This window comes from Bacillus sp. Nf3 (genome assembly GCF_003028545.1).
GTDB lineage: Bacteria > Bacillota > Bacilli > Bacillales > Bacillaceae > Bacillus > Bacillus safensis.
In genome coordinates this window covers 173,015-634,387 of sequence record NZ_PYUA01000001.1, presented here as the reverse complement: position 1 = coordinate 634,387, position 461,373 = coordinate 173,015, and the positions used below count along the sequence as shown (strand labels likewise).

At 41.4% G+C, this 461,373-nt stretch carries 457 protein-coding genes, 1 tRNA gene, 1 pseudogene, 1 riboswitch and 1 other annotated feature (1 of these 461 running past the window's edge); of the genes and pseudogenes, 123 read left to right on the top strand and 336 right to left on the bottom strand.

Annotated features, from left to right (window positions below):
- Nucleotides 1-50: 50 nt before the first annotated feature.
- From C9414_RS03110 to C9414_RS03065, 9 genes are all read right to left on the bottom strand, one after another.
- Nucleotides 51-320: a hypothetical protein gene (locus C9414_RS03110; RefSeq protein ID WP_041107838.1), complete on the bottom strand. Its 270-nt coding sequence runs from the start codon at nucleotides 318-320 to the stop codon at nucleotides 51-53.
- Nucleotides 321-575: 255 nt separating this feature from the next.
- Nucleotides 576-1,868 (bottom strand): phosphopyruvate hydratase, encoded by a 1,293-nt coding sequence (gene eno / locus C9414_RS03105; protein WP_003212752.1) that lies wholly within the window; start codon nucleotides 1,866-1,868, stop codon nucleotides 576-578.
- Between the two features lie 30 nt (nucleotides 1,869-1,898).
- Nucleotides 1,899-3,434 (bottom strand): 2,3-bisphosphoglycerate-independent phosphoglycerate mutase, encoded by a 1,536-nt coding sequence (gene gpmI, locus C9414_RS03100; RefSeq protein WP_107163049.1) that lies wholly within the window; start codon nucleotides 3,432-3,434, stop codon nucleotides 1,899-1,901.
- Complete coding sequence (tpiA, locus tag C9414_RS03095) at nucleotides 3,427-4,188, bottom strand: triose-phosphate isomerase (RefSeq protein ID WP_017359213.1); 762 nt, start codon at nucleotides 4,186-4,188, stop codon at nucleotides 3,427-3,429. Before tpiA ends, gpmI begins: the two co-directional genes overlap by 8 nt.
- A gap of 30 nt (nucleotides 4,189-4,218) precedes the next feature.
- Nucleotides 4,219-5,403, bottom strand: coding sequence for a phosphoglycerate kinase (locus C9414_RS03090; protein ID WP_024426073.1), 1,185 nt, complete (start codon nucleotides 5,401-5,403; stop codon nucleotides 4,219-4,221).
- 213 nt (nucleotides 5,404-5,616) lie between these two features.
- Entirely contained in the window at nucleotides 5,617-6,624 is a 1,008-nt protein-coding gene (gene gap / locus C9414_RS03085) for a type I glyceraldehyde-3-phosphate dehydrogenase (RefSeq protein WP_007500174.1), read from the bottom strand.
- 31 nt (nucleotides 6,625-6,655) lie between these two features.
- Entirely contained in the window at nucleotides 6,656-7,693 is a 1,038-nt protein-coding gene (locus C9414_RS03080; RefSeq protein ID WP_039181517.1) for a sugar-binding transcriptional regulator, read from the bottom strand.
- Nucleotides 7,694-8,002: 309 nt separating this feature from the next.
- Nucleotides 8,003-9,376 carry an amino acid permease gene (locus C9414_RS03070; protein ID WP_047203010.1) on the bottom strand — a complete coding sequence of 458 codons (1,374 nt, stop codon included), beginning with the start codon at nucleotides 9,374-9,376 and terminating at the stop codon, nucleotides 8,003-8,005.
- Between the two features lie 139 nt (nucleotides 9,377-9,515).
- Complete coding sequence (locus C9414_RS03065) at nucleotides 9,516-10,709, bottom strand: ornithine--oxo-acid transaminase (protein ID WP_107163048.1); 1,194 nt, start codon at nucleotides 10,707-10,709, stop codon at nucleotides 9,516-9,518.
- 209 nt (nucleotides 10,710-10,918) lie between these two features.
- Here C9414_RS03065 and C9414_RS03060 point away from each other — a divergent pair, with 209 nt between their 5' ends.
- The gene (locus C9414_RS03060) at nucleotides 10,919-12,364 is read left to right on the top strand and encodes a sigma-54 interaction domain-containing protein (protein ID WP_107163047.1); all 1,446 of its coding nucleotides are present in this window, start codon (nucleotides 10,919-10,921) and stop codon (nucleotides 12,362-12,364) included.
- 27 nt (nucleotides 12,365-12,391) lie between these two features.
- Here C9414_RS03060 and C9414_RS03055 read toward each other — a convergent pair whose 3' ends face one another.
- Nucleotides 12,392-13,129: a FadR/GntR family transcriptional regulator gene (locus C9414_RS03055; RefSeq protein WP_047202990.1), complete on the bottom strand. Its 738-nt coding sequence runs from the start codon at nucleotides 13,127-13,129 to the stop codon at nucleotides 12,392-12,394.
- Nucleotides 13,130-13,302: 173 nt separating this feature from the next.
- Nucleotides 13,303-14,601: an RNA polymerase factor sigma-54 gene (gene rpoN / locus C9414_RS03050; protein WP_107163046.1), complete on the bottom strand. Its 1,299-nt coding sequence runs from the start codon at nucleotides 14,599-14,601 to the stop codon at nucleotides 13,303-13,305.
- A gap of 70 nt (nucleotides 14,602-14,671) precedes the next feature.
- Between rpoN and yvfG the strand changes: the two genes are divergently transcribed.
- Entirely contained in the window at nucleotides 14,672-14,887 is a 216-nt protein-coding gene (gene yvfG, locus C9414_RS03045) for a protein YvfG (RefSeq protein ID WP_024423509.1), read from the top strand.
- A 20-nt stretch (nucleotides 14,888-14,907) separates the two neighbouring features.
- Here yvfG and C9414_RS03040 read toward each other — a convergent pair whose 3' ends face one another.
- The 19 genes from C9414_RS03040 to C9414_RS02950 form a co-directional block, all read right to left on the bottom strand.
- A complete protein-coding gene (locus tag C9414_RS03040; RefSeq protein ID WP_107163045.1) occupies nucleotides 14,908-16,233 on the bottom strand; it encodes an MATE family efflux transporter in 1,326 nt (441 codons plus the stop codon).
- A gap of 60 nt (nucleotides 16,234-16,293) precedes the next feature.
- Complete coding sequence (gene nikE, locus C9414_RS03035) at nucleotides 16,294-17,109, bottom strand: nickel import ATP-binding protein NikE (RefSeq protein WP_047202993.1); 816 nt, start codon at nucleotides 17,107-17,109, stop codon at nucleotides 16,294-16,296.
- A 13-nt stretch (nucleotides 17,110-17,122) separates the two neighbouring features.
- Entirely contained in the window at nucleotides 17,123-17,938 is an 816-nt protein-coding gene (gene nikD / locus C9414_RS03030) for a nickel import ATP-binding protein NikD (protein ID WP_181286097.1), read from the bottom strand.
- Between the two features lie 4 nt (nucleotides 17,939-17,942).
- Nucleotides 17,943-18,776: a nickel ABC transporter permease subunit NikC gene (gene nikC, locus C9414_RS03025; RefSeq protein ID WP_039181542.1), complete on the bottom strand. Its 834-nt coding sequence runs from the start codon at nucleotides 18,774-18,776 to the stop codon at nucleotides 17,943-17,945.
- Nucleotides 18,773-19,717, bottom strand: a complete 945-nt coding sequence (gene nikB, locus C9414_RS03020) for a nickel ABC transporter permease subunit NikB (protein WP_107163044.1) — start codon at nucleotides 19,715-19,717, stop codon at nucleotides 18,773-18,775. The genes nikC and nikB overlap by 4 nt, the downstream gene beginning before the upstream one ends.
- 18 nt (nucleotides 19,718-19,735) lie before the next feature.
- Complete coding sequence (gene nikA / locus C9414_RS03015) at nucleotides 19,736-21,358, bottom strand: nickel ABC transporter substrate-binding protein (protein WP_047202996.1); 1,623 nt, start codon at nucleotides 21,356-21,358, stop codon at nucleotides 19,736-19,738.
- Between the two features lie 149 nt (nucleotides 21,359-21,507).
- Entirely contained in the window at nucleotides 21,508-22,686 is a 1,179-nt protein-coding gene (locus tag C9414_RS03010) for a DegT/DnrJ/EryC1/StrS family aminotransferase (RefSeq protein WP_047202997.1), read from the bottom strand.
- Complete coding sequence (locus C9414_RS03005) at nucleotides 22,683-23,372, bottom strand: acetyltransferase (protein WP_107163043.1); 690 nt, start codon at nucleotides 23,370-23,372, stop codon at nucleotides 22,683-22,685. The genes C9414_RS03010 and C9414_RS03005 overlap by 4 nt, the downstream gene beginning before the upstream one ends.
- A complete protein-coding gene (locus C9414_RS03000; RefSeq protein WP_306460554.1) occupies nucleotides 23,335-23,928 on the bottom strand; it encodes a sugar transferase in 594 nt (197 codons plus the stop codon). Before C9414_RS03000 ends, C9414_RS03005 begins: the two co-directional genes overlap by 38 nt.
- Before the next feature lie 20 nt (nucleotides 23,929-23,948).
- Entirely contained in the window at nucleotides 23,949-25,463 is a 1,515-nt protein-coding gene (locus C9414_RS02995) for an MATE family efflux transporter (RefSeq protein WP_107163042.1), read from the bottom strand.
- A 28-nt stretch (nucleotides 25,464-25,491) separates the two neighbouring features.
- A complete protein-coding gene (locus C9414_RS02990) occupies nucleotides 25,492-26,520 on the bottom strand; it encodes a polysaccharide pyruvyl transferase family protein (RefSeq protein WP_052196536.1) in 1,029 nt (342 codons plus the stop codon).
- Nucleotides 26,521-26,525: 5 nt separating this feature from the next.
- Complete coding sequence (locus C9414_RS02985) at nucleotides 26,526-27,548, bottom strand: glycosyltransferase family 2 protein (protein ID WP_107163041.1); 1,023 nt, start codon at nucleotides 27,546-27,548, stop codon at nucleotides 26,526-26,528.
- 27 nt (nucleotides 27,549-27,575) lie between these two features.
- Nucleotides 27,576-28,679: an EpsG family protein gene (locus C9414_RS02980; RefSeq protein ID WP_107163040.1), complete on the bottom strand. Its 1,104-nt coding sequence runs from the start codon at nucleotides 28,677-28,679 to the stop codon at nucleotides 27,576-27,578.
- Nucleotides 28,680-28,693: 14 nt separating this feature from the next.
- A complete protein-coding gene (locus C9414_RS02975; protein WP_107163039.1) occupies nucleotides 28,694-29,824 on the bottom strand; it encodes a glycosyltransferase family 1 protein in 1,131 nt (376 codons plus the stop codon).
- Entirely contained in the window at nucleotides 29,817-30,656 is an 840-nt protein-coding gene (gene epsE, locus C9414_RS02970; RefSeq protein ID WP_107163038.1) for a glycosyltransferase EpsE, read from the bottom strand. Before epsE ends, C9414_RS02975 begins: the two co-directional genes overlap by 8 nt.
- A complete protein-coding gene (locus C9414_RS02965; RefSeq protein WP_107163037.1) occupies nucleotides 30,649-31,797 on the bottom strand; it encodes a glycosyltransferase family 4 protein in 1,149 nt (382 codons plus the stop codon). The genes epsE and C9414_RS02965 overlap by 8 nt, the downstream gene beginning before the upstream one ends.
- Complete coding sequence (locus tag C9414_RS02960) at nucleotides 31,763-33,637, bottom strand: polysaccharide biosynthesis protein (protein ID WP_047203005.1); 1,875 nt, start codon at nucleotides 33,635-33,637, stop codon at nucleotides 31,763-31,765. The genes C9414_RS02965 and C9414_RS02960 overlap by 35 nt, the downstream gene beginning before the upstream one ends.
- A gap of 165 nt (nucleotides 33,638-33,802) precedes the next feature.
- Nucleotides 33,803-34,486 carry a CpsD/CapB family tyrosine-protein kinase gene (locus C9414_RS02955; RefSeq protein WP_024423527.1) on the bottom strand — a complete coding sequence of 228 codons (684 nt, stop codon included), beginning with the start codon at nucleotides 34,484-34,486 and terminating at the stop codon, nucleotides 33,803-33,805.
- A complete protein-coding gene (locus tag C9414_RS02950; RefSeq protein ID WP_024423528.1) occupies nucleotides 34,476-35,207 on the bottom strand; it encodes a YveK family protein in 732 nt (243 codons plus the stop codon). The genes C9414_RS02955 and C9414_RS02950 overlap by 11 nt, the downstream gene beginning before the upstream one ends.
- A gap of 257 nt (nucleotides 35,208-35,464) precedes the next feature.
- Between C9414_RS02950 and slrR the strand changes: the two genes are divergently transcribed.
- Nucleotides 35,465-35,935 carry an HTH-type transcriptional regulator SlrR gene (gene slrR, locus C9414_RS02945; protein ID WP_047203006.1) on the top strand — a complete coding sequence of 157 codons (471 nt, stop codon included), beginning with the start codon at nucleotides 35,465-35,467 and terminating at the stop codon, nucleotides 35,933-35,935.
- An 86-nt stretch (nucleotides 35,936-36,021) separates the two neighbouring features.
- Here slrR and C9414_RS02940 read toward each other — a convergent pair whose 3' ends face one another.
- From C9414_RS02940 to C9414_RS02925, 4 genes are all read right to left on the bottom strand, one after another.
- Nucleotides 36,022-36,246, bottom strand: a complete 225-nt coding sequence (locus tag C9414_RS02940) for a phage holin (RefSeq protein WP_008347764.1) — start codon at nucleotides 36,244-36,246, stop codon at nucleotides 36,022-36,024.
- Between the two features lie 144 nt (nucleotides 36,247-36,390).
- Nucleotides 36,391-37,290 carry an iron-hydroxamate ABC transporter substrate-binding protein gene (locus tag C9414_RS02935; protein WP_047203013.1) on the bottom strand — a complete coding sequence of 300 codons (900 nt, stop codon included), beginning with the start codon at nucleotides 37,288-37,290 and terminating at the stop codon, nucleotides 36,391-36,393.
- Between the two features lie 17 nt (nucleotides 37,291-37,307).
- Complete coding sequence (locus C9414_RS02930; RefSeq protein ID WP_065214796.1) at nucleotides 37,308-38,309, bottom strand: FecCD family ABC transporter permease; 1,002 nt, start codon at nucleotides 38,307-38,309, stop codon at nucleotides 37,308-37,310.
- Entirely contained in the window at nucleotides 38,306-39,334 is a 1,029-nt protein-coding gene (locus C9414_RS02925; protein WP_181286096.1) for a FecCD family ABC transporter permease, read from the bottom strand. The genes C9414_RS02930 and C9414_RS02925 overlap by 4 nt, the downstream gene beginning before the upstream one ends.
- 322 nt (nucleotides 39,335-39,656) lie before the next feature.
- On the opposite strand from C9414_RS02925, the gene C9414_RS02920 reads away from it, so the two are divergent.
- Complete coding sequence (locus C9414_RS02920) at nucleotides 39,657-41,066, top strand: polysaccharide deacetylase family protein (protein ID WP_107163035.1); 1,410 nt, start codon at nucleotides 39,657-39,659, stop codon at nucleotides 41,064-41,066.
- A gap of 15 nt (nucleotides 41,067-41,081) precedes the next feature.
- Here the strand turns inward: C9414_RS02920 and abc-f are convergent, their stop codons facing one another.
- From abc-f to C9414_RS02875, 9 genes are all read right to left on the bottom strand, one after another.
- On the bottom strand, nucleotides 41,082-42,641 hold the full coding sequence (abc-f, locus tag C9414_RS02915) for a ribosomal protection-like ABC-F family protein (RefSeq protein ID WP_219909112.1): 1,560 nt from the start codon (nucleotides 42,639-42,641) through the stop codon (nucleotides 41,082-41,084).
- 332 nt (nucleotides 42,642-42,973) lie between these two features.
- A complete protein-coding gene (locus C9414_RS02910) occupies nucleotides 42,974-43,744 on the bottom strand; it encodes an ABC transporter ATP-binding protein (RefSeq protein ID WP_107163033.1) in 771 nt (256 codons plus the stop codon).
- The gene (locus C9414_RS02905; protein ID WP_047203871.1) at nucleotides 43,738-44,556 is read right to left on the bottom strand and encodes an ABC transporter ATP-binding protein; all 819 of its coding nucleotides are present in this window, start codon (nucleotides 44,554-44,556) and stop codon (nucleotides 43,738-43,740) included. Before C9414_RS02905 ends, C9414_RS02910 begins: the two co-directional genes overlap by 7 nt.
- Nucleotides 44,519-45,406 (bottom strand): nickel/cobalt ABC transporter permease, encoded by an 888-nt coding sequence (opp1C, locus tag C9414_RS02900; protein WP_107163169.1) that lies wholly within the window; start codon nucleotides 45,404-45,406, stop codon nucleotides 44,519-44,521. Before opp1C ends, C9414_RS02905 begins: the two co-directional genes overlap by 38 nt.
- Before the next feature lie 5 nt (nucleotides 45,407-45,411).
- Nucleotides 45,412-46,341, bottom strand: coding sequence for a nickel/cobalt ABC transporter permease (opp1B, locus tag C9414_RS02895; RefSeq protein ID WP_107163032.1), 930 nt, complete (start codon nucleotides 46,339-46,341; stop codon nucleotides 45,412-45,414).
- Between the two features lie 15 nt (nucleotides 46,342-46,356).
- Nucleotides 46,357-48,000, bottom strand: a complete 1,644-nt coding sequence (gene nikA, locus C9414_RS02890) for a nickel ABC transporter substrate-binding protein (RefSeq protein ID WP_107163031.1) — start codon at nucleotides 47,998-48,000, stop codon at nucleotides 46,357-46,359.
- A 119-nt stretch (nucleotides 48,001-48,119) separates the two neighbouring features.
- Entirely contained in the window at nucleotides 48,120-49,289 is a 1,170-nt protein-coding gene (locus C9414_RS02885) for a macrolide family glycosyltransferase (protein WP_107163030.1), read from the bottom strand.
- 168 nt (nucleotides 49,290-49,457) lie between these two features.
- A complete protein-coding gene (locus tag C9414_RS02880; RefSeq protein WP_047203877.1) occupies nucleotides 49,458-50,348 on the bottom strand; it encodes an ABC transporter substrate-binding protein in 891 nt (296 codons plus the stop codon).
- Nucleotides 50,349-50,522: 174 nt separating this feature from the next.
- A tRNA-Arg gene (locus C9414_RS02875) sits at nucleotides 50,523-50,598 on the bottom strand.
- Between the two features lie 253 nt (nucleotides 50,599-50,851).
- Here C9414_RS02875 and clpP point away from each other — a divergent pair.
- The gene (gene clpP / locus C9414_RS02870) at nucleotides 50,852-51,448 is read left to right on the top strand and encodes an ATP-dependent Clp endopeptidase proteolytic subunit ClpP (protein WP_007500118.1); all 597 of its coding nucleotides are present in this window, start codon (nucleotides 50,852-50,854) and stop codon (nucleotides 51,446-51,448) included.
- 58 nt (nucleotides 51,449-51,506) lie between these two features.
- Here the strand turns inward: clpP and C9414_RS02865 are convergent, their stop codons facing one another.
- Nucleotides 51,507-52,085 (bottom strand): LOG family protein, encoded by a 579-nt coding sequence (locus C9414_RS02865; protein ID WP_047203876.1) that lies wholly within the window; start codon nucleotides 52,083-52,085, stop codon nucleotides 51,507-51,509.
- A gap of 133 nt (nucleotides 52,086-52,218) precedes the next feature.
- Between C9414_RS02865 and C9414_RS02860 the strand changes: the two genes are divergently transcribed.
- Entirely contained in the window at nucleotides 52,219-52,560 is a 342-nt protein-coding gene (locus C9414_RS02860; RefSeq protein WP_107163029.1) for a MazG nucleotide pyrophosphohydrolase domain-containing protein, read from the top strand.
- Nucleotides 52,561-52,587: 27 nt separating this feature from the next.
- On the opposite strand, the gene C9414_RS02855 is transcribed toward C9414_RS02860, so the two are convergent.
- Both C9414_RS02855 and C9414_RS02850 read right to left on the bottom strand, forming a co-directional pair.
- Nucleotides 52,588-54,210 carry a SulP family inorganic anion transporter gene (locus C9414_RS02855; RefSeq protein ID WP_047203861.1) on the bottom strand — a complete coding sequence of 541 codons (1,623 nt, stop codon included), beginning with the start codon at nucleotides 54,208-54,210 and terminating at the stop codon, nucleotides 52,588-52,590.
- 37 nt (nucleotides 54,211-54,247) lie between these two features.
- Nucleotides 54,248-54,829, bottom strand: a complete 582-nt coding sequence (locus C9414_RS02850) for a beta-class carbonic anhydrase (RefSeq protein WP_047203875.1) — start codon at nucleotides 54,827-54,829, stop codon at nucleotides 54,248-54,250.
- A 552-nt stretch (nucleotides 54,830-55,381) separates the two neighbouring features.
- On the opposite strand from C9414_RS02850, the gene C9414_RS02845 reads away from it, so the two are divergent.
- Both C9414_RS02845 and C9414_RS02840 read left to right on the top strand, forming a co-directional pair.
- Nucleotides 55,382-56,359, top strand: coding sequence for a 2-hydroxyacid dehydrogenase (locus tag C9414_RS02845; RefSeq protein WP_047203860.1), 978 nt, complete (start codon nucleotides 55,382-55,384; stop codon nucleotides 56,357-56,359).
- 345 nt (nucleotides 56,360-56,704) lie between these two features.
- Nucleotides 56,705-57,031: pseudogene (locus tag C9414_RS02840) on the top strand (ribonuclease); the annotation flags it as partial.
- Nucleotides 57,032-57,081: 50 nt separating this feature from the next.
- Here C9414_RS02840 and C9414_RS02835 read toward each other — a convergent pair.
- The 17 genes from C9414_RS02835 to C9414_RS02755 form a co-directional block, all read right to left on the bottom strand.
- Entirely contained in the window at nucleotides 57,082-57,825 is a 744-nt protein-coding gene (locus tag C9414_RS02835) for an arylamine N-acetyltransferase family protein (RefSeq protein ID WP_107163027.1), read from the bottom strand.
- Nucleotides 57,826-57,863: 38 nt separating this feature from the next.
- The gene (locus tag C9414_RS02830; RefSeq protein ID WP_024423549.1) at nucleotides 57,864-58,121 is read right to left on the bottom strand and encodes an HPr family phosphocarrier protein; all 258 of its coding nucleotides are present in this window, start codon (nucleotides 58,119-58,121) and stop codon (nucleotides 57,864-57,866) included.
- 26 nt (nucleotides 58,122-58,147) lie between these two features.
- Nucleotides 58,148-59,098, bottom strand: a complete 951-nt coding sequence (whiA, locus tag C9414_RS02825; RefSeq protein ID WP_003213321.1) for a DNA-binding protein WhiA — start codon at nucleotides 59,096-59,098, stop codon at nucleotides 58,148-58,150.
- Nucleotides 59,099-59,115: 17 nt separating this feature from the next.
- Nucleotides 59,116-60,075, bottom strand: coding sequence for a gluconeogenesis factor YvcK family protein (locus C9414_RS02820; protein WP_047203858.1), 960 nt, complete (start codon nucleotides 60,073-60,075; stop codon nucleotides 59,116-59,118).
- Nucleotides 60,076-60,963: an RNase adapter RapZ gene (gene rapZ / locus C9414_RS02815; RefSeq protein WP_047203874.1), complete on the bottom strand. Its 888-nt coding sequence runs from the start codon at nucleotides 60,961-60,963 to the stop codon at nucleotides 60,076-60,078.
- A gap of 39 nt (nucleotides 60,964-61,002) precedes the next feature.
- Complete coding sequence (locus C9414_RS02810; protein WP_024423553.1) at nucleotides 61,003-61,467, bottom strand: 8-oxo-dGTP diphosphatase; 465 nt, start codon at nucleotides 61,465-61,467, stop codon at nucleotides 61,003-61,005.
- Between the two features lie 357 nt (nucleotides 61,468-61,824).
- Nucleotides 61,825-62,775, bottom strand: a complete 951-nt coding sequence (gene trxB, locus C9414_RS02805) for a thioredoxin-disulfide reductase (protein ID WP_048238006.1) — start codon at nucleotides 62,773-62,775, stop codon at nucleotides 61,825-61,827.
- A gap of 234 nt (nucleotides 62,776-63,009) precedes the next feature.
- Nucleotides 63,010-64,401, bottom strand: coding sequence for a C40 family peptidase (locus tag C9414_RS02800; protein ID WP_107163025.1), 1,392 nt, complete (start codon nucleotides 64,399-64,401; stop codon nucleotides 63,010-63,012).
- Nucleotides 64,402-64,765: 364 nt separating this feature from the next.
- On the bottom strand, nucleotides 64,766-66,226 hold the full coding sequence (locus C9414_RS02795; protein ID WP_058837574.1) for a tetratricopeptide repeat protein: 1,461 nt from the start codon (nucleotides 66,224-66,226) through the stop codon (nucleotides 64,766-64,768).
- Between the two features lie 131 nt (nucleotides 66,227-66,357).
- On the bottom strand, nucleotides 66,358-66,987 hold the full coding sequence (hisIE, locus tag C9414_RS02790) for a bifunctional phosphoribosyl-AMP cyclohydrolase/phosphoribosyl-ATP diphosphatase HisIE (protein ID WP_107163024.1): 630 nt from the start codon (nucleotides 66,985-66,987) through the stop codon (nucleotides 66,358-66,360).
- Nucleotides 66,984-67,742, bottom strand: coding sequence for an imidazole glycerol phosphate synthase subunit HisF (gene hisF, locus C9414_RS02785; RefSeq protein ID WP_047201833.1), 759 nt, complete (start codon nucleotides 67,740-67,742; stop codon nucleotides 66,984-66,986). The genes hisIE and hisF overlap by 4 nt, the downstream gene beginning before the upstream one ends.
- Nucleotides 67,739-68,476 (bottom strand): 1-(5-phosphoribosyl)-5-[(5-phosphoribosylamino)methylideneamino]imidazole-4-carboxamide isomerase, encoded by a 738-nt coding sequence (hisA, locus tag C9414_RS02780; protein WP_047201834.1) that lies wholly within the window; start codon nucleotides 68,474-68,476, stop codon nucleotides 67,739-67,741. Before hisA ends, hisF begins: the two co-directional genes overlap by 4 nt.
- Nucleotides 68,473-69,111 carry an imidazole glycerol phosphate synthase subunit HisH gene (hisH, locus tag C9414_RS02775; protein WP_107163023.1) on the bottom strand — a complete coding sequence of 213 codons (639 nt, stop codon included), beginning with the start codon at nucleotides 69,109-69,111 and terminating at the stop codon, nucleotides 68,473-68,475. The genes hisA and hisH overlap by 4 nt, the downstream gene beginning before the upstream one ends.
- Nucleotides 69,111-69,695: an imidazoleglycerol-phosphate dehydratase HisB gene (gene hisB, locus C9414_RS02770; protein WP_107163022.1), complete on the bottom strand. Its 585-nt coding sequence runs from the start codon at nucleotides 69,693-69,695 to the stop codon at nucleotides 69,111-69,113. The genes hisH and hisB overlap by 1 nt, the downstream gene beginning before the upstream one ends.
- Nucleotides 69,695-70,981 carry a histidinol dehydrogenase gene (gene hisD / locus C9414_RS02765; protein WP_047201837.1) on the bottom strand — a complete coding sequence of 429 codons (1,287 nt, stop codon included), beginning with the start codon at nucleotides 70,979-70,981 and terminating at the stop codon, nucleotides 69,695-69,697. The genes hisB and hisD overlap by 1 nt, the downstream gene beginning before the upstream one ends.
- Nucleotides 70,978-71,625 (bottom strand): ATP phosphoribosyltransferase, encoded by a 648-nt coding sequence (gene hisG / locus C9414_RS02760; protein ID WP_107163021.1) that lies wholly within the window; start codon nucleotides 71,623-71,625, stop codon nucleotides 70,978-70,980. Before hisG ends, hisD begins: the two co-directional genes overlap by 4 nt.
- Nucleotide 71,626: 1 nt before the next feature.
- On the bottom strand, nucleotides 71,627-72,793 hold the full coding sequence (locus C9414_RS02755; protein WP_107163020.1) for an ATP phosphoribosyltransferase regulatory subunit: 1,167 nt from the start codon (nucleotides 72,791-72,793) through the stop codon (nucleotides 71,627-71,629).
- A gap of 233 nt (nucleotides 72,794-73,026) precedes the next feature.
- Here C9414_RS02755 and C9414_RS02750 point away from each other — a divergent pair, with 233 nt between their 5' ends.
- Nucleotides 73,027-73,818: a C39 family peptidase gene (locus C9414_RS02750; protein WP_107163019.1), complete on the top strand. Its 792-nt coding sequence runs from the start codon at nucleotides 73,027-73,029 to the stop codon at nucleotides 73,816-73,818.
- 41 nt (nucleotides 73,819-73,859) lie between these two features.
- Here C9414_RS02750 and C9414_RS02745 read toward each other — a convergent pair whose 3' ends face one another.
- From C9414_RS02745 to hprK, 8 genes are all read right to left on the bottom strand, one after another.
- Nucleotides 73,860-74,492 carry a DsbA family protein gene (locus tag C9414_RS02745; RefSeq protein ID WP_107163018.1) on the bottom strand — a complete coding sequence of 211 codons (633 nt, stop codon included), beginning with the start codon at nucleotides 74,490-74,492 and terminating at the stop codon, nucleotides 73,860-73,862.
- 45 nt (nucleotides 74,493-74,537) lie between these two features.
- Entirely contained in the window at nucleotides 74,538-75,179 is a 642-nt protein-coding gene (locus C9414_RS02740) for an NAD(P)-dependent oxidoreductase (RefSeq protein WP_047201841.1), read from the bottom strand.
- A gap of 87 nt (nucleotides 75,180-75,266) precedes the next feature.
- Nucleotides 75,267-75,695 carry an Rrf2 family transcriptional regulator gene (locus C9414_RS02735; protein WP_024423567.1) on the bottom strand — a complete coding sequence of 143 codons (429 nt, stop codon included), beginning with the start codon at nucleotides 75,693-75,695 and terminating at the stop codon, nucleotides 75,267-75,269.
- Nucleotides 75,696-75,764: 69 nt separating this feature from the next.
- On the bottom strand, nucleotides 75,765-76,283 hold the full coding sequence (locus C9414_RS02730; protein WP_039181684.1) for an acyltransferase: 519 nt from the start codon (nucleotides 76,281-76,283) through the stop codon (nucleotides 75,765-75,767).
- Between the two features lies 1 nt (nucleotide 76,284).
- Entirely contained in the window at nucleotides 76,285-76,935 is a 651-nt protein-coding gene (gene ppaX / locus C9414_RS02725; protein ID WP_107163017.1) for a pyrophosphatase PpaX, read from the bottom strand.
- Nucleotides 76,932-77,876, bottom strand: a complete 945-nt coding sequence (locus C9414_RS02720; RefSeq protein ID WP_107163016.1) for a nucleoside recognition domain-containing protein — start codon at nucleotides 77,874-77,876, stop codon at nucleotides 76,932-76,934. Before C9414_RS02720 ends, ppaX begins: the two co-directional genes overlap by 4 nt.
- A 20-nt stretch (nucleotides 77,877-77,896) precedes the next feature.
- A complete protein-coding gene (gene lgt, locus C9414_RS02715; RefSeq protein WP_107163015.1) occupies nucleotides 77,897-78,721 on the bottom strand; it encodes a prolipoprotein diacylglyceryl transferase in 825 nt (274 codons plus the stop codon).
- Between the two features lie 11 nt (nucleotides 78,722-78,732).
- On the bottom strand, nucleotides 78,733-79,665 hold the full coding sequence (gene hprK / locus C9414_RS02710; RefSeq protein WP_024423572.1) for an HPr(Ser) kinase/phosphatase: 933 nt from the start codon (nucleotides 79,663-79,665) through the stop codon (nucleotides 78,733-78,735).
- A 177-nt stretch (nucleotides 79,666-79,842) separates the two neighbouring features.
- Between hprK and nagA the strand changes: the two genes are divergently transcribed.
- From nagA to C9414_RS02695, 3 genes are read left to right on the top strand one after another with little or no spacing between them, the layout of a single operon-like run.
- Nucleotides 79,843-81,033, top strand: coding sequence for an N-acetylglucosamine-6-phosphate deacetylase (gene nagA / locus C9414_RS02705; RefSeq protein WP_107163014.1), 1,191 nt, complete (start codon nucleotides 79,843-79,845; stop codon nucleotides 81,031-81,033).
- Entirely contained in the window at nucleotides 81,033-81,758 is a 726-nt protein-coding gene (gene nagB / locus C9414_RS02700) for a glucosamine-6-phosphate deaminase (RefSeq protein ID WP_047201844.1), read from the top strand. Before nagA ends, nagB begins: the two co-directional genes overlap by 1 nt.
- A gap of 18 nt (nucleotides 81,759-81,776) precedes the next feature.
- On the top strand, nucleotides 81,777-82,502 hold the full coding sequence (locus C9414_RS02695; RefSeq protein WP_039181699.1) for a GntR family transcriptional regulator: 726 nt from the start codon (nucleotides 81,777-81,779) through the stop codon (nucleotides 82,500-82,502).
- A 30-nt stretch (nucleotides 82,503-82,532) separates the two neighbouring features.
- Here C9414_RS02695 and C9414_RS02690 read toward each other — a convergent pair whose 3' ends face one another.
- The 5 genes from C9414_RS02690 to C9414_RS02670 all read right to left on the bottom strand — a co-directional run bounded on the left by C9414_RS02690 (nucleotide 82,533) and on the right by C9414_RS02670 (nucleotide 88,508).
- Complete coding sequence (locus tag C9414_RS02690; protein WP_107163013.1) at nucleotides 82,533-86,387, bottom strand: lamin tail domain-containing metallophosphoesterase family protein; 3,855 nt, start codon at nucleotides 86,385-86,387, stop codon at nucleotides 82,533-82,535.
- 94 nt (nucleotides 86,388-86,481) lie between these two features.
- The gene (locus tag C9414_RS02685) at nucleotides 86,482-86,868 is read right to left on the bottom strand and encodes a phage holin family protein (protein ID WP_024423577.1); all 387 of its coding nucleotides are present in this window, start codon (nucleotides 86,866-86,868) and stop codon (nucleotides 86,482-86,484) included.
- On the bottom strand, nucleotides 86,869-87,063 hold the full coding sequence (locus tag C9414_RS02680; RefSeq protein WP_024423578.1) for a PspC domain-containing protein: 195 nt from the start codon (nucleotides 87,061-87,063) through the stop codon (nucleotides 86,869-86,871).
- A 6-nt stretch (nucleotides 87,064-87,069) separates the two neighbouring features.
- Nucleotides 87,070-88,161 carry a DUF4097 family beta strand repeat-containing protein gene (locus C9414_RS02675; protein ID WP_107163012.1) on the bottom strand — a complete coding sequence of 364 codons (1,092 nt, stop codon included), beginning with the start codon at nucleotides 88,159-88,161 and terminating at the stop codon, nucleotides 87,070-87,072.
- Nucleotides 88,162-88,172: 11 nt separating this feature from the next.
- The gene (locus C9414_RS02670; protein ID WP_047201847.1) at nucleotides 88,173-88,508 is read right to left on the bottom strand and encodes a membrane protein; all 336 of its coding nucleotides are present in this window, start codon (nucleotides 88,506-88,508) and stop codon (nucleotides 88,173-88,175) included.
- Nucleotides 88,509-88,705: 197 nt separating this feature from the next.
- Here C9414_RS02670 and C9414_RS02665 point away from each other — a divergent pair, with 197 nt between their 5' ends.
- Complete coding sequence (locus tag C9414_RS02665; protein ID WP_047201848.1) at nucleotides 88,706-88,936, top strand: hypothetical protein; 231 nt, start codon at nucleotides 88,706-88,708, stop codon at nucleotides 88,934-88,936.
- Nucleotides 88,937-88,967: 31 nt separating this feature from the next.
- On the opposite strand, the gene uvrA is transcribed toward C9414_RS02665, so the two are convergent.
- From uvrA to C9414_RS02650, 3 genes are all read right to left on the bottom strand, one after another.
- The gene (uvrA, locus tag C9414_RS02660; RefSeq protein ID WP_047201849.1) at nucleotides 88,968-91,844 is read right to left on the bottom strand and encodes an excinuclease ABC subunit UvrA; all 2,877 of its coding nucleotides are present in this window, start codon (nucleotides 91,842-91,844) and stop codon (nucleotides 88,968-88,970) included.
- Between the two features lie 7 nt (nucleotides 91,845-91,851).
- Complete coding sequence (uvrB, locus tag C9414_RS02655; protein WP_039181713.1) at nucleotides 91,852-93,837, bottom strand: excinuclease ABC subunit UvrB; 1,986 nt, start codon at nucleotides 93,835-93,837, stop codon at nucleotides 91,852-91,854.
- A gap of 293 nt (nucleotides 93,838-94,130) precedes the next feature.
- Complete coding sequence (locus tag C9414_RS02650; protein ID WP_024426229.1) at nucleotides 94,131-94,376, bottom strand: CsbA family protein; 246 nt, start codon at nucleotides 94,374-94,376, stop codon at nucleotides 94,131-94,133.
- A gap of 281 nt (nucleotides 94,377-94,657) precedes the next feature.
- Between C9414_RS02650 and C9414_RS02640 the strand changes: the two genes are divergently transcribed.
- The 8 genes from C9414_RS02640 (at nucleotide 94,658) to C9414_RS02605 (ending at nucleotide 105,918) form a co-directional block, all read left to right on the top strand.
- Nucleotides 94,658-97,189: a PEP/pyruvate-binding domain-containing protein gene (locus C9414_RS02640; protein ID WP_107163011.1), complete on the top strand. Its 2,532-nt coding sequence runs from the start codon at nucleotides 94,658-94,660 to the stop codon at nucleotides 97,187-97,189.
- A gap of 80 nt (nucleotides 97,190-97,269) precedes the next feature.
- Nucleotides 97,270-97,842 carry a TetR/AcrR family transcriptional regulator gene (locus tag C9414_RS02635; protein ID WP_107163010.1) on the top strand — a complete coding sequence of 191 codons (573 nt, stop codon included), beginning with the start codon at nucleotides 97,270-97,272 and terminating at the stop codon, nucleotides 97,840-97,842.
- Nucleotides 97,843-97,882: 40 nt separating this feature from the next.
- The gene (locus C9414_RS02630; RefSeq protein WP_107163009.1) at nucleotides 97,883-99,217 is read left to right on the top strand and encodes an MFS transporter; all 1,335 of its coding nucleotides are present in this window, start codon (nucleotides 97,883-97,885) and stop codon (nucleotides 99,215-99,217) included.
- Between the two features lie 277 nt (nucleotides 99,218-99,494).
- The gene (locus C9414_RS02625) at nucleotides 99,495-100,478 is read left to right on the top strand and encodes a YncE family protein (RefSeq protein ID WP_107163008.1); all 984 of its coding nucleotides are present in this window, start codon (nucleotides 99,495-99,497) and stop codon (nucleotides 100,476-100,478) included.
- Nucleotides 100,475-101,161 carry a response regulator transcription factor gene (locus tag C9414_RS02620; RefSeq protein WP_107163007.1) on the top strand — a complete coding sequence of 229 codons (687 nt, stop codon included), beginning with the start codon at nucleotides 100,475-100,477 and terminating at the stop codon, nucleotides 101,159-101,161. Before C9414_RS02625 ends, C9414_RS02620 begins: the two co-directional genes overlap by 4 nt.
- Nucleotides 101,158-102,573: a HAMP domain-containing sensor histidine kinase gene (locus C9414_RS02615; protein WP_047201856.1), complete on the top strand. Its 1,416-nt coding sequence runs from the start codon at nucleotides 101,158-101,160 to the stop codon at nucleotides 102,571-102,573. Before C9414_RS02620 ends, C9414_RS02615 begins: the two co-directional genes overlap by 4 nt.
- 206 nt (nucleotides 102,574-102,779) lie before the next feature.
- A complete protein-coding gene (locus C9414_RS02610; protein ID WP_107163006.1) occupies nucleotides 102,780-104,894 on the top strand; it encodes an ArnT family glycosyltransferase in 2,115 nt (704 codons plus the stop codon).
- A 31-nt stretch (nucleotides 104,895-104,925) separates the two neighbouring features.
- On the top strand, nucleotides 104,926-105,918 hold the full coding sequence (locus tag C9414_RS02605) for a glycosyltransferase family 2 protein (protein WP_107163005.1): 993 nt from the start codon (nucleotides 104,926-104,928) through the stop codon (nucleotides 105,916-105,918).
- 44 nt (nucleotides 105,919-105,962) lie between these two features.
- Here C9414_RS02605 and C9414_RS02600 read toward each other — a convergent pair whose 3' ends face one another.
- Together C9414_RS02600 and C9414_RS02595 are read right to left on the bottom strand one after the other, a co-directional pair.
- On the bottom strand, nucleotides 105,963-107,312 hold the full coding sequence (locus C9414_RS02600) for an amino acid permease (protein ID WP_047201859.1): 1,350 nt from the start codon (nucleotides 107,310-107,312) through the stop codon (nucleotides 105,963-105,965).
- A gap of 75 nt (nucleotides 107,313-107,387) precedes the next feature.
- Nucleotides 107,388-107,612: a binding site (T-box leader), on the bottom strand.
- An 89-nt stretch (nucleotides 107,613-107,701) separates the two neighbouring features.
- Nucleotides 107,702-108,376 carry an NAD(P)H-dependent oxidoreductase gene (locus C9414_RS02595; protein WP_039181741.1) on the bottom strand — a complete coding sequence of 225 codons (675 nt, stop codon included), beginning with the start codon at nucleotides 108,374-108,376 and terminating at the stop codon, nucleotides 107,702-107,704.
- Between the two features lie 228 nt (nucleotides 108,377-108,604).
- Here C9414_RS02595 and C9414_RS02590 point away from each other — a divergent pair, with 228 nt between their 5' ends.
- Complete coding sequence (locus tag C9414_RS02590; RefSeq protein WP_024423595.1) at nucleotides 108,605-108,970, top strand: winged helix-turn-helix transcriptional regulator; 366 nt, start codon at nucleotides 108,605-108,607, stop codon at nucleotides 108,968-108,970.
- Nucleotides 108,971-108,979: 9 nt separating this feature from the next.
- On the opposite strand, the gene C9414_RS02585 is transcribed toward C9414_RS02590, so the two are convergent.
- The 3 genes from C9414_RS02585 to ctpB form a co-directional block, all read right to left on the bottom strand.
- Complete coding sequence (locus C9414_RS02585) at nucleotides 108,980-110,167, bottom strand: PDZ domain-containing protein (RefSeq protein WP_024426241.1); 1,188 nt, start codon at nucleotides 110,165-110,167, stop codon at nucleotides 108,980-108,982.
- A gap of 68 nt (nucleotides 110,168-110,235) precedes the next feature.
- Nucleotides 110,236-110,589 (bottom strand): swarming motility protein SwrAA, encoded by a 354-nt coding sequence (locus C9414_RS02580; protein WP_003212923.1) that lies wholly within the window; start codon nucleotides 110,587-110,589, stop codon nucleotides 110,236-110,238.
- A 344-nt stretch (nucleotides 110,590-110,933) separates the two neighbouring features.
- Nucleotides 110,934-112,382 carry a carboxy-terminal processing protease CtpB gene (ctpB, locus tag C9414_RS02575; protein WP_039181746.1) on the bottom strand — a complete coding sequence of 483 codons (1,449 nt, stop codon included), beginning with the start codon at nucleotides 112,380-112,382 and terminating at the stop codon, nucleotides 110,934-110,936.
- Between the two features lie 154 nt (nucleotides 112,383-112,536).
- On the opposite strand from ctpB, the gene C9414_RS02570 reads away from it, so the two are divergent.
- The gene (locus C9414_RS02570; RefSeq protein ID WP_024423598.1) at nucleotides 112,537-113,277 is read left to right on the top strand and encodes a sulfite exporter TauE/SafE family protein; all 741 of its coding nucleotides are present in this window, start codon (nucleotides 112,537-112,539) and stop codon (nucleotides 113,275-113,277) included.
- Nucleotides 113,278-113,326: 49 nt separating this feature from the next.
- Here the strand turns inward: C9414_RS02570 and C9414_RS02565 are convergent, their stop codons facing one another.
- The 5 genes from C9414_RS02565 to C9414_RS02545 all read right to left on the bottom strand — a co-directional run bounded on the left by C9414_RS02565 (nucleotide 113,327) and on the right by C9414_RS02545 (nucleotide 117,878).
- On the bottom strand, nucleotides 113,327-114,589 hold the full coding sequence (locus tag C9414_RS02565) for a murein hydrolase activator EnvC family protein (RefSeq protein WP_073978925.1): 1,263 nt from the start codon (nucleotides 114,587-114,589) through the stop codon (nucleotides 113,327-113,329).
- 110 nt (nucleotides 114,590-114,699) lie between these two features.
- Nucleotides 114,700-115,590 (bottom strand): permease-like cell division protein FtsX, encoded by an 891-nt coding sequence (gene ftsX / locus C9414_RS02560; RefSeq protein ID WP_047201863.1) that lies wholly within the window; start codon nucleotides 115,588-115,590, stop codon nucleotides 114,700-114,702.
- On the bottom strand, nucleotides 115,583-116,269 hold the full coding sequence (gene ftsE / locus C9414_RS02555) for a cell division ATP-binding protein FtsE (protein WP_047201864.1): 687 nt from the start codon (nucleotides 116,267-116,269) through the stop codon (nucleotides 115,583-115,585). The genes ftsX and ftsE overlap by 8 nt, the downstream gene beginning before the upstream one ends.
- Before the next feature lie 382 nt (nucleotides 116,270-116,651).
- A complete protein-coding gene (gene cccB, locus C9414_RS02550) occupies nucleotides 116,652-116,981 on the bottom strand; it encodes a cytochrome c551 (RefSeq protein ID WP_058837547.1) in 330 nt (109 codons plus the stop codon).
- A 48-nt stretch (nucleotides 116,982-117,029) separates the two neighbouring features.
- Nucleotides 117,030-117,878, bottom strand: a complete 849-nt coding sequence (locus C9414_RS02545) for a YitT family protein (protein ID WP_047201865.1) — start codon at nucleotides 117,876-117,878, stop codon at nucleotides 117,030-117,032.
- A gap of 189 nt (nucleotides 117,879-118,067) precedes the next feature.
- Between C9414_RS02545 and C9414_RS02540 the strand changes: the two genes are divergently transcribed.
- Entirely contained in the window at nucleotides 118,068-118,802 is a 735-nt protein-coding gene (locus tag C9414_RS02540) for an alpha/beta family hydrolase (RefSeq protein WP_107163004.1), read from the top strand.
- A gap of 16 nt (nucleotides 118,803-118,818) precedes the next feature.
- Here the strand turns inward: C9414_RS02540 and C9414_RS02535 are convergent, their stop codons facing one another.
- The 24 genes from C9414_RS02535 to degS form a co-directional block, all read right to left on the bottom strand.
- Complete coding sequence (locus C9414_RS02535; RefSeq protein ID WP_107163003.1) at nucleotides 118,819-120,612, bottom strand: M3 family oligoendopeptidase; 1,794 nt, start codon at nucleotides 120,610-120,612, stop codon at nucleotides 118,819-118,821.
- Nucleotides 120,613-120,736: 124 nt separating this feature from the next.
- A protein-coding gene (prfB, locus tag C9414_RS02530; protein ID WP_098677688.1) for a peptide chain release factor 2 occupies nucleotides 120,737-121,838 on the bottom strand; the annotation gives its coding sequence in 2 pieces (ribosomal slippage) (nucleotides 120,737-121,765 and nucleotides 121,767-121,838; 1,101 coding nt in all).
- Nucleotides 121,839-121,905: 67 nt separating this feature from the next.
- Nucleotides 121,906-124,431 carry a preprotein translocase subunit SecA gene (gene secA / locus C9414_RS02525; RefSeq protein WP_107163002.1) on the bottom strand — a complete coding sequence of 842 codons (2,526 nt, stop codon included), beginning with the start codon at nucleotides 124,429-124,431 and terminating at the stop codon, nucleotides 121,906-121,908.
- 198 nt (nucleotides 124,432-124,629) lie between these two features.
- Nucleotides 124,630-125,193 (bottom strand): ribosome hibernation-promoting factor, HPF/YfiA family, encoded by a 564-nt coding sequence (hpf, locus tag C9414_RS02520; RefSeq protein ID WP_024423608.1) that lies wholly within the window; start codon nucleotides 125,191-125,193, stop codon nucleotides 124,630-124,632.
- A gap of 188 nt (nucleotides 125,194-125,381) precedes the next feature.
- Complete coding sequence (locus C9414_RS02515) at nucleotides 125,382-127,067, bottom strand: methyl-accepting chemotaxis protein (RefSeq protein WP_047201869.1); 1,686 nt, start codon at nucleotides 127,065-127,067, stop codon at nucleotides 125,382-125,384.
- A 33-nt stretch (nucleotides 127,068-127,100) separates the two neighbouring features.
- On the bottom strand, nucleotides 127,101-127,481 hold the full coding sequence (locus tag C9414_RS02510; RefSeq protein WP_039181775.1) for a DUF8042 domain-containing protein: 381 nt from the start codon (nucleotides 127,479-127,481) through the stop codon (nucleotides 127,101-127,103).
- A 13-nt stretch (nucleotides 127,482-127,494) separates the two neighbouring features.
- On the bottom strand, nucleotides 127,495-127,836 hold the full coding sequence (gene fliT, locus C9414_RS02505; RefSeq protein WP_107163001.1) for a flagella biosynthesis regulatory protein FliT: 342 nt from the start codon (nucleotides 127,834-127,836) through the stop codon (nucleotides 127,495-127,497).
- Entirely contained in the window at nucleotides 127,833-128,237 is a 405-nt protein-coding gene (fliS, locus tag C9414_RS02500; protein WP_024423612.1) for a flagellar export chaperone FliS, read from the bottom strand. Before fliS ends, fliT begins: the two co-directional genes overlap by 4 nt.
- 17 nt (nucleotides 128,238-128,254) lie before the next feature.
- Nucleotides 128,255-129,784, bottom strand: coding sequence for a flagellar hook-associated protein 2 (locus C9414_RS02495; protein WP_107163000.1), 1,530 nt, complete (start codon nucleotides 129,782-129,784; stop codon nucleotides 128,255-128,257).
- Nucleotides 129,785-129,804: 20 nt separating this feature from the next.
- Nucleotides 129,805-130,146, bottom strand: coding sequence for a flagellar protein FlaG (gene flaG, locus C9414_RS02490; RefSeq protein WP_039181788.1), 342 nt, complete (start codon nucleotides 130,144-130,146; stop codon nucleotides 129,805-129,807).
- A 161-nt stretch (nucleotides 130,147-130,307) separates the two neighbouring features.
- A complete protein-coding gene (csrA, locus tag C9414_RS02485; RefSeq protein WP_008360181.1) occupies nucleotides 130,308-130,532 on the bottom strand; it encodes a carbon storage regulator CsrA in 225 nt (74 codons plus the stop codon).
- Nucleotides 130,526-130,960 (bottom strand): flagellar assembly protein FliW, encoded by a 435-nt coding sequence (gene fliW, locus C9414_RS02480; RefSeq protein WP_107162999.1) that lies wholly within the window; start codon nucleotides 130,958-130,960, stop codon nucleotides 130,526-130,528. The genes csrA and fliW overlap by 7 nt, the downstream gene beginning before the upstream one ends.
- Nucleotides 130,961-130,988: 28 nt before the next feature.
- Nucleotides 130,989-131,567 carry a DUF6470 family protein gene (locus tag C9414_RS02475; protein ID WP_047201872.1) on the bottom strand — a complete coding sequence of 193 codons (579 nt, stop codon included), beginning with the start codon at nucleotides 131,565-131,567 and terminating at the stop codon, nucleotides 130,989-130,991.
- 46 nt (nucleotides 131,568-131,613) lie between these two features.
- Entirely contained in the window at nucleotides 131,614-132,522 is a 909-nt protein-coding gene (gene flgL, locus C9414_RS02470; RefSeq protein ID WP_107162998.1) for a flagellar hook-associated protein FlgL, read from the bottom strand.
- 9 nt (nucleotides 132,523-132,531) lie between these two features.
- Nucleotides 132,532-134,052 (bottom strand): flagellar hook-associated protein FlgK, encoded by a 1,521-nt coding sequence (gene flgK, locus C9414_RS02465; protein ID WP_041088045.1) that lies wholly within the window; start codon nucleotides 134,050-134,052, stop codon nucleotides 132,532-132,534.
- Nucleotides 134,053-134,067: 15 nt separating this feature from the next.
- The gene (locus tag C9414_RS02460) at nucleotides 134,068-134,550 is read right to left on the bottom strand and encodes a flagellar protein FlgN (RefSeq protein WP_047201874.1); all 483 of its coding nucleotides are present in this window, start codon (nucleotides 134,548-134,550) and stop codon (nucleotides 134,068-134,070) included.
- An 18-nt stretch (nucleotides 134,551-134,568) separates the two neighbouring features.
- Nucleotides 134,569-134,832: a flagellar biosynthesis anti-sigma factor FlgM gene (gene flgM / locus C9414_RS02455; RefSeq protein WP_024423620.1), complete on the bottom strand. Its 264-nt coding sequence runs from the start codon at nucleotides 134,830-134,832 to the stop codon at nucleotides 134,569-134,571.
- Nucleotides 134,833-134,911: 79 nt separating this feature from the next.
- Entirely contained in the window at nucleotides 134,912-135,331 is a 420-nt protein-coding gene (locus tag C9414_RS02450; protein ID WP_039181808.1) for a TIGR03826 family flagellar region protein, read from the bottom strand.
- A gap of 56 nt (nucleotides 135,332-135,387) precedes the next feature.
- Nucleotides 135,388-136,044, bottom strand: a complete 657-nt coding sequence (locus tag C9414_RS02445; RefSeq protein ID WP_224929614.1) for a ComF family protein — start codon at nucleotides 136,042-136,044, stop codon at nucleotides 135,388-135,390.
- Nucleotides 136,045-136,070: 26 nt separating this feature from the next.
- A complete protein-coding gene (comFB, locus tag C9414_RS02440; RefSeq protein WP_047201875.1) occupies nucleotides 136,071-136,364 on the bottom strand; it encodes a late competence protein ComFB in 294 nt (97 codons plus the stop codon).
- 49 nt (nucleotides 136,365-136,413) lie between these two features.
- On the bottom strand, nucleotides 136,414-137,811 hold the full coding sequence (locus tag C9414_RS02435; RefSeq protein WP_142398053.1) for an ATP-dependent helicase ComFA: 1,398 nt from the start codon (nucleotides 137,809-137,811) through the stop codon (nucleotides 136,414-136,416).
- A gap of 120 nt (nucleotides 137,812-137,931) precedes the next feature.
- Nucleotides 137,932-138,774, bottom strand: a complete 843-nt coding sequence (locus C9414_RS02430) for a DegV family protein (RefSeq protein ID WP_047201877.1) — start codon at nucleotides 138,772-138,774, stop codon at nucleotides 137,932-137,934.
- A gap of 216 nt (nucleotides 138,775-138,990) precedes the next feature.
- Nucleotides 138,991-139,680 (bottom strand): two-component system response regulator DegU, encoded by a 690-nt coding sequence (gene degU, locus C9414_RS02425; protein ID WP_008348273.1) that lies wholly within the window; start codon nucleotides 139,678-139,680, stop codon nucleotides 138,991-138,993.
- A gap of 64 nt (nucleotides 139,681-139,744) precedes the next feature.
- Nucleotides 139,745-140,920 carry a two-component sensor histidine kinase DegS gene (gene degS, locus C9414_RS02420; RefSeq protein WP_003213166.1) on the bottom strand — a complete coding sequence of 392 codons (1,176 nt, stop codon included), beginning with the start codon at nucleotides 140,918-140,920 and terminating at the stop codon, nucleotides 139,745-139,747.
- Nucleotides 140,921-141,141: 221 nt separating this feature from the next.
- Between degS and C9414_RS02415 the strand changes: the two genes are divergently transcribed.
- Nucleotides 141,142-141,810 (top strand): YigZ family protein, encoded by a 669-nt coding sequence (locus C9414_RS02415; RefSeq protein WP_012011434.1) that lies wholly within the window; start codon nucleotides 141,142-141,144, stop codon nucleotides 141,808-141,810.
- Complete coding sequence (locus C9414_RS02410; RefSeq protein ID WP_047201878.1) at nucleotides 141,795-142,886, top strand: LCP family protein; 1,092 nt, start codon at nucleotides 141,795-141,797, stop codon at nucleotides 142,884-142,886. Before C9414_RS02415 ends, C9414_RS02410 begins: the two co-directional genes overlap by 16 nt.
- A gap of 36 nt (nucleotides 142,887-142,922) precedes the next feature.
- On the opposite strand, the gene C9414_RS02405 is transcribed toward C9414_RS02410, so the two are convergent.
- The 14 genes from C9414_RS02405 to C9414_RS02340 all read right to left on the bottom strand — a co-directional run bounded on the left by C9414_RS02405 (nucleotide 142,923) and on the right by C9414_RS02340 (nucleotide 159,015).
- Nucleotides 142,923-143,990 carry a glycosyltransferase family 4 protein gene (locus C9414_RS02405; protein ID WP_034660156.1) on the bottom strand — a complete coding sequence of 356 codons (1,068 nt, stop codon included), beginning with the start codon at nucleotides 143,988-143,990 and terminating at the stop codon, nucleotides 142,923-142,925.
- 134 nt (nucleotides 143,991-144,124) lie between these two features.
- A complete protein-coding gene (gene tuaH, locus C9414_RS02400; protein ID WP_107162997.1) occupies nucleotides 144,125-145,324 on the bottom strand; it encodes a teichuronic acid biosynthesis protein TuaH in 1,200 nt (399 codons plus the stop codon).
- A 16-nt stretch (nucleotides 145,325-145,340) separates the two neighbouring features.
- Nucleotides 145,341-146,096, bottom strand: a complete 756-nt coding sequence (gene tuaG / locus C9414_RS02395) for a teichuronic acid biosynthesis protein TuaG (RefSeq protein WP_047201879.1) — start codon at nucleotides 146,094-146,096, stop codon at nucleotides 145,341-145,343.
- 24 nt (nucleotides 146,097-146,120) lie between these two features.
- Complete coding sequence (gene tuaF, locus C9414_RS02390; RefSeq protein ID WP_107162996.1) at nucleotides 146,121-146,798, bottom strand: teichuronic acid biosynthesis protein TuaF; 678 nt, start codon at nucleotides 146,796-146,798, stop codon at nucleotides 146,121-146,123.
- A gap of 72 nt (nucleotides 146,799-146,870) precedes the next feature.
- A complete protein-coding gene (tuaE, locus tag C9414_RS02385) occupies nucleotides 146,871-148,328 on the bottom strand; it encodes a teichuronic acid biosynthesis protein TuaE (protein WP_107162995.1) in 1,458 nt (485 codons plus the stop codon).
- 39 nt (nucleotides 148,329-148,367) lie between these two features.
- Complete coding sequence (locus tag C9414_RS02380) at nucleotides 148,368-149,297, bottom strand: NAD-dependent epimerase/dehydratase family protein (protein WP_107162994.1); 930 nt, start codon at nucleotides 149,295-149,297, stop codon at nucleotides 148,368-148,370.
- A 14-nt stretch (nucleotides 149,298-149,311) separates the two neighbouring features.
- Entirely contained in the window at nucleotides 149,312-150,649 is a 1,338-nt protein-coding gene (gene tuaD / locus C9414_RS02375; RefSeq protein ID WP_107162993.1) for a UDP-glucose 6-dehydrogenase TuaD, read from the bottom strand.
- 79 nt (nucleotides 150,650-150,728) lie between these two features.
- Nucleotides 150,729-151,913, bottom strand: a complete 1,185-nt coding sequence (gene tuaC / locus C9414_RS02370) for a teichuronic acid biosynthesis protein TuaC (protein ID WP_107162992.1) — start codon at nucleotides 151,911-151,913, stop codon at nucleotides 150,729-150,731.
- On the bottom strand, nucleotides 151,910-153,361 hold the full coding sequence (gene tuaB / locus C9414_RS02365) for a teichuronic acid biosynthesis protein TuaB (RefSeq protein ID WP_107162991.1): 1,452 nt from the start codon (nucleotides 153,359-153,361) through the stop codon (nucleotides 151,910-151,912). The genes tuaC and tuaB overlap by 4 nt, the downstream gene beginning before the upstream one ends.
- A gap of 18 nt (nucleotides 153,362-153,379) precedes the next feature.
- Nucleotides 153,380-154,039: a sugar transferase gene (locus C9414_RS02360; protein WP_024423636.1), complete on the bottom strand. Its 660-nt coding sequence runs from the start codon at nucleotides 154,037-154,039 to the stop codon at nucleotides 153,380-153,382.
- A gap of 199 nt (nucleotides 154,040-154,238) precedes the next feature.
- Nucleotides 154,239-154,838: a hypothetical protein gene (locus tag C9414_RS02355; protein ID WP_258182558.1), complete on the bottom strand. Its 600-nt coding sequence runs from the start codon at nucleotides 154,836-154,838 to the stop codon at nucleotides 154,239-154,241.
- A gap of 206 nt (nucleotides 154,839-155,044) precedes the next feature.
- Nucleotides 155,045-156,535, bottom strand: coding sequence for an N-acetylmuramoyl-L-alanine amidase (locus C9414_RS02350; protein ID WP_107162989.1), 1,491 nt, complete (start codon nucleotides 156,533-156,535; stop codon nucleotides 155,045-155,047).
- Between the two features lie 23 nt (nucleotides 156,536-156,558).
- Nucleotides 156,559-158,667, bottom strand: a complete 2,109-nt coding sequence (locus tag C9414_RS02345) for a SpoIID/LytB domain-containing protein (RefSeq protein ID WP_107162988.1) — start codon at nucleotides 158,665-158,667, stop codon at nucleotides 156,559-156,561.
- 24 nt (nucleotides 158,668-158,691) lie between these two features.
- Nucleotides 158,692-159,015 carry a hypothetical protein gene (locus tag C9414_RS02340; RefSeq protein WP_047201888.1) on the bottom strand — a complete coding sequence of 108 codons (324 nt, stop codon included), beginning with the start codon at nucleotides 159,013-159,015 and terminating at the stop codon, nucleotides 158,692-158,694.
- 182 nt (nucleotides 159,016-159,197) lie between these two features.
- On the opposite strand from C9414_RS02340, the gene tagU reads away from it, so the two are divergent.
- A complete protein-coding gene (gene tagU / locus C9414_RS02335; RefSeq protein WP_039181856.1) occupies nucleotides 159,198-160,118 on the top strand; it encodes a polyisoprenyl-teichoic acid--peptidoglycan teichoic acid transferase TagU in 921 nt (306 codons plus the stop codon).
- Nucleotides 160,119-160,151: 33 nt separating this feature from the next.
- Here tagU and wecB read toward each other — a convergent pair whose 3' ends face one another.
- Nucleotides 160,152-161,291, bottom strand: coding sequence for a non-hydrolyzing UDP-N-acetylglucosamine 2-epimerase (gene wecB, locus C9414_RS02330; protein ID WP_107162987.1), 1,140 nt, complete (start codon nucleotides 161,289-161,291; stop codon nucleotides 160,152-160,154).
- A 241-nt stretch (nucleotides 161,292-161,532) separates the two neighbouring features.
- Here wecB and galU point away from each other — a divergent pair, with 241 nt between their 5' ends.
- Nucleotides 161,533-162,414, top strand: a complete 882-nt coding sequence (gene galU / locus C9414_RS02325; protein ID WP_095409693.1) for a UTP--glucose-1-phosphate uridylyltransferase GalU — start codon at nucleotides 161,533-161,535, stop codon at nucleotides 162,412-162,414.
- Between the two features lie 27 nt (nucleotides 162,415-162,441).
- Here the strand turns inward: galU and tagH are convergent, their stop codons facing one another.
- From tagH to tagD, 11 genes are all read right to left on the bottom strand, one after another.
- Nucleotides 162,442-164,043 carry a teichoic acids export ABC transporter ATP-binding subunit TagH gene (tagH, locus tag C9414_RS02320; RefSeq protein WP_107162986.1) on the bottom strand — a complete coding sequence of 534 codons (1,602 nt, stop codon included), beginning with the start codon at nucleotides 164,041-164,043 and terminating at the stop codon, nucleotides 162,442-162,444.
- 19 nt (nucleotides 164,044-164,062) lie between these two features.
- Entirely contained in the window at nucleotides 164,063-164,890 is an 828-nt protein-coding gene (locus C9414_RS02315) for an ABC transporter permease (RefSeq protein ID WP_107162985.1), read from the bottom strand.
- A 152-nt stretch (nucleotides 164,891-165,042) separates the two neighbouring features.
- On the bottom strand, nucleotides 165,043-166,875 hold the full coding sequence (locus C9414_RS02310) for a glycosyltransferase family 2 protein (protein WP_107162984.1): 1,833 nt from the start codon (nucleotides 166,873-166,875) through the stop codon (nucleotides 165,043-165,045).
- Nucleotides 166,862-168,040 carry a DegT/DnrJ/EryC1/StrS family aminotransferase gene (locus tag C9414_RS02305; protein WP_107162983.1) on the bottom strand — a complete coding sequence of 393 codons (1,179 nt, stop codon included), beginning with the start codon at nucleotides 168,038-168,040 and terminating at the stop codon, nucleotides 166,862-166,864. Before C9414_RS02305 ends, C9414_RS02310 begins: the two co-directional genes overlap by 14 nt.
- Nucleotides 168,041-169,321 carry an ATP-grasp domain-containing protein gene (locus C9414_RS02300; RefSeq protein WP_107162982.1) on the bottom strand — a complete coding sequence of 427 codons (1,281 nt, stop codon included), beginning with the start codon at nucleotides 169,319-169,321 and terminating at the stop codon, nucleotides 168,041-168,043.
- Nucleotides 169,322-169,333: 12 nt separating this feature from the next.
- Nucleotides 169,334-171,337 carry a CDP-glycerol glycerophosphotransferase family protein gene (locus C9414_RS02295; RefSeq protein ID WP_107162981.1) on the bottom strand — a complete coding sequence of 668 codons (2,004 nt, stop codon included), beginning with the start codon at nucleotides 171,335-171,337 and terminating at the stop codon, nucleotides 169,334-169,336.
- A 99-nt stretch (nucleotides 171,338-171,436) separates the two neighbouring features.
- The gene (gene rfbB / locus C9414_RS02290) at nucleotides 171,437-172,498 is read right to left on the bottom strand and encodes a dTDP-glucose 4,6-dehydratase (protein WP_107162980.1); all 1,062 of its coding nucleotides are present in this window, start codon (nucleotides 172,496-172,498) and stop codon (nucleotides 171,437-171,439) included.
- Between the two features lie 19 nt (nucleotides 172,499-172,517).
- Nucleotides 172,518-173,402 (bottom strand): glucose-1-phosphate thymidylyltransferase RfbA, encoded by an 885-nt coding sequence (gene rfbA / locus C9414_RS02285; RefSeq protein ID WP_107162979.1) that lies wholly within the window; start codon nucleotides 173,400-173,402, stop codon nucleotides 172,518-172,520.
- 210 nt (nucleotides 173,403-173,612) lie between these two features.
- Nucleotides 173,613-175,883: a CDP-glycerol glycerophosphotransferase family protein gene (locus C9414_RS02280; protein WP_107162978.1), complete on the bottom strand. Its 2,271-nt coding sequence runs from the start codon at nucleotides 175,881-175,883 to the stop codon at nucleotides 173,613-173,615.
- Nucleotides 175,884-175,931: 48 nt separating this feature from the next.
- Complete coding sequence (locus tag C9414_RS02275) at nucleotides 175,932-177,398, bottom strand: alpha-glucosyltransferase N-terminal domain-containing protein (protein ID WP_107162977.1); 1,467 nt, start codon at nucleotides 177,396-177,398, stop codon at nucleotides 175,932-175,934.
- A gap of 95 nt (nucleotides 177,399-177,493) precedes the next feature.
- Nucleotides 177,494-177,883: a glycerol-3-phosphate cytidylyltransferase gene (gene tagD, locus C9414_RS02270; protein WP_034281137.1), complete on the bottom strand. Its 390-nt coding sequence runs from the start codon at nucleotides 177,881-177,883 to the stop codon at nucleotides 177,494-177,496.
- Between the two features lie 366 nt (nucleotides 177,884-178,249).
- Here tagD and C9414_RS02265 point away from each other — a divergent pair, with 366 nt between their 5' ends.
- Both C9414_RS02265 and C9414_RS02260 read left to right on the top strand, forming a co-directional pair.
- Nucleotides 178,250-179,020 (top strand): WecB/TagA/CpsF family glycosyltransferase, encoded by a 771-nt coding sequence (locus C9414_RS02265; protein ID WP_039181899.1) that lies wholly within the window; start codon nucleotides 178,250-178,252, stop codon nucleotides 179,018-179,020.
- Nucleotides 179,021-179,031: 11 nt separating this feature from the next.
- Nucleotides 179,032-180,222 carry a CDP-glycerol glycerophosphotransferase family protein gene (locus C9414_RS02260; protein WP_107162976.1) on the top strand — a complete coding sequence of 397 codons (1,191 nt, stop codon included), beginning with the start codon at nucleotides 179,032-179,034 and terminating at the stop codon, nucleotides 180,220-180,222.
- Between the two features lie 17 nt (nucleotides 180,223-180,239).
- On the opposite strand, the gene C9414_RS02255 is transcribed toward C9414_RS02260, so the two are convergent.
- On the bottom strand, nucleotides 180,240-182,870 hold the full coding sequence (locus C9414_RS02255; protein ID WP_107162975.1) for a glucosaminidase domain-containing protein: 2,631 nt from the start codon (nucleotides 182,868-182,870) through the stop codon (nucleotides 180,240-180,242).
- Nucleotides 182,871-183,193: 323 nt separating this feature from the next.
- Between C9414_RS02255 and C9414_RS02250 the strand changes: the two genes are divergently transcribed.
- Complete coding sequence (locus tag C9414_RS02250) at nucleotides 183,194-186,808, top strand: CDP-glycerol glycerophosphotransferase family protein (protein WP_107162974.1); 3,615 nt, start codon at nucleotides 183,194-183,196, stop codon at nucleotides 186,806-186,808.
- Between the two features lie 65 nt (nucleotides 186,809-186,873).
- Here C9414_RS02250 and manA read toward each other — a convergent pair whose 3' ends face one another.
- The 11 genes from manA to C9414_RS02195 form a co-directional block, all read right to left on the bottom strand.
- Nucleotides 186,874-187,824, bottom strand: coding sequence for a mannose-6-phosphate isomerase, class I (gene manA, locus C9414_RS02245; protein ID WP_039181907.1), 951 nt, complete (start codon nucleotides 187,822-187,824; stop codon nucleotides 186,874-186,876).
- A gap of 147 nt (nucleotides 187,825-187,971) precedes the next feature.
- Complete coding sequence (locus C9414_RS02240; RefSeq protein WP_039181910.1) at nucleotides 187,972-188,793, bottom strand: carbohydrate ABC transporter permease; 822 nt, start codon at nucleotides 188,791-188,793, stop codon at nucleotides 187,972-187,974.
- The gene (locus C9414_RS02235) at nucleotides 188,790-189,761 is read right to left on the bottom strand and encodes a carbohydrate ABC transporter permease (protein ID WP_181286093.1); all 972 of its coding nucleotides are present in this window, start codon (nucleotides 189,759-189,761) and stop codon (nucleotides 188,790-188,792) included. The genes C9414_RS02240 and C9414_RS02235 overlap by 4 nt, the downstream gene beginning before the upstream one ends.
- 55 nt (nucleotides 189,762-189,816) lie before the next feature.
- The gene (locus tag C9414_RS02230; RefSeq protein WP_107162973.1) at nucleotides 189,817-191,082 is read right to left on the bottom strand and encodes an ABC transporter substrate-binding protein; all 1,266 of its coding nucleotides are present in this window, start codon (nucleotides 191,080-191,082) and stop codon (nucleotides 189,817-189,819) included.
- 102 nt (nucleotides 191,083-191,184) lie between these two features.
- Nucleotides 191,185-192,603 carry a response regulator gene (locus tag C9414_RS02225; protein WP_107162972.1) on the bottom strand — a complete coding sequence of 473 codons (1,419 nt, stop codon included), beginning with the start codon at nucleotides 192,601-192,603 and terminating at the stop codon, nucleotides 191,185-191,187.
- The gene (locus C9414_RS02220) at nucleotides 192,597-194,039 is read right to left on the bottom strand and encodes a sensor histidine kinase (RefSeq protein WP_107162971.1); all 1,443 of its coding nucleotides are present in this window, start codon (nucleotides 194,037-194,039) and stop codon (nucleotides 192,597-192,599) included. Before C9414_RS02220 ends, C9414_RS02225 begins: the two co-directional genes overlap by 7 nt.
- A complete protein-coding gene (locus C9414_RS02215; protein WP_107162970.1) occupies nucleotides 194,036-195,037 on the bottom strand; it encodes a sugar-binding protein in 1,002 nt (333 codons plus the stop codon). Before C9414_RS02215 ends, C9414_RS02220 begins: the two co-directional genes overlap by 4 nt.
- A 69-nt stretch (nucleotides 195,038-195,106) precedes the next feature.
- Nucleotides 195,107-195,562 carry a GNAT family N-acetyltransferase gene (locus C9414_RS02210; RefSeq protein ID WP_047201903.1) on the bottom strand — a complete coding sequence of 152 codons (456 nt, stop codon included), beginning with the start codon at nucleotides 195,560-195,562 and terminating at the stop codon, nucleotides 195,107-195,109.
- Between the two features lie 120 nt (nucleotides 195,563-195,682).
- Nucleotides 195,683-196,282 carry a bifunctional 4-hydroxy-2-oxoglutarate aldolase/2-dehydro-3-deoxy-phosphogluconate aldolase gene (locus C9414_RS02205; RefSeq protein ID WP_107162969.1) on the bottom strand — a complete coding sequence of 200 codons (600 nt, stop codon included), beginning with the start codon at nucleotides 196,280-196,282 and terminating at the stop codon, nucleotides 195,683-195,685.
- Complete coding sequence (locus C9414_RS02200; RefSeq protein WP_107162968.1) at nucleotides 196,254-197,270, bottom strand: sugar kinase; 1,017 nt, start codon at nucleotides 197,268-197,270, stop codon at nucleotides 196,254-196,256. Before C9414_RS02200 ends, C9414_RS02205 begins: the two co-directional genes overlap by 29 nt.
- 86 nt (nucleotides 197,271-197,356) lie before the next feature.
- A complete protein-coding gene (locus tag C9414_RS02195) occupies nucleotides 197,357-198,367 on the bottom strand; it encodes a LacI family DNA-binding transcriptional regulator (RefSeq protein ID WP_039181927.1) in 1,011 nt (336 codons plus the stop codon).
- Between the two features lie 258 nt (nucleotides 198,368-198,625).
- On the opposite strand from C9414_RS02195, the gene kduI reads away from it, so the two are divergent.
- The 5 genes from kduI (at nucleotide 198,626) to C9414_RS02170 (ending at nucleotide 204,048) form a co-directional block, all read left to right on the top strand.
- Nucleotides 198,626-199,453 carry a 5-dehydro-4-deoxy-D-glucuronate isomerase gene (gene kduI, locus C9414_RS02190; protein WP_107162967.1) on the top strand — a complete coding sequence of 276 codons (828 nt, stop codon included), beginning with the start codon at nucleotides 198,626-198,628 and terminating at the stop codon, nucleotides 199,451-199,453.
- Between the two features lie 8 nt (nucleotides 199,454-199,461).
- Entirely contained in the window at nucleotides 199,462-200,232 is a 771-nt protein-coding gene (kduD, locus tag C9414_RS02185) for a 2-dehydro-3-deoxy-D-gluconate 5-dehydrogenase KduD (RefSeq protein WP_039181933.1), read from the top strand.
- A 103-nt stretch (nucleotides 200,233-200,335) separates the two neighbouring features.
- On the top strand, nucleotides 200,336-201,802 hold the full coding sequence (locus tag C9414_RS02180) for a spore germination protein (protein ID WP_107162966.1): 1,467 nt from the start codon (nucleotides 200,336-200,338) through the stop codon (nucleotides 201,800-201,802).
- A 3-nt stretch (nucleotides 201,803-201,805) separates the two neighbouring features.
- A complete protein-coding gene (locus C9414_RS02175) occupies nucleotides 201,806-202,906 on the top strand; it encodes a GerAB/ArcD/ProY family transporter (RefSeq protein WP_039181939.1) in 1,101 nt (366 codons plus the stop codon).
- Nucleotides 202,903-204,048 carry a Ger(x)C family spore germination protein gene (locus C9414_RS02170; protein WP_107162965.1) on the top strand — a complete coding sequence of 382 codons (1,146 nt, stop codon included), beginning with the start codon at nucleotides 202,903-202,905 and terminating at the stop codon, nucleotides 204,046-204,048. Before C9414_RS02175 ends, C9414_RS02170 begins: the two co-directional genes overlap by 4 nt.
- Before the next feature lie 186 nt (nucleotides 204,049-204,234).
- On the opposite strand, the gene C9414_RS02165 is transcribed toward C9414_RS02170, so the two are convergent.
- A complete protein-coding gene (locus C9414_RS02165; protein ID WP_107162964.1) occupies nucleotides 204,235-205,632 on the bottom strand; it encodes a bifunctional glycosyltransferase family 2 protein/class I SAM-dependent methyltransferase in 1,398 nt (465 codons plus the stop codon).
- A 136-nt stretch (nucleotides 205,633-205,768) separates the two neighbouring features.
- The gene (locus tag C9414_RS02160; protein ID WP_107162963.1) at nucleotides 205,769-207,133 is read right to left on the bottom strand and encodes a sugar porter family MFS transporter; all 1,365 of its coding nucleotides are present in this window, start codon (nucleotides 207,131-207,133) and stop codon (nucleotides 205,769-205,771) included.
- A 257-nt stretch (nucleotides 207,134-207,390) separates the two neighbouring features.
- Between C9414_RS02160 and C9414_RS02155 the strand changes: the two genes are divergently transcribed.
- Together C9414_RS02155 and C9414_RS02145 are read left to right on the top strand one after the other, a co-directional pair.
- A complete protein-coding gene (locus tag C9414_RS02155) occupies nucleotides 207,391-208,356 on the top strand; it encodes an LCP family protein (protein ID WP_047202510.1) in 966 nt (321 codons plus the stop codon).
- Between the two features lie 363 nt (nucleotides 208,357-208,719).
- The gene (locus C9414_RS02145; RefSeq protein WP_180272449.1) at nucleotides 208,720-209,601 is read left to right on the top strand and encodes a Cof-type HAD-IIB family hydrolase; all 882 of its coding nucleotides are present in this window, start codon (nucleotides 208,720-208,722) and stop codon (nucleotides 209,599-209,601) included.
- A gap of 56 nt (nucleotides 209,602-209,657) precedes the next feature.
- Here the strand turns inward: C9414_RS02145 and C9414_RS02140 are convergent, their stop codons facing one another.
- From C9414_RS02140 to pgsB, 5 genes are all read right to left on the bottom strand, one after another.
- Entirely contained in the window at nucleotides 209,658-210,881 is a 1,224-nt protein-coding gene (locus tag C9414_RS02140; protein WP_107162962.1) for a C40 family peptidase, read from the bottom strand.
- A 108-nt stretch (nucleotides 210,882-210,989) separates the two neighbouring features.
- Nucleotides 210,990-211,160 (bottom strand): extrachromosomal elements maintenance protein EdmS, encoded by a 171-nt coding sequence (gene edmS / locus C9414_RS20105; RefSeq protein WP_087976066.1) that lies wholly within the window; start codon nucleotides 211,158-211,160, stop codon nucleotides 210,990-210,992.
- A complete protein-coding gene (locus C9414_RS02135; RefSeq protein ID WP_039181959.1) occupies nucleotides 211,157-212,323 on the bottom strand; it encodes a CapA family protein in 1,167 nt (388 codons plus the stop codon). Before C9414_RS02135 ends, edmS begins: the two co-directional genes overlap by 4 nt.
- A gap of 18 nt (nucleotides 212,324-212,341) precedes the next feature.
- On the bottom strand, nucleotides 212,342-212,791 hold the full coding sequence (gene pgsC, locus C9414_RS02130; protein ID WP_007497520.1) for a poly-gamma-glutamate biosynthesis protein PgsC: 450 nt from the start codon (nucleotides 212,789-212,791) through the stop codon (nucleotides 212,342-212,344).
- A gap of 15 nt (nucleotides 212,792-212,806) precedes the next feature.
- Nucleotides 212,807-213,988, bottom strand: coding sequence for a poly-gamma-glutamate synthase PgsB (gene pgsB, locus C9414_RS02125; RefSeq protein ID WP_039181962.1), 1,182 nt, complete (start codon nucleotides 213,986-213,988; stop codon nucleotides 212,807-212,809).
- Nucleotides 213,989-214,735: 747 nt separating this feature from the next.
- Between pgsB and C9414_RS02120 the strand changes: the two genes are divergently transcribed.
- From C9414_RS02120 to rbsB, 9 genes are all read left to right on the top strand, one after another.
- Complete coding sequence (locus tag C9414_RS02120) at nucleotides 214,736-216,217, top strand: spore germination protein (protein WP_107162961.1); 1,482 nt, start codon at nucleotides 214,736-214,738, stop codon at nucleotides 216,215-216,217.
- Entirely contained in the window at nucleotides 216,207-217,304 is a 1,098-nt protein-coding gene (locus tag C9414_RS02115; protein WP_047202513.1) for a GerAB/ArcD/ProY family transporter, read from the top strand. The genes C9414_RS02120 and C9414_RS02115 overlap by 11 nt, the downstream gene beginning before the upstream one ends.
- Nucleotides 217,294-218,436, top strand: coding sequence for a Ger(x)C family spore germination protein (locus C9414_RS02110; RefSeq protein WP_107162960.1), 1,143 nt, complete (start codon nucleotides 217,294-217,296; stop codon nucleotides 218,434-218,436). Before C9414_RS02115 ends, C9414_RS02110 begins: the two co-directional genes overlap by 11 nt.
- Before the next feature lie 117 nt (nucleotides 218,437-218,553).
- On the top strand, nucleotides 218,554-219,540 hold the full coding sequence (locus tag C9414_RS02105) for a LacI family DNA-binding transcriptional regulator (RefSeq protein WP_047202515.1): 987 nt from the start codon (nucleotides 218,554-218,556) through the stop codon (nucleotides 219,538-219,540).
- Nucleotides 219,537-220,415 (top strand): ribokinase, encoded by an 879-nt coding sequence (rbsK, locus tag C9414_RS02100; RefSeq protein WP_047202516.1) that lies wholly within the window; start codon nucleotides 219,537-219,539, stop codon nucleotides 220,413-220,415. The genes C9414_RS02105 and rbsK overlap by 4 nt, the downstream gene beginning before the upstream one ends.
- On the top strand, nucleotides 220,412-220,804 hold the full coding sequence (gene rbsD / locus C9414_RS02095; RefSeq protein ID WP_039181978.1) for a D-ribose pyranase: 393 nt from the start codon (nucleotides 220,412-220,414) through the stop codon (nucleotides 220,802-220,804). The genes rbsK and rbsD overlap by 4 nt, the downstream gene beginning before the upstream one ends.
- Nucleotides 220,805-220,819: 15 nt before the next feature.
- Nucleotides 220,820-222,301 (top strand): sugar ABC transporter ATP-binding protein, encoded by a 1,482-nt coding sequence (locus C9414_RS02090; protein ID WP_047202517.1) that lies wholly within the window; start codon nucleotides 220,820-220,822, stop codon nucleotides 222,299-222,301.
- 1 nt (nucleotide 222,302) lies between these two features.
- Nucleotides 222,303-223,256, top strand: coding sequence for a ribose ABC transporter permease RbsC (gene rbsC / locus C9414_RS02085; RefSeq protein WP_024423678.1), 954 nt, complete (start codon nucleotides 222,303-222,305; stop codon nucleotides 223,254-223,256).
- Between the two features lie 13 nt (nucleotides 223,257-223,269).
- Nucleotides 223,270-224,187: a ribose ABC transporter substrate-binding protein RbsB gene (gene rbsB, locus C9414_RS02080; protein WP_039181987.1), complete on the top strand. Its 918-nt coding sequence runs from the start codon at nucleotides 223,270-223,272 to the stop codon at nucleotides 224,185-224,187.
- A gap of 35 nt (nucleotides 224,188-224,222) precedes the next feature.
- On the opposite strand, the gene C9414_RS02075 is transcribed toward rbsB, so the two are convergent.
- Complete coding sequence (locus tag C9414_RS02075) at nucleotides 224,223-224,825, bottom strand: flavin reductase family protein (protein ID WP_390273496.1); 603 nt, start codon at nucleotides 224,823-224,825, stop codon at nucleotides 224,223-224,225.
- A gap of 74 nt (nucleotides 224,826-224,899) precedes the next feature.
- A complete protein-coding gene (gene alsR, locus C9414_RS02070; RefSeq protein WP_039181993.1) occupies nucleotides 224,900-225,787 on the bottom strand; it encodes an acetoin biosynthesis transcriptional regulator AlsR in 888 nt (295 codons plus the stop codon).
- Nucleotides 225,788-225,937: 150 nt separating this feature from the next.
- Between alsR and alsS the strand changes: the two genes are divergently transcribed.
- The 5 genes from alsS (at nucleotide 225,938) to chrA (ending at nucleotide 230,206) form a co-directional block, all read left to right on the top strand.
- A complete protein-coding gene (gene alsS, locus C9414_RS02065; RefSeq protein WP_106025536.1) occupies nucleotides 225,938-227,638 on the top strand; it encodes an acetolactate synthase AlsS in 1,701 nt (566 codons plus the stop codon).
- Between the two features lie 35 nt (nucleotides 227,639-227,673).
- Nucleotides 227,674-228,444, top strand: coding sequence for an acetolactate decarboxylase (gene budA, locus C9414_RS02060; RefSeq protein ID WP_039181998.1), 771 nt, complete (start codon nucleotides 227,674-227,676; stop codon nucleotides 228,442-228,444).
- 151 nt (nucleotides 228,445-228,595) lie between these two features.
- Entirely contained in the window at nucleotides 228,596-229,072 is a 477-nt protein-coding gene (gene chrS / locus C9414_RS02055; protein ID WP_047202607.1) for a chromate efflux transcriptional regulator ChrS, read from the top strand.
- A gap of 16 nt (nucleotides 229,073-229,088) precedes the next feature.
- Complete coding sequence (gene chrB, locus C9414_RS02050; protein WP_107162958.1) at nucleotides 229,089-229,670, top strand: chromate efflux transporter ChrB; 582 nt, start codon at nucleotides 229,089-229,091, stop codon at nucleotides 229,668-229,670.
- Nucleotides 229,667-230,206, top strand: a complete 540-nt coding sequence (chrA, locus tag C9414_RS02045; protein ID WP_483295685.1) for a chromate efflux transporter ChrA — start codon at nucleotides 229,667-229,669, stop codon at nucleotides 230,204-230,206. Before chrB ends, chrA begins: the two co-directional genes overlap by 4 nt.
- 33 nt (nucleotides 230,207-230,239) lie before the next feature.
- On the opposite strand, the gene C9414_RS02040 is transcribed toward chrA, so the two are convergent.
- Together C9414_RS02040 and C9414_RS20100 are read right to left on the bottom strand one after the other, a co-directional pair.
- Complete coding sequence (locus tag C9414_RS02040) at nucleotides 230,240-231,559, bottom strand: UDP-glucose dehydrogenase family protein (protein WP_107162957.1); 1,320 nt, start codon at nucleotides 231,557-231,559, stop codon at nucleotides 230,240-230,242.
- A 116-nt stretch (nucleotides 231,560-231,675) separates the two neighbouring features.
- On the bottom strand, nucleotides 231,676-231,819 hold the full coding sequence (locus C9414_RS20100) for a YwzD family small protein (protein ID WP_003214884.1): 144 nt from the start codon (nucleotides 231,817-231,819) through the stop codon (nucleotides 231,676-231,678).
- 186 nt (nucleotides 231,820-232,005) lie between these two features.
- On the opposite strand from C9414_RS20100, the gene C9414_RS02035 reads away from it, so the two are divergent.
- Nucleotides 232,006-233,613, top strand: a complete 1,608-nt coding sequence (locus C9414_RS02035; RefSeq protein ID WP_107162956.1) for an SWIM zinc finger family protein — start codon at nucleotides 232,006-232,008, stop codon at nucleotides 233,611-233,613.
- Entirely contained in the window at nucleotides 233,600-236,377 is a 2,778-nt protein-coding gene (locus C9414_RS02030) for a DEAD/DEAH box helicase (protein WP_107162955.1), read from the top strand. The genes C9414_RS02035 and C9414_RS02030 overlap by 14 nt, the downstream gene beginning before the upstream one ends.
- A 69-nt stretch (nucleotides 236,378-236,446) precedes the next feature.
- Here the strand turns inward: C9414_RS02030 and ytvA are convergent, their stop codons facing one another.
- From ytvA to C9414_RS02015, 3 genes are all read right to left on the bottom strand, one after another.
- Nucleotides 236,447-237,235, bottom strand: a complete 789-nt coding sequence (gene ytvA / locus C9414_RS02025; RefSeq protein ID WP_107162954.1) for a YtvA family blue-light photoreceptor — start codon at nucleotides 237,233-237,235, stop codon at nucleotides 236,447-236,449.
- Between the two features lie 153 nt (nucleotides 237,236-237,388).
- A complete protein-coding gene (locus C9414_RS02020) occupies nucleotides 237,389-238,249 on the bottom strand; it encodes a Cof-type HAD-IIB family hydrolase (RefSeq protein WP_219909111.1) in 861 nt (286 codons plus the stop codon).
- A 402-nt stretch (nucleotides 238,250-238,651) separates the two neighbouring features.
- Complete coding sequence (locus tag C9414_RS02015) at nucleotides 238,652-239,008, bottom strand: hypothetical protein (RefSeq protein WP_041087904.1); 357 nt, start codon at nucleotides 239,006-239,008, stop codon at nucleotides 238,652-238,654.
- Nucleotides 239,009-239,125: 117 nt separating this feature from the next.
- Between C9414_RS02015 and C9414_RS02010 the strand changes: the two genes are divergently transcribed.
- On the top strand, nucleotides 239,126-239,536 hold the full coding sequence (locus C9414_RS02010; protein WP_047202524.1) for a YwpF-like family protein: 411 nt from the start codon (nucleotides 239,126-239,128) through the stop codon (nucleotides 239,534-239,536).
- A gap of 221 nt (nucleotides 239,537-239,757) precedes the next feature.
- Here the strand turns inward: C9414_RS02010 and mscL are convergent, their stop codons facing one another.
- Nucleotides 239,758-240,153 carry a large conductance mechanosensitive channel protein MscL gene (mscL, locus tag C9414_RS02005; protein WP_024423693.1) on the bottom strand — a complete coding sequence of 132 codons (396 nt, stop codon included), beginning with the start codon at nucleotides 240,151-240,153 and terminating at the stop codon, nucleotides 239,758-239,760.
- Nucleotides 240,154-240,280: 127 nt separating this feature from the next.
- The gene (gene fabZ, locus C9414_RS02000) at nucleotides 240,281-240,715 is read right to left on the bottom strand and encodes a 3-hydroxyacyl-ACP dehydratase FabZ (RefSeq protein ID WP_047202525.1); all 435 of its coding nucleotides are present in this window, start codon (nucleotides 240,713-240,715) and stop codon (nucleotides 240,281-240,283) included.
- 219 nt (nucleotides 240,716-240,934) lie between these two features.
- Between fabZ and C9414_RS01995 the strand changes: the two genes are divergently transcribed.
- Entirely contained in the window at nucleotides 240,935-241,990 is a 1,056-nt protein-coding gene (locus C9414_RS01995) for a tetratricopeptide repeat protein (RefSeq protein ID WP_047202526.1), read from the top strand.
- A 14-nt stretch (nucleotides 241,991-242,004) separates the two neighbouring features.
- Here C9414_RS01995 and C9414_RS01990 read toward each other — a convergent pair whose 3' ends face one another.
- From C9414_RS01990 to spoIIID, 4 genes are all read right to left on the bottom strand, one after another.
- Nucleotides 242,005-242,823 (bottom strand): flagellar hook-basal body protein, encoded by an 819-nt coding sequence (locus C9414_RS01990; RefSeq protein WP_047202527.1) that lies wholly within the window; start codon nucleotides 242,821-242,823, stop codon nucleotides 242,005-242,007.
- Between the two features lie 29 nt (nucleotides 242,824-242,852).
- Nucleotides 242,853-243,692: a flagellar hook-basal body protein gene (locus C9414_RS01985; RefSeq protein ID WP_039182029.1), complete on the bottom strand. Its 840-nt coding sequence runs from the start codon at nucleotides 243,690-243,692 to the stop codon at nucleotides 242,853-242,855.
- A 124-nt stretch (nucleotides 243,693-243,816) separates the two neighbouring features.
- Nucleotides 243,817-244,818: a cell shape-determining protein Mbl gene (gene mbl, locus C9414_RS01980; protein WP_007497573.1), complete on the bottom strand. Its 1,002-nt coding sequence runs from the start codon at nucleotides 244,816-244,818 to the stop codon at nucleotides 243,817-243,819.
- Nucleotides 244,819-245,002: 184 nt separating this feature from the next.
- Entirely contained in the window at nucleotides 245,003-245,281 is a 279-nt protein-coding gene (spoIIID, locus tag C9414_RS01975; RefSeq protein ID WP_008343327.1) for a sporulation transcriptional regulator SpoIIID, read from the bottom strand.
- Nucleotides 245,282-245,628: 347 nt separating this feature from the next.
- Between spoIIID and C9414_RS01970 the strand changes: the two genes are divergently transcribed.
- The 3 genes from C9414_RS01970 to C9414_RS01960 all read left to right on the top strand — a co-directional run bounded on the left by C9414_RS01970 (nucleotide 245,629) and on the right by C9414_RS01960 (nucleotide 247,959).
- A complete protein-coding gene (locus tag C9414_RS01970; RefSeq protein ID WP_024423697.1) occupies nucleotides 245,629-246,042 on the top strand; it encodes a MarR family winged helix-turn-helix transcriptional regulator in 414 nt (137 codons plus the stop codon).
- 15 nt (nucleotides 246,043-246,057) lie between these two features.
- The gene (locus tag C9414_RS01965) at nucleotides 246,058-247,245 is read left to right on the top strand and encodes an MFS transporter (protein WP_039182032.1); all 1,188 of its coding nucleotides are present in this window, start codon (nucleotides 246,058-246,060) and stop codon (nucleotides 247,243-247,245) included.
- A 114-nt stretch (nucleotides 247,246-247,359) separates the two neighbouring features.
- Entirely contained in the window at nucleotides 247,360-247,959 is a 600-nt protein-coding gene (locus C9414_RS01960; protein WP_024423699.1) for an undecaprenyl-diphosphatase, read from the top strand.
- A 38-nt stretch (nucleotides 247,960-247,997) separates the two neighbouring features.
- Here the strand turns inward: C9414_RS01960 and C9414_RS01955 are convergent, their stop codons facing one another.
- Entirely contained in the window at nucleotides 247,998-249,386 is a 1,389-nt protein-coding gene (locus C9414_RS01955) for an MFS transporter (protein WP_107162952.1), read from the bottom strand.
- Nucleotides 249,387-249,556: 170 nt separating this feature from the next.
- On the opposite strand from C9414_RS01955, the gene C9414_RS01950 reads away from it, so the two are divergent.
- From C9414_RS01950 to C9414_RS01930, 5 genes are all read left to right on the top strand, one after another.
- Nucleotides 249,557-250,444, top strand: a complete 888-nt coding sequence (locus C9414_RS01950; RefSeq protein WP_047202530.1) for a transporter substrate-binding domain-containing protein — start codon at nucleotides 249,557-249,559, stop codon at nucleotides 250,442-250,444.
- Nucleotides 250,445-250,485: 41 nt separating this feature from the next.
- Nucleotides 250,486-251,163 carry an amino acid ABC transporter permease gene (locus C9414_RS01945; protein ID WP_107162951.1) on the top strand — a complete coding sequence of 226 codons (678 nt, stop codon included), beginning with the start codon at nucleotides 250,486-250,488 and terminating at the stop codon, nucleotides 251,161-251,163.
- Between the two features lie 10 nt (nucleotides 251,164-251,173).
- Nucleotides 251,174-251,914, top strand: coding sequence for an amino acid ABC transporter ATP-binding protein (locus C9414_RS01940; RefSeq protein WP_107162950.1), 741 nt, complete (start codon nucleotides 251,174-251,176; stop codon nucleotides 251,912-251,914).
- Nucleotides 251,915-252,106: 192 nt separating this feature from the next.
- The gene (locus tag C9414_RS01935; RefSeq protein WP_039182048.1) at nucleotides 252,107-253,315 is read left to right on the top strand and encodes an ammonium transporter; all 1,209 of its coding nucleotides are present in this window, start codon (nucleotides 252,107-252,109) and stop codon (nucleotides 253,313-253,315) included.
- Between the two features lie 18 nt (nucleotides 253,316-253,333).
- Nucleotides 253,334-253,681, top strand: coding sequence for a P-II family nitrogen regulator (locus C9414_RS01930; protein WP_039182051.1), 348 nt, complete (start codon nucleotides 253,334-253,336; stop codon nucleotides 253,679-253,681).
- Between the two features lie 87 nt (nucleotides 253,682-253,768).
- On the opposite strand, the gene spoIIQ is transcribed toward C9414_RS01930, so the two are convergent.
- Nucleotides 253,769-254,665 carry a stage II sporulation protein SpoIIQ gene (gene spoIIQ / locus C9414_RS01925; protein ID WP_047202533.1) on the bottom strand — a complete coding sequence of 299 codons (897 nt, stop codon included), beginning with the start codon at nucleotides 254,663-254,665 and terminating at the stop codon, nucleotides 253,769-253,771.
- 116 nt (nucleotides 254,666-254,781) lie between these two features.
- Between spoIIQ and C9414_RS01920 the strand changes: the two genes are divergently transcribed.
- Nucleotides 254,782-255,291: a GNAT family N-acetyltransferase gene (locus tag C9414_RS01920; protein WP_047202534.1), complete on the top strand. Its 510-nt coding sequence runs from the start codon at nucleotides 254,782-254,784 to the stop codon at nucleotides 255,289-255,291.
- Between the two features lie 32 nt (nucleotides 255,292-255,323).
- Here C9414_RS01920 and C9414_RS01915 read toward each other — a convergent pair whose 3' ends face one another.
- Genes C9414_RS01915 through C9414_RS01905 form a run of 3 tightly spaced genes read right to left on the bottom strand, consistent with a single transcriptional unit; the run spans nucleotide 255,324 to nucleotide 258,209 of the window.
- Nucleotides 255,324-255,854, bottom strand: coding sequence for a TlpA family protein disulfide reductase (locus tag C9414_RS01915; protein ID WP_107162949.1), 531 nt, complete (start codon nucleotides 255,852-255,854; stop codon nucleotides 255,324-255,326).
- Complete coding sequence (locus tag C9414_RS01910; protein WP_047202536.1) at nucleotides 255,851-256,408, bottom strand: MauE/DoxX family redox-associated membrane protein; 558 nt, start codon at nucleotides 256,406-256,408, stop codon at nucleotides 255,851-255,853. Before C9414_RS01910 ends, C9414_RS01915 begins: the two co-directional genes overlap by 4 nt.
- Before the next feature lies 1 nt (nucleotide 256,409).
- Nucleotides 256,410-258,209: an ABC transporter ATP-binding protein gene (locus tag C9414_RS01905; RefSeq protein ID WP_107162948.1), complete on the bottom strand. Its 1,800-nt coding sequence runs from the start codon at nucleotides 258,207-258,209 to the stop codon at nucleotides 256,410-256,412.
- Nucleotides 258,210-258,307: 98 nt separating this feature from the next.
- Here C9414_RS01905 and C9414_RS01900 point away from each other — a divergent pair, with 98 nt between their 5' ends.
- Entirely contained in the window at nucleotides 258,308-258,817 is a 510-nt protein-coding gene (locus tag C9414_RS01900) for a thioredoxin domain-containing protein (RefSeq protein WP_107162947.1), read from the top strand.
- Between the two features lie 46 nt (nucleotides 258,818-258,863).
- On the opposite strand, the gene C9414_RS01895 is transcribed toward C9414_RS01900, so the two are convergent.
- Both C9414_RS01895 and C9414_RS01890 read right to left on the bottom strand, forming a co-directional pair.
- The gene (locus tag C9414_RS01895; RefSeq protein ID WP_107162946.1) at nucleotides 258,864-259,259 is read right to left on the bottom strand and encodes a hypothetical protein; all 396 of its coding nucleotides are present in this window, start codon (nucleotides 259,257-259,259) and stop codon (nucleotides 258,864-258,866) included.
- Between the two features lie 33 nt (nucleotides 259,260-259,292).
- Complete coding sequence (locus C9414_RS01890; RefSeq protein WP_073978875.1) at nucleotides 259,293-259,487, bottom strand: hypothetical protein; 195 nt, start codon at nucleotides 259,485-259,487, stop codon at nucleotides 259,293-259,295.
- 297 nt (nucleotides 259,488-259,784) lie between these two features.
- On the opposite strand from C9414_RS01890, the gene C9414_RS01885 reads away from it, so the two are divergent.
- The 4 genes from C9414_RS01885 to rpsN all read left to right on the top strand — a co-directional run bounded on the left by C9414_RS01885 (nucleotide 259,785) and on the right by rpsN (nucleotide 262,066).
- Nucleotides 259,785-260,207, top strand: a complete 423-nt coding sequence (locus C9414_RS01885; protein WP_047202540.1) for a DUF5362 family protein — start codon at nucleotides 259,785-259,787, stop codon at nucleotides 260,205-260,207.
- 144 nt (nucleotides 260,208-260,351) lie between these two features.
- Nucleotides 260,352-260,501 carry a 50S ribosomal protein L33 gene (gene rpmG / locus C9414_RS01880; protein ID WP_003214771.1) on the top strand — a complete coding sequence of 50 codons (150 nt, stop codon included), beginning with the start codon at nucleotides 260,352-260,354 and terminating at the stop codon, nucleotides 260,499-260,501.
- An 82-nt stretch (nucleotides 260,502-260,583) separates the two neighbouring features.
- Entirely contained in the window at nucleotides 260,584-261,780 is a 1,197-nt protein-coding gene (locus C9414_RS01875; RefSeq protein ID WP_047202541.1) for a GTP-binding protein, read from the top strand.
- Between the two features lie 16 nt (nucleotides 261,781-261,796).
- Nucleotides 261,797-262,066, top strand: coding sequence for a 30S ribosomal protein S14 (rpsN, locus tag C9414_RS01870; RefSeq protein WP_107162945.1), 270 nt, complete (start codon nucleotides 261,797-261,799; stop codon nucleotides 262,064-262,066).
- A 254-nt stretch (nucleotides 262,067-262,320) separates the two neighbouring features.
- Here rpsN and moaA read toward each other — a convergent pair whose 3' ends face one another.
- Together moaA and fdhD are read right to left on the bottom strand one after the other, a co-directional pair.
- Nucleotides 262,321-263,328, bottom strand: coding sequence for a GTP 3',8-cyclase MoaA (gene moaA, locus C9414_RS01865; RefSeq protein WP_047202542.1), 1,008 nt, complete (start codon nucleotides 263,326-263,328; stop codon nucleotides 262,321-262,323).
- Nucleotides 263,329-263,338: 10 nt separating this feature from the next.
- Nucleotides 263,339-264,127, bottom strand: coding sequence for a formate dehydrogenase accessory sulfurtransferase FdhD (gene fdhD, locus C9414_RS01860; RefSeq protein ID WP_047202543.1), 789 nt, complete (start codon nucleotides 264,125-264,127; stop codon nucleotides 263,339-263,341).
- A 134-nt stretch (nucleotides 264,128-264,261) separates the two neighbouring features.
- Here fdhD and C9414_RS01855 point away from each other — a divergent pair, with 134 nt between their 5' ends.
- Both C9414_RS01855 and C9414_RS01850 read left to right on the top strand, forming a co-directional pair.
- Entirely contained in the window at nucleotides 264,262-265,527 is a 1,266-nt protein-coding gene (locus C9414_RS01855) for an L-lactate MFS transporter (RefSeq protein ID WP_047202544.1), read from the top strand.
- Nucleotides 265,528-265,609: 82 nt separating this feature from the next.
- Nucleotides 265,610-267,958, top strand: a complete 2,349-nt coding sequence (locus C9414_RS01850; protein WP_107162944.1) for an FdhF/YdeP family oxidoreductase — start codon at nucleotides 265,610-265,612, stop codon at nucleotides 267,956-267,958.
- Nucleotides 267,959-268,008: 50 nt separating this feature from the next.
- Here C9414_RS01850 and C9414_RS01845 read toward each other — a convergent pair whose 3' ends face one another.
- The 6 genes from C9414_RS01845 to C9414_RS01820 form a co-directional block, all read right to left on the bottom strand.
- Nucleotides 268,009-268,686 (bottom strand): VWA domain-containing protein, encoded by a 678-nt coding sequence (locus C9414_RS01845; protein WP_107162943.1) that lies wholly within the window; start codon nucleotides 268,684-268,686, stop codon nucleotides 268,009-268,011.
- A gap of 83 nt (nucleotides 268,687-268,769) precedes the next feature.
- Nucleotides 268,770-269,468 (bottom strand): VWA domain-containing protein, encoded by a 699-nt coding sequence (locus C9414_RS01840; RefSeq protein WP_039182096.1) that lies wholly within the window; start codon nucleotides 269,466-269,468, stop codon nucleotides 268,770-268,772.
- 323 nt (nucleotides 269,469-269,791) lie between these two features.
- Nucleotides 269,792-270,817, bottom strand: coding sequence for a stage II sporulation protein D (gene spoIID, locus C9414_RS01835; protein ID WP_106025522.1), 1,026 nt, complete (start codon nucleotides 270,815-270,817; stop codon nucleotides 269,792-269,794).
- Between the two features lie 255 nt (nucleotides 270,818-271,072).
- The gene (gene murA / locus C9414_RS01830) at nucleotides 271,073-272,380 is read right to left on the bottom strand and encodes a UDP-N-acetylglucosamine 1-carboxyvinyltransferase (protein WP_024423722.1); all 1,308 of its coding nucleotides are present in this window, start codon (nucleotides 272,378-272,380) and stop codon (nucleotides 271,073-271,075) included.
- A 32-nt stretch (nucleotides 272,381-272,412) separates the two neighbouring features.
- Nucleotides 272,413-273,147, bottom strand: coding sequence for a YwmB family TATA-box binding protein (locus tag C9414_RS01825; RefSeq protein WP_047202548.1), 735 nt, complete (start codon nucleotides 273,145-273,147; stop codon nucleotides 272,413-272,415).
- 129 nt (nucleotides 273,148-273,276) lie between these two features.
- The gene (locus C9414_RS01820) at nucleotides 273,277-273,507 is read right to left on the bottom strand and encodes a DUF1146 family protein (protein ID WP_024423724.1); all 231 of its coding nucleotides are present in this window, start codon (nucleotides 273,505-273,507) and stop codon (nucleotides 273,277-273,279) included.
- Nucleotides 273,508-273,677: 170 nt separating this feature from the next.
- Here C9414_RS01820 and C9414_RS01815 point away from each other — a divergent pair, with 170 nt between their 5' ends.
- Entirely contained in the window at nucleotides 273,678-274,154 is a 477-nt protein-coding gene (locus C9414_RS01815; RefSeq protein WP_107163163.1) for a hypothetical protein, read from the top strand.
- Nucleotides 274,155-274,197: 43 nt separating this feature from the next.
- Here C9414_RS01815 and C9414_RS01810 read toward each other — a convergent pair whose 3' ends face one another.
- The 21 genes from C9414_RS01810 to prfA form a co-directional block, all read right to left on the bottom strand.
- Nucleotides 274,198-274,593 (bottom strand): F0F1 ATP synthase subunit epsilon, encoded by a 396-nt coding sequence (locus C9414_RS01810; protein ID WP_003214592.1) that lies wholly within the window; start codon nucleotides 274,591-274,593, stop codon nucleotides 274,198-274,200.
- Nucleotides 274,594-274,617: 24 nt separating this feature from the next.
- A complete protein-coding gene (atpD, locus tag C9414_RS01805) occupies nucleotides 274,618-276,039 on the bottom strand; it encodes a F0F1 ATP synthase subunit beta (RefSeq protein WP_008354929.1) in 1,422 nt (473 codons plus the stop codon).
- A gap of 24 nt (nucleotides 276,040-276,063) precedes the next feature.
- A complete protein-coding gene (locus C9414_RS01800) occupies nucleotides 276,064-276,930 on the bottom strand; it encodes a F0F1 ATP synthase subunit gamma (protein WP_024423727.1) in 867 nt (288 codons plus the stop codon).
- Nucleotides 276,931-277,018: 88 nt separating this feature from the next.
- Nucleotides 277,019-278,527 carry a F0F1 ATP synthase subunit alpha gene (gene atpA, locus C9414_RS01795; RefSeq protein WP_039182105.1) on the bottom strand — a complete coding sequence of 503 codons (1,509 nt, stop codon included), beginning with the start codon at nucleotides 278,525-278,527 and terminating at the stop codon, nucleotides 277,019-277,021.
- Nucleotides 278,528-278,543: 16 nt separating this feature from the next.
- A complete protein-coding gene (locus C9414_RS01790) occupies nucleotides 278,544-279,089 on the bottom strand; it encodes a F0F1 ATP synthase subunit delta (RefSeq protein WP_024426340.1) in 546 nt (181 codons plus the stop codon).
- The gene (gene atpF, locus C9414_RS01785) at nucleotides 279,086-279,607 is read right to left on the bottom strand and encodes a F0F1 ATP synthase subunit B (protein WP_034281220.1); all 522 of its coding nucleotides are present in this window, start codon (nucleotides 279,605-279,607) and stop codon (nucleotides 279,086-279,088) included. The genes C9414_RS01790 and atpF overlap by 4 nt, the downstream gene beginning before the upstream one ends.
- 120 nt (nucleotides 279,608-279,727) lie before the next feature.
- Nucleotides 279,728-279,940, bottom strand: a complete 213-nt coding sequence (atpE, locus tag C9414_RS01780) for a F0F1 ATP synthase subunit C (protein WP_003214968.1) — start codon at nucleotides 279,938-279,940, stop codon at nucleotides 279,728-279,730.
- Between the two features lie 49 nt (nucleotides 279,941-279,989).
- Nucleotides 279,990-280,724, bottom strand: coding sequence for a F0F1 ATP synthase subunit A (gene atpB / locus C9414_RS01775; protein WP_039182108.1), 735 nt, complete (start codon nucleotides 280,722-280,724; stop codon nucleotides 279,990-279,992).
- Between the two features lie 7 nt (nucleotides 280,725-280,731).
- Nucleotides 280,732-281,115, bottom strand: coding sequence for an ATP synthase subunit I (locus tag C9414_RS01770; RefSeq protein ID WP_024423731.1), 384 nt, complete (start codon nucleotides 281,113-281,115; stop codon nucleotides 280,732-280,734).
- Nucleotides 281,116-281,613: 498 nt separating this feature from the next.
- Complete coding sequence (gene upp / locus C9414_RS01765) at nucleotides 281,614-282,243, bottom strand: uracil phosphoribosyltransferase (protein WP_003214553.1); 630 nt, start codon at nucleotides 282,241-282,243, stop codon at nucleotides 281,614-281,616.
- Between the two features lie 147 nt (nucleotides 282,244-282,390).
- Nucleotides 282,391-283,638 carry a serine hydroxymethyltransferase gene (gene glyA, locus C9414_RS01760; RefSeq protein ID WP_034281450.1) on the bottom strand — a complete coding sequence of 416 codons (1,248 nt, stop codon included), beginning with the start codon at nucleotides 283,636-283,638 and terminating at the stop codon, nucleotides 282,391-282,393.
- Between the two features lie 177 nt (nucleotides 283,639-283,815).
- The gene (locus C9414_RS01755) at nucleotides 283,816-284,355 is read right to left on the bottom strand and encodes a TIGR01440 family protein (RefSeq protein ID WP_107162942.1); all 540 of its coding nucleotides are present in this window, start codon (nucleotides 284,353-284,355) and stop codon (nucleotides 283,816-283,818) included.
- 12 nt (nucleotides 284,356-284,367) lie between these two features.
- A complete protein-coding gene (rpiB, locus tag C9414_RS01750) occupies nucleotides 284,368-284,817 on the bottom strand; it encodes a ribose 5-phosphate isomerase B (protein WP_003214714.1) in 450 nt (149 codons plus the stop codon).
- 133 nt (nucleotides 284,818-284,950) lie between these two features.
- The gene (locus tag C9414_RS01745; RefSeq protein WP_047202551.1) at nucleotides 284,951-285,409 is read right to left on the bottom strand and encodes a low molecular weight protein arginine phosphatase; all 459 of its coding nucleotides are present in this window, start codon (nucleotides 285,407-285,409) and stop codon (nucleotides 284,951-284,953) included.
- 63 nt (nucleotides 285,410-285,472) lie between these two features.
- A complete protein-coding gene (locus C9414_RS01740) occupies nucleotides 285,473-286,027 on the bottom strand; it encodes a manganese efflux pump MntP (protein WP_039182117.1) in 555 nt (184 codons plus the stop codon).
- Between the two features lie 60 nt (nucleotides 286,028-286,087).
- Entirely contained in the window at nucleotides 286,088-287,140 is a 1,053-nt protein-coding gene (locus C9414_RS01735; protein WP_080967155.1) for an L-threonylcarbamoyladenylate synthase, read from the bottom strand.
- A gap of 161 nt (nucleotides 287,141-287,301) precedes the next feature.
- Nucleotides 287,302-287,745: a GNAT family N-acetyltransferase gene (locus tag C9414_RS01730; protein WP_107162941.1), complete on the bottom strand. Its 444-nt coding sequence runs from the start codon at nucleotides 287,743-287,745 to the stop codon at nucleotides 287,302-287,304.
- A gap of 63 nt (nucleotides 287,746-287,808) precedes the next feature.
- Entirely contained in the window at nucleotides 287,809-288,453 is a 645-nt protein-coding gene (gene spoIIR / locus C9414_RS01725; protein ID WP_258182567.1) for a stage II sporulation protein R, read from the bottom strand.
- Nucleotides 288,454-288,575: 122 nt separating this feature from the next.
- Nucleotides 288,576-289,055: a hypothetical protein gene (locus C9414_RS01720; RefSeq protein ID WP_024423739.1), complete on the bottom strand. Its 480-nt coding sequence runs from the start codon at nucleotides 289,053-289,055 to the stop codon at nucleotides 288,576-288,578.
- Between the two features lie 141 nt (nucleotides 289,056-289,196).
- The gene (gene prmC / locus C9414_RS01715) at nucleotides 289,197-290,081 is read right to left on the bottom strand and encodes a peptide chain release factor N(5)-glutamine methyltransferase (protein WP_064498792.1); all 885 of its coding nucleotides are present in this window, start codon (nucleotides 290,079-290,081) and stop codon (nucleotides 289,197-289,199) included.
- Nucleotides 290,071-291,138: a peptide chain release factor 1 gene (gene prfA, locus C9414_RS01710; protein ID WP_047202555.1), complete on the bottom strand. Its 1,068-nt coding sequence runs from the start codon at nucleotides 291,136-291,138 to the stop codon at nucleotides 290,071-290,073. Before prfA ends, prmC begins: the two co-directional genes overlap by 11 nt.
- Nucleotides 291,139-291,348: 210 nt before the next feature.
- On the opposite strand from prfA, the gene racA reads away from it, so the two are divergent.
- Complete coding sequence (gene racA / locus C9414_RS01705) at nucleotides 291,349-291,897, top strand: chromosome-anchoring protein RacA (RefSeq protein ID WP_047202556.1); 549 nt, start codon at nucleotides 291,349-291,351, stop codon at nucleotides 291,895-291,897.
- 35 nt (nucleotides 291,898-291,932) lie between these two features.
- Here the strand turns inward: racA and C9414_RS01700 are convergent, their stop codons facing one another.
- The 10 genes from C9414_RS01700 to C9414_RS01655 all read right to left on the bottom strand — a co-directional run bounded on the left by C9414_RS01700 (nucleotide 291,933) and on the right by C9414_RS01655 (nucleotide 302,326).
- Entirely contained in the window at nucleotides 291,933-292,889 is a 957-nt protein-coding gene (locus C9414_RS01700) for an AEC family transporter (RefSeq protein ID WP_039182138.1), read from the bottom strand.
- Between the two features lie 90 nt (nucleotides 292,890-292,979).
- Nucleotides 292,980-294,680, bottom strand: coding sequence for an oxaloacetate-decarboxylating malate dehydrogenase (gene malS / locus C9414_RS01695; RefSeq protein WP_039182140.1), 1,701 nt, complete (start codon nucleotides 294,678-294,680; stop codon nucleotides 292,980-292,982).
- Between the two features lie 279 nt (nucleotides 294,681-294,959).
- Nucleotides 294,960-295,562: a thymidine kinase gene (locus C9414_RS01690; RefSeq protein WP_024423745.1), complete on the bottom strand. Its 603-nt coding sequence runs from the start codon at nucleotides 295,560-295,562 to the stop codon at nucleotides 294,960-294,962.
- An 87-nt stretch (nucleotides 295,563-295,649) separates the two neighbouring features.
- Complete coding sequence (gene rpmE, locus C9414_RS01685) at nucleotides 295,650-295,850, bottom strand: 50S ribosomal protein L31 (RefSeq protein ID WP_003215407.1); 201 nt, start codon at nucleotides 295,848-295,850, stop codon at nucleotides 295,650-295,652.
- 130 nt (nucleotides 295,851-295,980) lie between these two features.
- Nucleotides 295,981-297,264: a transcription termination factor Rho gene (rho, locus tag C9414_RS01680; protein ID WP_008354975.1), complete on the bottom strand. Its 1,284-nt coding sequence runs from the start codon at nucleotides 297,262-297,264 to the stop codon at nucleotides 295,981-295,983.
- Nucleotides 297,265-297,630: 366 nt separating this feature from the next.
- On the bottom strand, nucleotides 297,631-298,596 hold the full coding sequence (gene glpX, locus C9414_RS01675) for a class II fructose-bisphosphatase (protein ID WP_039182142.1): 966 nt from the start codon (nucleotides 298,594-298,596) through the stop codon (nucleotides 297,631-297,633).
- 32 nt (nucleotides 298,597-298,628) lie between these two features.
- The gene (locus tag C9414_RS01670; RefSeq protein WP_024423746.1) at nucleotides 298,629-299,918 is read right to left on the bottom strand and encodes a UDP-N-acetylglucosamine 1-carboxyvinyltransferase; all 1,290 of its coding nucleotides are present in this window, start codon (nucleotides 299,916-299,918) and stop codon (nucleotides 298,629-298,631) included.
- 247 nt (nucleotides 299,919-300,165) lie between these two features.
- On the bottom strand, nucleotides 300,166-300,804 hold the full coding sequence (gene fsa, locus C9414_RS01665; RefSeq protein WP_047202557.1) for a fructose-6-phosphate aldolase: 639 nt from the start codon (nucleotides 300,802-300,804) through the stop codon (nucleotides 300,166-300,168).
- 111 nt (nucleotides 300,805-300,915) lie between these two features.
- Nucleotides 300,916-301,773: a class II fructose-bisphosphate aldolase gene (locus tag C9414_RS01660; protein WP_024423748.1), complete on the bottom strand. Its 858-nt coding sequence runs from the start codon at nucleotides 301,771-301,773 to the stop codon at nucleotides 300,916-300,918.
- Nucleotides 301,774-301,951: 178 nt separating this feature from the next.
- Nucleotides 301,952-302,326, bottom strand: coding sequence for a response regulator (locus C9414_RS01655; RefSeq protein WP_003214681.1), 375 nt, complete (start codon nucleotides 302,324-302,326; stop codon nucleotides 301,952-301,954).
- A 180-nt stretch (nucleotides 302,327-302,506) separates the two neighbouring features.
- On the opposite strand from C9414_RS01655, the gene C9414_RS01650 reads away from it, so the two are divergent.
- Nucleotides 302,507-303,037 carry a DUF2529 domain-containing protein gene (locus tag C9414_RS01650; protein WP_047202558.1) on the top strand — a complete coding sequence of 177 codons (531 nt, stop codon included), beginning with the start codon at nucleotides 302,507-302,509 and terminating at the stop codon, nucleotides 303,035-303,037.
- Between the two features lie 40 nt (nucleotides 303,038-303,077).
- Here the strand turns inward: C9414_RS01650 and pyrG are convergent, their stop codons facing one another.
- Both pyrG and rpoE read right to left on the bottom strand, forming a co-directional pair.
- Nucleotides 303,078-304,685 carry a glutamine hydrolyzing CTP synthase gene (gene pyrG, locus C9414_RS01645; RefSeq protein WP_039182151.1) on the bottom strand — a complete coding sequence of 536 codons (1,608 nt, stop codon included), beginning with the start codon at nucleotides 304,683-304,685 and terminating at the stop codon, nucleotides 303,078-303,080.
- Nucleotides 304,686-304,924: 239 nt separating this feature from the next.
- Nucleotides 304,925-305,464: a DNA-directed RNA polymerase subunit delta gene (gene rpoE, locus C9414_RS01640; RefSeq protein ID WP_107162939.1), complete on the bottom strand. Its 540-nt coding sequence runs from the start codon at nucleotides 305,462-305,464 to the stop codon at nucleotides 304,925-304,927.
- A gap of 118 nt (nucleotides 305,465-305,582) precedes the next feature.
- On the opposite strand from rpoE, the gene C9414_RS20095 reads away from it, so the two are divergent.
- A complete protein-coding gene (locus tag C9414_RS20095; RefSeq protein ID WP_181286092.1) occupies nucleotides 305,583-305,753 on the top strand; it encodes a hypothetical protein in 171 nt (56 codons plus the stop codon).
- 133 nt (nucleotides 305,754-305,886) lie between these two features.
- Here C9414_RS20095 and C9414_RS01635 read toward each other — a convergent pair whose 3' ends face one another.
- From C9414_RS01635 to C9414_RS01585, 12 genes are all read right to left on the bottom strand, one after another.
- Nucleotides 305,887-306,390, bottom strand: a complete 504-nt coding sequence (locus tag C9414_RS01635; RefSeq protein WP_075612065.1) for a hypothetical protein — start codon at nucleotides 306,388-306,390, stop codon at nucleotides 305,887-305,889.
- Nucleotides 306,369-306,983: an ATP-binding cassette domain-containing protein gene (locus tag C9414_RS01630; protein ID WP_107163162.1), complete on the bottom strand. Its 615-nt coding sequence runs from the start codon at nucleotides 306,981-306,983 to the stop codon at nucleotides 306,369-306,371. Before C9414_RS01630 ends, C9414_RS01635 begins: the two co-directional genes overlap by 22 nt.
- Nucleotides 306,984-307,013: 30 nt before the next feature.
- Nucleotides 307,014-307,544 (bottom strand): stage II sporulation protein M, encoded by a 531-nt coding sequence (locus C9414_RS01625; RefSeq protein WP_064498798.1) that lies wholly within the window; start codon nucleotides 307,542-307,544, stop codon nucleotides 307,014-307,016.
- Nucleotides 307,545-307,557: 13 nt separating this feature from the next.
- Nucleotides 307,558-307,881 carry a hypothetical protein gene (locus C9414_RS20440; RefSeq protein ID WP_258182557.1) on the bottom strand — a complete coding sequence of 108 codons (324 nt, stop codon included), beginning with the start codon at nucleotides 307,879-307,881 and terminating at the stop codon, nucleotides 307,558-307,560.
- An 818-nt stretch (nucleotides 307,882-308,699) separates the two neighbouring features.
- Nucleotides 308,700-308,876 carry a hypothetical protein gene (locus tag C9414_RS20090; protein WP_181286091.1) on the bottom strand — a complete coding sequence of 59 codons (177 nt, stop codon included), beginning with the start codon at nucleotides 308,874-308,876 and terminating at the stop codon, nucleotides 308,700-308,702.
- A 159-nt stretch (nucleotides 308,877-309,035) separates the two neighbouring features.
- Nucleotides 309,036-309,326 (bottom strand): uberolysin/carnocyclin family circular bacteriocin, encoded by a 291-nt coding sequence (locus C9414_RS01615; protein ID WP_075612067.1) that lies wholly within the window; start codon nucleotides 309,324-309,326, stop codon nucleotides 309,036-309,038.
- Nucleotides 309,327-310,241: 915 nt separating this feature from the next.
- A complete protein-coding gene (locus C9414_RS01610; protein WP_075612068.1) occupies nucleotides 310,242-310,430 on the bottom strand; it encodes a hypothetical protein in 189 nt (62 codons plus the stop codon).
- Nucleotides 310,431-310,779: 349 nt separating this feature from the next.
- The gene (locus C9414_RS01605) at nucleotides 310,780-311,922 is read right to left on the bottom strand and encodes an acyl-CoA dehydrogenase (RefSeq protein ID WP_047202560.1); all 1,143 of its coding nucleotides are present in this window, start codon (nucleotides 311,920-311,922) and stop codon (nucleotides 310,780-310,782) included.
- 16 nt (nucleotides 311,923-311,938) lie between these two features.
- Entirely contained in the window at nucleotides 311,939-313,051 is a 1,113-nt protein-coding gene (locus tag C9414_RS01600) for an acyl-CoA dehydrogenase family protein (protein ID WP_107162937.1), read from the bottom strand.
- A gap of 11 nt (nucleotides 313,052-313,062) precedes the next feature.
- A complete protein-coding gene (locus C9414_RS01595; RefSeq protein WP_107162936.1) occupies nucleotides 313,063-313,926 on the bottom strand; it encodes a 3-hydroxybutyryl-CoA dehydrogenase in 864 nt (287 codons plus the stop codon).
- Nucleotides 313,926-315,119 (bottom strand): acetyl-CoA C-acetyltransferase, encoded by a 1,194-nt coding sequence (locus tag C9414_RS01590; RefSeq protein WP_107162935.1) that lies wholly within the window; start codon nucleotides 315,117-315,119, stop codon nucleotides 313,926-313,928. Before C9414_RS01590 ends, C9414_RS01595 begins: the two co-directional genes overlap by 1 nt.
- Before the next feature lie 103 nt (nucleotides 315,120-315,222).
- Complete coding sequence (locus tag C9414_RS01585; RefSeq protein ID WP_107162934.1) at nucleotides 315,223-317,334, bottom strand: heterodisulfide reductase-related iron-sulfur binding cluster; 2,112 nt, start codon at nucleotides 317,332-317,334, stop codon at nucleotides 315,223-315,225.
- Between the two features lie 143 nt (nucleotides 317,335-317,477).
- On the opposite strand from C9414_RS01585, the gene cls (C9414_RS01580) reads away from it, so the two are divergent.
- The 3 genes from cls (C9414_RS01580) (at nucleotide 317,478) to C9414_RS01570 (ending at nucleotide 319,977) form a co-directional block, all read left to right on the top strand.
- The gene (gene cls / locus C9414_RS01580; protein WP_107162933.1) at nucleotides 317,478-318,674 is read left to right on the top strand and encodes a cardiolipin synthase; all 1,197 of its coding nucleotides are present in this window, start codon (nucleotides 317,478-317,480) and stop codon (nucleotides 318,672-318,674) included.
- Nucleotides 318,675-318,686: 12 nt separating this feature from the next.
- Nucleotides 318,687-319,649: a UV DNA damage repair endonuclease UvsE gene (gene uvsE / locus C9414_RS01575; RefSeq protein ID WP_107162932.1), complete on the top strand. Its 963-nt coding sequence runs from the start codon at nucleotides 318,687-318,689 to the stop codon at nucleotides 319,647-319,649.
- Nucleotides 319,650-319,722: 73 nt separating this feature from the next.
- On the top strand, nucleotides 319,723-319,977 hold the full coding sequence (locus C9414_RS01570; RefSeq protein WP_039182170.1) for a hypothetical protein: 255 nt from the start codon (nucleotides 319,723-319,725) through the stop codon (nucleotides 319,975-319,977).
- Between the two features lie 27 nt (nucleotides 319,978-320,004).
- Here C9414_RS01570 and C9414_RS01565 read toward each other — a convergent pair whose 3' ends face one another.
- The 4 genes from C9414_RS01565 to cls (C9414_RS01550) form a co-directional block, all read right to left on the bottom strand.
- A complete protein-coding gene (locus C9414_RS01565; protein WP_107162931.1) occupies nucleotides 320,005-321,003 on the bottom strand; it encodes a S66 family peptidase in 999 nt (332 codons plus the stop codon).
- An 87-nt stretch (nucleotides 321,004-321,090) separates the two neighbouring features.
- Entirely contained in the window at nucleotides 321,091-321,333 is a 243-nt protein-coding gene (locus tag C9414_RS01560; protein ID WP_039182177.1) for a hypothetical protein, read from the bottom strand.
- Between the two features lie 151 nt (nucleotides 321,334-321,484).
- A complete protein-coding gene (locus tag C9414_RS01555) occupies nucleotides 321,485-323,200 on the bottom strand; it encodes an ABC transporter ATP-binding protein (protein ID WP_107163161.1) in 1,716 nt (571 codons plus the stop codon).
- A gap of 105 nt (nucleotides 323,201-323,305) precedes the next feature.
- A complete protein-coding gene (gene cls, locus C9414_RS01550; protein ID WP_249117613.1) occupies nucleotides 323,306-324,823 on the bottom strand; it encodes a cardiolipin synthase in 1,518 nt (505 codons plus the stop codon).
- Between the two features lie 136 nt (nucleotides 324,824-324,959).
- Between cls (C9414_RS01550) and C9414_RS01545 the strand changes: the two genes are divergently transcribed.
- Nucleotides 324,960-325,931, top strand: coding sequence for a S66 family peptidase (locus tag C9414_RS01545; RefSeq protein WP_107162930.1), 972 nt, complete (start codon nucleotides 324,960-324,962; stop codon nucleotides 325,929-325,931).
- Between the two features lie 508 nt (nucleotides 325,932-326,439).
- A complete protein-coding gene (locus C9414_RS01540) occupies nucleotides 326,440-326,757 on the top strand; it encodes a YolC/YozM family protein (RefSeq protein WP_041087791.1) in 318 nt (105 codons plus the stop codon).
- Nucleotides 326,758-326,797: 40 nt separating this feature from the next.
- Here C9414_RS01540 and argS read toward each other — a convergent pair whose 3' ends face one another.
- The 5 genes from argS to speE form a co-directional block, all read right to left on the bottom strand.
- Nucleotides 326,798-328,471, bottom strand: a complete 1,674-nt coding sequence (argS, locus tag C9414_RS01535) for an arginine--tRNA ligase (protein WP_107162929.1) — start codon at nucleotides 328,469-328,471, stop codon at nucleotides 326,798-326,800.
- Nucleotides 328,468-328,890, bottom strand: a complete 423-nt coding sequence (locus tag C9414_RS01530; RefSeq protein ID WP_003215400.1) for a YwiB family protein — start codon at nucleotides 328,888-328,890, stop codon at nucleotides 328,468-328,470. Before C9414_RS01530 ends, argS begins: the two co-directional genes overlap by 4 nt.
- Nucleotides 328,891-329,014: 124 nt before the next feature.
- Nucleotides 329,015-329,362: a hypothetical protein gene (locus C9414_RS01525; RefSeq protein WP_107162928.1), complete on the bottom strand. Its 348-nt coding sequence runs from the start codon at nucleotides 329,360-329,362 to the stop codon at nucleotides 329,015-329,017.
- Nucleotides 329,363-329,439: 77 nt separating this feature from the next.
- The gene (gene speB / locus C9414_RS01520; protein WP_107162927.1) at nucleotides 329,440-330,312 is read right to left on the bottom strand and encodes an agmatinase; all 873 of its coding nucleotides are present in this window, start codon (nucleotides 330,310-330,312) and stop codon (nucleotides 329,440-329,442) included.
- Nucleotides 330,313-330,381: 69 nt separating this feature from the next.
- The gene (speE, locus tag C9414_RS01515) at nucleotides 330,382-331,212 is read right to left on the bottom strand and encodes a spermidine synthase (protein WP_047202571.1); all 831 of its coding nucleotides are present in this window, start codon (nucleotides 331,210-331,212) and stop codon (nucleotides 330,382-330,384) included.
- Between the two features lie 224 nt (nucleotides 331,213-331,436).
- On the opposite strand from speE, the gene C9414_RS01510 reads away from it, so the two are divergent.
- A complete protein-coding gene (locus tag C9414_RS01510) occupies nucleotides 331,437-333,506 on the top strand; it encodes a transglycosylase domain-containing protein (RefSeq protein WP_107162926.1) in 2,070 nt (689 codons plus the stop codon).
- Between the two features lie 125 nt (nucleotides 333,507-333,631).
- On the opposite strand, the gene C9414_RS01505 is transcribed toward C9414_RS01510, so the two are convergent.
- Together C9414_RS01505 and C9414_RS01500 are read right to left on the bottom strand one after the other, a co-directional pair.
- Nucleotides 333,632-334,150 (bottom strand): YwhD family protein, encoded by a 519-nt coding sequence (locus C9414_RS01505; protein ID WP_039182196.1) that lies wholly within the window; start codon nucleotides 334,148-334,150, stop codon nucleotides 333,632-333,634.
- Between the two features lie 12 nt (nucleotides 334,151-334,162).
- On the bottom strand, nucleotides 334,163-334,819 hold the full coding sequence (locus C9414_RS01500) for a site-2 protease family protein (protein ID WP_224929975.1): 657 nt from the start codon (nucleotides 334,817-334,819) through the stop codon (nucleotides 334,163-334,165).
- Nucleotides 334,820-334,932: 113 nt separating this feature from the next.
- Between C9414_RS01500 and C9414_RS01495 the strand changes: the two genes are divergently transcribed.
- The gene (locus C9414_RS01495) at nucleotides 334,933-335,118 is read left to right on the top strand and encodes a 2-hydroxymuconate tautomerase (RefSeq protein WP_008343530.1); all 186 of its coding nucleotides are present in this window, start codon (nucleotides 334,933-334,935) and stop codon (nucleotides 335,116-335,118) included.
- 314 nt (nucleotides 335,119-335,432) lie between these two features.
- Here C9414_RS01495 and C9414_RS01490 read toward each other — a convergent pair whose 3' ends face one another.
- The 5 genes from C9414_RS01490 to C9414_RS01465 form a co-directional block, all read right to left on the bottom strand.
- Entirely contained in the window at nucleotides 335,433-336,092 is a 660-nt protein-coding gene (locus C9414_RS01490) for an ATP-binding cassette domain-containing protein (RefSeq protein WP_107162925.1), read from the bottom strand.
- Nucleotides 336,093-336,675: 583 nt separating this feature from the next.
- On the bottom strand, nucleotides 336,676-337,197 hold the full coding sequence (locus tag C9414_RS01480; RefSeq protein WP_107162923.1) for a stage II sporulation protein M: 522 nt from the start codon (nucleotides 337,195-337,197) through the stop codon (nucleotides 336,676-336,678).
- Nucleotides 337,194-338,933: a hypothetical protein gene (locus C9414_RS01475; protein WP_107162922.1), complete on the bottom strand. Its 1,740-nt coding sequence runs from the start codon at nucleotides 338,931-338,933 to the stop codon at nucleotides 337,194-337,196. Before C9414_RS01475 ends, C9414_RS01480 begins: the two co-directional genes overlap by 4 nt.
- Nucleotides 338,934-339,018: 85 nt before the next feature.
- On the bottom strand, nucleotides 339,019-339,336 hold the full coding sequence (locus C9414_RS01470) for an uberolysin/carnocyclin family circular bacteriocin (RefSeq protein ID WP_107162921.1): 318 nt from the start codon (nucleotides 339,334-339,336) through the stop codon (nucleotides 339,019-339,021).
- Between the two features lie 327 nt (nucleotides 339,337-339,663).
- A complete protein-coding gene (locus C9414_RS01465; protein WP_041087780.1) occupies nucleotides 339,664-340,476 on the bottom strand; it encodes a zinc-dependent metalloprotease in 813 nt (270 codons plus the stop codon).
- Nucleotides 340,477-340,849: 373 nt separating this feature from the next.
- Between C9414_RS01465 and C9414_RS01460 the strand changes: the two genes are divergently transcribed.
- Entirely contained in the window at nucleotides 340,850-342,178 is a 1,329-nt protein-coding gene (locus C9414_RS01460) for an LLM class flavin-dependent oxidoreductase (protein WP_107162920.1), read from the top strand.
- A 39-nt stretch (nucleotides 342,179-342,217) separates the two neighbouring features.
- Here C9414_RS01460 and C9414_RS01455 read toward each other — a convergent pair whose 3' ends face one another.
- Nucleotides 342,218-343,108 carry a LysR family transcriptional regulator gene (locus tag C9414_RS01455; protein WP_047202578.1) on the bottom strand — a complete coding sequence of 297 codons (891 nt, stop codon included), beginning with the start codon at nucleotides 343,106-343,108 and terminating at the stop codon, nucleotides 342,218-342,220.
- A 150-nt stretch (nucleotides 343,109-343,258) separates the two neighbouring features.
- Between C9414_RS01455 and ssuE the strand changes: the two genes are divergently transcribed.
- The 8 genes from ssuE to C9414_RS01415 are packed head-to-tail and all read left to right on the top strand — an operon-like array spanning nucleotide 343,259 to nucleotide 348,765.
- Nucleotides 343,259-343,810, top strand: coding sequence for an NADPH-dependent FMN reductase (ssuE, locus tag C9414_RS01450; RefSeq protein WP_107162919.1), 552 nt, complete (start codon nucleotides 343,259-343,261; stop codon nucleotides 343,808-343,810).
- On the top strand, nucleotides 343,794-344,819 hold the full coding sequence (locus C9414_RS01445) for an LLM class flavin-dependent oxidoreductase (protein WP_107162918.1): 1,026 nt from the start codon (nucleotides 343,794-343,796) through the stop codon (nucleotides 344,817-344,819). The genes ssuE and C9414_RS01445 overlap by 17 nt, the downstream gene beginning before the upstream one ends.
- Complete coding sequence (locus C9414_RS01440) at nucleotides 344,819-345,073, top strand: glutaredoxin family protein (RefSeq protein ID WP_106025504.1); 255 nt, start codon at nucleotides 344,819-344,821, stop codon at nucleotides 345,071-345,073. The genes C9414_RS01445 and C9414_RS01440 overlap by 1 nt, the downstream gene beginning before the upstream one ends.
- A gap of 26 nt (nucleotides 345,074-345,099) precedes the next feature.
- Nucleotides 345,100-345,663, top strand: coding sequence for a GNAT family N-acetyltransferase (locus C9414_RS01435; protein ID WP_058838526.1), 564 nt, complete (start codon nucleotides 345,100-345,102; stop codon nucleotides 345,661-345,663).
- A 13-nt stretch (nucleotides 345,664-345,676) separates the two neighbouring features.
- Nucleotides 345,677-346,438 carry an amino acid ABC transporter permease gene (locus tag C9414_RS01430; RefSeq protein ID WP_058838525.1) on the top strand — a complete coding sequence of 254 codons (762 nt, stop codon included), beginning with the start codon at nucleotides 345,677-345,679 and terminating at the stop codon, nucleotides 346,436-346,438.
- 17 nt (nucleotides 346,439-346,455) lie between these two features.
- Complete coding sequence (locus C9414_RS01425; protein WP_047202584.1) at nucleotides 346,456-347,298, top strand: transporter substrate-binding domain-containing protein; 843 nt, start codon at nucleotides 346,456-346,458, stop codon at nucleotides 347,296-347,298.
- 16 nt (nucleotides 347,299-347,314) lie between these two features.
- Entirely contained in the window at nucleotides 347,315-348,025 is a 711-nt protein-coding gene (locus C9414_RS01420) for an ABC transporter permease subunit (RefSeq protein ID WP_107162917.1), read from the top strand.
- Nucleotides 348,022-348,765, top strand: coding sequence for an amino acid ABC transporter ATP-binding protein (locus C9414_RS01415; protein WP_107162916.1), 744 nt, complete (start codon nucleotides 348,022-348,024; stop codon nucleotides 348,763-348,765). The genes C9414_RS01420 and C9414_RS01415 overlap by 4 nt, the downstream gene beginning before the upstream one ends.
- Before the next feature lie 92 nt (nucleotides 348,766-348,857).
- Here the strand turns inward: C9414_RS01415 and C9414_RS01410 are convergent, their stop codons facing one another.
- The 3 genes from C9414_RS01410 to C9414_RS01400 form a co-directional block, all read right to left on the bottom strand.
- Nucleotides 348,858-349,358, bottom strand: a complete 501-nt coding sequence (locus C9414_RS01410; RefSeq protein WP_047202587.1) for a YwgA family protein — start codon at nucleotides 349,356-349,358, stop codon at nucleotides 348,858-348,860.
- Between the two features lie 30 nt (nucleotides 349,359-349,388).
- Complete coding sequence (locus C9414_RS01405) at nucleotides 349,389-350,690, bottom strand: HD domain-containing protein (RefSeq protein WP_007497716.1); 1,302 nt, start codon at nucleotides 350,688-350,690, stop codon at nucleotides 349,389-349,391.
- Between the two features lie 170 nt (nucleotides 350,691-350,860).
- Nucleotides 350,861-351,082, bottom strand: a complete 222-nt coding sequence (locus C9414_RS01400) for a YuzB family protein (protein ID WP_003215259.1) — start codon at nucleotides 351,080-351,082, stop codon at nucleotides 350,861-350,863.
- Between the two features lie 242 nt (nucleotides 351,083-351,324).
- Here C9414_RS01400 and C9414_RS01395 point away from each other — a divergent pair, with 242 nt between their 5' ends.
- Nucleotides 351,325-352,134: an RsfA family transcriptional regulator gene (locus C9414_RS01395; RefSeq protein WP_034281253.1), complete on the top strand. Its 810-nt coding sequence runs from the start codon at nucleotides 351,325-351,327 to the stop codon at nucleotides 352,132-352,134.
- A 33-nt stretch (nucleotides 352,135-352,167) separates the two neighbouring features.
- On the opposite strand, the gene C9414_RS01390 is transcribed toward C9414_RS01395, so the two are convergent.
- The 16 genes from C9414_RS01390 to pta form a co-directional block, all read right to left on the bottom strand.
- Nucleotides 352,168-352,401, bottom strand: coding sequence for a DUF5970 family protein (locus C9414_RS01390; RefSeq protein WP_024426379.1), 234 nt, complete (start codon nucleotides 352,399-352,401; stop codon nucleotides 352,168-352,170).
- Nucleotides 352,398-354,674, bottom strand: a complete 2,277-nt coding sequence (locus C9414_RS01385; RefSeq protein ID WP_107162915.1) for a glycosyltransferase — start codon at nucleotides 354,672-354,674, stop codon at nucleotides 352,398-352,400. The genes C9414_RS01390 and C9414_RS01385 overlap by 4 nt, the downstream gene beginning before the upstream one ends.
- A gap of 105 nt (nucleotides 354,675-354,779) precedes the next feature.
- Entirely contained in the window at nucleotides 354,780-355,265 is a 486-nt protein-coding gene (locus C9414_RS01380) for a tetratricopeptide repeat protein (protein WP_107162914.1), read from the bottom strand.
- Between the two features lie 36 nt (nucleotides 355,266-355,301).
- Nucleotides 355,302-356,147, bottom strand: coding sequence for an octanoyl-[GcvH]:protein N-octanoyltransferase (lipL, locus tag C9414_RS01375; protein ID WP_107162913.1), 846 nt, complete (start codon nucleotides 356,145-356,147; stop codon nucleotides 355,302-355,304).
- A 240-nt stretch (nucleotides 356,148-356,387) separates the two neighbouring features.
- Complete coding sequence (locus C9414_RS01370; protein ID WP_258182566.1) at nucleotides 356,388-356,801, bottom strand: SMI1/KNR4 family protein; 414 nt, start codon at nucleotides 356,799-356,801, stop codon at nucleotides 356,388-356,390.
- Nucleotides 356,802-356,888: 87 nt separating this feature from the next.
- On the bottom strand, nucleotides 356,889-357,158 hold the full coding sequence (locus C9414_RS01365; protein ID WP_039182236.1) for a hypothetical protein: 270 nt from the start codon (nucleotides 357,156-357,158) through the stop codon (nucleotides 356,889-356,891).
- Nucleotides 357,159-357,332: 174 nt separating this feature from the next.
- Nucleotides 357,333-357,695, bottom strand: a complete 363-nt coding sequence (locus C9414_RS01360; protein WP_107163159.1) for a hypothetical protein — start codon at nucleotides 357,693-357,695, stop codon at nucleotides 357,333-357,335.
- Nucleotides 357,696-357,710: 15 nt separating this feature from the next.
- On the bottom strand, nucleotides 357,711-359,378 hold the full coding sequence (locus C9414_RS01355) for a T7SS effector LXG polymorphic toxin (RefSeq protein ID WP_107162911.1): 1,668 nt from the start codon (nucleotides 359,376-359,378) through the stop codon (nucleotides 357,711-357,713).
- A gap of 11 nt (nucleotides 359,379-359,389) precedes the next feature.
- A complete protein-coding gene (locus C9414_RS01350) occupies nucleotides 359,390-359,668 on the bottom strand; it encodes a YwqI/YxiC family protein (protein ID WP_107162910.1) in 279 nt (92 codons plus the stop codon).
- Nucleotides 359,669-359,672: 4 nt separating this feature from the next.
- Nucleotides 359,673-360,062 (bottom strand): YwqH-like family protein, encoded by a 390-nt coding sequence (locus C9414_RS01345; protein WP_107163158.1) that lies wholly within the window; start codon nucleotides 360,060-360,062, stop codon nucleotides 359,673-359,675.
- 175 nt (nucleotides 360,063-360,237) lie between these two features.
- The gene (locus C9414_RS01340) at nucleotides 360,238-360,504 is read right to left on the bottom strand and encodes a hypothetical protein (protein ID WP_041087759.1); all 267 of its coding nucleotides are present in this window, start codon (nucleotides 360,502-360,504) and stop codon (nucleotides 360,238-360,240) included.
- A 13-nt stretch (nucleotides 360,505-360,517) separates the two neighbouring features.
- Nucleotides 360,518-361,852 (bottom strand): TRAP transporter large permease subunit, encoded by a 1,335-nt coding sequence (locus C9414_RS01335; RefSeq protein ID WP_047202597.1) that lies wholly within the window; start codon nucleotides 361,850-361,852, stop codon nucleotides 360,518-360,520.
- Nucleotides 361,853-361,898: 46 nt separating this feature from the next.
- On the bottom strand, nucleotides 361,899-362,774 hold the full coding sequence (locus tag C9414_RS01330; protein WP_041087755.1) for an NAD(P)-dependent oxidoreductase: 876 nt from the start codon (nucleotides 362,772-362,774) through the stop codon (nucleotides 361,899-361,901).
- Between the two features lie 13 nt (nucleotides 362,775-362,787).
- Complete coding sequence (locus C9414_RS01325) at nucleotides 362,788-363,459, bottom strand: RraA family protein (RefSeq protein ID WP_080967156.1); 672 nt, start codon at nucleotides 363,457-363,459, stop codon at nucleotides 362,788-362,790.
- A gap of 150 nt (nucleotides 363,460-363,609) precedes the next feature.
- The gene (locus C9414_RS01320; protein ID WP_107162909.1) at nucleotides 363,610-364,461 is read right to left on the bottom strand and encodes a MurR/RpiR family transcriptional regulator; all 852 of its coding nucleotides are present in this window, start codon (nucleotides 364,459-364,461) and stop codon (nucleotides 363,610-363,612) included.
- A 130-nt stretch (nucleotides 364,462-364,591) separates the two neighbouring features.
- Nucleotides 364,592-365,563, bottom strand: a complete 972-nt coding sequence (gene pta / locus C9414_RS01315) for a phosphate acetyltransferase (protein WP_107162908.1) — start codon at nucleotides 365,561-365,563, stop codon at nucleotides 364,592-364,594.
- A gap of 240 nt (nucleotides 365,564-365,803) precedes the next feature.
- Here pta and hemQ point away from each other — a divergent pair, with 240 nt between their 5' ends.
- Complete coding sequence (hemQ, locus tag C9414_RS01310) at nucleotides 365,804-366,574, top strand: hydrogen peroxide-dependent heme synthase (protein ID WP_024423793.1); 771 nt, start codon at nucleotides 365,804-365,806, stop codon at nucleotides 366,572-366,574.
- Nucleotides 366,575-366,695: 121 nt separating this feature from the next.
- On the opposite strand, the gene C9414_RS01305 is transcribed toward hemQ, so the two are convergent.
- Together C9414_RS01305 and C9414_RS01300 are read right to left on the bottom strand one after the other, a co-directional pair.
- Nucleotides 366,696-367,664 carry an alpha/beta hydrolase family protein gene (locus C9414_RS01305; protein ID WP_107162907.1) on the bottom strand — a complete coding sequence of 323 codons (969 nt, stop codon included), beginning with the start codon at nucleotides 367,662-367,664 and terminating at the stop codon, nucleotides 366,696-366,698.
- Between the two features lie 125 nt (nucleotides 367,665-367,789).
- On the bottom strand, nucleotides 367,790-368,269 hold the full coding sequence (locus C9414_RS01300) for an Lrp/AsnC family transcriptional regulator (protein WP_041087746.1): 480 nt from the start codon (nucleotides 368,267-368,269) through the stop codon (nucleotides 367,790-367,792).
- 145 nt (nucleotides 368,270-368,414) lie between these two features.
- Here C9414_RS01300 and C9414_RS01295 point away from each other — a divergent pair, with 145 nt between their 5' ends.
- The 6 genes from C9414_RS01295 (at nucleotide 368,415) to C9414_RS01270 (ending at nucleotide 374,514) form a co-directional block, all read left to right on the top strand.
- Nucleotides 368,415-369,647, top strand: a complete 1,233-nt coding sequence (locus C9414_RS01295; protein WP_107162906.1) for an MFS transporter — start codon at nucleotides 368,415-368,417, stop codon at nucleotides 369,645-369,647.
- A gap of 149 nt (nucleotides 369,648-369,796) precedes the next feature.
- Nucleotides 369,797-370,399 (top strand): type 2 periplasmic-binding domain-containing protein, encoded by a 603-nt coding sequence (locus C9414_RS01290; RefSeq protein WP_107162905.1) that lies wholly within the window; start codon nucleotides 369,797-369,799, stop codon nucleotides 370,397-370,399.
- A gap of 1 nt (nucleotide 370,400) precedes the next feature.
- Nucleotides 370,401-371,108, top strand: a complete 708-nt coding sequence (bacB, locus tag C9414_RS01285; RefSeq protein ID WP_107162904.1) for a 3-((4R)-4-hydroxycyclohexa-1,5-dien-1-yl)-2-oxopropanoate isomerase — start codon at nucleotides 370,401-370,403, stop codon at nucleotides 371,106-371,108.
- The gene (locus C9414_RS01280; RefSeq protein WP_107162903.1) at nucleotides 371,105-371,866 is read left to right on the top strand and encodes a glucose 1-dehydrogenase; all 762 of its coding nucleotides are present in this window, start codon (nucleotides 371,105-371,107) and stop codon (nucleotides 371,864-371,866) included. Before bacB ends, C9414_RS01280 begins: the two co-directional genes overlap by 4 nt.
- 15 nt (nucleotides 371,867-371,881) lie before the next feature.
- The gene (gene bacD, locus C9414_RS01275) at nucleotides 371,882-373,303 is read left to right on the top strand and encodes an alanine--anticapsin ligase (RefSeq protein ID WP_107162902.1); all 1,422 of its coding nucleotides are present in this window, start codon (nucleotides 371,882-371,884) and stop codon (nucleotides 373,301-373,303) included.
- Nucleotides 373,304-373,320: 17 nt separating this feature from the next.
- The gene (locus tag C9414_RS01270) at nucleotides 373,321-374,514 is read left to right on the top strand and encodes a pyridoxal phosphate-dependent aminotransferase (RefSeq protein WP_181286090.1); all 1,194 of its coding nucleotides are present in this window, start codon (nucleotides 373,321-373,323) and stop codon (nucleotides 374,512-374,514) included.
- Between the two features lie 14 nt (nucleotides 374,515-374,528).
- Here the strand turns inward: C9414_RS01270 and C9414_RS01265 are convergent, their stop codons facing one another.
- From C9414_RS01265 to C9414_RS01210, 12 genes are all read right to left on the bottom strand, one after another.
- A complete protein-coding gene (locus tag C9414_RS01265) occupies nucleotides 374,529-375,320 on the bottom strand; it encodes an SDR family oxidoreductase (RefSeq protein WP_306460553.1) in 792 nt (263 codons plus the stop codon).
- Nucleotides 375,321-375,424: 104 nt separating this feature from the next.
- Entirely contained in the window at nucleotides 375,425-375,880 is a 456-nt protein-coding gene (locus C9414_RS01260; protein ID WP_107162899.1) for a dTDP-4-dehydrorhamnose 3,5-epimerase family protein, read from the bottom strand.
- On the bottom strand, nucleotides 375,873-376,727 hold the full coding sequence (gene rfbD / locus C9414_RS01255; RefSeq protein WP_107162898.1) for a dTDP-4-dehydrorhamnose reductase: 855 nt from the start codon (nucleotides 376,725-376,727) through the stop codon (nucleotides 375,873-375,875). The genes C9414_RS01260 and rfbD overlap by 8 nt, the downstream gene beginning before the upstream one ends.
- Nucleotides 376,728-376,730: 3 nt before the next feature.
- The gene (gene rfbB, locus C9414_RS01250) at nucleotides 376,731-377,696 is read right to left on the bottom strand and encodes a dTDP-glucose 4,6-dehydratase (RefSeq protein ID WP_107162897.1); all 966 of its coding nucleotides are present in this window, start codon (nucleotides 377,694-377,696) and stop codon (nucleotides 376,731-376,733) included.
- A complete protein-coding gene (locus tag C9414_RS01245; RefSeq protein ID WP_107162896.1) occupies nucleotides 377,693-378,433 on the bottom strand; it encodes a sugar phosphate nucleotidyltransferase in 741 nt (246 codons plus the stop codon). The genes rfbB (C9414_RS01250) and C9414_RS01245 overlap by 4 nt, the downstream gene beginning before the upstream one ends.
- Before the next feature lie 2 nt (nucleotides 378,434-378,435).
- Entirely contained in the window at nucleotides 378,436-379,464 is a 1,029-nt protein-coding gene (locus C9414_RS01240; protein WP_107162895.1) for a PseG/SpsG family protein, read from the bottom strand.
- Nucleotides 379,461-380,201, bottom strand: coding sequence for a cytidylyltransferase domain-containing protein (locus C9414_RS01235; protein WP_107162894.1), 741 nt, complete (start codon nucleotides 380,199-380,201; stop codon nucleotides 379,461-379,463). The genes C9414_RS01240 and C9414_RS01235 overlap by 4 nt, the downstream gene beginning before the upstream one ends.
- Nucleotides 380,194-381,315, bottom strand: a complete 1,122-nt coding sequence (locus C9414_RS01230; protein WP_107162893.1) for an N-acetylneuraminate synthase family protein — start codon at nucleotides 381,313-381,315, stop codon at nucleotides 380,194-380,196. Before C9414_RS01230 ends, C9414_RS01235 begins: the two co-directional genes overlap by 8 nt.
- A 1-nt stretch (nucleotide 381,316) precedes the next feature.
- A complete protein-coding gene (locus tag C9414_RS01225) occupies nucleotides 381,317-382,192 on the bottom strand; it encodes a GNAT family N-acetyltransferase (RefSeq protein ID WP_107162892.1) in 876 nt (291 codons plus the stop codon).
- Complete coding sequence (locus C9414_RS01220) at nucleotides 382,189-383,367, bottom strand: DegT/DnrJ/EryC1/StrS family aminotransferase (protein WP_107162891.1); 1,179 nt, start codon at nucleotides 383,365-383,367, stop codon at nucleotides 382,189-382,191. The genes C9414_RS01225 and C9414_RS01220 overlap by 4 nt, the downstream gene beginning before the upstream one ends.
- A 21-nt stretch (nucleotides 383,368-383,388) precedes the next feature.
- The gene (locus C9414_RS01215; protein ID WP_107162890.1) at nucleotides 383,389-384,801 is read right to left on the bottom strand and encodes a capsular polysaccharide export protein, LipB/KpsS family; all 1,413 of its coding nucleotides are present in this window, start codon (nucleotides 384,799-384,801) and stop codon (nucleotides 383,389-383,391) included.
- Nucleotides 384,802-384,807: 6 nt separating this feature from the next.
- Nucleotides 384,808-385,578 (bottom strand): glycosyltransferase family 2 protein, encoded by a 771-nt coding sequence (locus C9414_RS01210; RefSeq protein ID WP_181286089.1) that lies wholly within the window; start codon nucleotides 385,576-385,578, stop codon nucleotides 384,808-384,810.
- A 184-nt stretch (nucleotides 385,579-385,762) separates the two neighbouring features.
- On the opposite strand from C9414_RS01210, the gene C9414_RS01205 reads away from it, so the two are divergent.
- The 3 genes from C9414_RS01205 (at nucleotide 385,763) to C9414_RS01195 (ending at nucleotide 387,911) form a co-directional block, all read left to right on the top strand.
- The gene (locus tag C9414_RS01205; protein WP_224929978.1) at nucleotides 385,763-386,428 is read left to right on the top strand and encodes a YIP1 family protein; all 666 of its coding nucleotides are present in this window, start codon (nucleotides 385,763-385,765) and stop codon (nucleotides 386,426-386,428) included.
- A gap of 193 nt (nucleotides 386,429-386,621) precedes the next feature.
- Entirely contained in the window at nucleotides 386,622-387,164 is a 543-nt protein-coding gene (gene gerQ / locus C9414_RS01200; protein WP_034660388.1) for a spore coat protein GerQ, read from the top strand.
- 129 nt (nucleotides 387,165-387,293) lie between these two features.
- Nucleotides 387,294-387,911 carry a cupin domain-containing protein gene (locus C9414_RS01195; RefSeq protein WP_039182316.1) on the top strand — a complete coding sequence of 206 codons (618 nt, stop codon included), beginning with the start codon at nucleotides 387,294-387,296 and terminating at the stop codon, nucleotides 387,909-387,911.
- 41 nt (nucleotides 387,912-387,952) lie between these two features.
- Here the strand turns inward: C9414_RS01195 and C9414_RS01190 are convergent, their stop codons facing one another.
- The 3 genes from C9414_RS01190 to C9414_RS01180 all read right to left on the bottom strand — a co-directional run bounded on the left by C9414_RS01190 (nucleotide 387,953) and on the right by C9414_RS01180 (nucleotide 390,068).
- Complete coding sequence (locus C9414_RS01190; protein WP_025093833.1) at nucleotides 387,953-388,324, bottom strand: DUF423 domain-containing protein; 372 nt, start codon at nucleotides 388,322-388,324, stop codon at nucleotides 387,953-387,955.
- A gap of 70 nt (nucleotides 388,325-388,394) precedes the next feature.
- Nucleotides 388,395-389,702, bottom strand: a complete 1,308-nt coding sequence (locus C9414_RS01185; RefSeq protein ID WP_107162888.1) for a purine/pyrimidine permease — start codon at nucleotides 389,700-389,702, stop codon at nucleotides 388,395-388,397.
- Nucleotides 389,703-389,735: 33 nt separating this feature from the next.
- The gene (locus C9414_RS01180) at nucleotides 389,736-390,068 is read right to left on the bottom strand and encodes a YwdI family protein (protein WP_047203643.1); all 333 of its coding nucleotides are present in this window, start codon (nucleotides 390,066-390,068) and stop codon (nucleotides 389,736-389,738) included.
- A gap of 169 nt (nucleotides 390,069-390,237) precedes the next feature.
- Here C9414_RS01180 and C9414_RS01175 point away from each other — a divergent pair, with 169 nt between their 5' ends.
- Nucleotides 390,238-391,596 (top strand): aldehyde dehydrogenase, encoded by a 1,359-nt coding sequence (locus tag C9414_RS01175; RefSeq protein ID WP_107162887.1) that lies wholly within the window; start codon nucleotides 390,238-390,240, stop codon nucleotides 391,594-391,596.
- Between the two features lie 33 nt (nucleotides 391,597-391,629).
- Here C9414_RS01175 and C9414_RS01170 read toward each other — a convergent pair whose 3' ends face one another.
- Both C9414_RS01170 and C9414_RS01165 read right to left on the bottom strand, forming a co-directional pair.
- Nucleotides 391,630-392,310, bottom strand: a complete 681-nt coding sequence (locus tag C9414_RS01170) for a uracil-DNA glycosylase (protein WP_039182328.1) — start codon at nucleotides 392,308-392,310, stop codon at nucleotides 391,630-391,632.
- Nucleotides 392,307-393,134, bottom strand: coding sequence for a glycosyltransferase family 2 protein (locus C9414_RS01165; protein ID WP_047203645.1), 828 nt, complete (start codon nucleotides 393,132-393,134; stop codon nucleotides 392,307-392,309). Before C9414_RS01165 ends, C9414_RS01170 begins: the two co-directional genes overlap by 4 nt.
- 127 nt (nucleotides 393,135-393,261) lie before the next feature.
- Here C9414_RS01165 and C9414_RS01160 point away from each other — a divergent pair, with 127 nt between their 5' ends.
- Complete coding sequence (locus C9414_RS01160; RefSeq protein WP_107163156.1) at nucleotides 393,262-393,576, top strand: YflT domain-containing protein; 315 nt, start codon at nucleotides 393,262-393,264, stop codon at nucleotides 393,574-393,576.
- A gap of 125 nt (nucleotides 393,577-393,701) precedes the next feature.
- Nucleotides 393,702-394,511 (top strand): bifunctional hydroxymethylpyrimidine kinase/phosphomethylpyrimidine kinase, encoded by an 810-nt coding sequence (locus tag C9414_RS01155; RefSeq protein WP_024423821.1) that lies wholly within the window; start codon nucleotides 393,702-393,704, stop codon nucleotides 394,509-394,511.
- Between the two features lie 45 nt (nucleotides 394,512-394,556).
- Here C9414_RS01155 and C9414_RS01150 read toward each other — a convergent pair whose 3' ends face one another.
- The 8 genes from C9414_RS01150 to C9414_RS01115 all read right to left on the bottom strand — a co-directional run bounded on the left by C9414_RS01150 (nucleotide 394,557) and on the right by C9414_RS01115 (nucleotide 403,866).
- Nucleotides 394,557-395,630: a chitobiase/beta-hexosaminidase C-terminal domain-containing protein gene (locus C9414_RS01150; RefSeq protein ID WP_107162886.1), complete on the bottom strand. Its 1,074-nt coding sequence runs from the start codon at nucleotides 395,628-395,630 to the stop codon at nucleotides 394,557-394,559.
- A 154-nt stretch (nucleotides 395,631-395,784) separates the two neighbouring features.
- Nucleotides 395,785-396,039 carry a hypothetical protein gene (locus C9414_RS01145; protein ID WP_041087697.1) on the bottom strand — a complete coding sequence of 85 codons (255 nt, stop codon included), beginning with the start codon at nucleotides 396,037-396,039 and terminating at the stop codon, nucleotides 395,785-395,787.
- Nucleotides 396,040-396,256: 217 nt separating this feature from the next.
- A complete protein-coding gene (locus C9414_RS01140) occupies nucleotides 396,257-397,597 on the bottom strand; it encodes an MFS transporter (RefSeq protein WP_107162885.1) in 1,341 nt (446 codons plus the stop codon).
- 163 nt (nucleotides 397,598-397,760) lie between these two features.
- On the bottom strand, nucleotides 397,761-398,849 hold the full coding sequence (locus C9414_RS01135; RefSeq protein WP_047203649.1) for an amidohydrolase family protein: 1,089 nt from the start codon (nucleotides 398,847-398,849) through the stop codon (nucleotides 397,761-397,763).
- Nucleotides 398,850-399,579: 730 nt separating this feature from the next.
- Nucleotides 399,580-401,037 (bottom strand): glycoside hydrolase family 32 protein, encoded by a 1,458-nt coding sequence (locus tag C9414_RS01130; RefSeq protein ID WP_107162884.1) that lies wholly within the window; start codon nucleotides 401,035-401,037, stop codon nucleotides 399,580-399,582.
- A 19-nt stretch (nucleotides 401,038-401,056) separates the two neighbouring features.
- A complete protein-coding gene (locus C9414_RS01125; protein WP_107162883.1) occupies nucleotides 401,057-402,445 on the bottom strand; it encodes a sucrose-specific PTS transporter subunit IIBC in 1,389 nt (462 codons plus the stop codon).
- A gap of 256 nt (nucleotides 402,446-402,701) precedes the next feature.
- Nucleotides 402,702-403,535, bottom strand: coding sequence for a PRD domain-containing protein (locus C9414_RS01120; protein WP_039182354.1), 834 nt, complete (start codon nucleotides 403,533-403,535; stop codon nucleotides 402,702-402,704).
- A 52-nt stretch (nucleotides 403,536-403,587) separates the two neighbouring features.
- Entirely contained in the window at nucleotides 403,588-403,866 is a 279-nt protein-coding gene (locus C9414_RS01115) for a hypothetical protein (protein WP_107162882.1), read from the bottom strand.
- A gap of 500 nt (nucleotides 403,867-404,366) precedes the next feature.
- On the opposite strand from C9414_RS01115, the gene C9414_RS01110 reads away from it, so the two are divergent.
- A complete protein-coding gene (locus C9414_RS01110) occupies nucleotides 404,367-406,793 on the top strand; it encodes a S8 family peptidase (RefSeq protein WP_107162881.1) in 2,427 nt (808 codons plus the stop codon).
- Nucleotides 406,794-407,113: 320 nt separating this feature from the next.
- Here the strand turns inward: C9414_RS01110 and C9414_RS01100 are convergent, their stop codons facing one another.
- The 3 genes from C9414_RS01100 to C9414_RS01090 all read right to left on the bottom strand — a co-directional run bounded on the left by C9414_RS01100 (nucleotide 407,114) and on the right by C9414_RS01090 (nucleotide 410,243).
- Nucleotides 407,114-408,118: an LLM class flavin-dependent oxidoreductase gene (locus tag C9414_RS01100; RefSeq protein ID WP_224929803.1), complete on the bottom strand. Its 1,005-nt coding sequence runs from the start codon at nucleotides 408,116-408,118 to the stop codon at nucleotides 407,114-407,116.
- 53 nt (nucleotides 408,119-408,171) lie between these two features.
- Nucleotides 408,172-408,921, bottom strand: a complete 750-nt coding sequence (gene nfsA / locus C9414_RS01095; RefSeq protein ID WP_107162879.1) for an oxygen-insensitive NADPH nitroreductase — start codon at nucleotides 408,919-408,921, stop codon at nucleotides 408,172-408,174.
- A gap of 110 nt (nucleotides 408,922-409,031) precedes the next feature.
- Nucleotides 409,032-410,243, bottom strand: a complete 1,212-nt coding sequence (locus C9414_RS01090) for an FtsW/RodA/SpoVE family cell cycle protein (RefSeq protein WP_047203655.1) — start codon at nucleotides 410,241-410,243, stop codon at nucleotides 409,032-409,034.
- A 476-nt stretch (nucleotides 410,244-410,719) separates the two neighbouring features.
- On the opposite strand from C9414_RS01090, the gene C9414_RS01085 reads away from it, so the two are divergent.
- Nucleotides 410,720-410,983, top strand: a complete 264-nt coding sequence (locus C9414_RS01085) for a spore morphogenesis/germination protein YwcE (protein WP_008345491.1) — start codon at nucleotides 410,720-410,722, stop codon at nucleotides 410,981-410,983.
- 77 nt (nucleotides 410,984-411,060) lie between these two features.
- Here the strand turns inward: C9414_RS01085 and qoxD are convergent, their stop codons facing one another.
- The 8 genes from qoxD to C9414_RS01045 all read right to left on the bottom strand — a co-directional run bounded on the left by qoxD (nucleotide 411,061) and on the right by C9414_RS01045 (nucleotide 420,335).
- Nucleotides 411,061-411,441 (bottom strand): cytochrome aa3 quinol oxidase subunit IV, encoded by a 381-nt coding sequence (gene qoxD, locus C9414_RS01080; protein ID WP_007497818.1) that lies wholly within the window; start codon nucleotides 411,439-411,441, stop codon nucleotides 411,061-411,063.
- 1 nt (nucleotide 411,442) lies between these two features.
- On the bottom strand, nucleotides 411,443-412,060 hold the full coding sequence (qoxC, locus tag C9414_RS01075; protein WP_039182371.1) for a cytochrome aa3 quinol oxidase subunit III: 618 nt from the start codon (nucleotides 412,058-412,060) through the stop codon (nucleotides 411,443-411,445).
- On the bottom strand, nucleotides 412,060-414,018 hold the full coding sequence (gene qoxB / locus C9414_RS01070; RefSeq protein WP_007497822.1) for a cytochrome aa3 quinol oxidase subunit I: 1,959 nt from the start codon (nucleotides 414,016-414,018) through the stop codon (nucleotides 412,060-412,062). The genes qoxC and qoxB overlap by 1 nt, the downstream gene beginning before the upstream one ends.
- A 27-nt stretch (nucleotides 414,019-414,045) precedes the next feature.
- Nucleotides 414,046-415,002, bottom strand: coding sequence for a cytochrome aa3 quinol oxidase subunit II (gene qoxA / locus C9414_RS01065; protein WP_106025645.1), 957 nt, complete (start codon nucleotides 415,000-415,002; stop codon nucleotides 414,046-414,048).
- 517 nt (nucleotides 415,003-415,519) lie between these two features.
- The gene (locus C9414_RS01060) at nucleotides 415,520-416,602 is read right to left on the bottom strand and encodes a M24 family metallopeptidase (protein ID WP_107162878.1); all 1,083 of its coding nucleotides are present in this window, start codon (nucleotides 416,600-416,602) and stop codon (nucleotides 415,520-415,522) included.
- Between the two features lie 12 nt (nucleotides 416,603-416,614).
- Nucleotides 416,615-418,126 (bottom strand): UDP-glucose--hexose-1-phosphate uridylyltransferase, encoded by a 1,512-nt coding sequence (gene galT, locus C9414_RS01055; protein WP_107162877.1) that lies wholly within the window; start codon nucleotides 418,124-418,126, stop codon nucleotides 416,615-416,617.
- A 35-nt stretch (nucleotides 418,127-418,161) separates the two neighbouring features.
- Nucleotides 418,162-419,154, bottom strand: coding sequence for a UDP-glucose 4-epimerase GalE (galE, locus tag C9414_RS01050; RefSeq protein WP_107162876.1), 993 nt, complete (start codon nucleotides 419,152-419,154; stop codon nucleotides 418,162-418,164).
- A complete protein-coding gene (locus C9414_RS01045; RefSeq protein WP_390272570.1) occupies nucleotides 419,151-420,335 on the bottom strand; it encodes a galactokinase in 1,185 nt (394 codons plus the stop codon). Before C9414_RS01045 ends, galE begins: the two co-directional genes overlap by 4 nt.
- A 181-nt stretch (nucleotides 420,336-420,516) precedes the next feature.
- Between C9414_RS01045 and C9414_RS01040 the strand changes: the two genes are divergently transcribed.
- Nucleotides 420,517-421,362: an AraC family transcriptional regulator gene (locus C9414_RS01040; RefSeq protein ID WP_007497828.1), complete on the top strand. Its 846-nt coding sequence runs from the start codon at nucleotides 420,517-420,519 to the stop codon at nucleotides 421,360-421,362.
- A gap of 34 nt (nucleotides 421,363-421,396) precedes the next feature.
- Here C9414_RS01040 and C9414_RS01035 read toward each other — a convergent pair whose 3' ends face one another.
- Together C9414_RS01035 and C9414_RS01030 are read right to left on the bottom strand one after the other, a co-directional pair.
- Nucleotides 421,397-421,654: a hypothetical protein gene (locus tag C9414_RS01035; RefSeq protein WP_047203661.1), complete on the bottom strand. Its 258-nt coding sequence runs from the start codon at nucleotides 421,652-421,654 to the stop codon at nucleotides 421,397-421,399.
- A gap of 26 nt (nucleotides 421,655-421,680) precedes the next feature.
- Nucleotides 421,681-422,112, bottom strand: coding sequence for a GtrA family protein (locus C9414_RS01030; RefSeq protein WP_039182392.1), 432 nt, complete (start codon nucleotides 422,110-422,112; stop codon nucleotides 421,681-421,683).
- Between the two features lie 408 nt (nucleotides 422,113-422,520).
- Between C9414_RS01030 and C9414_RS01025 the strand changes: the two genes are divergently transcribed.
- From C9414_RS01025 to C9414_RS01000, 6 genes are all read left to right on the top strand, one after another.
- Nucleotides 422,521-422,661, top strand: a complete 141-nt coding sequence (locus C9414_RS01025) for an anti-repressor SinI family protein (protein WP_008345506.1) — start codon at nucleotides 422,521-422,523, stop codon at nucleotides 422,659-422,661.
- A gap of 300 nt (nucleotides 422,662-422,961) precedes the next feature.
- Nucleotides 422,962-423,651 (top strand): class I SAM-dependent methyltransferase, encoded by a 690-nt coding sequence (locus C9414_RS01020; protein ID WP_107162874.1) that lies wholly within the window; start codon nucleotides 422,962-422,964, stop codon nucleotides 423,649-423,651.
- Nucleotides 423,644-424,312 (top strand): glycosyltransferase family protein, encoded by a 669-nt coding sequence (locus tag C9414_RS01015; protein WP_107162873.1) that lies wholly within the window; start codon nucleotides 423,644-423,646, stop codon nucleotides 424,310-424,312. The genes C9414_RS01020 and C9414_RS01015 overlap by 8 nt, the downstream gene beginning before the upstream one ends.
- Nucleotides 424,313-424,419: 107 nt before the next feature.
- On the top strand, nucleotides 424,420-424,734 hold the full coding sequence (locus C9414_RS01010) for a DUF485 domain-containing protein (RefSeq protein ID WP_024423845.1): 315 nt from the start codon (nucleotides 424,420-424,422) through the stop codon (nucleotides 424,732-424,734).
- Nucleotides 424,731-426,272 (top strand): solute symporter family protein, encoded by a 1,542-nt coding sequence (locus C9414_RS01005; protein ID WP_107162872.1) that lies wholly within the window; start codon nucleotides 424,731-424,733, stop codon nucleotides 426,270-426,272. Before C9414_RS01010 ends, C9414_RS01005 begins: the two co-directional genes overlap by 4 nt.
- Before the next feature lie 319 nt (nucleotides 426,273-426,591).
- Nucleotides 426,592-426,930, top strand: coding sequence for a DUF4288 domain-containing protein (locus C9414_RS01000; protein WP_047203664.1), 339 nt, complete (start codon nucleotides 426,592-426,594; stop codon nucleotides 426,928-426,930).
- Between the two features lie 25 nt (nucleotides 426,931-426,955).
- Here the strand turns inward: C9414_RS01000 and C9414_RS00995 are convergent, their stop codons facing one another.
- The 4 genes from C9414_RS00995 to cidR all read right to left on the bottom strand — a co-directional run bounded on the left by C9414_RS00995 (nucleotide 426,956) and on the right by cidR (nucleotide 429,848).
- Nucleotides 426,956-427,330 (bottom strand): nuclear transport factor 2 family protein, encoded by a 375-nt coding sequence (locus tag C9414_RS00995; RefSeq protein ID WP_107162871.1) that lies wholly within the window; start codon nucleotides 427,328-427,330, stop codon nucleotides 426,956-426,958.
- A gap of 133 nt (nucleotides 427,331-427,463) precedes the next feature.
- The gene (gene thiE, locus C9414_RS00990; protein WP_107162870.1) at nucleotides 427,464-428,132 is read right to left on the bottom strand and encodes a thiamine phosphate synthase; all 669 of its coding nucleotides are present in this window, start codon (nucleotides 428,130-428,132) and stop codon (nucleotides 427,464-427,466) included.
- Entirely contained in the window at nucleotides 428,119-428,943 is an 825-nt protein-coding gene (gene thiM / locus C9414_RS00985) for a hydroxyethylthiazole kinase (RefSeq protein ID WP_107162869.1), read from the bottom strand. The genes thiE and thiM overlap by 14 nt, the downstream gene beginning before the upstream one ends.
- A 17-nt stretch (nucleotides 428,944-428,960) precedes the next feature.
- Complete coding sequence (cidR, locus tag C9414_RS00980) at nucleotides 428,961-429,848, bottom strand: cidABC operon transcriptional activator CidR (protein WP_039182411.1); 888 nt, start codon at nucleotides 429,846-429,848, stop codon at nucleotides 428,961-428,963.
- Between the two features lie 165 nt (nucleotides 429,849-430,013).
- Here cidR and C9414_RS00975 point away from each other — a divergent pair, with 165 nt between their 5' ends.
- Together C9414_RS00975 and C9414_RS00970 are read left to right on the top strand one after the other, a co-directional pair.
- Nucleotides 430,014-430,397 carry a CidA/LrgA family holin-like protein gene (locus C9414_RS00975; protein WP_080967207.1) on the top strand — a complete coding sequence of 128 codons (384 nt, stop codon included), beginning with the start codon at nucleotides 430,014-430,016 and terminating at the stop codon, nucleotides 430,395-430,397.
- A complete protein-coding gene (locus tag C9414_RS00970; RefSeq protein ID WP_047203669.1) occupies nucleotides 430,391-431,071 on the top strand; it encodes a CidB/LrgB family autolysis modulator in 681 nt (226 codons plus the stop codon). The genes C9414_RS00975 and C9414_RS00970 overlap by 7 nt, the downstream gene beginning before the upstream one ends.
- Nucleotides 431,072-431,105: 34 nt before the next feature.
- Here the strand turns inward: C9414_RS00970 and C9414_RS00965 are convergent, their stop codons facing one another.
- Entirely contained in the window at nucleotides 431,106-432,287 is a 1,182-nt protein-coding gene (locus C9414_RS00965; protein WP_107162868.1) for a class I SAM-dependent rRNA methyltransferase, read from the bottom strand.
- Nucleotides 432,288-432,405: 118 nt separating this feature from the next.
- Here C9414_RS00965 and C9414_RS00960 point away from each other — a divergent pair, with 118 nt between their 5' ends.
- Entirely contained in the window at nucleotides 432,406-432,789 is a 384-nt protein-coding gene (locus tag C9414_RS00960) for a glyoxalase GlxA (protein ID WP_039182421.1), read from the top strand.
- Between the two features lie 87 nt (nucleotides 432,790-432,876).
- On the opposite strand, the gene C9414_RS00955 is transcribed toward C9414_RS00960, so the two are convergent.
- From C9414_RS00955 to C9414_RS00945, 3 genes are all read right to left on the bottom strand, one after another.
- Nucleotides 432,877-433,605 carry an amino acid ABC transporter ATP-binding protein gene (locus C9414_RS00955; protein ID WP_039182423.1) on the bottom strand — a complete coding sequence of 243 codons (729 nt, stop codon included), beginning with the start codon at nucleotides 433,603-433,605 and terminating at the stop codon, nucleotides 432,877-432,879.
- Nucleotides 433,602-434,246, bottom strand: coding sequence for an amino acid ABC transporter permease (locus tag C9414_RS00950; RefSeq protein ID WP_107162867.1), 645 nt, complete (start codon nucleotides 434,244-434,246; stop codon nucleotides 433,602-433,604). The genes C9414_RS00955 and C9414_RS00950 overlap by 4 nt, the downstream gene beginning before the upstream one ends.
- Before the next feature lie 70 nt (nucleotides 434,247-434,316).
- Nucleotides 434,317-435,081, bottom strand: a complete 765-nt coding sequence (locus C9414_RS00945; protein WP_107162866.1) for a transporter substrate-binding domain-containing protein — start codon at nucleotides 435,079-435,081, stop codon at nucleotides 434,317-434,319.
- A gap of 519 nt (nucleotides 435,082-435,600) precedes the next feature.
- On the opposite strand from C9414_RS00945, the gene C9414_RS00940 reads away from it, so the two are divergent.
- Entirely contained in the window at nucleotides 435,601-436,686 is a 1,086-nt protein-coding gene (locus tag C9414_RS00940; RefSeq protein WP_047202968.1) for a Rap family tetratricopeptide repeat protein, read from the top strand.
- A gap of 19 nt (nucleotides 436,687-436,705) precedes the next feature.
- Entirely contained in the window at nucleotides 436,706-436,846 is a 141-nt protein-coding gene (locus C9414_RS20085) for a hypothetical protein (protein ID WP_181286088.1), read from the top strand.
- Nucleotides 436,847-436,890: 44 nt separating this feature from the next.
- Here C9414_RS20085 and ywaC read toward each other — a convergent pair whose 3' ends face one another.
- The 5 genes from ywaC to C9414_RS00915 form a co-directional block, all read right to left on the bottom strand.
- The gene (gene ywaC, locus C9414_RS00935) at nucleotides 436,891-437,523 is read right to left on the bottom strand and encodes a GTP pyrophosphokinase YwaC (RefSeq protein ID WP_039182427.1); all 633 of its coding nucleotides are present in this window, start codon (nucleotides 437,521-437,523) and stop codon (nucleotides 436,891-436,893) included.
- 93 nt (nucleotides 437,524-437,616) lie between these two features.
- Nucleotides 437,617-438,630 carry an ABC transporter permease gene (locus tag C9414_RS00930; protein WP_039182429.1) on the bottom strand — a complete coding sequence of 338 codons (1,014 nt, stop codon included), beginning with the start codon at nucleotides 438,628-438,630 and terminating at the stop codon, nucleotides 437,617-437,619.
- Nucleotides 438,627-440,123: a sugar ABC transporter ATP-binding protein gene (locus C9414_RS00925; RefSeq protein ID WP_107162865.1), complete on the bottom strand. Its 1,497-nt coding sequence runs from the start codon at nucleotides 440,121-440,123 to the stop codon at nucleotides 438,627-438,629. The genes C9414_RS00930 and C9414_RS00925 overlap by 4 nt, the downstream gene beginning before the upstream one ends.
- 69 nt (nucleotides 440,124-440,192) lie before the next feature.
- Entirely contained in the window at nucleotides 440,193-441,311 is a 1,119-nt protein-coding gene (locus C9414_RS00920; protein WP_041087658.1) for a sugar ABC transporter substrate-binding protein, read from the bottom strand.
- A 171-nt stretch (nucleotides 441,312-441,482) separates the two neighbouring features.
- Nucleotides 441,483-441,592, bottom strand: a riboswitch (SAM riboswitch).
- A gap of 97 nt (nucleotides 441,593-441,689) precedes the next feature.
- Nucleotides 441,690-443,117 carry a DUF1565 domain-containing protein gene (locus tag C9414_RS00915; RefSeq protein ID WP_107162864.1) on the bottom strand — a complete coding sequence of 476 codons (1,428 nt, stop codon included), beginning with the start codon at nucleotides 443,115-443,117 and terminating at the stop codon, nucleotides 441,690-441,692.
- Between the two features lie 368 nt (nucleotides 443,118-443,485).
- On the opposite strand from C9414_RS00915, the gene C9414_RS00910 reads away from it, so the two are divergent.
- Both C9414_RS00910 and C9414_RS00905 read left to right on the top strand, forming a co-directional pair.
- Nucleotides 443,486-444,577 carry a branched-chain amino acid aminotransferase gene (locus C9414_RS00910; RefSeq protein WP_039182437.1) on the top strand — a complete coding sequence of 364 codons (1,092 nt, stop codon included), beginning with the start codon at nucleotides 443,486-443,488 and terminating at the stop codon, nucleotides 444,575-444,577.
- A gap of 95 nt (nucleotides 444,578-444,672) precedes the next feature.
- A complete protein-coding gene (locus C9414_RS00905) occupies nucleotides 444,673-444,867 on the top strand; it encodes a hypothetical protein (protein WP_107162863.1) in 195 nt (64 codons plus the stop codon).
- A gap of 19 nt (nucleotides 444,868-444,886) precedes the next feature.
- Here the strand turns inward: C9414_RS00905 and C9414_RS00900 are convergent, their stop codons facing one another.
- The 13 genes from C9414_RS00900 to sigY form a co-directional block, all read right to left on the bottom strand.
- The gene (locus C9414_RS00900; RefSeq protein ID WP_047202963.1) at nucleotides 444,887-445,285 is read right to left on the bottom strand and encodes a hypothetical protein; all 399 of its coding nucleotides are present in this window, start codon (nucleotides 445,283-445,285) and stop codon (nucleotides 444,887-444,889) included.
- 122 nt (nucleotides 445,286-445,407) lie between these two features.
- Nucleotides 445,408-446,736 carry a 6-phospho-beta-glucosidase gene (locus C9414_RS00895; RefSeq protein ID WP_047202962.1) on the bottom strand — a complete coding sequence of 443 codons (1,329 nt, stop codon included), beginning with the start codon at nucleotides 446,734-446,736 and terminating at the stop codon, nucleotides 445,408-445,410.
- Nucleotides 446,733-447,059 carry a PTS lactose/cellobiose transporter subunit IIA gene (locus C9414_RS00890; RefSeq protein ID WP_039182451.1) on the bottom strand — a complete coding sequence of 109 codons (327 nt, stop codon included), beginning with the start codon at nucleotides 447,057-447,059 and terminating at the stop codon, nucleotides 446,733-446,735. Before C9414_RS00890 ends, C9414_RS00895 begins: the two co-directional genes overlap by 4 nt.
- A gap of 26 nt (nucleotides 447,060-447,085) precedes the next feature.
- Nucleotides 447,086-448,435: a PTS cellobiose transporter subunit IIC gene (gene celB / locus C9414_RS00885; protein ID WP_024423868.1), complete on the bottom strand. Its 1,350-nt coding sequence runs from the start codon at nucleotides 448,433-448,435 to the stop codon at nucleotides 447,086-447,088.
- Between the two features lie 14 nt (nucleotides 448,436-448,449).
- Nucleotides 448,450-448,755, bottom strand: coding sequence for a PTS sugar transporter subunit IIB (locus C9414_RS00880; RefSeq protein WP_003214824.1), 306 nt, complete (start codon nucleotides 448,753-448,755; stop codon nucleotides 448,450-448,452).
- A 122-nt stretch (nucleotides 448,756-448,877) separates the two neighbouring features.
- A complete protein-coding gene (locus tag C9414_RS00875) occupies nucleotides 448,878-450,821 on the bottom strand; it encodes a BglG family transcription antiterminator (RefSeq protein ID WP_107162862.1) in 1,944 nt (647 codons plus the stop codon).
- Nucleotides 450,822-451,055: 234 nt separating this feature from the next.
- Nucleotides 451,056-451,670: a class F sortase gene (locus tag C9414_RS00870; RefSeq protein ID WP_107162861.1), complete on the bottom strand. Its 615-nt coding sequence runs from the start codon at nucleotides 451,668-451,670 to the stop codon at nucleotides 451,056-451,058.
- Nucleotides 451,671-451,729: 59 nt separating this feature from the next.
- Nucleotides 451,730-453,121, bottom strand: a complete 1,392-nt coding sequence (locus tag C9414_RS00865) for a copper amine oxidase (protein WP_107162860.1) — start codon at nucleotides 453,119-453,121, stop codon at nucleotides 451,730-451,732.
- 123 nt (nucleotides 453,122-453,244) lie between these two features.
- Nucleotides 453,245-453,358, bottom strand: coding sequence for a hypothetical protein (locus C9414_RS20435; protein ID WP_223250414.1), 114 nt, complete (start codon nucleotides 453,356-453,358; stop codon nucleotides 453,245-453,247).
- An 82-nt stretch (nucleotides 453,359-453,440) separates the two neighbouring features.
- Nucleotides 453,441-454,811: an NADP-specific glutamate dehydrogenase gene (gene gdhA / locus C9414_RS00860; RefSeq protein ID WP_041087641.1), complete on the bottom strand. Its 1,371-nt coding sequence runs from the start codon at nucleotides 454,809-454,811 to the stop codon at nucleotides 453,441-453,443.
- 311 nt (nucleotides 454,812-455,122) lie between these two features.
- Entirely contained in the window at nucleotides 455,123-455,335 is a 213-nt protein-coding gene (locus C9414_RS00855; protein ID WP_107162859.1) for a transcriptional regulator, read from the bottom strand.
- Nucleotides 455,332-455,643 carry a YxlC family protein gene (locus C9414_RS00850; protein WP_047202956.1) on the bottom strand — a complete coding sequence of 104 codons (312 nt, stop codon included), beginning with the start codon at nucleotides 455,641-455,643 and terminating at the stop codon, nucleotides 455,332-455,334. The genes C9414_RS00855 and C9414_RS00850 overlap by 4 nt, the downstream gene beginning before the upstream one ends.
- Nucleotides 455,640-456,173 carry an RNA polymerase sigma factor SigY gene (gene sigY / locus C9414_RS00845; protein WP_107162858.1) on the bottom strand — a complete coding sequence of 178 codons (534 nt, stop codon included), beginning with the start codon at nucleotides 456,171-456,173 and terminating at the stop codon, nucleotides 455,640-455,642. Before sigY ends, C9414_RS00850 begins: the two co-directional genes overlap by 4 nt.
- Nucleotides 456,174-456,652: 479 nt before the next feature.
- Between sigY and C9414_RS00840 the strand changes: the two genes are divergently transcribed.
- The gene (locus C9414_RS00840; RefSeq protein WP_414428762.1) at nucleotides 456,653-457,663 is read left to right on the top strand and encodes a pectate lyase family protein; all 1,011 of its coding nucleotides are present in this window, start codon (nucleotides 456,653-456,655) and stop codon (nucleotides 457,661-457,663) included.
- A gap of 53 nt (nucleotides 457,664-457,716) precedes the next feature.
- Here the strand turns inward: C9414_RS00840 and cydC are convergent, their stop codons facing one another.
- The 3 genes in view from cydC to cydB are tightly spaced (each overlapping or abutting the next) and all read right to left on the bottom strand, a layout consistent with a single transcriptional unit that may run on beyond the window.
- Nucleotides 457,717-459,450: a thiol reductant ABC exporter subunit CydC gene (gene cydC, locus C9414_RS00835; RefSeq protein WP_107162857.1), complete on the bottom strand. Its 1,734-nt coding sequence runs from the start codon at nucleotides 459,448-459,450 to the stop codon at nucleotides 457,717-457,719.
- Complete coding sequence (gene cydD / locus C9414_RS00830) at nucleotides 459,440-461,176, bottom strand: thiol reductant ABC exporter subunit CydD (RefSeq protein WP_107162856.1); 1,737 nt, start codon at nucleotides 461,174-461,176, stop codon at nucleotides 459,440-459,442. The genes cydC and cydD overlap by 11 nt, the downstream gene beginning before the upstream one ends.
- A protein-coding gene (cydB, locus tag C9414_RS00825) for a cytochrome d ubiquinol oxidase subunit II (RefSeq protein WP_047202951.1) crosses the window boundary here: on the bottom strand, nucleotides 461,176-461,373 show its 3' portion. The gene runs 819 nt beyond the window's last position; 198 of the gene's 1,017 nt are visible here — the last part of the coding sequence; the start codon falls outside the window, past its right edge; it ends in the stop codon at nucleotides 461,176-461,178. The genes cydD and cydB overlap by 1 nt, the downstream gene beginning before the upstream one ends.

The following is a 461,373-nucleotide window of genomic DNA, read 5'->3' as shown; positions in this document are numbered from 1 at the left end:
TCCGTTTGATTCAGATAGAACAGATGACCTTGCATCTGTTCTCATCCCTGTTAATAACCACACTGGATTTTAACGTACATGCCTAATAATTTGAACTCTCCTAAAAATTTCGAGCCCCGTCCAAAGGTCTTGCATGCCCAAATCAATGCTCCAAGTGAAATAATGCCCAATATAGCGGCAAGGACATAAATCCAAAATGCGTTTTTCTGTACATTCTTAGAAGTTAGAATTCGTTGCTTCCTTTCATCATATGCCGCCAACAGGTGAAGGACATACATATACACACCTACTGGAAAACGAAGGCTAAAAGGATTCAGCATCTCATCACCCCCTAATATATGTAAAATGATACCACTCCCTTACAGAAAGCATAAGTTCATTTCAGATCATATTTTTAGACGAATTTTCATGATTTAGTGCTTATAAATGGAGGGGATTTTGACTTTGTCTCTAACTGAAGGAGGAGGTTTTACAGAAATAGGATAAGTCAAATGAATTAGCCAGCGGATTTCGCTCAACAAAAAAACGCTGCGTCCCGCTCTCATGAAAGAGTGGAACGCAGCGCATAGCTGACATTATTTATTCAAGTTATAGAATGTTGCAATGCCGTGATATTGTGCTGTTTCAGCCAATTGATCTTCGATGCGAAGTAATTGGTTGTATTTCGCCACACGGTCCGTACGAGACGGAGCACCTGTTTTGATTTGTCCAGCGTTTGTTGCAACAGCGATGTCTGCAATTGTGCTGTCTTCAGTTTCACCAGAACGGTGAGAAATAACAGCTGTGTATCCTGCGCGTTTTGCCATTTCGATTGCATCAAATGTTTCAGTTAATGTACCGATTTGGTTTACTTTGATCAGGATTGAGTTACCGACACCATTTTTAATACCTTCAGAAAGCTTCTTCGTGTTCGTTACGAATAAGTCATCTCCTACTAGCTGAACCTTGCTGCCAAGGCGCTCAGTTAATAGTTTGTGACCTTCCCAGTCGTTTTCATCAAGGCCGTCTTCGATAGAGATGATTGGGTATTTCGATACCATATCTTCATACCAGTCAACCATTTCAGCAGATGTTTTCACAACACCTTCGCCTGATAAATGATATTTACCGTCTTCTTTGTTGTAGAACTCAGAAGATGCAGCATCCATTGCAAGTTTCACTTCTTCACCTGGTTTGAAGCCAGCTTTTTCGATCGCTTCAACGATAGTTTGAAGTGCTTCTTCGTTAGAACCAAGGTTTGGAGCGAATCCACCTTCGTCACCTACAGCTGTGTTTAAGCCTTTTGCGCTTAATACAGATTTCAGGCTATGGAAGATTTGAGCGCCCATGCGAAGTGCTTCACGGAAGTTTGGAGCACCTACAGGCATAATCATGAATTCTTGAATGTCTACGTTGTTATCCGCATGCTCTCCACCGTTGACGATGTTCATCATCGGTACTGGAAGCGTTTTGGAGTTGAATCCACCAAGGTATTGATAAAGTGGAATTTGTAAGAAATCAGCAGCCGCACGTGCTACAGCGATAGATACGCCAAGGATTGCGTTTGCGCCTAATTTCCCTTTGTTTTCTGTTCCGTCAAGTTCGATTAACATTTTGTCGATCGCTACTTGTTCTGTTACATCAAAGCCTAAAAGCTCTGGTGCAATGATTTCGTTTACGTTGTTTACAGCTGTCAGAACACCTTTTCCAAGGTAACGGTCTTTGTCTCCGTCACGTAGTTCTACTGCTTCATATTCACCAGTAGAAGCACCACTTGGAACAAGCGCACGGCCAAAGCCGCCAGATTCTGTGTAAACTTCTACTTCAACTGTTGGGTTACCGCGAGAGTCTAATACTTCGCGTGCATATACGTCAACAATGTATGGCATTTTTAATTTCTCTCCTTTTGAATCAATTTGTTATTTTTGAATCAATGATGTTCCTGTCATCTCTTTTGGTTTTTCAAGACCAAGTAAGTCTAAAAGCGTTGGGGATAGATCGGCTAAAATGCCGCCTTCTCTAAGCGTCGCACCTTTTTTCGTCACGATGACTGGCACAGGATTCGTTGTATGTGCAGTATGCGGCTTTCCTTCTTCGGTAATTAGCACGTCTGCGTTACCGTGGTCTGCCGTGATGATGGCATGTCCGCCTTTTGCCAGGATTGCGTCGACTACAGCTCCTAAGCACTCATCTACTGCTTCAATAGCTTTGATTGTTGGCTCAAGCATACCTGAATGACCAACCATATCCGGGTTAGCAAAGTTCAGAATGATCGCATCATGCTTGTCAGCATTGATGTCTGCAACAAGTGCATCCTTTACCTCATAAGCGCTCATTTCCGGCTTGAGGTCATAGGTTGCCACATCTGGTGAATTGATTAAGATGCGGTCTTCACCAGGAAATTCTTCTTCACGTCCACCGCTCATAAAGAACGTCACGTGAGGATATTTCTCTGTTTCAGCAATCCGCAGCTGTTTCAATCCGTTTTGAGCAAGCACTTCTCCTACTGTGTTATCCAAATTCACTGGTTTGAAGGCAACATAGCCGTCAACCGTTTCACTGAAGTGTGTGAAGCAAACGAAGTGTAAATTCTTCGGATGAGCTTCTCCGCGGTCAAACGAGCGGAAATCTGCATTTGTGAAAGTGTTCGAGATTTGGATGGCACGGTCTGGACGGAAGTTATAGAAAATCACAGAGTCGCCGTCGTTTACTTTGGCAACCGGCTCACCATTTTCTCTCGTAATGACAGATGGAATAACGAATTCATCGTAGATTCCATTTTCATAGGAGTCATCAACGACATCATAGATGTTTTGATAACTTGGGCCTTCACCATACGCCATCGCGCGGTACGCTTTCTCCACACGATCCCAGCGTTTGTCACGGTCCATTGAGTAATAGCGTCCAGAAAGTGTTGCCACTTCACCGACACCGATTTCTTTGATTTGTTCTTCCAGCTGTTTTAAGTACACTTTGGCTGTCTTCTGACCAACGTCACGTCCGTCCAAGAAGCCATGAATGTATACCTTTGTTAAGCCTTCTTTTTTCGCCAGCTTCAGCAGGGCAAAAAGATGCTGGATATGACTGTGCACACCGCCGTCTGACAAGAGACCAAATAAATGAAGCGCCTTGTCATTCTCTTTTGCATAAGTCATTGCCTCTAGGAACGTTTCGTTTTTCTCAAATTCCCCATCACGAATGGCAACATTCACTCTTGTTAAGCTTTGATATACAATGCGCCCTGCACCGATGTTCAAATGCCCCACTTCAGAGTTCCCCATTTGACCTTCTGGGAGACCTACTGCCTCACCTGAAGCCGTTAAGGTTTGATGCGGAAATTCGTTCCAGTAGCGGTCAAAGTTCGGTTTTTTTGCTTGTGCGACAGCGTTACCGACTGTTTCGCCTCTTAAACCGAACCCGTCTAAGATGATTAATGCTGCTGGTTTCTTACTCATATTGACCTTCCTCCAATAATTGAACGAAAGACTGAGGTTCTAAGCTTGCGCCGCCTACCAAAGCACCGTCAATATCGGATTCTGCCATATATTCTTTAATATTTGCCGGCTTCACGCTTCCGCCATATTGAATGCGAAGGCTGTCTGCCGCTTCTTGACCAAATTCGCTTGCAACGGTTTGGCGGATGTGTGCGCAAACGTCGTTTGCATCTTTCGCTGTAGAAGATTTTCCTGTACCAATAGCCCAGATTGGCTCATAGGCAATCACAGATTCAGCAACTTGCTGCTTCGTTAAACCAGCTAGTGCTTTCTTCACTTGATCAGCTACAAGTTCATTTGTTTTGCCAGCTTCACGCTCTTCAAGCGTTTCACCAACACAAATAATTGGAACGATGCCATGCTTGAATGCAGCATGTGCTTTTTTGTTCACTGTTTCATCTGTTTCAGCAAAGAATTCACGGCGCTCTGAATGCCCAATCACTGAATAGCCGATGCCTAGATCTTTTAGAGCAGCAGGGCTGATTTCACCAGTGAATGCACCATTTTCTTCAAAGTGCATGTTTTGTGCACCAATTTTAAGGTCTGTTCCGTTTGATAGGCTGTTTAGCTTTTCAAGGAAAAGAGCTGGCGCACAGACAATGGATTCCACTTTGTCAGGAGATGGAATAGATGACTTAACTTCTTCAACAAAGCTGACTGCTTCGCCAAGTGTTTTGTTCATTTTCCAGTTCCCAGCTATAATTGGTTTTCTCATGATTGACACTTCCTTATAGCAGTTTTGGTCTTATTTATCGTTTAATGCAGTAACACCAGGAAGTTCTTTGCCTTCCATAAATTCAAGTGAAGCGCCGCCGCCTGTAGAAATATGGCTCATCTGATCGGCAAGACCAAATTTCTCAACAGCTGCTGCTGAATCTCCACCGCCAATGACAGAATATGTATCTTTTGCTTCTGCCAGTGCTTCTGCGATTGCTTTTGTTCCTTTAGCGAATGCATCGATTTCAAATACACCCATTGGTCCGTTCCAGACAACAAGTTTGCTGTTTTTAATAACGTCAGCATACTTTTCTCTTGTCTCTGTTCCAATATCAAGTGCTTCTAGATCACTTGGAATTTCAGAGATTGGCACAATGCTTGTATTCGCATCATTTGAAAAATCGTCGGCTACCAGAACATCTGTTGGAATCAGGAAGTTCACGCCTTTTTCTTTTGCACGGTCCATAAAGGATTTCGCTAAATCGACTTTGTCTTCTTCTAATAGAGATTTCCCTACCTCGTGGCCAAGTGCTTTCACAAATGTGTAAGCAAGACCGCCGCCGATGATGAGGTTGTCTACTTTATCAAGAAGACTTTCAATCACACCGATTTTATCCTTTACTTTTGCGCCGCCGATAATCGCTGTAAATGGGCGATCAGGATTTGAAATGGCTTTTCCTAACACCTCAAGCTCTTTTTGCATGAGGAAGCCTGAAACAGCCGGAAGATAAGCTGCAATTCCTGCTGTCGATGCATGTGCACGGTGTGCAGCACCGAACGCATCATTGACATACACATCGGCTAAATCAGCAAATGCTTTTGATAATTCAGGATCGTTCTTTTCTTCACCAGGATAGAAACGAACGTTTTCAAGCACTAGCACATCTCCTTCTTTTAAGTCAGAGATTTGCTTTTTCACGTTGTCGCCGTAAGCTTCATCTGCTTTTTTCACTTCTTTTCCAAGAAGCTCTTGCAGACGTTTTGCCACAGGTGTCAGACGCAGTTCTTCAGTAACTTGACCCTTCGGACGACCCAAATGACTAGCTAGCAGTACCTTTGCGCCTTGTCCTGTTAAATACTCAATCGTTGGTAATGCTGCGCGGATACGAGTATCATCCGTCACTTCTCCGTCCTTCATTGGAACGTTAAAATCTACGCGGCAGAACACAACTTTACCTTTTACGTCAATGTCTTTTACTGATTTCTTATTCATGCTCGTCAGGAGATCCTCCTTTATTCTGGTTTCCTTACGCATTGGACAAGACTCTCTTTATCCTTTTCCCATTTTGCCCTCATCAAAACGAGAAATCGTGCAGAACGGATAAAAACAGAGAAAAAGGGAAAGGGATGCTTCCCCTTCCCTTGTCCGTCTTCATTATATCGTGTCTCTAGGAAAGAACCAAGTGAGTTCCTTCAGTGTGAGAAATTAAAGACCTTGTTTTGCAATGTAAGCTGCAAGGTCAACAACGCGGTGAGAATATCCACTCTCGTTATCGTACCAAGAGATCACTTTCACCATGCTGCCTTCCATCACCATTGTAGAAAGAGCATCGATTGTTGAAGAGTTTGCATTACCATTGTAGTCACCAGATACTAATGGCTCTTCGCTGTAGCCAAGGATTCCTTTAAGTTCTCCTTCAGCTGCTTCTTTAAGTGCTGCATTTACGTCTTCAGCTGTTACATCTTGGTTTAATTCAGCAACAAGGTCAACTAAAGAAACGTTAGGTGTTGGAACACGCATAGCGCCACCGTTTAATTTACCTTTAAGTTCAGGCAATACAAGTGAAACAGCTTTCGCAGCACCTGTAGAAGTTGGGATGATGTTTTCCGCAGCTGCACGAGCACGACGGTAGTCTTTGTGCGGAAGGTCAAGAATTTGTTGGTCATTTGTGTATGAGTGAACAGTTGTCATCATACCGCGTTTGATACCAAATTTATCGTTAAGTACTTTTGCAAATGGTGCTAAGCAGTTTGTAGTACAAGATGCATTAGAGATGACATCGTGGCTAGCTGCATCGTATTTGTCTTCGTTTACACCCATAACGATTGTGATATCTTCTTCGTTAGCAGGAGCAGAGATGATGACTTTTTTAGCGCCAGCTTCTAAGTGTTTCGCAGCGTCTGCACGTTTTGTGAAGAATCCAGTAGATTCAACAACGATTTCTACGCCTTGTTTACCCCAGCTTAATTTCGCAGGGTCACGCTCAGCTGATACTTCGATTGTTTTACCGTTCACTACTAAGTTTGTACCGTCTACAGAAACCTCTGCATCTAGTTTTCCGTGAACAGAGTCATATTGTAAAAGGTGTGCAAGCATGTTAGCATCTGTTAGATCGTTAACCGCTACTACCTCAACTTCAGGATTATTTAATGCTGCACGAAATACGTTACGTCCAATACGTCCAAATCCGTTAATACCGACTTTTACTGCCATGATGTTTCCTCCTTTTATAGGTCACAATGTTTTATATTGAGGGATCAATTGACTCCCTTAATAACTCTTTTGCGGCTCCTTCGTCTGTGACGAGAACCGTTCGGCGTGGTTTTTTGAAATAAGCTTCAATCGCCCCCGCCTTTGATGATCCACCTGCAACAGCAATGATGTGTGGAATGCTTTCTAGATCATCTAGCTGCATGCCGACGGAGTGCACTTTGTGTACGACCTCACCATCACGATTAAAGTAATAGCCAAAGGCCTCTGTCACTGCGTCATGCTCATCAATCTTTTTTAAATCTTCAGCTGGTGTATTTCGTCTCATCGCCATTGTTTTTGCTTCACCAATACCATGAATGAGCATCGTGGACGATTTAATCGTTTGAAGCACTTCTTTGACGGACGGCTCTTCAATAATGGAAGAGTATGCACCTTCTGACAGCTGCCCTGGAACAAACAGCAGTTTGTAAGTACCGGAAGCTTTTTCAGCCATGTGGGCACAAATGGTGTTTGCCTGATTTTTTACATTCTCCCCAAGACCGCCTCTCGCAGGGACAAACATCATATCGCGGTTTTTGGCATCAGGGGTCATCATTTCGGCAACGGCTTCCATCGTCGTTCCGCCAGTGACGGCGACGATATTATTTCCAGTAAACCTTTTTTTCATACATTGGACAGCAGCTCTTCCCATTTCTTGCTTCACCCACGGGGATTCGTCACTGTCACCAGAAACGATAATGACTTCTTCCAGGCCTAACTTTCTCTTTAATGTATTTTCCAAAAAGGTTAAACCTAAAACGTCCTTCATCATTCCTTCAAGCATTTCAAGCAAAGCGTGACCCTCACTCGTCAGCATCATGCCGCTCGTTTTGACATCCAGCAGATTTTGTTCTTTTAAAAACTGAACTTCAGCACGTAAGATACGCTCACTGAGACCAAGACTCGTCGCAAGACTTCTGCGGCCAATTGGTTCAGCTAATCTGATGTACTGCAAAATGTCGTAGCGTTTTTGCATAACAATGAGAAGATCTGGCAATAATTTTTTTTGAGCTTCCAATAAACGATTCATGGCTAACGACCCTTTCTTTTCACGTTGGACTAAAAACGTCCCACTGTGACAAAAAACGTCCCGCCACAGCCAAAAAAAATCAATCCCTGCTTTCTTTAATTATTTTAACAGGATAATCTTGCATTTTCAACTCTTAGAAACACATTTAGACAAAAAATAGACACATTTTCACCGATAGCCTGCTTGTCATCAAGGTTCTTGCGATGATATTTCTTTTCAAAATATTTATTTCCCTTTATATAGAATGAATATACGATTGAAAATGTGCATGCTGGTGATATCAGCATGCACATTTTTTTCAGGACCTGCTTATGTTTTTGTGATGGTTCCAAACTGTTTTGCCTCTTCCTTCGGTTTGATTTTAAGATAATAAATGATGTAGCAGGCGGCCATGAACGGGATTCCGCAATAAAGGCCGATCCGCTGATCCTCGATAAAAAATAAGCTGATGAGGACGATGCCAAATGCGATAAAGCCTGCTAATGGAACAAATGGATAGAGCGGTGTTCGGAAGACGAGATCCTTTACATCTCCGCCCTCCTTTATGAATTGTTTTCTAAAGAAATACTGAGACAAGCAAATGGACATCCACACCACAACAAGGACCATACCAGAAATAGAAATGAGCCATACATACACCGTTTTTGGTGCTACAACACTTGTAAGCAGAGATAGTGCAGATACACCCATTGTCACCAATAATGCATTGATCGGAATTTTACGCTTGGACAGCTTTTTCGTAAAGTCGGGACCTTTCCCGTCTTTCGAAAGCGCCCAGAGCATACGTGATGATGCATATAACCCAGAGTTTGCTACAGATAAGACGGCTGTGATGATGATAAAATTCATGATATCTGCAGCATATGGTATCCCGACCTTGTCCAGCACGACGACAAACGGACTGTCGACGGTGCCTGCTGTCTGCCACGGAAGAAGTGCGGCCAGAACCGCAATGGATAAAACGAAGAAGACCATCGTTCTCCAAATAATATTTCGTATAGATCGCGGTAATGTTTTTTCAGGGCTTTCACTCTCTCCTGCAGCAATCCCTACAAGTTCTGTTCCTTGAAAGGAGAAATTGACCGTGACCATGGTTAATAAAATAGCAAAAACGCCGTTAGGAAATAGTCCACCATGATCCGTCAAATGACGAAATAGAGGGGCTGGTTCTCCATCTTTCAGATGAATCATTCCGAAAATTGCGCCAATTCCAATGATAATAAATAATAGGATGGCAGCGACCTTAATGGCTGAAAACCAGAACTCGGTTTCAGCGAAGCTGCGAGCTGAGATGGCATTCACGGCAAATAAAATCACACTAAATGCAAGACACCACAACCAAACAGGGATATCTGGGAACCATCTTTGGAGCAAAATGCCTGCTGACGTAAACTCCAGTCCAATTGTACATGCCCAGCTAAACCAGTAAAGCCAGCCGATCATAAAGCCTGTGGACGGGCCTATATATTTGGTTGCATACTCCTGAAAGGAACCCGCTGTCGGCATCGCCACCGCTAATTCTCCAAGACAGAGCATCACCAAATACATTAACAATCCGCCAATGATAAAGGATAGAATAGCTCCCCCGGGTCCAGCCTGATGGATAATGAGTCCTGACCCAAGGAAAAGACCAGTACCAATGACGCCGCCTAAGGCAATCATAAAGAGATGCCTGCTTTTCATGGAACGTTCTAGTTCATTATGCTGTTCTTGCTTCAAATCCGTTTCCCCACTTTCACTCTTCTATTCATCATCCTTTGACAAAATTCGCTGTTCGTGGAAAGAGAAAGGGAGAAAGTGAAGGTTTCTCCCCCTTTGACATTTATGCTTGAAATAATGCTTCAATATGACCAATCGCCCAGTCTAAATCTTCTTTAGATATCGTGAGCGGTGGTGCAAAGCGGATGACGGTCTCATGAGTTTCCTTACATAACAGTCCTGCTTGTTTCAGCTTCTCACAATAAGGTCTCGCTGCTTCTGTCAGCTCCATGCCGATAAATAATCCGCGGCCGCGCACTTCCTTGATAACAGGACTTTGAATGCGCGTGAGTTTATCTTTTAAGTATTCGCCAAGCTCCATAGAGCGCGCTGCAAGGTTTTCGTCGATTAAGACATCTAGTGCAGCCAGCGACACCGCACACGCAAGAGGATTGCCGCCGAAGGTAGAGCCGTGAGACCCAGGGTTAAACACGCCTAATATATCGCGGTTTGCTACCACACATGAGATTGGGAATACACCGCCGCCTAAAGCTTTCCCAAGAATCAGCATATCTGGCTCAATGTCTTCCCAGTCACATGCAAACATCTTGCCTGTTCGCGCTAATCCGACCTGAATTTCATCTGCAATGAACAGCACATGTTCCTGTTCACAAAGCGCCTTCGCTTCCTTCAAGAAGCCCTCTGGCGGCATGACAATTCCCGCTTCCCCTTGAATAGGCTCAATCAGAAAAGCCGCTGTTTGTGGTGTGATGGCTTCACGTAACGCTTCAATATCTCCGTAAGGAATCAGTTTGATGCCTGGAAGCATTGGACCAAAACCTCTTTGATATTCTGCTTCAGAAGAAAGGGAAACAGCCGTCATCGTTCTGCCATGGAAATTTCCGACGCACGCAATGATTTCTGCTCGATTGTCTTCGATTCCCTTGACGTCATAGCCCCATCGTCTTGCTGCTTTTACAGCTGTTTCTACCGCCTCAGCTCCAGTATTCATCGGAAGTGCCATCTCTTTATTCGTCAGTTGACAAATTTTTTCATACCAAGGGCCAAGCTGATCATTGTGAAAAGCTCTTGAAGTCAGTGTCACACGGTCTGCCTGTTTTTTGAGCGCCTCAATAATGCGGGGATGGCGATGGCCTTGGTTCACTGCGGAATACGCACTCAGCATATCCATATATCGATTGCCTTCAGGGTCTGTCACCCAAACTCCTTCAGCCTCTGAAATCACAATTGGCAGCGGATGATAGTTTGCCGCACCGTATTGTTCCGTTTGTTGAATCACTTCATTTGTCTGTGTCATCGTCTATTCCTCCTTCTATAAGCTAGCCTTTTTTAAATTAAGTTCATCTACACACATATGATATGCAAGGATCGTGCCAACTTTCTGCCTGCATCATGGCGATGATTGTACAGGTTATTTATGCAAAATATATTTGCACATGCCGAATTTTTTAGAGGAAACCGCAAAATTTTTCGTGTAAAATAGAGGTAACGTCTGGAGGTGTAGCAATGAAAGAAGATTCATATACTGCAAAGCTGATAAATGAGATTGATCTGTATAAGCAAATGCTCGATTTAATAGATGTCGGGGTTCATGCAATTGACGAGAATGGCAATACTGTTGTTTATAATAAAAAAATGATGGAGATTGAGTCTTTGAAACGCTCTGATGTTCTCCATAAAAATGTATTAGACCTCTTCGTCTTCCAAGACGAAATGCACAGTACGCTCGTCCAAGCGCTGCGAACTGGGAAACAAACCGTTCATGCAAAGCAGACGTATCATAATTACAATGGAAAAGAAATCACAACGATTAATCATACATACCCGCTCGTTCGAGATGGCCTCATCCAAGGAGCGGTTGAAATTTCGAATGATGTGACCAAGCTGGAACGGCTGATTCACCACAATATGAAGAAAAAAGGAAGCACACGCTTTACCTTTGATTCCATTATTGGACAAAGCCCTGCGTTTTTAGAGGTGATTGAGCATGCAAAACGAGCAACACGCACCTCTTCCTACGTCCTCATTGTGGGAGAAACAGGGACAGGAAAAGAACTATTTGCTCAAAGCATTCATAACGGCAGCAGCCGGTCATCTGGACCATTTATTACCCAGAATTGCGCGGCACTGCCTGATAATCTCATTGAAAGTCTGCTCTTTGGTACACAAAAAGGGGCTTTTACCGGCGCAACTGATCAGCCCGGTTTATTTGAACAGGCGCAGGGTGGTACACTTCTGCTTGATGAGATCAACTCATTAAATCCTGGTCTTCAAGCAAAACTGCTGCGCGTATTACAGGAGAAGCGGGTGAGAAGGTTAGGCAGCACAAAAGAAATCGCTGTTGATGTAAGAGTCATTGCCAATATGAATGAGGACCCTGTGGATGCTATCGCAGGCGGACGCATGCGCAAGGATTTATTTTATCGGCTAGGTATTGTCACCTTATTTATTCCGCCGCTTTCTGAGCGAAAAGAAGATATTCCTACGTTTGTCAGTCATTTTATTCAAAAATATAATGAGCTGTTTCAAATGGAGGTGAAGGCAGCAGACGAAGAGGTACTAGCCCTTTTTCAAGCGTATGATTGGCCGGGGAATGTACGGGAACTCGAGCATGTGATTGAAGCGGGGATGAATATGATGATGGATGAGGATTACTTAAGCATGCATCATCTTCCATATCATTTTAGATTTAAACAACATAGGGAAGGCCGTCCTGCAGCGCAATTACAGACGAATCCTTTGCAGCATACCGCAGCAGCTGACACGTTTATTTATACAAGCCCAGAACATACGACTGATTTCCAAACCCAGATGGAACGATTCGAAAAACAATACATCGTCCATTACTTAGAAAAAATGGACGATAATATTTCACAGACTGCAAAGATATTGGGCATGAGCAGGCAAAGTCTGCAGTATCGCATGAAGAAACTGCATATTTCTCGTTCATAATAGAGCTGTGCCCTCATTCGGCACAGCTTACTGTGGTTCTGACTGTCCTGCCGGTTCTTGACTCACATCACTCAGCAGTTTTTCTACATTTTTTAGATGCGTGAGCATCGCTCTTTCTGCTTCTTCTGGCTGTCTTGCCATAACAGCTTTGTAAATGTGTTCATGTTCTTTGTAAAGCTGCCGAATGGAGGCTTTCCTTGAAAACAAGACGACTTTTCTCGTTTCCCGCATTGTTTCTACCAGCAAGGTGGAGACCTGATTCATTAACGCCTTTAATAAATCATTCTTTGAGGCTTTGGCTAAAGCAAGATGGAAGGAGAGGTCTGCCTCTTCACCAATTTCTTTATGCGCTTCTGCAAGTTTCATTTGTTCGAGTGCCTCATGCAGCTGATGAAGGTCATCGTCCGTTCGCAAAAGCGCTGCCTTTTTGACAGCACCCGTCTCAATAATGGTTCTTAATTCAAGGAGCTGCGTGATATCATGCTGCTTCATCAAAAATGCAGAAGACAGACTAAATGTGAGCTGCTCAGGATCGAACTGCTTCACATACGTGCCTTCCCCTTGCTTCATCTCTATTAATCCGATCGCTTTAAGAGCAGACAGTGCCTCTCTTACAGCGGAACGGCTGACTTGAAAGCTTTCTGAAAGCGCTTGAACCGAATCTAATTTTTCCCCTGGAAGAAGCTCACCTGTACGAATGGATTCAATTAATGCATCCGCAATTTCTTCATATATTTTTTTCGTTTTGATTTGTTTATATTTCAATTGGTCTCACCTCATCACTGTTGTCTATCCCTATCGGCTCATGCCCTATCTTATACTTTACCCCAAAATTTCAGATCACACGTCTCCCCTCTTTAATTTTCAAGAAATCTATGGGCTGCCTTGCTTTCAACAAAAAAAAGAAGCACGCGCCATGTTCTGGCAAGTACTTCTTTTTAATCGTAGCGCTTCCTCAGCGTAGAGGACGGAAGATTCATTTGTTCGCGATATTTTGCAATGGTTCTGCGCGACACGCGGATGCTAAAGGTTTGCTGAAGCAGCGTCATGATTTGCTGATCTGAATACGGTTTTTTCTTATTTTCCGTTTGAATGAGCTCTGCAATGTGCGTTTTGACTGTGTAGCTGGACGTCTCCTCTAGCGAATGCCCTTCTAATTTTGCTTGGAAAAATTGTTTCATTTCCATGAGACCATAAGGGGTTTGCACCATTTTCCCTTTTACAGTACGGCTGACTGTTGACTCATGGACTTGCAGTATTTCTGCGATCCGCTTCATAGTAAGCGGTTTCATTTTATGTTTCCCTGTAAGGAAAAAATCCGTCTGATGTGAGATAATCTCACGAACGACATGAGTCATCGTTTGCTTTCTTTGCCTCAGCGCTTGGACAAGCCAATTGTACTGTTGCTCTTTTTCCTTTAAATACGTGTATGCTTCGTGCCGCTTTTGGTCTTGAATCATGGCGAAATAGCCTTCATTCATTTCAACGTCTGGAAAAGCGCGCTGATTCAGCTCAAATGTGATGTGATCCTGCACCACAGTAATCGTCACATCAGGCTCGATATACACATGCTCTTCATCATATGAGAAATGAAGGCCTGGTCTTGGTTCAAGCTGAGACACTTCATCTTGTACCGCTTGGAGTGTTTTCATTGAAACACCAGTTTTCGCCGCAATTTCCTTCCAAGCCTTTCTGGCAAAAAGAAAGAAATGCTCTTCGATGATCAGCTCGGCTTCATACCAGCGCTCCTTTTTTCTTCTCAGCTGCAGGAGGATGCATTCCTGCAATGATCTTGCGCCAATCCCGGCAGGCTCTAGTGATTGCAGCTGATGAAGGACGGCTTCTACTTCTTCAGCTGGCACCTTTAAGACAGCTGCCATTGCGTCGATCGGTTCATTTAGATAGCCATTGGAATCAATGGACTCAATCATAAAATGAAAGATTCTTTGATTCTTTTCACTTAAATTCAAATCAATCGCCTGTCTTTTTAAAAACATTTGCAGGCTTTCTTTTTGATGCGTTCGATACGGCTCTATCATTCGTTCTTGTGATTTTTTATGATAAACTGGTTGATAGCTGTCCGTGTCTTTCCGCTCAATCAGAGGGTTCTCAAGCGCTAACTGGTCAAGATACTCGCCGAGCTCTGCGCAATTCAGCTGCAGCAGCGTAATGGCCTGCCTGAGTTCTTGTGTGAGCACCTGCTTTAATACCTGTTCTTGTTGCAGTTTAAGGCTCATTGTCTCCCCTCCCTCTCATCATTTTACATGAAGATTGACGGACCGTATATACGAAATAGGAGTGATTTCTATGTCTGAACTTTTTTCCGTTCCATACTTTGTCGACAACTTGAAACAGCACATCGCCATGAACCAAAATGAAGACAAAGTTCATGCGATGAATGCCTATTACCGCTCAGTGGTATCAACACTTGTTCAAGACCAATTGACCAAAAATGCGGTTGTATTGAAGCGAATTCAGCATCTTGATGAAGCCTATCAAAAGGTGAAAAAAGAAAGCGAATAAACGAAAAAGAACACCCTTTGTCAAGATGGCAAAGGGTGTTTATCATATGCGAAAAGCTTCTGATCCAGCCGCGATTTATACATCATCAAAAAACCAGACCGCCCTACAGTATAGATGATAAAGGCAAACCATAGACCATGATTGTGCCAAATGGGCGTGACCGCGGTTTGAACTACGATAAACAAAATCATTGCAAACAGCATCGAATTTCTAACAGGGGCAATTTCTGTCGCACCTGTAAATACGCCGTAAATGACCAAACCGAAGCAAGCTGCAAACGGATAAAGAACAAGCCAGTCTGCATAGCGTAATGTCATGTCAAGCAGCTGAGGGAGATTTGTAAACAAGCTCAATATCGGCTCTTTAAATAGAAAATAAACCGCCGCAATGACACATGCCATAACAAGTGCCCACTGCCTTGAAAGGGTTAAAGTTTTTTCATAAAGAGAACGGTCATTTGCACCAACCGACCGCCCAACAAGGATGCTGGACGCATTGGCAAAACCATCGAACAAATAAGCCATGATGTAGTGAATTTGAAATAAGATAGCATTAGCTGCCAGCAGCTCCGTACCAAAAGAAGCACCTTTTGCCGTAAACATGTTGATGACCACTAGCAGACAGATCGTACGGATAAACAAATCTTTATTCACATGAAACATTTTCTGCACTGCCTGTGTATCCATGATCTTCTTAATGGAAGGCATCTGGAATCCGTTTGACGAATGCTTCATGATGATCCATGCCCCCAACACAAAAGCGGTTAATTCAGACATCAATGTCGCAGCCGCAACTCCTTTGACCGCAAACGAAAACACATGAACAAGCAAAAATGCAAGCGCCATATTCATGACATTGATCAAGATCTGTAAAGAAAGGGCTTCTTTCATTTTTGCCATCCCCATCAGCCAGCCCAATATGACATAATTCATTAAAGTAAATGGCGCTCCCCAAATGCGAATATGAAAATAGTCTGCGGCAAATTGACGGACATCAGCATCAGGAGAGATCACTAGAAAAGCAGATTGAATAATTGGCCATTGCAGGGCAATAAAACAAAGTCCGACGATGATGGCGACGAAAAAAGGTCTTAGAAAAGCAAGAACACCCTGCTCCTCATTCTGCGCCCCGTTTGCCTGAGCAGCAAAAGCAGATGTACTTACCCGCAAAAAACCAAACAGCCAATATAATGTACTGAAAATGAGACTGCCGACCGCAACGCCTCCAATATAAGCAGGATTTGCGAGCTGACCGACAACCGCTGTATCAACAGCTCCAAGTAAAGGAGTGGTCATCGTTGAAATCGTTAAAGGAATGGCCAAAGCTAAATACGCTCTATGGTTCACGACGCCACCTGCCTTTCATGAAAAATAGCCTCTTCTACAAGAGGCGTTGATAATAAAGCTTTACCGAACCGGTCTGCCAATCGTTCTTGACAAAGGATGGTCTGCAAGCATTGCATCTCTCATTTTCCGCACCGCTTCCTCTTCTGATGAAAAGAATTCATCCTTTGATTGAAATTGGGCCACAAGCTCGCCTTGATCAAGAATCGCCAATTGATCACTTAAGTGATAGGCTGCTGTCATATCATGTGTAATAAATAAGTAAGACACACCCAGCTCCTTTTTTAATTCTACTAATAAATCTAAAATGACAGCCTGTGTGACCATGTCTAAGCTGCTGACAGATTCATCAAGTACAATGAGCTTTGGCTGGAGCAATAAAGCTCTAGCAATGTTGATCCTTTGCAGCTGGCCGCCGCTGAATTGGTGCGGATATTTAGACAAATCCTTTTCACCGAGCCCGACTCTTTCAAGCCAGTGAATCAGCACGTTTTTACGTTCCTTTCGGCTCATGGTTTCATAGTTTTCAAGCGGTTCAGATAAAATTTGTTCAACTGTCCATCTTGGATTAACCGCCGAATAGGAATCCTGAAATACCGCTTGCACATGCCTGCGAAAATGCTTACGTGTTTGCTGATCTGCACGATAGACATCCTGACCTTCAAAAAGAACCTGTCCAGCTCTTGGTTTCTCTAAACCAAGTATGATGCGGCCAAGTGTACTTTTCCCTGCGCCGCTTTGTCCCAGCAGCCCAAGGCATGTGCCTTCTTCAATGTTCAAATCGACGCTTTTCAGGACAGGGGCTGCGCCTTTATTTCTTATTAGAAACGACCGGCTGTTGTATGCATGACTGACTGCTTTTACTTCTAATAAATGCAAGGGCCTTCTCACCTCAAATCGGGCAAACAGCTGGGATGGATGGACGAGCTGCTAGTAGTTTTTTTGTATAATCATGCTTTGGTTGTTCAAAAAGTTCAAGAACTCCTGCCTTTTCCACAATTTCTCCTTGTTTCATGACGACAACTTGATCTGCCATTTCAGCAATGACACCAAGATCGTGGGTAATGAGTAAAATGGCCGTTCCATAGTCATGACGAATTTGGTTCAGATGCTGAAGCACCCGTTTCTGATTGTGTACATCTAAAGCAGTTGTCGGCTCATCTGCAATGATGAGGGGCGGGTGCATACAGGCAGCCATGGCGATCATGACACGCTGCAGCATCCCTCCGCTTAATTCAAAGGGGTATTTGTTGAACAGTTCGTCTGGCTGCGGCAGATTCATTTGTGCTAATGCATCTATTGCCTGTGCTCGTGCCTGCTTTTTACTAACAGCAGTATGCCGGCGGATGGTTTCAACCAGCTGATGGCCGATTGTCCATACCGGCGTAAAGCTGTTCATTGGATTTTGCATAATATATGAGATGTCTTTGCCTCGAATGGACCGCATATTCTTTTCACTTATACCGATCAATTCTCGTCCCTGTAATGTGATACTGCCAGTGACTTCAGTTGTTTTTCGATCAAGCATACGTAAGATCGACATACTTGTCACTGTTTTCCCGCAGCCGCTCTCACCAATTAATCCAAGGATTTGACCGCGCTCTACTTCAAACGATACTTCTTGAATAAGAGGAGTTGTCCCTTGAGGTGTTTTCGTATGCACATGCAGGTTCTCTATTTTTAAAATGGGCTCTTGCACATTAATCATTCCTTTACACACGGCGTTTGATACCATATTTCTCTGAAAGGGCTTCTCCTAGTAAATTAAACAGAATCACCACAGTCATGATCACAAGACCCGGGTACAGCATCAATTGAGGATTCGTTTGAATATACGATTTCCCTTCATGAATCATTGCTCCCCATTCAGGCATAGGAGGCTGAACCCCTAATCCGAGGAAAGACATCGCAGAAATGTCCATAATCGCCCAGCCCATTTCGAGTGTTCCAATGACTGCTAATGGCGGCAGGACATTGGGAATCATATGCTTTCTCATGATGTTCCAGTGCGAGGTCCCACTGATTTTTGCAGCTGCAATAAAGTTCTGTTCTTTTAAACTGAGCACCATCCCTCGGAAGACGCGGGCATAATACACCCATTGCACAAGCATCAAGGCTAGTACGACTTGAGAAAGTCCCGGACCGAAAATGCCGACTAATCCAAGGATCAGCACCAGGTTTGGAAATGCCATGACACCGTCACAGATTCTCATCAAAACATGATCAATCCAGCCGCCTTTGTATCCTGAAAACAGGCCGACAATTAAACCAATGAATAACGAAGAAAGAAAGATTAATAACGCACAGCCAAGCGAAACACGCGCACCATATAAAATACGAGATAAATTGCACCGCCCTAATTGATCTGTTCCAAGAGGATACTCCCACGAAGATCCCTTTAGCTTCATCGCTAGATTAACAGCTGCCGGATCATGCGGAGCGATCCATGGCGCACATATTGTCACAATCAGCAGGAGACCGAGCAGCAGGGCGCAGATCGAGATCATCTTTTGATGAGAGAAGAGATGTTTTACTTTTGTCATCATTGCTGGCGGCCTTCCTTTCTAGAAATACGAGGGTCAATGATCAATTGAATCAAGTCAACCATCAAGCTGCTCAAGATAAAAATACAGGCTGACATGAGGACATAAAATTGAATGACTGGCAGATCCCTGTTAAAGATCGCTTCAATAAAAAATCGGCCAAACCCTGGCCATGAGAAAACAGCCTCTACAATAATGGTTCCGGTTAACAGCTTGCCGAGGTTCACCCCAAGTCCGGTCAACATCGGCGATATCGCAATTCTGAACACATGCTTGAACATGATCGATTGTTCCTTCAATCCTCTCATTCTCGCATATTGAACGAAAGGTTCTTGAAGCGCCTCACTCACACTTGACCGTAACAGCCTTGTATACGTAGCAATTAAAGGGACTGCCAGTGTGATCGACGGCAGAATGAGATGCTCCCATGTGCCGATCCCTTCAACGGGTAAGAGGTCAAGCTTCACTGAAAAAAAGAAGATGAGCAAATACCCCAAGACAAACGTCGGGATAGATGCTCCTAAGAAAGAAATGAGCCGGCTCAGATGATCAATGACACCGTTTTTTCTCATGCCGCTGAAAAAGCCGAGCGGAATGCTGACACAAATAGCGATCAGCAGACTGGTAAGTGCCAATTGAATCGTCGCCGGTATTCGATACATCACCTCATCAACGACAGGCTGATTGGACATATACGACCGGCCGAAATCAAGATGAATGACTTTTTCAATGGTATGAAGATATTGCATATAAAATGGCTCATCTAAGCCAAATTCACTTCGTTTTTGCGCTAATATTTCATCCGTAGGCTGGATATGAGCCGCTGCTAAATATGCCTCAGCCGGGTCAACTGGCGAAAGGTGAATCATACCAGTTGTGAGCAGCGTGGCTAATAAAAATACAGGAATAATTGATAGCACTCGTTTAACGATATAGCGGCCCATTTCCTTACCTTCCTTCTGTTACTTCAGCTTAATGCCTGTGAAAGGATGTTCATCACGATTCGCAGGGAATTCAAAGTCCTTCACAGCTTTTTGATAAACGGCTGTCTTTTTAAAATAAGAGATTGGCACAATTGCCCCTTGATCCTGTAAAGAGGATAAGACTGACGAATACAGTGCTTTGCGTTTCTTTTCATTCGTTGTTGATGGAATTTCCGTCATTTCTTTGATCAGCTTTTCCTTATTTGGGTAGGCTGAAATGGCTTCTTTGAATCCAAATCCATCTGATGAGAGAACGTTCATAAACGTATGCGGATCATACGGCGCTCCGTAGTTGCTAAAGAAGTTCATATCAAACTTATTGGCTTTAAAGCGCTGAACCTGTGTGGCTAAATCCACACCCTCAAGCTTGACGCCGACACCAACGGCTGCCCATTCTGCTTGCAGCGTTTCTGCCATCGCTTTTTGAATCGATTCTGCTGAATCATACATCATGCTGAACTCAAGCTTTTTTCCATCTTTTTCACGAACGGATTTTCCTTTTGGAAGTGTCCAGCCCGCTTCATCCAGCAATGCTTTGGCTTTATCCACATCATATTTGAAAGACTTCACCTGAATGTTTGACGTATACGGCATGTTTGTCGGTAAGATGTGATCTGCTTCATCCTCTAAACCAGAGGTGACCCCTTCTACCATTGATTTTTTATTGAAGGCATATTGAAGGGCATGACGCACTTTCTCATCTGACAGCTGATCCACTTTTGTGTTCATGACAAGCTGTCTCGTTGCAACAGGCTCTGACATTTTCGTTTCATACTTGCCGCTTGCCTCTAGCTGTTTGTAGGAATCAAGGCTAATGGTTCCTTCTCCGTAAAGTAGATCCACATCACCTTTTTCAAATGCCATGACTCTCGTTTCCGCATCTGGGATAACCTTTACCTTGATTTCTTTTACCTTTGGTTTTTCTCCCCAATAATGATCGTTTCGTTCGAAAATAGCATAATCATCTTTCTTATATGTTTTTAAAACCCAAGGGCCTGTCCCCACTGGCTTTTCAATTCCTTTTGACGTATCTCCGTTTTTAGGGAAGCCTGCTTCACCTAAGAAACGAACTGGACGAACAACGGCTAATTCTTGCACAGTTGGATAATATGGTGCTGTTAATGTGAGTTTAAATGTCTTTTTATCAACGGCTTCTGTCTTTTTGATTTTCTTAATGACACCTAACCAGCTATGTAAATCTTTATTTTTTAAAATCGTATCAAAGTTCTTTTTAACAATATCCGCATTAAATTCAGAGCCATCTGAGAATGTTACTCCGTCTCTTAAATGGAACGTATACACCTTGCCATCCTTTGAAACATCCCATGATTTCGCTAATTCTGGTTTCAGCTTTCCATTCTTTTGATAGCTCACCAACGGCTCATAAATCATTGATTGTGCAAACAATTGTGATGGGTTGTATACGTGTGGATTCATTTCACCAATATCTCTTGGCCACGCCATTGTGATCATGTCAGGGTGATCCTTGTTTCCATCCGCTCCATTGTTTGTTTGAGAGCATCCTACTAATAAAAAGAGAATAAGCAGGAAGGGTAACACAGTATTTATTTTAATTTTCGGAAAATTATTCCAAATAGTCATAAGTTGCTCCTCCTAATTGATGCTGATAATCATTTTCATTTTAAGGAGGAAGGGAGCCCTTGTCAATATCATATTTAAAACGAAATGACAATACTTATTCCTAATTATTCCACAAATTGAGGAATTTGATAGAAAGAGAGGAAGGCTGCTTACGAATGAGCAGCCTGTGAAGAGGTAAATGTTTTTTCTCGCAGCATGTCATGAAGTATATGGATGATACGCTCCTGATCTGCATCTGTCATGCTCGTTCCAGACGGGAGACAAAGCCCCCTCTCAAATAACAGCTCGGATACAGGCGTCCCTTTTTCCGCAGTATAAAAAGGGCAATGACGAAAGAGCGGCTGCTGGTGTAGCGGCTTCCATACATGCCTTGCTTCGATTTGTTCTTTTTCTAAAGCAAGAATGATATTTGCTGGAGACAATTTTGTATCACGATCAATGGTCAATGCCGTCAGCCAGCGGTTGGATTTCGTTTCTTGATATTCTGGCATCAAATGAAGACCCTCCGCTTCTGATAAAGCGTCCTGATAACGCTGGAAAATACGGCGCTTTTGATCAACACGCTCGTCCAGCACTTCCATTTGAGCAATCCCGACCCCTGCTAAGAGGTTGCTCATGCGATAGTTGTAGCCCATCTCTTGATGCTCATAGTGCATGGCTTGTTCTCTGGCCTGTGACGCAAGAAAGCGGCATCGTTCAATCGCAGCTTCATCATCACTCACAAGCATTCCGCCCCCTGATGTTGTAATGATTTTATTTCCATTAAAAGAATAGATACCGAACCTGCCCATTGAGCCGCTTTTCCTTCCTTTATACAGCGCACCTAACGATTCAGCCGCATCCTCAATGACGGGTACATCATATGCTTCACACAGAGCCATGATCTCGTCCATTTTTGCACTTTGCCCATATAGATGGACAACGATGACCGCGCGAGGTTTTTTCCCAAGACGTTTTGATTCAACAAAGGCTTTCTCTAAAGCGAGCGGGCACATATTCCACGTCTCCCTTTCAGAATCAATAAAAACGGGCGACGCTTGTTCATATAAAATCGGATTTGCCGTTGCAACAAACGTGAGGGTGGAACAAAAGACAATGTCTTCTTTTTGTACACCTATTAGCTTTAAAGCAAGATGAATTGCCGCTGTTCCTGAGGATAAAGCCGCGCCTGTCTTCACTCCTGCATAGTCCGCTACTGTCTGCTCAAATTCATTCACAAGCGGTCCAAGCGGCGCAATCCAGTTGCTCTTGAAGGCTTCCTCTATTTTGAGATACTCTTTTCCGCTCATATGCGGAGGAGATAAGTAAATTCGCTTCCTTTCTTTCATGACTTCCCACCTTCTTTCCGATCTTTGATTTCCATTGCAGGAATTCCTACCGCGACCTTGTGATCACGTATATCTCTTGTCACTGCCGCTCCAGCGCCAATGACCGTCCAGCTTCCAATCGTTGTACCCGGTGTCACCACGGCACCTGCCCCAATATGGGCACCCTCCCGCACGGAAACACCGCCAGTCAGAACCGCGCCTGGTGACAGGTGCACAACCGATTCGAGTATGCAGTCATGCTCCACGATAGATCCTGTATTTATAATCGCATGCTCACCGATGACTGCATCTGCTTGAACCACTGTCCTTGCCATCACGACAGTCCCCCTTCCAATGACAGCTGACGAACTTATGACCGCCTCTGGATGAATGAGTGTGGCGTACGCTGTGTTTTCAAATGAGAGGCGTTCCTTCATGAGCTGTCTGATCTCATTTTGTCCGATCGCAATCAGCCATTTCATATGTGGTATTGTCTTTCTCAGCTGCTCACTCATGGAGATCGGTCCATACAAAATCCCGCTTTGAGTGACCACCTCTTCAAATTGATCATCTAATACCGCACATAATGAGTAATCGGAATGTGCAAAAATGAGATCTTGGATGACTTTGCTATGTCCTCCAGCCCCAATTAAACCAATGGTTTGCTTCTTACATATCAGTTCCTTTGAATTTTTCAGCTGTGGCATGATCCGGCTGCTGCACCCCCTCTGTTTTCATGACTTTCAGCAAGGTCATCCATAGAATTTTCATATCGAGCCAAAACGATTGATGCTCGACATACCAAAGGTCGTAGGTGAATTTCTCCTCCCAGGAAAGCGTGTTTCGGCCGTTCACCTGTGCCCATCCTGTTATGCCGGGCTTCACAAGATGACGCCTTTCTTGTTCCTCTGTATACATAGGCAAATACTCCATCAAAAGCGGTCTTGGCCCGACGAGACTGAGCTCTCCTTTGAGTACATTGACAAGCTGCGGCAATTCATCAAGACTAAGCTTTCGAATCAAGGCGCCGGTTTTTGTTAATCGCAGATGATCCGGCAGCAGCTCCCCATGTTCGTCGCGTTCATCGGTCATTGTCCGAAATTTATATAGCATAAAAGGCCGGCCATACAGACCAGGCCTCTTCTGCCGAAACACCACAGGCGTTCCAATTTTCCATCTAATCAGTCCATAGATGAGAAGAAAAAGAAGACTGCCTGCGATGAGCAGCGTCAATGCCACCATCACATCGATCATTCTTTTCATCATTGCATCTCCTTTTCATATTAGCGGGAGACCGCATGTTTTACCTTACGCATCAGCTGCATCCGCTCTCGTTTCGTTCCTGCAAACACATACAAGTAGCCCATATAGAGAATGAAACAAAGCCCGCCAATACAAAACAGCTCCCACCATGAAGTCACGTTATATACCGCTTGAATTCCTGCGCAGGCGCCCCAAATAAATAGCGCTCCTGTAAGCGGAACCAGCGTATGCTTGTAAAAGATGGTGCGTTTCTGATTCGTGATGCTAGCCGTATAAAATGGCAGAAACACGATATTTTTGATCAATAAAACAATTGCCCCCGCTGATGCAATGCCATATAAACCGAGCTGCAGCATATGAGTCAATCCATAGGCAAAAAGCACATTAGACACACCTAATATAAGAGTGACAACCGCAGGAACTTTAAAACGATTAAACACGGTTGGCACATATGTGAGCGGTAAAAACATCAAGGTCAAACATAAATAAGCCGCATGAATCATGAGAAGCCATTTCAGCTCCTCAAAAGCAGGGCCAAGCCATAGAAGCATGAGCGGACCAGCGAGACCTCCTAAAAGCGCGGCTGGGAACGCAACAAATAAGCCGCTCCACTTAATAGCATTTGCAGCATATTGAATGAGCCCCTCTTTGTCGTGATTCGAATAAAATTTCGTGATTGTTGGTGCAAACACAACGGCCAGTGTCCCTGCCAGTGTGCGTAATAATAATGGAAATTGTAAAATCGCCGCATATTTGCCTGTCGCTTCAGCTCCAATGAGCAAGTTGGTCATCAATAAATCAATTTGTAAAAACAACAAAATCCCCATTTGCTCAAATGAATGCCAGACCCCTGATCGAACAAGGGTGAGACTAGACGATAACGAGACATGCCGCCACTTAAACGAAAACCAAGGGATGAGTTTTTTAAAATAATAGATACCGATCCCCATAGCCGCTAAGCTTCCAATGACGGCCGCAAGTGGAATATGCCAAATGGCTGGTGTCGTCCATGTAAACAGGATGACAATCATCAGTGCTCTCAGAAACATTTGAATTGCCTGTCCAACACTTGATACATAGAGCTTATTCGCATAAAACGGTGCAGCCCCAATGCCAGACATGACGAAATTGAGCATAAATAAAAGACCCCCTAAAATAAAGGCGGTCTGTGTGTCTTTTGCGAGATGATCGGGCACATGAAGCCACTCAACCAGCTGATGAGATATGAAAAGACAAAGCAAAAAGAGACTAATAGATAGTAAAAACGAACTGACGAAATAGGAAGCGAGATAGCGCTGCGCCTTCTCCATCTCTCCTTTATGAGCCGCCACAGAAAAAAAACGCACAACAACCGCACTTAACGAAGCGGTAATGACCGATAAATAGTTGATCATGTTTTGCGTCAGATGGATTAAGCCGAATGCTTCCACTCCAAGCGTATGAACAATATAAGGTGTTAAACAAACAGACATGAGCATCATCAGGACAAATGTGATTAAGTTCGCACTGGCATTATAAAGAAACGCTCGATTCATTGTGCTTTCACGCAGCGTTTAAGAGCCCTCATCCAGCTTCCTCTCCCTTTTGACCACTTGTTTTCATCAGCTGATGAACGGCCTCTTTCACAGCGGTCTCATTTGGTTCTTTTAAAAGGGTCATAAACGGAAGGTGAGCCACCCACTCAAATCCCTCCATCACCTTATGATCAAACGACCTAAGGACAACACATGGTGTATGAGTGATCGCACAAAAGATCATGCCATGCAGACGATCTGTCACGACGACCTGCGTTTGTTTTAACTCCGTCCACAAAGACGTTAACTCCTCCAAGCGAGTTGTTCGATCGACCCGTCTGCCAATTGTCGTTGTGATCAAACCGACTTGATCATATGTCTCTTGGATATACTGCTGCAGCTGCTGGCGCTCCTCCTTTGTGAGATATGCTTCTTGATCCTCACGCAGACAAAGCAGAACCCCTTCACGTGTTTCATCCTTTGATGATTCGTCTAATGACAGCACCATATCAGGCTGTTTCCACACATCTTGATCAGGAAAATGCTGCTTCATCCATTCATAGGTTGTTTGATCTCTTGCCATGAGGAGCAGTCTTGGATGCTGCTTATACGTGTGTATGGCGCGGCGCTCCTCCCTTTTCCCTTTCTTTGTTTCTGTAAAATGCACAGTAGCAGGCAGCTGGATCATGGGATAGGACTTGAAGGTCTTGATGATAAATTGTCTCGTCCATTCTTCGTACCGGTATAAATCCCCCATATTGCCCCCACCGATCATACAGACGATGTCTTCTGGATGCCGGCTGCGCTTTAGCGGACGGGCAAGGCGATAGATCTCTTTCATGTCCACTTCTATGATGTCATAGGCTGGAAAGTGTTTCTTTAAAAAACAATAACTCGCATAGGCAATCGCATGATCCCCTAAATTATCATGGCCCGGCAGCAGCGTGAGAATGATTTTCTTCTGATGACTCAGCTCTGGCAGCCTTTGGCGGCTCAGTCTATACTCAAGCGGATATTTGACCTTTAAGAGCAGCCACTCTGCGGTTTTTGCCTTCATTTGCTGCACTGTCAATCCCATCACCCCTATTTCCTTGTCTGATATTCGATCCATTTTTGATAGCTAGATGCCGCGGCAGAAAGCGGATAAACCAATCGGCACTTAGCAAGAAATAAAATCATTCGCTTTCGTACTGTGAGCTTCGAAGGTTCCACTTGTTTGACGGCATGCTGAAAGGCATCATGTGTGACCATTTCACGCATGTGATCAAGCTTTTCCTGAATAGAGAGATCATTTTGGCTCTTCCATTCGTTGAGCATACAATGAAGCGTATGATTGACGATAAAAAAGTCTAATGCTTTCTCATACAGAGAGAGGTCATCATGCTCTTTTAAAAAAGAGCGCTGTGCATGATAAAAGGTCAGTCCATGATGAAAATACTGCTTCTGATACCGCTGTACAATAGATGACAGATGAACCCTGTAATAATAAAGAGGCTCATGAACAAAAGCGATGCTGCGTGCTAAAGAAAAACAGCGCAGCGTCACATATTGATCTTCAATGTTCTCAAGCTCCCCCCGCAGCGGAAATCGAATGTGATGTTCTTCCATGAAGGCACGCCGATACAGCTTATTCCATGAGAATCCAGTCAAGTCTCCGTGTAATAACGCTTTGATTAAATCCGTTTTTTCGGCTGACCGCTTCTCTAACAGCGTTGTTGGTATCGTTCGCTTTGACTGTTCAAATTGAATCCAATACTCACTCACAACAAGATCTGCCCCAGTCATTTCGGCTTTTTCGTACATGGCTTCACAGTAATGAGGAGCGAGAATATCATCTGAATCCACAAAGGCGAGGTACGTCCCTTTCGCTTCCTCGATGCCCCTGTTTCTCACAGCGCCTAACCCTTGATTGGATTGATGAATCACCCGGAAACGCTCATCACGCTTAGCAAACGCTTCAAGCCATTCACCGCTGCGGTCGGTCGATCCATCATTGATAAGAATGACTTCTATATCGGAAAAGCTTTGATCTGCAATTGATTGAAGACATTGCTCCACATATTGACTCGTATTGTAAACTGCGACCAATAGACTGATAGCTGGCATTACAGCATGCCCCACCTTTCTTCAAATCTACTTTGTAAATATCGTTCTATACGGCAAAACCGAAGAATCGAACGGCATCAGCATGATGCTGTACAGAATATAGCAAACAGCAATCCCTACATACATAAACACATTAGACCGCTGATCAAAAATACGTGTGAAATATGGCAGTAAAATGAGCTGATACAAGCCAAAATAAATATGAAATCTTGCATAAATGACATCCTTCGTTGCAAGGATGCCAAACAAGAAACCAAGCAAACAAAAATTCACAATGTAATCACTCTCAGGTGTCAGCTCACGAAGTCGTTTTCGATAAAAGAAAGCGAGCAGAAGCGGCAAAATCAAGACACCGATTTTTGTCACATTCATTCCATTCGTATTCGTTGTGAGCCATTCCTCGTAATGACCATATGAACTTCCTTGCAGCATCACGACAAACACTGAGACAAAACGGTCATAAAGCGCGGTTAAGCCTAAGAAAATCAGGCATAAGAACAGCATCATCCAAGACCAAGCCTTTGTCCTCACAATAAAATACACAGGAATCATGATGAGAGCCGATGAATGAAACAATGAACATACAAGGACGAGCGGAAAATACAATTTCCACTGACCATTGATCACCAACCGGATGGCATAAAAAAGAATCGCTGCCACCATATACTGACGCATGCCATTAAATGACGCATAATAATGAAAGGTCCCAAGAAAAAGCAGCATACTGAGCTCAAATGGACGGCCATATTGAATAAGCGTCTTGATAATAAAAAAATAAGTAATGGCTCCGACTGAGATATACATGATTTGCGGATCATGAGACAGTTGATTAAGCATCCATAAAATAAACGTAAACCCTGGATCCGTTGCGGCTTTATCTACACCGACTCCAAATATATGCCAAGGCTTTTCATAGTTGATGGAGAACTCATACATCTGTCCATATGTGACAAAATCGGTTCCTACTTTATACCGAATACCAGACACGATACAAAGAAACAAAAACGGAAAAAACACAAGAAGCTTGTTAGGCCGCCATCCGCTTTGAATGGTATCATCACGTCTGCCGTAAAATGCGGCAAAGCTCGACCATAAATAGACCATGATCATGTTCACCAAATAAACCGTCATCTGCCCTTCCTTCCTTACAGTCCATATAGATTCATCACACGTGTAATATTCTGTTTCACATCAAATCCTCTTTGTTCAAGCTGTGAGGTAATGGTCTCTTGAAGAGGAGATTCTGCATGATATGCTTCAAGCACCGCCTTCATCCATTCATGCGCGGAATCTCGCAGCGACATCCTTTTCACAAGCCCGCAGCCTAAATCTACTTCCTCTGTAATATGATCTGAAATCACACAAGGCAGACCAGATGCCTGTGCTTCCACTAATACAAGCGGAAGACCTTCAAACAAGGAAGGCATCACAAAAACATCAAATGCTTTCATATACTGTGGAACGTCTGATACGACGCCTGTAAAGACAATGTCCTCCATCAAGCCTGCCTTCTCCGCATACGATTCGACTACTTGCTTCAGTGGTCCATCCCCTACGAGAACAAGCTGAAATGAAACCCCTTGCTTCTTTAAAGTCTGTGCCAGCTCCATAAAAAAAACATGATTTTTTTGTTCATGGAACCGCCCAATATGACCGATGACCATGTTTTTTTCGCGAAGACGGAGCTGCTTTTTGATCTCTGTCTTTTCGTCTGGATCAGGCTGAAAAAAAAGGGATAAATCAATCCCATTTGGCAGCACCTCAACTTGCCCGTTCTGCATTTTTTTCTGTCCAAATAAAAAGACTCCGGCATCCTCGCCGCATGCAACAAGCTGTGTAGAGAATGCAAAAATCAGCTGGCGAAACCCTTTGAGCATCATATGATCCAGCCATTTTGGCGACTGCTTCCACGCTGTATTATGCGAATGGCAAATGCGCACCTTCACACCCGCTAGTTTTGCAGCAAATGCGGAGAAGCCTGTCTGAAAATCCGTATGTGCATGCACGGCCTGATAGGGTCCTGTTTGCCTAATTGTCTTTGTCAATGTTTTCACAAAAACAACCGGAGAGGACGCCCCAATACTAGGGACATAAAAGACGCGTCCCCCAAGCTCGCGAATTTCCTCATCATAATCACAGACGTCCTGCCGGTGGGTAATGAAATCAAATTGAAGGACATTCCTGTCGAGTGCACGATAGATGTTCATAATCATCGTTTCAGCTCCGCCGCGGTTCATCCCGCCCACAATATGAAGCACGCGCTTTGGCTCACTCATCCCGAACAGCCCTCCTCTTCAGCATAGACGACGCCAGCTTCCGGCGATGATAAAGCTTCATGATCTTCGGTGACAAGCAGGCACGGACCACCGGCTTTAGAGCAAATAAATAGTCAAGCGGTGATAGCTTTAATAGCCAGCATGCTTTCAAAACGAGCCAGGCATTATCCATCGAATATCGAAACTTTCGCCGCTGAAAGGCTGCTTCATCCTCTCTCACAAGATATAACGGCTCTTGTAAATTAAAGCCTTTCCTCCCAGCAGCAAAAAAGCGGATCCAAAGATCGATATCTTCCATCCGCCTTGTTGTTTTCACAGAGCGATAGCCATTTAAAGCTTTGTAAGCAGAATCCCTCATCATAATGGTCCCATGACAAAAAGGAGCCCCTCTTGCCATCACCTTCCGATCAGGCTCTGAAACAAGTGCCCGCACACCCTTTGTTCCCGTTTCATCAAAAACCGTCATCGCCGTACCGACCACATCGTATTCAGGATATGTATCGAGGAAATGAACCTGTTTTTCTAAACGAGCAGGCACCGATAGATCATCGCCATCCTGCCTTGCAATCAACTCTCCCCTCGCTTCAGCCAGACAGCGATTGAGACTGGCAGCGAGCCTTTGATTTTCTTGATTACGGATCAGGCGAATTCTTTCAGGATGTCGTTTTGTATAAGACAGCACCTTCTCATAAGTGCCATCTGTTGATGCGTCATCACATATAATGAGCTCCCAGTTTTCATATGTTTGATGAAGAATGGATTCAATACTTTCTTCTACTGTCTCTTGGCAATTGTAGACACCCATGATAATAGACACCTTTGGTTTACGCATGCTGTATCACCTTCTCTGCTTGATCCATATAAATTGTATAAATTTCTTCCATTGCACTGACCGTCTGCTCCTGTGCAAATGCATGAGCGATAGATCGTCCCGCTTTTCCCATGAGAAGCAGCTGATCCTTTTTGTCATAGAGCTGCTGCAAGTAATCAGCTAAACCATTCACATCTTGCGGTTTAACTAAAAAACCATTGACGCCATGTTTGACAAGCTCACAATGCCCTCTATTCTCCGTTGCAATCACGGGTTTTTCTGCCGACATCGCTTCAAGCAGGTTCATGCCGAGCCCTTCTCTCAAGCTGGCGGAAACACACACATTGCTCATATGTATCCATTCCTCCATTTGTTTGCAAAACCCAGCAAATTTGACATGCTTTTCAAGCTGGAGCTGGCGGGTAAGCTTTTCATAGTTTGGCCTCATTGTCCCTTCCCCGGCAAACACGATCTTTATATTTGGTATTTTCCTAGACAGCTGTGCACATGCTTTGATGAGCATTCCTTGATTTTTATTCATGTTTAATTCGCCAGCACACAGCACGATAAAATCTTCCGCAGAAAGGCCGTAGGCTGCGCGAAGACGCTGCTTCTCTTTTTCATCGACTGGTGCGAACCGTTTCATATCCACACCCATACCGGGCACATAATAAACAGATGTCCGCTCTTTTGATAGACGGTCTGCTCTTTTAAAATCCTCTCCATTAATGGTGATCAGTGCGTCTGTATAACGGGCAAGAAATCTCTCAATCGGATAATAGAGCAGCCAGTTTTGAAGCGGCGCCCCCTGCCAAAAATGAAAGCCATGTGCCGTGTAAAGAACCTTCGTTCCTTTTTTGCGCGCGCCTTTGGCCGCAAGCCTGCCAATGACACTTCCCATTGGTGTGTGGCAATGGATGAAATCATAGTGCTCTTTCGCTAACAGCTTCTTCAGTTCTACATACGCAAGCCGGTTGCGGACATGAAAAGGAGATCGCTGAATCGGAATCGAGTGAGCTTGATTCACATAGGGCAGCTCCAGCTGGCCATTTGCCACTGTATGCACTTCCCATCCTTTTTCCTGAAACCACCGGAAATATGGAAGATGAAAGGCCTTAAAGTGATAATCAACCGTTGCGCAAAACAAGACTTTTTTCTTCATTGGCAAGCGGATCCTCCTCTCGTTTCATCTGTTCGGACAACATATCATGCGACTCAATGGCAGCAAATAATGCTTGTCTCATTTGCTCTTCACTCATCATGTCAAATTCATGGATAAAGCGGTTCAACACATATGGGTCACCATCCAGCGCATGGCCGATATGAATTTTCGGGAAGATTTGCTCCTGTGCTTTTTCATGCTGGTTGAGTAGTTCTTCGTACATTTTCTCCCCAGGACGAATGCCTGTGAAAGTGATCGGAATCTGGTCTGTGGTGTAGCCTGAGAGGTGAATGAGGTTTTCTGCGAGGTCTACGATTTTCACTGGCTCCCCCATATCTAAAACAAAAATCTGTCTTCCTTCTGCCAGTGCACCTGCCTGAATCACAAGCCTTGATGCTTCTGGAATGGTCATAAAATATCTTGTCATGGCTGGGTGCGTAACCGTCACCGGCCCGCCTTGCTCGATTTGTTTCTTAAAAATAGGGATGACGCTCCCCCTGCTTCCAAGTACATTTCCAAATCGAACGGCGACAAATTTTGTTTCGCTGCTTGCCCCCATTTGCATAATCAGCATTTCAGCAAACCGCTTAGTGGCTCCCATCACATTGGCAGGGTTGACTGCTTTGTCAGATGAGATGAGGACGAATGTTTCAATGCCGTGCTCATGCGCGGCTTCTGCGACATTTTTTGTCCCGATAATATTGTTTTTCACGGCTTCTTTCGGACTGATCTCCATGAGCGGAACATGCTTATGTGCCGCGGCATGATAAATCATATCTGGTTGAAACTGACCAACGATTTCACTCATTTTCTGTTTATCTTGAATATCCGCAATTTGTGGATAGAGTCTGATGCTGTCTCCATATAATTCTTTCAGCTCTAGTAAAATAGAATGAATGCTAAATTCTCCATGTCCCACAAGTACAATCGCTTGAGGAGCAAACACACAAATTTGACGGCAGATTTCTGACCCAATTGACCCGCCTGCCCCTGTGACCATGATCGTTTTTCCTTTTAAATGTACAGATAGACGGCTCGTATCTAATTGAATCGGTTCTCTCCCTAGTAAATCCTCTGGCTGTACATCCCGTAATTGATTCAGCGCATGGGTTCCCTTTAGAATCTGATCCATTTCCGGCATGATCTGTGTTTTGACTCCGGTCGCTACACACTCCTTATACAGCCCTTTTAAGGTGTGGCTGCTTTTGGACGGAATGGCGATGATGATCTTCTGAATATCCATCATCACAACAGCTGTTTGAATTTGTTCTTTTCCTCCTATGACAGGCAGACCCATAATTTCAAGCCTATGTTTCGTCTTGTCATCATCGATGAAGGCGACTGGCTCAATATGTACATCACTCGATTGCTGTAGCTGACGAACGAGCATGGTCCCCGCTGATCCGGCACCAATGATTAATGCCCGCTCCTTTTCTGCCTGAAGCCGCTTTGCCCCATCATGAAATAGTCTAGAAGCCATACGAGATGCACCGATGAATAAGACATGAAAAAGCCACACGATGAATAAAAACCGAAATGGCCATGTCTGCACGAAAAGGTACAGCATCGTCATCGAAAATAAAAAAGAACACACAAAGGTCTTCATTAAAGAAAATAACTCTCTTACTCCCGTATAAGCCCATACTTGCTTGTACACATGAAATATGCAGGCAAATAGATGGTGCCCAATGAGCAGACTGAGTGAAGAAATGGCGAGCATTTCAAATGTATAAACGGTTAAAGCCGCCTCTTGGACAAATTGAAAACCAAAAAAGACGGCAACTAAGATGAGATATGAATCTAGTGCTACGATGATTGATAATCTTTGGGCGTAAGTCAACGCTCCTCCCCCTTTTTAAAGCATCACTATTCTTACGTAACATGGGCATCAAACCCGTCCTCACATCCCACTACTGATGACGAGCATCTAAGGCACCGGTTGTGCCCACAGCAGGATCGAGTGCCTCCATTGTTAAAGATTAGGAGACATCACCTATCAATCTTTTTAATACATGTACAGCCTGCCCTTTTTCTCTTTCTTGCCATTTAGCATAGCTCCAAGCAGTTTACTTGTTGTTCCCTCTAATACTTCTTTTGATTTCTTCACAGCAGCAATCTTTGTTTTGCCGCTTAAGACAACGAGAATGCTCCCATCCGTCCGATTCGCCAAGATCTTTGCATCTGCAACTGGCAGAAGCGGCGTGGAATCAACAATCACCATGTCATATTGCTGTTCAATCTCATAAAATAGCTGCTTCATCACAGAAGAGGAGAGCAGCTCAGCTGGATTCGGCGGAATGGTTCCGCTCGGAAGCAGCTCTAAATGTTCAATCGGTGTAGGTAAAATAGCTTCTTCCAAGCTGCAATTATTTAATAGCACATTTGTCAAACCGGTGTGATGACTCAGGTCAAAATATTCATGAACGGCCGGCTTTCGCAAATCAGCGTCCATGAGCAGCACCCGCTTGTTCTGCTGTGCAAAAACAGCTGCTAAGTTTGCAGCCGTAAATGATTTCCCTTCCTTCGGCAAGGAGGAGGTCACTAATATCGATTTCAGCCTTGTTTGGATCGATGTGAATTCGATGTTTGTTCGGATCGTACGGAATTGTTCCGCAATGACAGAGTGAGGATTTAATACAGAAATACAGGATAAATCTCTCTTTTCTCTCTTCTTCCTCTTAAAGATCAATGTTCTGTCCTCCCGTTATGACGGACTGCTTGTCTTTTTTGGCCCTCCTGTCTGCCTGCATCTGATAGACACTGCCTAGGGACGGCAATCCGATCTCTTCTCTTATTTGATGTGTTCGTTTTACAGTATCATCGAGTAAATTCATTAAGAAAATGAGTGTCATTCCTCCTAATAAAGAGGCGCCTAGTGCCAGAACGATATGAACGAATTTCCTCGAATTCATCAGAATCGTGTTGGACAGCTTGGCTTCAGACAAAACATTAATGCGATCCATATTCATCGTTTTTTTGATTTCTTCTTGCAGCACCTCTGTTGCCGTATTCGCAATGGCGACTGCCTTCGCGCGATCCTCATCTTGTACAGAAATATTAATGACCTCAGACTCATTTTCTGTACTTGTGGCAATTTTGTGTTTTAGTCCTTCTGCTGATTCTGTGAGATGGAGTGTTTCTTTTACTTTTTCAATGACGATTGGGCTTTTTAATAAAACTTGAAAGGTACGTGTATATTGAAGGTTCATCTGAATATCGTTTAAATCTGCTTGTGCGTCATTGCTGCGTTTATGAACAAGAATTTGAGTGGTTGCCTGATATACAGGAGTCGAGACATAGAACTGATAATAGGCTGAAATGCCCGTTACGATCAGGACAATCAGGATCAGAAGGGCCATTTTCTCTTTAATGACAGAAAACAGCTGCTTAAAACCTATATTCTCATTCATAGATACCTCCCGATTTCATCATAAAAAGGTTATATATGGTTTCTTTTTGTTAATGATTGGATTATAAAAGATAATACCCGCAAAGAAAAATGTCATAATAGGTCTTATAGTTCTTTTTAAAGAACGAAATCGTTCGTTTTCTTTTGTTTACTTCCTGATTCTTACGTTTTTGAATTTTATAAAGAACAATTTATTTCTTATAATGAACGAAAAGGTCGCAGAACTATTCGCCGGGGAGAAGGGAGATCATTGATCGAATGATAGGCAAGGTGATACGCATTTACCGAAAGAGAAAAGGATACTCGATTCAGCAGCTGGCTGAGGATGCTCATGTCTCTAAGTCATATTTGAGCAAAATTGAGCGTGGTGTCCACAGGAATCCATCTGTCCAGTTCTTAAAAAAGGTATCCTCTTCATTAGAGATTGATTTACAAGAGCTGTTTGATGCAGAGACGATGATGTTTCATTACACTGAGAGTGATGAACACGAATGGCGGGAGCATATCGTCAATGCCGTCCAAGCCGGGATGCCTAAAGAAGAGCTCTATCAGCTGCTCCAAACGTACCGAAAGGAGCAGGAAGAAAAGTCGATACATGTCACCCATAGAAAGCTGACTGACTCAAATATCGCAGAATGGAAACGTCTAATGAGTGAAGCGAAGGCAATTGGCTTAAGCATTGAGGAAGTAAAAGCTTTCCTCAACAACATGGGAGAACGCCGGGCGTAAGCCTTTCAGGAAGAATGATTGCGGGGAGAGGCGTTTGACGCTTCGATGAAAAAGAGCCTTTGATTCATGAAAGGCTCTTTTTTCTCTTATTCTTCTTTTTTTGTTCGTGCTTTTTTCGTTATATCATTGTTTTTCCAATAGGCCCATAGTGATGTAATCCCCAGAAAGGCCAGCGTGATGAATTGCTGAACGCCTTCTTCATCAATAGGAATTGGGCTTTTTCCCGCAGCGGTTAGCGCACTGTTAACAAGCGCCAGTAAAAGCAGCACAAGCCTTGCAATGGTACCTGCACTAATTTTTTGAACCTTCAACTGTAACCCCTCCCTTTCCTCTTCTCACGGGCGGTATTGCTCGTTCTCTCTCATATGTATGCAGCGGCCGAATGAATAGAAGAACGAATCAAAAAAAGAGACATCATTCCTATACGCGGAATGATGCCTGATTTCATTTGCTATTTATTTAGAAAACATCTCTTTTGCTTCATCCAATGCCATTTTATTGCCTAGAGCTGAGTAATCGAGCCATGGCTGATCGGCAATCGGATAGACTTGGTTTTTCTTCACTGCTTTTAGACCCTTCCAAATCGGAGTCTTTTCTAATTGCTTGAATGCCTGCTGCGCTTTATCATCACGGTTGACGACAACAAAGATCGCATCAGCATCATAGTCAGGAAGAACCTCTTGAGAAATCACTTCAAATGGGCGCTTGCTGTCCAGCTTTTTCACACCATCGACAGGTGTCAGGCCTAAATCATCGTATAAAATAGGACCCATTGGGCGCTTCATGCTAAATACGCGTAGCTCCTTTGCTGTCACGCGGATCGCCATGACTTTTCCGTTTCCAATCTTTTTCTTGATGAGCGATTTGACTTCTTTTGCTTCTTGATTGTAATTCTTAATATATTGGTCCGCTTCTTTTTCTTTATTGACGTGTTTGGCGATTTTTTTCAAATGATCCCGCCATGTGCCATCATTTAAATTAAACACTTCTGTTTTGGCGATCTTCTTATATTTCGATAAATCTTGTCCGGCTAATTCTTCATCAACATAAATGACATCTGGTTGTAACGCAAGCAGTGATTCCATATCTGGATCAGATGCAATACCGAGCTTCTTTGTGTGACTCAGCTGCTTTTTCGCATGTGGAAGGAAATCTTTTAAGTCTCCCCCTACAACAGAGCCCGCTGGTTTAATACCGAGGGCTAACAAGTCATTTGTTAAATGAATGGACAAGGAAGCAATCTTTGGTGTTCCATTGGTCTTTTCATTTGTTGTATTCTTTGTTTCCTGTTGTCCGCAAGCGGCAAGCAGCAAGAAACAGAGCGTTAATCCAAACACTAGTAGTTTTTTCATGATGAGTTCCTCTTTCATGTTTATTTCGTTTTAGTTAATAAATAGAGAAAATACGGGGCACCGATAAAGGCCACGACCACACCCGCTGGTATGGCATTTGGAGCAAAGATGGATCGCCCGATTGTATCGGCACTGACCAAAATCAACAAGCCAAGCAGCGCACTAACTGGTAAAAAATACTGATGCAGTGACCCGACAAGTCGTCTAGCCAAATGCGGGGCGACGAGGCCAATAAAGCCAATACCGCCTGTCATCGAAACACTTGCACTCGCGAGGCCAACCGCTAATGTCAGCAAAAGGAGACGTTTACGCTGGACTCGTACACCTACACTTGAGGCGACAGCATCTCCTAATGTCAATGCATTGAGCGTGTTTGACTGCATCAGTGTAAGCGGCACAAGGCAGACAATCCAAGGCAGAAGTGCCAGCACATGAATCCAGTCTCTCCCCCATACATTGCCCACAAGCCACCTTGAAGCAAACGTGTATGTATCTTCATCCAGCTTCAATGACAAATATAAGGTGAGTGCACTAAATCCCGCAGCAACCGCAATTCCAACTAAGATCAGCCGGATAGGAACAAGCCCTTCATGCCGGTCATATGCAAGAAGCACGATGACCGCTGCCGCAAGCAGTCCGCCTCCAAATGTAAAGAGCGGAATAAGAAGAGACGGATTGCCTTCAAGTGCGTGAAAATATGTCACAAACACAATTAAGCCAAAGGCTGCCCCTGCATTCAATCCAATAATCCCAGGATCGGCCAGTGGGTTACGGGATAAGCTCTGCAAAATGCCGCCAGCAATGCCAAGACCAATACCAGCTAACATCGTCACCACGATTCGAGGCAGACGATAGTCAAACAGCACCGTTTCACTTTGGAAATCTCCAAAGCCAAATAACGTCTTGACGACCATGACAGGGCTTAGTTTCAGCGTACCCGTATTTAAACTATACAGCACAACAGCCGCACTCAGGCAAAGCAAAACGACTGTCACGACAAGAGCACGCTGCTTCTCTCTCATGACAGGTTCCTCCCTTCTTTTCTGGCAATGTATAAGAAGAAAGGAACACCAACAAGTGCCACCATCACACCAATGGCAAGCTCTCTTGGCGGATTGACTGTACGGCTGGCAAGGTCTGCAAAGACAAGCAGCATTGCGCCTAATATCGCTGACATCGGAATAACGAAACGATAGTCTACACCAACAAGCTTTCGTGCAATATGCGGGATGACGAGACCGACAAACCCAATCGACCCGACTGCTGATACAGAAACCCCTGCTAATAACACAGCAGCGGTCATGCCTAGTATTCGCACTTGTCGGGTTTTCACCCCTAAATTCGCCGCTGTATCTTCACCGAGCGATAGTAAGGAAAGTGACCGACCTAATAGCATTGCCCATACGATCACAATCAGAATGACCGGAGCAAGAATCGTCAGCTGCGTCCATTTCACACCAGCTACCCCGCCTGCATACCAAAAAGCCAGATCCTGACTCAGGTCAAAATAAATCGCGATCCCAGAGCTGAGCGCATGAAGCAATGCGGCTACAACCGCTCCTGCTACAGTGAGGCGCAGCGGTGTCAATACGCCGCCAGCCGCCCCAATCGCAAAGATCAGCAGCGTACTGAGCACAGCACCAATAAAGGAAAAAAACATCAGTGCTGAATAAGGCATTCCTGGGAAAAAAGCAAAACAGAGAGCGACCACAAACATCGCACCGCCATTAATGCCCAAAATCCCCGCATCTGCCAGTGGATTTCTTGTGATGCCCTGCATAAGAGCACCCGCTACGGCAAACGCCGCTCCCACTAGAGCTGCCCCTAAAACACGAGGAAGTCTTAATTCATGGATGATCTGCTGCTCTGTAATATTTGACTGGTAGTCAAATACAGCTGTCCAAACCGTTTGCAGAGACAATGTTTTTGCACCGTATGACACAGCAAAAAACATGGCAGCCGCTAAACCAATGACGGCGAGGAAAAATATCAAAAAGAACAGAATATGTGATGATCGTTTTTGTTGAGGTGTTCGCTTATCCTGCAAAATCGGTGTCATCCTTTTCTTCATTAAAAGTCAGTTTGAAAATGAGAATCATAATCAACAAAATTATAGCCGCCAGCCTCTAAAAAATCAATGTACACCCTATTTTTTAATTAATGAAGGTATGTGCGGAGCAGAGAAAGGAGATTTCTTTTTGCCGCTCAGAACGGCCTATCATTTTTTCTCATAGTTTAATAGGAAAATAGTTGACATTTCGCATGAATATCCCCTAAAATTACAAAAGTAAGTCAAATGTTATAAAAATATTACAAACAGATGTCAAACTAATAAAGAATGACCCGTCATGAGAGGAGATTTGAAAGTTGTGTCAGTAAAGGGAAAATGGAGTATCGTCCTATTTGCGCTTGCAGTCGTCATTGGAGCAGTTGCTTTCTTTCAAAATCAACAAGCAAGCGGTACAGAGAAGAAAAATGTAAAGCAGGATACGAACTATAAAAACGTAGAAATTGTCACTCTCGTAAATGACGGGAAATTTATGAGATATGCAGTCAACTATCCTCTTTTTCATCAAAAAGAGCTAGATGACAAGATTCAAAGCTATGCCAATTCAGCATTAGAGCATTTCAAAAAAACATTCAGTGAAGCAAAGGATATCGATGAACATAAACGCTATGAACTGAATATTGATTATGAAATGGTGCATTATGCAAAGCAGTCTGCTGCCATTCGTTTTACGACCTATACGTATACTGGTCAGCAAAATGGAACCACCAATCATCTCACGATTAACTTTGATTTTCAGAAAAAAACCTTTCTTGACACAAAAGATTTATTTCTGCCTAAAACCAATTATTTAAAGAAATTATCCTATATTACATATACGGAGCTTCGAAAGGATAAAACCTTATCTAAGGATCAGCCTCTCCTTCAGAAAGGAACAGCCCCTGATGCTCAAAACTTCAGTCAGTTTGCCTTGAAAGACAAATATGTAGAATTTTATTTCCCTGCATCTCAAGTAGCCGCAGAGGATCTTGGTCCGCAAACACTCGCAATCAAAAAGACATTACTGAAAGACATATTAAAGCCAGAATATATGGATAAAATCAAAAATAAAAATGAAATGAAAGAACCGAACCCAAAAAGAAAAGCCGTCAAGCTTCCGCAAAAATCAAAGCTTGACCCGAATAAAAAAGCCATCGCACTCACATTTGATGATGGACCGAATCCAGCGACAACTTCAAAAATTTTAGATGCACTGAAGAAAAATAAAGGACATGCCACCTTTTTCGTCTTAGGCAGCAGGGTGCAATATTATCCTGGAATGCTTGCCGACATTCTAAAAGGCGGGAATGAGATCGGAAACCATTCCTACAATCACCCTTTATTAACAAGACTGCCTTTAGAAGAAGCCGTGAAACAAGTGAAGGACACCCAGCAGCTGATTGAGAAAGCAAGCGGATATACACCTACGCACTTTAGACCGCCATATGGCGGTACAAATCAAGACATCAATGAGGCGATTGGAATGAAGGTCACTTTGTGGGATGTTGATCCTGAGGATTGGAAAATCCGCAACAGCCTGCAGATCACAAACCGCGTTCTCTCACATGCAGCAGATGGCAGAACAGTGTTAATGCACGATATTTATGAAAGCTCAGCTCAAGCAGCAGTAAAGATCATCCGTGAACTCACCAAACAAGGCTACCAGCTCGTCACAGTGAGTGAACTTGAACAATTAAAAAAAGAACGACATGAACAAACCCCTGTAGAGTAAACAGGGGTTTTTGTTTTATGACTCCAAAGACTTTTTTTGCTTCAATAATGCTTGAAATCTCTCTTCAAGCTCTTGCGACGGCTCAATACTTAAACGACTGAGTACTTCAGACAACTCCATATCAATTAACAGAAGCTCCTCTGCTCTATTTGTCACAGCAGGTTTTTCTTCCTTTTGTTTATATGCTTCATATGTGCCGTCAAATCCTTCAATACGTTCCTCATGAATATGGAAAATACGAGTGGCAACCTCCTCAATCAGCCTGCGATCGTGGGAAACAAACACAACGGTACCTGGATAATCCTTCAAGAGACCTTCAAGTGCTTCAACTGCGGCCAGATCTAAAAAGTTCGTCGGTTCATCCAGCATGAGAACATTGGCATCACTGACGAGTAAGGACGCAAGCATCGTTTTCACCCGTTCTCCCCCGCTTAATACGCCAACAGGCTTATGCACATCATCCCCTCTAAATCCTAGTCTCGCCAAAACCGTTCGAACCACTGTCTCTTCTTGAACCGCCTCTTTCAGCGCATTTTGTAAAATCGATTCATCTACCTTCAGTCCTGAAAGATCCTGACGGAAGTACGCTAGCTTGACGGCCTCTGAACGAGTAACTCCGGGATATCCATTCACTAACATACGGAGAAATGTCGTTTTGCCGCTCCCGTTCTTTCCGATAATGGCAACCTTGTCTCCGCCCCTCACTTCCACATTCGCCTGCTTCCAAAGCACTTTATCGCCCGCCTTGCCATCTACATTTTCCACTCGCAAAATGGTACGGCTTGCTACTTCCTTCATCGTATGCTGAGTCATTCGGATCGGCTGAATGTCCTTTACTTTCTCAACCTTTTCTAATTTTCCCATCCTGGTTTCAATGGATTTGGCTGTTTTTTGCAGCTTTTTTTGCTTATTTGCATAGTAGGGTTTTGCAATTTTAGGTCCTGAGGATTTCACCTTTTGGGATGGCTTTGTCGCTTTGTCCGCCTTTTTCTTTTTCTTTTCCAGTGCATGCTCTAATTGTTTTTTCTTTTGTGTATAGGCTTCGTACGCTTCCACCTGCTGACGATGTGCCAGCTCTTTTTGCTGTGCAAAATGTGTGTAGTTGCCTTTGTAATGATGAAGCTTCCCATGATCCAGCTCCCAAACCTCCGTACATATCGCATCTAAAAAAGCACGATCATGTGAAACAACAATGAGAGCTCCTTGATAATGACGCAGCTTATCTTCCAGCCACTCAATATGCTCTGTATCCAAATGAGTTGTCGGTTCATCTGCTAATAAAAGGGCTGACGGCCGGCTTAATGCTCTTTCAATATAAGTCTGGGTCATTTCACCGCCACTCTGTCTGCCATCTCCTTGTTTCAATTGTGGAAGCAGTGTACAAGTCGCTGTGGCGGCCACCGTGCCGCTGTCTGGTGTTTCCTGCCCCGCCAGCACATGCAGTAAAGTTGTTTTGCCGCTGCCATTTGTCCCTACAAGACCAATGCGATCATCTTGATGAATGGCTAGTTCCTCAATATCAAATAACAAGCGATCTTTTCGTAATACTTTTAACTGATTGGCTTTTAATAACATCCAATCCTCTCCTTTCATATCAGGAGACATGAAAAAGCCTCCCATTCTCAGAATAGGAGGCAAAATGGTGTACAAAAATAAGCGGATTGATCCAGTATGATGTGTTGTTCCAATTTGAACACACACATCCCACGTATCAATCACCTCATTCTTTGATTCCCAAGCTGTACCATCCTATTCCGAAGCTAAAAAATGAAAACGCAGCAAACATGGCAAACCGATCGTTTGCTCACTGCCTTCGTTTATTCATTTTGCTTACAGGTCATAGGATTAGTACTTCATTGCATTGGGTCACCCTTCCGTCGTTTGTTACGTATACGATAAAAGATTGGTTATTTTTTGTCAAGCTGAAAAGGCATAAGTGAGTCGATTAACTGGAGTGTAAATGGATGGGACACTTCAAACAGTTCGCCCTTTTTGCATTCTTCCACTAGGCTTCCTTCATGTAAAAATAGGAGACGGTCACATAGATACACCGCTGCTTCTACATCATGAGTAATGAGAAGGATGGTCATGTCTAGCTCTTGTTTTAATGTCTCAAGCAGCTCCAATATTTGTACTTGAACAGAGACATCCAGTGAGCTCAAGACTTCATCTAGTATGAGAATGGATGGGTGCGTTGATATGGCTCGTGCGATGCACACTCGCTGGAGCTGACCGCCGCTTAGCTGATGAGCATATTGATTCAGTACAGACGAGGGCATTCTGACTTGCTGAAGTAATGACAAAACTTTCTGATCCAGATTTTGATTCTGCTTTAACAAACGCATCGGTTCTGCTACGATCTCTTTCACCGTAAAGGAGGGATGAACAGAAGATAGATAATCCTGAAAGACAATACTCATTTTCCCCCGATTTACTCTCCGCCACTTGTCAGCTGGCATGCCATCAATCTGTACCTCGCCTCCATCTATTTTTTCTAAACCGAGCAGGATACGTGCCAATGTACTTTTGCCACTGCCGCTCTCACCGACTAATCCGGCACATTGTCCTTTTTCAATTTGAAACGAAACGTTTGATATGCGTTCTTTTGATTTCTTTTGATGTGAAAAAAGACCTTTCTTCTCGCCCTGTTTGACTAGATTTAAAGCTGTGATCAACATGGAAACGCCTCCACTCTCTTCTGCTGCCGCAGTGCTTTAATAGGAGCAGATAATCGAAGCCTCGTCTCCAGTAAATGCTTTGTTTGGGGATGCTCGGGTGATGTGAACACTTCCTTGGCTGACCCATGCTCAAGCATTACTCCTTGGTGCATGACCATCAACTCATCGGCGATTGCCTGAACGACGCCTAAATCATGCGTTATGACGATCAAGGTAACACCGGTTTCTTCCTTTAGCCTGTGTAATTGTCTGATGACTTCACGCCGATTAAAGGCATCAAGCGATGCAGTTGGCTCATCTGCAATGATCACGTTAGGAGAAAGCATCATCGTGATGCCAATCATCACACGCTGAAGCATTCCTCCAGACAGTTCATACGGATATTTTTTCATCAAATCATATGGATTTTTTAAATGAACACGTGCAAGCCCAGCCATAGCATGTGCTTTTGCTTCTTTCCCGCGTAAGCCCAAATGCTGCTGAAATGTTTCCATTATTTGATGACCAATCGTTTCGATGGGATTGAATGCATTCATAGCATCTTGTGAGATGAAACCTATTCGTTTCCCCCGCCATTGATGCGCTTCTTGATTTGTCAATGTTTTGCCGTCAAAAATAATCGTTCCTTCCACTTCTAGCGAAGGGGCGACAAGGTCAATTAACGCTTTTGCGACAGTTGATTTTCCACTGCCACTTTCTCCAATGACGGCTAAACAGCGTTGTTGGTGTAAAGAAAATGTGATATTCGTCACTATATTCTTTTGCTTCTGTGGATCATGTACGGACAGATTTTTTACGTCGATTAAAGGCAAATGACCTCCCCCCTTTCTTTCTGGTATGATGCATGGCAGGATTCGCGGCATGCTGAAGGCTGTCTCCTAAAAAGTTCAACGCCATGACCACAAACAAGATGGCAAGTCCAGGCGCAAGCATATGGGCAGGATGTGTCACCATGACATTCTTCGCCTCGTTGAGCATCATACCCCATTCTGGTGTAGGTGCACTCACACCTAACCCAAGAAAAGACAGTGCTGATATATTTAAGATTACCCAGCCCGCATCAAGTGTCGCAAAAACAGCAATTTCTCCTGAGATGCGAGGAAATAGATGTCTCTTCAATATGTAAAAGGGTGTGCCGCCAGACACCTTTGCAAATTGAACAGAAGGTTCATTCGCATATTGAAGGACAGACGAACGAATCATCCTTGTATACCAGGCCCATTTCGCTAGGACATTCGCCAAAATAATATTGAATAGTCCAGGTCCGAGTATTCCCACAACCGCAAGAATCATCACCTCTGCTGGAAAGGAAAGCATAACATCACACAGCCTCATCAAAACCCCATCCACCTTTCCTCGAAAGAATCCCGCCATGAGTCCAAGTACACTGCCAATGAGCATCGTGATACACATCGTCAGCATGGCCGCAAGCATTGTTGTCCGAATGCCATATAAAAGCCGAGACAATACACATCTCCCTAGATGATCCGTTCCAAGTGGATAAGTAAGACTGATACCGGCATATTTTTGAAGAATGTTCGTATTTGTTGGGTCATGTGGTGCTAACACTGGTGCAAGCAGTCCCGCTAATGCGACAAGTGCTAAAAGCCAGATTGAAAGAATCGCCATACGGTCTTTTCTTAATTGATGCCACCCTATCATCGTTGTCAGACCTCCTTTCGCAACTGCGGATTCATGGTCATTTGGATCACATCAGCGATGAGATTGCACATAACAAACAGGAACCCCATCACAAACAAATAGGCTTGAATAATAGGGAAATCAGCATGGAAAATAGCTGATACACACAACCGGCCAATCCCTGGCCAAGCAAAAAGGTTCTCAATAATAACAGTTCCCGCAATGAGCTTTGGAATAGACATGCCAAGTGCTGTCACCGCTAATTGCAGGGCATGCCTCATGACTTTCAGTTGAACGGTTCGTTCCTTTAAACCACGTGCTCTTGCGTAAAAAACAAAGGGCTCGTGCTGAAATTTTAGAATTTGATTGCGTATCAGTCTCACATAGGTCGATAAGTAGCCAAATGACAATGTGACAGCTGGAAGAAGAATCGATTTGAACCCTTCCATTCCACTCGTATTGACCCAATTGAATTTGACAGAAAAAAGCCAAATCAACAAAATCCCCAGCCAAAAACTAGGCATTGAAGCGGCGATAAACACAAAGGCTCTCAATATCCGGTCCACCCAGGAATGAGCAGCATATGCACAAATCACCCCGAACAACAAACTGAGCAATATGATCAAAAAGAGCGCTGATCCTGCAAGCTGCAATGTAGCAGGCAGCGCCTCCATGATAAGATTAAAAACCGGCTCCTGTGTGACATAGCTCTTACCAAAATCACCTGTTAATCCATCTTTAAGCCATGTGGCATAGCGGATGAAAAACGGCTGGTCTAAGCCTAACTCCTGACGCATCGATTCAATCATTTCTTCTGTTGGTGTGACTTGATTCACCCGCAAAGCGACCTCAGCTGGATCACTTGCCCGCATCGTCAGCAGTACAAAAGCAAAGAAGGTGATGAAGATCATAAGCGGGAAAAGCATCAATATTCGTTTTAAGAGATAGCGAGTCATGTCTCTACCTCCGTTTTATGACGCAAAATACATACGGTCAAATGGGATTTCATACTGAGAAACATGAAAACCTACGCCTTTCAGGCGCTTATTATAAACGGCCTTTGTCACAGAATAAGAGATTGGGATGTAGACATTTTCATCATGGATATACGTCAATATTTCTTGATACATTTGTTTCCGCTTTTGCTCATCTGGTTCTATTAATACTTTCGTAATCGTCTCGTCCAGCCACTTTTTCTTTTTCAGTCCTAATTGGGCTTGATAATCAGCATGGGATGCTACACGGAATGAAGAGACATAAGTTTGTGGATCATAAGGAAGTCCCCAAGACAGCGAGTACATCAGATCGAACTTTCCTGTTTTTTGCCGATCTAAAAATGCCTGTTTTTCTTCTCCTCTAATATCCAGCTTGATCCCCACCTGCTTGAAATCTTGTTGAATTGATTCACTGATCGTTCTTTCACCCGCATTATCGGAATTATAATAAATAGCCACACTCAGCAGTTTGCCATTTTGATAGCGATAGCCGTCTTCTTTCATCTTCCAGCCTGCCTCATCCAATATTGCCTCTGCTTTCTTCTTTTGATCAGTTTTCTTTTTCAATGGAATATTTGCGTAAGGGACAGAAGGGGCAAGCAATGTGTGTGCCACCTTTTCCGTTCCATTTAAAATGCCTTCTGTGATCATGTCCTTTTGAATGGCGTATTGAAACGCTTCTCTTACTTTCGGATCTTTTGTGATTGGCTGGTTTGAATTAATGACTATCGATCTTGAACCAACAGGAGGACTCACGGTTACACCATATTGACCTGCTTCTTTTAAAGCCTGGAATGAGTCTCCATCGATCATGTCACCATCTGCTCCAAATAAAAGATCTATCTCTCCTTTTTGGAGCGCAAGTAAGATGGTCTGGTGATCCGGCATGACTTTCCATTTCACGGTTGAAATTTTCGGTTTTTTCCCCCAATAGTGGTCATTCATTTCAAAAACGGCATATTGATTTTTCTTATGTTCCTTTAGAACATAAGGACCTGTACCTGCATAGCTTTTGACTCCTTTTGCAGTCGTTCCATCAATGAAGCTTTTTGGAGAAATAAAACGGAAGGGGCGTGTTAAGCCCAGCTCTTCTAACGTAGGATAATAAGGCTCTTTCAACGTGAGAACAAATGTATCGTCATCTAACGCCTTTGTGGATTTGATTTCGGATACGAGATTAAGCCAAGCGTTCTTTTCAATATTTTTGACGACAGCATCAATGTTCCATTTCACTGCCTTTGCATTAAAAGGCTCACCATCTGAAAAAGTCACACCTTTTCGAAGATGAAAGGTGTAGGTTTTTCCATCTTTTGAAATGTCCCAGCTTTTCGCTAAGGCAGGCTGAACACCCTTCTCTGTATTGACGACAAGCGATTCAAATACCATATTTTGAGCAGCCATCTCTCCACCGTATAGATGGGGATTGATGTCCCTGATATCTTTTGTACTTGCATACACGAGCTCATCTTCTTCTCTATCATTCATGCTGGAAGATGCTTTGTTTCCAGAGCATGAGGCCAATAAAAAACAAGCCATCACTGAAAACAGCATCAAGGTGTATGTCACATAGGGATGCTTTTTCTCATATTTCTTCTTTATGTAAACAGGTTGATCACTCATATGTATTTCCTCCAATTCAACATTATCGTAATCATTACGATTATTAATCGAAATGATTACGAATTGAATATTAGCATACAGAAATGGGAAATACAACGTCTTTTCATAAAAAAACAGACTCATGATTGAGTCTGTTTCGCTTGTATAATTTGATCGATCACCCTTAATGCTTTTTCTGTTCCACCTGCTGCTTGGAAGCTTTCTTCAATTTTCTCAATCCCCGCCCGGTACGTATCACTGCCTAAAACCGTCTCAACGATTTCTCTTAGCTGCTCTGCTGTCAGCTGATCTTTATCAAGTGCGCAGGCAGCAGATAATTCGGTCAGTCTTTGTGCCACCATCGGCTGATCTTTGTCGACTGGAATGACGACCATCGGAACGTGGTAATGAATACCTTCATTGACACTGTTCATTCCGCCGTGCGTTACAAACACATCTGTCAGTTCGAGCACCTCAAGCTGCGGCACATAAGGCTCGATCAGAAAATGTGCAGGCGCCTCTTTTAAGAGAGAACGATCTACTTTTTCACCTGTTGCGATGATTACTTTTCCGTCAAAGTCTGCGAAGGCATCTATGCACATATTAAAAAATGTTTCTGTATCCCCAAGAACGGTGCCCATGGAAATAAAAACGACTTTTTCTTGTTCAAGTTCTTCCAGCGGGAAATCATGCTGGTCGGCTCTTTTTAGAAAGCTCGGTCCAATGAAGACAAACGAATCGTTTAATGAATCAACAGACGGCTGGAAATATTCACTTGTATAGACGATATTCAATTCTCCACGGTTTTTCATAAATTGCATCAAACGCGTTGGCTGAACGCCAAAACGCTCTTGTATTTTTTCTAACAGATGCTCGGCTTTCTCATCCTTCCTGTATAACGGTGTATCAAAATGCGCCTCTTGCAGCACAAAAGATGGGTTGGACCCAATGCTCGGAATGCGCAAGTAATCTCGAACAAGCTCCCCTGCCCCAAACATATCGAAGTAGACCAAATCAAATGAATGCTTATCGGAAAGTGTTTCCACTACCTCTAAAATATCATATGATGTCTGCAGCATGGCATGAAAGAACGGCTGCATGGAATCTAAATCTCCTTCTTCCACATGTAATGTCCGAATATAGTCTGGATGTATATGTACGTGAGCGCCTAAGCGTTTGATTCGTTCCTCATAATGTACAGTTGTGACCGCATGCACTTCATCGCCTCGATCCGCCCATGATTTGATCATTCCTAACATAGGGTTCACGTGTCCTTCAGCTGGAAACGTAATCAATAAAATCTTCGCCACAAGAAATTCCTCCTCATTGTCAATTCCCTTCCATGTTAATCATATACAGCAAGCCGGCTCAACAAATACGCCTGAAAAGGAAAGAAATGAGTCTTATGTCCAGTATTTCATGATAAAGTGGCAGAAAAAAAGACAAAGTCTCCTAATAAGCACTTTGTCTTTTTCACATTATGATTTGAGCAGCATTTTTTTAAATGCATCAGACTGTTTTTCAATGGAGATCGGATCTGCATAGATAAATTCCTTGATTGAATAGTACAGGACATGCCCTTGCTTCACCGCTTGATTTTTCTTCCATACACCGCTGTTCGTAATATCAAGATTTGGCTCTTTTCCATCCTTTGTTGGTACAAGTAAATAGTCTCCTGTATACTCATTCATCTCTTCTAATGAAATTCCAAGATAGCCTTCCTTTGGAAGTGCCTTTTCTGCCTTTTCAGGTAAGCTGAATCCATAGCCTTGATAGATGACTTCCCCGCCGCGGCCAAAGTCCGTACCAAATAAGTACACTTGCTTTGGCTGGACATCCATAATGGAGAATGTCTTGTCATCACCAATTTTCGCTTTCACTTCTTCTCCGTCTTTCTTCAGCTTCTCGTCCATTTCTTGTATTTGTTTTTTCGCTAACGCTTCTTTTCCAAGAATCTTTCCAATTTCAATATGCATCTCTTTGAAGCTATGTTCACTTGTTGTAAACGTGATCGTTTTGGCAATCTTTTTATACTTTTCAATCTGTTCGTTTTGTGAATAAGCAATGATTAAATCAGGCTTCAGCTTTGCAATCGCCTCCACATTTTCCATCGGCACCCGCTTCACACCTGTTTCATCTAAAAAGGATGATTTAGGATAAACATCTGTCATGCCAACAGGTGTCACACCTAACTTTTTAAAGTTCCCAAGCTGCGCTGTTAACACAACAATCCGCTTCGGCTTGGCAGGAATCGTGATCTTTTCACCCGTTTCCGTTGTATATGTACGCGTACTTGCTGCTTGCTCTTTATTCTCTTTCTGCCCGCATGCTACTAACAGCAGTGCCAGCAGACTGACTAGCCAAATCATTTTTTTCACTTACAAAACCACCTTTAATTGAGAATGATTATTAATTATAGCATAAATAAACATTCATAGATGAAACGTTTTAAAAGTGAATCATACATGAGGCGGAACAAAAAAACCCTCTCCAAAGGAGAGGGCTTCGTTGAGACCATTGTCTATCGTAAACAAGGTCAAGTACGCGCTCGGAGGGATTCGAACCCCCGGCAGACGTGGTACCGGAAACCACCGCTCTATCCAACTGAGCTACGAGCGCACGATATGTTTTTTGAACGTCAGCATATCAAATTATAAGGGAAATGCTGCGAGAAAGCAATGATTAATCATTCGTCATGATGATGTATTTTCTTACTTTGGATACATAAACTAATATGATGGTTTGAAGTGGAATGATTTTGGGGAAAATGGATAGGGGTATTTGAATTTAGGTCAGCGTTTTGTTTGACCTTTATTGACCAAAAATGTATCATTGAATTACATACTTACCTAAAAGGTGAAGGAGGAACATTATGAATTTAATACCTACAGTCATTGAGCAAACAAATCGTGGGGAAAGAGCTTACGACATTTATTCTCGTCTTTTAAAAGACCGTATTATCATGCTTGGTTCTGCGATCGATGACAATGTTGCCAACTCCATCGTGTCACAGCTGCTTTTCTTAGAAGCTGAAGATCCAGAAAAAGATATTTCTATCTACATTAACAGCCCTGGCGGTTCAATCACAGCTGGTATGGCCATTTACGATACGATGCAATTTATTAAACCAAAGGTATCAACTATTTGTATTGGTATGGCTGCATCTATGGGTGCGTTCCTGCTTGCTGCTGGTGAAAAAGGTAAGCGTTATGCTCTTCCAAACAGTGAAGTCATGATTCACCAACCACTAGGCGGTGCCCAAGGTCAAGCAACAGAAATTGAAATTGCGGCAAAACGAATTCTTTCTTTACGCGATAAACTGAACCAAGTACTTGCTGAACGTACTGGTCAGCCAATTGAAGTCATTGAGCGCGATACAGATCGTGACAACTTCAAAACAGCGGAAGAAGCACTTCAATACGGACTCATTGACAAAGTCTTGACCCGTAATACAGAAGAACAAAAATAATGATCACAACACAAACCGTCTGCTCCTTGAACAGACGGTTTTTTGTTTTAATCCTACTTTAAGACAGCTCCGTCCATTTCTGCTGAAGAGACGGTGTTTGATAAGAAGCCATCTGCGTGATTAATTCCTCCGGTTCACTCGAAGCATGTAACAATTGAAGGTGTGATTCATTCGAAAAACCTTCTTGTATACTAAATTTCACCATGTCCATGAGCGGGTTGAAATAGTCATTCACTTGATACAATCCAATTGGCTTTTGATGAATGCCGATTTGTGCCCAGCACAGCACCTCAAATAATTCTTCATATGTACCAAAGCCACCTGGCATCGCAATAAACCCATCGGCCAGCTCGCTCATTTTCGCTTTTCGTTCATGCATGCCTGTTACCTCAATTAATTCTGTCAGCTCTTGATGCACGACTTCTCCTCTAAAAAGCCCCTTAGGCATGACACCGATCACTTGCCCGCCATGTCTCATGACCTCATCGGCAATCGCGCCCATTAACCCAATACGCGATCCTCCGTAAACAAGACGAATGCCCTGCTTCGCCATATAAGCACCCAGCTCCACAGCCTTTTGTTTGTAGACATCATTTACACCTGGATTTGAACCAGCAAACACACAAATCGTTTTCATCAAAACAGCTCCATCTCTCTCTATGATTTCTTCACTCATTCTACTATAATGATTTGTAAAAAAACAGCCATTTCTTCTATATATAGTGTAAAATCAAAAGAGTGAACACCATATAAGGAGCTGTATAAAGAGAATGCAAACAACTGAAATGGAGAAGTGGATCAAGGATTTTTATCAAATGAGAAACTGGACAGAATATGGACCGTTTATCCGGTTAGGCTTCTTAATGGAAGAAACGGGAGAACTCGCTCGTGCTGTTAGAGCAATAGAAATTGGACGAGACCGGCCTGATGAGCATAGACAGGAATCATCTGAGCTGAAGAAAGAACTCATTGAAGAAATGGGAGATGTCTTAGCAAACCTCCTCATTTTAGCGGATCTCTATGACGTCACAGTAGAAGAGGTCTTCAGCACTCATCAACAGAAACTCACAAAGCGTTTTTCTGGAGAAAAAGAGTCAGTAAAAAACACGTGACCAAGCTGTCACGTGTTTTTCTAAGCCTTAAAGATGCTGTGGTGAGATGTCATCTGTTCGTTCAAAGAAATGCTGCTTTCCGATATGATGGAAAAGACCTGTTCGATGCAAAAGCTCCTTAGGCTGTGATTGAAGCCCAACGATCATCAGCTTTCCATTATGATGCTTTAACCGATTGGAGATATTCATGAGAACCGCTTCTGCCGACGTGTCCATATAATTGACTTTATTCATAAGCAGAATGAGTGTTTTCGGTTTTGTTTGAACATGGTCCAAAATCGAATTTTCCAATGAATCTGTTGTTCCGAAGAAGAGCGGCCCTTCGATGGAATACATACTGATCCCTTTCTCGTCTACCTGTTTTTCTAAAGCAGCTGCTGTTTCCATCTGAGGAACAGCGACATTTGTATGGATATTGGTCGTCTGGCTCATTTTTTTGATAAAAGCGATAAACGCTAAAATGAGACCAGCGGTGACGCCAATAATCAAATCACCGATCACTGTGAGCAGGAAGGTCACGACAAGTACAAGCGAATCGGCATTTTTCACTTTCACAATATTGATAAATTCTTTTCTCTCACTCATATTCCAAGCAACAAACATTAAAATTGGTGCCATTGCAGCAAGTGGAATCATTGACGCATATGGCGCAAATACCATTAAAATTAACAAAACGACAACGCCATGCACAACACCAGAAATCGGACTTGCTCCGCCATTTTTTATGTTCGTTGCCGTGCGGGCAATAGCGCCCGTCGCTGGAATTCCTCCAAAAAGCGGTGCCGCCATATTGGCAATTCCTTGCCCAACAAGCTCTTTATTGCTGTCATGCTTAGAGCCTTTCATATTATCAGCAACCATTGCGGATAAAATCGATTCCACGCCGCCCAAAAGTGCAATGATAATTGCTGGAGGCAGGAGGTATATCATTTTTTCAATCGTCAATTCAGGAAAAGCGAAGGTTGGCAACTGACGAGGGATTTCACCATATGCAGAGCCAATCGTTTCAACTTGTCCTTGAAAGAAGAGAACGGCGAGAAACGTAGAAGCCAATAGACCTAATAGAGCACCAGGTATTTTGGGAATGTATTTTTGTGCCGCCAAAATCACGATGAGCCCGGTGACGGCTGTGATGATGGCGAGACTGTTTGTGGTACCGAGATGGACCACGATTTCTCTCATATTGAGGAAAAAGCTTTCATGTTTTTCAACACCCTTTAATCCGAGGAAGTTGGCAATCTGTCCTGAAAAAATAATGACAGCAATGCCAGCAGTAAAACCGATGATAACCGGACGAGGAATAAATTTCATGAGCTTCCCTAGTTTGAATATTCCGAATAATACAAGCATACAGCCTGCCATAAAACCGGCAATAAGCAAGTTTTCAATACCGTACTGGCTGACGATCCCGAATAAAATTGGAACAAACGCCCCAGTCGGCCCGCCGATCTGATACTTTGAACCACCAAACAATGAAATCAAAATGCCGGCAACGATGACTGTGTATAATCCATATTCTGGTCCGACACCAGATGCAATGGCAAATGCCATGCCTAAAGGAATTGCCACAACCCCCACGACAAGCCCAGCGATTAAATCGCGCCTAAACTTTGATGAATTGTACCCTTCAAATCTTCCATAAAAACGCATGGTATGTGTTGGCCTCCTTTAAGTATGTGTAGATGATTTAGGTATACTGCGGGTCAATCAGTTTATCTTTCACAACGACATCCAGCTTTCCTGTTGCTGGATGAATCACCAGTCCATGAACAGCCACATCACTTGGCATCAGTGGATGCTCTTTCACTAATTTCACACTTTGGGCCACGCTCTCTTCAACTGAATCAAAGCCTGTCAGCCAGCCCTTTAAATCGACTCCTGAGTTTTTTACAATGCTTAAGCATTTCTCTTCGATTCCGCGTGCTTTCGCCTTTTCAAGTAAAGGATCCGCCGCAAGACCTGCCATTCCGCATTCATGATGACCTACAATGCATACTTCCTCTGCCTTTAGCTCATAGATAGCTAGCAGGATACTCCGCATCACACTGCCGAACGGATGTGTCACGATGGCGCCCGCATTCTTAATGATCTTTGCATCCCCATTGCGCAGCCCCATAGATTGCGGCAATAATTCCAAAAGACGGGTATCCATGCACGTTAAAATGACCAATTTCTTCTCAGGGAATTTCCCCGCTTTGTAAGGCTCATAGTGTCTCTCATTCACAAACTCTGAATTGTGCTGAAGAATCTGTTCTAATTTTGATCCCATTTTGCCATCTCCCATCTTTTTTAAGTAACGTAAGCTCGTGCCTGTCCCCCTTTTCCTTCTCGTGTTCTCAAGAATAGAGAAGAAAAATGATAGAAAAAAAAGAAAAAAATGAGAAAACGATGAGAAGAAATATCATTATTTTCTCTATTTTACGCTGCATCCCAACGGATTCGCGGGTTTGTTTTCAATCTATTGTTCTCATCACACTAAAAGACAATAAAATGGTTTAGTAGAAAATGACCATCCCGTTTAATACATTTCAAATATAATAAATTTTCTATCAAAAAGTCTCGATCTATTTTCCAGTTTGTCAGATAATCTCTCGTAAAATCTTGCAAATTCACATGTCTCCTCTACCATCTACTTATTTTTATATAGATAAAAAATGCATCAGATGGCATATGAATCTACTTTTTCACTAAGAAAATGTCTTTCTTTACCGTTATTTTAGTATATTAAATATTGAGCTGCTAACATTCAAACGTGTTCTGCCGAAATGGTTGCTTTATAATAAAAGGAGTAAGATGACCATGTGAAAGGAGCGAATTGACTGTGATACCACACATTTTTGTCGCCAAACCCTTACCTGCTTCTTTTGAGGAAATGCTAAAGGAACATTGTACATACGAGGTTTGGCAATCTAAAGACCCTATTCCAAGAGACATTTTGTTTGAGAAGCTGCAGCACGCTGATGGTCTTTTAACGTCTGGGACGAAAATCGATCAAGAGCTGTTAGATCACGCACCAAAACTCAAGGTAGTGAGTAATAACTCTGTCGGCTATGACAATTTCGATATAGAAGTGATGAGACAAAGAGGCGTGATTGGTACGCACACCCCTTATACGCTCGATCATACCGTGGCTGACCTTGCCTTTTCACTCATACTCTCCTCTGCGAGAAGAATCGCCGAGCTTGATCGTTTTATCCGTGAAGGAAAATGGACGAAATTCGTACAGGAAGAAGAGGTCTTTGGCATCGATGTACATCACCAAACGCTCGGTATTATTGGCATGGGTCGTATTGGAGAACAAGTTGCCAAACGGGCAGCACATGGTTTTGATATGAATGTTCTTTATCATAACCGAAGCCGGAATGAAAAGGCTGAATCGGCGTATGGCGCTGTCTATTGTGTACTTGATGATCTTTTAAAACAAGCTGATATCATCGTGTTGATTACACCGCTGACCGAGGAAACGTATCATATGATTGGGGAACGAGAATTGAAGTTAATGAAGCAAACGGCTTTATTTGTAAACATTTCCCGCGGGAAAACAGTGGATGAAAAAAGCCTCATTCAAGCACTTCAGGAGGGATGGATCAAAGGCGCTGGTCTTGATGTGTATGAGCAGGAGCCGCTTCAAGAGGATCATCCTTTCAAAGAGATGAACAATGTCACCCTAGCCCCTCACATCGGTTCCGCTACTGAAACAACAAGGGATCTCATGCTGAAACGAGCCATTCATAATGTGATTCATGGAATAGATGGGAAGGCGCCTGTTGATGTTGTGAAGGAGCTTGCTTCATCTTGATCAAATAAGACGCAGGGAACTGAACTGCGTCTTTTTATTTATTTCTTTAAGAGGCTTCAGGAGAAAAGTCTCATTTTAGCAAAGATCCTGATTCTTTACATTTCCTTCATGTTCGGGTGCTATAATATGAGGTAGACAAGCATCAAGAGGACGGCATCGGATTTCCTTAATAGGAGGATGAAGATGAAAAGATTGAGTTCAGTTTTGACTATGTTCGCTCTGATCGCTGCTATTCTGTTTTCTGGATTTATCCCGCAGCAAGTTCATGCAGAAACACCTCTTACACCAACAGCCACAACTGAAAATGCTTCTATTCAGCTTACGTCAGATGTACGTACCCTTGCCGTCATTAATACGTTTGATGGTGTAGCAGATTATTTAATTCGCTACAAACGACTGCCTGATAACTACATTACGAAATCACAAGCAAGTGCTCTCGGATGGGTGGCATCTAAGGGAAATCTAGCAGAAGTGGCGCCAGGTAAAAGCATCGGTGGAGATATTTTCTCAAACCGGGAAGGACGTCTTCCTTCAGCAAGCGGCCGCACATGGCGTGAGGCAGACATCAACTACGTTTCAGGCTTCCGCAATGCTGACCGTCTTGTGTATTCAAGCGACTGGCTCATTTACAAAACAACAGACCATTATGCGACTTTCACACGTATTCGATAATCAATAAAAAAGACAGCCCTGTTTCATCTGGGGCTGTCTTTTAGTATGGTTTACGGTATAAGCTTTTTCACGTAATCCTCAAAAGGACTCGGAAGCGGCTTTTTCGACACTTCTTCATGTTCATGTGTGGTGACATGATCCTCAGTAACGATCACACGTCCTGTTGGCGTGAGCTTTGACGCAAGTGGTCTTTTGTTAAAAGGAGAGGATTCATTTTCATAAATCTCGTGTCTCAATTGGACCAATGCAGCCTCGTCCACCTTGTTCAATGTGAAAGCATAGCCTGTTTCAGCACCATCTCCCTTATCTAACTGAAGCAGATGTGTCCCTTTTTCGGTTTCCTTTGCTTTGACGCGAAACCGAATAGACGCTCCTTCCACCCAATCTTCTGTAAAAGGCACAGGCTGAAGAGGTAAATTCACACCAAATCCCGCATCAATGAGAAAGCGTTCGTTATGATGCTTCAACATGATGGCTACATGCGTGCCATCAATGGCCCACGTGTCCGCTTCTTTGATATACACTGTCCCTTGAAGAAGCTGTACAGAGAGCCCTGCCTCTTTTAACACATAGTATAAGAGAGGATTGAGATCGTAACAAAGACCTCCTCTGTTTTCTTCAAGAAGATGCTGCTTCAACCCTTCTTGATTCAAAGCGTAGGATTGTTTGTTCAGAACAGATCTATTTTCGAACGGAAAGGTATAGGCCATTTTTTTTAATAATACAGGTAAGTCATTAAAGGTTATGGACTGACCTTCATATCCGATCTTCTGTAAAAAAGCTGATTGAATCATGACATTCCCTCCTAAAAAAACTGAGCCTTTGAAGAGACTCAGTTTTCTTGATTGATAAAATCTGTTAACGCCTCAATGGCTTCTTGTTCGTCCGCACCATCTGCAATCAGTGTGACAGTAACCCCAGAGCTGATCGCAAGACTCATGAGACCCATAATGCTTTTCGCATTGACTTTTTTCCCGTCTTTCTCTAGAAAAATATCAGCTCCAAAGCGATTGGCTTCTTGTACAAACAAAGCAGCTGGACGTGCCTGCAAGCCTGTTTTCAGCTGGATGGTGACCGTTTTTTCCACCATATGATCTGCCTCCCTTTTTCATTCTCCTATTTGAGTGTAACAGCTTGTCCATTTCGTAATTGTTCTGCAATTTGATCTAGCTTTCTTAAACGGTGGTTAATCCCTGACTTGCTAATCTTGCCGCTTTCCACCATTTCTCCAAGTTCCTTCAGCGTGACTTCTTGATAGTCGACTCGCAGTTTGGCAATTTCACGAAGCTTATCCGGCAGGGCATCAAGTCCAATTTTTTCATCAATAAATTGAATGTTCTCGACCTGACGCAGTGATGCACCAATCGTTTTATTCAAGTTTGCTGTTTCACAATTGACGAGCCGGTTGACGGAGTTCCTCATGTCTCGGACGATTCGCACATCTTCAAAGCGAAGCAGTGAATTATGAGCGCCCACAACACTTAAAAATTCCGTGATTTTTTCTGCTTCCTTCATGTACGTAATGTACCCTTTTTTGCGCTCAAGTGTTTTACTATTGAGATGAAATTGATTCATCAGCTCACAAAGGGCATCATTATGTTCTTTATATAGTGAAAAAATCTCAAGGTGATAGGAGGACGTTTCTGGATTATTCACAGAACCGCCTGCTAAAAAAGCACCTCTCATATAGGAGCGCTTGCAGCATCTTTTCTTCACGAGCTCCTCTGAAATATTGCGTTCAAATACAAATTGCTCACCTAATATTTTTAAATCCTCTAAAATGGTTTTCGCTCGTTCTACCAATCTGACAATATACACGTTATTCTTTTTCAATCTCATTTTTTTACGGACGAGCAGCTCGACTGTCACATCGTATTTCTTTTTGAGCAGCGTATAAATACGTCTTGCAATGGCTGCGTTCTCTGTCTGTATATCTAAAATCAATTTTCGATTAGAGAAAGATAATGAACCGTTCATACGGATGAGGGCAGAAAGCTCTGCTTTTGTGCAGCAGTCCTTCACGTCCAGATTAGTCAGCTCTTTTTTTGTTTCGGATGCAAATGACATCCTTGCCACCCCCATTCCTATTTTTTCTGATGCAGTAGATCGACAAGCAGCGAGGCTACTTTCAGCGTGTCATGACGAATGACATGCTGGTCATATGTAATGATTTCTCCAGGAATCACTTCTAGTCCCATTGCTTTCAGTGCATCTGTGTCGAATTGGACAGGCTGTGCCTGTTCTTCTGCATATTTTGCTTTGATTTCTTCTGGAATTTCTTTATTGTTCACAAAAATCGTATCGATAAATGGACGAGCCATATGATCATTTAATGCCTGAACATGATCAGCAGCACTGTAGGAAAGCGTTTCCCCTGGCTGCGTCATGACATTGCAAATATACACTTTTTTCGCCTTTGAGCGAATCACTTCTTCTCCAATATGCGGGACAAGCAAGTTTGGCAAAATACTCGTATACAGGCTGCCAGGCCCAATGACGATCAAATCCGCCTCACGAATGACTTGAATAGATTCTGGCAGCGGTTCAATCGTATCGGGTGTGAGGAACACTCGTTTAATTCGCTCACCATAGGTGGGAATTTTCGATTCTCCTGTCACCATTTGCCCATTTTCTAATTCCGCATGAAGAACAACACTTGAATTTGCTGCTGGCAATACTTTTCCTCTCACATTTAAAACCTTACTCATTTCAGTAACGGCATGAAAAAAATCACCGGTTATATTTGTCATGGCCGCAAGAATGAGGTTGCCGAGTGAGTGGCCTGTTAAGTCATTCCCTTTGTTAAAACGGTGCTGAAATAAATCTTCTACAAGCGGTTCAACATCAGAGAGAGCCGCAAGGACATTTCGAATATCACCTGGAGGGGGAATATTCAAATCATGCCGCAGTCTGCCTGAGCTGCCTCCGTCGTCAGCAACCGTTACTATAGCGGTAATGTCCACTGGCTTCGTTTTTAGCCCTCTGAGCAAAACAGATAAGCCAGTGCCACCGCCAAGAATGACCACCTTTGGTAGTGTCGTCATCTATTTTCTGCTTCTCTTTTCAATGTCCCGGTGAGTGACATGTGTATAGTAATCGTTTTTAAAATACTCCGATAAATAGTTGGCAAGCGTCACAGATCGATGCTGCCCGCCTGTACAGCCGATGGCAATCACAAGCTGACTTTTTCCTTCCCTCTTATACGACGGAAGCATAAAGCTGAGAAGATCGATTAATTTCTCTGTGAATTTTTGCGTTTCACTCCATTTCATCACATAGGAGCGCACTTCTTCATCGTTTCCAGTCTGTGGACGCATACTCTCAATATAGTAAGGATTCGGCAGGAATCTCACGTCAAAGACAAGATCAGCATCAATCGGCAGACCGTATTTAAAGCCAAAGGACATCACGTTTACTGTAAACACCTGTCCTTGGTTTGTGGCAAAGTGCGTGACGATTTTTTCTCGCAGCTGTTTTGGTTTTAAATCCGATGTATCAAAAATCATTTGAGACCGGCCTTTTAACTCCTCTAACAGCTCGCGCTCCATTGCAATTCCTTCAAGCGGCAAACCTGTTGTCGCAAGGGGATGCGAACGTCTCGTTTCTTTGTATCTTGAGACAAGTACCTTATCATTTGCATCTAAAAATAGAATTCTTGGCGTGATCCAATCAAGATCATTCATTTCATCTAATGCCGCAATTAAGCTGTCAAAAAATTCGCGTCCGCGCAAATCCATCACAAGAGCGACCTTGCTCATCTTGGAATTCGATTCCTTCATGAGCTCTAGGAATTTCGGTAAAAGTGATGGCGGCAGGTTATCAACACAAAAGTAGCCTAAATCTTCAAAGCTTTGAATGGCGACGGTTTTCCCCGCACCTGACATTCCTGTAATAATCACAAGCTGAATATCTTCTTGTTTGTGTGTATTCATGCCTGCTTCCTCTCCTTCTTTATGAAAACGGTTCATGTATTATTCTCCCTGAGGATCTAACCGATAAGCAATCAGCTCAAAATCGGGTGTATACGTAAAAGTACCGTGCAGAAGTCCTTTTCCTTTGAGCATGAAATCAAGAATATGGGAATCTCCTGGAGCCATCGGCAAATGAGGCACATCCTTTACGTCATGCCATTTTAAAATGCCTTCCTCTGACTCTGTTACGTTTTTTCCGGTAAATGAATCTGCCATAAAGGTGAACATCATCCACTCTTGAACGATTTGATCGCCTTCTTTTATGATAAAGGTAAAAACACCTTTCAGCTGCGGATTTAAAATATAAATACCTGTTTCTTCTCTATATTCTCGAACGACTGAATCCTTGACCGATTCACCGCTTTCCATTTTGCCGCCCGGTGCTACCCACCAGCCCCGTCTTGGCTTTTGCAGCAAGAGAACTTGATCTTCGTGATGCAGCACACAATTGGTTACTCGTTGCATCAGCTGTCACCTACTCTTTTATGTCTTTAACTTATTATACAGGTTCAACCTGACTCCCACAATGAACATGCCCGTTCTTCCCCGAAAACAGACCGGTTTTCGTTTGAATGATGTAACGAGCCATTTCTCTACTCTTTATTTTACAGCATCTAACGGTTCTCCATGCGTCATTTGTGAACATCTCGTGAATTTCTGATTTTAGGCAAAAAAAAGGACACGGATTCACATCCGTGCCAAACATGTATTCCTTATAAAAGGGGGTCAATTACTAGTTTTATCATAACGGAAAATTATTTCACCCGTGTTACATTCCAGTTAAAAGCCCATGACGCTATATTAAGGATTTACGACAGCCATTTATTTCGTTGCTTTGAGTTTTTCAGCAAGCTCTTCTACATAATGCTGTGCGCTTTGTGCTGCAATACTTCCGTCTCCTGTTGCTGTGACAATTTGACGAAGTGTTTTTTCACGAATGTCACCCGCTGCGAAAATACCTTCCACTCTCGTTTCCATTCTTTCGTTTGTCTCGATGTAGCCTTCTTTATTTGTAATGCCGAGATTTTCAAATGGTTTAGACAGTGGCAGCATTCCGATATAGATAAAGGCGCCGTCTGTTTTAAACTCTTCTTCTTCACCAGTCACCGTATCAATCAACGTCACACTGCCGACTTTCCCGTTTTCTTCATTGATCTGTTTGACGGTTTTGTTCCACATGAAGTCAATTTTTTCATTATCAAAGGCACGCGCTTGTAAAATGCTTTGTGCACGAAGCTTATCGCGTCTATGGATAATCGTTACTTTAGAAGCGAAGCGTGTAAGATACACACCCTCTTCTACAGCAGAATCTCCGCCGCCAATGACGACAAGCTCTTTGTTTTTAAAGAATGCTCCGTCACATACTGCACAATATGATACGCCGCGGCCGCCAAGTTCTTTTTCACCTGGTGCACCGATTTTTTTGTATTCAGCCCCTGCCGCGATAATGACAGAGCGTCCTTTGTATTCTTTTGAGCCGGCTTTGACGATTTTGTATTCTTCACCGTTCACGATTTCTTTGATATCGCCATACGCATACTCTGCACCGAATTTCTTCGCATGCTCAAACATTTTATTTGAAAGTTCCGGCCCCAAAATGCTTTCAAAGCCAGGATAGTTCTCGACATCTTCCGTATTCGCCATTTGTCCGCCTGGAATTCCTCTTTCAATCATTAATGTTGAAAGATTTCCCCGTGATGTATAAACAGCGGCTGTCATTCCGGCAGGACCCGCTCCAATGATGATCGTATCGTAGATTTTTTCTTCTGACACAACTGTCACTCCCTCTTCAATTGCTGCTCGCATTTCTTATTAGAATGCCCTTGGGTGATGCTTCCATTCATGACAGAGAGCATCATTTCCACTCTTAGCTTTTATTCCTTACCCATATCCTATTAAATCTGCGGGGAATAAGCGAATCATTTGCTCATATCTTCAAAAAAAGAAAAAGCTTCCTTAAACTGCTGTTTAAGGAAGCCTGTTTACGGTTATATAAAAAGTAATGATTTATTCAACGACTCTTCTTACAACGCCTTTGAATGCTTTTTTCCAGTATACGTTGCTCATTGAGTCAACTGAAACACCGCGAGAGCTGTTATCGTTCAAGAATGTACCGTTTCCTAAGTAAATACCAACGTGTCCATTTACTTTATACGTATCAAAGAACACAAGGTCTCCGCGTTTCATGTCAGATGCACTTACAGCTCTTCCTTTACCTACAAGCGAATCTGTTGTTGTACCGCCAACTGGTCCAAGGTTGATACCTGCTGATGCAAATGCCCAGCGAACGAATGAAGAACAGTCAAAACGACGTGCGTCAATATCGGCTTGTGATCTGCCGCCGCCCCATTTATATGGAGATTGTCCAACAATAGTAGAACCTGTGCTGATTGCACCTTCAATTCCGCCTACGTTACTGCTGACAGGTGATCCACCGCCAGTAGATGGCTTCTTGCTTGGTGAGCTGCTGTTGCTGTTATTGTTATTGTTGTTATTAGATGACCCGCTGTTACTCGAAGACGGGCTGCTATCGTTATTTGAGCTGTTGTCTTCCGCTTGAACACTAGCTTGACGCTGCTGCTGTTGTCTTTGCGCTTTTTCTTCTTTTGCTTTTTGAGCTGCTTCTCTAGCTTCTTTTTCAGCTTGTTTTTGTGCAGCTACTGTTGCGTCTTTTTCAGATGCAATGCTGTTAGCCTCACTGTTTAACTCGCTGATTTCAGAAAAAGCACTTCCTTTTTGCTTTTTCACTTGCTTGAATAGCTTGTCTTTTTCATCAAGCTGTTTATTCAAGTCTGATTGAAGTGTTTCAAGCTTTGCAAGTGTGCTTTGCACATTTTCAAGCTTTGTGTTTAATTCGTTTTCAGACTTTTGAAGCTCTGCTTTGTCTTTTTCCTGCTCTTTAATGATTTCACTGTCTGCGTTGATCAGTGTAGAAACTGCACCTGCACGACTGATGAAATCACTAAAGCTTTTTGCTCCTAGTAATACATCTATGTATTTCGTAGAACCGCCGCTCTCTTGAAGGGCACGTACACGCTTTTTCAAGAACTCGTTTCTTTCTTCAATACGTTTTTCTGTATCAGCAATTTCTTTTTTCAGTGCTTTGATATCTTTTTTAGTTTTTTCATTTTCTTTTTGTTTTTCTTCAATTTGATCACTTGTTTTTAAAGCTTTCTCATCAATATCTTTAAGCTTTTGTGCAAGTGCCTCTTGTTTTGCTTCAAGCTTTGAAAGCTCTTCTTTTTTCTTTTGAAGATTCTTGTTTACCTCAGATTGTTTGCTGTCTAGTTCTTGTTTCTTTTGTTCAAAGTTCTGTGCGTTTGCTTCATGTGTAAATGGAATAAATAAACCGCTCGCTCCGATCACCGAAGCTAAACCGAAAGTAATAAACTTTTTCACGAATAGTTCCTCCTTTGACAATTTCCCAAGCGACATTAGAAAGCAGCAAATTCTCTGCGACCAATCTGTGCTCTCTATGTCTTTCTTCCTGATTGTTCAGTCAGATGTTGACCAGATTGTTTCTATCACTAGGTGTTTCATTATGTATAGTAAAATATTTAAATATCTATCTTTGTTTTAATCCACGATTTTCATTATACATGAGACATCGACAAAATGAGCTAATATTTTTATTACATTTATGTTTCAAAAACATGTCGTGATTGTCATACTTCGCCAATTCCTTGCAAATCCCACCTTTTTATCCAAGAAAAAAGCATGACCTTTTCGGCCATGCTGGGATGTTCTGAATCTATTTACCTATTTAATCAATTAACGTACAGATCTCTCGTTCGTATTTTGACAGTGTTTGAACACTGATCTGAAAAGCAGACGCAATGTCTTTTTTGCTGACAGCTGATTCTTCTTGTTCATTCATCCATAGATAATAAGATGCTGCTGCCCAGGCAGGCGCATTTTTCTTATCAATACCAGAAGCACGTGCCTGCTGAATAATATGGAATAACCAAAAATAAGGCATATGGCTGTCAGGCTGAACGGCTTCCTCCAAACTGGATGCCGCCTGTTTTGCAAAAACTGCATCTTCTGAAAAAGACTTTTCTTTCATTTCATCTTCATACAAAAGCAGTTCTATGAATTGCTGTTCAAAAGCCGTTTTCGCGGCGCGTGCATCAAGGACAGACTGCAGAACGTCACGTTCTCCTTTTTGTTTACTGACATAATACGCAGTCAGCCGTTCCTCAATCGAGACCATTGGCTCAGTCACCTCAGGTTTATCCTGCCAAGGCTTGATTTCATCTGCGTCGATGTCTTCTTCGACCATCTTATCCCAAACCGTTTGGGCGAGCGTCTTGTGACCTGTATGATAGGCTGCGCTTGCAAGCCAGTATAAAAATGTACTATCTCCCTGAAAACCTGTTTTGTACAAAGAATAAAGCCATTTAAAGGCCCATTCAAATTCTCCTACAAGGGCAAATGTTGCACCAAGCTTATAACGCTGTTCACTTAGTATTGGATACACGTGCGTTAATTGCTTCGCTAACTTGTTGACCTTCTCTTCTTCTTTTTCATAATGGTAGAAGACTAGCTGATTGCAAAGGGCATGCAGATTACCGGGATTTTCATGAAGGACCCGGTTCAACATTTCTTTCGCCTGATGGATTCGACCAGAATAAAAATAGGCCAAAGCGAGATTATTATACGCTGACCAAAATTCTGGATACTCAACAATCATCTGTTCTAGCATCTCAATGGCTTCATCGAGTCTGCCGCTTTCTAGCAAATGGTTTGCTTGATCCTGCTTCACAATCAGGTCATCCTGATCATAAGGAAAATCTTCGTCCTCTTCGTCGCTCATATCGAGCAAGTCAAGAAGGTCGTCATTTTCATCCGCAAATTCCCCGTTCTCTTCCAGCGCGGCATAAGCAGTAGCTGATTTATATGCCTCTTGAAATAGTCCGAGATTGGCATAATTATTGGCTTTAAAGTAGTGACACTCAGACATGTTTTCATCGATGTGTTCAAGGATGAAATCAAGCAGTTCATTTGATTGTTGGTAATGACCCATTTCAGTATAAATAATGGCAAGCTGTGACAGCATTTCTACATTTTCAGGCTCAAGTACGATGGCCCGCTGTATTAGCTTACTTGCCCTAGACAAATTTCTTTCTCTATATGCTTTAAGACCTTTATGAAAAAAGTAATGCCCATCTTGAAAAAGCTGGACGACTTGTGTGTGATTATTTTGAGAAGTGTATTTACTCACCGATACCCTCCATTTCGAACAGTGTACCGTGTGTAGTATAACATACTTCACCAGTCGTCACATAGAACAAAAGGAAAGGAAGGATTTGTTTTTCATTTAAAAATAAAAAGCCTGGGATATCCCCCGGCTTTTCATTCACCTTGATGACGCTTTTTTAATACCTTTAATACATCATCAAGCGGCAATTGCTGTTCACGTAATAGCACAAGAAGATGATAGAGGAGGTCCGCTGTTTCCCATTTCAATTCTTCTTGATCTCGGTTTTTCGCTGCAATGATCACCTCAGACGCTTCTTCCCCTACCTTTTTCAGGATTTTATCGACCCCTTTTTCAAATAGATAGGTAGTATAAGCACCTTCAGGCATTTCCACCTGACGCTTTGCAATGACCTGTTCAAGTTCATTTAATATCGCAAAACGATCCTGCTCTTCGCTTTGGCGCTTTACGCCTTCTTCCGAAAAACAGCTATAGCTGCCAGTATGACAGGCTGGGCCGCTTGGCGCGACAAGGACAAGCAGAGCGTCCTTGTCGCAGTCATATCGAATAGAACTCACTTGCTGGGTATGTCCAGAGGTGGCGCCTTTGTGCCAAAGCTCGTTTCTCGACCGGCTATAAAACCATGTTTCACCTGTCTCCAGCGTTTTTTCATAGGACTCTTGATTCATATATGCCAGCGTCAATACTTCCTTACTTTGAGCATCCTGTACAATCGCAGGAATCAGGCCTGCTTCATTAAAAGTTAATTCATTTGCCTGTTTCATCTGACCTTCACCCCGTGTTCTCTCAAATATGTCTTTACCTCGTGAATGGAGGTTTCTTTGTAATGGAAAATGGAGGCTGCTAATGCTGCATCAGCTTCTCCTTTTGTAAATGCCTCCAGCATATGCTGGGCATTGCCAGCGCCGCCAGAAGCGATAACTGGCACAGTGACTGCCTCTGATACAAGCTTTGTCAATCGATGATCAAAGCCAGTCTTTTCACCATCGGCATCCATACTTGTCAGTAAAATCTCTCCTGCACCTCTTTGCACAGCTTCCTTCGCCCAGTCGCTAACCTCTAAATCTGTTTGACGGCGTCCTCCGTGTGTATAGACCATATATGCTTTTTTCTCTTCATCGTATTTTGCATCAATTGCGACAACGATACACTGGGAGCCAAAAAAGTCAGCACCTTCTGAAATCAGTTCTGGCCTTAACACAGCTGCTGTATTGACAGATACTTTGTCTGCACCCGCTCTTAATATACGCTTCATGTCATCAAGGTGGTTAATTCCGCCTCCTACCGTAAATGGTATGGCAAGAGTGGACGCGACTTGTTTGACCACATCCACCATCGTTTTCCGGCCTTCATGCGACGCAGAAATATCAAGAAAGACGAGTTCATCCGCCCCTGCCTCATCATAGATCTGCGCTAATTCTACCGGATCACCAGCATCCTTTAAGCCTAGGAATTGCACTCCTTTGACAACACGCCCTTCCTTCACATCAAGACATGGGATGATTCGTTTTGTCATCATATGCCGTCAAGCCCTTCAAATGCTTCCGCTAAAGTAAACTGCTTCGTGTAAAGTGCTTTTCCAATGATCGCACCAGACACACCAGTCTCTTTTTGCGCTGACAGCTTTTGAAGATCAGCTACCGCGCTGACACCGCCTGAAGCAATCACTTGTTTGCCGGTTGCTTCTGCTAAGCGAACCGTGCTTTCCACATTGGGACCAGACAGCATGCCATCCATTTGAATATCGGTGAAAATAAAGACCTCTGCGCCTTCCTTTGCCAATTCCCTGCCGAGCTCCTCTGCCTTCACTTTAGACGTTTCAAGCCACCCTTCAGTCGATACAAAGCCATTTCGCGCATCAATCCCAATTGCGATTTTCTCTCCATATTGCGACAGCATTTTTTTCACAAAGGCTGGGTTAGATACAGCTGAGCTGCCAAGAATCACTCTATCGACGCCGTTACTTAAATAAAAGGCAACGTCTTCTTCTGTCCGAATACCGCCGCCAATTTGTACCTTCACATCTAAGGAGGAAGCAATCGCCAGCACATGCTCATGATTGACACGTTTCCCTGCTTTTGCACCATCCAGATCCACAAGATGAATCCACGTTGCTCCATCCTTCGCAAATTTCGCGGCCATGTCAAGCGGTGAATCTCCATAAATGGTTTCTTGATCATAATCTCCTTGTACAAGACGTACACATTTGCCATTTCTCATATCAATCGCTGGATATAATGTAAACTCACTCATTTGCTCACCCTCTGTTCGTTTGCTAATAGAATAAATTGTTTGAGCAGCGCCATTCCCGTTGTACTGCTTTTTTCAGGGTGAAACTGTGCACCAAGCACATTTCCCTTGCCAACGATTGCTGGTACTTGAACACCATAGTCCGCGCTTGCTAATTGCTCATCTGGGTTCATATCACTCACATAATAAGAGTGAACAAAGTATGCAAATCCTTCTGGCACACCGTCAAACAATGGGGAGGGCTGATGAAATGTGAGCTCATTCCACCCCATATGAGGTACCTTCAGCCTTTGCCCGTCCTGATCACGATCTTTTAAAAGAACGACACGCCCTTTTAACAGCCCCAATCCTTTTGTGCGGCCTGCCTCTTCGCTTTCTTCAAATAACAGCTGCATGCCAAGGCAAATGCCGAATAACAGCTTTCCTTCCTGCACAACTTGATGAATAAACGCCTCAAGTCCAGTCTCTTTTAACAGCTGCATTGCATCACGAAACGAACCAACTCCGGGCAAAATATAAGCATCTGCTTTTTTCAGCTCCTCCACATCAGAGGAAACGATATAACGGGCACCTGCTCGTTCCAGTGCTTTTGATACGCTGAACAAATTTCCCATTCCGTAATCAATGACTCCGATCATTAGAGCATCCCCTTTGTCGAAGGAATTCCTTTCACACGTGGATCAATGGTTGTTGCTTCATCTAAGGCACGTGCCATCGCTTTAAAAATGGCTTCAATCATATGGTGTGTATTCGTTCCGTAGTGAACAATGACATGAAGGTTGATCCGGGCTTCAAGTGCAAATTTCCACAGAAACTCATGTACTAACTCTGTATCAAAGGTACCTACCTTTTGACTTGGAAAGGACGCTCTCATTTCCAAATGAGGACGATTGCTTAAATCGACCACGACCTGGGCAAGTGTTTCGTCCATCGGAACAAAGCTTGAACCATACCGCTTAATTCCCTTTTTATCGCCTAACGCTTCCTTAAACATTTGCCCAAGCACAATGCCGATATCTTCTGTTGTGTGGTGATCGTCAACATCCGTATCTCCTTTCGCATCGACGGTCAAATTAAAGTGTCCATGCTTCGTAAATAAATCAAGCATGTGCGTCATAAAAGGGACGTCTGTTTGAATATCCGCTTTTCCTTCTCCATCAATTTCTAGCGCTAATGAAATGTTCGTTTCATTTGTTTTTCTCGCTGTTTTCGCCTGTCTCATTACGATTCCTCCCGCTTTCTCGCTTCAATCGACCTTGCATGCGCTTCAAGCCCTTCTAATCTGGCAAAAGCGGCAATGCTTTCACGGTGTGTTTCAAAGGCCTCTTGACTATATGAAATAATGCTCGTTTTCTTTTGAAAATCAGTCACACCAAGCGGGCTGGAGAATCGAGCTGTTCCGTTTGTTGGCAGCACATGATTCGGTCCTGCAAAATAATCGCCCACCGGCTCTGGACTATAGCGTCCTAAGAAAATCGCGCCCGCATGCTTGATTTGACCAAGAAGTGATTCTGGATATGCTGTCAGCACCTCTAAGTGCTCTGGTGCTAATTGATTGACGACGTCTACTGCACGATCGATTGATTCTGTCACGTAAATATGGCCATGATCTTGAATGGATTGTGCTGCGATTGATTTTCTCGGCAAAGTATCAAGCTGCTTTCTGACTTCAGCCTGCACGCTTTCAGCAAGTGTCTTAGACGGTGTTACCAAAATACTAGATGCCAGCGCATCATGCTCTGCCTGCGAAAGTAAATCCGCCGCTACCTCATGCGCGACTGCTGTTTCGTCTGCTAGAACTGCAATTTCACTTGGACCTGCAATCATATCAATATCTACCTGACCAAATACTTCCCGCTTTGCCAGCGCTACATAAATGTTCCCTGGACCTGTGATTTTATCAACAGGCTTGATGCTTTCCGTTCCATAGGCAAGTGCCGCAATCGCCTGTGCACCGCCCATTTTATACATCTCAGAAATACCAAGCTCCTTCGCCGCAGCTAAGACAGCGTCAGAGAGACGTCCATCTTTCCCAGGGGGTGTCACAAGAACGATTCGTTCAACGCCAGCAACTAGCGCAGGGATCACATTCATTAAGACAGATGATGGATAGGCCGCTGTTCCGCCTGGGACATACACACCTACCGCATCAAGCGGTGTCACCTTTTGACCAAGCATTGAGCCGTCCTTTTGGTGATAAAACCAAGAGGATGTCAACTGGCGCTCATGGTATGTGCGAATATGCTTGATAGCCGTTTGGATAATCTGAATCATCTCTTTGTCCAAGCGGTCACAGGCTTTTGCCATTTCATCCTCTGTAACAAGCGGATCTTCAATCAACACACCGTCAAATTGCTTTGTAAAAGACCGTACAGCTTCATCACCATTTGTTCTCACTTCTTGTATAATGCGTTGAACAGCCTGACGCTGCTCTTCTGTTCCTGTATCTAAAGACCGTTTGAGTGAGAGAGTATCTGTCTCACCTTCTTGTATGCAGGTGATGTTCATGATGATTCCTCCCCTTCTCCTTCAATAATTCTTGCAAGACGCAGTGCCATTTCATCGATCACCGTATCCTTCATCCTGTAGCTCACAGGATTGACAATAAAACGTGACGTGATATCACAAATATGCTCCGTTTCCACAAGTCCATTTTCCTTTAGTGTTTGACCTGTAGAGACAATGTCAACAATGCGATCAGCAAGCCCAATGAGCGGTGCTAATTCAATGGAACCATTCAGCTTAATGATCTCCACCTGCTCCCCTTGCTCTCTAAAATAGGACGATGCGACATTTGGGTACTTTGTTGCCACACGCGGTGCGACACCACCCCAGCTCGCTCCTGGCAAACCAGCAACAGCTAAATGACATTTACTGATGTTTAAATCGAGCACTTCGTACACATCACGAGCTTCTTCGAGCATGACATCCTTTCCTGCAATGCCAACATCCGCCACACCGTGCTCTACATAGGTGGTCACATCCATTGGCTTGGCTAAAATAAAGCGGAGGTTTTCTTCTGGTACATCTATGATTAATTTTCTTGAATCCTCGAATTCCTCTGGCAGCTGGTACCCCGCCTGTCTTAACAGCCCGGCTGCTTCTTCAAATATCCGGCCCTTTGGCATTGCCATCGTCAACACTTTACTCATTTCACTCTTCCTTTCTAGCGCCGATAAAATAAGTCACCTGTTCAAATGCCTTGGTCATCGCGTCAATATTTTCAATCCCCGCTAAGTCTTGCAGGACGATCTTTTTCCCTTTTGAGCGCTCCTTTTCTGCAAAAGCAAAAGCTTCAAGTCTTTGTTCTTTGCTAAAAATCACAGCCTCCTGCGGCTCATTGATCTCTTTTGCATCGAGCGCTTCAAGAAGACGGTCTAGTCGAAGCCCGAACCCTGTAGCTGGTGCGGGTGCATTAAAATGAGCAAGTAATTGATCATATCTACCGCCACTTCCGATGACCGATCCAACATGATCAGCAAATACTTCAAACAAAATACCCGTATAATAGCTCATATGACTCACCATGCTTAAATCTAAACGGATATATTCTGTACAGCCGTAATCTTCAAGTGTCTCCCATAGCGACTTTAACTGTGCGAGCACCTCTTTTCCTTCTTGTGAAACGACGATTTCCTCTGCCCGCTCTATCACTTCTTGGCCGCCTCTTAACTCTAAAAGCTGTAACAGCCTCATTTTATCGATGGAGGAAAGCGGTAATTGTTTCACATGCTGACGGTATCCTACATAATTCTTTTCATATAAGAAGCGGCGAAGGACGTTTGCACGCTCTGTATTTCCGAGTACATCGACAAATAACGTCTCTGCTAAAGCGACATGCCCAATCGCGATTTTGAAGGATCTTAGCCCGGCATTTTTTAAGGCAAATACGGCAAGTGCGATGACTTCAGCATCTGCACTAATCGAACCATCACCAATCAATTCAATTCCGACCTGCTCAAATTCTGATGGCCTTCCGCCTTCTCTTTCCTGCGCACGAAACACATTGGCTGCATACCCGACACGAAGTGGATACGCCTGTTCATGAAGCTTAGAAGCCGCCACCCTTGCAATCGGACCTGTCATATCAGGTCTCAGTACAAGGGTTTGCCCGTTTTGATCAAGGAGCTTAAAAAGCTGTGTATCAGTAATCGCCGATTGCACACCGACTGTATCGTAAAATTCAAGCGTTGGTGTCTCCATTAAACGGAAACCCCAACCATTCATGATCTCTGTTAAAGAATGTCTCACTTTTTTCTTCGTCTCATACAATCCAGGTAATGAATCCCGCATACCATATGGTTTCTCAAACATAAACATGTTCTTCCGCACCTCCAACACATTAAAACAAAAAATTCCGAATCCTTTAGTTCGCTAATATGATAATATGCTAACAAAATAAAGTGATTAAATCAATCATTTTTATTTCTCCCTATTTTCATCAACATATTCTGGAATTATTACATTCAAGTGACACCTGTGCCTTTTCTGCATGTTCGGTGAAGGAACGTGCTATAATACTTAAAAATATTGAATAACACAGGAGATTAACAGTGAAGTTCATCCAGACATTAATCTTAACTTTGTTGTGCGCATGTCTTGTTTATTTCGGCTTTATATACGTTTCACAACTCGACCAAGTCAAGAAAACAGCATCGCCGCAAGAAGCAGCAAAAAAAGAAAACGAAACGGCACTCTCGGCTGAAGAAACTCGTTCAACAAAAAAAGCAGAAACCACACATCATTCACTAAAAGGAAGCAAAAAAGCCATGGACGTCATTCTCTACAATCAAATGGATGCACCAAGGCTTTATAACGGATGCGAAGTCACGAGCTTAGCGATGTTGCTTCATTACAGCGGCTATGAGCACGTAACGAAGAACGCACTGGCAAATGAAATCAAACGTGTTCCGCTCAATTATGAAAATGGCTTAAAAGGTGACCCTCATGACGGGTTTGTAGGCGATATGGAGAATGGACCGGGTCTTGGGGTTTACCACGAACCGATTTATCAGCTTGCGAAAAAATACGCGGGCGATCAAGTTGTCGACTTAACCGGAAAGCCTGTTAAAAAGGCCATCTATCAGTCACTTGAAAAGGGCTATCCTGTCTGGGTGATTACGACATCCACCTTCGACAAAACCGATAACATCGAAACTTGGAATACACCAAATGGCAAAATAGATGTAAGCTTTAATGTGCATAGCGTAGTCATCACAGGCTATGACAAGGAGCATGTCTACTTGAATAATCCATATGGAGAAAAGAATCAAAAGGTCGACCGTGATCAATTTGAAGATTCTTGGGAACAGATGGGCAGTCAGGCGATTATCATTAAAGCGTAAAAAAACAACCTCTATCCGCATAGAGGTTGTTTTTAAATGATTTATTTTTCTAGAAATTCCTTTAGGCGGTCTTCAAGCTTTTCAGCCGTCATTGCACCTCCGCCCAGGCTGAAGTATTCATCCCCTCTTTTTAATAAAAGTGTAGGATAGCCATTCACATGAAGTTGATGAACCTTCGCAAAGTCAGCATATGCATCATTGATCGCTTCTTTTGTTTTCATACGTTCAATGACTGCGTCAGGATCAAGATGATGCGCCAAAGCGATCTCCCGATACGTTTCCTCATCACTCAGACTTTTTCCGTCTTGATAAAAAGCCTTTTGCATCGATGAAGCCAAGTACAATGAACGCTCAGGTGCGATGGATCTTAATGCAGAAAAACCAATGGCCGCAGCCTCAGAGTCTAAAAGAAACGTTCCGTTTGCTAGCAGCTTCTGATAACGTTCACCAAACTCGACACCAGTCAGCTGACTAATACGCTGATTTGCTTCTGGAATGTGCGGATAATCCTTTATCGGAAGACTCCTTTCCCCTACAAATAAACCACCCGAAACAAGTGTTAGTGATATCTCCGGATGATTTTCATGCAAAGTGCGGATACTGTTTGAAAATCCATAACACCAGCCACAATACGCATCCCATACATAGATGAAAGACAATTCTTGCTCATTCATACGTTAGACTCCCCATTTATCATTTTTAGGCGGCCATGAAACTGCTTATTCAGCTTCAGATACAACGGTAAAACGTTCTCCAACATGGGCTGCCTGCTCCACTTCATCAACCAGCGCAATGGCATAGTCAGCATAGCTCACATAGCTGTCACCTTTAGAATTGACAATTAGATTGTCTTTCCCTTTCACATAAGAACCCGTACGTTTGCCAGTTGGATTAAAGAATGCAGCGGGGCTGAGGAAGGTCCATTTTAACCCCTCTGACTGTTGAAGATCTTTTAGATTTTCTCCTTGCTGTGAAGCAGTAGGCACATACTCCTTCGGAAATTCTGGTGTGTCAACAAGTCTTATTGTTTTCGCCTCATCTACAAATAGACTTCCAGCTCCGCCCACAACGATTAAACGAGTCTCAGGTGTTTCTTTTAAAATATCAATCAGCTTTTTCCCAGCTTCTACGTGAAGATGCTCCTGTCCAGCAGGTGCGCCAAATGCATTCACAATCACATCAAAGCCTTTGATGTCTTCTGCTTGCAAGTGAAACACATCCTTCTCAAGAACAGCTAGTGATGAATCAGTCACTTTTTGTGCATCACGGACGATTGCCGTTACTTCATGTCCTCTTGATTGAGCCTCTTTCACAATTTCTTGTCCTGCTTTTCCTGTTGCGCCAATAATTCCAATTTTCATGTTAACTCCTCCTGCAATATGGTTTTATGTTGATAAAGAAAGGTGTAACTAATTCGGTTACAACAGAGGTAAAAAAAATTGAATAGATCATCCAATTTTTTTGATTAACACATGCGTTAGTTCACTTAATTTGATCTCAGCAAGTACTTGCTCCATCGCACTTTGAGCGCGGCATAAAATTAATTCAAGCACCGCTTGAATATTTGCACCGATCGGACAGTCAGGATTTGGGCTTTCATGAATTTGAAACAATTCACCCTCATCTACGACTTCAACCGCTTTATACACATCGAGCAATGTGATGTCGTCTTCACTGCGGTTCAGCTGAGAACCACCTTTGCCAAGACTCGTTGAGATTAGGCCTGCTTTTTTTAATTTACTCATAATGCGGCGGATGACCACTGGGTTTGTATTCACACTTCCTGCGATATCCTCCGATGTCTGTAAAGATCCTTTTTCAAGTGATAGCAAGGCCAGAATATGGACAGCGACAGTAAATCTGCTGCTGATTTTCATGTTTTCTCACCTCTGTTGTAATCATTATAGTTACACCATGTCACATTGTCAACAAAAAAGTCTGCCGAGCTACTCAGCAGACTTAGATTGACGTGCTTCCATTTCTTCCTTCGTATAAATCATGCGCATTGGATTTCCTCCAACAAATGAGCCTGCTGGCACATCCTTATGAACAAGTGTACCAGCCGATACGATCGCTCCATCCCCAATAGTCACACCAGGTAAAATAGTGGAATTAGCTCCAATTAAGACTTCATCACCAATATAGACTTCCCCAAGTCTGTACTCTTTAATCAAATACTCATGGGATAAGATGGTCGTGTTATAACCGATTACACTATTTCGACCGACGGTGATTTTCTCAGGAAACATCAGATCAACCATCACCATTAAGGCAAACGCCGTATCCTCGCCGACCTTCATACGAAGAAAAGTTCGGTATATCCAATTTTTCATTCCCATAAACGGCGTGTACCTTGCCATTTGAATAAAAATGAAATTTTTCACCACTTTGAAAAAGGGAACTGTCCGATAGACTTGCCGCAGCGAATTGACCCCTTTTACAGGATATCGATCTGTTTTTCTCAACTTAATCAGCTCCAACAATCGCCAGGAGATCACTCATTTTCTTCAGCATGAAGTCAGGGCGATGCTTTAAAAGGGCCTCTTCTCCCTTAATAGACCAAGCCACACCTGCCGTTTTTGTCCCTGCCGCTTGACCAGACAAAATGTCATGATAATTATCACCGACCATCACCGCTTCATGCGGATCACTGCCAAGCTTTGATAATGCCAGCTGAACAGGCTCCGGATGCGGCTTCTCATTTTGTACATCATCGAGCGTCACAATGACCTCAAAGAACGGCTCTAAACCGGTCAGCTTCAATCCCATTAAAACCGTATCCCGTATCTTCGTTGTGACAATACCGAGCTTAAATCCTCGATCCTGCAGAACTTTCAATGTGTCTAAAACGGTCTCATATTCAGTCACAAGCAGATCATGCTGCTCATGATTAAACGTGCGGTACATCTCAATCATGTCATCCGTCAACTCAGGGTCCATCGCAGAGAATGTATCAAACAAGGACGGACCAATGAAATGAAGAATATCCTCACGGCTGTACTGACCAGGGTAATAATGATCCAGCGTATGCTGAAATGAAGCAATAATTAATTCATTTGTATTGATTAATGTGCCATCTAAATCAAATAGCACTGTGTTGATCGTCGATTCGTTCATATGGCTTCCTTTCTAACAGCTGCATGTTCCCGCTTCCGCCAAATATAGCTAATGGCAGCTGTCAATAAAATTGCAGAAATCAGGCGGATCACAAGAAGCGGCCATACTGGAATACCAAGTGGAATAAAAACCAGCGTATCTTCGACCACCGCATGGCAGGCAACGAGGAAAATAAAAGCAAGGGTTAAGTCCTTTTTACTCACACCGTCCTCTTCCACTGCCTTCATCATCACGCCGGCTCCATACGCCAGACCAATCGTTAATCCAGCCACCATTGTCATAGACGTATTTTCTTTCATTCCAAGCATTCTAGTAAAAGGTGAAAGCCACTTAGACAGTGTATGAAGCCAACCTAAATCTCTCATGAATTGAATGATGATCATGAGCGGGATAACGATACAGGCAAGCTGCAGCACACCGAGTACTGCTTTTTGTATAGCAAGCAGAACAATCATGTACCAGCTGGAAGGCACATCAACCGCCTGAGCTGCACTCAAAAGTCCATATTGCGCCGGCTCCTCGCCTCCCTGCCAAACGAGATGAATGACAATAGCAGAAATAACAGCAAGACTGATTCTAACCAGCAAAATCACAGATACTCTCAGTCCAACCTTTGCTGCCACTGTCGATTCGATGATCAGGTTATGGCAAAAGGACAACATCACTGCCAAAATAAACACTTCCTTCACAGGAAGCTCTAATGTCAAAATGGCTGCAATTCCCGCATACAAATTCAGCATGTTTCCTAATACAAGCGGAATCGCTGCTTCCCCCGAAAGACCAAACAGCCCCATAAATGGCTGAATGAATCGGATGATCCAATCCATGACAGGCGTATGCTGCAAGATACTGACGAGAATGGTCACTGGAAAGATGACTTTGCCAAGAGTCCAAGTTGTCGATAGCCCTGCTTTCAAGCCGTTTTTCCACGTCTCTCTCATCTCTTCTCATCCCCTCCTGCTTAATTCGATGAATTGTTCTCTTTATACGGAATTGATGAGTATCCTTTCATTCTTCTAAAGAAAATCAGCAGAACAGCCACTGCGAATATCGCAATCGAAATCATCTGTGCGATTCGAAGATGCTCTGTCAGCATTAAGCTGTCTGTTCTCATCCCTTCAATGAAGAAACGGCCGATTGAATACCAAATTAAATAAGACAAGAAGATTTCGCCTCTGCGTAGCGAAGTTCTCCGTAATAAAATCAATATGACAACACCGGCAAGATTCCATAATGATTCGTATAAGAACGTCGGGTGATAATAGATACCATCAATATACATTTGATTAATGATAAACTCAGGCAGATGCAAATTTTCTAAAAAGGCTCTTGAAACCGCCTCACCATGCGCTTCTTGGTTAATAAAGTTCCCCCAACGTCCAATTGCCTGCCCTAGTAAAATACTAGGTGCTGCGACATCAGCTATTTTCCAAAACGATACCTTTCTCACTTTTGTAAAAACGATGGCTGTCAGCACAGCACCAATCAGCCCGCCGTGAATCGCAATTCCACCATTCCAGATTTTAATGATTTCGTTTGGGTGCTGCTGATAGTAATCCCATTCGAAGGATACATAATAAATTCGGGCACAAATAATCGCGATTGGAATGGCAAATAAGATTAAGTCAATAAACAGATCTTTATTGATTCCTCTTTTTTCACATTCTCTCAGTGCGAGCCAGAGTCCAAGCAAGGCTCCGACCCCAATAATCACACCATACCAATGAACCGAAATAGGTCCGAGCTGAAAAGCGATCGGATCAATTGGCTGAATTGCTTCTTTCATATAGTCAACTCCTATTCATCCTGGCCATTGTCTTCAATGACATCGGCAAGTTTACTTGTAAATTGTTCTGCTGCATTATGCCCCATACGTTTCAGCCTGAAGTTCATCGCAGCCACTTCAATGATAACCGCTAAATTTCGACCTGGCCGCACAGGGATCGTCAGCTTCGGCACATCTGTATCGATGATTCTCATTTTCTCTTCTTCAAGTCCTAAACGATCATACTGTTTGCCTTGTTCCCAAAGCTCCAGATTCATCACAATCGTAATTCTCTTATAACTTCTGACAGCGCCTGCTCCAAATAAGGTCATCACATTAATAATGCCTAACCCGCGGATTTCTAAAAGATGTTCAATCAGCTCTGGTGCACTTCCGACTAACGTATCCTGATCCTCTTGACGGATTTCTACGCAATCGTCTGCAACAAGGCGATGTCCCCTCTTCACTAATTCTAAGGCTGTTTCACTTTTTCCTACTCCGCTTTTCCCAATTAATAATACACCTACACCATATACATCGACGAGCACACCATGAATGGCAGTGGTTGGTGCCAGCTTACTTTCTAAAAAGTTGGTCAATCGACTTGAAAGTCTTGTCGTTTTTAGGCTAGATCGTAAAACGGGCACGCCATTTTCATTTGATGCTTCGATTAATTCCTTCGGCACATCACGATCTCGAGACAAAATAATGGCAGGGGTAATATCTGTACAAAGAGACATCATTCTCTGCTTTCGTTCGCGTTCTGGGAGCTGTTCAAAAAAAGAAAGCTCTGTTTTCCCTAAAAGTTGAACTCTTTCTTTTGGGTAATATGTAAAATAACCAGCCATTTCAATACCTGGTCTGGAAAGATCACTGATTGTAATGGGACGATTAATCCCTTCTTCCCCACTTACCAGTTCAAGATGAAATTGTTCCATTATGTCCTTCGTACGAACTTTCGGCACGCTTCTTCCTCCTTTTATCACAGGCGATTCAGAAATACAGCTCTATTTTATCACTTTCAATGATGAACCCAAAACAGTATTTTATCCTGTTCCTGTTTCACCGCCCTCACTGGTATAGACAACTATACTTAAAAAGAGTAAACTTAAATGAAAGATAACGAATAAGGGGGCTCAAACATGAGCGGTTCTTTATTGCTCTCCAATATTCATATTGTGACAAAGACAAAGATCATTGAAAACGGTTTTGTCGGTTTACGCGATGGCAAGATTGACTATATTTCAACATCACTACCGACAGGAAATTATGAAAAAGTATATATTTCCCGGGAAAACTTTTATTTACTCCCTGGAATGATTGATATTCACATCCATGGTGGATATGGTGCAGACATGATGGATGCGACAGCAGAAGCGATGAATACACTCGCTGACAACCTTCCATCAGAAGGAACGACAAGTTTTTTAGCGACAACCATTACACAAAACCATCATGAGATTGAGCAGGCACTTAAAAATGTCGCTCAGTGGAAACAAAGTAATGAAGAACAAGCAGGAAGTCAGGCGCAATGTCTAGGAATCCACCTAGAAGGTCCATTTATTTCTAAAGATAAGGCAGGGGCACAGCCTGTTCAATGGATTAAACAGCCCGATATTCCGCTTTTTAAAAAATGGCTGGATGCATCTGAACAGCTAATTCGAATTGTCACGTTTGCGCCTGAGGAAGACACAGATTTTGCTTTTCTGTCCCTGTTACAGGAAAAGAACATGATCCCTTCTATTGGACATACGAATGCCCGTCATGACATGATTAATTTAGCAGCTAAGCATGGTGCACGCCATGTAACGCATCTTTATAACGCAATAAGTTCGTTTCAGCATCGTGAACCGAACGCTGTAGGTGCTGCTCTTACGAATGAGAACCTTTATACCGAGCTGATCACAGACGGGATTCACTCCCATCCTCTTTCCATCAAGCTAGCGTATTTGGCAAAAGGAAGTGATCGTTTAATCATGATCACAGACTCGATGCGTGCAAAAGGGCTCGGTAATGGAACGTACGAATTTGGCGGTCAGACGGTCACAGTAAGCGGCAAAAAAGCATTGCTGGAAGATGGTACACTTGCAGGATCGATTTTGCGAATGAAAGATGGCGTCAAACGGATGAAACAGCTTACAAATTGTGAGTGGACAGAGATTGCGAAGATGACCTCAACCAATGCAGCCGCTCAGCTGGGACTTGATCAACAGCTCGGTTCCATCGAAGTTGGAAAACTAGCAGATTTGGTGATTTGGGATGAATCTGGTGAACTGATGATGACGATCTGCCGTGGACAAATCGTCTTTGAAAAAAAGGAGGCCAACCACTAATGAACATCATCGAATTTGAAAGCAAGGAGCAATTAGGAAAAGAAGCAGCCGCCATTATTGCACTTGCAATAGCTGCTAAACCTGATGCCGTACTCGGCCTAGCAACGGGCGGTACACCTATTGATACTTACAAAGAGTTAATTCAACTTCATCAAGCACATCAATTGTCTTTCAAGAAAACAAAAACAATCAATTTAGATGAATATGCAGGACTTGATCCAGAACACGAAAATAGTTATATGACCTACATGAAACGTCATTTATTTGACCATATTGATCTCCCTCAGGGTCAGTATTTTCTTCCAAATGGCAATGCAGCTCACTTAGAAAAGGAATGCTTAAGATATGACCAGCTTATTGAGGATGTAGGCGGCATCGATCTTCAGCTCCTTGGAATCGGTCAAAATGGACATATCGGTTTTAACGAACCTGGTACCCTTTTCAACTCAAAGACTCATGTCGTGCAATTAGATGAGAACACGAGACAGGCTAACGCAAGATACTTTTCTTCTATTGATGAGGTACCTACTCATGCGATCACAATGGGAATTGCGAGCATTCTTTCAAGTAAAAAGATTCTCCTTCTTGCTTCGGGAAAATCAAAAGCGAAAGTGATACAATATTTAGAACAGGCAGAGATTCATCCAGACTTCCCAGCATCTGCACTGAAACTCCATGAAGATGTAACAGTTTTGATTGATCGAGAAGCTGGATCACTACGCTAAAAACGAGAGGATTTTCACATGTTTATTGATAAGCAGTCACCTATTCCGATGTACCATCAGATTATGGAGAACTTGAAAAAGCAGATTGAGGATGGAACATTAGCACCTGATACACTCATTCCTTCTGAAAGAGAATATGCCGAACGCTTTGGTATTAGTCGAATGACTGTCAGACAAGCCTTATCGAATCTTGTGAACGAAGGATATTTGTATCGACAAAAAGGTAAAGGTACCTTTGTTAGCCGAAAAAAATTTGAACAGCCGCTTCAAGGCTTAACAAGCTTTTCAGAGGATATGCGGCAGCGAGGGCTCAAAGCATCAAGCCAGCTGATTGACTTCAAAAAAACCGTATGTCCAGAGCACTTGCTGCCAGCCCTACAACTGTCAAATAGTGATGATGTTTTTGAACTAAAACGGATACGCCTTGCAAATGATGAACCGATGGCGATTGAAACGAGCTATATACCTGAAAGATTTGCAGGAGATTTAACAAAGGAACATTTAACTGGCTCTTTATATGAATATATAGAAACTCACACTGGTCATGTCATTGCTCATGCCAAACAGGAGCTTGAAGCCAATGTTGCCTCAAAGGAAGAAGCATACTTGCTGTCTATTTCAACAGGCGATCCTGTGCTGTCCATAACAAGAACGACTTTTTTTCAACAAGACGTTCCATTTGAGTATGTTGTTTCCGTTTATAGAGGGGATCGTTACAAGCTCATTCATACAATGGAAAGATAAACAGTGCCCCTGACACGGAGCACTGTTTTTTTATTTCCTAAGAAATTTTGTTTCATCATCATTTTTTGTATGAATTTTCCAAATTGGTGAAATGGCTTTTCCTTGGAAACGATCTTTTGCTACAGTGTACCAATAATAATCTTCATTGGGCTTTAAGCCCTTCCACTCAAAGCTCGCTTTTTTGCCGCTTTTTACGCCGCGCGCTTCTCCTAGAAGAACATTCGTATACACATTGAGTTCAAAATAATTGGTTTTGACAGATTTCATTTTCGGTGTCAAATCCACATCGATTGAAAATTCATCTTGATCTCCATACGTTTTTGGATCGTAAAAATGCTCTTTATTCAAGTAAGGTGAATATGTTGTAAAATGAAGCTGATTTTTTTCTTGATCGGCTGTTATGACCCTCATAAACCCTTGACCACCTTCAGGTCCTGACTGATAATCGGCAAGTATTTGATATACTTTCCTGTCTGCTTTTCCATCATGGTCATCATCAAGCTCATCTACTTTCCTGCTGGCTCCATGGTAGTGGCCGCTAAATACCGCAACAATATTAGGATGGCGTTTCACCACTTGGTGGAAGATGAGATCGCCAATCGGGCTTCGGTTGCCGCTCACTAACAAATACTCATGGAAATTTAAAATGACAATACGATCTGGATGTTCAGAAATCACGCGGTTTAACCAATCAATTTCATCTTGCTTAATCCCCCAGCCCATGTACACCATCATATAATCATTGCCGCCGGCAGAGATGAGATCATAATGACCTTTATTGTTTCGATAGGATTCACCATAGTAAGGCTTATCAGCAAAGCGTTTTTCCCCGAAATATTTCCCGTATTCCGTATATAAACCGTCCTTGTGTCTAACATCATGATTTCCTGCTAAAACACCATAGGGAATGTGATTCTCATCTAATACACGCATAAATGTATCAGCACGGTGCCATTGCTTATCCTTTGAATCATCCACAATATCGCCTGTATGGAACACATATTGAATGTTTAATTTCTCCCTCTGATCTCTGATCCATTCGACCATTTGTTTAAAGATATGAGGATAGCTCTTTGCATAATATTGAGTGTCAGACATCCACACCATCTTATATGGCTTTTGCGATTTGCTGATTTCATCCTGTACTAGCAAATCAAACGTTTGATTCTTCATGTACTGTCTCACTGACAGCAGCCCTTTTAGGTAAAATTCCTTTTGATCCTTCGCAAAGTGATGAGTGATTTTATCCCACTTTTCCTGGTGGTGATTCCATGCGTACATTGTCACCTTTCTCCCCGACAATGAACTCCCTTTCCATACAGCTTCGACGACATCCTTTTCGCGCACATCATGATGAACCTTAATTTGAAAACGATGATAAGGAAAACGCTGTAAATCCTTCGTTTCAACTGCCTTCCCATCAACAAATGCAATGCGGTTCCTTTCTTGATCAGAAAAAATCATTTCTCCTTTTTGGAGAAAACTCTTTGGCGGCTCTGTCTCTGCTGCATACTTAAAAATCTTCATTGAAGGATGCAGCGATGTATATTGATAGGCACGATAAAAAGAGTAATCTAACTTATCATTGGTTGGATCCTTGGTTAGCACAGTTTGCTTTGATGATTTCATTTTCGTCTTATCTGCCACCCGTTCTGGTGTTTCTGGATGCTCATGTACCGTCTTGAACTCTTTTTTCAACGTCGACATGTTCCCAGCTGCATCTTTTGCTTTGACCATAAACGTGTGCTTGCCAGGCTTTAATTCACTAGAGGACGTCTGATATGGCAAAGAAACTGGTTTGCCATCTACATACGCCTTCAACTCTTCTATATCACTCCAACGATCCGTTACTTTTGCTTTTAATGTAAAGGCGCCTTTATATTGATCCTTTGCTTGTACGTTGGTCTTAATTCTCGGCCCAGTGTTATCAACTTTCACACGTACTGAAGCATGCTCGTCTAAGGTTTTGGCCTCAATTAAGTGCGGCCCTTCTTTCAGCCTTTTTGTATCCCACTTTATATAGGTTGAGACATAAGCCTCTTTTGGAATCTCAAATTGAAACGTTCTAACCTTTTTTGCGTTCCCGCTGTCTCCCATTCTCCATTCTTTTTGAGGCTTCGCATTGATTGGATGAATTTGTGTTCCATTCGATAAGATCATCCTGACGTTTTTCAATTCAAAATCATCATGATTCTCTCCAGGAAGCCGGTCTATCGGAGAAGACTTTGTGCCAGCGTGGAATGAGATCGTTTGGAGACCTGCCTTTTTTATCTCTTCTTCTGGTATTGGCATTGTATAGGTACGATACACTTTTGTCGAATCATCAAAAACAGAAAGTAAACGCTTACCTATAGATACACCATTTTTAAAATATAAATTTGTTCCTTTGACATCAAATGCGATATATGGATCTGCTTCAAGGGCAGCGGATACTTGCTGATTCCGTTTTCCATCTATCCGTAATTCGATGCTTTTTTTCTGATCAGACGTTGCCTTTAATGAAAATAACCCTGAAATTGTATCTCCCTCTTCTACATTGAATCGGAGACCGTGGGCTTTGCTAACCTGCTCCACATCAACCGTTTTTTTCAACGTCTTGGCTTCATTTTCGCCATCTGACGCTTCAAGCTGATATTCCAATTGTTCCTTCCCAATCAACTCAGGTGAATAAATAATATGATGAAATAACCGGTCATTTTGGTCTTTTTGAAGCAGTATTTCCTTGAACGCTTCTTTTCGATTCGTTCGATAACGCAGCTTGACGGTTTTCACGGCCTGATCATCCTGGACATCTGCTTTAATCTCTACACTTTCAGTTGGTTTCACCGGTTTCCTTATCGTCATATCTTCAATCACAGGTTTATGGATATCTTGAGAAATTTCCTTTTTCTCAGATGGAATTTGTGCTTTTAGCACTTTACCTGGAGTGGGCTCTTCCTCAATTTTCGAAATCAGCTTCGTCTGCGTCGTACCATCCATTGGATACTTAAACAGCAAGGATTTATGCTCGCTAAACCATGATGGCTTCAAACGAAATGCGGCAGAAGAAATCTCTTCACCTATATTTGTTGTGATCGAAACAAGACGAGATTTAGAGTTGGACAGCCCTTTGCTCTCGATAATGGTTAGATGCTCGCCCTCTTTTAATTGGCTTTTGTACATGGCATTAAAGTCCGCTACAGTTAAATGCTCCTGCCCTTTTTTTCTCAGCCAAAAAACATAAGGTTTTCCAGGTGAAATGGTGATTGGATTTTTATGAAAGGAATATACATCATCCAATTCGATGCCCTGCGTGGGATTGCGGTAGCGGAGCTGATAATGTTTAAGTGAGATAGGCGCATGTGTCGTGTTATACACTTCGATAAACTCAAAAGCATCTTTGCCTTTTCGGTTTTTTGAATTAACGACAATTTCTGTGATGAATAAGTCCGGAATATGCGAAAGATCCTCTTCAAATCCATTTAAATGAACCGATTTCTCTGCTGTTTTGATCACTGATTTTTGCGTAAGGAACTCTGTATAGTAATGAACGGTTGGATTCCATAATTGATCTGGCGGAATTTTCGCTGTAAATTCTGGCTTCATTCCGGGCAGCCGTTCCATTGGAATCAAGCGATACCCCAGTTCATCACTTTGTTTATAATACAAGTTCGCAGACAAAATCTGTTCTTGGTCACTAATGGACGCACGAAACTGAAGGTCATGGCTTTTTCCTTGAACCGGGCGGATATCCACATGAAATTGATCAAAGATAAAAGGCGAAAAAGGCTTGTCCGGTACATTCACTTCTGTTTGAAGAAAAGGCCCTGCTGAAGCAGGCTGACTGAAACAAAAAAGAATGATAAAAAAACATAAAAGCATGATTTGTCTGTTCACGTTCACCATCTTGCACCGCCTCCCTTCGGATATTGTGTCTCCTGAAGGTGGTTTTTATGTCAGATGGAACGGAGAAACGATACAAATTTGCACAAAAAAACCGTTAGCTTTTTTTCGCTAACGGCTCTACGATTCCTTTTTGTATCAACAGATGGAAAATGGACAAAATGACAGCCATCCAAATGGCCGTTCCGAATCCATCAATGTTAAAACTATCTCCCATAAAGCTCGATGTCATCATGAGTGTAATGGCATTGATGACAAATAAGAACAATCCTAGTGAAAGGACGGTGACTGGAAGCGTTAAAATGATCAAAAACGGCTTCACTAAAATATTGAGCAAGGACAAAATGATACTTGCCACAATGGCTGCGCCAAATCCTTCAATATACACGCTCCCGAGCCCAGGCAAAATGCCTGAATCAAAATATCCAGCAATGACGATTAAAAGTAATGCATTTACTAAAATACTGACGATCCATCTAAGCATTTATTTAGTGCCTTCTTCCGGAACAACAAAATACCATATGAAGTAGATCAGGAAGATCGGCATAAATGCTGTCAAAAATCCGATGATGACGGTTAAAATGCGAAGCAGCGATGCATCAACACTTAAATATTCCGCAAGTCCACCAACAACACCCGCTATTTTTTTATCTGTTGCTGAACGATAAAGTTTCTTCATGTAGAATCACTCCTTGTCTGATTGGTGCTTTACTTGTATTGAGCCTGTTTTTGTTTCTGCAAAAATGGATATACTTTGCACCGCTTGTTGATTGGCTTTGATCATTTTCTCTTTTTGTAATGTTTCATTTTTTTCTTTAATCATCTCTGCATCAAGTAAATCGTGAGAGATAGACCCGAGATTGCTTTTCAGCTCAGCGGTCACTGCACATGCGCGCGGGATCTGAACGTCCACACTGCCTGTTGTCGTTTTCGCATAGATGGAACGGCACTTTTCATCTGACAGCTGAACCGCAATATTTCCGTTAAAGCTCTGGGCATCAATTGATTCACTTTTCCCGCGCAGGTCTATGAGCCCATTGATGGTTTCTACTTCAATCATACCACACTCGTGATCTGCCAGTTTGATTTGTCCGTTTGCTGTTTCAATTCCGACTTTTTCTGCCTGTAACGAGGCAAAAGAGACAACACCATTTGTGGTTTTCGCGGCAAGTTCTTTTGTCTTTAGCTTTTCCCCGCGAATCGGCCCATTAAACAGCTTGACCTTGATCTTATCGTATTGGATACGCGGTACGTATAAAGTAACATTGACTTTCATCGTCTTCTTTTCGGTTCGAATAAAAAATTTATCTCCTTCAAGCCCGCAGTCCAATTGATTGAGAAATTGCTGTCTTGCCTGCTCTCCATCCTCTGCACGGTAGATTTTCGCATGACACTCTGCTCGAATATCTTGATCGTCCCAAGGCATCACATTGAGGCTGCCGTTCGCTAATTGAATATCTAAATGAGAGAGCGAGGCGTCTTTGAACTGAAAAATATGCTCAACATCAACGGACTGTCCAAAGTTCAAATCAAGATCCACGTCTTTTACCTTTTTCACCGCAGTATCTAGCCAGCCAAACAGCTTTGCCCCAAGATTTTCGGTGCCGTTTCCTTTACTCTCTGCTCCAGCTTTTTCTTCATGAAAGGTGTGATCAGTCGTAGACTTTTCTAATGAGACGGACTGACCTTCTTCTAATTTTTCTAGCAGCGTAATTGCTTCTTTTGCTGGTAATACCCCGTCTTCTACTAATTTTAAAATTCGTTCTTTTTCATTCATACAAAGCCCTCCTAAGATTTGATGGATTGAAGTACTTTAATACCTTGAATGATATTCCAAATGACAGAGATCAAAAAGCCAATGACTACTAAAAAAGACAAGATGAACACCGTCATGACTGGAATGAGCGAGTCGCCTGCCTGTGTCGCCAATAAAAACGGGATAGACCCAAAAACCAATACAATGCATGCTGCGACCGGTAAAAGATGTGACCATAATGCCCGCATCGCATGCCGTTTCGTTTCCTTTTGGTCTACTACAAAAACCGCCACGATCGGTACGATAAACGGCATAAAAAATACACTAAAGTAACAAATAGAAGCAATAATCGACTGATCTCTATTCATATATATTCGCTCCTTCATAACGAAAATTCCTTTCTAACTCATACGTTTATTGCGTATAAAAAGTTTCAAAATCATTCGATTTACATATGACCTTAGACACAAATTATTTCTTTTTGCACCTAAGAGTAGATTCTTCACAGATTACCCTTTAAAATATGTTGAAAAGATGGTGATTATCATTATAGGGGGTAATTATTTTGACAGATCATCATAATTCAAACCATACGGCTCAAACGCTTTTAGACCTTATACAGAAACAGAAAAGCATGAACAGCGATATGATCAGGGAGCTTGAGACCATTCATCCGTCTCATCCAAAGTATGGTGATATCCGTTATTTAAAGGTACTGCTCGACAGCAGCAGCACGCATATTTTAAAGGATTTAACGCACCTCAGTAATTTAATGCCGAAAGAAGATGTCCAATAAAAGAAAAACCCCTCTTATCGAGGGGTTTTCTTTATGAAGAAGTCACACTTTCTGTTTCTTTGACCAGCTGTTTCATACGCTTACGGTCACGCTCTAAAATAGGCTTCAAGTATTGACCTGTGTAAGATGTTTCTTCTTTTGCAATATCTTCAGGAGTGCCGGAGGCAATGATCGTTCCGCCGCCTGCACCGCCTTCTGGTCCGAGATCAACGAGGTAATCAGCAGCCTTGATAATGTCAAGGTTGTGCTCAATGACCAGCACTGTATCCCCGTTCTCAACCAAACGCTGAAGCACTTTTAATAAACGGGCAATATCATCCACATGCAGACCTGTTGTCGGCTCGTCCAAAATGTAAAGAGACCTTCCGTTTGAACGGCGGTGAAGCTCAGATGCCAATTTTACGCGCTGCGCCTCTCCTCCGGACAATGTCGTTGCAGGCTGTCCAAGTGTAATGTATCCAAGCCCCACATCATAAATCGTTTGAAGCTTCCGCTTAATTTTCGGGATATTCTCGAAAAATTGGAGTGCGTCCTCCACCGTCATTTCCAGCACATCAGCAATGTTCTTCCCTTTATATGTGACCTCAAGAGTTTCACGGTTATAACGTTTCCCGTGACACACTTCACAAGGTACATACACATCTGGCAAAAAGTGCATTTCAATTTTAATGATGCCATCCCCACGGCACGCCTCACAGCGCCCGCCTTTGACGTTAAAACTGAATCTGCCTTTTTTATAGCCTCTTACCTTTGCTTCGTTGGTTTGTGCAAACACATCCCGCACATCATCAAAGACACCTGTATACGTGGCAGGGTTCGATCTTGGTGTACGGCCAATTGGAGATTGATCAATATCAATGACCTTATCCAAATGATCCATTCCTTTGATTTCTTTGTGCTGACCTGGCTTCGCCTTCGCTCTGTGCAACTTTTGTGAAAGTGATTTTAATAGAATTTCATTCACAAGCGTACTTTTCCCTGAGCCGGATACTCCAGTCACAGCTGTAAAGACGCCAAGAGGAAACTTCGCATTCACGTTTTTCAGGTTGTTTTCTTTTGCACCTTTTATCTCAATATAGCGGCCGTCAGGCTTTCTTCTCTCAATTGGCAGCGGAATAAATTTCTCACCTGATAAATATTGTCCTGTTAATGATTTCGGGTCCTTCATGACTTCTTCTGGCGTTCCAGCTGAAATCACTTCTCCTCCATGAACTCCTGCTCCAGGTCCAATATCTATTAAATAATCAGCAGCTAGCATGGTATCTTCATCATGCTCGACGACAATTAGTGTGTTCCCGATGTCGCGCATGTTTTTCAACGTCCCGATCAACCGATCATTATCGCGCTGATGCAGTCCAATGGATGGTTCATCTAATATATAAAGAACACCTGTCAGCCTTGACCCGATTTGAGTCGCCAGGCGAATCCGCTGCGCTTCTCCACCTGATAGTGTGCCAGCTGACCGGCTCAAATTCAGATAATCTAATCCCACATTATTTAAGAAAGACAAGCGCTCTTTGATTTCACGCAAAATGAGCTGGGCAATCTGCAAATCTTTCTCAGACAACTCGATTTTTTCATAGAAATCAAGGGCATCAGAGACAGACAAATCGGTGATTTCTCCGATATGCTTGCCATTGATGAGAACCGCCAGCGTTTCTTTTTTCAGACGATATCCTTTACATGTCGGACATGGCTGATTCGCCATATATTTTTCCATTTGCTCACGAATATAATCAGAGCTGGTTTCTTTATAGCGTCGTTCAATATTACGAAGAACACCTTCAAACTCAATTTCATTTTCACGTACCTGTCCAAAATCATTTTCGTATTTAAAATAAATCCGTTCAGATCCGCTTCCATATAAAATTTTATCGAATAAATGCGATGGGATATCTTTCACAGGAATGTCCATGTCGATGCCATAATGTGTACATACGGCCTCAAGAAGCTGAGGATAGTATTGCGAGCTTTGCGGCTCCCATGGTGCAATGGCATGCTGACGTAAAGTCAGATCCTTATTAGGAATGACAAGCTCAGGGTCGACTTCTAGTTTGGAACCGAGCCCATCACAGCTCGGGCAGGCACCAAAAGGACTATTAAATGAAAACATTCTCGGCTCAAGTTCACCAATAGAGAACCCGCAATGCGGACAAGCATGATGTTCGCTGAATAACAGCTCTTCTTGTCCAATCACATCAATCATCACTCGGCCTTCGCCCAGCCGCAGCGCGGTTTCAAGTGAGTCAGACAGACGAGCAGCCACGCCTTCCTTCACCACAATTCGATCAATGACTACTTCAATGGAATGCTTCTTGTTCTTTTCAAGCTCGATATCTTCTGAAAGGTCTTCCATCTCTCCATCGACTCTCACTCGCACATAGCCCTGCTTCCGAATTTGATCAAGTACTTTCACATGTGTTCCTTTGCGGCCGGAAACAACTGGGGCAAGCACTTGTAATTTCGTTCTTTCAGGATACTCTAAAATACGATCTGTCATCTGCTCAATCGTTTGTGACGTAATTTCAATCCCATGTATAGGACAAATCGGTTTTCCGACTCGAGCATACAAGAGACGCAAATAATCATAAATCTCAGTGACAGTACCAACTGTTGATCTAGGGTTTCGGCTCGTCGTTTTCTGGTCAATACTAATCGCCGGAGAAAGACCTTCAATGGCATCTACATCCGGTTTATCCATTTGCCCAAGAAATTGGCGTGCATACGCTGAAAGAGATTCAACGTACCTGCGCTGACCTTCTGCATAAATGGTATCAAAAGCAAGCGACGATTTTCCTGAACCAGATAACCCCGTAATGACCACTAGTTGGTCACGCGGGATATTCACATCAATATTTTTAAGGTTGTGGGCTCTAGCACCTTTCACCTCTATTCGTTCCATAGCCATCAGGCAATCATCCTTCCGCTTTTAGCTCTAGCAATAGATCTCTTAATTCTGCTGCTTTTTCAAAATCAAGCGCTTTTGCTGCATCTTTCATTTCCATCTCGACTTTTTCGATCACTTTTTCTCTTTCTTTTTTGCTCATTTTCGAAAGCTTTGGTGCTGCTTTTGTTTCGTATTCTTCCGAATCCTCATGTATCTTTGTTGCCTTAATAACATCTCGAATTTTCTTATGGATCGTTTGTGGGGTAATCCCAAATTTCTCGTTATATGCTTCTTGCTGTTCTCGTCTTCGCTTCGTTTCTTGAATCGCAATGTCCATCGATTTCGTCATATTGTCTGCATACATAATGACCCGACCTTCTGCATTTCTCGCTGCACGGCCAATCGTCTGGATGAGGGATCTTTCAGAGCGCAAAAAGCCTTCTTTATCCGCATCTAAAATGGCCACGAGCGACACCTCTGGAATATCCAGTCCTTCACGAAGAAGGTTGATTCCAACAAGCACATCATATTTACCGAGACGCAAATCACGGATAATCTCAATCCGCTCAAGGGTCTTAATTTCTGAATGCAGGTAATTTACCTTGATTCCGATTTCTTTTAAATAATCAGTAAGATCCTCAGACATTTTCTTCGTCAATGTGGTCACGAGCACACGCTCATTTTTCTCAATTCGTGCATGAATTTCTCCAATTAAGTCATCAATTTGTCCTTCAATTGGGCGGACTTCAATAATTGGATCAAGTAATCCTGTTGGACGGATAATTTGTTCCACAACCTCAGGCGTTTTCTCAAGCTCGTATGGACCAGGCGTTGCTGATACATGCACGATATGATTGATATGCTTTTCAAACTCATCAAAGGTGAGCGGTCTGTTATCAAGTGCTGATGGCAGGCGGAATCCGTGATCAACCAACACTTGCTTTCTCGCTTGGTCCCCGTTGTACATGGCACGGATTTGCGGAATCGTCACATGCGATTCATCGACAACAATCATAAAATCATCTGGGAAATAATCAAGCAGTGTGTAAGGTGTTGAACCAGGAGGACGCAAGGTCAGATGTCTTGAATAATTCTCGATTCCTGAACAAAAGCCCATCTCTCTCATCATCTCAAGGTCATATCTTGTCCGCTGCTCAAGGCGCTGCGCTTCAAGCAATTTTCCATTTTCGCGAAGCTTTTCGAGCTGTTCTTCTAGCTCTTGTTCAATATTGATAATTGCTTTTTCCATTTTTTCTTCTCTTGTGACGAAGTGAGATGCTGGGAAAATGGCCACATGATCACGATCACCAAGTATTTCTCCAGTCAACGCATCCACTTCACGAATACGTTCAATTTCATCACCGAAAAACTCCACTCTGATACAATGCTCATCTCGTGAAGCAGGAAAAATCTCAACGACATCTCCTCTGACTCGGAAGGTTCCGCGCTGAAAATCTATATCATTACGAGAATACTGAATATCCACCAGCTTACGAAGGAGCTGATTGCGTTCAATCTCCATTTCAGTGCGCAATGACAGCACAAGCTCTCTGTATTCCTCTGGCGAACCTAAGCCATAAATACAGGACACACTGGCAATGATGATGACATCCCTTCTCTCAAATAACGAGGACGTAGCCGAGTGTCTCAGCTTATCAATCTCATCATTGATACTGGCATCCTTCTCAATAAATGTATCGGTCTGAGGTACATATGCCTCTGGCTGATAATAATCATAGTAACTCACAAAATATTCAACAGCATTATTCGGGAAAAATTCCTTGAATTCGCTGTATAACTGACCGGCAAGTGTCTTATTATGCGCAATGACAAGCGTCGGTTTGTTCACTTCTTTGATCAGGTTGGAGACAGTAAAGGTCTTTCCCGTACCTGTAGCACCTAACAGCGTTTGATGCTGTTTCCCCTGATGGATCCCCTCAACAAGCTTTTCAATCGCCTTTGGCTGATCTCCTTGGGGCTGATAGTTAGAAACTAATTCAAAGCGGTCACTCACATCAAAGCCTCCGTTTCGTTACGAAAATCTATCTAATGAATATATTATCATAAAAGAACACAAAAATACGAACTAAAGTTCGGCTCTCACTTGATTTTTATTTCCAATACAGTCATACCCTCTCTCCCTTGGCAAATAACCCTCTTAAGAAAACCTTCCTTTCAGTATGGAACATTTTGGAGTGAGATATTCGATGAGCAGAAAAAGAAAGCTGTGCTTACTAGAAATCGTAAGCACAGCTCTTGTTTAAAACATGTCAGTTTTCAGCCATCATGCTCTTGATGGCGATGACATCATTGATTTTCTTCAGCTTTTTCTCTTTTTTCGATTTCTTTCTTAGCCATAAACAAAGCCCCAGCTACTAAAGAAATAATATCTAATCCCACAATAAAGTAGGTTTCTGTATAGCCCTTCATATACGAAGCAAATAAAAGCGCTGCTGTTAACGCAATGCCCACGTAATGATTGTAAGTAACCTTTGAAAATAAAATAACGAGCAAGAAAGGAAAAACTAGTGCAAATATGGCTTTTGTAATCACAAAAACCCTCCCTCTTCATGGTCTACTTCCTTGATTATAGTAAAGATTGGCATATTGAACAATTCACAGTTTTCAATTTCGCCGTTTTTCTTCATGTTCGGAGACTTTTGTTTTAGAAATAGAAGGAAATTAGTGAGATTGTCCCCTTTGTAAAGATAGGTCTTTCTGTCTTTGACAATAACATCCAATCAATCCTATGATTAAAATGATAGTGCGCACTATCATTTTAAATAATAGAGACACATACAAACCATTGGCTATTTGGATAAGGGGGCATTCCCATGTATTCAGTTTTATTTCATGCGGCTGAAGAATCCGCATCACTCGCAGGGGCAAAAGGCCTGAATTTAATCAAATTAAACAATCACGGCCTGCCAGTCCCAGATGGATTTATTATTAAAACCAACAGCTTTGAAAGCTTTCTTTCATATCACAATCTGCAGCCAGCAGAACAAAATCTTTCTCAAAAAATCAAAGAAGCATCGTTTCCTTCACAAATGGAAGCAGAGCTGCTTTCGTCCTTTCAATCATTGCGGAAGACTTATCCCTCAGTTGCAGTCCGCTCCTCTGCTGTTGCTGAAGATCTCGAAGGCGCCTCATTTGCAGGACAGTACGAGACCTATTTAAATATCAAATCAAATGAAGAATTTTTACTAGCTGTCAAAGAATGCTGGTCTTCTTATTTTGCAGCGAGAGTCACAGACTATAAGGAAGAGATGAATGAAAACGAGGAAGAGATGCCGCTTATGGCCGTTGTCGTTCAAGGATTGATCCATTCTGACGTTTCCGGTGTCATCTTTAGTGAGAATCCCATATCGGGAAAAACAAATGAAATGATGCTGACCGCAAGCTACGGATTGGGAGAAGCAATTGTCTCCGGTCTTGTGACACCAGACACGTTTATTGTAGATAAAGAGAACTTTTCGATTGAAAAAACACTTGGGGCGAAAGAGCTACAAATTGTTCCTTTCCAAAAGGGTGTCATCGAGGAACCAGTAGCGGAGGAAATGGCTGGCCAGTTTTGCCTAAACGATGATCAATTAATAGAAATCGCACAAATCACAAAACAAGTAGAAGAACTTTACGGACATGGAGTCGATATCGAATTTGGTATAGCAAATGGGTCGTTTTATTTACTTCAAGCAAGGCCGATTACCACAGCTCTCTCAAAATCAGCAAATGAAACAGCAGGTGCTTCTTTTCTCATGCAGCCAGAAGAGCTGCAAGATTTCTGGATTTCAATGGACGATCATATGCCTGGTCCAACAAGCCCTCTTTTCTCAAGCCTGATCATACCAGCCTTAAAAAGCGGGATGAAGAAAAATGGAGAAAAGTATCAAGTACCTGATATGAACATCAAAGATATTAAGCTTTACAGGGGACACCTATACTCTGCACCGGAAATGTCTCAAGCGGGAGAGACAGCTGCACCCGTTTTTAATGAAAGTATGTTTGAGTTATTTCCACATCTAAGTGAACGGATGTATAAGATTCTTGAAGAAAACTTCTTTCCATTTTACGAAAAACTCGATCGCCAAATAAATGAGCCTATGACCATTGAAAAAGCAATCGAAGGCTTTGAAGAATTAAAGGCTTTTTATATACGAGCATATGATGATCATTTTGATATCATCATGCCACAAGTCATTCTATCGTCCATAATCGAAGACATGCTTGTGACGTATACTGGTGATCAAACACAAGTCGTCTTGCTGCACGAAATGATGATAGGCGTGATGAACAAATCTCTTGAAATAGATAAGATGCTATCGGATATAGCAAAGGAAGTCCTTCAAGATCCAGAGCTTCATCAAGCATTTATTCAACATGAAAAGAACCCAGAGCTGTTGTATGCACTCAATCACTCGAAAAAAGGAAAACACTTCATTTCGAAATTAGAAGAATTTCTCCAGGTTTACGGCTGGCGACCTGTTAAAAGTCATGACTTTACGGAAGAAACATGGATAGAGAACCCTGAGTATATATTAGATATCATTAGAAATAACATTCAGACCCAATGTGATTTTGATGAAGAATTTGCAAAAGCAGTGATCAAAAGACAAGAAACGTATAAACATTTTATGAGTCAAGTGAAGGATGAGTCGTTTAAAACAAAATTTGAGACGCTGTATCAATTTGCCCTTCAAGCAGCGAATATCCGAGATGACCACCATTTCTACATTGATGCCATGTTAGATGCTAAAGCCCGGGTATATCTATTAAAAATTGGTGAACTTCTTACACAAAAAGGAGCAATTCCTCATCAAAATGATATATGGAATCTCTATGATGAAGAGGTATACAAAGCACTCACAACGTCTACCTCATTCGAATCGGTTGTCCAGCAAAGAAAAATAGAAATGAAAGAAAATGAAGACATTCAACTCCCAGCTTACACCGGCACACCAACTGAAGCTGAATTGCAGCAAGTGGAAAGAATGCTTGGTTCGTTAAGAGAAAACGAAAACAACACAAACGATGTGATCCATGGAATTGGCGCATCCAGTGGTATTGTTTCTGGAAGAGTAAAAGTCATTACATGCGCTGAAGAATTCTCGCAATTTCAAAAGGATGATATTTTAGTTTGCAAATCGACTACACCCTTATGGACGAGCTTATTTAGAGATGCAAAAGCAGTCATCACAGATGCTGGAGGCATTTTATCTCATTCAGCTATTATTGCTAGAGAGTATATGATGCCAGCTGTCTTAGGGACTAGAATAGCAACTGAAACACTCCAATCCGGTGACCTTGTGACAGTAGATGGCAGCAATGGACGCGTTCAGATATTAAATCAGCATTCACGTTCATGAACTAATCGTATTGGCGGTCATAGATTTTATCGGTATACTTACTTTGTTGCAAACACATTCATAACCTGAGGTGAGTATGCTTGTTAAAATCTACAAATCAACGAATCATTCGCGCAACAATGGATTTATTAACTGAAAAGGGCTATCAAAAAACAACAACCAAAGAAATAGCGGCAAAAGCGAATGTGAGTGAAGCAACTATTTTCCGCAACTTTAAAAACAAACGCGGCGTCATTGCTGCCATTATGAAGATGAAATCATTACCGACAAAAACCCTAGAAGCAGAATTTAAAGGCGATTTATACACCGATTTAAAGTTTCTCGGTACCTATTTCCTTGAAAATTTGACTTCCAAAAAAGAATTTATTTATATCAGCATGCGAGAACCGGATATGTTTAAGGATTTAACGAATCATGAAAAGTTATATCCTCAAGAACTGAGAGAAATGCTGATACAATATTTCAAAAAGATGGGTGCCAAGCATCGTGTATTAAAAGGAAAAGAAGACATTTATGCAGACATCTTCATTAGTACGTATTATGGATTTTTCATTCAGCAACTAGAGCAAGATTTCCAACTCGTGCTCACACAAAAAGAAGATTTTATTGAGACATGCACACACATTTTCATGAGAGGAATTTCTCCCGCTTAAAGGGTGAAATTCTTCTTTTTTACAAAAGGTGGTATACACATTGAAGTTAAACAAAGAGAGCCTCATCATCTATTCTTTGTTGCTTGGGGCTATACTAGTTCCAGTCAACTCAACGATGATCGCAGTTGCTCTATCATCCATATCAACGTATTATGATCAATCCCTTTCAAACATCACTTGGGTTGTCACAATTTATCTTATTGTCATGGCAGTCACTCAGCCTATCGCTGGTAAGTTAGGAGATATATACGGACACCGGCGAATGTATTTAATTGGGGTCATGCTCTTTTTAATTGGCTCGATTGGATGTGCTTTAGCACCAAATCTAGCTTTTCTCATCATTTTTCGTTCCATTCAAGCAGCTGGTGGTGCTATTTTAACACCGAATAGCATTGCATTGATTCGTGCAACAGTATCCCCCGAAAAACTGTCTAAAACAATGGGATACTTTGGTTTTGGAGCCGGTATTGGTGCCGCACTTGGACCTTTTATTGGTTCGATTCTTATTCAGAGTTTTGATTGGCACTCTATATTCCTTGTAAATATCCCATTCTTGTTCCTTACACTTGTTACCGGCGTATTACTCATTCCAAAAATAAACCATACACGCTTACAAGTAAATGTGGACATCATTGGTTCATTGTACTTAACCATCGGGATTGCCACACTCATTCTATGCACAAAAAGCCATTTGCTAAATGAATACTTGATCTATGGAATTCTAGCGTTGATCGTCATTCCATTATTCTTTATACATGTACGGAAAGTAAAGAATCCGATCATCGATTTATCGCTTTTTAAAAACAGTTCATTTACAAATGCTAACCTGTCGATCATGCTAAGTAATTTTGTCATGTATGCCATCCTTCTAATTATGCCGCTGTTTATGGAACAACAACTTTCACTGTCTCATACACAAAGCGGTATCATTCTATCAGTATTTTCTCTTTGCATGTCTATTAGCGGCTTGCTAGGGGCAAGACTCCATCCGAAAAAAGGCGCGAAAAAAATGATTGGTTTTTCATTTATCTGCCTCACTTTATCAGGGATCATGTTAATCACACTCAGTCAGTACCCTACCTTACCACTGCTAATCGTGACACTTATCGCAGGTGGAATTTCATCAGGGATTGGAATGACTAGTATGCAGATGGCTTCTTTAACGTCTGTTGATCAAAGTTTATCTGGTTCAGCATCTGGTATTTTCTCTACCTTTCGATATTTTGGCAGTATCATTTCGTCTACATTGATTGGGGTCATGAGTGGTTTTCAATCTTTATTTATTGTATTGATGGGTGCAGGCATTCTTGGTTTCTTTTTATCTCAACGTGTAAAAACAAAATCAACCTCCCCATCATCTGAACATTCCGCCTAATGGCTCCCTTGCTCTATGTCTATTTAGAGCGGGGGAGTTTTTCATCATTTGTATCACTGTAAGCTATCGCAAGTGCATCCATCAAATCCTGAAAATCATCTTTTAAAGAAGGAAAAATGGCATACGACCAGACAAAAAAGGAACTTCAGGTACAAATTGACTCCCCTCACTTCACCTAAAAACTCTTTTTCATTCTTTTCAGCATAAATAACTTCAATTTTTTTTCACAATTTTTGTGGTATGATTTTGAAAATAGAGAACGCAAAGGAGCGGAAGAATGGAACGTATGAAATATGTTTTAATCTGTTTATCAGCTCTACTTTTATTCTTGACAGGCTGTGGAAAAGAACAGCAATTTACACCGCCAGGCAGCTCTCAATCGATCGCTGTCATCTCTCAATTAAAAAAAGCCTCCTTTTCAATAGTTGATATACAAAAAAATAAAATGCTCTCTTCTGTGGATTTAAAACACCCACTTACTGATCTTATTCAAATCAATAAAGACATCATCATCGCTACAAGTAAAGAGGGAGAATCCCTTATCGAAATCAATCTAAAAAATGGGACAGCAACAGATTATATGAAGGTGGATAAAGGGCTTACTTCCCTTACATATGATGCAGCTTCTCATACATTAATTGCTGCAAATTCGCAGAAAAATGTCGTTTATTTTATTGATACGAAAAGGAAAAAAATAAAATCAACTGTGAAAACCGGAAAATTACCTTCTTCTATGACACTTTCTTCATCAGGTGTTTTATTTGTTTTAAATGCAGAAAGTCATACTGTCTCAGTCATAGATATTGAAAAGGAAAAAAATATACGTACGTTTTCTGTACTTGAACGGCCTTCTGGGATTCATTTTGATGGACAGTCCATTTGGATCGGCGGCCATGGTAAACAAGGTACCTTAAATAAAAGTATTCTTGCTTATGACCCTAAAACAGGCAAAAAACAGCGAGAAATAAAGCTAGGCGTTATGCCTGTTGCATTTTTTCCAGAGAAAAATTCTTCTACTTTATATGTACTATGTCATGGAGATCATACGCTATACAAAGTAGATACCAAAACAAATAAGCAGCTTGCTTCTGTTGAAACTGGTCAAAATCCGAATTATATCACCGCTGATACGACATCAATTTATGTGAGTAACTTGGATGACAACTCAGTATCCATCATCGATAAACACTCACTTATTATGAAAAATCAACTAAATGTCCCATCAGGACCTTATGCTATCGTGTTGGAGGAAAAGAAATGAAGGAACAAATGCGTATTTTAATCGTAGATGATGAGCTTGATATGCTTGAGTTAATCGGGTCTTTTTTAAAGAGACATGGCTTTCACATTACTACTGCGAATAATGGAAAAGATGCCTTGCATCAGCTTGAAAAGGAATCTATTGACCTTGTTGTATTAGATATCATGATGCCTGACATGGATGGATTTGAAGTCTGTCAGCGTATTCGACAAACATCTCAAATTCCAATTTTATTTTTAACAGCAAGGAGTTATGAGGAGGACCGAATTAGAGGACTTGAAATTGGAGCAGATGACTACATCATGAAACCTTTCAGTCTGCGTGAGCTTGCAGCAAGAATTGAAACAACCCTGAGACGAATTAGAGGTCTTTCGCTAAAGCGCAGCCGAATACAGATTGGTGACATGGAGATTGATCAAGATGGCAGACAAGTTTACCTCCATCAACAGCCCGTTAATTTAACAAGAAGAGAATTTGATTTGCTCATGTTTCTTTTGCTCAACCAAGGACATGTGTTTTCAAGAGAACACCTTTATCAAAAATTGTGGGAATCACATTCAACGAGCGGCTCTTTAAGAACAGTCGATACACATATCAAAACGCTGCGACTGAAATTAAAGGAAGCAGAACGATATATTAAAACCGTTTGGGGTGTCGGCTATAAGTTTGAGGAGGAAGAATGAAGCCATTATCGATTAAAAAGAAAGTACTCTTCTTAATCCTTGCAGTGATCGGAATCGTTGCAGCCTCAGCGCTTGCCCTTACTTTTTACTTATACCAGCATTTATATATTGATAAACAGATCGATTCCTTAAGTTTGCAAGGTAAGAAGCTGGCAGAAATCTATCACACACACGGGAAAGACAAGTATTTTACCGACAGAATGAAATGGGCAAATGACTCAAGTCAGGCGAACGTTATTTTTACAGATGATCCAATGGAACTTTCAAGTGGACTTCCTTTTGATACGGACACAAATGACAATCTCATTACGTTCAAGGAACGCCAAAAGCTCCTTCAAGGTGAAACCGTCGTGTTAATTAGAGAACACCCGAAGTTTCACCAAGATATTCTTGGCATCGCCATTCCTGTTTTCTCAAGCAATGATGATCTATCGGGAACTATTTTCCTCTCCATGCCCTTATCAGATGTATATGAACCCTTTGTCCAAATTAGATTAACGCTTGGTATATCCATCTTATTGATTCTGCTTCTGATATTCTTGATCGGATATAAGAGCTCCAATCAAATTGTGCAGACCATTAATAAAATGAAAGAAATTGCAATAGAAATGGAATCTGGTGATTTCTCAAAACGAATGGCCGTAACCAAAAAAGGAGATGAGTTAAACCAGCTTAGCCGCTCCTTTAATAAACTGTCTTCAACCCTCGAAAAAGTTGAACAGCACCGCAGAGAATTTCTTGCGAATGTCTCTCACGAACTTAGAACGCCTTTAAGTTATATGAAAGGCTATGCAGAAGGAATTGAAGAAGGGATCATTGATCAAAAGAAAGGGATGCAAATCATCCAAGATGAGGCCACACGTTTAAGCCGTCTTGTGCACGATCTTTTAGATCTTGCACAGTTAGAAGGAGACTCTTATCCACTAACGATGGAGCCAATTGTCTTTGCACAGCTGATCCACGATGTTCTTGATCAAATGGCATTCGTCGCTGACAAAAAAAGCATTACTTTCAAACGAACGCTTGAAGAGGATTGTATTGTTTATGGTGATAGCGACCGTCTCCAACAAGTGATACGTAATTTACTGGACAATGCCATTCATTACACGCCATCTGGGAAATCAATATCAATTGAATTACAAGCTCACCAAAGTGTTGCTCAATTGAGAGTGACCGACGAAGGCAATGGTATTCCAAAAGAAGATCTTCCACATGTTTCTGAGCGATTTTATCGTGTAAATAAAGCACGAACAAGAAAAGATGGCGGCTCTGGCCTTGGACTAGCCATTGTCTATCAAATCATCAAAAAACATCATGGGACATTCGACATTCAATCTGAGCCTGGCTTTGGTACAACAGCCATCATTCAACTTCCCAATGCTCCATTCAATGAGAGCTCACCTACTCTATAGCTACTCACATATTTTACTCTCATTGGAATCACTACTTTATCTGATAAATTCAGTATCCATAGGACTTTCTACAACTTGAACAGCTCTTTTCATCAAGAGCTGTTTTTATTTCTAAAAAAATAAAAAAATGGCCTTTTTTTATTAACATTTTATTCATATTTGCTTGTTACACTTTTTTCAAGTGAAGAAAAAGGAGTGACATGCTTTTGATCAGACGTTTTCAGAAATTTGATATTTATTTATTTTTCATATTGATCTTATCTGCCATCTTAAACATTTATAACATTTGGGAAGATGATACGGTGAATGCGTATTATACTGCGGCTGTCACAAGTATGATGCAAAGCTGGCATAATTTCTTCTTTGTGTCATTTGATCCAGCAGGATATGTCACGGTGGATAAACCCCCGCTCACCTTCTGGCTGCAAACGATCAGTGCCAAAATTTTTGGTCTCCATGGATGGAGCGTCATCTTGCCTCAAGCTTTAGCAGGCATTGGATCTGTTTATCTGATCTATCGTCTTGTCAAACCAACTTTTGGTCAAACAGCGGCAAGATTAGCGGCACTTATCATGGCGTGTACACCTATTGCGGTTGCTGTATCTCGCACAAATAATATTGACAGCTTACTTGTCTTTATACTTTTACTAGCAACAGGAATGATGTTCAAGGCTGTAAAACAGCAAAAGGTTCTTTGGGCGATTGTTTCGTTTGCGATGATTGGCGTCGGCTTTAATACAAAAATGCTACAAGCCTATATGATCGTACCAGCACTCATTCTTTTTTACATCATTGCCTACAGAACGACATGGAAGAAAAAGTTGTTATCACTGATGATTTCAATGATTGTTCTTTTAGGTGTGTCTGCTTCTTGGTCTATAGCGGTTGATCTCACTTATAAAGACAATCGCCCTTATATGGGATCAAGTCAATCGAACTCAGCACTAGAATTAGCCTTTGGTTACAACGGTCTTCAGCGGTTGACTGGTCAACAGTCTGGCGGGGGAGGCGGCTCAAATCAGGATGAGGGACAGCCCCCTTCACAGCAGGGTGATCAGCAAAATGACAATGATTCATCCACCATGCCTCAGCCGCCATCTAATGGAAATCAAAACAACTCAGACAATTCAAACCAATCATCCAGTCAGGAACAGCCTTCAATGCAAGGACCCCCAAGCAGTGCAAACGGCACAACACCACCTGATATGCCATTTGGCGGTAATGGTGATGGACCGCCAAATGGCGTGGGCGGAAAAATGGGAAATGGGTCCGGCATGTTTGGTACAGGAACCAAGGGACCGCTACGTTTATTCCAATCTGAACTATCCGATCAAATCAGCTGGCTGCTTCCATTTGCAATCTTCGGTGCGATTGGTATCTTCTTCTCGACTGCCTTTGAAAGAAGACGTCTCAATACAAAACAAAAAGAAACTCTATTTTGGTTAGCTTGGCTTATACCTGTTGCTGCATTTTTCAGTGTAGCAAGATTTTTCCATCATTATTATTTGATCATGCTGGCACCGCCAATTGCTGTTTTAGCAGGAGCCGGATGGGTTTCTATGACACAATTATTTCAAACAGGAACTGGGTTTAAAAAATGGCTGCTTCCAATTGCGATATTCGTTACAACAGCATTTGAAATCTTTATCCTATCCACTTTTACAAGCGCGATCGCTCTTGGACTAAGCATTGCAGTCGGTATCATTGGTGTTGGAACAATCCTTTCTCTACTTTTGATAAAAGGAAAAGAAAAACGAAAACAATTCGTGTCTCTCATCGCCATCCTTTGCATGCTGATTGCACCACTATACTGGGCAAGCACACCTCTTCTTTATGGAGGAAACAGTATGCTTCCAGAGGCTGGTCCTCAGCTTGCCACTTCAAGTGGCAGCATGAGTTCACAAGTCAATGAAAAGTTGATCAGCTATCTTGAGAAAAACAATACGGGAGAAGAATTCCTATTCGGAACAACAGATGCAACCACTGCTTCACCTTACATTATTAAAACAGGAAAAGCTGTTATGGCATTAGGTGGATTTAGTGGATCTGATAACATTCTCACGCTTAGTGAATTCAAACAGCTCGTCAAAGACGGCAAAATCAAATATTTCTCTCTTACTGGTATGAGAGGCGGGAGTTCTGACATTCTAACTTGGATTCAAAAAAATGGAAAAGAAGTATCTGCTTCTAAATGGCAGAACAGCTCTACATCCAAAACGAACCAGCAAACAGACAGCCAACAATCAGAACAAAATGATCAGTCAAATGGACGAATGGGCGGAATGGAGAGCGGCACTCTTTATGAACTATCCGTTGATTAATTCATCTATTAAAAGGGAGGAACGATGACTGATGGAAAAGAATATACAATATTCTATTGTAGTCCCAGTCTATAATGAAGAACTTGTGATCCATGAATCCTATCAGCGACTGAAAACAGTCATGGATTCGACGGGAGAAGCATACGAGCTTCTCTTCGTCAATGACGGTAGTATGGATCGAACAGCTGAACTAATTAAAGGGTATTCCCAAAACGATCCGAATGTAAGACTCATTGATTTCTCACGTAACTTCGGACACCAAATTGCAATTACAGCTGGGATGGATTATGCAAAGGGAGACGCTGTCATCGTGATAGATGCAGACCTACAAGATCCGCCTGAATTGATATTAGAGATGATCGCAAAATGGAAAGAAGGCTATGAAGTCGTATACGCCGTGCGCACCAAACGAAAAGGCGAAACTTTTTTCAAAAAGCAAACCGCTTCCCTTTTCTATCGCGTTTTACGTCAGATCACCGAAGTAGATATCCCAATTGACACCGGTGACTTCAGGTTAATAGATCGTAGAGTGTGCCATGAAATGAGAAAAATACGAGAAAAAAATCCATTTGTTCGCGGCCTAGTCAGCTGGGTAGGTTTCAAACAAATTGCAGTAGAGTACGTTCGAGATGAACGTCTAGCAGGAGAAACAAAATATCCGCTCAAAAAGATGCTTAAGCTCTCGATGGATGGAATCACTTCCTTTTCCTATAAACCTTTGAAGCTAGCGAGTTTAGCAGGAATTGCCCTTTCCGCTATCGGATTCATTTCAATGTTTCTTGTACTTTACTTAAAGCTTTTTACAAACAGCACCATTACAGGATGGAGTTCATTAATTGTCATACAGCTGTTCTTTAGCGGCATTATCCTCTTTATGCTGGGAATGATTGGGGAATACATCGGCCGAATCTACGACGAGGCAAAAGATCGACCACTTTACATCATAAGAGAGAGTTACGGGCTTCAATCAAAGCCACATCCTGTTCAACCCCCTGTTCATTTCAAGCAATACAAACAGCATTAAAAAAGCGTGTGAGACCTCTTTCAAGGTCCCGCACGCTTTTTGTATTAAGCAGCTGTTTCAAACCGCTTTCTGTTAATGAAGAAAGAAAGAGTAATAATCAGATAAATGCCCATTGTGACCATTGTTTGGACAATTGGAGTTGTTGACACAACGCCGATGAAAATGGCAATGATCGCAATCACAGAAAACCATGTTGTAAAAGGATACAGCTTCACACGATATCCTCCTGGTTCTGCTACACTTCGAGATTTCAAATGCCCGACAGCAATAATAAACCAGATGAATAAGACCGTATAGCTTAAAGATCCCATTAAATAATTAAAAGTTTGACTGCCTACAAAAAGAGAAATCAATACAGCGGCATACAATGTAGATGTACACACTAGGATTGCTCTAACAGGCACCTGCTGTTTTGATAGCTTTGAAAAGCCCTTCCATACTCGTCCATCCATCGCTTGCGTATAAAGTACCCTTGAGGATGCGTACAGTCCAGAGTTCATAGAAGACAAGATCGCTAGTAAAATGATACCGTTCATGATATCACTTGCGTATGGCACGCCAATTGTTGCAAACACGGTGACGAATGGACTCACTTGCTCATTGTTTACTTGATTCCAAGGAATCAAACTGACGATGATGAAGAACGGCAGTACATAGAAACCAATGATTCGTACAAATGTACTTTGAATGGCCTTTGGGATGACTTTTTCAGGGTTTTTTGTTTCTGCTAATGTGACCCCAATCATTTCAGTCCCGCCATATGAATACACCACAACAAGCATGGCCGCAATTAAGCCGCCCGTTCCATTCGGGAAAAATCCTCCGTGACCGGTTAAGTTGGATAATCCCGGTGCTGCATGCTGTCCGAATGAGACAAACAACATGGTTAACCCAATAATAATAAATAAAATAATAACAGCAATTTTAATAGAGGCTAACCAGTACTCTGTCTCAGCAAACATTTTAACAGAACATACATTGATCAATGTCACAACTAGTGAAATGATTAACACAAGTGTCCAAATCGGCACCTGTGGGAACCAGTACTGAATAAAGATCGCAGACACGATCGCTTCTGCTGCAATGTTCAGCACCCACATTTTCCAGTATATCCAGTCTAAGAAATAAGCCGGATATTTACCTAACACAGGTTCAATTAAATCACGAAACGTTCTTGCGCCAGGTCGTGCAACCGTCATTTCGGCAAGTCCTTGCATAATAAATAATAAAATAAGTCCACCAATCATATATGCCAAAATGACAGCAGGACCTGCGATATCAATAGCAGAGCTGCTTCCTTTAAACAGACCAGCACCAATTGCACCGCCAAGTGCGAGCATCATAATATGCCTTGACGTCATTGTTCGTTTTAACTGCACATGTTCCTTTTCCATTTTCTTTAGCTCCTTTAAATTTGAATCTTCAGACAAATATAAGATAAAAGCATATAAAAAGGCCAGTCATCTCCTTGAAGAGACGACTGACCTTGCAACCGCGTTACCACTCTAATTGATTCAACCATAGCTGAATCCATCTTAAAACCCGTTAACGGAGGTCACACGTAAAGACTTACTATTCATTCAGTCTTACCGCTCTTTGAGCGAGTTCAATGATTCGTTTTACTGCGTTGCACCAACCCGCAGCTCTCTTAAAAAACGGATGTTCATCTACTATTCTCAAGTCAAAGCGTTTATAGTCCATTTGTATATTCATCAAAGATTTTATTTTTTAAATATACTGACTAACCACGCAATTGTCAACATCCTTTTTCAGACATTCTCTTTTAACGAATCCAAACAGCTACTTCATCCATCGGACGGCGCGTTTTGCCGCGCTTCGGCTCGGTCACACGATAACCAAAGGCTGCCATGACAGAAATATCATACTGACCATCCTCAAGCAGCCCTTCTTCATCTAGAATGCGATGAATCTCATCGTAGCTGAATCCCTCGACTGGGCATGAATCAATGCCAATCTGTGCAGCGGCTGTCATCATGTTTCCAAGGGCAATATACGTTTGTTTTGAAGCCCAATCAAAGAGCGTACGTTCATTTTCTAACAAATGAAGATCATTCTCTTGGAATTCTTGGTAGCGTCCCTTCACCATCTCGAACGTTTCGTCTGTCATTCCTTTGATTTGCTTGTTGATGTATTCTGCATATGCTGAATCATAACGGGCGTCTGTTCTTGCCAAGATGATCACAAAATGGCTCGCAGTCGGAAGCTGCTTTTGCGCTCCCCATGTATACTCTTTTAATTTTTCTCTAAATGCTTCATTTTGAACAACGAGGAACTTCCAAGGTTCAAACCCTACAGAGCTTGGGGAAAGTCTTCCTGTTTCTAAAATAAACGCAAAATCATCTTCTGATATTTTTTTCGCTGGATCAAACTCTTTTGTCGCATGGCGGAACTCATACGCCTCAATGATTTCTTTTTTTAATTGCTCTTTGTCTCGCATTGTATTCATCCTTTCTATTAACCAATTAGGGGTTGTGTTTCATCAATCCAATTTCTTTCCATTCACATATAGAAATTGTTATGATAAGAAAACAAACAGCCCGAATGTGTGATGTGATATCTCTATGGTATAAGAAAAGCTTCGAGTGATTCAAGTACGCACATTTTTGTTCGTTAGTTACCATCTTGTTCGTATATCACCAAATTTGCCTTAGAAAGGAGTCTTAAGATGAGTGCACCATCCAATCCAGTCAGTATTGTCAATCATGGCTGTCCCGTTTCAGTGACGACAAGTGTCATCGGAGGGAAATGGAAAGGAGTGATCCTTTATCATTTGACTTGCGGACCAAAACGCTACAATGAATTGCGCCGGCTTCTGCCAAGAATTTCTCAGCGTGTCCTCACACTGCAATTGCGTGAGCTTGAACAAGACGGCGTCGTTCATAGAGAAGTCTATGAGGAGGTCCCCCCTCGTGTCGAATATTCACTCACTTCTCTCGGAAATACCTTAAAGCCTATCATCTTCGCCATGCGTGAATGGGGCGAATCCTATGGGAAAGAAGCGCGCCCAAAAGAAAAAAGCTGCCATCTCTAGCAGCTTTTTTTAAGATGAAATTGCCGTTGGTTCTTGCTGTGGATCATCCTTTACAAACAGGATGCCAAGCTGATGATGCTCCCCTTCGTAAGAAGCACGTTTCTCAAATCTTGTCTGACCATTTAAGCCAATGATCTCGAGCTTTGTCAGAGCACGATTGGTTTGAAGGGCTTCATAAAATTCCGAAACGGTTTTTACCTCAATTCCATTCACTTTTGTAATGACTTCTCCGATCTCAAGCTTTAAATCAGCCGCTGGTGTATTTGGAATAATTCCCAGCACCATCAGCCCTTGATTACGCTTAGAGAAGTAGAACGGGGCAGCATTGTCATTGACCCTCTGCTTCCATGAGAGAAAGGCTCTTCCTATCACCGCAATCAATACAGCTCCCCAAGCAATCGGTTCAAACCAAATACTTGCAGCACCTAATAAGGCGACAGCGAGTCCGAGCATGAGAATACGCCGCGCTGTAATTTGAATACTAACAATTGGCAGTGAGCCTTGAATTCTCTGACCGAATCCAATGATATAAGGAATCAAAATAAATGAAAAGCTTTGATCATGCACTTGAAGCACCGGCCACCATGGCAGAGAAGAAGTGAATTCACCTGCCGGCATCAGCAAAACAAGCGGTAAAAGCCACAGACGGTTTGCCCGCTGCTGACCAATTAAAAGTCCTCTCGCACTCATCACCATAGCAGGCGATGTACGTAAATGCGCCGTTCGATAGGCTAGGATCCCCTCGGTCATTAATAAAAGTCCTAGCAGAATGACAACGGCTGATGCATTCATCATTGAGAGCTGCGGCAGCCAAGAATGACTCACTTGGAAATGCATCAGTCCAAGTGCCGCAATAAAACTGAAACCGAGTGTGTATGCAGACGAAAGCGCACTCGCCTTAAAGAATAAAGAGAAAACGATGGTCATCGCTGCAATCAGCACGATGAATCCAGGGGGGAGGGCAATCCCTAAGCCTACTGAAATGACGGATAGGCATATCCCTAGAATCCATCCCTTTGAATATGTAAATTTAAGTTCATCGTATACATCTTCTATTCTTGTTTGAAACGCTTTTCTCTCCCGCTTTACGCGGATGTAGCCATGCAATAGGCTGATTAATATCATGAAATAAAAAAGAGGATGGATTAAAAACAGACCGACCGCTTTTAATCCGGCTCCCATCCACTCCGAGCTCATTATCGTTCACCGCCCAAGTCAAGCATTTTCTCTTATTCTATCAAATAAATCGATGCTTGACATCAGGTTTATTTCTCCTGATTCATCCAAAGTGTGACATTCGACAGTGAAAAATCTTTTAAGTAGTGATTGACATCTACATCTAGTATGCCGCCGAGCAGCTGCATCGACCTCTTGATGTCGGTTAAGTTTATACCAAGTCTCTTATGATTATCCATTAAATAATTGAAGTATATCTCAGCACAGTCTTCATCGATTTCGTCGACTGATTCTACCGTTGTGTAATTGACCAAGTACCTGCTTAACAGCATGAGCAGACTTAATGCCTTTGTAGCGGAAAACGTCACATCTTTCGAACGACTCTTAAGTTCCTCTACCAACTCGTAATATTTTTTCTCTCTCACAATACTTGCCCTTTTCAATTGTGTACCCCCATTTACTAGTTCTTTTAAGAAAAGCGCAAACCTCGGTACAGCTTAATGCTCAAGCTGAATATCCGCAAAAAATAAAATATTTAAAATGAGTGCTACTTTTTATTGTAAGAATTATTTATGTAACATACAACTTTCAAAAGTTTCATTTTCATGACATGTTTAAATCAACAGAAAGTCTCTTATATACATATGTTATCGGGTAAAATCGAAGGAATGTTATGTTTTTTGTAAAATAAATGAATATATTTCTCGATATAATTTATTTTTAATCATAAATTATTACATGTTCATGACACTTATGAACCAAAAAAAAGAGGCTATTATTCGCCTCTTTATTTTTTAAGATATAGTGCTTTTAGTGCAGTCTGTAATTGAAGGTCATTTTTTTCGTATGATTTCACTTCATCCACCATTTTGTTCATCATTTCCGCTGTTTTCAAATCAATGACACCTGATTTATCGAGATTGTATGTGCTTTGGAAGGCAAGTACGGCCTTTTTCGTTTCTTCATCAAAGTATCCATCTACTCTGCCAGGGTCAAATGACAATCCCTTTAACAGCGTCTGGGCTTGTCTCACTTCCTCATTGTTCATATCAAGCTGAAGCGGTTCTTTTAGCTGAAGCGGACCTGCGGTAAAGTAATCCGGCTGATGAATCGCAATTGTCGGTACGACGCCTTTTTTGTGAATCCAATTGCCTTTTGGCGTGAGCCATTTATACAGCGTTAATTTAATATTACTTCCATCTCCCATCGGAACCGCCTGCTGCACAGTTCCTTTTCCAAAGGAGACATCACCGACAACTTCATACTTTCCGGCTTCTTTCATGGCTCCAGCAAGTATTTCCGAAGCGGAAGCACTGCCTTTATCAATTAAGACATTGACTGGGTAAGGCTTTTGTTCTTTCAGTTTTGAAAAATATCGTTTCCGGTCGCCATTCCGTTCTGCGATTTGAATATAGGGCTGATCCTTCGTAATAAAATGCTTCAAAATATCTTCCACACTTTGCAGATAGCCGCCAGGGTTTCCTCTCACATCCAGTACAAGGCCTTCTATGCCCTTTTTCTCGAGCTGTTTCAGGCTTGACGTGAAATCCTTCGCCGTATCTTCAGAGAAGCTGGAGATCGCAATATAGCCTGTTTTATGCCCATTGACCTCTTTTACAGAAGAAGTCACTGTTTCAAGCGGGATTTCCTCTCGTTTGATATGGAACGTTAGCTCTTTTTCAATCCCATTTCGTTTGATTGTTAAGGCGACAGACGTTCCTTTTTTCCCTCTTATTTTAAGCACAGCATCGTTTAAGCTTTTTTCTTTCATCGGTTCACCGTCAATGCTGATGACTTCATCTTTCGGCTTTAGACCCGCTTTTGCCGCAGGAGATTTTTTAAAGGCGGAGACGATAATGATTTTTCCTTCATCCATCCCCACTTCTGCCCCAATTCCCTCAAAGGAAGAATCAAGCGAATCAGAAAATTGCTTTGCGGTTTGCTTGTCCATGTATACTGAATATGGATCGTTTAACGTCGAAAGCATTCCTTGGATCGCGCCTTCAAGCAGCTTTTGGCGATCCACTTCCTCTACATATTCATTCGAAATAAGGTCATAGGCTTTCTCGATCTTTTCCATCCCATTCTCTTTCGCCTTATCACTTGATTGAGCTTGTCCAGCCATTGCAGCAGCTGCTTGCGGTGACTCCGCATGAGTTCCCTCTTTATGCGTCATCACACCTGCACTTATTAAGAGAACGACACTTGCCATAATAGATGCGATTTGTTTTTTCATATTTGGCCTCCTTCTTCAACTCTTCCTGATGACCTGAGTTATTATATGCCAGAAGAAGGGATTTCATGTAAAAGACATTCTCCCGTGAAGGCTTGACGAATCATTTTATTAGGTGTAATTTTTATTTTGTTATGATTGAGAAGGAGTCTTCGCTATGTATATTATCTTGACGATGCTTTTATTAGGAATTTTATTAGGTTTTGTAGGAGCAGGCGGCGCGGGATTTGTCATCGCATTGCTTACATTAATTTTTGATATCCCTATCCATACAGCACTCGGGACGTCATTAGCCGCTATGGCATTTACGACACTATCAGGTGCATACAGCCACTACAGGGAAGGGAACATTCAGTTGAAATCTGGTTTGATTGTCGGGGCTCTGGCTTGTATTGCTTCTTTTGCTGGGGCTAAGGTCGCTCCTTTTATTCCAGAAGAGAGTCTGCACTATTTAACAGCAGGGATGCTTTTTTTATCGGCTGTTTTTATGATGATCAAACTATTTGTTCTTAATGAAGAGGCTGAGCAGCAGCCGCTTTCTTCACGCCAGCTGATGACAAGAGGCATTATTTTAGGCCTTGTGTCTGGAATGCTGTCAGGCATGTTTGGTATCGGGTCTGCACCATTTATTCAAGTAGGACTTTTGATTTTACTGAAGCTGTCGATTCGGCAAGCTGTTGGTACGACGATGCTTGTCATTATTCCGATTTCCATCGGCGGTGGAATTGGATATATTTCAGAGGGCTATGTTGATTTTATCTTGCTGATCCAAATATTAATCGGAACAGTCTTAGGCGCATTTATCGGCGCGAAATTCACACGCCTTGCACCGAAGCTCTTATTGAAATCAGCTGTTCTGTTAACACCTATTATTGCCGGGTTACTGCTGTTATTTTAATTCTATCTAGACCAAAAAAGCCGATAACGTCATGTTATCGGCTTTTTGATTAGCGGATATATTGCGCTGGATTGACTGCATTTGATTTCGCGCCATTCCATAATCCTTTATGAATTTCAAAATGAAGATGCTGACCATGTGATTGGCCGGTATTTCCCATATAGCCAAGGAATTGTCCTTGTTCAACTCTCTGTCCTGTTGACACACTTCTTGTAGACAGGTGGGCGTATACAGTTTGATATGTCTGTCCATTGATATTGTGCGTAATGAACACAACATTTCCGTAGCTCGATGAGTAGCTTGAGTTTGTGACGGTTCCAGATGCTGCTGCATAGACAGGAACTGTGCCTTTTGCTGCAATATCTAATCCGAAGTGGTTTCCGCCAGAACGTCCGCCAAAGCCAGATGAGAAACGCCCTGCAGCTGGTTTAATAAAGCCTGAGCTGCTTGCTGGTGTATCAGATACTTGATCTGAGCCGCCGCTACGAGGTGCAGGTGCATTTTTTTCAGCTGCTTGTTTTGCTTTCGCCGCTTCTTCCTTTTGACGGTGTGCTTCCTCAGACTTCACAGCCGCTTTTTGGTTCGCAAGAATTTCTTGTTCATTCTCAAGCTTGCCTAGTTCATCATGTGCATGATTTTTTTTATCTGTCACATCACCTAAAATGTGTTCTTTTTCTTTATGCTTCTTAGATAAATCTTTTTTCAGTGCTTCTAGCTCTTTCAGAGATGTTTCAAGTCCACTTAGCTGATTATTTAGCTCTGCTTCTTTTTGCTCCACCAGCTTTAAATCATTTTCATGTTCTGTAATCATGTCTTTGTCTGCTTCGACAATCGTTGTGACAGCCCCAACACGACCGACAAAATCACTAAAGCTGCGAGCACCTAGCAGCACATCTAAATAGTTGATCGTACCGCCACTTTTTTGCATAGAACGAATTCGGTCTTTGAAAATGGCTTTTCTTTTTTCAATTCGCTCATTGATGACTTGAATGTCTTTTTTTAGCTTCTTGATCTCTTGCTTCGTTTTTTTAACTTCTTTCTCTTTTTCAGCGACTTTTTCAGTTGCAGTACTTACCTTTTGGTCAATTTGTTCAATTTCTTTCTTGAGCTTTGATTCTTTCTTTTCAAGCTTTGCCAGCTCTGACTTCTTCTTCTTCAAGTTTGATTCAGTCTTCGATGTTTTCTCTTCGATTTGTTGACGTTTTTGATCTAGGTCTTCGTATGCGAATGCACGATTCTCGTTCCCTGGAATGTATAGCCACGTTGTTCCAATAAACGCTGCCATTCCAGCCATCATCAGCTTTCTTTTCAAAACGATATTCCCCTCCCATGACAACTGTCGACATGAAGAACCGACCGGATGAATCGGATCAACCGGTCACATCTTCTATAGAATCCTCGAGTGCTGCCATCAAAATATATTTATACTTTTAAGAATTTACGGATAGACGTTAAGCTTCCCCATACCCCAATGATTGCACCGATCACTAGCAGGATCAGTGATACTTGATAGACAAACGGGTTGTATGGAAGCATTGAAATAAATGAGCCTTGTACTCTCGGTGCGACCCAGCCCACTGCATATTGATACGTGCCAAGCAATAGAGCAATAGGTACAATGGAACCAAATACACCAAGCAATAATCCTTCAATGAAGAATGGCCAGCGAATAAACCAGTTCGTTGCACCTACCAGCTTCATAATCTCAATTTCTTTACGTCTAGCAAAGATCGTAATTTTGATCGTATTGGAGATTAAGAACATAGCTGTAAATAACAGCCCAATAATGAGCACAATGCCGACATTACGCGCTACTCCGACTACATTAAAGAGTCGGCTGACCTCTTCTTTCCCATAGGTTACTTTATATGTACCCTTTAGGTTTTCTAATTTCTTCGCTACTTTTGGTGTATCGTGAGGATCTGTTGTTTTCACAATGAACGCATCGTTTAATGGATTTTCTTGATCAACAAGTCCCATGGATTGTCCATTTTCTCCGAAGCTTTTAATCAGAGCTTTCAGTTCGTCATCCTTAGATGAGTACTTCACATTACTGATTTCAGGAATCTTTTCAATTTCTGCTTTTAATTCATCCTGCTGCTTTTGATTCGCCGTTAATTCGATTAATACTTTTACTTCTACTTCTTTTTCAGCGTTCGATGCCATGTTATTCAAGTTGAGCATAATCACAAGGAAAACCCCAACTAAAATCAATGTGACAGTAACCGCACTAATTGATGCAAAAGTCATCCACGTGTTTCTTCCTAGTGAACGGAAGCTCTCACGTAAATGCCGCGAGAGAGTTTTAATCATAAATTCCGTACTCCCCTCTTGCTTCGTCACGCACAATCATTCCATCTTCGATTGCGATGACGCGTTTCTTCATGGTGTTTACAATTTCTTTGTTGTGTGTTGCCATAACCACTGTTGTTCCGCGGTTATTAATATCCTCGAGCGTCTTCATGATTTCCCAGGAAGTGTCTGGATCAAGGTTTCCTGTCGGCTCATCTGCAATGACGACCTCAGGGCTATTGACGATCGACCGAGCGATAGATACACGCTGCTGTTCACCGCCGGACAGCTGGTCAGGAAATTGGCGCGCTCTGTGTTTTAGCTGGACCAGATCGAGAACATCAAGCACTTTTTTCTTAATGATATGAGGCTGTTCACCAATCACTTCAAGAGCAAATGCAACATTCTCAAACACAGTAAGAGTTGGAAGCAGTTTGAAATCTTGGAATACTACGCCAATTTCTCTTCTTACGTAAGGAATTTCTTTTTCCTTCATTGAACCTAAATCTTTGTTATTAATTAAGATTTGCCCTTTGGTTGGCTTCTCTTCACGATACATCATTTTGATGAAAGTGGATTTACCAGCACCACTGGGACCAACAACATACACAAACTCTCCTGGATGGATAGAGACATTGATTCCATTGATCGCCTTTACGCCATTAGGATAGATCTTGTAGACTTCCTTCATTTGAATCATGTAATCACCTAATCTTTTCTTATTCGCTGACTAACAGCTTATCATGATGTTTTGACACTTCTCGTCAAAAAACGTTATGTATGGTTACGCACATACCCTTCGATACTTACTAGCAATTTATGTCCTTTTCATCCAAAAAGATGAAAAAATTGAATCGTCTCATTTTCAACAACTCCAATTATACGTCATGAATCGACGCAATGGTATTACATTTATATTTCAAAACTTATAAATAAAAGGTAAATAGAACAATCAAAACCGAAAAACGTGCCTTTATACCCTTATTTTTTAAATAAAATTTAATATAATGCGTTTTCATACTATCCAAAAGTCTTTTTCTACATATAAAAAACAAAAAAACCTTGTCGATTAGACAAAGGTTTTATTTTTTCTCTGCAAGCCATTTTGCTACTTCTTTTGCTTGCTTCTCATCTACCATTCCGCTTGGCATAGAGCCTTTACCGTTTTGCGCAATATCTGCGATTTGGCTTTCATTATATTTCTTCCCTACTTCTTTCAGGCTTGGTCCGCCTCCGCCAGATAGGTCTTTCCCATGACAGCCAATACAGTTTTGCTGATAGATCTCCTCACCACTGCTCACAGATGAAGCACTTTTGCTGCCTTCTTTTTCGCTGCTGCTTGAATTTCCTCCACAAGCCGCGAGAACAAGAAGCATTGCTGCAAATAGCATCGTTAATCCGCTTTTTTTCATCTATTTCCCTCCCTTACAATCATTTGGTCAACGCTATTATATCCTTGTTTATGCCCTTTTAAAACCCTCACCAAGCACCTCTTTTGCATCCATTACAATGACAAATGCTGATGCATCGATTGCTTTCACCACTTGTTTCAACTTTGTGAATTGTGACTGCCCAACGACACACATCAAAATTGGGCGGTCATGATCGGTATACCCTCCGACTGCTGAGATCTTCGTCACACCGCGGTCAATTTGATCAAAAACTGCCTGTCTGACCTCATCTTCATGCCCGGTAATGATCATCGCCATTTTCGAATGACTGAAGCCAGCCTGTACCACATCAATCGTTTTACTCGAAATAAACACACCAATGACCGCGTATAGCCCCTCTTCGATTCCAAAGACCGTCATTGCAGCCAGAACAATCAAACCATCCATCATCGCTAAGCATGTGCCTAGCGTGAGTCCGGTGTACTTATTGATGATTTTGGCAGCGAGTGCCGTTCCACCTGTTGATCCATTCCCAAGGAACACGAGCCCTATACCGATTCCAATGACCACACCGCCAAAAATAGCTGCCAGCAGCGCTTCATGTGTGACAGGTGCAATATGTCTTGTGACAAACACCATGAAAGGTAAAAAAATCGAGCCAACGAGTGTTTTCACTCCAAATGTACCGCCTAATAAATAAAAGCCAGCGATAAACAGCGGAATATTGAGCCCCCATTGCACATACGCTGCTTCAAAGCCGAATGACTGCATAATGGTACTAATTCCGCTCACACCGCCTGCTGCAATCTGATTCGGCAATAATAACGTATTAAATCCAATCGCCACAATGGCAGATCCGATTAAAATGAACAAATAATTTTTCACTTCAATCCAAAATTGTGAATATCCCTGCTTCATGTCTTTCTTCCTCCGTTACTTCTGAATGCACACCTATTTTAAGCCCTCTTAAAACGATTGTAAATAACAGCCAAATGCAGTGCTAATGGATTAACACTTTATCACACAGACGGATCAGCGTACTTGCCAGTTGGCATAGGAGTAAATGATGGTATATTTAATATGTACATGAGAAAGAAGGGGCATGCGATGAAGAAAATACTGAAGATAACAGGTATGACATTACTTGCACTGATCATCTTAGCTTTTGGTGCTTTCTATATATGGAGCCGCTTTACATACGGACCATCAGAAGCATTAAAAAAACAGGTGAACATGGAGCGAGTGGAACATAAAAACGATGTTTATACTTTTGAAGCATCAAAAAGTGATACTGGCATCATTCTCTATCCTGGGGCAAAGGTGGAACCACTTGCGTATGCCTATATTGGGGATACGCTGATGAAAAAAGGCTACTCTGTCTTTATCCCTGACATGCCATTTTCCTTTGCGATCTTCAATCCAAACAAAGCGCAGGACATCATCAAAGATCATCAAACGATCAAACACTGGTATATTGGCGGACATTCACTTGGCGGGGCAGCTGCCGCTATGTTTGCAGAAAAAAATCAGAGCAAGCTAGATGGACTCTTTTTCCTAGCATCTTATCCAGCATCAGATGACCTGAAACAATCGTCACTAAAAGTCCTCTCTATTTCAGGTGAAAAGGATGGGCTGGCAACACAAGAGAAAATCAAAAAATCGAAAGCAAATCTGCCGTCTCAAACCGTTTATCATGAAATAAAAGGCGGGAATCATGCGCAATTTGGCATGTATGGCAAACAAAAAGGAGATCAGCCGGCGGACATTCCAGCCCTGTCTCAGCAAAATGATCTCATTCAGACAATGCTGGATTGGCTGAAGCCAGCAAAAAAGCTCCCATAACGGGAGCTTTTCACTTTTATTTTTTCGTCACTTCTAAAAATTCTTCAGCATCTGCTACAGCCAAACGAATGGCTTCTTCCCAAAATGCTTTTTGAGTAAGGTCAACGCCTAGATGCTTTTTAGCTAAATCTTCTACTGTCATTGAAGCAGTATCTTTTAATAATGCAATGTATTTCTCTTCAAACGATGTACCAGCCTGCAATGCTTTTGCATAAATTCCTAACGAGAACATGTATCCAAAGGTGTATGGGAAATTATAAAATGGAACATTCGTGATATGGAAATGCAGCTTAGACGCCCAGAAATGAGGATGGTATTCATCTAATGAGTCACCAAACGCTTCCTTCTGCGCTTCGACCATCAATTCATTCAATCGGTCAGCCGGCACTTCTCCTTGTTTACGCTCTTCATAAAATCGCTGTTCAAATAAGAAACGAGATTGAATGTTCATGAAGAATGCTACACTGCGCTGCAGCTTATCCTCTAACAAGCTGAGACGCTCCTCTTCATTTGCCGCTTCTTTTAATGAAGCATCAGCTACAATCATTTCTGCGAAGGTGGACGCTGTTTCAGCTACATTCATTGCGTATTTGCGATTCAGAATGCGAACATCCTGCATCACGTCCTGATGGAATGAATGACCAAGCTCATGCGCTAGTGTCGCCACATTGGATGGACTTCCTGAGAAGGTCATAAAAATGCGTGATTCTCCGCTGTCAGGGAAATTTGTACAAAAGCCGCCTACCCGTTTGTTTGGACGGTCCTCAGCTTCTACCCAGCGTTCGTTAAAGGCTTTTTCTGTAAAAGCAGCGAGCTCTTCTCCAAATCCAGCGAAATGTTTCACAATAAAAGCAGCTGCTTCTTGATAAGGATAGATTTTGGTCTCATTGCCGATAGGAGCCCCAACATCGAACCAGCTCAGCTTATCCACTCCAAGCATCTCAGCTTTTCGGTGTAAATAATCAATGAATGGCTGCTTATGTTCATCAATCACAGACCACATTGTATCAAGGGTTTCTTGTTTCATACGGCAAATTTCAAGCGGCTCTTTTAAAATGTGATCCCAGCCTCTTGCTTCATACACTTGCAAACGAAAACCAGCTAGGTGGTTGAGCGTACTTGCAAATAAATGTTCATCCTGCGTCCATGCATGCTCTAGATTGTGGTAAACGGCTTTTCTGACTTCACGATCTGAATTATCCATAGCATTTTCCGCTTGGCCTACAGAGATCATCTGCGTTTCACCATGCTGTTCAAACGGAATGGTAATTTTATTCACTAAGCTGGAATAAAGCTCATCCCACGCATGGTAACCATCTACAGCCAGCTTTTGAATCAGTGTTTCTTGTTCAACAGGTAATTGATCTTTCACACGGTCTCTTCGCTCATTTAATATGTAGCGGACATCTGAAAAGGCTGCTGAATTCATCAGTTCTTCCCACTTGGTTGCAGGAATAGCAGCAAGCGCTTGATCAAACAGTGCAAGGATGGTTCCTAAATCCGCTTCTAGCTTGGCAATCGTACCTCGAAGGCTGCCTGCTTTCATATCCTTCGTATTTTGAGCTTGGAGGCAGGATACATATGAACCTGCTTGAGACAATTTTTTATATGTAGTTTCATACGTGTCAAGGACAGACGTTAATTTGCTTTCAATGTGTGTATCTTCTTTTGAAAAGGCATCCACCTTTTGTCGTAATTCATCTAATAGCTGCTGAATGGTTTGCAGGTATGTCTTAAATTCTGGTGAAGAACTGCCTCCTTTAAAAAAGGCATCTAAATCCCACGTTTCTTGCAATGGTGTTAATCCCAAAATATTTCCCCCTTTATTTACTAATTTCATCATACAAAGGATATAGAATCAGTATGTCGTATGTATTCCTTTATATTCATTATATTTTCTCACAATTAAAAAAACCCGGCAAGAAGCCGAGTTTTTATGATAATTTCGAACGTAGGTAAGCATCGATAAATGAATCTAAATCTCCATCCATCACCGCTTGAACATTTCCCATCTCCGTATTGGTTCGATGGTCTTTCACAAGAGAATAAGGGTGGAATACATAAGAGCGAATCTGGCTTCCCCAGCCAATTTCTTTTTGCTCTCCTCTGATTTCATCCAATTCTGCCTGCTGTTCTTCGATCCGTTTTTGATAAAGTTTCGATTTCAGCATTTTCATCGCACGTTCTCTGTTTTTGATTTGTGATCTTTCTGTTTGGCACGTCACGACGACATTGGTTGGAATGTGTGTGATACGAACAGCAGAGTCCGTCGTATTGACGTGCTGACCGCCAGCTCCACTTGCACGATACGTATCCACCTTGATATCCTCTGTGCGAATATCAATATCAATTTCTTCATTGAATTCCGGCATAACATCACATGAAACGAAGGATGTATGTCTACGGCCAGATGAATCAAAAGGAGAAATACGGACCAAACGATGGACACCTTTTTCAGCTTTTAAGTAACCGTAAGCGTTATGCCCTTTGATGAGCAAAGTCACAGACTTAATTCCTGCCTCATCACCTGGAAGGTAATCAAGCGTTTCGACCTTAAAGCCTCTGCGCTCTGCCCAGCGAGTGTACATTCTCAGAAGCATAGAACCCCAGTCCTGTGATTCGGTACCACCAGCACCTGGGTGAAGCTCCAGAATGGCATTGTTTTTATCATAAGGTTCGCTTAAGAGAAGCTGCAGCTCAAATTCGTTAAATTGCTTCGTTAAGTTCTTCAGCTCTTTTTCAAGCTCTGCATGAAGCTCCTCGTCATAATCTTCCTTTAATAAGTCATGCGTCATTTGCAGCTCTTCATGCGATTCACTGAGCTCATGATAGGAATTCACAGAATCCTTCAGTGCATTGGCTTCATTGATAACGCCTTGAGCCTTTTGCTGATCATTCCAAAAATCAGCCTCTGACATCGTCGCTTCAAGCTCTGCGATTTTGGCTTCTTTTGTTTCTAAGTCAAAGAGACCCCCTAAAATCAGCTAGCCTGCTAGCCATATTTTCAAGCTCTTGTCTAATTTCTACTAATTCCATATCCTTCACCTCATAGATGTATGGGGGCTGACATGAATAGAAAGAGGTTTTCACCTCTTTCCATTAATTATTCTGTCTTCCCATGACAATTTTTATATTTCTTGCCGCTTCCGCAGTGACATGGAGAGTTTCGTCCAATGTCTACGACTTTACGTACCGGCTTTTTCTTCACTGTCTTCTCCTCATCGCCCTCTTGTGGCTGATGAGCCGTTGTTTGACCTTGAACCACTTCTTCACGTTCTAGGTTGTTTTGGATTTCTGATTTCAAGACATACTTGGCCACATCATCTTCAATTGAAGCAACCATATGCTCAAACATCGCAAATCCTTCCATTTGGTATTCACGTAGCGGATTCGTTTGTGCATACGCACGTAAATGAATACCTTGACGCAGCTGATCCATTGCATCGATATGGTCCATCCACTTCGAATCCACCGCACGAAGAACGATGACTTTTTCAAATTCACGCATTTGTTCTTCGCCAAATGTTTCTTCTTTTGCATCGTATTTTTCTTTAATACGATCCATGATGAAAGTTGTGATTTCATCTGCTTCTTTACCGAAGATATCTTTGACCGTGATGGCACCTTCGTCTAAATAGTTCGTGTTGATTAATTCAACAAGACCATCTAGTTTCCATTCTTCAGGCAGCTCTTCTTTTGGCGTATAAGATCCCACAGCACGCTCAATTGAAGATTGGATCATATTGATGACAATTGATTTTAAGTTGTCGGAATCGATGACTTCAAAACGCTGTTTGTAGATCACTTCACGCTGTTGACGAAGCACATCGTCATATTGCAGAAGCTGCTTACGGGAATCAAAGTTGTTCCCCTCTACACGTTTTTGAGATGATTCAACGGCTTTAGACACCATTTTACTTTGGATTGGTGTAGAGTCATCCATGCCAAAGCGGTCAAGCATCGCCATCGTTCGCTCTGCACCAAATCGGCGCATCAATTCATCTTCCATGGATAGATAGAATTGGGTAATCCCTGGGTCTCCTTGACGTCCAGAACGTCCGCGAAGCTGGTTATCAATACGACGGGATTCATGACGCTCTGTCCCGATAACAGCCAGACCTCCAAGTTCTTTTACACCTTCTCCAAGCTTGATGTCAGTACCACGTCCTGCCATGTTTGTCGCAATGGTCACAGCACCTTTTTGACCAGCCTCTTCAATAATTTGTGCTTCACGCTCATGGTTTTTCGCGTTTAACACTTGATGAGGAATGCCTTTATTTTTAAGCAGCTTAGAAATAAGCTCAGATGTCTCAACTGCTACTGTTCCGACAAGAACTGGCTGTCCTGTCATATAGCGCTGCGCAACATCTTCAGCCACTGCTTTAAATTTACCATCCATTGTGCGGTAAATTAAATCAGGTCTGTCATCACGAACTACTGGTTGATTGGTCGGGATTGACACAACCTGCATGTTGTAAATGTTACGGAATTCTTCTTCTTCCGTTTTTGCTGTACCAGTCATACCAGATAACTTTTCATACATACGGAAGTAGTTCTGGAACGTAATTGTTGCTAGTGTCATGCTTTCGTTCTGCACTTCAAGACCTTCTTTTGCTTCGATGGCTTGATGCAGACCTTCACTATAACGGCGTCCTTTCATTAAACGTCCTGTGAAGGAGTCAACGATGACTACTTGGCCTTCTTCTACCACATAATCCACGTCTTTTTGCATCGCAACATGTGCTTTCAGCGCCTGAGCGATGTGATGGTTGAGCGCGACATATTTGACATCAAACAGGTTCTCAATACCGAAAGCTTTTTCCGCCTTCGTCATTCCGCTTTCAGTCAGCTGCACACTTTTTGTTTTAATATCATACGTGAAATCATCTTCGATTTTTAATGTACGGACAAATGCATTGGCTTGTACGTAAAGCTTTGTTGATTTCGCAGCTTGTCCAGAAATAATAAGAGGTGTTCTCGCTTCATCAATTAAAATGGAGTCAACCTCATCGATCACAGCATAATGAAGTGGTCTCTGAACCATCTGCTCTTTGTAAAGCACCATGTTATCTCGTAAATAGTCAAAGCCGAGTTCATTGTTTGTTGAATACGTGATATCAGCGGCGTACGCTTCTCTTTTTTCATCTTTGTCTAAGCTGTTTAAGTTTAAGCCGACCGTTAAACCAAGAAATTCAAAAATTTTGCCCATTTCCTGCGCATCACGGCTTGCCAAATATTCGTTGACTGTCACGATGTGGACGCCTTTTCCAGAAAGAGCATTTAAATAAACAGGCATTGTTGATGTCAATGTTTTCCCTTCACCTGTTTTCATTTCAGCGATGTTGCCTTCGTGAAGTGCGATCCCCCCCATGAGCTGCACCTTAAATGGGAACATTCCTGTTACGCGGCGGGAAGCCTCGCGAACCGTAGCAAATGCTTCAACCAACAGGTCATCCACGGATTGTCCTTTTTCAAGTTTTTCTTTAAATTCAATCGTTTTATTTCGTAAAGCCTCGTCAGATAATTTTTCAAAATCTTGAGCGAGAGCTTCGATTTCATTTGCCTTTTTTTCATATCGGCTGATCGTACGTTTCGTAGGATCAAACACTTTGTTTAAGATTCCAAGCATATAATAACGCTCCTCTATTTCATGCAATTTTTCGGCATGTCCAAAAGTTTGACAGGTCCATATTTACCTGCATTTATCATACCATACCTTCTTTCATTTCCAAAGAATTTGCCATAATTTCGCACAAAAAACCCGCCCCTTATGAAAGGAACGGGTTTACTTTATTTAGGTTGTTTTTGAATCAGCATCAACTGATATTTAAGCGTTTGGCTCAATGAGTCCATATTTACCGTCATTTCGGCGATAAACCACATTGGTCAAATTTGTCTCAGCATTTGTGAAAACGAAGAAACTATGACCTAACATGTTCATTTGGAGAATGGCCTCTTCGCTATCCATCGGCTTTAAGTTGAAACGTTTTTGTCTGACGATTTCTGTTTCATCAATCTCTTCGTCATCTTGAACCGCTACTTCAGCCGTACCATTTCCTCCAGCAAATAAGTGCTTTTTGGCACCTTGCTCGCGGAATTTACGGTTTACTTTTGTTTTGTGCTTTCTAATTTGACGTTCTAATTTACTGGCTGCTAGGTCTACTGCATTGTACATATCCTCATTATGCACCTCAGCTCGAAGTGCTAGATCAGTCATTGGAATGGTAACCTCAACTTTAGATTCTTGATCGTTGTAAAACTTCAAGTTCACGTTGACTGAAGCATCAACATCTGTCTCAAAATAACGCTCCAGCTTTCCAATTTTTTTCTCGACATGATCTCTTAGTGCAGGTGTTACGTCGATGTTTTCTCCTCTGACATTGTAATTCATGTAAAGAACGCCTCCTTTAAAATTAAGGATATGTAAACCTATTTCTACTTTTCCCTCCTTTTCTCCTGCTCAAACGTAAAAAAAATGTGAATATTTATTGAAATTTGTCGAATTTTGCGGTGCTTCAACTGTTTCTTGATAGGTGATGAATATATATTCGGCTGATTCTTGAAAAAGACCAGCGCACATTAAATGGTAAAAGATGAAATCGATGTTTTCAGCGATTGAGACAAGGATTTTAAATCCTCCGCAGCGGCTTTCATCTCTTCATTGGCCGCTAATGATTCTTCAACAGCAGCAGACATATACTCCGTCTCTTCTGAGTTTCGTTTCGCACCTTCTTCAATGACACCAACCGTTTGAGAAATTTCCTCTGTACTAGCAGAAATCTGTTCTGCAGTGGCTGACAGCTCTTCGGCTTTCATTGAAATATCACGAATAGATTCCAGGATTTCATGGAAGCTCTGTTCAGATAATTGTGATACTTTTACACCCTCTGCTACATCCCGTTCAACCTTCGTCATCGATTGCGATGACCTTTCTGTATCTTTGTTCACGTTCTCGAGTAATTGACTAATTTGATCTGTCAGCTGACTAGATTCTTCTGCCAGCTTCCTCACTTCATCTGCTACAACTGCAAAACCTCTTCCATGTTCTCCCGCTCTTGCTGCTTCTATAGCTGCGTTTAAAGCAAGTAAATTCGTCTGGTCAGCAATGGCATGGATATGACCTAACAGACCTTGAATGCCTGTAAACTGCGCTTGTACATTGGCCATTGTGGAATGGTGTTCATTCACAGACTCTTTAATAGAACTCATTTGTTTCACAAATTGTTGAATAAGAGCGGCACCCTCTTCAGCCTTTTCAGTCACTGAAATTGAGTGACCCGAAACATCGGACGTGTGTACAGCTGCATTTTGCATGCCAGTCGATACTTCTTGAATGGCAGAGGCGACTTTTCCGACCGCATCTGATTGTTCACGTGAAGCTTCACTGACCTGTTCGATCGAGCTAGATGTCTGCTCACTAGCCGATATCGTTTGACTGATGGTTTCCTCAAATTGAGCAGCAGAATCAGCAAGCTGTCTTGATCCGCTTTGCACCTGCAAAATAAGCTGACGCAAATGAGCCGTCATTTGATTAAAGGCTGTGCCGAGCTGACCAATCTCATTTTTAGAGGTCACTTCAATCTCTTCAAGGGTCAGGTCACCATCTGCCATCCTTCTTGCGGCATTTGTGACAGAAACAATTGGTTTTGTCATGCGATGAACGAATCTGACACCAATCACCAGAAAGCCAACAATAATCGCAGCACTGACCAAAATGAGTGTAAGCAATAATTGATTACTATCTTGATTAAGCTGATTGATTTTTTGATCACGTTGTTTTAGCTGGTTTTGAGCGAATTCTTTTGTAAAGGTATGTATTTCTTGTTCGATAGGTTGTAATTCTTGAGTGAGGCGGGTGTTGAATTCTTTTTGATTTTGCATATTTAATGAATTAAATAATCGATTCGTTGAGGTGTAGTAGAGATAATTTTTTTCTGAGATTTGATCTAATAGATTTTTTGCTTGTTTGACCGTACTTAATTTCGAAGCTTCTGTTGTTTTCTTATTAATATCTTCATATGTTTGCTCAATTTTCTGCAAATTTTCTGCATCTTGGACGACGACATATGTTTTAATCTGTGCTTCCTGCTTTTGCAGAAGCGCCTCTAATTCCAGCGAGGTCTGATAAAGCTTCACTTCCTTGCTTAATAACGCTTTATAGGATTGATCTGTTTTGTAATAGAGAAAGCTTGAGAATCCTAACATACTGACAAACAATACACATATGACAATAAGCCCAAATAAAAATTGATTTTTTAGTCTCATAATTTCCTCCGAATGGTCTGAATTGGACAAAAATTAATGAATGACATACGGCCTCATACAGGCATGTATTTCATCCATCCACTTTCTATATTCAGGTATAAAATATGATTTCAGGAATGATTGGAAGTGATTTGAAGGGAATGTATAGAAAGCTAGTATATCAAAACTTAAAAATATTTGATCAAACGAACGAATCGTTTTGGCAAAGTGTTCATTTTCTATAATTGAAAGCAGAAGGGGGTGTGTTGTGTCTAAATGAAAGAAGGCATGGATCAGATCATTAAAGATCCGATCCCCTTCTGTTTTGTCAAAATCCTTCTCAATTTCATCTAAATATTTTAGACTCTCTTCTATCGTGTATAGAAGTTCATAATATGTGGTTAATAAAATATAGTCATTTGAACGATACGCCACAGGTCTCACCTATTTATTTCCGTTTATCGTAGTATACGCCGTCACTTGTTATGGGCTGGTATGGATTTTGATAATTCAGCTGTTTTGTTTTCTTTTTTTGAATGGCTTGAATATCTGCTTTTATCCCATTTTGGATAACCGTTAATTGCTTCGCCATCTGTTGATCTGTTTGTATGATTTCTCGGATTTTCTCTTTTTCTTGATCCGTCAATTCATGCTGTATATCTCTCATTAATTCGTCTCTCTCAATTAAAAAGGCATCAAAGTCTTCAACAAGTGTTTCACTTTGCGGATTTTCCGCTATTTCGGCTGCCATTTTTAATGTTTGTTCATGCAGCTGGTCCACAATACTCATAGAGAGCCCCCGATAGAGTGGTGACGGCCTTTTCGATCGGTTTGAATGACTTCCTTCCACGCATCACGGAAATCAGTTACGTACTCTTCTACTTCATTCAAAATCTCTTCGTCATTTTGAAGATTAGCTTCTATTAGTCTGCGATAAATGTAATCATACATACTTGCCATACTCTTTGATACGTCATAGGAACGATTTAAGGTGACATTTAATTCTTGAATGATGTTTTGAGCCTTTTTCAGGTTCAAGTTTCTCGTTTCTGCATCCTCTTTTTGAATGGCATGCTTCGCTATTCTAATGAACTTTAAGCAGCCTTCATAAAGCATAAGCGTCAACTCGGCAGGTGTTGCGGTCTCAATAGAATTTTTCTGATAGGCGGCATAAGGGTTCTGTATTGCCATATGTTATAAACCTCCAATTATTGTCCAAGCAGTTGAGAAAGGTAGCCAGATTGGTTGTTGAGCTTTTGAATTGCACTATCCATGGCGTTAAACTTTTTGTAGTAACGGGCTTCAACCATTTTTAAACGATCTTGGAATGTACTCATTCGTTTTGTCAAAGAATCAAGGTCCTTACCAAGTCCGTATTCCTTTAATTCCATTGTTGTGCTTCCCGCCTTTGTTTGAATGCTCTTCGTGAAGGCAGTTAAGGAATTTTTGACACGATAAATGATTCCTTGTTCTTGATATTGCTGCTGTGCTTTGTCTTTATCTTTTGAATCCACATTTAAACTACCCGAGATAAACATTTGTCTGACTTTCTCCGGGTCTTCTTCAATGGCTTTTCTTAATTTCTCTACTCCATTTATATCCTTACTAAATTCCAGCTTTCCGCCATCTTTATACTTGGATGATGTCTCAATACCGATTTGTGTGAGTTGGATTTTATTCGCATCACTTGTCGTAATATTAGCATACAAATCACTTCTTATTTTAGAGGCACCAGATCGTAAAATGGAATCACTTCTCAGCAAGCCAGACTTCGCAGTTGTTTCCCATAGCTCTATTTCTTTTTCAGACATCCCTTTTTTCTCTTCAGCCGTTAATGGCTGATAGTCTCTGTTTTTCTTTTCATTGACTTTACCATTAATCTGCTCAACGAGCTCATTGTATTTATCAACAAATTGTTTAATTTTGTCATAGATTGCATCCACATCTGTTGAAACGTTTAAGCTGACAGGCTGATCCGTTGTTCCTTTAAGTTCGTACGTAATATCAGCCTGTGTGAATGTATTGTTGTTATTTTCCATTTTCAGACCATTAATCTCGTATTGCGCCTTCTGTCCTTGAGTGGTCGCAACTAATTTGTTATCTCCATCTACTTGGAAGCCTAATTGCGTTAAAAATGAAGCCGAATTGCCATCAGCTGCTTTAATACTGACACCCTCACCAGTTGTCCGAGAAGTAAGAGCAATTGTATCCACGTAGTTAGTGCCATCAGAGATTTGGCCTTTGTAAGCCGTCACACCTAATTGCGCGCTGTTCAGCTTTTTCACGATGTCATCGATTGTATCGGAATCAGAGGTATTGATCGTCACCATTTTCGGTTTTGTTGAATCTGGTGTCGTCACTTCAAACGTAAACGTGCCATTTGCTGGTGTAAATCCAGATGTACCAGAGGATTTGAAGACAGAAGCTGTCGCTAGTTGAGTGACATGAATAGAGCTAGAGGTCGCATTTGTTGACCCAGTTGCTGTGACAGCAGATTCATTAGAGCTTGTTACCTTTTTTGCGCCATATGTACTTGGACGCGTTAAGTTTAAACTGTTGATCAAATCATCTAATTCTTTGATTTTCGAGTTAACCTCGCGATAGCTGTCTCTTTGCCATTCAAGTGTTTGTTTCTGGCGTGTCATTTTATCAAGTGGTGCCTGCTCCGTTTTCATCAGCTTTGATACGATTTCATCAATATCGAACACATTTGAAAATCCAGTAATACGATTGACCATTGTTTATGTTCTCCCTTCATTTACATTCTTTTATCTACAAATAAACCGACAATTTCTGTCATTGCCGCATAGAAATCAAGCCATTCCTTGGAAGGAATTTCTCTAATAACTTCTTCTGTTTGGTTATCTACGACTTTGACATAATATTCATTGAGTTTTTCATGTAATTCAAATTGAAGATGAAATTGAGTAGGTTCAATCAGCTTGTTTGCACCTTGAAGCGTTTTTTCAATTTCTTCTTTTGAAACAGCCCTGCCATTTGCTTGTGAGTCAGAGTTTACATTGTCATTCTGGTTATTAGAAACACGGGTTTGAAATGCATCGATAATTGGCTCTAGTGATGTCAACTTACCAACAGACATAGTTATTCAGCTCCTGTGCTTTAATCTATCTTTTATATCGGCTTTGAATTTGCAAATTAAATATAGATGGACCGATTTGTTAAAGTTTCCTATAGATCATGAACATCTGTATCAAAACGCTTTCCCACGGAGAAGGACAGCTGAATGCAATAAAAAAATCCTCACTTTTTTTGTGAGGATAATTGAGAGAGGAGATCTAAGGATAAGCTCGCAGCACGATTGTTCTCTTCTTGAATAGACAGGTACACTTCTTTCCTGTGAATATCAATGTGCTTAGGAGCCTCAATCCCGACTTTCACTTGATCGCCCTCGATTGAAATAATCTTGACTTCAATATCATCGCCTATTTGAATTGATTGGTTTAATTTACGAGACAGCACTAACATGAGGATGCCACCTCTAACAAATGTTTTGTATGATAGGCTGAATCATGCAAAATCACCTGCTTGGCTTTCATGTTTTTCCGGTTCACAATAATAGGCGCTCTTAAATTAGCTGTTGTTTTTTCAATAGATGATTCCATTGTTAAAATAACCATTACTTCCACATCATTGGCATCTTCTACTTCCAGAATGTCTACAACCGTTTCGTCTAAATCAAATTCGTATTCATTGAAGAATAAAAAAGGGCTGCTGACGATAAAGCCCAATGCTGCGTTTTTCAATGATTGAAGAACTAAAAACGGAGATTCTTCTGATAAAGGCAAAATGACAAACTGTTTTTGATCCAGAAATCCTGGTATCCCGTTAGAGAAGTTGATGATTTGCTCCTCTTTGATTGTCACTTCACCATGGTATTTTGTTTGAATGATCATAATTCACGACCTTTTTCGTTTTTCTTTACTATACCTTATCACCATTATGGCCCGTTTCGTCAACTTCTATTTTTAATTCTGGGTATTGTAACATATCAATATTGACCTTACCTGGCTGATAGTTAACGATTGGTTTATGAGGTGTTGCCTCTATGACAGCTTTTTGCGGCTCCACATCAATTTGAAGCTCAGAAGGCTGATAGTGAATTTTCACACTAAAGAATGAAGGTATCACACCAATGGTGAATTGTTTTGCTGGAGGACTGCCGTTGATCTTGGCAAACTCAGCAATCGCATTTCCACCATTCTCGATCTTGATAAGTTCACTTCCTTCTTCCGCTCTTCGGCCAATTCCTTCTCCAACAGCACGTTTCCCCTCAGCTGCCCATTCCTCAGAACGTCTAAAAATCGACTTGATGTCCATATCGGCAAATGCCTCAGTTTGATCAATGGTTAATTTCGATGGTGTCTTTTTGATATCCATGACAGCTCGCGGCTGCTGAATCTCAAGGTCCGCTCGTGGCTGCTCTACTTCTTGCCTAGAAGGAGTAGTCGACATTTGAAGCTTTGCATAGGTTTGCTGCATTAACAATTTAGGGATTTGCATATGTTCACCTCCATGATGCAAAAAAGCACCCATCGGATGCTTTTTATTATCTTAAGAAATCAACAAGGGATGGCTGAATGACTTTAGCTGTTGTCGCTAAAGCAGCTCTATTCACCGTCTCTTGTTGAAGAAGATCAAGAATGGCCTTTTCACTTTCAACATCTTCATTATCTGATTTAGCATTTTTCAATACTTGGTATTGTGAAGTCAAACGACTTCCTACTAAGTCAACACGATTCGAACGCGCTCCTAGGTCAGATCGCTCAGCACTCATCACTTCTTTAAACTGATCGATACTTCCTAATGCATCATCAGAATTCGCGAATGTTCCATTTTTCAATGAATTTTCTAAATCAGTCAGCATTTCAATGACATTTTGACCGTTGGCCTGTCCACCAAACGCTGAGATTGGATTTGAGTTTACATTTAAAGTAATCCCATCAGAAATGTTCGCTTGAACAGCATTTGCATCTGTATAATTTTCGAAGTTAAATGTATACGTACCGTCTGCATTCTCAACAACTGGCTTGACATTTGTACTTGTTCCATTAAATACAAACTTACCTAGCATTTGAGTGTTCATTGCATCGATGATTTGATTCTTCATCTGACCAATTTCCACTCCGATAGCTGCTAAATCTTCTGGCTGCTTTGTTCCGTTTGCCGCATCAAGCACTTTATCTCGTATATTTGACATAATATCAATAATTTCAGTGACACTTGTTTCAGATGTATCAATCCAGTTTTGTGCTTCATTTAAGTTATTTTTATACTGTTCATTTCGAAACAAGGCAGTACTATATTGAAGGCTTTTTACTGCTGCAACAGGATCATCAGACGTATTCGTGAAACGTCTTCCTGTTTGTGCCTGCTCATTAATCTTAGAAAGTTTTTCATAACTTTTACTAATATTTCGAAGTGAGTTTTGAGAAATCATACCTTGTGTGACTCGCATCCGTTATCCCTACCTTCCTACGACACCCATGCCGTTTATTACTTTATCCAGTACTTCATCTTGTAATGTCATAATTCTCGCAGCCGCATTATATGCATGCTGGAATTGGATCATATTCGTCATTTCTTCATCGATGGAGACAGCGCTAGTCGACATTCTACGTTCATTGGCTGAATTGACAAGAGCAGCTGAACTGCTTTCAAGCGTCATGTTCTTTTTCCCTTGTACCCCCATCTCAGCAATGACATTTTGGTAATAATCCTGAATGGTCGTTGTATTTCCTCCGATTGGTAATTTTAAGTCTTGTATATTAGCTAATTTCGTAGCATTCGAACCGTCACCTTGAGTTTGATTGAGAGACGCTGCAATATTATCTGTTGATGCTAAAATGACATCGCTCACTTTAATACGAGCTGCCAAACCTTTATTTAATTCATTGTTATTCTCGATATCAAAAAAGTCTTGTCCACTTGCACCAGTTAACGTGTACCCCTGCTTATGTACATCGTTAAATGTATCCATGAATACTTGTGCTACTTCATCCAGCTCTGCAAGCATATCTGGATACATACCTTTTTCAGCACCGTTTGACATGTAGCCATAAGCCTCAACAAGTGCTTTTACTTTACCGTTTACTTGTAATTGATCCGCTGCAATAGTTGTTGTTCCGAATTGAAGTGAGTTAACAAGTCCCGTTGTATTATCATAAGAGATTTGCAGTTCAGACTTTTCATTTGTAATACCATTCAAAATGTTTCCAGCAGATTGTCCATTTGCACCGATAATGTCGATGTTGACAGTTCCTTCAGCAATTTTAAGTGCATTACCGCCAGGTGGATTGTAGCTGACCTTAATATCAACAAGTGAGGATAATTGATCTACCAAAGTATCACGTGTATCATAAAGATCATTTGGAAGATATCCATTTGGCTCAACTGCTGCAATCTGTTTGTTCACTTCATCTATTTGAGATAAAAGAGTGTTTACATCTTTGGCAGTTGAATCGAGTTCCGTTTTCAAATTCTTTTGTACCGTTGTTAAAGAAGAATTGAGCAGACGGAATTGGTCAACTAGAGCCTGTGCACTTGTTTTAACAACTGTACGTGCAGAAGCTGTATCAGCATTTTTTGTTTCTGATAAGACCTGTAATGATTTCCATAGGTTATCAAAAGCTCTGTTCAAGCCTTCATCCGTCAAATCATTCATAACCCCTTCCATCTGTGAAAGGGCATCTGACTTCGTTGAGTAGTAAGACAAGTTGTTGTTATGATCTCTATATTGTAGATCTAAAAAGCTGTCTCGAATTCTTTCAACCGTTCCAACTTGTACACCTGTCCCCATTTGACCATACGTCTTTCCATCATAAACAGAAAGGACTGGATAAGGATTTTCTGCTTTAAAGGTCACTCTTTGTCTTGAGTAGCCCTCCGTATTTGCATTGGAGACGTTGTTTGATGTGACATAAAGCCCTGCACGCTGGGCTGTGATTCCTCTTTTTGCCGTTTCTAGTCCCATGAATGTAGAACCCATTGGTATCCTCCTTGTTTACGCCTTTGAATCAAACAAAGCCCTTTGCTGTTTAGGCTTTGAACTCTCAAGACCATTTTGTCCGTAATTCAAATTTTCTTTATTAGGGTTAACGAGATCGAATGTCAGTGAAATAAATTGAAGTGACTGCTGAATAAGCTGCTTGTTCAGTTCATTTACATCTTTTAGTTCCACCATGATGTCATTTAGTTTCTCATATAATGAAATGAGCTCTTCTTGATCTGTACCTTCAGCCTTTTCGATACATGCAGTGATGGTTGGTGATTGATCACTTTGTAAAAATTGAACGGTCGCTTCAATTCGTTTTTCTTCTAATTGAGAAATGGCCTGAATATACTTTTGCTCTAAATTCAGAACCTCTGAAAGAGCATCAATCTCATTGCTTTTCAGCATTTCTGTTTTATCCTTAGACAACTTTAAAAGCTGTTCATGCAATCCATAGAGACGATGCAGTTCTTCAATAATTATTTTAACTGACATTCACGCTGCTCCCTTTTGTTATTGTTGTTTATAAAAATTCAGCATTTTATCTGCAATGCCTTTTGTATCTACTTGATATGTTCCGGCTTCAATGCTTTTTTTAATTTGGTCAATTTTATCTTGACGTTCTCTCATAATATTCGGCACCTTTTGCATTTCGATTGCCTTTTTAGAAATTTCGACTTTATCAGTTGATTTTGCTTGATTCGATTGCAACGTTTGTTTCTCATATGTTTTCTTGTAAGGATTTACTGGTTGTGTTCCATATCGATTAATTTTCACGGGATTCCTCTCGCTTTCCGTTACAGTCTGTCTTGATTCTATCCATTTTATCGACCAAACTGCAACTTAGTTTAGGGAATCAGTCGTTTTTAGGATTAATGGCATAATAGGTGTCTTTTTTCCTAGATTCAATCTCCCTTTTACGCTCTTCTTCTTGGTTCATTTGGCTGATTTGCGAATGAATATCCTGTTCACATTGGCTGCATAGCTTGTTTTTCCTGATCGCTTTGCCACATCTTTCACAAGGATAATTAATATTCGGAAATTGACTAATTTGCAGTCTTTTCAAACGAATAAATTTCAAGATTAATTCTTCATCAACTTCAGTTGCATCTACTATTTCAGCAATGGTTGATTGTCTATTACTTTGCTTCCTCAAGAATTTATATACGATATCAAAAGAACGTTCTTCTTCTTCATAGCATTTGTTACAAACCGTTTGGATGGTGGTTTTTAAAAATAGCTGATTACATTGTGGACAGTTTGCCAATTGATTCATAACCAAAACCCCTTACGTTATTTTCTTTACTTATTATCGGTTAATTATCATGATTTTTAACTACGTATCAACGTAAAAGAAGAAACACTTTTGGCACCTGCGTCTTTTAAAATTCTTGCTGCATCATAAATGGTTGCTCCCGTTGTATAGATATCATCAACTAATATAATATCCCTTTGAACAATCACATCTGTATACTTTATTTGAAACAATCCTTTTTGATCTAGGCGTTCATTTTTCTTTTTTTTGGACTGCTTACTTTGATGTATTTTCACGAGTGGCTGCAATATTGGCTTACCTATCAAGGAAGCGATGATGACGGACTGATTAAATCCTCTTTCTTTTAGTCTTTCATGACTTAAAGGGATCGGAATCAGCAATGGTTCTTTTATGCTGAAGGAATGTTTAAATGCTGATTGTACATCTCGTTTAAACAGCTCAACTAAAGCCGTATCACCCCGAAATTTAAAGCGAGCAAGGACATCTTTCATCAACTCATTGTAAGTATAAACTGACCTATTTTTCACAAGGACTTTAGTAGAATCAGGGCGTTCATTCCATCTATCACAGTCCTGGCACATTTGGTCATTTGACTGCGCCCTTCCACATGTTGGACAAATAGGACGCTCAATCTTTACTAAGTCATTCTTACATGCTACACAAAGACGATCATCATTTAATAGTAGGAATGATTTCCATGTAAAAGCAGGCACAAAATGCCCCTCACAAATTTGGCAAATCAATTGGGTCCCTTGTTCAGCAGCAGACGATTTTCACACCTTGGAAATGCGGAAACCTTGGAAGCTGCTTCTGTCAGAATAACCAGCATAGCAGTATTCTTCTGTTTATCCACCATCTCAGATTTACTGTAAGATATTTTATCGATATCTGTTATATATTGTGGTTTCACTTGATTCAGTGAAATTGCTAATACATCTTCCATACACTTTTCACAATGACAAATCATGTTTAATTGGTTGAGATATTGATTGAGAATTTCCTTGAGTAGTATTTCTTTTGCATTGAGTAGCATATTTTGTCTCTCCTGCCATTTGTGTATTGTGAATATAATGTACCATGATTTAGTTGAACCCACACTGTTTTTCAGAAAACTCTTTTGCAGCCGTAGCATTCATTATTACGATATGCTTCTTTGCTTGTTTCATACTTTTCGTTAAACCAAAATGAAAAAAGAAAACGTCTCCTGTACAATACTCAGGGTGTCTGCCTACTCTTCCAGAAATCTGAACAAGTGCACTTTCTGTAAAAATAGTAGATTCCGAACCTAATACCCCCACTTGAACATTTGGAATGGTTACGCCTCTTTCTAGAATAGTGGTTGTAACTAGTACATCGTATACGTAATCTCTAAAGTGCTGAACCTTTTGTTTCCTATCTGGATCATCAGCAGATACTCCCTCCACGTTTAAGGAGTGTTCTAGAAGAATCTTCGTTACCTTCTTCATGGTAGCAATTGAAGGAACAAAAAGTAATATCCTTCTCTTATTTGCAATATGTCCCTGCATCCAATTCATCACTTTATGGGGGAGCTGATTCTTTTTTAATTTCTTTTTCCAATGTCCAATCCAATGAAAGGTCGGTACGGGTAATGGTTGTTTGTGAAAACGCAGAGGAATTTTTATCGCTTCCAGTTTTCCACTAGAAACCTCTCTCGTCATTTTTTTAGAGGGTGTCGCACTTAAATAAATCCTAACCCCTCCGTTCTTTCTCATCGCCTTTAGAACAGCAAATTGGAGACGTTCATCCAGTGAATAAGGAAAGGCATCGACTTCATCTACAATGAGCACATCAAATGCATTTTTGTACCTCATCAGCTGATGGGTTGTGGCGATCACAAGCGGTGCAATCTGAAACCTTTGAGAACTGCCTCCATAAAGTACGGCTATTGTCATCCCCTGAAATGCTTTTCTAAATCGTGGTTCGAGTTCAAGCACAACATCTGTTCTAGGGGTCGCAATACAGACACTCATTCCTTGATTTAACGCATATTCGATTCCGTGAAACAGCACCTCCGTTTTCCCTGCCCCGCAAACCGCCCAAACAAGTAGATCAAATTTGTTTTTGATAGCTTCAATCATTCTTTCTGACGCTCTTTTTTGTCCTTTAGACAGCTCTCCCTGCCATGTTAATTCAGCTCGATATGTTTCTACCATTTGTGGACCTGCCCATTCATAAAGAAACCCACATTCAGTTGCTTTTCCCATCATGATGCATGATCTACAGTACACACAATCCTTTTGACACACTTCACATGGAGAGTGAGCAAAGTACCGCTTGTGTGATACACCGCACCGGCAGCATGTAAAACCATTTGCTTTCCTCTCAATCGCAGGTGTTCGATTGACTAAGCCCTTCTCCTCCAGCCAATCCAATTTGTACTGTGAGCACCTTGTTTCGGCGGTGAGCAGATGGCGTGAATGCAGCTGCCGCATTAGTTCCATTGCTTTGTCCATATTCAACTTCACCAAACACCTTTCAATTGATGTTTGCCTATTATGCGCAAAGACATGACCTTTCGTCCAACGGGTAAAATAGAAAAACAAAACCCCTTTTCCATAAGAAAAGAGGTTTTTTAGGAATTATCTAATCACCCAGCCAAGAGCTAAAGAGCCTTCACCTAGATGGGTGCCGATCACGGCACCAAAGTAGCTTTTATAAAATTCAACATGAGGATATTTTTCTGATAAGTGCGCAATTAATTCTTCTGCTTCTTCTTCTCTATTACCATGTATCAGTGTTGCTCTCATCGGAACACCACGTGATGCATCTTCATCAAATAATTCAAAAATACGTGAAATGGCTTTTTTACGTGTGCGAATCTTCTCAAAAGGGACAATTAGCTTGTTGTCAAAATGCAGAATAGGCTTTACCTTTAAGAGGCTTCCAATAAAAGCCTGTGCACCATTTAATCTGCCGCCTCTTTGCAAATGAGTTAAATCGTCTACCATAAAATACGCCCGCTGACTTTCTTTCAGGTAATTTAGATGTGCTAACACTTCTTCTAAAGAAGCACCTTCTTGGATTTTTTCAGCAGCTTCTAACACATAAAAACCTTGTGCCATACAGCTTGTTTCTGTATCAAACGGGTAAATATCAATCCCGTCAACTAGATCATTCGCTGAGGCAGCACTATTATAAGTTCCACTAATTCCACTTGAAAGGTGAATACTAATCACAGCGTCGTATGTTTCACTTAGTTTTTCATATAAGGCTATTAATTCACCGAAAGCAGGCTGAGAGGTTGTTGGAAGATCTTTGTGTTTTTTGATTTCTTCATAATATGTCTTCCAGTCCATTTCTATTTCTTCACGGTATGATTCACTGCCAAAGATGACGTTGAGGGGGATCATATGAATATTATATTTATCACGTAGCTCTTGTGGTAGATAAGCAGTACTGTCTGTTACAACGGCTATTTTCATTCTTAAATACCTTCCTTATTCGTTAAGTTACTCTTTTTTATTTTAAAAGAATGATCATTTTTTCATTAGATTTATAATAGTAATCAAAAAAGCCTGCCTAATCAATAGGCAAGCCCGCTATATCCGAAAAAGACTCCTTACCCTGTCTATCGTTTCCCTCCAGCTAAAATGTGAGAGAACAAAAAACAGGCGAAAAAGGAGTACTTGTCCGGAACATTATCTCATTTCTACCCAGCCGTTTTTAATTGCTACAACAACAGCTTGTGTACGGTCGTTTACATTCATTTTTTGCAAAATGTTACTCACGTGGTTTTTGACTGTTTTCTCACTAATAAAGAGCGATTCACCAATTCCTCTGTTGCTCTTTCCGTCAGCTAACATTTGAAGAACTTCGCATTCACGTCTAGTTAAGATATGAAGTGGTCTGCGAATTTCAGGATATACCTCGTGCTGTGGATGTGCTGAAACGCCGCTAGTTGCTAGGCGTCGGAATTCATTTACTAAATTATGAGTGACTTTCGGATGTAAATAAGAGCCTCCGTCAGCTACAACTTTCACTGCTTCGATAAGTGTGTCTGCATCCATTTCTTTTAACAGGTAGCCTCTCGCTCCTGTTTTCAATGCATGTGTTACATAGTTTTCATCATCATGAATAGATAGAATAATGACTTTTGATTCGGGATAAAGCTCAACAAGCTGCTTTGTAGCCTCTACACCATTTACATTCGGCATATTAATGTCCATAATGACAACATCCGGATGATAGTGTTCTACGATACGTGCAGCTTCGTCACCGTCGTCTCCTTCTGCAACTACTTCAAAAGTAGGTTCAAAATCTAAAATCCGTTTGACACCTTCACGGAATAATTGGTGGTCATCAATAATTACAATATTTACTTTAGTCACAAGCTACGCCTCCCCATGTTTATTGTTCTACACCTGAACTTTATGGTCAATATGTCTTTTGACTCTATTTTACAATTTTATTTTGCAATGTTAGCGGCACGCGAATCATGATGAATGTCCCTAGACCTATTTTTGAGTCTATGGTCATTTTACCTTCCAGTAAGTCTACGCGTTCTTTCATGCCAAGTAAACCGAAGGATTTGTTTTTGTTTGTTTTCACATCTTTCATATCAAAGCCTTTTCCATCGTCTTTAATAATTAAGGTCACAAAGTCTTTCGTTACTTCTACTTTGACAGAGATTTCTTCAGCTTCAGAATGCTTTAATGAATTGGTGACAGCTTCTTGGGCTAGTCTAAACAGTGCTACTTCAAATTGAGAAGCAATTCTTTCGCTTTCTGTATCACCTAGGCATTGGAACGTAATTTTGGTTTTCCCATCATATTCTTCAATTGTGTTTAAGTATTTTCTCAGTGTTGGAATCAGACCCAAATCATCTAAAGCCATCGGTCTTAAATCATAAATGATTCTTCTCACTTCGTACAGTGCATTTCGCACATTTTGTCTGAGACTTCTAATTTCTTTAAAGCCTTCTTCTGTACCGCGGTCTCTAAAAATCCGTTCAATTAATTCGGAACGCATCATCACGTTTGCCAGCATTTGAGCAGGGCCGTCATGAATTTCCCGAGACACTCTTTTGCGTTCTTCTTCTTGGGCTTCAATAATTCTGAGCCCAAAATCTTGTTTTGCCTGAGCATCTTCAAGTAAAACGCCGACCTGGCGTAAATCCTGGTTGAGATAGTTGAGAACAACTGTAATCTGACTCACAAGGGTTTCAGAGCGTTCTATGACGTCTTGCAAGCTTAATAATCGTCTTTCAAGATCGTCTCTTCTTTCTCTCAGCTGCTTCTCGCGCTGCTGAATCATGGTGAGTTCCACCTGCAAGTTATGTGCTTTTTCGTAGGCCTCACGTATTTCTTCTTCGCTGAATTTGTTGAAGTTTCTGCTGACCTCAGATAAGCGATTTCTAGCATGTCTTGTATGGACTTCCAGCTTATCCCCAAAATCAATTACTTCGTTTACTTGCTGCTTGATTTGCTTCAGCTCTTCTACTAGGCTTTCATATTGTTGACGGGACTGTTCGCCTATTCTAAATACTTCGTCCTTGCTGCCATCAACTGTACTTAGCATTTTCATGATGATTGAATCCAATAATTTTGGATCCATTTTGGGTGTTGTCATGGCTTTTCCCTCCCGTAACAGTGATGTCATCTTTTTTTATTATAAATGTCATTGATCTGCATTTTATGTCGAATTATAATGAAAGAATGCGTATAAATCTTGAAGTTTTTATGACGACCCTTTTTCCGCTCCTATCATCATAACAAAATACGCTGTAAAATTCTAAAACCAATGCAAATTTTCACTAGTCTTACAATTTGCTTGTCAGGAGGGTATGTCTTTTGCTGAATCGCTATCTTACAGTAAAAAGTCGTGGCGAGCATGAGATCGTCATTGAAAAATCACGTTTTATTTGTCATATACAGCGTGCTGTCTCAGAAGAAGAAGCACAAGCATTTATACAATCCATTAAAAAACAACATTGGAATGCCACACATAATTGTTCAGCCTATCTCATTGGTGAACATGATCTCATTCAAAAAGCGAATGATGATGGTGAACCAAGTGGTACAGCAGGTGTGCCAATGCTTGAAGTGCTAAAAAAACGGAAGCTGAAAGATACAGTTGTTGTGGTCACTCGTTATTTCGGCGGTATCAAGCTAGGTGCCGGTGGATTGATTCGTGCCTACGGAAAATCTGTATCAGAAGCTATCAACCATGTTGGAATGGTAGAGCGCTGTTTAATGCGTACAATGCACACAACAATAGATTATACATGGCTTGGAAAGGTAGAGAATGAGCTTAGAGCCTCATCTTTTCAGCTAAAAGAAATCCATTATGCAGAAGATGTTATTTTTGAGACATATGTCGAAGAAACACAAACAGAGCAGTTCATTGAGTGGATGACTGAGCTGACAAATGGAAAGAGTGTTACAAAAGAAGGCGAATTGATTTATTTAGAAAAGGACATTGGTCCGATAAAGGAGACAGATGAATGGCACAACGAGTAAAAGTGCGTGTACGAAAGAAAAAGAGTAAGAAGAAGAGAATTATCAAACGTATTCTGGTCTTATTTTTGCTACTTATCATCTGCATGGGCGGATTCGCAGTATATAAAATCGTCAATACTCTTCAAGCTGCAGACAAAACATATGATGAACTAAACCGTGGAGAGAAATCAAATCTTCGTGATGCGGTTATTGATATTAAGAAAAAACCTTTCTCTGTATTATTTGTCGGAATTGAGGATTATGCCACAAAGGGTGATCATGGCCGTTCAGATTCACTCATTGTCGCAACGATTAACCCTCAAGACAAAACGATGAAAATGGTTAGTATCCCTCGTGACACACGCGTACAGCTTGCAAGTGATACGACAGGAAGTAAAGAAAAGATCAATGCAGCATTTGCTAAAGGTGGTAAAGACGAAACGATTGAAACTGTCGAACAATTCTTGCATATTCCGATTGATAAGTATGCAACCGTTGATTTCGACGGATTCAAGGATGTCATTGATGAAGTCGGCGGAATTGATATCGATGTTCCATTTGACTTCAATGAAAAAAGTGATGTTAAAAAATCGAAAAAGATTTACTTCAAAAAAGGCAATATGCATTTAAACGGGGAAGAAGCACTTGCTTACGCACGGATGAGAAAACAAGATCCACGCGGTGATTTCGGACGCAACGATCGTCAGAAACAAATTTTACGCGCAATGATTGATCAAATGGCGAAGCCAAATAACATTGCGAACGTCGATAACATCGCTAAAGAGGTCAGTGATCACATTACGACCAATTTCCGTATCACAGAAGGTCTTGCGCTTCAGCAAATCTACAGCGGGTTTAAAGGAGACGACACAGAAACACTTTCTATTAAAGGAAAAGACCTTTACTTAGGTCCAAATCGGACGTATTACTTTGAGCCAGATCCAACCAATCTAGCTAACGTCCAATATGAATTACGGACCCATTTAAAGCTTCCTACTGAATCTTCAACTGAAACAGATTCACAAACCAATCCGCCCTCTGGTGAAACAGGGACAAGTGATACAACTAACTCTTCCACCAGCACCCCTGGACAATAATAAAAAACAGCCCAGTTCCTAGGAACGGGCTGTTTTTTATTGTCTTTTGACCATTCGTTTATAAAATTTCGTAAATGGTTTGAACTCTTCATTCACCAAGCCTGTGACTTCCGCAATCACTTGCATGAACATGACCAGTAAAAAGATAATGATCAGTGATAACCAAATGGTGGCGCTTGTCAGCAAAATCGCACTTAGACTAAAGACTAATCCAATCATATAAATCACGATGACAGCCATGCGATGGGACAAGCCAAAGGCCATCAGTCTATGATGAATATGAGACTTGTCAGGTGCTGAGATCGGCTGTTTGTTTAATATTCGTCTAATGATGGCAAAGGTGGTATCGAAAATTGGGACACCTAAGATGATCACTGGAACAACAACACTAAACAAAGTGACACTTTTGTATAGCCCTAATAGTGACAGTACCGAAATCATATAGCCTAAAAAAAGCGAACCGGTGTCACCCATAAAAATCTTCGCCGGATGAAAGTTGTAAAAAAGAAAGCCGATGGTACTGCCAATGACAACAAGGGATAAAGAAAGAATCAAAATTTTATCAGCTGAAAATGCCATCACGGCAATGGTTGATAAACCGATGACAGAAATACCGGCAGCCAGTCCATCAAGGCCGTCAATTAAATTAATGGCATTTGTGATTCCGACAATCCATAACACGGTTAGGGGATATGCCATCCAGCCTAACTCAATTCGATCTGTTAAGAAAGGAACAGAGAAAAAGTCCATTTTTAAGCCTGTGCTTACAATCAGACAAGCAACAAGAACTTGTACGAGAAATTTAAATTTTGCACTTAAATTATATTTATCATCAAATATACCTAGAATGACGATAAGTACGGCACCAACTGAAATTGCTGTAATTTTATTATGTAGAAACAGCCCGCCTGCTAATGCTCCAGCCGCTACCCCAATAAAAATTGCCAAACCGCCCATTCGAGGCATTACTTTATCATGAACTTTTCGTTTATTCGGCTGGTCCACTGCACCAATCTTAATTGCAAACTTTTTGACGATTGGTGTCACAATTAAAACTGTAGCCAGAGAGACAAAAAACGCTAATAAGGCGCGTTCGTAATCCATAGGTCAGTCTCCTTCTAAATTGAAATCTGTATTTTGTATATTGGCCGCTCTTTCCATTATACAATTGAATAGAGGATGATCACAAGCTCCCCCTATGAAGAAGAAACAAATAAAAACGCACAATCCCTGATGAATTATGCGTTTTCTTTAATATTCGTTAGTTCCACCATGTTTGTGAACAGCGCGTGCCAATCTTTTTTCTTCGCACGGCTTTGTCTTAGATGTCTATAGTCCATGTCGTCTTTTTTGCTGATCACTTTTTGGCAGGCTTCTACGAAGAGCGCAGGATCTTCACCCTCTAAATATTCATACACATCATTCTCTTTTAGCCTTTCCGTTGACGGAAGATTTAAACCGACAACCGGTATTCCTGCGGCTAAAAATTCATATAGCTTGAGTGGGAACACGGCTTGATTGTAAGGAGATTGTTTGTATGGCATCATGCCTACATCAATCAGCTTCATATACGCAGGCACTTCTTCTGGTGCAACAGCACCTGTCCAAATCACATTTGGCAGTTTAAGTGCATGCTGAAAAGATGGATCGCCATTTGTTCCATCCGGACCGACAAATAAAAATGTCCAATCAGGCTGCATGCGAGCAGCTTCTGCTATCATGTCAAAATCCAGCTTCGGCTTGATGCCTCCAATAAAACCAAGAACAGTTCCTTCTCTTCCCCCCAGCACATCCTCCTTACATGGGAGATTGCTTTTGGCAAACACATCGTACTCAACGCCATTTTCCACTGTAAAGACATCTTTCGGTTCACCCATGAGACGTTTTTTAATTTGATCGTGTAAGTATTGAGAAGAGCATGTAATGCTGTGTGCGTATTTGATAATTCGATTTTCTGCTTTCACAATGACACGCTGCCTCATATAAGAAAGCAAATTATTTTTGCCGCTTATCGGCTCTCCCCACAGGTCACTGCAGTCATAGACAATATGTTTCCATTCAAATAAAGAAGATAAGAGCGGAAAGCCCGGAAACGTATACCATAAGCAAACAGCGATCCCCTTCTTTTCCTCCTGCCGCAAATGCTCAAGAAGAGGGGACAATTTATGAATATAGAACATGTCTTGATATCGGCCAAAGCGAAAAAATTTGCTCTTAAGCACATCAGGAATGGTCAATTGCTTCATTCGATCGGTTATGGACTGAAAGGGAGCTTTATGACGGGATGCAGATGGGCATACCCAGATGACCTCTTTCGTTTCTGGATCAGATGCTAGAAATTCCGCCAGTCGATGCCGTCTGTACCTCAAACCGTCCTGTCCCCATTCTCCCGTCGCTACGATAACATGTATGATCGAGTCTGCTTTCACCTTTATCACCTTTTTTCCCTTCTGTTTATAAGCGCTTCTTCACAGCATTTGTCGCATAGTGCATAAAACACCAAGATGCTTTGACAAAATGAAGCTGTTCAATTTCTCTGTAGACGAACCACGTTTTTTTCGCTGCTTTCCACTTGTTACTAGAGATCGAGTTTCCAACGATGCGGTATTCACTGAGCGGTTCACTCATACCATAGGCTGTAAATCCTCTTTTTAATATGGACAGCCACGTAGCTAAATCCTGTCTTGTGCGGATGTTCGGCATTTCTATATGTCCGATCTTCTGTACATCAAGCATCACCGTTAAACAGCCGATAATGGTATTTTTCAAAGCTTCATCATAAGTTAATCTTGCTGGTGCAGTAACGGTTTTTTCTAATGGTTCTCCATTTTCTGCGATAATATCATATGCCGTGAATGTAAAGGCATAATCATTTGTCAGCATGAAGTCTACCTGCTTTTCGAGCTTCGTCTCTTTCCACTTATCATCGCTGTCTAAAAAAGCAATAAAGCGGCCTTTTGCCTTTTTGATGGCTGTATTTCTAGCGATGGCGGCTCCCCCATTTTTCTCTAAATAAATGACGTTGATTCTGTCGTCTGCTTCACTTAAGTCCCCAAGCAGCTTCCTTGTTCCATCTGTTGAACAATCGTCTGCGATGATCAGTTCCCAATTGGAATAGGTTTGGGCAAGGACGGAATGAACTGTATCCGTTAAATAACGTTCCGCATTATAGGCCGGTGTAATGATTGATACTAACGGTTGATTGTTCACCTAAGACTCATCTCCAGTTCATCACTAAGATTCTTTGAACACTTCGGGCAAGACCACAAACATGAGTGAGATACTAAAGCCAATGACAAGCCCAAGCAGTGCACGCTTTTTCGCTGACATGCCTTTATTGCCTTCATCAAGAACTTGAGCAGGGTCAACAATCTTCGCCTGCTTCATTCCAAGCTTTGTAGACTCCAATTCATATAGGAATCGTTCTTTATCTACTTTGGAATCGTTGCTGACAGATTCGTCTTTTAGAGCAGATAATCTACTTTCAATCACCTGCTGCCTTTTTGTAAATAATGCTTTGTCTTGCTTCAGAAATGTATCTGACACCTGCTTCACGACAGCTAAAGCATGATCCTTCTCAGCATCTGTGAAGGACAGCTGTAATTGTGTATCTGATTGATTGGTGAGGATGAGGCGGCTTTTCACATCCTGCCTTTCTTCTTCTTTGATGTCACTGAGCGCTTCATTCAGAAATGCATCGCTTTTTAATAGAGATGTCACTTCAGCTATATTGTTATACACTCCGTCATCATATTTACCGAGCGTGAGAGTAACAGCAGCTGTGTAACTAGACTGCTGCACTGTTCCTTTAGCAAAAAAGAATCCAAATGCGCCTAATACAACAGGCAGCAGCACGAGCCATACGATATACTTTTTGATTCGCTTCCCTATTCTAGATATGAAACCAGACATGTTCATTCTCCCAACATTGACGTATTTGCTTTTTCACTAGTGTAGCCATACCAGCACAGCATCACACACGGTTTACCAAGTCTTAAACCGTTGTTTGTTTTTCAACATATTCACCGCTGCGATCACGAGTCCTAAAAAGACCCAGTGGAAATATAAATTCGAGACAGAACTAGGACTGATACTTGAAACGAGAAAGCTCAGCATGGCAGCAAACAAACCTTCAATGATCATTTTTGCTGATCTTGTGTCAGCCCATTGGTATTGTTTATACAGCGTGAACATGAGATAAGCGTAGACGGAGATATAGCCCAGCATGACCGCAAATCCAAAGTTCGTCATCACTTCCAGCAGCCAATTGTGCACTTCAACAACTTGATCTGTATCAAAGATTGAAAAGTGGGCTAAGTAGTAAGACACATTCCCCGCTCCGACACCAAATCCGTATGAATCCGTAAAGAAATGCCATGCATTTTTGATCAAATTCGCTCTCGCAATGTTGGATGGGAGTGGCTCACTAAAAGAATGCGCGACCTGAGAAGCGAGAAACAAGTCATAAAAGACTGAATAAATCTTGGCTGAAAAAACAACGATACAGATGACACCAAGTCCGCCTGCTGCGATGAGTGACCACTTTTTGAGAAAGCGCGGCATGAGCAGCCACACATAGATGGCCACTCCTGCAAATATGCCAAGCAGGCTCGCGCGGGATTCTGTTAACAAAATGAGATACAGTGCTCCGATGGCGCCAAATAATCCAAATGCTTTGATATAACCATTTTTCATTTGACGCATACACGCTAAATATAAGAAAAAACTAATCGATAAAAACGTCGCAAAATCATTTTGATTAAAAAAGACAGCTGTAGGATAGTGCTGTTTATACGCCGGCCCAAGATACAATGAAGTATTCGGTAAATGGTTCAAAGTAAAGTGATTATAAAACCCTATGCCCATAACAAATACAGTCATGACGAGCCAAATGCTATAAAAGGTGACTACTTGATCCATTCGCTGGATGTACATGACCACAAGAAAGACAAATCCCATCCCCATCGCAAGCAGGGACATATATTTGAGACCATCTGTCACTGAATGAGCCCACAGCAGTGAGATGAGCCCATAAAGAAACCATGCAGCGAAAAAACCAAGAATCCCTTTTACACGAATCTGCTGCCACTGCGATATGTACGTCCCCTTATCTCTCATCCGCCATATGAATAAAGCAAAGGCAGCAATGAGCATAATACGGTAGAGAAAAAGACTGAAGAACCCGGCACTAATTGAAAAGAAAGCGTTGTTGAGAAAGGTCAATGCAATTAAAAGATAAATGGCTGACATGAACACCTGCTCACCGTTCATGTATAGCTTCATTAACACGAGAAAAGCCGTCAGGATCAAAAGCAGGACCGGAATGGCGACGATCTTTTTTACCCCGATGGGCTGCGCAAACGCCATTTGTACAAGTCCTAGCCCTGCTGCAAATAATATACATCCGATCATGATTTGCCATGCTGTTTGTTTCACGCTCATACCCATTTTCCTCCTAAGCAACCCATCCGATTTGAGGGATTAAGCCTTGACTTCCTGTTTATAGTAGGAAATGGTACGAGCCAAACCTTCTTGTAAACTCACAACAGGCTCCCAAGCTAAGACTTGTTTCGTTTCCTCATTTGCTAATGTACTATGCACGATATCTCCTACACGCTGCGGCTTGTAAATCGGTTCAAGCTGTGATCTTGTTACCCGTTTCATCGTTTGAAACAGTTCATTCACAGTGATGGAATGACCACACGAAATATTTAAACAAACGTTTGATTGGGCTGTTAATGCCGCAACATTCGCTGCTGCTAGATCACCCACATAGATAAAGTCTCTTGTTTGTTCCCCATCTCCAAAGATAAAAGGGGCCTCATCCTTTGCAAACTTATCAGAGAAAATAGAGACAACACCGCCTTCACCAAGTGCATCTTGGCGCGGACCATATACATTGCTGTACCTGAGAATACAATAGTCCACATCATAGAGTGATTTTGCCATTTCTAAATACCGCTCTACTGTCAGTTTTGCTAAGCCATAAGGTGAACCAGGCTTCAGCCGGTGAGCCGTGTCTACTGGCAGATACACCGGGTCTCCATAGACAGCTGCTGATGAGGCAAAGATGACTTTTTCCACCCCTGCTTCAGCCGCAGCTTTCATGACATGCAGAGATCCTTTGATATTGACCTCTTCGTCATAAACAAAATCCTGAACGGAAATGGCTACACTTACTTGTGCTGCTAGATGAATGATATAATCCGGTGCGATTTGTTTGATCAAATCAATCGTCGCTGGCTTTGTGACATCTGCCTCTATGCATTGCACGGAAAGATGGGCAATATTTTCTCGAGATCCAGTTGAAAAGTTATCAAGAACGATGGGCTCATAGCCTTTTTCTAGTAAAGCCTCTATCGTATGTGATCCAATAAATCCGCTTCCCCCAGTAACCAAAACTTTCTTCATCCAAGCTCCCCCTGTTATTGTGCCTTCGATACCAATTCTGCTTCCCATACACTTGGGCGGCCGATAGACTGGTAAATAAATCCTCTCTCTTTCATTTCTGCTGGATCAAACAAATTCCTTCCATCAATTACAATTGGCGAACGAAGCAGCTGCTTGATCTGATCTTTATCCATCTTCTGTACGTCGTCCCATTCTGTTAGGATGAGACAGGCATCGGTATCTTTTACTGTTTCATACAGGTCATTGCTGAAGACCGCCTGCGGACCAAGCTCCCGCTCAGCTTCCATATAAGCAATCGGATCATAGGCTTTTACAAAAGCACCTAGCTCTCTCAGCATTGGGATAATATCTAATGCAGGTGCGGAACGCATATCATTCGTATTCGGTTTGAATGCAAGGCCTAAGACAGAAATGGTTTTTCCTTTAATATCACCGAACACACTCATCAGTTTGCTGACAAGGTGTGCTCTTTGGTTGTTGTTCGTTTCAATGACAGATTCGATCAGCTTGAACCGATACCCGGATGTTTCGGCAATTTTGAGAAGAGCCATCGTGTCTTTCGGAAAACAAGAACCTCCAAATCCAATGCCTGCTTTTAAAAATTTATGCCCGATACGGCTGTCTAATCCAACTCCTTCACTGACTTTTTCAACGTCAGCACCCACCCTTTCGCAAATATTTGCAATGTCATTAATGAAAGAGATTTTTGTGGCAAGCATGGCATTTGCAGCATACTTAATCATTTCAGCACTTTCTAAGTTGGTCTCCACAACTTCTGTTTGAAACGGTTTATGCAGCCTTTTGATGGTGGCGAAAGCATGAGTGCTTGTCGCACCAATGACCGCCCGCTCCATATTCATCGTGTCCTGAATCGCAGAGCCTTCTCGGAGAAACTCTGGATTGGATACGACGTCAAAGGGGTATTTGCTGCGCGATGCCTTTTCCACAATGGCTTGAACGAGACGGCCTGTTCCAACGGGCACTGTGCTTTTATTGACGATGATTTTATAGCCATTCAGGTGTTCACCGATCGTTTGAGCGACGACTTTCACATACGTTAAATCCGCTTCCCCTTGTGGTGTCATCGGTGTCCCTACGGCAATATAGATAATCTCTGATTCCCTAATAGCGGCAGGAATATTCGTTGTAAAAAACAGTCTTCCTTCTTCTGTATTCTTTTCAATCAATTCCTTTAAACCTGGTTCATAAATGGGAACGACACCACTTTTTAAGCTGTTGATTTTTGATTCATCGATGTCACAGCAGATGACACGATTTCCGATATCAGCAAAACAAGTACCCGATACTAACCCGACATACCCTGTTCCAATCACAGCAATTTTCTTCAACATTTTTCATCCTCTCAGTAAAAGCATATTGTCCGTTCCAAGCTGTTTATCTATCTATCATTCTTTGCACATTTCATCTTATTTAAACGATCGATGTTGATTGATTAAACACCTTCTCATATTGCTGGATGAGATGCTTCGCATTATGTTCTGATGAATATTCTTTATGAACCATTTCATGAAGATCGCTTTTCACTTGCTCATTCCATCTGTTTTCATAAAGGCAGGCGTGAATCGCCTCTTTCAGCTGACTCGTCGAACGTGGTTCAACGAGCAGGTGTTGATAGGTAGAAAATAAGGAGGGGAGACCACCAACCCGTGTTGCAATGACTGGTACTTTTAAAGCGAGCGCTTCTAGAACGACGGTTGGCATTCCTTCACTGTAGGAAGGGAGTGCAAACAGATCAGCTGCCATTAAGTAGTCTCTTACCTGCTCATTCGGTACCTGCCCTGGAAGTATAATAGATGCTCCCGCCCGTTCCGTGAGCTCCTTTGCAAGGGGGCCTTTTCCGACAAAGACTGCTTTCACACCATCCATGCTGTTGACAGCATCAGCTAATTCAAGCAAGCCCTTCTCTTTCACTAAACGCCCGACGAAAATAACAAGCTTATCTTGAAGCGGTAAACCTAGGTGCTTTCTGATGCCTTTTTGATCTTCTTCCGTTCTTGAAAATGATTGGAGCGGTATACCAAGCGGAAGACATTTTGCTTCTACCTTCGTCATATCATTTGTCTTTTTAGCCAGCTCCTCACTCACTGTCAGAACTACAGACGCCTGCTTCACCGCTGTTTCAAAGGCTGCCTGTGCCCCTTTGCTATAGCTCGGATATACGTTCACATCACTGCCGTGTAAGGTCAGAAGATAAGGGATTTGCGTTTCTTTTTGAATGACAGCTGCCGCTCCGCCAGACGGCATGGCAAAATGCGCATGGATGAAATCTGGTGACAGCTGATGATGCTGCATTGCTCTGAGAACGGAAGCCGCTATCCGCTTGCTCGGCTGCGCCCATTTCAGCTGTCCAGGGAGCGCTGGATAAGGCGGTCTATATACCGTTACTCCGTTCCTCACTTCCTGTTCAGGCAGATCCCTTTTCTGCCGATAGGATGCCTTCAGCATCCGTAAAACCGGCGGATTCACTGGATTAGGACAAATGACAGTCACTTCCATTCCTTGTTTGAGCAGCTCCTGGACTTGCGTTTCATGAAATACGCCCTCACTCGGATGTTTTTCACTAGGATATACACTTGTGAGCCATAGTACCTTCATGACGAACGACCTCTTCTCAATAATTTGCCTGCAGCCTGAGGATACATTTTGATGAGCAGCAAGCCATACAATGCAGCACTGACACAAACAGTCAGAAGTAATTGAAGTAAAATATCTGCTGATGTCAGCTTCATCCCTTGATGTAAAGCTATCGCACAGACAGCCATGAGCAGCGTCATGACAGCAGGCTTTCCAAGTGATTTTAAATACACCTTCATATCAAGCTGAATGACATATGCCATGAGCCATCTGCCGACAATAAAGTTGAGCAGGCTGACACCTGAGTAAATCCAAGCTACTGTGAGCAGACTGCCTGTCATGACACCTGCATATAATGCGCAGCCATACACGATGAGCATCCCCGTATCCCAATAAAAGGCTAAGTCCGCTCTCCCTTTTGCAAGAAGTATGGAACCGTTTGGATTCATCAGCACACGCAGCAGGCCGACAATGCACAATATATTTAAAACCGGAACCGCTACTAGCCATTTCTCTCCAAACACGACTTCTATAAAACTGTCTGATACGGCAGCAAGGCCGATTAATAATGGAAAACTAACCAATGCGAGCATATTCGTCATACTTAGGAAGCCCTCACGCAGCATGGAGTGATCACGCTGACTTTTTGCGAAAACTGGGAAAGCCACTCTCGTCACAATCGGATTTATCTTCAGTACGGGTATCGTCACAATTTGATACGCCAAGCTGTAAATACCTAACGCCTCCGCTCCAAGAAATCGACCGATTAATATCATGTCGATGTTTGATCCTGCTCGGTTGACCAGTCTGGATGCGAGCTGGAATGCACCGAATGAGAAAAATTCCTTCACCTCTCCTAATGCAAAAACAGGTGCTGGACGCCACTTCTTCCAATAAGCCGCTGCATACATGAGACCTTTTCCTGATTGCAGCAGCACTTGAGAGATGACATAGGCGACAATCGGATTCATGAAGAAGGCGAAAACGAGTAAAACGAGCAGCGATATGATGGTCGCAATGGCTTCAATGGTGCTTAATGTTTTAAAGGCTAAGTCTTTTTGCATCATATACTGGTACTGCTGGCCAATCGGTGCGATTAGAAACATGATCGATAATAGCTTGAGCAGACCCTCTAGCTCTGGCCGGTTATAAAAAGCGGCTATCATTGGGCTTAGCAGGATGAGCAGACAAAACAAGATAATCCCTGTGAGCAAGTTGATCCAATATAATGTAGATAATTGACGTTCTGTCGTTTGTTCCTTTTGAATGATCGCTGCCCCAATGCCTAGATCAAGTAAAATTTGCGTAAATATTGTGACAGTTGTGATCATGCCAACGAGTCCAAACTCCTTGAGTGACATCACATTCCCTAAAAAGGCGAACTGTGCAATTTGGATAATGGTGATGATCAATGCGGACAAGCTTGTCCATTTTGCCCCGCCTAGCATGCTTTTTTTCATACTTGCCATTTCTCTTCCCTACTTTACTTATCTGGCTCCGTCACCAGTCATGATGACTTTTAACGTTTTTACCATAATCTTCGTGTCGAGAGAAAATGTCAAGTTTTGAATATACTGTAAGTCGTGTGTTAATTTTTCACTTGGACTCATTTCATATCCGCCATTTACTTGAGCAAGACCTGTCAGCCCCGGCTTTACCGCCAACCTTTTTGTGAAGCCTGGAATCGTCCGATTAAATTCTGCGGTAAACATCGGTCTTTCTGGACGAGGACCTACGATACTCATTTCTCCTTTTAACACGTTGATAAATTGCGGAAGTTCATCAATTCTTGTTTTACGGATGAATGCCCCCACTTTGGTGATACGCGGGTCATTTTTTTGCGCCCATTTCGCTCCTCCGCTTTCTGCGTCAATTCTCATCGATCTGAGCTTCCATAATTTAAAGTAAACACCGTCTTTCCCGACCCTTTCCTGCATATAAAAGGCTGGCCCTGGTGTTTCCAGCTTAATCAAAAGAGCAAACAGCAAAATGATTGGCGTACTCAACATCAATCCGATGAACGAGAACATTAAATCTATGAAACGTTTTGCAAATAAATAACGAACCATATGTTCTGTTAAGGCAAAAGAGTGATTTCGTCTCACTTCATATTCTCTGTAAAGATTCATCGCTTTCTCTGCACTCACTGACCTGCACCTCACCATTCAAAGTAGTTGTTGTGTAAAGAGATGTTCTATGAAAGTCAGTTTAGCAGAGCAACATTAAGCAAATGTAAATGGGCTGTTAAGTCTTGTAAAACTGTGTTAAGAATGTGCACTTATATCAAGTTATGCCCTTTTCAACGTAAAAAAGACCCGCAATTCTGCGGGTCTCCGGGCCTTTTCTTTATTTTGCTTTTACAGATTCGATCGTTTTCAATCGAAGTGTTCCATTTGCATCTTTTGTATAGGTTACTTTTACTTTTGATTCTTCTTTTAAGCTGTTCACTTGTTTAGAAAAGGTATTTCCGAATTGAATAGCTACTTCTTTTCCATCAATGTTGACAGCAATTGTATGTCCATCAGCCAAACCGACATATGTGCCTTCTTTGGTGACTTCATTTTTCTTACTAGTCGTTGATTCTTTCTTTGTTTTAGAGTCAGATTTTGAGTCAGATTTTGATTGATCTTTAGCAGGTTCTTCTTTTGTAATTTCTTTGCTTGAGCTGTCTTTTGCTTCTTCATCAGATTGACCTGCTGGTTCTTCTGTTTGAGCAGCTGTTTCTTTACTTTGATCATCTGATTTTTCGTTTTTTGATGATTGATCATCTTCTGATTTTTCGTCTGCAGCCTTATCTTTGTTTTGATCAGCTGCTTCGGTTGTTTCTTTTTTACTGTCATCCTTTTTGTTATCGCTTGATTGATTTGTTGTGCCGCACGCTGTGAGCAATACTCCTAGAAGCAATACTAGAAACGGCATTGTGATTAATTTTTTCAAGATCGTCACCTCTTCATGATTTGTCGGTTTGCTGAAGATTTATGCGTAAACCATTCACCTTCTATGTTTCAATTATAACAAACATAACCAAAAATGAAATGTATTTTTAACTTGACAATGTTTCTTCATGGACTTTTGAAAAAAGGCTGCCGAGTACGTACTCGAGCAGCCTAAGAGGAGTATCCGAGACACCCCTCAGGTTTTCTTATGTTTACTTATCTAAAATACCCTGACACTCCGCTTGAAATGCCTGCTGCTAACCGATCTTTATACGTAGCAGATTTCAAGATGTTTGAATCAACTGGACTAGAAACAAAACCAGTTTCTAAAAGAACACTCGGCATCTTAGAATATTTAATGACGTAGAAGCCAGCTGTTTTCACACCACGGTCTCTTGTTCCTAGTGCACTGACCATTTTGGGCTGGATGTTTTGCGCCAGCTTCAGGCTATTTGCAGCCGCATTTGTTTTGTCATAGTATGTTTCTGTCCCATTTGCACTGCTGTTATCATTTGAGTTCGCATGGACACTAATGAAGATATCCGCTTTCGCATTGGCACCTTTGCTCACTCGTGTTTGAAGGCTATCAAATGTGTCTGATGTTCTTGACATGGTCACAAGTGCACCAGCGTTGTTTAATTTCGTATTTAAACGCTTTGCTACGTCTAAATTCAAATTCTTTTCATATAATCCGTAACCTACAGCTCCTGAATCATGCGCGCCATGACCTGGATCAATGAATACTTTTTTCCCAACAGCCGGGTTTTTCAGCTGGTTTACAACAGTTGGTGTGACAGTATTTGTACTGCCTACGACAGTAAATTTAGTGATTTTCTTGCTGCTCACTGTTGCTCTTGTTACTTTTGGCAGCGTCTTTTCATTCGTTAGAAGCAATGCTTTGTTTTGCTTGGCCGCAATGCCTGCAGCAGAAGAAGAAGTGGCATAGCCAAATCCTCTTCCTACATAGGTATTATTGACGCTCATATTGTATTTTTTCACAATATTTGCCGCGACATCATAACGAGTCGAGCCTTTGATTCGTGTTGGAGATTTCAATTGGTTATAAGCTGCTTTTGTGACGTAATTCTCTCCGCCGACTACAATGGTTTGTTTCACATTGCTTGCTTTTGCAACAGAAGCGATTTCAGAACGAAGTCCCTTTTTATCTGTGTATAGAATTGGGAATCCTTTTTGAGCGGCTACAGGTGCAATCGCAATCCCATGTGCATAGAAAGAACCCTCAACGACAACGACGCCTGCTGGCTTTTTCATTTTTTTCGCGATATTGGCAGATAGCTCATATCGGTTTTTTCCTGAAATACGCTGTGTGGAGATGCCCATTTTCTTCACTTGGTTGACAACGTTGTTTGACACACTTGATGTGCTGCCTAAAACGATCACCGTCTTTGTTTTTAATGAAGTTAAGGCTTTTTTTGTATCACCCGAAAGGCTTTTACTGTTTGTGTAAAGAACTGGTCCATTTTTTTGATGTGCAAGTGGAATTCCTGCTGTTGCATCTGCATACGCAGTTTTCCCTACTAAAACGACTGTACTTGCAGTTCCCCATCCTTTTTTCGCTACGTTTGCCGCTACGGCATATCTGCTCCCGCCATCAATTCGTGAGACTGAATTGTCTGCCAAAGCTGTTGGAACGATAACGAAAATGGCGATGAGGCTGAGGATGGCTGTTTTCATCAATGAGCGCATCTTCTATGTCCTCCTTTTACCCTTTAATAGTTTGTTAGTTTTGTACCTGGATAATAGAACGAGAGTATGGAAGAATATGAGTTTCCAGATTCAGCTCTCGCTTTGGCTCCGTATTGGCTCATACCAATGCCGTGTCCATACCCTTTTCCTGAAATCGTGAAGTCATTTGTGTTGTTTTTGACTGACGCAAACGTGCTTTTCACCTTTGTTGCGCCCATGACTGATCGAAACTCGGTCATCTTCATACTTGCCGTTGTGCTTTTGTTCACCGAATATGTGCCTGTTTTGTTTTTCAGATGGTATGTCAGTTTGATCGATACCGTCTTCGCACGCTGGCCTTTTGTTTTCCCTGAGAACGTCAGGCTTGAGATGGATGCGATTTTCATATCAGATGCAGCAGTTTCTTTGTTTTTAAGCAGCCATGATTTCAGGCCAGCAAGGTCAGCTGCATTTGTCTCTTTTGCTTTAGACCACTCAGATGCTGCTGTACTAGCAGTCCATGTCGTGCCGAGTTGTTTTTTAGAGAGTTTCAGTGTCCATGGATTGACTGGATCTTTTGGATCCTTTTTGGCCACTAAGTACGGCAGTGCATTTCCCCATACTTCTTCACTTGCCTCTGTATAACCGCCATTGCTAGAGTAATAGGTTGCTGAAATGAGCTGATTGTTGTATTTCAGAACCTTTCCTTTTGTGGCATCGACAGCTTTTGTCGAATTTGTGTACCAGTTATATCCTCCATAGACTTGGAAGGCTGTTGTATCAGGGACGACTTTTCCAATACTTTTCACCGAATACGTTCTAGCGGCAACCGCCTGTGCTTTTAACGCTTCAACATTCCAGCTTGCAGGCATTTCATTTGGCACTACACCTTTTAAATAGTCTTCAAATGGAATATTTTCGAGAGTCGGCCTGATATACCCTGATTCAATTGCAAAGTTTACGCTGCCTAAATACGGCTTTCCTGCAATTTGAAGGACATTTTTTGTTGAATATTTCTCAGGAACAACTCTTACTGTGCTATACGTTTTTATGCCTTTTAATGAAATTTTTCCGTTAGAAATATTCAATTGGTAGTTTTGATTTTTTTTCAGATAAACTTGTTTGGCTAATGAATTTTTCAAGCTATCTTTAATCGCACTTGTGCTGCCCGCAAGATGATAAGCATATGTACCTTTTTCTTTCAACAGTGCTTTTAAAGACGCTGTGACAGAATCGGGTTTCACATACACAACGGTACTGTTAGATTTTGCAGCCAATTGCGACAGCGGCATAGCATAAATATAGCTAGAGGCTTTCGCCAAATAAACTTTATCTGCATTAATATTTAATTTCTTTATAATATTCACAGATAATTCATAGCGATTGGCGCCGCTGATTCTTGTCACCTGTGAGGTTTTTTTGATTTGATTTTCAACTTTTTGTCCAGTACTTTTCGTACTGCCGATGATGATCACTTTACTTGGCATTCTATAAGACGGAATGGAATCTTTTTTTGTTAACAGGATAGGGTATCCCTTTCTCGATGCATAGGATGCAATGGCAATCCCATTCATAAATGAGTTCCCGCCGACAACGACAGCTTGCTTATAGTTACCCATTTCTTTAGCGATTTTTTGGGAGATTTCAAACTTGTCTTTTCCACTAATACGTCTGACTTTGCCATACTTTTTAATAGATTTCTCAGCAGCTGTTGAAATGCTTTTCGTATTTCCGACAATCAGAATGTTATCTGGCTTCATTTTCTTCAGCTGGTTTTCTGTTGTTTTCGTCAGTTTTTCAATATTCGTATACAAAATAGGTGCGCCCAGTTTGTATGCTAACGGTGATACAGAAATCGCATGATCAAATGCATCACGACTGACAATGACAACAGTTGATGGATTTTTCCAGCCAGCAGATGCAATGCTATTGGCTACTTCATAGCGATTTTTGCCATCGTATCTTTTTGTGACAGCCACATTCGAACCTGAAAGCTTGTATTCTCCAGTTGTGGATACATCCATCGTTTTTTTGTTTCCGATATAATTAGACAATTTCACTGAAATTGTCGAGCTAGCCATGGCAGACTGAAAGGGTGCAACTAGTAGAGTCAGTATCATGAGAACAATTAGTGTAATGCCTGTTTTCTTCAATTTTGTTCATCCCGCCCATCTTTTTTACTTCTGTTTTTCAATCTTCTGGATTTCCTTTTGACCACTGTCATTAATAAAGTAAGAGATTTCTACTGTGTCTCCTGGTTTAAATTCATTTAACACATCTTTAAAATTATCCGTAAATTCATAGCTTAAGGTCGTATTCACTTTTTTCACTTCGACTGTATGTGCATCAGCCATTCCAATAAATTCAGCTTTCTCTTCCAGTACCTGAGGAGTTGAACTGCTTGTCTTGTTATCTCCTGTGGACTGCTCAGCCGTTCCACATGCTGCGAGCACGATACCTAGTAGCAGTATTAAGAACGGTAAAACGACGATTTTCTTCATTTTTTTCACCTCATGTCTTTGTATCGTCTTATAACTTATTATTTTAAGGTAAATTTAAGGTTTTTTGAAACCTTTTTTTTGTTACAACGTCTATATCTAGGTTCAAAGTAAAAAAATAACTTGTTTATCAAGATTCGTAAACCTATAATCATGGAAGAATCATAGAAAAGGTGAGGGACATTATGAGAGCTGAAAGAAAAAGAAAGAAGAAAAAGGTTCTTTGGATTGTTTTATCGATTATTGGCTTATTCGTATTAGCCACTGGCGGATACGCATATCATCTTTGGAACACAGCAGCATCGACCGTCGCAGGCATTCAGGAGAATTTAAAGAAGTCAGATAAGCGTGACAAAGATGTCGATTTAAATAAGAAAGACCCGATTTCTATTTTAGTCATGGGTGTCGATGAACGAAAAAATGACCGAGGCCGTGCAGACACATTAATATACATGACAGTAAATCCGAAAACGAAAACGACCGAAATGGTGAGCATCCCGCGTGATACGTATACGAAAATTGTCGGAAAAGGCACAATGGATAAAATCAACCATTCTTACGCATTCGGTGGTACACAAATGGCAGCAGATACTGTAGAGGAACTGCTTGATGTACCTGTTGATTACTTCGTTAAAGTCAATATGGAAAGCTTTAAGGATATTGTCGATACACTTGGAGGAATTACGGTGAACAGCACGTTTGCATTTAGCTATGATGGCCACTCATTTGGTACAGGAGAGATTAACCTGAACGGGGATCAAGCCCTTGCCTATACGAGAATGAGAAAGCAAGATCCAAAGGGTGACTTCGGACGTCAGCAAAGACAGCGCCAAGTCATTGAGGGCATCATTGCAAAAGGTGCCAACATTTCATCTATTACGAAATTCGGTGATATGTTCAAAGTCGTAGAAAATAATATGAAGACAAACATGTCATTTGACGATATGTGGACGATGATGAATGATTATCGTGATGCAAGACAGCATGTAAAACAGCACGAGCTGAAAGGATCAGGCGCACGTATCAATAACATTTATTACTACCAGCTTGATGACAGCAGTCTTGCGAATGTGAAGAAGGAATTGAAGGAAAGTTTAGAGCAGTAAAAAAGAAGACTACAGAAATGTAGTCTTCTTTTTTTATGATTGAAATGGAACTGGTTTTTCTTCGCTTAATCCAAAACGATGGAGAAGCTCTTCGACAATTCGTTTTGACGCTTGTCCATCACCATATGGATTAGATGCCTTCGACATGTTGTCGTACTCTTTCTGATCGACTAGCAGCTGCTTTGCCATATTGTAAATGGTCTCTTCATCTGTACCCGCGAGCTTCAGCGTACCAGCTTTCACGCCTTCAGGGCGTTCTGTTGTATCGCGCAGCACTAGTACTGGCTTCCCAAGAGAAGGCGCCTCCTCTTGGACACCGCCAGAATCCGTTAATATAAAGTGTGAGGCAGCAGCGAAGTTATGGAAATCAACTACTTCGAGCGGCTCAATTAAGTGCACACGATCAAGATCACTGAATTCTGTCTGAGCCGCATCACGAACAGCAGGGTTTAAATGTACAGGATATACAACCTGAACATCTTCAAACTCTTCTACAATACGTCTAATCGCTCTAAACATGTTTTTCATCGGCTGGCCGAGATTCTCCCTGCGATGAGCCGTTAACAAAATCATTTTATCTGTGCCTATTTTCTCTAAAATAGGGTGTTGATACTGCTCTGTAACCGTTGTTTGCAATGCATCAATCGCTGTATTCCCCGTCACACAAATCGTCTCTTCTTTTTTATTTTCAATTAAAAGATTCTGCTTTGCCTCATTTGTAGGAGCAAAATGAATATCGGCAATCGCGCCTGTCATTTGTCGGTTCAATTCCTCAGGGAACGGCGAGTATTTATTGTGTGTTCTTAAACCCGCTTCAACGTGACCGACTGAAATTTGGTGGTAGAATGCGGCCAAGCTTCCTGCAAAGGTTGTTGTTGTGTCTCCATGAACAAGGACAATATCAGGTTTTTCCTCTTGGAATAATTGATCTAGTTTTAATAGTGCATTTGATGTGATTTCAGATAATGTCTGGCGCTGCTTCATGATGTTTAAATCATGATCTGGCGTAATAGAAAAAGCCTCAAGGACTTGATCAAGCATTTCTCTATGCTGAGCTGTTACAGTAACAATCGAATTTATCTGTGGATGTTTATTCAATTCAAGGACAAGTGGTGCCATTTTGATTGCTTCAGGTCTAGTACCGAAAATAGTCATTACATTTAGTTTTTTCACTTGTTTATGCCTCTTTCCATCAATACATATTGTTTTTATTATACAAAAGATCTCCTCAAATGATAAACTAACCATGCTAAAATTAATAAATTTTTCACAGATCTGATTGTTTATATTTACAATTTTCTATTAAAATTACTTTAAACATCATAAAATTATTTGATTACTTTTAAAAGTAAGGTAGAATTTAGTGGTATTCTCTTAATTTTCACATCAGTATTTAAGGACGGTGCAAAATACATTGAAAAAAGTACGTAAAGCCATTATACCAGCTGCAGGTCTCGGGACACGTTTCCTTCCTGCAACAAAAGCCATGCCTAAAGAGATGCTCCCAATCGTTGATAAACCAACCATTCAATATATTATTGAAGAAGCTGTTGAATCAGGAATCGAAGACATTATTATCGTCACTGGAAAAGGAAAAAGAGCAATTGAAGATCATTTTGATTTTGCTCCAGAACTTGAGCGTAACCTAGAGGAAAAAGGGAAAAAGGAGCTGTTAGAAAAAGTAAGGAAATCTTCTAACATTGCTGATATTCACTACATTCGTCAAAAAGAACCAAAAGGTCTTGGACATGCTGTTTGGTGTGCACGCAATTTTATTGGTGATGAGCCTTTTGCTGTTTTATTAGGTGATGACATTGTTCAAGCCGAAACACCTGGGCTTCGCCAGCTGATGGATGAATATGAAAAAACTCTTTCATCTGTCATCGGTGTTCAGCAAGTAGCAGACAGCGATACGCATCGCTACGGGATCATCGACCCACTTACACAAGAAGGGCGCCGCTACCAAGTCAAAAACTTTGTTGAAAAGCCGCCGCAAGGAACAGCACCATCGAACCTAGCCATCTTAGGGCGCTACATTTTCACGCCAGAGATCTTTATGTACCTTGAACAGCAAGAGATTGGTGCAGGCGGAGAAATTCAACTGACTGATGCCATTCAAAAGCTAAATGACATCCAGCGAGTCTTTGCCTATGATTTCGAAGGAAAACGATACGATGTCGGCGAGAAGCAAGGCTTCATTGAAACGACGCTTGAGTTTGCTCTTCAGGATGAGGAATTGAAAAAGAAACTCATTCCATTTATGAAACAGCTTCTCGAAAAAGAAGAAGTGAACTAAAAAAGCTGCCGGCATCGGCAGCTTTTTTTATTTAATGACTGAAATAGTCAGTGTATGCTGTTCATTATCAATGACAAACAGGTTATTTTCGCCCTTCACTGCGAATTTTGTTCGTTTCTCATTCATCCAGACATTTTGTTCTGTCAGCCCAAGTGTGGAAGGAGAGATGGACATCACCTCTCGAAACACAATGGTGTTTGCCTGACCCTTTTGAATGACATAGTCGGTTTTCTCTGTGGTCAATCGTTCAATCGTATCTCCTTGATCATTTTTCAATGAGCTCAGCGTTTGCATTCTCTGTTTAAGCACAGATTCTTCTTTTCCAAGGAAAGAAAGTAGATACTCATACGAACCTGCTGATGCAGGCGATACATAGGAATTAAACTGTCCTGATCCAATGGATAATGACTTTAAATCCTCTGCATTTTGAAGCGCATCAGGTTTAACAAAATACGTTTCTGACGCTGTTTTAATTTGAACGGTTTGTTTATTTTCAGCCACAACCTGTACTTCTTGTCCAAATGGCAAAGTGACATCAGCCTTTTTTTTCATGGCTTGGTCTTTGTAAACCTTGAGTGGATCAGCCGTGACAATCATCTGTTGATCCACCTTTTTCATATCGGGCGCCCCCTTCGTTTCCGGGTTCTTCGACTGAGGCGCTTCTATCTTATCTGATGGAATTGCACCAAATGTCGCCAGTGTACGAAGCGGGCGATCTGAAAACATCGATAAGGCCAGCAATATCGTTAAGACCGCTAAAACTGTCACTTGAAATGCGGGTCCGAACAATGAACGTCGTTTTCCGTTCTCTTGATAACGAGACACCTTTTCTGTCTTTTGTACGCCTTTTCTGCCTTCCTTATGTTCCATTTGGTATTTTTGTTTCTCTTTCTTGGAAAGCTTGTTAAACCAATCAACAAACTCCTTATACTCTTTCACGACCTTTTTCGTATCATCAAACATACGAAGTTCACCATAATGCATCCAAGCCACCCGATCACAGATTTTTTGGATTTGGCTAATGGAGTGACTGACAAAAAAGATCGTCTTTCCTTGTTCCTTGAATTCTGTAATGCGATCCACACATTTTTGATAGAAGGTTTGGTCTCCAACAGACAGCGCTTCATCAATAATGAGGATATCTGGATCGATATGCGCTGAAATGGCAAAGCCAAGACGGGATTTCATTCCGCTTGAATAGCTCTTAACCGGCTGGTCAATAAAATCTCCAATATCCGCAAACTCTACGATTTTTTCGTAAAGCTCGTCTATTTCTTTATTCGTCAGCCCCATCATTAAGCACTTTAAGCGAATGTTGTCTTTTCCACTTAATTGGTTGTTCAGCCCTGCTGCAATGGCAATTAGCGATGGCTGGCCGTCCATATCAATTTCACCACTTGTCGGTGGAATGATTTTCGCTAGAAGGTTCGACATTGTCGATTTCCCAGATCCGTTAATCCCCACAAAACCAATCGTCTCGCCTTCATATACATCAAAGGACACATCACGAACAGCAAAGAAACCTTTTTCATTTTTATTAGGTAAAAACAGTCCTTTAATCTTATCCGACTGTTTTTTATATAGGACGTATTGCTTGGATACGTTTCGAAACGAAACCTTTAGTTTCATCGTATAATCTCCTTACTTTTTAAAGAAAATCGACAAATTTATCCCTAAATTTCATATGAAGCAATGAACCGACTGTTAAAAGAAGAAGCGTGATCAGCCAAAAATAAAGTGTGTATTTGACATCATGGAAGAACCATTCTCCCTTTAACAAACTATTTCTAAAACCATCAATAATGTAGAAAAGAGGATTCAGCCTTAAAATATCTCCAATCCACGCCTTATCTCCGGTAAGTTTCTCTGAAATATTCCAAAAAATCGGCAGCAAAAAGAAAAGTAATCGTGTCACGGATTGTAAAAGAAATTGATAGTCTCTCACGAGTACGCTAATCGTGGAATTAAACAAACTAAACGAAAACATAAACGCGATCATACAAATAAGATAGTATATATATTGCAGCCAATGCGCGTCAGGGTAGATGCCATAGGAAATCAGCACAATCAGATAGACCCCCATCATGACAAAGTAGCTGAACAAGTTGGACATAATCACCACAGACGGCAGCGCACTAATCGGAAAATTCATTTTCGATACCATATTAATGCGTTTAAACACACTGTTTGATCCATCAAGAACCGTCGGACTAATGAAGAACCAAGGGATTAATCCAGCAAGCATCCAGATGATAAACGGAACTTCCACGCCGCCAATGACAATTGGCTGTCCTCCTCGAATACCCATACCAAAAACAAACCAGTAAGCCAGCATTTGAATCAATGGATTTAAAAACTGCCATAAAACACCTAAATAATTCATCTGATATTTTGATTTTGTTTCATAAACAGCAAGTCGCATAATCAGCGGAAATGAGCTGATTTGCTCCTTTAGTATCGTCAACATTGCGTTCATTCTAATCTTCCTTAGATATAAGTTTTTGGAATTACTTTTTTAAAAAGCACCGCTCATAATTGTAACAGATGTTGAGGAATATTTCACTTGTCGACAAAGTAGGTATATGAATGAAATTAAAAAAGGAGGAAATTACCCCCTCCTAGCTAGATTCAACTCTTAAGCTTTGACAATAAACGAGTTAAGAAAGTCGAACTTTTTAAAGAAATATTTCCTTTATCCGTTTCATAAAACTCTATCTGAAAAGGCTCTAATCGATACATATGATTTAATTTTTCTGTCAACAAACTTTTTCTCAATCTAAAATGACACTCCTGAGAACAATAAAATAAGTCATATGTTTTAAATCCTTCAAAAAAGTGTTTCCAATTAATCTTAAATTCTGTGCTCGAGACCTTTTCCATAAAGATCTTTTCTTGTGTTATTCTATTTTTTAAATAAAATGCCCCTGATTCTATTATTGGCCGTTCTGTCAATATAAAAATGCCTACTTCATTTAAAATCAGCTGTTCTAATTTTACATCAATATTTTCAAGAGACAACTTTCCTTTACTAGTGAAAAATAGGTTAAACTTTGAATCTTTGAAGTTATTGAATTTGTTACTATACATTTTTTTAGAGATTCTAAATTTATCTTCCTTATGATTTCTTTTTACAATAATGTAAATATCATATGTCGCAACTTGATTAAATTCTTTTAGCGAAAGTTCTGCTTTTAATTTACCATTATGATCTACAAACGCACTAACTACAGTCTTTTCGGTTAAATTATGCCTAGATTCAAATGAAATAAAGACACTTGCATCATCAAATGATTTCGGAATGTCTATACATTCGAACATGACCTTTCCATCTTCAATACCTATTTTATTAATTTTTATAAATTCTTCTTTTAACACTTTTATCTCAAACAATTCATCTGGTATATTAAGTGTTTCATTTCTAAAAAAAGGAAGTGACCAGTAAAATTTCCCATTGTCTTTTATTACTCTTCCTTTTGGGTTACCAGATAGATAATAAATTAATTCTTCATGCAAATCATTCAAAATAAAATAAATATAAAGATTACTTGTAATACCTAAATCATTATCGAAAATATGATCAACTTTTTGTAAAATAGGCTTAATTTCTTTATAAAAGACGTGTCTAAATTTTTTGTCCAATACAATATTTTTGATTGGAAAGAATAAGCGTTCAATGTTTCTTTTTAAAAACTCATTTTCAAGCTCTTTATCTCCATAATCTTCAAAATATTGTATTTGGTATTTAAGAGATTCTATTCGATCTTGGAAATTACGTAAATCACCGTTTAGCTGGGTTATTGATTTCTGAGTTGCTTCTTCTCCTCTTTTTCTCCAAAGATACACAACTTCTGTGATGATGGCTATTTTCTTTGCGTATAAAAATGCCTTATGAACCATCGGACGATCTGCATATAGCATACCTGGAGGCATAAAGCATTGGTGTTCAAAAATCAATTCTCTGCGGAAAATTTTATTCCAATAAAATCCATCATAAAAAATGTCAGGATAATCTCTCACATGTTCGATTAATCTGTTTGCTTGCCATACTTCTCTCTCTTTTTTATAAATAATTTCTTTTTGAACCCCGTTTATTAAAATATTAGGCCTTCCTATGACAATATCCGCTTCACTTCTTTTGGCTTCTAAATATAACTTTTCATATGCATCTAGGGGCAGTATATCATCTGAATCCATCAAGGTTATGTATTCTCCAGTTGCATATTTTAACCCGTGATTTCCTGCATTAGCTCCACCACTATTTTTTTGATGAATTACCGTTATATTAGGGTATTTCTTTTCATATTCATTTAAAATTTCCGCACTATTATCAGGACTTTCATCATTCACTGCAATAATCTGCAAGTCAGGCATCGATTGATTGACTAGTGAGTCAAGACACTCCTTCAAATAGTTTTCTGTATTATAAACCAACACTACTACACTTAGTTTATACTGGCTCATTCGATAGCTCACCCACTTGATTCGTCATTCTATTATTGTCTTGAATATGATAATCCTCTAAAACAATTTTAATAATGGTACAAATTTGCTTTACTTCATCAGAGGTTAATTCAGAATACATTGGTAATGCCAAAATACGATCACTCACATATACTGCTACTGGTGTTTCATTTGAATTAAATGAGTAACATCCAAAATCATTACATAGTGGATAGAAATATTTTCTAGTAAATAAGTTGTATTCTTTTAATACTTCATTTAAGTAGTCTCTCATATTTAAATTTTCTAATAAAATTGGAAAATAAGAATAGTTATGCTGGACATTTCTATTAATTCGAACTAAGTTAATTCCTGGTATTTCAGAAAGATGTTTTTCATAAAGATGATAAACTTCTTTTCTCTTTAAGATATCTTGATCAATTTCTTTAAGATTAACCAATCCCATAGCAGCTTGAAATTCATTCATTTTTGCATTAATCCCAATGTAATCAACTGTTTCACTAGAAGTAATACCAAAATTTTTTAAAGCTTTGAGTAATTTAGTTAAGTCTTTTCGTTTATAACACAGTACTCCACCTTCTATAGAATGGAAAACTTTTGTGGCATGCATACTAAACATAGAAACATCACCATATTCTCCAATAAAGTTTCCATTCACCTTTACTCCGAAAGCATGTGCAGCATCATAAATAAGAGGTATCCCATAATCCCTTGAGATTCTATCTAATTCAACTACATCACAAGGATTCCCAAACACATGTACCGCAACAATTGCTCTTGTTTTCTCTGTAATCAGATGTTCAATTTGTTTAACATCAATGTTAAATGTATTTAATTCAATATCACAAAAAACTGGTTGAAAACCAGTATTTTTTATTGCATGAATCGTAGAAGCAAAAGTAAAAGGAGTAGTAATAATTTCCCCTTTTTCTTCTAATGTTTTCAGGGCTAATTCCAAAGCTAAATGTCCATTAGTAAACAGTTCGAGTTCTGAAGCTCCTAAATAATCTTTAAGGTTAGTTTTAAATTCTTCATGTAATGGACCGTCATTTGTTAACCAGTTATTCTCCCAAATATCTTTTATTTTATCAGTATACTCCTCAAATTTAGGAAGTTTTGGTTTTGTAACATGTATTGGTTGTGGAAATTTAAGTTGTTCTCCCATCTAACTTCTCCAATCAATTAAAGATTCTATTGAATCTACATCAAATACTGGGATGCCAGCAGCTTTAATTTGATCTCTTTCACTAAAAGAATCATCGATAAATATAGAAGGTGTTTGGTTATCTATATATTTTGATTTTATATCTTCTTTTTCTAAATGAATTATACGATTAAAAAGGTTTGCATTAATTCGAAGTTTCTCTAGGGTTTCTTTGATATTATGAATATGCTTTGTAATTAAAATAATTTCTTTATTACTATTGAAACATTGATATAAAAATAACATTAAAAGTGGATTGACTTTGTCTTTATACGTTATCGTATCATCAAAATCAACATATACTCTTTGATAAGAATAAGCAATAGTAAAACGATTGATTAGTGCACGGTCTACCTCAATGTCCACACCGTTATCTTCTATTTTTATATCAAAATCCATCCGGTCATATAAACTAAGTAATGGGAAATTAACACCTTTGTTACGATATAGAGCCATAGTTCCTGCAATACGTGGAGCCACTTCTAACAATTTGTAATCCCCATTCACATCTTCTTTAATTTGAAAAAACCATGCTCCTCTAAATTGAAGATGTTTGTTAATCTCATAAGCAATTTGTCTTGTCTGTTCATCCATTTGCAACGTAGCGGAATTCACGCTTATGCCACTCTTAATTCGTTTTCTTTCTCGTCTTCCAGCATATTTAAGTTCTCCATTTTTATTCGTAAAGCAATCTATCGTATATTCTTTACCTGGAAGATATTCTAGTATTAGTAAATCAGATTTGTTATTTTTATAGAATTCTAACTCTTTTTTATCTCTTGCAAGAGCTACTCCTTTTGATCCTTGTCCAACATCAGGCTTTAAAAAGACAGGGAAAAATTCAACTTCCTCTATTGTTCCGTACATTTTGGGGACAAAAGGTTGCTTTTTAAAAAATTCATAAGTTTTCTTTTTAGATCTAGCAACCTCACATGTAAATTGGTCGGATGTTACAACTATTGCTTTTATGCGTTTTTGATTTTGTGCTAATTTCAACACAACACTATCATGAGCTGGTATAATAAAATCAATTTTATTTTCATCAATTAAATGATTCAATTTGTCAATAAAGTCTTCATCATGTATATCTGGGACATTCTCTATATAATTTTTATATACATATTTACCATGATCAGAGACACTTGATGCACCTATCAGCTCAAAATCCTTAGAGAACTTAAGTGAATTGTGAATTTCTAAACCAATCTCTGAACCACATGGGAACACTAATACATTTTTCATTGTTACCTCCAATTATTGATTGCCGAACACTATTCCGCTAACTAATTTGGCTGAATCTCCCTTTTCAAGACCGCAGTATTTTTGGTGAAATTCATTATATTTTTCGCTGTATTCTTCTTTAATTTGATGAATATTTCTTATAGCAGCGAACAACTGTTGTTGCTCCTCTAACACAGGACCAGGTAAATCCTTGTACATATCTAAATAAAAACCTCTAATTTCTTCTTTATAAAGTTGATAATCATATGCATAGAACAAAATTGGCTTTTTACTATTTGCATATTCAAAAAACACAGAAGAATAATCAGTAATTAAAATATCAGAAATTAAATACAACTCTTGAATATCATCATATTTAGATAAATCAATGATTGATGAATGTTTACTTGGACTAAGAACTAAATAATCAGAGATTAAATGATGCATACGTAAGATTAGTATATAATCATCACCAAATTCTCTTTGGAACTGTTCTAAATCGAATTTCATTTCAAAAGAATGATTCCAAGATCCGCTCAATTCATTGTCTCTCCATGTTGGTGCATACAATATTACTTGTTTATTTTTTGGGATGTTTAATTTTGTTTTGATCGATTCAATTCTTTCTTGCTTATTATTTTTATGAAAAATATCATTAGATGGATATCCATTTAATATTATTTCTTTATCGAACTTAAAAGCCCGCTGGAAGATATCTTTAGAGTATTCGTTTGCTGCTAATAAGTAGTCCCAATTACGAGATTCTAAATAAAAATTTTCTCTAGCCATTTTTTCAGGCCCATCTACTTCTATGTCATATCCCAATCGTTTTAAGGGTGTACCATGCCATGTCTGGATATACACATTACCTTCCCTCTTTCGATGAACAGGAAAAATAATATTATTAACCCAGTACTTAGAAAGAGCCAGATACCTATAATAATCTTCCTCTTCTCTATTTACTATAATGGGGTTTCCCGGAATTTTAGATTCTCCTTGATATGACCATATAAACTGATACTCTTTATCATATCCATTTTCTATTAAGTATTCATAAATATATTTTGGATTTCCTGAATAACTTTTTCCTAAAAAACTTTCAAAGAAAACCATTGTTTTATTCATTGGTTGACTCTCACAAACGTTATTAAAAACCGTTTTGCCTCGGGCGATATTGTATGTTTTTAGATATTGTTCATTATCGGTAAACCAAAATGCCAAACTTTCCTTTCCCATAGTTACATAAACAATGAGTTTATACTTATCTTTATAATCATTTGCAAGTAGATATCTATCTTCCTCTTTTGAGAAATCAGTAAATCCTGTCATATCTATTAGCTCTTTATAACAAATCCGCCGATTATTATCCCTGATTTGTAAAAATAAATCCCATCTGCTATTGAGGTCTAAATCTTTCTTTAATTTATCTATTATGATAATTTGTTTGAAAATATATTTGTTTCCTTGTTGGGAAAAGTTTATTGAATAACCGAATGATTTATTATTATCTCTTCTTACTGCAATTAGTTCTAGTTGGTTTACTTGATATTCATTTGAGAATTGAGTAACTTCACCTTCAATATAGAAATTAGAACCTACACTTTTTAAAATGTTTATATACTGTGAAAAATTATTCTTTTTGAAATCGAAAGATAAATAACCATTTTTCGTCTTAAAACTTTTAAATTTCAAATTCAAATCTTCCGAATATGATACAAATCCCTGATTATTCAAACTAAAGGGGGTTCTTTTCCGTAAATATTTACTGTGTAATCTAAGACTAATATACACATCAAAAATGCCATTTTTACCGAAATCAGCTATATCCTTCAGATTGAAAATAGCTGTTCTGTTTTTTATCTGACTATTTAAAAATCTCCCAGTTTCTCTATCTTTCAGGATTATATACTTATGGAATGGGAGAAGGCCTAAATTTTTAACAGAAAAAAGGAGTCTACCTTCTTTTATTTGAATTTCTACTCTATGTTTATTTATTGTTGATTTAAATATTTTTATAAATAATTTTTTAATATTCATATTTAGTCATCATAACCCCATCTCGATTTGCATTTTTCATCATTAAAAAAAGTAAAATTCCCCATCCAAACTACTGAATAGGGCATACCAATTGTTATATTAATTTACTTTCCCATAATTTTTTTGATAGTATTTTTTATATTCATCATCTAAAATATTTTTAAACCATTTAGAGTTATCTAAATACCAATCAATTGTTTTTATAATACCAGTTTCAAAACGATACTTCGGCTTCCATTGAAGCTCTTTTTCAATCTTCGTTGGATCAATAGCATAACGTCTATCATGACCTTTTCGATCTTTCACAAAGGTGATCAATTCTTTGGTTATTTTTTTATCTACCTTTTCATTTAAATAATCTATAATTTTATTCACAAGGTCAATATTTGTTTTTTCATTGTGCCCGCCAATATTATACACTTCTCCAAGCTGACCGTTTTTTATAACTAAGTCTACTGCACTGCAATGGTCTTCTACAAAGAGCCAATCTCTTACATTCAATCCGTCACCATAAACCGGAATTTGTTTTTTTTCAATACATTGATGTATAACAAGTGGTATTAATTTTTCCGGAAATTGAAATGGCCCATAATTGTTAGAACATCTAGTAATGTTTACAGGAAATTTATACGTATCAAAAAATGACTGAACCAATAAATCTGCTGAGGCTTTACTAGCTGAATATGGACTATGTGGATCTAAAGGTGTCTCTTCTGTAAAATAACCTTCATTACTTAATGAACCATATACTTCATCCGTTGAAATTTGAATAAACTTTTTTCCTTTTATATATGTGTCTTCACCATTTTGCCAAAACTTTTTAGCTGTATTCAACAAATTCAGTGTACCAAGCACATTAGTCTCAACAAAAATGGTGGGATTTTCAATACTTCTATCCACATGAGATTCGGCTGCAAAATTCACTACATAGTCAATTTCATTATTTTCAAAAATTTCATGCAGTAAAACTGAGTCATTAATATCACCTTTAATAAACTTATAATTTTCAAAATCATCATAGTCTGTTAAGTTCTCGAGATTTCCTGCATACGTTAATTTATCTAAGTTGATAATTTTAGTATCTTTATTTGTATTTAACAAAAATGCAATAAAGTTAGATCCTATAAAACCTGCTCCACCTGTAACGAGGTAAGTTTTCATCATACTCTCCTTCATAACCTTATTTAATAATGACTTCTTTCTTCTCAGCTAGATCTAATAAATAACTTCCATATTCAGTTTTTGATAAAGGTAATGCTAAGCGATAAAGTTGTTCTTCGTTTATGTACCCTTTACGGTAAGCAATTTCCTCCAATGATGCCACATAGAGCCCTTGTCTATTTTGAACAGCTTCAATATAATTACTCGCTTCAAGTAAACTTTTATGTGTGCCAGTATCAAGCCAAGCCATTCCTCGACCCATAATTTCAACCTTGAGTTTACCCTGTTGCAAATAACACTCATTAATAGAGCTGATTTCAATCTCACCTCTCGCAGAAGGCTTCACATTTTTTGCTATATCAATCACTTTATTGTCATAAAAGTAGAGACCTGGTACAGCATAGTTTGATTTAGGTTGTTTAGGCTTTTCTTCTATACCTAGAACATTACCGCCATTGTCAAATTGTACGACTCCATAATCTTCTGGATTTTTTACATAATATCCAAAAACAAGCGCACCTGTCCTTAAGTTCACTGCTTTGTTTAATATTTCAGTCAACCCTTGACCATAAAATATATTGTCTCCTAGCACTAGACATACACTATCTTCACCAATAAATTCTTCTCCAATGATGAATGCATCTGCAAGTCCTTTAGGCTCGCTTTGCACCTTATAACTCAAATGTATTCCTAAGTTTTCTCCAGTTCCTAAAAGACGTTTAAATTGTTCTAAATCACTTGGGGTAGTGATAATGAGAACTTCTTTAATTCCACTAAGCATAAGAACAGATAATGGATAATAAATCATTGGTTTGTCGTATATTGGAACTAGCTGTTTAGAAATACCCTTTGTAATAGGGTATAGCCTTGAGCCTGTCCCACCTGCTAAAATTATTCCTTTCAAGATAATCCTCCTATGAAAAATTACTTAGAAATGGCAAAAGTTCTAGTAAAATAGCTTATTTCCACTTGAATATCAGCTTTATAATAACATATACCTAATACAAAGTTAACATTAATCTTGGAGGATAAATTACAATTTTAAATAATCAAACCAAAAAAGCACTATTAAGGTCGTTTACGTTTGATTAACCTTAATAGTGCTTATCATTATTTATTTTTCAAACACCACTTCAACGACCCGCTTCGAAGATTCTCCAGTCTCTAAGTAACAGAATTTCTCATAAAACGGTGCAAATGATTCTGGTAATGTAAAGGTCGACTGTTCTGTTTCCCTCACCCAGTCAATGACACTTGCTGTCTCTTTCACAAGCGGTCCAGGTGCTTCTTGTTCAAAGTCGAAGTAAAAGCCTCTGAGCTTGTCTCGATAGGTTTCAATGTCTGGCACATAGAACAGCATCGGGCGTTTGAGGTTTGCATAATCAAAGAACACAGATGAGTAATCTGTGATGAGCAGATCTGAAATCATATAAAGGTCTCTAATGTCTTCGTAATGAGAGAAGTCATAGGCAAAGCCTTCATATGGCCCTAAATCAAAGTTTTCAGCAACTAGATAGTGCATACGCAGAATGATGATATATTCATCTCCAATTGCAGCTCTCAGCTCATGCAGATCAAGGTCTAAATCAAATTTGTACTGCCCTTTTTTATAAAATTGATCGTCTCTCCATGTCGGCGCGTATAAGATCAATTTTTTATCGAGCGGCAGGTTCATTTTTTGTTTCAGTGCTCTCATTGTTTCTTCATTGTTTTGATTGTGAAGGAAGTCATTTCTCGGATATCCTGACTCAATCATCGTCTTTTGAAATTGGAATGCACGTGTAAAGATTTCAGTCGAGTAGGCATTAGGAGAGATGAGATAATCCCAATTCGATGCTTCTTTCGTGAAATTCTTTTTGTATTTCTTCGTGTTTGTTCCAGGCATATGCACCTCGTCCATGTCCATTGCCAGTCGTTTTAACGGCGTACCATGCCAAGTCTGCAAGTATGTTGTGTGATCTGGCTTTGGAACCCATAGCGGCAGACGGCTGTTTACGACCCAATACTCGGCTCTTGCCATCGCAAAAATCCATTTCAATGACAGACGATTGATATAATAGATGCCTTTTTCCTTAAACGGTGCTTCATGACCCTTTTTAACGCTCCAGATCAACGTATATTCAGGGTGATTTTCTTTCATATACTCATAAATACCACGCGGATTACAGCTGAATTGTTTTCCGTTAAAGCTTTCAAAAACAACGGTTTTCTTTTTCACAGACAGCTTACTCGCCAGTTTAAAGGTCGTTTTAAACGTTCTTGTCACAAGGCGGTTACGGACTTTTTTGATTTTACTGATCTTCTTTTTGAATTTCTTCCACTTGCTTTTGACGTAATATTTGGCACGTGTTTTCATGGTGTAATCATTAATACGGATGCCAAGCGTTTGTCTTTTTTTCTTTCGGTACACTTCATATCGAATTGGTACATCGTTTCGTTTATGAATTTGAACAAGTCCTTTGAGTTTGTTCGAACGGTCTCCAAGCACTAAAGAAGTGGTTGTTAATGTTTCCTCTACTCCGTTCACATCACAGATAAATTCAAGATAGAAGCGATATACAAGGCGTCTGTTCAAGGAATAGGTCAATTCCTCTAAAGGAACTTCTGCTAAAAATTGATAAAGCTGTGGTACATGTTGATCATCACGGTATTCGATCACTTCATCTTTTATATGGGTGATATTGACCGGAAATCGATGTTCAATTGGTTCTTCACCATTTTTCTTCAATAGAAGTTTTGCTTCTTTGATCTCATATGGATGTTCTGCACTTAGAACACCTGCATACCCGGATAAAGATAACATACATCCTTTGTTGAGCTCGATATGATTGAATTTCACAACCTTTAGCTCACGCTTAATTTTCAAAGAAGCATTCCCTTTGTCTGTGCGGTATGGAATGATATACAGCATGGCGTCTTTATTTTCTAAAAAAGTCAGCTCAGGCTTTTCTATTTCCATTTTTAAACGGCGTTTATAGTTTGACGTTTTCTCTTCAGATTCAATATCTGTAATGATATCTGCTTCTTTTACTTCTTCTTCCTCTTCTTCGGTATCAGAATCATAAGCTGAGTCCTCAAGTTCGTCCTCATCCTCTTCTTTGTTTGTGCTTAAATAGTCCGTGACATACAAGTTATATGTTTGGCCTTGTTCTAACGCAAGCGGCAGCGATGATTCACTCAATACCAATTTGAATAGATTCTCTTCTTGATGAACAAGCGGAAGGAAAAGTTCTTGTTTTGATACTCTCTCCCTCATAAACAAATAAAATTCTCTATCTGTTAATGGCATGTCATCATGGATGCGAATCAGCATTTCTAGTTTCTCATGGTGATTTTTTAACCCTTCAACGACACTCTTCTTCTTATGAATTCCCTCTTCAATCATTAATCGTTAATCTCCTCTGTTTCAGAAATCTTATTGTTTAGTGTATCGCTACTTCACTTTCCAAGAGTAGTTTCCTTGTTTCGTTTGATACGACCACCCATCTAGCGATGAAGGTTTGTTGGTGAGCAGCTCTTCATCTACTTCTAGGCGATGCAGGACTTCTTGCCTATCTTCTGTCTTAAACCGGATGTAAAAATCAACATATTTCGTTTGGTTAATTTCAATGTTGTTCTTTGTTTGAAAATGGCCAATTGGGAAGCTGACTAAAAGGTTTTCATCGATTGTTTGAGAAATGATTTCAGCTCCATTCATTCGATCATATCCTGCAAAATCGATTTGCACATGATCCGCATGACTCATTTCACCTTTTAACTCAAGCTGAAGATGAAGAACATGGTTCTCAGAGCTCAGATCACGCAAGATCCATTTTGTACAATCCACAATCCTTCTTAATTCATCTTTACGCTCACGATTTTCGAGCATATGATGAAGTGCTGTATTCCAAACCGACATTTTATCAGAAGGTATAATATAAAAATAGGCTTGTTCTCCTAAAACCTTCTCGACATCTTCTTTATGCTTAGTATCTCCAAAGAACACGGCATCCATTTGCTGTTTTCTTATTTGTTTAAACAATTCCTCATATTGGGGTTTCAGCTGATGCTGCTCTTCCTCATAATGTGCGTCATGCACAAATGCAGCATAATAAGTTGTTTCAGACTGCTCAATTTTAAACAAGTGGCGGTCTTGATCCCGGTCTTCTGTGATCATCAATTTCAAACGGTCATTTTGGGATTGAATGCTGGATAGCCATAATTGTTTAATATCCGTCTTCTTTGTAAATGTTTGAATTCCTGTTTTTTTATACCAATTAATATGTCGAACTGTATTCTTTTTTACATCTCCATGGTAGATGAACTCCATATAAATACTGCCATCGTCATTGATCAATTCTTCTAAGTATAGAGCACCTGTATGGGGAACAAAGCTTTGTACTCTGCACAAAACGCCCTGCCAATTGTATTCTTCCCTCTTCACTAATTGCTGTTCTTCGTTATATTGATCAATATAACAAATGGGGGAAGCAGGCAATTCATATCTCGTCACTTGAATCGTGTATTCATCTGCTGGAATCACTGCTTCATTGATCGAATGCGATGATTCACCAACAATAAATTCCGAGTAACGTCTTTTACTACCACTTTCCAGTAGAATATAGTGTTCATACACATTCAAGATGTCAACCTCAGGAGAAAAGATCTCTTCCATGCTGTGAATACGTTCCTTCATATTTACATCATAATTCAAAGTTAAAATTGCAGTACGTTTATGTGGATCAACTAATGGTTTTATCCTTGCCTTTAAAGACTTCGTTAAGCTCTCATCCTGTTTTGGTACTTCGCCCATAATAAAGTAGTAGTCCATATCAGGCATGTCCACTGAGGCCATTGTTTCATGTTGTTCAGGTTGATCAAATGTGTCTTCAACTTTTTTCTTCATCCAATTTTGAAACAAAGGAAGCTCTCCTTCATAATATTGTTGACTTACTCATTGTATTTTACATGAAAAAGTACTTCTTACCAAAAGATAAGAAGTACTTTTTTGATCTATTAAAGTCCAGCAATTTCTTCTTTAATTTGGGTTGTCGAGATGCCTTCGGTTCTCTTCAAGTAAACGACTTCGCAATGTTCTTTTAAGAAATCGAACTTGCCTTCCCAGTCATCTCCCATCACAAACACATCAATATCATGCTCTTGCACATCATGGACTTTTTGATCCCAGCTGTTTTCTGGAATAACTTCGTCTACATAACGAATGGTTTCAAGAATCAGCTTTCTATGCTCGTAACTGTGATAAGCTTTTTTTGATTTTTGTAAATTAAACTCGTCTGTAGAGATGGCCACCACTAAGTAATCTCCGAGCTGCTTTGCACGTTCTAGCAGCTTAATGTGCCCCCAGTGTAATAAATCAAATGTACCGTAAGTAATAACTTTCTTCATTGCAAACATAAACTCCTTTCTTTCATCCTTATTCGTCTGCTTCAAGCAGTAATGTTATCCGTAATCCTATTATCATCGATCATTTTTTCGCTCTTCGGAAGTTCATTATATCACAACGCCTATGAAAGGTTAAGAAAATGTAAAGACAAACTATTTCCAATTTATTGGGCACAGAAGGGAAAGTCCGAAGAATCAATGTTTCACAGAGTATCGTCCATTTGAATTGATGAAAATGTCATGAAATTTAAAGGTTTGTAAAGTTATTGTTAATATTTCATGGAGCATCTGTGATAAAATGATGAGTAGGCGAAGAATGAATTTACAATGAATGTTCATAGATAACAAGTTAAAAAGGAGGTCTAAACAATGCAAACAGAAGTGGTCTCTAACCTTTCTTATGTAAACGGCGACTTAGATGAATTTATTAGCTATATGAACCAGCATCATATTTCTCAGAAAAGAGGCGCCATGATTGCGACTGTCAATCCAGAGATAGGCTATGCCGTCATGAAGGATCATGCGTACCATCAAGTCGTTTCATCTGCGGATTATGTACTGCCGGATGGTGTTGGCGTCGTGTTGATGTCTCGCATGACCCAAAGTCCGCTTAAGTCAAGAATTGCCGGCTTTGATGTCTTCATGTCTATGCTTGATCTAGCAAACAAGCAGTCTAAAAGAATCTTTTTATATGGTGCGAAAAAAGAAGTGCTTGAGGCTGTGAAACAGCGAATTGATACGGAATATCCAAATGTGGTCCTTGCCGGAAGCTGTGACGGCTATCAAGCAGATAAACGTTTCGTAGCGAAGCAAATCGCGCGCTCGAAACCGGATATGGTGTTCGTTGCATTAGGTTATCCAAACCAAGAGAACTTTATTTACGAATACCGCCATTTATTCCCGCAGGCTGTTTGCATCGGTTTAGGCGGAAGCTTTGATGTATTTAGCGGAACGGTGAAGCGTGCACCACGCTGGATGATTAAGACAAATACAGAATGGCTGTACAGATTGATTGTGAATCCATGGAGATGGAAACGAATGCTGAATATTCCTAAGTACGCTTTTGCCGTATTGAAGGAAAGCAAAGGAAAAAAACGTTACTATCCTGAGCAGGTAAAGGATCAGACGAAGCAGCTGTGAGAGACTGACAAATGATGAATATACGCTCAATGATTATTTCATGTTACGCAGCTTTTATTTCTTTCATTGGATGGCTGATGAGCGGCGTGAAACCGCGTGAAAACCAGGTGACGCTGCTTGTTTCGTTCCAAGAGAATGCGGCTGCTCTCATTCATACTTATCAACAACAGGCGAACATGACAATGAAGCTTACTGTCCTCTATACGAAGCATGCTTCTGCGATAGAAAAGGACGGGCCTCATCTGTCATTTCGCTATTTTCATGAAAAAAATCCTCTCCATCTCATTCAATGTATGTATACGATGTTTAAAAGCAAGGTTGTCGTGACGGATAATTACTTTCTCATGACGAGTGTGCTTAGAAAACGGCCTTCTACCACCTGTATTCAAGTATGGCATGCCAATGGGGCTTTGAAAAAGTTCGGGCTTGAAGATGCTTCAAATTCCGAACGAAGTACCCGTGACATCAAACGCTTCAAACGCGTCTATGCTTCTTTTGATTACATCGTGACAGGCTCAGATCACATGCGTGAAATTTTCAAGACCTCGTTTGGGGCCAATGATGAACGCTTTTTATCAACTGGTGTACCACTGACGGATCTGTACTATGAACAGCATCAGCCTTCCTTAAAGCTGAATGATATCCCAAAAGGGAAAAAGATCCTGCTCTATACACCTACCTATAGAGACTTTGCAATGGACAGCCTTGTCCTGCCTTTTTCAAAAGAGCAATTACAAACTGAGCTGAATGGCGATTATATTCTGCTCGTCAAGCTTCATCCTGCAGTCAAACATTTAGCAAAAGCAGAAACAGACGGTGAATGGATATTTGATGTGTCCGATCAGCCGCTCTATCCATTACTTTGTGCTTGTGATGTCCTAGTGACAGATTATTCGTCGATTGTGTTTGAGTATGCACTGCTCGAAAAGCCTGTCTTGTTCTTCACTTATGACTTAGACACTTACCGGAAGAAACGCGGCTTAGTTGATCGGTATGAAGACATCATTCCTGGAAAGGCTTGCGTCACTCAAGACATGCTCTTGCAGGAGCTTTTACACCTAAACGTATCAACCAATAGAGAGCGAATCAAAACCTTTGCTGAGGAATGGAACCAATATTCAAAGGGACAATCAAGTCAGCAGCTCCTTTCATTCATTGAACAGCAGCTGCTCTTACAAAAAAAACGTCCGGCTTCTCAATAGGAAGCACGGACGTTTTTTTATTTGTTATACACCGGGATATCGTAATAAAGCGTATAGTCATCAAGCAGGTTATACAAACTATACATACGAGTGACTTGCTTAGAAGCCCAGCCAATATCTGTTGCATATTGATGAGTTGCTGTAGCAGACCAGCGCATTTTATAAATCGTATCTTGTTTGTATGTCGCATTATTGATGTAGCTGTTGCCAATGAATTTTGCCCCGCCAATAATCGCAGCCTCTGGTGTGAACCATTGCTGTTCATACGCATACTTTGCACCGAGATAATTCGGATTGCTGTCATATGCGCCAATGCCATACATGTTATATACTTTCTTTCCATTAAACATTGTACCATTCGCTAAAATGGAACTTCCGTTACCCGTTTCAAGCAACGCATGAGAAATAAGATAAATTTCGTTGATATGATACGTTTTTGCTGCTGTAATAAAGGCTTGTCCTTTACCAGCAAGAATCCCTTTGCCTGCTAAAATCTTTGTATTGACCTCTGCCGGATTGAGATTCGCAGCTTCCGAGAGTTTCAGAAATTGAAAATAAGATTGCGTGCCTTCTGCAATATTGGCTGGATCTACATATTTTTGCACCTCTGCTGCACTTGCATTTCTCCAGCCGAGGTTGATCCTGATCCAGTTTCCTTCTTTTCCAAGCTGTTTCACTTTTGCTCCTTTATTCAGCTGTGCCACAATGTTGCTTGCAGAGCTCGAATCAGGTGTAGAACGGACATTTAAGCCATCCGTATTCACTGTCGATGTTGCTTGGTCTACATATGATGCATAGACATAGGCCGCACCATCTGTTTGGGGTGACACCTTCATTTGTTTGTTTACCATCTCATTGACAGTGAGGTTGTAGTTCGTTTGCATGACCATTGGGCCATTTTTAATTTTTACGGCTGTGGCAGTCCAGCCATATTGGCTTTTCACAAATGCAATGGCTTCATTTACAGTTGGTAATCCTGTAAATTGCTGCGTAATGTTAATTTTGTAAGTTGGTTTCGTTGTTGTTGTATACACAGCGGTTTCATTCCGTTTTTTGAAAAATGCCATGCCTTGGTCACGCAGTGCAGCTGTTGAGATGGCACCTGTTTTGATCTGATATTGAGCATAATCGACTGCGCCTGTTTTTTGTGCAGCAGCCTTCATTTTTTGTTTCGTCAAATAGCTGAGTGCTTGATTCAGTTTTGTCTGATTCACTGTCGGCTCTGTCGTGATACGGTATTGCTTGACCGCTTCAGTCAGCGTTTTTGTACTGCTGGCAATGCCATTTTTCTTGATGATCTCTTGAGCCTGCTTCACTTTAGTTTGTTCATATACAGGTGTTGTCTTAAGACTATATGTTTTGCTGACAGCCTGTCCCTTACTTGTCTTGATGCTGCTTGTCACCTTCTGCGTTTTTAAGTATGCGGCACCTTTATTCACTTTCGCTTGGTCCGCTGCTTGATTGACGACGAGTCGATATGTGCTGTCTGATACCTTGCCTGTTTTTTTCGTTGTCGCAGATACTTTTTTCTTTTGGAAGAAAGCCGCTGCTTTTTTCGCTTGATCATCTCCTAAAAGATTCCCCGTCACTACTTGATATGGCTGTGTAGAAGAAATCTTTTTAGATGTGTAGCGCCATTTCTTTTTCTTGAAAAAAGCTATCGTTTTTGCGTAAGCTGTATCGTTTAATTGATTGAGCTTTACGATATAATTTTTTGTTTTTCCCACTCGCTGCACAGTACCTGCAGCACCGGTTTGCTTCTTAATTTGAGCCGCAGCTGAAGCTGCTTGTTTGTTGTCTTTGAAATAGCCTGATTCCAAGCTGTAGACATTTTTTAAGGCACCTGTCTTTTGAATCTTCCCGCTGATTTTTGCTTCTTTTTGCAGCTGAGTAAGGAGTGTCTGTGCTTTCGACTGGTTCGCTTGTGCAGCGGATGTGACGATGTAATACGGCTTACCCGCTGTTACCGTTTGAAGCACTGGTTTTAAACCGGATGCCTTCTGAAAACCTTGCAGAATGGTATTCGCCTTACTTTGTCCAACAATACCACTTGAAATCAGCTGATATACAGTGCCAGCTTTGTTTTCGGTTTGGTATGTACTGGTGACGCCTGCCTGCTTTTGCAACTCGGTTTGAATATTTTTCACTTTCGTTTCAGAATCAATGGTTCCTGATATGACCTGATAAGAAGGCCTGCTTTGATTGATAACTTCATAGGAGCTATTGAGCCCAGATGTTTTTGTTAGCTCAAGTGAGAGCTTTTTCGCCTGACTTTCATCATTGACTGGGTCAGATACGACCTTTTGTAAAGGAAGGCGGTCACCTACTGGAGACACCGTACCGCTCATGCCCACCTCTTTTTTTAATGCAGCTGCACTTGCACTCGCTGCTGCTTGTGACTCATATCCTGAGGCAGTGAGCTGATAGCTCGACATATTTCCTGAGGTTTGGTAAGTGGCTGTCCACTTTTTGTCCTTCTTCAGTGTTTCCACTGCTTTTTTCACTTCTGCTTCTGTTGTAAATACCTTTGTGGTGTTCATCGTATAAATGGATTGGTCGACATAGGAGGCTGCTTGCGCTTCTTTACCCGTGTGTAATGTCATACCAAAGGCAGCTGCGAGTAACATAATCTTGATGGTTTTTTTCATGTTCCCTGTCCCTCTCTTAACTTTGCATAATAGTCTACTAATCTCTTTATCGACAGAATCACCTAATTATTTTAACAACAAAAGACTCATTATATTTATATCTATCTATGAAGAATGACATATTCAGGATATTTTTCACCTAAATATCATTTCATCATCTTAAATTTCCATTAAAGATTTAGTATCATATTAATTTCTCTTTAAAGATATGGTATCATATAGCATCATTTGTATTTTTTTATCGAAATTTTTAAATTCACTTGTCTGTATATCACAACAAATTTTTGACTTTTTAAAAAGGAATGTTAAAAGGAGTCACAATCATGAATAAAAAGATCATAAAAAGGAACAAAAAGATTTTAAAAAGGAAAATAAACTTTCTAAAAGACCCTTTAAGGAATTTTATTAAAGATAAAAGACACCAAAGGAATAACCTATATGCATACTATTATCAACATCTTGATGTTGTTGATAAAACCGTACTTTATGAATCTAGAGATGGAAAAAGCATGACCGATAGTCCTTTAGCCATTTTTGAATATTTGCTTCATCAGCCAAATTTTAAAGACTATACTCATATTTGGTCTATTGAAGACTTTGAAACATTAGAACCAATTTTAAGTAAGTATAGAGATGACAAAAACGTGATTTTTGTTAAAAGGAACTCTAAAGATTATTTGAAATATTTAGCCACTGCAAAATATTTAATCAATAACTCTACTTTCCAACCTTTTTTTATATGTAAAGAAGAGCAAGTCTATATTAATACGTGGCATGGTACACCATTAAAGTATATGGGCTTTGATATCCCAGGAAATCCTGCACATTCTCAGAACGTATTAAGAAATTTTTTAAGCTCAGACTATCTTATTAGCCCAAATGAACATACAACAAGCATGTTCTTAAATAGTTATAAGTTGAAACACATTTTTTCAGGGAAAGTAATAGAAGAAGGATATCCAAGAATTGATCTAACATTAAATACTGATCCTCTCGCATTTAAAAAAAATCTTCAATCTTTTGGAGTTAGCCTATCTTTAGAGAAAAAAACTATTGTATATGCACCGACATGGAAAGGGACGAATGTTGGTAAGGTTAAAAATAATTTAACTCAGATCACTTCTGACCTGAATTACTTACAAGAACGATGCGGTCAAGAATTTAATATTCTTCTTAAGCTTCATCCATTTCTTTATCACCAAGCAAGTCGATCAACGGAATTACAAGGCCGGCTCATACCGGATTTTATTGATACAAATGTGCTTTTAAGTGCGACCGATTTATTGATCACTGACTATTCGAGTATATTCTTTGATTTTTTAGTTACAAATAAACCAGTCCTATTTTATATGTGGGACGCAGATGAATATAACGAAGAACGGGGAATGTATTTTAATCTTGAAAACCTTCCAGGACCTCGTGTCTATAATATAAGAGATTTGGCAGAATCAATTGGTCGAATAAAGGAAATAAATTTAGAATTCAAAACCAAGTATGAGCAGTTTAAACATGACTTCACAAAGTACGACGATGGTAAAGTGACTGAAAGAGTAGTTGAGGCTATCTTCAATAATGAGACTGAAACCGTTCGCTGCATCGATACTCATAATAAAGTGAAAGAAAAGATATTGATATATCCAGGAGGTATGAAAAATAATGGTATTACTTCCTCTTTCATTAACTTAACTCAAAATATTGATTATGATAAATATGATGTGAGTTGTTATATGAGTACACCAAACTCAAAAGAAGTATTAAATAATATTGCAAAAGTCAATAAAAATGTCAGATTTATCTTCAAGCCAGGCTTACCTGTATATACTCTGCAAGAAGTTTATAAAGATAAATTAATTCATAATCGCGGAGCAAAAGGGAAACTAGAAAAAAGACTCTATCCACAAGAAGCTTATTCCAGAGAATTCAAGCGCCTATTCGGAAAATCCACTTTTGATCATGTGATTGATTTTAGTGGCTATAGCTTATACTGGGCTAAATATCTCGTTTCTGCAGATGCGAAAACAAAAATATGTTTTATGCATAATGATCTTCTCTCAGATAGCGAAAGGACGATTAACGGTAAGAAACCTCATAGAATTAATCTGAGAGGTTTATTCACCATATATCATAAATTCGATAAGTTAGTGAGTGTCTCTAAAGGGACGATGGAGTTAAACAAACAGAATTTATCTCAATATGCAGAAGAAAGTAAATTTGATTATGTAATGAACTCTATTAACCCAGACAAAATTTTAGGAACAGAATTAACTTCTAGTGAAGAAGAAGATACAAGCTTAATCATATCGAACAAACCTTTTAAATCCAGGGCGAAAATTTTAAGCAGTAAACACGATAAAATACTCCCTACATTAGTTGAAAGTAATCCCTCCACTTTTTCAGCTAAAGAATTTGAAAATAAAGTGGTCATGATTACAAGAAAAGCTGTAACAAAACAAAACGAAGTTTTATATAAATTCACTTATGAAGATCATGTGGTGGGATGGTTAAATAAAGAAGCGTTTAAGATTCTACCAGATAGCATTATATGTGAAGAAGAAGTTCATAAGCTAGCAGTGATTGCATCTCCTAAGCACAATGATATTTGGACAAAACCCTATAAAACGAAGGGGATTAAAAAGGTTTCTTCTAGCCATCCATATAAGAATATTATTGTGGAAATAGATAAAGAAGCTAGAACTGAACGTTCCGTCTATAGCAGATTTTATATTAATAAACAACTAATTGGCTGGATAGATTCCTCAGCACTAAAAATACTGAAAAATTACGAAGTTAATAGTGCTCTTCCTGAAGATAAACAAGCATTGATCGAAAAAGAAAAGCACACATTATTAACTGAAAATTACCATAAACATGAAGAATTTATTCACTCTTTGAATAATAGAACACTTTTAGAAAGAAATTTAAACAAGCAAATGAAGATTATTCATACAGAAAATCATAAAGTATGGTCTAAAGCGTATCCAAATTTTGGTTATACTGAAGTCTGCAGCGCTGATTTATATAAAGATGCTATCGTAACTGTAACCAAGAGTCATAAAACGAACACATCGACCTATTACCAGTTTTCTGTAGATGGAAAAGTAATTGGGTGGTTAAATGTAAAAGCATTTAAAACATTAGACCCTCAATCTATTTTAAATCGTAAAGAAGTGAGTTATTCTGCATTGCTTCATTTGAATGAGTTTAAAATTTATAATAAAACAAATGAAAATACACGGTTTCAAGTCGTGGAAGATTATTATCTATATAATCAAAAAGAAGTTGATGTCACTGAAGAGGTCACCACACCTATATCAACATACTGTGCAATAGAGCTCAATAATGAAAAAATAGGCTGGGTAGATAAAAAAACACTTGAAATCATCGAAATTCGCGGTTTCCAGATAGGAAATGAGTTTGTTCCTTATCCATCAAAACATCACTATAATTTTGTTAATATGGGACGCTTATCGCCAGAGAAAGGGCAAGATAATTTAATCACTGCGTTTAAGCAACATGTCGAAACAAATGCAAATAGCAGGCTATATATTCTCGGTGACGGTCCATTAAAGAATGACCTTCAAATGTTAATAGAACAATTTGAATTGCAAAACCATGTATTCTTAGTAGGCCAAGTTGAAAACCCATTTACCATCCTAAAAATGTGTAATTGCTTTGTTTTATCTTCACATTATGAAGGGCAGCCAATGGTCCTTTTAGAAGCAATGACACTAGGAATGGATATTTTAGCGACAGATATCGTTGCCAATAGGACTGTTTTAGAGAATGGTAAATACGGGGATCTAGTCAATAATAGTATTGATGGGCTTATAGAAGGTTTAAACAACTTTAGCTCTCAGACACACACTTCTTATGCTCCATTCAATTATAAAGAGTATAATAAAAAAGCAATGGACACTTTTTATAAAGTTCTAAACTAACCTTTCTATATTTGTAATAAAAAAGACTTTCAAGCTGTTATTTATGCTTGAAAGTCTTTTCATTTTTATATATGCGACACAATCAGTTCACAAGATCCTTCAATTGAGAAGCTTCCTGTTTCAGCCGGCAGAATAAAATGAGCGCCCTTTGGCAATGGATATGTGTTTCCGTCATGCTCTAAAGACCCTTCTCCATTAATCACACTGCATAGCAAAAACGGATAATCCTGCGAAAGCTCTACTTTTTGATCAATTTCCCATTTATACACAGAGAAGTATTCTGCTTCGACAAATGTACGAATGGTCACTCCTCGGCGTGTTTCAACTGATTCATCTGCATAACCGTCTACATGAGGAACCGTCGTGACATCAATTGCTTGTGCAAAATGAAGTTCACGTTCGTTACCATCCTGGTCTTTTCGTTCATAATCATATACGCGATAGGTTGTATCTGAGCTTTGCTGCGTTTCAAGGACAAGCGTTCCTTCGCAAAGTGCATGAATGGTACCGCTTGGCACATAATAAAAATCACCAGGCTTAATTTTCACCCGTCGCAAAAGACCCTCCCAATCTCCGCTATTCATCATGGTGACAAGCTCAGTTCTTGTTCTTGCATTGTGCCCATAGATCATTTCCGCTCCTTCTTTGCAGTCAATGATATACCAGCACTCTGTTTTTCCAAGCTCGCCATTTTCATGTCTTTCCGCATAATCATCATCTGGATGTACTTGAACGGACAAGTCTTGGTTTGCATCTAAAATTTTGGTTAACAGCGGGAAGCGATCGCCTTCTATCCCCCCGAACAATTCTCTATGATTGTCCCAAAGTTCGATCAGCGTTTTCCCTTTATATGGACCGTCTTGCACGACACTTGGTCCGTTTGGATGAGCAGAAATTGCCCAGCATTCTCCCGTTTGATCAGAAGGAATATCGTAGCCAAATTGATCCCTTAAGGCTGTACCTCCCCATATTCTTTCCTTCAATTCAGGCAGTAAAAAAATTGGTGACTGCTTCATTCAGGATGACTCCTCCCTTTGCTACCCTTTGATAATCCTTACCTAGCTTGATGAAAACTAGTAAGTCTCAACTTTTATTATGACGCTATCTAAAGAGAAGTCAATCCTTTCAGTACACCGAATGAAAACGATAACACAAAAATTGTTTTACCCTTTGACAGAGCCTGCAAGAAGCCCTTTGACAAAGTATTTTCCAAGAAGAATATAGACGAGTAGTGTCGGCAGCGCAGCCAATATCGCCCCTGCCATTTGGACGTTCCATTGCACAATTTGACTGCCTGATAGATTTTGCAAGGCAACCATCACCGGCTGATGCTCCGCAGTGGTCATCGTGACTGCAAATAAGAATTCATTCCACACATTTGTGAACTGCCAAATGGCCACCACAACAAATCCTGTGATCGAAAGCGGAAGAATCATATATCTGAAAATCCCGATAAACCCTGCGCCATCCATTTTCGCCGATTCAATCATTTCATCTGGGATGCTCACATAGAAATTTCGGAACATGAGCGTTGTGATCGGAAGTCCGTATACGACATGGACAAGCACAAGCCCTGGAATTGAATTATACAATCCGACTTCACGCAAAAATTGAATAAGTGGAATTAGAATACTTTGATATGGAATAAACATCCCAAACAGCATCAGCGTAAAGACGACTTCTGATCCTTTGAAACGCCATTTTGATAGGACATAGCCATTCATTGCACCTAAAACAGCGGACAATAAAGTAGCAGGAATGACTAGATAAAGAGAATTCATTAAATTAGGCGCCAGCTTTTCAAACGCGATCTGATAGCTTGAAAAATCGATTGTGGATGGCAGCGACCACATTCGTTCAAGGGTGACTTCACCTAATGGCTTCAAGCTTGTGACGAGCATGACATAAACTGGCATCAAAAAAAAGAGACTGCACAAAATCAATAAAGCATAAAGAACTGGTCGGACAAACCATCTGGCTGTCATGATGAAGCCCCCTTCCGGCTCGACAGGAGGTATGGCACGATAAAGACCGCAACAGAGATCAGCATGACAATCGCAATGGCGGCACCGCCTGCATAATGGTTTCCTCTAAAGGTCATTTCAAACATATACACGCCCGGGACATCTGTGACAAAGTTCGCACCCGGTCCTGTCATCGAGTAAATCAAATCGAAAATCTTTAATGAAATATGAGCCATGATGATAACAACACTTGCAGTAATCGGTTTTAAAAGAGGAAAAATGATTTTCCAGTAAATCTGCCACTCCGATGCACCATCCATTCTAGCAGCCTCTCTTACTTCTTCTGGAATTCCTCGCAGACCCGCCAAATACATCGCCAGAGAGAAGCCTGTCATTTGCCAAACAGCTGCAATCACGACGGCAATCATGGCCGCAGGTACACCAAACTCAATTTTCCCCCAGACAAATCCGGTCAAAATGTTCGTATCCGTGTACCATTTAGGCTGGATACCGAGCGTTTTCAAAAATAAATTCACCCCTGTTGACGGGTTTAAAATCCATTGCCATACAACGCCTGTGACAACGAAGGAAAGGGCCATCGGAAAGAAGAATAAATTCCGAAAAAGAGATTCCCCCTTGATCTTCTGATCTAGTAAAATCGCAAGTGCAAGACCAGAGACAATGACAGCTCCAATAAAAAATAGAGTAAAAAAGACCGTGTTTCGAAGATCTGACTGAAAGCGGAAATCTTGAAACAGCATGGCATAATTGCGAAGACCTGCAAAAGAGAAATCAGGAACAAGCGTGGTCCAGTTTGATAATGACACATATCCTGTCCAGCCAATAAAGCCGTAAACAAAGATGAATAATAAAACCGCTGACGGGGCTAAAAAGAGCAGCGCCAGCAGCTGGTCTCCATTCCATTTTTTCCGCATACGTTTGACCTTGGGCATAGATGTTTTTGTCATCGGCGATGTGTCCATGCGCATGAAGCTACACTCCTTTTAAAAAAGAGGCGGTGCCTAGCCGCCGCCTCTTTCGTCTTTATTTCATTGCATCTTTTAAAGATGATACAAACTGGGTGCTGTCTTTTTGTGTCACGAAGATATTGACGGCTTGATTCGCTTTCGTCACAAACCCTTCTTCAGCAGCTGAGCCATGAGCAAGAGACGGCGCCAGCTTTGACTCTTTAAATGCCTTCATCGCCGATTTTCCGTATTCATCATATTTTGATACGTCTGCATCCACACGTGCTGGAATCGATCCTTTTAGCGGATTAAACGCATCCTGTCCTTCCACAGATCCTAAAACAGATAAGAATTTCTTCACGTTTTCTGGTTGTTTCACACCCTTTGGCAGTCCAAATGTATCGGTGATCACCATAAAGCTTCCTTCCGTTTCAGGAGTCGCCGTGTATCCAAAGTCTTGATTCACCTTCAAATCAAGATCATTCACAAAGTACCCCTTCGCCCAGTCACCCATGACATTCATTGCAGCTTCGCCTTTTGCCACGAGCTGTGAGGCATCCTGCCAGTTACGTGAGCTGTGATCATCATTGACGTATTCGAGCATGCGCCCAAAGATGTCTGCCGCTTCCTTCACTTTTGGGTCATCCATTTTCATGTCGCCAGCCCAAAGTTTTTGATAACCATCTGCACCTAATACACCCAGCAAAACACTTTCAAACAAATGAGTCGCTGCCCAAGGCTCCTTATCTCCAAGCGCAAGTGGTGTGATCCCTTTTTTCTTTAATGCATCTGCTGTTTTGAAAAATTCATCAAATGTCGCTGGCGGCTCTAAGCCTGCATCATCAAATACCTTCTTGTTATACCAAAGCACATTGCCCCTGTGAATGTTCACTGGCACCGAATAGATTTTTCCATCTTTGCTGACAAGATCAATCAGTGATTCTGGAAATTTGTCTTTCCAGCCTTCTTTTTCATATAAATCATCCAGCGGCTCCATTTTACCTGCCGCGACCCAGCTCTCATTCAGCTCCGCCCCGCCATGCACTTGAAACGTAGCAGGCGGATCATTCCCCTGCATACGGCTAGTCAGAACAGCCTTTGCATTCGTACCAGCACCACCTGCGACGGCTGCATTTTCAATTGGAATGTCTTTATTTTTCTCTTCAAACAATTGGATGAGTGCCTTCAGCCCGTCTTCCTCACCCGCTCCTGTCCACCAAGAGAAAATCTCGAGCTTTTCCGTTCCGCCTTCTTTTTTTGCCTCTGAGTTCGTCGATGAACTGCAGGCAGTGACGATAAGCATACAGAGTGCAAGCAGTGTAAAGCCTAATTTGACCTTCATAATTGATCCCCCATCCCTATTTTGTAAGCGTTATCAAAATAAGTATAATGGAAGATCCTTGCTTTTTTTCAGGCAAACTTCTTCACTTTTTTATGAAATTCTTCATTTTTTTACGACTTGTTTTCGATATTCCTTCGGTGAACAGCCAACCATCTTCTTAAACACACGGCTGACGTAATTAGGATCTGTATATCCTGCTTGATAGGTAATTTCTTTTAAGCTAAGTGAGCTGTCTTTGAGGAGCTTTTTGATTTTATCCAGCCGGCAGTTTGTCACATACTCTTTAAATGTCAGACCCGCCTCGTCTTTAAATCGTTTTGTGAAATAGGTTGGACTTAAATCAACATAAGCGGCCGTTTGCTCAAGTGTGATCTGTTCACAATAATGCGTTTTGATGTAACGTTTTGCCCGCTCAATGTCATTGATAGTCTGGGTTCTCGCTTCGTACACGTCAAATAGGTGTTCACAGCACTGACGGCATTCAGCTGCGGTGCTGATTGTCAATATCGATAGATCTGTACGGAGACGTGATTTGAAGAGAATCAGCAGTTCCTTTACTTGTGAAATCGTCGCCCCCTCTAATTGAAAGGCATCAAATAAAGCCAGCGCATCCTCTCTTCTCCCTTCCTCGAGCGCCTGCATCATGCTATCCGCAAGGTCTGGCAGATGAATCAATGGACCGGGCTTTATGTCTGTTTGGTAAAAGCCATAACGAACAACGCCGCCACTCTTTTTTCGGTGATAATAGGAAAGCTTCGCCTCTGCTGCACTTTTCTGAAGATGAAGCGGGTTTGAGACTGGGTGCCCTATGCCAACGACAGGTGAAGGCTGACCGTTTGTCATGGCAGCTCGAATGGCTTGCAGCACCTCTGCCTTAAGCTGACCTGGCCCTTGCTGACTATAAATGAAGCATGTAAACAGTTCACCCCCCATCTGAATAGGCACCGTATGAAATTGTGCAGATTTCAGTAAATCGTCCAACAGTTGATTCCCGCCCGTCCGCTGCACCGCGATGATAAGACCTGCTTCATATTCTGAAAATAGTTGTTGAAACTCCATGGAGGTATAGGATTGACCGTTCATGATATGGGCTTCAAGCCACTTTGACTGCTGATCGGCCGCTGCCGCCTGCCGCTGAGACGCCTCCTGCTTTATTTCTGCTGCTACAAATCGAATGGCTGCGATGGTTTCGTCTTTATCAGCTGGTTTGACCAGGTATTGTTTCACCCCTTCTTGCATCGCTTGCTTGGCGTAATCGAATGTATCGTAGGCTGTCAGCATAATGAATTTTGTATGAGGACTGCTTGCTTTGATCTGTTTGATCGCCGTCAGTCCATCCATGCCAGGCATCTGGATATCCATGAGCACAAGATGAATGGGCTCAGATCGCACGAATTCAACTGCCTTCTTTCCATTTTCCGCTTCTCCTGCTATATGACACTCTGGAACCCATTCGGTTAAGAACTTCCGCATCGCTAGTCGTTCTATTTTTTCATCATCGACAATCAGTACGTTCAGCATGCCGGTCCCTCCTTCATCGGAATAGCCAATTGTATGGTGGTGCCTTCGTTTGGCTTTGAATCAATTTGAAGAGCATTTTGCACCCCGTAAAACAAACGTAGTCTTGACATCACATTTCGAAGACCAATTCCTGTTGAGTGGCCTTTACTCAGGATGTTCGGATCTTCCTCTTCTTTTTCTGACAGCAATCTTCTTTTCTCCAATTCATTGATGCCCATCCCATTATCCCGAATCCGAATCATCACATAGCCGCCTTCTTGATAGATTGAGAGCTCGACAAGTCCCTCTTCCTCCTTTGGTTCGACGCCATGAATGAAGGCATTTTCGACAAGCGGCTGTAAGGTGAGACTTGGGATATGTACAGATAAACACGATTCATCGATGGACGTTTTGCACGTAATACGATCGGCAAATCTCGTTTCTTGTATATGAAAATACTCTTTTACCACTTTCACTTCTTGTTCCAATGTAACGGATGTACTCAGAGCAGACAGCGAATACCGCATCAGCGTGGAAACGGATTGAATCAATCTCGATGTGGCTTCCGCTGATTCTAAGTAAGCCATCCGCGAAACGATGTTTAATGTGTTAAATAAAAAATGCGGGTTCATTTGGTTTTGCAGCGTTTTTAGCTTCATGTCTTTGATTTTTTGATCCAATGCTGCCTTTTGTTTGATCTCTTCAATCATCATTTTCATCTCTTGCCGCATACGCTGAAAGGCTTCATTTAAAACAGAAATTTCATCCTTTGAGGTGACATGCAAATTCGCTCCATCAAAATTTCCTTCTGATACTTCTTTTACGCTTCGGGACAGATGAACGATGGGTCTTGATATCCCGCCAGCAATCATATAAGCCATCCATAATGCGACCCCGATTGATAACGTAAACAGGCACAAGGTAAAGAGCGCATAGGTATGATGCCTTTTTTGAAGAGATTGATAGAGTACTTGATATTCAGATAATTCATCATCAAGCAGGGTCATCGTCTGCTCTTGTATATAGGAGGAGATGGTTCTCACTTCCTTCACACTTGCAGCATATTCTTCGATTTTCCCTTCTTTTACATGTGTCATGGTCGCATCACTTTCATTGATGAGCGTCCGTATCATATATTGATATTTTTCAATAGAAGGAATCGCAGCATGAAGCCCGGCATCCTTTCGCAACGCTTGATCGTAGGATTTCATTTTCTGTTTTGACGTAAGATATTCTTTAGCAAACTTCCGATCCTTTTCAATGGCATAGGCATTGACTTTTTCATACATCGTTTTCGCTTCTGTCGATATATCATTGAGCAGCAGAAAAGAACGGAAGCTCCTGCTATATTCTGATGTGATTTTTGAACTGCTCCAGTAGACAAAAAAAGCGGCTACGTTGCCAAGAAGCACAAGGATTAAAAATGCCAATAACAGCTTACTTCGAATCTTTTTCATGGCTGCATCCCCTGCTTTCTGTCTGTTTGCTGAAGAGGCAGATCCCCGCGCCGGATCACACTCGTTCCCGTGTACTGAACCGGTTCTTCTTTTTCACCTTTTTGCAAACGAACAAGCGATTCAACCGCTTGATAGCCCATTTCATAAGGATGCTGCACGACCACGGCATCAATCGTTCCATCATCAAGCGCCTGAATCGTATCAGGCAATGTGTCAAATGCAAGCACATAAAAATCAGTGGATGATTGATACTGTGCGATTGCTTGAATGATGCCTGCACCATCTAATGCACTTGTGCCATAAAATGCGGTGAGCTTCGCATGATCGTTTAATAGTTTATAAGCGGCACCTGAGGCACCTGACTTCGTAATGGCTGATTCTTCTATTCCAGCAATATGAATGCGTTTTTCAGCGGAGACGGCATCTCGAAAGCCTTTGACGCGCAGCTTTTGATGAATGGCATCCAGCCTGCCTGTGACAATTCCTACATACTGTTCACCTTTTGTATCTGCGATGAGTGCCTGCCCTGCGATAAAGCCTGAATAGTAATTGTCCGTTCCTACATACACTTGACGCTTGCTCCCTTCTGCATCCGTATCCACGGTGACGACATCAATTCCTTTTTCCCTCGCCTTCTGAAAAAGCGGTTTGTATTTTTTCGCATCAAGTCCCTGCGTCATAATGCCATCAACATGCCCAGCGATCGCCATATCGATGGTTTTCAGATGATCGTCTACATCCGCTTGCTTTGGGCCCAAATATTCTAGATACACATGATGAACGTCTGCCGCATCAGCAGCTCCTTTTTGTACAAGCTGCCAATATTCGTTATCAAGTTCCTCCGGTACAAGGACAAAATGGTATTGATACGTTGACGCTGTTTTATCGGAAGCGCTTTCAATTTTAAATAAATCTTGACCTAATAACGTTAAAAAGATGACAGAGACCGCACAAAATGTGAGAAATGAGCTCATTCCGATCCACTTAGATAATTTCACCGTACCCTCCCCCTTTTCACTATTTCCGCATAAAAAAAAGAGCTGCTTATAAGCATACTCTCTCGACCTCTATAATTCCTTTGTCATAAATAAACTGTTTGGATCTTCTTGATATGTACCAAAAGGCGGGCAATACTGAAACCCAGCGCTTTCATATAGTTTTCTTGCTGGTTCAAAGAAAGCCATTGCCCCTGTCTCTAAGCTGACACGTGTATACCCGCGCCGTTTTGCCTCTTGGAGAAGATGATTCAGCATATACCTCGCTACACCTTTCCGCATATGGAGGGCTGCAGTTCTCATCGATTTGATTTCCCCATGTTCACTTGACAGCTCCTTTAACGCTCCGCAGCCAAGAAGCTCCTCTCCATCTCGCACACTCCACACGGTGACATTCTGTTTTTTTAAATCAGTTAATGGAAGGGCATGAATGCTTTCGGGCGGCGAATGCACCTTCATTTCTTCTATATGTGCAGTAATCAGCTGATCAATTCGTCCATCCGTAAGTTCATCTTGTAGAATATACATTTCCATCACTCCTTCCCGATCATTGTACGTGAAGAGTTGAATAGTTATCTGCTGTTATGTCAGATAACCGAACAAACAACTGGCATCTATGAGCCAATTGTTTGTTCGTTTTTCAAGTATTTATGAGGAAAGAACGGCTTGTAATTCCTCTGCTGTACTGTTTTCAAGCTGACTTCCGACACCGACAGCCACCGCGCCTGCTTGAAGCCACTTCGGAACATCAGCTGGATGAATGCCACCCGTAGGAATAAATTCAATCTCTGGAAATGGACCTTGCAGGTTTTTCATATAGGATAAACCGAAGGAGCCGCTTGGGAAAAGCTTGAGCAAGCCGTAGCCATCTGCTTTCGCCTGCATGATTTCACTTGGGGTGAGAACCCCTGGTACATAGAGTGTGTCGTAAAATGAGAGATGTTCTCCAATCATAGGAAGATATCCTGGACTGACGATAAACTGTGAGCCTGCCTCAACAGCTGATTGTGCCTGCTCCAGTGTCGTAATCGTTCCCGCTCCTACAATGAGGTCTTGCTCCTGCTGAAAGGATGCGATGATGCGTTCAGCATTTGGCGTGGTATACGTCACTTCAATGGCACGGACCCCTTTTTTCTTTAAACGCTCAATCATTTCAATGCCTTCTGTTTCACTACCCGCTCTCACCACTGCGATCAACTTACAAGACGCGAGCTGCTTTTTAACGCTCAAACTTGCTGACTTTCCCATATCTCTCATCCCCTTTCATGTAATCCCGCCTTTGATATCGCTTGGCTTCTTTCATAAAAGCTTGAAGCTCCTCCCGGGTAGGCAGTCCATCCTTATCGCCAGGAGACATCACTGCCAGTGCCCCAACCGCATTACCTCTTGTCACGGATTTTTCATTTGATAAGCCGTCAAGTAAGCCGCTGATGACCCCCACTGCAAATCCATCACCAGCACCAACTGTATCTACGACATCCTGCACATAAAAGCCATTCACAATTCCTTGTCCGGCTACACTTTTATAAAAGGCACCTTCTGCCCCTAGCTTAATGACTACTAACTTGACGCCTTTTTGCAAATAAACATCTGCAATTTCTTCTGGCTCGTGACAACCCGTGAGCCTTTGCCCTTCTGCAAGACCTGGAAAAAACCAATCCACTTGCGAGGCGATTTGATTCACGGTCTGAATCATGTCCTCCTCCTCTTCCCATAGCTGGAGCCGAAGATTCGGATCAAATGAAATGGTTTTGCCCGCTGCTTTCATTTCTTGAAGGGCACGAATAGAAAACGCTCTCATTTCACTGGATAGGGCAGGCGGAATACCAGTCATATGAAGGTGGCCTGCCTGTTTGAAATAAGTGACGGGAAAGTCGCTTGGACTCATTGTGCTCGCAGCAGAGCCTTTCCGATAATACGTGACGTCAGGGTCTCCATCGATCACTTTTGATTTAAGTAAGATGCCCGTTTGAGACCCATCATTTGAACGGAGCACTGCACTTGTATCGACCCCTTCTTTTTGAAGCTCTTCTAAAATAAATGTGCCAAGTGAATCTGCTCCGACTTTGCTCATCCAGCCCACATGAAAGCCCAGCCTCGCCAAACCGACAGCCACGTTACTTTCTGCACCAGCAAGCGCCTTTTGGAATGTATGCACTTGATGAAGCTCCCCAACTTCCTTTGCATAAAACATCGCCATTGATTCCCCAAATGTGACCGCATCCAATGTTTTCACTCATTTCTCCCCTTTCTTGGTACCGGTTTCAAATCAGTTGAAAAAGAGAGAGCATGCACGTCTGTATACTCTTCTCTGCCTATCATTTATAAAGATTTCCTTACAATGATTTCACCATCAAGCTGAATCGTTTGGGGCGCACTTTCATCCCCTTCAAGCCGTGTCTTGATTTTTTGCATGGCTGCTTTCCCCATTTCATGAGATGGCTGGGCAACCGTTGTGATTCCAGGTCCAATCAGCTTATACCATTCTGTATCATCAAACCCTGCAATACCGATCTCATCAGGAATCTTCATCCCAAGCTCTACAAGTTCACTAATCAGCTTCAGCATGAGTAATCCATTGCCTGCTAAAATCGCTTTTTTCTGTTCGTTTGATTGTAGAAAACGGACAATCTCTTCGCGCATCTGTTCCTTTTGCTTTAAATCAATTTCTGCAATGATTGGCTTCTTATGTTTACTCAAAGCTGTCTGTTCATATGCTTCCTTTCGTTCTTCACGAGGACTGATTCCATCGACGGGCTCAGTAAAGAATGCGATGTGATCATAGCCTTTCTCATACATTTGTTGAAGCAGCCGGATTGTGATATCACGGTTGTTCGTGGTCACTGTGTCGACTTTTAGTTCAGGCAGCTTCCGGTCCACCAGAACAATTGGCACACCGTTTTTCTTAAACTCCTCCAGAATGTCATTGTTCTGTCCTGTTGTATTGATGATGAGCCCTTCAATATAATGTGCATTCAGTTTAAGGAGCATTTCCCGTTCTTTTTCTGGACGATTATCTGTGTTGCACACCATGATGCTGTATCCATATTCATCACAAATCTCTTCAACTCCGCGAAGTGTTGCCACAGAGAATGGATTCGTAATGTCGGCTACAATAAACCCAATGACCTTGCTTTTTCTGACTTTTAGTCCTTGAGCAAGCTGACTCGGACGATAATGGAGTTCCTCAATGGCCTTCTTGATTTTTTTTACCTTTTCAGATGAAATTTCATTTGTTCTGCCATTGATATATCTGGATACAGTTGATTTTGAGACCCCTGCATAAGCTGCTACTTCATTAATGGTCACTTTCGTTTGCTTTTTCTCTTTCATTCAAAAAACTCCCACAATTGATCTTCTCATTTGGTTCGGTACCGATTTCAAATAAACTTAAAAAGAGCATATCATAATTAATTGCATTTCAGAAGATTTTTTTGCTTTATGATGGCAAAAATTCGTTTAATTAGAGAAAAAGAAAGCGATTTCAAATAAACGGTTGACGGAGCTCTCTTTTTCCTCTAGAATTTTCCTTGAAACCGATACCAAATAAATATCAATATTTGTTTCAGATGGAAAGGGAGGCTTATCCAAATGGAAAATCGTTATGCTGTACATCCTGAACAGGTCAAACGTTTTACAACAGAGGAACTTCGTCGTCATTTTCATATTCCTACGCTATTTGTCAGTGGTGAATTAAAGCTCTATTACTCGCATGAGGACCGCGTGGTGATTGGCGGAGCCATGCCAGCAGCAGAGCCGATCACACTAGATGCTGGGGACTTTTTACGGACGGAGTATTTTCTTGAAAGACGTGAAATCGGGATTGTGAATGTCGGCGGACAAGGAACGGTCACTGTTGATGGTGAGGCCTTTGTGCTGGAGCATAAAGATTTCTTATATATTGGTCTTGGTCACAAAGATGTACAGTTTGCTAGTTCATCAGGAGAGCAGGCCAAGTTCTATCTAGTTTCAGCCACGGCTCATAGAGCGTACCCTACGCAAAAAGCAGCCATCGCTGAATTAACACCAAACCACTTAGGGGAAGCAGCTGCTTCCAATGTACGAAACCTGTATCAAGTCATCCATGCAGACGGCATCCAAAGCTGTCAGCTCATGATGGGAATCACTCAGCTGGAAACCAATAACACGTGGAACACGATGCCTGCTCATATTCACGATCGCCGGATGGAAGTGTATTTATATCTTGATATCGAAGAGGATGCACGAGTCTTTCATTTTATGGGGGAGCCATCTGAAACAAGACATCTTGTTGTGGCAAATGAGGAAGCAGTCATTTCACCTGCCTGGTCCATTCATTCAGGTTCAGGTACAGCGAATTATTCATTTATTTGGGCAATGGCGGGCGAAAACTATACGTTCAAAGATATGGACTTTGTCCCAATGGATCAGCTGAGGTAACGAGGGTGATGACATCATCATATGCAGCGTCCCTCTTTTCCCTTGAAGGAAAAACAGCACTTGTAACAGGTCCTGGAACCGGTATTGGGCAAGGTATTGCCGTGGCGCTTGCCCAATCAGGTGCAGATATCATCGGCACATATCATCACACACCGCTTGAAGAAACAAAGGCACTTATCGAACAGGCAGGCCGATCATTTCATGCGGTTCAAGTTGACTTTTCTAACCCTCAGTCTGCAAAGCAGGATGTCGACGCCATATTAAAGAAGCACACGATTGATATTCTAATCAATAATGCTGGAACCATTAAAAGAGAGCAGGCGGCTCACTATTCAGAGGAAGATTGGCATACGGTCATGGATGTGAATATCAACAGTCTCTTTTTCCTCACGCAAAAGGTTGGACAGCAGATGCTGAAAAACGGGCAAGGGAAAATCGTCAATATCGCCTCCCTTCTATCGTTTCAAGGCGGCGTCTTTGTCCCCGCTTATACAGCAAGCAAGCATGCTGTCGCAGGGCTGACGAAAGCTTTTGCCAACGAATGGGCGAGCCAGCATATTCAAGTGAATGCGATTGCGCCTGGGTATATTGCGACCAATAACACACAAGCCATTCGTGACGATGAAAATCGAAATGAAGAGATTCTCAAACGAATCCCTGCCGGGCGCTGGGGAAAACCTGAGGATCTAGCCGGTGCTGCTGTTTTCCTTAGCTCACCAGCTTCTGATTATATGAACGGCCACATTTTAGCTGTTGATGGCGGCTGGCTTGCGAGATAATAAGACGAGAGAATTCCTATTCGGGGATTCTCTTTTTTCTATTTGCATAATTCTCCACCTTCCGAGTCACTCTATAAAAAACATGTGATGAGGGTGAGGTATTATGAAAAGTCGCATTGAACAAGATATAGCGTCCGTCATTAAGCGTGTCAAAAGCTTTGCCGGAAGAAGTGATGATATCGTGTTCCACTCTTTTTCATTTGGTCCTTCCACTATTTCTGCATGTCTCGTGTACGTTGAAGGACTCACAGAATTTGAGATGCTTTCTAAGCAAATCATTTCACCAATGCAAAAGGAACTGGACATCACTGAGGTTGGTTCTACTACACTTTCCTCCCTTTCAAAAACGTTCTTTGGCATTCAAAGTGATGTGCTGGATGATATGAACCTTGCCATCGAGCAGTTATTTAGCGGCAAGGCTATTTTATTTGTAGATGGAGTGGATCAAGCACTTGCACTCCATACAAATCTTTTTCAATTTAGGGAAGTAGAAGAGCCGCAATCTGAAGTTCTTGTAAGAGGACCGCGGATCGGATTTATTGAGAATCTTGAAAAAAACACGGCTTTACTCCGTGAACGAGCAAACGACCCAAATCTTGTGATTCAAAAGGTGAGTATCGGTACTCGCAATAAAAAATCCGCTGCCCTTGTGTATGTTCGTGATATTGCTGATCCTAAACTAGTAAAAGATGTTCTATCACGCATGGCCGAAATCAAAATGGATGACATCCCTGAAACTGGCTATATTGAACAGTTGATTGAGGACAGTCACATCTCCATTTTCCCACAGATTCAAAACACAGAACGTCCTGACCGGGTGATTGCATCTGTGCTAGAAGGCAAAGTCTCAATTTTGCTCGATGGGACTCCTTTTGCCCTCATTTTACCTATGACACTTACAGCTTTGATGCAATCACCAGAGGATTATTATCAGAGGTGGACAAGCGCGACTCTTTTACGTTTACTTCGTTATATTGCCGTGCTGCTCACGATTTTTTTACCCGGGCTTTACATTGCACTTGTCTCTTATCATCCCGGTTTATTACCGACAAGAATGGCACTCACCATCGCAGGCAGCCGGCAGAATGTTCCCTTCCCTCCTGTTGTCGAAGCCATTCTCATGTCTTTTACGATAGAGCTGTTGCGGGAAGCTGGACTACGGCTTCCAAGAGCCATCGGACAGACAATTGGGCTCATTGGCGGGGTTATTATTGGTCAGGCAGCTGTCCAAGCCAATATCGTCAGTGCCTTAATGGTGATTATTGTGTCGCTGACCGCACTGGCTGACTTCACGGCACCGTCATATGACTTTAGTTTCCCACTGCGTATTTTGCGGTTTATGGCCATTTTTAGTTCAGCACTGTTTGGATTATACGGTTTAATCATGTGTTATTTATTTGTGCTTTGTCACTTGATGCAGTTAAAGACCTTTGGTTTTGACTATTTCACACCTGTGTTGTCTTCACCGTTTTCAGATTTAAAGGATACGTACGTTCGTTTACCAATCGGTCTATTTAAATCCAGACCAAAAACAGCAAAAATAAAAAATCTCAAAAGACAAGGAGATTAAACGATGTACAGACCTGAAAGGCTATCATTGTTACAAGTAACCATTCTCTGCAGCTCTACAATGATAGGCGCTGGAATTTTAACCATTCCACGCAGTTCTGCCAATTCAGGATACCCTGATGGCTGGATCATTGTATTAATACAGGGCGTCATCTTTGCTTTCGTTGCTTTTTTGTTGGGCTGGATTGCCGAAAAGAATGCACCAGACACCATTTTCGAGTCAAATACAAAAGGAGCAGGGGCATTCTTTGGCACAATCTTTAATTTAATGCTGATCGCCTATTTACTAGGCATTGTCGGCTTTGAGGCACGTGTCCTTGGGGAAGTGGTTCAGTTTTTCCTGCTGCAATCGACTCCCATGACCGTGATTGTGATGATTTTTTTACTCGTGGCGATCTATCATTTGAAAAGCGGTATCTTTCCAGTCGTCAAAATGGTGACCTATATTTATCCGATCACCATGGTCATTTACATAGCGCTCATGCTGTTTTGTTTAAAAATATTTGATTTTAATTATTTGCGCCCTGTGATGGCGCATGGTTTTAAAGATTTTAGTAACCTTTTCTCTCAAACCTTTATTCAATTTACAGGGTTTGAAGTGATTTTGTTTGTTGTCCCGCTCATTTATAAAGACAAATGGTCTAAGGCAAAATGGGCGGCTGCGATCGGGGTTGGAATTACTTCTCTTGTATATTCCCTCACACTCTTTATAGTGATTGGCTCCATGACCGTTGGTGAAACGAAATCTCTCACTTGGCCGACGGTTTCTCTTATACAAGCGCTTGAACTTGAAGGGGTGTTTATCGAACGATTTGATATTTTCTTACTGACGATCTGGACGTGCCAGCAGTTCATTTGTATGCTGGGCTTTTTCCAGTTTGCGATTAAAGGCTGCTTCACCGTTTTTAAAACAACCAATATAACGAGACTGTTATGGCTGCTATTTTTGATTACATCAGCACTCTCACTTTTTCCTAGAAATATCAACGAAGTCTTTTACTACTCTACTTTACTCGGCTACGCATTGTTTGCGGTTTTAGCCATTCCTTTTATTACTGCTATCCTGCTGATGATACGCAAAAAATGGGGAGGTCGTTCTACATGAGAGGCAGGCGTATACTGTTATTCTTTTTTTCCTGCTGTCTTTTCCTTCTATCAGCAGGCTGCTGGGACTTAAAGGATATTGAAAAACTATCGTTTGTACGCGGGGTTGGTATTGATGAGGAAGATGACAATGGAGTTAAGCTGACCTACCAAAACCTTGTACCGAAATCAAGTGGAACACAAGAAGCCGATTCTCCCGGCTATGTGAATGTTGTCTCCAAAGGAAAAAATGTGCTTGAGGCTGTCAGTAATGTCGCCTTGAAGGACCCGCCGATCTATAGTGATCACATGAAAATCTTCTTGTTTGGCAGAAATCAAGCAGAGCATCACGATATTCAAGGAACACTTAATCATTTTATTCGAGATGATGAGGTTCGGCGCAGCAGCTATCTCCTCGTGTCACGAGGAGATGCGTCAAAAGTCATCAATCAAAAGTTAAAGTCTCAACAGAAGGTACCGGTTGAGCATATCTTTGAAACATCCAAAAACCGAAGCTTTAACGGAAAGATCGCACCGCCAACACGTATAGGCCGGTCGTCTGATTACTTTCAGATGGGCGTTAGCTTCCTCGTACAAAGTGTAGATGTGATCAACAGTGAAATTATTTATGATGGGGCAGGAATCATACATGGGAAAACGAGAAAGCTGATTGGTTTTATCCCAGCAAAAGATGTCCAATCTTTAAACTGGGTAATGGGCCGTATCACTGGCGGCGTTGTACCTGCCACCTACAAAGGTTATCCGATCACGTATGAAATAAAAAAAGCAAAAACTAAGGTCAAGCCCTATCTGAAAGACGGAAAGGTATCCTTTAAAATTAGCATACAAACAAATGGAAAATTGTCTGAGGATCAATATCCTCCTGAAAACTCATTCGATGAGCAGTACATCAAACGATTTGAGCGTATCTTTGCTCATAAAATTAAAGAACGCATTCAACAAGCAGTAAATCATGTGCAAAAAGAAGTCGGCGTTGATCCCATATTTTTAAACCAGCAGTTCCGTATGAAATATCCCGACTATTGGGATCAGCATGGTACCGAGTGGGATAGGCTCTTCCAAGAAGCAGCCATCGAATACGATGTCAAAGTCAGCATCTTGAATTTTGGTGCAGAAGGCGCAACAAAAAGCTTTAAATGGTAATGCCAAAAGGCGGTTATCCCAATGGGGAGCCGCCCTCATACTGTTGACAAAGGGCTAAAATGATCTTGATTTTAGCCCTTTGTCTTCTTTTCAGCGTGATAGAAAACCTTTGCAGCCCTAGGAAGGACGAGCACCGGAGCGCAGACCTGACACCGAATGCGAGGGTTTGGCTACACGCTGAAGCGGTTATCCCGATGAGGAGCCGTCTTTTTTACGTACGACAATGAGAAGCTGATACAAAGTCACTTGATCAGACAACGATTTTGTTTGAAAGCCAAGTGATGCTCCTATTCTTGCCACTTCATCAAAAAACAATTGGACGTTTTGATCAATCTGTACATTGACCCGCTGCTCGATCACGCGTTCAAACAATTGGTCTGGGAAAAGCGCACGCATGGTGTTTGGTGTGAAGAACCGCATATGGGTTCGATCTAAAATTCCTACATCTTGATACGTAAAGTCCCCTGTCATCAAAGGAAGAAGCACCTCTGCATGCATCATGTTAGGCAGGCAGCAAATGATGACACCGTCTGGCTTTAAAGATGCGTGTGCTTGCTCAATGATGTGCCAAGGGTCTGACACATGCTCTAAAACATCTGAAAAAATGACCGCATCAAAAAAGGCCTCTTTCTCTGACCATGGGTATTCATCCGCATTTGCCTCAATCACTTCTTCGTAATACGCCTTTGCGACCGCTGCTTTTAATGCATCCGCCTCTACCCCGTACATCTGTACAGACTGACGATTCATTAGTTCAAGCCCGGTAGCTCCTGCACCGCACCCAACATCCAGCACACATGCAGCTTCCTCAGGGAGTAATTCCGCAAAATACGGATGAGGGGTGATCAAATTTAGATCTATGCCCCACTTAGCTAAAAATCGAAGTCTGTTCTCAGTAAACAGTGTAGAGATGTTCGTTTCTTGATTGGCATTGAAGGTAGCATGACCATGATGATGCACAAAGGAATCATGCACAATTTGCAGCTGATACCCTTGCAGTAATGAACGTAAGCAAAGATCGTCATCCTCAAATGATCCATATACGAACCGCTCATCAAATAACCCCACATCCTCGATCAGCTTTCTTTTCACGAGCAAGCAAAACCCTACAAGCCGGTGCACATAAGTTCTCTGACCTTTTCTCTTAGACGTATATTCCTTAGCAAAGGCTGGGAGCTCCTTCACATCTGTATACGACGGCTGGACCATCTGAGGGCCGCTTACATAATTGGAGACTGGCCCCACCATCCCAATCTGTTCTGATGCGAATAGCGCCTCTTTTAATGGAGGAAGCCAATTTTCCGTCACGATCGTGTCATTATTTAAAAAGAGAATGCTGTCTCCTGAAGCTTCTTTTGCCCCTTGATTACATCCCTTTGCAAAGCCTTCATTCTTTTCATTATCAATGAAAATCACATCATCCAGCTCTCTTACATATTCCTTCGTGCCGTCAGTTGACGCATTATCAACGATGATGAGTTCATATTGATCGCTGCTCGTATGCTGTTTAATGCTTTCGATACATGTTTTCGTTAAATGGAGTTCGTTGTACGTCAGCATGACAATGCTTGTTTTCCCTTTCATCTCATTTCCACCTTTCGCCCGCCTGTTCCATATGTATGTGATAGGAAGCACGTTCAGAAGATGAGGGAATGTCCTTTCTTGATTAAACGTTTGTTTAACATAGAAAAACCAGCTGCATACGGCAGCTGGCCATTGTTCACACTGTTTTCCCTTCGTCACCTGCGACGGCACGATTTCTCTTTTTTAAATCTTCTTCAATTTCTTCAAGACTTTTCCCCTTCGTTTCGGTCACCAAGTACCTCACAAATAAGAAGGCGCCTACGCCGATGACCGCATAGATGAGGAAGAGATTACTGATACCAATCGCGCTTAATAAAGCTGGGAATGTAAGCGAGATGATTAAATTTCCTGTATGAAGGAGGAAGGTCGATACACCTGTACCGATTCCTCTTACTTGTACCGGGAACAGCTCTGGAAGCATCACCCAAACGACTGGCCCCCAACTGACAGCAAAGATGACGATAAAGAGACCTAAACAAATAACGGTTGTCCATCCTGCAGCTGTCGACCCTTCGAAAAATCGGTTGACCACTGACAGGACAATTAAACTAAGGACCATTCCTGCATTCCCAAATAGGAGCAGCGCTTTACGCCCTACACGGTCAATGATTTTGATGGCAACAAACGTCATGATGACATTCACTGCACCAATTCCGACAGTGCCTAAAATCGCCGCAGAATTCCCAAAGCCAACACTTGTGAATGTTTTTGGTGCATAGTAAATGATCGTATTTGTACCGATAAACTGCTGCAGAAAGGCTAGGCCGACACCGGCAATCAATGCTGGGCGTACCCATGGCTCAAATAATTCCTTAAAACCGCCTTTTTCTTCACTTTCCGCCTTTTGAATATCTGAAATTTCTTCTTCCACTTCTTGCTTACTTTTTCTGAGTTTAGATAATATCTCCTTCGCACGATCAGCCTGTCCGTGGACAAACAGCCAGCGGGGACTTTCCGGCATAAACAAAATTCCAGATAATAAAAGAACAGAAGGAACAACCGCAATTCCAAGCATCAAGCGCCATGCCTCTGCATCCGCTAAAGCGTAGTTCACAATATAGGCTAGAAGAATACCAAATGTGATCATGAGCTGGTTTAAAGAGGATAGTGCCCCTCGTGATTCTTTTGGTGCAAGTTCAGATAAATATAATGGAACAATCGTTGTCGAGCACCCGACAGCGAGCCCTAGTACAATTCGGAATAAGACCATCACTTCCGTATTCGGGGCAAGAGCTGTACCAAATCCGCCGATAATAAATAAAATCGCTGCGGCGATGATGGCTTTTTTCCGCCCAAATTGGTCTGTCAATTTTCCAGAAAGAGAGGAACCGAGCATCGCCCCGATTAAAATCGAGCTGACGACAAGCCCCTCTGTAAATGCATTTAAACCTAAATCCTCTTTCATAAATAAGATGGCGCCAGAGATGACACCTGTATCATAGCCATATAAAGCACCGCCAAGGGCGCCGAAGAAATAAAGCCATCCATTCCGATTTTTCATGTTCATAACCCCACTTTTGTCTCTGTACTCTATGAAAAGTTATTTTCCTCACTTCCTGTCATTTCAAACATTTCGATGTTTTATGACAAATATATTTCATTTGTATATCTTTGAAACTTTTTACGAGAAGGATACGTCAATTAAGCGTTAGTGAAAAAAATGTCGCACTATATCCCGTTTTAAGGTATATTTGTTTTAGTTTGTAAGCAGAAAGAAGGACATCTTTACTATAAAATCATAGCGAGGGTTTAAAATATATGGATCAATCACGAAGTAAACGCAAAGGAAAAAAGCGTTTAAAACCATGGGTGAAAGTCACTCTTTTTATCATTAGTATTCTTTTACTGACAACTGCTTCAGTCACAGGCTATGCCTACTACAAAATAACAAATGCTGCCAAAAAGGCTCAAGTATCTCTTGATCGCGGCGCACAATCTGTGAAACGGATTGAAGCATTCGATCCAGGAAAAGACAGCTTTTCTGTCTTGCTGCTTGGAATTGATAGCAGACCGGGCGAAACAGTGAAACAAGCACGAAGCGATGCAATGGTGTTGGCAACTATTAACCGCACAAACAAAACCGTTAAATTATTAAGCATTCCCAGGGACTCATACGTTAATATTCCAGGCCACGGTTTTGATAAAATTACTCACGCACACGCATTTGGCGGTGCAGATTTAACAGTAAGTACAGTTGAAGATTTACTAGATATTCCGGTCGATTTTGTCATCCAAAGTAATTTTGTAGCATTTAAAGAAATCGTCAACGAATTAAACGGTGTTCCTATTAACATCAAGGACGATTACCTTGTGAAACAGATTAAAAAAGATACAAAAGGCAAGGTTGTGCTTCAAACTGGAACTCATACACTAGATGGTGATCAAGCGCTCGCCTATGTGAGAACGAGAAAAGCAGATAGTGACTTAATGCGTGGACAGCGTCAAATGGAAGTGTTAAAAGCCATTTTTGATAAATCAAAATCTTTAACATCTATTCCGTCATACGACAATATCATTGATACACTCGGTGATAATGTGTCAACCACCCTTTCTATGAAGGAGTTAGTCGGTCTTTTCCCGCTTTTAACTTCATTGAAATCGGTTGATACTATCCAGCTTAAAGGATCTGATTACCAGCCAAACGGGGTTTATTATTTCCAATTGGATCAAAACCAGCTGAACGAAGTGAAGACTGAATTGAAGAAGCAGCTTGAATTATCATAAATAGAAGCGTCCCTTTGGGGCGCTTTTAGATTTTTGACAAAGGGCTAAAATGATCTTGATTTTAGCCCTTTGTCTTCTTTTCAGCGTGATAGAAAACCTTTGCAGCCCTAGGAAGGGCGAGCACCGGAACAGAGCGAATTTGAGATTCGTGAGTACCGGAGCGCAGACCTGACACCGAATGCGAGGGTTTGTCTACACGCTGGAAGCGTCCCTAAGGGGCGCTTTTTCTTATTTCCTTGATCATTCGCTCATTTTTGTTTAGCCTTGATAGTGAGGAATCAACCATCCTTTTTTTATGAGAATGAAGGAAATCGTACATACTTTGAAGAGGCTATTGCATGAATGAAGGAGGATTTGACAGCGATGAAAAAAATGATTGCGATTGATCTAGACGGTACACTTTTAAATACAAAAAGTGAAATATCCGCTCAAAACCGAGAGGCATTGATTCGTGCGAAGGAAGCGGGATATATTGTGACCATCTGTACAGGGCGGGCAACTTTTGATGTAAAGGAGCTGCTTGGCGATTTGGACATCCCCATTATTGCGGCAAACGGCGGGACTGTCCATACAGAAGGATACGAGCTTTTCAGCCGAATCACATTGGACCAAGAAGCGGGCAAGCGCGCTGCTAAGGCATTAGTGGAACGAAACATTTACTTTGAAGTCTATACGGACGATGCTCTCCTCTCTCCTTACGATGGAAAAGAGAAACTAAAAGCAGAATTTGATCTGATCGAAAGCGCAAACCCAAATGAGGATCTCGCTGATCTATGGGAAGGAGCCATGACGCAATTTAAACAATTTGGCATCAAACCAGTGGATGATATCCGTCAAATTTTTGAGTCGAATGAACCGACCTATAAATTACTCTGTTTCTCGTTTGATATGAACAAACTGACCGAAGCACGAAATCTTCTGGCAGACATGCCCGAGCTTTCATTGACCTCGTCTGGAAAACATATTATTGAGGTACTGCCAAAAGAGTCTGGAAAAGGACATGCCCTGAAAAAACTCGCAGCCCATTATGGTGTAGACCGCTCACATATTTATGCAATTGGTGACAGCCCAAACGACCTTTCTATGTTTGAAGAATCAGGCCACCGCATTGCAATGGGGAATGCGGTTGATGTCATTAAAGAAAAGAGCACTTACATCACAAAAGGGAATCATGAAGATGGTGTCGCTTATTTTATTGATCTTCTTTTACAAAATCAATTCCATGAAAAAAAGACGCTTGTCTGATCAGCGCCTAGAGAGAAGTCGAGAAGTCCGATACAAGTATTGATCGGGCTTTTTCTTTATTTTTTGATTCTAACAGCCGTTTCATATTTGTCCTTCCAGTACGTACTTGTTTTCATATTGGTTAAGACAACACCGTTTGAGACAGTCACATGAATGACTTGATTTGATCCTGCATAAATTGCCGGCATCAATGATGTCCCGCTAAAGAAGACAAGATCTCCCGGCTGAAGCTCAGAACGTTTCACAGGCGTACCTGCTTTGACTTGACCTGATGCATAGCGAGGCAACTCAATGCCAAGCACTTCTTGATACACGTACTGCGTGAACCCTGCTGTATCAAATCCTTGTTTTGGGTTCGTACCGCCTTTGACATAAGGGACTTCGCCAATATACGTAGCAGCTTTTGATACGATAGGGTCCTCTTTCGAAAGCTCCAGATCTGTTAATCGTTTGGCACCTGTCCATTTTTCGCGCCAATACGATTCAGACAAATAAGAAATTGTCACACTTTCAGAACGGCTCGCATGAATAAAGCGATCGCCTCCAATATACATACCTACATGAGAAATTCCTGGCTTATATGTGTTGCTAAAAAAGACAAAATCCCCAGGGCGAATATCGTCTAATGCCACTTTTTCTCCAACGGTCCACTGCTGTTCAGCACTTCGAGGTAAATAAATACCAAGTGATTTTTCTAATAAATACTGTAAAAATCCTGAGCAGTCGAATCCAGTCTTTGGATCGGTTCCTCCAAATACATAAGGAATACCTAAATAGGTCATCGCATCTTTCACAAGAGGGTCATCAGAAATGTCTTGTGTGCCGGGCAAGCGTTTGACCGCATAAAATCGATCAGTCCAATATTTGCTTTTGCTGACATCCGTTTTCACCACACCTTGACTAAGCGTAATATGGATGACCTGATCGTTCCCCGCGTACAACGCCACATGTGTTGGGATATCCTTCGTTTCTTCAAGACTTCGGAAATACACAAGGTCACCGGGCTGCGCTTTCTCCCATGATACCTTTTTTCCAATCTGATATTGGTCAATTACCTTCCGCGGCAAATCAAATGTTTCGGAGGTCTTGTATACATATTGAATAAACCCAGATGCATCAAAGCCCGTTTTTGGATCGGTTCCTCCTTTATGATAAGGCGTTCCAATCAGCTTTTCCGCTTGCTCCAAAAGAGATGGTGTTTGAGCAGATACCGCTGGTTGAGACATGAACATCAGCCCTACAAGCGCACACCCTCCGATCAACATTCCTTTCCATTTCATGATCCTTTCCCTCCTATCTTCTATAGTTTCGGCATGACACCATTCATTTTACACCCTTTTTCGACAAAAAAAGAACACGCGATGTGCGTGCCCTTTCTCCTATTTAGGTTATTTACCTGCTTCCGCTTTTGACTGCTTTTGCTGTTCAATTTTCTGCATTTCAACCGAGATCTTTTGTTTTTCGTGATCTGTCAGACTGTCACTAAATTTAAAAGCAGACATAAAGACAAAGACTAAAATTAACGCAACAAACGGCCAGCTTGCTTTTAGGAATTTCATTTCTTCTCTTTCCCTCCGTTTTCTTTTAAGTTTTTAACTTTATCAGCGTGATCTACTTCAAAGAAAATGTGTCCGTCTTTTTCTTTCCAATCCGCATTCGTTCCATTGGTCAGCATACGGATAATCGCTTTTGATTCAAGAGATCCTGCTTTTACTGGAGCAGGTGTTGCTTCTTTGATGTACATTGGGACAACTTCAAATGTCGCTTTTCCATCTTCATTCAGATGATACTGAACAAGTGCAGAATCACGTGTTCTTGACCAGCCTTGGTCAAAAATAAAGTTTCCTAGGCTATAGAAAATCGCCGTTCCATTATAAACTTCCATCGGTTCAAGGACGTGCGGGTGAGCACCGATAATGATATCAGCACCGGCCTTAGACATCGCTCTTGCCAATTCTTTTTGTCTGTCGTTTACTTCATTGTTGTACTCCTGTCCCCAGTGAGCATGAACAACGACGAGATCTGCCTTTTCAGCAGCCTGCGAAATCATCGGAATAAAGATAGATGGATCGGCTGGCAGAATACCCGCCTGGCGATTCGTTGCTTTGAAATCTTTCCCATACACATCTGTAAAACCAAGCGTTGCAATTTTGACACCATTTACTTCTTTGTATGAAATGTTCTGCTTCGCATCTTGGAGGTTACGACCTGCACCTGTATAATCCATGTCAGTTTGTTCAAAGGCATCGATTGTATTATTCAGCCCTTTTTCACCATAGTCTGCCGCATGGTTATTGGCAAAGTTTAAGACAGAGAAATTTAAATCCTTCAATGCTTGGACAGAATCTTCATCTGTTTTTAAATGAATATTCTTTTGGGCTGCCTGTTCTTTATCTGATGCGACTGGATGCTCAAAGTTTCCTGTCACATAATCTGACACATCAAAATATGGCTTGGCATAGCGAAAGAGATGCTCTTTACCATAGCGTTCTGTTACTTTCTCTACGTTTCTTCCAAACATAATGTCACCGACAAACGAAGCGGTCAGGATGTTTTCTGGATTCTTTTGTACAGTTGGCACTTGTGCTTTCCCGATAAACGTAAATAGAAATGTACAAGCAATGACGATCGGTAAAGCAATGAGTACGTGTTTATTCGTCTTTTTCTTTTGGTTCTTTGTGATTTTCAGCAGCTTTTCCTGAAAGCTCAATTTTTTATTCATCATTGGACACACCTTATCTTAAAATAGATAGTAAACATACATGATGGCAAATGTTGCACCACTTAGAAGTAACGTGCTTCCAAGGGTAATTGTAAGACCTTGCTTTTGAATCGTATTCGCAATCAATCCAGGGACGATGATTCCAATTCCGCGGAATTCTGCTATTTCAAATGGGACCACTGGATAGAAGAAATCAAATATGAGTTTTAAGGCAATCCCTGTAATCAGCATCGCAGCAAACTTTCTGCGTCCGTATAAAATCATGAATTTTGATAAGCCAAAACGAACGATCACATACGTAAGCAAGCTGACAGATAAGACGACTAAAATGAAGACTGGCTGGTTAAATACGAGCGCCAGATAACCAGGAACAACAAGTCCAGCTGGTACGATTCCTGTTTTTTCTGCAAAGATTAAACTGAGTAGAACACCTAAAATTAACGAGATATAAAGATCTGATCCGAACATTTTCTATATTTCCTCCTAGCTGACAAGCTGCTTAATTTTGTATTCTTGAATTTTTTCGATTAACGGTTCAGCGGCACCATGGATATTGCCGACTCCATAAACCACTCGATTATGAAGCTTTTTCTCAAGCATATTCATAATTTGTTCTGTAGATTGATATTCAAGGTTGTGTAAGTGGTCAGCCGGAATTTTCCCTTCCTCATATGCCTTCACAATTGGATCTGTTGTTTCACCAATTAAGACAAGGTCACTTGCTTCAATATAAGGAAGTACATCCTCCGCAAACTGGATCGTTCTATCTACTCGATCCGCACGGCAATTCATAATAATAATCGGTTCATCTGTTGGATATCCAATTTCTTTCACACGCTTCCAAATGTTCAATGTAGAGGATGCGTCATTTGCCGCAAATCCATTTACAAAGTGTCCAGGTGTTTTCGCGTCCATTAATGGAAGAATTCTCATCGCTCCTGGATCAGGTGGCGCATTTAACATTCCTCTGAATGCCGTATCTTCATCAATCCCTAATGCTTGGGCAACACCAAGTGCCAGTGAAGCATTATCTGGGAAAACCATGTACTCAAATTTCCGCAAAAACTCATCAGAAATCTTGGAATTATCTGCAACAATGACTTCTGTGTTGCGTTTTTTCGCAATCTCTTTAAAGAAATCCGTATATTCACTATCCGTAATAACCAAGTGTCCATTGTAAGGAATTGTCGCTGTAAAGGCTTCTGCTATTTCATCAAGTGTTGGCCCCATGACGTCCATATGATCTTCAAGAACGTTTACGATTACGCCAATGTTTGCTTGAAGCAGCTCTTCCTGAAAGATAATTTGGTAATCTGGATTTACCGCCATACATTCACTGACGATGGCATTTGCTCCTCTTTCAACTGTTTCTCTCATAACTTCCTTCTGCTCTCCGATATTCGGTCCTTGCGGTTTCCTTTTAATCGGTTTCTCCTCTGGCGTATCCCAATAAATCATTCTTGCATCCGTTCCCGTTGTTTTACCGACAGTTTTATAACCTGCCTCCATTAAGATACCGGTTGTCAATCTTGTGACGGTAGACTTTCCGCGAATACCATTAATATTGACGCGCACCGGCAGGGCATCGATATTTTTCTGATGACGCTTCTTTTCAATAAAGCCAATCCCTAACATGATGACACAGGCTATAACGATTAACCACATCGCTTATCTACATCTCCTTTTTTTATGAGTGTGATATGTAAATTCAATCAACAGTATATAGGTTCAGCATAAAATCACAATCGGTATTATGTAACATAATCTTTCACTTCCTCGTATGCCAAATTCCTCTAATCAAAAGGCTTTTTTGCCTACCTATCCTTTAAATGAAAAGGCCAAAAGACGGACAAAAATCAGCCTGAATTTCTGCTGAATTCAAGAGAAAGCGTTAACATCAATGATCCGAAAATCTTTTGTCCTTTTCTCCCTAAATTTTTCGACAATTATTAAGATGTATTTTGAATCAATGTTTTAAAGCCTTTTATTCTCTATAACACCAGTCATATCAGCGCTTTAAATAAATAGTGCGTGTTTTGGAATGTTTTATATTTTTGAACGAACAGGTTAGAAAGTCATTCTCATTGGTCAGATTGCTGTGTGTTGACCTATGACAAAGGTCACCTCTAAAAAAATCAAGTCATCTGCTTATTTTTAGGTCACGAAAAATTGGGATAAGATGTAAAACCTTGATCATTTAGGTGTACCTTCTCTTTACGAGATTCGCACCTTATGACCTAAACAATGAAACATTATTCATTTGTTTTTATCAAGATTCATCATTTCTTAACATTTTTAATATGAATTTAGTTGAAAGTTGTCAGGTCATGTCATGCTTTCCCCCAAGGTGACGAATAAAATTCGCATCTTCGCTTACACTATGGTTAAAAAATCTGTGAGAGGAGGCTAAAGATGCCAAACACCAATGAGCAAACACGCCTGCATTTTTTATCAGGCAGCTTCGAGGAAAAAATCCGGATCCTGAAAAAAACATTTCAGCAAAGCGGTGATTTTGAATACCGAGAATTAATGGTGAATGAGACGAAATCTGCGCTGCTTTTTATTAAAACAAGAATAGATGAAGGAAAACTAAATGATTTCATAATCGGCAACTTGTTAGGCTCTCCTGGAAAGCAGGATTATACAAAATCTCTTAGCACACTTGAAACAGGCGACTTGACGCTGATCACAGACAGTATTATTGCAGGAAGTATTGCCTTTCTGGATGAAAACTCCTCACAAATTAAGCTATTTGCTGTTGGACAGCCTCCGCTGCGCTCTATTTCTGAACCTTCTTCTGAAAGTATTATCGCAGGCGCACATGATGGATTTGTGGAAAGTCTTGATACCAATATCTACTTACTGCGTTCCCATTTAAATGATCGGAAGCTCGCCATTCAATATCATAATATCGGTACAAAATCGGAAACAAAGCTTGCGACGGTTTATATATCTGATATTGCCAATCAAGAAAAGGTCGAAGAGGTCAACAGACGGATTTCTTCTATTAAAGTAGACACACTGTTAAGTCCTGGCTCTATCGTTGAGGCAATTGAGGATGATTCATTTTCTATTTTCCCGCAGCTGATTGATACAGAACGACCGGATAAGGTGAGATCTGCGATCCTTGAAGGCAGGATAGTCTTACTCATGGATGGCAGTCCAATGGCCATCATTCTGCCTATCACATTCTTTAGCTTCTTTCAGTCACCAGATGATTATAACAGCCGCTGGATTCCTGCTACGTTTATTCGCATTTTGCGTTATCTCGCCTGCTTCATCGCAGTTATATTGCCATCTTTTTATATTGCTGTTATTGCGTTTCATTATGAGGTTGTCCCAGATGAACTAGCCATTACGATGAAGAACTCTATCATCGGAATTCCCTTTCCTCCATTGATAGAGGCCATGCTGATGGAGATCACGATTGAACTTATACGTGAAGCCGGGGTGCGTCTCCCTAAACCAATCGGTCAAACGATTGGGATCGTAGGTGGTTTGGTCATTGGGGATGCGGTGGTACAAGCAGGACTTATCTCGAATGTCCTAGTCATTGTAGTTGCTGTGACGGCTGTCGCTTCGTTTGTACTTCCGTCATTTGAAATGACAGCCACCATCAGGATGCTTCGTTTCCCGCTCATGTTTATGGCATCAATGTTTGGATTTATTGGCATTTCATTTGGGCTCGCCATTATGCTCATGAATTTATGCCGTTTAGAATCACTAGGGGTACCATATTTATCACCTGTTGCTCCATTTAACTGGCAGGACTTAAAGGATACGGTGATTCGACTCCCAATGTGGATGTACAAGAACCGACCTGTTTATTTAAATCCGCAGAAGAGTAAACAAATTGAACAACTGAGAGGGTGGAAAAAGAAAGATGAAAAATAAAATATCTCCACCTCAAGCTGTTTTTTTTATTATCCAATCTCAAATTGGTGTTGGAATTTTAGCGCTCCCCCATTTACTGATGAAAGACATGGGACACGATGGCTGGATGGCGATAATTGTCGCGTGTTTTTTTATCCAGATCATCAATACCATTTTTCTTTATATCATTTACAAGTATCCAGAAACGTCATTTTTCCAAGCACTGATTGAGGTCTTTGGAAAATGGATTGGACGCGCCTTGGTCGTGCTCTATACGGTATATTTTGCCTCGGTTTGTATTGTTGTCCTTTCTATATTCACAAGGATTCTTGGTATATGGGTGCTCCCGCTCACACCAAACTGGGTCATTAACCTTTTACTGATGATATGCATTATCTATATCGCAAAGGAGCAAATTACAGCCATTGTCAGGTTCAACTTTATCTTAACTCCCTTTTTACTCATGCTCTCTTTATTGATGTTCTATGCGTTGAAAGGAACCAACATTGATTACCTCCTTCCTTTTTTCCAAACGGATATCTCTCAATTTCAGCTTGGATTGAAGGACGTTGTGTTGTCATTGAATGGATTTGAGATGATTTTGATCATCTCTCCACTAATGAAGGGCACCATTAAGGAACGATATAAAGTAATGACCATTTCAAATATATGCACAACACTTTATTACCTATTTATTACTATAATTTGTTTTATGTTTTTCAGCCCGGCTGAGCTTGATGTGATTCCAAATCCTGTTTTGTATCTATTAAAAACCATTACGTTCGGAGTTATTGAGCGGACGGATTTAATTTTTCTAAGCTTTTGGGTCTTTGTCATTCTAGCGACACTGAGTAATTATCTGTACTTTTGTGCAAATGGTGTGTCGAGTATGCTGAAGAAAAAAAGTCATAAAAAATATGTCTACTATTTCGCCATTTTGATTTATGCTGTCAGCTGTTTTCTTTCAACTGATAACTTTAGAATTCAGAGATTTAATGACTTTACCACCGTTGCACAATATTCATTTATTTACACACTTCCGATCATTATGGCCGTTATTATCTTGATCAAACATCGTAAAAAGAAGGTGAAATCACATGCGTCATAAATACATGTTGACACTGCTTATGTGTGTTTCCCTCATTCTCATGCCTGGCTGCTGGGATCAAAACCTATTAAAAGACATCTCTCTCGTTTTAACTTCAGCTGTTGATCAAGGAGAGGATGACAATGCGAGATATTCGATTACCTATCGAAAGGTGCAGCAGTCTCAAAGTATGCAGCAAGGAAATTCTGGCAGCTATTTAACCACTGTTCTCACAACTGATGCGCCAACTTTAAGAAAAGCAAGAAGCAACTTTAGCCGGAGTGTAGACCAAAAAATTGATATGTCGAAAATGCGTGTGCTGCTGATCGGTGATGAATTTGCCCAAAACCGGCTGCTTCCTTACTTAGATATGTTTTACCGCGATCCGAAAAGCCCTTTGCTCGCAAACTTGGCAGTGGTGCAAGGCGGGAGCTGTGTGGACTTAATCAATTCTCTGCTCAAGGAAAAACTCATTGTAAGCGACTATTTAAACAACTTGATCACTTCTGCAGCACGCTCCTCACAAGTTTCACCTAAGAACATCCAAAATGTCCGCTCAAAAATGCTGCAAACCGGTGAGGACTTCACACTGCCATTACTCTACTATGATAAGTCAAAAAAGCTAACGAGTGTGAGGGGAGTTGCCTTATTTGATAATGAGAAAAAGAAAGGTGAACTCTATGCCCAAGATGCCATTCTGCTCACCATTATGGATGGAAAAATGGGCAGTTTTGCAAACTTCACGAAAAAAGTAAGAAGTGATATGAAATTAAAAGAGAACAATTACATCACCGTTCAAGTAACCGATTCAAAGAGAGACATTAAAATCGTCAATCCTGATCACCGAAACTTAACCTTCTCTCTTGAGTTTGAATTCAACACCTCTGTTCTTGAATACCCGAAAGACAATTTAGATACAGATAAAAAAATTGAAATGTTAAATAAAAGGCTATCAGCTATCTTCACAAAAGACGCTGAAAAAGTTATTGCCGCCCTGCAAGAAGCGAATTCTGACGTTCTCAGCCTTGGCAGAAAATATCGGGTAAGACACTATGATGAGTATATGAAAATGAACTGGGTCACCGATTATCCGAAGGTGAAAATCATTCCAAAAGTGAAAGTGAACATTACACAAACAGGTATTATTAGTTAAGAAAAGGAAGAAGTCATCTTTCTTTTCTTTTTTTATTTTTTTTAGATTGTCATTTTGATTCTTTCATGATAATCTATGTGTGTAAACGGTTACACATTCATGAAGGGAGGCTCTCCATTGGCTACCATTAAAGATGTTGCAAAAGCTGCACAAGTATCTGTTGCCACTGTTTCACGCGTTCTCAATGATACTGGATATGTCCATTCAGATACGAAAACCCGCGTGACACAAGCGATGCAGGAGTTGAACTACTTTCCCAATGAAGTGGCTAGATCCCTTTTCAAAAGAGAATCACGCCTAATCGGCTTAATCTTGCCTGATATCACAAACCCCTTCTTTCCTCAGCTGGCTAGAGGTGTTGAGGATGAGATTCATGCGCACGGTTTTCGATTATTATTCGGGAACAGTGATGAGAATCGAGAGAAGGAACTGGCCTACTTACAAACCTTTAAACAAAATCAAGTGGTCGGTGTCATCGCAGTCACAAATGAACCTGAATCAGATATATACAATGATGATGATTTACCTGTTGTGTTTTTAGATCGAACCGTTCCACATGCACCTTCTGTTTTTGCAGATGCTGCAGCTGGCGGGAAAATGGCCGCGATGGAATTAATTAGACGCGGCAGCCGGCAGATCACACTGCTAAAAGGACCTGCCCATCTGCAAACAGCTCGGCAGCGATTCAAGGGCGCACTCGATGTTCTCACGGATACAGGTGTCGACTTTCATGTGATGTCTAATGCTTCCTTTTCCTTTCAAGAAGCCCGAAAAAGCGCCAAAGCCCTCTTCCAGCTGTACCCTGAAACAGATGGGATCATTGCCAGCAATGACATCGTCGCAACAGCGGTCATCCATGAAACGCTTCGTATCGGAAAAGCCATTCCAGGAGACGTTCAAATCATTGGATTTGATGATATTCCGCAAAGCGAGCTGCTTTTCCCTTCCTTATCGACCATTAGGCAGCCCGCCTATGAGATGGGGAAAGAAGCGGCACAGCTGTTAATCAAAGCGATTCAGAAACAACCGATAGATCAGCCAGTTATTCAAATGCCCGTCTCTTTTATTGAACGAGAGACCACAAGAAAGGTGGATTCACAATGAGTCATATTGTTGTAGTAGGAAGCTGTTCAATGGATTTAGTCGTCACATCAGATAAACGGCCAAATGCCGGTGAAACGGTTTTAGGCGAATCGTTTAAAACGGTCCCAGGCGGAAAAGGGGCCAATCAAGCAGTCGCAAGTGCCAGACTTGGTGCAGATGTATATATGGTCGGCCGAGTTGGTGATGACGCTTATGGTCAGGAAATTCTCAGTAATTTACAAACACAAGGTGTCCGCATCTCATATATGAAACCGGTTACCGAAATGGAGAGCGGCACAGCTCATATCATTTTAGCAGAAGGTGATAACAGCATTGTCGTGGTCAAAGGGGCAAATAATGAGGTCACTCCTGACTATGTAAATGAGGCTCTTTCTACAATTGATGATATCGGGATGGTTCTTATCCAGCAGGAAATACCTGAAAAAACGGTCGAAGCGGTCTGCGCCATTTGCAGTGAAAAGGAAATACCTGTGATTTTAAACCCTGCACCAGCTCGCAAAGTATCGCAGCAGGTTTTAGATCAGGCTGCTTACATTACACCGAATGAACACGAAGCTGTTCTTATGTTTGATGGTCTGCCAATTGAAGATGCCTTGCGTCATTACCCTAACAAATTACTAGTCACAGAAGGGAAAAATGGGGTTCGATATTTTGATGGATCGAAAGAAGTGTTAGTTCCAGGTGTACCTGTCGAAGCAGTCGATACAACAGGAGCTGGCGATACCTTTAACGGAGCCTTGGCTGTCGCCCTAACAGAAGGCAAATCCCTCTATGACGCACTTGCCTTTGCCAACCTTGCAGCATCAATGTCCGTCACAAAGTTCGGCGCACAAGGCGGCATGCCAACAAGAGAAGAATTGGAGAAAAAGAAATGAAAAAAAACGGCATCCTAAACAGCCATATCGCCAAGGTGCTTGCTGACCTTGGCCATACAGATACAATCGTCATCGCAGACTGCGGCCTCCCTATTCCAGAAGGTCCAGTCAAAATCGATCTAGCATTATCAATCGGCACACCGTCCTTTCAGGAGGTCACCTCCCTCCTTCTTCAGGAAATGGCTGTTGAAAACATGACTGTGGCTAGTGAAATCAAAGAGGCCAATGAACGAGATCACTTATTTCTTAAGAAAGCGTTCTCAAAACCATTACATGAAGTAGACCACGAGACGTTCAAAGACATGACCAAACAGGCAAAAGCAGTCATTCGAACGGGTGAAGCTACCCCATACGCAAACTGCATTCTTCATGCCGGTGTCATCTTTTAAAAGGAGGAGCCAGATATGAACATAGAGATGCATAACATCCATAAGGCTTTTGGGAAAAACACCGTTCTCTCCGGGGTCTCCTTTGACCTCGTCACAGGCGAAGTCCACGCACTCATGGGTGAAAATGGTGCGGGAAAATCAACTTTAATGAACCTGCTTACAGGTCTTTATTCTTTAGATCAAGGAACGATACAAATCGACGGAAAAGAAACCGCTTTCAAAAATCCGAAGGAAGCGGAACAGCACGGCATCGCCTTCATTCATCAAGAGCTCAACATATGGCCGGATATGACCGTCTTGGAGAACCTATTCATCGGGAAAGAAATCTATACGAAGCTTGGGCTGCTAGACACAAAGAAAATGAAGGTCCTCGCCCAAACGCAACTGGACCGATTGTCTGTGAATCTCTCGCTTGATCAAGAGGCAGGCAGCTGTTCTGTTGGACAAAAACAAATGATTGAGATTGCAAAGGCATTAATGACCGATGCGAAAGTCATCATCATGGATGAACCGACAGCAGCTCTAACGGAACGTGAAATTGAAAAGCTCTTCCAGGTCATTGAATCTCTCAAAAAAGAAGGCGTTTCCATCGTCTATATTTCTCACCGTATGGAGGAAATCTTTGCAATCTGTGACAGGATTACGATCATGCGTGATGGAAAAACGGTCGATACGAAAGCCATACCTGAAACGAACTTCCACGAAGTCGTCAAAAAAATGGTCGGCCGTGAATTGACAGATCGATTTCCCGAGCGAACGCCTTCTACAGGAGATATTGTCCTCGAGGTGAAACAAGCAACGAAAAAAGGACAATTTCAAGATATCAGTTTCTCAGTTAAAGCTGGAGAAATCGTCGGTGTTGCAGGCTTAATGGGGGCTGGCCGGACCGAAATGATGCGGTCACTCTTTGGCCTTGATCCTCTTGACCAAGGAGAAATCTGGGTTCACGGAAAAAAGGCTGTTATTAAAAAACCAAGTGATGCTGTCAAGCTCGGTATCGGCTTTATCACAGAGGATCGCAAGGATGAAGGGCTTATGCTTGATGCATCCATCCGAGAAAACATCGGTCTGCCAAACTTAAAAAGCTTCTCTCCAAAGGGACTGATTGATAAGAAAAATGAACAGGATTTTGTCGACCTGCTCATCAAACGACTGACGATTAAAACGGCTTCCTCTGACATTTCTGCCCGAAGCCTGTCTGGTGGAAATCAGCAAAAAGTCGTCATCGCCAAATGGATCGGCATACAGCCAAAGGTCTTGATTTTAGATGAACCGACACGAGGTGTCGACGTCGGAGCGAAACGAGAAATCTATCAGTTAATGAATGAACTGACCGATCGAGGCGTTGCCATTTTAATGGTCTCCTCTGAACTCCCAGAGATACTAGGGATGAGCGATCGAGTACTCGTCATTCATGAAGGAACCATCAGCGGAGAATTAGACAAAACAGAAGCAACACAGGAACGAATTATGACACTAGCTACAGGAGGGAAGTAACATGAAACCACTTACTTCAAATGGACGATTTGACCACATCATGCAAAAGCTTGGGCCATTCTTAGGACTCATCATCCTTGTCGCCATTGTTTCTATTTTAAACCCGGCCTTTTTAGAGCCTTTAAACATCTTAAACTTACTGAGACAAATCTCCATTAATGCCCTCATTGCCTTTGGGATGACGTTTGTTATTTTAACTGGAGGTATTGATTTATCAGTCGGTGCTATTCTTGCCCTGTCCAGTGCCCTGACTGCCGGCTTTATCGTTTCTGGCATGGACCCGATTTTAGCCATTATCGTCGGCTGTATCATCGGTGCCGTTCTCGGGATGATTAACGGTCTTTTAATTACAAAAGGAAAAATGGCTCCTTTTATCGCAACGCTTGCGACGATGACAATTTTCAGAGGTTTGACACTCGTTTATACAGATGGAAACCCGATTACTGGGCTTGGCTCTAACTATGCCTTTCAGTTATTCGGCCGCGGATATTTCTTAGGCATTCCTGTTCCAGCGATCACGATGCTTCTCACCTTTATCGTACTTTGGGTACTGCTTCATAAAACACCTTTCGGCAGAAGAACATATGCGATCGGTGGGAATGAAAAAGCGGCTCTCATCTCAGGCATCAAAGTACCGCGCGTGAAAATTATGATCTATTCGTTAGCAGGCTTCATGTCTGCCTTAGCAGGTGCGATCTTAACATCTCGTCTGAATTCTGCACAGCCAACAGCTGGTACGTCCTATGAGCTTGACGCCATTGCTGCCGTCGTACTTGGCGGGACAAGCCTGTCCGGCGGAAGAGGACGAATTGTCGGCACACTCATCGGGGTACTCATTATCGGTGTCCTGAACAATGGTATGAACTTACTTGGTGTTTCATCATTCTATCAATCTGTTGTGAAAGGGATTGTCATCTTGATTGCAGTCCTGCTAGACAGAAAGAAATCTGCTTAAGGAGGCAGCTGCTATGAAAAAATATCTTATTCTCATCCTGACTCTCTCATTGTTCATGCTTTCTGCCTGCTCACTTGAACCACCTGAGTGGGCCAAGTCATCAAAAGATGGCAAGAAAAAAGACATCAAAATCGGGCTGTCAATCTCGACATTAAATAACCCATTCTTCGTTTCTTTGAAAAACGGTGTGACAAAAGAAGCGAAAAAGCTAGGCATTGACGTCGTGATTGCAGATGCACAAAATGATTCAGCTAAACAAACAAGTGATGTAGAAGATTTAATTCAGCAAGGTGTCGACGCATTGCTCATCAACCCAGCGGATTCATCTGCCATATCAACCGCTGTCGAATCAGCGAACGCTTCTGATATACCTGTCATCACATTAGATCGCTCAGCCGAAAGTGGAAAGGTAGAAGCACTTGTCGCCTCAGATAACGTCAAAGGCGGCGAAATGGCAGCTAAATTTATCATCGACAAGCTCGGCAAAGGAGCAAAAGTCGCTGAATTAGAAGGCGTACCAGGCGCTTCCGCTACACGTGAGCGCGGAAAAGGATTCCATCAAATAGCAGATAAAGACCTAAAAGTGACAGCGAAACAAGCTGCTGACTTCGACCGGACAAAAGGACTGAATGTCATGGAAAACCTCCTTCAAGGAAACCCTGACATCAAAGCCGTTTTTGCCCACAATGATGAAATGGCACTTGGCGCGCTAGAGGCAATTCAAAGCTCCGGAAAAGACATTCTCGTCGTTGGTTTTGACGGGAACGAAGATGCACTCAGCTCAATCAAAGCAGGAAAACTCTCTGCAACAGTTGCGCAGCAGCCAGAGCTGATCGGTCAACTGGCGGTCGGTGCTGCAAACGACGTATTAAAAGGGAAAAAAGTACAAAAGAACATCGCAGCTCCACTGAAACTAGAACAGAAGAAATAAACAGAACCCCCGAGCATCACTCGGGGGTTTTTCTATTACTGTGGTCTTTTCAGCACAAATGACGTGCCTAAATGGGCATAATCATTACCTGCTAGTCGCGCGACTGGTTTCAGTTCATTAGTAGAAACATAGCCTTTTTCTACATCATAAACACCCTCATCTATATGTGCACATACAACCCGGCCAATGATATGATCGACCGTGATCTCCCCTTCATCATTTTGAAAGGTGAGATGTTTTTCCAGCTGACATTCAAAACGAATGCGCGCTTCCTTGATCCCTGGCACTGAAATGACATGACTCTCTACTTGATGAAGACCGGTTCGATCCAGCTCACTCTCTTCCTGCGGCAGCGTAGCAGCTGTTTCATTAATATCTTCTATTATGGCTTCATCACTCACATGAACGACAAACTCTTCCCTATCGATAATATGCTGAGCAGTATCTTTCATCTGACCTTCACGTCGTCCGATAGAAACGGCAATGAGCGGCGGGTGTCCACTGATGACATTAAAGAAACTAAATGGTGCGGCATTGACGACATTTTCTTTAGATAGACTTGTAATAAACGCTATCGGTCTTGGAACGATAGAACCAGATAATAATTTATATGCCTCTTTTCGTGACAGCTGATCCATTTGCAATGTAATCAATTCAGGTACGCCTCCTTTTAATGTAACGACATCATACCATAACCCGTTCCCTATACCTCTTATTCTAGCTCGGTGCGATGCAGGATATGGTGGACAAGATGAAATAAAGCGGGATTATGATTTTCCCGTCTATAGGAAATCGTCCATTCCGCCAGAAGCTGTTCACCCTCAATGGCTCGATAAACAACATCCAGATTAAATAAACGCCGGGCTGATTTTGGAATCACTGCAATACCGATCCCTGCTGTGACAAGACCAATGATCATTTGATATTCCGCCGCTTCCTGCACGATATTTGGAGAAAATCCGTACTTTTCACATAGCAGGACAAAGTGCTGATAAAGGGACGGCCACGATTCCTGTGATAAAGAAATAATCGGTTCATGACGGATATCTTCAATCGTGACAGTCTCTTGTTGAGCCAATCGATGATTTTTTGGAATCGCAAAAATACATTCACTTTGCTTCATCAAACGACTGACTAGTTCTTCATGCGGCGCTGTAGGATGTAAAAAACCGATATCAATCTCACCATTTAACAGTGCCTCTAGCTGCTGCGGAACAGAAAGCTGCTGCAATTCAATACTGACAGAGGGATACAGCTCCCTGAATTCACGTACAACGGGCGGCAGAATATCATACGTCGCCGTTCCAACAAAACCTATGATAATTTTCCCCAGCTCTCCTCTTGCTGTGTGACGGGCATGATCAACGGCTTTATCAAGCTGTTGCAGTACTCCCCGAATCTCATGCAAAAAGACCTTTCCAGCTGCTGTTAGCTCCACCACCCGCTTCGACCGGTGAAATAATGGAAAACCCAATTCTTCCTCAAACTGCTTTATTTGCTGACTAAGTGGAGGCTGTGTCATATTCAACCGTGCGGCTGCTCTGCCAAAATGCAGCTCCTCCGCTACTGTGACAAAATACTGCAAATGTCTCAGTTCCATCCTTTCACTCCTCACACACTTATTCGTGAAACATATTAAAACCACGTTAAACATATATTGGAAAATTTATTTTATGAAATGTATAGTAAATCATATCATGAAAATATATTTTCATAAAAAATTTTACTTGCCGAAAGGAGTGCGGGGTAAATGAAATCTCAAGCACAACCCCTAACAAGACGAGGAGCAGAGTTGATTGTCGATACGCTGATTGCTCAAGGTGTGACCCATGTTTTTGCGATTCCAGGAGCAAAAATTGACGCTGTATTTGATGTATTAAAAGACAGAGGTCCAGAGCTTGTCTTATGCAGACACGAACAAAATGCAGCCTTTATGGCAGCTGCTGTCGGACGTTTAACCGGCAAACCAGGTGTTTGTCTCGTCACATCAGGTCCTGGTGCATCTAATTTAGCAACAGGTCTATTAACAGCCAATACAGAAGGTGATCCCGTTGTCGCAATCGCTGGAAACGTCATTCGTGCAGATCGTCTGAAACGAACACATCAATCACTCGACAATGCGGCATTATTCAAACCAGTCACCAAATATAGTGTTGAAGTACAAGACGTTCATAATATACCAGAAGCATTAACAAATGCTTTTCGCGCGGCACAAAAAGGGCAAGCTGGAGCAGCATTTATCAGCTTTCCTCAAGATGTCGTGACAGAACACACCACACAAACAGCAGTGTCTGCTCACCCTTCTCCAGAATTAGGTCCTGCACCGGATGCTCTCATCAGTTCGGCTATCGCCAAAATTCAAAATGCACACTTACCTATTGCGATTGTGGGAATGAAAGCCAGTCGTCCAGCTGCTGCAAATGCCACAAGAGCATTATTAAAAACACTTGGTATCCCATTTGTTGAAACGTACCAAGGAGCCGGCGTTCTCTCAAGAGAGCTCGAGTCTCAATATGTAGGCAGAATCGGCTTATTCCGTAATCAGCCGGGTGACCTTCTCATTGAACAAGCAGATGTCCTTTTGACCATTGGATTTGATCCAATCGAATATGATCCGAAGCATTGGAATCTTCAGCCGCAGCAGCGCCAGATCATCCATGTTGATGACATGCAGGCAGATATTGACCATTTTTATGAGCCAGCGCTTGAACTTGTAGGCAATATTTCTGAAACCGTCAAACATCTAGCGCATGACAGTGTTCCTCTTTCTCTATGCAAAGAGAACATAGAATTAGTCACTGAATTACAGGAGCTATTAAGCGACATTGAAAAGGCACCAGAAAGAGAAAGTCATCGATCTCACCCGCTGGATGTCATTCATACATTGAGACGTCTGATTCCTGATGACACAAAGGTCACGTGTGATATCGGATCTCACGCGATTTGGATGTCCCGTCACTTCCGCGTCTATGAACCGAACTCATTCTTGGTGAGTAACGGCATGCAAACATTAGGCGTCGCATTACCATGGGCAATTGCGGCTTCTATATTGAATCCAGATGAAAAGATTATTTCGGTTTCGGGTGATGGCGGTTTTCTTTTCTCCGCAATGGAGTTAGAAACAGCTGTCCGCAAGAAGACAAACCTCGTTCACCTTGTTTGGAACGACAGCACATACGACATGGTTGCGTTCCAGCAGGAAATGAAATATGACCGTACATCCTGCGTTGAATTCGGTCAGATCGATTTAGTGAAATATGCGGAAAGCTTTGGAGCGACTGGATTACGGGTCAACTCACCTGAGGAGCTTTCAACCGTCCTTCAAAAGGGTATAAACATAGAAGGACCCGTGATCATTGATATTCCGATTGACTATCAAGATAACCCTGACCTCGCCAGTCAAAAATGGCCAGAAGTCTATCGCAAAAAACACACAGCGAACGTCAGATAAGACTTCGATACATTACATTAAAGGAGTGAGCGGATATGGGTATGATGCACCCAATGAATCAACAGAATGACACAAGACAGCATGACAAACAGCAAGAGGTCTATCAAGTATCGACGATGACCTCCTTGCTTGAAGCCGTATATGATGGAGATTTCTCCCTCGCGCAAATTCCTGAACACGGTGATTTCGGCATCGGTACATTTAATCAATTAGATGGGGAGCTGATCGGCTTTGACGGTGCATTCTACCGGCTGCGCTCGGATGGAACAGCGACACCAGTCACCGATCAAGATTATTCACCATTCTGCTCTCTAGCTTTCTTTGAAACAGATATCGTTCATCGAATTGATGCACCAATGACGTCCAAAGAACTGGAAGAAGAAATTGACCGCATTTTACCAAGTAAAAATATCTTTTATGCAGTCCGCATTGATGGATCATTCAAAAAGGTTCAAACACGTACGGTTGAAAAACAGGAAAAACCTTACGTTCCGATGGTAGAAGCAGTCAAGTCTCAGCCTATTTTCGACTTCGAGGATATTCAAGGTACGATCGCAGGCTTCCGTACACCGCAGTACGCACACGGCATTGCGGTAAGTGGATATCACCTTCATTTTATTGATGAAGATCGAAGTGTTGGCGGACACGTATTTGATTACACCGTTGATCAAGTCACCATCCGCATATCTCAAAAACGTCATATGAATTTACACCTGCCGAATACGCAGGAATTCTTCCAAGCAGACATTGATCGAGCTGACCTTGCACAGCAAATTGCCAGTGCAGAAAGCAGCCCGGATCAATAAATGAAGACACCCCGATGAGCTCGGGGTGTTTTTTATGCATAAAGATGTTTTTTTGTCCGTAACGTTTTCGTTTCGATAGCAAATGATAACTCAACCATTCTATACGTAATAAAATATGATAGAATATTAACAGAAGAAAGGTGGTTATATGGTGTCAAAAGACTATAGCATTCCGAACTTAACATTAGACGAAAGAGATAAACAAATTTTATCCCTATTACACGAGGATGGGCGCATGTCTTATACAGATCTCGGCAAACAGGTCGGTCTGTCACGTGTTGCCGTACAAGCCCGCATTCAGCAGCTCGTTGAAGCAGGGGTCATTGAACGATTCACTGCTGTAATTAACCCTGCCAAGGTTGGCATTCATGTCTCTGTCTTCTTTAATGTAGAGGTAGAGCCGAAATTTTTAGAAGCGGTTGCCCTTCAGCTTGAACAGGAAACAGCTGTCACAAGTCTTTATCATATGACAGGACCAAGCAAGCTGCATATGCATGGCATTTTTCAACATGAACAGGAAATGGAGACATTTCTGACAAAAAAACTATACCCGCTAGAAGGTGTCGTCAGTGTGGACTGCCAAATGCTCATTAAACGATACAAAAGCCGTATGGGTATGAAATTGTAGACAGGAGTTGAACCACTTGCAATCATATATCGAACTCATTATCGCTATGGTGCGAACCGGGATTCTCGGTTTTGGCGGAGGCCCTTCCGTGATACCGCTTATTCGCCATGAAGCGGTGGTGAAATATCAATGGGTCAACGATGACGAATTCGGAGAAACACTCGCCATCGCCAATGCATTACCAGGCCCGATCGCAACCAAAATGTCAGCATACCTCGGCTATCGATTAAAGGGCGTATCTGGCGCAATTGTCGCAACAGCTGCACATATTTTACCGACATGTCTCGCTATGGTAGCCCTTGTCACACTTGTCAGCGTCTTAAGCTCCTCACAAATCATTCAAAATATGATTGGTGCTGTGACCCCTGTCATTGCCGTTCTGTTAGGCATCATGGCATATGAGTTTGGACAAAAAACGCTGAAAGGCTTCGGCATGATCTTCGGGATCACTCTATTCCTTCTTGCCTTTGTCGGGCTGCAAGTGCTCTCCATTCATCCAGGAATCATTGTGATGATCTTTTTATTTTATGGCGCTTTCCATTTTAAACTGAAAAATCGCTGGCATCGGCCAAATAAAGAGAAAGGAGTGTCTTCATGATACTGATTCTCTTTTTATTCTGGGCATTCTTTTTATCTAATCTATTAGGATATGGCGGAGGCCCTGCATCCATTCCGCTCAATTATGAAGAAATCGTCAATCATTTTCATTGGATGACGAACGAAGGATTTTCCAATATGCTGGCTTTAGCCAATGCACTGCCGGGGCCAATCGCTACGAAGATTGCAGCATATGTCGGCTATGACGTCATGGGCTGGCCAGGTTTTATCGTGGCATTGCTTGCAACTGTCCTGCCTTCCGCTGCCGGACTCATTTTATTGCTCAATCTCATTGACCGTTTTCGCCAATCTCCCGTCGTAAAAGGCATGACCTTATCCGTACAGCCTGTCATTGCGATGATGATGCTTTTACTAACATGGGAAATCGGCGGAGATGCAGTGAAAGCCATCGGCTGGACACAATCTCTCGCCATTGCCGCGATCTCCTTTTTCTTGATGACCAAATTCAAGCTGCACCCTGCCTTTCTTATTGTGGCTGCATTTTTATATGGTGGATTCATTCTGCCGCATTCATAAAAACCGATAACATTCACTGTTATCGGTTTTCTTTTACATATAAATTGGAGAAACTGATCTACGCCCAATCGAATGATACTCGATCCCTGCTTCTTCTGCCGCTTCAAGTGTATGACAGTTTCGTCCATCGAAAATAAGCGGCTGCTTCATCCATTTCTTGTAGGACGCGAGCGGAAATGACTGAATATCCGCCCACTCTGTTAATAGACAGACCGCATCGGCATCCTTGATCGCTTCTTCAATCGTTTGAGCAAATAAGACTTGATCCGGCAGTTCACGAGCTGCACGCCGGGCAGCAACAGGATCATATGCCACAAGCTCCGCACCTAATTGATGGAGCTCATGAGCGATCGGAATAGACGGTGCCTCCCTCATATCGTCTGTATTCGGTTTAAAGGACAGACCAAGAAGCGCAATTCGCTTCCCTTCAAGCGCTGCTCCCAGCCGCTCCTGGATATTTCGGATAAAACCTGCCCGCTGCTCATTATTTACTTTGATGACAGCCTTTAACAGCTCAAAATCATGGGACACATGCCCTGCAATTTGGACAAGTGCATTTGTATCCTTTGGAAAACAAGAACCCCCGTAGCCAATGCCCGCTCTGAGAAAGGAAGAACCGATCCGCTGATCAAGCCCCATTCCCTGCGCCACCCATTCAACATCAGCTCCTGTTTTTTCACAAATGGAGGCAATCTCATTCATAAAGCTGATCTTTGTCGCAAGAAATGCATTTGATGCATACTTGATCATTTCAGCACTTTTACGGTCTGTTTTCACCAATGGAAGGTGGAAATCAGCATACATCTCCTCTAACTGGTCTAATACGGCTTTTGTTTCAGCTCCAATCACAAGCCGGTCCGCCCTCAATGTATCTGAAATGGCAGAGCCTTCCCGTAAAAATTCTGGGTTAGATGCAATAGCTAATGGCTCCTTCCGTCCTAATTCTTGATGGATGAGCTGATCGATTTGATCACCCGTTCCGACAGGCACCGTACTTTTCACCACAAGAATTGCCCCTGACTTTGCTTTTAAGCCCATCTCTTTAGCAGCCTGAAACACAAATTGTATATCAGCTTGGCCATCTGCCTGCTGCGGGGTGCCGACCGCGATCATTAATACATCTGCCTTCGTGTAGGCTTCTGCTCCATTTATGTGAAAATGAATTCGTCCCTGCTCAAGATTGCGTTTCAATAGCTCTTTTAACCCGGGCTCATACATTGGTGGAGTTCCCTGTTTCAGCTGCAGGACCTTTCGGCGGTCAATATCAATACACGCCACATCATGACCTGCCTCCGCTAAACACACACCTGTCACAAGCCCCACATACCCACAGCCTGCAATCGCAATATTCATGACACCATCAGCTCCCCATACTCCTTATGCTTGTAATGACATCGTATGCCGGGAGCTTTCATTCCATTCTTAAAAGCATACAAAAACCCCCTGCCATCACTAGCAGGGGGTCACTTTTATGAAACAAGACCATTTCGAATATGAGCAATCAGATTTTCAAGCATTTCTTTTGTTGTGACATCATTTGAATTTTCACCAATATCATGAGCGTACATCAAAATCTTTAAAAATTCCTCTTGATTTAAACCCTTATTATCCATGTCTGTATCCTTTCGATTCCACTAATTTCATTATTATATGCTGTAAGGTTGGTTTATGCAATACTCTATTACATCATTCGACAGCTTATGAAATTTATGACCATTTTCATGAAAAACTTTTTTATAAATCCCCATTGAGCTATAATAAAAGAATTGGAATCTTTTACTTGGTTAGGAGCGGATCAAATGCTTCAGCACAACATCAACGAAGAAGAAATCAAACAAACAGCCGAACAGATCAAAGAACTTCTTCCTGCAACAGATGAAAACAAACAACTCATCAAAAAAGCATTGATTACTTATAGACAGGACAGCGTATATCGGCTCAAGCAAGAGTCTGATACCGAATGGTCAGCTTATGTACATGATGTCATGGCAGCAAGAGTCCACCTTCATGTGCTGTTTCCTGTGAGAAGCAGCTGCTCATGTCCAGCAGATGGACTTTGTAAACACATTCTCGCTGTCTTCTTTTCGCTATACGCTCAAGTAGAGAGTGTGACCGGATTTACAGAAAATTGGTCAGAAAAGGATGAATTACAGCGCAGCAAAGAACTGATTCGCCAGCACTTCCAAGTGAAGCGCCCAGACGAACAATCACTCCAAAGCTGGCTGACTTTTTTCCAAGAGGAATTTAACCTCTGGCTGAAACGGACACCAAAGCACCAGCAAACACCGCAGCATTTGTATTACGGCTATTTATCGATCCTAAAAAAACACGCACCTGCTTCACCTGAATTCAAGAGCTTGTATGCGATTCATACGTCAATCGATGTATGGCTTAGGCTTCATGAACTCGTCGACCTCGGCCGGCTTGATGCCGAAAAAGACTTTTATTCCATGAATCCATATGTAGAACAGCTCATGAACACTATTTTCGATTCAGTGGATCATTTGAAGACATACGCCCTTTCCTTTTCCCTCGATCCGTTTCTTGAAAACACACCAACTGCCGTTCGCACACTTCTTCAAATCAATGGACCTTTCCAGCATGAACGAGTAGCGGTCTTTATGGAGATTTGGGGCACCATATTAAATAGAGGGAAATGGGTCAAAAAAGAAACAGAATTACTAAAGAACGCCCAGAAGAAAGAACAAACGGTTGAACGTACCATCGGGCTGATGCACATGGATTATTTACTGAAAGAAGATGAAAGCCTCTTTCAGCAATTACAGCTGCTCAATGCCGATATGCTGCCAAATGTGCTCAATTGGCTGAAGGATCTCACAAACCGAAAGGACTGGAAGCGGCTCAAGCTCTGGTATCACGAAATCACCTATATATTAGAGGAATATTGCCAGCTCGACCTTTCCTACAGAGAACTGCGGGGGGCTGTCAGTGATTTCTTCTTTTATTTAGATGCATATTTTAAGCAGACGAAGGATCATCATTTATATGAACGCTATCTCCAAATCTGTATGCCCTATGCGTTTACAGAATACAGTCAGCTATTGTATACACAGCAGCGTTATGCGGAATGGATTGAGATTCACAGCCTTGTTGGTTTCACCATTAGTGAACTGGAGAAGGATCTGATCAAACAGATTGCAAAAGAGGAGCCAGAAGCCCTCATTCCATCGTACCACCGTGAAATCTCACTGCTTCTCGATCAAAAGAATCGAAGTGCTTATCGAGAGTCTGTAAAAATGCTGAAGAAACTGCGCACGCTTTATCATAAAACGAAAAAAAACGCGATTTGGGAAAGGTATGTAAAGCAGCTGCAAGATTCAACAAAACGGCTGCGTGCGTTCCAAGAGGAAATGAAGAAAGGAAAATTGATTGATGACACGCCATAAACAAATTGTCATTCATGCAGAACAAACAGAAGATTTCTCTTTCACCATTTCAGCGCAAGCAGAGGACGGACACCCTGTTCCGCTTAATGAAATGAAGAGGCAGCTTTTCCAATGGCACGAATCTTCTTTCTACGGAACATTCTTAGAAGATGTCAGCTTTATTGGCACACCTGCTTTCCTGTTAAGCCCTTGGATGACCGTTGAATTGCTAGGAAAAAATTCATTTAATACGTTTAGTCATGTGACATTAACGGATGAAACGGAGCCCCTGATGAAAACAGCCTCCACTATTTATGAATTTATCGAGGACGAAGATTTCGTTCCCGATTACGAGGCATGGACAAAAGGCGAGCTTCGGTTTAAAGACAAAGAAGGCCTATTAGATGGTTATACGGCTGATTGGTTCTCCTTTGCTGTACAGGATTATATTCAGTATGATGATGCGTTGCAGCACAAATGGGAACGCATGAACGCACAATCGCCTGCGCTCTCAACCTTCCAAGGACATTTTCTAGATGAGCAGGATTTCTTGGAGACGATTGGCTGGATAGATGATGAGACGCCGTTCACTGTCGGCTTGCGGTTAAATGAGCCGGATTTTGACGGAGATGATTGGAAAATCGAATTGTTTTTGCGAGATAAGAAAAACAGTGACCTTCACTTTTTTGAAGGCATCCGTTCATTGAAAAGGTCTTGGCATCCGTATCAAGATAAAATTTCAAGAGAGATGGAACGATTCAGTCAAATTGTCCCTTGGCTTTCTTTCACATCTGGCACCACACTCATGTCAGAAGAAGAGGCGTGGCTCTTCCTATCTGAAGCGAGTGAAACCCTTGTTAATATGGGTATTGAGATTCTGCTCCCATCGTGGTGGCAAATTGTTAAAGACAGCACGATGATGTTAAAAGCAAGGATCTCTTCTACACCGCGAGGCGAATCGCATGTCGGAATGGACGCATTAATGGACTTTAATTGGCGCTTTGCTACAAACGGCATTGAACTGACAGAAGATGAGTTCAACGAGCTTGTCCAAAGCAAACGACGCCTTGTCAACATTCGAGGACAATGGATCAAAATAGACCCGACCTTCATCCAGCAAATGAAAAAGTGGATGGAGCGTGCCGAAAACGAAGGACTTCACATGTCTGATATTTTGTCACGCGAACTGGCAGATCAAGAAGCCTCCTCTGAATCGATTCCAGAGCTATTGGACAGTTCAGCATTTGCCCATATTCAATTTGAACTTTCATCGCAATTAAGAGGGCTTGTCCACCAATTAAATGATACGCACGAGCTGCCTTCCTACGAAATGAGTGAGTCCTTTAAAGGCACACTGCGTCCGTATCAGCAGCACGGCGTGAACTGGCTTTTATTTTTAAGATCGCATGGATTTGGGGCTTGTTTAGCAGATGATATGGGTCTTGGAAAAACGATTCAAATGATCGCATATTTCACGTATTTGAAGGAGCAGGAGCAAAATGTCGTTCCCTCTCTCATCATTGCGCCGACCTCTGTTTTAGGAAACTGGCAGCGAGAGCTCGAAACATTCGCACCACATTTGAAGGTTGCCCTGCATTATGGCCCATCTCGTCCACAGGGAGAGGACTTCACAAAAGCATACGCGTCAACAGATATTGTTCTGACGTCTTATGGACTCTCACATTCTGATCGTGATGAATTAACAGCAGCAAAGTGGAATACCATTTGCTTAGACGAAGCCCAAAACATCAAGAACGCCCATACGAAACAATCGAGAGCGATTAGACAGCTTAAAGGGCAGCATCACATTGCCCTCAGCGGGACACCAATGGAAAACCGTTTGACAGAGCTTTGGTCCATATTCGACTTCGTCAACAAAGGATATCTCGGCAGCCTGACCGGCTTCCATAAGAAGTTCGTCCTTCCGATTGAAAAAGACCGTGAAGAAAAAAGAATTGAACAGCTGCAGCAGCTGATCAAACCATTTTTATTAAGACGAACAAAACAAGATGAAGAGGTTGCCCTGAACCTTCCTGAAAAACTCGAAGAAAAAGAATTCATTCCGCTATCCGCTGAGCAGGCGTCTTTATATGAACAGCTCGTGAAGGATACATTTGAACATATGGCATCATTAACAGGGATGCAGCGAAAAGCCATTATTTTAAGTATGCTTGGCAGACTCAAACAGATTTGTGATCACCCTGCTCTCTATTTAAAAGAGAGTGGAACAGATGTGAAACTGCTGAAACGTTCGTTAAAAATGGATAAACTCGCAGACCTGTTAAAAGCGATACATGAGCAAGGAGAAAGCTGCCTCATCTTTACGCAGTATATTGAAATGGGCAACATGATCAAGCAGCTGGCAGAAAAGATGTTTGGAGAACCGGTCCAATTTTTAAATGGCAGCCTCTCAAAACAGGAGCGGGACAAAATGGTGGACCGCTTCCAAAAGAAAGAATTCAACATTTTAATTCTTTCTTTAAAGGCAGGAGGAACAGGACTCAACCTAACCGCCGCAAACCATGTCATTCACTACGATAGATGGTGGAATCCTGCTGTGGAAAACCAAGCGACAGACCGAGCTTATCGGATTGGACAAAAACGATTTGTTCACGTCCATAAGATGATCACAACTGGCACAATCGAGGAAAAAATCGATCAAATGCTCGAAACAAAACAAACGTTAAATGATCAAATTATCCAAAGCGAAAGCTGGATTACAGAGCTATCGACAAACGAACTAGAAGATTTATTTACCTTAAGTGCCGCCGCTCAATCATCTTAATCACAGCAAAAAGAGGACTTTTCTCAAGTTTCATGAAAAGTCCTCTTTTTTATTTGATATAAACGTAAGCTAAATGTTCAGTTTTTTCAATGCAGATTTCACATTCATATACGTATTTAATTCACGGAAGTCCTCTCTCATTTCTCCCATTTTCATTGCAAGATTCGGTTTAATTCCTGTCACAATGAGTTCAGTACCCGTCATTAAAATCAAATCGTTCAGCTTAAAAATCGCATCTGCCACAAATGAATCCACTTCTAATAATCCGGACAGATCGACAATAAAATAATCATCCTTGGATTGAGAGATATAGGTGGAAACCGTTGAAATAATCTTATCAAATCTTGGCGCTGTTAATGTACCAATGATCGGTAACACAGAGATACCATCTTTCACCGGAACGATTGGGACAGAAATATTCAGCACTTCATCAATTGATTGCTCAAGAAGCTCTTGCTGTTCCTTCTCTTTCGTGACATCCTTTTGCAGACCAACGAAATAAAGACGTTTCCCTTCATTTTCGTCAATCCAAAGAGGAGCAACACTTAACTCGTTCCAAAACATTTGTCCAGATTTTTTATAATTTTTCAGCTGAACAGTGACAGCCTTTTTGTTCTCAATGGCTGTTCTAATTTGTTTGAGAGCGATTTGTTCAGTTTCATCTCCCTGAAGGAAACGACAATTCCTCCCCAATACTTCGGTTTCTTGATAGCCTGTCATATCTAAAAAGCCCTTGTTCACATATATTAAAGGATTATCAGGTAAAGACGGGTCCGTCACCGTCAGGCCAACCTGAGTATAGTCCAAGGCTTCCTTGATTAAATGCAGATTTTCGGACTTATAAGATTCCAGCGCCATTCGTTTACTCTCCTTAGTTTCCTTACAAGCGGGTTATATTCTTAATTAAATTATATGATGTTCCACATCATGTGTAAATAGAAGTGGTTCTGAATTCCTCTTTTGTAGAATGCGCTTCATCCTATGTGATTTATACCGCGACATCTGATTCATCTATTTCAAAAGGTGCCGAATCATATGCGCCACACCATGTTCATCGTTTGATAACGTGACGTGATCAGCGATTTCTTTTATATCCTGCCTCGCATTCCCCATCGCAACCCCAACACCAGCAGCTTGAAGCATCGATTCATCATTTAAACTGTCTCCTACAGCCGCTGCCCTACTTAAAGGAATACCTAGTCTTTCTGCCAGCCTTGTTAATGCCTGCCCTTTAGACGCGTGCTTTGAACCAATTTCAAAGTTATGATCAGCCGAACTAACCAATGTTAAATCTGAATCATCACCAAACATATCCCATCCGGCTTTCAATCTGTCCTGAAAAAAAGAAAAACCTAAGATGTTGTAAAATGAAAGCTTTCGATCCTCACGAAACAATTCTTTATATGTATCAATATAAGAAAAACCTGACTGGCTGTATTGAACTTCTGCCGCTTGCTTTAAGACATTTTGATCCGTTTCTGGATTTGCACTTTTTAAACGGTCCATTTCAATCGCAAGAAGCTCTCTGCCGCGATTTGGTGTGAAAATGGCTTCGTTTGTAAAGACTTCATAATAATAATCACGTTCTTCCAGCCATGACAATATGTTTTTAGCCTTTTCTTCTAGTAAAGTAGCTGAATGGTACACTTGTCCAGTTGGATCATGAATCACAGCTCCATTGGCACTAATCACCCATGTATTCATACCAAGCTGGTCAAAAATAGACCTCACATCAAAATACGCTCTCCCTGTTGAAACGACAACCTCAATTCCATTCGCAGCTGCTTCCTTTAATGCCTGCTCGTTTTCCTGACTTACTTTGTGTTCACTATTCAATAAAGTGCCATCTAAATCCGTTGCGATTAATTGAATGTTTGTCATCGTTCTCTCCTTTTTGTCTTTATTTTCAACCGATATCCCGTTAACAAAATCCATCATCATTATGTAATGAGTATCCACTATTTGCAAGAGCTGATCGGTTAAACAGTGAATAAAAGGGTATCCGGCCACGCATTATGACCGGATACACACAAAGGGGATTCATAAGGGGACACATGACCTATACAAAGAAGCATTGGTTCTATTACGCAGTGTTCATATGCACAAGGCAGCATCTATCAGCTTTAGCTAGAGGGGGGCTGTCAGATGATAGACGTTACCTTTTGATCAGGACTTGCCTCCTTTCCTTTCAGCTACCCCCAGTCTACGGAGAAAGGCCTGATGTGACAAAACTTGAAAATAGCAAAATAGGCCTTCAAATTCTTTATATCCTCATTAATTTCTGTTTTTTACCGCTTGCGTATAAAACATCATCTTGTTTTGTTTGATGAAATACTTATTTTTCATAAATTGATAAAAAATATCTGAATGAATCCAATTACTAGAAGGCATGTGAATATAATCAGACCCGTCCCACGCAAACCAATAAAAACAAAGCCGTCCATCATGAACCGACAGCTGAAACTCAAAGCAGTCCATTTGATCCTCAGTGACATATTGAAACGTGAGTGACTCTCCTTCTTCCATATAGACATCACAAAATGAAAGAATGTCTCCCCACGAATAAACACGTATATCACTCTTTGCCTTCTCCTCGCCAATATGAATATTTCTCAATTGATAGGACTCCATAAAACATCTCCTTTCACTCATGTGCAGCTAGTTCTAAGCAGGCAGCGGTTTCATTTATACAGATGTTGTATGCTATAATAATACTTACGAATAATGAACGCTTGTGAGGTGATAAATATGAAAACCTTTAGGCTGATTGATTTAAAAATTGAACTTGATCCACAGCAAGATAAAATGTCCAGCATTCCCCTTTGTGACGGTTTAATCATTAATAAAGAAGACGGTGAAAATCACTGGATGATCGAGGCACTCATTCCAAAGAAACATAGACAGGTGTTTGAGGTACTCTTTCAGCAGCACACAGAAGTGAAGATTCTTGTAACGATCACTAAAGAAAACAACCGCCCTGTTCACCTATCTGTCCAAGTCAAAAACATCGTTGCCTTAGAAGAAAACATTTCTGTATTACTCGATGGTAAAATGATTACAAATCGTTACAGAACAGAAACTGAAGAAGTATTAAAAGACCTCGTCAAAGAGGGGCTTTCAGGAGAAAAACTACTAGATGCTTTTAAACAAAACACATAAAAAAGAGCGGGATCAGCCGCTCTTAGATTGTTGACAAAGGGCTAAAATGAACTTGATTTTAGCCCTTTGTCTTCTTTTCAGCGTGTTTGAAAACCTTTGAAGTCTAGGAAGGGCGAGCAATGGAACGGAGCGAATTTAACATTCGTGAGTACCGGAGCGCAGACCTGACACCGAATGCAAGGGTTTGTCTACACGCTGAGAGCGGGATCAGCCGCTCTTTTTTATTGCACATCTTTAGACTGGCTTTGATTTTTCAATAGATCTCTAATTTCAGTTAGCAAAACTTCCGTTTGATCCGGCGTTTCCACAACCTCTTCTTCCTCGACCTTTTTCCGTTTTAACTTATTCAAATAACGAATAAAGATAAAAATGGAAAACGAGATAATTAAGAAATCAACCACTGTTTGAATAAAGTTTCCATATAAAATTTGAGCAGCTCCGATTTTAATGGATAAACCGCTAAAATCATGCCCTCCAATAATAATACCGACAAGCGGCATGATTAAATCATTCACAAGAGAAGTGACAATTTTGCCAAATGCTCCCCCAATGATGACACCTACAGCCAAGTCAATGACATTGCCCTTGACGGCAAACTCTCTAAATTCTTTCAGCATCCTTTATCACCTTCATCTTTTTTTGTCTAATATGACGTTTTTTTGTCTAAATTGCAAGTCCTTATCCGTTCTAACTGAACGTTTCTAAATAAAAAAGCGATTCATACTTGATGAACCGCCAGGAAAATCATGATACTTTAGGACCGATAGAAAATGTCAGTTCTGCTTCACATGCAACTTCGCCATCTACTGTCGCTACTGCTTTTCCTTTTGCAACCGGTCCGCGAAGGCGCGTCACTTCAACCTCTAAACGAAGCTGGTCTCCAGGCTTGACCTGTCTTTTAAAGCGGCAGGCGTCAATCCCTGCAAACAAACCAATTTTCCCTTTGTTTTCTTCCTTGCCTAACATAATCACACCAAAAACCTGTGCGAGTGCTTCTACAATAAGCACACCCGGCATGACTGGGTATCCTGGGAAATGGCCATTAAAAAATTCTTCATTTACTGTGACATTTTTAATCCCAACCGCTCTTTTTTCTCCATCAACCTCTAAAATACGGTCGACCAATAAGAATGGATAACGGTGTGGAATAATGTCTTGAATTTGCTGAGCATCAAGCATATCTTGATCTCTCCTTCTTTTCTATATCGCTGATCTTCATTTGATTCCTATAGAAGTATATTATGAATGCTGGCATTTTTCAATATTCGCCTTACGTATATGGTAAAAAATAGAATCTACCATTACCAATTGTCATCAAATATAATCCACACTACACTCATTGTTTTTTCACAAATATGGTAATATATATTACATCATTGAATAAATAAGAGGGTAAAAATGAACTTTATAAGCGATAAATCCATAAAAAAACTTCTCCATTCCTGGTATACAATGCTGAAGCATCGACATTTTTCGAAGGCTGAAGAAATCAAAAAAACACTACTAAAATATAAACGTAAATTATCAAAAAAACAGGAGCTCTATTTCCATTATCAGCTGATGCTTTTTCGTCATCAGCTCTGGATGAATCAGACAGAGGACTTAGAAAAACTCAAACACGAACTGCTGCCACACAAAGATGAAATGAACGAAGAACTGCAATATTATTTTTACTTCTTTCTCGGATTATATGAATCTTTAAAAAGTGATCAAAATGATGCGATTCATTATCTCGAAAAGGCAGAGGAACGACTGCCATTACTTAACGATGAACTAGAGGAAGCAGAATTCCATTTCCGTACAAGCGGTGTTTATTATAACAACCGTTACTCGTTGTTATCGATTCGCCATGTTCAAAAAGCCATGGATATTTTTGCAAAGCACGAAGACATCCACAGCATCTATCGGTGTAAAATTGTACTCGCTCTTAACTATAGCGACCAAAAAAAATATGAGGAAGCAGAAGCTATTTTCATCGAGATCATTGATTACGTGAAAAAGATTGATGATCAAGAGCTGCTCGGTATCGTTTATTATGACGCTGGCTTTATTCAATCGAGACAAAACCGTCACAAGGAAGCGCTGGACTACTTTAAAAAGGCGCTTCGTCTCCCAGCATACCGAAAGTCAGCACACTCCTATGTATCGTGCCTATACGAAACTGTGCGTTCCTGTTTTAAAGAAAATTTAACCGATGAAGGGATGAAGTATATTCAAAAAGGGCTGAAAGAAGCCGTTGCTTCCCAGTTTGATATATTAAGAATGAAGTTTCAAATCTTATCTCTTCTCTACAGCCAAACGCCAAAGGCAGATGAGCAGATCGCCACGCTCGTCACATGTCTTGAACGAAAAGAAGCCTGGATTGATCTTGAGGATCTGCTTGCTGATGTCTCAGATTTTTATAAAAAAAAGGGCGACTTTGAGCGAGCCGCCTTTTTTATCATGAGAGGCTGATACCAGCCTGCTGATTATCGAATTGTATTAATTAATCCCAGCATCTGATCGCCCATCGTAATAGATCTTGAGTTCAACTGATAGGAACGCTGCGTTGTCATGAGGTCTGTTAATTCTTTCGACATGTCCACATTTGACGTTTCCAGTGCACCTTGCTGAAGCTGAATCGCCTCTCGGTTTGCTCCATTTAGTGCTGTTAGTGCGCCTTGATAGGTTCCGTCGACTGAGAACAAATTATCTCCTTCAGAGACAAGTGCTGATGAATTATTGACTTGTACAACGCCTAGATTCACTTGCTGATTCGGTTGATTATCTCTTGAAATCGCCGTAAGCCGTCCATTTTTATCGATTGAAATATCACGGAAATTCGCATTTAAGACGATCGCATTCCCATTTTCATCAAGAATTGGATAGCCTTCGCTCGTGACAAGCTGTACTTGGTTACGGTTATTGCCCGGCTGTAAGTAAAGTGAACCATCTCTTGTATAACGGATATTACCGCCGGCGTTGACCTGCAAATACTGCGACGGCGCTCCGAATGCAACATCAAGATCACGTCCAGTTTCTTTAATTGAGCCTTGCAGCGAGTTAATGGACGCATTGACCATTGTCCCCGTACCAAGCCTTAACCCAGCAGGTGTCAGACGACTGTTTGCCACCTGCTCATTTTTTTCATCTACCTGGTTAAACTGCTGTCTGATCAGCTCTGAGAAACGGGTGTTTTTCGCGCGGTACCCTGTTGTCTCACTGTTCGCGATGTTGTTGCTGATGATGTCAAGCTGCTTTTGCACTTCATTCATCGAGACAGCTGCGTTTATCATCGTTCTAAGCATAAGTATCCTCCTTTCTTTTTATTTCTTGATTAGTACACTCTTCCAATTTCATTCACTGCTTTTTCTAAGCTTTTATCATATGCCTGAACCACTTTTTGGTTTGTTTCAAATGCTCGGTAGGCTGTTGTCATATCTGTATATGATTTCGTCACATCGACGTTCGACAGCTCCGATACGCCTTGGCTTAACGTATAGGACATTTGACCGTTATTGACTGCACTTGGAAGGGGCTGATTATCAGCTGTACGGTATAAATCATTTCCTTCACGCGCTAGGTTTCTTGTATCCATCGCAACTCGTACATCGATTTGACCAAGATTTTGGCCATTTTCAGTGACAGTACCATCTGCATTCACTTTGAAATTCTCACTCTGAACCGTAATCGGCTGGCCGGTCACGGAAAGAAGAGCACGTCCATTAATGGTCAACTGATTTTGTGCGTTCAATGTAATGGAGCTGCTTTTTGTATAACGAACGCCTTCTGGTGTGTTGACCGCATAAAATAGCGCTGATTTCTGATTGGTCTCCGGATTGATCGGCACATTATTTTCAACTAGTGCTACGTCTGTTGTTTGATCTGTTGTTTTTAAAGTTCCCTGTGTAAATTGAGGGATTAATTCCTGCATATATGTCCCAGTATTGATTCCACCAATCGGCGATTGCAGTGGAACACTAAAGCCTTTGCCTGAGGATGTTTGGAAACGTCCTGATTCCATTCGGCTCAGCAGCATTTCTGGAAATGCACGCATTGCCCCTTCATCTGCTTTATAACCTGGCGTATTCGCATTTGCGATATTATTTGAAAGCATTTCTGTCCGCCGCTCTTGAGCAATCATGGCAGATGTTGCGGTGTATAGTCCTTTTAACACGTGCTCACCTCATTCAAATTCTTTCACATGACCTAAACACAATCTTCTATGAAATATATCGGCTAATTAGCAGGGTTCTTTAATAAAAATCCCCCATTCTTTCTAAAAAGAATGAGGGAAATCATTAGCTGAGTTTACGCTTTGGCAGCTTGTCCATATTATCAAGCATCACGCCAGTACCAACTGCTACACAGTCCATTGGATTTTCAGCAACGAAAACCGGTACTTTCAGCTCTTCTGCAAGCAATTGATCAAGCCCATTTAGAAGAGCTCCGCCACCTGTAATGATGACGCCGCGATCGATAATATCAGCTGATAATTCAGGCGGTGTTCTCTCAAGAACTTGTTTCGCAGCCTGAACAATCGCAGATACAGATTCACGCAATGCTTCTTCTACTTCTTTGCTTGTGACGGTAATCGTTCTTGGTAATCCTGTCACCATGTCTCGTCCACGAATTGAAATCTCTTCGTGACGTGCGTCTGGGAATACCGTTGCAACTTGGATCTTAATATCCTCAGCCGTGCGCTCACCGATCAACAGCTTGTACTCTTTTTTAATGTAGTTTAGAATTTCCAGATCAAATTTGTCTCCAGCCATTTTAATAGAAGAGGCGGTTACAATGTCACCCATTGAGATGACAGCGATATCTGTCGTTCCGCCTCCAATATCTACGACCATGTTTCCACTTGGCTGAAAAATATCCATACCAGCACCAATGGCTGCTACTTTTGGCTCTTCTTCAAGAAATACATGCTTACCACCGCTTTTTTCAGCAGCTTCTTTGATCGCCTTCTGCTCAACAGATGTAATGTTTGTCGGGCAGCAGATGAGCATACGCGGCTTAGAGAATAGCCCTTTCACATTTAATTTGTTAATAAAATGCTTGAGCATCGCTTCAGTTACTTCAAAATCAGCAATTACGCCATCTTTTAATGGACGAATCGCAACAATATTCCCAGGCGTACGTCCAACCATACGTCTAGCCTCTTCTCCAACAGCCAAAACTTTCCCGCTGTTTTTGTCAAGAGCTACCACAGATGGTTCATTTAACACAATTCCTTTTCCTTTGACATGAATCAGTACATTGGCAGTACCAAGATCAATTCCAATATCCCTAGCAAACATCTATATATATCCTCCTTGAAAATCTGTTTCCATAGCAAATACCACATTCTGCCCTAATTATATATTCTATCATAATTTGCAGAAAAAAAGATATTTCTTTACAAAAGTCTTTACAAAATTTGTGGTTAGAAACTACCGATATGAGGAAGATATATATATCATGTTTATGAACAAAGAACTAAGCTTACTGTTTCACAGGCTCGCCTTCTAAAATTTCTTCTTTTTTATACTTTAACTTGGTGGCTTCTCCTCCTCGCAAGTGGCGGATTGATTTATGATAATCCAGTATCTCCTTCACTTCATTAGCCAGATCTGGATTAATTTCTGGCAGCCTTTCTGTTAGATCCTTGTGTACAGTACTTTTAGAGACTCCAAATTCTTTCGCAATAACACGAACGGTTTTCTTTGTCTCCACGATATACTTTCCTATCTTGATTGTTCGCTCTTTGATGTAATCGTGCACACCACTCGACCTCCCTAAAATGGATGTGAGAAGTGTGAAATGAGATCCGTATGAAGATTATCCATTTTCAGCGGCGCTTGTTCGTCGTAATTTCTCATCCAATAGGTAGTAAATGCCAAACACGATCCCTCACCTCAAACACTCTCTTTGTCAGGTTTGTAACAGTGTATTAGCATTGAATAGGGAATATGCTAAAAATGAAGATGGGACAAGGGATTTATCAGAAAAGGCAAAACAAAAAATCATTTCGGGGCGCGAAAATTTTCACTTTACAAGAAAGGATTCAGCACGTAAAATAGAAAAGGTGAATTTATTTACCTAGCTAAATATTTAAAAAAGGTGAGCATATGGATACGTTAAATAGAGAGTGTTTACATCAAATACATCAAGGCGCACGACTGCTGTCTAAAAAGGCGAACGAAGCGCTTGCTGCTTATGACTTGTACATGTCCCAGTGGACTGTGCTTTTTTGTTTGGATACATTCGGCCCGAAAACCCAAAAAGATATCTGGACATATTTGAACGTCGAAGCACCGACGATCACCAGAACCGTCACCCGTTTAGAAGCAAACGGCTGGGTGAAACGTGTACAAGGAAAAGACAAACGTGAGAATCTGATCGTGATGACAGATGATGCAAAAGCCCGATTTGAAGAAATCAAACGCACGATGGAACAATTTGAAGAAGAATGTCTTTCAGATTTTACCTACGAAGAAAAACAACTCCTCCATACACTTTTACACAAATTATCAACTGAATAGGAAGTGACATACATCATGAACGAACGTATTTGGACAAAAGACTTTATTATGATTGTCCTGGTGAATTTATTTACGTTCACCTCTTTTTATGCCCTTTTGACATTACTGCCCATTTACACAATGGATGAACTAAATGGAACAGAATCACAGGGCGGCCTCCTTGTGACGGTCTTCTTATTGTCTGCAATTGTGACAAGACCTTTCTCGGGCGCCATTATTGAGAAATTCGGCAAAAAACAGATGGCGATTTTCTCTTCTACGGCCTTTGCCTTACTCACTTATTTATACATCCCGATTGATCAATTCCAAACGCTTCTTATACTGCGTTTCGTACAAGGGATCTTTTTTAGTATTTTGACGACAGTAGCCAGTGCCATTGCGGCTGATATGATCCCGAAACATAAACGCGGGGAAGGACTCGGATACTTTGTGATGTCCATGAACCTCGCTGTTGTCATCGGTCCATTTATCGCACTGAATCAAGTAGGAAAAATAGGATTTCATTCCTTATTTCTTCTCTTTTCCATTATCGTAACGATCGGAGCCGCTTTTACGATGCTGATTAGACAGCCAGAGCCGGAAAACGGAGGAAGCATCGTCTTCCGCTTCACGTTTTCTCACCTGTTTGAAAAAGGCGCATTAAAAACAGCGGCCGTCGGCATCATTATTTCCTTCTGTTATTCGCCGATTATTTCATTTATTTCAGTTTATGCAAATTCACTCCATTTGATGGGTGCAAGCAGTTATTTCTTTATTGTGTTTGCGGCTGCAATGCTTGGATCACGTCCATTTACAGGCAGACTTTTTGACCGAGTTGGAGCTCACGTTGTGATCTATCCTTCGATTGCTCTTTTTGCCATTGGTTTATGGATGCTGACAGCGACACATTCAGCCACAATGCTTCTTCTATCAGGCGCTGTGATTGGGCTTGGCTACGGATCACTCGTGCCATGTTTACAAACACTTGCGATTCAGCACTCACCAGCCCACCGTACAGGATATGCGACGGCCACTTTCTTCACCCTGTATGATACGGGCATTGCTGCTGGCTCATTTGTCTTTGGACTCCTTGTCAGCTTCACAGACTTTTCAAATGTGTACCTCATTGCGGGTATTGTGGTCTTACTGAGTATGGGCGTTTTTTATTGGAGCGAACGAAAACCCCAGGAAGCAAAAGCACAAAAGGTCTCCCTTTCAGAATAAAAGGATACTATTTTAAACTTCACCGGAAACATGCTAAAATATAGGATATTTCAAATAGAGCATACAGGCTTTTTTGAAAAATAGTTGGTATTAAGCGAAAGTATAGGTGATGTTTTGAATTACGAATTGTTTAAAGTCATACACGGGATGGCTCACCATTCTGAGTTTTTAGATCAGGCCATGATTTTCATTACAAAAAAGGCCATACTTGTGTATGCCCTTGTCTTATTGATTTGCTGGTTTTTAGGGAATCATAAATTTAAGAAGCATGTCTTCTTTTCCGGTGTAACAGGCATTGCAGCACTTATCGTCAACTTTGCCATTACATTGTTTCATTATGAAGAGCGGCCGTTTGTGGCGCATAAAGTCGACACACTCATCCCGCACTCAGCAGACGCTTCCTTCCCAAGTGACCATACAACAGGTGCACTGGCTCTTTCATTAGCCATTCGATCCCGTAATAAAAAGCTCGGCAACATCTTGCTCGTCTTTGGATTACTCACAGGATTCTCCCGCATCTGGGTTGGTCACCATTATCCATTTGATGTTTTAGGCAGCTTAGTCGTATCGATTGTGGTTGTCTTTATCATGAATAAATTATGGAAGTTCTTTGACTCACCTATTGATCGTATCGTGACATTTTACGAGACAATTGTGGGGAAAATTTTCAGAAGGAAGACAAAGGATCAGGGCTCAGACCTGTCCAATTCTTAAGCGGTTTTGCGATAACGTGATGAAGATTCTTCTCTCACTTATCGTGCCGCTTTTTTTATTGGCTGTCTCCCTCTAACCATACTTGAAAAATAAAGACTGACACCAATGCCAATAAGAGAAATGATGATAAGCGTCCAGCCTAATTGCGCAAAATGAGAACCAGCAATTTCATCCCCAAAGAGCATGCCAAGCACAGCAGATGACAGAATGGAACCAAGGTAGCGGCATGTTTGAAAAAGTCCAGAGGACGTGCCAATCATTTGCTGAGGACTTGCTTTGAGCATCGCAGCTTGAAGCGCAACATTCCCAATTCCATAACTGAGTCCAAGCAGCGCTAGAACCAATCCTTTCCCCCATAATGGCGCAGGAATAAAAAAGAAAGTCATTGCAGACGCTCCAGCCAGCATCAATACTGCACTCGCTAAAACTGGATGGCGTTCATCCCCGCGATCTACCCACTTTCCTGTCAGAGGCGACACAATAATGCTCACCCCTGACATACACAGCATAAAAAGACCCGTCATCTCCACACGCCAGCCTAACTCATCTTGAAAATAACTGGGCAAACCAAAAAAGAGACAATAGAAAAAGATATTTAAGATGATAAATTGCACATACACAAGTGACAGCCGCTGCTCTTCTCTGAACATCCGAATTTGAATAAACGGTTCATCCACCTGATACTCCCACCAAATAAAAGCGCCTGCACTCAGGAGACAAAGAATGCCTTGAACATATTGAATGCCATCACCGAGTGATAATAAAAATGAAAGCAGGAGAACAATGCAGACAGTAAAAAGAAGCATCCCTGGCAAATCGAGTGTTCGCACGGTTTCGCCTATGCGCAGCTTTCTCTTCTTCTGCTCCTTCGGAAACAAAAATAGACCGAGAAAGAAACTGATCAAAATAAACGGCAGATTCACTAAAAAGATAGCCGGCCAGCCGCCAATGGTCATTAGAAATCCGCCAAGCGTCGGCCCAAGTGCCGTCATCGCTGAAGCAAAAATGGATAATACCGCTAACGCAGAAGCCTGTCTTTCTTGAATATGATCCCGAATGAGTCCGACCCCAGAGGGATAAATGGCACTGCTTCCAATCGCCTGTAACAGACGGATCACAATCAGCACCGCAAACGTTGGGGCAAACGGCGCACAAATGGCAGAGACTGCGACAAGAACGAGACCGAATAAAAATAAGGTTCTCCGGCTCATGACATGATCCCCAATCCGGCCGCTCACCGGCTGCGTCACTGCACTAGCTAAATAAAAAGAAGAAATAAGCCAAGATACTGTCGTAAACGACAAACCAAATTCATGCTGAATTTGATGCAAGGCCAAAGAAATCATTGATGAATTCAGTGGATTCAACATCGTTCCAAAGGCAATAGCGGTTAAAAAAACTTTTCGATTGTCTTTCCACTTGTGCATACACTACTCCTCTTTCTGGCATGTTCTTTGCCCATCCTCCCGTTATTATGAGATTCAATTCCCTTTTTTACCCTTATCAAATCGAGTTCTCTCTCAGGAAATGAAGACATACATTTTAAAAAGGGAGAGCGTTGGAAAAACACATATAAAATTGAGAATATGAGGAAGGGATGGTAATATTCATTTCATATTTAAAAGCCTACTTTCTCCTTACAGGGAGAACGGCTGAAAAGGAGGAGAAGCTTATTATTAAAAAAAGACGGTTTTGGGTCCCAGCCCTTTTCTCGGTTGCAGTATTACTTCTGTCTTCGTGTGGTTCAAACGAAACAAATGGGAACGGAGATAAACGTAATTCTACAGCGAAAGGGTCGCCAATTTTGGAGGATGGAAAATTTATTTTTGCAGCATCAGGTGAATTTCATCCGTTTAGTTACATGGATGGAAATCAGATGTCTGGCTTCGATATCGACGTAGGCAATGCGATTAGTGACAAACTAGGCCTCGAGCCTATACAGAAAAAATATAAATTCGCAGGCATTGTCGAAGGTGTGAAAGCAGGTAAATTTGATGCGGCAGTTGCAAGTCATACCATCAATGAGGAACGAAAAAAACACGTCCTTTTTTCTAAGCCCTATTACTACTCTGGTCCGCAAATTTTCACAAGACTTGGAGCAGACATTCAACATGCTGATGACTTAAAAAACAAAGAAATTGCTGTATCAAAAGGATCGTCCTACGCTGATATTGCAAAGGAACATAGCGGGAAAGAACCAAAATATTATGATAGTGATGTCGTCGCCTTAGAAGCACTAGCCAACGGAAAACACGATGCAGTCGTGACAGATTTCGCCACAGGTGCAGAAGCGATGAAGAAAAAATTGAAAATCACAGCGCAGGAAAGACTCGGACAAAGCGAGCAGGCAATTGCTGTATCAAAAGAAAATAAACAGCTCATAGAAGAGATCAACGATGCGATTGATGCATTAAAAAAAGACGGAACATTAAAACAAATTAGCGAAAAGTACTTTGATGAAGACATCACGGTCAAACAAGATTAAAACCACGATTGTGCGCCTTTTTATAGGCGCACTTTCTTCAAATGGAGATGATTGTTTTGCCTACCTTAGCACACTTTTTTCAGACACTCATTGATTCTAGAGGCATTTTCTTAGAAGGAATGCTGATCACCTTACAGCTCACGGTGATCAGCATCTTCATCGGTATGTTCATCGGGCTCTTCTTTGCTTTATTGAAAATATCCCGTGTAGCCATTTTCAGTTATATCGCCAATGGTTATATCTTTCTTGTACGAGGAACACCACTTGTTGTTCAAATTTTCATCCTATATTTCGGTCTCACCGAATTGAATATACCCGACTTCTGGGCTGCTTCCATTGCGCTCGCCTTTCATAATGGCGCCTATATCGCAGAAATATTTAGAGGCGCCATCCAATCCATCGATCAGGGGCAAAAAGAGGCAGGACGCTCTCTTGGCATGGGTCGTTTTTTAACCATGAGGCGGATCATTCTCCCACAAGCGATGCGGCGCGCCCTACCCCCTCTTGGCAACCAGTTCATTATCGGTTTAAAAGATTCATCACTCGCCGCCTTTATTAGTGTGAATGAACTATTTAACGTTGCCACCACGCAAGGCTCCAACAGCTTTGATAATATGACGTATTTACTTGTTGTAGCCGTCTATTACTTAGTTCTTGTCCTGCTGTTAACATTCGCTGTCCAAACCTTTGAGAAGAAATTATCAGCCAGTGACCAATAGGAGGAGTAGCATGACAGAATCAAAGGAAATCATTCGTGTTGAAAAACTCAATAAATACTTTGGAGAGCTTCATGTTTTAAAAGATATCGATCTCACCGTATATGAAAATGATGTGGTCGTCTTAATTGGAGCAAGCGGTTCTGGAAAAAGCACCCTGCTCCGCTGTATGAACTTTTTAGAAATAAAAAATGACGGAGATATCATCATCGATGGCAGCCCTGTTCATCCAAATCGCGATCAATTGAACGAAATGAGACAAAAAATAGGAATGGTGTTTCAGCATTTTAACCTTTTTCCGCACAAAACTGTTCTTGAAAATATCATTGAAGCACCTATTATGGTGAAAAAAACAAAGAAAGCGCAAGCCATCGCCGAAGCCAGCACCTTGTTAGAAAAAGTCGGACTTGCGGATAAAGCCAACGTATATCCTTCTAAACTATCAGGCGGTCAAAAACAGCGTGTAGCCATCGCCAGATCTCTGGCTATGAAGCCTGATGTCATGTTATTTGACGAACCTACGTCTGCCCTAGATCCAGAGCTTGTAGGCGAGGTACTGCAAACGATGAAAAGCCTCGCAAAAGAAGGCATGACCATGGTCATTGTCACACATGAAATGGGTTTTGCGAAAGAAGTTGCTGATCGTGTCGTCTACATGCACGAGGGCCGCATCGTCGAAGAAGGCGTCCCTTCGGAATTGTTTGATTCTCCTAGGGAGAAACGTACAAAACTGTTTCTCAGCTCCATTTTATAGGTCAAACGCCCTTCATTTTTAGTGCTCAACTGACGTTTTTGCTCATTTTTTACGAACTTTTCATCCATTTATATTGAACTTAACCAAAAAACCATGTCAGATAAACTTACATGTATATGTTATATATGACTTTTCTCTCTATAATGAAGAATTAAGAAAACAATAATTCTGAATGATTCGGGGGAATGCAGCATGCAAATGGGTGATACAGTATTTATGTTCTTCTGCGCACTACTCGTGTGGTTAATGACACCGGGTTTAGCTTTATTCTACGGAGGACTCGTGAGAAGTAAAAACGTGTTAAGCACAACCATGCACAGCTTAACGTCACTAGCGATCGTTTCAATCGTATGGATCGTATTCGGTTATTCCTTAGCTTTTGCACCAGGCAATGCATGGATCGGAGGATTAGACTGGGTTGGCCTGAAAGGCGTAGGCTTTGAGCCCGGTTCCTATAGCGAGACCATTCCACATTCATTGTTCATGATGTTCCAAATGACCTTTGCCGTTTTAACAACAGCCATCATCTCAGGTGCCTTTGCTGAAAGGATTCGCTACTCAGCAGTCGTTGTATTTACACTCCTTTGGGTCACATTTGTATACGCTCCAGTCGCACACTGGGTATGGGGCGGCGGTTGGATTGGCGAGATGGGTGCGCTTGACTTCGCAGGCGGAAACGTGGTTCACATCTCATCCGGTGTTGCAGGTCTTGTCGTTGCGATTGTGCTCGGGAAGCGTAAAGACGCAGCAAGCTCTTCTCCGCATAACTTGATCTACACCCTTCTCGGCGGAGCTGTCATCTGGTTTGGCTGGTTTGGTTTTAACGTGGGTAGTGCTCTCACATTAGACAGCGTGGCCATGTTTGCCTTTATTAACACCAATACAGCCGCTGCTGCAGGAATCATCGGCTGGCTGTTAGTAGAGTGGATGATCAACAAAAAACCAACCATGCTCGGCGCGATCTCTGGAGCCATCGCAGGTCTTGTCGCCATTACACCTGCCGCAGGCTTTGTTACACCGTTTGCTTCTATTATAATAGGATTCATTGGCGGGATCGTCTGTTTCTGGGGCGTCTTTTCTCTCAAAGCCAAATTTGGCTATGATGACGCACTAGACGCATTCGGCCTTCACGGAATTGGCGGTACTTGGGGAGGAATTGCAACAGGACTTTTCGCCACAACTTCTGTCAATGACGGTGGAGCCAATGGCTTATTTTACGGAGATCCCAGCTTACTTTGGAAGCAAGTGGTCGCGATTGTTGCCACGTACGCTTTTGTTGCCGTTGTGACATACGTGATCATCAAGTTGGTCAATGTCTTCTTCAAAATTCGTGCAACCGAAGAAGAAGAATCCGTGGGTCTTGATTTAACCATGCACGGTGAAAAAGCTTATCAAGATTAAAGAAAAAGGGGTGTCTCTATGAGCAAAATGTATAAAGTGGAGATTGTCACACGTCCAGCTAATTTTGAAACATTAAAGGTGGAGCTTGGAAAGATTGGTGTCACCTCGATTACCTTTTCAAATGTACACGGCTGTGGCTTACAAAAGGGACATACAGAGCTATACCGCGGTGTCAAAAGAGAAAGCAACGTGTACGAACGATTAAAGATCGAAATCGTCCTAAGCAAAGTACCTGTCGAACAGGTGGTTGAAACAGCTCAAAAGGTACTTCGTACAGGCGAACCAGGGGATGGGAAAATTTTTATATATGAGATAGCGAATACAATCAACATTCGGACAGGTGAAGAAGGACCTGCCGCCCTATAGTTCATCCTCCGCCGAGTGGCGGAGGATCTTTTTAAGCAGAAAAAAACCTCTGCATATTTTTATATACACAGAGGACCTTGTAAGACATTAAGATTGTTTTGTTTCTTCTGACTGACTGCTGTCTTTAGAGGAACCAGAAGACTTTTCTTGATCAGAGGATTTCCCCTTCTCATCAGACTTTTCTTCCGATTTTTCTCCAGCTGGCTCTTTGGCTTTATCTTCAGCAGCAGGTTCCTTCGTTTTTTCCTCAGTCTTTGGCTGAGCAGGTTCTTTTGCTTGTTCCGTCACTTCTTGCGCTGCTTTTTCAATCGTAGAAACAGGCTTGTCAATGAAGCTAAGCGGATTAAGCGCTAAACCTTCCATACGAATTTCAAAATGCACATGGTTGCCGCTTTCAGCGCCATATAGGTTTTTACCAGAAGCACCAATGACATCATTCTGCTTCACTTCATCGCCTTCTTTGACACTCACTTGTGACAACGATTGATAGACAGTTGATAATCCATCTTCATGTTCAATTTCAACGACATGACCAAGAACTGGATCTTTTTTCGCTTGAACCACTGTTCCACTAAGAGCAGCTGTGACATCAAACACTTTGCCATCTTTATCTGCAAGATCAATACCTTTGCTCAAGGTATAGGTGTTATTATAGTTTACAAGTGCTGCTTCTTTTTCTTTTTGGTCAGCATCTGCTTCATAGAACTTTTTCACGACAGAAACATTATCAGAATTCTGGACCGGCATTGCGACATTTTCAATTGGCTTTCCAACTTCAACAGCATCATCGCGCTGTTCTTGCCCTGTTTGATTTCCATCAGATAGTTGGTCTTTCACATCTTTTGATACAGCTTGATACCAAAGAACGGCTGTTAACACGACCGCTGCGCTGACCAAGTAAATAGCAGGGAATACCCAGCGCTTACGGAAAAATTGCTGAACTTTTGTGATTTTGGAAGTACGTTTCTTTTCTTCCTCTCTCATTTTTCATCACCTCAGCAACATTCTGAACACTTTTCAAAAAATATATACACACGAAATCATTTTTCTTTTTATTTTGCGCAATCGCATTAATAATATGTATGATAAATGAAAAAAAGATGGGGGACTTAATTGTGAAAACTTTCAACCGCATTGCAACAGAAGATGACCTCAAAGCGATCGTTGATATCTACAATTCAACCATTGCTTCAAGAGAAGTGACCGCTGATACAGAACCAGTTTCTGTTGAGGACCGCCGACAATGGTTTTTGAATCATTCCGAAAAAAGACCTCTCTATGTGAAAACAGATGAGGATGGAATTATCTACGGCTGGCTGAGCTTTGAAACATTTTACGGTAGACCTGCATACAACGGGACCGTTGAAATGAGTATCTATTTAAACCAAGACTATCGTGGAAAAGGCTTAGGCTCACTTTTCTTACAAGAAGCCATTGAGTTAGCACCGTCATTAGGCATTCGAACGTTACTTGCCTTTATTTTCGGGCACAACGAAGCCAGCATTCGACTATTTAAAAAGCACGGCTTTGAGACATGGGGCCACCTGCCACGCATCGCAGAAATGGACGGCAGCAGATACGATTTAGATATCCTAGGAAAAGAATTATAAAACGAGCGTCTCCCTGACAAAGAGACGCTTTTTTATGACGCATGTAACAGCTGTTCAAACTGTTTCGCATTTTGAAGAGATTTTCTTTGCAGAATGATACCATGTTCATCAATGAGAATCGCTTGTGGAACAACCGTTACCCCATACAGCTCCATAATTTGTGAAGAACGAGTATACACAGCCTGAGCCGGAAGCAATTCAAGAATCGGCGTATCATCCGCCTGCTCATCTCCATTAATAATAATGAATTGAGTATCATCGCCAGCGATTTGCTGCTGCAGATCTGCCAAAATACTTTTGCACGTCATACAAGTAGAATTCACAAATAACAGCATCACAGCACTCTCTCTTTGAAAATATTCCTTCAAAATGACCTTCTCCCCTAAATGGGAATAGCTTCGAAATAACGGTGCAGGATCCCCCACATCTGCTTCCTTTAATTCAATTCCATCAAGGGTTTTAATTTTATTCATAAATTTTCCGATAAAACGGGCGAGCAAAAATATCACAGCCAGCTGAGCAATGACAATGAATAACACAATAATCAATAGAATATCTGTCATTTCACATCGTCTCCTTCTATAAATAATTCAAATTGATTGATCCATTTTCTTTGAAACATTAAGACTTCTTGACCCACCGCTATCATGAAAGAGACAGCCACGGCAATGAGAAAACAAATGATGTTATATTGCCATGGAATGGTTTCTGCATAGGAATGCACATAAAACAATCCGATCACAAGAGCCAGCATCGACACATTGCGAATCACAATTCCCCAGTGAAGGCGTTCATTATCAAGCAGTCCACCACAGCCGCAAGAAATATCACGATGTCCTCTCAATAAATTGAAGGTCACTGCTCCAGTATAAATACATAAAAGTGCTGTAAGACCAATCGCAGGTAAAAGAGTCATGTGCCATATGAACAGATAACCAGTACAAACCAATTCAGCAGTTAAAAACAAATAAAACATGGGTGCCGTGAAAGAAGGAGGCAGCAGCTGATAAGCATCCATCTGCTGCATATGTGCCGTCTGTTTTTTCACTTTATCAAACCATGCACCCGCAAAAATGATCCCTAGTAAATAGACACCTATATAATAAAAGACACTCACCTTACGCCATCTCCTTTTGTTGAAATAATTGAGATTGTGCCTCGTAAAGCCTTTTGTACTCTCCGTTCAACACCATCAGTTCATTATGGTTCCCCTCTTCAACGAAAGCACCATCTTTCATTACGATTATACGGTCTGCTAAACGAGCCGCTCCCATTCGATGTGTGATAAACAAGACACCCTGATCCTGCGTGTGATCGAATAGCTTTCGAATGAGTGAAATTTCCGATAGTGGATCAAGAGCAGAAGTCGGTTCATCTAAAATGATAAAATCACTCTCTCTAAAGAAGGTTCTAGCCATCGCGAGCTTTTGCCATTGTCCGCCAGACAGTTCATGGCCTTCTTCAAAAAAACGGCCAAGCTGTGCATCATACATTTCTTCCATTTGATGAATTCTTTTCTCTATGCCTGCTTGCCGTGCAGCTGAGATCATCCGCTCTTCCTCGTCCATATGATCAATACGGCCAAACCCGATGTTTTCTTTCACAGTGAACTCGTACTTCATAAAATCTTGAAAAAGAACAGCCATTCTCGCATGGTATGACTTTTTATGAATAGTAGAAATAGACTCACCGTTGACTTTTTGCATATTCGGCTGATCTGGATCATATAAACCGGTCAAACATTTGATCAAGGTGGTTTTACCTGAGCCGTTATCCCCCACCAATGCAATACGTTCACCTTTATTGATATGAAAATGTATATGTTCAATGGCAGGTGTTTTCATATTCGGATAAGTAAATGAGAGATTTTCAAGTGTAATGGACTGAATAGACTCGATCTTCCGAAGCGATGCCCCTTCTTCTGTCTGCTCATGAATTTCTTCTTCTCTCTTTTGAAAAGCTCTCATTTCATCAACATAAAGACTTGTTTCATATAAACTAGAACATTCTCTTGTTAAGTCCTGAAAACCACTTTGGATGTTTTGCACCGCTTGCAGCACAGCGACAAATGTCCCGGCAGCTAATTTTTTTTGAAATATAAGAAAGACAATAAAAAGACCGCAGCATACATAGGAAAATGTCATAAGCAACCCGCCCGCCATCTCCCAGCGAACTTGCCGCTTAAGCAGTTTATATTTTTCATCTGCACTTTTTACATAATGACCTTTCCATTTCTGAAGAAGATAATCCCCGATTCCATATAAACGGATTTCCTTCAATGAATCTCGTTGCGCGACAAGATCGGACACATACATTTCTCTGCGGTCATTGGCAGTTAACATGCGGTTTAATTGATAACGCGCTCCTCCAAAGAAAAGCTCAATCCATAAGACAGGCAGGGTAAACACGATCAGAATAACCGCCAAGCCCCAATGGATACCGATCATATAGATAAGAAGTGATACAACAGTAATCAATGCGCTCATGATTGTAAAGATACTTCTAACCATACTCAGAACATGCTGATGACTGTTCATCACACGTTGACTTTCATTGTAAAAAGACGGGTGTTCAAATGTAATAAACGGCAGCCTGATCGCCTTTTGAAGCAATTCACCCTTCAAATGCAGACCAATCAAATTTGTCGCTTTCTGCTGGCTAAGCTGAAGAACGAATTGAAGCCCATATCCTAAAACCACAATGACCATTTGCAGTCCAAATAACCACAAAACCTTTTGAATGTCTCCTGAAGACGTCATGAATAAAATAATTTCATTAATCAAAGTTTGAATAATCCAGACACTAGCCAAAGGCATAAAACCAACGATCACTTGGATCAATAAGGTAAGAAGAAGATAAGATCGACTTCTTTTCCAAGTATAGGAGATTGCATATAGACAATGGTTCACTGTACTCATCAAACGCTCCACCTTACACCATTTAGTATAATTGACATATTTTTGATATTTGTATTATGATAGCTTTGCGTAACTTCACTCTGAGAGGACGATATACGATGAATTCAATCTTACTTTTACAGCTCACTCTTATTCTTTGCAGCCTATTATTAACGATCGGAGTCATCATCTATTTAAAACAACAAATGGAACTGATCATCTTACCGATACAGCATGTTGGACAAAAACTAGTGCATCCGCTGCTTGAAAAACCATCACCTATTCCAGTAAATGATTTACTGCAAACCAACAGTAAGCAGCAGCTGCTTATTTTCACTGATACATCATGTCCGCATTGCATTCCATCACTTGAACAATTCCTAGAAACGAAAAAGCAGCGTAAATTAGACGTTTCATTTAGTATTTTGCTAAAGAATGGGCAAACAGAGGATCAAGAATTATATCGTGATAATAAAACCAACATGCGAATTATTCCAGTGGACGAACAAATGATAGACACATTCCAAATTGAAGAATTTCCGTATTACATCATGGTAGAAGAAGATGAAATCATCTCATATGCAGCACCTTTTCCGGATGGTCTTTATTCAAGGATATCTGCAAAATAAAGATAAATGAGGCATGTGAAGAATATCAAACACATGCCTCATTTTTTTATTGTAGATCTGAGTGAACATCTAGATCTTTTTCCCCTACAGCAGCTTCAATTGCTTCATCTGAAGCCTGTTCCTCAGCTTGTTCAAACTCGCTCCGTGCCTCATTTGAAATGTCTACTTGGTCACCATGCTGATTCACAGTAACAGACGAAGAAGACGTCTCTTTTTGAGCCTCTTTCTCTAGTTCCTTTAATTTAGAAACATGAAGTTCCAAATCTTTACCTTGCTGAACTAAAGTAAGTTGTTGAAATAATGCCTTTCTCTCTTCTGGAGAATGGTCACCTTGAACAATTTGAGCCGCTTGGGTTAAAAAAGAATTTGATGATTGACCCGCTTGACGCCTATTTGACGTCTGCATAGCATTTGTTAAGAATGAAATTGAAGATATGCTCATGCGTTCACATCCTATTAAATAAGATCCTTAGATTTAGCAACCACATCTAACGCGTTCTTGACTAGTACAAATCTCACCTGTGTCACGATCCACGTAGTAACGGAAAGTTCCAACACCTTGAAGGAAACAAGTCGGTGCTGATTTGCATGAAGTGACTAATTTTTGCAAAATACATCTTGCAGCAGCAGGTTGAACATTGGTCATTTTGTTTAAGAAACGATCTAACATATGAATTCCACCTTCCAATTTTTATGGTAATACAACACAATAATAACCAATTACAAGACAACTAACAACATATTTTGATAAATTTACTAATTATTTTATACTACCAATCTTATTTATGACATAATTTGTCGATAATTTTAATAGTAAATGTTACTTTTTTCTTATTTGGAAATAATTTATTTATCCATAAATAGTGAAGTGAAGATAGAAACATTTTCATTAATCAACATTCACTCTTCCTAAAGTACTACTTACTCAAGTATGATAAAGAGTGAATACATAAAGGAGTGAACACCAATGCAACAAACTGAGAAAATCATTCAATCTCTTCATTCAATCGTAAAGTGGGGAAAGGTTGGTAGTATCTTTCTCTATATTTCAGGCGGTCTGGCTATTCTTATTGGTTTTTGGCTTGTTCTTCCTGCAGCCCTTGGCGTCTTCCTCATTATGATGGGAATCCATGTACAAAAATCTGTAAAAGCAGCTGAACAATTGATTCACGCTCCTGATACTTCTTACGAAGAATTATTAGAACAATACGCTAAGATGATGAAAATGCAGACACTGTTTGCCATTTCAAGTATTGCCGCAGTTATTCTTTCATTCATTGCCATTGTTTTGATGCTTATACTAGGCGGGTTAGCCTTCCTCCAAGAAATTCCTTATGATGTCCAGCAATATGAAGGTGATTACGAACAAGAACTCGGTGACTTTTATTAATGGAGTGGGGTATCAATGGTCGTTCGATACCCCTTTTGTTTTTATCATTTGGATTGGATTATCCTCCTATGCTTGACATTCAGTTTTGTTCATTTTAAAATACAAATCGTAACTATTACGAATTAAAGGAGGACCCTATTACTTATGCGCGTGAAAATTACGTTGGCCTGTACTGAAACAGGTGACAGAAACTACATCACAACAAAAAATAAAAGAACGAATCCCGACCGATTGGAGTTAAAAAAATATTCTCCTCGATTAAAGAAATATACCCTTCATAGAGAAACAAAATAAATTTTTTAGATTATAAATCGTAATGATTACTTTTTAAGTGAGGCGGAAAACAAAATGATCGTTTTCAAAAGGACAAAAACAAATGAATAAGCGTATACCTGTTACAGTATTAAGCGGCTTTTTAGGAGCAGGAAAAACAACGATATTAAATCATGTTCTTCAAAATCGCAAAGGATTAAAAGTGGCTGTGATCGTCAATGACATGAGCGAAATTAATATTGATGCAGAACTAGTCAAACAAGGCGGTGAGCTTTCTCGATCAGATGAGAAACTAGTTGAATTATCTAACGGTTGTATTTGCTGCACTTTGCGAGAAGACTTGTTAATTGAAGTAGAACGCCTTTGTAAGGCAGGTAATATCGATTATATTGTCATTGAATCAACTGGAATTAGTGAACCAATTCCCGTCGCTCAAACGTTTTCTTATATTGATGAAGAAATGGGCATAGATTTGACCCGCTTTTGCCGTCTAGATACGATGGTCACAGTAGTAGATGCAAATCGCTTCTGGACTGATTTCCAGTCAGGAGAGAGTTTATTAGATCGTAAAGAAGCGGTTTCCGATGACGACGAACGAGAAATTTCAGATTTACTCATTGATCAAATTGAATTTTGTGACGTGCTCATTATCAATAAATGTGATCTAGTATCGCCCTCAGAGTTAGATCGACTTGAGCATGTTCTGAACAAACTACAACCAGAAGCATCTATCATCAGAACCTCACAAGGTAAAGTACAGCCAGATGACATTTTGAATACTGGTTTATTCGACTTTGAAAAATCAAGCGCTTCTGCTGGATGGATCAAAGAGATTAACGCAGGACATGCTCAGCATACGCCGGAAACAGAAGAATACCAAATTTCATCCTTTGTTTACGAAAGAAGACTCCCTTTTCATACAGGCAGGCTGAATAATTGGTTAGATCAGATGCCTGAGCAGGTCGTTCGTGCGAAAGGTTTTACTTGGCTTGCCACACATCATGATTTAACCATTTTAATTTCACAAGCTGGAAAATCTGTTGCGATTGAACCAATTGCATACTGGATTGCTGCTTTGCCTGAGCAAGAAAAAACACGGATATTAAATCAGGAACCAGAGCTTCTAGATGAGTGGGATGCAGAGTTTGGTGATCGTCATACAAAACTTGTGTTTATCGGTGTGGATTTGCCTAAAGCAGAAATTATTCGCACTCTTGATCAATGCTTGCTCACACCTGAGGAATTTGATCAAGATTGGACTACATTTGAGGATCCCTTTCAATGGAAAATACAAAATTAGGCCAGGAGGGTTTTAATTGGCAAAGAAATCTAAGATTGCTAAAGAAAGAAAACGACAGCAGCTTGTATTGAAATATGCAGAATTAAGGAAAGAGTTAAAAGAAAAAGGTGACTATGAAGCTTTACGGAAATTACCTAGAGACTCTTCCCCTACCCGCTTAAAAAATCGCTGTGAATTAACCGGCCGTCCAAGAGGTTACTTAAGGAAATTCAAAATGTCTAGGATTGCTTTTCGTGAGCTTGCCTATAAGGGTCATATCCCTGGGGTGAAAAAATCGAGCTGGTAAAGAATGATTTGATCTTATCACAGCACTCGGAAAAATAAAACGGCACAAAACAATGAAAAATCTATTTTCAAGTCTTATCTCATGCTTTTTGAAGTTCAAAATAGGCATTTAAAAACCAGCAGAATCTCTGCTGGTTTTTTATACTGAATGAGTTCATAAGATAAAATAACCTTTTCTCAAAAAAGGATTTTCAACAATGATTATGCCAATTTTCCTTCTTTTCAAAAATACCTGATCATGATACTTTGTTGTCATTATCCACCGATATATGACATTTCAACCTTTTTCTGATCTTTTTTCTGCTCTCTCTCAGCTGAATATTGATCATGTCTATTCGACCATAGTTCCTTTAACAAGTTTGCTAACTCTTCATTATCTTTTGTCGTACGAATCATCCGTTTCAGATCAAAACCCGATGATGCAAACAGACATGTAAACAATTCCCCGCGTGCAGATAGCCTTGCTCTGTTACATGTTCCGCAAAAAGCATCTGAAACGGAAGAAATAATGCCTATCTCTCCTGAACCATCTTTGTAAAAAAATCGGTTGGCTACTTCACCTGTATATTGAGGTGGTTCAGGTTTGATAGGATATGTTGAATCAATTAATTCAATTATTTCATTCTTTGTCATGACATGTTCTAGATTCCATTTATTCGTATTACCGACATCCATAAACTCGATAAACCTGAGAACGTGTCCTTCTTTTCTAAAGTAAGCCGCCATTGGTAGGACATCCTGATCATTCACACCTTTTTGAACAACCATATTAATCTTGATAGCAAGTCCAGCCTTTTTTGCCGCCTCAATGCCATCAAACACTTTTTGGATAGAAATGTGCCTTCCGTTCATTTGCTTAAAACGATCGGGATTTAATGAATCTAAACTAATGGTGACTCTATTAAGACCAGCTCTCTTTAACTGATCAGCATATAAAGGTAAAAGCGTTCCATTGGTTGTCATCGCAATGTCTTCAATCCCTGGAATTTTTGCGAGCTTTTCTATTAAGACAGGCAGATCCTTCCGCATTAAAGGTTCCCCGCCCGTGATGCGTATCTTTACCACACCTAGATTCTTTACAAAAAGGGTAGCAAGTCGTTCAATTTCTTCGAAAGTAAGCAGTTCTTCTTTTTTCAAGAAAGGATAATCTGGTCCAAAAATTTCAGCAGGCATACAGTACGTACATCTAAAGTTACAGCGATCAGTTACTGATATTCTTAAATCGCGCAATGGTCGATGTCTTTTATCTAAAATACTGTCCATACTTTGCCTCCTATTCTGTAATACGCTGAGGATGAGTGTAAATATTAAAGGATTTTCCTCTGACGAATCCAACTGTCGTAATATTTAATTCTTCTGCCATTTGAAGCGCTAGCTCAGTAGGTGCTGATTTTGAAATGACGATAGAGACTCCTAGTTTTGCTGCCTTCAATAGAACTTCTGACGATATCCGGCCGCTAAACACAAGAATTTTATCTCTAAGTGGGATTCGCTGGAGTAAACAATATCCATAAATTTTATCTAAAGCATTATGTCTTCCTATATCAGTTCTAGTGATGAATAGCTTCTCTGTGTCACACAGTCCAGCATTATGCACTCCGCCAGTATGTTGAAATAATTGACTTTCTTCTTGCAAACATTTCATGAGATGCATACAGGTTTCAGCAGAAATACTAATTCGATCAATGGCTGTTTTTGCCGTCTTCACATCTTGAAGAAAATAAAAGTGTCTTCCTTTCCCGCAGCATGAACCAATCACTCGTTTTGTAAAATCTGATGAATCAAATCCACTTGAGTGAACTAAATCAACATAGGCAAAACCCATACTTTCATCTATTGTAAACCTTTTAATCTCATTTTCAAATCGAATGACCCCTTCTGAAGCCAAAAAGCCGATAACCAATTCTTTCAGGTGCTCTGGTGAACAAACAAGTGTCACAAATTCTTCTCCATTCACCATCACAGTTAAAGGAAATTCTTCTACAATTTCATCAGATTTGCATGTAAACTGGCCTTCACGGTATTGGTGTATGACTCGTTTCTTTTTAACAGAAGGATTCATTGTATGATCTTCCTTTCAATGCAAATTTAGTTATATGATCCAATCAAATTGTGATATTATTTTAAAAAGTCATGAAAATGTAACATATTTCTATCTTATCAAACTTCTTGATTGCTTTATATGGGGGGAACAAAATGAACAAATCGAAAAATCGCTGGCTCATTGCAACAAGTGCTGTAGGAATTCATTTATCTATTGGGTCCGTTTATGCTTGGAGTGTTTTTACGAATCCTTTACATGAAGCCTTTCAGTGGTCATTAACAGAAATCAGTCTCACCTTCAGTATTGCTATTTTGTTTTTAGGTTTATCTGCTGCTTTCATGGGACATTTCGTTGAAAGGTACGGTCCAAAGGCATCGGGGCTCTTCTCAGCTATTTTCTTCGGCATCGGAATGACTGGATCAGGATTCGCTGTCCACATGTCCTCACTGCCTCTCCTCTATTTATTTTATGGTGTACTCGCTGGAATAGGTTTAGGTGTAGGCTATATTGCACCTGTATCAACTCTAGTCAAATGGTTTCCGGATCGAAGAGGGCTTGCAACCGGATTAGCCATTATGGGGTTTGGATTTGCTTCTCTTATTTGTAGCCCAATTATTCAATTTCTCATTGAAAAAGTGAATATCGCAAATACTTTTTATATTCTTGGAATCTCCTATTTTATCATCATGGTGATCTCATCTCTTTATTTATCACCACCAACACCTGATGACGTCAAGCAATTTGACGCATTCAAAACAAAGCAAAGAAAAATTCCTCAAGATTTATCACAGCTTACAGCAAATGAAGCGATCAAGACAAGACGTTTTTATTATTTGTGGCTTATGCTTTTTATTAATATCACTTGCGGAATTGCTATTATTTCAGTAGCGTCACCTCTTGCTCAAGAAAGTGTTGGGTTCACTGCAGGTGCTGCCGCTACTCTTGTGGGCATTTTAGGTGCCTTTAATGGGTTAGGACGAATTGGCTGGGCATCGTTCTCAGATTATATAGGAAGACCGAATACGTACACGATTTTTTTCAGTATCCAGCTCATTGCTTTTCCTTTACTCCCCTATTTAAAAGAACCGCTTATCTTTTCAATCGTCATGGCGATCATTTATACATGCTATGGAGGAGGATTTGCTTCAATTCCAGCCTATATTGGGGATTTGTTTGGTACAAAGCAGCTTGGTGCCATACACGGTTATATTCTGACGGCTTGGGCCGCTGCGGGTTTAGCAGGACCCCTATTTTCATCCTTCATCCGAGATATAACAGGTAATTACACACAGAGTCTTATGGTGTTCTCTGGCTTATTTTTCATCGCTTTTATCATATCACTTCTTATTCGGAAGGATATTCAGCAGCTGAGAGAAACAAGCCCACCTGCTGCTTCCTCTGTCTCAGCCCGACCTTAATTTGAATTTGACAGAATCACAATCTAAAGGTAATTTTTAGATATGAAAACGCTTTACAAAGTAATAGGAGGGTGATGATCTCATGGGGAAAACTAAACATAAGGGGCCTGTTAAACTCAATAAAAAACCCTCACCAAAGCTATGGGCCTCTTTTGCACCAATGGGGCTTGGCAAAGTGAAACCGAAACACATTCGAGATACGATGAAAGTGGCATGGGAGAACAAAGATAACCTTCCCTACGCGTACCGTATTTTAACGCAGGGCGTTTGTGACGGCTGTGCCCTTGGCGTCTCAGGACTGTATGATCAAACGCTCGCAGGACCCCATATATGCACTACAAGACTAAATGTACTTCGTCTTAACACAATGCCAGCTATTGATCCAAAATGGTTTGAAAATATTCATCAGCTAAAGCAAATGGACAGTACCTCTCTTCGCAAGCTTGGGCGAATTCCTTATCCATTGCTCCGAAAAAAAGGTGACAATGCCTTTACACGTATTTCTTGGGATAATGCACTAGATCAAATCGCAGCTAAAATTCAATCAATTGATAAACGGCAGCTTGCTTTCTATTTAACCGCCAGAGGAATTACAAATGAAGTTTATTATACCGCTGCAAAGGCAGCTCGATTTATAGGGACCAATCATATTGATAATGCTTCTCGCATTTGCCATTCACCAAGTAAAACCGCTCTTAAACGGTCCCTTGGCATCGGTGCTTCCAGCTGTAATTACAGTGATTGGATTGGAACGGATGTATTAATTTTTTGGGGATCTGTCGCAGCAAACAATCAGCCTGTTTCCACTAAATACATGTACGCTGCTAAAAAGAAAGGGACAAAAATTATTGTCATCAATCCGTATAAAGAGCCTGCCATGGAAAAGTACTGGGTTCCTTCTATTCCAGAGAGTGCTTTATTCGGGACAAAAATTGCGGATGATTTTTACCAAGTCAATATAGGCGGAGATATTGCATTTATGAATGGCGTCATCAAGCATTGGTTTGACATGGAGCAGCATGCTCCCCATTCAGCTCTTGATCACGAATTTATTCAAAACCATACAACAGGCATACAGGATTTAAAACAGCATGTCGCACAGTTGAAGTGGGAGGACCTAGAAGCATCATCAGGTTTATCAAAAGAAAGAATGAAGGATTTTGCAACACTGCTTGCCAATGCTAATTCAGGTGTTTTTATTTGGAGTATGGGCCTTACTCAGCACCGCTTTGCAACTGATAATATATCACAGGTTGCCAACCTTGCCATGCTGCGAGGATTCATTGGCAGAAAACATTGTGGTGTCATGCCAATTCGGGGGCATAGCGGCGTCCAAGGTTCCGGTGAAATGGGCGCTGATCCATTTGTTTTGCCGGGAAGTGATTTTGATGAAGAGAATATTGAAAGAATCGAACATATATGGGGATTTGACATTCCTAAATGGCATGGTGACACCATTGGGCAATCCTTTGAGAAGATGGCTCTCCCAAAAGATCATCCACAAAAACTCAAAATGCTGTTTACGAGTGGTGGAAACTTTTTAGAAACGATGCCAAACCCAGAAGCGATTGAAAAAGCATTATCTGAACTTGAACTCCGTGTCCACCAAGATATCATTTTGAATACCTCTACGCTGGTAGACGCTGAAGAGGCGGTAATTGTGCTGCCTGCTATGACAAGATATGAACAACCAGGCGGCGGCACATCAACCAGTACAGAACGCATGGTATATTTCAGTCCAGAAATTGAAGGACCTCGTATTGAGGAAGCCAGAGCAGAATGGGACATTTATGTTGATCTTGCGAAAAGGGTCCGCCCAGAAGATGCCGAGCTGATTCATTTTGAAACAGCTGAAGACATTCGTCGTGAGATAGCGATGGCCAATCGAAACTATGATGGCATCCAGCATTTACGGCATAAGGGAGACGTGTTTCAATGGGGAGGCGCTTGGCTTTGTGAAGATGGCGTATGTCCAACGCCAGACGGAAAGGGGCATCTGCTTCCTGCTCAGCTGCCTCAATATCGAAAAACTGAAGGACATTTCAATATCACGACAAGAAGAGGAAAGCAATTCAACTCCATGATCTACAGTGAAAAGGATGCCTTTAATGGTGGAAAACGTCATTCTATCCTAATGAATGAAGAAGATGCAAAAGAGCTTTATGTCCAAGAAGGTGATCCAGTTGTTCTCTTTAATCAATATGGATCCTATCAAGGAGTGGCTCAATTCGGAGAGTTAAGACGTGGCAATATCGCAGTTTATTGGCCGGAAGGGAACGTTTTAATTCCTAAAGGTGTGTATGAGAGTTACTCACAGATTCCCGAGTATAATACGGCTGCCATATTAGAAAAAGCCGAAACCTTCCATGCAAGAAAGGATCAGCATTACGTGGAGAAACGAATTGATGAATTAGAAACGACTTTGAATTAATTGTCAACTTAAAAACAGCTGGGGTTGTTTCCCCAGCTGCCATTCACTCTCTACCGACCAAAAGCGCTCGCTTCTTGTTGAAGAATGCGGTTCAATTCTTCGGCATTTGCAGCCGGTTGATACTGTCCTCCACCCGCTTTTGCAACAGATTTTAAACTTTTTACTTCTTTTTCATTTACGTCGAAGCCAATGATATTGACAATTGTATCTATTCCTTCTTCATGTAATTCCTTTGCTGCTTGTGAAGGGCTTCCACCACAAGTTTCTTCACCATCACTGACAACATAAACAATATTTTTCCCTTCAGCCTGGTGATCTTCAAAATCTTGTTTCGTATCAGTTAATGCTTTTGCAAGTGGTGTCCAGCCAGTTGGCTTATACACATTTAGTGCTTGCTGAAATGTTGATGGCTCATATGATCCAAATCCGTAAACGGCTTCAGAACTTGAACAAGAAATGGCTTTCCCTGCATTTTTATTGGTTCCTTCATGACCAAACACACGAAGTAGAACTTGTGTATCTTCTGATAAAATGCTCGCAAAGCTTTGAATAGATCGTTTGGCGATATCGATTTTCTTTTCACCTTCAACTGATTGTGCCATGCTGCCGCTTAAATCGAGTAATATCACCACATGAGCAGGCGGCTCTTGTTTTGTTACAGCATGAGCTGGTGAAGAAAGAAGCAGGACAAGACTAGCCAAAATGGTTAATATGATATTTCTTTTCATCAATAAAAACCTCCATTTTTTACTTTTGTACAGAAAAAGAGAAACGAAAGCATGAATCAATCGTTTCCCTTTTGTTCAGCAAGTTATTCGTGTAGTTTTAATGATTCTGCTGATAAGATAGAACCCATCTCTTTACCAGTGCTTGCTTGGTAGTAATGGCCTTTACCAGCTTTGGCTACTTGCTTCAATTGACCTTCATAGCCATCGTTAAAGTCTAACCCGATCACATTTACAACAGTTGATCCTTTTGAGTTATGCAATTCTTTTGCTACTTTTACTGGATCTCCGCCACAAGTTTCTTCACCATCAGTGATTAAGTACACAATATGCTTTGTTCCTTCAGTAAGCTGCTCATCCGCTTGCTTTGCATTTTCAAGTGCACGTGCAATCGGTGTCCAGCCATTTGGCCCAAGTCCGTTTAAAGAGTTTTCAAAGCTGTCTTTTTCATAAGGCTGTACGCCGTAAACGCCTCTAATGACTTCACATGATTGAGCTTTACCTGAATTTTTGTTGTTTCCTTCAGAACCAAACAAGCTCATACGAATTTTAGCGTCTTTTGGAAGTGATTGAGCAAATTTAAATACCTCTTGTTTGGCGAGATCAAATTTGCGCTCTCCCTCAACTTTTCTTGCCATGCTTCCACTTGCATCAAGCAAGATTGTGACTCTTACATCTTTATTATGTTTTTTGACTGTAGATGCTTCTGCAAATACTGGTGAAGAGATTGACATAGATAATGTCAATACAGCTAAGGTTACGAGTGAGAATACTTTTTTCAACATAATTTTCCTTCCTCCTTATGTATTTAATTGAAACATCTTAATCGTAAAATATTCTGTCTTGGAATGGTATAGGACTCGGTCCCTTTTTCTCTTTCATCAAAATCACTAAAATTCTGTCAGATGTCTAGATATTTTCACCTAACAGACCCTTTATCCTCTCGATTTCTCCTCCTTTTGAGGGGCTTTGTATCGGCCATCAGTTCTTATCGGGACATAAATGTTTAAGTTTTCCTTCGGTGCGTCTTAAGTCGCAATTTGTCACATTCTGTTCAAACCTCTTTGATCACACAAAAAAAATGCCCCATTTCTGAGGCACCTTTGCTTTATTTTTTAGCCATATACGTGTTGAGAAAACGATCGGCTGATTCGATTTGAATTCCTTTATAATAATGTTTCACGATGGCATCTACTTTTTTTCCAGCCTGCGCCATATAATGCGCACCATATTGACTCATGCCTACACCATGACCATATCCTTTTGTTGTAATGACAATCTGCTCGCCCTGGCGTTCCCATGTGAAGTCCGCTGAATGAAGGCCTAGTGATTCTCGAATGTCTCGGCCTGACAGTGTTTTACCGTTGATCACAGCTTTCGCTACTTGGTTTCCTGGTGTCCGTTCTACTATCTGTCCGACCTGAGCCTGCTGAGTGAGTGTCACGCCTAATTTTTGCTGAAATTCACTTACCGAGATGGTTTTCTTGTTTTGAAATTTTGGCGATTTTTCGTCCCATTTACTTGAGACACTTTTCAAATAAGGGATTTCGTTTTTCCAATAGGCTTCAGCATTTTCCGTTTTTCCATTACTTGTTGAAAAGAATGAAGCATCAATTGGTTTCTCGTCATAAGTCAGCACTTTTCCTTGTGTGCTGGCGACAGCTTCCGTGACCTTTTTTAATTTCCAATTGTACGCTTTCCCCCAAATTTTCTTGAGTTCTTGTTTGTTTTTGTACACCTGGAACATTTGGGTATCATCTACGAGCGAGCCCTTAGGTGATTTGACTGTCTTATCACTGATCATTTGTCTGACGATATACGTTCTTGCTGCGAGCGCTTGTGCCTTGAGTGCTTCCATTTCAAAATCAGCTGGCATTTCAGATGCTACGACACCGATCACATACTCTTCTAAGGGGATGTTTTCTACCTGCTGATGAGCAGAGCGATAGACGGGGATAGCGACGGGTGATTGCTTCAATTTGACTGAACCCTTCACTTCTTTTTTAACTGATGGTTCCGCTGCTACGTGCTGGCTGGCCGCCGGCTTCCCTTGGAATGTCGGCAACACAAGTAATGTTGGAATCATTAAAATGATGATGCATATTCCTGCGATTGTCCATATCATTGGTTTCATATTTGGCTGCCCCCATTTGTCATTGAATCTCTTTTATCCTATGGGCAGGGACAAGCTAATATGACAGCTTCTTTCATTTAGTGGACAAGTCTTTTATGAAGGTATGAGGCTGTTCTTCAAATGGATTTTACTGTTCGTCTGTATGAATAAAATTTAAGATGGTTGGATACACTAATGATAAGCTTTGTGAAATGAGGCATTCTATGAATCTAAAAAAAATCAGCATGCCCAATGGACACACTGATTTCTTTATGATTACGCGTTCAGATCTGATACAACTTGTTCTTGTGTCACATCTGCTGATTCATCGTTTACTCTTTCAATATCTGCACCGATTGCTGCAAGCTTTTGGTGGAAGTTCACATAACCACGGTCAATATGCTTCAACTCTGTGACACGTGTATGACCTTCTGCCACTAATCCAGCAAGTACAAGTGCTGCTCCTGCTCTTAAATCAGTCGCTGCCACTTCAGCACCTTGAAGTTGAACCGGCCCATTGATAATGACAGAGCGACCCTCAATTTTAATATCGCCATTCATGCGGCGGAATTCTTCAGCATGCATAAAGCGGTTTTCAAACACCGTTTCTGTGATCATGCTTGTTCCGTTCGCACGAAGCAATAGCGCCATCATCTGAGATTGCATATCCGTTGGGAACCCAGGATGCGGCATTGTTTTTAGATCGATTGGCTTGAGCTCAGATGGTCCAATGACTCTTAAACCTTCTTCTTCTTCAATGATCTGAATACCCATTTCTTCCATTTTTGCAACAAGTGATGTCATGTGCTCTGGCACTGCGCCTTTTACAAGAACATTTCCTTCTGTAATGGCTGCTGCCACCATGAAAGTACCTGCTTCAATTCTGTCAGGGATGATGTTGTGTTTTGCACCGTGAAGTGTTTCCACACCTTCGATTTTGATTGTACCAGTACCAGCACCGCGAACCTTACCGCCCATGGCATTGATGTAGTTTGCTAAATCAACAATTTCAGGTTCTTTTGCTACGTTTTCTAAAATTGTTGTTCCTTCCGCTAATGCTGCTGCCATGATGATGTTTTCAGTTGCCCCTACACTTGGGAAATCCAAATAGATTTTTGCACCTTTTAAACGGCCTTTTACTTCAGCCTCGATGAAACCATTACCTACTTGAATTTTAGCTCCCATTGCTTCAAAGCCTTTTAAATGCTGATCAATTGGTCTTGAACCAATTGCACAGCCTCCAGGTAATGCAACTCTTGCATGACCTGTTCTTGCTAAAAGTGGTCCCATGACAAGCACGGATGCTCTCATTTTACGGACATACTCAAACGGAGCCTCAGTTTCTAGTGCATGAGATGCATCAACTGATACTTCGTTATTTTCAAAATGTACTTCTGCTCCTAAATGACGTAACACTTCATTGATTGTATATACATCGGAGAGCGTAGGTACATCACAAATTACGCTTTTTTCTGTACTTGCTAACAAAGATGCAGCGATAACTGGTAAAACGGCATTTTTTGCGCCTTCTACTTTAACTGTGCCGTTTAACTTTTGACCGCCGCGGACGATGATTTTTTCCAAGGTCTTCCCCTCCGCGTCCCAAATTCTCTATATTAATATTCAGTCGTTACGATTGGTGTGCCAACCGTAATCGTATGATTTTCGTTCATTTCCGAACTTCTGATGGCAATTTGAACATTCATTTTATCATTTGAAGTCATAATGAACTGTTCCCACTTATCTGTGTAAGCGGAAAGCGACACAAAATTAGACTCAACGAGATACTCAACTGGTTTTGCTTGAAATTCATTTGCTAACGTTTCAGCTTTTTTTTGCAAAACAACATCCATCATACCATTTACATGACCATCGAGACAAGTAAAAATTACAATTTTCTCTTGTAATATGCTTTTTGCATGACGTACGAACTGATCATATGTATGCTCCCAGGTATTCAGTGGGCGAGCACCTTTTTGCTCATATAATAAATACGACTTTTGATTTGATTTTGTGTCGGTCTTTACGAGTAAAATTTTCGATTCTGTATCATTTTTTTCATCTTTGTAAATTCCTGTGACTTTGGTGACATGTTGTTCTTTTTTTTCGGTCCACTCATACTGTCGTAGTTCGTCTTTCAAACGTTTCACTTTTTTTGAAAATTGTTCGGATGAAATATCTACATTTGTTTTGGCATGAAGGGTCCATCCATCGACTTCAATTTGCTGATTTTTCAAACCTTCTGCTATTTGAGTGAGCGGAGAAGATTCTTCCGCACGAACACCTTGAATCATTAGAACAAAAAAAAGAATAAACGCAAATAATGGCCAACCTTTCAAATACTTTCTCACCTGTCATTCCCCCTTGCTACAAGTGTTGCCGCAAGGAGGTCAATGCATACGTGGAAAAGTCAACAAAAGGCGAGCCTTTTGACCCTTCATTTTATGTTCCCGCAGAAGGCCGTGACCAAACCTTTTATGTTAGAACATATAAGGAATTTGTCTGGAGAAATTTAAGTAATCAAGGAAGAAATTGCTGACCGCAGATGCGATGGCAATAGTAATGAGCATCATCAGCAGCCTTGCTTGAACGATTTTCCCTTTTTTAATGAGTGGATCAATATTTACAGCAAGCAGTGCCCACCATGTAACCGCGATAAAAAATAGGTGAATCACAATGCCCACGATTGCTTGTTGTCCTACGTCTTCCATACAGTTGAATCCTCCTTTTATTTATTTCTGTAAAGGAAAACTCCCTTTCATTATATCCTCGAAAATCGGAAAGATGAATCATTTGGAAAAAAGAGCTACATTTAGTGTGAATCCCCTCTTATCCTGATGCCAAGGAGATGATATACTGCGTGTGGAAGGAGCTGAACACATTGAAAGATTCTTTTCCTGACTTTGTTGATTTGTACGGAGAATTGGTTCCCTCATTTGATCATGAATGGGAGGCCATTGCTTTCTACTTTGATTATAGACAGACACAGCTAGAAGAATTAGCACAATTGTGTCATTTTCATAACATTTCTTTGGATTACTCTGAGGAAAGCCTGTATCAGTTAGAATCACTATACTTTGATGCATTGACCAAGCAGCTTTTCGCTGAGTGGAAAATGCCAATAGATGCATTAGAAGCGATGATGAGTGTGTATTTAGGAGAGGTTGTCATCCGTCATCATTCAGATGCTGACTGGGTAGTGCGGCCTTATATGGACTCTTCGCACCAATATACGCTTGGCTTACGCAGAAACAATAAAACATGGCATAGTAGTACGCAATTTTGCGAGCAGTTATATCTAGAAAAGCAAGCATCTCATCCTTATGTGTCGATGTATCAATCTCTCATGTCATCCTAAAAAAAAATCCTTCTTATCACTGTGATAAGAAGGATTTTCTGTTTTATTTCCCTGCTACATTTAAACGGTTTAACGCCCGTTTTAATGCGAGTTCCGCCCGGCGTACATCACTTTCATTCGGGTGGTTCAAATGCTCTTCAGCACGCTGTTTCGCTGATTTAGCGCGATCAACATCAACTTTGTCTGATGTTTCAGCGGCCTGAGCAAGAATCGTTACTTGTTCAGGGCGGACTTCAACAAATCCGCCACTTACTGCAACCAATTCAGTTGATCCACTATGTTTTAAGCGAACTGCACCGATTTTTAGCGGAGCAACCATTGGAACGTGGCCAGCTAAAATACCAAGCTCACCGCTTTCTGCTCTTACACTGACCATTTCCACATCCGCTTGATACACTGGGCCGTCGGGAGTAACGATATTGACTTGAACGGTCTTCATGCTTTTACCCTCCTAAGGACCAGATTAGGCCTCTACACCCATCTCTTTGGCTTTTTCAACCACTTCTTCAATGCGTCCAACTAAGCGGAATGCATCTTCTGGAAGGTGATCGTATTTACCAGATAAGATTTCCTTGAAGCCTTTAACAGTTTCTTTCAATGGCACATAAGAACCCTTTTGGCCAGTGAACTGCTCTGCTACGTGGAAGTTTTGAGATAGGAAGAATTGAACACGACGCGCTCTGTGTACAACAAGCTTATCGTCCTCAGATAATTCATCCATACCTAAAATGGCAATAATATCTTGCAGCTCTTTATAACGCTGCAATGTTTGCTGCACTTCACGCGCAATCGCATAATGCTCTTCGCCAACGATCTCAGGTGCAAGTGCACGAGATGTTGAAGCAAGAGGATCAACCGCTGGGTAAATACCCATTTCAGTCAGTTTACGCTCAAGGTTTGTCGTTGCATCAAGGTGAGCGAACGTAGTTGCTGGAGCTGGATCCGTATAGTCATCCGCAGGTACATAGATCGCTTGAATCGATGTAACAGATCCTACGTTTGTAGACGTGATACGCTCTTGCAGCTGACCCATTTCTGTTGCAAGTGTCGGCTGATAACCTACCGCTGAAGGCATACGTCCAAGAAGGGCTGATACTTCAGAACCTGCTTGTGTAAAACGATAGATGTTATCGATGAAGAACAATACGTCTTGACCTTGTTCATCACGGAAATGCTCTGCCATTGTCAAACCAGTTAGGGCAACGCGCATACGTGCACCCGGCGGCTCGTTCATTTGGCCGAAGACCATGGCTGTTTTTTCGATAACGCCAGAATCTTTCATTTCGTAGTAAAGGTCGTTTCCTTCACGTGTACGCTCTCCAACACCAGCGAATACAGAAATACCGCCGTGTTCTTGTGCAATGTTGTTGATCAATTCTTGAATCAGAACGGTTTTACCTACACCGGCTCCACCGAATAGACCGATCTTTCCACCTTTGATGTAAGGAGCAAGCAGGTCAACAACTTTGATACCTGTTTCAAGAATTTCAACTTCTGTAGAAAGTTGATCAAAAGAAGGCGCTTGTCTGTGGATTGGATCTCTTTGAGCTTCCACACCAAGTGGCTCATCTAAGTCAATGTTATCTCCCAGTACGTTGAATACACGTCCAAGTGTTACGTTACCAACTGGTACTGAAATTGGTTTTCCAAGGTCTACAGCTTCCATACCGCGCTTCACACCATCTGTTGATGCCATCGCGATGGTTCTCACTGTATCATCACCTAAATGTAGTGCTACTTCTAAAGTTAAGTCGATATCAACTTCACTTTCGCTTTCCGCTTTATGCGAAACTTTGATCGCATTATAAATCTCAGGCAAGTGACCGTCTTCAAAACGAACGTCTACGACTGGTCCCATGATCTGACTGATGCGTCCTGTTTTCATTGCATTCCCTCCTGACAATTATTTCTATTCTAAGGCAGCTGCTCCGCCGACAATTTCTGTAATCTCTTGTGTAATCGCTGCTTGACGAGCACGGTTGTAAGAGAGTGTCAGGCTGTCGATCAATTCTTTTGCGTTGTCTGTTGCACTCTTCATTGCTGTCATTCTTGCAGCATGTTCACTTGCTTTGCTGTCAAGAAGCGCACCGAAAATCAAACTCTCTGCATATTGAGGAAGGAGAACTTCAAGAATTTCTTCTTCAGAAGGCTCAAACTCATAAGATGCGGAACGTTTATTTGGTGTCGCTGCGGCCGAAAGGTCCGTTAGCGGCAATAATTTTTTCTCTGTTACTTCTTGTGAAATCGCACTGACAAAGTGGTTGTAGAACATGTAAAGTTCGTCAAACGCTTCATCAGAGAACATTTGAACTGTGCTGCTTGCTAATTCTTTAATATCAGCAAACGCTACTTCGTCTCCAAGCCCTGTTACTTCAGAAATAACTGGAATACCACGCTTTTTGAAGAAGTCGCGTCCGATTTTACCAATGACAATCACCGCATATTCATCAGCGGATTGATGACGAGATTGAATGGTTTGGTAAGCGGCACGCAAAATCGAGCTGTTAAAAGGTCCTGCAAGCCCTCGATCAGATGTAATGACGAGATACCCTGTTTTCTTGACAGGTCTTGAAAGAAGCATTGGGTGCTTAGCACTTGTTCCAGTTGCGATTGCAGCAACCACTTCCTGGATTTTCTCCATGTATGGAACAAAAGACTTCGCATTGTTTTCAGCACGATTCAGTTTCGCAGCTGATACCATTTGCATCGCTTTTGTGATCTGACTCGATTTTTTCGTTGACGTGATCCTTGACTTTATATCGCGTAATGAGGCCAAAGATTTCACCACCTTTTTTCAGGAATCCGTGTTCATTTACGTGAAAAGAGAGAAAAAGAGAATCTTTTTCTCTCGGAAAGATTACTAATTAGTTGCTTGGTGCAAACGTACGTTTAAAGCCTTCGATTGCTGTCTTCCACTCTTCATCAGCAGGCATATTTCCTGTTTGAGAGATTGTGTCAAACAAGCCTTTATGGTTTTCTTCAATGTACATGAATAACTCAGCTTCAAAACGTTTAACATCAGCAATGGCAACATCGTCTAAGTATCCTCTTGTTAGTGCGTAAAGAATCGCTACTTGTTTTTCAACTTTAAGCGGTTTGTTCAAGTCTTGTTTTAAGACTTCAACAGTTCTTGCACCACGGTTTAATTTCGCTTGAGTCGCTTGGTCTAGATCAGATCCAAACTGAGCGAAAGCTTCAAGCTCACGATAAGAAGCAAGATCCAGACGAAGTGTACCTGCTACCTTTTTCATCGCTTTGATTTGTGCAGAACCACCTACACGAGATACAGACAATCCTGCGTTTACCGCTGGACGTACGCCTGAGAAGAAGAGGTCAGATTGTAAGAAAATCTGTCCATCTGTGATGGAAATAACGTTTGTTGGGATATATGCAGAAATATCGCCAGCTTGCGTTTCTACGAAAGGCAATGCTGTGATAGAACCGCCACCCTTCTCGTCACTAAGCTTCGCTGCACGTTCTAATAAACGAGAGTGAAGATAGAAAACATCACCAGGGAATGCCTCACGACCTGGAGGACGACGAAGCAATAATGAAAGCTCACGGTAAGCTGCCGCTTGTTTAGAAAGGTCATCATACACAACAAGTACGTGCTTGCCGTTATACATGAATTCCTCACCCATCGTTACACCTGCATAAGGAGCAAGGTAAAGAAGTGGAGCTGGCTGTGATGCAGAAGCTGTGACAACGATTGTGTAGTCAAGCGCACCATGCTTACGAAGTGTTTCAACAACACCACGAACCGTTGATTCTTTTTGTCCGATCGCTACATAAATACAGATCATGTCTTGATCTTTTTGGTTTAGAATTGTATCGATTGCAACAGATGTTTTACCTGTTTGACGGTCACCAATGATCAATTCACGCTGTCCGCGGCCGATTGGAATCAAGGCATCAATTGCTTTAATTCCTGTTTGAAGCGGCTCATGTACAGATTTACGATCCATAACGCCAGGTGCTTCACTTTCGATTGGACGTGTTTTGCTTGTTAAGATTGGACCTAGTCCATCAACAGGCTGACCAAGCGGGTTCACAATACGTCCGATTAACTCTTCACCTACTGGAACCTCCATGATACGACCTGTACGTTTTACGTCGTCACCTTCGCGGATATCTTTGTAAGGTCCTAAAATAACGATACCTACGTTAGACTCCTCAAGGTTTTGAGCCATACCCATTACACCGTTAGAGAACTCAACAAGCTCTCCTGCCATAATGTTGTCAAGGCCATGTACACGCGCGATACCGTCCCCTACTTGAATGACTGTACCGACATCTTTTACTTCAATTTCTGATTGATAGTTTTGGATTTGCTGCTTTATCAGCGCGCTAATCTCTTCAGCTTTGATACTCACTAAGGTTTCACCCCTTCTAACGATTTTCGCCTGCAAGCTGACGTTCAATGCGGGAAAGCTTTCCGCTGACACTGCCGTCATAAATGCGGTTTCCGATACGGATTTTCACTCCGCCTATTAGATCCTTGTCAATCACATTTTCAACACGCAGTGATGTGACTCCGGCTTTTTTGGCAAATACTTCAGATAAAGATTGAATTTCAGCACCGCTCAGCGGTTTCACTGAATACACGACCGCATCGTCTATTTGTTTCGTGCGGTTTGCAAGTTTCACAAACTCAGACGTCATTTCAGAGAAAATATTTGTGCGTCCGCGGTCAATCAGTAAATACATTGTGTGCAACACATAAGTAGAAACACCTTTGAAAGCTTCAGCAATCAACTGTTTCTTTTTGTCTGCCGTAATCTTTGGATGAACAAGGAAGTCATTGAGTTCTTGATCAGCCTTTAGAACTTTTTTGATCTCATTCAGCTCTTTTTCAGTTTCGTCTACTGCCGAAGAAGCAAGAACGATGTCAAAAAGAGCAGAAGCGTAACGCTTAGAGACAATAGTTACGCTCATCGGCTTTCGCCTGCCTCTTTAAGGTACTCTTGAATCAATTTCTCTTGTGCCTGCTCATCAAGTTCTTTTTCAATCACTTTAGATGCAATCAGCACAGATAGTGATGCAACCTGCTCACGCAGTGCAGCCACAGCTTGTTCTTTTTCTTTCACGATTTCAGTTCTAGCAGACTCTTTCAAGCGCTCTGATTCTTGACGTGCTGCTTGAATGATCTCTTCTTTTTGTTTCTCACCAATCTTTTTCGCATTTTCGATGAGTGTATGTGATTCTTCGCGTGCTTCTTTCAATAAGACACGTTGTTCTTCAAGAAGCTTTTCAGCTTGAACGTGCTTTTCTTCAGCACTTGAAATTTCATTTCCTATATAATCTTCACGCTGCTTCATAATACCTAATAAAGGTTTAAGCGCAAATTTCTTTAAAAGTGCAAGCAAAATGAGCATAGCGATAAGCTGGAATAACATATCACCGGCGTTGAAGCTTAAGCCCCCTGCTCCTAAAACCACTGGTAACTGAGACATTTAGTACGGCAACTCCCTTCTTTAAATAATATGTTAAGAAACAAAACATAAAGGAATGGCGAAGTTTCGAACTAATCTGATCTTCGCCATTAAAATTCATATTAGAACGCTTCTCACATATTAACCAAAGAATGCCAAGAATGCGATAACGACAGCGATAATTGGAAGTGCCTCAACTAAAGCGACCCCGATGAACATAAGTGTTCTTAGTTCTCTACCAGCTTCTGGCTGACGAGCGATTCCTTCAACTGTTTTAGATACGATTAGACCGTTACCAATACCTGCTCCTAGTGCTCCTAAACCGATTGCAATTGCTGCTGCTATTAAATTCATTAAAAAGCTCCTCCTTTAAAATAACGTCCTTTTTGGACTCTCAATTTTTTTAGTGTTCGTCGCTGACTTTATGGGAAATGTACACCATTGTCAGCATGGTGAAGATAAATGCCTGGATTGTTCCGACAAACAAACTGAATGCCTGCCATACAATCATTGGCACGATAGCACCTAATGTACCAACGATACCAAGCGCAATGTTTTGCGAGTAGAAATTGGTCGCAAGTCCTGCAAGTAAACCAAGAAGAATCTCTCCAGCGAAAATATTTCCGTAAAGACGCAAACCAAGTGTTAGCGTGTTTGCAAATTCTTCAATAAGTTTCAATGGTACTAAAAGCGGAATTGGTCTAAAGTAGTCTTTCGTATATTCCTTGACTCCTTTTGCCTTGACACCGTAGAAGTGTGTAAGTCCCATGACCATAATTGCTAGTGTCATTGTGATTGCAGGATCAGCAGTTGGTGATTTCCACCACAAGTTGTGATCGACCGTAATCGAGAATGGCAGTCCAAGCATGTTTGAAACAAATATGTACATGAGTAATGTAACGCCAAGCGCTAGAAATGGGGCTCCTGTTTTCATGTCCATCGAACTACCTATGATATTTCGAACAAAATCAACGATCCATTCCATGAAGTTCTGCGCCTTAGTCGGACGAATAGACAGAACACGAGTAGTCAGCACCGCTATGAGAAGAACGATGATACTAGCAATCGTAATCATGAGAACATTGGATAAGTTGAACGTTAACCCTAAAAATTCTGTAGTTTTTGAACTGTGACCCAAAGAGTATTCACCTCTCTTCCATAGTAGAACGTTTAAGTTGAATGAAGGAATCTATCATAATGACAGGATATATTGTCATTAATCCTATAACAACACCTGCCAGATGAACTTCATTAGGGTAACGCCAAGCAATCGCTACTGCGAGAATCGCGTTGGCCCACCTGGCTGTACTTCCCATTGAACGAATGGATTTTCCTTTTTTAACCGCTCGATCAAAAGCGTGCATTCTCCGTATAAGTAGGAATAAATTAAAGAAAGCAAAAATTGTGCCGATAATGAAACCAAGAAACAGTGGTTTAAAACCAGGCATGGCATAGCCAAACACAAAAATTGCCAATAGATAGAACATGTATTTACTCTGTCTGCGGAAAATCGCGTTTGGATCGTTCATTCATCTGACTCCCGATGAAAAGTATTGTAAAAAAGGTGATAAATGGTGATGAAAACTGCGTAGAAGACGCTTATGATAAGCCGTCCTATTCGAAAAAAATCAATCACCCATCGGTCTAATTACACAATCAGACTTGAAATCTTTAGATCTATGGGATGCTGCTTCATTCGTTGATACAAACCCTGATTATTAAAGGGTTCACAATGAGGATTAGTAGAGTGCTATAGGCTATGAAAACCTTACCATAATACCCTCGTTTAGCATACAATAGCGTCTATGATGTGTCAATCGGTTGAAAGTTAAAAAACTTTTCTATAGTGATAGAGCACACAAAATGTTCACAATTTCATCAAACTTTAGGAGAGATGTGACATTCATTGAAAAAAACAGCCAATGTTCAGTATACAATGATTTTTCTAAGAACGGTATCAACCGTTTGTCATATATTTCAAAAAGCCCACATGCACGTTTTGCATGTGGGCTTTTATTAAGACTTTCTTATTTCGTTCCATACATACGGTCACCAGCATCACCAAGACCTGGGATGATGTAACCTTTTTCGTTTAGTTTCTCATCTAATGCTGCAATGTAGATATCAACATCTGGATGATGCTTTTGCATTTCTTCTACACCTTCAGGGGCAGCAATCAGACACATGAAACGAATGTTTTTCGCACCGCGTTTTTTCAAGCTGTTTAACGCTTCGACTGCTGAGCCGCCAGTTGCAAGCATTGGATCTACTACGATAAATTCACGCTCTTCCACATCAGATGGAAGCTTCACATAATATTCAACAGGCTTTAATGTTTTCGGATCGCGGTATAAACCAACATGTCCCACTTTAGCAGCTGGAATGAGTTTCAAAATCCCGTCTACCATTCCAAGACCTGCTCTTAAAATTGGCACAACACCGAGTTTTTTACCTGAGATCACGTTTGATTTCGCTACTTGTACAGGTGTTTCTACATCTACCTCTTCAAGCGGTAAATCTCTTGTGATTTCAAATGCCATTAATGTTGCGACTTCATCCACTAGCTCTCTAAATTCTTTAGTTCCTGTATGAACGTCACGAATATATGTAAGTTTGTGCTGAATAAGCGGGTGATCAAATACATAAACCTTTGCCATAGCTTGCTACAACTCCTTTTCTGTCATCTTCCGGTGAACTTTGCACACTTCCTACAATTCTACATAAAAAGACATCATCTTTCAATATGATTCGCAAATCCTACAAAAAAAACCCACATGCCAAAAATAGGCAAATGGGTCTGTTTTTTAATAATCTAATTCGTTATATAGAGGGAAACGGGCCGTAAGATCAGATACACGCTTTTTCGCCTCTTCTAATTTTGCTTCATCTTCATGATGTTTTAGCGCAAGTGCAATAATGGAACCGACTTCTTTCATCGCTTCTTGATCGAAACCGCGGCTTGTTACTGCTGCTGTCCCTACACGTACACCACTTGTGACAAATGGTTTTTCTGGATCATAAGGAATTGCATTTTTGTTCACCGTAATACCGATTTCATCAAGAACGTTTTCTGCAATTTTTCCTGTGATGCCAAGAGAACGCAAGTCGATGAGAACAAGATGGTTATCTGTTCCGCCAGATACAAGCTGAATATCTTCAGATAAAAGAGTTTCAGCTAGTTGTTTTGCATTATCAATGACGTTTTGTGCATATGTTTTGAAATCTCCGTTCAATACTTCACCGAAAGAAACAGCTTTTGCAGAGATGACATGCATGAGTGGTCCACCTTGAATACCAGGGAAGATCGATTTGTCGATCTTTTTACCAAACTCTTCACGGCAAAGAATCATTCCGCCGCGAGGTCCGCGTAATGTTTTGTGAGTTGTCGTTGTCACAAAATCTGCGTAAGGAACTGGATTTGGATGAAGGCCTGCTGCAACAAGACCAGCAATGTGAGCCATGTCGACCATAAAGTAAGCACCGACTTCATCAGCAATCTCACGGAACTTTTTGAAATCAATTTGACGTGGGTATGCACTTGCACCCGCAACGATTAGTTTCGGCTTATGTTCACGCGCTTTTTCAAGTACATCTTGATAGTCGATATGCTGAGTTTCTTTATCTACACCATATTCTACAAAGTTGTACTGTACACCACTAAAGTTTACAGGGCTTCCGTGTGTTAAATGCCCGCCATGTGATAAGTTCATGCCCAGCACTGTATCGCCATGCTCAAGAATAGTAAAGTATACGGCCATGTTCGCTTGAGCACCTGAGTGAGGCTGTACGTTCACATACTCAGCGCCAAAAATTTCTTTTGCGCGATCACGTGCGATATCTTCCACAACGTCTACATGTTCACAGCCGCCATAGTAGCGTTTACCAGGATAGCCCTCAGCGTATTTGTTTGTTAATACAGAGCCCTGTGCTTCCATGACTGCTTCGCTTACGAAGTTTTCTGATGCAATTAATTCGATTTTGTCCTGCTGGCGTTTCCGCTCTAGTTGAATTGCTTTGAATACTTGTGCGTCTTGCTCAGGTAAATGTTTCATCAGCGAAATCCTCTCCAATCTATTTCCATTCGATGTTTTCACCATCTCATTGTACACGGTTTTTGAGTAAAATGTAAAAGTTTTTTTTGGAAAATCGACTTCTTTTTTATGAAAACCCGAATATTCAAGCGGTAAAGCGTCTTCATCATTCAACATTATATTAGAAATATATCGAAGCTATGATCTTGTATAAACCGCTCTTTCTCCTCCAATCAGCTTCGGACGTGTTTTCGCAAAAGTCACATGTGCATGTCCTAATTGATGACGGCTGAGACGGACAGGTACAGCCACTCTCTTTAGGTGCATCCCAATTAACGTATCACCGATATCAATTCCAGCATGCGCCTCAATGGATTCGACTAATACAGGATGTTCCATTTGCTGATACGCGTGAGCTGCCATCGAACCACCCGCTTTACGGACAGGTACTGCAGCTACAATCTCCAAGTTAAAACGGTAAGCCACTTCTTCTTCAACAACTATGGCACGATTTAGATGCTCACAGCATTGAAAGGCGAGCTCAATGCCGGTCTCTCGTCTTAACTGATCCAATTCTTGATAGATGGACGCAGCAATTTGCTCACTCCCTGCAGTACCAATATGCTCACCAGCCACTTCTGACGTACTGCAGCCAATGACTAAGATTTGCCCGGCACGCAACTCAACTTTTTGATGAAACTCTTTTAACATTTCAAGCCAATCTTGACCAATGTTCATATTAAGCGCTCCTTATAGGTGCTTTTCTTCGTAATCAGCAATTTTGCCAATCCGCACAGCATGGCGTCCTGCTGTAAACTCTGTTGTCAGCCAAATGTGCGCAATCTCACGTGCTAATCCTGGTCCAATCACTCGCTCTCCCATTGCAAGAACGTTCGTATCATTATGTTCTCTAGTTGCTTTTGCACTAAATGTATCATGTGCTAATGCACAGCGAATTCCTTTTACTTTATTTGCCGAGATGCTCATGCCGATACCTGTCCCGCAAATTAAAATGCCGCGGTCGACTTCTCCGTTTGCCACCATATTGGCTACAGGGAATGCATAATCCGGGTAGTCTACAGAACCTGATCCACATTCACAACCCATATCAATGTATTCAATCTTCAATTCATCCATCAGTTGTTTGATTTCTTCACGAATATTCGTTCCGCCGTGATCGGATGCAATGGCTACTTTCATCGGGCAATTCCTCCTAAGGGTGAGTTGATCTGTTAAATCTTACATTCATTCTTTATTTACAGTTATATTTTAACCTCTGCCTAGTGATTTGCAAACAAAAGCAGAAAAACCGTTGACGCAACGGTTTTACAGGTTATCTATGATGATGATCTTTTTTCAATTTCTCAGCGAGCTGATACAGTAAGGCTTCAAGTTCATCACGAGTTTCCTGATAAACAGAAAGACTTCCGCCAAACGGGTCGGATACATCGCCTTCTGTTCCTGTCGCAAATTCCTTTAAAGTGAAGACCTTGCCTTTTGCATGCGTATATTGCTCAGTAATCAACTGTTTATGCTGCATAGTCATCGTGAAGACGTAATGAGCTTCGCGCAGAAGCTCCTCTGTCAATTTTGATGATGAGTGATTCAGGGGAATGCTTTTCTCAAATAATGCTTCGATCGCTTGAGGAGACGCCTTCCCTTCATCGGTGGCAAAAATCCCTGCTGATTTTACAGTGACCTCTAAACCTTTTTCATCGGCAATTGAAGCAAAAAGGGCTTGAGCCATTGGACTTCTGCATGTATTTCCCGTACAAACAAATAAGATTTTCATCTTTCGCCCTCCTTTTCTTCTATTATATAGCATTTCATTCTACATGTTATGTAAGGAGACTGGCTAGAGCGGAAATAATAATTTGATACCAAAGGCTAGTAAAATGATTCCGCCAAGCGCGCCGCTATATGAACCAACCCATGACCGAACCTGTTTGCCGAGCAATAATCCGAGCCATGTGAGAAGCATACTAAAAAAACCAAACAATAATATAGTCATCCACACCTGGGAACCGTAAATCCCGAGGCTTAAACCAACAGAGAAGCTGTCTAGGCTAACACTTGTAGCAAAAAGAACGAGACCAGTCCCAACAGGTGCGATAAAGGGCTTATCCTCTTTGCGGATAGAAGCAACGATCATTTGCAGTCCCAGCACCAAAAGCAGCGCCCCGCCAATATAGGTGGCAAGAAGACCGAGCCATCCGGATAAGAGCTGACCTGTCAGCATACCAAAAAGCGGCATAAACATATGAAATATCCCAATAACAAGTCCAATATAAATGATTTGGCGGAACCTCAGCTGAATCATCCCCATACCAAGTCCAACCGAAAAAGCATCCATTCCAAGTGCAAAAGCCATGATGCTGAGCGTCAGCAATTCGCCAGCTAGTTCGTTCATGTAAATCCCCCTTGGACACACATTCTCCTTTAACCTATGTTTGTCCAAGAAAGGTTAGAACTATTGGAACGAAGGGAGTGTACGCCCTCCTGCGGCTTTTTGCAGGCGGTTCATAATGGCAGAACCAACTCCTTGCTCTGAAAAGGCTTCTGAAATAATCAAGTCTACATCCGTTTCATCAAATTGTCTCAGTACACGATAGAGGTTTGCAGCAACCGTTTCAGGTTTTTCTCTCCATCCACAACTGTACACAACATCTGCCGCAAACAACGATTTCTTTTCTTCTGTTGTCAGTACTCCGACTTTTAGACCTTCAGCTTTGTATCTCTGAATGTGCCGCTGCATGTCATCATCACTTCCATGAAAGATATACATTTGGGCTTCAGGTGCATAGTGTGTGTATTTCATACCTGGCGATACAGGCACCTCGTCCTTTTTTGTCAGCCCTGGATCCACACTCACCGTCCCCACGACCTCTTCTAATGCTTCTTTTGTAATTCCGCCCGGTCTTAAAATCACTGGGGTCTCACCGACACAGGATACAACCGTTGACTCAACGCCAATTCCAGTTGAACCGCCATCCACAATTCCAGCGATTCTTCCTTCGAGGTCACTCGCTACATGGTCAGCTTGTGTTGGTGAAGGTTTCCCTGAACGGTTCGCACTTGGTGCAGCAATTGGCAGACCAGCTACTCGGATGAGCTCAAGCGCAATGGGATGGTCAGGCATTCTCACACCTACTGTGGATAAACCTGCTGTAACCTGCTTGGATAAAGTGCCTGGCTTACACGGAAGAACGATGGTTAAGGCGCCCGGCCAAAAGGCATCCATCAGCGCCTTCGCTTTTTCGCTTTCTATTTGTGCAAATTCGTGAAGCTGCTGAACTTCCGCAATGTGAACAATCAACGGATTATCACTCGGACGCCCTTTCGCTTCATAAATTTTCATCACGGCTTCTGTCTCTTTCGCATTTGCCCCGAGTCCGTAAACGGTCTCTGTCGGGAAAGCAACCACTTCATTTTGCTGCAGCAGATCGGCCGCCTGTTTAATTTGTGGATAGTATGTGGATAAATCCTTTTCTAAATCCACAGACCACCTTTTTGTATTTAACATCATACAAACTCCTTTTAAAAAAGATAAAACTGTTGATATATCTCAATTATCCTTTTGAAAGTATAAAAGATGATGATCAATAAAACAAGCGTTGTCCACATTTTGTGGATAACGCTTGTTTTGTAGTGGATAAGTATGTGTATAAGTCCATCATTTTGTGATTAACTGCCTTTTTTTTGCAGGACCACAGCCTGTTCTTTCCCCAATGTCTCTTTTGCATGTGCAGAGCTCCATATGCTTTCTGGGATTTCTTCTAAAGGCGTAAAGCCCATTAATGCCAAAAAATCATGGGAAGAGGAATGGTTTGCAACGACATAAAAAATATCCACACCTATTTTTTCTCCGAGCGTTTGAACGCTTTGGAACAAGGAGACAATGTGCCCCTGACCGAGCTTATCTGATATGACAAGAGACCGCAGCAATCCCTCTTGTTCATTGAGCTGTTCAAGACCTAAGCAGCCTGCCAGCTGGCCATCCGCATCTTCCATCACGACAAATGTCGTTCGCTCTGCAAACGTTACTCCGCCTTTTGCTTGTCCCTTTTCAAGAAAAGCATTGATCGCCGGGACATCTTCCTCTGTGGCTATTCTTAATTGATAATACATGCTTTCACCTCTTTTTGATCTCTTACTTCAACTCTATGAGGCAAAAACCGATTTATACCTTTTTTAAGAGAAAAGACTAGAGACCCATTCGAACAAAAAGAACTTCACTTCACCTGTCTCTTCTTTCACCACTTCATTGACAGACTCTTTCGTTTGCTGCGCTGTCACTTGTTTATCATCATCGCCTTCTGGTGAGGCAATGGCTTCTCCGTTTGAAAAATCGATAAAACAGAGCGGCGGGAATAACACACACCACCAGTTGGCTCCGTCCCCTTCACCAAGCGTAATTAAAATGGCTTCATATTTTCCGGCAGGATAGACGAAATTTCCATAGAGCTTTGTTGGAAATGAAGCTTTTTGAAAACTGACCGATACAGATTGATCAATATGCTGTTCCTTCAATTTCGCTTTGGCGATACGATTGATTTCTGGCAGCTTTGATCGAATGACACGTCTTGCTTCTTCAATGGATGTGAGGTCTTTGACCCACTCTGTCATATTCGCATTGACCTCGTCACGAATACTTCTTTTCACATCCTGATCCGCTGAACGATCACTATTTGCTAAAATGCGTAATCGAATCGCTTCATCTGGTATGACAACAGGCTGATTTGCAGAAGCAGCCGCCGTCTCTTCTCTGCCAAGGTTTGCAAAAGCACCGCATAATAATAGAAACATATAAAGACAAATCATCGTTTTACTTTTCAACATTGTGTGTTCCCCCCACTTTTTCTCTTCGCTACAAACATTGTGTCCAGGAAACTCATTTCATAAACAGTCAATATGATTTTTTTAATAGATTATGAGTCAAAACAAAAAAGCCGTTCTCTTTAAGAACGACTTTTGAGTGAGGATTGGTAGTCAGAAGGGTACAGTCTCCCATCCCAATCTCGGCTGATTTTTAAACCAGATTCTGTTTTAATAACAGTCATGGCCCCTTTTTTCTCGATTTCTTTTTTGACTTTTCCTTTTTGATCGATAAATTGGATCACCATTTCATAGTTAAATTCAATTCTGTCATCGCTTTCATCTGAAGGCGTAAACATAATTTTCTTCAGTTTAATTTGACAATCTTGATCCTTCGCCGCTTCTAATATGCTCGGGAACATGCTGTCTTGTGTATATTCTTGATATTCATGTTCGGTTAAATAAACCTTCAGCTTCTCTTTCATATCAGATAGGTCATCCGTTCGATTCACTGTGTATTGTGCTTTTTTATAGCTTTCTCCAAATGCTGCTGCCTCTTTTTTAAAGCTCGGTTTACCACAAGCACTCACAATCAATAGTACACTGACGATGACCAACACCATCGCATACCTTTTGTTCACACCATTCGCTCCTTCAAAACAAATTTATGTAAAAAATCATGATCAGAATGTTCATTCTTCTATATATACGTTTCTCTTTTACCATAAGTTTCATCTTTACATAATAAAATAGTCCGGCTATATTCAGCCGGACTTTCCGTTTTGAATGTGTGCGCAAACAGCTCGATCTTTTCCATTAATATCTTTGACGGTGTAGACATGCGCTTTAGGGAAAGCCTGCACGAGAAGCGCTGTGACATCTTGACCTTGCGTATGTCCAATTTCAAAGACAACAACTGCCTGTTCACTCAGCACGCTGTGAAGATCACGAACAAGACGTTTATAAAACCACAAGCCATCACGTCCGTCCGTCAGCGCATTCACCGGCTCATGCTTCGTCACAACCTCAGACAGACTGTCCATTTCTTCCGCCGCAATATAAGGTGGATTGGAAATAAACACATCTACTTTGATGCCTTGAGCTATAACCGGTTCAAGTAAATCTCCATGTAAAAAATGAACGTCTGCACCGAGCGCTTGTTGATTCCGTTTTGCTACCGCAAGCGCTTCTTGTGAGATATCAGTCGCTGTGACAGATAGTGATTTTTTTTCAAGAGCGAGCGTAATTGCAATGGCTCCGCTTCCTGTGCCAACGTCAACTGCTTTGAGCGGCTGATCGGGCGGGAAAACGTCACCTACCAAATTGAGCGCCGCCAGAACAACTTCTTCCGTTTCAGGACGAGGAATGAGAACATGCTTGTTCACCTCGAAAGGACGTCCGTAAAAGAATTCAACACCCGTTAAATGCTGAACAGGAACACCCGCCTTATGCTGCGTCACAAATTTGCTGAACAGTTGATCTTGCTCCTCAGGCAGCGCATCATGAAAACGTGCAAGAAGCTCACTTCTGCTCCAGCCGAGCACATGCATCAACAGGAGTTCTGCTGCATTTTGGTCTCTGCCGGCTTCCGTTAACAAAGAAGAAGCCCATTTAAGGGCTTCAAAGATTGTTCGCTGATTATTTTGCATCTTGAAGCTTTCTTGCTTGGTCTTCCATAATTAATGCATCAATGACCTCGTCAAGTTTTCCTTCTAAAATTTGATCAAGCTTTTGAATCGTCAATCCGATGCGGTGGTCTGTTACACGGTTTTGCGGGAAGTTGTACGTACGGATACGCTCTGAACGATCCCCTGTTCCAACCGCAGATTTACGCGTTTGATCATATTCAGCCTGTGCTTCACGCTGGAATTTATCATAAACTCTTGCACGCAGTACTTTCATGGCTTTTTCTTTGTTTTTAATTTGTGATTTCTCATCCTGACAGGATACAACGACTCCTGTTGGAAGGTGAGTTAATCGAACAGCAGACATTGTCGTGTTTACACTCTGTCCGCCAGGTCCGCTTGATGTGAAAGTATCGACACGGATGTCTTTTTCATGGATATCAATTTCAACTTCTTCAGCCTCAGGTAATACCGCGACTGTCGCAGTTGATGTATGAATCCGTCCGCCTGATTCCGTTTCTGGAACACGCTGTACGCGGTGTGCGCCGTTTTCAAACTTTAGTTTGGAGTAAGCGCCTTTCCCGCTGATCATAAAGATGATTTCTTTATAACCGCCTGTGCCAGTGACACTTGCTTCCATGACTTCTGTTTTCCAGCCTTGCATTTCAGCATAACGGCTATACATACGGTAAAGGTTACCTGCAAAAAGAGCAGCCTCTTCTCCGCCTGCTGCACCACGAACCTCAACAATAACGTTCTTGTTGTCATTTGGATCTTTCGGAATCAACAAGATTTTCAGCTCGTCTTCTAAACGTTCCGTTTCCTCAGTGAGCTCTGAAATTTCTTCTTTGACCATGTCGCGCATCTCGGCATCTAGCTTCTCTTCCAGCATTGCTTTCGCATCTTTCAGCTGGTCATATGCCGCACGATATTGTCTATATACCTCAACAGTTTCTTGAATATCGGATTGTTCTTTCGAATATTCACGAAGCTTCGTAGTGTCGTTCACCACTTCAGGGTCACTTAAATATTCATTTAGTTTTTCATAACGTTCTTCAATTGATTTTAAACGGTCTAACATGGTCTTCACCTCTGTTTTGTGCGTAACAGTCTAATTATAGTATAGCGGGGTATGACAGTCAAAAAAATTTCCAAAACAATTGATTTTCTGCAATTTTTCGCTAGAAAACACGATCTTTGGCGATTGGTTAATTGTTTTGTCTAACGTGAAGGAACAGGTCCTCCTTAAAGAGAATGGTACTTGTAATTGAAAAAAGGGAGGGCATTTGGTTTGAATACAAATGAGGTTGCAAAGGAAATTGGTGTTTCTTCAAAGACGATTCAGCGTTGGGTCAAACAGCTCAACATCCCTGTCGCCCGGAATGAACTTGGACATTATGAATTTCATGAAGATATTGTACAGCTGCTCAAAGAGGTCAAACACCAAATGAGTGAAGGTGTGATCCTCCAAGACATTCAACTGCCATTCCATAAAGAAACCGTTCGTCAATCAGCACCTGCTGCCGAAACTGATGTCTCCATACAGCGGATTGAGGCATTAGAAAAACAAGTAAAAGCGCTCATCCAGCAGCAATTACACGTCACTGATGTAGAAGACCGCCTGCAAGAACTTGAACGGAAATTGGCTAAAAAAGCAGATGAAGGTGTATCGTATCAGCTGCTTCAGCACCGCAGAGAAATTGAAGATTTATCCACAAAATTTGACCGCCTCGCCGCAACCTTGAAACAACCGTCACAAGCAGAAGAAAAAAAGGAAATTGCACCTCCTGATCTCAAAAAAAAGCGTGTACTCTTCCCTCTGTTTCATTCATTTCGCTAAGAAAGGCTGCCTGTCGAGGCAGCCTTTTTACTATATTATACGGTAAGTGCAATAATGATCGGTAATGTGATGAGTGACATGATGGCACTGATGACAAATGCGGATGCAGTTTCCGCCTCTTGTTTTTCAAATCGTGTTGCGATCATTGCTGCAACAGCTGAACCTGGGAAGGCTACAAGTAATACAGCTTTTGTAATTTCATCAGCCGAAAGACCCATAAGAACCGCAATAAGATACATAAGTATTGGTTGTACAGCTACTTTTAGCAATGCAATACTGAAGGCTGGCAAGCTTAATTTAATTTTGCGGATACCAACAGTAACACCGACTGCGAATAGCGCAACCCCTGATGTAACGCTGCCAATTTCCTCTAACATTTCGTGTCCAATTGCAGGAAGTTTAAATCCTAAAAGAACAAGAATGATACTGGCTAACGGTGCAAGTGCAAGCGGCTCTGATAAACCGTGCAAAATTGCTTTTGTCGTCATTTTTAGGAAGCTTTCGCCGTCTTTGGTTTTCCCTTTTGTTTTTTCACCGACAGTTGATACAATAATTGCAATTGGATCAAGCATTGCATTTACAACTATTCCGGTAATCGCAATCGGAATTGCAACTTCTTGAGCCCCAAATAAACTGCCCAAGACCGGAATCCCCATAAATGCAAAGGTCGGTTGTGCTGAGTTTAATGAGAAAACAGATGAGTCTGTTAAATCATATTTAAAAGCAAATTTCGTAACTAAAAGGATAATGATATAAAAACCAACGATTCCGAAAATCAATGCAACGAAAAATGGAATTTGACTATAGAATTTATCTTTTGGTGTTGACAGAATACTGGCGATAAAGTGCGCTGGTAAAGCATACTTTGTTACAAGTGTACTTACACCTTTTGCAGATTTAGCGTCATAGCTGCCGAAGTGTCCTGCGAACCAACCCAGCGCGATAACGAAAAAAATCGGTGCTAGGAGGATCAAAATATTTAAAAAGTCCATCTTACTATTCCTCCTTAAATCCTTTACATGTTTCTTATTTATTGCGGCATTGCTTAGATTACCCGAAGCAATGCCGCGTTACACATTTTATTATGCTCTTACAATTTTTTTATATTCAGGAATCCACATTGCGTCTTTCACAGCTTGTTCGATGTTGTCCGGCGTTTTTCTTGCGACACCATCTTCAATTGCTGCTTTCGCTACTTCAACAGCCACATGAATTGACACTTCTTGCAATTTATCAATACTTGGAAGAAGACCAGCACCTGGTTTCTCATGATCAACCATTTCAGCAATTGCATTCGCAGAAGCAACGAACATGCCTTTTGTGATGATTTTTGATTCTGTTACGATTGAACCAAGACCAAGTCCAGGGAAAACGAACGCATTGTTTGATTGTCCGATTTCATGTTCGATTCCGTTATACTCAACATTTTCGAACGGGCTTCCTGTTGCAACAAGTGCACGGCCGTCAGTCCATTTAAATAGATCTTCTGGCACTGCTTCAGCAAGCGGTGTTGGGTTAGACATTGGCATGATCACTGGACGCTCTGTATGAGCTGCCATTTCTTTAATGATTTCTTCAGTGAATGCGCCGCCTTGACCTGAAGTACCAATAAGAATTGTTGGCTTCGCTTGGCGAACCGTTTCAGCAAATGAGATTTGTCCTTTTTCATCACGTGCCCAGCCTTCTACTTCATCAGAAGAACGAAGGTATGGTTTTTGGAAATCAAGCACTTCATCTTCAAATTGGTCTGTTAGCAATCCTCTGTAGTCTAAAGTCCAGAATGCATTGTTTGCTTCTTCTTCTGTTAGACCTTCAAGAACCATTGTGTCACGCATTTGATCTGCGATTCCGATACCAGCTGATCCAGCTCCGAAGATGACAACACGGTGATCTTTCAATTGAGTACCAGTTTTCTTGACAGCTGCAAGAACACCCGCTAAAGTAATGGCACCAGTACCTTGAATATCATCGTTGAACGTTAAGATGTTATCATTGTATTTTTTCATGATGTTACGCGCATTTTTGTTTCCAAGGTCTTCCCAGTGTAGCAATGCTTTCGGGAAGAATTTAAGTGCTGCTTTTACATAAGCATCAATGAATTCTTCGTATTTTTCACCTTGTACACGTTTGTGATGGTTCCCGATGTATAATGGATCATTCAATAATTTTTCATTGTTTGTTCCAACATCTAATACAACTGGAATCACGCGGCTAGGATCAATACCTGCTGCAGCCGTGTAAACAGCTAATTTACCGATTGCGATGTTGATACCACCAACACCCCAGTCACCAATTCCAAGAATACTCTCAGAGTCAGTTGCAACGATGAGGTCAATATCTCCAGCAGTTGCGTGCAAGTTTTCAAATGCTTTCTCGATGCCGTCAATGTCGTCGATTGAAAGATAGACACCATGAGGTCTTCTGTATTCATGGCTGTATTCTTGAATCGCTTCACCAACAGTTGGTGTGTAGACAACAGGAAGCATTTCACGAAGCTTTTCTGTTAAAAGCTTGTAGAACAATACTTCGTTACGGTTTTGTAAATCACTTAAGTATACGTTTTGACGAAGACGATCCGGCTGAGCTAGAAATTGCTTGTACGCTCTTTCTGCTTGCTGTTCTAAAGTGAGAACGGTTGGAGGAAGTAAGCCTTCTAGTCCAAGCTCTTGTCTTTCTTCTTCAGAGAAAGCAACGCCTTTGTTCAACGTTGGAATCGATAATACATCTTTACCTGTCAAAGTGGTTTCGAGGTACCCTTCTTTTGTTTTCTTCACGTTGTTCATCAAAAACTACCCTCTTTCTAAAATATAAATAAAGTGAACTATTAATCCAAAGAACGATTAAGGAGAAAAATCCTTAATCAAAAAAATTATGACAAGAAATCGAACTTTTCGTTTAAATGCTTTACACTACAGTTAGTCATTTTATGCCTGCTTATAACAAAACGCAAGCGTTGAAAATTAGATAATTTAATCGTAGTGTTATTTAATTTATTTAAGTACAAATGATGGGTGTTCAGCCAAAATCTCGAAAAACGAAACACAGCGGCATTTGCTATTTTTTTATTTGTCAAGTGTTGTACCAACATCAAGTCTTGGTACTTCATGGTGATGTCTGCATCGCGCTTCGTATGATTCCTGCGCACCTACTAAAATAATAGGATCATCATAGGATGCGGGTTTACCGTCGATCAAGCGTTGTGTTCTACTCGCTGGGGAGCCGCATACCGAACAAACTGCTTGAAGTTTTGTTACAAGCTCTGCACATGCCATTAAATGCGGAACAACACCAAATGGCTCTCCTCTGAAGTCTTGATCCAGGCCTGCAACAATGACTCGGTAGCCTTGGTCAGCCAATTGAGTGACAATGTCAATGATTGTCTCATCAAAAAATTGCACCTCATCAATGCCAATGACATCGGTTCTTTCTGATATGTGCGTTATTATGTCTTTTGGTGAGGCTACTGCAATCCCATCTAATGATGAACCGTTATGTGACACAACAGAGCTTGTACTATATCGGTTATCAATCGCTGGTTTGAATATTTTTACTTCTTGTTTGGCAAAGGTGGCCCTTTTGGCTCTCCGAATCAATTCTTCCGACTTTCCAGAAAACATACTACCGCAGATGACTTCAAGCCAACCGCTTTGTTTCATCACATACATAAGGTCTTCTCCCCCGTTTTAAAGTTCCATCAATCCACGTAAAAAAACAGGCAAGAACGGATTCCTGCCTGTTTATTGTATCTATTATTACTTAAGACCGTATTTTTTGTTAAAGCGGTCAACACGTCCATCAGCAGAAGCGAATTTTTGACGGCCTGTATAGAAAGGATGGCACTCAGAGCAAATCTCGATGCGTACCTCTTCTTTTACTGATCCAGTTTCAAACTCATTTCCACAAGCGCATTTGACTGTAGCTTTTTTGTAGTTAGGATGAATTCCTGTTTTCATCTACTGTCATCTCCTTCCGCCCTGAATCCAATTCGGAAACAGAGTTAATATCTCAGAAATAAATTCTGAAACGCACATGATAAAATTATAACAGTGTAAGTCTATGATTGCAAATGTATTTTTTAAGAAGCTATCTTCTTGATGCAGACATATTGGCTTGTTTCCATTCTTGCGTTAAAATATCGAAAAACTCTTGGTTTGTCTTTGTTTTTCTCATTTTACGCATGAACTTCTCAGCGAAGTCAGGTGTATCTGACATCGATTTTCTCATCGCCCATAGACGATCAAGATGCTCTTTTGGCACAAGCAGTTCTTCTTTTCTCGTACCAGAACGGCGAATGTCGATCGCAGGGAAAATTCTTCTTTCGGCCAAAGAACGGTCCAAATGAAGCTCCATGTTTCCAGTTCCTTTAAACTCTTCATAAATCACGTCATCCATACGTGATCCTGTATCAACAAGTGCAGTGGCTAAAATCGTCAAACTTCCGCCTTCTTCAATGTTACGCGCAGCACCAAAGAAGCGTTTTGGACGATGGAAAGCCGCAGGATCAATACCACCTGAAAGTGTTCGGCCGCTTGGCGGAATCACAAGGTTGTATGCACGAGCAAGCCTTGTGATGCTGTCCATTAAGATGATGACATCTTTTTTATGTTCAACAAGACGCATCGCACGCTCTAAGACAAGCTCTGCTACTTTAATGTGGTTTTCCGGTACTTCGTCAAAGGTTGAACTAACAACATCCCCTGCAACAGAACGTTCGATATCTGTTACTTCCTCTGGACGCTCGTCAATTAAAAGGACAATCAGCTCTGCCTCTGGGTGATTTTCAGAAATGCTGTTGGCAATTTCTTTAAGCAAAATGGTTTTCCCAGCCTTAGGCGGTGCAACGATTAAACCACGCTGACCAAATCCAACTGGCGCCATCATGTCCATAATTCTAGTAGACAGGTGATTAGGCTGTGTTTCAAGAATCATTTGGCGGTCAGGAAATAGCGGTGTGAGTGCAGGAAAGTGAACACGTTCCTTTGCTGATTCTGGGTCGTCCCCATTTACCGCTTCTACATGAAGGAGGCCATAGTAGCGTTCATTCTCTTTTGGAGGTCGTACCTTTCCAGACACTTTATCTCCATTTCGTAAATCAAAGCGTCTGATTTGTGAAGCAGAAATATAAATGTCTTCTGAGCTTGGGGAATAGTTAATCGGTCTTAAGAAACCAAATCCCTCAGACTGAATAATTTCAAGAACCCCTTCCATAAATAAGAGATCCTCTTGCTCAGCATTCGCCTTTAAGATGGCAAAAATTAATTCTTTTTTTGTTAGTTTGCTGTAATAAGAGATTTTGTATCGTTTTGCTAACTCATACAGCTCTTTTAATTTCATATTTTCCAAAGATGAAATCGAAACATCTTTCAATATGGACACCACACTTTTCTAGTCAATGTATTTCTTTACAAATGCATGACCATTGTATTTGATTAGCTTTTTAATTCCGTTGTTGTTGGAATGACCTCGCTCTGATGGTAACGCTCCCACTCGTTTTATCGTGAAAGATAGGAACAATGTGAAATAGAGCTTTTTTAACATAGAGAAGGATAATGAGTATATCGTCATGATGCGGCAGTATTTAAACTTGTTGAAGCTTAAAAGAAGTAAATTCGCAGAAAATTTCGCAGCACTCTTTAGTTTTACCTCATTTGCAGAGAATATTCAACTTTAAAAAGAAAATGATATACATTTGACACCTATATGAAAAGCGGGTAATGAATACCCGCTTTCAGATTACGGACGAATGACAAGATTCGGTTTTTTCTTTAAGCTGTGTCTGCCGTCTACGAAACGAACTGTACCCGATTTCGCACGCATGACAACACTATGTGTTGTTCCAACAGAGCCTTTGAATTGAACACCTTTAAGTAATTCCCCGTCCGTTACACCTGTCGCTGCAAAAATGGCGTCATCTCCTTTTACGAGATCTTCCATTCTGAGGACTTTACCAACATCCAGTCCCATTCTCTCACAGCGTCTTAATTCTTCTTCACTTTGAGGAAGAAGCTTACCATGAATTTCACCACCAAGTGCCTTTAATGCAACAGCAGAAAGGACACCTTCAGGCGCTCCGCCTGAACCAAATAGAATATCAACACCTGTGTGATCAAATGCTGTATTAATGGCTCCTGCAACGTCACCATCATCGATCAGTTTAATTCTTGCTCCTGCTTCTCTCAGTTCAGCAATAATTTTTTCATGTCGATCTCTGTTTAAAATCGTTGCAACCACGTCTTCAATATCTTTGTTTTTCGCTTTTGCAACAGCGCGAAGATTATCAATGACAGGCGCTTCAATGTCGATGCAGCCTACCGCTTCTGGACCTACTGCGATCTTATCCATGTACATATCAGGTGCATTCAGCAGGTTGCCATGATCTGCAACTGCAATGACAGCTAAGGCATTCCAGCCGCCGCTTGCCACAATGTTTGTTCCTTCTAATGGATCAACAGCGACATCCACGCGAGGTCCATATCCGTTCCCAAGCTTTTCCCCAATATAAAGCATTGGTGCTTCGTCCATTTCTCCTTCGCCAATCACCACTGTTCCCTTCATTGGGATGGTGTCAAATACATCACGCATTGCACTTGTTGCAGCATCATCCGCTTCGTCTTTTAATCCTCTTCCCATCCAACGGGCAGATTTTAATGCAGCTGCTTCTGTCACCCGTACTAGTTCCATCGATAAACTTCTTTCCATTTTTGTCCAAATCTCCTCTCACAGTCAAAGCCTTATGAATTTTGAAGTTCTTCTATTTCTTGGTCATTCAGCTTTTCACGCCAGATGGTTGCACCCAAGCCTTCAAGCTTCTTCTCAAGCAAACTATATCCTCTGTCTATATGTTCAAGCCCTGTGATTTCGGTCACACCGTCCGCCATTAGCCCTGCGACAACAAGACAAGCTCCTGCACGCAGATCACTTGCTTTGACCTTTGCTCCTTGAAGCTGCGTTTGTCCGGTAATAATAGCGGATCTTCCTTCGACCTTCATGTTTGCACCCATTCGGCGCAATTCGTCAATGTGCTTAAAGCGAGCTGAGTAGATCGTATCTGTGACCACACTCGTGCCTTTCGCTTTTGTTAACAGCGCCGTCATCGGCTGTTGAAGGTCAGTCGGAAAGCCCGGATACACAAGGGTTTTGATATCGACAGGCTTGAGTCCTTCGTTTCTGCCAACGATCAGCATCTGATCGTTGCTCGTTTCAATGGTGAACCCCATTTCTCTAAGTTTCGCCGTAATTGATTCTAAATGAGTTGGGATCACATTATCAAGTACAACTTCATCTCCCATCGCTGCACCAGCAATTAAAAATGTTCCTGCTTCGATGCGGTCAGGGATGATTGAATGCTTACAGCCATGAAGAGATTCGACACCTTCGATTCGAATGACATCGGTCCCCGCACCTTTGATTTTGGCACCCATGCTTGCAAGCAGTGTCGCTACATCAATAATTTCGGGTTCCTTTGCAGCATTTTCAATCACGGTTTTTCCTTCAGCCAGTACGGCTGCCAGCATGATGTTGATTGTCGCACCTACACTGACAACATCAAGATAAATCCGGGCTCCGACTAATTTTTCAGCGCGCAAATAAATCGCACCCTGCTCGTTTGTCACCTCAGCTCCGAGTGCTTCAAAGCCTTTGATATGCTGATCAATCGGTCTAGGTCCTAAGTGACATCCTCCTGGCAGTCCGATGACAGCCTGCTTGAATCTTCCCAGCATGGCTCCCATTAAATAATAAGATGCACGCAGTTTCTTCACTTTTCCATTAGGAAGCGGCATACTGATCATGGAAACAGGATTAACAACCATTTCACCTTTTTCAAAAGTGACCTTTCCGCCAATTTCTTCTAACAGATCTCGCAATGTGTCGATATCTGATATATGCGGAAGGCCTTCAATGGTTACTGGAGAATCAGCGAGAATCGTGGCAGGAATCAGTGCCACAGCACTATTTTTCGCACCACTAATATGTACGGTCCCACGCAAGGGATCACCGCCGGCAATGTTTAACTTTTCCATATTTGTCTCCCTTCTTAAAGAAGATCACTGTTGGAGTTATACTGTTTGTGGATGTCGCGCTTTAAAAGGTCTTGTCCAAAATTTAGCCAATATCAAGAGAAAGAATACAGGTTAAACGAAATTTGTCGGAAGAAAAATAATCGAAGCTTTGCGAGGCTGTGATGTTCTCTTCTTTGCACAAAACATTTCTTAGCGTTTAAAAGGAAAACTGCGGCAAACGAGAGACGATCCCGCCTGCCACAATCATTTATTTATTCCAGTCTGCTAAAAATTGCTCAATGCCTGCATCCGTTAATGGGTGTTTCGTCAGCTGCTTGATGACTTTCAGCGGCATTGTGCCGATATGAGCACCTCTAAGCGCAGCTTCTGTCACATGCTGCGGATGACGAATGGATGCAGCAATGATTTGTGTATTTAATCCATGAACATCAAAAATAGTTTTCACTTCACTGATGAGATCAAGACCATTTTGGCCAATGTCATCTAAGCGGCCAAGGAATGGAGAAACATACGTCGCACCAGCTCTAGCTGCAAGAAGTGCCTGGTTTGCACTAAAAATCAATGTAACGTTTGTTTTAATTCCAAGGTCCGTTAATGCTTTAACAGCTTTAAGGCCATCTGTAGTCATTGGAATTTTGACCGTGATATTTGGTGCGATAGCAGCAAGCTCTTTTCCTTCTTCAATCATTTCCTCTGCTTTTAGGGAAATCACTTCTGCACTGACAGAGCCTGATACCACGTCAGTGATTTCACGAAGGCGGTCGTGGAATGATACGTCCTTTTCTTTCGCTACTAAACTAGGGTTTGTTGTGACGCCTGCTAAAATGCCAAGCTCGTGCGCCTCTTTGATGTCTTCAATATTCGCTGTATCTACGAAAAATAACATAACTGTGCCACTCTCCTATCAATAAATTGTCTGAAATGTAAATTTGATTGCGCTTTCTCGAGATATGGAGAAAACCGCCTGTGACTCAGGCGGCTTTCGGTTCTCATCAAATTATGCTTGGTTAGAAGAACCAAATTCGCGCATTTTGCCGATAACAGTCGCTTTAATTGCGTCACGAGCTGGTCCAAGATATTTACGTGGATCATACTCTTCTGTTTTTGCAGCAAGTGTTTCGCGTACTGCTTTCGCAGAAGCAATTTGGTTTTCAGTGTTTACATTGATTTTTGCTGTACCAAGTGAAATTGCACGCTTGATGTCAGCAGTTGGGATACCTGTTCCGCCGTGAAGAACAAGTGGAAGACCAGTTGTTTTACCAATTTCTTCCATTTCAGCGAAACCAAGGTTTGGTTCACCTTTGTATGGACCATGTACTGAACCTAATGCAGGTGCAAGGCAGTCAATACCAGTGCGTTCTACAAGCTCTTGGCACTCTTTTGGATCAGCATAAATAACGCCCTCAGCGATGACGTCATCTTCTTGCCCACCAACAGTTCCAAGTTCAGCTTCAACAGACACACCATGGAAATGTGCAAGTTCAACAACTTTCGCAGTTGTTTCCACATTCTCATCAAATGGGTGGTGAGAAGCATCGATCATGACAGAAGTAAATCCTGCATGAATCGCTTTTGCACAAGATTCAAAGCTTGAACCGTGATCTAAATGAATCGCAACAGGAACTGTTACATTATATTCTTCGATTAACGCTTTAACCATTGCGACAACTGTTTTGAAGCCGCCCATGTAGCGTCCTGCTCCTTCAGATACTCCTAAGATAACAGGAGATTTCTCTTCTTCAGCAGCTTGTAAAATCGCTTGCGTGAATTCTAAGTTATTTAAGTTAAACTGTCCAACAGCGTAACCTTTTTCCTTTGCGTCTTTCAACATTTCTGTCATTGAAACTAAAGGCATGATGAAAAATCCTCCCTATGTAGCTAATTTGCTTGCTAAAAAAAGCTCTCCACCCTAGCATGACCAGAATTTCTCGCCATATGTAAACTTTCAAAGTCAGATCGCTTTCTTCTTCCTTTCTAGGATACCAATTATTCGACAAATCGGCAACAGAATGGCTCGATTCAATCATTTCCATCTAGCCATTTGTTTCAAGCGGCAAGTATTCTTTGACAGCATCTCGGATTTCATCAATATCAAAAGGCTTAGCGAAGTGCGTCAATGCACCGAGTTCTTTGGATTCTTGGATCATATCTAATTCACCATAGGCTGTCATAATGATGACACGGATATCTTCATCAATTAATTTCATCCGTTTTAAAATTTCGATACCATCCATTCCGGGGATTTTCATATCAAGCAGGACAAGGTTCGGTCTATGGTTTTTCACAATATCTAATGCCTGTAGTCCATTGGCAGCTTGGAAGGTTTGATAGCCTTCTTTATGAAACACTTCATTCAATAATATTCTAATACCGTACTGATCATCGACAATTAAAATTTTCTCATTCATCTGTTACACCCCATTGCTTTCATTTTTCGCCATAAAAAGAGCTGTTGTTAAATAATTCTGTTTGATTTTCACATTTCCTTTAATTATAATAGTTTACTTTACGACATTTTCTGAGCATTTTTCCTAATATTCTCTTTATATTCTATTATAAAATGATCTGACCGAAGGAGGAAATGAGTCTTGTTAAAAATTTTTACGACCCAGTTATCAGGTATTTTTTCACGTATTGGAGAAAAGCAGGCTGAAGCGATTGAGGACGGTGCACGCCTTCTTGCACAGGCTGTTGTCAGTGGACATGCCGTTTATTTTCACGGAAAGAATGAACTGGCTGCTGTCGCCCTAGAGGCATCTGAAAGCAAGGAGCCGTTTCCCGGTGCGAAAGTGCTGCCGCTCGATCAAAAGGAGCGCAGCTTACTTCAACCTAGTGACAGGGTGCTGCTATTTTATTCAGACCCAGAAGATCAGGAAATTCAATCTCTTGTTAAAGAACTGCACGAACAAGGTACGCCCGTTGTTGGTGTAGGGCCGGCACAAAAGGAGCCGTCCACGATTGAAGAGCATTGTGATGTCCACATTGATTTTCAGCTCAAGAAACCGCTTGTGCCCGCTGAAGATGGGACAAGGTTTGGTTTTCCTGCTTTAATGACCTGCTTATACGTCTACCACGCCCTATCGTTTACTGTGAAGGAGATCGTGGAGGAATATGAATAAAAAAACTGCCGAGAAGTGATATTCTCGGCAGTTTTTTGTTTTATTTTGATTCAGATGCTTGTAGTGAAGCACCAACGAAATCTCTAAATAATGGCTGTGGTCTTGTCGGTCTTGAAACGAATTCTGGGTGGAACTGAGAAGCAAGGAACCAAGGGTGATCCTTGAGCTCGATGATTTCAACAAGACGTCCGTCTGGGCTTGTACCAGAGAAGACGAAGCCTGCTGCTTCCATTTGCTGTCTGTATTCGTTATTAAATTCGTAACGATGACGGTGGCGTTCGTAGACCACTTCGTCATTGTATGCAGCAAATGCTTTTGAGTCTTCATTTAATTTACAAGGATATAGACCGAGACGAAGTGTTCCGCCTAGATCATCTACATCCTTCTGTTCTGGAAGAAGGTCAATGATTGGGAATGCTGTTTCAGGATCAATTTCCGCTGAATGAGCTCCTTCAAGGCCTAATACGTTTCTTGCGTATTCGATAGATGCCACTTGCATTCCTAAGCAGATTCCGAAGAATGGCACTTTGTTTTCACGGGCAAATTGTGTAGCAATGATTTTCCCTTCTACTCCGCGGTCTCCGAAGCCTCCAGGAACAATAATGCCGTCAACATCTTGTACGAAATCAGCGATATTCTCTGCTGTCACTTCTTCTGCATTGATCCATTTAATTTGAACATCTGCATCAAACGCATAACCAGCATGACGAAGTGATTCAACGACAGAAATATAAGCATCTTGCAGCTCAACATATTTCCCTACAAGACCAATTGTGACTTGTTTTGAAAGGTTTTGCACTTTATCAACAAGTGCTGTCCACTCTGTCATGTCCGCATCTTGGCAGTCAAGTTTCATATGTTCACATACTAGCTTGTCCAGCCCTTGTTTTTGTAAATCAAGCGGAATGGAGTAAAGCGTGTCTGCATCCTGACATTCGATAACAGCTTTTGTATCAATATCACAAAATAGCGCAATTTTGTCCTTCATATCTTGTGCCAATGGCATTTCCGTTCTGACCACGATGACATTTGGCTGAATACCAAGACTGCGAAGTTCTTTTACACTATGCTGTGTTGGTTTTGTTTTCAATTCACCCGCTGCACGGATGTAAGGAACGAGGGTACAATGAATGTACATCACGTTTTCACGGCCGATGTCACTCTTCATTTGACGAATGGCTTCAAGGAATGGAAGGGATTCGATATCTCCTACTGTCCCGCCGATTTCTGTAATAACCACATCTGCACCCGTTTCTTTTCCGGCACGGTACACGCGGTCTTTGATTTCATTTGTAATGTGGGGAATGACTTGTACTGTTCCACCTAAGTAGTCACCGCGGCGCTCTTTCTTCAGAACAGTAGAGTAGATTTTACCAGTTGTGACGTTGCTGTACTTATTTAAGTTAATATCAATGAAACGCTCGTAGTGACCTAAGTCAAGGTCTGTTTCAGCACCATCATCTGTGACAAAAACCTCACCGTGCTGGTATGGACTCATTGTCCCCGGGTCTACGTTGATGTATGGATCGAATTTTTGAATGGTGACATCCATCCCTCTATTTTTCAGAAGGCGGCCTAACGATGCAGCCGTGATTCCTTTTCCAAGTGAGGAAACAACTCCTCCTGTTACAAAAATATACTTTGTCATTTCGTATGCTCCTCTCTTTTTTACCCTTGCATGTCTACACATGCACAGCTTCATCCTTTTTAGAGTGTATCCCTAAATCTCTTGAAAAATAAGAAAGCTCCCTTTCAAATAAATGAAAGGGAGCGTAAATGAACGTATCTTTACGTACTCTTTTTTAGAGAGCCCAAAATACATACTACATAGTTCGCTCACGAAAGTCAAGACGGTTTTGTCCTGTTTTGAGGACGGGTTTGAGAGGGTTATTTCTCTTCCTCATCATCGTCTAAATCGTCTTCATCAATCTCCGTTAAGCCGTCATCATCTTCATCATCATCTTCGTCGAAGTCTTCAATATCTTCATCAATTTCTTCATCATCTTCTAGGTCGAGATCATCGTCGTCTTCAACAAGATCAAGGTCTTCTTCAAGCTCGTCGATTTCTTCTTCCTCTTCGATTTCATCGAAGTCGTCTTCAACGACAGCTGCTTTTGTTTTTTTCTTTTTCGCTTTTGTTTTCACAGCTGGCTGAACTTCTTCTTCGATTTGATCAACTGGATACCAGCTGCGAAGCCCCCATCTCTGATCACCTAACGAAATAAAGCGGCCATCTATATTTAAGTCTGTATAAAATTGAGCAAGTCGATCATCAAGATCGGATTTTTGTATTCCTTGCAAACGGACAATTTCATCTATTAACTCGGAAAACGTAATGGGTGTTTTGCTGTCTCTGAAAATTTCATAAGCAAGTTCAACTAAAGACATTTGTTTGAGCTGTTCCTGTGAGTATTCTTTCAAACTCAAGGTCAGACACTCCCTTTCTATTACATGTATGTATCCATTTATCAGTGAAATAATAAGTATTTATACCTTATTCTTACGACAAACCATACCTCTCATTATAAACAAATTAGGGGAGTTTATGCCACCTTTATTGTTGTTAATTTTTGATTTTTTCTCACGGGGAGAACCTTTCGGTCTTCCCCTGCGTGAAATTGGACTGTTTCTTGTATACGGCATGCTTTTGTTTGTTGTTCTATTCATTCTAAACGAAAAAATTGGAAAATTAGAGGCAGCACTGTTGAATGAATAAAATTTAGCTATCGTTTGAACAAAGTGATTGTCCATTCTTTATAAAACATATAAAAAGGTACACGTCAACGGGTTAAGTTTACGTGCACCTATAATGGAAGCTTGTATTCAGTTCATCCTCTAATTTTTATTCATTACAGTACAGCGACTATTTCTTTTCCTAGGGAAATTAAAGCATCTATAATAAATGGTGCCGCAAAGAGAATCGATGCTTTCCAGTTCGCTTTTTTATATTGAAAAAAGAACAAGATCAACATTGCTCCTATAAGTGCCGTGAAGATATACAGCCATAAGCTATGTATTTGCAAGATCCCCATACATATTACATTAATAAACATAATGATAATCTTAGGGATCAGAGCATAAAACAAATGACCCTTAACCTCCGGAACAAAGATCATTAATAAGAATTTAGAGATGAGATATTGTACTAAGAGACTGATGGTGGTTAGAATTGTTGTAATGACAACAATTAGATTCAGCATCGTTTCATAGGACATATCCTCTAACAAAGCTCTTAAATCATCTAGTTTCGAAATGTAGCCATTTAACTCAATAGCAAAAGTAACGAAATAATAATTGGCCAGAATAAAAATGACCAATGATATCAGTGATGTTATTCTTGGACGTTGTTCCATAATAGCCTCCCATCCCCTATACTCACAATGCTTGAATGATCGTTTAAACGTTTATTCACCATGCTATGGGAAACATATATGATGGTTGAAATTTTTTTAATAGAAAGATTCACTAGCCTCTCAGATAGCATCTCTATACTCTCTGAATCTAGAGATGACATGGTTTCATCAATTAGGATGGTTTTCCAATCTTTTACGAATAATAAAGATAACCCTACCTTCGCTTTCATACCCGTAGATGCTCTGCTATAAGAACCATCTAGGTTACCATCAAAAAAATCATTCACAATACTCATTTGTTCTTTAGTCGGCACAATTTTAAACGTATTCCACAGAATCTCTAGGTTTTCTCTAATTGTAAATGGGTGAATGCCGATAGGATCCACATTTAAGTAAAGAGTCGATTCTTTGTTTGCCTCAATATCTCCAGAATATCTCTTATCTAAACCTGCTATCATTTTAAGGAGAGTGCTTTTACCTGCACCATTTCTCCCCACTAAATGAAAGAGACCTTTTGAAATTGAAAAATTCACTTTATCTAGTATGATATTGTTTTTGAACTTCTTAGTACATTCTACAAATTCTAATCCCACTTGAATCCCCTTCTCTGTCATATAGAGTCTTCAATAAAACCATCTATGATTGATAATGATAGAAAATAATAAAGAATCATACCCTTCAATAAAAGCAGCTATTATTAGGATGACTAACGATAGCAGATAATAAGGAATCATTTTTTTCATAACACCTAAAGCAGCTTTAATTGATTTCGTATAAATTAGTGTGAACAGCACATACTGGCTTATTCCTTGATAAAGCAACATATTTGGGAATTCTAATAGCCCGTGAGGAATTAGTTTACCTAAAGCTTCTTGTGCTCCTAGCGTTCTAAAGCCCATCGTAATGACGAAGGACGAACCTCCAAAATCCATTATTTGAAATAACGGCGACAACAAGAACCCCAGTAAATACATTGCAAAGTTCGTTAAGTTATGTGTCAGGACTACAGACATAAATTCCTGGCCCGAAGTTGGTGGTGCTGCTTCAAATAAATCTTTGTTGACTATATTCCCAAGATAAATCCCTGTACCTATCAGCAATATACAGTAAATAGAGTAGTACCACAGAAAATATTTCAATCTTTTATGTATCATTTTCCTCCTCTTTTCATGAAATAATCGTGAAAATAGTAATGCATATGAGTAATAAAATAGGCAAGGACAGCTTCAATAACTTATGTTCATAATCGTTGATTAATAGTTCTGTTTTTCTGAAATATACGACCCCAATAAAGATGATTAAAGGAAGCGATAACGTATTTTTAAGAATAATTGAGATATCAGACGTGTTTATCACTACTCCGACTATTCCACACACACTGACAAAAGTCAGTACGATACATAGTAAATAAATCGTACTAGATTTAAACCTCTCGTACGGACTCACAATCAAAGAGGATTGCAGCATCTCAATTCTTGCCTTATCAAGCATAATTTCTTCCTTTTTTGAACCTATTAGGATTTCTAAGATCGTGATATAGTTTATATAGACCAAAATGAGCGCAGGCAGATATTCTATTTTTGTTAAAAAGGATTGGGCGAAATAAGTAAGTACTGCTACTAAGACGCCAATTAAAATTATTAATATTTTATTACTAATGATATAAGAAAAAAACAAATACATAATATTCCCAGACCTATATTGCTTATTCGCACTTTTTAGGAAGGAAAGTCCAGATGTCAAAGGTATCCTATGAGAATTACTTATGTAAATGTAAATAAGAAGAGACTGTACCATTTGCAGTATCAACACTGCTTCAAAAATGGACGTTATGATATACCAAAATTGTAACAAAAGGAGTATTCTGTTTATGATATTGAATAGACCAGACAATAATTGAGATGCAAAGGACAGCATCACAACAATAAGAGCTAGTATCATAATGAAATATTGTTTTTCTACTAACAAAAAAGTTAAAGCGATGAAACAAGCGAAAAGTAATTGAACTGAATACCCTTTTTTAATCGTAAAGAATAAATGTTTCAACAACAATTGTTTAGAGATAAAGACCAAGCCTGGCTGCTGTCTTTTATACGGTAATACACAGCGATTAATATTAGCTGTAGCTACAATGTATATTGAAATAAAAATAAAACTGTTTTTATAAGTGCCGGGAACCCCATCGCGATAGAAAATCATCGCTATCATAACAATGATAGAAAAAAGAATCATTCCAATATAATTGAGATACCCCATTATACTTTGATCATATATTTTAAATAGCTTATTTATTTTATACATAAGTCATGTTAAAAAGCAGCAGCCTTGGCTTTTCCTTGTTTTTTAAGCACAGCCAAACTAGAGACAGCCACAGTACTAAGACCTAGATTTGCTGATATCAAAGAACCTTTTCTAGCGACTAAAGATGCCATTGTAACTTCCACTAACAATAGTGAGAATGAGCCAAGTTTTTTTGCCTTCATCATAAAATTTCCTCCTAATTAATGTTTTATTACAAGCCGCATGGCATAAAACGCTAAATTAGTTTTTATCATTGTCTAGTGAACGTCGTTTCACCTGCTATCAAAACACTTTTGGAAAAAAAATCATCTCAATAAAGATTGAGATGATTTTTTTTTTTGAGATTAAAAAGCAGCAGCTTTTGCTTTTCCTTTTTTCTTGAGGATAGCCAAAATAGTAGCAGCTACACCTGCACTAATTGTTCCTACACCAGTGAACATGCCAACGACAGTAATAACAGTTGCTACTGAAGACCAAGCGTCTAAGAAATTAACCATTGCAAACGCGGTTCCAGAACTAACACCCAGATTTGCTGCAATTAATGAGCCATTTCCAATTACTAAAGCTCCTAATGTTACCGCAAGAAGTAGCAGCGATAATAAAGCATAAAACTTAGAATCTGTTGCTTTTGTCATAACACGACCTCCTTCTATTATTTACCACTCTTTTAGTCTAGCAAGAATTAAATTACATTTCAACATTTTTTGTAAATTTTTTAATAATAATTGAAATAGATGTAATTATAACCAGTTATTATAGGGGATTATGTTCATTTCCCAGTTTTACAGGGCGCTTATGTACTGACATAAAATGCTCTGATTCTCTAAAAACTAGTCAAAATATCTAGTAATCAAAAAATCAATTCGTTTCAAATCTTTATTGACTTGTCTTAGAGGTAGGTAGATTTATCATCACTTAAGAGATTATGGCATTTATATTTATATGTATGTATGATAAGCTACCTTTATCCTTAAAGTTATGAACGGAATATTACGAATAAACATGTTTATCTTTACTAAAGGCAGAACTAAATTCAATGAGTAACTCTCTTTCGATTCTCTGTGAACTTATTTTGAATTCAAGAGACCTGATCGTACAAATCATAATAAATTTATACATAACGGTTGACATATTTTGAAATTTTCAATATATCAAAACCCAATATCCCTGTAAGCCGTTGAAAAAAAGACTTAACCGGGTGGAACCAACTAGGTAAGTAATCCAATTTCTCACTTTCAAAAAAATCGAAACACTCATATTGAGTTGTCTCGATTTCGATTGATAATAATGTACTTAATTAGAGATGTTATTAGTATTATTTATTGTTGTTTTGTATTAAACATCTCACTGGCTATCTCTGTTATTTCTTTATATCAAGAAATTTATGTAGTTTGGATGATATTCCTCATTTTAGAAGAATCCGTTCTCTTTTAGAATGAAGCTTAATCCCGATATTTCCGCAAAATGATTGCTTCAGTTTCACTTATAATATGCTTAAGAATTAATTGTTGAAAACTTTATAGCCATACACCTCTATATTCTATCTTAATTTAAAGTTTCTGAAATAATGAGATTACAACAGCTATGGTCAATACAATTCCTGCGAACATTAATACAATTAATTTTCTATTACTGTTTTCTTTTTGATCATTGTCTTTTTTTGAAGTCTTCGAAAGTTCTACGGAAACAAGAATCCATATAACCATGGTTACGATTCCTAAGGTGGTAGCAGCGTTCATAATAACCTCCCATATTTATATTTCTTCAATTTTAACATAACCCCAAAGGTAAGTTGGACCTATACTGGGCATCACCTCAAATTCAGGGAAAATTAACTATTATCCTTTATACACATTTACCTATTTCTTTATTAATCCCTAATACTTTAGTAAGTTTGTTGCCAGTTTTTATTGATTAAATACTCTCTAAATCATCGATGACAAGTCACTCTTAAGTTAAAGCTTTTTATACTGCTGACACAATCCTTTTTCCTTCACAAAAAAACCTTTAGATTTTGCTACTGATTTAAAGCTGATTGAACCATACAAAGCAAAAGCCACCTAACGAGAGGTGGCTTTTACTTTATTTCTACATATCTAGCAGTTTCCTTGAGATGACCAGACGCTGGATTTCCTGTGTTCCTTCATAAATTTGAGTGATTTTCGCATCACGCATGTATCGTTCGACTGGGTAATCCTTTGTGTAGCCGTACCCGCCGAAGATTTGCACCGCTTCTGTCGTCACCTTCATCGCTGTATCACCGGCAAAGAGCTTGGACATGGCTGATTCCTTTCCATACGGGAGGCCTTTCGTTTCGAGCCATGCCGCCTGGTAAGTAAGCAGCCTTGATGCTTCAATCGCGGTGGCCATATCAGCCAGCTTAAAGGCGATTCCTTGTTGCTGAATGATTGGTTTACCAAATTGTTTACGCTCCTTGGCATAATCAACCGCCGCATCAAGAGCGCCTTGAGCAATCCCAACTGCCTGTGCAGCAATGCCGTTTCTGCCGCCATCGAGCGTCATCATGGCTATTTTGAATCCTTCTCCTTCTTGACCGAGCCGGTTCCTTTCATGAATCCGGCAATCTTCAAATCGAATTTCAGTTGTTGGCGATGAGCGTATGCCCAGTTTGCTTTCCTTTTTGCCAACGGAAAAACCAGGTGTCTCTTTTTCTACAATAAAAGCAGTTGTATTTCGGGATGAAGCTCCTTGGTCTGTTACGGCAAACACAATATAATAATCTGCAATGCCTCCATTTGTAATAAAGATTTTCGCCCCGTTCAGGACATATTCATTGCCTGCCTTGACGGCCGTTGTCTTCATTCCGCCAGCATCTGAGCCTGAACCGCTCTCTGTGAGCGCATATGCTCCTATCTTCTGCCCTTCTGCAAGCGGCTTTAAATAGGTCTCTTTTTGTTCATCTGTTCCGAATGTATAGATTGGCCATGAAGCGAGAGATGTATGAGCGGACAGGGTGACGCCTGTAGAGGCGCATACTCTTGAAAGCTCCTCAACTGCTATGACGTAGGCTAAATAATCACTGCCGATTCCGCCCACGTCTTCCGGCCAAGGGATACCCGTTAAACCGAGTTCCGCCATTTTACGAAAAATAGATGGATCATATGTCTCTGTTTCGTCTCGCTTTGCTGCTGTTGGCTCCACTTCATTTTTCGCAAAGTCTCTCACCATTTTTTGAATCATTTCATGTTCGTCACTTAATTGGAACTGCATCGTGAGCCACCTCGTTTCATATTAGCTGTTTACAGATGACCAGCCTTTGAATTTCACTTGTTCCTTCATAGATTTCACAAATTTTCGCATCACGAAAGTAACGTTCTGCTTGATAGCGATTCGTATAACCATCCATGCCTAGCAAATGGATCGCTTCTGTACTGATCTCCACCGCCGTTTTTGACGCAAATAGCTTTGCCATTGATGCTTCCTTTGTGACGGGACGATTGGCCTCTTTGAAAGAAGCCGCTTGATAGACGAGCAGTTTGGCCGCCTCAAGCTTCGCCGCCAAATCGCCCAGTCGAATGGTTGTTTCAAGACCTGCTGGATGTCGCTTTAAATAGCTGACCGCCTCGGTTAAAGCGGCTTCTGCAATACCAAGGCTTTGAGCCGCAATTCCGATTCTCCCTGCATTTAAGCTAGACATGGCAATTTGAAAGCCTTCTCCTTCTGCACCAAGCAGCTGATCTTTTGGAATCCGCACGCCTTCAAAATGAAGCGTGACTGTTTTTGAACCGTGCAGTCCCATCTTTTTCTCATCTTTTCCAATCGTAAATCCCGGCGTATCTTTCTCGACAATGAACGCCGATATATTTTTTCTCGCAGAAACCGGATCGGTCACCGCAAAGACAAGATATAGCTCTGCTTCTCCGCCGCTTGTGATAAAGATTTTCGTTCCATTTAATACATAATCACCGCCCATCCACTCTGCTCTTAACTGAATACTGGAGGCATCTGATCCGGCCTTTGGTTCAGTCAGACAAAAGGCGCCCAGCTTCTCTCCTGATGCAAGCAGAGGGACATAGGATTCTTTTTGTTCCTTCGTTCCAAAAGTCAAAATAGGCATCGTCACAACAGATGTATGAACGGACACAATGACACCGATGGTCGCACTCACTTTCGATAATTCATGGATTGCGATGATATACGTTGTAAAATCTGCTCCTAAGCCTTGATACGAAGCTGGTATTGGAATCCCTAGATAGCCTTGCCGTCCCATTTCACTTAAAAGGGTTTTTGGAAACCGGCCTTGTTCCATAGCTTCAACTTCAGGGAATACACGCTGGCGTGCAAATTCTGCTGTCTGTTCTCTCCAGAGACGCTGTTTATCCGTAAGCATAACATCCATCTTGACTCCCCCTATGAGTGGTCGTGGTATGTGTAAAAACCTCTCTTTGTCTTTTTGCCAAGCCAGCCTGCATTCACGTATTTTTTCAAAAGAGGACAAGGTCGATATTTGCTGTCTCCAAGTCCTTCGTGAAGGGTATTCATTATAAATAAACATGTATCCAGTCCAATGAAATCAGCTAGACGAAGCGGCCCCATTGGGTGATTCATCCCAAGTGTCATCACGCCATCAATGCTTTCTGCATCTGCCACGCCTTCATATAGGGTGTAAATGGCTTCATTGATCATTGGCATCAATATGCGATTTGAGACGAACCCTGGGAAGTCTTCCACTTCAATTGGGGTTTTGTTTAATGTCTTCGCTGTTTCATAAACAAATTGATATGTGTCATCACTCGTTTGCAGCGCGCGAATGACTTCAACGAGTTTCATGACAGGGACGGGATTCATAAAATGCATGCCAATCACTTTCTCCGGTCTGCTCGTCACAGCTGCTAATTCTGTGATCGACAAGGAAGACGTGTTTGTCGCAAATATGGCCTCCGCCTCTGAAAATTGATCAAGTGTTTCAAAGATTTGTTTTTTGACACTCATTTGTTCAGAAGCAGCTTCAATCACTAAATGAGCCTGCTGGACGTCTTTTAAATCTGTGGATACGGCAAGCCGCTGCGTGATATCTCGGACTGCCTGATGTGCCAGCTTTCCTTTTTCTGCCCGCTTCGTCAGTTGTTTGGTCATGGAGGAAATCGCTCGATGAATCTGCTTTTCTGATGCATCATGGAGCAGGACTGTATAGCCTGACTGTGCAAACACTTGGGCAATGCCTGATCCCATTTGACCGGCTCCAACGACCAGAACGGTCTCTTCTATGCTCATCAAAAAACGCCTCCCTTTTCATCTACCTTTATCATGAACGCATCTCCTTGACCGCCTCCACTGCAAATCGCCGCAATGCCAATGCCACCGCCTCTTTGTCTTAATGCATGAATCAATGTCAATATGATACGTGTTCCGCTTGCCCCAATCGGATGACCGAGTGCGACAGCCCCTCCGTTGATATTCATTTTCCGCCGGTCGATCCCGATCATTTTTTCACATGCCAGAGCCACAGCTGAAAAGGCCTCATTGATTTCAAACAAATCGATATCCTCTAGGCGCTTTCCTGTTTTCTTTAAAAGCTTCTCGATGGCAAGGGCTGGTGTTTTCGGGAAATCCTTCGCCTCTACAGCAACCTGAGTATGACCGAGAACGACTGCCAGTGGCTTTACGCCATGCCGTGCAGCATACGTGTCTTTCATTAGAAGAAGTGCACTTGCACCATCATTGACACCTGGTGCATTTCCAGCGGTGATGGTACCTTTCTGATCAAAAACAGGCATGAGCTTTGACAGCCGTTCATATGAGGTATCACGCCGCGGAGATTCATCTTCTGTGATCAGCCTTTCTCCCGTTTTTGTTTTGACGGTGACGGGGGTGATTTCATGTTGAAAAAAGCCACTTTTTTGCGCTTCGATAGCCCGTTCATGACTTCTGAGTGCCCACAGATCCTGCTCTTCCCGCGTGATGCCAAGCTCCTTTGCAGCCATACTTCCATACTCACCCATATGAACGCCTGTAAACGAACAGGTTAAGCCATCTAAAATCATCGCATCTTGTACTGCACCATCTCCCATTTTGTAGCCCCATCGCGCTTTTTTTAGCAGATAAGGAGCGTGAGACATGGATTCCATACCGCCCGCCGCGATGACCTCAGCATCTCCGGCTCGAATGATTTGATCTGCCGTGCTCACACTGCGCATGCCTGATGCACAGACTTTATTGATGGTTTGTGTTGGAACAGACCAAGGAAGATCAGCATATCTTGCTGCTTGCCTTGAAGGAATCTGCCCTTGCCCTCCTTGTAAAACACTTCCCATAATGACCTCATCTATTTCATGAGAACCCGAAACTCTTTCCAGAGCAGCCTTGATCGCTATACCGCCTAGTTCTGCGGCAGTCAAACCACTGAGAGCCCCGCCTAGTTTTCCAAATGGTGTTCTTGCACCAGATACAATGACCGTCGTACTCATGTATGCCCCTCCCCATTTGTTAACGCTTACATATCATTTAGACAGCTGATGAAACAGCGCCATGGATAAGCCGATGAACATCCTATTCATCGGCCTGTCATCTTTACGACACCTGTTTTCCAGGCTCGCCAAACACTGATTTTTCAAGAAGTTCGGCGACATCAAATGTGCCTACCTGCTCCTCTACTTCCTTCGCCTTCGTCCCATCTCCCAGCATCGTTAAGCAATAAGGACACCCTGAGCTGATGATGGACGGCTGGACCTGTAGCGCCTGCTCCGTTCGTGCAGTGTTAATCCGGGTACCCGTCTCTTCTTCCATCCACATTAAGCCCCCGCCTGCTCCGCAGCACATACCAGTTTCACGGTTGCGTTCCATTTCTTTCAGCGTCACACCTGGAATGGCTTTTAAAATGTCTCTTGGCGGGTCGTACACTTCGTTATATCTACCTAAGTAGCAAGAGTCGTGGAAGGTAATTACCTCGTTCACTTCATGTACAGGCGTTATTTTCCCTTCTTTCACTAACTCTGCCAATAATTCTGTATGATGGTACACTTCTGCCTCAAGTCCGAAGTCTGGATATTCATTTTTAAATAAGTTGTAGGCATGTGGATCAATCGTGACGATCTTTGTGACGCCGTTTTTCTGGAATTCTTCAATGTTTTTTGCAGCAAGCTCTTGGAATAAAAATTCGTTTCCGAGTCTTCTTGGTGTATCGCCTGAGTTTTTCTCTTTATTGCCTAGGATCGCAAAGGATACCCCCGCTTCATTGAGGAGTTTTGCAAAGGCAAGTGCAATCTTTTGGCTTCGATTGTCATAGGCCCCCATTGAACCAACCCAGAATAAATAATCAAAGGTTTGCTCTGCTTTTTTCAGCTCTTTCACTGTCGGCACATGCACATCTTCTCTCAGTTCACGCCAATTTTCTCTTTCTTTCCGGTTCAATCCCCACGGGTTCCCTTGGCGCTCAATGCTTGTCATGGCACGCTGTGCATCTGCGTCCATTTTTCCTTCGGTCAGCACAAGATATCTGCGCATATCAATAATCTTGTCGACATGTTCATTCATGACAGGGCATTGGTCTTCACAGTTTCGGCATGTCGTACATGCCCAGATCTCTTCTTCTGTAATGACCTCTCCAATAAGAGAAGGATGGTATATAGAGCTGGCAGCCGACTCTTCCGCACCTGCTCCTCTCGCCTGCAGTGCCAGCTGGTTTCCTGTTGTCTGCTTGAAGGCAAGCTGCGGGACCCAAGGTGTCTTCGAGGTAATGGCAGCCCCTTTATTGGTTAAATGATCTCTTAACCTTAAAATCAAATCCATTGGAGACAGCATCTTCCCTGTCCCTGTTGCCGGGCACATATTCGTGCAGCGCCCGCATTCCACACAGGCATAAAGATCGATCAGCTGAGACTGACGGAAGTCTTCAATTTTTCCCACACCGAAGGTCTCTTGTGTCTCATCTTCAAAATCGATTTTTTGCAGCTTGCCTGGCGGGTCTAATCTGCTGACAAATACGTTGACAGGCCCCGCAATCAAATGGGCGTGCTTTGACTGTGGAACATATACTAAAAATGTCAGCAAAATGAGCAGATGCACCCACCATGCGGCATAAAAAACAATCGCAGCCGCAAGAGGTGAAATTCCGCCCAGCAAGAAAGCAATACCAGAAGCGATTGGCTCAGTTGGTGATAGAGAGTGTCCATGCCAGATGATGTTCATGCCGTTCCCTAGTAAAACTGTCAGCATTAATCCGCCAATAAATAAAAGCACTAGACCCGATTTAAAACCTCGTTTTAAACGGACAAGTTTTTCCACATATCTTCTATGGAAAGCCCATACAACGGCCACTAAAATGAGAAGTGTGACCACCTCTTGGAAAAACGTAAAGACGCCGTACACCGGACCTAAAGGAAGCCCGCTGTCTGGAATAAGCCCCTTCAAAATAAAATCAAGGGCTCCGAACTGTACAAGGATAAATCCGTAGAAAAACAGTACATGAATGATGCCGCTCTTCTTGTCCTTTAATAGCTTCTTTTGCCCAAATACATTGACCCAAACACGCTCTAAGCGTTTCTTCATGTCTTGTTGAAACTCTTCTTTTTTACCAAGACGAATATACGCCGCTCGTGTTCGAATGAGATAAACAAACAAATACAGAGCGTAAGCGGTCACCGCCGCAAATGCGATCAAGTTGATGATTAAAAGGCTATTCATCTTGCTCCCCCTTTCATTCCCCAAAACCCACTTTGTTCCGTTTCCATGTTGTACCTCTATCATAAATAATGAATGAGTATTCAGTCAATATTTTTTACGCGTTTGGGTACACTATTGAAATATGCAAAAAAGGAGGAAGTTTCATGATCGCATTGATCATCCTACTCGTACTCATTGCCATCGTTTTGCTCGTCATGTTAGACCTTTATATGGGAAAGAAATATTTTTCTACGCACGCATTTGAACGGTCTTTTGACCAAACAAGCGGCGATGCCATCTTTTATCATGATGGCGAACCATTTTTCGATCAGCTGCTTACGGATGTACAGCAGGCCTCTTCTTCTATTCATATGATGTTCTTTATTGTAAAGAACGACAAGATTGGTCAAAGGGTCTTACAAGCATTGAAAGCCAAAGCGGAGCAAGGCGTTTCCGTCTTTTTGCTGACCGACCGATTAGGCTCCTATTCGTTTGATCAAAAGTCGATTGACATGCTAGAAAGGAGTGGCATTCAATTTTACTTTTTAAATAAGCCTCGTTTTCCTTTTTTGATTTACCGGTTAAACATGAGAAATCACCGTAAAATTACGGTGATTGATGGGAAGATTGGCTATATTGGCGGATTTAATATAGGCGATGAATATGTTGGGAAAAAAGGCCGCTTTGGCATTTGGAAGGATTATCATTTGCGGATGACTGGACAGGTTGTCGCAGATCTCCAGCATGTGTTTCTGAATGATTTGTACCGGTCGTCTGGCATTCATCAGCTGCAATATGAGGTTTTCCCTACATTGGAACCGGGAACATTACAATGCACAACACGCGCGACTGCCGGTTTTTCTTTAGAAGCTTTATTTCTCCAAGATATTCAGCAGGCAAAGAAACAGATCATCATCTGTACGCCTTATTTTATTCCATCAGCCCCTCTTCTGAAGGCGCTGCTTGATGCACGAAAGCGGGGCGTCACAGTTGAAATTATCATTCCAATGAAAGCGGATCATCCACTTGTCAAAGAGGCTGGTTTTCATTATTTAAAGGATCTCATTGCCTCTGGATGTCTTGTTTATCGTTTTTATAAAGGATTTTATCATTCGAAAGCCATATTGATTGATCACAGCCGCTGTATGATCAGTACCGCGAATTTTGATAAACGAAGCTTGTTTTTAAACGAAGAAGTAGATGTGGCCATTGATGATCCCGACTTTACTGCACACGTAGAGGAAAAGATTCGGGAGCATATGGAAGTATCTGAGATCCTGACAGAAGAAACATTGTCAAAGCGCCCTCTTTTCACACGACCGCTTGAGTGGGTTGCCGCCATGTTCTCGTATTTTTTATAAAGGAGATGACCTATGCGTTATCGATTTGGTTATGTATCCAATGCCGTCACCTTGTGGGAAGCTTCTCCTGCCAAGTCGCTGACCTTTGCAAGATACAGCAAGCTCTCTAAGGAAGAAAGAAAAGAGGCTTTATTGCGAACAACGAAAGCCAATCTTGTGAATACATTAAGAACGCTTTATTTCGCCATTGCTCATGATATCCCGCTTTACCGTTTTTCAAGCTCAATCGTCCCGCTCGCGACCCACCCCGAGGTGCGCTGGGACTTCGTGACACCTTTTCACAAAGAATTTCTTGAGATTGGCAAGTTGGTGAAACGGCACAACTTACGGGTAAGCTTTCACCCCAATCAATTCACCTTGTTTACCAGCCCAAAACTTTCAATTACAGAAAATGCCGTCATCGATATGACGTACCATTATCAGATGCTTGAGGCGATGAAGCTCGAAAAGGAAGGTTACATGAATATTCATGTAGGCGGGGCGTACGGCGATAAAGAATCGGCTCTTCAACGCTTTGATGAAAATATCAAACAGCTTCCGGCACATATCAAAGCAAGGATGACACTTGAGAACGATGACAAAACATATACGTCGCTCGAAACGCTTGGTGTATGTGAAAAGCATGACATTCCGTTTGTTTTTGATTACCATCATCACGTGGCAAATAAAGATGACGATGCCACACTCGATGACATCCTGCCAAGAATGTTCGACACTTGGACAAAGACTGGCATTCCGCCTAAAATCCACTTGTCTTCACCTAAATCAGAAAAAGCCATACGCAGTCATGCAGATGGAGTAGATATGGCCTTTGTCTTACCGCTTTTTCAAGCATTAAAACCGTATGGCCGTGATGTAGATTTTATGATTGAAGCAAAATTAAAGGATCAGGCTCTGCTCCGTCTAGTCGAAGAGCTGTCTGCGATAAGGGGCAATCGGCGGACGGGCGGAGGAACCATTGAGTGGAAATCATAGAGAAAGGTTTACCTTTGTGCAAATGGGGGTAACAAAGCTATTGTGAAAAAGTAATTAACAGGAGGATATGAAGATGTCTCAAATCTATTCAATCCGAATCGCTGCAAAAGCGTTGAATTTACATAAGCTTATTTCTCTTTATGAAAAGTGCCAGCAGGCTCAGCATCGTATATATGTGTATTCTAAAAAAACAATGTGCAGCATTAAGAACATCGTAGAGCTTGAAACCTTCAGGCTCACTCATTTAGAATCTGATTATTTAATTGTCGTAGAGGGGAAAAAAGCGCAAGACCTTCTACAGCCGTTTGAGAAAGAAAAGGTTTCATAAAAAAGAGCAGCCCCGAGCCGCTCTTTTTTATATCCACTCTTCTGTCAGCCAAACTTGTTTAGAAGCTGCATCTATTTTCACTTGTGCCCCGATTGGCATCGTAAGCATAGGGTGCGTATGGGCACAGTCAAAATCAGCGATGATTGGTCTTTTTGTCTCACCAAGCACCTCAAGCAAAATCTCGTAAGGTTCTTTGCCCGTCCCTTCATCATCAAACAGCTCATGTTTCCCTAAAAGAATCCCTGACACCCGTTCAAACACTCCATTTACTTTCAATAAAGAGAAATTCTTTTCGACAACAGAAGCGGTTTTCATGCAATCTTCAATGAGGAGGATGTCTCCGTTTTGGATGGCTGGCATGAACTCACTTCCCCAAATGCCGTACATCGCATTCAGGTTCCCTCCGATCAATCTGCCTTCTGCCTGTCCCTCTATGACGCACAGCCAATCATTCGGACGCTGCTTTTTGTCACGCGTCTTTTCTTCCCAATTGATTCGGTCATCTGTCCAAAAAGGCGGTTTTTCAATCTGATAAGGAATGCTTTGAGGAGACATCAAGATGTCCTCAAATGACTGATATGTATAATCGACAAACGGTTCAAACTCGCCAAAAGAAGGAACAAGCGCAGGCCCGTAGAAAACAGGCAGGCCCGTTTTTTCGTACGCCGCTAAAAGAATCGCTGTCGCATCTGAATAACCGATCATGATTTTCGGATGTTGATTCAGCAGGTCAAAATCAAGATAAGGCAGCAAACTATTTGAATTTGTCCCGCCAATCATTGACATGATGCACGCCAAGTCCTCTCTAGCCATCAGCTCATTCAGCTCATCTGCTCGTTCTTGAATTGTACCGGAACGGTAGTGATCCTCTTTCCCTGTTAATGATCCAGGGATCACAATGAATCCTTTTTGCTCAAGCCACTTCTTCGCCCGCTGATACCTAAGAGGCGAGGTCGCTGATGCAGGACTTGAAGGTGAAAAAATACCGATCTTATCGCCCTTTTGTAATCGCCGAAGCCCCTTCATTCCATCAGATCCTTCCTACACGCATTTTTTCTATCCTAACAAAAAAAGCCCTTTATCAAAAGGGCTACTGAACGAATGAAAATCTTTTCAAAAAAATATTTTAAAAAGGCCAAGTAATATGAGCGTAAAACTAATAATCAATGCTATCGATATTTTGACTTTGCTTAAAGAACTGTCTATAACGTTTACAAAAAGGTGAATGCCAAATAAAATAATCCCAATGTAAAAAAATACTGGGTTGATTCCAGCTGGAATGATCAATATAAATAAACCAACAAGAGTCACGTAGTGAATGCTTTTCAGCATGAATGTTTTTGCTGTTTCGCTCAAACAACCCTCTCCTTTTGGATCTAATTTCCTTAAATTATATCAAAATTCCATTTAAATGGTGATTTAAATATTTGCAGGACGAACCACTTTTTATTATCACATGTAAAAAAATGAGTCCAACTCAATAGCTGAACTCATTTACGCCTTACTATCAATGACCAAACTGCGCTTCATGCAGTCTGCTGTACACCCCGCCCATTTGGATGAGTTCCTGGTGGCGGCCTTGTTCTTGAATGCCTTCCTCTGTTACGACGATGATACGGTCGGCGTGTTTAATTGTTGCCAGGCGGTGGGCAATAACGAGTGTCGTCCTGCCGACAGCCAGTTCGCTTAGTGCATCCTGTATAGCTTTTTCTGTTTCTGTATCAAGTGCTGATGTGGCTTCATCTAAAATAAGAATTGAAGGATTTTTCAGGAACATCCGCGCAATCGACAGGCGCTGCTTTTGACCACCTGACAATTTGACGCCGCGCTCGCCTATGACAGTATTTAATCCTTCTGGGAAACGCTGAACGAGTTCCTCTAAATGCGCACGACGTACAGCATCCCAAATCTCTGCATCACTGGCTTCTAGGTTGCCGTATGCGATGTTTTCTCGAATCGTGCCTGAGAATAAAAAGACATCCTGCTGCACAATGCCGATCTGCTGTCTTAAAGAAGATAGGGTCATCGATTTTGTACTCACGCCATCAATCGTAATCTCCCCTTCATCCACATCATAAAAACGTGGTAGCAAACTGCAGATCGTCGATTTTCCGGCTCCTGAAGGCCCGACAAACGCAACGGTTTCTCCTTGTTTGATCTTCAAATCGATATCCTTTAACACATGACTGTGCTCATCGTAGCCAAATGTCACGTTTCGATATTCAATTTCACCTTTCAGCCCGAATACATCACGAGCTCCTTCTGTATCCTTCACATCTGGCTCTGTTTCAAGTAGGTCGACATAACTTTTAAAGCCAGCAATGCCTTTTGGATACATTTCAATCACTGTGTTAATCTTATCAATCGGTCTGAATAAGACGTTTGTAATCAGAACAAACGCGATAAATCCACCTGCCGTTAATTGACCCTGCAGAACAAACCATGTCCCTGCTAGAAGGACAAACAGTGTCACAAGACGTGTCAGAATGTAACTGATTGAGCCGTTAACCGACATGATTTTATATGAAAGAAGCTTCGCTTTCCGAAAGCGGTTGTTGTTTTCAGCAAAACGCTTTTTCTCGAAATGTTCGTTGGCAAAGGCTTGAACAAGACGAATACCGCCGATATTGTTTTCAACCCTTGCATGAAAGTCTCCAATGTCATTGTTCAGCTGTGTAATCGCCTGTGTCATCTTTTTATTAAAATGAAGGGCAAGCCAAATGATGACGGGCATGATCAAGAAGGTTAAAATGGCAAGCTGCCAGTTAATCATTAGCATGACAGCAAAGGCGCCAAGAATCGTCATAATCGCAATAAACAAATCCTCAGGTCCGTGATGAGCCACCTCACCAATGTACATGAGGTCATTTGTCATCCGAGACATAAGCTTACCCGTTTTGTTGTTATCAAAAAACTTAAATGAGAGACGCTGAAAATGATCAAACAGCTTCTTCCTCATATCTGTTTCAATATTGATGCCAAGCATGTGTCCCCAGTACGACACAATAAATTGCATCACTGAGCTGAGGGCATAAATGATAAACAGAGCAAGTGCGGTCCAGGCAATGACTGTCCAGTTCCCTGTTGGTAATAACGTATCAATGAAGTAGTTCACGATCAGCGGGAAACCAAGTTCCATTAATCCAACTGCGACAGCGCAAAAGAAATCTAAAAAGAACAGACCGCGATAGGGCCTGTAATAGGCGAAAAAGCGTTTTAGCATATGTAAAAGGACCTCATTTCCTCTATAATTGATAATCATTTTCAATTATAGAGGAATCCTCTGCAAAATACTAGATCAGGAAATGATTTCTTTGACTGGAAATCCTCATAATACGCCAGAAAACAATCGAGCAAATGATTCCTTCAACCGCTCTTTTAAGCCTCTTTTATAAAAATGAACAGGACCCATTTGCTCACATTCCTTCATATCTTCCTCATAGTGGGCCATCAATTGCTCAATTGGCTTTTTCGCAGCTGTAAAGACATTGACCTCAAAATTAAGCTGAAAGCTTCTCATATCAACATTTGCAGTGCCGACAGAGGCGAGTTCTCCATCTGCGATCATCACCTTTTGATGCATGAACCCTTTTTGATAGTGATACACCTTGATGCCCTCTTTTAGAAGCTCAGAAAAATAGGATCGTGTGGCATATTGCGTGAGAAATCCGTCATTGATCTCCGGTACCATCACCCGCACATCCACCCCTCTCGTGGCAGCGATTTTGAGCGCAGTGCGAATTGATTCGTTTGGTACAAAGTAAGGTGTGGCAATCCAGACAAATTGTTTCGCATTAGATATGAGGGCATCATATAAATCACTCATACTTTCTTTCATATCAGGTCCAGTTGGTACAACCTGAATGACATCCTCTCCGGTCACAGGATGCGGCGTATGATACTTCGGATCATCAATTAATACTTCATCTGATACGTATTCCCAGTCAAGCATAAAAACGGAGTGAAGGGTCTGAACAGCCTCTCCCTTTAACATGGCATGCGTATCACGCCAAAAGCCGATCTTTTCATCCCGTCCTACGTATTCCTTGCCAACATTTAACCCTCCAACAAACCCTGTTTCTCCATCAATAATGACGATTTTTCGATGATTTCTGAAATTGAATTTTTGGTTAAAAAATCCATATTTTAAAGGTAGAAAAGGAGCGACCTTAACCCCTGCCTGCTTCAAGCGTTTAATATCTTTTCGTGAGAAACGAATGCTACCTGCCGCATCATATATGAAGCGGACCTCTACCCCTTCTTTCACTTTTTCAATTAAAATCTCCATCATTCGGTGACCGAGGAAATCGGATTTGAACATATAGTATTCTATATGAATGAACGATTTTGCCTTTTTTAGCTCTTCAAAAATTCGGGGAAACGTCTCCTCTCCATTTTTTAGAATGTCCATATCACTATTTGTATTCACATGCATGCCTGTAGCTTTTTCTGTGTATTGAAAAAAACCACGCTGATTATCGGTTAAACGTGATTCATCCGGCTTGCTCTCAAGCTCAGATATTCTTCTTAATTTTTCACGGTTATACATTCTCTTTGATTTGAATAAATGACCTTTTACATAGAGCTGCCCTGAGAACAGATAAAACATATAACCGATGATCGGGAAAAAAACCAGCACATATATCCATAACAACGTGTGCTGTGATGTACGGTTCTCCAGCATGAGTGAGACGATACTAAATAAAATAATGGCGATATAAATCGCTGCGTACAGCTGAACGCTCCACGCCGGCACAGTCCACCAATACACCACATATGCCCCAAATATCATAAAATATAAAAATAAAAATTCCAGTCTTCTCTTTTTCACATTCTCCGCCCTCATTCTGTCTTTTTCTCTTCCATACCCTTTGGACAGCTTGTATGAAACGCACGACCCATTCCTTTCTCCTAGCCTTTACAGACTTGCGCTATTTGATCCGATATAATAGAGAAATATGTGATGGAAAGGAAGATCTGTTATGCATACCCCCTCACCTCTTGAAAAAGGGAGCCATATACGTGTCATTGCCCCAAGCCGAAGTGCCAGCATTTTATCAGAAGAAGGAATTTCTCAAGCGAAAAAACGTTTAGAGTCTTTAGGCTTCACTGTCTCTTTGGGACAGCACGTGTTTGAATGTGACCTTCATTCCTCATCGTCTATTGAACACCGATTGTCTGATCTGCATGAGGCGTTCAGAGATAATGATGTCGATGGTATTTTAACAGCCATCGGAGGCTTCAACTGCAATGAACTTTTGCCTTATATTGATTACGACTTGATCCGTCAGCATCCTAAAGTCCTCTGCGGCTATAGTGATATCACTGCACTTGCAAACGCCATTACAGCGAAATGTGATATGGTGACATATTCAGGCCCCCATTTCTCAAGCTTTCAAATGGAGCAGGGACAGGAGGAGCAGACTGCCATGTTTCAAACTTGCTTGATGAACGGCGGCAAACCGTTTGATGTGATTCCATCGACAAAATGGAGTGATGATGCTTGGTATCTCGATCAAGCGAACAGGCAGTTTCATCCGACGAAATGGAACATATATCAGGAAGGAACAGCTGAAGGCACCTTGTATGGTGGAAACCTTTGTACACTGAACTTACTGCAAGGGACATCGTTTATGCCGAATGTAAAGGATGCGATCTTATTTGTGGAGGATGATGAGCTGGTGTTCCCTGAAACGTTCGCCAGAGACCTCACCTCCCTCTTGCAGCATGCACAATCAATCAAAGGATTGATCATCGGACGCTTTCAGAAGAAATCCAAGATGACAGAGGAACATTTGAGGTTCATTCTAGATAAGCACCCAATGCTCAAACACATCCCAGTGATGTACGATGTCGATATCGGACATACACAGCCCGTCTTCACCTTCCCAATTGGCGGAAACGTTCAGCTAGCGTGTACAAAAGGAGACATAAAGCTGCGCATTCATTCATAACTAAAGGCAAAAAAGCACCCGAATAGGCGGTGCTTTTTTCTATGCCGCCATCTTTTTTAAAATTTTTTTAGAAAAAGTGATCCAACCCTTCTTTCCCTTCGTTAAGTAGATGTAAAAAGAAAAGAGAGGAGGCAAAAATATGTTTTCTGATGTACTTAGCCAATTATTCGATTCTATTTCTAACATCATCAACACACTTGGATAATTCCATTTGCCGCACACATACTACATGCTTACCGAAGGGAGGCTGCACTCTATGTTCTCTGATGTACTTAGCCAATTATTCGATTCTATTTCTAACATTATTAATACACTTGGATAATTTTCAAAACCCGCTATCCTCAAGAGATAGCGGGTTTTTACATATTTTGAGTGGATGACATGTTGTTCCATTAAATAAATCTAGAACAATGCCTTCTATGAGCATGTTTCTGTTAAGTTATTTAAACAAACCTAATTGGATGCTATAATCTATTAAAGGAATATATTAACTATTTAAGGAGATATAATGAAAAAACGTTTGATTGGTTTGTTTTTTATTACTCTTTGTATTCTTGGATTAAGTTCCACTCCAAATCGTCTCACTCTTTCTGAAGAAGAATTAGATCAAAAGGTGACACAAGTATTAGACTCGTTATGGAAAGAGCATGGCTTGTTACATTATCAAATCGTTAAGACAGATCCCACAATTTCCATCGGCATCAATACTTCAAAAGATATAGCAGGTTTGCAGTCTGTATTAGAAAAGAAACTTCCTAAACAAGCATTAGAGAATTATGAAATTGAAATTTTCCAGAGAAATAAAAATGATATAAACGTTGAATGACAAAAACCCACTCCTGTTCTGAGTGGGTTTCTGCGTGTTCTTACATCTTTTCCGGAGCCGATACACCAATTAGTTTTAATGCATTAGCGAGCGTGATTTGTGTTGCTTTCATGAGTGAAAGACGTGCTGTTGTTTTTGTTTCGTTTTCTACATCGATGACCTTCTCGGCATTGTAGAAGCTGTGAAGGGCTGATGCAAGGTCGTAAATATAGTTCGTCACGCGGTGCGGAATACGCTTTTCAGCTGCTTCTGCTACAACTTCTGGGAAGCTGCCAATGATTTTCAGAAGATCGTATTCTTTTTCCGATTGAATGTGAGAGAAATCGGCTTTTTCAAGGTTTGGTTCGTAGCCTTTTTCTTCTCCTTGACGCAGCATGCTGCAAATTCTCGCATGCGCATATTGTGCATAGTACACAGGGTTTTCGTTAGACGTAGAAATGGCTAGGTCTAGGTCAAAGTCCATATGTGTCGCCGCACTTCTCATCGCAAAGAAATAACGAGTCGCATCTAAGCCGACTTCTTCAATGAGATCACGCATTGTGACAGCTTTTCCTGTACGCTTACTCATCTTCATCTTTTCACCGTTTTTATAAAGATGCACAAGCTGGATAATTTCTACTTCAAGCTTGCCAGCTGGATATCCAAGTGCTTGGATCGCCGCTTTCATTCGAGGGATATAGCCGTGATGGTCCGCTCCCCAAATATTAATAAGCTGGTCAAAGCCTCTGTCTAGTTTGTCTTTATGATATGCGATGTCTGGAAGCAGGTAAGTGAAGCTGCCGTCTTTTTTAATCAGCACACGGTCCTTGTCATCGCCAAAATCAGTTGAACGCAGCCATGTTGCGCCGTCTTCTTCAAAGACATAGCCTTTTTCACGAAGTGTTTCCAGCGCTAGTTCGATTTTTCCGTTTTCATATAAAGAGGTTTCTGAATACCATACATCAAATGGCACACGGAAATTCTCAAGGTCTACACGTAATTTCTCTAATTCGTATTTCAATCCGTATTCACGGAAGAACTTCATCCGCTCTTCTTCTGGTTCATGAACGAAACGGTCACCAAATTCATCCGCAAGCTTTTGTCCGATGCCTTTGATATCTTCCCCTCTGTAGCCGTCTTCAGGCATTTCTTTTTCAAGACCGAGTGCCTCAAAATAACGTGCTTCGACAGATAAAGCGAGGTTATTAATTTGATTCCCTGCATCGTTGATATAGTATTCACGGCTCACATCGAACCCTGCTTTATCAAGGATGTTGCAAAGGGAATCTCCTACAGCTGCTCCGCGGGCATGTCCAAGGTGAAGGTCACCTGTTGGGTTGGCTGAGACGAATTCGACTTGCACCTTTTGACCGCCGCCTGTATTCGTTTCGCCATAAGCTTCTTTTGCTTCAAGGACAGCTGGAATCAGCTTTGTTAAATACTGATTGTTCATATAAAAGTTAATGAATCCTGGACCTGCGATATCCAGTTTTTCAATGGAAGCTTTCCCTTTATCAAACGCATTGACGATGTCTTCTGCGATTTGACGAGGTGCTTTTTTCGCAATGCGGGCAAGCTGCATCGCCATGTTGGTAGAGTAATCACCGTGAGTTTTGTCTTTCGGCACTTCTAAAAGGACATCTGGTACCTGGCTTTCATCGGCAAGTCCTGCTTTGACGACTGCCGCAATGATTTCTTCTTTTAACGCATCTTTGACCTGTTCTGCGATATTCATGAACGTAAATCCTCCTTATACGAAATCGATAATGTATGTAAATGCTTTTGATCTTCTCCTGTCAGCATATCGTACGTAATGTGCAGCAGTCCCTTGTCCACATCGAGATCAATGCCATGTGTGTGCACATCTAACTGAAGTGTACCGAATGGCATCGTGTAATGTGTGACGGTCGTTTCTCCAATGAGAAAGCGCTGCTTCATTTGAATAGCTCCTGATCTCATGACAAAAATTTCTTTTTCACTCATTTTCACAACGGTTTTTACTTGACCCATTTCATGTTCTTCATGGTAAGTGAGATACGTTTTGTCATTCTTCTCTTGATACGTTCCAGTCGTGCGGAATTCGATCGTTTCAGCCGGCTCCGTCTCTGGTTTCATCACTGACTTTACATGAATTGAAATTTGGTTTTGTGTCATTTTGCACTTCCTTTGCTAAGACCCGTTTAACTAAAATAGTATACCATATTCATGATCGCCTATCATACCATCATTTCTCTTCTTCACGGCGATTAAACTTCGTTTTTCATCTTAAGCCATCCCTTTAGAAAAAAAGAAAAATGCAACTGACCAATACGACAAGTCCAGCCTTTACGCCTAAGTCTTTTCTTTTCAATAAATAAAAAAGAGCCTGTATGCCTGAACTTGCCAAAAATGCCTGAAAAAAATCAAATGGTGCGATTTGATCCTTTTTAAATACCACCTGCATGAATAACGCAATGGCCGTCAGATAGAAAAAACCTCGATCCTGAAATAAACCAACTAACTCTTCCTTTGCTTCCTTTTTCGAAGCAAAGACAGGCGGATCAGCTGCGAGCTCTCGTTTCAGTGTGAGAAAGCCTGCCGCTAATACGCAAAAAGCGAGGGACACCATCAATATTGAAGAAAACATGAGCTGCCTCCTTTAAGTTTGATCAATGTAAAAAAAGAGCTTGTCCACATGAGATGACAAGCTCCTCTATCAACTAATTATTTCACAAATCCAAGCAGCATTTCGCGTAAAAGCTTACTCGCTGTATTCGCTGTTTGGTCAGAGTGATCATATACAGGTGCTACCTCGACAAGGTCTGCCCCGACTACTTGGACGTCAGATCCTGCAATCGCATGAATGGATGCAAGCAGCTCTTTTGATGTAATACCGCCAGCATCTACCGTTCCTGTACCAGGTGCATGGGCTGGGTCAAGTACATCAATATCTATCGTCACATATACTGGACGCCCTTTTAGCTTTGGCAATACTTGCTTCAATGGCTCCAGCACTTCAAATTTAGAAATGTGCATACCCGCTTCTTTTGCCCATTCAAATTCTTCTTTCATTCCAGAACGGATGCCGAAAGAGAATACATTTTCAGCTCCAATAAGTCCTGCAACTTTACGGATCGGTGTTGAATGTGAAAGTGGCTCACCTTCATATTCCTCACGAAGATCTGTATGTGCGTCCATATGGATGATGGCCAAATCAGGGTATTTCTTATACATCGCACGGAAAATCGGCCAAGACACAAGATGCTCGCCGCCCATTCCTAATGGAAACTTCCCTTTTTCTAAAATGCTGTCGACATACTCTTCAATTAAATCTAAGCTCTTTTGTGCATTCCCAAAAGGAAGTGGGATGTCCCCCGCATCAAAGAATGGCACCTCGTGCAGCTCACGATCTAAATAAGGGCTGTATTCCTCTAAACCGATCGATACTTCACGAATGCGGTTCGGACCGAAACGTGAACCTGGGCGGTAGCTAACTGTCCAGTCCATCGGCATGCCGTATAAAATGACCTTTGCATCTTCCCATGTCGGATGACTTCCAATAAACACTTTTCCTGAATAAGCCTCGTCGAATCTCATGCAAGATTCCTCCTTTTACGCTTCAAAAAATGCGCAAACTGTCATTTGCGCATTCCCATTTCGCTTGATTTATTTGATTAAGTCGCTCACAAATTTCGGCAGAACGAATGCCGCTTTGTGCAATTCTTTTGTGTAATATTTCGTATCAATATCAAAGAAACGGCTGTCTTCTACAGCAAGTGGATCATATTTTTTAGAACCGATGGTGAATGTCCAAAGACCGCTTGGATACGTTGGAATATTCGCTGTGTAAAGCTTCGTAATTGGGAAAATTTCTTTTACATCACGCTGTACATTTGTAATCAGCTCAGGTGTAAACCAAGGGTTGTCCGTTTGTGCAACGAAAATACCGTCTTCTTTGAGTGCCTTTGAGATTCCTGCGTAAAATCCTTTAGAGAATAGGTTCACAGCTGGTCCAACTGGCTCAGTTGAGTCCACCATGATCACATCATACTCGTTTTCAGCTTCAGCAATGTGCATAAAGCCGTCTCCGACTTTGACATCTACACGAGGATCGTCTAGTTTCCCAGCAATAGAAGGAAGGAATTTTTTCGAGTATTCGATAACCTTTCCGTCAATATCAACAAGTGTCGCTTTTTTCACACTTGGGTGTTTGAGAATCTCACGAATAACACCGCCGTCTCCTCCACCTACGACAAGAACATTTTCCGGGTTTGGATGAGTGAAAAGAGGAACATGAGCCACCATTTCGTGGTATACAAACTCATCTTTCTCAGATGTCATCACCATGCCGTCTAAAAACAGCATATTGCCAAACTCTTCTGTTTCCACCATTTCTAAATGCTGAAAGTCTGTTTGTTCTGTGTGAAGGGTTTTGTTCACCTTCAATGTAATACCAAAATTCTTCGTTTGCTTCTCTGTATACCAAAGTTCGCTCATTGTTCATCTTCCTCTCATCCAATAATAAACAAACATCTATTGTTAGCGCCTTTTATCGGCTTTGACTATATCGATTGTCCAAGAAAAAAGTATAGTGGATTCATATCAAATTGTAAAGAACCGCATGAGTTCTCTTCATTTTTTAAAGCGCTCCTGCAATCGTTTGTTTAAAACGGTTTTCTTTGTTCCATACTGATAAAAAACCGTCAAAATGGGGGCTTTGCATGGACACAATCATGAGTAATAAAAAAATCCGCATGACCGTGAAAACGATTCGAGCCTGTTTTTTTATCGGCTTGCTCGCTTTTCTATTTGCAGGCACTGTCTTTTTGACGATTCTATTAATAGCTAAATGGCAAGGTGCCCCTTCTGTTCAAGTTCCCCAATCCACGACCATTTATGCAGCCGATGGATCAAAGCTTGGAGAATCAAACTTTGGAGAAAAGAGATATTGGGTGCCACTGAAGGACATGTCCCCTCATATCAGGCAGGCGGCTGTAGCTGTTGAGGATAAAACCTTTTATGAGCATCATGGCTTTGATATAAAACGGATGGCAGGTGCTGCGGTCGCTGATATTCGCGCCATGGCAAAGGTACAAGGTGCCAGTACAATCACCCAGCAATATGCACGAAATCTTTATTTAGATCACGATAAAACGTGGAAACGGAAGTGGAATGAAGCCTTTTACACGATTCGTTTAGAGCAAAACTATACAAAAGATGAGATTTTAGAAGGATACTTGAACACCATTTATTATGGTCACGGAGCGTACGGTGTGGAAGCAGCGTCACGTCTGTATTTCGGAAAAAAAGCAAAGAACTTAACCCTCGCTGAATCTGCCCTTCTTGCCGGTATCCCAAAGGGGCCTTCTCTCTATTCCCCTTATGTGAATGAGGAGAAAGCCGGAGCAAGAAAGAATATGATTTTGAGACAAATGCAAGAGGATGGCATGATTACGAAAAAAGCAGCCGATGACGCTGCGAAAGAAAAGCTGTCCTATCGCCCTTTGCAGAAGAAGCAGCTGCAAGCAAAGCAAGCCCCGTATTTTTATGACGATGTGATTCGAGAGTTGAAACAAAGCTTGGGGTTAACAGAGGAACAGATCGAAACCTATGGACTTCATATCCAAACGACCCTTAATCCAGAATTACAGAAAATCGCAGAAAAGACGTTAAAAAACACGATGAATTCCAAATCAGATATCCAAATTGGCTTTGCCGCCATCCATCCTCAAACAGGGCATGTACTTGCCCTCATAGGTGGGAGAGATTATGAGAAAAGTCCATTCAATCGGGTGACACAAGCAAAAAGGCAGCCCGGTTCAACCATGAAACCCCTTCTTTATTACATTGCCTTGCAAAACGGGTTTACACCCGCAACCGTCATGCGCAGTGAGGAAACGGTGTTTGAACTGGATGATCAAGGCAGCGGTGCGGCTTATTCACCAAGCAATTATCACGGCTATTACGCCAATGACGGCATTACAATGCTACAAGCTTTAGCGCTGTCTGATAATATTTACGCTGTAAAGACCCATCTATTTTTAGGAATGGAGCAGCTTGTACGTGCTGGCAAAACATTTGGAATCAAGGAGAAACTAGACCAAGTACCATCTCTTGCTCTAGGCACGTCTCCTGTGAAACCCATCGAAATGACCAATGCTTACGCCATGCTGGTCAATGGCGGAAAACGCGTCAAACCAACCTTTATTACGAAAGTAACCGACGCAAAAGGCAATGTACTTTTTGAAGAGAAACAAAAACGAGAACAAATCCTCGATGAAAAAGCAGCCTTTGTCACTACCGATATGATGTCAGGAATGTTCAACGATCAATTAAATGGCTATACAAGTGTCACAGGTCGCACCATTATAAAGGAACTTACACGAACATACGGAGGGAAATCCGGGACAACAGGAGCCGACAGCTGGATGATCGGCTTCTCTCCCCAGCTCGTCACAGGTGTATGGACTGGCTATGATAAAGGCCGCACCATTGACTCAGTCGAAGAAACGGCCTATGCGAAAAAAATATGGGCTTCCTTTATGGAATCAGCCCTCTCGAAGCAGCCAGCCTCCTCCTTCATGCCGCCTGACGGTGTCAAAGGGGTATATATCAATCCAAAAACTGGCGATCTCGCAGGACCAGGATGTGAATCAAAGGTATTCACCTATTTTATAGAAGGAACAGAGCCGACAGGTCTCTGCTATGGTGCTGAGGACAAAGCCTCTGAACAGGAAACAGTTCAAGATCAAAAGCCAAAGAAATGGTGGGAAAAGTGGCTGAAACGTTAAAAAAAGACATGAAAAACCCCGAGATCAATATCTCGGGATTCTCCATGTCCTAGCTTTAACACCAGTTTACTCAAAAAACGGATGGATTTGGTAGCGATCCGCCATTCTTCACAAAAATTTCACAATTATTCAGGGACAGCCAATCCTTCTTTTAATTCATCTGTCGATGCGTCCCATAGTGCTTCATTGTGACCCTTTAAGAAATCAGCCAGCACCTTTTTGGATACGTCATCCATATGACTGACAACGATTTTTCGCTTCATCGATTTATCCATTAAATTCACATGCTCTGGAAGTGACTTATACCCGCGGCGAATCGAACGGTCAACGGTCATCTCACAAGCCGTCACCCCTGCATAATAAGGGCCTTCTTCTCTGCGGTCAATCGTCACCCATACGAGCCAATAAGGCTTTCCGTTCGGTACTTCTTCTTTTGTTTTCAAAAATTTAATTCCTTTTTCGACGGCACTTCTTGCATGCATGGCACCAATATCAATGACAGCTTCCTTTTCCTCTACATCAATGATGACTGGCGAGATATTATCAAGACTGAGGGCACCTGCCCCAAAGCCTCCATGTCCGTCGGTTGCATCTGTTTTTTTAATGATGTTAAAACCAATTGGTTTCTTCTTTTTACCTTCCATTCATTAAACCTCCTAAAGCAGCGGCTTCAAAATAAGATTAAACCAGTATATGATTTGATCCCGCATTCCGATCAATGGACCAAACACAAACTGACCCAGCGGTGTGATCACGAATATGAGAAAAATAATGATCCCATATTGTTCAAATTGCGTCATTTTCGCACGAATACCAGGACTGACCACGTCCTCAATGATACGATATCCATCCAGCGGCGGAAGCGGCAATAAGTTAAATAGGAACAAAATGACGTTCAAGTTAATAAAGATCTGGAAGAAATAATCGACTCCCGGCTCAAAGCGCATGATCCATTCCCCGCCAAACTTCTGAAGAAGCACATACACAAGAAAGCCCAAAAACGCCAGCACTAAGTTACTTAATGGCCCAGCAATGGAGACACAAATCCCTGCTAAACGCGGTTTTTTAAAATGGTAACGATTCACTGGTACAGGTCTCGCCCAGCCAAACCCCGCCACAAAGATCAAAATCGTCCCGAATATATCGAGATGCTTCAGTGGATTTAACGTCAGTCTCCCTTGATTCTTAGCCGTCGGGTCTCCGAAACGGTACGCAACATATGCATGTGCCAGCTCGTGCATCGTAAATGCAACAACAAGCGTAATGGCGACATATGGAATAAGTTCTAATGGATAAACAAGAAATTGGTTCAAAGGCATGAATCCCTCTTTCTTTCTATACAATGATTTACTTCATTCAGTATACTATAAGAAGTCCCTTAAACTAAAGGGAAGCGTAGCATGAAAGGAAAAAGGAGGTTATTACATTGCCGATCATCACCGTTCAGATGCTTGAAGGAAGAACAGACGAGCAGAAAAGAGCCCTTGTGGAGAAAGTCACTGATGCCGTTGTGGAAACAACAGGCGCAGGTGCAGAAAAAGTCTCTGTCATTATTGAAGAAATGAAAAAAGAACACTATGCCGTAGCAGGAAAGCGAATGAGCGACCTGTAAGCATATTAACAGACGACATTTTTAAAAGAGCCTGCCTTCAGCTTTAGACATCCCCGCAGTCGTGAGCACTGTGATCATGAGTGTCACATACTGAAAAGAAGAGAAAGGGCTAAAATAATGTTCATTTTAGTCCTTTCTCTTCTGATTTTTTTTATCAACTATTTTCATAATGCTTGTAGCAGCTAAAGCAGATGAAAAAACAATAATCAATTTTCCTACAATAATTTTATAACCACCTGTAAATACAACAATTGCTATGACAGTGATTGATATTATTAATAATAATATAAATAAGTTCCTCAATTTAATTACCCCTAACTAGAAAAAGTATTAATAAGTTTAGTGTCTTGAATTAGATAAGCTTTATCTGCTAGAGTCTCTTTCAAGTGCTCAGAATGAGTGATTATAATGATAGATTTTGCATGTTCTTCTTTGTATTTTTTAATAAGATCAATTACCATTCTCTGTGATTGGATGTCCCAAGACATGAATGGCTCATCTAATAAAAGAAGATCTGGTTGTTTCGAAATACTCCCAATGAAGAAAAGTTTATCTTTCATTCCTTCAGAATAATGCTCAACCCTAGTATCTAAATGCTGAGTCATACCTAGTTTATCAGAATAGAAACTAACATTTCCCCAAAATAGTTTTTTAGGTATTTCCCAAAGATTTCTGATTAACTCTAAATTCTCTTTGCCTGTAAGAATATCATATAGTAAATGATTGCTTGGAATGTAAGCAATATTTCTTTTATATTCGTTTAAATTATCAACGGGGTTATTCTTAAAATGAAGTTCACCTTGAAATTCAGCAATACCTGCGATCACCTTTAATAAAGTAGACTTTCCAGCACCATTTGCACCTAAAATACAAATAATTTCATGTGCATAGAGATCAAGATTTATGTCCTCTAATATTGGCTTACCTTTATCGTAATAAAAACTAACCTTTTTTAAACTTAGTAATTTAGACATTAATTAAGAATCCACCTCCAAAAGATACAAGGTTAAAAAGGAAGAGTACAATACAAAAATTCAGGCTTGCTTTCTTAGAATATCCAACAAAATTGACTAATCCTAAAAACAAAACTCGAGAAGCCCATACTACTGTTATGAAAGTTAAAAGAACCACCATGAACATGACAAAAGAATTCTCAAACATAAATATTAAATTTATACCGACTGAATTCCCAAAAAATATTAACGAGTTGTAAGTCAAAATGACAACAAAAAAATGACTTATTTTTAATGTAGGGTGGAAAAAAATCATGACTATTAAATACACCAAAGAAATAATAAAATTAATGATTAAGTAAAAAGGTGTGAAAACAAAAGCAATAAAGACATATAGAGCGAAGAAGTTGTAATTTTCACTACTAGGAAGAATTTGCACGATAATACAAGTTACAAAAAACATATTGAATAAAATAATGATTAAGTTCTGAAACAATATTGATCTACTAGTTACTTTTTCTATATTTAACGTTAAATAATTCTGGGGTTTAAAAACAAGTTGCATCTTTTCCTCCTAAAATGAAATTTATTAGCCTAGTTATATTCAAATCCAACTCACAAAATCTTCAATTATCGCTCCAAGAAATAAAAATGATGTTGCGATGAAGAGCATTATGAAACCCTCTCTAATCATTTTTATATAATTAACTTTACGAATTTCACCTTGCAAAAATCTCAAAAATATCACTCCTGTAAACGTTCCAAGGACTGAAAAGGATAACAAACCAAACAACTCAATAAAAAAGTGTGGCAGTAATCCTGTAAACAAAGATTCTATATTTCCTTTAATCATCAAACTATTAATTGTATTACCGACAACATAACCATTCATACACATTACAAAAATAGGGATAGCACCACAAGTAAATAGTCCACCAATTAGACAAAGTAAACCAACATCTAGATTATTTAGAAATATGCTTCCATAATATACACTATCAGAATTAGACTGAACTAAGCCTCCTTTTCGGAAAAATATACCGCCAAAAACACCTGCAAAAAATACTACTATGAATAAAATATAAACATTCTTCCATCTTTTAAATATGTTAATTAATCTAGTCAAAAAATACCTCTTTCTATCTTCTCAATTCCCTTTTCAACAATTTTTTTAGATATTATTTTAAACACAATCATTGATAACATGAAATAAATAAAATAGTACCAGTCAATATAATGAATCCATTTATAGATAGGTACAAATATGTTTATGAAGCTAAAAATTAAAAGTGGAACAAGTATAAAGTTTCTTGGTAGACTTTGAGACTTAATATGTAATATTTTTTCATCGTAGGTACTTCCAACTTCCTGTATATCATCAAAAGAAAATTTGGAAAATAAAGGAGCCATATACAATTGAATGAGTGGTGATATTTTATACACAGCAAACAACAATATAAATATTTGCAAACAAGATATTAAATTCAATTCTTTCACTAAATTGATAACAATTAAAGATATGATGATATTAATAACCAGAGGTATAAATAAACATACTTCCAACAATTTTATTTTAGATTCAAATAATTTTTCTACACCATTTGGAGACGTTTTTAACAAATGAATACTTTTACCTTCAGAACCTAAAAAGAATACTTGAGGATACTCATAAGAAACTTCAAAGCAATGAATAATTATTGTTAAAACATTAAATAGAAGCAGCATTGCCATAATGAATGAACTGTCCTCAGAGTTCTCCACTATCCCTAATAAAACCCCACAATAAAAAAAGCCTTCTAACGAATATATAATAATAGAAAAGACTCCTGGTGATACAATCCAACGTTTTCTTTCTAAATTAATAAGCTCTTTTTTAAACAGAAAATTATTCTCTGTTCTGAAAATCTTATTTACTAGTTTTATATATAGTGTAAACCAATCAAATAATTCCTGCTTAGATTTTATTTGTTCATTTTTATAATAATTTGGATAAAAATAACGTGTGATAAAGACAATACACATCGTTAAAGCAAAGAATACCAATATTAATATTGGTAGGTTAATAGAATATATAATACCGTCGTAAATACTTCCTATATTTTTTTTAAAATAAATAAAATTCCCCTTGAATTCTTGAACAAATATATTTTTCACACTAATCCAATAGGAATCATTTAATAGTTGTTCTACATTTTCAAATGGTTCTCTTAAAGCAAATATTAGTTTTGCAAATTGATGACTCATTATGTATCCAAGAGTCATTAAAACACAGGAAAAAAACATATATATAGCAAATCTAAAGAAACCAATTTTATTTTTAATTTTATATGTTTGATACTTCCCCATTAAAAGATTCGAAATTATAAATGTGAAGAAAATAAACAAAATGAGATTGAGATTTAACAATAAAAACAAACTTAAAGGTATTTTCAAAATAAAAAAGAGACATACAATTGTTGTTATTAAAATATTTCCAAATTGCATCAAAAACCAAAGCAGTTCTTCAGTCAGTAGTAAAACATATATTTGTCGCTGACTTAGTGGAGATGCACTCAATAGATCCTGATATATTGAAAAATGGGTCCTTCTATATGTTGAAATTCCACTAGTTAGAGCTAAGAGGAATAATAAAAGGAATATCCCAAATAAGATCATTTCATTCCATCTATCAACAAAAACACCGTACTTGTTATATAAAAAAAGGAATAGAATGATTGAAAAAATAGTGTGAATAACCATCTTAAATATAGCAATATTCTTTATCCTCTTAAGAAAAGGAATAAACTTTAGTAAAAAGGAATAGTCTTTTTCAGCACGCATAATCAAATGGATTTTTAAAATATTTATGTATCTTGTTATCACATGAAGAACTCCTAAAATAATATTCCCTATTGATCTCATTTCATTCTAATAAGAGGATTTCTCCTCTTATTAGAATAATTTTACCTTACCAAGCAATAAAGGCTTTTTTGCCTCTTTCTCTAAGTTGTTCTTTAAGATAGACTGTAAGTGCTTGTCTGCCGGCATTTGCAATTAGTCCTAATCCACCGGTTAAAAAACCTGATAATATACCGATTATGACTGAAGCTGTTGCCCCCATGTCTAGGTACCAAGTAATTGTACTACCTACTGCTGACGGAATACCAAACTCTTTAGTTAGATAAGCAATAGGTAAGTTCCCCATCACAAAAAAGTAAGCAAATAATAATGCAATACTCGCTAAAAGTAAGCCTGAGATTTTGAAAGCATTGACTCTTGCTGTCATTTTATCACCCCTTCCATCTGTTTATAGATTTGAAACATAATAGAATTTAATCATAGTTTAATTTAAAAAACAAGAAAAATTTTACTTATTTTAAAATAAAAACCTTATTAATGATAAGGTTTTTCCGCACCATATTAATTACAAATAGTATTTAGACACTTTAGATGCGAGATCATGGTCAAACTATATATTCTGAACATCCAAACAAAATATATTTATTTTCTAATAAGTATTTTAAGAGAAATCAAAGGGTTAAAATAACTTCACTCTAACCCTTTGAATATAGTTTATGATTTGTTCTTGAATTAAATCATACTAGCTCCTATCTTATCTGTACCAAGCTTTATTACGGTTTACTTGATTTTTATGAGCCGCATCAAAGTAGTCAACTGTGTAGGAATAATCATAATTCATTAAGCAGACAATGCCGCTGCCTTGAGGGTCATGAGGCAAACCAAAGTTATGACCGTATTCATGTGTAGCCGCTTTTGCTGTATTCGCTGTTCCTTGGTCAAGGTTCACGGCGAATGCACTTCCGCTTGGTGCACTATTGTAGACATAAGCGATTCCGCCAGCATCAAAGTTTGGATTTGCTGTAAATCCAGTGACAAAGTCGTATCCTCTGCCATCAAAGCTGCGCGCAAGGTTGGAAAGAATTTGTGATGAATTTGATCCCGAAGACGTCCAAGATCCTACTGCCTGTACAACAAAGTCCACATCATGATCACGGTTAAACGTGACATCTGCTTGCTCGATGATGTTGACAATCCGTGTTTGCCAGTCACTATATTTCGCACGATACTGCGCATCAGCAACCGCATAGACAGTGACCTTCTGACTGCCTGTACTTGCTTTTGTTGAAATTGAATCTCCTGTATTGGCCTTAAAGGTTCTCGAGCCTACCTGCTTACCAGACTCATCTAATACCTTTGTTGTCACATCTCGCTCAATTGGAGGTGCTGCCGTCAAATCTTTAAAATCGTTTGCTTTTGGCAACCCCTCACCAATGTGGGTTTCGAACGGCGCATGACCATGATCATGCCCATGACCAGCACTCGCTACTGGTGCTGAAGCTGAACTTACTCCCGGTAACAAACTACCTACCAATAAAAATGACAAAAAGACTGAACGCTTTTTCATTCCTATCCCTCCTTTGTTTTTCACAAAGTTATATATTCACTGAAAATTCACCATTTTCCTTCTCTTCAGTCAAAAACAGGGAATTAGATGCACAGAAAAAAAGTCGAATTACGTCATTTTCACTAATTTTTCAGATATTTTGACACACATTTCATCGAAAAATAGCGCTTTTGGTCTGGGTCATTTACTTAGTAAACATCCATGTTTTTCAAGAAATCATATCATGGACCTAACGACACATCTGAAAGAAACAAAAAATGATATTAGAAAAGATAAAGTCACACTTTACTGATACCAATTATACTTCTCTGCGGTTCTGCCTTATGATGAAGAACATAAAACATTGCTACCTCAAACAGAAGGGACGATCGGCATGACTGGAAAACAGCACATACAATTTGGATTAATGTTACATGGCCCAGGGGGTCACATGAATGCATGGAAGGATGAATCGGTTCCAGCAGATGCAAGTGTTAACATTGATTATTATCAAGCGATGACAAAAAAGGCAGAATCAGCGGGTTTCCGTTTTGTTTTTGTTGCAGATGGTTTATATATCCACGAACATTCAATTCCTCATTTCTTGAACCGATTTGAACCATTAACCATCTTATCTGCGCTTGCCACAGTCACCAAACAGATTGGACTTGTGGGTACTGTATCCACTTCATACAGTGAGCCCTTTACCATTGCCAGACAATTTGCTTCCTTGGACAAATTAAGTAAAGGCCGGGCAGGCTGGAATGTTGTGACTTCCCCATTAGAGGGCTCTGCTGAAAATCACATCATCCGTTCGCACCCAAGCCACTCACTTCGATATGAAATTGCAGAAGAGTACTTACATGTAGTGAACGGGCTTTGGAGCTCATGGGAAGAAGATGCTTTTGTAAGGGATCGTTCAACGGGGGTTTTCTTCGATCGAGATAAATTGCACACCTTAAACCATCATGGAAAACACTTTTCTGTCAAAGGTCCTTTAAATATTGAACGCTCTGAACAAGGGCAGCCCGTGATTTTCCAGGCAGGCGCTTCAGAGGCTGGAAAAGAGCTAGCCGCAAAAGAAGCAGACGCTGTATTTACAAATGCCGATTCACTTGAAAAGGCAAAAGCCTATTACCGCGACGTGAAAAATAGAGCCGAAGCGTTTGGGCGAAAACCATCTGATATCAAAATATTCCCTGGCATCCACCCGATTACAGGAAGAACAGTCGAAGAAGCAGAAGAAAAATATGAAGCCATTAAACATCTAGTCTCTATTGAAGAAGCTCTGCATTATCTGGGCCGATTCTTTGACCACTTGGACTTCAGTCAATTCCCGCTTGATGAACCTTTTCCTGATATAGGTGACGCTGGGTCAAACAGCTTCCAATCCACAACAGAGTCCATTAAGAAAATGGCCAAAGAGCAAAACCTGACCTTAAGAGAAGTCGCTTTACAAGTGACCACGCCCAAAAGTGCCTTTTTCGGCACTTACGAACAAGTAGCTGACAAATTAATTCAATGGATCGAAGAGGATGCCGCAGATGGATTTATTTTTGGCGCTCCGATTTTAGCTAGTGGTTTATCCGAATGGACGGAGCACGTCATTCCGATATTAGTCGAAAGAGGATATTACGATCCAAATTATCCAGCTCATACCCTTCGCGAAAACTTAGGCCTGCCCATTAAGAAGAATCAATTTCTGAAACAAACAGTGAAATAAACTTGAAAGAGGGGCTAGCATAAAGGCTAACCCCTCTTTTTATGATGGTTGGTGCTGGTGCAATCGACTTTCAATGAGATCAATGAACTGGAGCACAGCTCTTCCAGGCGTATCATTTGTTTTCCTCAATAGACCAACTGGCGGGGAAACTTGAATGCCCTTTATCTCTAATACCTTCGTACCGGGGAGTGTAAAAGAATGAGCCGTTCGTGTAAACAGAGATACTCCTAAGCCCGCCTGAACATAGTGTTTATGGGACATGCTGCTAGTAATCTCTAATTTCTTGTAATTTGTCCCAATGACATCGACGATTTGTTGTTCAATTTGGATACGTATGGGGCAATTGTGAGGTGTGAATAATATGGTCTCATTTTCTAAATCTGTTACCTCCACTGCCTCTTTTTCCGCCAATCGATGGGAAGACGGGACCAGTAGCACGATATCATCTTGAAAAAGCGGCTTATAGCTATTTTCCATCGAAGCTTCTGGTGCGCCGCAAATCGCAAAATCAATCTCATCATGGGAAAGCAAGGAACTCAGTGTATTCGCATCTGCTACTTGCACAGAAAATTCTACATTCGGAAACCTTTCCTTGAATTCTGCAAGGAGCGCCGGGAATTCTAAACTGGCAGTAGGCTCAGAAACACCGATGCGAATTAATCCCGCAATGCCCACTTCTAAATCTTGGAGCGTTTTCGTCAGTTTCTCATATTCATTGAGTAAAGAATTGGCTCTTTCATAAAAAAGCTGTCCTGATGCTGTTAACTTTAAGGTCTTCCCTCTCTCTAGAAGCTTCTCTCCAACTTCCTCTTCTAAATGCTTAATGTGCAAGGTAATGGTTGGCTGAGAATAATTCAGTGCTTCTGCTGCTTTTAAAAAATTCCCATATTTCACGATGGTGGCAAAGGTGCGGATCGCACGAATCTCCATAAAAACCCCTCTTTTCTCTATATTTTAAATAACTGAATCGTGTATTTATGATTACTAATTATACTTTTCAATTGGTTTGCCTTATTATAATTTATATTATCAACTATTCCAAGTTGTTTAGAAGGAATTATGTGAAATGGAGGAGACGAAATGACGAAAGTAACGATTATAGCAGGCGGACACTCCGTCCAATCTCGATTAACCGGTATTCTGCAGCATGTTCAGCAGCATTTAACGATCAATGGAATCGATGTACATATCATTCAAGTTCACCAGCTGCCTAGCAGCGCACTAATACGTGCGGACTTTTCAAACGAAGAGATTGTCAAGGCCATTGAACTTGTGAATGAGAGTGACGGTGTCATTGTGTTAACGCCTGTCTACAAAGCGTCATTTTCCGGTATTTTAAAAACGTTTTTAGATTTACTTCCACAGAAAGCGTTGCAAGGAAAACCCGTCCTTCCGTTCGTTTTAGGAGGAACCTACGGTCACCTGCTCGTCATTGAATATGCTCTTAAACCGATTATTCATCAACTTGGTGCAACAGTTGTTCAATCTGGCGTGTATGTAGTGGATCAACAGGTCACAAAGCAGGAATCAGGTGATTATTTACTTGATTCAGATGCCGCAAACAGGTTAAACCTCGCATTATCTCAATATCAAAGTCTGATAGGAGGAACAGCCAATGTCGTTCACCCTTAGTATTCTTGATCAAAGCCTTGTCGGTGAAAACGAGAACGCAGAGACGGGCATTCAGCATACTGTCAGATTGGCTGAAGCAGCGGATCAGCTTGGCTATCACAGGTTTTGGGTGTCTGAACATCACAATAACCCTCAAGTAGCAGGTTCTTCCCCTGAAGCTCTTGCCGGCTATCTCTTAGCAAAAACAAACAACATACGCATTGGGTCTGGCGGTGTAATGCTTCAGCATTACAGTCCGTTTAAGGTGGCTGAAACATTTCACGTCCTGGCATCATTAGCGCCTGGAAGGGTCGATTTAGGTGTTGGGAAAGCACCGGGAGGACTGAACCTATCGACACAAGCTCTTCAGGAAGATTATCAGGCGTCACGGAAGGATTTTTCTCAAAAATTAGTGGATCTCAACACCTATCTGACGGAACATACAAATGACTTGAATGCTCAGCCCATCCCGCGCATATCACCTGACATCTTCCTTTTAGGGGGAAGTACGGAGAGTGCTGAATTCGCAGCAAAACTTGGTATCTCCTTTGTGTTTGCCTTCTTTATTAATGGAGATGAAGCCTTATTAAAAGATGCAAGAGAGACCTTCCAAACATATCAGAAAGCGGGCGCCCGCCAGCAGTTCCTTCTTGCCATCACCGTTTCTGTAGCTGAAGATCACGAACAGGCACTCTCGCACATCAAACAAAAGGAAACAGTAAAGGTCTCCTTTTCCGATGGAAGAAAGCTGAATGTCACATCGTTAGAGGATGCAGAAAAACTGGTGAAAGAAACGGAGAAGGAACACTACAACATTCACGTACAAAAAGCCGGCTACACCGCTGGCACAAAAGAAACCGTTCATCACAGGCTGACTGAGCTATCCGAGTCATACGATATCAATGAATTCATCGTGCTGTCGCCAATCGTAGATATTGATAAAAGGATCACGTCTATTACTTTATTAAAAGAAGCACTTGATCAAGAACAAACAAACCAAAAACCAATCAATCAAGAGGTGAACGTCTAATGTCAAACAGTCAAAAAATCATTTTATGGAGCAAAAATGGATGCAGTTATTGCAAGAACATTCAATCCTACTTCAACGAACAACAGATTCCTTTTTCAACGATTGATGTCACAGAGCATGACGATTACAGAAACATTTTAGAAGCAAAATACGGTGTCCGCTATGTGCCTGTAGTTGAGATCAGCCATGATTCCCACGTGTATCAAGCATTGCTGAATCCAGATATCGAGACTTTAAGAAAAGCGTTAATCTGACATTACATTTTGAATGGAGGTTTGTCATGAGTCGAGATATTTTTCGCATCGCTACCGAAGAAGATGCACCAGCTTTTTTAGAATTGCTGTCCAGTGCATTTAAACCGCTTGGTGAAATGGGCATCGATTGGCCATCCACGAACGCCACACTGGAAATGGTCACAGAAAACATTAAACAGTCCGCTGCCGTTGTATTAGAACGAGACGGCCGGCTCATATCTACCATCACCATACGTTTTCCTTGGGAAAGCACTGAGCCGGTCTCAGGCTATCCATTTGTTTGGTGGTTTGCGACAGCTCCTGATTTAGCCGGTCAAGGGATTGGAAATAAGCTGCTCGATTATGTAGAAAACACCTTGCTTCGGCAGACATATAAAGCGCCTGCATATACACTGGGCACTTCTGGCCGGAAACACCCTTGGCTTTTAGAGATGTACGAACGAAAAGGATATACAAAATATATTGAACGCGAGGCTGAAAATGGAGATTTAGGTGTTTTGATGTATAAAGTGCTTATCCCTGAGCGCTTTGATCCAGACATTCTAGGGACACCACCCGCAGAAGAAAAAGTCGAAACGACTTCTACATAGGAGGTGATTCAACGTGGGTGAGTTTTTCAAATGGGAGTACGTGGTCACTCTCTTTCCTAAAGTGTTATCAGCCCTTCCAACGACCTTGCTGATTGTTTTATTTGCCACTTTGATTGGCGGCTTTCTTGGATTCATCCTTGCTTATTTTCGAATTGAGCGCATTCCTGTTCTGCACCAACTCAGTGCAGTCTATGTCTCTTTTATTCGCGGAACGCCTATCCTGGTTCAAATGTTTATTGTCTTTTATGGTCTGCCAGGTGTGCTCGCAGCAATTGGCCTTGATATCTCCATGTGGAACAAATTGATCTTTCTTTATATTACATATGGACTCAATACAGCTGCCTACTTTTCAGAAATATTCCGATCAGCCTTATCGAGTGTCCCAGCATCTCAATATGAAGCGGCTGCCTCGATTGGAATGACGAAATGGCAGATTTATAGAAGGACACTCATTCCTCAAGCAGGGAGAATCGCGCTCCCGAATATTGGCGTGGCTATTGTCAACTTATTACAAAATACCTCCCTCGCCTTCACACTGGGCGTGATGGATATTATAGGAAAGGTCCAAACATTAGGGGCTTTATACTATCGCGTTTTAGAAGGATACTTTATTGCTGCCGTTATATTTATCATTTTAAGTCTGCTGCTGGAAAAAGCGTTTGACCTATTGGAAAAACAGATCAATACACCGAAAACAAGGAAGCAGCGTCAGACGACATTCGTTTCCTTAAAAAGACCCGAAACAGCTTTCACAGTCGAAAAGCGTGCGAAGTAAAACGAGGAGGATTTCACATGAAAAATAACAAACAATTCAAAAAACATTACATCATCGGTCTGCTTACACTCGGCTCACTGCTGCTTGCTGCCTGCGGAAATGCAGAACAATCGAGTGGAAACAAAGCGGAAGCAGCGAATAATGATCCAGATGCGAAAGAAATCATCGTTGGCACAGGGAACGCTTATCAGCCTTTCGTTTACTTAGATGAAAACGGTCAACTAACAGGCTATGAGAAGGCTGTATTAGATGAAGTGGATCAGCTGCTTCCACAATATAAGTTTAAATATGAATCCTTCGAATTTAAAAATATTCTGCCCGCTTTAGATGCTGGCAAAGTAGATCTCGCTGCCCATCAATATGAAATCAATGATGAGCGCCAGAAGAAGTATCTATTTGGAAAAGTTGGCTACACAGATTATACAAGCTATGTGGTTGTTGATAAAGCCTCCGGTCATGATTTTCAAAGCCTTGACGATTTGGCTGGACACAAAGTGCATACCTCTACAGGAAGTAATTTCGCTTATCTTCTTGAGCAATATAACAAAAAGCATGATCGGAAAATTGACATTGTCTACGGAGATGGCGGGAACGAGATTCTCGTCAAAAACCTTCAAAATGGCACAGTCGATGCGGCCCTGCTCACAAAGTATGACGTCAACAAGCTAAACAAACAATTTAATGCCAATCTAGTCACCTCTGGAAAGCCTGTAAACGTATCTAAAACGTATTATCTTTATCAAAAAAACAATACGAAACTTCAAAAAGACATTGATCAAGCATTACAAAAACTAATCGATAACGGCAAGCTCGCTGAATTGTCTAAGAAAATATTGGGCGGAGACTTTACTACATCATAAGAAAGGAGCGATCTGAGTGGATTTTGATGTTGCCTTTATGCTACAGGCCTTTATAGCCTCACTTCATTATTTGCCAACGACACTGCTATTAGGCTTTCTCCCGCTACTATTTGGCTCTGTCTTTGGATTTGGTATTGCCCTTATCCGTTTTTATCAGGTGCCTGTATTGTCTCCTTTGTTTAAATGGTTTGTGGCTATTTTTAAAGCAATTCCGGTTGTCCTGATTTTGCTCGTATCTTATCTGCTTTTTTCCGATTCACTGGACCATTTGGCTGCATCTCTTTCTCTTCAGATTCGTTTCAGTGATTTGGACAGACGATGGATTGCCATTTTCGCCCTTACTTTATATGCCGTAAGCGGGTTATCTGAAATATTTCGAAGCTCTCTTGCATCTATTCCAAAGGGACAATTCGATGCTGCTCTATCCGTTGGTTTCACCAGCAGACAGGTTTTAAGAAGGGTCATCATACCGCAAGTCTTTCCCATCTCCCTTCCAATGCTGAACAACATGCTGATCAGTTTAATCAAAGCCTCTTCTCTCGTTTCTATGGTGTCTGTGGTCGATATTTTAAACGGCGCTTTAATTAAAGCCAATGTGAACTATCGTTATCTTGAAGCATACATCGCCGTTGCCCTGATCTACTGGGCCCTGTGTGCCTCAATCGAAGCCATTACAGCCGGATATGAGAAATATGGACATAAAAACAAAAGGAGACGATTGGCATGATTGATATCAAACAGGTGCATAAAGCGTTCGGTAAAAATCAGATTCTGAGAGGAATTGATTTAACGGTAGAAAGAGGCGAAGTGGTCGTCATTTTAGGTCCGAGCGGTTCTGGAAAATCAACCTTTCTGCGATGCTTGAATTTTCTTGAGCGTGCAGATCAAGGAGAAATCAGCATTGATCACACGACCGTCAAGTTCAATCAAGCAAGGCCTAAAGACATTCTCGCACTTCGCAGAAAAACCGCCATGGTCTTTCAGCAATACGATCTATTTCTTCATAAAACAGCACTTGAAAACGTCATGGAAGGTTTAGTCATTGCCCGTAAACAACCAAAAGATCAAGCCTATGACACATCTCTCCAATTACTCACAAAGGTCGGATTACTGGAGAAAAAGGATGCCTATCCGCATCAATTATCTGGCGGACAGCAGCAGCGAGTCGGCATTGCACGGGCACTGGCTTTGAATCCAGAAGTCATTTTATTCGACGAACCGACCTCTGCATTAGATCCAGAACTTGTAGGAGAAACGCTTGATGTCATTAAACAGGTAGCACAAACCGGGGTCACCATGATCATCGTCACCCACGAGATGAGCTTTGCCTATGATATTGCTGACAGGGTGATTTTCATGGAGGATGGAGTCATCGTCGAATCAGGTACGCCGGAAGAAGTCTTTGAACAGACGAAAGAAGAACGTACAAAACAATTTTTAGCAAGATTCTCTTATCACCATTCATAAAATACAAGTCGATCCATGGGGTCGGCTTGTTTCTGTGCAAAATAAAAACCAGTCTGTTCTAGCCATCAGCCATCACATACTGGTTCTTCTCGTTAGTTCAATTCCTTCAACTGATCAATATAAGCAAGGGCAGCCTCAAATTCTTCGTCCGTATAGCGCTGCTTGCTTTTAATGGTGAAGACCTTTTCCTTTATCTCATCTTCTGGCAGGTCATCAAAATATAAAATCGTTGAGACAAGCTCTAGGAAACGGGACGATTGCTCGTTCATCTGGTGCGTCAGCGCTTTGAGGTCAGGCATGTCCACTTCACATTGATCGAGAAACTCTTTCCCATTGTCCGTCAGCGAATAGCGATATTGATAGTATCCGCCCTTTTTTTCCTTCATTTCGTCCAAGAATCCAAGGTTGCACAGCTCTTCAATTCTGAGCGTCAACTCCTCTGAATAGGGGCCATAAAAATGAAAATCGTATTTCTCGTAAAAAGGCAAATTTAGCTTTTTTGCTATGTAAATCATCTTTTGCAGCTTCTTCCGTCCAACGATTTCCCCTGATTCAGAGAATACCTTCATCAACTTTGCATGCTCTTTCAACAAATTCCCGACATCTCCTTTTTCAGTACTTCTTTATCCCAAACCAAGCAGCTTCATGATCGCCTTCTTTTCTTCAGCTTTTTCCGACATATCTACAATTAAGTCCATCGGGAAATAAAGTTTATGATCGGTTCTTCGTTTACCGGAAATGGCGTCAACAATATCTGACTGTCTCGACAGTTCTTTAATATGACCGCTTTGCGTCAAAAGGTGAATTGGCAGCCTCTCTTCTTCCTCTCCTGGTCTATAAAAGTCATAGGGCAAGTCAGAAGACGAGTCGACCACTAAATAGTAGTCAGGATCAATTCCTGCCTCCTTAAACAAGGCGGTCAGCTTGAAATATTTCGTCATTTCTTCATTTGGATTAAACTCTGTATACTGGAACAATCGGCGGTTCATAAAACGGCGGCACAAATCGGCCAGCACATGATCTTCTTCGTCTTCCCACGCCTGAAAATAAAATAAAACAATGGATTCATCCAGCTTAATATAGTCCTCTGTGGTGACATTTCCCTCAAAGATTGAGTAAAAATGAACTGGGGCATGTGTAAAAATATAACCCGTTTCATGCAGCTCTTTTGCACGATGAAGGATTTTCGTTAAAATGACTTCCGCACTGCGTGTCACTGGATGGAAATAGACTTGCCAGTACATTTGATAGCGGCTCATAATATAATCTTCTACCGCATGCATCCCGCTCTGCTTCATCACAATCTGATCTTCTCTCGGGCGCATCACACGTAAAATACGTTCCATATCAAAGTGGCCGTAGCTGACGCCTGTATAGTAGGCATCACGCTGCAAATAGTCCATTCGGTCGGCATCGATTTGACTTGAGATCAAACTAACCACCTGTTTGTTTTGATACGTTTTGGCAATGACTTCAGCCACATGCTTCGGGAAATCATCACTCACCCGGCGGAGCACTTCATTGACTTCCGTCTGCCCTAAAATAATATCTCTTGTAAACGATTCATGGTCTAAGTGGAAGACCTTTTCAAAGGAGTGAGAAAATGGACCATGTCCGAGGTCATGAAGCAAGGCTGCACTAAGTACAAGCTCGCGCTCTCCTTCATCCCATTCAGGCCGCCCTTTAAACACATCATCCACAATTCGTCTCACAATCTCGTATACACCGAGTGAATGATTGAATCGGCTGTGTTCTGCACCATGAAACGTCAAATACGTGGTTCCTAGCTGTTTAATCCGTCTCAGGCGCTGAAATTCTCTTGTTCCTATTAAATCCCATATTAATGCGTCCCTTACATGAACATAACGGTGCACAGGATCTTTAAATACCTTTTCCTCAGATAATTTACCTTTTGGATACGCCATCGTTTCGTCCCTCTTTTTTTAAGACGTGTTTCTATTATATCGGGTAACTTTTCCCGAAAACATCCTTGAATTTGTTGGTGAATGTGTTCTCAAAGATTGCACGGACGTAAAAAGCCCGACCTGACAGGGACGGACCTCTTTTTAGGTCGACTGAACACATTCAGTGACATTTATTTGACTTTTTTTTGAACCTTTTCGAGTAATTCATCTTCTGTTGGTGCGGATAATGGGCGATTGTTCACAAACGCAAAAGCCTTTTTTCGTCCTGGACCACAATAGGATTGACAGCCAATCTCAATTTTTGCATCAGGGTCAACCGATTTGAGTCGAGGCAATAACGTCTTTAGGTTCGTCGCATCACAATCGTCACATACGCGAAACTCATTAGCCATGGTCTTACGCTTCCTTTCAATGATGATACTTCATTCTATATGAAACAGTTGGACAGCCAATCGTGAATAATATACCACCCAACATTGTACATCGAAGCGGCTGGACTTGCAAGACGCTTTGCCGCCCCAATGACGCGTTTACATAAAAGCTAGTATTTTCCACTATCCTTTTAGCAAACTTGTATAAACCTTCTTGAACTTGGCTAATCTAATACCATCAAATCATATGGGGGTTTAAACACATGTCAAAACAAAGACAAGATGCTTGGTCAGAGGAAAATGATCTCCTCCTGGCAGAAACCGTCTTACGTCACGTCAGAGAGGGCAGTACGCAGCTAAATGCGTTTGAAGAAGTAGGAGACAAGCTGAACCGCACCTCCGCAGCATGCGGATTTAGATGGAACGCTGTCGTGAGGCATCAATATGAAAAAGCGTTGGCACTAGCCAAAAAACAACGAAAACAACGGATGCGTGCACTTGGCAATGGCCAGCCTGCGAAAAAACGATTACTTTATCAGCCGCAAGTAGAAGAAACGGTCACTCAGGAGGAATTCTCCCAGGAATTGGAGCCAGCAAAGGAAGAAACATTTGCACCAGCTGCTGAAACTGCCGAACAGCTTCAGTTTGTGGATCAAAGCTACAATGAAGAGTTAGCTAGTTTATCACATTTATTGTCACAGGCTTCTCCTGCCCCAAATACCGCAGAGAAAAAGCCGGAAGCAAATCCATTTAGGCAGCATCAAGAATTAACCATCGACGATATCATTGATTTCTTACGCCGTTATGAAGGCGATGGTCAGCAATCCACTGCCTTACGTATGGAAAACAGCCGCTTAAAAAGAGAAAACAATGAGCTTTCTCATAAAGTCTCGCAGCTAGAAGCTGAAGTAAAAAAGCTTGAAAAGGATCAGCTCACGATTCAAGAAGATTATGAAACACTCGTCAAAATCATGAACCGTGCAAGAAAACTAGTTTTGTTTGAAGAAGACGATAGTGCCGCACCAACCTTTAAAATGGATCGGAACGGCAACCTCGAAAAAATGGCAGAATAACAAAAAGTGCTCCCCGCCTCGGGAAGCACTTTTTTAAATGCCCAAAAATAGCATCACACTAAAAAGGACATTGATCAAAAACACGAACATAAAAATATACCTGACCTGCCTTACTTGAAAATCACCAAACATAAAAATATAAAGACCTGCAATGCCAAGTGTCAGTACAGGCTGAAGAAATGGCACTAAAAGCGAAATGCCGTAGCCGGCTCCCATGATGACAGGAAGCCATAGTAAATAGAGGTAACCGCCATTTTTGGATTTCAAGAAACCACTCCCTCTCTTTCTTCTATCTGCTTGATTTCAGGCTGAACAAACTTGAGTCCGGCTATTGTGCGGCCGCGTTTTTGTGATGTCCAAACCACAATCGCCGGCTGCTCTGTCAGAGATTCTGTATCAATGGTGATTAGCACTTTGTCATGTAATTCAATTGAAGCTTCAGACTCGATTTTACACCCAGATAAACTAATATCATGTATATTCACCGGCACCTTCTCTTCTAACCGGTCCTCATAGACTAGCGTGCCTGCCACACCTTGCAATGGTCTTCTCATCCATTTGCGCCGAATAGCCTTTGGTACTTTCTCCGTTTCTCTTACAAAGCGGAGAAATGTCCGAACAGCATAGGATTTTTTCTCACGATCCGTTATCGATACGTGCTCTCGTGTGAATAAGAAGCGGATCAGTGATAGGTACTGTGATTTTTCTGTGTTAGTAAAAGCCACACCAACCATCAGCTTGTCTCCCTCCGAATGACTCCAGACCACATCACATGCCACACTTTCATTCTCTGAAAAGGATAATTGCATTTGTCCTTGATTTAGAGAAGAAGCTTGATCCAATGGAATGGATAGACGTGCACCTGAATCACTCATATCTAGTAGAAAACAAGCAATCGACTCATCTTGATGATCAGAACGGAGCTGCCCCTCTTTTTCAATGACAAACCGCTCTGATTTTCGATAACGCGGACGATCAAACGCCACAATAAGTGCCATGAACAGCCCTGCACCGTTATAAAGTACCCAAAAAATATTAATCAACGTGAGATCAGCATTCATCGTCCCATTTACTTTCATATCGTATCCTATTTTCACAAGGACAAGCAATGAGAGCAGCAAGAAGATCAAATGAGGAATCATCGTTTTCAAATGGAAATGTCTCTTGTCCGTTTGAATTCCCTTCGGCGTGACAAGAAATTCAACCCTCTTCTTCAAAAACAGCTCACTTAAAGCCACACCAGCCAGGTGGAATGCCATAGAGCTTTCATAAATATGACTCCAAAACATACTTCTTTTTTGATTCGACACCAGTTTAAACGCTAAATACGAACTAAAGAACGCCGGCAGCCAAAACATGAAAATGGACTGAAAATCGGCCCAGAAACTTTGAATACCAAATAATAAAAACAATATCGGTGTAAGAATGTAAATCATTTTAAACAAACCGTTAAACCAATACACAATGCCATCTAAATAAAGAACGCGCTGCATAAGCGTTAAGCCGCGAACCTTCAATGGATTAAACTTACGGGCACACTGAATGTTCCCTCTCGACCACCGGTCTCGCTGCTTTAACAGATCAAGCCAGCTTTCAGGTGCCAGACCGACAGCTAATACCTCTCCGACAGACACAGATTTGAACTTCCCTTGGAGAAGCATTCCTGTCGCCATGTCTTCTGTAATTACCCCAGTAGCAAATCCGCCAATTTCCTCTAATGCTGTTCTTCTAAATACCGTATTACTCCCGACATACATGACCGCATTGAATCGATCTTTACCAGCTTGGAGGGTTTGCATGAAGAAGTCCTGCTCATTTGGAATTCGATCCTTCGAGAACATATTATATTGGAAAGGATCTTCGTTATAAAACGCCTGTGGAACTTGAACAAATGCAGTCGCTCCATCATGAAAGTAAGGCACTGTCTTTTCTAAAAAGGCAGGAAGCGGGACCATATCAGCATCAAGTGTGAGAATTAGCTCCCCATTCGTTTGAGACATCGCATGGTTTAAATTCCCCGCCTTAGCAAACTTGTTATCCGTTCTTGTCAGATAATGAACACCAAACTCAGAAGCAAGCTGCTCTACAGACTCCCTCTTGCCATCATCACATAAATAAATATGGACGCTGCCTTTTGGATAAGACAGATTCAAACAACCTGCAACCGTGCGTTTTAGCACTTCAATTGGTTCATTATATGTAGCTATGAAAATATCAACTGTTGGCAGCCTTTCAAGATCACTGATCATGACTTGTTTCCGATTTGAAGGCTTCCAAACAAGTGTATAAAACACAAGCAGCTGTAAAAATCCAATACATTCACAGGCCACAAGCAAGATGCCCATTATCATATTAAATGTACCTTCATGCGGAAGTGTAAAGAAGAGGCGCCAGCAAATGTATGCGGCATTTGTTAACACACAGAGCACAATGATGATTTTTTTAATCGTAGAGGCCATTGGCTGAATACGATACATCACATACAACAAAGACAAAACACAAAGCATAAACAGCGGGTAATACGTGGTGATGAATGACAATACATTTTCCTTCTTTCTTATGTCATAAAGGACTATCACATATATAAAATTTCATAACAAAGGAGGGGATTCTTCCATTACATTGCCCCTCCAAATCTATATAAATCATTTCCACAATCTATCTAACTGATTTGAATAAAAATCAATCGCCTTTCGATAACTCAAAATAGCAGAATCGTTTGTCGTCTCAGTTAAACAGTTCAGTAATATTTCCATCGATTTGCTATGTTCCTTCAAATTATACAAAGTCATGGCATAAAACGTTTGAATGGCTTTATTATGCGGATAAGCTTCCATCGCATGCAGGAATATCTGTTTTGACTTTTCATATTCCCCTAAGGTTCTGTATGTACTTCCTAACCCTAGTAAAGCGTCTTCTAGTTCTTCTGAAGACAATCCTAACTCAATGGCCCTTTCATAAAAAAAGACAGCTTGTTTTTCCTTTCCTAACACATCATAACTCCAAGCACATTGATAGTGAATGGAGGCATGGTCTGGATACTCTTCTACAAGACGGGTGAGCATGTCATTGGATTCTTGAAGATGTCCACTTTCTCGAAGTTCAATGGCTTTCAGAAGTTTCGTTTCCATTACATCACCCCTAATTTTTAAGATGGAAAGATGTGTTTACGAGAACACTTTCTCATTTCGCTCAATCATCCGCGTCATATTTTTCTCAAACTCTAGCTGTTCCTCGGTGGTCAGTCCTGAAGCTGTCAGTTGGTCGCTCAGCTTTTGGAGTTCTTCTAGTAAAAGACGCATGAGAAGCGCACAGTCAATTGGTTCTCCAGTTAATTCTGATAGGGATGCCATCGTATCCGGCTGTATATCAGGGAATACCGCTTTCACCTCATGTCGTTTATCCTTTAAGGCCACCTCATAAAAACGGCGAATCAAATCAGCTCGTTTTTGACCGCTTCCATCTGCACACAAATAGATTTGCACAGCGACCCCTCCGCGTAATCTACGCTGAGAAATGCCGGCAAATTTCTTTCCATTGATACTCAAATCGTAGCTGCCTGGACAGTAAGAGCCGACAATTTCATAAGCTTCAATGTCCACCTCATACACCGACAGCATCCGGCGGATCAATTCCACCATCGCATCATACCCGCGGTCAATATCAATGCCCTTCTTTTGTTCAGCAAAGATTAAAGACACATTCAGTACGCCTTCATCCAGTACCACAGCAAGACCGCCTGAATTGCGCACAATCACACGATATCCTTCATCCTCAAGCAGCTTTACACCATCTTGGAGAAAAGGAAGTCTTGTATCCTGAATCCCAAGCACAATCGTATTGTGATGCACCCAAGAACGGGCTGTCGCTGGTGAGAGGCCCTTCCCCACCGACGCGCAAAGCGTATCATCCATCGCAAAGGATTGCTTTGGGTCTACATAGAGACCTAGGCTCGATTGATCTATGATTCGCCATGTCGGCTGTGTCAATAACTCAATAGGTTCATTTTTCATGTCCTGCATATCCTCTCGTTCATAAACTGTGTTTATTATAACATGGGAGGAATGGAGGGAGAATGCAAAAAAGCTCCATAACATTTGGCGTCACAGAGCGTTTCAGTTAGATGATTTTGTTTTCTTGTTCTTCCTTTTCGAGATGAAATAAACAGCTGCAATTAAAACGACAGGAACCCCAACCACGAGGCATGCAGCGATCAATGTATTCCACGGCAAATTGATCATCTCCTTAATAAACTAAACTTCTATGAAACAGCCCTCATTTACCCAGCTCAACAAGTCTTCAGCGACCAGTTCCGCATGCTGAGGGTCCATCACACCAGTATCGACGATCCACACTTTTTTCTCCTCTTCTGCCTGCCGCATGAGAAGTACTCGCCCGCCGCCATCGTCACCAATTGCTGCATAGCCGCTTGCATACTGCTGAACCTCCCACGTTGCATTGCGTTCCACTATGTCCTCAGTTCCGTATAGTAGAACATCGCCTCCAACAGAACATCCATTTGTCTGTTTCAACAATTCCTTATAAGCATGGGGCAGCACCATGTTTAGCTGGGATTCTGCCTCTTTGATATGTATGTCACTTGCTGGTTTGTTCACGTGCAAATTTAGGATTTGAGTTAAATTGAGCATTTTAAGAGCCTCCTCTATGTTAAGCAGCTGATTTTTTCATGACCCTTTTATACATCTTTAAAAGAAAATAGCCTCATCTAGAACTATAGACAGCCATTTTATCTATTACAGCATTTCTTTTAGCAAACTCTCTGCTTTATGTAATTCATCTAGAAAGGGGTTTAAATAATCATTGTAACTATCCAAATAAGCTCTTACCCCGCCAATGATCAACATCTTTTGGAGATCTTCATTGTTCTGAATGATCCTTTGTGCATCCTTATATCTTTTGTATATTAATTGGAGAACACCTTGATTGATTTTTTGGGAATAGTCTTTTTCTAGGATGTTGATGACGGTTTGGATTTGTTTCGTTAGTTCTTGTTTTTTGTTCATTGAACGCTCCTAAAGAATCAGCATTTTTTATTCTCTTGTCAATTCAACAAGCTATCCCTGAGTGTATCTGATCATTATCGTTCTTAAGCAGGTATATCGATTCAACTATTATTATATTTCAAATAACCCTTAAAAGTTTATAGACTTTCAAGGGTTTAAAGACATCATCTCTTACTAATAAATATCAAGTCGTTGACAATTAAACCTTATAAAATCGCCTTCATTTATATCTCCTGGTAAATTGTTATCCAATTCTAATAAAAGTCCGCCTACTCTCACTTTTTCATCATGCTTATCAATTAATTGTCCTAAGAAGCTATAGCTAAAATTATCATCTAATTTTTCAATTCTATACTCTGACAATTCAGCTTTCACTAGGTCTGACACATCTAAACAATAAATAGGCTCTAATAGTTCACTTTCTTCACGGTAATTTAATGGTTGAGCAAAACACATTATTTCCAGTTCACCATCTGTTACAATCACTTCAGCTTCTGAAGCTTCTTGTGAAATCCAGTTTATTTTTTTTATTTTCAATACGATCACCCTTTTTTACTTCTTTGTTTTTATCCCTAAACTTGGTGCTTTTTTAGAAAGTTCTTTAACCGATTTTATATGAAATGTGGTAATATTCCCTGTTTTTCTATCAAGCCCAACAAAACCATATTTTGCACTTCCCTTTCCACCAACAAGCCTCACATAACCATTCAGTTCTGGTACATATTTCCCCTTCTGAATAACGTGATTTGCATCTTTAAGGTAATTTTTGATATTGTATTGATTTTTACCCATTGCATCCATTATCTCTTTACTATGCTTTTCATAATGAATAATAGCTTGATCACCTTTGAATTTAATCAGGTCACCCGCACCTTTAGCCGTCTTTTCAATCCTCTTCACATTCTTCCCTTGATCCAACCTAAAAACATATTTCCCAACCTTCACTATCTTCGTCATTGGGATAATAGAGGCTGCGGATAGGGCTTGGTCTGTTCTACTGATGTTTTGGCTGGTTTCTGGGTCTTTGCCAGTAACGGCTCGGTAGCCGTCGTAGATGCCGCTGTATTCTAGGATGATGTTTTCGGTGGTTGAGACAACTTGACCATCTAAAATGCGTTTAGCGTTGCCACGGCTGCGGCTTTCTGGGATTTTGTCGACTTCTTCTATTCTTATTTCGCCGTTTGCGATATACGTGCGGATGAGTTGTTTATTGGCGTAAACGGTGTATCTTCCGCCAATAAAATTAATATCCGATGGGTCCGTGACGACTTCATCTGCGATGTCGAATTCTTTTAACTTTTTAATGCCTTTTACGTTGAATAGTTTACCATTTATGACCCTGATGTCTCTATGAATCTTATTTTTCCCGTTCACGGCTTCCCTTTGCAATGTCGTAAACGACGGATCGTTTGCTGTGATTTGTTTACTGATGTTTTTATGGGTGTCATTCCGAACAACCGTCTCCACATTCGCTTGTTGTTTCTCTTTCAGTTTCTTCAGCATGATGATCATTGGATTGTCTTTTGGGTTGTCTATTTTGTCGTTCAATCCACTGATGGTGCTGCTTACTTTTTCTTCTTTTCCATCTTTGAAAATAGATCCCTTTTGATAGCTCGTGATGTCGATTTTAGGGCCGGTGAACATGGTACTCAAGGTATCTATGTATTGCTTCATTGTTTGAAGGGAGCTTTTGGTTTCATGTAAAGCATTTTTCTGCTCCCTGTCAAATGCATGAAGCAGACCAATGGTTTTTGAGGTCTCAAGCCATGCCTTTTGATAGTTTTGCTGAAAAGCTGATTCGTCTACACTTGGCAAGTGAACAATATGACCAACTCTTCCGATGGCGTGGTTTACCTCTGATACGATTTCAGAAATCGTACGTTCAGCTTTTTTTAAGCCTTGATCAAGATCATCTTCGATAAACGCTTGTGAGATAAAGCCGTGCTCGTTTGATTCTAGTGCATGAAGAGTCTGCTTTGTGTTTTTCAATGCAGCGCTATATTCCTCAATGACGACCTGAAAGAATTGCAGGAAGGGAATATGGCATTCTGTATAGAAGGCGCGGATGGCTTGTCCCGCCTCTCCCTTTAGTGCGCCGTCGAGTGAGATGATGTGATGGATTTGTTTTTCTAAGGAGCTGATTTGCTGTGACTGCTGCTTTAACGTATTCAGCGTTTGATCTATTCCGTTTATTAGCCCAAAGGCGTCAAGGGTTTTCATTGCGTTCTCCTTTATTTTCTTTTACTGCTGGAAGCAAGCGCCTTGTCCGTTTCAATCATGGTGTTCACCGCTTGTTCTGTTTGTACAAGCTGTTTCTGAAGGATGCCTATATAAGATGTACTTAATTCGTTCAGCTGTTGATTAATCTTTTCTAATGAGTCTGCTGTCAGGAGCTGATTTCTTCCTTTGATGGTTGTTGGAAGGGCTGCATTCATTTGAGCGCCTGATTGTTTTGCTTGCTGTAATACTCGTTTGACCTGACTGGCATCTATTTTAATTTCTCTCGTCATGTGACTACCCTCTTTTTTCTTCCTGCTTTTCTTTCTCTATTTTTCTTTCAACCGAATGAATTTCATTTTCTAACGAATGAATCTCCGATGTGAAATCACTAATTATCTCATCAATTCGATTTAATAGATTGGTTAGCTGTACACCTTTTATTTCCTGACTGGCAGAAGCCATTTCGTCTCGAATGTCATCAAACGTGTCTGCCAAATGGCCAAACCATGTATGTGATGTCAGATCCGGATGAGTGATTTTCTTGCTGGCATCTGACAGGGTTAATTTTGCCTCTTTGATTTCTTTGCGGCACAGGTTGAGTTCGATGATTTGTTCTTTTTTTATAGATATATCTGCCTTTAATGAATACAAGGCTGTTTTATAACCGATGATTGCTCCAGATATGGTCAAACACCTCTATCCCTTAAATAGTCCTCCGTTATGTTACCATTTACTAGAACAAGAGGCATATGATTGAAAGTGAATTGACCAAAAAATGAATCGTACGTATTGGGTTTTAATACCTATTTCTAACGCGCAAAAAAGCTGAATTCATTTACTGAATCCAGCTTTTTATTGCTTATTTGAGCGAATCACTCGCTGATGCTGATGGATGATCGCTAAATGAGGTGTCTTTCTTTTCAGGAATATAATTCAGAGAGAAACCAACAAGACTAAAAAAGGCACTTAACACCAGTGTTGGGTTTTTGAATAGATTCGTACTTGCAATAATCATATCTCCCTTTTGCAAGACAATCCCTAGTATTTGACCAAATACCAACAGGGCTCCTGACGTTAAGAACAGGACAAGCAGCACTTTAAATAATAATTCCATTAATGCTCTCATGTGTTTCTCCTTTCTATACTGGAAGTATTCCCATTCCGATGAGCCAGCCAATTCCCACGATCGGCAGCATATAGTAGAGAATCAGTGGTATAAAGGTTTTCTCAGGTTTGGCTCCTGCAAGACCAGAAGCAATGAAAATCGATCCTGATGCCGGCGGGGAAGCGCCTTCTGTCGATGAAAAAGCAAGAATGGCGACAACAGCCACAACTGGATCCACTCCGACTGAGACTAAAGCTGAAAACGAGACAAGTCCAACAGCTGTTAATGTGGCTGTAGAAGATAATGGTCCAGCCACCAGCGTGACAAGAATTCCCACAATGAGTACCATGAGCCATTTCGGAATGGTAAGTACTGATGTGATTTGCGTCAAATCTTCTGCCAATCCTAATTCAGCAAGCACCTGGCTTGCCGCAACAGCAAACAGCATCAAGGCACCGATCGTTGTAAATTTAGGAATGGCCGACTTGAAAAACTGAGACCAATCAAGTGCAGACGCCTTTTTTCTCCCGATCGTTAAACTAATCAACATCATGAGAATCGGAATCCACGTAATTAAAGAAATGTGATCCATTGCCTCTGGTCCAATGTTTGGATTACTTTTTAAGTAGTTTGCCAGTGGACCAATTGTGATAATGATAGGAATCAAGGCACCGAAAAAAATAAAGATCGACTTCCACCCTTGTTTCACAGCTTCCCTAAAAGGAAGAATATCATCTGGCGGCATGGCCTGAATTTTATTCTTTTTCACCAGAATATACACCAAAATAAATCGGTATACGACTTGATACAGTCCTCCTATTAGAAGCGCAATATATAAATCTCCCTCAGATACAAGGGCTGCAATTGGTGCAAACCCCAGCATGATAAACATGGAAGAGTTCGGAGGCAGTGCCGCTCCAAGTCCGCCATTCCCTGCTAAAATGGTCGCTGTATGGGTTCGGCTCCAGCCTGATTTAATCATCCAAGAGGCCGTGATAGAGCCAGTGGCAGCTGTGTTTGCAGAATTTGAACCCGAAAGAGCACCTAAGACTGCTGAGCCTAACGTACTCATATAAGCCGCTCCACCAGGAAGTTTACCTACAACCGAATTTAAGATTCGCAAGAGTGCATGAATTAATTCCAGCTTTTCAATTAAATAAGCCATGAATACAAATGCGACAGCTGCATAGAGCACCTCATATGTGGATGCGAATTTTAATCCATCCCAGAAAAGTCTTAATGCATCCAATCCGCCAAATAATGTGGTTGCAATAAAGCCTAATAGCATGGCTTCTCCCATATTCCGTTTCACGACGACATTCCATATAATGATGACAGCTATGAATACAATCAACGCAATAAAACCCATATCGTTTTTTCGCCTCCCCTTTGTTAAATAAAACGCTTACAATTTATTACCCCTGCTGCATCACGTCAATGACTTCTTCCCAGCTGGCCGGCTTTTTCCCATTAAACCGTTCAACGAATTGAAAGTCTGCTAATCTCTCTAGCTTCTGTTGCGCTGCCCGAGACATGCTGGCATCAACCTCTGCTTCATCTAACATTTCAATAGAGCCAAGAAGCTCGATCGCTCGTCGTTTTGCATGTAATGCACTCCCTGTCACAAGACGGTTCATGGTCTCTTCAAAACTTTTGCTATCCATTGTATCGCTTAATGAAGAAATCACTTGTTGTTCCACATTATATTTTTTGGAAATTTCCAAAAATTCAATCATGAGACCAACGATCCCCTTCATATAAACACTTCTGATCAGCTTTAAGGCAGAAGCATCTCCTGGCTGGTCACTGATTTTTGTGATATTCATGCCATAAGCATTCATTACTTTCATGAATTGGTCAGTTCCACTGCCGCTTGCCGTGATTGGAACCTTGTGTTTGTTGACTGGAAGAGGCCCTAGCATGGCAGCATCTACGAATAGAGCTTTTTGCTTTTCAATTTCGTTTGCCACTTGTTTTTTGATGTCTGGTGTTGATGCTGACACATCTACATATAGTTGATTCTTTTTCAAACTTCCCGTTACAGATTGTGCCACTTCTAAGGTTTTATTCGCTGGCACAGCTGCAATCACAATATCAGATTTCTCAATGACTTCGCTGATACTGCTGGTTAATTGAACTCCTGTCTGCGATGCTTTCTCTTTCAACGCGCCAGCTAATTTCTCATTTTGTAATAGTACATCATACGCGTAAAATTGATCTAATCCTTCTGTTTTCAATCCCGTTGATAGCTCATATGCTGCTTCTCCATAACCGATAAAGCCTATCTTCATCACCGATTCTCCCCTATCCCTGAAATTTTTTCATTCTGCCTTCCAGCCATGCTGGTGCTAAGAGACTGATGTCTTGCTTTCCTTCGTCCACATACTGTTGAATCGTTTTTAATCTCTGATTTTCATACGCTTGTTTCTCTTCCGCTAGTGTGAGCAGGTGTTCCGCCTTTTCCTGTGGAACGATGACGACTCCATCATCGTCAGCAATGACTAAATCACCTGGTGCTACTTTGACACCGCCGCACGAGATGGTTTGATTCAATTCCCCAGGACCATCTTTAAAAGGTCCGTTTGGCATAAACCCCTTACTGTATATAGGAAATGCCAGCTCCTCTAAAGAGAGTTTGTCGCGAACAAGCCCGTCAATCACGATTCCTTCTATTCCTACAGCCTTTGCTGAATGTGCCATCAATTCCCCTAAATATGCATGACCTTTATGGTCTTTTCCATCAACAATCAGTACATCTCCTTCTTTAGCAGAATAGATCGCTTGATGAAGAAATAAATTATCCCCTGGCCGTAAGCTAACGGTAAAAGCTGTCCCTACTATATTCATGCCTCTTGCAACAGGCTTAATTTGATGATCCATCGCTCCGGTGCATCCCATCACGTCTGACAGCAAGGTTGAGTTAAGCTTTCTTGCCCGATCTATTAGATCATTTGACACAAATTGAACAGTACTCATTGTTTCCATCATCCCCTTTGAGTTATATTCGTTACATTCAACTTTATTAAAGTAATATATATTACTTTCGTGACACGATCATACCATCTCGATTTTATTTAGTAAAGCGCTTTCATAAAAATTAAATGAAAAAAATGAGTCACCACACGACTAATGTGTTGTGTGATAACTCATTTTCGTTAACATATGATTGATTTGATCTAAACGAGGTTTTGTTCTTTCAGGGTCATTAATGGCTAAGGCACTTAAAATATAATCTACGATAAAGATAGCAGATACGACAGAGTTATGAGAGCCCACACTTGCTGAGGAACATGGTAATACATATTGTGCATACTTAGTTAGTGGAGAGCTGTAGCTGTCTGTAATTAAAAGCACTTCCACCCCATATGACTTCGCTGCCTCCAGCAAGTCCTTTATACGCTTTGCATAGCGAGGATAGCTGACCGCTATAATGAAATCATCAGATTGAAAATGAACGAGATCATCCACCCAGTCGCTTTTGTCCGCATCAATATATTGACAGTTCCCCAATAGCCGATTGATTCCAAATGACAGATACTCGCCAACAGGTCTTCCACTTCGGACACTTGTACACAGAACCTGGCGGGAGCTGGCTATTTTTTCAACAATATGCTGAAAGGTTTCTTCCGTGATATTGTCTAAAGCGTACTGGATATTTTGAAATTGCAGCTCCACATGGTTGTGCAGAAGCTTACTTTTATTTGAATGCTTGAGGTTCGCTTCAAGTCTCGTTTGAGGGGCAGCTTTATGCTTCATGTTTGATTGAAGCTCTTTTTGAAGCTCAGAGAAACCGGAATACCCTACAGCAGTAGAGAATCTCATGATGGTAGCTGTACTCGTCCCAACTTTTGAAGCCAATTTATCTACAGTTAAAAACGCGACCTCCATCGGATTGTGCACGATATAATCTGCAATTCTCCTTTGTGCCTCTGTTAATCCCGCGACCTTATGCTGAAGCTTATGTATGAAATCGTCCATTATTGCACCTGCCTATTCTATCGGCTTTATCTACGATCAAATTTTTTCTTTTCCCCCTATATTGTACACATTTGTCATCAAAAAAACAGCCAGCACGAATCTATCGTACTGGCTGCCTTTGTCGAGATCATTATAGTGCTTGAGCTGCTGTGATAAGCGCAAGATTGTAAACGTCTTCGGCATTACAGCCTCTTGAAAGATCGTTTACTGGCTGGTTTAAGCCTTGTAGGATTGGACCTACAGCTTCAAAATTACCTAAGCGCTGTGCAATTTTGTAGCCAATGTTTCCTGCTTCGAGGCTAGGGAAAACAAATACGCTGGCATCGCCTTTGATGACGGAATCTGGCGCTTTTTTCGCTGCTACTGAAGGAACGAAAGCTGCATCGAATTGGAATTCTCCATCAAGTACAAGCTCAGGTGCCTTTTCTTTTGCAATGCGAACTGCTTCTGATACTTTTTCTGTTTCGTCTGATTTAGCTGAGCCTTTAGTAGAGAAGCTAAGCATTGCCACACGTGATTCGATATCAAACATTTTTGCTGTGTTTGCACTTTCGATCGCAATTTCAGCTAGATCTTGGCTGTCTGGAGCAATGTTGATTGCACAATCAGCAAACACGTACTGCTCTTCGCCGCGAGCCATGATGAAGACGCCAGATGTTTTCTTTACGCCTTCTTTTGTTTTAATGATTTGAAGTGCTGGACGCACTGTGTCAGCAGTTGAGTGTGCCGCACCGCTCACAAGTCCGTCTGCAAGACCTTTATACACAAGCATTGTACCGAAGTAGTTTTCATCTAGTAATGCTTTTCTTGCTTGCTCTTCTGTTGCTTTGCCTTTACGTCTTTCTACGAAAGCTTGTACAAGCTCTTCAAAACCTTCATATGTATGTGGATCATACACATCAACACCATCAAGTGTAAGACCTAATTCTTTTGCTTTTGCTTCAACTTCTTGTTTTTTACCTACCACAATTGGCTGTAATACTTTGCCATCTGCTAGTTTTTGAACGGCTGTTAGAATGCGTTCGTCCATTCCCTCAGGAAAAACGATCTTTACTCCTTTACCTGCAACCTTTTCCTGAACTGTTGAAAAAATATCTGCCACTACAATACCCTCCTTGATTTTACAAAAAAAGCGTTCTCTTTTAAGCATACTCTTCTTCTACCTAAATTCAAACTACCAACTTATATTATAGCGCTTACAAATTAAATTCTTATTTTTCAAACTAATTTAATCAATTTTCATAAAAGCTGTTTTCTTCGTTCAAGTTTTGATCACATCTCCATTTGGACAAACTATGTTATAGTTGGAACAGATGGAAAACTGTTAATAGGAGTGAAAGAAATGAGCGAACAACATACAACAAATGAAGCAGCTCAAACACTAGATGGCTGGTATGCGCTGCATGATTTTAGAACGATCGACTGGACAGCTTGGAAGCTGCTGACAAGTGATGAGCGCCAAGCCATCATTCATGAGTTCACAGGTCTATTGGAAAAATGGAAAACAGCTGAGCAAGATAAAGCTGGGAGCCAAACAATCTATAGTATTGTCGGCCAAAAAGCAGATATTATGCTCATGATTTTACGTCCGACAATGGAAGAACTAGGTGAAATTGAACTTGAATTCAACAAAACACGACTAGCAGAATTTACGATTCCAGCTTATTCGTATGTTTCAGTTGTTGAGCTCAGCAACTACTTAGCAGGAGGCGGCGATGGCGGAGATCCTTACGAGAACCCGCATGTACGTGCGCGCCTATATCCAGAGCTTCCTTCTTCTCAATACGTGTGCTTCTATCCAATGGATAAAAGACGTTCTGGCAATGACAACTGGTACATGCTTTCCATGGATGAGCGTAAATCTCTTATGAGAAGCCATGGCTTAATTGGCCGAAGCTATGCTGGGAAAGTAAAACAGATCATTACAGGTTCTGTTGGTTTTGATGATTATGAGTGGGGCGTTACCCTTTTCTCTGATGACGTGCTTCAATTTAAAAAATTGGTTTATGAAATGCGCTTTGATGAAGTCAGTGCACGCTACGGCGAATTCGGTTCCTTCTTTGTTGGAAACCGTTTAGCAAACGAGCAGCTGGCGTCTTATTTCCATGTATGATAAACTCTTAAGGCTTCGGATCTTTCCGAAGCCTTTTTATGTATTTGTTTAGAAAGGTGATCACATCATGAGAAACATCATTTTCAGGATAAGTAAGAAACAAAACTAAATGAACATCATTTTATTTCTTTAGCCTGCTTTCAATAAATTGAAGTGTGTCGGCTGCTATTCTATTTCTAGATAGTACAATTCCAGCATGGCCACAACTGTATACGTGCCTTTTAGGTTGATTCCAGCTATTCCACAGAGTATCAGCATCATTTATGTCAATATACATGTCATATTTCCCTGATATTAAGAGTACATTTTCTTTGTCTACGAGAAGTTTTGCTTTACTAGGGTTCATAATATCCCAAGCTTTGTCGAGTTCTTCATACTCTGTTCCATGTTCCTCCAGATCTCTTCGTATATACTTCCCAGGAAGAGTGTTCCAGATGGAATGCGCAATATTATTCGCATAAAAAGCTGATACAACAATATTCACGTCTTTCTCGACTGTTGCTAATAAGTTTGTTAGCCACCCTCTTAAACTAATACCAACTACGATTATTTCCCCACCTTCATTTTCCTTGATCCATTTAATCAGCCCTCTAAGTTCAACAATAGCTTGCTGGGAGGATTGCACTGTTCGACTTATATTGGCACTAATCATCTGTTCACCAGAATATGTTGAATTTTGTGGTTCTCTATCGAAATGATAAGGCAGCGTGTAGTAATACATATTCCAATCATAATTTTTAACGATCTTATCATGATAAATCTTCTTGATTCTGTCGTATGAATCCATTCGCCATCCATGTACGAAGATTACATTGGGCTTGTGCTTTGACTCTTTTCGTAAAAACACTTCCCCAGAAACCTTATCATTCTTATCTACACCAGATTTGATGCTTGAATTAAAAGAAAATATTCCACTTTTTAAGTTTGCTGTATGGTTATCGATGTGAAATTCTAAATCAATTGGCTGAGCACTAAAAAAACGTTCCCTATTACCTACGTCAATAGGCAAATTATTATAGTGACTTTCTTTGCTTCTTGTTCTGTGCATATCCATTAATGCTGCGTAATCTATTACTTTTAAAAGCTTCAAAAAAATTAACTCCTTTGATCTCAAATTATTACTATAAAGGCTTTCTTTCTATCACGCTGAGCTGAAAGAAGACAAAGGGCTAAAATAAAGATCATTTTAGCCCTTTGTCAACAATCTGAAGCTTTTTATTTCACCACGGTCATTTCTGGCTCTTCTATTTGTTTTAAGCGTTCCTGAATGGGATGGGAAAAAGAGTGCTCTGACAAGACAATATGGGAGACGGTTTTTGTAAATCCAGACACTTCTTGAATAAAGGCTTCAATTTCTTCAAGAGACGAAACTGACAGCTTAATGAAAAAGCAAGACTGTCCTGCCACTCGATAAGCAAAAAAAGCGCGTGGGTGCTCGTTCATAAAAGCCACAAAACGCTGATACTCCCCATTTAACACCGTAACTTCCAGCAGGCAGTCAATCAGAAGCCCTAATTTTTTATAATTGACCTGAACAGAATACCCTTCGATAATCCCTGCGTCCTCTAATTTACGCACTCTTTCTGCTACCGCAGGTGCTGATAAATTCACTCGTTTGGACAATTCCCTCATGGATAAGCGGGCATCTTCTCTCAATTCATTTAAAATATGCACATCTACATCGGTGATTTTCATTCGTACCTCTCCTATCCAAAAATCGTTCCATTTGAAAAGTATTTGATGATAATACTTATGATGCGAAATGTAAAATAAAACTAAATAATGGTAGAATTTATTTTAACGGAATTGAATGAAAAAGCAAGTATGGAGGGATCACTTGATGAAAGAATCTTTAGACAGCCAGGCTTCTAAAACATTTCCCATCACACTTGCCATCGCACTCACACTTGGCGTTTTTGCGGCGGGATCGGAGGAACTGGTGATTTCACCACTGCTGCCTGATTTATCAAACTCCTTTCAGCACTCTCTTGATGTTCTCGCTCTTTCCATCAGCATTTATGGGTTAGCTGTGCTGGTTGGAGCTCCGCTTCTCGTTCCTTTAGGGGACCGGTATTCAAGAGAGCTGTGTTTGATAATTGGGCTGTCTTTCTTTTTGATTGGAACAGTGATGTGTGCTGCTGCCCCAAATTTGGCCGTGTTTTTTGCCGGCCGTGCTATTTCTGGGCTGGCGACTGGTGTATTTGTGCCAACAGCCTATGCTCTTGTGGGCGACCGGGTTCCATATGAATATCGCGGCAAAGTGATGGGACTCATTGTATCGAGCTGGTCTCTTTCTCTTGTCCTTGGTGTGCCCATTGGCGCTTTTATCGGTCAAAGTTTGAACTGGCGCTGGACATTTTGGATTTTCGCCATGATGAGTCTCGTTGTCCTGCTGCTCGTCATCCTTGAATCTCGAAAACAAGTCGCCACAGCTCATCCGAAGGCACCTCAAGCTAGGGAGAAATCAGGCTCTTTATGGGGGGCTTTGAAAATCGACCGTGTCCCTGCCTATTTGACCGTGACATTTTGTAACATGCTTGGATTTTATGGCATGTACTCATTTTTAGGAGCTTACCTGCAAAGTTTGTTTTCCGGAGGGCAATCAACAGCTGGACTTCTGATCATGGCTTATGGCGTTGGTTTTTCCATGAGTATATTTACCGGGAAATTAGCAGATTGGTTTGGCAAAACACGGTCTCTTTTCTTTGTGCTGGGCGGCATTACGCTCGTTCTTGCCTTACTTCCTTATGCCCCGTTCTCATGGACATTGCTCATTTTCGCTTTATTTATTTGGGGTGCCATGCAAAGTTTATCCGTCACGCTTTTGAGCACCGTCCTGAGCGACTGCTCCCAAACACACCGAGGCAAAGTGATGGCTTTTTACAGCCTTGCTTCCAATCTAGCCGTTATGCTTGGGTCCGCTTTGATGGGACCTGTTTATGTCCATTTCGGCTATCATACGGTAGGACTTGTATGTGCACTCATTACGCTCGTTGGTTTTCTCATCAGCTTCATCAGCTATAAACGTGAAAAAACCTTACAGCAGAAACATAAAAATACCTTTGAAACGTGAGCTCATTTCACTGCACATCTCGATATGTGCAGTTTTTTAGATCAATTTTTAATATTATCATAAAATACATTTTTTATAAATTATGTTGACAATTACCAATTTTATTTTTTATAATCTAGTAAAAATTTGAAAAAGATTGGATGGTAAACATGATCTTAAAGAATGATGTTTTTCATTTCAAAGAAGAGCCCATCGTTTCACCTAAGATGTTTACAGTCAATACATTAGGCCCTAAGGGGACAAGCAGTGAATATGCAGCAAAACATTTCATCTCTCATTCCACCACTACACTCGGCACTCATACGAAACTATCCCTTTACGACACATTCGAAACTTGCATTGAACATACTCTCTCTAACGCACTCCAATACACTCTCGTTCCACACGCATACGAAGGAATTAAACACTTCTACATGAGACCTGACCTGCAGCTTTTACAAATATTCAGATGTGACACGCCCATGTATGGTTTGGCTGTCAGACCAGATTTCCCCTTTCAAGAACAAATGCTTCAACATTTAAAAATTGTTTCTCATCCTGCACCTGTGAATTTGATTCAATATTTTATTCATCAAAATGCTGAATTTGAGCTTGTCAATTCTACAAGTACAGCCGCACAAAAAGTAAGAGACGGCGAATTTGATTTCGCTTTAACCAATGAGGTGGCTAGAGCTACATACGGCCTCACCTTCATTCGAACATTTAAAAGCATTCCTATGAGCTGGTCTATATTCGGAAAAGGAGAGATGTAACATGACGACTGAACAAAAGGTGCAAGAATTATATTTTCCTCAAGCGAAAAAACGAGAATGGGATAATGGTGTCATCCAATATTCTACTGTCAGAGGCGATACGGAAGTGTTAATTTCATACGTCCCTCCTCACACGATCATCGAACCTCACGAGCATCCAGAAGCACAAATCGGCATCGTATTAAAAGGCGAGCTTCAAATGACGGTCGGCCAATCGACCCAAGTGCTCACCCCATTAGAATCAGCCTATATTGCACCACCATTCGTTCCTCACAGCGCATCGAATTTGACAGATGAAGAAGTGATCGCCATTGATATTAAGAGATTAAAAGATGGCGAGGAATATACGGCTCCTCCTACTTATTTCTTAGACATTTTCAAAACGCGTAATTTGCTTCCTGGCATGGAAGTGACCTTTTTTGTGGAGGACTGGATGGAGCTTATGATTGCCAACATTCCGGGGAATGGCGGGGAAATGCCTTTTCATAAGCACCGTAATGAACAAATCGGGATTTGCATTAGCGGTGGTTACGATATGACGATTGAAGGCTTTACAGAGAAGATGGAATTTGGCACGACCTACTTCTGTGATCCAAAAGAAGATCACGGCGCCATTAATCCAAAGCCAGAAGCATCAAAATCTATTAATCTCTTCTTCCCTCCACGCTATAACCGTTTAAAGCCAAAAGCGTCTAAGGTGAAGAAATGAACATTGCCGGAAAAGTGGTCCTGATTACAGGAGGTGCGTCTGGGATTGGGCTTGCCGCCGTCAAGCTTTTCCTTGAACACGGAGCAAAAGTAGCTGTGGCTGATATTAATGAAGATAGCGGTAAACAACTTGTTGAATCATTGCCTCATGAACATGCTGCGTTTTTCAAAACAGATATTACAAATGAGGCTGACTGTCAAAAAACCGTTCAATCCGTGCTGAGCCAATTCGGGACAATTGATGTGTTGATTAACAATGCAGGCATCGAAATTGTCTCACCTATTCACGAGATGACACTGGAGGATTGGAACCACATTCTACAGGTCAACCTGACGGGTGTATTTCTCATGAGTAAGCATACATTGCCGCATATGCTTGAGAAGAAAAGCGGAAGTATTATTAATACTGGATCTGTCGGAGGACTCGTTGGCTGGCCGGACATTCCTGCATACAACGCAACAAAGGGCGGTGTCATCCAGCTCACCAAATCGATGGCGATCGACTATGCCGCTCATCAAATCAGGGTGAATTGTATCGCCCCAGGCATCATTGATACGCCATTAAATGAAAAATCCTTTTTAGACAATCATTCAGAAAGTCTTGAGTTTGTCAAAAAGGAAAAAGCAAAGGTGAATCCCTTGCTTCGTCTCGGAAAACCTGAAGAAATTGCGGGCGTGATGCTGTTTCTCGCCTCTGATCTATCCAGCTATATGACTGGAAGTGTTGTCACAGCAGATGGCGGTTACACCGCTAGATAAAAAGGAGTGCTTTCATTGAGTAAAAAAACCGTACTTGTCATTGCTGATTTAGGAGGATGCCCGCCCCATATGTTTTATGAAAGTGTGGCGGCATCTTATCATATCGTTTCTTATATCCCTAGACCTTTTGCCATTACAAAGGGTCACGCTGAACTAATAGAAAAATACTCCATTGCCGTCATCAAAGACCGCGATTATTTTGAGACACACCCTTCTTTTGAACACCCTGATTCTATTTACTGGGCACATGATGATTATTTGAAATCAGAGGAAGAGGTGGTGGATGACCTAGTCCGTGTGGCTTCCTTTTTCAAAGCTGATGCCATCACCACCAATAATGAATTATTTATTGCACCAATGGCAAAAGCCGCCGAGCGGCTGGGGCTGCGCGGCGCTGGGGTAAAGGCAGCTGAAATGGCGCGTGATAAAAGCCAAATGAGAGCTGCATTCAACGCTGCTGGTGTCAAAGCGGTGAAAACTCAGCCTGTCACGACTTTAGCTGATTTCCAGCAAGCTATTGAACATATCGGGACACCGCTTATTTTAAAGCCTACATATTTAGCAAGCTCCATTGGCGTGACCCTTTTTCATGACAGAGCCGGCAGTGATGATCTTTTTTTAAACGTACAATCCTACTTGCAAACAATTCCCGTCCCAAACGCTGTGACATATGAAGCACCATTTGTCGCTGAAACGTACTTAGAGGGTGCTTACGAGGATTGGTATCAAGAGGATGGCTATTCTGATTATGTCAGTGTAGAAGGATTAGTCGTGGAGGGAGAATATATCCCTTTTGTCATTCATGACAAGACCCCTCAAATCGGTTTTACAGAAACGGCTCATATTACTCCCTCGATACTAGACAATGAAGCCCAGCAAATCATCATTGAGGCAGCAAAGAAGGCAAATGAAGGGCTGGGCCTTGAAAACTGTGCGACCCATACAGAGATCAAGCTCATGAAAAATCGAGAAACGGGACTGATCGAATCCGCAGCTAGATTTGCTGGCTGGAATATGATTCCGAATATCAAAAAAGTGTTTGGGGTGGATATGGCCAAGTTGCTGATCGATGTATTAGTCGATGGAAAAAAAGCGGAGCTGCCAAAAGAGCTGCTTTCTGGACATACGCATTATATAGCAGACTGCCATTTGTACCCTCAGCATTTCAAAGAAAGCGGGCACATACCGGCAGATGCCACACATATCACCATTGATCATGTCCATATTCCGCAGGACGCTTTAGTTGGAGATACTGTGATCATCAGTGAAACCGTCCCATCTAAAGGCACCTTTGTGGATCTCTCTTTATTCGAAGCCTTTAATAGCATCGTGTCGCTTGAATTAAAAGGGTCATCCTCACAGGATGTTGCCGCATCCATCCGCAACTTACAGAAGCAAGCTGCCATTCAGTTAATGGATGAATTAGTGAAGGGATAGAAAGAGAGGGTAATGTGGTGAAGATCTTACCATCTAACGTGATTGAACGGCTGCCAGAACAGAAATTTGGAACCGTCTTTGAGAAAATTGCACATAAAGCACAAAACGGGGCGAACATCATAAACCTTGGGCAGGGAAATCCTGATCTTCCGACTCCTGCACATATCGTAAGCGCCCTTCAAGAGGCAGCAGGCACTTTAGAGTTTCAGCAGTATGCACCTTTTAGAGGCTTCGACTTTTTCAAGCAAGCCATTGCAGATTTCTACAAAAAGGAGTTCGGCACTGAGATAGACCCACAGAAAGAAGTGGCCCTTTTCAATGGGGGGAAAACAGGCCTTTATGTCATGAGTCAGTGTCTGCTTGACCCCGGGGACATTGCCCTCGTCCCCGATCCAGGATACCCAGAATATCATTCTGGGATCTTGATGGCAGACGCAAAGCCCTACTGCATCAAACTTGAATCGAAAAATGGCTATTTGCCGAATCTCTCTTCAATTGATCCGGAGGTGCTCAAAAAGGCAAAGGTTCTTTTCTTAAATTATCCGAATAACCCAACAGGTGCTGTGGCAAATGATGCATTTTTTGAAGAGGCTGCTGATTTCGCATCGGCTCACGGACTACATGTCATTCATGATTTTGCCTATGGTTCATTTCATTATGAGCAAAAACCAGTAAGCTTTCTGAATGCTCCTCTTGGAAAAAGTGTAGGAGTAGAATTATATTCTCTATCCAAAACATTTAATATGGCAGGGTGGAGAGTCGCTTTTTCTGTAGGTAATGAGGACATCATCCAAGCAATTAACGCCTTCCAAGATCATGTGTTTGTCAGTATGTATGGAGGATTTCAACAAGCCGCAACCGTCGCCTTACAAAGTGATGACCGTCACATTCAATCATTAAAAGAGGTCTACCTTGAACGAATTCACTTCTTCATCCGTCAGGCAGAAAAGCAGCTAGGATGGTCCATCGAACATCCAGCTGGCGCCTTTTATTTATGGGCTCCAATCCCTGATGAGTTTGAACATTCTCATGCATTTGCAGACTATTTACTCGAACATACTGATGTCGTTGTCACGCCTGGGGGTGTGTTTGGAGCACATGGAAAACGTCATGTCCGCATCTCAATGGTTGCTCCAATAGAACAGCTTGCCCTGTTTATCGACCGGCTTCGCATTCTTCCGATTCGCTTTAATCAAAAAAACCGCATATAGCGGTTTTTTTGATGCTATATACTTTTCATCGCTCCACCATCGACAGATATTTGTTGTCCTGTAAGATAGGAGGCTTCCTCTGATGCGATAAAAGCGGCCAATGAAGCCATTTCACTCGCTGAGCCCACTCGTTGCATTGGAATTCCTGACGCTACAGCCTGTACAGCTTCTTCCCGCGTTAATGCCTGTTTACGCATCATGTTTCCGATAAATTGTTCATACCGATCTGTAGCAATAAATCCCGGGTTTAAACAATTCACTGTGATCCCTGAAGATGCAAGCTGTGTGGCAGCATTTTTACTAGCATTGATAATCGCTGCATTCATCATACTGTTCGTAAACATTTGGTCACCGGGTTCCTTCCATAGGTTCCCGACAATTTGAATGATCCGGCCATACTCATGTCGTTTCATCATCGCTGCTGCACGCTTCATCGTATCAATGTACGCAATGGCTTTTTGAGAAAATACTGCCATCATCTGCTCGCTGTCACATGAATCAAAGGTATCCGGCTTCCCCCCTGGAATGTTATTAATCAACACATCCAGTCTACCAAACTCTTTTTCTATTTTCGTAAAAGCGTCAGCCCTCACTCCTTCATCTGACATGTCGCCACAGAAAAGAGCCACCGGCTCCTTTGTTTCTGCCATACGCCCAATGTCCTGCTGCGCTTCTTCTAGTGAGGATTGATTTCTAGAATTGATGATGACCTTTACATGGTCTTGAGCGGCAAGCTTAATGGCGATGGCCTTTCCAATCCCTGTACTTGCTCCTGTTACAAATGCAATTCTTTTAGACAAACTCATCCACATCCCTTTTCTTATCAGCTTCGTACATATACATAAAATGACACATATAGAATGTATTTCAACAAAAAAAGACCTTTCTCCTGCGAAAGGCCCCTCGTTCTCTATTTAAATGTCGTTTCCCAATCAAACCCGATCATTTCGTCATTCCAGGCGATTCGCTTTTCATCTGGGTTTTTCGGGTCATACGATTCTGTTGTGAAATACACAATTTGCAGCGGCGTCTCACCTAATACACGGTAGCCATGTGCGACACCCTTTGGGATGAGAAGCAGCATCGGATTGTCTTCTCCCATATAATACACATCGGTTTGCCCCTTTGTGGGAGAGTCCTCACGCAAATCATATAACACGACCTGTGCATGACCTGTGGGGAAGAACCAAACGTCGTCTTGTTTTTCATGATAATGAAAGGCTTTGATCACGCCTGGAAAGCTTTTCGACCATGACGCCTGCCCAAAGCGTTTCAGCATCGGTTCATCATCTCGAATGAGCTCTGCAAAAAAGCCGCGGTCATCACAATGTTTCATGAGTTTTTTCGTTTCAACACCATCAATCATGCTGATGCCATCTCCCTTCTTTCTGCAAGTATTCGTGAAGTGCATCCTTCCAATGCCTCGGCTGCCAGCCTGTGGCTTCAATCGCTTGAAGATCTAAGACAGAATAGGCCGGGCGTGGCGTTTGGAAGCCGTACTCTTCCGTGGTAATCGGCTCAATTGTGGTGGACAAGCCGCTTTTCATCACAATTTCTGACGCAAAATCAAACCAGGAACAGCTTTCTCGGTTACTGACATGGTACACGCCTGCCTTCTGATCAAACAAATGAATCAGAGCCTCAGCTACATCCTTTGTATAAGTAGGAGACCCTATCTGATCGTTCACAATGCGTAAATGATCCTTCGTTTCAGCGAGCCGAAGAATGGTATTCACAAAATTATGCCCCTCATGTCCGTAAAGCCACGAGGTACGAATGATTTTCACTTCGTCTGATACAAGCTGAATCAATTCCTCACCAAGCTTTTTACTCTTTCCATAAATGGTTTGAGGATCTGCTTGTGCATCGACTTGGTAAGGGGTGTCCGCCTGCCCGTCAAACACATAATCTGTACTGACATGTAACACATCAGCCCCTGCGCGCTTTGCTTCTAATGCTGTATAGTAGGCGCCAATACCATTCACAAGATACGCCTTTTCGGTTTCTGTTTCACATTGATCAACAGATGTATAGGCTGCTGCACTGACAACAATATCAGGCTGATAGTGTCTCATCGCATGCCTGACTGCTTGCTGGTCTGCGATATTGAGCATGTTCCTCGTTAAGGCAATGACGGTCATGTCTTTTTCCTTGAGCTGCCTGCTCAATTCTTTCCCTAATTGGCCGCCTGCACCGGTGATTAAAACTTTCATCCGTCACCCTTCTTCGCTCTGATCGTATTTGGTTCGATACCAATTGATCGTTTTTTCGATACCTTCTTCAAATGACGTCTCCTGCGTCCAGCCGAGCTCGCCTTTTAGCTTACTGGCATCAATGGCATACCGTCTGTCATGTCCTTTTCGATCTTGAATAAACGCAATTTGATCATGACTGATTCCGAGCTGTGATAAAATCGTTTTGGTCAAATCGAGATTTGTTTTCTCATTGCCGCCGCCAATATTGTATACCTGCCCCGCTGTGCCATTTTCGAGCACCTGCTTCACAGCTCTCGCATGGTCCTCTACATACAGCCAATCGCGAATTTGCTGACCGTCTCCATAAATTGGGATGTTTTCTCCATTGACTGCTTTTCTAATAATGGTTGGTATTAATTTTTCCTCATGCTGATACGGTCCGTAATTGTTGCTGCATCGTGTAATCATCGCGGGTAATTGGTGAGTGTGGATATAGGATTTCACAAGCAGGTCTGAACTCGCCTTGCTTGCTGAATAAGGATTATTCGGTGAAAGTGGTGTTTGTTCTGTGAAAGCAGGATCATCTGGCTCCAAATCTCCATATACTTCATCTGTTGAAATATGAATGAGCTTTTTCGCCTTTCCTTTTAAGACCGCTTCAAGCATACGATACGTTCCGAGGACATTTGTTTGAATAAATGGCTCTGCCGATTCAATGCTGCGATCAACATGCGATTCTGCCGCAAAGTGAATGATCGCATCATAGACTTCGTCAAAGGCTTGATCCAGCTCATGCTGAAGGGTAATATCCCCTTGAATAAAACGAAAATGAGACAACTTTATTAATTCATCCATCTCCTCTGGGTGACTGGCGTACGTTAATTTATCAAAAACGGTGAGCCGGACGTCTGCATCCTGAAGCATCAGCTTCACAAAATTTAGTCCGATAAAACCCGCTCCGCCTGTAATTAAATAAGACTTCGTCATTCGGATCCCTCTTTTTTCTTCATCGTTTCAAACATCTTCGCAGATGCTTGGTGGAGAGATTCATGTGTTCCTGCATCAATCCACCACCCTTTTAACATATCATAGGTCAGCTGGCTATTTGAGATATAGAGATTGTTCACGTCTGTAATCTCTAATTCGCCTCGATCTGACGGCGAGATTCTCTCAATATATTGAAAAACTTCTTGATCATAAAAATAGATGCCCGTGACGCAGTAGGATGAGCGCGGATGCTCCGGCTTTTCCTCTATTGATAAAATCTGATGGCGGGCGGCATCAATTTCTGCAATACCAAACCGCTTTGGATCTGCCACTTCTTTCAACAGAACCTTGGCTCCACTTTCTTGCTGCTGAAAAGCTTCAACAAAAGGGCTTAGCGAATCCTCAAATACATTGTCACCAAGCATCAGCACAAACTTCTCCCCTTCTACAAAGGGCTTTGCATAGGATAAACCGTCTGATATCCCAGACGCTTCAGGCTGTACCTGATATACGATGTTCATCCCCAGTTCCTGATCGCTTTCAAGCAGCTTTTGAAACAGCGGGATTTGTTCTTCTTGTGATATGACCATCACATCTAAAATCCCTGCTTCCTTCAATTTGAACAATGACCAATAAATCATTGGATATGGACCAACCGGCAATAAATGTTTATTGAAAATCTTCGTTAAAGGCGCCAGTCGTGATCCCTTTCCTCCTGCTAAAATAACTCCCTTCACATTTACACATCCTTATGTTCTTTTTGGTGATGATTCATGAGGTGTATAAGAATGTTTTTCACTCGTTCAGTTCCTTTTCCATCTATGAGTGTCCGTCCATTGAGATGAATGCTTCTGCGGAGAAAATAGCTGCCGGACAGTCTTTCCACAGCACGCCGAATATCTTTTTCATCCACAAGTTCACCTAATCCAAGATGGTGACAGGCTCCCTTTTGCGCAAAACGAGCGGCTGTCACTTCTTGGTGGTCTACTTGTGAAAGGACAATGCTGGGCACTCCGATACAAACTGCCTCGTATAACGTCATCCCGCCAGCCACTATTGCCAGATCGGCTTCCGAGAGACGCGCAGGTAATTGATCTGTATGACGAATGAATTGAATATGCTCAGCCTCTATTTGTTCTTCAATGCGGGAGGCTTTTCCTGTAATCGCTAAAATGTGTAGGTGATCAGCTTCGAGAAGTGCTGATACAGCCTTTGATAACAATCCGCGCGGGTCACTGCCTCCAAGGCTGATGACCACCTTTTTGCATTCTTTTCGAACCTCGTATGTGTCTTTTAATCGGCTTATCTCTTGATCTAACAATAAATACGGTGTTCCATCAAAATATGCTGTCCCATCTACTTGCATGTGCTTTTCGTCCAGACCGCCATAAATGCCGTTCACAACAGCATTGGCAAGCTGACACGCTTCTGCTCTATTTTCTTCGAATAAAACCAGCTTTGCAGAGCCGGAGGACACTTTGATCGATCGAAGAAATTGGAGGTCACAATCAAGTACATCAATCAGCAAAAGATCAGGATTCAGCTCTTTTATGTCCTTTTCCATCTGAAGGAATGCCTTCGACTCCTGCACCAAATGAACGTGCCAATTTGGACCTGAGATCATTTCTACACAGATCTGTTCATTTGTATAGAAATATAAGTCGTTTCCTTCTTGAAGCAGTTGATTTGCCAGCCGTTTCATTCTGACAACATGCCCCATTCCTCTTAAAAACCCGCCATACACAACAATCATGATTTTCTTGTTCATTCAGCATCCTTCTGTTTCACAAATTGATTCAATCGAACAATATCAGGATCTTGTTCGCAAATGGTGATGAGTTCAGCCGTAGGCACATTAATGGATCCGCCAGCTCTCTCTAGTAAACGGGTCGCAAACTCATAATCTTCTTCTGTATCAATCGTGAATCGATAAGCAGGATATGCAAGTTCTTTGGGCGGTGTGAATAATTGCAGATGAAATTGCTCAGGATGCTTTCTGATATAGAGCGTGACATGCTCACGCTCTGGCTGCGTAAGGGGAAAATTGTCGATTTCACTTAAAATCTGTGCGTCGATCATTTCCCCGGAAATACCGAGTGGTGTGCCAGTCGTATACGTGTAATCAGCCTTCTCTTGTCTATGTTTTTCAAGCATTTTCGACAAAAGGGCCGGATCTATAAATGGGTTATCTCCTGTTAAACGCACAATGATTTGCGGTTCAAAATGACGGACAATCTGTGCAAATCGCTGCAATACATCTGTCTCACTGCCACGAAATACTTTATATCCCTTTGAGAGACAATAATGAGCCAGCAGATCATCTTCTGCCTCAACTGTTGTGGCGATCATGAGGTTCTGCGTTTTGTGATTGTAATGATCTGATTGCTTTACTCGTTCAACAATCAGGTCGATCAGCGCCATACCGCCGATCGGTTTCATCACCTTTTTGGGCAGCCTTGTTGAGCCCATTCTCGCCTGTATGACAAAGAGGACATCATTAATCATTTGGCGTCTCCTGCGTGAGTACATCTTTCCACGAAACCCCTGTATGGGCTGGGATATCTCTGACAGCCTTTGCGCCAAGTAAAATAGACATATACCGCGGATGCAGACCTTGGCTTTTTTGTCCTGGACGTAACACGGCTAGATTTTCTGCGGTCAATGCCTCGCCCTTCGCAATGCCTTTTGTCGTAAAAATGCCTCGATACGCAAATTCACGAATCTTGCCTTCAATAGCTGTTGTCGTTTTATAAGAACTGCCAAGGAGCTCTTCTGGCACTGAATGAGTGTCAGCTTCTTTTAGATGCCGCTGCTTTTCTGCCGCTCGAATATGCTGAACCATTTCCTTCAATTCATCAGGATCAAGAGCAAAGGAATGATCAGCCCCAGGTAACGTTTTATCTACTGTAAAATGCTTTTCAATGATTGCTGCACCAAGCTTCACAGCGGCCACTGGCGCATCAGTCGGATGCTCACTATGATCAGAAAAGCCAATGACTGCATCGGGAAATGCCGCAGCTAATGTTTGAAGCACTCGCAGGTTCGTGTAAGCTCTAGGTGCTGGATACTTTGCTACGCAATGCATGATAGCGACCTGCTGATTTTGTTCGCTTGTAATCGCCTCATATGCTTCATGGACATCTGAAATGGTTGCCCCGGCTGTTGAGAAAATAATGGGCTTTTGAAAAGATGCCGTGTGACGCATAAGCGGCAAATGATTGATTTCATAGGATGCCAGTTTGAAAGCCGGCGGATCAGTCTGATTCAACAGATCCGCAGATTCTTCGTCACACACTGTGCTTAAAAAAATCAGCCCTTTTTCCGCGCAGCGTGACAATAACACCGGGAGCCATTCTGGCGGCAGCTCCATTTTTTCTACTAAAGAAAAAATGGACACCTCTTCTCCCTTGGCTGTTTCATACAAACCCGGTTCCTTTTGATACATCCGATCAGCTTGAAACATTTGAAACTTCACCGCATCGGCACCTGCTTCTTTTGCCACATCAATTAAAGCAAGTGCCTGATCCAGCTTTCCATCATGGTTAATGCCTGCCTCTGCAATGATAAAGACAGGCGCACCATCCCCCACTTTGCGATCTCCGATATAGAAATGCGCCATCTTACCTCTCTCCTTTTTTCGGCCACACATGGTAATACAAGAAGGCATTTTTTGTTCTAAAGCCCAGCTTTTCGTAAAGCTGAATCGCGGTTGTGTTATGCATCTGAGTTCCGGCTGACATAAACCGATGCCCTCTCTCATAAGAGGCGTTTATCACCGCCATAACCAGCTTTTTTCCGATCCCTTTTCCTTGTGCATCCGGTCTAATGGACAATAAATCAAGTATCAGTTCATCGCCCTTTGTTACACCTTGAATCAATCCAATGACTTCACCGTTCACCTTTGCCGCGAGATTGATATCTGCACGTCCGAGTAGATTGTTTCTCATCCATTCCTGAAAGAAATGCTGGACGACATTCTGATCTAGAAAAGGATCAAGTGCATACCGGCTTTTCCCAAAAGCCTGATGAGCAAGTGACACCGCCTCATCGTATTCCTTTTCATCCGGAAGACTGATGACCACATCTTCACCTGTTGATGTTATTTCCATTTGAACAGGGGGCGCCTCAAGACGAGTGAGACCGCCTACATAGTACACATGTGCCAGCCTTTGGACGATGCGGTTTTTTTCAAGATCAGACGCTTCAAGACGTAAAAAGAAAAAATCGCATTTTTCTGTTCTCATCCAATTGATGAAACGCTCCATCAATTCTTGAAAAGCTGACGCTGACTCCGCTTCTATAAACTTCACATGAAAAATATGCTGATCAAAAATGCCGCTTTCCCATTTTGACCATTCATATAACAGGACCGCTTTGAGCTGGGCGCCATTAACAAGAGCAAACTGCTTGAAGGCGTTCATTTGTTCCGCTTGTTGGCCGTATTTCTCCAGCCAAGCCGCCAGCACCTGATCATCGATGGAATGAACGACCTTCATGATGATGCCTTCTGTTCTTTTAAAATAGACAACACCGCTGTGATAACATCCTGCACATCTTCATCTGTCATACTCGGATAGAGCGGCAGTGAGAGCGTCTGCTTGTAGTATGCGAGTGACTTAGGGAAATTCTCTGGTGAATAGTGATACGTTTGTTGATAGTATGGATGCAAGTGAACAGGGATAAAGTGAACACTCGTGCCGATTTTATATTCCGTTTGCAGCTGATCAATCAGTTCATCACGCGTGATGAATGCTTCTTTTGGATTTACTTGCAGTACATACAAATGCCATGCATGTCTTCCTTCTTGATGCACAGGCGGTAGAATCAGGCCCGCTTCTTTTTGAAAAGCCTGATTGTATGCTTTCGCAATCTGTTCTCTCCGTGCCTGCATGTCATCTAGTCGGCTTAGCTGAACAAGCCCTAACGATGCCTGCACGTCAAACATATTCATTTTATAACCAGGTTCCTCGACCTCGTAATACCACGTTCCTTTTTCTCCATAACGATTCCACGCTCCCTTACTCATCCCATGGAGCGCTAGTCGTCTAATTCGATCCGCAAGCGCATCATCATTTGTTGTCAGCATGCCGCCTTCACCAGTCGCTAGGTTTTTCGTTGCATAAAAGCTAAAAGCGGTCGCATCACCAATGGATCCAACGGGCTGACCGTGGTATGTTGTGTAAAGAGCATGGGCAGCATCTTCAAGTACAAATAGATCATACTTTTTGGCAATCGCTAGAATCCGGTCCATATCGCACGATTGACCAGCAAAGTGAACAGGGACAATTGCTTTTGTATGTGGTGTTATGGCCGCTTCTATTTTCTCTGCATCCAGATTGAGTGTTGCTGGATCAATATCGACAAATATAGGCGCTGCTCCCGTATGGATGATTGTATTTGCTGTTGCGCAGAATGTCAGAGGTGTTGTAATCACCTCATCCCCAGTCCCAATCCCTCTTGCCTTTAACGCTAAAAATAAAGCAGCCGTACATGAATTGACTGCGATCGCATGTTTTGCACCGGTCAGCTGCTGAAATTCTTCTTCAAACTGTCTTACTTTTGGTCCAGTTGACAGCCAGCCGGACTTTAATGTTCCGATGACTTCATCGATTTCTTCCTGCTCAATGAAAGGCAGAGCATAAGGAAGAAATTGTGCTCTCTTTTTTCCCATATCGCATGCACACCCCTATCTTCATCTCTGAAAATCCACACCAGTTTTTGTTTTGAGCAGAGAAAGCAGAACATCGATAGATCGCGCATGAGGATAGTGTTGTTTAATGAACTGAGCTCCTTGCTGCTTTGCCAGCTTCATCTCTTGTTCATCCGACAAAATACGAATGGCTTTCTCAGCTAGTTCAACAGGGTTTTCCATATGATAGCTGCCAAGCGACTCGTAATATGGGTATCTTCTGCCTTCTGTCATTTTCCCGATCAGCACACTCTTTTCAAAAAGCATGGCTTCAAGACCAACTGTTGATGTGAGCGTAATTACGATATCCACATATGGCAGCAGGTCATACAGGTCAATTTCTTTTTTAATCAATTTCACATGATTTCCCGCTCGTTCAATAGACACATAGTCGTTTAATCGATTCCGAGCAATTTCCCAAGGATGCGGCTTCATGACCAGCTGAATGTCTTTCCGTTTGGCAATCGTTTTAAGAACATCACCATAGAAGGCTTCAGAAAACGGCTGCGTTGCCACAAGCACGGTCTTTTTAGCCGGACTGAAGTTCAATTTACGAAAAATAAGATCCTGTTGAAGCGGTGTTCGCTCCTTCACCAAATCAAACCTCGGATGACCTGTGATTTCCACCTGTTCCGGCTGACAGCCTTTGTCTACATACCAGTCCTTTTCATACTTTCCAAACACCCCATGGCAAGTAGTGAAAATCGGTAAAAAGGCTTCGTCTCCCATAAGCGCGCCGTGCTGAAGACAGATACTCGTCAGCTGGCGTTTCACTGTTTGCAAAGCGAGTACGCGGCTGTAAGCATCTTCCGTCGTTCCAACAATGACAGCTGTAATCGGCTGCATTTGAAACAGCACTTCTATCTGGTCAATGACATCAATAAATTGCACAATGTCCTTCCGCAATTTTTCTCTAAAAAAGACATTGCCAAAGACAGGGTGGTGAGCGTAAGGTTTAAGGAGAGCATTTGCTTTTTCAATATATTCAGCGTGGGCTTCTTTATTAACCTCTCCGGTTAATTCCGGCTTACTGATAACAGGTAATCCGAAATAATCTGCCTTCTTCCAGCGAGCAAGCACCACCGTTTGGTTTGGATGGAACCGCTTGTAATTTTGTTCAGTAAAACGCAGGTGTTCAAAGTGAAGCAATACCTTTCCATTCGCCGGGCGATAAGCGATACGCTTGATCTGCTGCTTATGCTGATCAAAAAATGGCTGAATCTCTTCCGGTAATGGACAATCGGTTGTCAGTTCTTGACCAAATGCTGCATCTTCCATGCGTTCCCTCACTTCAGGACTGATATATTGATAAAAATTACTGATCAACCCAAGAGGAATTTCCTTGTAGGACAAATCTTTCATCAGATTCACATACTCAAAGTACACCTGCCAATAATGATGAATATAGTGCGACATTTCAGGTCACCTCCCATATTTTTGTTTTAATATGCTACGGAGATCCCAGCAGGTAGACTGCTTGGGAAGTGCTTGAATAAAGGCACTTTTCTCTTCTGCTGCCAGCTGATAATGAATCGACTGTTCTGTGATGTAATTTGTATCTAATATTTCATCAAAGGGATAAAACGGATAAAAATGATTTAGCCGAAAAAAGAAACGGGCATCCCCTATTCGATAAAAATGCGGACTCTCGTCCCAGTAGGACCCAAATTCATCATGAATTTTTGATAAGATGGATGCACGATGCACGACAGAGCAATGATCTATAGCGCAGGGAGCATTCCATTGCACTGTTTGCGCCGGCCGAATCATTTCCTTCACTGGCTCTTTTTTGCTATTTAAATAGATAACTTTAGAACTAGAATAGACAATATCTTTACCTGGATGGGCATCTAGATAATGAGTGAGCTTCTCTAAACGGTCCGGGGCATAGACATTGTCATCTGTGGCATAGGAAATATACTCGCCCTTTGCCAGTTCTAATGCTTGATTAATCAGCACGGCGTAGCGAGTTTTCGTTGTTCTCTCTCCCAATGTTTTGACACCGCTTTGGATAAAGTGAACGCGGGGATCTTTGCGAAACGGTTCAATAGCAGCAAGGGTTTTTTCGTTTGATCCATCATCCATGATAAAAAGTTCAAAGTCTGACAGCGTCTGCTGCAGGACCGCTTCAATCGATCTGCCGACGTAAGCCGCCTTGTTGTAGCTCGTCATAATGACAGTTACTTTTGTCAAAATTATCACCTCGGTCTCTTTCAAACTATGTTTATCATATGTGTCTCCTCTGAAAGAGACTGTAGAGTGACCTATTTTTTATAAAATTGGATTTTTTTAATGATCTTTCTTTGAAAAACGCGAAATTTTTGGTAATATAAGTAATCATTTATGTGTATTAAAGGAGTAAAGAACATTGGAAGCTATGAAGAATGATCACTCCCAAGAAGAGGAAGTAAAAGGATTTTTTCGATTTTTTAAAATTTTCGTCGCGACAAAAACGATTATTCGCTCATATCGACATTCCAATATTCCAATTTGGCTGATGATGCTCCTTGCAAGTTTCGCCGGTACAGGCTGGATCTACGAAGGGTATTTTAGCGAGTATATGGGCAATCATATTCCATTCCCTTTTATTCTGTTACAAGGAGCGGGTTATGGTATTTTGGCAGGCAATATGATTCTATTTTTCGGTGCCCTCATCATCAAATGGTTAGGGCGTCTCTTTTTCGGCTGTCAAACGGCGTATCGAGATATACTCAAGGCCTGCACACTGACAGTCTTTTTCCCTTCTGCTTTATTTGCACTTACTTGGATTTCCACTGTTGGGATGCTCGGTCCGTATACGTTTGTTAAAATCACACCATATTTAGATCAGCATTATGAAGTATGGTATTATATCGATCTTTTGACTCTTACGGATGTATATGCAAAGACGTGGATATTTGGAATGGCTGTTTTAGGCATTGTCGCTGTGATGAAACTCAGATTATGGCAAGCCTTCATCATTGTGATCACACCGCCCGCCGCGTTTTTTCTCATCGTGACACTTTTATTTGATGTCCAGCACGCTGTAAACTGGATCATGTAAAAAGGACGAGTACCGATAGAAGGCGAAGGTTTGTCTACACACTGAGGAATTGCGTAGCAGTTCCTTTTTTTCGTTCAATGTACATATTCTCCCCTCCTGTCTCATAGTGTGAAAGAGAGAAAGAATGCTATGGAAACAACAGGCGCCTAAACGCCTTCTGTTTAGAACACCATGAGGAAAGAGGAGGAACGTTATGAAATTGAAAAATCAATTTGGGCAAGGTTCGGGTTTCGAAGGTCAAGATTTCCGCCAGCAACAATATGGAGCAAATCCGTATCCTGCACAGCAGATGGGTTATTCAGTCCCTCCCCAAACGCAGGGTCAAATGCAAGGTCAAATGCAGCAGGGGTTTTCACCAATGCCGTCTACCGGCACTTCACAAGGAGGCCAAGGAACGCAAGGCGGCGGTCAGCCATATCAAATTCCCTCTGGACCGATCTATCAGCAAAATGTCACCGGACAGCTGCCTATTGAGCAGTCCTATATTGAAAATATTTTACGATTGAACCGCGGCAAGGTAGCCACGATTTATATGACATTTGAGGCGAGTAAGGAATGGAATTCGAAGATTTTTAGAGGCGTCATTGAAGCTGCAGGACGTGACCACATTATCATTAGTGATAACAAAACAGGAACACGATACTTACTATTAACAATCTATCTTGATTACATTACGTTTGATGGAGAAATTCAGTACGACTATCCATATTCGATGTCAACATATTCTCCGAGATAACGTCATACATGGCAAAAGCAAGGCACAGGTGCCCTTGCTTTTTTCTTTTGTCTAGGTTTTTGTCACACCTCTGGGGCGCGGCTCATAAGATGCCTAGTAGTTTTTATCAAAAGCCTAGAGGTGACATCAATGACTGTTGAACTGGATTATACATCACCAAATGTGAAATTTTCATACGATCTGAATCAAAGCCCCCTTGTGAAATACGATCAGCATAACCTGATTAATGTGTTAGGAAAAAAACAATTAAACTCATTGGATCAAGTGTCCCTGCTGGATATATATTTGAGTAAAAGCAAAGTCGTAGAGCCTCATTATCATCAAAATGCCGCAGAGCTTGTTTATTGTATAGCCGGTTCTGCTGCCGTATCGATGCTGAATCCATTTACAAAAAAACTGCACACCTACACCATTACACCTGGACAGGTGGCAAACGTGCCTCAAGGCTGGTGGCACTATGAAGTCGCTCTCCAAGACAGAACTCATTTGTTAGCCATTTTTAACGCATCTACACCTGAAGTGATCCTAGGCTCAGACCTTCTTACCCTCACCCCTTCTCACATCATGGCCCATACTTATTGCATGAACGAAACACAGTGGAAGCAGGCGACAAAGCCTGTGAAACCCAGCGTGTTTATCGGACCATTTTGCCACCGGGAGGAGGAGTCTCAAACGCACCCTGTCCCTCCTTCTCACTACGTCCCTTATTATCAAGCACCACCCAATTATACTCCTTACTGGAGTTAAGAAAAAAACCGATGCCCCTATAAGAGCATCGGTTTTTTACCTTATAAATTTTTTGCTGCTGCAATGACCAGCATGATCCAAGAGGCGATAAATGCTACTCCGCCAATTGGGGTAATGGCACCTAGAATCTTCACCTGAGTCAATGCCAGCACATAAAGGCTTCCTGAGAAGAAAAGGATGCCTGCAAGCATCACCCAGCCAGCGGCAGGAACCAAGGAGACACCTGACAGCTTATCTGCAAGAAAAGCGACAACAAATAAGCCAATGGCATGGAACATCTGATATTGAACACCTTTATTCCATATTTCTATATATTTTTCAGGGATTTTCCCTTCTAGACCGTGTGCACCGAAGGCTCCAAGGCCTACAGCAAGCATGGCGTTAATGGCACCTAAAATGAAAAATAGTTTCATTCGTCATTCTCCTTATCTCGTCAATTATGTTTATCATAGCGCGGGTGAAGGGCGACATTCAACTTTCCCTTTACGTTGACACGAGATTGTCGGATTTCTTTTTCTTTCGTAACAAGACCTGATCGACAACAATCGCAATGAGCGTGCCTAGAACAAGACCGTTGCTTAATAATGAAATGAGCACAGGATGCATTCCTTTCAAAGCCCCCTGAGGCACAAACATCGCCCCTACTCCTGCTAAAACGGCAATCCCAAGAACAAAGCGAATCCGCGGGATTTCTTCTTTCTCATATTGATCAAACTCCGACATCGCAATCCCAATCATGGAAGAGAAGACCACAAAGTTTACAGCAAGCCCCACAGGTGATGGCAATGCAGAGAAAAAGCTCATGAGCAGCGGAAACAAACTAATGAGAACAATAAGCAGACTTCCTATGAAAAAAGGCTTTCTCGAAGGAATTTTGGTTGTCTGGATAAATCCTGCTGCCCCCGAAATAGGTACAGGCGCAATCGCACCGATCAGCCCGCTTAGTAAATGACCAAATGCTGCGACAAAACCAGCAGGGCGTGCTCTCTTCCGCTCACGCAGTTCACCAAATGCCTTCACTGAGCTTTCCACAATTCGAATACTTGCCAGCATGTTCACAATGAGTAAAATCGTTATAAAAAAGGACGTGACAAGCAATCCGCTGTCAAAGACCGGCATACCGAATGGAAACAGCTTCGGAAACTCGATGATTTGCTCTGGAATTCGAACTGGCTTCGCCAATCCGAGTAGAGCGAATAACAGCCATCCGCCTGCAAGTGCGAATAACACAGAAAACTGCCTCAAGTAATGCCATTTTGAGCGGCTGATCATGAAGGTGAGGATAATAATCAAGATCGATAAGCAAAAGACAAGCCCATCTACTTGATTTCCTCGATAGCCGATCCCCATCAGCCCTTTCATGATTGGCTGACTTAGCTGCACAACAAGCAGCAGCAGGTAAATGCCTGTGACGACTGGCGTAAATAAAGACGCGAGCCAATTGATGATTTTAAATAGACTAAAAATAAAAAAGAAAATAGCACTAATAATTAAAGCCCCTTGTAATGCTTGCAAAGTTTCAGGATACGTCGCAAAGATTGTTCCTGTCATGCCGGCATAAAGGGTATACACACCCCACCAAAGCCCTGCTGGACTTTCATTAATCGGCAGCATATGGCCGCATAAACACTGCACCATCGCCACAAGACCAAGTGAAAAGAAAGTACTTTGAATCAGCTCTGCCGATTGTACTTGATTCAATTCAAATGCTTGTGCAATCGCAATTGGTACGGCAATAGAAGCTGCGATAAAAAATGCCATCCACTGAATGGCGCCCAAAAATAGTTTCAAACCGATCACCTTCCCTTTGTCGTGACAAGACCATTAAAAATCAAAAATAGAGTCGCCGTTCCCGTCCTTCTCTTTTTGACCCTCATCATTTTGCTGAAATTTCTTCGCGCCACTTGTGCCCATGAGTTTCTCCAGCATGGCTTGATCTGTAGACACAGATGGCGCTGATGGTGTATGTATCGATGGAGGTGGTGAGATGACTGGCGACTGCGGCATTTGCGCCTGTGATGGTGCGTCGAGAATGACATCACATAGTGAAGAAATCGCTGCCACTTGACGTTTCACCTCTTCATCATTTCCACTTTGTTTTGCTTTTTGAACCGCTTCCTCCATTTTTTGAAGCAGGCTTGATATATGAATATTCAAGGGTAGACCCTCCAATCTAAAAAAATCTCTTTTCAACATTATTTTACCAAATGAACAAACCAAATGGGTTCATTTTTTCAAAGCAGTGCGCTCAGCCTCTCTAATTTGACCCCTCATCTTCATTCACACATAATAAAAGAAACAAAATCTTCTATGAAAGGATTAAATCATGAACAAGCTCACCGCTCTATTTCAGAAACAAAAAGTCTTTCAGAAGCCGGCAGTTAAAGAACGCATCCGCATTCTTCAAGACTTAAAAGCAGCAATCAAACAGCATGAGAAGGATATTTTACAGGCCTTAACCCATGATTTACATAAATCCGAACAGGAAGCCTATACAACAGAGATCGGAATGGTGTATGAAGAAATCAATCATACCATCAAGCACCTTCACAAATGGGCGAAGCCAACACGCGTGAAAACACCGCTGACTCATATCGGATCGAAAAGCATGATCATCAAGGAGCCCTATGGAAGTGTGCTCATCATTGCTCCTTGGAACTATCCTTTCCAATTGGCCCTTTCTCCATTAGTCGGCGCGATTTCTGCGGGAAATGCCGTGATTTTAAAACCGTCTGAGCTGACCCCGGCAGTCTCACAAGTGATCAGCACTATCATCAAACGTGTATTTCAAGAAGACCATGCGGCTGTTGTAGAGGGCGGTGTCGATGTTAGTACAGAACTGTTGAAGCTGCCCTTTGATTATATCTTCTTTACTGGAAGTGTGGCAGTCGGCAAAGTCGTCATGGAAGCCGCCGCAAAGCATTTGACCCCTGTCACACTTGAGCTTGGCGGAAAAAGCCCCTGCATCGTCATGCCTGATGCCGACATCAAGCTAGCAGCGAAGCGGATCACCTTTGGAAAATTCACCAATGCAGGGCAAACTTGCATTGCACCAGACTATTTGCTCGTTCATGAATCCATCAAAGAGGAACTTCTGCGAGAAATGACGGCCTGTATCCGTGACTTTTATGGTGAACATCCCGAAACGCATCCGCACTTTGGCAAAAATGTCAGTCAGCGTCATTTTGACAGGCTCACACAATTTCTCTCAAATGGAACGATCGTCACAGGTGGACAGCGCAATGAACACGAGCTTAAAATCGCTCCGACCATTTTAGACGACATCACCTGGGAGGATCCCGTCATGCAGGAGGAAATTTTCGGGCCGATCCTGCCTGTCATGACCTTTGATTCTCTGCATGAGGTAGCGCATATGATCGAAGCAAGGCCAAAGCCGCTTGCGCTTTACTTATTTACAACAAATAAAGAAACAGAATCCTATATTCTAGAGAACCTCTCATTTGGCGGAGGATGTATCAATGACACGCTTATGCATGTCGCTACACCTTACCTGCCATTCGGAGGCGTCGGCGAAAGCGGCATGGGACGATATCACGGGAAGGAAAGCTTCTTTACTTTTACGCATGAAAAAAGCGTCCTGCGCCAAACGAACCGCTTCGATTTTTCCTTCCGTTATCCAAATGCAAAAAACGGACTCGACTTGGTCCGCAAATTTTTAAAATAAACAGGACGAAGGGGCTCTCCCCTCGTCCTATTTTCATTCAATATCCTTGATACACCAATTGATTTCTTCGAATCCCATTTGCTTTAAATACGTGTTTACCTTTGAAAACGGACGACTGCCAAAAAAGCCGTTTCTTGCAGAAAAAGGACTTGGATGAGGTGACTCAATGATGTAATGCTTGTTTTGATCAATGCGTTCTTTCTTGTTTTGAGCATGTCTGCCCCATAACACAAAAACGACGGGCTGATCACGTTCATTCAGCACATCAATCACGCGGTCTGTCACACGTTCCCAGCCTTTTCCTTTATGCGAATTCGCCTCGCCCTTTCTCACAGTCAGTACAGTGTTTAAGAGTAGCACACCCTGCTCTGCCCAGCTGACAAGTGAGCCGTGGTTTGGAACAGGACAGCCAAGATCATCCTTTAGCTCTTGAAAAATATTTCTCAAAGATGGCGGGTGTTTGACACCTGGCTGAACAGAAAAGCTTAATCCATGTGCCTGCCCTGGGCCATGATAAGGGTCTTGTCCTAAAATCACCACTTTGACCTTTTCATATGACGTCAAATGAAGGGCACGATACACGTCATCTGGTTTTGGAAAAACGGTCTGCGTGCGATATTCTTCCTTCATCCATTCACGTAATTCCTGATAATATGGCTGTTCAAATTCACTTTTCATCACAGCCCACCAGCTATCATTTAAAAATGGCTTCATTGTGGTTTTCCTCCTTCTACTTGCTGCGCTAGTCTGGAGATCATCGGTTTTCCATCCCACACAATCTCACTCTCTGATTCTCGCTTTTTCATCGCTGGTTCTTCTAATAATATAGCAAAGTTAGCTGTTGGCAGGTCGCCTAAATCATGCTTTTCACTTAAATCATCTAGGTAGTTCTTCCTTGTTTCACCAAGATCACTAGACTGATTTCCACCGCCGTCAAAAAACGCATAGATCACGCTGGCAGCTGGTACTCGTTTGACTCGGGCATGCTGTGATACACGCAAAAAGAAGTCCCAGTCCCAATAATGATGCATCGCTGGATCAAAATAGCCAATCTCATCGTGTATAGAGCGTTTGTACATACTGCCAGAAGGAACATATGTAGAAAAGACACGCATATCCTCAATGTCCGCTGTATAAGCAAACAAACGTCTCGACAGTGGAAAGCGGGTCGCGCCTTTTTCTTCAAACGACACAATTTCTGCATCAGAAAAGACAAAATCGGCATCTTCCAACGCCTTGCTCATGCGTTCGATATGACAAGGTGTGAAGTAATCATCGTCGTCACTCAGCATGATGACGTCGCCTGTCAGCTCCCGGATCCCCACATTTCTGGCATTCACATGCTGGACATTCTCATCTAAATGAATCAAGCGGATCGGAAGCTCAGGGTAAAGTTCCTGAATGCTGTCGACTCGCTCTCCTGCATCATTGACGACGACAATTTCAAAAGGCTGTACGGTTTGTCTTGAAATGGATTCAAGCAGCTCACACAATGCGCTGAGCCGGTTATGTGTCACAATTAATAAGGAAATCTTCATATGCAGCTTACTCCTTTAATAGATTCGTCTTTTTCCATTAAAACATAAATTGACTTTCTTCTCATGATATAAAAGGCGGTTTGATTTGATGAGAAAATGGGAATTTTTGATGAAAGGAGTGATGATAATGGAATATATCACGGCTGAGAATAGTAAAGAAGCGAAACAGGCCATCGACCACATTCATTCATCGGGTTCAACAAAGGACGCTGTATTTGTTTTTGCGTACGACCCAGAACGCTCTGATACCGTAACAGAGTATACAGACGCCAAAAGCATGACTGCGGTCGATCAAGGGATTTTGGATCAAGTCGCCAATGTCATTCGTACCCGGGATGATGAACTGATGGCCAAAATGATGTCAGCTGGCGCCGATCAAGAGTTAGCTTTAACCCTTTTAGACGAACTGAAAAAAGGGAAATTGGTGATTTGTAAAAGGTAAGAAAGAGAGGCGTTCCGAAGAGAGGAACGCTTTTTTATGCCGTTTCATTGTGATAAATGGAAAAGCTGATTATAATAAGGGATAGAACAATAACTGTTACACATCACATTGGAGGTTCAGCAACTATGTCTATGAATAAAGCACTCACCATCGCAGGTTCGGATTCAAGCGGCGGTGCAGGTATCCAAGCAGATTTAAAAACGTTTCAAGAAAAAAACGTCTACGGGATGACAGCTTTAACCGTTGTCGTTGCAATGGACCCTCATAATCATTGGGATCATCAGGTGTTTCCAATTGATACGGCGACGATTCGCGCGCAGCTCTCTACCATTGTTGAAGGCATTGGTGTAGATGCACTGAAAACGGGTATGCTCCCAACCGTCGACGTGATCGAGCTTGCAGCTGAAACCATCAAAACATACGACCTAAAAAATGTCGTCATTGATCCTGTTATGGTTTGTAAGGGTGCGAACGAAGTCCTTTACCCAGAGCACGCGGAAGCATTGCGCGAAAAGCTCACGCCACTGGCAACCGTTATTACACCTAACCTTTTCGAAGCAGGTCAATTAAGCGGAATCGGCGAGATCAAAACGATTGAACAAATGGAAGAAGCAGCAAAACGCATTCACGAACTTGGTGCAAAATATGTGGTCATCACTGGAGGCGGTAAGCTAAGCGAAGACAAAGCCATCGATTTGCTTTATGATGGACAAACCTTCGAACGCCTTGAAACAGATAAAATCGACACAGAATACACACACGGCGCAGGCTGCACATTCTCAGCAGCAGTCACAGCTGAACTAGCGAATGGATCAGACGTGAAAGAAGCCATTTATGCAGCAAAAGAATTCATCACTGCTGCCATCAAAGGCTCTTTCCAGCTAAACGAATACATCGGACCAACAAAGCATTCTGCTCATCGTTTTGACAAATAAAACAAAAAAAAGCCGATTCGCCGTTTAGGTGAATCGGTTTTTTGTTTATCGAAAGCTTCTTCTCTGTGCAAACAGCCAATCGGTTAAGCCTGGCGTCTCATAAGCAGGCGTCCATGATGCATGGTCATATCCATACTTGCTTGCGTACTCCGTATAAAGCGGCTGGCCGCCTGCTTTTTGAATAGCTTGAATTGTATTTCTCGCATAGCCGATAGGGATAATGGAATCATCTTCTGCATGAAATGCCCATATTGGCTTGTGTGCTAATATTCCTGCCTTGCTTGGATCTGCACCCCCAGCAATAGGAATCATCGCTGCAAACAAACGAGGATATGTGATATTCAACTGGTACGTGCCAAATCCACCTTGTGATAAACCCGTCGCATAAATCCTTTTCTGATCAATCTGATAAGAAGTTAACACATGCTGAAGGACATCATAAGCTTTGTGTAAATCCGGTGAAAATTGAAACACGTTTGTCAGATCGATTTCATTTTGCAAATTTCTTGTTAATGCAAAGCCTCCATCCACAGCATTTCGCGCCTGAGGGGCTAATACGTACGAAGGATGTTTCTTTTGGACTTCAGGGGAAGCCCATAAAACTGCACCATCATTCGCAAGTAACTGCTTTTGATTGTCTGTTCCCCTCTCACCTCCTCCATGTAAGAACAGGACGAGAGGATAGGCTTTACCCCTCTTACGATTTTTTGGAATATACAGCCGATAAGGCATTCCTTTGTATTCGAAAGATAAAAAAGATGATGCAATGTCCTCTCGTGTGACAAACCGATAATTGTATGTAGATGTGGAAAGGCGGTGACTTTTATTGTAAACGCTTACTTTTAAAGTCGTATCTGTTTCGATATGAATGGGCTTTTTGTACAACTGACTTTGAGTTGTCGGCTGGCTGCCATCTGTTGTGTAATAAAGAGAAGCTTTTTGAACGTGAGAATGCAGAGCTACCTCTTGTGAACGATAATATTGACCAGACGGGACTGAAGCAGTTGATGCAGCATACGACGTTTGATTTCGGGCAGAAGAAATGGAAGGAAAAAGAAAACTCATAGAAAATAAGACAATCATAAAGGTGATCAGGCATTTCTTGGTTGTATGGTTCATATCGTTCCTCCTGTACATGCTCAGATGAATTTTTATTTATTATTTATCATGACAATAAGAATGTCAACGCTTTCATTCAAATTTCTGAATAATCTGACCGAAACAAAAAAGCATACCCGCAACCGAGTACACTCTTTTATCCATACATGAATGCCTATTTTTGCTGATCGGACTCTTTCGCCATTTTTCGAATAAAGGCTTCGATGGATTCAACAAATAAAGCATATTCTTTCATTTGTTTATACGTATCTGTCAGCTTCTCTTTCACTTCTTCCTGCTCTAAAGAAGGTTCACCGAGAATAGATTGAACTTGAATGAGCAATTCTTTATATTCTTCACGTTTATCTTCAACATGATCTGCCATTGTCTCCAAGCGTTTTCTAGTCGTCGGCTGCTGTTTTGAATTCAAGTAAACAACCCCTTTTTTGTCCTACCGCATTTGGATAAACGTCAGCCTCAGCTGTATATATTTTAAAATGATACCATAATTCCACCTGTTATCATATATGTAAAACGTCATCAAACCGCTTTAGGCCAACCTTGTATATACATGGTATAGGCTTTAAGATACAGGCTGATTTCACTAGAAAAAAGCAGATCATTGATCTGCTCAGATTGTAGATAAATTATTTTTCAAGCCGGATTTCCCCTATTTCCTTCTGACTCTTGAAGGCAGTTCTTTTTTGCTCAAATTTCATAGCTAATACTAATATGAAAGCTATTATTAAAATAATACTTAAGAAAATCAAACCGGCTTGCATTTTTCCTGTAGCATCTTTTAGCCATCCAACTGCATAAGGGCCAACAAAACCTCCTAGACTTCCAATTGAATTAATGACTGCAATTCCAACAGCTACTGTGGCCGGACTCAATATCATTGTGGGTAATGACCAAAAAGGACCTTTAAAACAATACATGGCTGCCAATGAAATGGTGATGAAAATCATTGCAATAAATGGATTGGATACCATTCCTACACTGAGTAACGTTAAACCAGCTACGAGTAATGGTAAAGCTGTGTGCATACGTCTTTCACCAGTGCGATCTGAGCGTCTTGACCAGTAATTCATGACGATTGAAGCAATAATATAAGGGATTGTAGCAATGAAGCCGATTTGGGTGTTTGATAAATAGCTAGATAATCCTTTAATAATTTGGGGCATCCAATATCCAACACCCAGTGTACCTGCAGTATATACAAAGTAAATTAAGGCGAGGTACCACAGTTTAGGATCAGTCAAGGCCGTCTTATGACTAGAGGTTTGTTGGCCTTTCTTTTCTCGTAGCTCCTCGTCCTTTCTTAATTCTGAAATCAACCAATTTTTTTCTTCGGCTGTTAGCCACTTTGCTTGTTCTGGCCGGTCTGTTAAGTAGAAATATGTAACAAACCCTAAAATAACAGCAGGGGCGCCTTCGATAATAAACATCCAACGCCATCCAGGCACATTCATCCAATGAATATGATCAATAATTAAAGTAGAAACGGGAGCTCCTATAATATAAGAAACGGCGATTGCTGTCATAAACATCGCAATTGTACTTGCTCTTTCTTTAGCTCGGAACCAATAAGTAAGGTATAGAATAATACCTGGAAATAGACCTGCCTCTGCTATTCCAAGAAGGAATCTAATGATATAAAGCTGGGTAGCATTCTGAGCAAACCCAGTTGCCATAGAAATAATTCCCCAAGTAAAGAGTATCCTAGTAATCCAAACTCTTGCCCCAAATTTTTGCATTAAAATATTACTTGGTACTTCAAAGAGAAAATAACCAATAAAAAAAATACCTGTCACAAGACCAAACATTTTACTTGTTAGTCCTAGTGCTTCATTCATTTCCAATGCAGCATATCCCACATTTGCCCTGTCTAGATAAGAAATAATATAGAGTAAAAATAGTAACGGGATAATTCTTCGTGTCACCTTTCGAATCGTCTTCTTTTCGAAATTCAATTGAGAATTTTCCAATCAAATTCCTCCTTTTAAAAAGAAATTTTGATAACGCTTACATTTATCTAAAAAATAAAGAGATACTCTTACGGTTCTGTAAGATGTCTAAGAGTATCTCCATTTACCCTTCTGTTGTTTCCTCAAGACAGCGAACAAAATGAAATATATCTGTCAAAAATGTTTATTTCCAACTAGAAACGCTCTCAATATCTGGTATACCGTTAAATATTAAGTGTTTCGGTTGATAATTAATGTTACCTAACACGGTTTCTCCATCTACATCAGGAAAAGCAGTCTCAGTAGAAGTAGAATCCAGAACCACAAGGTTATTTGGAGTAAAAGTAAAATCGTCAATTCCTAACAATTTAGGAGCTGTTACCAGAACGGTTCTAAAAGCTTCATCTAGAGACAGTCCACCTACAATCATTTTAGAAATGATATAGCTCATGTTATAAACAGGGTATTTTCTCCATGACGCGCTTGTTAAATCTGAACTGATAGTATCTGGTTTAATTCCCTCAGCTAAGCATTTATAAAAAACATTCCAATTAAAGTGTTTTCTACCGTGACCGATATCTAATACTATCCCTCTTTCTACTGCAGCTAGAAATTCTTTTTTTACCTTCCCGGCAGTATTTAACACGTTTCCATCCCTTCCTTGAAATGGATGAGTGAGAATGTCCCCTTTATTAAAATATTGTGTTACCTCTTCAATATCTAGTTTAGTTTCAGTTAAATGAACCATCATTCGTAAATCAGTTCGATCGGCTGCTTCTCTTGCTAAGCGTAATAAAGACCGGTCAGTCGTTATGTCCACCTGACCTAAGCGAATCTTAATTCCTAATAAACGATCATCAGCTAAAGATGCAACTTCAACAATTCGATCCAACGAAATACTTTCTGGCTTGGTTGGGTTAGGGTTGGGATGATTGGTTAGCCCTTCTGGTAAGGCTGATAACCAAGAACGAACTGTTAATGGGCTCTTTTCCCAATAACGATTTGCTTCCTCCCATCCGTCATAGCCAAAAGTACCTGCGTCCCCAACTGTCGTTACTCCTGAGGAGAGATATTGTTTATCTTTCACACCAATCTCCGCTCCAGGTGCCCATAAATGACAATGAAAATCGACTAGTCCTGGTACAATTACGCTAGATTCAGATAAATGAATCTCCCTATCATCCTCATGAGTAACTGTTATTCTTGTAGACTTATTTGGAATGAATCCCTTTTCTGACCAAATAGAACCGCCTTTAAAATTCCATACTCCCATGCAAATACACCCCTTAACTTCATATTGATATAATAGATTCGTTTATTTAATTGTTAACAATAGCATTCTCTTTACATGCCTTGATAACATCCAACCACTGTGCTAAATCACTGACCAACATACACTCCTCTTCTTTTTGGATAGTGGAAACAATCAACTAAGTGGTTCATTTCCAAACACAAACCAAAAAGATAGCGCTTTCAAAAAATAAAATGAATGACGCAACCCCTACCCAAAGGATTATCACGCACCTCAAAAAAATTTTTATGATTTATCTTACGTAATAAAAATTACTATTTTTTATATAAAAGTAATATTTATTACCAATAATTTAAATGTATGTTATCACTCATACTTAATAAAGTAAACCTTTTTTATAAAGAACAGCAGATAAAGTAAAACGAACAGTGAAGCAAATGGGAAACGATCGTTTGCCGGAAAATATAATGGAATTGATGGCGAGGGATATGTAGACGTTGTGATTACCATTGGTCCAAAAGCAAAAAACAATGAAAATAAAAATTCCACTTATGATCAGTGGAATAAGATGAGGATGCGGTATTGGGGTACCCAATTTCCCGCACCTCGCTTATCTGATAGAGAAATGTATTCTACTTGCACCTTTCTATCAATCGTGCAGACGGCTCTGAATCTCCCTTTTTTATATGACGTGCTGTTTTTGGTTACTTTTAATTTCACATCATATGAATCATCACATGTAGGGTTCGGATCAACGACCTACTTCTTTTTGTAAATGCCATGTCTTCAATGTCAGCTTTGTTTCATTTCTTCCACTGATGGAGATTGATTTATTTCCCGGGGAAGGAAAGTAACGTGCAGTAAAAACTTCTCGGCCACCATTTACAAAAATCTCAATCGACGATGCATCAATAAAGATATGAAGGTCGTGTAATTCCTCTATGACTGCTTCACGAACTTCCTTTGATCGATCTTCAAATCGATCCCGCTCTAATGTCAGCTTCCCTTTCCCTTTATCATAGATGATCCGTGCAGCTGCACGGATACAGCATTCAAACCCTTTCTGTGTGTCAATTTGATCAATGAATACCTCTGCGCTCGTAATATCATCTACAGGGATAGAATGAACAGAACGTTTAATATGAAAAACATGCTCTTGTTCATTGGTCCGCATGGATTGAAGTTCACTTACTGGTTTTTGAATGAGATGTCCGTCATCATCTAAACGGAGCTCTCTCGGGATCGTGAGGCAGTGTATCCATTGATAAGAAATCGTCGGATGATGCTCTTCTCCTTGATCAGGCACCCCCATCCACCCGATTAAAAGACGTCTGCCTGATTCGTCTAAAAAGGTTTGCTGCGCGTAGAAGTCAAAGCCTCGATCCAGCTCCTCAAACGCTCCATGCGTATATTGATAAGTATGATCATCCAATCTCCCAACAAAATAACCTGATTGATGGGTATTGTGATATTTTAAACCATCCGGCTTGAGCCCTTGCGGTGATACAATCAATACATCTCGGCCGTCTAACTCAAACAGGTCTGGACATTCCCACATATAGCCGAAATTGTCTAAACCATTCTTTCCACTGCCTGCAATCGTGCCTTGAAACGTCCACTTCTCTAACGTATCAGAGGTAAACAAAACAAGGTGTCCTTTCAGGTCTAAACTTTGTGCACCAAGAACCATGTACCACTGACCATTCCTCTTCCATACCTTTGGATCTCTAAAATGGGCAGTGAAACCTTCCGGCAGCGTTGCCACGACACCTTTTTTCTGAAAGTGAATGCCATCCTCTGAAACAGCTAAACATTGATACGTCTCACGGTTCCCTTGTTCATCCCGAACGTTTCCAGTGTACATCACATGCATCTGCCCATCGTCTATAAATGCACTGCCAGAATAACAGCCGTTTTGATCAAACCAATCACTTGGGGCAAGAGCGGCTTCTTCGTGATGCCAATTCACTAGATCTGTCGATGTGTAATGACCCCAGAATTTTGCACCATGTCCCGTTTTAAATGGCTGCCACTGATAAAAAACATGATAAATTCCTTTCCACTGAATCAGCCCATTCGGATCATTTAAAAGACCGACTGGCGGCATTAAATGAAATTGCTGCCGGTACACATCCTTTTTAACCAAATGCTCATAGTTTCGAATACGTTCTGCTATCTTTTGACGAAGTGCTGCGTCAGTTGTTGTCATGACTGTGACCACCCCTTGATTATTTTTCGACTTCTTTTACTTTAAAAATGATGGTGAGAATAAATGAAACAGCAACAGCGATTAACATACCAATTACATAATTGACCACATTTTGAACACCGAATGGTGCTGCAATCGCAATCATCGGAATGCCTGTTAAACCATAAGCATTGGCGGCTACCTTCGTGAAAACGACAAATGCCCCGCCCAATGCGCCCCCGATCATCGCCGCAATAAATGGTTTACGGTAGCGGAGGTTTACACCGAATATGACAGGCTCGGTAATTCCTAAAAAAGCAGAGAAGGCAGCAGGAAGGGCAATTTCTTTTGTTTTTGCACGCTTGGCTAAGAAAAAGACAGCCAATCCTGCCCCGCCTTGCGCGACATTCGACATTGCCCAAATTGGCAGCAAATAGTTACGTCCAATATCATTCAGCAATCCTGCCTCAATCGCATGGAAGCTATGGTGAACCCCTGTGAGCACAATTAAAGAGTAAGCACCGCCGAAAATGAGTCCTGCTAAGAACCCTGCATGGTCATAAATAAACGTCAGCGCATTCGAAATTCCTGTACCAAGCATTCTTCCAAGCGGGCCAACTGCAATAAACGTCACAAATCCAGTTACAATCACCGTCACAAATGGGGTCACAAGTAAATCAATACTGTTCGGAACCAATTTTCTTAAATTCTTCTCAACAAGACACATGATATATACGGTCAATAACACTGGAATAACCGTCCCTTGGTAACCAAGAAGAGCAATATCAACATTGAATAAATGCATATATTCTGGTTTTGCTTCCGTCAATCCCCACGGATTAAGCAGATTCGGGTGAATCATAATTCCCCCAATGACGGCTCCTAAATATGGATTTCCACCAAACTCTTTCGCTGCACTGACCCCAATTAAAATCGGTAAAATGATAAAGGCTGCACTTGAGAACATATCAAGCATTTGGAAGACCGCAGAGCTTGGGTCAGCCCATTTGAAGGCTTTCATCATACCTAAGAGACCCATTAATAAACCGCTTGCCACAATTGCTGGAATGATCGGTACAAAAATATTCGATAACGTCTTGGCAAAACGCGCAAGTGGATTCATTTTTTGTTTCACTGCTTCATCATGGCTGACAGGCTTTTGTTTCTCGTCGCCTGTCTCGAGACCAGTCTCACGAGCAAATGGTTCATACACTTTGTTGACAGATCCCGTTCCGAAAATGACCTGAAATTGTCCTGAACTTGAGAAAGCCCCCTTCACTCCTTCAAGTTCTTCAATGGCCTCTTTGTCAATCAAATCCTCATTTTTCACCACCAATCTGAGTCTTGTTGCACAATGCGTGGCACTGATGACATTTTCTTTGCCGCCTAACAGACTTGTTAATTCTTTGGCTGTTTTTTGATAATCCATGATGTCTCCTCCTTTTTTAAAGCAAAAAAGACCTAAAATTCACCAACGAGTAAAGGACATACACGTCCCCTCGTTACGCAAATTTTAGGTCTTGCCTGCCTGACAGTCACAATCCCGCGATATCAAATTTTGATGACGCTTTCATCATAGTATAAGACTGTGACATGCGTCAACCTCTTTTTTCAAATCCAATGACCCATATACACTAATAAGAGTAGTGTGCATAAAAAAAAGCCTGCATGCAGGCACGATCATTTTAAACCAATTCGGCTTCCTGCAGACGCTGGACATGCAGCGTGATGTAGCCGATCTCCGATTCAGGGAGATGAAGTCCATATTCATCTTTTAACAAATCAGCGAGTCCAAGTGCACACCGGTAAGCCGTATCATACTTTGTTTGGATAAAAATCAGCATGTCATCGTCCATGATTTGAAATGCCTCATTCGATTCCAACCTGCCTAATGCATACCTCAAATGTGTCACAAGCCGCTGATAGGAAATACTATCCTCATCAATTGAATGCTGAAAATAGCTTTCAATATGCTCGATCATTTCTTTGATCATCGTTGTATATTTTACGGTCTTTTTCATGGACTCCGTATTCATTTTGGCCGTATGAATATGAAGTGCCACATATCCTGCCTCATCGTCCGGCAGTTCGACCCCCAGCCGCTCCTTTACATAACGAATGGCATACTTTCCAATCTCATATTCCTGCTTATATAAGACTTTGATCTCACCAAGCAATTTATTATATAACACAATGCCTTTTTGAAGGCGTTCAATGGCGAAGGACAAATGATCAGTCAGTGATATGTGGATGTGATCACTGAGCGGCATCATGAGTTTACCTTCTGCATAACTGATGATATGCTCTGCCACCTCAATATGCGCTTCTGGCAATGTGGCAAGAATTTGTTTGAATTTCTCATTTTCTTCACGCACAACAAAGATTTTCTCTATTTTTTGAAGAGGAACGACGTCATTTTTCCCCTTCTGAAAAGCAATTCCGGGTCCCATCACAATTTTCTCCTGATCGCCCTCCTTTACAACCACTGCGTTGTTATTCAATATTTTATATATCTTCAAGGGGTATCCTCTCCCAGCAGATAACATTTCTTATGTGGGATTTTACCCTGTTTCACTTTTTCTGTAAAGGTAAGAGCGGACCAGCACGCGCCTCTCGCATCGTCTTCTCTTCAAGCATCATCAGACTTTGAATCAACCGCTTCTCTGCCCTGCGTTTCTTCTTATGTTCTTCTGCCAGCTTCTCCAGCTCTCTCTCTTTCACTACTTGAAAAAATCCGACATCCGCCGCGGCCACCTGAAACCCTTGCTGCTTCATCATCACACCAGGGTTCACAAGCACATTCATCATGAAACCAAACCATACGCTCAACCAGCTTTTTAATTTCTTCACTGAACATCCCTCCGCTTTTCTTAGAATCTAGCAGCTCTAGCAAAACAACTGCTCCTATCATATCCCGAGAAAAAAGAGAGGTTTGTCACAATCTGGGTGAAAAAATAAACTAGTTTTCAGAAGTTTTGTTGAAAAGTGCAGAAGATCATCATGTGCCTAGATGTTTCATTGAAAATTTTATGCACATGCTATCCCAAAGATAAGCACACCTTATCAACAGGGTTTATCCACATATCAACACCCTCTCACTAGATTTTGTGTATGTAAATTTTTTATTTTCCATATATGTATCTTAATAATCGAGTTATCAACAGACATTTGTGAATAAGTGCGACTTTATAAACAAAATAGTTCTTTGTAACTATGTAAAATAAGACCATTTTAGTAAAGGAATTGTTTTCAACATATTGAATACTTAATAACGGGCAGTGAATCTTTCCTATTTATCCACAAAAAGAAAGGCTATCTCCCTAAAAACACAGCTAGAAAGGGGAAAATTAATGAAAAAGGTCATATCTCGTTCTTCTGTTCTATTGTTCTCCACTATTTTTATTTTATCCACATTCTTTACCGGTCAACTGGCTGCTGCTGCTCCATCTAACAAAAAGGTGGAACTAGAAAAAGCAGAAATCTTCGGTGAAATCAATGTCAACTCGAAAAAACAAACCACTGTCATTGTTGAATTAAAGGAAAAATCCTTAGTTGAAGCTAAGCAAGACGGCGAATCACAAACAAAAGCCTCCCTTAAAAAATCTCGAACAAAAGTAAAGAACGCAGCACTCAAAGAGGTAGATAATGCGAGTGTTCGTCAAGAATATGAAAAAGTCTTCTCTGGTTTCTCTATGAAACTTCCTGCAAACGAAATCCCGAAGCTGCTCGCAGTTGATGGAGTAAAAGCTGTTTATCCGGATGTTACATATAAAACCGATGAAGTGAAAAAGGAAAGCATCCAGCTTCCAAACGAAGATGTCTCCCCGCTTATGGATAAGAGCGCTCCATTTATCGGTGCACCAAAAGCATGGGATGCCGGCTATTCTGGAAAAGGGGTCAAAGTCGCAGTCATTGATACTGGAGTAGACTATACCCACCCTGATTTAAAAGGAAACTTCGGTTTATACAAAGGCTATGATTTTGTTGATAATGATTATTCTCCGCAAGAGACACCTAAAGGAGATCCTAGAGGCGAATCCACAGATCACGGCACACACGTCGCAGGAACGATCGCGGCAAATGGACAAATTAAAGGTGTCGCAAAGGATGCCACACTTCTTGCATACCGTGTACTTGGACCAGGTGGATCTGGAACAACTGAGAACGTTCTTGCAGGCATCGACCGGGCGGTTACTGACGGAGCAGATGTCATGAACCTCTCTCTTGGAAACAGTGTCAATAACCCTGATTATGCAACGAGCATCGCTCTCGATTGGGCCATGTCTGAAGACGTCGTCGCTGTTACATCCAATGGAAACAGCGGTCCGAACAACTGGACAGTCGGTTCACCTGGCACGTCAAGAGATGCCATTTCTGTCGGAGCAACTCAGCTTCCGTACAGCCTTTACAATGTGAAATTCCCGAACTATTCAACTGCAAAAGTCATGGGCTACTACCAAGAGAGTGATTTAAAAGCGCTTGACCAAAAACAAGTCACACTCGTCCAAGCTGGAATCGGTGACGAAAATGCCTTTGAAGACATCGATGTTAAAGGAAAGGTGGCCGTGATTGAACGTGGTGCCATTGCTTTTGTGGATAAAGTCGACAATGCAAAAGCAGCTGGTGCAATCGGCGTTGTGATGTATAACAATACCGATGGAGAGATCCCAGTCGATGTACCAGGTCTCGCACTTCCTACAATTAAGCTGTCAAAAGCTGAAGGAACAGCGCTTATCAAAGCCATTGAGGCTGGAAACAATACAACGGCTTTCTCCATTCAATTTGTCAAAGAACTTAGTGAGCAAGTCGCTGACTTCTCGTCCCGCGGACCGGTTGTGGATACGTGGATGATTAAGCCTGATCTATCAGCACCCGGCGTCAGCATTGTGAGTACGATCCCAACGCATGATCCTTCTCAGCCTTACGGATATGGTTCTAAGCAAGGAACAAGTATGGCTTCTCCGCATGTGGCAGGAGTAGCAGCGATCATCAAACAAGCAAAACCATCGTACTCAACTGGACAAATCAAAGCATTACTGATGAATACAGCAGAAAAACTGTTTGACGCAAATGGCAGCCCATTCCCTCATAACACACAAGGAACAGGCAGCGTTCGAATCATGGAATCACTTCAAGCGTCTTCTATCGTTTCTGATGCGAGCTATTCTTACGGCACTTTCTTAAAGGAAAAAGGCGTTCAAATCAAAACGAAGAAATTCAAAGTAGAAAACCTTTCAAAAGCACCGAAAACGTATACCATTGATTACAAATTCAATGGCAGCGGCATTAGTACAAACGGAACGAAAAAAATCACCGTCAAAGGGAATTCCACTGGATCCTTTACTTCCGCAGTACAGGTGAATTACGGAAAAACCAAAAAAGGGACGTACCAAGGCAGCATAACCATTCGCGAAAATGGCAGAAAGGTCACGGAAATCCCCACTTTATTGATTGTGAAAGAGCCAGATTATCCGCGCGTCACTTCTGTTTCCGTAGAGCCTGACAACCGTGCTGGAAGCTATGTTATTAGCAGCTACCTGCCTGGCGGTGCTGAGAACCTTGCATTCCTTGTCTACTCGACAGATGGAGAGTATTTAGGTGAAGCTGGTGTTTATCAACATGTTGATAAAGGAGAGCACCGCGTAAAATGGAATGGCACGATCAATCAAGGCCAGAAGCTTGAAGCTGGTGAGTATACAATGCTTGCGTATGCAAGTTTGAAAGGAAAATCAGATACCGTACAAACGAAGGAACCTTTCGAAATTTACCCTGAATAAATGTGAATCACAAGAAAAGCCTTGTATGAGCGGATAAGCTCATCAAGGCTTTTCGATCATATATGGAAGAAAGAGAAACTCATGTTGATATTGCTATCGATCGTTTCTTTTTTTACTGCTTTTTTTCTGACGATCACCTTGGTTTATTTTCTAACCTTTTTACATACGAAGCAGCCTCGTCCTTTTCATCAAGCATGCGAACTGACTGTTTATGCTTCCTTTATCTACCCACTCAGCCTGCTGGTGTCAGCCGCCTTCTTCCTCACTATGATGCTCCTTTTCCCCTTTTACTGGCTGCGTGAACGTTAAATATACATACGTTATGCATCAAAGGCTTCTTTTAATAAACGATACGATGTGAGCCGGTCTTGCATGTGATGTGTGATGGTCACAGCAATCAATTCATCTGTTCGATAAGCCTTCGCAAGTGTGGTCAGCTGCTTTTTCACAGAAACTGGTGTTCCAATGACCATCCTTTGACGATTGGCAGCCACTCGTTTTTGTTCATATGGACTATAGGAATACGCCTGTGCCTCTTCATATGAAGGAAAACCATCAAGATTCAGCCCCTGTTCATTGGCAAGTAAAGATAAATCTAAGCTGACAGCCAGTTTTTCTGCCTGCTCCTCTGTTTCAGCACATAAAACAAAGACTGCCAGACTGACACGCGGCTGATCACCGAATACTGAAGGTTCAAACCGATTGATATATTGCTCTACAGAATCTTCTCCGCCTTCACCATTAATAAAAAGAGCAAACGTGTAGCCTGCACCTGCTTTCGCCGCAAGCCTTGCACTCCCTCCAGAGGAACCGAGCATCCAAACTTCTGGCGCGGTCTCTACCTTCGGAGAAGCAGTCAAATGAGGCAGCGGGTAAAATTCATCCGCTAGATCGTGTAAATACACCTTCAATTCTTCTACTTGCTCAGGATATTGATCACCTAAACGCTTTCGCTCCCCATGATGAAGGGCAATAGATGAAATGGGCATACCGCCAGGGGCACGTCCAATCCCAAGATCAATTCTCCCAGGAGCCAGCGCTTCGAGAACCCTGAAGTTCTCTGCTACTTTATAGGCGCTATAGTGGGGAAGCATGACGCCGCCCGAGCCAATGCGTATATGCGACGTAACGGCTGATAAATGGCCGAGAAGCACCTCTGGACTCGATCCTGCAAGCCGATTTGAAAAATGATGCTCTGATACCCAAAAACGGTGATAACCCCACTTTTCCGCCTGCTTCGCCAGTTCAACCGTCTGCTTCAAAGCCTCAGCAGGCGTAGCACCTCCTATCAAAGGAGATTGATCCAGTATACTTAATTTCATCATGCTGCACCTCTTACAGAAATCCCCCTCTCTTAATGGAAAGGGGGTTGTCTTATTTATTTTCGATTAAAGCCCTTCTCTTTCACAAATTCTCCAAGGAAGGCACGCTTTGGCTGGCTAAAGCCTCGCAGCATCTGCTCAGACCAAGTATCTTTTCTCTCACCGTTTGTTCGTGTTTCATAATATGCGGAAATACGATCGTCGTATTCTTTTAAATAACGATCCACATGCGCTTCATCTTGCTGATATGAATTTTCATGATATATGAGTTCAACTGGCAGTCGTTCCTTTTGAGACGACTGATTAGCTGGATGCCCAACAGCTAGACCGAATAACGGCAGCACATAAGATGGCGTTTCAAGCACTTCAGAGACTTCTCTCAGCTGATTACGCAGTCCGCCAATATAGCAGATTCCAAGTCCCATTGATTCTGCGGCAACACTGACATTTTGTGCAGCCAATGCCGCATCAATGACGCTAATGAGAAAGGCTTCTGTATTCTCAAGCGCCTCCTGATGATTCTTCCCTGCTTTTTTTGCAATATAATCATGGCGTTTCAAGTCTGCACAGAAGACAAAGAAATGCCCATTCTTCTCAACGTAAGGCTGATTCCCAGCCAGTTCAGCAAGCTTGGCCTTCTTCTCCTGATCTGTTACACCAATAATACTATACGCCTGTACGTAGCTTGATGTTGAAGCAGCCTGTGCACTTTTGATCAGTGTCAGTACCTCTTCTTCTGTCAAACGCTCGTCTGTAAACGAACGGATGGATCGATGATTTAATATGGTTTCTATCGTCTTGTTCAACTCGAAGACCTCCTTCACTTCTTCTATCATAAGGCAAAGACATAGGGCTTTTCAAAATTTAAAACTCGCAATAAAAAAGACAGCCTATACTTAGACTGCCCTTACCCGTTTTATTTAAATAAATAACTTTGATATTTCGTTAATTGAACACTTGCATTATAGGCAATTCCGAAACCAATCAGAACGGACAAGACAGAGCTTCCTCCAAAACTGATAAATAAGAGTGGAATCCCGGTTACAGGCATCACGCCTATGTTCATTCCAATATTCTGGAACGTATGGATCACAATCAAGGCTGTATATCCGACGCAGAAGAATGACGCAAATCGGCTATAAGGATGTATTCGGTCAATCAGTACGACCAGCCGGTAGATCAAGAAGAAGAACATGATCACAACAAACGCACAGCCAATAAAGCCAAAGGCTTCACCTATAATGGAGAAAATCATATCCGTTTGTGCTTCAGGAACATAGACCTTTAAGTTTTTAATGCCATTCCCAAAAATCTGCCCTGCACCAATGGCCATAATCGCCTGTTCCACTTGATATTTATCAGATCCAGATGCATCCTGTGTCTGTGCTTGGTTGGCTGTCGAAGAACTATCAGGCAGCCAGGCGGTAATCCGGTTTATCTGGTACTGCTGAATGCCAATTGTTTTCGCAAAATCAGGGAATAAGATGATCACAGCTAAAACAGAAGCAACTAAAAACACAACCACTGAGCCGATAAGAGAAATGAGTTTCCAATTGACCCCTGATAAAAATACCATCACCACAACAATAAACATACAAACAGCCGCAGTCCCTGCATCCTGCAAGAAAATCAGTCCAACTGGTACAGCTGACACCCCAGCAATTTTTAATAGTAGAAAGATATCATCTTCTAATGTCCGTTTTCCTCTAGGTGTAGACTTTCCGATGACAGATGCGAGCATCATAATCAAACCAATTTTCATGAACTCTGAGGGCTGAAGTGTTCCAACCCCTGGTATCACAAACCAGCTTTTTGCACCATTTTTAATTGGAGCAAAATCATGACTTCCAATTTTTGCAGGAGCAACTTTCAGAAGAAGTAACAGCAGTATGCCACCTATAAAAATATAGAGACTTAGCTTCTCTAATTGCTCCAAATCAAAATAATTTATGGCTACAATACATATAACTCCGACCATATAGTATATGATCTGCCTCGTCCATGCATTAGATCCATACTGCCCAAATTGACCCGCAGCATAAATCGCAATGACACTGATGGCAAAGAAGGCTAAAAATATAAAAATCAAATCTCCTTGATAGTAAGGAGATGTATTCTGCTTGTTCATGAACTAACCACCCTTATTACAAAACATAAAAGCCCTTATTTATATTAGATTGAAATTTTCACAAAATCAACTCACCTTAAATATGACGGAAGATACATCCGAAAGGTTCCATTCAATTTTCAAAAAATGAAATACTTTTCATCCTAACAATAGGAAAAAATTCCTCTATACACTTTTCATTCAACCGATCTCAAGTCCTTTAAAAAGTTTATTTTACAGATTTTAAAGGGAAAATTCAATGACCTATGTGGCGATATGACAAGTAAACATCAGATGAGATAAGCTGCACTGAGGAATGAGGATTAAAACCATTTTGTATGGAATAAGGCCCATTTTCCAATTATTACGTTTACTTCAAAGTCAATTGTGGTATAATATTTGTAACAAAATGTTCACAATATCTCCTAAAAACAGACACAATTGCATCCTGACCTCTCATTTGATTTGAACATCAACTTACAAAGGAGTTGGATACGATGGATATGTTCTTTGCGTACCTATGTATTGCAACGGCTACACCCCTGTTTTTATGGCTGGAAAACAGAAAGATTGCATTAGCATCTATTCCACCCATTATGATTATGTGGATTTTCTTCGGTCTTTACATGACAAGCAGTTTATCTCCAGCAGGACATACCTTCATGATCGCATTCTTTGCCATTAACGTGATTTTGGCTCACATTGCAGCGTTCCTCATCTACGGACTTCCATTCATTCGCAAAAGATTCAGCAGCAGATAGATATCGCCCAACTATTGGAAGCGTTATCACTATCATGATAAAAACCACTCACCTTCAAGAGATGAGTGGTTTTTTTATTATTTCTCTGAATGCTCAGACTGCTTTGGTGCAGACGGTGAATAACCGTCTTTACTGTTCTCTCCGTGGCTGTAGTGAGCCGCAAAGATCCAAACAGATCCGATGACGAAGATAATCGCACAGAACAGACCAAACAAAGTATTTCCGACTTGAACAGTTCCGTTCTCGCTCTCTGTCATGTGCATAAACATGAACAGCTGCAAGAATGCTTGAATGAACGCAAAACCAAAGATAATCCATAGTTTTGCGGAACTGCCAATTTCAGCTCCAATGGCAATCCAGAATGCTAAAATTGTCAGCACAATGGATAGAATGAAGCCAACTACGTGTTTCCAAGGGAAGTGTTCGTGCTCTGCTGAGGAATGTGTTTTTCCAGCCATATCACAAAAGCCCCCCTAATCCGATCAAGTAAACAGCTGTGAAGATGAAAATCCATACAACATCAAGGAAATGCCAGTATAGACTTGAGATGAAAATCTTCGCTGCTGTTTGTGGAGTTAATCCACGTTTTTTAATTTGGAACAAGATTCCGGTAATCCAGAAGATACCGATCGATACGTGTAGTCCGTGAGTTCCTAAGAGTACAAAGAATGCAGACCAGTACGCACTTGTATGGATGCTCGCACCCTCATGTACATAATGGAAGAACTCAAAAATCTCAAATCCAACGAAGCCTGCACCTAGAAGCAGTGTGAGAATCGTCCAGATGACAACCCCTTTTGTACTTCCACGACGCATTTCATGAACGGCAATCCCGCATGTAAATGAACTAACCAATAACAGGAATGTCATGATCAATACAAGTTTCATATCAAACAGCTCAGCTGGTAAAACGCCACCAGCTGTTCTGCCATGTAGAACAAAGTAGGTCGCAAAAAGTGTTGAGAATAACACGATTTCCGCGCCAAGGAATATCCAGAAACCAAGGATGTTTAAACGTCCGGTTTCAGAGCGATATTCAAGCGGTGCATTTGCATAGCTGCTATCATTATGTCCCATTACTTCTGCGCCTCCTTATTCTTTTTCTCTGTTTCGATTACTTCTTCAACAGGAATATAGTAGCCATCGTCATATTCGAATGAACGTAAAATCATCGTTGCGAATACACCGATTAAGCCAATAACGCCAATCCAGTACCATTCAAATACAAGACCGAATGCACCAAGTCCAAAGAATGCAGACATGATCAACGGTCTGCCTGAATTGTGCGGCATGTGAATTTTCTTAAATTCTTTTTCAGGATGAACGTCTACATTGTTTTGCTTCCAATGATGGAATGCATCTGGTGTTGTCACTTCTGGAAGTGCTGCAAAGTTATAATGCGGCGGAATTGCAGAAGATGTCGCCCAGTCAAGTGTACGTCCTTCTCCCCAGCTGTCTCCAGACACTTCACGTTTTGCGTGTCTCCAGCTGTAGTAAATGTTGTAGCAAAGGATGATGAATCCGATACCCATCATAAATGCACCAATTGTTGAAATAAAGTTTAGTGCAGTCCAGCCATCTTCTGGTCCATACGTATAAATACGTCTTGGCATTCCTTGCAGTCCTAAGAAGTACTGCGGGAAGAAACAGATGTTAAATCCGATCATGAATACCCAGAAGAACCATTTGCCGATTCTTTCGTTTAACTTGTAACCAAACATTTTTGGATACCAGAAAACAAGACCAGCAAAACAAGCAAATACAGTACCTGCGATTAATACATAGTGGAAGTGGGATACAAGGAAGTACGTGTTATGGTACTGGTAATCCGCAGCTGCCATCGCAAGCATAACCCCAGTTACACCACCGATTACGAAGTTCGGGATGAAACCAAGTGCCCAAAGCATTGGTGATGTAAAGCTGATACGGCCTCGATACATCGTAAAGAGCCAGTTAAAGATTTTCACACCTGTTGGTACAGAAATCGCCATTGTTGTAATCGAGAAGAATGAGTTAACCGCTGCACTGTTCCCCATTGTAAAGAAGTGGTGAACCCACACAAGGAAACTAAGAACAGAGATTGCCACAATCGAGACAACCATCGCTTTGTAACCAAACAACTGCTTTCTTGAGAACGTCGCAAAAATTTCTGAGAAAATACCGAAAGCCGGCAGGATAACAATATATACCTCAGGATGTCCCCAAATCCAGAATAGGTTCGCCCAAAGCATCGGCATACCGCCTGCTTCGAGTGTAAAGAATGCAGAACCGAATAAACGATCAAATGTCATAAGTGCTAAAGCAACTGTTAGTACAGGGAATGCAAAAACGATGATGACAGACGTAATCAATGTTGTCCATGTAAACATTGGCATACGCATAAGTGTCATACCTTTTGTACGCATTTTTAAGATGGTCACCATGAAGTTAATACCTGTCATAAGTGTACCAATACCTGCAATTTGGAGCCCGAGCAAGTAGTAGTTCTGTCCAGGTCCTGGTGAGAAATCATTTCCGGCGAGCGGCATGTAACTCGTCCAGCCTGCACTTGGTGATCCTCCAATAACGAAGGAAATGTTGAACAGCATTGCTCCGACCATGAATGTCCAGAAGCTAAGGTTGTTCAAATAAGGGAATGCAACGTCACGTGCACCAATTTGAAGAGGAACAACGACGTTGATTAAACCAATTAAAAATGGCATCGCCATGAATAGAATCATGATCGTACCATGCGTTGTAAAGATTTCATTATAGTGGTTTGAATCTAAAAACGTATTATTAGGAAGCGCCAGCTGCGCGCGCATCATCAGTCCGTCTACCCCACCGCGGAAGAACATAATCACAGCAGCAAGGATATACATGATTCCAAGCTTTTTATGATCAACTGATGTCAGCCATTCTTTCCAGAGCCATTTCCACTTTTTAAAGTAGGTTAAAACAAACACGATGGCAATGGAGGTAAGAGCGATAGAAATTTGCGCACCAAGAATTAATGGGTCTCCAGTTACAAAAAACTCATCCCATTTTAAATGCATAACGGCCTCCTCCTTTCCTTAGTCAGTTTATTCTGTTTCTAATTTTCTTTTATAGTTCTTCACATTCTCGAAAGGATCTGTCTTGGAATGCGGAGAAACTGCTTGGTAACCTAAACGTTTGCGTGCTTGGAGTGCATATTCAGAATCCTCTCCGTGCTTCGCAAAGGATAAATGTGTTGATGAGAATGTCTGCACATCTGCAGCATCAGGAAGCATCAAGTAGTCATACGTTTTCTTCGTTAACTTTGGTGCTTCTTTCTTTGTTTTATTTACCCATTTATCATAGTCAGACTGCGTCATCGCATTGACTTTGAATTTTTGCTGAGCAAAGCCCTCGCCTGTGAAGTTGGCGTTTCTTCCTTGATATGTGCCAACTTGATCAGCTTGAAGGTATTGTTCCATCTCCATTCCAGCCATCGCATACTTCTCCCCGCCTAGCTGAGGAATCCATAGTGATGCCATTGTATCAGCGGAAGTGATTTTGAATAAAACCGGCTGATCTTTTGGAATGTTTAAGTAGTTCACTGTCTCAATATTTTCCTCTGGATAGCTAAAGATCCATTTCCAATCAACAGCTGTCGCATAAACGACAAGAGGATCTTTATGGCTTGTTGCTTGAGGTGCCTCTTCCAAAGAGTAAATTGTTTTTACAGTTGGAACTGAAAGGGCAGCAACGATTAATATTGGGATCACTGTCCAGACAACTTCTAGAAGCGTGTTCCCGTGTATTTCTGGGTTATAAGAGGCGTTTCCAACGTCCTTACGCTCACGGTATTTAACCAAAATGATGGTAAACATTACAAATACCGCACCAACGATAAAGAGCATAAATCCGATAGATAAAAGGATTAAGTCTTTTTGTTGTGCTGCGACTGGTCCTTTAGGATCTAAAACAGCGATATTGCTGCAACCTCCTAATACAAAAACACTCACGAGCATCGCTAATAAAAGCATAGGTTTAATGGCTCTGAACAAGAAGATCACCATCCTTCCTTAGATAATGTATAAATTGCTGAATAATTGTGAAAAGCCATCTGCCTTCGAAAACTTTTCTTCCCTTTGTAATGCTATCAAAATCTGTTAGAGTTAGCTTCCCTTTTTTCAAAAGTTCATTTATTTTTCAACAGATTTCTTTTAAAATGTCATAAATTCGACATAAATTTATATTATTGCACACACAATAAATTTCTAGGATTTTGAAAAGTTGAGAGTTGAAGGCAAAGGACAAACAATCAAGAACTTTGTCAAATTTAGGTTTACCACAATAAAAAAGTTTGGTCAAATTTCAATTTAACTTAATGAAATTTTATCTAGGTAAACAATTTCAAAATAGGTATCCCCACATTTAACAAAAACCTTACTTATTTTAACGCAAGTTGATAAGAAAAGAAAGTATCGATCCTCTGACTATACGCTGTAAGAATTGGTAATCATGTTGAATATGTGGAATCCCACTTAATGACTTCCAGCAAAAAACCGGCTTAGCGCCGGCATTCTGCAATTATTCATCTCTTACTAAAATATCAGGGCGCCTATAGATGTCCCCTTCATGTTCAACGTCAATGTATGTCCACTTGCCTGTATAGGTTAAAAAGCGGTTCCCCTCTTTCTCTACGACCATCGTATCCTCTGATTTCAATCCAGGCAATGAAGGGTTCCATGTAAACACTTGCTGCAGCTGAATTTCTTCCTCCGATGAAGGCACTGCGATAATTTCTCTAGATATAAAGCCCGTTTTTCCTCCTTGATGAAGCTTTTTCCAGCTATCAGGGAAGCCTTCTTTTTCATACTGAGCGATACCTGCTTTCAACACGTCTCCCAAAGTCTTACCGGGGCGCGTAGCGGCATTCATGACCGTGTCAATTCGTGCAAGCCGCTCTTTGTTCTCTTCAAGCTCCTGTGGAAGCTGACCGAAGTAAACAGACCTTGTGACATTCGCCACGAGTCCATGCCGTTCAGCGCAAAGGACAACAAGCGCATGCTTTTGAAGTTTTTTGTCTGTTGGAATTGGATGACGGTATTGATGAATCCGGTCATCTGTTGCTACAAGCAGCACTTCAATCGTCATTCCCTGCGCGATCGCTTTTTGAGCCGCTAAAGAAGCGATTTCGTGCTCCGTCTGTCCTGGAACGATTTCTTTACAGACACTCTCTACAATGACCGCTGTTTCATGACAAAGCGTTTCATATTGGCGGAGCTGTGATGCAGAAAGAATGGATCGAACTTGCGACAAATCCGGCTCAACCCATTCGAATCCATCCATTTGAATGTCTGACCCGATTCGTTTGTCTTTTGTGAGTGTTTGAATGTGTGCCGTATCATCCTCAAACCAATCCATCGTCGCCACTTGAAATGGGTGATCGATATACGCCATCTCTTCTTCAATGATCCGCTTTTCTTCCATTTGATTCACAATGAGGACGATGTCGTCTTTTAACACAAGCAGCTTGCACACGCCCTCTGGTGTATTTAACACAATGTGATTTCTTCTTCCTCCTGTCAGCCAGGAGAAGTTATTTCGCTTTTGAATTAAGACACCGTCGAGCTGTTTTTCTTCCATTATTGTTCTTACTTGTTCAATCATCTAATCACCTGCCTATATGAGTGTATGAATGAAACGTTTAAAAGCTGTTTTCCCTTGCTCGGTTCTTTTAAACACACCCGCCTGTGAGAGAATTCGAGAAAAAATCATGCCGACTTCTTTTTGTAAAATGGCTTCTGTATTCTCCTCTGTAAAGGTGTTCTCTTCAAGCAGACGCTTTGCCCATGCTTCGTGTTTCGTGATAGTAGGACGAGCTTTGATTTCTTGAAGGGGGTTTTGGGATAACAGCGCTTCTTTTAATTGGCTTAATTCCTCTGCTAATCTACCAGGAAGAACTGCAAGACCCATCACTTCAATTAATCCGATATTCTCTTTTTTAATATGATGGACTTCTTCGTGTGGGTGGAAAATTCCGTCCGGGTGCTGCTTGTTTGTACGATTATTACGCAGCACTAGATCTAATTCATAGTCATCTCCATGGCGGCGTGCAATTGGAGTAATGGTATTATGCGGCGTCTCTCCTGTATGAGCTAGCAGCTCCACTTCTTCATCTGAATACATTTTCCACTCGTTTAAGATAAAGTCTGCGGCGTCTGCAAGCGTCTGCCTATCGCTGCTTCGAAGGCGGATCACAGACATCGGCCATTTCACAATCCCGGCCCTCACATTCGGAAAGGCACTCAGAGAAAAAACATCTTCAAGTTTCGCTTTCGCCATAGGAAATTCATGCGCACCGCCCTGAAAATGGTCATGACTTAATATACTTCCCCCTACAATCGGAAGGTCGGCGTTCGATCCGATGAAATAATGCGGGTATATATATATGAAAGAAAGCAATCGTTCAAAGGTCTTTTTGGTGATACTCATCGGCTCATGTTCGCCTTTGAACACAATGCAGTGCTCGTTGTAGTACACATAAGGTGAAAATTGTAGAAACCAAGATTCATCTGTGAGTGTCATAGGAATAATCCGGTGATTCTGTCTCGCTGGATGGTTGATCCGTCCCCCAAACCCAACGTTTTCTTTACAAAGGAGACAAAGAGGATATTGCTTTTGACTAAGTTTTTTGGCTTCAGCGATTGCTTTTGGGTCCTTTTCCGGCTTCGATAGATTAATTGTGATCTCCAGCTCGCCATCATCTGTTGGTGTAAACCACTGCACATTTTTGGCGATTCTGCCAGTATGAATATAGTGTGCGTGCTGCTGCATTTCATAGAACCAGCTTGTAGCCGCCTCTGGCCCTTCATGCTGGCGTTTCTCTTCAAACTTCGCGTAGATGACACTTGGAGGCGCCACCAAGCATCCCATGATTTTCGAATCTAGTAAATCGCGATACGTATCCGTCCCCTCAGGGATAAGGCCAGTCTCTACTGCCCAATCCAGCATTGGCATTAAGATGTCTTCAAGTTCCGCATCCCCTGAGACTGTTCTTGCCTCAGCTTCATCCAGCCCAAGCACCTCAAGCAGCCGATTTCTCGTATAATCGATATCTAGTGGTGTAATCAGCTCTTGATTGACTCCGTATTGAATCAGCTGTTCCAGTTTTCCAAAAATATCTACCGCCATTCTCTCTGTCCCCTCTCTTGCCTGCCTGTTACGCGTTATTTACTCTGGTAACCGTCTGGATGCTTCTGAAACCAATCCCACGCACTTTGAATAATGGTGTGAAGATCAGCATATTGAGGTGCCCACCCTAATTCTTGCAGCGCTTTTTCAGAAGAAGCAATCAGCTTTGCTGGATCTCCCGCGCGTCTGTCAGCCACCTGTGCTGGAATCGCATGCCCCGTGACGTTTCTTACAGCATCTACTACCTGCTTCACGGAGAAACCTGTGCCATTCCCTAAGTTATATGTTGCACTTTCTTTTCCAGCACGCAGACGATCAACTGCTAAGATGTGCGCCTCTACTAAATCCATGACATGAATGTAATCTCTAATACACGTGCCGTCCTCTGTCTCATAATCATCACCATAAATCATGATCTGATCTCGTTTTCCTAAAGCCACTTGCAGAATGATCGGAATGAGGTGTGTCTCAGGCTGATGATCCTCTCCGACAAGTCCTTCTGTATGAGCGCCAGCTACATTAAAGTAGCGAAGCACGACGTATTTCATTCCATATGCCTGCTCAGACCACTGCAGCATTTTTTCAATCGCAAGTTTTGTTTCTCCATAAGGATTGGTTGGGTTCGTCTCATCCGTTTCAACGATCGGCACACGCTTTGGTTCACCATACGCAGCTGCGGTTGAAGAGAAAACGATGTGTTTCACATCAAATTCATTCATCACCTGAAGTAAAGCTGTTGCTCCCCCAACATTGTTGTCATAGTACTTTAGCGGGTTTGTTACACTCTCACCTACAAGTGAATCTGCGGCAAAGTGCATAACCGCTTCTATTTGATGCGTTTTGAAAACCTGTCTTAAAAAATCTTGATCTCGTAAATCTCCCTCTTCTAAAACAGCTCCCTCCAAAACAGCTTCTTTGTGGCCTGTCTGCAAATTATCCACTACTACTACTTGTTCACCTTTCGCTAAAAGAGCCGCTACAGCATGACTGCCAATGTACCCTGCTCCTCCGCATACTAAAATCGTCATAACACTTCCTCCTTCGTGAGTTCTCTTGCGCCGCCTCCAATTCCAGCTATGTAAAAAGAGGCTTCAATACCTGTCTTCTCTTGATAAATCGTACCCGTTTCTTCTATAAACGATGCCAGCTGCTTTTCTTTCACAATACTGATCGTGCAGCCGCCAAAACCCGCGCCCGTCATACGGGAGCCAATCGTTCCAGGATGGAGCCAAGCGGCTTCTGCCAGAGTATCCAGTTCAAATCCAGTCACTTCATAATCATTCTTTAAAGAAAGATGAGATGCCTTCATGAGGGCGCCTAGCTTTTCAATTTTATCATCTTTCAAAAAATTTATCGCTCTCATCGTCCGCTCATTTTCTGTCACCACGTGCCTTGCACGTTTGCGGCATGTTTCATCCTGAATCAAGTGGGCATGATCGGCAAATTCATCAGCCGTGAGCTCACATAAGTGGGCAAGATCGATTTCTTTTCGCAAATCGTTTAAAGCGGATTGACACTCTGACCGACGTTCATTGTATTTGGAGTCTGCCAGTGTCCGCTTTTTGTTTGTATTGGCAATGACAAGCGCCAGCCCCTCTTGCCGAAACGGACTGTATTCAAAATCAAGGGTATCGCAATTGAGCAAGATGGCGTGATCTTCTTTTCCAAGAGCGATTGAAAACTGATCCATAATGCCGCAATTGACGCCAATAAATTCATTTTCTGCACGCTGCGAAAGGAGGGCAAGACGGGCATTTGAAACGCCGAATGAATGCCATTCATTGATAAAGACAGCGGTGACAAGTTCGATGGAGGCAGAGGAAGACAGCCCTGCGCCATTGGGAATATTTCCGCCGTATACTATGTCAAATCCTTCTTCTATCTTCATCCCTGCTTCGATAAACTGATGGAACACGCCCTTCGGATAATTCGCCCAGCCGTCTGACTCCAAGTAAGCGATTTCAAAAAGGTCGAATTCTTTCACACCATCGCCATCAAAGTTCAAGGAATACATTCTCACGCGGCCATCTGACCGCTTGGCACATGCTGCATATGTACCGAGAGTGAGCGCACAAGGAAATACATGACCTCCATTGTAATCTGTATGTTCACCAATCAGGTTCACTCTTCCCGGGGCAAAAAAATAGCGAAGTTCTTCTTCTCTATCCCCAAATTGCTGGTGAAATGCCGTGCGTAACATATCGATCATATCCATTCCCCTTTTCTCTTCTGATACTCTTATTTTAGTTGCCTGAACTGCGTAAGTTCAATGGTAAAAAAATCGTTAAAAAATACCCTTTTTTTGCTGTGAATGGTACGATGTGATATGAGGTGTACCATGATTCAAAATAGAAAAAGGTTGTTTTTTGCTGTGAAGGAGGTTTTCCAATTTGAAGAAGGAAGCATTTGCATTTCGTTTTCACCATTCTGATGTTACATTGCCGGCACAAATATGGTCTGTTGGCTGGGAGGTTCAATCATCTTCTTTATACAGCTGGAATGGCGTGGAGCGGAAGGATCAGGGCAAGTGCATCTTTCAGCTCACACTGTCTGGACACGGCATGATTGAAATCGGACAGAAGCGGTTCAAAGTCTTGCCAGGGCAGGCCTTTCTTGTGAAAAGCCCAAGTGCCTATCAATATTATTTTCCAGAAGACAGTGAGCATTGGGAATTTCTCTATTTGACGCTTTATGGGGAAGCCTGCGATCTTTGCTTTGACCAATTTATAGATCAAGGAAAGCAGGTCATGCGTTTTCATCCTAATTCCAAACCGATCCGCCTGCTGAAGAAAATTTATGATGAAGCCAGTGAAAGACGGATTACCAATCCATTTGAGGGGTCTAGCCTTGCTTATCAATTTGTCATGGAACTGTATTCATATTTGCCAAAGCTTGAGGGACAAATGGAGAAATGGCCTGAGCCTATCGTTCAAGCGGCCTTGTTTGCCAGCCATCATTTTCACGAGGAAATTGGCCCAGACGATATGGCAGCTGCGGCACGTTTATCCAAAAGTCATTTTACGAGGGAATTCAAAAAGGCCACTGGCTTCACACCTATTCACTACTTAACCAATATCCGGTTAGAGAAGGCGGAAACATTACTAAAAACAACGAAATACTCGATTGAAGAAATTGCCATACAGTGCGGCTACCGAAATGCGAATTACTTGAATAAAGTCTTTCGAAAGAAAATTGGCATGTCTCCAAAGCAACTACGGGAAACAAGCGATGCATAATAAAAAGCAGCCGCTTTATCATTGGCTGCTTCTTTTACGCTTTTGACAGGTCAACATGAATTCTCCCTTGTCTTAAAACAATGGTCATTTGCGTATCAGGGGTCATTAAGTTTTCTAAAATGTCCGTTGCCGTTTGAAGCGCAATGTCCATTCGGTTGATCTTTTCCTTTTCTTGTTCCGAAAACGCTTCTGGATGTGCGGTCATTTCTTTGACTAGCCTCAGCACTTGTTCATGCTGCTTTTCTGCTTGTTGATATATGACATCATATAAGTCGTCTGGCCTGCTGCTCATTTCACATCACCTATCTTTTTTATGTGTTAAATCGCATCTTCTTTTGTTTTCTTGAAGACGAACCATTTACTGGCGACATAATTGACCACCACAATCACAAAGTTGACGAGAATTTTTGCGACGGTTTCATTGAGCGCCATTTGGCTCACAAATAAAATCATCAGCCCCAGATCTACACCTAGAGACATGAGACGAACACTAAAAAATGAAGAAAGTTCACGCATGAGGCTTTTTGTGTCACGAGCCTTTTGCTTGAAGACATACTTCTTATTGGTGATATAAGCAAAGAGAACAGCAAATACCCATGAAACAACCGTAGCTGTTTTGTAATCCATGGAAAACATCTCAACGAATAAATAGAAGCTGACGATATTGACAATGGTTGTACACACACCCATCACAAGATACATGACAACTTCTCGATACTTTTGAAAAAGGCTATACATGTCTTTCTTCATTCCTTCTTGGTGGTTTCTGTTTCTTTTAGAATACCATCTTAAGAAGAACTTCCCAAACGAACAATATGTACGTCCTGTAAAGATGAAATTTGTTCTACTCGATGGCAAATGTCAACACAATCGGTTTATATGAGTCAAATGTTTTAGGTCTTTTTCATTATTTTAATTTATAATCTTTCAACTGACTTTACAATTGTTTATTATTAGAAGTAAGATTTCAATATTTATGGGTTTTTTAGTCATTTTTTTAGGAACGTGGTAGGTGATAGATTTTACAAAATAGGTTAAATGTCATCATTTTTCGACAAAAATTTATTTTGTGCTGTTTTCAACCACACGTACAGTTACTAGACGGTTTGTTCAAGTCATTGGTTGCAGTGAATATGTCTTATTGAACTGGAGGATATTATGGATACGCAAGTGAAAAGAAGAGTTGACGAAGAGTGGGTTTATTTGATTCAGGAAGCGAAAAAAATTGGACTAGGCATCGAAGAAATACAAGCTTTTTTAACATCCAACGGTGATCAGAAGATGATAAACAAACCGTAAATCAACGCCGTTATCCTTTGTCTTTCAGACTGCTTTGGCTAAAAGTTCTGACCTGTCAATTGACCTTTTGAAAATCCTTTCATGACGATACGCTACAATAATTGAACACCTCTCCATACCAATCCCTTCACTCAATGGGGTTCTGTCTTTCTATATTAGGAGGACAGTCCACTTCCCGTTCTCTATATGATCCCTTTTTAGTTGCATTCATGAAAATTGTCCTTCTCTCGTTATAAAACCAAGCTGCCCACCCATATATTAACCATGAAAACAATGAGAAAGCAGAAAGGTGGGTAGAGCGTGAGTTCAGATTCCCTTTCGTATTATCACCAAAAAAAGGATCAGTATTATCATGGGGTAAACCCGGTCATCGTCAGTCGTATTCGCGCGGAATGGACGTCTTTGTTGGATATCGGATGCGGCACAGGCAAGCTTGGAAAAGTCCTGAAACAAAAGGGCCGAACCATCTATGGCATTGAGTCATTTGAAGACGCAGCAAAAGAGGCTGAGCAAGAGCTGGATCATGTTCTCTGCGGAAATATTGAACAGATGGCTCTCCCTTATGAACATGAACAATTTGACTGCATTATTTTCGGAGATGTCCTCGAGCACTTATTGGACCCTTGGGCCGTTTTAAAAAAGGTGAAACCCTTCCTTAAAAAAGAGGGTGCCATCCTGTCATCTATTCCAAATATCAGCCACATTTCAACGGTTTTAGAATTACTAGCCGGCAGATTTACTTATACAGATGCAGGGTTAATGGATCAAACCCATTTACGCTTCTTCACGCTTCACGAAATACATGCACTCTTTCATTCAGCGGGTTTTCGCATTCGCGAATTCGAGGCTATTCGCGTACAGCATCCTTCCTATGCAGGCGTGTTGAATGACCTACATGAATTACTCATGAAACACGGCATTCGTTCTGATTTTCACGAGGCTGCTACAGCCTATCAATATGTGGTCGAGGCGGTTCCATTTCATGAGTAATCCGACCATCCTGTTTGTTTTATGTGTAAATGATGAATCGATGTTTCAGGCTTGCTTCCGGCAGCTCGCTTCTCTTCCGGCTCCTCATGGATACCATGTGGAGGTCTTACCAATCAGACAGGCATCAAGTATGACCTCTGCCTATAATGAAGCCATCACTCATCCAGCTCAGTTTAAAATCTACCTTCATCAGGATACCTTGATTGTCAAACAGCATATGCTGCTCGAGCTCATCCCCCTTTTTTTACAAAATCCATCACTTGGCCTGGTGGGCGTGATTGGAGCAGAAAGCGTGCCTGACAATGGAATTTGGTGGGAGAGTGCTGATTGCAGGGGTAAAGTCATTGAATATCGCCACGACACCTATCAGCTGCTTTCGTTTGAAAAAGACCGTCAGCAGCCCGAAGTGCAAGATTATATCAAAGCTGCGGCTATTGATGGTCTATTCATGGCAACACAATACGATGTGAGGTGGCGTGAGGACCTCTTTGATGGCTTTCATTTTTATGATGTCTCGCAGTCCTTTGAATTCACTCAGCAGGGCTATGAAGTTGGGATTGCAAAACAAGAAGAGCCTTGGTGTATTCATAAATGCGGAGATCATTTTGACGCAGAAGCGTATGAAAAAGCGAGAGAACAATTTCTTGCAAATTATCGATAGAAAGCACCCTTTTCGGGTGCCTTTTTTATGATATACTGTCATAAACAGCCAGATCGTCTCATATGCATTGGAGTACCTTGTCCCTAATTCGTACAAAGGAGGAAACAATGGCAGACAAAAAAGTTCATTATAAGAAGGTTGCCGCTTCAGAGGATTTTCGAAAACTTCTTGAGGAAAAACGCAGATTTATCGTACCGATGACGATTTTCTTTTTTCTCTTTTACTTTTCACTTCCGGTTGCTACATCCTACTTCACCTTTTTGAACACGCCGGCAATTGGCGCGATCTCATGGGCTTGGTTATTCGCCCTCACACAATTTGTCATGACCTGGGTTTTATGTGGACTTTATGCAAAAAAAGCGGCTAAGTTCGACAATTATGTAAGCGCTTTAAAAACTGAATCAAGAGGTGATGACGAATGAGCATGACCGCTTTTATTTTGTTCGTAGCGATCGTAGGTCTCACATTGGTCATCACATATTTTGCTGCAAAAAAAACAAGCAATGCGAGTGATTTTTACACAGCAGGCGGAGGTTTGACCGGGTTTCAAAACGGCCTTGCCATTGCTGGCGACTATATGTCTGCTGCATCCTTTTTAGGAATTGCTGGAATGATCGCGTTAAACGGATTTGACGGCTTTTTCTATAGCATTGGTTTTCTAGTAGCGTACCTTGTCGTTCTTTACGTTGTGGCTGAACCGCTACGAAATCTAGGGAAATATACGATGGCAGACATGATCGCTGCACGATTTAAGCGCCCTGCCATTCGAGGGGTTGCCGCCTTTAATACCATTACAGTCTCCACTTTTTATATGATTGCACAGCTTGTTGGAGCAGGTGCGTTAATCAAGCTGCTTCTTGGCATTGATTACTGGATCGCAGTGCTGATCGTGGGTGTCCTGATGACCATTTATGTCGTGTTTGGCGGCATGATTGCGACCAGCTGGGTACAGATCACAAAGGCTGTGCTTCTCATGCTTGGGACGCTCATTATTTCTCTGCTTGTGTTTGCAAAGTTTGATTTTAGTCTGCTAAAGATGTTTGAACAGATGAAAACTGTAACCCCGCTTGGTGAATCGTTTCTTCACCCGGGAAATAAATATGATGTGCCTTTAGAAACCTTGTCTCTTAACCTCGCCTTAGTGCTTGGGACAGCAGGTCTGCCGCACATTTTGATTCGTTTTTATACAGTAAAGGATGCGATTTCTGCGCGAAAATCGGTTCTTTCTGCTACTTGGATCATCGGGATTTTTTATTTAATGACGGTTTTCCTTGGCTTTGGTGCTGCTGCCTTTGTTGGAACAGAAGCGATCACAGCAGCAGATGCAGCCGGAAATATGGCCGCACCTCTTCTGGCACAAGCCCTTGGAGGAGATTTATTATTTGCCTTTGTTTCCGCTATCGCCTTTGCGACCATATTGGCAGTGGTGACTGGTCTTGTTTTATCCGCCGCGTCAGCTTTTGCCCATGACTTTTATAGTCAGATTATCCGCAAAGGAAAAGCGAGTGAGCGGGAGCAAGTGAAGGCGGCACGCTTTGCTTCAATCGGCGTGGCGATCCTCTCTATCATTCTTGCATTATTTGCCCAGTCCTTAAACGTCGCTTTTCTTGTGTCTCTTGCCTTCGCAGTCGCAGCGAGTGCGAATTTACCTTTAATTATCTTCACTGTTTTTTGGAAACGATTTAACTCTACGGGTGCTATCGCCGGAAGCTTAACAGGCCTTCTAAGCGCACTGATTATCGTCTCGCTCAGCCCAAGCGTCTGGGACCCATCAGGAGCAGCCATCTTCACAGGAGAGCCGCTCATCCCGCTGTCGAACCCTGGGATTATCTCGATTCCACTCGGATTCCTTGCCGCATACTTAGGCACGATATTCTCGTCTGAAAAAGCAGATGAAGACACCTTTACGGAAATTCAAGTAAAGGCACATACAGGCATGCATATGGATACTGATTCATAAGGAAAAGCCGGCTGCTCAGCCGGCTTTTTTGTGTTCTTCTGTTCAAGTCTCAGTAAGGTATAAATTGGCTTTTCAACTTATTTTTATACTTCTCTAACCTGGCAACCCTTCTTAACGTGATGAGAGAGCAGCATGTAATGATGATTAACAGAATTTCATGAACTTCCCCTATGTTATCAACCACACCCTTCATTCCTATCCCTCCCCGTAATGAATCTATTTATCGTTATGTATTTCCTGCAAGATGTCATTCCTATGTTATCATGTTATACACATACTGGAAATTATTTAAAACGATAAGAAAGAAGTAGGATGACGTATGCAAAGGATTTATTCCGCAAAATTATTATTCGAATCCATCTCATCACCAAGCAGTATACCCGATAAAATCTTTGAAGAACGAATCGTCTTGGTAAAAGCTAAGAACCAACGTCAAGTGAAGAAAATAGTCAAACAAGCCTTCCCAGAGGAAACCTATGATAATGCAGAAGGTGGCCAAACTAACATAAAATTAGCAGCCATTCTAGATATTTTTGAGCTTGTAGATCACTTAGAGCAAAAATCACTACACTTGAGTGAAGTGTACAGCCGCCACCTTATTTTTGATGAAGAAACATCTGTTCAAGAAGCCATCGAGGCCTATGCTTTAGACAAATAAAAAAGCCGGCTGCTCAGCCGGCTTTTTAATAGCGCTGGAATAACTCTGGGTTTTTCGGAACGTTTTCTAAATAAACGATCTTCCCTTGGTCGTCCAGCTCTGCGATATCAATTCCTTCTGCTGTATAGACACGGCCATCAGAAAGCTTTCCGCACACGGCCCAGTTTGTTTCATACTTCCCATCTTCTCTTTTAACCCATCCATCCCACATATGCTTAATGTCATCATGTACGTGGAAAAATGTGTTCAAAAATTGTGTGAATGCTTGGATTCCAGGCTTCTGGGCGCCATTTAAGACAATCATGACATCGTCAGAAAACAATGCCAGCAATTCATCCAGCTGCTCCTGCCCTTTTCCTGCTTCATCGTATCGGCGAAAATATGTATCGAGCACTTCCATGTTCATTCTCCTTTATTTACCTGTCATTTCGAAAACAATCGAACTATATAATTGTACACATTTGTTTCTCTCCTGTCTATTTTCCCCGACATAAGAAAAGACATGAATTGATTCAATCCATGTCTCCCTCAGATCAAAGAGATGCTTTTTCTGCTTCAACAAGTGATTTCAGCTTTTCTGCTGCTTTTTTTGGATCGGTGCTCTGGCTAATGGCGCTAATGATGCTAATGCCATCTGCCCCCGCTTGTATGACTGGTGCAGCGTTGTCGTATGTGATCCCTCCGATACCCACAATCGGAATTTGAAGGCCATGACGGCGGACTTCAGTAATCAAAGACACCCCCTGGACACTGCGTGTATCCTTTTTCGTTTCCGTTGGATAGACTGGGCCCATCCCGACATAATCTGCTCCGTCTTTCATGGCTTGTTTCACTTCATCTAGGTTATGCGTCGACACGCCTAATATTTTATTACCGATCCTTTGTCTGACGTGTTTTGCGTTTGTGTCTTCCTGTCCAACATGAACGCCATCTGCATCTAGATCAATCGCTAGCTGTACATCATCATTCACAATAAAAGGAACATTTGCTTCTTGGCAAAGCGCTTGAATTTGACGAGCCAATTGTTTCTTCTCTTCACCCTGCAAGACTTTTTCACCCTTTTCACGAAATTGAAACATGGTGATTCCGCCTTGAATGGCCTCGTTCACAACATCAAGCGGCTGTCTCGTTGAATTTGCTGTTCCCATAATAAAATAAACCGATAATTGCTGTTTGATTTGCTCTTGATCAGCCTTTGTCATGTGAAACTCCCCCTAATTTCCCTAGTGTCAGAACATCATCGCCGGTTGTGTGTTCTAGTGCGTTTAACAATTCCATTTGAAAGGTCCCCGGTCCTTTATCCTTTGTGTGCAGAGCTGCCTTTTCAGCTGCCACACCATAAAACAGCAATGCAGCGGCCGACGCATGAAGCGGCCTTTCACCTGCTGCACAAAATGCTCCTATGATAGATGTCAGCAAGCAGCCGGTTCCCGTCACCTTGGTGAGCCATTCATGTCCATTATGAATGGACAGTACCTCATTTCCATCTGACACCACATCGACTTTTCCTGTGATCACCACTATTGTCTGAAGTACAACGGACGCTTGTTTGGCTAATGCCAATACATCTCCATTCGCCGCTTTCGCATCAACGCCTTTTGATTCCCAGCCATCCACTCCAAGTAAATGAGCCACCTCAGCAGCATTTCCTCTGACCACGGTCATTTTCACATTCTCTAACAGCTGTTTAGCTGCATTCGCTCGAAACGTTGTCGCACCGACGCCGACAGGATCTAACAAAACAGGTACACCTTTTTCATTGGCGGCTTGTCCAGCGAGAATCATGGCTTCCACCGTCTCCTTGGTCAGTGTGCCAATATTAAGAACAAGTGCATCCGCTAATTGCGCCATTTCAGCTACTTCTTCTTTGGCGTTTGCCATGACTGGCGAAGCACCTAAAGCAAGCAGTCCATTCGCTGTGAAATTCGTCACGACTTGATTCGTGATATTATGAACGAGTGGATTTTCCTCTCGAACCTTCTCCAATAAATGAGACGCGCGGCTTGTCTTCATCTGTATCATCCTCCCTTTTACTCTGCATCCCACACGTAAGATTTCGTATGCTTTAACCATTCTCTTGCCGCAAACGACAAATAGCGGTCTTTTCGCCAAATGACACCTAAATGCCACGGGATTGATGGGTTTAGGGAAATGACCTTTACTTTTTCAGGATCAAGATCACGGCAGATTCGTTCTGGCAGAAGTCCAATCCCTAAGTTTTCAGCTACCATTTCACTAATGAAATCCCACTGAGACGTTTCATAAATGACATTTGGCCGGAATCCCGCATTCATACATTCATTTAAAATCCGGCTGTGCAGAACAAAATCTTCTCTAAAGAAAATAAACGACTCTTCCCTTAAATCAGCTAAATGTACCTCCTCACGACCGGCCATCGGATGGGATGGATGCGTCACGAGCTTCATGTTCTCTTTAATAATGGTGTACGTATGAAAAATTTTATCATTTGCAGGCAGAACAATGACACCAATATCTAACGACCCATCCTCGACCCCTTCCTCTACTTTAATGGAGCCGTGCTCGACCAATTGAAATGTGACATCTGGATATTGCTGGCGGAATTCTCCCATGACATTCGGGAAGAAACTTGACCCAATCATCGGGGGCAGTCCGATTCGGATATGCCCTTTTTTCACATTCATTAAATCATTTAATTCGCTCGTTAAATTCTGAAATGACTGCGTGATTTCACTCGCCTGTGTATACATGGTTTGGCCGGCATCTGTCATTTCAACCTGCCGTCCATTTCGGTAAAACAACTGCACCCCCAGCTCATCCTCCAAGTTTTTGACCATCTTGGAAATGGTCGGCTGTGATACGTAAAGGGACTGCGATGCTTTCGTGAAGCTCTTTAATCTTGCCACTTCTAAGAAATATGTTAAATGTCTAATGTCCACATGCTTCATCCTTCCTATAGACAAAAGGAATAATTACTATTCGATATATGTATTTTACCTATAACTAAACGTGCTGTACACTTTAAAGTAAGCTCATCAATTGGAACGTTGTCATGTTTTTGTGAAATAGTGAACAATTTATATAGAAAAAGGAGTGAACAGAAAGTGAAATTGCTCAAAAAGCCGCTGATTGCTGCCCTTCAGATTATGGTCTTGTTTATTTTTGCGAAATTCATGAATGTGCTGGCGGCCTTTTTGCATTTAAGAATCCCGGGCACGATCTTAGGCATTCTTGTCATTTTCTTATTACTTCATTTTAAGATCATTCAATTAAAATGGATAGAACTTGGCGCCGTATGGCTGCTCGGAGAACTGCTGCTTTTCTTTATTCCATCAGCAGTTGGTGTCATTGATTATGGAAAACTGCTTTCTCAATCTGGCACAAGTATTGTCCTTGTCGTCTTAATTAGTACGTTTGTGGTTATGCTCTCAACTGGTATCATGACGCAAATGATTGCGAAACGAAAGGAGCGAAAAAAGCTATGTTAGTTGGCGGACTATTTCTGATCTTAACAGTTCTTTTATATCTCGGATCAAAAGCGGTGTACAAACGGCATCCGAAGGTTTATGTCTCACCATTACTTGTCACTCCGCTTGTTCTTGTCGTCTTGCTGTTAATCGTCAACATTCCTTACGATGCTTACAATCAAGGCGGGAAATGGCTCACGAATATGCTGCAGCCTGCGACTGTTGCTTTTGCCATTCCTTTATATAAGTATTTTCATATCCTGAAGAAGCATGCAGTGGAAATTCTTTTGAATGTGGCTTGCGGCTCTATCATTGCGATTTTATCAACGGCATTTATCGCCAAGTTATTTCATCTGGACACAGGCCTTATTGAGAGCCTTGTCCCAAGATCGGTCACAACACCTGTAGCAATGAGTGTGTCAGAAATGATCGGCGGCATGCCGTCCGTTACGGCTGTCTTCGTCATTTTAACCGCACTGTTTGGATCGATTATCGGTCCAATGGTGATCCGTTACTTCCGCATCGATAATGACATTGCCATGGGCGTCCTGCTTGGAACAGGTGCACACGGTGCAGGAACATCGAAAGCCTTTGAAATGAGCTCCGTCTCAGGGACGATCTCAAGTGTATCGATGATTATTTCAGCCATTATTACATTATGTGCAGCGCCGCTCCTCATGTCGTTTGCCTTATAGAAAAAAGCCATTCCTTATCGGAAATGGCTTTTTCTTATGCTTGTATGAAGACAACCTTTAAATAGTTTCCTTCGGGATAATTCTTCGTTGTACGAAAATCCTCAGGAAGTGTATATTCTTCAAGAATCCGATAGGTTTTCCCTGATTCTTTAAAGGCCTGCGCAATAAATCCTTTGAACTTCTTCATGCCAAATGCACTGCTATTCGTTGATGCCACAATAACGCCGTTCTCAGCTGTGATTTGGATGGCTTCTTTTAATAGCTTCTTATAATCCTTCGCCGCACTGAATGTGTGCTTTTTCGTTCGTGCAAAGGAAGGCGGATCTAAAATGACGAGATCATAGGTCCAGCCTTTTTTCGCTGCAAACGGAAAATATTTAAAGACATCCATGACTTTGATATCCTGCCCGTCCACATCAATATCATTGACTTCAAACTGCTCAGATGTTTTTTTCAAGCTACGGTTTGCAACATCCACACTTGTCGTACGGCTCGCTCCACCAAGCGCAGCTGCTACTGAGAAAGCGCCTGTGTAGGAAAACGTATTGAGCACAGTCTTTCCCTTTGCATAACGATCTCGAATCGCTTTTCTCACATGACGCTGATCAAGGAAAATGCCCGTCATCGCACCATCATTTAAGTAAACTGCTACGTTCATGTCGTTTTCTTTCACGATGAGAGGAAATTCACCTTTCTCTCCCTTCACAAAATCATCATCTTCAATATACTGTCCAGACGTATCAAATCGTTTCTTCTCATAAATACCTTTATAGTCTGGATAGACGTGCTCAAGTGCAGCCAATACTTCTGCCTTTAATGTATAGACTCCTTCGCTATACCATTGGATGAGGTAGAATCCGTCATAATGATCAATCGTGACGCCGCCAATACCATCACCTTCTCCGTTGAACACACGAAAAGCAGTCGTCTGTGCATCACGAAATAAATGCGTTCTGCTTTTTGCTGCCTGCTCAAGCCTAGAGACAAAAAAAGCTTGATCTATTTTTTCGTTTGCATCAAAGGTTAGTACCCAGCCAATTCCTTTGTTTTGCACACCATAATACCCTTTTCCTAAAAAAGCGCCCCGCTCATCCACCCATTCAATGAGCTCGCCTTCCCGTAAACCGTTCACATTCGATACTGCATCTTTGGAAATGAGCGGATATCCCTTTTTCACTTGTTCCGCAAATGTTTGTTTTAATGAGATTTTTTTCATTTGTGTCATCCTTATCCTAAATTGACTCTCTCTATCCTACCATATGAATGTATACGTTACTTCTATTATGATAAGATGAGGAGAAAAATATCAACATGACATAGAGGAGGCACTTCTTTTGACGACATTACGCTTAGATCATACAGGTATTATGGTTTCGAATATTGATCAATCGATTGATTTTTATGAAAAAGTGGTGGGCATGAAATTAAAGGACCGCATCACTCATACAAATGGAGTGATTGAGCTTGCATTTCTCGGTTTTAAAGATGAAGCAGAAACGGAAATTGAGCTCATCCAAGGCTACAGCAGTGACCTGCCATCTGAAGGGAAGGTCCATCATCTCGCCTTCACAACAGACAATATTCATGCTGAATTCAATCGTATTCAAAAGCTGCAAATTGAATTAATCGATGAAGAAATCACGACATTACCAAATGGATATTGCTACTTCTTTTTCAGAGGACCAGATCAAGAATGGATCGAATTCTTCCAGCGCTAATATTTCCTAGGAAATCGTGCCGCTAAATCTATCTTCCATTTATTCATAAAGAAAAGAGTAAGAGCATATACATGCCCTTACTCTTTTTTATAACACCTTACTAAGAAATGATTTTGTACGCTCATGCTGTGGGTTTCCAAAGAGGGCTTCCGGTTTGTCTTCCTCGACAATATATCCGCCATCCATAAAGATGACACGGTCTCCTACCTCTCTTGCAAAGCCCATTTCATGTGTCACTACAATCATGGTCATGCCTTCGACAGCTAATTGTTTCATTACAGCTAATACATCCCCTACAACTTCAGGATCAAGAGCTGATGTCGGCTCATCGAATAATAGTACTTTCGGGTCCATTGCCAAAGCTCTTGCAATGGCAACACGCTGTTTTTGTCCACCGGATAATTGGTTAGGGTAGCTTTGGGCTTTGTCTTTTAAGCCGACCTTTTCAAGCAAGTCTAACGCTTTTTCGGCCGCTGCCTTCTTTTCAATGCCTTTTACCTTTATCGGTGCGATCGTAATGTTTTCTAAAACGGTTTTATGAGGAAATAAATTAAAGTGCTGAAACACCATGCCTACTTCTTGTCGTACTTTATTGATATTCACCTTCGGGTCTGTAATCGTGTGTCCGTGGACAACGACTTCTCCAGCAGTGATATCTTCTAATTTATTGAGGCATCTTAGAAACGTGCTTTTCCCTGATCCAGAAGGACCAATGACACACACTACTTCCTTTTCCTCGATGACTGCATTAATATCCTTTAACACTTCGTGATCGCCAAAGGATTTCTTTAAGTTTTTCACCGTAATCATACTCATTTGATTTCAAATCTCCTTTCTGCGTAGCTAGCCAGTAGAGAAAGTAAATAAATGATCACGAAATAAATGACACCGACAATGAGCCAGACATTCAATGGATCAAATGTAGCCGATGCTTGAACTTGTCCTCGCTGCATAATATCGGCAATCCCGATAATAGATAAGAGAGATGTATCTTTCAAGCTGATGATGGCTTGGTTTGTAATCGCTGGGAGCATGCGGCGAAAGGCCTGTGGAAGGACGATAAAGCGCATGTTTTGTCCCCCTGTAAAGCCTAAAGAACGCGCAGCTTCTGTTTGTCCTTTATCAATAGACTGAATCCCTGCACGAATAATTTCAGAGAAATAAGCCCCTGCATTAATCGCTACTGTAATAATCCCTGCGGGCACTCGATCAAGCGAAATGAATTCAAGTGTATTCAAACCAAAATAAATGAAGAATAGCTGTACGATAAATGGTGTTCCTCGAATGGCATTCACAAAGACGAGCGCGATGAAATTTAAGATTTTAAATGGTGACAGACGGAATAATGCCACAATTAACCCGATGATAAATCCTAAAATGATGGCAACAACAAAGATATATAAAGTGGTTTGCAAACCATCCATTAAATACGGAAATGCATTAATAATTGTATCCATGTTTCTCCCTCCCTAATTCACATACGGCTGACACATAAAGAAAGCGCGCTCGGAGCGCGCCTCGCTTGTGTTATGACTTCAAATATTTATCAATAATTTTGTCATATTCACCGTTTTTCTTTAGGTTCTCCAGACCTTTATTGATTTTCTTCAATAGGTCTTGATTTTTCCCCTTCATGACAGAGATACCATACTGGTCTCCATTCAAGCGGTCTCCAACTGTTTTCAATTTTAAATCTTGTTGTGCGATCGCATACGTAATGACAGGATAATCCTCAATTAAGGCATCTGCATTTCCGTTTGATACTTCTTGGAACATAGATGGGCTGTCATTAAATTGAACGACTTCATACCCATATTTATCTGCGTTATCAGATGCAAACTTTGCACCAGTCGTCCCGTTTTTAACAGCTAGCTTTTTCCCCTTTAAATCATTAATTGATTTGATGCTGCTGTCCTTTTTCACAACAACTGTCAGCCCAGCGTCAAAGTAAGGATCTGAGAAATCTACTTTCTTCTTACGCTCATCTGTAATACTCATCCCGCCCATTCCAACATCAAGCTGTCCTGCCTGCATTGCTGGAATGATACCTGAGAAGTCCATAGCTTCCAGCTTCACTTTGAAACCTTGATCTTTTGCGATTGCATTAATTAAATCAACGTCTATGCCTTCATATTTACCGCCCTTTTCAAATTCAAATGGCGGATACGTTGTATCTATCCCAATTTTATATGTGCCTTTGCCTTCTCCCGAACCACTGTCTGATTTTGATCCACAGGCTGCCATGACAAGCACAACAATTAGTCCCATGATCAATAATATCGATTTCTTCATAAAACACGACCCCCATTGTCAGTTTTGTCTAAATATTCGCAATAACAATAATACTATAACACGCTAAAGCTATAGTGTGTGATATTTTTTATCAATACCAAAGATCCATACAATTCTAGATCAATAGTCTCTTTAAATTTTACTTTTTTGCGAATAACTCATTTTATTCTAAAAGAAGAGTCATTCACAATTATAATGTAAGATAATCTTACAAAAAAATGAGGCATCACCTTGATTAATGATGTTTTTTTCTAGTATACGAAAGCAAACTCAACAACCGGCTTCCTCGCTTTATTGATATTGTAATATATTTTTTTCAAAACCCTCTTTTTACCTAAAAATATGTAAGCGTATACATAATGTCGCCTTCTCCCTATTTCTTTCACTACTGGTTGAATTTACATCAAAAAACATGTTTTACAAACTGCATGAGAGAGCTTAAAATATAAGAATATACTGGAATATGGAAAGTTGATTCAAAAGAACGGATTTTGATAGATGAAGAAAGGAGGATATGAATTGGCAGAAGCAGGTGTTTTGTCGTCCGTAGATGTAGCAAATATGCTCAATGATTGGTATGTCATGATGAAGAAAAGAGAGATACAAGGTGCCATCCAGTTAAAAGAAGACATTCTTCAAGCGTTTGATCGAATGGAAGAAAATCAAGACGTCTTACTTTACTATCAACTGCTAGAGTACCGTTTTAAAGATCTAATAGAAGATACAGCTTCGTTAGATCATAGTCTTTTTGTTGATGAAAATGCCATCCGTACGGATGATATGCTCAGCTATTATTTCTATTTCTTTAAAGGGATGTATGAAATGCGCAGAGGCAATCAGGATACGGCATTTCACCATTTAAAATTGGCCGAGGATAAATTAGATCTCGTGCACGATGACATTGAAAAAGCCGAATTTCATTATAAAACAGGGTGTCTTTACTATAATATCAGGTCCACGCTTCTCTCCATCCACCACTTAAAGATGGCTTCATCTATTTACGACGCAGATCCATGTTATGTGAAAAAATCAATCAGCTGTCAAATGATGCTTGCTTTGAATTATGCGGATCAGTCAAAATATGATGAGGCAGAATCGTTGTTCGAAGAAGTGATTCATTCACTAGAACAGATGGAAGATCCAGATTTACTTGGACACGCCTATTGCAATGCAGCCTTTATTAAAAGTCTAAGAAATGAATACAGTGAAGCTGTGCCACTCCTTGAAAAGGCTTTAATGATAGAATCATTCGAAACTTCTTCTCCAGGCGGCTATTTACTTGCCATGTACGCCTACACAAAAGCACTATTTAAGCTGAAAAAGCCAGGTTTGTTCCACTATTATGTACAGCTTTCACTTCAAAAAGCAGAAAATTTAAAACAACGAAACATTTCACTTAAATTATCCATTTTAGAAACACTTATGATTCAGCCAGACAACATGATTGAGCAAATCAAGTCTTATTGTGATCAATTAGAATCGATGAATTTCCTTGTTGATCTTGAAGCTATTTGTCAGGATGCAGCTGCTTACTTAATGGATCTTGGACTTCATGAAGAATCCTCTTATTTTAGAAACAAGGCATTATCCTTAAAAACTTGTTAAGAATATGGAGTGATGTATGATGAAGAAATGGCTTATCACAAGTGCGATTTTTACCCTCTTGATAACAGGTGTTTCTATTGGTGCTTCCGTTCAAAAAGACAGCAAATCTGCACTATCTCAAGATATCATTCAAAAGAGGGATCGTGGAACCAACCCTTAATATGAAAAAAGCAGCTGTGATTAAAACAGCTGCTTTTTTATGTGTTAATCAATTTCTCGTTTGATATTTTGCATTTTTTCATCTAAGTAATGGGCAATATCTGCGGCTTCCTTCAGTTCATCAGTCAGTTGATGAGGAACATCGTTTTGCAGTTTATAATAGATTTTATGCTCTAGACTCGCCCAAAAATCCATCGCTATGGTCCGCACCTGAATCTCAACCTTCACATACTCCACACGATTCGTTAAGTAGACAGGAATCTCAACAATTAAGTGAAGGCTTCTGTAGCCATTTGGTTTCGGATGTTGAATGTAGTCTTTCACTTCAAGGATCTTTAAATCCTCTCTTTGCCTCAATACATCCATAATATTATAGATATCTTGAATAAAAGAACAGATGATGCGGACACCTGCGATATCATGGATATGCTCCTTGGCACATTGTGTCGTGATGTCGCATCCTTTTCTGGCTAGTTTATTCACTATGCTTTCAAAGGATTTGATCCGTGATTTTGTATGCTCTATTGGGTTGTGTCCATGGATTAAATTATACTCCTGGCTGATAATTGAAAACTTTGTATCCATTTCATCTAATGCAAATTTATATACTAATAGTTCATTTTTCCAGTCTTCCATGACATTTTTCAAATCTTCTACATGAGTTGCTGACATATTCATTTTCTTTGTCATCTCCTTTTGGGAAACGGCAACTGTACCGCTTTCCGTTTACTAGACGGAGAGAGGACTCGAATGGTTTTAAAAAATACGCAGTTAGCCTCTTTGTTTGTAATATGTCAGCGCCAGTGCAAGAGCCAGCACAGAACCTTTCACAATATCCATTGCATAATAAGGAACAGACATCATCACAAGCCCATTTTGTAAGATTCCGATGAGTACAGCTCCGATAAAAGTACCAAATGCGTTTGGCTTACCTGCTCCCATGACGGAAAAGCCAATAAAAGCAGCCGCTACTCCATCCATTAAATATGGTGCCCCAGCATTAATTTCTGCTGTCATCACCCTTGATGCCAGCACGATACCTCCAATCGCTGCAAATAACGCAGAAAGCAGATAGGCCGCAATTTTGTATTTGTTCACATGAATGCCAGACAATCGAGCCGCTTCTTTATTCCCACCGATGATGTACATGAATCGGCCGTGCTTTGTGTAGGTCATGAAAACATGCGCAAATAGAACAATGGCAGCCATAATGAGAATGATATATGGCACCTGTCCGATTTTGCTGAAAAAGGCAGGGATCGTTCCTGTTGAAAACGTACCATCAGGCAGCACCATATTTTCAGAAATGGTCGCCCCTTTCGTATACGTTTGAGCCAGCCCTTGAATGATAAACATCATGGCTAATGTCATGAGCATATCTGGAATTTTCATTTTGACGATCATCCATGCATTTAACAATCCAACAATGATAGAAGCCGCTAGTGCAGAAAGGATTGCAATCAGTGGGTTTTGCGAGAACCATACGAACATAGAAATGACAATGGCATTTGACAGCGTAGCGACTGATCCAACTGATAAATCAAAACCGTTTACTGCCAATGAGATGGTTAAACCCACCGCAATGATGGTCACTATTGAGATAGACCGTAAAATATTAATGATATTTCCCGATTGCAAAAACGCTGGATTCGCTGCCGCAAATACCACAATCAACACAACAATGGTTAAAATCGTCCCATATCGATAAAAGAAATCAAACAGATGAAAGGATGGCCGCTGTTTTTTGATTTGCTGCACAGGGGCTGGAATTTGTTGTTCGCTCATGATTGTCCTCCTGTTGAATGATATAAAAGCTCCTCTTCAGTCGTCGGTGCAGTCATTTCCCGGGCAATGCTGCCATCATATAACACGTATACTCGGTCAGCGATACCTGCAATCTCTGACAGCTCACTCGACGCATAAATGACAGATTTTCCGCGGGCGGCAAGCTCTGCAATCAAAGTGAAAATATCTTTTTTCGCTCCAACGTCTACACCTTTAGTTGGTTCATCAAAGAGATACACATCTGCCTCAGCCAGCAGCCATTTTCCGATGGCAACCTTTTGCTGATTTCCACCAGATAGGTGCTTCACCTTTGCTTCAAGAGACGGCGTTTTGACACCAAGCCGTTTGACGATGTCGCCTGCTTCCCGCTTTTCCTTCGAACGATGTAAGAAGCTGAATACCCGTGAAAATGAATGAAGACTTGCAGCCGTTAAATTCCACCCCACGCTCTCTTCGGTCAGAACCCCTTCTTTTCTCCGCTCTTCAGGCACAAGGGCTATTCCAGCTCTCACAGCTTGATGAGGCGATGTGATGTGAATGGTTTGACCATGCAGCTGCACAGTCCCCGTCTTTTTTTCTGAGGCACCGAAAAGGGCTTTGCACAATTCTGTTTTTCCAGCACCGACAAGTCCTGCGATCCCGAGAATTTCTCCTTTCTTGACATAAAAGTGAATGTTGTTTAATTTGTGTTGATCATTTAAGTCTTTCACTTCAAGCACAATAGGTGCATCCTTCAAAGGTTTGCGAGACGGGAATTGTTCCTCTAATGGCGCACCTAGCATTTCTTCAATGACTTGCTGCGGATTTGTGTCTTTGACAAGGTGAGCTGCGACATCCGTTCCATTTCGCATCACTGTCAGTTCATCACAGATGGTGAAAATTTCAGGCATGCGATGGGAGATAAACACGATCCCTGTCCCATGCTGTTTCAGCCGATCAATCATGGAGAATAATTTGCTTGTTTCTGCATGACTAAGCGGAGCTGTTGGTTCATCTAAGATTAAAATGCTGCATTGAATGGAAACGGCCTTAGCAATGAGCACCATCTGTTTTTCAGCAAGGGTCAGATCGCTGACCAGTCGTTTTGTGGAGATGTCGATGTCCATTTCTTTTAATAACTGAGCCGCCTTGCGATGCAGCTCTTTCCAGCTGACAAATGTTTTTTTCTCAATCTCATGCATCATCATATTCTCGCCAACACTTAAGTAGGGAACAAGAGCCGTATCCACTTCTTGATGGACCGTCTGCACACCATATGAGGATGCATCCTTTGGGGTTTGAATAGTTGCCGCCTGGCCATTGATGTGGATGGTTCCGTCGAAGTGGGAATGAGCGCCAGAAAGAACTTTCATTAACGTGGACTTCCCAGCACCATTTGCTCCAATTAGTGCATGGACCGTCCCTTTTTTTAATGTGAAATTCACTTGATCTAAAGCTTTGACCCCTGGGAATTCAATTGAAATATTTTTCATACGAACAAGCGGCGCTGTCATAGGTGTCCTCCTTCTCTTGATATCATCTGAAAAACGAAACACCCTCTATGGAAAGAGAGTGCACGTCGCTTATTTTGTATAATGCTTCTTCAAGGTCTTCATCCAATCTTCCTCAAAAGCAGTCGATGAACCGAATCCCTTCACTTCGTCTGCAAGATTGACCATGTTAATGGCTTTTCCTGCTTGTTGAAGCTGCTTTTGCGAGATGAGAGAGGCCTCAAGGTCATAGGAAGATGGTGTTTTCTCACCAGCTATTTTCTTCGCAAGAATCCTCACGTCGACTGCGCCGATGAGCTTCGGATCAACCGCTGCTGTGTACTTCCATGGACTGTCCTTCGCTGTCATTTCTTGAAGATCAGCATTTGACACATCAATCCCATAAATCTTCACTTCTGTTCTTCCCGCTTCCTTTAACGCTCTTGCTGCCCCAATGGCAAAGGCATCCCATGTGGCAAAAATAGCGTCCAGTTTGCCCTTTGGATACTTATTCAGCATGGCTGCTACTGCATTTTGCGTTTGAACAGACGTATCAGAAGAGGCTACACCAAAGCGGTCAAGCTCCTTGATCCCTGAATGTTGTTTAAGCGTTTCTTGATAGACCTTGTTTCGTCTCACCATTGGCGGGAATCCATCTACCCACAGGTACGCAATATTTGCTTTTCCTTTAAAATCAGACACGAGCGCGTCTAATGATTTTTTCGCTAATTGTTCGTCATCTTGAGACGTCACTGTGACCCCTTTGATGTCCTTTAGCTTAGGATTCGAATCAAACGCTACAACCGGAATGCCTTTCGCTGTGATCTTTTTCACATCAGCGACTGTCGCCTCGTCGTCCCCGTGAGAGATGATAAAGCCATCATAATTTTCTTCCAGCGCCTGAGAGATGGCATCATGGAATTTTGCTGTATCACCATTTGCGGTGTAGACATCTACCGTAAAGCCGAGTGCTTCACCTTCTGCCTTCGTTCCAGCTAAAAATTGAGCTGTATGATCGTCTCCTCCAATTTTGCGGATCACTTTAATTTTTGCCCCCTGTCCCTTTGCAAATCGCTTCGGTACATTGTCAAAAGAGACTTTTTCGTTTGCATTTGCCTTTGAGCCTGCACTTGATCCAGTGCCGCAGCCAGATAATAGGACGGTTAATGCCGTTAATAAGACAAGAAATGATGTAAAATGCTTACGCTTCATTGCTGTTCCTCCTCAAGTTGTTTTAAATTTTTCACATCGGAAAACTAGGTAAAAAAGTGGAAATACGCCTGTCAAACAGGCATTTGATTCGAAAAAGAGACGAAAAAAAGCCTCTCTTGGAAAGAGAGGCTTGATCACCGTTGCATGAAACATGTATCGGGAAGTCTTCCTCTCTTATCTGTCAAAGCTGTAACAGCTTTGCAGGAATTAGCACCAATTTCTACAATAGAAACGGTTGCTGGGCGTCATAGGGCCAGTCCCTCTGCCTCTCTTGATAAGAGATCCGTTATGAAATTTGTTTTCGTTGAAATGTCTTCTTTACTTTAATGTGATGTCACATCAATGTCAATGACTTTTTTGAAAATTTCTAAAATATCATCAACTTCCGATAATTTTCTTAGCAGGTGATGATTTCTTCAGACGGAAATCATATTTTTTCTCATTCACAAATTGTGGGTTGAGATGGGCTGATCCTTTATCTTGACCGCTTTTAGAGAGATAGGTTTTGTAGCCTTCCATCCATTTCCCGCGCCAAATCCACTGTGATGCTTTCGCACCTTTGCGGTCATCATAAACGTTCTTCTGGAAGGTATTCTTTTGGTTCACTTGATAAAGATTCACGACTAAGTAATGCGAGGCGCTAGCCGTCATGATATTATTCGTGATTCGATTGTTCACCGCTTGATACTGCATTAGCAATTGGCCGCCTTCTAAGCCGGCTGTGTCATTTTTGTACAAAATATTATGTGAAATCGTCGTATTGGTTGTACCGCCACGCTTCTTATCATAGCCGCCAATAGAAATGCCTGTATAACGGTTTAAATATACTTGATTGTGTTCGATGCGGATGCGATCTGCCATTTTTCCTTTATGTTCGCTTGTGACTTCAATCCCCAGGTCATTGTGATGTGAGATGTTATGATCGATCACAATGTCTTTGCCGCCATCAACATAAATTCCGCCAGCGGAGATGTCGGTGCCGTAGGCTGGATTCCCTGCACTCGTAATCTCATATACTTTGTTTCTAGAGACGACACCATTTCTAACTTGATCATACTTTTTAGAGGGTGCTACGTTCTCGAAACCAATTAAATCAATGCCAATATTGTCAGTGTGCCGGACCGTGTTATGTGTCACACGGAACTTTTTGACGTTTCCATTTAGCACAAGCGCTTCGCTGAAGCCCAGTTTTAATTTTTCAACGGTATTTCCTTTGATTTCAATATCTTCAATCGCTGCAGGAGCTTTTGTCCCATAGACAGCAATTCCATGTGCATTTCCATTTTCATGTTTCGTCTGAATGTCATACACTCGGTTATTGAGCAATTTAACGCCTTTACCGCTTCCTTTGATGAAAATACCAACTGGTGTTAAATCTTCTTTATTCGTCTTAAGATGTCCTACAGTCAGGCCTTTGAGGGTGATGTAGCTCTTTTGATCGACCGTGACAAGACCGCCATCGGCTTGATTTCCTTTAAGGGATGCCCCGCTAATCACAGGTTTTTCTTTTCCGTAAGCTTGAAAGACAACGGGTGCTTTCTTTGTTCCGGAATGGCGGACAATCAATTTCTCTTTGTATGTACCGCCTCTCATATAAATGGTTGTCCCAGCCTTCGCCATACTTGCTGCTTTTTTCAGCGTGCGGAAAGGTTTTTGCTTTGTTCCCGGGTTTTTGTCGTTTCCGTTTACCGCTACGTAATAAGCTGTGCTTTGCTTAGCACCAGCTTCCTCTGTCATCGCCTGACAGCCAAAGCTGATCATGGACATGAATACAATGAGTAAAATGCTCGGTATCGCTCGTTTCATCTTGTTGTTTGCTCCTTTCCCTTCTCTTCTTCCTTTATCGGTTAAAAAAAAGAGGATTAAAATATGACAATGTCCCTTGCAATGTACTAGTCAAAAGGTGTATGGTTGAAAGAATATCTTACAGGAAAACCATTCGTTTTTAAATTGTCAGATTAATCAGTTAATAATGTATTTGGATTTTATTTCTTTTTTAAAAAGGGGGGATATGAGCCAAACTGACAGCAGAGAGAAGGAAAGCGCTTTAACAGATTTTTCTTGTCTGAATTCCAGAAAACCTATTGCTAATATTTTGTGAAGGTATAGAATAGAATCATAATTATTTCATATTATTAGAATTTTCAAATAATCAAACAGCAAGGAGATTTACAATGCCAAAACAACCCATCCGCGTTGAACTTAGTTCAACAAAAAAACCAAAACCTCAATCTGATCAACTTGAATTCGGAAAAATCTTCACAGATCACATGTTTGTGATGGATTATTCAATTGATAAAGGCTGGTATGATCCAAGAATCATTCCTTATCAGGCTATTCCAATGGACCCAGCTTCGATGGTCTACCATTATGGTCAATCTGTTTTTGAAGGCTTAAAGGCTTATGTTTCTGAGGATCAAAAAATTCTCTTATTCCGTCCGGAAAAGAACATGGAACGCTTAAACAGATCCAATGACCGCCTGTGTATTCCGCAAATTGATTCAGAAACAGTATTAGAGGGCTTAAATGAACTCATTCGCATTGATAAGGATTGGGTACCTGATGCAGAGGGCACTTCCTTGTATATTCGTCCATTCATTATTTCCACTGAGCCGTATTTAGGCGTTGCACCGTCTAGCACGTATAAGCTGATCATTATCTTATCTCCAGTGGGATCATACTATAAAGAAGGCATTCATCCGGTCAAAATTGCTGTTGAAAATGAGTTTGTCCGTGCCGTTAAGGGTGGAACAGGAAATGCCAAAACAGCTGGAAACTATGCATCAAGCCTTAAAGCACAGCAAGTGGCTGAAACGAAAGGATTTTCACAAGTTCTTTGGCTTGATGGGGTCGAGAAAAAATACATTGAAGAAGTCGGCAGCATGAATATCTTCTTTAAAATCAACGGAGAAATCGTGACGCCTGAATTGAACGGCAGCATTTTAGAAGGCATCACACGTAACTCTGTACTTGAGCTGTTAAAGCATTGGGGAATTCCAGTCACAGAGCGCAAAATTTCAATTGATGAGTTAATTGAAGCACATCAATCTGGCGAGCTTGAAGAAATCTTTGGGACTGGAACGGCAGCCGTGATCTCTCCTGTCGGGGAATTAATTTATCATGATCAGCCATATGTGATCCAAAATGGTCAAACAGGCGAAGTATCCAAGAAATTGTATGAAGCCATTACTGGCATCCAAAAAGGAACACAGCCAGACATCTTCGGCTGGACAGTTGAAGTTGACTCGGTCGTCAAGCAAGCATAATCATGTAAAAGAACCTTTCATTCACGAAGGGTTCTTTTTTGTTTATTAACCTCTCCAATATACCTTATAATGGTAATAAATTAAGGAGGGATGGTATGTTTTTTACTTATCTATTAGCGTTCATTGGGATCTGTATCGGATTGATGATCGTCGCTACTGGTTTCGACGATTCACCGTTCCTCACCCGATTTCTATTTAAGGCGTTTGGGATTTCTATCCTTGCTCTTTCCATCTCTTTTGTAAAGGTTAGACGAAAGAAGTTACAGAAACAAAAAGCGAAAAAGACTTAGTTGACTCGTCTCCTTGCCATCAAATCGTGCACCAAAACAAGACCGATACCGCAACAATTGCCCCGACGTATATCCACTGTTTCCCCTTGATGCTCCGCTTTCTTTCGATCAGTAAAAAAATCTCTGGCAAAAAGATGATCATGATTTCTAGGATAAAGACAAGATAGTAAACAAGCGGCATCGGCTGGAAATCAAACTTTCTTGCATCTCCTCCAATCGTTGCGAAATACATCAATAGATTGGTCACTGGAATGGTGAAACAAACAAGCAGACGGAGAACATAGATCCACACATAGCCCTTATGCCGAATGAGACCAACAAATGAAGCAATAAGGCCATACAAAAACAAGATCACTGTGCCATAACTCATGATAGGCTGTACGACAAACCCGTAAAGCATTAAACCAATTGCAACCATATTCCAACAGTCCTTTCTTTGAAGCCATACATGCTGTTTTTTCTATCATACACTTCTTTCTCCAGTTTCCATATGAAGAAATCATAAAAAATGACCCCATAAAAGGGGTCACTCATTATGTGTTAAGCATTGACTGATTTGAAGAATTGCGGTAAATATTCACGATGCGCTTCAAGCATTTCATCTAAAATTTGCTTTGCAATCTCGTCAGATGGGACGAGCGGGTTGATTGTCATCGCAACAAGAGCCGTCTCGTAATCTCCAGTCACAGCTGCTTCGGCTGCCACACGCTCGAATGATTTGATTTGTTGAACGAGCCCTCTGACAGCTACAGGCAGATCACCTGTCGCGATTGGCTTTGGTCCGTCCTTCGTAATGATACAGTTTACTTCAACCGCTGATTCAGCCGGAATGCTGGCAATCGCCCCTCTGTTCACTGTATTAACTGGTTGAATGTCATGCTTATCATTATAGATGGAGCTGATTAAGTTACAAGCCGCATCGCTGTAATAGGCCCCGCCTCTTTTTTCGAGCTGCGGTGGTTTAATCGACAAATCAGGATCTTTATAGAGTTCAAATAGTTCCCGCTCAACCTGCTGTACAACCTCCGCTCGTGTTCCTTTTTCTTGAGCCGCCTTTTGTTCTTCTTCCAGCATATCTTTCGTTTTATAGTAATAGCGGTGATACGGACATGGGATGACCCCTAATCCTTTCACAAAAGAAGGTTCCCAGTTTTTCGCTTCAATGTTTTTCATGGACCACTGGCTGTTTGGATTTCCTAGTTCATCAAGCACTTGATCCATAATGCTGACCCCGTCTAAATATACGTCTAATCCATAGACCATGTGATTGAGACCGGCAAACTGTACCTCAATGCGTTCTACATCCACTTCAAGCGCCTTAGCGATTCCCATTTTGATCCCAATCGGCACATTGCATAGACCGACGACTTTTTTGAGATTCGTGTAGCGTAAAACAGCTTCTGTGACCATGCCGGCTGGATTCGTAAAGTTCACAAGCCATGCGTCTGGGCAAAGCTCTTCCATATCCTTCACAATGTCTAAAATGACTGGGATGGTCCGAAGGCCTTTAAATAAACCGCCTGGTCCATTCGTCTCCTGACCGATGACGCCGTATTTAAGCGGTATTCTCTCATCCTTTGCCCGCGCTTCCAGAAGTCCTACACGAAATTGTGTCGTCACAAAATCTGCGTCCTTCAAGGCTTCCCGGCGGTCAAGAGTCAGGTGTACCTCAATCGGCAGACCTGCTTTTTCGACCATACGTTTCGCCAGAGCGCCCACGATGTTTAACTTTTCCTGACCCGCTTCAATATCCACAAGCCATAATTCCTTTACAGGCAATTCATGATATCGTTTAATAAACCCTTCGACGAGCTCAGGCGTATAGCTCGATCCACCGCCTATTGTGACAATTTTGATTCCTTCTTTCATGAATTGACACCTCCGAGTTGCTTCATTTTTTCATGGAGCTCAATGATTTCTGCTGCGAGCTCCTTAACGGTCATTGCGTTCATGAGATGATCCTGCGCATGAATCATTAGGAGGCTAATATCCGTCTTTTCGCCCCTGATTTCTCCTTGGATCAGCTCTGTCTGTGCGTGATGCGCCTCATTTAACGCGTCTTGTGCTTCCTGCATTTTTTGCTTCGCCTCATCAAAATTACCTTGCTTTGCACACGTAATGGCTTCCATCGCTGAGCTTCTGCCATTTCCGCCGTGCAGGATGAGTTGAAACACAATTTGTTCCATTTCCATCGGCCGCATCCCCCTTGTTCCCTCTATTACATGCTGACGACATTTTCATCAGTTGATGCTTTTGTTTCTAGCTCACTTTCTTCTTTCAATTTCTGCTTATCCCACATTCTAAAGAATGGGTAGTATAGAGCAAATGACAACGCAAGGTTAATCAGCTGCATGACAGCACCAGAGATTTTACCTCCTGTGGCGAGGTAGCCTGAAATGATTGGCGGCATAGTCCATGGGACAGCAATCCCTGCCGGTTTTGCCACAAGGCCTGTGCTCATTCCGATATATGTGGTGATGATCATCATGATTGGCGTAAGGATAAACGGAATGAGAAGCATTGGGTTCATCACAATCGGCATTCCAAAAATGATCGGTTCGTTGATGTTAAAGATGGCTGGCCCAATGGCAAGGCGGCCAAGCTGTTTCATTTGTTTACTTCTGGCACGTAAGATCATGGTCAGCACCAAAGCAAGCGTTGCACCGCTTCCGCCGACGTTGATGAAGATTTCAAAGAACTGTGCTGTGAAAATATTCGGCAGCACTTCTCCTGCTTGGAATGCAAGACGGTTCTCATCCATTGCACCGAGCCAAATTGGCCCCATGACGCCCCCGACAATAGTTGCTCCGTGAATACCACATGCCCATAGGAGCATTTGCACACCCATCGCAACGATACTGCCGCCTAAGCTACCACCAAGAATGGAAAGCGGTGTGCCAATTAAGACCGTGATGATATTATGAATACTCTCAAAAGGTGTCATCTCAATCACAAGTCTAGCGACCCAGATCAGCGTGATGACCACAAAACCTGGAATAAGTGCAATAAACGATTTACTGACTGCTGGCGGTACACCATCAGGCATTTTGATGACGATGTTCCGCTGTACAATAAAGCGGTAAATTTCGGTTGAAAGCATGGCAATAATCATGGCAACGAATAAGCCTTTACTGCCCATCAGTGTGACAGGAATGCCTCCGCCCACTAGGATAGCTTCTGTTGAGCCTTCAGGTGTGAAAGGTACTTGATATGGAGTAGCCAACAGGAAAGCCGCAACAGCGATCGCACCAGATGATAGTGCATCAACGGCATACTTTTCAGCTAGCCTGTAAGCAATCCCGAAGGTCGCAACAAGTGCCATAATGTCAAAGGTTGCATTAACAGGATAGGATAGTTTCGTGGCCCATTCTGCTCCGAAGATACTTGCCATAAAATCGCTGTATCCTGGGATCGGAAGGTTGGCTAAAATGAGGAACAGTGAACCGACAATAATGAGAGGCATGGTTAAAACAATTCCGTCACGCAATGCTTGTAAATGTCTTTGAGCGGCAATCTTCCCTGCAAACGGCATGACCTTCTCTTCTAGAAATCGGTTGAATCCATTCATCCCCTCCGCCCCCTTTATCCGTTCACTAGCTGTTCAGCAGATTTTAAAACCTCGGCGCCATTACATACGCCATAATGCACGGTATTAATTACGTCTACTGGTATTCCTTTTTCTTCTCCAAGCTTTTTCATTTGCGGTAATAAATATCGAACCTGAGGTCCTAATAAAAGCACATCGGCTTGATCAATATGATTTTTCGCAGAATCTCCAGATACTGCCCAAATACGATAATCTTTTCCTTGTTCTTGTGCGCTTTTCTCCATTTTTGTGACAAGTAAGCTTGTGGACATACCTGCTGCGCAAACCAATAAGATATTCATGTGTAAACGCCCCCTTTTCAAAGTGTGAAGCTATTCTTTACACATTCATCATATTATGAAACCGCTTTCATAAACACCCATACTTTTTCCTTTAGGAAGCGGAAAAAGTTAATATCACACAGTTAGTTCTTGTACGAAGGAGCCTTTTTATACATGATATCAAGCATGTCTTCAAATGTATCACAGGCGATCAGGTGCTGAATGAATTTCACATTATGCACAAGCTCCCCCAGCAGGCGGTACATGCCTTTTAAATCTTTGGCATTCTCTTTTTCGACACAAAGCAGACAGACAAATTGAACCTTTTTCTCTCCCCAAATGATTGGTTTTTCTAATGTACATATCGCCCAAAACGTCTCATCTGTCAGCGGCGTCATCGGGTGCGGAATCGCCGTATAATGTCCAAAAGAGGTAGGAGCAGCCTCTTCTCTTTCCATGACAGATGGTGTGAGCTCAGCTGGCGCTAATCCCATATCGATGACTTTTTGCGTTAAAAAGGTGATGACCTCTTCCTTTGTGTGAAAGGCGCGCTTTGTAAAAACCAATTCCTTTTTCATATATTGCGAGGCCAATGTCACCCTTGTTTCACTCGTCAGGGCTTCTTCAATTTTTAAAAAATCGCCGCCTCCCAAAATGGTGTTCACTTGAATGACTGGAACCGGTAATTCCATATGAATTGGAATCGTTGTAATAATCAAATCCAGGGCATGTAAAGAGACATGTGGAAGTGAATATAGCTCTGCTGTTCCTAAAATGGTCAGCTTTGACCCAAATTGTGACCGCAAACGATCCTGCAGCAGCCTTGCACTCCCTGCACCAGACGCACAGACAATGAGACACCGCTTCGGCGGGATCTCCATTTTCCTCCGCTCTAAAGCCGCACCAAAATGAAGCGCCATATATCCGATTTCGTTCTCATGAATACTCAGCCCCTCCTCTTCTTCAAGGACCCTGCTGGCGATAATCCCCGCTTCAAAGGCAAGTGGATACCCGGCTTTTATTTCATCAAGCATCGGATTTCTTAAGTTCATTCCATATTTACATCGGTTGATGGCAGGCTTTAAGTGCAGACTCAATCCAATCATTAGTTCCGTATCGCCGGCTAAATCAAGCTGCAATTTTTGATCAATGGCCTTCAGCATGAACTGTACAAGCCGGCTCGTGTCATCATCGACAATTTGTTTTTGACCGCTCGAGGAAAAGGACTGTACCATTTTGGCTGTTCCTAGTAAATGAATGGTGATATAGACGATTTCCTCTTGTGGAAATGAGACACCCAGCAGCCTTTCAAGACGCTCCACCATTTTTTTAGCGACCCTGTATTCCTTTGCCCGCGGAATTTCGCTGATTTCCTCTGGAAGAACAGATACATAGTTTCCGTGTCTAATTCGTTTGCAGGCAATAGCAACATGAACAATTAAATTATTCATGCAAATGTCTGATAGATTCATGCCTTCCTCATTGATATAATCGATCATTGTTTTCTGAATCAATTCGAGTTCTTGCTTTGGCAAAATGGTGACCGCTGTGTTCAGCATCGTTTGATAAGAACGACGTTCATTGAATAAATATTCTGACATGCAATAACGAATTTTCATCTCTGATCCCTTGATCCGACAGCCTTTGCTCGGCTTCGCTTCCAGCTTCAGATCAAAGGGCTCCAGCTTACGTTTGACCGATTTCACATCGTTGCTCATCGTCGATTTACTAATAAACAGCTGCTCCTGTAAATCCTCCAGCTTCACATAGGATTCTGCCAAAAGAAGCCTTTTTAAAATAAACCGAACTCGCTCCTCTGGCAGCACAGCAAGCGGCTCTTCCTGCTCAACCTCCTCCTTCATAAAACGGCGAAAGGCATTCTCATCGTTGATCAACAGCTCATAGCCAGCTCCTCTTACAGCTGTTACAGCTGCTTGATAAGGGGCAAGACGGTCGTTCAGTTCCTTTATGTCTGTACGAATGGTGCGGCTTGTCACTTGTAAACTGGCAGATAGTGCAGCGCTTGTGAGCGGGGTCTCAGCTGCCATGAGCTGACTTAAGATGTGCGCCAGTCTTTTACTCAGCATCAGATCGGCCTCCTTATGTAGGGTGGAGAATCTGCCTTGTCTGGACAGGTTGTAAACGCTTGCAGTTCTCTTCATTACTCATATTCTACTGAAAAGAAATAAAAATTGCCATCTCATTTATATGACAAATGCCCCTATTTATACAACTAACCATATCTAATGTCCTATGAATCTTTTTGAAAGATACTTGCGAACCACGAAAAAAAGGCGTACACCATCGTGTATCCGCCTTCTTTATGAAGAGATCATCTGGGTAAAGACAACCAATCTTTTTTCATGCGTGCCTGCAGCATGATCAAATGTCCCTGTACAAGTGATTAAATTGAGATTCCGTGTAAAGGCGTATCCAAAAAACGCATTAGGCTTCTCTTCACGCGGATAGCTTCTAACTTTTATGACTTCAAAGCTTCGCTTTTTTCCCGATGAGGACGTGACGATCACCTTGTCTCCCTTTTTCAGCTCCTTTAATCGATAAAAAACCGATGGCCCCCATTTATTATCTACATGGCCATTCATGACGGCATTCCCTTTATCTCCTGGTTTTGGACCATCTTTAAACCAAGCTGTGTTGTCTGTATCCCGAGGGACACCCATACTGCCATCCTTTAATAAAGCTGTTTTCTCCACTTTTGCTTTGACATCAATAGCGGGAATGGCGATTTCAGTTGGTACTATACCAGATGGCTCGTCTTTAAATGTTTCGTGTGAGTGGTTCTGTTTCTCAGCTTGATGTGTGGTCATTTCCTTAGAAGCTGATATGTTTTTTGAGGATGACGATTCATCCATTGACTGTGATGAACAGCCTGTGATGATGAGAAATGAAAATATGCTGAGCAGCCAATTCTTCATCTAAGCCGGCCTCCTTTTGAAGAAAGGAACGGCACGATTGTGCACGTTCCCGTCTGTCTTTATGAGTTAGAATTTGATGCCTTACGGCGATTAAGGAAGAATGCACCTGCCACGCCGCCTGCGAGGATCAAACTTGCGATCATTCCCACAAATGCTTCATAGGACATGCCTAAAGGACCGGCTGTGCCCCCCATACCTGTTTTCGGCATTTCATTAGGCATGTTCGATTTGAACAGCTCAGGATGCTGATCAACAATTGCTGCTGTGACATCTTGACCAACCATGAACATATGACCATAAGCCTCTCTCACTGTCGGGTAAAGCTGATCATATTCACCATTATGATAAGACGTATATGTTTTGATCAGCTCATCAATATGTGTTTTCAAACCAGCTTCTAAATCAGCTGCCTTCAAACGTCCATCTGTCGCTTGATCTAGGAATTTCGCTTGCTTCATTCGATACGCATCTAAATCTTTGACAGCCTTTTCTTTTGCTTGATGATCCCCTGATGCATCCGCTTTGACATAATCAACTAAGTAACCGATATGGCTTGACCAAATGTCTTTGAATTGTTTGCCTGCATCCTTACCATAAACAGATGCAATTGCAGCAGATAAATCATTTGTGTTTTCATTTAAAGCCGCTGCTGCTTGCTGAAAGTCCTTACTGCCATCATTTCCTTTTTGCATGGCAACTACTGCGAGTGCCAAATGCTCTGAAAACAAGTAGTTTAAATCTTCACGAAGATCCGCTGCTGGTGTATCCACTGACTTTTGATCAAATTTCCCAGGAAATTGATCTGTGATGGCCCATGACACGCCTTTTCCTACCTCAAACATATGATGAATGGATTTTCTCACCGTTTCATAGGTCGTATCAAAATCCTTTTCATTATAGCTGTCAAACGCTTTTAGCAGTTCGTTCACATGCATCTTCAAGCCTTCTTCAAGCTCACTTGCTTTCAGTCTGCCGTCTGTTGCTTGATCGAGCATATCGGCTTGTTTCATTCGATATTGGTCAAGCTGCTTGATCGCTTTCTTTTTACCTGCATCATCTTTTTTCGCTGTGGCTTGTACATAGTCAACAAAGTAGCCGATATGACTTGACCAAATGTCTTTGAATTGTTTGCCTGCTTTTTTACCATACACAGAGGCTATTGCATCTGATAAGTCATTCGTGTTGTCATTTAAAGCCGCCGCTGCTTGATCGAAGTCTTTACTGCCGTCAATTCCTTTTTGCATCGTGATCACCGCTAAATAGGCATGCTCTGAAAACAGCTGATCTAGTGCTGCTCGAAGATCTGTTGCTTTATTTGAAACCTCTTGTGACGAAGACGTCTTCTTCGCCTCCCCATGCATATGTCCTTCGTGTGCACTTGCGCTATGAGCCGCTGGGAATAGTAACGCTGCGCTCAGTGGAATGGTTAACATTGCTTTCTTCATGTTCATCTTTTATTTCCTCCTCTTTCCGTTTGTTATGTACTTAACGGAGAGAGGGATGAAATGGATCATTCGATTCTATTATTTTTTTTACAACACAGGATCTGTATGTTTGCATAAAAAAAAGCCGGATTATCCGGCTGATACGTTACGACGTTTAGATGCTTTTCGCTCTTTATATATTTTCCTCACCACTGGATAAATCACAGGTGCCCATTTGACAATTTGTTTCAGCCATTTTTTCATTTCTCCCGCGCCTCCTTATTGTCATTCTTAAAGGACGATTCCCCATCTTGTCATGAAATAAACAGGTGCGGGAGAGCAGGAGTTAAATCACGCCTTGTGCGATCATGGCATCTGCCACCTTACGAAATCCTGCAATATTTGCTCCAACCATGATGTTCCCTGAGTGTCCATATTCGTCCGCTGTCTCTGTACACTGACGATAAATAGACTGCATCATTTGTTTCAGCTGATCATCTACTTCTTCAAATGTCCAAGACATTCTTGCACTGTTTTGCGCCATTTCCAGTGCTGAGACACCTACTCCGCCAGCATTCGCTGCTTTTGCTGGCGCAAACAAAATACGATTCTCTTCAAATACTTTGACTGCCTTAAGAGTGGACGGCATATTGGCTCCTTCTCCAACAGCGATGACACCATTTGCCACAAGCTGCTGTGCATGCGCCTCTGATATTTCATTTTGTGTTGCACATGGCAGCGCAATATCACAAGGAACGGACCAAATTTGTTCGCAATCTTCAATTAATTCAGCATGCGGGTGAATGTCTATGTATGCCCCAATCCGCTGATTCTCGACTTCCTTCAACTGTTTGATGGTCTCCAGTGAAATCCCTTGAGGATCATAAATCGCTCCGCTTGAATCACTGCAAGCCACAACCTTACCGCCTAATTCCATTACTTTTTCCATTGCATAAATAGACACATTTCCTGAGCCTGACACAACAACTGAACGCCCTTCAAATTGGAGCCCATGTGCTTTCAGCATTTCCTCCATGAAGTACACCAGTCCGTAGCCTGTCGCCTCTTTTCTCGCTAAGCTACCTCCGAACCCAGGGCTTTTCCCCGTGAGTACACCCGCTTCATAAGCACCGCGCATTTTCTTATACTGTCCGAACATATAGCCAATTTCGCGTGCTCCTACACCAATATCACCTGCTGGCACATCTTGATCAGGTCCGATATATCGGCCGAGTTCACTCATAAAGCTTTGAACGAAACGCATGATTTCTCCATCAGACTTGCCTTTAGGGTCAAAATCCGATCCTCCTTTCCCTCCGCCGATCGGCATACCAGTCAGAGCGTTTTTAAAGATTTGTTCAAACCCTAAAAACTTGATAATGCTTGCATTGACGGTTGGATGGAAACGAATGCCTCCTTTATAAGGACCGATGGCACTATTGAATTGAACCCTAAACCCTCGATTGACTTGTACTTTGCCCTCATCGTCTACCCATGGCACTCGAAATACCACAAGCCGCTCAGGCTCAATGAGCCGTTCTAAAATGCCCTGTTTTTCATACTCTGGATGCTTCGCAAAAACTGGGACGAGTGATTCCAGAATTTCTTTTACCGCTTGCTGGAATTCCTCCTCGCCGGGATTTCGTTTTTCCACCTCTTCTAACACACGGTGGATGTAGCTTTGTGCTGTTTGTGCTGCTCGATCTAAGGTCAACATGTCGCATCTGCCTCCTTGTAGATATCTCCACACTTTTAATTGTTAGATTTTCTAACGCATATTGAGATTAATTTAACACCAATTGTAAAATCTGATCAATATTGATAACAGATGAAAATGATGCCGAATTGAGATAGATCAAGCAGCCTCAGCATTTAACTTTAAAAATAAGCGCTCAAGGAATGACTAATGTGCTAGAAACGAACAAGCGGATGTTTCTCGTCCCGTTTTCTTTGACAAATACATGAATCATGATGAATTTCTAGCTTGTTTTCCAACGAAAAAAGGGTCAAAAGTTTGATCGGATGCACTCAATCTTTTCGAAGCTTCTCGCCTCTTTTTCGATCAGGTAGCACGACACAAAGCCAATATAAAATAGAAGACGATGGAAAGTTAATGAGACCGACAATACCCCAGAACCACTTGTAACGCCCTCTTTTCTTTGCATCCATAAATAAAAGAAAGCCCTGTGTAAACAATAACGGCAAGACGCACAATAAGATGATCATTTCCGTCTGACTCATAAGGAAGACCCTCCTTTGATATGTTGATATTCCTTGTAGCCAACAATAAAGCAGATGGGTATGCTCACTATTTGGAGAAGAATGAAGATGATAGGCAAATGGGTAATGGCAGCTGCAAAGAGTGCCAGAATGGTCAAACTGATCAAAACGTATGCCAGCACTTCTTGTTTAAAACGCCTTTTCTCTTGTTCCTTCGCCTGTTTCAACATCATCATGACAGCCTGCTCACTTGGCTTTTCCACTTCAATTTGTTCATCTAGCTGCTGCAGCTCTTCTTTTAAACGTTCGGTCAAACGATCTTCCTTCATACATCCCACTCCTTTCGAATTTTCTTTAATCCATGATGAACCCTCGATTTCACAGTGCCTTCTCTCATTCCGAGCATTGAAGCGATTTCTGGGTAGGTAAAGCCATAATAATAGTGCAGAATAATTGGTGCTCGCTCCTGAGCCTTTAATTCATTTAAAGCATCCCACATGTCATGCCATGTGTTCCCCTTTTGCTGAACGTCCCATTTGAAACGGCGTATGGCCTCCTGATTCGCTTTTCCTTCTCTCATTTGTTCACGTTTTCTTTTCTTCTGGTGATCTAAAAATTGCCTAGATGCAATCGAAATGAGCCAGGTTGAAAATAAAGAATCTCCTCTAAATGAAGAAAGTTTCATATACGCTTTCAGCATCGTTTCTTGCATGATTTCCTCTGCCAGCTCTTGTTGAAGGGTCAGCTTCAGCATATATCGGTAAAGGAAGGAATAATGATGCCGATAAAGGGCTGTAAACGCAGCATCATCGCCCTGTTTTGCCCGCTGAATCAATAATGCCTCTTCTGTCTGCTCCAAACACGCCCCTCCTTCCTTTTCTTCTCTTACTCATGAGACGACACGAATGACAATACCGTTTAAAATAGACCTTATTTTTTAGCATAACTTCTATGAAACCCATTTTATATGCCATTTTTTCTTATGTAATGATTATGGCATTCCTTCTTCTCTAACAAAATGATGCGTTTTGATTTTCTAGCAAATGGAGAGCCTCCTCTCCATAATCATGATGTCATCCACATACCTATCGACAATGGTCCTTATCTCATGAAGATGAAATAAAATAATCATTGGCTTAGCTTCCTAGAAAATCATGGAATACGCTGCGCCTATCCTTAGCCGATGATACCTTTTTGCATGCTATGCTCTTCCTACATTCCGAATGAGGCGATGCTTGTGAAGGAAGGAGGATTGGGTGAATCACAGCTTATTTTGGAAACGTTTTCATTAAAACAAAATAGAGAATGGAGATGTTGACTTTGAAGAGAAAAGTTCCAATGTTAGCCGGTGTATTAGCTGTTGGTCTCGTCACTTCATTATTTGCACCAAACGGGGAGGCAAAGGCAGCAGCCAAATACCCAGAAAGCCCTTCTATTATGGCCAACTTTAATCAACAAGGCTTCTCCACATTAAATGGCGGCACAACAGGCGGTGAGGGCGGTAAAACCGTCACAGTCAAGACTGGAAATGAATTATTGGCTGCCCTCAAAAATAAAGGAACAAACGAAAAATTGAAAATTGTAGTAGACGGGACGATTACCCCTTCTAATACATCAGCCAATAAAATCGATGTGAAAGATACAAATAATGTTTCGATCGTCGGTAAAGGGACGAACGGCGAATTTAATGGGATTGGTATTAAAGTATGGCGTGCCAATAACATCATCATCCGCAACTTGAAAATCCACCACAGCAAAATCGGTGACAAAGATGCGATCGGGATCGAAGGCGGTTCTAAAAACATATGGGTCGACCATAATGAACTGTACAACACATTGAATTCTGGGAAGGATGACTACGATGGTTTATTTGATGTGAAAAATGACTCTGACTATATTACCTTCTCGTGGAACTATGTACATGACAGCTGGAAAACAATGCTCATGGGCAGCTCCGATAACGATAACTACAATCGAAAAATTACGTTCCACAACAACCGTTTTGAAAACCTGAACTCTCGTGTACCGTCTATGCGCTTCGGGGAAGGACATGTCTATAACAACTATTACAAAGGCATCTTGGCAACAGCGATTAACTCACGTATGGGCGCAAAGATGAGAATTGAACACAACGTATTTGAAAACACCAATAATGCCATTGGAAGCTGGGACAGCCGTCAAGTTGGAACATGGCATGTCATCAACAACTCTTATATTAACAGCACAGGCAGTCTGCCAACATCTTCAACAGGTACGTATAACCCTCCTTATAACTACTCTTTGCTTAACGTGAACAATGTGAAATCAGAAGTGATCTCAAATGCAGGTGTTGGTAAAGTAAACCCTTAAACCACAAAACGTTCGGGCAGAGATTTCCTGTCCGAACGTTCTTGTCATTTCATTTATATTGTAGAAAAAGGACGATCCATTTCGTACAGTTTTTGATAACGCTTGTTTTCTTTTAGTAAATCCTGATGCTGACCCTGCATCTCAATGCGTCCGGCTTCAATAAACATGATGCGGTCACACGCCTCACAGCCAGTCAGATGATGGGTTATCCAAATAACTGTTTTCCCTTTTAACACACGGAAGATGGTTTCAAGCAATTCACGCTCTGTCCGTGGATCAAGCCCGACGGTCGGTTCATCTAATACAACAACCGGCGTATCCTGCAGCAAAATCCGAGCTAATGCCATACGCTGTCTTTCTCCACCTGAAAATCGAACCCCTGTCTCCTGAACACCTGTGTGATAACCTTCTGGCAAAGACTCGATGTAATCATGCAGTTGCACTTGTCTAGCTGCTTCTTTTACCTGCTCTTCTGTCGCCTCTGGAGATCCTAAACGGATATTGTTTAAAACAGACGTATCAAATAAATAAGGCTGTTGATTGAGCACAGACACATAGGCAGACACCTTCTCTTGAATGCTTTGAACCGGTTTTCCTTGAATGCTGACAGCTCCTTGATTTGGAACGACTGCCCCTTCTAACAATTTTAAAATGGTCGATTTGCCTGCACCGCTTTTTCCTAATAGTGCGAGTGATTCCCCTTGCTTCAGAGAAAAGGACAGGTCTTGAAGTACATATTGATGCGTGTCATACCGAAAGGACACTTGATTGAAACAGACCGCTTCATCGTGAGAAAGGGTTGACTGATTCACTGCCTCGCTCTCAGTTTCTCCTTCATATGACTGCTTTTCATAATGATGTAATCTGCTGACAGCATGCTGATAGACAGGGATATCACCTGCTGCATCTGACAGCGGAAGAAAGGCTTCTGTTAATGGAAACAGCACAAGTACAAAGGCTGCAATCAGGGTGTGTGACATGGATCCTGACTGAACAACCGATCCGCTCCAATACACGACAAGCACGACAGCTCCTCCAATGATCAGCTGTACAAAAAATTGGCGCCGACGGATAAACCGGTGCTTGGCTGCTTCAAGCGCTAACAGCTGCGCTTCTTTTTGTTCATAACCATCAACAAAATCTTTCTGCCTGCCGCTGAACAACCAGTCACTAACGCCCATGACTGCATCTGTTAAATGGCTGTACAGTTCATTTCTGCCTTTTTTCATTTGAATTTGTCTTGCCCGGTTCACAAGCACTGTGACGTATGGGAAAACGAATACGAGGAGTGCCATATAAAGCAGCATCAGTCCAGCAAAAGGCCATGAGAAAAGGCCAAGTGCTCCAATGGATGCGGCATATAAAAGCAGTGCACCGATGGATGGAAAGATGGTTTTTAAATAGGCATCCTGCAGTCTCTCTACATCATCTGACAAGAGACCAAGCATTTCACCTGTCCCCAGCTTTGTCTGTTTGGCACTTCGTTCAGCCATGTCATACAGACGCACACGCATTTTTTCAATCATTGTCAAAATGAGTTGATGGCTCGCCAGCCTTTCTGCATAGCGGGCAGCAGAGCGCGAAATACCAAAGGTACGTACAGCCACGATTGGGACGTAGACCATGAGTATATTCTCAGGTCTTGTCGCGGCTTTTGAAATGAGAAAGCCCGACGTGTACATCAGCATAGAAGCAGAGAATACTGCAATGGCTCCTAAAAATAAAACCAAGGCAAACAGCTTTCGATTCTCCTTGATATAAGGTATAAACCAGCCTTTACTGATCATGTGTGACCGCCCCCATTTGCTCCTGTACCAATTGATAATACACGCCTTTTCTTTGCATTAATGATTCATGTGTCCCCATTTCTGCGACAGTTCCTTGATCCATGACAATGATTTCATCCATGTCCGGCATCCAATGGAGTCTGTGTGTCGCTAAGAACACAAGTTTATGTTCAAACAGTGGAAGCATTGTTTTTTTCAATTCATACTCTGTTTCAATATCGAGATGCGCCGTTGGTTCATCTAACAGCATAATCGACCGCTGGCCCAGCACAGTTCGAGCAAGGGCAATTCTTTGCACCTGTCCGCCGCTTAGCCCTCTTCCCTGTTCTCCAATGACCTCATCCAGGCCATTTGGCAGCTGTGTGACAAGCTGAGTTAAACCAGCCTCATGCACAGCTCTTTCCACTTCTTCATCTGTTGCATTCGGTTCATAAAAACGAATGTTTTCTCTTAATGTCATGTGAAATAAATAGGGGTGCTGCGGCATATAGACAACTTCCTTTTGCCATTCCTTCATCTGTAAATGAACAAGCGGCTGGCCGTTTAGCGTGATTTCACCCGAAGACGGTTCAACAAAGCCGCCAAGGACATCGGTTAACGTCGATTTCCCTGAACCACTGGCACCAATAATGCCGATTTTTTTCTTCCCTTTGACAGTGAGATCTACATCCTGAATGGAATAAGGGGCATGTTCATCATGCTGGACACAAACATCTTGCAGCGTGAGCACGGATTGTTCATCCCACTTGTCCAGCTGCACAGATTGTGTCTCCTGCGTGCGAAAGCCCTTTTCTTCTAAAATGACCTGCATAGCTTCATTCGCTTCTTTTCCATTTAACGTCGCATGATAATCATTTCCTACTTCACGTACCGGCAGGAAATACTCTGGCGCCAGCATAAGCGCCGTCAAAGCCGGCAATAAGAGAAGCTCTCCTTCAATTAATCGCAAGCCAAGAAAAACAGCGACGGTCGCAATTGATAGCATGGAAAAGAAATCGAGCGCAAACGATGACAGAAAGGCGACCTTCAGTGTGCTCATGGTCGCTTTTCGATATCGCTTTGACACCTCCGCAATATTACGGGAGTGTTTTTTGCTGATACCTAAGTACCGAAGCGTCTCAAGGCCGCGGAGAGAGTCAGTAAAATGATTGGATAATTTCTCATACGATCTCCATTGTTTAGCCGCTTTACGCTGAGCAACAAGGCCTAGCAAAATCATAAAAATAATTAAAATAGGCAGCGTCACAATTAAAATGACGGCCGATGTTTCATCTAATGTCCACACATAGATAAGAACCATTGCCGGAATCACTGCCATGTTCACCATTTTCGGCAAAAACAGCTGTAAATACTGACGGTATTGAGCAATTCCTTCCATTGCTAATGTGACAAGCTTACCTGTCCCCTTTTTCTTTGCGAAGGCAGGTCCTAATCGAAAGAGTTGGTCTAGCAACTGCTTTCTGACGTCTGCTCCAATTCGGGAAGAGTACGTAAACATAACCTTCTCCCGAATCAAGGTGAGACCGTGCCGCACAAGAAAGGCAGCAAGAAACAGCAGGACATATGGCGTTGCCTGCGAGAGGCTTTTCCCGTCAAACAGCGTTGTAATGGCATGTGCCAGCCACTGTGCTTGGAAAATAATACTTGCTCCTTGGATGAGTGACACAATACCTAAGAGGGCAAGAAGCCCTCTCATTCCTTTTAGTTGAAGCAAACGTTTATCCATTAGTAGGTCATTGGCTCCTTACCGCTTACACGTTTACGGAAGACGTAATAGCTCCAAATTTGATACCCAAGCACAAAGGGCAGCAAAGAAATGGCCACAATCGTCATGACCGTCAGTGAATAAGATCCAGATGCAGCGTTTTGAATCGTGAGATCAAATGAATGGCTGATTGAACTAATCATGACGCGCGGGAACAA

Excerpts from the sequence above, each read along its gene's own strand:
- C9414_RS03110 (WP_041107838.1), bottom strand. The coding sequence starts at position 320 with ATGCTGAATCCTTTTAGCCTTCGTTTTCCAGTAGGTGTGTATATGTAT.
- eno (WP_003212752.1), bottom strand. The coding sequence starts at position 1,868 with ATGCCATACATTGTTGACGTATATGCACGCGAAGTATTAGACTCTCGC.
- gpmI (WP_107163049.1), bottom strand. The coding sequence starts at position 3,434 with ATGAGTAAGAAACCAGCAGCATTAATCATCTTAGACGGGTTCGGTTTA.
- tpiA (WP_017359213.1), bottom strand. The coding sequence starts at position 4,188 with ATGAGAAAACCAATTATAGCTGGGAACTGGAAAATGAACAAAACACTT.
- C9414_RS03090 (WP_024426073.1), bottom strand. The coding sequence starts at position 5,403 with ATGAATAAGAAATCAGTAAAAGACATTGACGTAAAAGGTAAAGTTGTG.
- gap (WP_007500174.1), bottom strand. The coding sequence starts at position 6,624 with ATGGCAGTAAAAGTCGGTATTAACGGATTTGGACGTATTGGACGTAAC.
- C9414_RS03080 (WP_039181517.1), bottom strand. The coding sequence starts at position 7,693 with ATGAATCGTTTATTGGAAGCTCAAAAAAAATTATTGCCAGATCTTCTC.
- C9414_RS03070 (WP_047203010.1), bottom strand. The coding sequence starts at position 9,376 with ATGAAAAGCAGGCATCTCTTTATGATTGCCTTAGGCGGCGTCATTGGT.
- C9414_RS03065 (WP_107163048.1), bottom strand. The coding sequence starts at position 10,709 with ATGACACAGACAAATGAAGTGATTCAACAAACGGAACAATACGGTGCG.
- C9414_RS03060 (WP_107163047.1), top strand. The coding sequence starts at position 10,919 with ATGAAAGAAGATTCATATACTGCAAAGCTGATAAATGAGATTGATCTG.
- rpoN (WP_107163046.1), bottom strand. The coding sequence starts at position 14,601 with ATGAGCCTTAAACTGCAACAAGAACAGGTATTAAAGCAGGTGCTCACA.
- yvfG (WP_024423509.1), top strand. The coding sequence starts at position 14,672 with ATGTCTGAACTTTTTTCCGTTCCATACTTTGTCGACAACTTGAAACAG.
- nikD (WP_181286097.1), bottom strand. The coding sequence starts at position 17,938 with ATGATTAATGTGCAAGAGCCCATTTTAAAAATAGAGAACCTGCATGTG.
- nikC (WP_039181542.1), bottom strand. The coding sequence starts at position 18,776 with ATGATGACAAAAGTAAAACATCTCTTCTCTCATCAAAAGATGATCTCG.
- nikB (WP_107163044.1), bottom strand. The coding sequence starts at position 19,717 with ATGGGCCGCTATATCGTTAAACGAGTGCTATCAATTATTCCTGTATTT.
- nikA (WP_047202996.1), bottom strand. The coding sequence starts at position 21,358 with ATGACTATTTGGAATAATTTTCCGAAAATTAAAATAAATACTGTGTTA.
- C9414_RS03010 (WP_047202997.1), bottom strand. The coding sequence starts at position 22,686 with ATGAAAGAAAGGAAGCGAATTTACTTATCTCCTCCGCATATGAGCGGA.
- C9414_RS03005 (WP_107163043.1), bottom strand. The coding sequence starts at position 23,372 with ATGCCACAGCTGAAAAATTCAAAGGAACTGATATGTAAGAAGCAAACC.
- C9414_RS03000 (WP_306460554.1), bottom strand. The coding sequence starts at position 23,928 with ATGAAAAGAATGATCGATGTGATGGTGGCATTGACGCTGCTCATCGCA.
- C9414_RS02995 (WP_107163042.1), bottom strand. The coding sequence starts at position 25,463 with ATGAATCGAGCGTTTCTTTATAATGCCAGTGCGAACTTAATCACATTT.
- C9414_RS02990 (WP_052196536.1), bottom strand. The coding sequence starts at position 26,520 with ATGGGATTGACAGTGCAGCAAATGAAGGCAAAAACCGCAGAGTGGCTG.
- C9414_RS02985 (WP_107163041.1), bottom strand. The coding sequence starts at position 27,548 with ATGCCAGCTATCAGTCTATTGGTCGCAGTTTACAATACGAGTCAATAT.
- C9414_RS02980 (WP_107163040.1), bottom strand. The coding sequence starts at position 28,679 with ATGACGGTTTATTTGGTGAACATGATCATGGTCTATTTATGGTCGAGC.
- C9414_RS02975 (WP_107163039.1), bottom strand. The coding sequence starts at position 29,824 with ATGAGTGAGCCAAAGCGCGTGCTTCATATTGTGGGCGGGATGAACCGC.
- epsE (WP_107163038.1), bottom strand. The coding sequence starts at position 30,656 with ATGCGTAAACCAAAGGTGTCTATTATCATGGGTGTCTACAATTGCCAA.
- C9414_RS02965 (WP_107163037.1), bottom strand. The coding sequence starts at position 31,797 with ATGAAGAAAAAAGTCTTGTTTTGCGCAACGGTTGATTATCACTTTAAG.
- C9414_RS02950 (WP_024423528.1), bottom strand. The coding sequence starts at position 35,207 with ATGAATGAGAATATAGGTTTTAAGCAGCTGTTTTCTGTCATTAAAGAG.
- slrR (WP_047203006.1), top strand. The coding sequence starts at position 35,465 with ATGATAGGCAAGGTGATACGCATTTACCGAAAGAGAAAAGGATACTCG.
- C9414_RS02930 (WP_065214796.1), bottom strand. The coding sequence starts at position 38,309 with ATGAGAGAGAAGCAGCGTGCTCTTGTCGTGACAGTCGTTTTGCTTTGC.
- abc-f (WP_219909112.1), bottom strand. The coding sequence starts at position 42,641 with ATGTTATTAAAAGCCAATCAGTTAAAAGTATTACGAAAAGATCGCTTG.
- C9414_RS02910 (WP_107163033.1), bottom strand. The coding sequence starts at position 43,744 with ATGTTGATCACAGCTTTAAATCTAGTCAAACAGGGCGAGAAGAAAGGT.
- opp1C (WP_107163169.1), bottom strand. The coding sequence starts at position 45,406 with ATGATAGGGTGGCATCAATTAAGAAAAGACCGTATGGCGATTCTTTCA.
- opp1B (WP_107163032.1), bottom strand. The coding sequence starts at position 46,341 with ATGACTCGCTATCTCTTAAAACGAATATTGATGCTTTTCCCGCTTATG.
- nikA (WP_107163031.1), bottom strand. The coding sequence starts at position 48,000 with ATGAGTGATCAACCTGTTTACATAAAGAAGAAATATGAGAAAAAGCAT.
- C9414_RS02880 (WP_047203877.1), bottom strand. The coding sequence starts at position 50,348 with ATGATTTGGCTAGTCAGTCTGCTGGCACTGCTGTTAGTAGCATGCGGG.
- clpP (WP_007500118.1), top strand. The coding sequence starts at position 50,852 with ATGAATTTAATACCTACAGTCATTGAGCAAACAAATCGTGGGGAAAGA.
- C9414_RS02865 (WP_047203876.1), bottom strand. The coding sequence starts at position 52,085 with ATGAAAACGATTTGTGTGTTTGCTGGTTCAAATCCAGGTGTAAATGAT.
- C9414_RS02860 (WP_107163029.1), top strand. The coding sequence starts at position 52,219 with ATGCAAACAACTGAAATGGAGAAGTGGATCAAGGATTTTTATCAAATG.
- C9414_RS02855 (WP_047203861.1), bottom strand. The coding sequence starts at position 54,210 with ATGCGTTTTTATGGAAGATTTGAAGGGTACAATTCATCAAAGTTTAGG.
- C9414_RS02850 (WP_047203875.1), bottom strand. The coding sequence starts at position 54,829 with ATGGGATCAAAATTAGAACAGATTCTTCAGCACAATTCAGAGTTTGTG.
- C9414_RS02835 (WP_107163027.1), bottom strand. The coding sequence starts at position 57,825 with ATGATTCAATCAGCTTTTTTACAGAAGATCGGATATGAAGGTCAGTCC.
- C9414_RS02830 (WP_024423549.1), bottom strand. The coding sequence starts at position 58,121 with ATGGTGGAAAAAACGGTCACCATCCAGCTGAAAACAGGCTTGCAGGCA.
- whiA (WP_003213321.1), bottom strand. The coding sequence starts at position 59,098 with ATGTCATTTGCATCCGAAACAAAAAAAGAGCTGACTAATCTGGACGTG.
- C9414_RS02820 (WP_047203858.1), bottom strand. The coding sequence starts at position 60,075 with ATGACGACACTACCAAAGGTGGTCATTCTTGGCGGTGGCACTGGCTTA.
- rapZ (WP_047203874.1), bottom strand. The coding sequence starts at position 60,963 with ATGAATACACACAAACAAGAAGATATTCAGCTTGTGATTATTACAGGA.
- C9414_RS02810 (WP_024423553.1), bottom strand. The coding sequence starts at position 61,467 with ATGCAACGAGTAACCAATTGTGTGCTGCATCACGAAGATCAAGTTCTC.
- hisIE (WP_107163024.1), bottom strand. The coding sequence starts at position 66,987 with ATGAAACAGGCAAATGAATTAACTTTTAATGAAGCAGGCCTGATTCCT.
- hisF (WP_047201833.1), bottom strand. The coding sequence starts at position 67,742 with ATGATGACAAAACGAATCATCCCATGTCTTGATGTGAAGGAAGGGCGT.
- hisA (WP_047201834.1), bottom strand. The coding sequence starts at position 68,476 with ATGAGTGAGTTTACATTATATCCAGCGATTGATATGAGAAATGGCAAA.
- hisH (WP_107163023.1), bottom strand. The coding sequence starts at position 69,111 with ATGATCGGAGTCATTGATTACGGAATGGGAAATTTGTTCAGCGTATCA.
- hisB (WP_107163022.1), bottom strand. The coding sequence starts at position 69,695 with ATGAGACAGGCGAAAACAGCGAGAAAAACAAATGAAACGAACATTTCA.
- hisD (WP_047201837.1), bottom strand. The coding sequence starts at position 70,981 with ATGAACATCACCTGCATACAAGAAGGTGAGACAGATACTCTCTCACTC.
- hisG (WP_107163021.1), bottom strand. The coding sequence starts at position 71,625 with ATGAGTAAAGTGTTGACGATGGCAATGCCAAAGGGCCGGATATTTGAA.
- C9414_RS02755 (WP_107163020.1), bottom strand. The coding sequence starts at position 72,793 with ATGTTTATGTTTGAGAAACCATATGGTATGCGGGATTCATTACCTGGA.
- C9414_RS02745 (WP_107163018.1), bottom strand. The coding sequence starts at position 74,492 with ATGAATGAGCAAGAATTGTCTTTCATCTATGTATGGGATGCGTATTGT.
- C9414_RS02740 (WP_047201841.1), bottom strand. The coding sequence starts at position 75,179 with ATGAAAATTGGAATTATTGGCGCAACAGGAAAAGCAGGACAAGAAATT.
- C9414_RS02735 (WP_024423567.1), bottom strand. The coding sequence starts at position 75,695 with ATGAAAATCAGCAGCAGATTTACTGTCGCTGTCCATATTCTGGCCTTG.
- ppaX (WP_107163017.1), bottom strand. The coding sequence starts at position 76,935 with ATGAACGAATCGACGATCAACACAGTGCTATTTGATTTAGATGGCACA.
- C9414_RS02720 (WP_107163016.1), bottom strand. The coding sequence starts at position 77,876 with ATGAGAGAGACGTGGAAAAACGGCTTGAAAGCAGGGCTATCGACAACT.
- lgt (WP_107163015.1), bottom strand. The coding sequence starts at position 78,721 with ATGAAAGAAGCAATTCAGCCAATTGATCCGATCGCTTTTCAGCTCGGA.
- nagA (WP_107163014.1), top strand. The coding sequence starts at position 79,843 with ATGAGCGGTTCTTTATTGCTCTCCAATATTCATATTGTGACAAAGACA.
- nagB (WP_047201844.1), top strand. The coding sequence starts at position 81,033 with ATGAACATCATCGAATTTGAAAGCAAGGAGCAATTAGGAAAAGAAGCA.
- C9414_RS02695 (WP_039181699.1), top strand. The coding sequence starts at position 81,777 with ATGTTTATTGATAAGCAGTCACCTATTCCGATGTACCATCAGATTATG.
- C9414_RS02690 (WP_107163013.1), bottom strand. The coding sequence starts at position 86,387 with ATGGTGAACGTGAACAGACAAATCATGCTTTTATGTTTTTTTATCATT.
- C9414_RS02685 (WP_024423577.1), bottom strand. The coding sequence starts at position 86,868 with ATGCTTAGATGGATCGTCAGTATTTTAGTAAATGCATTACTTTTAATC.
- C9414_RS02680 (WP_024423578.1), bottom strand. The coding sequence starts at position 87,063 with ATGAAGAAACTTTATCGTTCAGCAACAGATAAAAAAATAGCGGGTGTT.
- C9414_RS02675 (WP_107163012.1), bottom strand. The coding sequence starts at position 88,161 with ATGAATGAAAAAGAACGAATTTTAAAATTAGTAGAAGACGGGGTATTA.
- C9414_RS02670 (WP_047201847.1), bottom strand. The coding sequence starts at position 88,508 with ATGAATAGAGATCAGTCGATTATTGCTTCTATTTGTTACTTTAGTGTA.
- uvrA (WP_047201849.1), bottom strand. The coding sequence starts at position 91,844 with ATGGCTATGGAACGAATAGAGGTGAAAGGTGCTAGAGCCCACAACCTT.
- C9414_RS02640 (WP_107163011.1), top strand. The coding sequence starts at position 94,658 with ATGTATTCAGTTTTATTTCATGCGGCTGAAGAATCCGCATCACTCGCA.
- C9414_RS02625 (WP_107163008.1), top strand. The coding sequence starts at position 99,495 with ATGGAACGTATGAAATATGTTTTAATCTGTTTATCAGCTCTACTTTTA.
- C9414_RS02620 (WP_107163007.1), top strand. The coding sequence starts at position 100,475 with ATGAAGGAACAAATGCGTATTTTAATCGTAGATGATGAGCTTGATATG.
- C9414_RS02615 (WP_047201856.1), top strand. The coding sequence starts at position 101,158 with ATGAAGCCATTATCGATTAAAAAGAAAGTACTCTTCTTAATCCTTGCA.
- C9414_RS02605 (WP_107163005.1), top strand. The coding sequence starts at position 104,926 with ATGGAAAAGAATATACAATATTCTATTGTAGTCCCAGTCTATAATGAA.
- C9414_RS02600 (WP_047201859.1), bottom strand. The coding sequence starts at position 107,312 with ATGGAAAAGGAACATGTGCAGTTAAAACGAACAATGACGTCAAGGCAT.
- C9414_RS02595 (WP_039181741.1), bottom strand. The coding sequence starts at position 108,376 with ATGCGAGACAAAGAGCAATTAAAAAAAGAAATCATTGAGGCGTATGAG.
- C9414_RS02590 (WP_024423595.1), top strand. The coding sequence starts at position 108,605 with ATGAGTGCACCATCCAATCCAGTCAGTATTGTCAATCATGGCTGTCCC.
- C9414_RS02585 (WP_024426241.1), bottom strand. The coding sequence starts at position 110,167 with ATGAGCTCGGAGTGGATGGGAGCCGGATTAAAAGCGGTCGGTCTGTTT.
- ctpB (WP_039181746.1), bottom strand. The coding sequence starts at position 112,382 with ATGAAAAAACAAATCGCATCTATTATGGCAAGTGTCGTTCTCTTAATA.
- C9414_RS02570 (WP_024423598.1), top strand. The coding sequence starts at position 112,537 with ATGTATATTATCTTGACGATGCTTTTATTAGGAATTTTATTAGGTTTT.
- ftsX (WP_047201863.1), bottom strand. The coding sequence starts at position 115,590 with ATGATTAAAACTCTCTCGCGGCATTTACGTGAGAGCTTCCGTTCACTA.
- ftsE (WP_047201864.1), bottom strand. The coding sequence starts at position 116,269 with ATGATTCAAATGAAGGAAGTCTACAAGATCTATCCTAATGGCGTAAAG.
- cccB (WP_058837547.1), bottom strand. The coding sequence starts at position 116,981 with ATGAAAAAAAGCGGATTAACGATGCTATTTGCAGCAATGCTTCTTGTT.
- C9414_RS02545 (WP_047201865.1), bottom strand. The coding sequence starts at position 117,878 with ATGAAGCAGGGATATTCACAATTTTGGATTGAAGTGAAAAATTATTTG.
- C9414_RS02540 (WP_107163004.1), top strand. The coding sequence starts at position 118,068 with ATGAAGAAAATACTGAAGATAACAGGTATGACATTACTTGCACTGATC.
- secA (WP_107163002.1), bottom strand. The coding sequence starts at position 124,431 with ATGCTTGGAATCTTAAACAAAGTGTTTGATCCTACGAAACGTACGATC.
- hpf (WP_024423608.1), bottom strand. The coding sequence starts at position 125,193 with ATGAATTACAATGTCAGAGGAGAAAACATCGACGTAACACCTGCACTA.
- C9414_RS02515 (WP_047201869.1), bottom strand. The coding sequence starts at position 127,067 with ATGAGACTAAAAAATCAATTTTTATTTGGGCTTATTGTCATATGTGTA.
- fliT (WP_107163001.1), bottom strand. The coding sequence starts at position 127,836 with ATGAGTATTGTGGACCAGCTGCATGAACAAACATTAAAAATGGCAGCC.
- fliS (WP_024423612.1), bottom strand. The coding sequence starts at position 128,237 with ATGGCAATACAGAACCCTTATGCCGCCTATCAGAAAAATTCTATTGAG.
- C9414_RS02495 (WP_107163000.1), bottom strand. The coding sequence starts at position 129,784 with ATGGTCAATCGTATTACTGGATTTTCAAATGTGTTCGATATTGATGAA.
- flaG (WP_039181788.1), bottom strand. The coding sequence starts at position 130,146 with ATGTCTGTTGGTAAGTTGACATCACTAGAGCCAATTATCGATGCATTT.
- csrA (WP_008360181.1), bottom strand. The coding sequence starts at position 130,532 with ATGTTAGTGCTGTCTCGTAAATTAAACCAATCAATTCAAATAGGCGAT.
- fliW (WP_107162999.1), bottom strand. The coding sequence starts at position 130,960 with ATGATCATTCAAACAAAATACCATGGTGAAGTGACAATCAAAGAGGAG.
- C9414_RS02475 (WP_047201872.1), bottom strand. The coding sequence starts at position 131,567 with ATGCAAATCCCTAAATTGTTAATGCAGCAAACCTATGCAAAGCTTCAA.
- flgL (WP_107162998.1), bottom strand. The coding sequence starts at position 132,522 with ATGCGAGTCACACAAGGTATGATTTCTCAAAACTCACTTCGAAATATT.
- flgK (WP_041088045.1), bottom strand. The coding sequence starts at position 134,052 with ATGGGTTCTACATTCATGGGACTAGAAACGGCAAAAAGAGGAATCACA.
- C9414_RS02460 (WP_047201874.1), bottom strand. The coding sequence starts at position 134,550 with ATGTCAGTTAAAATAATTATTGAAGAACTGCATCGTCTCTATGGATTG.
- C9414_RS02450 (WP_039181808.1), bottom strand. The coding sequence starts at position 135,331 with ATGAATCAATTGGCAAACTGTCCACAATGTAATCAGCTATTTTTAAAA.
- comFB (WP_047201875.1), bottom strand. The coding sequence starts at position 136,364 with ATGCTACTCAATGCAAAAGAAATACTACTCAAGGAAATTCTCAATCAA.
- C9414_RS02430 (WP_047201877.1), bottom strand. The coding sequence starts at position 138,774 with ATGAAAATAGCCGTTGTAACAGACAGTACTGCTTATCTACCACAAGAG.
- degS (WP_003213166.1), bottom strand. The coding sequence starts at position 140,920 with ATGACAACACCCAAAATGGATCCAAAATTATTGGATTCAATCATCATG.
- C9414_RS02410 (WP_047201878.1), top strand. The coding sequence starts at position 141,795 with ATGGCACAACGAGTAAAAGTGCGTGTACGAAAGAAAAAGAGTAAGAAG.
- C9414_RS02405 (WP_034660156.1), bottom strand. The coding sequence starts at position 143,990 with ATGGATTACGAACGCGCCTTATTAGCGTTTTTTGTCTCTCTGGCTACA.
- tuaF (WP_107162996.1), bottom strand. The coding sequence starts at position 146,798 with ATGTCTGGTTTCATATCTAGAATAGGGAAGCGAATCAAAAAGTATATC.
- tuaE (WP_107162995.1), bottom strand. The coding sequence starts at position 148,328 with ATGAGCGTGAAACAAACAGCATGGCAAATCATGATCGGATGTATATTA.
- C9414_RS02380 (WP_107162994.1), bottom strand. The coding sequence starts at position 149,297 with ATGAAGAAAGTTTTGGTTACTGGGGGAAGCGGATTTATTGGATCACAT.
- tuaD (WP_107162993.1), bottom strand. The coding sequence starts at position 150,649 with ATGTTGAAGAAAATTGCTGTGATTGGAACAGGGTATGTCGGGTTAGTA.
- tuaC (WP_107162992.1), bottom strand. The coding sequence starts at position 151,913 with ATGAAGGTACTATGGCTCACAAGTGTATATCCTAGTGAAAAACATCCG.
- tuaB (WP_107162991.1), bottom strand. The coding sequence starts at position 153,361 with ATGGCAAGTATGAAAAAAAGCATGCTAGGCGGGGCAAAATGGACAAGC.
- C9414_RS02350 (WP_107162989.1), bottom strand. The coding sequence starts at position 156,535 with ATGCGCTCATTGATGAAAACAGCCATCCTCAGCCTCATCGCCATTTTC.
- C9414_RS02340 (WP_047201888.1), bottom strand. The coding sequence starts at position 159,015 with ATGAAGAAAATCGTCGTTTTACCGTTCTTAATACTGCTACTAGGTATC.
- tagU (WP_039181856.1), top strand. The coding sequence starts at position 159,198 with ATGAGAGCTGAAAGAAAAAGAAAGAAGAAAAAGGTTCTTTGGATTGTT.
- tagH (WP_107162986.1), bottom strand. The coding sequence starts at position 164,043 with ATGAAACTAAAGGTTTCGTTTCGAAACGTATCCAAGCAATACGTCCTA.
- C9414_RS02315 (WP_107162985.1), bottom strand. The coding sequence starts at position 164,890 with ATGAACGCAATGTTGACGATACTAAAGGAGCAAATCAGCTCATTTCCG.
- C9414_RS02310 (WP_107162984.1), bottom strand. The coding sequence starts at position 166,875 with ATGAGCCAGTATAAACTAAGTGTAGTAGTGTTGGTTTATAATACAGAA.
- C9414_RS02305 (WP_107162983.1), bottom strand. The coding sequence starts at position 168,040 with ATGGGAGAACAACTTAAATTTCCACAACCAATACATGTTACAAAACCA.
- C9414_RS02300 (WP_107162982.1), bottom strand. The coding sequence starts at position 169,321 with ATGAAAAATGTATTAGTGTTCCCATGTGGTTCAGAGATTGGTTTAGAA.
- C9414_RS02295 (WP_107162981.1), bottom strand. The coding sequence starts at position 171,337 with ATGAATATTAAAAAATTATTTATAAAAATATTTAAATCAACAATAAAT.
- rfbB (WP_107162980.1), bottom strand. The coding sequence starts at position 172,498 with ATGAAAACTTACCTCGTTACAGGTGGAGCAGGTTTTATAGGATCTAAC.
- C9414_RS02280 (WP_107162978.1), bottom strand. The coding sequence starts at position 175,883 with ATGATTGAAGAGGGAATTCATAAGAAGAAGAGTGTCGTTGAAGGGTTA.
- tagD (WP_034281137.1), bottom strand. The coding sequence starts at position 177,883 with ATGAAGAAAGTTATTACTTACGGTACATTTGATTTATTACACTGGGGG.
- C9414_RS02265 (WP_039181899.1), top strand. The coding sequence starts at position 178,250 with ATGCAAACAGAAGTGGTCTCTAACCTTTCTTATGTAAACGGCGACTTA.
- C9414_RS02260 (WP_107162976.1), top strand. The coding sequence starts at position 179,032 with ATGATGAATATACGCTCAATGATTATTTCATGTTACGCAGCTTTTATT.
- C9414_RS02255 (WP_107162975.1), bottom strand. The coding sequence starts at position 182,870 with ATGAAAAAAACCATCAAGATTATGTTACTCGCAGCTGCCTTTGGTATG.
- C9414_RS02250 (WP_107162974.1), top strand. The coding sequence starts at position 183,194 with ATGAATAAAAAGATCATAAAAAGGAACAAAAAGATTTTAAAAAGGAAA.
- manA (WP_039181907.1), bottom strand. The coding sequence starts at position 187,824 with ATGAAGCAGTCACCAATTTTTTTACTGCCTGAATTGAAGGAAAGAATA.
- C9414_RS02240 (WP_039181910.1), bottom strand. The coding sequence starts at position 188,793 with ATGACAGCCAGATGGTTTGTCCGACCAGTTCTTTATGCTTTATTGATT.
- C9414_RS02235 (WP_181286093.1), bottom strand. The coding sequence starts at position 189,761 with ATGCGCATGGACACATCGCCGATGACAAAAACATCTATGCCCAAGGTC.
- C9414_RS02230 (WP_107162973.1), bottom strand. The coding sequence starts at position 191,082 with ATGAAGGTCAAATTAGGCTTTACACTGCTTGCACTCTGTATGCTTATC.
- C9414_RS02225 (WP_107162972.1), bottom strand. The coding sequence starts at position 192,603 with ATGCTGAACGTACTGATTGTCGATGATGAAAAAATAGAACGACTAGCG.
- C9414_RS02220 (WP_107162971.1), bottom strand. The coding sequence starts at position 194,039 with ATGAAAAAGATTCGAAGTAAGCTGTTATTGGCATTTTTAATCCTTGTG.
- C9414_RS02210 (WP_047201903.1), bottom strand. The coding sequence starts at position 195,562 with ATGTATATTCTACAAGATGAACTTACGGATGGACGAATTGATCAGCTG.
- C9414_RS02205 (WP_107162969.1), bottom strand. The coding sequence starts at position 196,282 with ATGGGAAAGTCAGCAAGTTTGAGCGTTAAAAAGCAGCTCGCGTCTTGT.
- C9414_RS02195 (WP_039181927.1), bottom strand. The coding sequence starts at position 198,367 with ATGAAAGAGAAAAAGCAAACGAAAGTGACCATTAATGAAGTAGCAGCT.
- kduI (WP_107162967.1), top strand. The coding sequence starts at position 198,626 with ATGGAAAATCGTTATGCTGTACATCCTGAACAGGTCAAACGTTTTACA.
- kduD (WP_039181933.1), top strand. The coding sequence starts at position 199,462 with ATGACATCATCATATGCAGCGTCCCTCTTTTCCCTTGAAGGAAAAACA.
- C9414_RS02180 (WP_107162966.1), top strand. The coding sequence starts at position 200,336 with ATGAAAAGTCGCATTGAACAAGATATAGCGTCCGTCATTAAGCGTGTC.
- C9414_RS02175 (WP_039181939.1), top strand. The coding sequence starts at position 201,806 with ATGTACAGACCTGAAAGGCTATCATTGTTACAAGTAACCATTCTCTGC.
- C9414_RS02170 (WP_107162965.1), top strand. The coding sequence starts at position 202,903 with ATGAGAGGCAGGCGTATACTGTTATTCTTTTTTTCCTGCTGTCTTTTC.
- C9414_RS02165 (WP_107162964.1), bottom strand. The coding sequence starts at position 205,632 with ATGAAAGGGAAAACAAGCATTGTCATGCTGACGTACAACGAACTCCAT.
- C9414_RS02160 (WP_107162963.1), bottom strand. The coding sequence starts at position 207,133 with ATGAAAAATCGGAATGGATGGCTTTATTTCTTCGGCGCCCTTGGCGGT.
- C9414_RS02155 (WP_047202510.1), top strand. The coding sequence starts at position 207,391 with ATGGATCAATCACGAAGTAAACGCAAAGGAAAAAAGCGTTTAAAACCA.
- C9414_RS02145 (WP_180272449.1), top strand. The coding sequence starts at position 208,720 with ATGAAAAAAATGATTGCGATTGATCTAGACGGTACACTTTTAAATACA.
- C9414_RS02140 (WP_107162962.1), bottom strand. The coding sequence starts at position 210,881 with ATGAAATGGAAAGGAATGTTGATCGGAGGGTGTGCGCTTGTAGGGCTG.
- edmS (WP_087976066.1), bottom strand. The coding sequence starts at position 211,160 with ATGAAATTCCTAAAAGCAAGCTGGCCGTTTGTTGCGTTAATTTTAGTC.
- C9414_RS02135 (WP_039181959.1), bottom strand. The coding sequence starts at position 212,323 with ATGAATAAAAAATTGAGCTTTCAGGAAAAGCTGCTGAAAATCACAAAG.
- pgsC (WP_007497520.1), bottom strand. The coding sequence starts at position 212,791 with ATGTTCGGATCAGATCTTTATATCTCGTTAATTTTAGGTGTTCTACTC.
- pgsB (WP_039181962.1), bottom strand. The coding sequence starts at position 213,988 with ATGTGGTTAATCGTTATAGCCTGTGTCATCATGTTAGGGATTGGCTTT.
- C9414_RS02120 (WP_107162961.1), top strand. The coding sequence starts at position 214,736 with ATGCCAAACACCAATGAGCAAACACGCCTGCATTTTTTATCAGGCAGC.
- C9414_RS02115 (WP_047202513.1), top strand. The coding sequence starts at position 216,207 with ATGAAAAATAAAATATCTCCACCTCAAGCTGTTTTTTTTATTATCCAA.
- C9414_RS02110 (WP_107162960.1), top strand. The coding sequence starts at position 217,294 with ATGCGTCATAAATACATGTTGACACTGCTTATGTGTGTTTCCCTCATT.
- rbsK (WP_047202516.1), top strand. The coding sequence starts at position 219,537 with ATGAGTCATATTGTTGTAGTAGGAAGCTGTTCAATGGATTTAGTCGTC.
- rbsD (WP_039181978.1), top strand. The coding sequence starts at position 220,412 with ATGAAAAAAAACGGCATCCTAAACAGCCATATCGCCAAGGTGCTTGCT.
- C9414_RS02090 (WP_047202517.1), top strand. The coding sequence starts at position 220,820 with ATGAACATAGAGATGCATAACATCCATAAGGCTTTTGGGAAAAACACC.
- rbsC (WP_024423678.1), top strand. The coding sequence starts at position 222,303 with ATGAAACCACTTACTTCAAATGGACGATTTGACCACATCATGCAAAAG.
- rbsB (WP_039181987.1), top strand. The coding sequence starts at position 223,270 with ATGAAAAAATATCTTATTCTCATCCTGACTCTCTCATTGTTCATGCTT.
- C9414_RS02075 (WP_390273496.1), bottom strand. The coding sequence starts at position 224,825 with ATGGATCAGCTGTCACGAAAAGAGGCATATAAATTATTATCTGGTTCT.
- alsR (WP_039181993.1), bottom strand. The coding sequence starts at position 225,787 with ATGGAACTGAGACATTTGCAGTATTTTGTCACAGTAGCGGAGGAGCTG.
- alsS (WP_106025536.1), top strand. The coding sequence starts at position 225,938 with ATGAAATCTCAAGCACAACCCCTAACAAGACGAGGAGCAGAGTTGATT.
- budA (WP_039181998.1), top strand. The coding sequence starts at position 227,674 with ATGGGTATGATGCACCCAATGAATCAACAGAATGACACAAGACAGCAT.
- chrA (WP_483295685.1), top strand. The coding sequence starts at position 229,667 with ATGATACTGATTCTCTTTTTATTCTGGGCATTCTTTTTATCTAATCTA.
- C9414_RS02040 (WP_107162957.1), bottom strand. The coding sequence starts at position 231,559 with ATGAATATTGCGATTGCAGGCTGTGGGTATGTGGGGCTTGTGACAGGT.
- C9414_RS20100 (WP_003214884.1), bottom strand. The coding sequence starts at position 231,819 with ATGGATAATAAGGGTTTAAATCAAGAGGAATTTTTAAAGATTTTGATG.
- C9414_RS02035 (WP_107162956.1), top strand. The coding sequence starts at position 232,006 with ATGCTTCAGCACAACATCAACGAAGAAGAAATCAAACAAACAGCCGAA.
- C9414_RS02030 (WP_107162955.1), top strand. The coding sequence starts at position 233,600 with ATGACACGCCATAAACAAATTGTCATTCATGCAGAACAAACAGAAGAT.
- ytvA (WP_107162954.1), bottom strand. The coding sequence starts at position 237,235 with ATGGCGCTGGAATCTTATAAGTCCGAAAATCTGCATTTAATCAAGGAA.
- C9414_RS02015 (WP_041087904.1), bottom strand. The coding sequence starts at position 239,008 with ATGGAGTCCTATCAATTGAGAAATATTCATATTGGCGAGGAGAAGGCA.
- C9414_RS02010 (WP_047202524.1), top strand. The coding sequence starts at position 239,126 with ATGAAAACCTTTAGGCTGATTGATTTAAAAATTGAACTTGATCCACAG.
- mscL (WP_024423693.1), bottom strand. The coding sequence starts at position 240,153 with ATGCTGAAAGAATTTAGAGAGTTTGCCGTCAAGGGCAATGTCATTGAC.
- fabZ (WP_047202525.1), bottom strand. The coding sequence starts at position 240,715 with ATGCTTGATGCTCAGCAAATTCAAGACATTATTCCACACCGTTATCCA.
- C9414_RS01995 (WP_047202526.1), top strand. The coding sequence starts at position 240,935 with ATGAACTTTATAAGCGATAAATCCATAAAAAAACTTCTCCATTCCTGG.
- C9414_RS01990 (WP_047202527.1), bottom strand. The coding sequence starts at position 242,823 with ATGCTTAGAACGATGATAAACGCAGCTGTCTCGATGAATGAAGTGCAA.
- mbl (WP_007497573.1), bottom strand. The coding sequence starts at position 244,818 with ATGTTTGCTAGGGATATTGGAATTGATCTTGGTACTGCCAATGTACTG.
- C9414_RS01970 (WP_024423697.1), top strand. The coding sequence starts at position 245,629 with ATGGATACGTTAAATAGAGAGTGTTTACATCAAATACATCAAGGCGCA.
- C9414_RS01965 (WP_039182032.1), top strand. The coding sequence starts at position 246,058 with ATGAACGAACGTATTTGGACAAAAGACTTTATTATGATTGTCCTGGTG.
- C9414_RS01955 (WP_107162952.1), bottom strand. The coding sequence starts at position 249,386 with ATGCACAAGTGGAAAGACAATCGAAAAGTTTTTTTAACCGCTATTGCC.
- C9414_RS01950 (WP_047202530.1), top strand. The coding sequence starts at position 249,557 with ATGGTAATATTCATTTCATATTTAAAAGCCTACTTTCTCCTTACAGGG.
- C9414_RS01945 (WP_107162951.1), top strand. The coding sequence starts at position 250,486 with ATGGAGATGATTGTTTTGCCTACCTTAGCACACTTTTTTCAGACACTC.
- C9414_RS01940 (WP_107162950.1), top strand. The coding sequence starts at position 251,174 with ATGACAGAATCAAAGGAAATCATTCGTGTTGAAAAACTCAATAAATAC.
- C9414_RS01935 (WP_039182048.1), top strand. The coding sequence starts at position 252,107 with ATGCAAATGGGTGATACAGTATTTATGTTCTTCTGCGCACTACTCGTG.
- C9414_RS01930 (WP_039182051.1), top strand. The coding sequence starts at position 253,334 with ATGAGCAAAATGTATAAAGTGGAGATTGTCACACGTCCAGCTAATTTT.
- spoIIQ (WP_047202533.1), bottom strand. The coding sequence starts at position 254,665 with ATGAGAGAGGAAGAAAAGAAACGTACTTCCAAAATCACAAAAGTTCAG.
- C9414_RS01920 (WP_047202534.1), top strand. The coding sequence starts at position 254,782 with ATGGGGGACTTAATTGTGAAAACTTTCAACCGCATTGCAACAGAAGAT.
- C9414_RS01915 (WP_107162949.1), bottom strand. The coding sequence starts at position 255,854 with ATGACAGATATTCTATTGATTATTGTGTTATTCATTGTCATTGCTCAG.
- C9414_RS01905 (WP_107162948.1), bottom strand. The coding sequence starts at position 258,209 with ATGAGTACAGTGAACCATTGTCTATATGCAATCTCCTATACTTGGAAA.
- C9414_RS01900 (WP_107162947.1), top strand. The coding sequence starts at position 258,308 with ATGAATTCAATCTTACTTTTACAGCTCACTCTTATTCTTTGCAGCCTA.
- C9414_RS01895 (WP_107162946.1), bottom strand. The coding sequence starts at position 259,259 with ATGAGCATATCTTCAATTTCATTCTTAACAAATGCTATGCAGACGTCA.
- C9414_RS01890 (WP_073978875.1), bottom strand. The coding sequence starts at position 259,487 with ATGTTAGATCGTTTCTTAAACAAAATGACCAATGTTCAACCTGCTGCT.
- C9414_RS01885 (WP_047202540.1), top strand. The coding sequence starts at position 259,785 with ATGCAACAAACTGAGAAAATCATTCAATCTCTTCATTCAATCGTAAAG.
- rpmG (WP_003214771.1), top strand. The coding sequence starts at position 260,352 with ATGCGCGTGAAAATTACGTTGGCCTGTACTGAAACAGGTGACAGAAAC.
- C9414_RS01875 (WP_047202541.1), top strand. The coding sequence starts at position 260,584 with ATGAATAAGCGTATACCTGTTACAGTATTAAGCGGCTTTTTAGGAGCA.
- moaA (WP_047202542.1), bottom strand. The coding sequence starts at position 263,328 with ATGGACAGTATTTTAGATAAAAGACATCGACCATTGCGCGATTTAAGA.
- fdhD (WP_047202543.1), bottom strand. The coding sequence starts at position 264,127 with ATGAATCCTTCTGTTAAAAAGAAACGAGTCATACACCAATACCGTGAA.
- C9414_RS01855 (WP_047202544.1), top strand. The coding sequence starts at position 264,262 with ATGAACAAATCGAAAAATCGCTGGCTCATTGCAACAAGTGCTGTAGGA.
- C9414_RS01850 (WP_107162944.1), top strand. The coding sequence starts at position 265,610 with ATGGGGAAAACTAAACATAAGGGGCCTGTTAAACTCAATAAAAAACCC.
- C9414_RS01845 (WP_107162943.1), bottom strand. The coding sequence starts at position 268,686 with ATGAAAAGAAATATCATATTAACCATTTTGGCTAGTCTTGTCCTGCTT.
- C9414_RS01840 (WP_039182096.1), bottom strand. The coding sequence starts at position 269,468 with ATGTTGAAAAAAGTATTCTCACTCGTAACCTTAGCTGTATTGACATTA.
- spoIID (WP_106025522.1), bottom strand. The coding sequence starts at position 270,817 with ATGAAACCAATGATATGGACAATCGCAGGAATATGCATCATCATTTTA.
- C9414_RS01820 (WP_024423724.1), bottom strand. The coding sequence starts at position 273,507 with ATGGAAGACGTAGGACAACAAGCAATCGTGGGCATTGTGATTCACCTA.
- C9414_RS01810 (WP_003214592.1), bottom strand. The coding sequence starts at position 274,593 with ATGAAGACCGTTCAAGTCAATATCGTTACTCCCGACGGCCCAGTGTAT.
- atpD (WP_008354929.1), bottom strand. The coding sequence starts at position 276,039 with ATGAAAACAGGACGCATCAGTCAGATCATGGGACCAGTCGTAGACGTT.
- C9414_RS01790 (WP_024426340.1), bottom strand. The coding sequence starts at position 279,089 with ATGAGCGTAACTATTGTCTCTAAGCGTTACGCTTCTGCTCTTTTTGAC.
- atpF (WP_034281220.1), bottom strand. The coding sequence starts at position 279,607 with ATGTCTCAGTTACCAGTGGTTTTAGGAGCAGGGGGCTTAAGCTTCAAC.
- atpE (WP_003214968.1), bottom strand. The coding sequence starts at position 279,940 with ATGAATTTAATAGCAGCAGCAATTGCAATCGGTTTAGGAGCACTAGGA.
- C9414_RS01770 (WP_024423731.1), bottom strand. The coding sequence starts at position 281,115 with ATGAACGATCCAAACGCGATTTTCCGCAGACAGAGTAAATACATGTTC.
- upp (WP_003214553.1), bottom strand. The coding sequence starts at position 282,243 with ATGGCAAAGGTTTATGTATTTGATCACCCGCTTATTCAGCACAAACTT.
- glyA (WP_034281450.1), bottom strand. The coding sequence starts at position 283,638 with ATGAAACATTTACCTGAGCAAGACGCACAAGTATTCAAAGCAATTCAA.
- C9414_RS01755 (WP_107162942.1), bottom strand. The coding sequence starts at position 284,355 with ATGAACATTGGTCAAGATTGGCTTGAAATGTTAAAAGAGTTTCATCAA.
- rpiB (WP_003214714.1), bottom strand. The coding sequence starts at position 284,817 with ATGAAAGTAGCCATTGCATCCGATCACGGCGGAACGAATATTCGTGAA.
- C9414_RS01745 (WP_047202551.1), bottom strand. The coding sequence starts at position 285,409 with ATGAAAATCTTATTTGTTTGTACGGGAAATACATGCAGAAGTCCAATG.
- C9414_RS01740 (WP_039182117.1), bottom strand. The coding sequence starts at position 286,027 with ATGAACGAACTAGCTGGCGAATTGCTGACGCTCAGCATCATGGCTTTT.
- C9414_RS01735 (WP_080967155.1), bottom strand. The coding sequence starts at position 287,140 with ATGTTAAATACAAAAAGGTGGTCTGTGGATTTAGAAAAGGATTTATCC.
- C9414_RS01730 (WP_107162941.1), bottom strand. The coding sequence starts at position 287,745 with ATGTATTATCAATTAAGAATAGCCACAGAGGAAGATGTCCCGGCGATC.
- C9414_RS01720 (WP_024423739.1), bottom strand. The coding sequence starts at position 289,055 with ATGGTGTTGGTCATCGTCAGTGTACTATTGATTGTGAGTGCTTGTGGT.
- prmC (WP_064498792.1), bottom strand. The coding sequence starts at position 290,081 with ATGCAAAATAATCAGCGAACAATCTTTGAAGCCCTTAAATGGGCTTCT.
- prfA (WP_047202555.1), bottom strand. The coding sequence starts at position 291,138 with ATGTTAGACCGTTTAAAATCAATTGAAGAACGTTATGAAAAACTAAAT.
- C9414_RS01700 (WP_039182138.1), bottom strand. The coding sequence starts at position 292,889 with ATGGACTTTTTAAATATTTTGATCCTCCTAGCACCGATTTTTTTCGTT.
- malS (WP_039182140.1), bottom strand. The coding sequence starts at position 294,680 with ATGAACAACGTGAAGAAAACAAAAGAAGGGTACCTCGAAACCACTTTG.
- C9414_RS01690 (WP_024423745.1), bottom strand. The coding sequence starts at position 295,562 with ATGTATGTGATGAAACAAAGCGGTTGGCTTGAAGTCATCTGCGGTAGT.
- rpmE (WP_003215407.1), bottom strand. The coding sequence starts at position 295,850 with ATGAAAACAGGAATTCATCCTAACTACAAAAAAGCTACAGTCAAATGC.
- glpX (WP_039182142.1), bottom strand. The coding sequence starts at position 298,596 with ATGGAAAGAAGTTTATCGATGGAACTAGTACGGGTGACAGAAGCAGCT.
- C9414_RS01670 (WP_024423746.1), bottom strand. The coding sequence starts at position 299,918 with ATGGAAAAGTTAAACATTGCCGGCGGTGATCCCTTGCGTGGGACCGTA.
- fsa (WP_047202557.1), bottom strand. The coding sequence starts at position 300,804 with ATGTTATTTTTCGTAGATACAGCGAATATTGAAGACATCAAAGAGGCG.
- C9414_RS01660 (WP_024423748.1), bottom strand. The coding sequence starts at position 301,773 with ATGCCTTTAGTTTCAATGACAGAAATGTTGAAAGACGCAAAGGAAAAA.
- C9414_RS01655 (WP_003214681.1), bottom strand. The coding sequence starts at position 302,326 with ATGAATGAGAAAATTTTAATTGTCGATGATCAGTACGGTATTAGAATA.
- pyrG (WP_039182151.1), bottom strand. The coding sequence starts at position 304,685 with ATGACAAAGTATATTTTTGTAACAGGAGGAGTTGTTTCCTCACTTGGA.
- C9414_RS20095 (WP_181286092.1), top strand. The coding sequence starts at position 305,583 with ATGCCACCTTTATTGTTGTTAATTTTTGATTTTTTCTCACGGGGAGAA.
- C9414_RS01635 (WP_075612065.1), bottom strand. The coding sequence starts at position 306,390 with ATGGAACAACGTCCAAGAATAACATCACTGATATCATTGGTCATTTTT.
- C9414_RS01625 (WP_064498798.1), bottom strand. The coding sequence starts at position 307,544 with ATGATACATAAAAGATTGAAATATTTTCTGTGGTACTACTCTATTTAC.
- C9414_RS20440 (WP_258182557.1), bottom strand. The coding sequence starts at position 307,881 with ATGCTTGATAAGGCAAGAATTGAGATGCTGCAATCCTCTTTGATTGTG.
- C9414_RS20090 (WP_181286091.1), bottom strand. The coding sequence starts at position 308,876 with ATGATGAAGGCAAAAAAACTTGGCTCATTCTCACTATTGTTAGTGGAA.
- C9414_RS01615 (WP_075612067.1), bottom strand. The coding sequence starts at position 309,326 with ATGACAAAAGCAACAGATTCTAAGTTTTATGCTTTATTATCGCTGCTA.
- C9414_RS01610 (WP_075612068.1), bottom strand. The coding sequence starts at position 310,430 with ATGAACGCTGCTACCACCTTAGGAATCGTAACCATGGTTATATGGATT.
- C9414_RS01605 (WP_047202560.1), bottom strand. The coding sequence starts at position 311,922 with ATGCAGTTCCAATTAAGTGACGAACATGAAATGATTCAAAAAATGGTG.
- C9414_RS01600 (WP_107162937.1), bottom strand. The coding sequence starts at position 313,051 with ATGGATGTTATGCTTACGGATAAACAGCGTCTCTGGAGAGAACAGACA.
- C9414_RS01595 (WP_107162936.1), bottom strand. The coding sequence starts at position 313,926 with ATGAGCATAGAAGAGACCGTTCTGGTCGTTGGAGCCGGTCAAATGGGA.
- C9414_RS01590 (WP_107162935.1), bottom strand. The coding sequence starts at position 315,119 with ATGAGTACGACGGTCATTGTATCTGGTGCAAGAACACCATTTGGAAAA.
- C9414_RS01585 (WP_107162934.1), bottom strand. The coding sequence starts at position 317,334 with ATGAATAGCCTTTTAATCATCAACTTGATCGCATTTGCGGCGGTGACC.
- cls (WP_107162933.1), top strand. The coding sequence starts at position 317,478 with ATGATCGCATTGATCATCCTACTCGTACTCATTGCCATCGTTTTGCTC.
- uvsE (WP_107162932.1), top strand. The coding sequence starts at position 318,687 with ATGCGTTATCGATTTGGTTATGTATCCAATGCCGTCACCTTGTGGGAA.
- C9414_RS01570 (WP_039182170.1), top strand. The coding sequence starts at position 319,723 with ATGTCTCAAATCTATTCAATCCGAATCGCTGCAAAAGCGTTGAATTTA.
- C9414_RS01565 (WP_107162931.1), bottom strand. The coding sequence starts at position 321,003 with ATGAAGGGGCTTCGGCGATTACAAAAGGGCGATAAGATCGGTATTTTT.
- C9414_RS01555 (WP_107163161.1), bottom strand. The coding sequence starts at position 323,200 with ATGCTAAAACGCTTTTTCGCCTATTACAGGCCCTATCGCGGTCTGTTC.
- cls (WP_249117613.1), bottom strand. The coding sequence starts at position 324,823 with ATGAGGGCGGAGAATGTGAAAAAGAGAAGACTGGAATTTTTATTTTTA.
- C9414_RS01545 (WP_107162930.1), top strand. The coding sequence starts at position 324,960 with ATGCATACCCCCTCACCTCTTGAAAAAGGGAGCCATATACGTGTCATT.
- C9414_RS01540 (WP_041087791.1), top strand. The coding sequence starts at position 326,440 with ATGAAAAAACGTTTGATTGGTTTGTTTTTTATTACTCTTTGTATTCTT.
- argS (WP_107162929.1), bottom strand. The coding sequence starts at position 328,471 with ATGAATATCGCAGAACAGGTCAAAGATGCGTTAAAAGAAGAAATCATT.
- C9414_RS01530 (WP_003215400.1), bottom strand. The coding sequence starts at position 328,890 with ATGACACAAAACCAAATTTCAATTCATGTAAAGTCAGTGATGAAACCA.
- C9414_RS01525 (WP_107162928.1), bottom strand. The coding sequence starts at position 329,362 with ATGTTTTCTTCAATATTGATGGTGTCCCTCGCTTTTTGCGTATTAGCG.
- speB (WP_107162927.1), bottom strand. The coding sequence starts at position 330,312 with ATGAGATTCGACGAGGCTTATTCAGGAAAAGTGTTTATTGGAAGTCAT.
- speE (WP_047202571.1), bottom strand. The coding sequence starts at position 331,212 with ATGAGCGAACTTTGGTATACAGAGAAGCAAACGAAGAATTTTGGTATT.
- C9414_RS01510 (WP_107162926.1), top strand. The coding sequence starts at position 331,437 with ATGGACACAATCATGAGTAATAAAAAAATCCGCATGACCGTGAAAACG.
- C9414_RS01505 (WP_039182196.1), bottom strand. The coding sequence starts at position 334,150 with ATGGAAGGTAAAAAGAAGAAACCAATTGGTTTTAACATCATTAAAAAA.
- C9414_RS01490 (WP_107162925.1), bottom strand. The coding sequence starts at position 336,092 with ATGTCTAAATTACTAAGTTTAAAAAAGGTTAGTTTTTATTACGATAAA.
- C9414_RS01470 (WP_107162921.1), bottom strand. The coding sequence starts at position 339,336 with ATGACAGCAAGAGTCAATGCTTTCAAAATCTCAGGCTTACTTTTAGCG.
- C9414_RS01465 (WP_041087780.1), bottom strand. The coding sequence starts at position 340,476 with ATGAAAAAGCGTTCAGTCTTTTTGTCATTTTTATTGGTAGGTAGTTTG.
- C9414_RS01460 (WP_107162920.1), top strand. The coding sequence starts at position 340,850 with ATGACTGGAAAACAGCACATACAATTTGGATTAATGTTACATGGCCCA.
- C9414_RS01455 (WP_047202578.1), bottom strand. The coding sequence starts at position 343,108 with ATGGAGATTCGTGCGATCCGCACCTTTGCCACCATCGTGAAATATGGG.
- ssuE (WP_107162919.1), top strand. The coding sequence starts at position 343,259 with ATGACGAAAGTAACGATTATAGCAGGCGGACACTCCGTCCAATCTCGA.
- C9414_RS01445 (WP_107162918.1), top strand. The coding sequence starts at position 343,794 with ATGTCGTTCACCCTTAGTATTCTTGATCAAAGCCTTGTCGGTGAAAAC.
- C9414_RS01440 (WP_106025504.1), top strand. The coding sequence starts at position 344,819 with ATGTCAAACAGTCAAAAAATCATTTTATGGAGCAAAAATGGATGCAGT.
- C9414_RS01435 (WP_058838526.1), top strand. The coding sequence starts at position 345,100 with ATGAGTCGAGATATTTTTCGCATCGCTACCGAAGAAGATGCACCAGCT.
- C9414_RS01425 (WP_047202584.1), top strand. The coding sequence starts at position 346,456 with ATGAAAAATAACAAACAATTCAAAAAACATTACATCATCGGTCTGCTT.
- C9414_RS01415 (WP_107162916.1), top strand. The coding sequence starts at position 348,022 with ATGATTGATATCAAACAGGTGCATAAAGCGTTCGGTAAAAATCAGATT.
- C9414_RS01405 (WP_007497716.1), bottom strand. The coding sequence starts at position 350,690 with ATGGCGTATCCAAAAGGTAAATTATCTGAGGAAAAGGTATTTAAAGAT.
- C9414_RS01400 (WP_003215259.1), bottom strand. The coding sequence starts at position 351,082 with ATGGCTAATGAGTTTCGCGTATGTGACGATTGTGATGCGACGAACCTA.
- C9414_RS01395 (WP_034281253.1), top strand. The coding sequence starts at position 351,325 with ATGTCAAAACAAAGACAAGATGCTTGGTCAGAGGAAAATGATCTCCTC.
- C9414_RS01380 (WP_107162914.1), bottom strand. The coding sequence starts at position 355,265 with ATGGAAACGAAACTTCTGAAAGCCATTGAACTTCGAGAAAGTGGACAT.
- lipL (WP_107162913.1), bottom strand. The coding sequence starts at position 356,147 with ATGAAAAATGAACCTATTGAGTTATTGACACAGCCGACATGGCGAATC.
- C9414_RS01365 (WP_039182236.1), bottom strand. The coding sequence starts at position 357,158 with ATGAACAAAAAACAAGAACTAACGAAACAAATCCAAACCGTCATCAAC.
- C9414_RS01355 (WP_107162911.1), bottom strand. The coding sequence starts at position 359,378 with ATGAAAACCCTTGACGCCTTTGGGCTAATAAACGGAATAGATCAAACG.
- C9414_RS01350 (WP_107162910.1), bottom strand. The coding sequence starts at position 359,668 with ATGACGAGAGAAATTAAAATAGATGCCAGTCAGGTCAAACGAGTATTA.
- C9414_RS01340 (WP_041087759.1), bottom strand. The coding sequence starts at position 360,504 with ATGAGAGCATTAATGGAATTATTATTTAAAGTGCTGCTTGTCCTGTTC.
- C9414_RS01335 (WP_047202597.1), bottom strand. The coding sequence starts at position 361,852 with ATGGGTTTTATTGCGTTGATTGTATTCATAGCTGTCATCATTATATGG.
- C9414_RS01330 (WP_041087755.1), bottom strand. The coding sequence starts at position 362,774 with ATGAAGATAGGCTTTATCGGTTATGGAGAAGCAGCATATGAGCTATCA.
- C9414_RS01325 (WP_080967156.1), bottom strand. The coding sequence starts at position 363,459 with ATGAGTACTGTTCAATTTGTGTCAAATGATCTAATAGATCGGGCAAGA.
- C9414_RS01320 (WP_107162909.1), bottom strand. The coding sequence starts at position 364,461 with ATGGACGATTTCATACATAAGCTTCAGCATAAGGTCGCGGGATTAACA.
- hemQ (WP_024423793.1), top strand. The coding sequence starts at position 365,804 with ATGAGCGAACAACATACAACAAATGAAGCAGCTCAAACACTAGATGGC.
- C9414_RS01300 (WP_041087746.1), bottom strand. The coding sequence starts at position 368,269 with ATGAAAATCACCGATGTAGATGTGCATATTTTAAATGAATTGAGAGAA.
- C9414_RS01295 (WP_107162906.1), top strand. The coding sequence starts at position 368,415 with ATGAAAGAATCTTTAGACAGCCAGGCTTCTAAAACATTTCCCATCACA.
- C9414_RS01290 (WP_107162905.1), top strand. The coding sequence starts at position 369,797 with ATGATCTTAAAGAATGATGTTTTTCATTTCAAAGAAGAGCCCATCGTT.
- bacB (WP_107162904.1), top strand. The coding sequence starts at position 370,401 with ATGACGACTGAACAAAAGGTGCAAGAATTATATTTTCCTCAAGCGAAA.
- C9414_RS01280 (WP_107162903.1), top strand. The coding sequence starts at position 371,105 with ATGAACATTGCCGGAAAAGTGGTCCTGATTACAGGAGGTGCGTCTGGG.
- C9414_RS01265 (WP_306460553.1), bottom strand. The coding sequence starts at position 375,320 with ATGAGTTTGTCTAAAAGAATTGCATTTGTAACAGGAGCAAGTACAGGG.
- C9414_RS01260 (WP_107162899.1), bottom strand. The coding sequence starts at position 375,880 with ATGATTGATGGTGTTGAAACGAAAAAACTCATGAAACATTGTGATGAC.
- rfbD (WP_107162898.1), bottom strand. The coding sequence starts at position 376,727 with ATGAAAGTTTTAATCACCGGTGCAGGCGGCCAATTAGGGAAAGAATTG.
- rfbB (WP_107162897.1), bottom strand. The coding sequence starts at position 377,696 with ATGACGAAGTCTTATTTAATTACAGGCGGAGCGGGTTTTATCGGACTA.
- C9414_RS01240 (WP_107162895.1), bottom strand. The coding sequence starts at position 379,464 with ATGAACAAGAAAATCATGATTGTTGTGTATGGCGGGTTTTTAAGAGGA.
- C9414_RS01235 (WP_107162894.1), bottom strand. The coding sequence starts at position 380,201 with ATGATTAATGATGTCCTCTTTGTCATACAGGCGAGAATGGGCTCAACA.
- C9414_RS01230 (WP_107162893.1), bottom strand. The coding sequence starts at position 381,315 with ATGGCGCATTTCTATATCGGAGATCGCAAAGTGGGGGATGGTGCGCCT.
- C9414_RS01225 (WP_107162892.1), bottom strand. The coding sequence starts at position 382,192 with ATGAAGGTCGTTCATTCCATCGATGATCAGGTGCTGGCGGCTTGGCTG.
- C9414_RS01220 (WP_107162891.1), bottom strand. The coding sequence starts at position 383,367 with ATGGGAAAAAAGAGAGCACAATTTCTTCCTTATGCTCTGCCTTTCATT.
- C9414_RS01215 (WP_107162890.1), bottom strand. The coding sequence starts at position 384,801 with ATGTCGCACTATATTCATCATTATTGGCAGGTGTACTTTGAGTATGTG.
- C9414_RS01205 (WP_224929978.1), top strand. The coding sequence starts at position 385,763 with ATGAAGAATGATCACTCCCAAGAAGAGGAAGTAAAAGGATTTTTTCGA.
- gerQ (WP_034660388.1), top strand. The coding sequence starts at position 386,622 with ATGAAATTGAAAAATCAATTTGGGCAAGGTTCGGGTTTCGAAGGTCAA.
- C9414_RS01195 (WP_039182316.1), top strand. The coding sequence starts at position 387,294 with ATGACTGTTGAACTGGATTATACATCACCAAATGTGAAATTTTCATAC.
- C9414_RS01190 (WP_025093833.1), bottom strand. The coding sequence starts at position 388,324 with ATGAAACTATTTTTCATTTTAGGTGCCATTAACGCCATGCTTGCTGTA.
- C9414_RS01175 (WP_107162887.1), top strand. The coding sequence starts at position 390,238 with ATGAACAAGCTCACCGCTCTATTTCAGAAACAAAAAGTCTTTCAGAAG.
- C9414_RS01170 (WP_039182328.1), bottom strand. The coding sequence starts at position 392,310 with ATGAAGCCATTTTTAAATGATAGCTGGTGGGCTGTGATGAAAAGTGAA.
- C9414_RS01165 (WP_047203645.1), bottom strand. The coding sequence starts at position 393,134 with ATGAAGATTTCCTTATTAATTGTGACACATAACCGGCTCAGCGCATTG.
- C9414_RS01160 (WP_107163156.1), top strand. The coding sequence starts at position 393,262 with ATGGAATATATCACGGCTGAGAATAGTAAAGAAGCGAAACAGGCCATC.
- C9414_RS01155 (WP_024423821.1), top strand. The coding sequence starts at position 393,702 with ATGTCTATGAATAAAGCACTCACCATCGCAGGTTCGGATTCAAGCGGC.
- C9414_RS01150 (WP_107162886.1), bottom strand. The coding sequence starts at position 395,630 with ATGAACCATACAACCAAGAAATGCCTGATCACCTTTATGATTGTCTTA.
- C9414_RS01135 (WP_047203649.1), bottom strand. The coding sequence starts at position 398,849 with ATGGGAGTATGGAATTTTAAAGGCGGTTCTATTTGGTCAGAAAAGGGA.
- C9414_RS01130 (WP_107162884.1), bottom strand. The coding sequence starts at position 401,037 with ATGACAACAACTGACGCAGCACTTCGTCAAAAGATAGCAGAACGTATT.
- C9414_RS01125 (WP_107162883.1), bottom strand. The coding sequence starts at position 402,445 with ATGGATTATCAAAAAACAGCCAAAGAATTAACAAGTCTGTTAGGCGGC.
- C9414_RS01110 (WP_107162881.1), top strand. The coding sequence starts at position 404,367 with ATGAAAAAGGTCATATCTCGTTCTTCTGTTCTATTGTTCTCCACTATT.
- C9414_RS01100 (WP_224929803.1), bottom strand. The coding sequence starts at position 408,118 with ATGATGAAATTAAGTATACTGGATCAATCTCCTTTGATAGGAGGTGCT.
- C9414_RS01090 (WP_047203655.1), bottom strand. The coding sequence starts at position 410,243 with ATGAACAAGCAGAATACATCTCCTTACTATCAAGGAGATTTGATTTTT.
- C9414_RS01085 (WP_008345491.1), top strand. The coding sequence starts at position 410,720 with ATGGATATGTTCTTTGCGTACCTATGTATTGCAACGGCTACACCCCTG.
- qoxD (WP_007497818.1), bottom strand. The coding sequence starts at position 411,441 with ATGGCTGGAAAAACACATTCCTCAGCAGAGCACGAACACTTCCCTTGG.
- qoxC (WP_039182371.1), bottom strand. The coding sequence starts at position 412,060 with ATGGGACATAATGATAGCAGCTATGCAAATGCACCGCTTGAATATCGC.
- qoxB (WP_007497822.1), bottom strand. The coding sequence starts at position 414,018 with ATGCATTTAAAATGGGATGAGTTTTTTGTAACTGGAGACCCATTAATT.
- C9414_RS01060 (WP_107162878.1), bottom strand. The coding sequence starts at position 416,602 with ATGATTGAACAAGTAAGAACAATAATGGAAGAAAAACAGCTCGACGGT.
- galT (WP_107162877.1), bottom strand. The coding sequence starts at position 418,126 with ATGGCGGTAGATATTTTTGGAAAACTGGAACAGCTGATTCAATACGGA.
- galE (WP_107162876.1), bottom strand. The coding sequence starts at position 419,154 with ATGACGATTTTAGTATGCGGAGGAGCAGGGTACATTGGCAGTCATGCT.
- C9414_RS01045 (WP_390272570.1), bottom strand. The coding sequence starts at position 420,335 with ATGATCGATATGTTACGCACGGCATTTCACCAGCAATTTGGGGATAGA.
- C9414_RS01035 (WP_047203661.1), bottom strand. The coding sequence starts at position 421,654 with ATGAGCAGCAGGCCAGACGACTTATATGATGTCATATATCAACAAGCA.
- C9414_RS01030 (WP_039182392.1), bottom strand. The coding sequence starts at position 422,112 with ATGAAGAAAGACATGTATAGCCTTTTTCAAAAGTATCGAGAAGTTGTC.
- C9414_RS01025 (WP_008345506.1), top strand. The coding sequence starts at position 422,521 with ATGGATACGCAAGTGAAAAGAAGAGTTGACGAAGAGTGGGTTTATTTG.
- C9414_RS01015 (WP_107162873.1), top strand. The coding sequence starts at position 423,644 with ATGAGTAATCCGACCATCCTGTTTGTTTTATGTGTAAATGATGAATCG.
- C9414_RS01010 (WP_024423845.1), top strand. The coding sequence starts at position 424,420 with ATGGCAGACAAAAAAGTTCATTATAAGAAGGTTGCCGCTTCAGAGGAT.
- C9414_RS01005 (WP_107162872.1), top strand. The coding sequence starts at position 424,731 with ATGAGCATGACCGCTTTTATTTTGTTCGTAGCGATCGTAGGTCTCACA.
- C9414_RS01000 (WP_047203664.1), top strand. The coding sequence starts at position 426,592 with ATGCAAAGGATTTATTCCGCAAAATTATTATTCGAATCCATCTCATCA.
- C9414_RS00995 (WP_107162871.1), bottom strand. The coding sequence starts at position 427,330 with ATGGAAGTGCTCGATACATATTTTCGCCGATACGATGAAGCAGGAAAA.
- thiE (WP_107162870.1), bottom strand. The coding sequence starts at position 428,132 with ATGACAAAGGCTGATCAAGAGCAAATCAAACAGCAATTATCGGTTTAT.
- thiM (WP_107162869.1), bottom strand. The coding sequence starts at position 428,943 with ATGAAGACAAGCCGCGCGTCTCATTTATTGGAGAAGGTTCGAGAGGAA.
- C9414_RS00970 (WP_047203669.1), top strand. The coding sequence starts at position 430,391 with ATGTTAGTTGGCGGACTATTTCTGATCTTAACAGTTCTTTTATATCTC.
- C9414_RS00965 (WP_107162868.1), bottom strand. The coding sequence starts at position 432,287 with ATGAAAAAAATCTCATTAAAACAAACATTTGCGGAACAAGTGAAAAAG.
- C9414_RS00955 (WP_039182423.1), bottom strand. The coding sequence starts at position 433,605 with ATGAGTATGATTACGGTGAAAAACTTAAAGAAATCCTTTGGCGATCAC.
- C9414_RS00950 (WP_107162867.1), bottom strand. The coding sequence starts at position 434,246 with ATGGATACAATTATTAATGCATTTCCGTATTTAATGGATGGTTTGCAA.
- C9414_RS00945 (WP_107162866.1), bottom strand. The coding sequence starts at position 435,081 with ATGAAGAAATCGATATTATTGATCATGGGACTAATTGTTGTGCTTGTC.
- C9414_RS20085 (WP_181286088.1), top strand. The coding sequence starts at position 436,706 with ATGAAGAAATGGCTTATCACAAGTGCGATTTTTACCCTCTTGATAACA.
- ywaC (WP_039182427.1), bottom strand. The coding sequence starts at position 437,523 with ATGAATATGTCAGCAACTCATGTAGAAGATTTGAAAAATGTCATGGAA.
- C9414_RS00930 (WP_039182429.1), bottom strand. The coding sequence starts at position 438,630 with ATGAGCGAACAACAAATTCCAGCCCCTGTGCAGCAAATCAAAAAACAG.
- C9414_RS00925 (WP_107162865.1), bottom strand. The coding sequence starts at position 440,123 with ATGACAGCGCCGCTTGTTCGTATGAAAAATATTTCAATTGAATTCCCA.
- C9414_RS00920 (WP_041087658.1), bottom strand. The coding sequence starts at position 441,311 with ATGAAGCGTAAGCATTTTACATCATTTCTTGTCTTATTAACGGCATTA.
- C9414_RS00915 (WP_107162864.1), bottom strand. The coding sequence starts at position 443,117 with ATGAAACGAGCGATACCGAGCATTTTACTCATTGTATTCATGTCCATG.
- C9414_RS00910 (WP_039182437.1), top strand. The coding sequence starts at position 443,486 with ATGCCAAAACAACCCATCCGCGTTGAACTTAGTTCAACAAAAAAACCA.
- C9414_RS00905 (WP_107162863.1), top strand. The coding sequence starts at position 444,673 with ATGTTTTTTACTTATCTATTAGCGTTCATTGGGATCTGTATCGGATTG.
- C9414_RS00900 (WP_047202963.1), bottom strand. The coding sequence starts at position 445,285 with ATGGTTGCAATTGGTTTAATGCTTTACGGGTTTGTCGTACAGCCTATC.
- C9414_RS00895 (WP_047202962.1), bottom strand. The coding sequence starts at position 446,736 with ATGAAAGAAGGAATCAAAATTGTCACAATAGGCGGTGGATCGAGCTAT.
- C9414_RS00890 (WP_039182451.1), bottom strand. The coding sequence starts at position 447,059 with ATGGAAATGGAACAAATTGTGTTTCAACTCATCCTGCACGGCGGAAAT.
- celB (WP_024423868.1), bottom strand. The coding sequence starts at position 448,435 with ATGAATGGATTCAACCGATTTCTAGAAGAGAAGGTCATGCCGTTTGCA.
- C9414_RS00880 (WP_003214824.1), bottom strand. The coding sequence starts at position 448,755 with ATGAATATCTTATTGGTTTGCGCAGCAGGTATGTCCACAAGCTTACTT.
- C9414_RS00875 (WP_107162862.1), bottom strand. The coding sequence starts at position 450,821 with ATGCTGAGTAAAAGACTGGCGCACATCTTAAGTCAGCTCATGGCAGCT.
- C9414_RS00870 (WP_107162861.1), bottom strand. The coding sequence starts at position 451,670 with ATGAAGAATTGGCTGCTCAGCATATTTTCATTTCTCATCATCACAGGC.
- C9414_RS00865 (WP_107162860.1), bottom strand. The coding sequence starts at position 453,121 with ATGAACATGAAGAAAGCAATGTTAACCATTCCACTGAGCGCAGCGTTA.
- C9414_RS20435 (WP_223250414.1), bottom strand. The coding sequence starts at position 453,358 with ATGAAAAAATGGCTGAAACAAATTGTCAAATGGGCACCTGTGATTTAT.
- gdhA (WP_041087641.1), bottom strand. The coding sequence starts at position 454,811 with ATGTTGACCTTAGATCGAGCAGCACAAACAGCACAAAGCTACATCCAC.
- C9414_RS00855 (WP_107162859.1), bottom strand. The coding sequence starts at position 455,335 with ATGAGTCAGACGGAAATGATCATCTTATTGTGCGTCTTGCCGTTATTG.
- C9414_RS00850 (WP_047202956.1), bottom strand. The coding sequence starts at position 455,643 with ATGAAGGAAGATCGTTTGACCGAACGTTTAAAAGAAGAGCTGCAGCAG.
- C9414_RS00840 (WP_414428762.1), top strand. The coding sequence starts at position 456,653 with ATGTTAGCCGGTGTATTAGCTGTTGGTCTCGTCACTTCATTATTTGCA.
- cydC (WP_107162857.1), bottom strand. The coding sequence starts at position 459,450 with ATGATCAGTAAAGGCTGGTTTATACCTTATATCAAGGAGAATCGAAAG.
- cydD (WP_107162856.1), bottom strand. The coding sequence starts at position 461,176 with ATGGATAAACGTTTGCTTCAACTAAAAGGAATGAGAGGGCTTCTTGCC.